The organism is Pandoraea sp. NPDC087047 (genome assembly GCF_044745225.1).
GTDB lineage: Bacteria > Pseudomonadota > Gammaproteobacteria > Burkholderiales > Burkholderiaceae > Pandoraea.
Window position 1 is genome coordinate 1 of record NZ_JBIUZU010000005.1, and the last position, 461,373, is coordinate 461,373.

The 461,373-nt window shown below is 63.5% G+C and carries 386 protein-coding genes, 7 tRNA genes, 8 pseudogenes and 1 riboswitch (1 of these 402 only partly in view); of the genes and pseudogenes, 201 read left to right on the forward strand and 200 right to left on the reverse strand.

The features are described from left to right. From ACIPHM_RS10305 to ACIPHM_RS10325, 5 genes and pseudogenes are all read right to left on the reverse strand, one after another. On the reverse strand, positions 1-8,005 hold an 8,005-nt coding region (locus ACIPHM_RS10305), incomplete at its 3' end, for a hemagglutinin repeat-containing protein (RefSeq protein WP_400328224.1). Between the two features lie 171 nt (positions 8,006-8,176). Continuing rightward, positions 8,177-8,296, reverse strand: a pseudogene (locus ACIPHM_RS10310) (ESPR-type extended signal peptide-containing protein); the annotation flags it as partial. Positions 8,297-8,305: 9 nt separating this feature from the next. Continuing rightward, a complete protein-coding gene (locus ACIPHM_RS10315; protein ID WP_400327510.1) occupies positions 8,306-10,024 on the reverse strand; it encodes a ShlB/FhaC/HecB family hemolysin secretion/activation protein in 1,719 nt (572 codons plus the stop codon). 427 nt (positions 10,025-10,451) lie between these two features. Beyond that, complete coding sequence (locus ACIPHM_RS10320) at positions 10,452-11,354, reverse strand: ferritin-like domain-containing protein (protein WP_400327512.1); 903 nt, start codon at positions 11,352-11,354, stop codon at positions 10,452-10,454. 122 nt (positions 11,355-11,476) lie between these two features. Next, positions 11,477-12,799, reverse strand: coding sequence for a TIGR00366 family protein (locus ACIPHM_RS10325; RefSeq protein ID WP_400327514.1), 1,323 nt, complete (start codon positions 12,797-12,799; stop codon positions 11,477-11,479). Positions 12,800-13,069: 270 nt separating this feature from the next. Between ACIPHM_RS10325 and ACIPHM_RS10330 the strand changes: the two genes are divergently transcribed. Then, a complete protein-coding gene (locus ACIPHM_RS10330; RefSeq protein ID WP_400327516.1) occupies positions 13,070-13,495 on the forward strand; it encodes a hypothetical protein in 426 nt (141 codons plus the stop codon). Positions 13,496-13,584: 89 nt separating this feature from the next. Here the strand turns inward: ACIPHM_RS10330 and kefC are convergent, their stop codons facing one another. Further along, positions 13,585-15,528 (reverse strand): glutathione-regulated potassium-efflux system protein KefC, encoded by a 1,944-nt coding sequence (gene kefC, locus ACIPHM_RS10335; RefSeq protein ID WP_400327518.1) that lies wholly within the window; start codon positions 15,526-15,528, stop codon positions 13,585-13,587. After that, positions 15,528-16,304, reverse strand: coding sequence for an NAD(P)H-dependent oxidoreductase (locus ACIPHM_RS10340; RefSeq protein ID WP_400327520.1), 777 nt, complete (start codon positions 16,302-16,304; stop codon positions 15,528-15,530). The genes kefC and ACIPHM_RS10340 overlap by 1 nt, the downstream gene beginning before the upstream one ends. 239 nt (positions 16,305-16,543) lie before the next feature. On the opposite strand from ACIPHM_RS10340, the gene ACIPHM_RS10345 reads away from it, so the two are divergent. Beyond that, on the forward strand, positions 16,544-16,837 hold the full coding sequence (locus ACIPHM_RS10345) for a hypothetical protein (RefSeq protein WP_400327521.1): 294 nt from the start codon (positions 16,544-16,546) through the stop codon (positions 16,835-16,837). A 90-nt stretch (positions 16,838-16,927) separates the two neighbouring features. Here the strand turns inward: ACIPHM_RS10345 and ACIPHM_RS10350 are convergent, their stop codons facing one another. The 5 genes from ACIPHM_RS10350 to ACIPHM_RS10370 form a co-directional block, all read right to left on the reverse strand. After that, the gene (locus ACIPHM_RS10350; protein ID WP_400327522.1) at positions 16,928-17,386 is read right to left on the reverse strand and encodes a cupin domain-containing protein; all 459 of its coding nucleotides are present in this window, start codon (positions 17,384-17,386) and stop codon (positions 16,928-16,930) included. Between the two features lie 185 nt (positions 17,387-17,571). Continuing rightward, positions 17,572-18,981, reverse strand: a complete 1,410-nt coding sequence (locus tag ACIPHM_RS10355) for an amino acid permease (protein ID WP_400327523.1) — start codon at positions 18,979-18,981, stop codon at positions 17,572-17,574. 696 nt (positions 18,982-19,677) lie between these two features. Beyond that, positions 19,678-20,367, reverse strand: coding sequence for an SH3 domain-containing protein (locus ACIPHM_RS10360; RefSeq protein ID WP_400327525.1), 690 nt, complete (start codon positions 20,365-20,367; stop codon positions 19,678-19,680). A gap of 406 nt (positions 20,368-20,773) precedes the next feature. Further along, positions 20,774-21,880, reverse strand: a complete 1,107-nt coding sequence (locus ACIPHM_RS10365) for an S-(hydroxymethyl)glutathione dehydrogenase/class III alcohol dehydrogenase (protein ID WP_400327527.1) — start codon at positions 21,878-21,880, stop codon at positions 20,774-20,776. A 311-nt stretch (positions 21,881-22,191) separates the two neighbouring features. Continuing rightward, positions 22,192-23,913 carry a putative bifunctional diguanylate cyclase/phosphodiesterase gene (locus ACIPHM_RS10370; protein WP_400327529.1) on the reverse strand — a complete coding sequence of 574 codons (1,722 nt, stop codon included), beginning with the start codon at positions 23,911-23,913 and terminating at the stop codon, positions 22,192-22,194. A 448-nt stretch (positions 23,914-24,361) separates the two neighbouring features. Between ACIPHM_RS10370 and ACIPHM_RS10375 the strand changes: the two genes are divergently transcribed. From ACIPHM_RS10375 to ACIPHM_RS10390, 4 genes are all read left to right on the forward strand, one after another. Further along, on the forward strand, positions 24,362-25,006 hold the full coding sequence (locus ACIPHM_RS10375) for a YfiR family protein (protein ID WP_400327531.1): 645 nt from the start codon (positions 24,362-24,364) through the stop codon (positions 25,004-25,006). A 173-nt stretch (positions 25,007-25,179) separates the two neighbouring features. Then, complete coding sequence (locus tag ACIPHM_RS10380; RefSeq protein WP_400328226.1) at positions 25,180-26,412, forward strand: diguanylate cyclase domain-containing protein; 1,233 nt, start codon at positions 25,180-25,182, stop codon at positions 26,410-26,412. A gap of 83 nt (positions 26,413-26,495) precedes the next feature. Continuing rightward, on the forward strand, positions 26,496-27,095 hold the full coding sequence (locus ACIPHM_RS10385; RefSeq protein ID WP_400327533.1) for an OmpA family protein: 600 nt from the start codon (positions 26,496-26,498) through the stop codon (positions 27,093-27,095). 119 nt (positions 27,096-27,214) lie between these two features. Beyond that, positions 27,215-28,558, forward strand: a complete 1,344-nt coding sequence (locus ACIPHM_RS10390) for an SGNH/GDSL hydrolase family protein (RefSeq protein ID WP_400327535.1) — start codon at positions 27,215-27,217, stop codon at positions 28,556-28,558. A gap of 36 nt (positions 28,559-28,594) precedes the next feature. Here the strand turns inward: ACIPHM_RS10390 and ACIPHM_RS10395 are convergent, their stop codons facing one another. Beyond that, positions 28,595-29,257, reverse strand: coding sequence for a 2-hydroxychromene-2-carboxylate isomerase (locus ACIPHM_RS10395; protein ID WP_400327537.1), 663 nt, complete (start codon positions 29,255-29,257; stop codon positions 28,595-28,597). A 233-nt stretch (positions 29,258-29,490) separates the two neighbouring features. Here ACIPHM_RS10395 and ACIPHM_RS10400 point away from each other — a divergent pair, with 233 nt between their 5' ends. Next, positions 29,491-30,543 (forward strand): YeiH family protein, encoded by a 1,053-nt coding sequence (locus ACIPHM_RS10400; RefSeq protein ID WP_400327539.1) that lies wholly within the window; start codon positions 29,491-29,493, stop codon positions 30,541-30,543. Positions 30,544-30,687: 144 nt separating this feature from the next. Continuing rightward, positions 30,688-30,858: a hypothetical protein gene (locus tag ACIPHM_RS10405; protein WP_400327541.1), complete on the forward strand. Its 171-nt coding sequence runs from the start codon at positions 30,688-30,690 to the stop codon at positions 30,856-30,858. Between the two features lie 3 nt (positions 30,859-30,861). Here ACIPHM_RS10405 and ACIPHM_RS10410 read toward each other — a convergent pair whose 3' ends face one another. The 4 genes from ACIPHM_RS10410 to ACIPHM_RS10425 all read right to left on the reverse strand — a co-directional run bounded on the left by ACIPHM_RS10410 (position 30,862) and on the right by ACIPHM_RS10425 (position 33,847). Then, complete coding sequence (locus tag ACIPHM_RS10410; RefSeq protein ID WP_400327543.1) at positions 30,862-31,755, reverse strand: glycosyltransferase family 2 protein; 894 nt, start codon at positions 31,753-31,755, stop codon at positions 30,862-30,864. Positions 31,756-31,792: 37 nt separating this feature from the next. Then, positions 31,793-32,971, reverse strand: a complete 1,179-nt coding sequence (locus tag ACIPHM_RS10415; RefSeq protein ID WP_400327545.1) for an O-antigen ligase family protein — start codon at positions 32,969-32,971, stop codon at positions 31,793-31,795. Positions 32,972-33,218: 247 nt separating this feature from the next. Then, positions 33,219-33,575, reverse strand: coding sequence for a hypothetical protein (locus ACIPHM_RS10420; RefSeq protein WP_400327547.1), 357 nt, complete (start codon positions 33,573-33,575; stop codon positions 33,219-33,221). Between the two features lie 59 nt (positions 33,576-33,634). Beyond that, entirely contained in the window at positions 33,635-33,847 is a 213-nt protein-coding gene (locus tag ACIPHM_RS10425; protein ID WP_400327549.1) for a hypothetical protein, read from the reverse strand. Positions 33,848-34,129: 282 nt separating this feature from the next. Here ACIPHM_RS10425 and ACIPHM_RS10430 point away from each other — a divergent pair, with 282 nt between their 5' ends. From ACIPHM_RS10430 to ACIPHM_RS10440, 3 genes are all read left to right on the forward strand, one after another. Then, positions 34,130-35,083: a LysR family transcriptional regulator gene (locus ACIPHM_RS10430; RefSeq protein ID WP_400327551.1), complete on the forward strand. Its 954-nt coding sequence runs from the start codon at positions 34,130-34,132 to the stop codon at positions 35,081-35,083. 200 nt (positions 35,084-35,283) lie between these two features. Continuing rightward, positions 35,284-35,937 (forward strand): hypothetical protein, encoded by a 654-nt coding sequence (locus tag ACIPHM_RS10435; protein WP_400327552.1) that lies wholly within the window; start codon positions 35,284-35,286, stop codon positions 35,935-35,937. A 37-nt stretch (positions 35,938-35,974) separates the two neighbouring features. After that, positions 35,975-37,315 carry an MFS transporter gene (locus ACIPHM_RS10440; RefSeq protein ID WP_400327554.1) on the forward strand — a complete coding sequence of 447 codons (1,341 nt, stop codon included), beginning with the start codon at positions 35,975-35,977 and terminating at the stop codon, positions 37,313-37,315. A 111-nt stretch (positions 37,316-37,426) separates the two neighbouring features. Here the strand turns inward: ACIPHM_RS10440 and ACIPHM_RS10445 are convergent, their stop codons facing one another. From ACIPHM_RS10445 to ACIPHM_RS10460, 4 genes are all read right to left on the reverse strand, one after another. Beyond that, a complete protein-coding gene (locus ACIPHM_RS10445) occupies positions 37,427-40,174 on the reverse strand; it encodes an ATP-binding protein (RefSeq protein WP_400327556.1) in 2,748 nt (915 codons plus the stop codon). Between the two features lie 32 nt (positions 40,175-40,206). Continuing rightward, complete coding sequence (locus tag ACIPHM_RS10450; protein WP_400328228.1) at positions 40,207-40,980, reverse strand: DNA-binding response regulator; 774 nt, start codon at positions 40,978-40,980, stop codon at positions 40,207-40,209. Between the two features lie 433 nt (positions 40,981-41,413). Continuing rightward, complete coding sequence (locus ACIPHM_RS10455) at positions 41,414-42,715, reverse strand: UDP-N-acetylglucosamine 1-carboxyvinyltransferase (RefSeq protein ID WP_400327557.1); 1,302 nt, start codon at positions 42,713-42,715, stop codon at positions 41,414-41,416. A gap of 160 nt (positions 42,716-42,875) precedes the next feature. Next, positions 42,876-43,706 (reverse strand): GntR family transcriptional regulator, encoded by an 831-nt coding sequence (locus ACIPHM_RS10460; protein ID WP_400327559.1) that lies wholly within the window; start codon positions 43,704-43,706, stop codon positions 42,876-42,878. A 374-nt stretch (positions 43,707-44,080) separates the two neighbouring features. Here ACIPHM_RS10460 and ACIPHM_RS10465 point away from each other — a divergent pair, with 374 nt between their 5' ends. The 6 genes from ACIPHM_RS10465 (at position 44,081) to ACIPHM_RS10490 (ending at position 51,009) form a co-directional block, all read left to right on the forward strand. Continuing rightward, entirely contained in the window at positions 44,081-44,326 is a 246-nt protein-coding gene (locus ACIPHM_RS10465; protein WP_400327561.1) for a DUF3311 domain-containing protein, read from the forward strand. Further along, the gene (locus ACIPHM_RS10470; RefSeq protein WP_400327563.1) at positions 44,323-45,810 is read left to right on the forward strand and encodes a sodium:solute symporter; all 1,488 of its coding nucleotides are present in this window, start codon (positions 44,323-44,325) and stop codon (positions 45,808-45,810) included. Before ACIPHM_RS10465 ends, ACIPHM_RS10470 begins: the two co-directional genes overlap by 4 nt. Further along, on the forward strand, positions 45,807-46,997 hold the full coding sequence (locus ACIPHM_RS10475; protein ID WP_400327565.1) for an amidohydrolase family protein: 1,191 nt from the start codon (positions 45,807-45,809) through the stop codon (positions 46,995-46,997). The genes ACIPHM_RS10470 and ACIPHM_RS10475 overlap by 4 nt, the downstream gene beginning before the upstream one ends. Continuing rightward, positions 46,994-48,217: a cyanate transporter gene (locus ACIPHM_RS10480; protein ID WP_400327567.1), complete on the forward strand. Its 1,224-nt coding sequence runs from the start codon at positions 46,994-46,996 to the stop codon at positions 48,215-48,217. The genes ACIPHM_RS10475 and ACIPHM_RS10480 overlap by 4 nt, the downstream gene beginning before the upstream one ends. A 339-nt stretch (positions 48,218-48,556) precedes the next feature. After that, on the forward strand, positions 48,557-49,504 hold the full coding sequence (locus tag ACIPHM_RS10485) for an alpha/beta hydrolase family protein (protein WP_400327569.1): 948 nt from the start codon (positions 48,557-48,559) through the stop codon (positions 49,502-49,504). 8 nt (positions 49,505-49,512) lie between these two features. Continuing rightward, on the forward strand, positions 49,513-51,009 hold the full coding sequence (locus ACIPHM_RS10490) for an MATE family efflux transporter (RefSeq protein WP_400327570.1): 1,497 nt from the start codon (positions 49,513-49,515) through the stop codon (positions 51,007-51,009). 16 nt (positions 51,010-51,025) lie between these two features. On the opposite strand, the gene ACIPHM_RS10495 is transcribed toward ACIPHM_RS10490, so the two are convergent. Then, positions 51,026-51,940, reverse strand: a complete 915-nt coding sequence (locus ACIPHM_RS10495; RefSeq protein ID WP_400327572.1) for a LysR family transcriptional regulator — start codon at positions 51,938-51,940, stop codon at positions 51,026-51,028. Positions 51,941-52,235: 295 nt separating this feature from the next. On the opposite strand from ACIPHM_RS10495, the gene ACIPHM_RS10500 reads away from it, so the two are divergent. From ACIPHM_RS10500 to mdoH, 3 genes are all read left to right on the forward strand, one after another. After that, positions 52,236-52,889, forward strand: coding sequence for a LysE family translocator (locus tag ACIPHM_RS10500; protein WP_400327574.1), 654 nt, complete (start codon positions 52,236-52,238; stop codon positions 52,887-52,889). A gap of 347 nt (positions 52,890-53,236) precedes the next feature. Next, positions 53,237-54,760, forward strand: coding sequence for a glucan biosynthesis protein G (locus ACIPHM_RS10505; protein WP_400327576.1), 1,524 nt, complete (start codon positions 53,237-53,239; stop codon positions 54,758-54,760). A 194-nt stretch (positions 54,761-54,954) separates the two neighbouring features. Beyond that, positions 54,955-57,417 carry a glucans biosynthesis glucosyltransferase MdoH gene (gene mdoH, locus ACIPHM_RS10510; protein WP_400328230.1) on the forward strand — a complete coding sequence of 821 codons (2,463 nt, stop codon included), beginning with the start codon at positions 54,955-54,957 and terminating at the stop codon, positions 57,415-57,417. Positions 57,418-57,533: 116 nt separating this feature from the next. On the opposite strand, the gene ACIPHM_RS10515 is transcribed toward mdoH, so the two are convergent. Continuing rightward, positions 57,534-58,331: a peptidoglycan DD-metalloendopeptidase family protein gene (locus tag ACIPHM_RS10515; RefSeq protein WP_400327578.1), complete on the reverse strand. Its 798-nt coding sequence runs from the start codon at positions 58,329-58,331 to the stop codon at positions 57,534-57,536. 473 nt (positions 58,332-58,804) lie between these two features. Here ACIPHM_RS10515 and ACIPHM_RS10520 point away from each other — a divergent pair, with 473 nt between their 5' ends. From ACIPHM_RS10520 to ACIPHM_RS10530, 3 genes are all read left to right on the forward strand, one after another. Further along, positions 58,805-59,008 carry a cold-shock protein gene (locus ACIPHM_RS10520; protein ID WP_400327580.1) on the forward strand — a complete coding sequence of 68 codons (204 nt, stop codon included), beginning with the start codon at positions 58,805-58,807 and terminating at the stop codon, positions 59,006-59,008. Between the two features lie 207 nt (positions 59,009-59,215). Continuing rightward, entirely contained in the window at positions 59,216-59,854 is a 639-nt protein-coding gene (locus ACIPHM_RS10525; protein WP_400327582.1) for a LysE family translocator, read from the forward strand. A gap of 354 nt (positions 59,855-60,208) precedes the next feature. After that, entirely contained in the window at positions 60,209-60,976 is a 768-nt protein-coding gene (locus ACIPHM_RS10530) for a flagellar brake protein (protein ID WP_400327583.1), read from the forward strand. Positions 60,977-61,052: 76 nt separating this feature from the next. On the opposite strand, the gene ACIPHM_RS10535 is transcribed toward ACIPHM_RS10530, so the two are convergent. The 8 genes from ACIPHM_RS10535 to ACIPHM_RS10570 form a co-directional block, all read right to left on the reverse strand. After that, a complete protein-coding gene (locus ACIPHM_RS10535) occupies positions 61,053-62,180 on the reverse strand; it encodes a helix-turn-helix transcriptional regulator (RefSeq protein WP_400327585.1) in 1,128 nt (375 codons plus the stop codon). Positions 62,181-62,349: 169 nt separating this feature from the next. Continuing rightward, a complete protein-coding gene (locus tag ACIPHM_RS10540; RefSeq protein WP_400327587.1) occupies positions 62,350-63,699 on the reverse strand; it encodes a hemolysin family protein in 1,350 nt (449 codons plus the stop codon). 198 nt (positions 63,700-63,897) lie between these two features. After that, positions 63,898-64,809 carry a LysR family transcriptional regulator gene (locus ACIPHM_RS10545; protein ID WP_400327589.1) on the reverse strand — a complete coding sequence of 304 codons (912 nt, stop codon included), beginning with the start codon at positions 64,807-64,809 and terminating at the stop codon, positions 63,898-63,900. 56 nt (positions 64,810-64,865) lie between these two features. Continuing rightward, complete coding sequence (locus ACIPHM_RS10550) at positions 64,866-65,693, reverse strand: dioxygenase (protein WP_400327590.1); 828 nt, start codon at positions 65,691-65,693, stop codon at positions 64,866-64,868. Positions 65,694-65,761: 68 nt separating this feature from the next. Beyond that, the gene (locus ACIPHM_RS10555; protein WP_400327592.1) at positions 65,762-66,166 is read right to left on the reverse strand and encodes a DoxX family protein; all 405 of its coding nucleotides are present in this window, start codon (positions 66,164-66,166) and stop codon (positions 65,762-65,764) included. Between the two features lie 273 nt (positions 66,167-66,439). Then, the gene (gene glcF, locus ACIPHM_RS10560) at positions 66,440-67,690 is read right to left on the reverse strand and encodes a glycolate oxidase subunit GlcF (protein ID WP_400327594.1); all 1,251 of its coding nucleotides are present in this window, start codon (positions 67,688-67,690) and stop codon (positions 66,440-66,442) included. A gap of 18 nt (positions 67,691-67,708) precedes the next feature. Next, complete coding sequence (gene glcE / locus ACIPHM_RS10565) at positions 67,709-68,881, reverse strand: glycolate oxidase subunit GlcE (protein ID WP_400327595.1); 1,173 nt, start codon at positions 68,879-68,881, stop codon at positions 67,709-67,711. Beyond that, the gene (locus tag ACIPHM_RS10570; protein WP_400327597.1) at positions 68,881-70,515 is read right to left on the reverse strand and encodes an FAD-linked oxidase C-terminal domain-containing protein; all 1,635 of its coding nucleotides are present in this window, start codon (positions 70,513-70,515) and stop codon (positions 68,881-68,883) included. Before ACIPHM_RS10570 ends, glcE (ACIPHM_RS10565) begins: the two co-directional genes overlap by 1 nt. Positions 70,516-70,793: 278 nt before the next feature. Between ACIPHM_RS10570 and ACIPHM_RS10575 the strand changes: the two genes are divergently transcribed. Next, positions 70,794-71,600, forward strand: a complete 807-nt coding sequence (locus ACIPHM_RS10575; RefSeq protein WP_400327599.1) for a FadR/GntR family transcriptional regulator — start codon at positions 70,794-70,796, stop codon at positions 71,598-71,600. A gap of 1,013 nt (positions 71,601-72,613) precedes the next feature. Further along, entirely contained in the window at positions 72,614-73,936 is a 1,323-nt protein-coding gene (oxlT, locus tag ACIPHM_RS10580) for an oxalate/formate MFS antiporter (protein ID WP_400327600.1), read from the forward strand. Positions 73,937-74,103: 167 nt separating this feature from the next. Here the strand turns inward: oxlT and ACIPHM_RS10585 are convergent. From ACIPHM_RS10585 to fdxA, 3 genes are all read right to left on the reverse strand, one after another. Next, a tRNA-Asn gene (locus ACIPHM_RS10585) sits at positions 74,104-74,179 on the reverse strand. Between the two features lie 86 nt (positions 74,180-74,265). Beyond that, positions 74,266-74,341, reverse strand: a tRNA-Asn gene (locus ACIPHM_RS10590). Between the two features lie 113 nt (positions 74,342-74,454). Continuing rightward, positions 74,455-74,778, reverse strand: coding sequence for a ferredoxin FdxA (fdxA, locus tag ACIPHM_RS10595; RefSeq protein ID WP_400327602.1), 324 nt, complete (start codon positions 74,776-74,778; stop codon positions 74,455-74,457). A gap of 300 nt (positions 74,779-75,078) precedes the next feature. Here fdxA and pncB point away from each other — a divergent pair, with 300 nt between their 5' ends. The 5 genes from pncB (at position 75,079) to rmuC (ending at position 81,510) form a co-directional block, all read left to right on the forward strand. Then, positions 75,079-76,275 carry a nicotinate phosphoribosyltransferase gene (pncB, locus tag ACIPHM_RS10600; RefSeq protein WP_400327604.1) on the forward strand — a complete coding sequence of 399 codons (1,197 nt, stop codon included), beginning with the start codon at positions 75,079-75,081 and terminating at the stop codon, positions 76,273-76,275. A gap of 187 nt (positions 76,276-76,462) precedes the next feature. Further along, the gene (locus tag ACIPHM_RS10605) at positions 76,463-77,125 is read left to right on the forward strand and encodes a lactate utilization protein C (protein ID WP_400327606.1); all 663 of its coding nucleotides are present in this window, start codon (positions 76,463-76,465) and stop codon (positions 77,123-77,125) included. A 305-nt stretch (positions 77,126-77,430) separates the two neighbouring features. Beyond that, positions 77,431-78,849 (forward strand): sodium:proton antiporter, encoded by a 1,419-nt coding sequence (locus ACIPHM_RS10610; protein WP_400327608.1) that lies wholly within the window; start codon positions 77,431-77,433, stop codon positions 78,847-78,849. 38 nt (positions 78,850-78,887) lie between these two features. After that, a complete protein-coding gene (locus ACIPHM_RS10615; protein WP_400328232.1) occupies positions 78,888-79,880 on the forward strand; it encodes a 2-hydroxyacid dehydrogenase in 993 nt (330 codons plus the stop codon). A 151-nt stretch (positions 79,881-80,031) separates the two neighbouring features. Then, positions 80,032-81,510: a DNA recombination protein RmuC gene (gene rmuC / locus ACIPHM_RS10620; RefSeq protein WP_400327610.1), complete on the forward strand. Its 1,479-nt coding sequence runs from the start codon at positions 80,032-80,034 to the stop codon at positions 81,508-81,510. Between the two features lie 219 nt (positions 81,511-81,729). On the opposite strand, the gene ACIPHM_RS10625 is transcribed toward rmuC, so the two are convergent. The 7 genes from ACIPHM_RS10625 to ACIPHM_RS10655 form a co-directional block, all read right to left on the reverse strand. Then, positions 81,730-82,281: a GNAT family N-acetyltransferase gene (locus ACIPHM_RS10625; protein WP_400327612.1), complete on the reverse strand. Its 552-nt coding sequence runs from the start codon at positions 82,279-82,281 to the stop codon at positions 81,730-81,732. A gap of 18 nt (positions 82,282-82,299) precedes the next feature. After that, complete coding sequence (locus ACIPHM_RS10630; RefSeq protein ID WP_400327613.1) at positions 82,300-82,584, reverse strand: hypothetical protein; 285 nt, start codon at positions 82,582-82,584, stop codon at positions 82,300-82,302. Between the two features lie 124 nt (positions 82,585-82,708). Then, positions 82,709-83,992, reverse strand: coding sequence for a gephyrin-like molybdotransferase Glp (gene glp / locus ACIPHM_RS10635; protein WP_400327615.1), 1,284 nt, complete (start codon positions 83,990-83,992; stop codon positions 82,709-82,711). A gap of 87 nt (positions 83,993-84,079) precedes the next feature. Beyond that, a complete protein-coding gene (mobA, locus tag ACIPHM_RS10640; RefSeq protein ID WP_400327617.1) occupies positions 84,080-84,739 on the reverse strand; it encodes a molybdenum cofactor guanylyltransferase MobA in 660 nt (219 codons plus the stop codon). Between the two features lie 40 nt (positions 84,740-84,779). Beyond that, the gene (locus ACIPHM_RS10645) at positions 84,780-85,601 is read right to left on the reverse strand and encodes a hypothetical protein (RefSeq protein ID WP_400327619.1); all 822 of its coding nucleotides are present in this window, start codon (positions 85,599-85,601) and stop codon (positions 84,780-84,782) included. A gap of 154 nt (positions 85,602-85,755) precedes the next feature. After that, positions 85,756-86,883: a GTP 3',8-cyclase MoaA gene (gene moaA, locus ACIPHM_RS10650; RefSeq protein ID WP_400327621.1), complete on the reverse strand. Its 1,128-nt coding sequence runs from the start codon at positions 86,881-86,883 to the stop codon at positions 85,756-85,758. 339 nt (positions 86,884-87,222) lie between these two features. Continuing rightward, a complete protein-coding gene (locus ACIPHM_RS10655; RefSeq protein WP_400327623.1) occupies positions 87,223-90,534 on the reverse strand; it encodes an Rne/Rng family ribonuclease in 3,312 nt (1,103 codons plus the stop codon). 619 nt (positions 90,535-91,153) lie between these two features. Between ACIPHM_RS10655 and ACIPHM_RS10660 the strand changes: the two genes are divergently transcribed. The 4 genes from ACIPHM_RS10660 to ACIPHM_RS10675 all read left to right on the forward strand — a co-directional run bounded on the left by ACIPHM_RS10660 (position 91,154) and on the right by ACIPHM_RS10675 (position 94,349). Then, entirely contained in the window at positions 91,154-92,158 is a 1,005-nt protein-coding gene (locus tag ACIPHM_RS10660) for an RluA family pseudouridine synthase (protein ID WP_400328234.1), read from the forward strand. Continuing rightward, positions 92,145-92,807, forward strand: coding sequence for an HAD family hydrolase (locus ACIPHM_RS10665; RefSeq protein ID WP_400327625.1), 663 nt, complete (start codon positions 92,145-92,147; stop codon positions 92,805-92,807). Before ACIPHM_RS10660 ends, ACIPHM_RS10665 begins: the two co-directional genes overlap by 14 nt. Continuing rightward, a complete protein-coding gene (locus ACIPHM_RS10670; protein ID WP_400327627.1) occupies positions 92,804-93,232 on the forward strand; it encodes a Rieske (2Fe-2S) protein in 429 nt (142 codons plus the stop codon). The genes ACIPHM_RS10665 and ACIPHM_RS10670 overlap by 4 nt, the downstream gene beginning before the upstream one ends. A gap of 61 nt (positions 93,233-93,293) precedes the next feature. Then, complete coding sequence (locus tag ACIPHM_RS10675) at positions 93,294-94,349, forward strand: S49 family peptidase (RefSeq protein ID WP_400327628.1); 1,056 nt, start codon at positions 93,294-93,296, stop codon at positions 94,347-94,349. 114 nt (positions 94,350-94,463) lie between these two features. Here the strand turns inward: ACIPHM_RS10675 and ACIPHM_RS10680 are convergent, their stop codons facing one another. Together ACIPHM_RS10680 and ACIPHM_RS10685 are read right to left on the reverse strand one after the other, a co-directional pair. Beyond that, entirely contained in the window at positions 94,464-95,180 is a 717-nt protein-coding gene (locus ACIPHM_RS10680; RefSeq protein ID WP_400327630.1) for an SAM-dependent methyltransferase, read from the reverse strand. After that, positions 95,177-95,797: a Maf-like protein gene (locus tag ACIPHM_RS10685; protein ID WP_400327632.1), complete on the reverse strand. Its 621-nt coding sequence runs from the start codon at positions 95,795-95,797 to the stop codon at positions 95,177-95,179. The genes ACIPHM_RS10680 and ACIPHM_RS10685 overlap by 4 nt, the downstream gene beginning before the upstream one ends. A 177-nt stretch (positions 95,798-95,974) precedes the next feature. On the opposite strand from ACIPHM_RS10685, the gene ACIPHM_RS10690 reads away from it, so the two are divergent. From ACIPHM_RS10690 to nagZ, 21 genes and pseudogenes are all read left to right on the forward strand, one after another. Beyond that, the gene (locus ACIPHM_RS10690) at positions 95,975-96,577 is read left to right on the forward strand and encodes a YceD family protein (protein WP_400327634.1); all 603 of its coding nucleotides are present in this window, start codon (positions 95,975-95,977) and stop codon (positions 96,575-96,577) included. 128 nt (positions 96,578-96,705) lie between these two features. Beyond that, positions 96,706-96,885 (forward strand): 50S ribosomal protein L32, encoded by a 180-nt coding sequence (gene rpmF / locus ACIPHM_RS10695; protein WP_400327636.1) that lies wholly within the window; start codon positions 96,706-96,708, stop codon positions 96,883-96,885. Positions 96,886-97,003: 118 nt separating this feature from the next. After that, positions 97,004-98,056 (forward strand): phosphate acyltransferase PlsX, encoded by a 1,053-nt coding sequence (plsX, locus tag ACIPHM_RS10700; protein ID WP_400327638.1) that lies wholly within the window; start codon positions 97,004-97,006, stop codon positions 98,054-98,056. A 37-nt stretch (positions 98,057-98,093) separates the two neighbouring features. Further along, entirely contained in the window at positions 98,094-99,080 is a 987-nt protein-coding gene (locus ACIPHM_RS10705) for a beta-ketoacyl-ACP synthase III (protein ID WP_400327640.1), read from the forward strand. A 131-nt stretch (positions 99,081-99,211) separates the two neighbouring features. Further along, positions 99,212-100,141, forward strand: a complete 930-nt coding sequence (gene fabD / locus ACIPHM_RS10710) for an ACP S-malonyltransferase (RefSeq protein ID WP_400327642.1) — start codon at positions 99,212-99,214, stop codon at positions 100,139-100,141. 24 nt (positions 100,142-100,165) lie between these two features. Next, complete coding sequence (gene fabG / locus ACIPHM_RS10715) at positions 100,166-100,915, forward strand: 3-oxoacyl-ACP reductase FabG (protein ID WP_400327644.1); 750 nt, start codon at positions 100,166-100,168, stop codon at positions 100,913-100,915. 136 nt (positions 100,916-101,051) lie between these two features. After that, positions 101,052-101,300 (forward strand): acyl carrier protein, encoded by a 249-nt coding sequence (gene acpP / locus ACIPHM_RS10720; protein ID WP_400327646.1) that lies wholly within the window; start codon positions 101,052-101,054, stop codon positions 101,298-101,300. Positions 101,301-101,444: 144 nt separating this feature from the next. After that, a complete protein-coding gene (gene fabF, locus ACIPHM_RS10725; protein WP_400327648.1) occupies positions 101,445-102,683 on the forward strand; it encodes a beta-ketoacyl-ACP synthase II in 1,239 nt (412 codons plus the stop codon). A 167-nt stretch (positions 102,684-102,850) separates the two neighbouring features. After that, on the forward strand, positions 102,851-103,450 hold the full coding sequence (gene rpoE / locus ACIPHM_RS10730; protein ID WP_010805230.1) for an RNA polymerase sigma factor RpoE: 600 nt from the start codon (positions 102,851-102,853) through the stop codon (positions 103,448-103,450). Positions 103,451-103,488: 38 nt separating this feature from the next. Then, the gene (locus tag ACIPHM_RS10735) at positions 103,489-104,184 is read left to right on the forward strand and encodes a sigma-E factor negative regulatory protein (protein WP_400327651.1); all 696 of its coding nucleotides are present in this window, start codon (positions 103,489-103,491) and stop codon (positions 104,182-104,184) included. Next, positions 104,185-105,243 carry a MucB/RseB C-terminal domain-containing protein gene (locus ACIPHM_RS10740; protein WP_400327653.1) on the forward strand — a complete coding sequence of 353 codons (1,059 nt, stop codon included), beginning with the start codon at positions 104,185-104,187 and terminating at the stop codon, positions 105,241-105,243. A 130-nt stretch (positions 105,244-105,373) separates the two neighbouring features. Next, positions 105,374-106,879 carry a DegQ family serine endoprotease gene (locus tag ACIPHM_RS10745; RefSeq protein ID WP_400327655.1) on the forward strand — a complete coding sequence of 502 codons (1,506 nt, stop codon included), beginning with the start codon at positions 105,374-105,376 and terminating at the stop codon, positions 106,877-106,879. A gap of 9 nt (positions 106,880-106,888) precedes the next feature. After that, positions 106,889-107,134 (forward strand): glutaredoxin family protein, encoded by a 246-nt coding sequence (locus ACIPHM_RS10750; RefSeq protein ID WP_400327657.1) that lies wholly within the window; start codon positions 106,889-106,891, stop codon positions 107,132-107,134. A 187-nt stretch (positions 107,135-107,321) separates the two neighbouring features. Continuing rightward, on the forward strand, positions 107,322-109,127 hold the full coding sequence (lepA, locus tag ACIPHM_RS10755) for a translation elongation factor 4 (RefSeq protein WP_400327659.1): 1,806 nt from the start codon (positions 107,322-107,324) through the stop codon (positions 109,125-109,127). An 18-nt stretch (positions 109,128-109,145) separates the two neighbouring features. Next, the gene (gene lepB, locus ACIPHM_RS10760; protein WP_400327661.1) at positions 109,146-110,060 is read left to right on the forward strand and encodes a signal peptidase I; all 915 of its coding nucleotides are present in this window, start codon (positions 109,146-109,148) and stop codon (positions 110,058-110,060) included. A 274-nt stretch (positions 110,061-110,334) separates the two neighbouring features. Next, positions 110,335-111,390, forward strand: a pseudogene (gene rnc / locus ACIPHM_RS10765) (ribonuclease III); the annotation flags it as partial. A gap of 59 nt (positions 111,391-111,449) precedes the next feature. Then, positions 111,450-112,343 (forward strand): GTPase Era, encoded by an 894-nt coding sequence (era, locus tag ACIPHM_RS10770; protein ID WP_400327663.1) that lies wholly within the window; start codon positions 111,450-111,452, stop codon positions 112,341-112,343. Beyond that, a complete protein-coding gene (gene recO, locus ACIPHM_RS10775) occupies positions 112,330-113,319 on the forward strand; it encodes a DNA repair protein RecO (RefSeq protein ID WP_400327665.1) in 990 nt (329 codons plus the stop codon). Before era ends, recO begins: the two co-directional genes overlap by 14 nt. Next, positions 113,316-114,077, forward strand: coding sequence for a pyridoxine 5'-phosphate synthase (gene pdxJ / locus ACIPHM_RS10780; protein WP_400327667.1), 762 nt, complete (start codon positions 113,316-113,318; stop codon positions 114,075-114,077). Before recO ends, pdxJ begins: the two co-directional genes overlap by 4 nt. A gap of 110 nt (positions 114,078-114,187) precedes the next feature. Beyond that, positions 114,188-114,673, forward strand: a complete 486-nt coding sequence (gene acpS, locus ACIPHM_RS10785) for a holo-ACP synthase (RefSeq protein ID WP_400328235.1) — start codon at positions 114,188-114,190, stop codon at positions 114,671-114,673. After that, positions 114,670-115,704, forward strand: a complete 1,035-nt coding sequence (gene nagZ, locus ACIPHM_RS10790) for a beta-N-acetylhexosaminidase (RefSeq protein WP_400327669.1) — start codon at positions 114,670-114,672, stop codon at positions 115,702-115,704. Before acpS ends, nagZ begins: the two co-directional genes overlap by 4 nt. A gap of 150 nt (positions 115,705-115,854) precedes the next feature. On the opposite strand, the gene efp is transcribed toward nagZ, so the two are convergent. After that, on the reverse strand, positions 115,855-116,412 hold the full coding sequence (efp, locus tag ACIPHM_RS10795; protein ID WP_400327671.1) for an elongation factor P: 558 nt from the start codon (positions 116,410-116,412) through the stop codon (positions 115,855-115,857). Positions 116,413-116,550: 138 nt separating this feature from the next. Continuing rightward, positions 116,551-117,810 carry an elongation factor P maturation arginine rhamnosyltransferase EarP gene (gene earP / locus ACIPHM_RS10800; RefSeq protein WP_400327672.1) on the reverse strand — a complete coding sequence of 420 codons (1,260 nt, stop codon included), beginning with the start codon at positions 117,808-117,810 and terminating at the stop codon, positions 116,551-116,553. 128 nt (positions 117,811-117,938) lie between these two features. On the opposite strand from earP, the gene uvrC reads away from it, so the two are divergent. Then, positions 117,939-120,386, forward strand: a complete 2,448-nt coding sequence (gene uvrC / locus ACIPHM_RS10805; RefSeq protein ID WP_400327674.1) for an excinuclease ABC subunit UvrC — start codon at positions 117,939-117,941, stop codon at positions 120,384-120,386. An 85-nt stretch (positions 120,387-120,471) separates the two neighbouring features. Here uvrC and kch read toward each other — a convergent pair whose 3' ends face one another. Next, positions 120,472-121,722 carry a voltage-gated potassium channel protein gene (kch, locus tag ACIPHM_RS10810; protein WP_400327676.1) on the reverse strand — a complete coding sequence of 417 codons (1,251 nt, stop codon included), beginning with the start codon at positions 121,720-121,722 and terminating at the stop codon, positions 120,472-120,474. 176 nt (positions 121,723-121,898) lie between these two features. Between kch and pgsA the strand changes: the two genes are divergently transcribed. The 5 genes from pgsA to ACIPHM_RS10835 all read left to right on the forward strand — a co-directional run bounded on the left by pgsA (position 121,899) and on the right by ACIPHM_RS10835 (position 131,635). Further along, positions 121,899-122,492: a CDP-diacylglycerol--glycerol-3-phosphate 3-phosphatidyltransferase gene (gene pgsA, locus ACIPHM_RS10815; protein ID WP_400327678.1), complete on the forward strand. Its 594-nt coding sequence runs from the start codon at positions 121,899-121,901 to the stop codon at positions 122,490-122,492. Positions 122,493-122,670: 178 nt separating this feature from the next. Beyond that, positions 122,671-122,746 (forward strand) — tRNA-Gly (locus ACIPHM_RS10820). A gap of 49 nt (positions 122,747-122,795) precedes the next feature. Further along, a tRNA-Gly gene (locus ACIPHM_RS10825) sits at positions 122,796-122,871 on the forward strand. A 116-nt stretch (positions 122,872-122,987) separates the two neighbouring features. After that, a tRNA-Cys gene (locus tag ACIPHM_RS10830) sits at positions 122,988-123,061 on the forward strand. 315 nt (positions 123,062-123,376) lie between these two features. Next, positions 123,377-131,635 carry an SDR family NAD(P)-dependent oxidoreductase gene (locus ACIPHM_RS10835; protein WP_400327680.1) on the forward strand — a complete coding sequence of 2,753 codons (8,259 nt, stop codon included), beginning with the start codon at positions 123,377-123,379 and terminating at the stop codon, positions 131,633-131,635. Positions 131,636-131,680: 45 nt separating this feature from the next. Here ACIPHM_RS10835 and ACIPHM_RS10840 read toward each other — a convergent pair whose 3' ends face one another. Both ACIPHM_RS10840 and ACIPHM_RS10845 read right to left on the reverse strand, forming a co-directional pair. Then, the gene (locus ACIPHM_RS10840; protein ID WP_400327682.1) at positions 131,681-132,406 is read right to left on the reverse strand and encodes a GNAT family N-acetyltransferase; all 726 of its coding nucleotides are present in this window, start codon (positions 132,404-132,406) and stop codon (positions 131,681-131,683) included. A 34-nt stretch (positions 132,407-132,440) separates the two neighbouring features. After that, positions 132,441-132,866 (reverse strand): MAPEG family protein, encoded by a 426-nt coding sequence (locus ACIPHM_RS10845; protein WP_400327684.1) that lies wholly within the window; start codon positions 132,864-132,866, stop codon positions 132,441-132,443. A gap of 100 nt (positions 132,867-132,966) precedes the next feature. On the opposite strand from ACIPHM_RS10845, the gene ACIPHM_RS10850 reads away from it, so the two are divergent. Beyond that, entirely contained in the window at positions 132,967-133,929 is a 963-nt protein-coding gene (locus ACIPHM_RS10850; protein ID WP_400327686.1) for a GlxA family transcriptional regulator, read from the forward strand. A 198-nt stretch (positions 133,930-134,127) separates the two neighbouring features. Then, positions 134,128-134,532, forward strand: coding sequence for a VOC family protein (locus ACIPHM_RS10855; RefSeq protein ID WP_400327688.1), 405 nt, complete (start codon positions 134,128-134,130; stop codon positions 134,530-134,532). Positions 134,533-134,555: 23 nt separating this feature from the next. On the opposite strand, the gene ACIPHM_RS10860 is transcribed toward ACIPHM_RS10855, so the two are convergent. Beyond that, positions 134,556-135,515, reverse strand: a complete 960-nt coding sequence (locus tag ACIPHM_RS10860) for an alpha/beta hydrolase family protein (protein WP_400327690.1) — start codon at positions 135,513-135,515, stop codon at positions 134,556-134,558. Between the two features lie 66 nt (positions 135,516-135,581). Then, on the reverse strand, positions 135,582-136,442 hold the full coding sequence (locus ACIPHM_RS10865) for an AraC family transcriptional regulator (protein WP_400327692.1): 861 nt from the start codon (positions 136,440-136,442) through the stop codon (positions 135,582-135,584). 91 nt (positions 136,443-136,533) lie between these two features. On the opposite strand from ACIPHM_RS10865, the gene ACIPHM_RS10870 reads away from it, so the two are divergent. After that, on the forward strand, positions 136,534-137,196 hold the full coding sequence (locus tag ACIPHM_RS10870; RefSeq protein ID WP_400327694.1) for an MSMEG_1061 family FMN-dependent PPOX-type flavoprotein: 663 nt from the start codon (positions 136,534-136,536) through the stop codon (positions 137,194-137,196). A gap of 134 nt (positions 137,197-137,330) precedes the next feature. On the opposite strand, the gene ACIPHM_RS10875 is transcribed toward ACIPHM_RS10870, so the two are convergent. The 3 genes from ACIPHM_RS10875 to ACIPHM_RS10885 all read right to left on the reverse strand — a co-directional run bounded on the left by ACIPHM_RS10875 (position 137,331) and on the right by ACIPHM_RS10885 (position 140,899). After that, on the reverse strand, positions 137,331-138,077 hold the full coding sequence (locus ACIPHM_RS10875) for a FadR/GntR family transcriptional regulator (protein WP_400327695.1): 747 nt from the start codon (positions 138,075-138,077) through the stop codon (positions 137,331-137,333). A 236-nt stretch (positions 138,078-138,313) separates the two neighbouring features. After that, positions 138,314-139,489, reverse strand: a complete 1,176-nt coding sequence (locus ACIPHM_RS10880) for a porin (protein ID WP_400327696.1) — start codon at positions 139,487-139,489, stop codon at positions 138,314-138,316. Positions 139,490-139,624: 135 nt separating this feature from the next. Then, on the reverse strand, positions 139,625-140,899 hold the full coding sequence (locus ACIPHM_RS10885; RefSeq protein WP_400327698.1) for a glucarate dehydratase family protein: 1,275 nt from the start codon (positions 140,897-140,899) through the stop codon (positions 139,625-139,627). A 319-nt stretch (positions 140,900-141,218) separates the two neighbouring features. Here ACIPHM_RS10885 and ACIPHM_RS10890 point away from each other — a divergent pair, with 319 nt between their 5' ends. From ACIPHM_RS10890 to ACIPHM_RS10920, 7 genes are all read left to right on the forward strand, one after another. Next, the gene (locus ACIPHM_RS10890; RefSeq protein WP_400327700.1) at positions 141,219-142,394 is read left to right on the forward strand and encodes an ABC transporter substrate-binding protein; all 1,176 of its coding nucleotides are present in this window, start codon (positions 141,219-141,221) and stop codon (positions 142,392-142,394) included. Between the two features lie 10 nt (positions 142,395-142,404). Further along, complete coding sequence (locus tag ACIPHM_RS10895) at positions 142,405-143,499, forward strand: ABC transporter ATP-binding protein (RefSeq protein WP_400327702.1); 1,095 nt, start codon at positions 142,405-142,407, stop codon at positions 143,497-143,499. Between the two features lie 32 nt (positions 143,500-143,531). After that, positions 143,532-144,392 (forward strand): ABC transporter permease, encoded by an 861-nt coding sequence (locus ACIPHM_RS10900; protein WP_400328237.1) that lies wholly within the window; start codon positions 143,532-143,534, stop codon positions 144,390-144,392. Between the two features lie 53 nt (positions 144,393-144,445). Continuing rightward, positions 144,446-145,345, forward strand: coding sequence for an ABC transporter permease (locus ACIPHM_RS10905; RefSeq protein WP_400328239.1), 900 nt, complete (start codon positions 144,446-144,448; stop codon positions 145,343-145,345). 372 nt (positions 145,346-145,717) lie between these two features. Next, positions 145,718-146,107 (forward strand): hypothetical protein, encoded by a 390-nt coding sequence (locus ACIPHM_RS10910; RefSeq protein ID WP_400327704.1) that lies wholly within the window; start codon positions 145,718-145,720, stop codon positions 146,105-146,107. Between the two features lie 176 nt (positions 146,108-146,283). Further along, complete coding sequence (locus ACIPHM_RS10915) at positions 146,284-146,847, forward strand: RNA polymerase sigma factor (protein WP_400327705.1); 564 nt, start codon at positions 146,284-146,286, stop codon at positions 146,845-146,847. Next, positions 146,844-147,845, forward strand: coding sequence for an anti-sigma factor family protein (locus tag ACIPHM_RS10920; protein WP_400327707.1), 1,002 nt, complete (start codon positions 146,844-146,846; stop codon positions 147,843-147,845). Before ACIPHM_RS10915 ends, ACIPHM_RS10920 begins: the two co-directional genes overlap by 4 nt. A gap of 179 nt (positions 147,846-148,024) precedes the next feature. Here the strand turns inward: ACIPHM_RS10920 and ACIPHM_RS10925 are convergent, their stop codons facing one another. Then, on the reverse strand, positions 148,025-149,599 hold the full coding sequence (locus ACIPHM_RS10925) for an aldehyde dehydrogenase (NADP(+)) (protein WP_400327709.1): 1,575 nt from the start codon (positions 149,597-149,599) through the stop codon (positions 148,025-148,027). Between the two features lie 11 nt (positions 149,600-149,610). Next, a complete protein-coding gene (gene kdgD, locus ACIPHM_RS10930) occupies positions 149,611-150,522 on the reverse strand; it encodes a 5-dehydro-4-deoxyglucarate dehydratase (protein WP_400327711.1) in 912 nt (303 codons plus the stop codon). A 408-nt stretch (positions 150,523-150,930) separates the two neighbouring features. On the opposite strand from kdgD, the gene garD reads away from it, so the two are divergent. Further along, the gene (gene garD, locus ACIPHM_RS10935; protein ID WP_400327713.1) at positions 150,931-152,520 is read left to right on the forward strand and encodes a galactarate dehydratase; all 1,590 of its coding nucleotides are present in this window, start codon (positions 150,931-150,933) and stop codon (positions 152,518-152,520) included. Positions 152,521-152,550: 30 nt separating this feature from the next. On the opposite strand, the gene ACIPHM_RS10940 is transcribed toward garD, so the two are convergent. Further along, on the reverse strand, positions 152,551-153,027 hold the full coding sequence (locus ACIPHM_RS10940) for a nitrate reductase associated protein (RefSeq protein ID WP_400327715.1): 477 nt from the start codon (positions 153,025-153,027) through the stop codon (positions 152,551-152,553). Positions 153,028-153,775: 748 nt separating this feature from the next. Between ACIPHM_RS10940 and ACIPHM_RS10945 the strand changes: the two genes are divergently transcribed. Further along, positions 153,776-154,756, forward strand: coding sequence for a hypothetical protein (locus ACIPHM_RS10945; protein ID WP_400327717.1), 981 nt, complete (start codon positions 153,776-153,778; stop codon positions 154,754-154,756). A 106-nt stretch (positions 154,757-154,862) separates the two neighbouring features. Further along, entirely contained in the window at positions 154,863-155,756 is an 894-nt protein-coding gene (locus ACIPHM_RS10950) for a DMT family transporter (RefSeq protein ID WP_400327719.1), read from the forward strand. A gap of 68 nt (positions 155,757-155,824) precedes the next feature. Here ACIPHM_RS10950 and ACIPHM_RS10955 read toward each other — a convergent pair whose 3' ends face one another. The 7 genes and pseudogenes from ACIPHM_RS10955 to ACIPHM_RS10985 form a co-directional block, all read right to left on the reverse strand. Further along, a complete protein-coding gene (locus ACIPHM_RS10955; RefSeq protein ID WP_400327721.1) occupies positions 155,825-156,652 on the reverse strand; it encodes a DUF4088 family protein in 828 nt (275 codons plus the stop codon). 443 nt (positions 156,653-157,095) lie between these two features. Continuing rightward, positions 157,096-158,079 (reverse strand): L-histidine N(alpha)-methyltransferase, encoded by a 984-nt coding sequence (gene egtD / locus ACIPHM_RS10960; RefSeq protein WP_400327723.1) that lies wholly within the window; start codon positions 158,077-158,079, stop codon positions 157,096-157,098. Next, positions 158,079-159,455, reverse strand: coding sequence for an ergothioneine biosynthesis protein EgtB (egtB, locus tag ACIPHM_RS10965; protein WP_400327725.1), 1,377 nt, complete (start codon positions 159,453-159,455; stop codon positions 158,079-158,081). Before egtB ends, egtD begins: the two co-directional genes overlap by 1 nt. Positions 159,456-159,625: 170 nt before the next feature. Next, the gene (locus ACIPHM_RS10970; RefSeq protein ID WP_400328241.1) at positions 159,626-160,150 is read right to left on the reverse strand and encodes a chromate transporter; all 525 of its coding nucleotides are present in this window, start codon (positions 160,148-160,150) and stop codon (positions 159,626-159,628) included. Beyond that, entirely contained in the window at positions 160,147-160,497 is a 351-nt protein-coding gene (locus tag ACIPHM_RS10975) for a chromate transporter (protein ID WP_400327727.1), read from the reverse strand. Before ACIPHM_RS10975 ends, ACIPHM_RS10970 begins: the two co-directional genes overlap by 4 nt. A gap of 46 nt (positions 160,498-160,543) precedes the next feature. Further along, positions 160,544-160,783: pseudogene (locus tag ACIPHM_RS10980) on the reverse strand (chromate transporter); the annotation flags it as partial. Beyond that, positions 160,780-160,989, reverse strand: coding sequence for a hypothetical protein (locus ACIPHM_RS10985; RefSeq protein WP_400327729.1), 210 nt, complete (start codon positions 160,987-160,989; stop codon positions 160,780-160,782). The pseudogene ACIPHM_RS10980 and the gene ACIPHM_RS10985, both read right to left, overlap by 4 nt. Before the next feature lie 91 nt (positions 160,990-161,080). On the opposite strand from ACIPHM_RS10985, the gene ACIPHM_RS10990 reads away from it, so the two are divergent. The 4 genes from ACIPHM_RS10990 to ACIPHM_RS11005 all read left to right on the forward strand — a co-directional run bounded on the left by ACIPHM_RS10990 (position 161,081) and on the right by ACIPHM_RS11005 (position 164,912). Beyond that, a tRNA-Leu gene (locus ACIPHM_RS10990) sits at positions 161,081-161,165 on the forward strand. A 178-nt stretch (positions 161,166-161,343) separates the two neighbouring features. After that, the gene (locus ACIPHM_RS10995; RefSeq protein ID WP_400327731.1) at positions 161,344-162,111 is read left to right on the forward strand and encodes a superoxide dismutase; all 768 of its coding nucleotides are present in this window, start codon (positions 161,344-161,346) and stop codon (positions 162,109-162,111) included. 409 nt (positions 162,112-162,520) lie between these two features. Next, positions 162,521-163,297 (forward strand): HAD-IIB family hydrolase, encoded by a 777-nt coding sequence (locus ACIPHM_RS11000; RefSeq protein ID WP_400327733.1) that lies wholly within the window; start codon positions 162,521-162,523, stop codon positions 163,295-163,297. Positions 163,298-163,424: 127 nt separating this feature from the next. After that, positions 163,425-164,912, forward strand: coding sequence for a SulP family inorganic anion transporter (locus ACIPHM_RS11005; RefSeq protein WP_400327735.1), 1,488 nt, complete (start codon positions 163,425-163,427; stop codon positions 164,910-164,912). 2 nt (positions 164,913-164,914) lie between these two features. Here the strand turns inward: ACIPHM_RS11005 and ACIPHM_RS11010 are convergent, their stop codons facing one another. After that, positions 164,915-165,352 carry a c-type cytochrome gene (locus ACIPHM_RS11010; protein WP_400327737.1) on the reverse strand — a complete coding sequence of 146 codons (438 nt, stop codon included), beginning with the start codon at positions 165,350-165,352 and terminating at the stop codon, positions 164,915-164,917. A gap of 282 nt (positions 165,353-165,634) precedes the next feature. Between ACIPHM_RS11010 and ACIPHM_RS11015 the strand changes: the two genes are divergently transcribed. Then, positions 165,635-166,168: a DUF6622 family protein gene (locus ACIPHM_RS11015; RefSeq protein ID WP_400327739.1), complete on the forward strand. Its 534-nt coding sequence runs from the start codon at positions 165,635-165,637 to the stop codon at positions 166,166-166,168. Positions 166,169-166,258: 90 nt separating this feature from the next. Here the strand turns inward: ACIPHM_RS11015 and ACIPHM_RS11020 are convergent, their stop codons facing one another. From ACIPHM_RS11020 to ACIPHM_RS11035, 4 genes are read right to left on the reverse strand one after another with little or no spacing between them, the layout of a single operon-like run. Continuing rightward, positions 166,259-167,056 carry a transporter substrate-binding domain-containing protein gene (locus tag ACIPHM_RS11020; RefSeq protein WP_400327741.1) on the reverse strand — a complete coding sequence of 266 codons (798 nt, stop codon included), beginning with the start codon at positions 167,054-167,056 and terminating at the stop codon, positions 166,259-166,261. A 53-nt stretch (positions 167,057-167,109) separates the two neighbouring features. Next, complete coding sequence (locus ACIPHM_RS11025) at positions 167,110-167,838, reverse strand: amino acid ABC transporter ATP-binding protein (RefSeq protein ID WP_400327743.1); 729 nt, start codon at positions 167,836-167,838, stop codon at positions 167,110-167,112. Next, a complete protein-coding gene (locus tag ACIPHM_RS11030; RefSeq protein WP_400327745.1) occupies positions 167,822-168,475 on the reverse strand; it encodes an amino acid ABC transporter permease in 654 nt (217 codons plus the stop codon). Before ACIPHM_RS11030 ends, ACIPHM_RS11025 begins: the two co-directional genes overlap by 17 nt. Beyond that, positions 168,472-169,269, reverse strand: coding sequence for an amino acid ABC transporter permease (locus ACIPHM_RS11035; RefSeq protein ID WP_400327747.1), 798 nt, complete (start codon positions 169,267-169,269; stop codon positions 168,472-168,474). The genes ACIPHM_RS11030 and ACIPHM_RS11035 overlap by 4 nt, the downstream gene beginning before the upstream one ends. A gap of 449 nt (positions 169,270-169,718) precedes the next feature. Here ACIPHM_RS11035 and ACIPHM_RS11040 point away from each other — a divergent pair, with 449 nt between their 5' ends. From ACIPHM_RS11040 to ubiA, 7 genes are all read left to right on the forward strand, one after another. Then, positions 169,719-169,901 (forward strand): hypothetical protein, encoded by a 183-nt coding sequence (locus tag ACIPHM_RS11040; protein WP_400327749.1) that lies wholly within the window; start codon positions 169,719-169,721, stop codon positions 169,899-169,901. Next, positions 169,901-170,362 (forward strand): Lrp/AsnC family transcriptional regulator, encoded by a 462-nt coding sequence (locus ACIPHM_RS11045; RefSeq protein ID WP_400327751.1) that lies wholly within the window; start codon positions 169,901-169,903, stop codon positions 170,360-170,362. Before ACIPHM_RS11040 ends, ACIPHM_RS11045 begins: the two co-directional genes overlap by 1 nt. Before the next feature lie 449 nt (positions 170,363-170,811). Beyond that, entirely contained in the window at positions 170,812-171,423 is a 612-nt protein-coding gene (locus tag ACIPHM_RS11050; protein WP_400327753.1) for an iron transporter, read from the forward strand. 55 nt (positions 171,424-171,478) lie between these two features. After that, complete coding sequence (locus ACIPHM_RS11055) at positions 171,479-171,841, forward strand: cupredoxin domain-containing protein (RefSeq protein ID WP_400327755.1); 363 nt, start codon at positions 171,479-171,481, stop codon at positions 171,839-171,841. Positions 171,842-171,899: 58 nt separating this feature from the next. Beyond that, a complete protein-coding gene (locus ACIPHM_RS11060; protein WP_400327757.1) occupies positions 171,900-172,736 on the forward strand; it encodes an FTR1 family protein in 837 nt (278 codons plus the stop codon). 120 nt (positions 172,737-172,856) lie between these two features. Then, positions 172,857-174,251 carry a 4Fe-4S binding protein gene (locus ACIPHM_RS11065; protein ID WP_400327759.1) on the forward strand — a complete coding sequence of 465 codons (1,395 nt, stop codon included), beginning with the start codon at positions 172,857-172,859 and terminating at the stop codon, positions 174,249-174,251. 104 nt (positions 174,252-174,355) lie between these two features. Continuing rightward, a complete protein-coding gene (ubiA, locus tag ACIPHM_RS11070; protein ID WP_400327761.1) occupies positions 174,356-175,228 on the forward strand; it encodes a 4-hydroxybenzoate octaprenyltransferase in 873 nt (290 codons plus the stop codon). 104 nt (positions 175,229-175,332) lie between these two features. On the opposite strand, the gene proC is transcribed toward ubiA, so the two are convergent. Both proC and ACIPHM_RS11080 read right to left on the reverse strand, forming a co-directional pair. Beyond that, positions 175,333-176,145 carry a pyrroline-5-carboxylate reductase gene (gene proC / locus ACIPHM_RS11075; RefSeq protein ID WP_400327762.1) on the reverse strand — a complete coding sequence of 271 codons (813 nt, stop codon included), beginning with the start codon at positions 176,143-176,145 and terminating at the stop codon, positions 175,333-175,335. A 101-nt stretch (positions 176,146-176,246) separates the two neighbouring features. Beyond that, the gene (locus ACIPHM_RS11080; protein WP_400327764.1) at positions 176,247-176,960 is read right to left on the reverse strand and encodes a YggS family pyridoxal phosphate-dependent enzyme; all 714 of its coding nucleotides are present in this window, start codon (positions 176,958-176,960) and stop codon (positions 176,247-176,249) included. A 259-nt stretch (positions 176,961-177,219) separates the two neighbouring features. Here ACIPHM_RS11080 and ACIPHM_RS11085 point away from each other — a divergent pair, with 259 nt between their 5' ends. Continuing rightward, entirely contained in the window at positions 177,220-177,717 is a 498-nt protein-coding gene (locus tag ACIPHM_RS11085) for a glutathione peroxidase (RefSeq protein ID WP_400327766.1), read from the forward strand. Here the strand turns inward: ACIPHM_RS11085 and ACIPHM_RS11090 are convergent. Beyond that, positions 177,714-178,136: a hypothetical protein gene (locus ACIPHM_RS11090; protein WP_400327768.1), complete on the reverse strand. Its 423-nt coding sequence runs from the start codon at positions 178,134-178,136 to the stop codon at positions 177,714-177,716. The genes ACIPHM_RS11085 and ACIPHM_RS11090 overlap by 4 nt on opposite strands. Positions 178,137-178,387: 251 nt before the next feature. On the opposite strand from ACIPHM_RS11090, the gene ACIPHM_RS11095 reads away from it, so the two are divergent. Next, positions 178,388-179,875, forward strand: coding sequence for a PLP-dependent aminotransferase family protein (locus ACIPHM_RS11095; protein ID WP_400328243.1), 1,488 nt, complete (start codon positions 178,388-178,390; stop codon positions 179,873-179,875). A 33-nt stretch (positions 179,876-179,908) separates the two neighbouring features. Here the strand turns inward: ACIPHM_RS11095 and glcE (ACIPHM_RS11100) are convergent, their stop codons facing one another. The 4 genes from glcE (ACIPHM_RS11100) to ACIPHM_RS11115 all read right to left on the reverse strand — a co-directional run bounded on the left by glcE (ACIPHM_RS11100) (position 179,909) and on the right by ACIPHM_RS11115 (position 184,835). Beyond that, positions 179,909-180,991 (reverse strand): glycolate oxidase subunit GlcE, encoded by a 1,083-nt coding sequence (glcE, locus tag ACIPHM_RS11100; RefSeq protein WP_400327770.1) that lies wholly within the window; start codon positions 180,989-180,991, stop codon positions 179,909-179,911. Further along, entirely contained in the window at positions 180,991-181,860 is an 870-nt protein-coding gene (locus tag ACIPHM_RS11105; RefSeq protein ID WP_400327772.1) for an ion transporter, read from the reverse strand. Before ACIPHM_RS11105 ends, glcE (ACIPHM_RS11100) begins: the two co-directional genes overlap by 1 nt. A 1-nt stretch (position 181,861) precedes the next feature. Further along, positions 181,862-183,316, reverse strand: coding sequence for an FAD-linked oxidase C-terminal domain-containing protein (locus tag ACIPHM_RS11110; protein WP_400328245.1), 1,455 nt, complete (start codon positions 183,314-183,316; stop codon positions 181,862-181,864). A 97-nt stretch (positions 183,317-183,413) separates the two neighbouring features. Then, on the reverse strand, positions 183,414-184,835 hold the full coding sequence (locus ACIPHM_RS11115; RefSeq protein ID WP_400327774.1) for an FAD-binding oxidoreductase: 1,422 nt from the start codon (positions 184,833-184,835) through the stop codon (positions 183,414-183,416). Positions 184,836-185,143: 308 nt separating this feature from the next. Here ACIPHM_RS11115 and ACIPHM_RS11120 point away from each other — a divergent pair, with 308 nt between their 5' ends. Beyond that, on the forward strand, positions 185,144-185,713 hold the full coding sequence (locus tag ACIPHM_RS11120) for a cob(I)yrinic acid a,c-diamide adenosyltransferase (RefSeq protein WP_400327776.1): 570 nt from the start codon (positions 185,144-185,146) through the stop codon (positions 185,711-185,713). A 96-nt stretch (positions 185,714-185,809) separates the two neighbouring features. Here the strand turns inward: ACIPHM_RS11120 and aroG are convergent, their stop codons facing one another. The 4 genes from aroG to ACIPHM_RS11140 all read right to left on the reverse strand — a co-directional run bounded on the left by aroG (position 185,810) and on the right by ACIPHM_RS11140 (position 194,224). Beyond that, positions 185,810-186,883 carry a 3-deoxy-7-phosphoheptulonate synthase AroG gene (gene aroG / locus ACIPHM_RS11125; protein WP_400327778.1) on the reverse strand — a complete coding sequence of 358 codons (1,074 nt, stop codon included), beginning with the start codon at positions 186,881-186,883 and terminating at the stop codon, positions 185,810-185,812. 456 nt (positions 186,884-187,339) lie between these two features. After that, positions 187,340-188,800, reverse strand: a complete 1,461-nt coding sequence (gene tldD, locus ACIPHM_RS11130) for a metalloprotease TldD (RefSeq protein WP_400327779.1) — start codon at positions 188,798-188,800, stop codon at positions 187,340-187,342. 65 nt (positions 188,801-188,865) lie between these two features. Further along, positions 188,866-189,723, reverse strand: coding sequence for a carbon-nitrogen hydrolase family protein (locus ACIPHM_RS11135; RefSeq protein ID WP_400327781.1), 858 nt, complete (start codon positions 189,721-189,723; stop codon positions 188,866-188,868). Positions 189,724-189,808: 85 nt separating this feature from the next. Continuing rightward, a complete protein-coding gene (locus ACIPHM_RS11140) occupies positions 189,809-194,224 on the reverse strand; it encodes a YhdP family protein (protein WP_400327783.1) in 4,416 nt (1,471 codons plus the stop codon). A gap of 186 nt (positions 194,225-194,410) precedes the next feature. Between ACIPHM_RS11140 and glnE the strand changes: the two genes are divergently transcribed. Continuing rightward, positions 194,411-197,290, forward strand: coding sequence for a bifunctional [glutamate--ammonia ligase]-adenylyl-L-tyrosine phosphorylase/[glutamate--ammonia-ligase] adenylyltransferase (gene glnE, locus ACIPHM_RS11145; RefSeq protein WP_400327784.1), 2,880 nt, complete (start codon positions 194,411-194,413; stop codon positions 197,288-197,290). Between the two features lie 124 nt (positions 197,291-197,414). On the opposite strand, the gene recN is transcribed toward glnE, so the two are convergent. Continuing rightward, positions 197,415-199,079 (reverse strand): DNA repair protein RecN, encoded by a 1,665-nt coding sequence (recN, locus tag ACIPHM_RS11150; protein WP_400327786.1) that lies wholly within the window; start codon positions 199,077-199,079, stop codon positions 197,415-197,417. A 23-nt stretch (positions 199,080-199,102) separates the two neighbouring features. Continuing rightward, positions 199,103-200,047: an NAD kinase gene (locus tag ACIPHM_RS11155; protein ID WP_400327788.1), complete on the reverse strand. Its 945-nt coding sequence runs from the start codon at positions 200,045-200,047 to the stop codon at positions 199,103-199,105. Positions 200,048-200,128: 81 nt separating this feature from the next. On the opposite strand from ACIPHM_RS11155, the gene hrcA reads away from it, so the two are divergent. From hrcA to ACIPHM_RS11175, 4 genes and pseudogenes are all read left to right on the forward strand, one after another. Beyond that, positions 200,129-201,157 (forward strand): heat-inducible transcriptional repressor HrcA, encoded by a 1,029-nt coding sequence (gene hrcA, locus ACIPHM_RS11160; protein ID WP_400327790.1) that lies wholly within the window; start codon positions 200,129-200,131, stop codon positions 201,155-201,157. Positions 201,158-201,406: 249 nt separating this feature from the next. Continuing rightward, positions 201,407-203,743: a DUF6600 domain-containing protein gene (locus ACIPHM_RS11165; RefSeq protein ID WP_400327792.1), complete on the forward strand. Its 2,337-nt coding sequence runs from the start codon at positions 201,407-201,409 to the stop codon at positions 203,741-203,743. Between the two features lie 151 nt (positions 203,744-203,894). Beyond that, a pseudogene (hemH, locus tag ACIPHM_RS11170) lies at positions 203,895-204,944 on the forward strand (ferrochelatase); the annotation flags it as partial. A 152-nt stretch (positions 204,945-205,096) separates the two neighbouring features. Continuing rightward, on the forward strand, positions 205,097-205,498 hold the full coding sequence (locus tag ACIPHM_RS11175; RefSeq protein ID WP_400327794.1) for an RNA-binding S4 domain-containing protein: 402 nt from the start codon (positions 205,097-205,099) through the stop codon (positions 205,496-205,498). A gap of 212 nt (positions 205,499-205,710) precedes the next feature. Here the strand turns inward: ACIPHM_RS11175 and ACIPHM_RS11180 are convergent, their stop codons facing one another. Then, positions 205,711-205,899: a hypothetical protein gene (locus tag ACIPHM_RS11180; RefSeq protein ID WP_400327796.1), complete on the reverse strand. Its 189-nt coding sequence runs from the start codon at positions 205,897-205,899 to the stop codon at positions 205,711-205,713. A 289-nt stretch (positions 205,900-206,188) separates the two neighbouring features. Between ACIPHM_RS11180 and grpE the strand changes: the two genes are divergently transcribed. The 10 genes from grpE (at position 206,189) to ACIPHM_RS11230 (ending at position 217,436) form a co-directional block, all read left to right on the forward strand. After that, a complete protein-coding gene (gene grpE / locus ACIPHM_RS11185; RefSeq protein ID WP_400327798.1) occupies positions 206,189-206,734 on the forward strand; it encodes a nucleotide exchange factor GrpE in 546 nt (181 codons plus the stop codon). A 198-nt stretch (positions 206,735-206,932) separates the two neighbouring features. After that, positions 206,933-207,361 carry a thioredoxin family protein gene (locus ACIPHM_RS11190; protein WP_400327800.1) on the forward strand — a complete coding sequence of 143 codons (429 nt, stop codon included), beginning with the start codon at positions 206,933-206,935 and terminating at the stop codon, positions 207,359-207,361. A gap of 96 nt (positions 207,362-207,457) precedes the next feature. Continuing rightward, positions 207,458-209,383 (forward strand): molecular chaperone DnaK, encoded by a 1,926-nt coding sequence (dnaK, locus tag ACIPHM_RS11195; RefSeq protein WP_400327802.1) that lies wholly within the window; start codon positions 207,458-207,460, stop codon positions 209,381-209,383. A gap of 127 nt (positions 209,384-209,510) precedes the next feature. Then, positions 209,511-210,656, forward strand: a complete 1,146-nt coding sequence (dnaJ, locus tag ACIPHM_RS11200; RefSeq protein ID WP_400327804.1) for a molecular chaperone DnaJ — start codon at positions 209,511-209,513, stop codon at positions 210,654-210,656. Between the two features lie 4 nt (positions 210,657-210,660). Then, a complete protein-coding gene (locus ACIPHM_RS11205; protein WP_400327806.1) occupies positions 210,661-212,595 on the forward strand; it encodes a chorismate-binding protein in 1,935 nt (644 codons plus the stop codon). A gap of 520 nt (positions 212,596-213,115) precedes the next feature. Further along, on the forward strand, positions 213,116-214,153 hold the full coding sequence (locus ACIPHM_RS11210; RefSeq protein ID WP_400327808.1) for a hypothetical protein: 1,038 nt from the start codon (positions 213,116-213,118) through the stop codon (positions 214,151-214,153). Positions 214,154-214,301: 148 nt separating this feature from the next. Next, positions 214,302-215,297 carry an adenine nucleotide alpha hydrolase gene (locus ACIPHM_RS11215; protein WP_400327810.1) on the forward strand — a complete coding sequence of 332 codons (996 nt, stop codon included), beginning with the start codon at positions 214,302-214,304 and terminating at the stop codon, positions 215,295-215,297. Between the two features lie 5 nt (positions 215,298-215,302). Next, on the forward strand, positions 215,303-215,860 hold the full coding sequence (locus ACIPHM_RS11220) for a DUF6445 family protein (RefSeq protein WP_400327811.1): 558 nt from the start codon (positions 215,303-215,305) through the stop codon (positions 215,858-215,860). Positions 215,861-215,893: 33 nt separating this feature from the next. Further along, positions 215,894-216,256 carry a hypothetical protein gene (locus tag ACIPHM_RS11225; protein WP_400327813.1) on the forward strand — a complete coding sequence of 121 codons (363 nt, stop codon included), beginning with the start codon at positions 215,894-215,896 and terminating at the stop codon, positions 216,254-216,256. Between the two features lie 19 nt (positions 216,257-216,275). Beyond that, a complete protein-coding gene (locus ACIPHM_RS11230; RefSeq protein ID WP_400327815.1) occupies positions 216,276-217,436 on the forward strand; it encodes a radical SAM protein in 1,161 nt (386 codons plus the stop codon). A 101-nt stretch (positions 217,437-217,537) separates the two neighbouring features. Here ACIPHM_RS11230 and ACIPHM_RS11235 read toward each other — a convergent pair whose 3' ends face one another. The 3 genes from ACIPHM_RS11235 to ACIPHM_RS11245 all read right to left on the reverse strand — a co-directional run bounded on the left by ACIPHM_RS11235 (position 217,538) and on the right by ACIPHM_RS11245 (position 220,386). Then, positions 217,538-218,566, reverse strand: coding sequence for an ABC transporter substrate-binding protein (locus ACIPHM_RS11235; RefSeq protein WP_400327817.1), 1,029 nt, complete (start codon positions 218,564-218,566; stop codon positions 217,538-217,540). A 90-nt stretch (positions 218,567-218,656) separates the two neighbouring features. After that, entirely contained in the window at positions 218,657-219,574 is a 918-nt protein-coding gene (locus ACIPHM_RS11240) for an ABC transporter permease (protein ID WP_400327819.1), read from the reverse strand. An 11-nt stretch (positions 219,575-219,585) separates the two neighbouring features. Then, positions 219,586-220,386 carry an ABC transporter ATP-binding protein gene (locus ACIPHM_RS11245; protein WP_400327821.1) on the reverse strand — a complete coding sequence of 267 codons (801 nt, stop codon included), beginning with the start codon at positions 220,384-220,386 and terminating at the stop codon, positions 219,586-219,588. 203 nt (positions 220,387-220,589) lie between these two features. Between ACIPHM_RS11245 and ACIPHM_RS11250 the strand changes: the two genes are divergently transcribed. Together ACIPHM_RS11250 and ACIPHM_RS11255 are read left to right on the forward strand one after the other, a co-directional pair. Then, on the forward strand, positions 220,590-221,252 hold the full coding sequence (locus ACIPHM_RS11250) for a response regulator transcription factor (protein ID WP_400327823.1): 663 nt from the start codon (positions 220,590-220,592) through the stop codon (positions 221,250-221,252). Next, positions 221,249-222,616: a sensor histidine kinase gene (locus ACIPHM_RS11255; RefSeq protein ID WP_400327825.1), complete on the forward strand. Its 1,368-nt coding sequence runs from the start codon at positions 221,249-221,251 to the stop codon at positions 222,614-222,616. The genes ACIPHM_RS11250 and ACIPHM_RS11255 overlap by 4 nt, the downstream gene beginning before the upstream one ends. A gap of 78 nt (positions 222,617-222,694) precedes the next feature. Here the strand turns inward: ACIPHM_RS11255 and panB are convergent, their stop codons facing one another. The 6 genes from panB to hda form a co-directional block, all read right to left on the reverse strand. Continuing rightward, on the reverse strand, positions 222,695-223,513 hold the full coding sequence (gene panB, locus ACIPHM_RS11260) for a 3-methyl-2-oxobutanoate hydroxymethyltransferase (protein WP_400327827.1): 819 nt from the start codon (positions 223,511-223,513) through the stop codon (positions 222,695-222,697). A gap of 64 nt (positions 223,514-223,577) precedes the next feature. Then, positions 223,578-224,234, reverse strand: coding sequence for a deoxynucleoside kinase (locus tag ACIPHM_RS11265; RefSeq protein WP_400327828.1), 657 nt, complete (start codon positions 224,232-224,234; stop codon positions 223,578-223,580). A gap of 28 nt (positions 224,235-224,262) precedes the next feature. Beyond that, positions 224,263-224,778 (reverse strand): 2-amino-4-hydroxy-6-hydroxymethyldihydropteridine diphosphokinase, encoded by a 516-nt coding sequence (folK, locus tag ACIPHM_RS11270; RefSeq protein ID WP_400327830.1) that lies wholly within the window; start codon positions 224,776-224,778, stop codon positions 224,263-224,265. Next, positions 224,778-226,265: a polynucleotide adenylyltransferase PcnB gene (pcnB, locus tag ACIPHM_RS11275; protein WP_400328247.1), complete on the reverse strand. Its 1,488-nt coding sequence runs from the start codon at positions 226,263-226,265 to the stop codon at positions 224,778-224,780. Before pcnB ends, folK begins: the two co-directional genes overlap by 1 nt. Before the next feature lie 56 nt (positions 226,266-226,321). Then, positions 226,322-227,002, reverse strand: a complete 681-nt coding sequence (locus tag ACIPHM_RS11280; protein ID WP_400327832.1) for an HAD family hydrolase — start codon at positions 227,000-227,002, stop codon at positions 226,322-226,324. Positions 227,003-227,079: 77 nt separating this feature from the next. Next, complete coding sequence (hda, locus tag ACIPHM_RS11285; RefSeq protein ID WP_400327834.1) at positions 227,080-227,790, reverse strand: DnaA regulatory inactivator Hda; 711 nt, start codon at positions 227,788-227,790, stop codon at positions 227,080-227,082. Positions 227,791-227,937: 147 nt separating this feature from the next. Here hda and purM point away from each other — a divergent pair, with 147 nt between their 5' ends. Further along, entirely contained in the window at positions 227,938-228,984 is a 1,047-nt protein-coding gene (purM, locus tag ACIPHM_RS11290; protein WP_400327836.1) for a phosphoribosylformylglycinamidine cyclo-ligase, read from the forward strand. Between the two features lie 67 nt (positions 228,985-229,051). Further along, on the forward strand, positions 229,052-229,369 hold the full coding sequence (locus ACIPHM_RS11295; protein ID WP_400328249.1) for a LysR substrate-binding domain-containing protein: 318 nt from the start codon (positions 229,052-229,054) through the stop codon (positions 229,367-229,369). 109 nt (positions 229,370-229,478) lie between these two features. Here ACIPHM_RS11295 and miaA read toward each other — a convergent pair whose 3' ends face one another. Together miaA and mutL are read right to left on the reverse strand one after the other, a co-directional pair. Further along, entirely contained in the window at positions 229,479-230,426 is a 948-nt protein-coding gene (gene miaA, locus ACIPHM_RS11300; protein WP_400327838.1) for a tRNA (adenosine(37)-N6)-dimethylallyltransferase MiaA, read from the reverse strand. Between the two features lie 7 nt (positions 230,427-230,433). Continuing rightward, a complete protein-coding gene (mutL, locus tag ACIPHM_RS11305) occupies positions 230,434-232,563 on the reverse strand; it encodes a DNA mismatch repair endonuclease MutL (RefSeq protein ID WP_400327840.1) in 2,130 nt (709 codons plus the stop codon). A 334-nt stretch (positions 232,564-232,897) separates the two neighbouring features. Between mutL and ACIPHM_RS11310 the strand changes: the two genes are divergently transcribed. Further along, positions 232,898-233,569, forward strand: coding sequence for a VTT domain-containing protein (locus tag ACIPHM_RS11310; protein ID WP_400327842.1), 672 nt, complete (start codon positions 232,898-232,900; stop codon positions 233,567-233,569). A gap of 98 nt (positions 233,570-233,667) precedes the next feature. Here the strand turns inward: ACIPHM_RS11310 and ACIPHM_RS11315 are convergent, their stop codons facing one another. Beyond that, positions 233,668-235,149 carry an N-acetylmuramoyl-L-alanine amidase gene (locus tag ACIPHM_RS11315; protein ID WP_400327843.1) on the reverse strand — a complete coding sequence of 494 codons (1,482 nt, stop codon included), beginning with the start codon at positions 235,147-235,149 and terminating at the stop codon, positions 233,668-233,670. Then, positions 235,131-235,664, reverse strand: a complete 534-nt coding sequence (tsaE, locus tag ACIPHM_RS11320) for a tRNA (adenosine(37)-N6)-threonylcarbamoyltransferase complex ATPase subunit type 1 TsaE (RefSeq protein WP_400327845.1) — start codon at positions 235,662-235,664, stop codon at positions 235,131-235,133. The genes ACIPHM_RS11315 and tsaE overlap by 19 nt, the downstream gene beginning before the upstream one ends. A gap of 8 nt (positions 235,665-235,672) precedes the next feature. Between tsaE and queG the strand changes: the two genes are divergently transcribed. After that, positions 235,673-236,905, forward strand: a complete 1,233-nt coding sequence (queG, locus tag ACIPHM_RS11325) for a tRNA epoxyqueuosine(34) reductase QueG (RefSeq protein WP_400327847.1) — start codon at positions 235,673-235,675, stop codon at positions 236,903-236,905. After that, complete coding sequence (gene xerD, locus ACIPHM_RS11330) at positions 236,872-237,816, forward strand: site-specific tyrosine recombinase XerD (RefSeq protein ID WP_400327849.1); 945 nt, start codon at positions 236,872-236,874, stop codon at positions 237,814-237,816. Before queG ends, xerD begins: the two co-directional genes overlap by 34 nt. Before the next feature lie 5 nt (positions 237,817-237,821). Here xerD and ACIPHM_RS11335 read toward each other — a convergent pair whose 3' ends face one another. After that, positions 237,822-239,414, reverse strand: coding sequence for a class I adenylate-forming enzyme family protein (locus ACIPHM_RS11335; RefSeq protein WP_400327851.1), 1,593 nt, complete (start codon positions 239,412-239,414; stop codon positions 237,822-237,824). A gap of 121 nt (positions 239,415-239,535) precedes the next feature. On the opposite strand from ACIPHM_RS11335, the gene ACIPHM_RS11340 reads away from it, so the two are divergent. Further along, positions 239,536-240,027: an aminoacyl-tRNA deacylase gene (locus ACIPHM_RS11340; protein ID WP_400327853.1), complete on the forward strand. Its 492-nt coding sequence runs from the start codon at positions 239,536-239,538 to the stop codon at positions 240,025-240,027. A gap of 225 nt (positions 240,028-240,252) precedes the next feature. Beyond that, positions 240,253-240,855, forward strand: a complete 603-nt coding sequence (gene plsY / locus ACIPHM_RS11345; RefSeq protein WP_400327855.1) for a glycerol-3-phosphate 1-O-acyltransferase PlsY — start codon at positions 240,253-240,255, stop codon at positions 240,853-240,855. Between the two features lie 147 nt (positions 240,856-241,002). Here plsY and ACIPHM_RS11350 read toward each other — a convergent pair whose 3' ends face one another. Beyond that, entirely contained in the window at positions 241,003-241,488 is a 486-nt protein-coding gene (locus ACIPHM_RS11350) for a YajQ family cyclic di-GMP-binding protein (protein ID WP_400327857.1), read from the reverse strand. A 267-nt stretch (positions 241,489-241,755) separates the two neighbouring features. On the opposite strand from ACIPHM_RS11350, the gene murB reads away from it, so the two are divergent. Beyond that, on the forward strand, positions 241,756-242,781 hold the full coding sequence (murB, locus tag ACIPHM_RS11355; protein ID WP_400327858.1) for a UDP-N-acetylmuramate dehydrogenase: 1,026 nt from the start codon (positions 241,756-241,758) through the stop codon (positions 242,779-242,781). On the opposite strand, the gene ACIPHM_RS11360 is transcribed toward murB, so the two are convergent. From ACIPHM_RS11360 to argF, 3 genes are all read right to left on the reverse strand, one after another. Beyond that, complete coding sequence (locus tag ACIPHM_RS11360; RefSeq protein ID WP_400327860.1) at positions 242,771-243,838, reverse strand: patatin-like phospholipase family protein; 1,068 nt, start codon at positions 243,836-243,838, stop codon at positions 242,771-242,773. The genes murB and ACIPHM_RS11360 overlap by 11 nt on opposite strands. A 441-nt stretch (positions 243,839-244,279) precedes the next feature. Next, positions 244,280-244,603 carry a pyrimidine/purine nucleoside phosphorylase gene (locus ACIPHM_RS11365; RefSeq protein ID WP_069341969.1) on the reverse strand — a complete coding sequence of 108 codons (324 nt, stop codon included), beginning with the start codon at positions 244,601-244,603 and terminating at the stop codon, positions 244,280-244,282. A gap of 418 nt (positions 244,604-245,021) precedes the next feature. Beyond that, positions 245,022-245,948 carry an ornithine carbamoyltransferase gene (gene argF, locus ACIPHM_RS11370; protein ID WP_400327862.1) on the reverse strand — a complete coding sequence of 309 codons (927 nt, stop codon included), beginning with the start codon at positions 245,946-245,948 and terminating at the stop codon, positions 245,022-245,024. A 364-nt stretch (positions 245,949-246,312) separates the two neighbouring features. Between argF and ACIPHM_RS11375 the strand changes: the two genes are divergently transcribed. Further along, positions 246,313-246,627, forward strand: coding sequence for a DUF3579 domain-containing protein (locus ACIPHM_RS11375; protein WP_039400937.1), 315 nt, complete (start codon positions 246,313-246,315; stop codon positions 246,625-246,627). Between the two features lie 481 nt (positions 246,628-247,108). Here the strand turns inward: ACIPHM_RS11375 and rpsT are convergent, their stop codons facing one another. Continuing rightward, positions 247,109-247,381 carry a 30S ribosomal protein S20 gene (gene rpsT, locus ACIPHM_RS11380; RefSeq protein WP_010807144.1) on the reverse strand — a complete coding sequence of 91 codons (273 nt, stop codon included), beginning with the start codon at positions 247,379-247,381 and terminating at the stop codon, positions 247,109-247,111. Between the two features lie 179 nt (positions 247,382-247,560). Between rpsT and murJ the strand changes: the two genes are divergently transcribed. After that, positions 247,561-249,114, forward strand: a complete 1,554-nt coding sequence (gene murJ, locus ACIPHM_RS11385) for a murein biosynthesis integral membrane protein MurJ (RefSeq protein ID WP_400327865.1) — start codon at positions 247,561-247,563, stop codon at positions 249,112-249,114. Positions 249,115-249,168: 54 nt separating this feature from the next. Beyond that, positions 249,169-250,035: a SirB1 family protein gene (locus ACIPHM_RS11390; RefSeq protein ID WP_400327867.1), complete on the forward strand. Its 867-nt coding sequence runs from the start codon at positions 249,169-249,171 to the stop codon at positions 250,033-250,035. Between the two features lie 186 nt (positions 250,036-250,221). On the opposite strand, the gene ACIPHM_RS11395 is transcribed toward ACIPHM_RS11390, so the two are convergent. The 8 genes from ACIPHM_RS11395 to ACIPHM_RS11430 form a co-directional block, all read right to left on the reverse strand. Further along, on the reverse strand, positions 250,222-250,716 hold the full coding sequence (locus ACIPHM_RS11395) for a DUF962 domain-containing protein (protein WP_400327868.1): 495 nt from the start codon (positions 250,714-250,716) through the stop codon (positions 250,222-250,224). A 178-nt stretch (positions 250,717-250,894) separates the two neighbouring features. Beyond that, complete coding sequence (locus ACIPHM_RS11400; protein WP_400327869.1) at positions 250,895-251,653, reverse strand: SDR family NAD(P)-dependent oxidoreductase; 759 nt, start codon at positions 251,651-251,653, stop codon at positions 250,895-250,897. A 131-nt stretch (positions 251,654-251,784) separates the two neighbouring features. Then, positions 251,785-252,450 (reverse strand): adenylate kinase, encoded by a 666-nt coding sequence (gene adk / locus ACIPHM_RS11405; protein ID WP_400327870.1) that lies wholly within the window; start codon positions 252,448-252,450, stop codon positions 251,785-251,787. Positions 252,451-252,767: 317 nt separating this feature from the next. Continuing rightward, on the reverse strand, positions 252,768-253,550 hold the full coding sequence (kdsB, locus tag ACIPHM_RS11410; RefSeq protein ID WP_400328250.1) for a 3-deoxy-manno-octulosonate cytidylyltransferase: 783 nt from the start codon (positions 253,548-253,550) through the stop codon (positions 252,768-252,770). Between the two features lie 14 nt (positions 253,551-253,564). Then, a complete protein-coding gene (locus ACIPHM_RS11415) occupies positions 253,565-253,771 on the reverse strand; it encodes a Trm112 family protein (RefSeq protein ID WP_400327872.1) in 207 nt (68 codons plus the stop codon). Next, complete coding sequence (gene lpxK, locus ACIPHM_RS11420; RefSeq protein WP_400327874.1) at positions 253,752-254,822, reverse strand: tetraacyldisaccharide 4'-kinase; 1,071 nt, start codon at positions 254,820-254,822, stop codon at positions 253,752-253,754. The genes ACIPHM_RS11415 and lpxK overlap by 20 nt, the downstream gene beginning before the upstream one ends. After that, on the reverse strand, positions 254,819-255,280 hold the full coding sequence (locus tag ACIPHM_RS11425; protein ID WP_400327876.1) for an ExbD/TolR family protein: 462 nt from the start codon (positions 255,278-255,280) through the stop codon (positions 254,819-254,821). The genes lpxK and ACIPHM_RS11425 overlap by 4 nt, the downstream gene beginning before the upstream one ends. 15 nt (positions 255,281-255,295) lie before the next feature. Further along, on the reverse strand, positions 255,296-255,910 hold the full coding sequence (locus ACIPHM_RS11430) for a MotA/TolQ/ExbB proton channel family protein (protein ID WP_400327878.1): 615 nt from the start codon (positions 255,908-255,910) through the stop codon (positions 255,296-255,298). Between the two features lie 449 nt (positions 255,911-256,359). Here ACIPHM_RS11430 and xseA point away from each other — a divergent pair, with 449 nt between their 5' ends. From xseA to ACIPHM_RS11445, 3 genes are all read left to right on the forward strand, one after another. Further along, positions 256,360-257,733 carry an exodeoxyribonuclease VII large subunit gene (xseA, locus tag ACIPHM_RS11435; protein WP_400327880.1) on the forward strand — a complete coding sequence of 458 codons (1,374 nt, stop codon included), beginning with the start codon at positions 256,360-256,362 and terminating at the stop codon, positions 257,731-257,733. Between the two features lie 202 nt (positions 257,734-257,935). Beyond that, a complete protein-coding gene (gene sodB, locus ACIPHM_RS11440; protein WP_309396603.1) occupies positions 257,936-258,514 on the forward strand; it encodes a superoxide dismutase [Fe] in 579 nt (192 codons plus the stop codon). 540 nt (positions 258,515-259,054) lie between these two features. Next, positions 259,055-259,648 carry an HD-GYP domain-containing protein gene (locus tag ACIPHM_RS11445; RefSeq protein ID WP_400327882.1) on the forward strand — a complete coding sequence of 198 codons (594 nt, stop codon included), beginning with the start codon at positions 259,055-259,057 and terminating at the stop codon, positions 259,646-259,648. Positions 259,649-259,682: 34 nt separating this feature from the next. Here the strand turns inward: ACIPHM_RS11445 and ACIPHM_RS11450 are convergent, their stop codons facing one another. The 4 genes from ACIPHM_RS11450 to ACIPHM_RS11465 all read right to left on the reverse strand — a co-directional run bounded on the left by ACIPHM_RS11450 (position 259,683) and on the right by ACIPHM_RS11465 (position 261,534). Next, complete coding sequence (locus ACIPHM_RS11450) at positions 259,683-260,162, reverse strand: DUF192 domain-containing protein (RefSeq protein ID WP_400327883.1); 480 nt, start codon at positions 260,160-260,162, stop codon at positions 259,683-259,685. Positions 260,163-260,323: 161 nt separating this feature from the next. Continuing rightward, complete coding sequence (locus tag ACIPHM_RS11455; RefSeq protein ID WP_400327885.1) at positions 260,324-260,533, reverse strand: hypothetical protein; 210 nt, start codon at positions 260,531-260,533, stop codon at positions 260,324-260,326. 127 nt (positions 260,534-260,660) lie between these two features. Next, positions 260,661-260,891 carry a hypothetical protein gene (locus ACIPHM_RS11460; protein WP_400327887.1) on the reverse strand — a complete coding sequence of 77 codons (231 nt, stop codon included), beginning with the start codon at positions 260,889-260,891 and terminating at the stop codon, positions 260,661-260,663. Between the two features lie 52 nt (positions 260,892-260,943). Then, positions 260,944-261,534, reverse strand: a complete 591-nt coding sequence (locus tag ACIPHM_RS11465) for a pseudouridine synthase (RefSeq protein WP_400327889.1) — start codon at positions 261,532-261,534, stop codon at positions 260,944-260,946. A gap of 249 nt (positions 261,535-261,783) precedes the next feature. Between ACIPHM_RS11465 and icd the strand changes: the two genes are divergently transcribed. After that, positions 261,784-263,037, forward strand: a complete 1,254-nt coding sequence (gene icd / locus ACIPHM_RS11470; RefSeq protein WP_400327891.1) for an NADP-dependent isocitrate dehydrogenase — start codon at positions 261,784-261,786, stop codon at positions 263,035-263,037. Between the two features lie 94 nt (positions 263,038-263,131). Here the strand turns inward: icd and ACIPHM_RS11475 are convergent, their stop codons facing one another. Continuing rightward, positions 263,132-263,569, reverse strand: coding sequence for a hypothetical protein (locus ACIPHM_RS11475; protein ID WP_400327893.1), 438 nt, complete (start codon positions 263,567-263,569; stop codon positions 263,132-263,134). Positions 263,570-263,763: 194 nt separating this feature from the next. Between ACIPHM_RS11475 and ACIPHM_RS11480 the strand changes: the two genes are divergently transcribed. Continuing rightward, complete coding sequence (locus ACIPHM_RS11480) at positions 263,764-264,123, forward strand: VOC family protein (RefSeq protein ID WP_400327895.1); 360 nt, start codon at positions 263,764-263,766, stop codon at positions 264,121-264,123. Positions 264,124-264,145: 22 nt separating this feature from the next. On the opposite strand, the gene ACIPHM_RS11485 is transcribed toward ACIPHM_RS11480, so the two are convergent. Continuing rightward, positions 264,146-265,090: a LysR substrate-binding domain-containing protein gene (locus tag ACIPHM_RS11485; protein ID WP_400327897.1), complete on the reverse strand. Its 945-nt coding sequence runs from the start codon at positions 265,088-265,090 to the stop codon at positions 264,146-264,148. A gap of 108 nt (positions 265,091-265,198) precedes the next feature. On the opposite strand from ACIPHM_RS11485, the gene ACIPHM_RS11490 reads away from it, so the two are divergent. Next, the gene (locus ACIPHM_RS11490; protein ID WP_400327899.1) at positions 265,199-265,942 is read left to right on the forward strand and encodes an SDR family oxidoreductase; all 744 of its coding nucleotides are present in this window, start codon (positions 265,199-265,201) and stop codon (positions 265,940-265,942) included. Between the two features lie 307 nt (positions 265,943-266,249). Beyond that, positions 266,250-267,365 carry a hypothetical protein gene (locus tag ACIPHM_RS11495; protein WP_400327901.1) on the forward strand — a complete coding sequence of 372 codons (1,116 nt, stop codon included), beginning with the start codon at positions 266,250-266,252 and terminating at the stop codon, positions 267,363-267,365. A 28-nt stretch (positions 267,366-267,393) separates the two neighbouring features. Here ACIPHM_RS11495 and ACIPHM_RS11500 read toward each other — a convergent pair whose 3' ends face one another. Further along, positions 267,394-268,371 (reverse strand): LysR family transcriptional regulator, encoded by a 978-nt coding sequence (locus ACIPHM_RS11500; RefSeq protein ID WP_400327903.1) that lies wholly within the window; start codon positions 268,369-268,371, stop codon positions 267,394-267,396. 138 nt (positions 268,372-268,509) lie between these two features. Between ACIPHM_RS11500 and ACIPHM_RS11505 the strand changes: the two genes are divergently transcribed. From ACIPHM_RS11505 to ACIPHM_RS11520, 4 genes are all read left to right on the forward strand, one after another. Further along, positions 268,510-269,565: a 2Fe-2S iron-sulfur cluster-binding protein gene (locus ACIPHM_RS11505; RefSeq protein ID WP_400327905.1), complete on the forward strand. Its 1,056-nt coding sequence runs from the start codon at positions 268,510-268,512 to the stop codon at positions 269,563-269,565. Between the two features lie 185 nt (positions 269,566-269,750). Continuing rightward, entirely contained in the window at positions 269,751-270,974 is a 1,224-nt protein-coding gene (locus tag ACIPHM_RS11510; protein WP_400328252.1) for an aromatic ring-hydroxylating dioxygenase subunit alpha, read from the forward strand. Between the two features lie 23 nt (positions 270,975-270,997). Further along, positions 270,998-271,471 carry an aromatic-ring-hydroxylating dioxygenase subunit beta gene (locus ACIPHM_RS11515; protein ID WP_400327907.1) on the forward strand — a complete coding sequence of 158 codons (474 nt, stop codon included), beginning with the start codon at positions 270,998-271,000 and terminating at the stop codon, positions 271,469-271,471. Between the two features lie 28 nt (positions 271,472-271,499). Continuing rightward, positions 271,500-271,814: a non-heme iron oxygenase ferredoxin subunit gene (locus ACIPHM_RS11520; RefSeq protein WP_400327908.1), complete on the forward strand. Its 315-nt coding sequence runs from the start codon at positions 271,500-271,502 to the stop codon at positions 271,812-271,814. Between the two features lie 585 nt (positions 271,815-272,399). On the opposite strand, the gene ACIPHM_RS11525 is transcribed toward ACIPHM_RS11520, so the two are convergent. After that, complete coding sequence (locus ACIPHM_RS11525; protein WP_400327909.1) at positions 272,400-272,606, reverse strand: cold-shock protein; 207 nt, start codon at positions 272,604-272,606, stop codon at positions 272,400-272,402. Between the two features lie 444 nt (positions 272,607-273,050). Here ACIPHM_RS11525 and clpS point away from each other — a divergent pair, with 444 nt between their 5' ends. Continuing rightward, positions 273,051-273,365, forward strand: a complete 315-nt coding sequence (gene clpS / locus ACIPHM_RS11530) for an ATP-dependent Clp protease adapter ClpS (RefSeq protein ID WP_010807118.1) — start codon at positions 273,051-273,053, stop codon at positions 273,363-273,365. Then, positions 273,362-275,659 (forward strand): ATP-dependent Clp protease ATP-binding subunit ClpA, encoded by a 2,298-nt coding sequence (gene clpA / locus ACIPHM_RS11535; RefSeq protein WP_400327911.1) that lies wholly within the window; start codon positions 273,362-273,364, stop codon positions 275,657-275,659. Before clpS ends, clpA begins: the two co-directional genes overlap by 4 nt. A gap of 100 nt (positions 275,660-275,759) precedes the next feature. On the opposite strand, the gene dut is transcribed toward clpA, so the two are convergent. The 7 genes from dut to ACIPHM_RS11570 all read right to left on the reverse strand — a co-directional run bounded on the left by dut (position 275,760) and on the right by ACIPHM_RS11570 (position 284,689). Continuing rightward, the gene (gene dut, locus ACIPHM_RS11540) at positions 275,760-276,206 is read right to left on the reverse strand and encodes a dUTP diphosphatase (protein WP_400327913.1); all 447 of its coding nucleotides are present in this window, start codon (positions 276,204-276,206) and stop codon (positions 275,760-275,762) included. Between the two features lie 106 nt (positions 276,207-276,312). Beyond that, positions 276,313-277,344 (reverse strand): LLM class flavin-dependent oxidoreductase, encoded by a 1,032-nt coding sequence (locus ACIPHM_RS11545; protein WP_400327915.1) that lies wholly within the window; start codon positions 277,342-277,344, stop codon positions 276,313-276,315. Between the two features lie 55 nt (positions 277,345-277,399). Continuing rightward, the gene (locus tag ACIPHM_RS11550; RefSeq protein WP_400327917.1) at positions 277,400-278,620 is read right to left on the reverse strand and encodes an MFS transporter; all 1,221 of its coding nucleotides are present in this window, start codon (positions 278,618-278,620) and stop codon (positions 277,400-277,402) included. A gap of 192 nt (positions 278,621-278,812) precedes the next feature. Further along, the gene (gene coaBC / locus ACIPHM_RS11555; protein WP_400327919.1) at positions 278,813-280,042 is read right to left on the reverse strand and encodes a bifunctional phosphopantothenoylcysteine decarboxylase/phosphopantothenate--cysteine ligase CoaBC; all 1,230 of its coding nucleotides are present in this window, start codon (positions 280,040-280,042) and stop codon (positions 278,813-278,815) included. Between the two features lie 132 nt (positions 280,043-280,174). After that, on the reverse strand, positions 280,175-280,702 hold the full coding sequence (gene lspA, locus ACIPHM_RS11560; RefSeq protein ID WP_400327921.1) for a signal peptidase II: 528 nt from the start codon (positions 280,700-280,702) through the stop codon (positions 280,175-280,177). Next, positions 280,702-283,539 (reverse strand): isoleucine--tRNA ligase, encoded by a 2,838-nt coding sequence (gene ileS / locus ACIPHM_RS11565; RefSeq protein ID WP_400327923.1) that lies wholly within the window; start codon positions 283,537-283,539, stop codon positions 280,702-280,704. The genes lspA and ileS overlap by 1 nt, the downstream gene beginning before the upstream one ends. Positions 283,540-283,696: 157 nt before the next feature. Continuing rightward, positions 283,697-284,689 (reverse strand): bifunctional riboflavin kinase/FAD synthetase, encoded by a 993-nt coding sequence (locus ACIPHM_RS11570; protein WP_400327925.1) that lies wholly within the window; start codon positions 284,687-284,689, stop codon positions 283,697-283,699. A gap of 226 nt (positions 284,690-284,915) precedes the next feature. Here ACIPHM_RS11570 and purN point away from each other — a divergent pair, with 226 nt between their 5' ends. From purN to nadC, 6 genes are all read left to right on the forward strand, one after another. Next, positions 284,916-285,575 carry a phosphoribosylglycinamide formyltransferase gene (gene purN, locus ACIPHM_RS11575; RefSeq protein ID WP_400327927.1) on the forward strand — a complete coding sequence of 220 codons (660 nt, stop codon included), beginning with the start codon at positions 284,916-284,918 and terminating at the stop codon, positions 285,573-285,575. A gap of 194 nt (positions 285,576-285,769) precedes the next feature. Beyond that, the gene (locus ACIPHM_RS11580) at positions 285,770-287,050 is read left to right on the forward strand and encodes an RsmB/NOP family class I SAM-dependent RNA methyltransferase (RefSeq protein WP_400328254.1); all 1,281 of its coding nucleotides are present in this window, start codon (positions 285,770-285,772) and stop codon (positions 287,048-287,050) included. A 59-nt stretch (positions 287,051-287,109) separates the two neighbouring features. Then, on the forward strand, positions 287,110-288,549 hold the full coding sequence (locus tag ACIPHM_RS11585; RefSeq protein WP_400327929.1) for a mechanosensitive ion channel family protein: 1,440 nt from the start codon (positions 287,110-287,112) through the stop codon (positions 288,547-288,549). A 302-nt stretch (positions 288,550-288,851) separates the two neighbouring features. Beyond that, positions 288,852-290,048: a fatty acid desaturase gene (locus ACIPHM_RS11590; protein ID WP_400327931.1), complete on the forward strand. Its 1,197-nt coding sequence runs from the start codon at positions 288,852-288,854 to the stop codon at positions 290,046-290,048. Between the two features lie 93 nt (positions 290,049-290,141). Continuing rightward, entirely contained in the window at positions 290,142-291,275 is a 1,134-nt protein-coding gene (nadA, locus tag ACIPHM_RS11595; protein ID WP_400327933.1) for a quinolinate synthase NadA, read from the forward strand. Beyond that, entirely contained in the window at positions 291,272-292,177 is a 906-nt protein-coding gene (gene nadC, locus ACIPHM_RS11600; RefSeq protein ID WP_400327935.1) for a carboxylating nicotinate-nucleotide diphosphorylase, read from the forward strand. The genes nadA and nadC overlap by 4 nt, the downstream gene beginning before the upstream one ends. A gap of 109 nt (positions 292,178-292,286) precedes the next feature. Here the strand turns inward: nadC and nadB are convergent, their stop codons facing one another. The 4 genes from nadB to radC all read right to left on the reverse strand — a co-directional run bounded on the left by nadB (position 292,287) and on the right by radC (position 295,452). Continuing rightward, on the reverse strand, positions 292,287-293,891 hold the full coding sequence (nadB, locus tag ACIPHM_RS11605) for an L-aspartate oxidase (protein ID WP_400327937.1): 1,605 nt from the start codon (positions 293,889-293,891) through the stop codon (positions 292,287-292,289). Positions 293,892-294,133: 242 nt separating this feature from the next. Continuing rightward, positions 294,134-294,301, reverse strand: coding sequence for a 50S ribosomal protein L33 (rpmG, locus tag ACIPHM_RS11610; protein WP_010807102.1), 168 nt, complete (start codon positions 294,299-294,301; stop codon positions 294,134-294,136). Between the two features lie 16 nt (positions 294,302-294,317). Then, the gene (gene rpmB, locus ACIPHM_RS11615; protein WP_039400832.1) at positions 294,318-294,551 is read right to left on the reverse strand and encodes a 50S ribosomal protein L28; all 234 of its coding nucleotides are present in this window, start codon (positions 294,549-294,551) and stop codon (positions 294,318-294,320) included. Positions 294,552-294,777: 226 nt separating this feature from the next. Beyond that, a complete protein-coding gene (radC, locus tag ACIPHM_RS11620) occupies positions 294,778-295,452 on the reverse strand; it encodes a DNA repair protein RadC (protein WP_400327940.1) in 675 nt (224 codons plus the stop codon). A 161-nt stretch (positions 295,453-295,613) separates the two neighbouring features. On the opposite strand from radC, the gene ACIPHM_RS11625 reads away from it, so the two are divergent. From ACIPHM_RS11625 to ACIPHM_RS11655, 7 genes are all read left to right on the forward strand, one after another. Beyond that, on the forward strand, positions 295,614-296,069 hold the full coding sequence (locus ACIPHM_RS11625; protein ID WP_400327942.1) for a peptidylprolyl isomerase: 456 nt from the start codon (positions 295,614-295,616) through the stop codon (positions 296,067-296,069). An 8-nt stretch (positions 296,070-296,077) separates the two neighbouring features. Then, positions 296,078-297,052 (forward strand): 4-hydroxy-3-methylbut-2-enyl diphosphate reductase, encoded by a 975-nt coding sequence (gene ispH / locus ACIPHM_RS11630; RefSeq protein ID WP_400327944.1) that lies wholly within the window; start codon positions 296,078-296,080, stop codon positions 297,050-297,052. An 827-nt stretch (positions 297,053-297,879) separates the two neighbouring features. Next, positions 297,880-299,088, forward strand: coding sequence for a branched-chain amino acid ABC transporter substrate-binding protein (locus ACIPHM_RS11635; RefSeq protein ID WP_400327946.1), 1,209 nt, complete (start codon positions 297,880-297,882; stop codon positions 299,086-299,088). Between the two features lie 211 nt (positions 299,089-299,299). Continuing rightward, entirely contained in the window at positions 299,300-300,250 is a 951-nt protein-coding gene (locus tag ACIPHM_RS11640) for a branched-chain amino acid ABC transporter permease (protein ID WP_400327948.1), read from the forward strand. 18 nt (positions 300,251-300,268) lie between these two features. Then, entirely contained in the window at positions 300,269-301,402 is a 1,134-nt protein-coding gene (locus ACIPHM_RS11645) for an ABC transporter ATP-binding protein (RefSeq protein ID WP_400327950.1), read from the forward strand. Between the two features lie 21 nt (positions 301,403-301,423). After that, positions 301,424-302,197, forward strand: coding sequence for an ABC transporter ATP-binding protein (locus ACIPHM_RS11650; RefSeq protein WP_400327952.1), 774 nt, complete (start codon positions 301,424-301,426; stop codon positions 302,195-302,197). Next, positions 302,197-302,910 carry an ABC transporter ATP-binding protein gene (locus tag ACIPHM_RS11655; protein ID WP_400327954.1) on the forward strand — a complete coding sequence of 238 codons (714 nt, stop codon included), beginning with the start codon at positions 302,197-302,199 and terminating at the stop codon, positions 302,908-302,910. The genes ACIPHM_RS11650 and ACIPHM_RS11655 overlap by 1 nt, the downstream gene beginning before the upstream one ends. A gap of 117 nt (positions 302,911-303,027) precedes the next feature. Here ACIPHM_RS11655 and ACIPHM_RS11660 read toward each other — a convergent pair whose 3' ends face one another. The 4 genes from ACIPHM_RS11660 to ACIPHM_RS11675 form a co-directional block, all read right to left on the reverse strand. Beyond that, positions 303,028-303,495 (reverse strand): GNAT family acetyltransferase, encoded by a 468-nt coding sequence (locus tag ACIPHM_RS11660; RefSeq protein WP_400327956.1) that lies wholly within the window; start codon positions 303,493-303,495, stop codon positions 303,028-303,030. Beyond that, entirely contained in the window at positions 303,492-303,989 is a 498-nt protein-coding gene (locus ACIPHM_RS11665) for a GNAT family N-acetyltransferase (protein WP_400327958.1), read from the reverse strand. Before ACIPHM_RS11665 ends, ACIPHM_RS11660 begins: the two co-directional genes overlap by 4 nt. 87 nt (positions 303,990-304,076) lie before the next feature. Then, a complete protein-coding gene (locus tag ACIPHM_RS11670; protein WP_400327959.1) occupies positions 304,077-305,336 on the reverse strand; it encodes an acetylornithine transaminase in 1,260 nt (419 codons plus the stop codon). A 286-nt stretch (positions 305,337-305,622) separates the two neighbouring features. Beyond that, complete coding sequence (locus ACIPHM_RS11675; protein WP_400327961.1) at positions 305,623-306,657, reverse strand: CDP-6-deoxy-delta-3,4-glucoseen reductase; 1,035 nt, start codon at positions 306,655-306,657, stop codon at positions 305,623-305,625. Between the two features lie 15 nt (positions 306,658-306,672). Between ACIPHM_RS11675 and ACIPHM_RS11680 the strand changes: the two genes are divergently transcribed. The 4 genes and pseudogenes from ACIPHM_RS11680 (at position 306,673) to ACIPHM_RS11695 (ending at position 311,373) form a co-directional block, all read left to right on the forward strand. Continuing rightward, entirely contained in the window at positions 306,673-307,728 is a 1,056-nt protein-coding gene (locus ACIPHM_RS11680) for an SDR family NAD(P)-dependent oxidoreductase (protein WP_400327963.1), read from the forward strand. A gap of 1,226 nt (positions 307,729-308,954) precedes the next feature. Beyond that, positions 308,955-309,176: a hypothetical protein gene (locus ACIPHM_RS11685; protein ID WP_400327965.1), complete on the forward strand. Its 222-nt coding sequence runs from the start codon at positions 308,955-308,957 to the stop codon at positions 309,174-309,176. Positions 309,177-309,193: 17 nt separating this feature from the next. Beyond that, positions 309,194-309,922: pseudogene (locus ACIPHM_RS11690) on the forward strand (response regulator); the annotation flags it as partial. 113 nt (positions 309,923-310,035) lie between these two features. Next, positions 310,036-311,373, forward strand: coding sequence for an ATP-binding protein (locus ACIPHM_RS11695; RefSeq protein WP_400327967.1), 1,338 nt, complete (start codon positions 310,036-310,038; stop codon positions 311,371-311,373). Between the two features lie 84 nt (positions 311,374-311,457). Here ACIPHM_RS11695 and ppk2 read toward each other — a convergent pair whose 3' ends face one another. Beyond that, positions 311,458-312,378 carry a polyphosphate kinase 2 gene (gene ppk2 / locus ACIPHM_RS11700; RefSeq protein WP_400327969.1) on the reverse strand — a complete coding sequence of 307 codons (921 nt, stop codon included), beginning with the start codon at positions 312,376-312,378 and terminating at the stop codon, positions 311,458-311,460. Positions 312,379-312,730: 352 nt separating this feature from the next. Here ppk2 and ACIPHM_RS11705 point away from each other — a divergent pair, with 352 nt between their 5' ends. The 3 genes from ACIPHM_RS11705 (at position 312,731) to ACIPHM_RS11715 (ending at position 316,668) form a co-directional block, all read left to right on the forward strand. Then, the gene (locus ACIPHM_RS11705) at positions 312,731-313,747 is read left to right on the forward strand and encodes a transporter (protein ID WP_400327970.1); all 1,017 of its coding nucleotides are present in this window, start codon (positions 312,731-312,733) and stop codon (positions 313,745-313,747) included. A gap of 49 nt (positions 313,748-313,796) precedes the next feature. Next, positions 313,797-314,060, forward strand: coding sequence for a hypothetical protein (locus ACIPHM_RS11710; protein WP_400327971.1), 264 nt, complete (start codon positions 313,797-313,799; stop codon positions 314,058-314,060). A 439-nt stretch (positions 314,061-314,499) separates the two neighbouring features. Then, positions 314,500-316,668: a putative bifunctional diguanylate cyclase/phosphodiesterase gene (locus ACIPHM_RS11715; RefSeq protein ID WP_400327973.1), complete on the forward strand. Its 2,169-nt coding sequence runs from the start codon at positions 314,500-314,502 to the stop codon at positions 316,666-316,668. Positions 316,669-316,791: 123 nt separating this feature from the next. Here ACIPHM_RS11715 and ACIPHM_RS11720 read toward each other — a convergent pair whose 3' ends face one another. The 4 genes from ACIPHM_RS11720 to ACIPHM_RS11735 all read right to left on the reverse strand — a co-directional run bounded on the left by ACIPHM_RS11720 (position 316,792) and on the right by ACIPHM_RS11735 (position 320,174). After that, positions 316,792-317,208, reverse strand: a complete 417-nt coding sequence (locus ACIPHM_RS11720) for a VOC family protein (RefSeq protein WP_400327975.1) — start codon at positions 317,206-317,208, stop codon at positions 316,792-316,794. Continuing rightward, complete coding sequence (locus ACIPHM_RS11725) at positions 317,205-317,741, reverse strand: helix-turn-helix domain-containing protein (protein WP_400327977.1); 537 nt, start codon at positions 317,739-317,741, stop codon at positions 317,205-317,207. The genes ACIPHM_RS11720 and ACIPHM_RS11725 overlap by 4 nt, the downstream gene beginning before the upstream one ends. Beyond that, positions 317,719-319,026, reverse strand: a complete 1,308-nt coding sequence (locus ACIPHM_RS11730) for an autotransporter strand-loop-strand O-heptosyltransferase (protein WP_400327980.1) — start codon at positions 319,024-319,026, stop codon at positions 317,719-317,721. The genes ACIPHM_RS11725 and ACIPHM_RS11730 overlap by 23 nt, the downstream gene beginning before the upstream one ends. Positions 319,027-319,211: 185 nt before the next feature. Further along, positions 319,212-320,174, reverse strand: a complete 963-nt coding sequence (locus ACIPHM_RS11735; RefSeq protein ID WP_400328256.1) for a LysR family transcriptional regulator — start codon at positions 320,172-320,174, stop codon at positions 319,212-319,214. A 206-nt stretch (positions 320,175-320,380) separates the two neighbouring features. On the opposite strand from ACIPHM_RS11735, the gene ACIPHM_RS11740 reads away from it, so the two are divergent. Next, positions 320,381-322,669, forward strand: coding sequence for an NADP-dependent malic enzyme (locus ACIPHM_RS11740; RefSeq protein ID WP_400327982.1), 2,289 nt, complete (start codon positions 320,381-320,383; stop codon positions 322,667-322,669). Positions 322,670-322,808: 139 nt separating this feature from the next. Here the strand turns inward: ACIPHM_RS11740 and ACIPHM_RS11745 are convergent. The 5 genes and pseudogenes from ACIPHM_RS11745 to ACIPHM_RS11765 all read right to left on the reverse strand — a co-directional run. After that, a pseudogene (locus ACIPHM_RS11745) lies at positions 322,809-323,528 on the reverse strand (amino acid ABC transporter permease); the annotation flags it as partial. A gap of 31 nt (positions 323,529-323,559) precedes the next feature. Beyond that, on the reverse strand, positions 323,560-324,282 hold the full coding sequence (locus tag ACIPHM_RS11750) for an amino acid ABC transporter permease (protein WP_400327984.1): 723 nt from the start codon (positions 324,280-324,282) through the stop codon (positions 323,560-323,562). Positions 324,283-324,398: 116 nt separating this feature from the next. Further along, positions 324,399-325,244 carry an ABC transporter substrate-binding protein gene (locus ACIPHM_RS11755; protein WP_400327986.1) on the reverse strand — a complete coding sequence of 282 codons (846 nt, stop codon included), beginning with the start codon at positions 325,242-325,244 and terminating at the stop codon, positions 324,399-324,401. Positions 325,245-325,500: 256 nt separating this feature from the next. Then, a complete protein-coding gene (locus tag ACIPHM_RS11760; protein ID WP_400327988.1) occupies positions 325,501-325,860 on the reverse strand; it encodes a YXWGXW repeat-containing protein in 360 nt (119 codons plus the stop codon). A gap of 205 nt (positions 325,861-326,065) precedes the next feature. Next, positions 326,066-326,467 (reverse strand): 4-oxalocrotonate tautomerase family protein, encoded by a 402-nt coding sequence (locus ACIPHM_RS11765; protein WP_400327990.1) that lies wholly within the window; start codon positions 326,465-326,467, stop codon positions 326,066-326,068. A 108-nt stretch (positions 326,468-326,575) separates the two neighbouring features. Between ACIPHM_RS11765 and ACIPHM_RS11770 the strand changes: the two genes are divergently transcribed. Beyond that, a complete protein-coding gene (locus tag ACIPHM_RS11770; protein ID WP_400327992.1) occupies positions 326,576-327,535 on the forward strand; it encodes a LysR family transcriptional regulator in 960 nt (319 codons plus the stop codon). On the opposite strand, the gene ACIPHM_RS11775 is transcribed toward ACIPHM_RS11770, so the two are convergent. Then, the gene (locus ACIPHM_RS11775) at positions 327,532-328,401 is read right to left on the reverse strand and encodes an MBL fold metallo-hydrolase (protein WP_400327994.1); all 870 of its coding nucleotides are present in this window, start codon (positions 328,399-328,401) and stop codon (positions 327,532-327,534) included. The genes ACIPHM_RS11770 and ACIPHM_RS11775 overlap by 4 nt on opposite strands. A gap of 153 nt (positions 328,402-328,554) precedes the next feature. Here ACIPHM_RS11775 and ACIPHM_RS11780 point away from each other — a divergent pair, with 153 nt between their 5' ends. From ACIPHM_RS11780 to ACIPHM_RS11790, 3 genes are read left to right on the forward strand one after another with little or no spacing between them, the layout of a single operon-like run. After that, entirely contained in the window at positions 328,555-328,926 is a 372-nt protein-coding gene (locus ACIPHM_RS11780) for an ArsR/SmtB family transcription factor (RefSeq protein ID WP_400327996.1), read from the forward strand. Between the two features lie 19 nt (positions 328,927-328,945). Further along, a complete protein-coding gene (locus ACIPHM_RS11785) occupies positions 328,946-329,392 on the forward strand; it encodes a YeeE/YedE family protein (protein ID WP_400327998.1) in 447 nt (148 codons plus the stop codon). Beyond that, the gene (locus ACIPHM_RS11790; RefSeq protein WP_400328000.1) at positions 329,389-329,838 is read left to right on the forward strand and encodes a DUF6691 family protein; all 450 of its coding nucleotides are present in this window, start codon (positions 329,389-329,391) and stop codon (positions 329,836-329,838) included. Before ACIPHM_RS11785 ends, ACIPHM_RS11790 begins: the two co-directional genes overlap by 4 nt. Before the next feature lie 28 nt (positions 329,839-329,866). On the opposite strand, the gene ACIPHM_RS11795 is transcribed toward ACIPHM_RS11790, so the two are convergent. Beyond that, positions 329,867-331,249 (reverse strand): MFS transporter, encoded by a 1,383-nt coding sequence (locus ACIPHM_RS11795; RefSeq protein WP_400328002.1) that lies wholly within the window; start codon positions 331,247-331,249, stop codon positions 329,867-329,869. Between the two features lie 244 nt (positions 331,250-331,493). Further along, a complete protein-coding gene (locus ACIPHM_RS11800) occupies positions 331,494-332,093 on the reverse strand; it encodes a GNAT family N-acetyltransferase (RefSeq protein WP_400328004.1) in 600 nt (199 codons plus the stop codon). A 904-nt stretch (positions 332,094-332,997) separates the two neighbouring features. On the opposite strand from ACIPHM_RS11800, the gene ACIPHM_RS11805 reads away from it, so the two are divergent. Beyond that, positions 332,998-333,288, forward strand: coding sequence for an H-NS family nucleoid-associated regulatory protein (locus tag ACIPHM_RS11805; protein WP_400328006.1), 291 nt, complete (start codon positions 332,998-333,000; stop codon positions 333,286-333,288). 370 nt (positions 333,289-333,658) lie between these two features. Here the strand turns inward: ACIPHM_RS11805 and ACIPHM_RS11810 are convergent, their stop codons facing one another. Then, a complete protein-coding gene (locus ACIPHM_RS11810) occupies positions 333,659-334,933 on the reverse strand; it encodes an ATP-binding protein (RefSeq protein WP_400328008.1) in 1,275 nt (424 codons plus the stop codon). 166 nt (positions 334,934-335,099) lie between these two features. Further along, positions 335,100-335,819, reverse strand: coding sequence for a response regulator (locus ACIPHM_RS11815; protein WP_353191278.1), 720 nt, complete (start codon positions 335,817-335,819; stop codon positions 335,100-335,102). A 567-nt stretch (positions 335,820-336,386) separates the two neighbouring features. On the opposite strand from ACIPHM_RS11815, the gene ACIPHM_RS11820 reads away from it, so the two are divergent. The 5 genes from ACIPHM_RS11820 (at position 336,387) to ACIPHM_RS11840 (ending at position 347,024) form a co-directional block, all read left to right on the forward strand. Further along, on the forward strand, positions 336,387-337,754 hold the full coding sequence (locus tag ACIPHM_RS11820; RefSeq protein ID WP_400328010.1) for an MdtA/MuxA family multidrug efflux RND transporter periplasmic adaptor subunit: 1,368 nt from the start codon (positions 336,387-336,389) through the stop codon (positions 337,752-337,754). A 99-nt stretch (positions 337,755-337,853) separates the two neighbouring features. Continuing rightward, positions 337,854-341,054: an MdtB/MuxB family multidrug efflux RND transporter permease subunit gene (locus ACIPHM_RS11825; protein WP_400328012.1), complete on the forward strand. Its 3,201-nt coding sequence runs from the start codon at positions 337,854-337,856 to the stop codon at positions 341,052-341,054. Continuing rightward, positions 341,051-344,215 (forward strand): multidrug efflux RND transporter permease subunit, encoded by a 3,165-nt coding sequence (locus ACIPHM_RS11830; protein ID WP_400328014.1) that lies wholly within the window; start codon positions 341,051-341,053, stop codon positions 344,213-344,215. Before ACIPHM_RS11825 ends, ACIPHM_RS11830 begins: the two co-directional genes overlap by 4 nt. A gap of 241 nt (positions 344,216-344,456) precedes the next feature. After that, a complete protein-coding gene (locus ACIPHM_RS11835; protein WP_400328258.1) occupies positions 344,457-345,962 on the forward strand; it encodes an efflux transporter outer membrane subunit in 1,506 nt (501 codons plus the stop codon). 423 nt (positions 345,963-346,385) lie between these two features. Beyond that, positions 346,386-347,024, forward strand: coding sequence for a response regulator (locus tag ACIPHM_RS11840; RefSeq protein WP_400328016.1), 639 nt, complete (start codon positions 346,386-346,388; stop codon positions 347,022-347,024). Between the two features lie 117 nt (positions 347,025-347,141). Here the strand turns inward: ACIPHM_RS11840 and ACIPHM_RS11845 are convergent, their stop codons facing one another. Continuing rightward, entirely contained in the window at positions 347,142-349,364 is a 2,223-nt protein-coding gene (locus ACIPHM_RS11845; RefSeq protein WP_400328018.1) for an FUSC family membrane protein, read from the reverse strand. Positions 349,365-349,620: 256 nt separating this feature from the next. Here ACIPHM_RS11845 and recC point away from each other — a divergent pair, with 256 nt between their 5' ends. From recC to recD, 3 genes are read left to right on the forward strand one after another with little or no spacing between them, the layout of a single operon-like run. Continuing rightward, the gene (recC, locus tag ACIPHM_RS11850; RefSeq protein WP_400328020.1) at positions 349,621-353,052 is read left to right on the forward strand and encodes an exodeoxyribonuclease V subunit gamma; all 3,432 of its coding nucleotides are present in this window, start codon (positions 349,621-349,623) and stop codon (positions 353,050-353,052) included. Then, the gene (gene recB, locus ACIPHM_RS11855; protein ID WP_400328022.1) at positions 353,049-356,903 is read left to right on the forward strand and encodes an exodeoxyribonuclease V subunit beta; all 3,855 of its coding nucleotides are present in this window, start codon (positions 353,049-353,051) and stop codon (positions 356,901-356,903) included. Before recC ends, recB begins: the two co-directional genes overlap by 4 nt. Continuing rightward, entirely contained in the window at positions 356,900-359,047 is a 2,148-nt protein-coding gene (recD, locus tag ACIPHM_RS11860; protein WP_400328024.1) for an exodeoxyribonuclease V subunit alpha, read from the forward strand. The genes recB and recD overlap by 4 nt, the downstream gene beginning before the upstream one ends. On the opposite strand, the gene ACIPHM_RS11865 is transcribed toward recD, so the two are convergent. Further along, entirely contained in the window at positions 359,031-360,392 is a 1,362-nt protein-coding gene (locus ACIPHM_RS11865; RefSeq protein WP_400328025.1) for a hemolysin family protein, read from the reverse strand. The two genes, recD and ACIPHM_RS11865, sit on opposite strands and share 17 nt — an antisense overlap. Before the next feature lie 400 nt (positions 360,393-360,792). On the opposite strand from ACIPHM_RS11865, the gene ACIPHM_RS11870 reads away from it, so the two are divergent. After that, positions 360,793-361,926: a hypothetical protein gene (locus ACIPHM_RS11870; protein WP_400328027.1), complete on the forward strand. Its 1,134-nt coding sequence runs from the start codon at positions 360,793-360,795 to the stop codon at positions 361,924-361,926. Between the two features lie 196 nt (positions 361,927-362,122). Here ACIPHM_RS11870 and thiC read toward each other — a convergent pair whose 3' ends face one another. Beyond that, positions 362,123-364,039: a phosphomethylpyrimidine synthase ThiC gene (thiC, locus tag ACIPHM_RS11875; protein WP_400328029.1), complete on the reverse strand. Its 1,917-nt coding sequence runs from the start codon at positions 364,037-364,039 to the stop codon at positions 362,123-362,125. Positions 364,040-364,112: 73 nt separating this feature from the next. Further along, positions 364,113-364,211: riboswitch (TPP riboswitch) on the reverse strand. Positions 364,212-364,432: 221 nt separating this feature from the next. Beyond that, entirely contained in the window at positions 364,433-366,127 is a 1,695-nt protein-coding gene (locus ACIPHM_RS11880; RefSeq protein WP_400328031.1) for a hypothetical protein, read from the reverse strand. A 239-nt stretch (positions 366,128-366,366) separates the two neighbouring features. Between ACIPHM_RS11880 and blaOXA the strand changes: the two genes are divergently transcribed. Further along, positions 366,367-367,227, forward strand: a complete 861-nt coding sequence (blaOXA, locus tag ACIPHM_RS11885; RefSeq protein ID WP_400328033.1) for an OXA-62 family carbapenem-hydrolyzing class D beta-lactamase — start codon at positions 366,367-366,369, stop codon at positions 367,225-367,227. Between the two features lie 144 nt (positions 367,228-367,371). Here blaOXA and wrbA read toward each other — a convergent pair whose 3' ends face one another. The 3 genes from wrbA to ACIPHM_RS11900 form a co-directional block, all read right to left on the reverse strand. Then, complete coding sequence (wrbA, locus tag ACIPHM_RS11890; protein ID WP_400328035.1) at positions 367,372-368,004, reverse strand: NAD(P)H:quinone oxidoreductase; 633 nt, start codon at positions 368,002-368,004, stop codon at positions 367,372-367,374. A gap of 242 nt (positions 368,005-368,246) precedes the next feature. Beyond that, entirely contained in the window at positions 368,247-368,540 is a 294-nt protein-coding gene (locus ACIPHM_RS11895; protein WP_400328036.1) for a hypothetical protein, read from the reverse strand. Positions 368,541-368,773: 233 nt separating this feature from the next. After that, positions 368,774-369,778 carry a LysR family transcriptional regulator gene (locus ACIPHM_RS11900; protein ID WP_400328038.1) on the reverse strand — a complete coding sequence of 335 codons (1,005 nt, stop codon included), beginning with the start codon at positions 369,776-369,778 and terminating at the stop codon, positions 368,774-368,776. 226 nt (positions 369,779-370,004) lie between these two features. On the opposite strand from ACIPHM_RS11900, the gene ACIPHM_RS11905 reads away from it, so the two are divergent. Both ACIPHM_RS11905 and ACIPHM_RS11910 read left to right on the forward strand, forming a co-directional pair. Further along, positions 370,005-371,075, forward strand: coding sequence for a bile acid:sodium symporter family protein (locus ACIPHM_RS11905; RefSeq protein ID WP_400328040.1), 1,071 nt, complete (start codon positions 370,005-370,007; stop codon positions 371,073-371,075). Between the two features lie 262 nt (positions 371,076-371,337). Further along, the gene (locus ACIPHM_RS11910) at positions 371,338-372,828 is read left to right on the forward strand and encodes a DEAD/DEAH box helicase (protein WP_400328042.1); all 1,491 of its coding nucleotides are present in this window, start codon (positions 371,338-371,340) and stop codon (positions 372,826-372,828) included. 83 nt (positions 372,829-372,911) lie between these two features. Here ACIPHM_RS11910 and gluQRS read toward each other — a convergent pair whose 3' ends face one another. After that, positions 372,912-373,859, reverse strand: coding sequence for a tRNA glutamyl-Q(34) synthetase GluQRS (gene gluQRS / locus ACIPHM_RS11915; protein ID WP_400328044.1), 948 nt, complete (start codon positions 373,857-373,859; stop codon positions 372,912-372,914). Between the two features lie 8 nt (positions 373,860-373,867). Continuing rightward, a complete protein-coding gene (locus tag ACIPHM_RS11920; protein WP_400328046.1) occupies positions 373,868-374,752 on the reverse strand; it encodes a sulfurtransferase in 885 nt (294 codons plus the stop codon). Here ACIPHM_RS11920 and ACIPHM_RS11925 point away from each other — a divergent pair. The 3 genes from ACIPHM_RS11925 (at position 374,751) to ACIPHM_RS11935 (ending at position 379,482) form a co-directional block, all read left to right on the forward strand. Next, positions 374,751-374,948, forward strand: a complete 198-nt coding sequence (locus ACIPHM_RS11925) for a hypothetical protein (protein WP_400328048.1) — start codon at positions 374,751-374,753, stop codon at positions 374,946-374,948. The two genes, ACIPHM_RS11920 and ACIPHM_RS11925, sit on opposite strands and share 2 nt — an antisense overlap. 21 nt (positions 374,949-374,969) lie before the next feature. Beyond that, positions 374,970-378,554 (forward strand): DNA polymerase III subunit alpha, encoded by a 3,585-nt coding sequence (gene dnaE / locus ACIPHM_RS11930; RefSeq protein WP_400328260.1) that lies wholly within the window; start codon positions 374,970-374,972, stop codon positions 378,552-378,554. Positions 378,555-378,630: 76 nt separating this feature from the next. Further along, complete coding sequence (locus tag ACIPHM_RS11935; RefSeq protein ID WP_400328050.1) at positions 378,631-379,482, forward strand: glycosyltransferase family 2 protein; 852 nt, start codon at positions 378,631-378,633, stop codon at positions 379,480-379,482. A gap of 299 nt (positions 379,483-379,781) precedes the next feature. Here the strand turns inward: ACIPHM_RS11935 and ACIPHM_RS11940 are convergent, their stop codons facing one another. Next, positions 379,782-380,606, reverse strand: a complete 825-nt coding sequence (locus tag ACIPHM_RS11940; RefSeq protein ID WP_400328052.1) for a glycosyltransferase family 2 protein — start codon at positions 380,604-380,606, stop codon at positions 379,782-379,784. A gap of 126 nt (positions 380,607-380,732) precedes the next feature. Continuing rightward, on the reverse strand, positions 380,733-382,541 hold the full coding sequence (recQ, locus tag ACIPHM_RS11945; protein WP_400328054.1) for a DNA helicase RecQ: 1,809 nt from the start codon (positions 382,539-382,541) through the stop codon (positions 380,733-380,735). A 163-nt stretch (positions 382,542-382,704) separates the two neighbouring features. On the opposite strand from recQ, the gene msbA reads away from it, so the two are divergent. Genes msbA through rfbC form a run of 5 tightly spaced genes read left to right on the forward strand, consistent with a single transcriptional unit; the run spans position 382,705 to position 387,654 of the window. Beyond that, positions 382,705-384,456: a lipid A export permease/ATP-binding protein MsbA gene (msbA, locus tag ACIPHM_RS11950; RefSeq protein ID WP_400328056.1), complete on the forward strand. Its 1,752-nt coding sequence runs from the start codon at positions 382,705-382,707 to the stop codon at positions 384,454-384,456. 60 nt (positions 384,457-384,516) lie between these two features. Then, the gene (locus ACIPHM_RS11955) at positions 384,517-385,104 is read left to right on the forward strand and encodes a peroxidase-related enzyme (protein ID WP_400328058.1); all 588 of its coding nucleotides are present in this window, start codon (positions 384,517-384,519) and stop codon (positions 385,102-385,104) included. A 28-nt stretch (positions 385,105-385,132) separates the two neighbouring features. Then, positions 385,133-386,197, forward strand: a complete 1,065-nt coding sequence (gene rfbB / locus ACIPHM_RS11960) for a dTDP-glucose 4,6-dehydratase (protein WP_400328060.1) — start codon at positions 385,133-385,135, stop codon at positions 386,195-386,197. Between the two features lie 13 nt (positions 386,198-386,210). Next, positions 386,211-387,092, forward strand: a complete 882-nt coding sequence (gene rfbA, locus ACIPHM_RS11965; protein WP_400328262.1) for a glucose-1-phosphate thymidylyltransferase RfbA — start codon at positions 386,211-386,213, stop codon at positions 387,090-387,092. A gap of 13 nt (positions 387,093-387,105) precedes the next feature. Further along, positions 387,106-387,654 (forward strand): dTDP-4-dehydrorhamnose 3,5-epimerase, encoded by a 549-nt coding sequence (rfbC, locus tag ACIPHM_RS11970; RefSeq protein ID WP_400328062.1) that lies wholly within the window; start codon positions 387,106-387,108, stop codon positions 387,652-387,654. 117 nt (positions 387,655-387,771) lie between these two features. On the opposite strand, the gene ACIPHM_RS11975 is transcribed toward rfbC, so the two are convergent. The 15 genes from ACIPHM_RS11975 to ACIPHM_RS12045 form a co-directional block, all read right to left on the reverse strand. Next, positions 387,772-389,097 carry a cation diffusion facilitator family transporter gene (locus tag ACIPHM_RS11975; protein ID WP_400328064.1) on the reverse strand — a complete coding sequence of 442 codons (1,326 nt, stop codon included), beginning with the start codon at positions 389,095-389,097 and terminating at the stop codon, positions 387,772-387,774. A gap of 30 nt (positions 389,098-389,127) precedes the next feature. Then, positions 389,128-390,597, reverse strand: coding sequence for a ribonuclease G (gene rng, locus ACIPHM_RS11980; protein ID WP_400328066.1), 1,470 nt, complete (start codon positions 390,595-390,597; stop codon positions 389,128-389,130). A gap of 42 nt (positions 390,598-390,639) precedes the next feature. Beyond that, positions 390,640-391,239: a Maf family protein gene (locus ACIPHM_RS11985; protein ID WP_400328067.1), complete on the reverse strand. Its 600-nt coding sequence runs from the start codon at positions 391,237-391,239 to the stop codon at positions 390,640-390,642. 162 nt (positions 391,240-391,401) lie between these two features. Further along, positions 391,402-392,190, reverse strand: coding sequence for a glycerophosphodiester phosphodiesterase (ugpQ, locus tag ACIPHM_RS11990; protein WP_400328068.1), 789 nt, complete (start codon positions 392,188-392,190; stop codon positions 391,402-391,404). Beyond that, on the reverse strand, positions 392,187-393,281 hold the full coding sequence (locus tag ACIPHM_RS11995; protein WP_400328069.1) for a sn-glycerol-3-phosphate import ATP-binding protein UgpC: 1,095 nt from the start codon (positions 393,279-393,281) through the stop codon (positions 392,187-392,189). The genes ugpQ and ACIPHM_RS11995 overlap by 4 nt, the downstream gene beginning before the upstream one ends. A gap of 2 nt (positions 393,282-393,283) precedes the next feature. After that, positions 393,284-394,129: a sn-glycerol-3-phosphate ABC transporter permease UgpE gene (gene ugpE, locus ACIPHM_RS12000; protein WP_400328071.1), complete on the reverse strand. Its 846-nt coding sequence runs from the start codon at positions 394,127-394,129 to the stop codon at positions 393,284-393,286. Continuing rightward, positions 394,126-395,022, reverse strand: a complete 897-nt coding sequence (gene ugpA, locus ACIPHM_RS12005; RefSeq protein WP_400328073.1) for a sn-glycerol-3-phosphate ABC transporter permease UgpA — start codon at positions 395,020-395,022, stop codon at positions 394,126-394,128. Before ugpA ends, ugpE begins: the two co-directional genes overlap by 4 nt. A gap of 137 nt (positions 395,023-395,159) precedes the next feature. Then, entirely contained in the window at positions 395,160-396,491 is a 1,332-nt protein-coding gene (ugpB, locus tag ACIPHM_RS12010; protein WP_400328074.1) for a sn-glycerol-3-phosphate ABC transporter substrate-binding protein UgpB, read from the reverse strand. A gap of 324 nt (positions 396,492-396,815) precedes the next feature. Further along, positions 396,816-397,286 (reverse strand): 23S rRNA (pseudouridine(1915)-N(3))-methyltransferase RlmH, encoded by a 471-nt coding sequence (rlmH, locus tag ACIPHM_RS12015; RefSeq protein WP_400328075.1) that lies wholly within the window; start codon positions 397,284-397,286, stop codon positions 396,816-396,818. A 24-nt stretch (positions 397,287-397,310) separates the two neighbouring features. Beyond that, a complete protein-coding gene (rsfS, locus tag ACIPHM_RS12020; protein ID WP_400328076.1) occupies positions 397,311-397,748 on the reverse strand; it encodes a ribosome silencing factor in 438 nt (145 codons plus the stop codon). A gap of 55 nt (positions 397,749-397,803) precedes the next feature. Beyond that, positions 397,804-398,547 (reverse strand): nicotinate-nucleotide adenylyltransferase, encoded by a 744-nt coding sequence (locus tag ACIPHM_RS12025; protein ID WP_400328077.1) that lies wholly within the window; start codon positions 398,545-398,547, stop codon positions 397,804-397,806. A 13-nt stretch (positions 398,548-398,560) separates the two neighbouring features. Then, a complete protein-coding gene (gene hemF / locus ACIPHM_RS12030; RefSeq protein ID WP_400328078.1) occupies positions 398,561-399,496 on the reverse strand; it encodes an oxygen-dependent coproporphyrinogen oxidase in 936 nt (311 codons plus the stop codon). 110 nt (positions 399,497-399,606) lie between these two features. Beyond that, positions 399,607-400,500: a mechanosensitive ion channel family protein gene (locus tag ACIPHM_RS12035; RefSeq protein ID WP_400328080.1), complete on the reverse strand. Its 894-nt coding sequence runs from the start codon at positions 400,498-400,500 to the stop codon at positions 399,607-399,609. 275 nt (positions 400,501-400,775) lie between these two features. After that, positions 400,776-402,053, reverse strand: a complete 1,278-nt coding sequence (purD, locus tag ACIPHM_RS12040) for a phosphoribosylamine--glycine ligase (protein WP_400328082.1) — start codon at positions 402,051-402,053, stop codon at positions 400,776-400,778. A 1-nt stretch (position 402,054) separates the two neighbouring features. Further along, on the reverse strand, positions 402,055-402,780 hold the full coding sequence (locus ACIPHM_RS12045) for a YebC/PmpR family DNA-binding transcriptional regulator (protein WP_400328084.1): 726 nt from the start codon (positions 402,778-402,780) through the stop codon (positions 402,055-402,057). Positions 402,781-403,228: 448 nt separating this feature from the next. Between ACIPHM_RS12045 and ACIPHM_RS12050 the strand changes: the two genes are divergently transcribed. Both ACIPHM_RS12050 and ACIPHM_RS12055 read left to right on the forward strand, forming a co-directional pair. Then, a complete protein-coding gene (locus ACIPHM_RS12050) occupies positions 403,229-404,701 on the forward strand; it encodes a helicase HerA-like domain-containing protein (protein ID WP_400328263.1) in 1,473 nt (490 codons plus the stop codon). A gap of 61 nt (positions 404,702-404,762) precedes the next feature. Continuing rightward, entirely contained in the window at positions 404,763-405,680 is a 918-nt protein-coding gene (locus ACIPHM_RS12055) for a DMT family transporter (RefSeq protein ID WP_400328086.1), read from the forward strand. Positions 405,681-405,737: 57 nt separating this feature from the next. On the opposite strand, the gene upp is transcribed toward ACIPHM_RS12055, so the two are convergent. Beyond that, positions 405,738-406,388, reverse strand: coding sequence for a uracil phosphoribosyltransferase (upp, locus tag ACIPHM_RS12060; protein WP_400328088.1), 651 nt, complete (start codon positions 406,386-406,388; stop codon positions 405,738-405,740). Here upp and ACIPHM_RS12065 point away from each other — a divergent pair. From ACIPHM_RS12065 to ACIPHM_RS12080, 4 genes are all read left to right on the forward strand, one after another. Beyond that, positions 406,387-406,593 carry a hypothetical protein gene (locus ACIPHM_RS12065; RefSeq protein WP_400328089.1) on the forward strand — a complete coding sequence of 69 codons (207 nt, stop codon included), beginning with the start codon at positions 406,387-406,389 and terminating at the stop codon, positions 406,591-406,593. The genes upp and ACIPHM_RS12065 overlap by 2 nt on opposite strands. 2 nt (positions 406,594-406,595) lie before the next feature. Beyond that, positions 406,596-407,375, forward strand: coding sequence for an SDR family oxidoreductase (locus ACIPHM_RS12070; RefSeq protein WP_400328091.1), 780 nt, complete (start codon positions 406,596-406,598; stop codon positions 407,373-407,375). A 62-nt stretch (positions 407,376-407,437) separates the two neighbouring features. Next, a complete protein-coding gene (locus ACIPHM_RS12075; protein WP_400328093.1) occupies positions 407,438-407,851 on the forward strand; it encodes a methylglyoxal synthase in 414 nt (137 codons plus the stop codon). Positions 407,852-407,933: 82 nt separating this feature from the next. Then, positions 407,934-408,908 carry a quinone oxidoreductase family protein gene (locus ACIPHM_RS12080; protein ID WP_400328094.1) on the forward strand — a complete coding sequence of 325 codons (975 nt, stop codon included), beginning with the start codon at positions 407,934-407,936 and terminating at the stop codon, positions 408,906-408,908. Positions 408,909-408,995: 87 nt separating this feature from the next. Here the strand turns inward: ACIPHM_RS12080 and ACIPHM_RS12085 are convergent, their stop codons facing one another. Next, positions 408,996-409,277, reverse strand: coding sequence for a YkvA family protein (locus tag ACIPHM_RS12085; RefSeq protein ID WP_400328096.1), 282 nt, complete (start codon positions 409,275-409,277; stop codon positions 408,996-408,998). A 452-nt stretch (positions 409,278-409,729) separates the two neighbouring features. Here ACIPHM_RS12085 and ACIPHM_RS12090 point away from each other — a divergent pair, with 452 nt between their 5' ends. Further along, positions 409,730-411,199: a gamma-glutamyl-gamma-aminobutyrate hydrolase family protein gene (locus ACIPHM_RS12090; RefSeq protein WP_400328098.1), complete on the forward strand. Its 1,470-nt coding sequence runs from the start codon at positions 409,730-409,732 to the stop codon at positions 411,197-411,199. A 163-nt stretch (positions 411,200-411,362) separates the two neighbouring features. On the opposite strand, the gene ACIPHM_RS12095 is transcribed toward ACIPHM_RS12090, so the two are convergent. Together ACIPHM_RS12095 and ACIPHM_RS12100 are read right to left on the reverse strand one after the other, a co-directional pair. Next, positions 411,363-412,529 carry a porin gene (locus ACIPHM_RS12095; protein ID WP_400328099.1) on the reverse strand — a complete coding sequence of 389 codons (1,167 nt, stop codon included), beginning with the start codon at positions 412,527-412,529 and terminating at the stop codon, positions 411,363-411,365. A gap of 828 nt (positions 412,530-413,357) precedes the next feature. Next, the gene (locus ACIPHM_RS12100) at positions 413,358-414,644 is read right to left on the reverse strand and encodes a sigma-54 interaction domain-containing protein (RefSeq protein WP_400328100.1); all 1,287 of its coding nucleotides are present in this window, start codon (positions 414,642-414,644) and stop codon (positions 413,358-413,360) included. A 182-nt stretch (positions 414,645-414,826) separates the two neighbouring features. On the opposite strand from ACIPHM_RS12100, the gene ACIPHM_RS12105 reads away from it, so the two are divergent. Then, positions 414,827-415,771, forward strand: coding sequence for a LysR family transcriptional regulator (locus ACIPHM_RS12105; protein ID WP_400328102.1), 945 nt, complete (start codon positions 414,827-414,829; stop codon positions 415,769-415,771). A 38-nt stretch (positions 415,772-415,809) separates the two neighbouring features. Here the strand turns inward: ACIPHM_RS12105 and ACIPHM_RS12110 are convergent, their stop codons facing one another. From ACIPHM_RS12110 to ACIPHM_RS12120, 3 genes are all read right to left on the reverse strand, one after another. After that, positions 415,810-416,565: an SDR family NAD(P)-dependent oxidoreductase gene (locus ACIPHM_RS12110; RefSeq protein ID WP_400328104.1), complete on the reverse strand. Its 756-nt coding sequence runs from the start codon at positions 416,563-416,565 to the stop codon at positions 415,810-415,812. A 102-nt stretch (positions 416,566-416,667) separates the two neighbouring features. Then, the gene (locus tag ACIPHM_RS12115; protein WP_400328264.1) at positions 416,668-418,530 is read right to left on the reverse strand and encodes a TRAP transporter large permease subunit; all 1,863 of its coding nucleotides are present in this window, start codon (positions 418,528-418,530) and stop codon (positions 416,668-416,670) included. Between the two features lie 15 nt (positions 418,531-418,545). Then, entirely contained in the window at positions 418,546-419,565 is a 1,020-nt protein-coding gene (locus tag ACIPHM_RS12120) for a TRAP transporter substrate-binding protein (RefSeq protein WP_400328105.1), read from the reverse strand. Between the two features lie 694 nt (positions 419,566-420,259). Here ACIPHM_RS12120 and ACIPHM_RS12125 point away from each other — a divergent pair. The 9 genes and pseudogenes from ACIPHM_RS12125 (at position 420,260) to ACIPHM_RS12165 (ending at position 429,647) form a co-directional block, all read left to right on the forward strand. Beyond that, on the forward strand, positions 420,260-421,426 hold the full coding sequence (locus ACIPHM_RS12125) for an acetyl-CoA acetyltransferase (protein WP_400328106.1): 1,167 nt from the start codon (positions 420,260-420,262) through the stop codon (positions 421,424-421,426). Positions 421,427-421,436: 10 nt separating this feature from the next. Further along, positions 421,437-423,026 (forward strand): annotated as a pseudogene (locus tag ACIPHM_RS12130) (acyl-CoA synthetase); the annotation flags it as partial. Next, positions 423,023-423,559, forward strand: a complete 537-nt coding sequence (locus tag ACIPHM_RS12135) for a hypothetical protein (protein ID WP_400328108.1) — start codon at positions 423,023-423,025, stop codon at positions 423,557-423,559. The pseudogene ACIPHM_RS12130 and the gene ACIPHM_RS12135, both read left to right, overlap by 4 nt. Further along, positions 423,556-423,969 carry a PPC domain-containing DNA-binding protein gene (locus tag ACIPHM_RS12140; protein ID WP_400328110.1) on the forward strand — a complete coding sequence of 138 codons (414 nt, stop codon included), beginning with the start codon at positions 423,556-423,558 and terminating at the stop codon, positions 423,967-423,969. The genes ACIPHM_RS12135 and ACIPHM_RS12140 overlap by 4 nt, the downstream gene beginning before the upstream one ends. Before the next feature lie 326 nt (positions 423,970-424,295). Next, a complete protein-coding gene (locus ACIPHM_RS12145; RefSeq protein WP_400328112.1) occupies positions 424,296-424,982 on the forward strand; it encodes a DUF1120 domain-containing protein in 687 nt (228 codons plus the stop codon). A gap of 80 nt (positions 424,983-425,062) precedes the next feature. Continuing rightward, entirely contained in the window at positions 425,063-425,815 is a 753-nt protein-coding gene (locus ACIPHM_RS12150; RefSeq protein ID WP_400328113.1) for a DUF1120 domain-containing protein, read from the forward strand. A 72-nt stretch (positions 425,816-425,887) separates the two neighbouring features. Then, positions 425,888-426,586, forward strand: a complete 699-nt coding sequence (locus ACIPHM_RS12155; protein WP_400328114.1) for a fimbria/pilus chaperone family protein — start codon at positions 425,888-425,890, stop codon at positions 426,584-426,586. 66 nt (positions 426,587-426,652) lie between these two features. Next, the gene (locus tag ACIPHM_RS12160; protein WP_400328116.1) at positions 426,653-429,022 is read left to right on the forward strand and encodes a fimbria/pilus outer membrane usher protein; all 2,370 of its coding nucleotides are present in this window, start codon (positions 426,653-426,655) and stop codon (positions 429,020-429,022) included. A gap of 289 nt (positions 429,023-429,311) precedes the next feature. Continuing rightward, positions 429,312-429,647 carry a hypothetical protein gene (locus ACIPHM_RS12165; RefSeq protein WP_400328117.1) on the forward strand — a complete coding sequence of 112 codons (336 nt, stop codon included), beginning with the start codon at positions 429,312-429,314 and terminating at the stop codon, positions 429,645-429,647. Positions 429,648-429,651: 4 nt separating this feature from the next. Here ACIPHM_RS12165 and ACIPHM_RS12170 read toward each other — a convergent pair. Beyond that, a pseudogene (locus ACIPHM_RS12170) lies at positions 429,652-430,053 on the reverse strand (alpha/beta fold hydrolase); the annotation flags it as partial. A gap of 152 nt (positions 430,054-430,205) precedes the next feature. After that, entirely contained in the window at positions 430,206-431,423 is a 1,218-nt protein-coding gene (gene alaC, locus ACIPHM_RS12175; protein ID WP_400328119.1) for an alanine transaminase, read from the reverse strand. Between the two features lie 205 nt (positions 431,424-431,628). Between alaC and ACIPHM_RS12180 the strand changes: the two genes are divergently transcribed. Then, the gene (locus ACIPHM_RS12180; RefSeq protein ID WP_400328120.1) at positions 431,629-431,958 is read left to right on the forward strand and encodes a DMT family transporter; all 330 of its coding nucleotides are present in this window, start codon (positions 431,629-431,631) and stop codon (positions 431,956-431,958) included. Positions 431,959-431,970: 12 nt separating this feature from the next. Here the strand turns inward: ACIPHM_RS12180 and rocD are convergent, their stop codons facing one another. Further along, positions 431,971-433,176 carry an ornithine--oxo-acid transaminase gene (gene rocD / locus ACIPHM_RS12185; RefSeq protein WP_400328122.1) on the reverse strand — a complete coding sequence of 402 codons (1,206 nt, stop codon included), beginning with the start codon at positions 433,174-433,176 and terminating at the stop codon, positions 431,971-431,973. A gap of 182 nt (positions 433,177-433,358) precedes the next feature. On the opposite strand from rocD, the gene ACIPHM_RS12190 reads away from it, so the two are divergent. The 6 genes from ACIPHM_RS12190 (at position 433,359) to ACIPHM_RS12215 (ending at position 438,863) form a co-directional block, all read left to right on the forward strand. Next, positions 433,359-433,435, forward strand: a tRNA-Arg gene (locus ACIPHM_RS12190). A gap of 20 nt (positions 433,436-433,455) precedes the next feature. Then, a complete protein-coding gene (locus tag ACIPHM_RS12195) occupies positions 433,456-433,914 on the forward strand; it encodes a YaiI/YqxD family protein (protein ID WP_400328123.1) in 459 nt (152 codons plus the stop codon). 275 nt (positions 433,915-434,189) lie between these two features. After that, positions 434,190-435,419 carry an OprD family outer membrane porin gene (locus ACIPHM_RS12200; RefSeq protein WP_400328125.1) on the forward strand — a complete coding sequence of 410 codons (1,230 nt, stop codon included), beginning with the start codon at positions 434,190-434,192 and terminating at the stop codon, positions 435,417-435,419. Next, positions 435,416-436,981: an ABC transporter substrate-binding protein gene (locus tag ACIPHM_RS12205; RefSeq protein ID WP_400328127.1), complete on the forward strand. Its 1,566-nt coding sequence runs from the start codon at positions 435,416-435,418 to the stop codon at positions 436,979-436,981. Before ACIPHM_RS12200 ends, ACIPHM_RS12205 begins: the two co-directional genes overlap by 4 nt. Positions 436,982-437,005: 24 nt before the next feature. Further along, positions 437,006-437,893 carry a dihydrodipicolinate synthase family protein gene (locus ACIPHM_RS12210; protein WP_400328129.1) on the forward strand — a complete coding sequence of 296 codons (888 nt, stop codon included), beginning with the start codon at positions 437,006-437,008 and terminating at the stop codon, positions 437,891-437,893. Positions 437,894-437,900: 7 nt separating this feature from the next. Beyond that, positions 437,901-438,863 carry a nucleoside hydrolase gene (locus tag ACIPHM_RS12215; RefSeq protein WP_400328131.1) on the forward strand — a complete coding sequence of 321 codons (963 nt, stop codon included), beginning with the start codon at positions 437,901-437,903 and terminating at the stop codon, positions 438,861-438,863. Positions 438,864-438,882: 19 nt separating this feature from the next. Here the strand turns inward: ACIPHM_RS12215 and ACIPHM_RS12220 are convergent, their stop codons facing one another. From ACIPHM_RS12220 to ACIPHM_RS12255, 8 genes are all read right to left on the reverse strand, one after another. Next, entirely contained in the window at positions 438,883-439,818 is a 936-nt protein-coding gene (locus ACIPHM_RS12220; RefSeq protein ID WP_400328132.1) for a LysR substrate-binding domain-containing protein, read from the reverse strand. Positions 439,819-440,065: 247 nt separating this feature from the next. Continuing rightward, the gene (locus ACIPHM_RS12225) at positions 440,066-442,432 is read right to left on the reverse strand and encodes a molybdopterin guanine dinucleotide-containing S/N-oxide reductase (RefSeq protein ID WP_400328134.1); all 2,367 of its coding nucleotides are present in this window, start codon (positions 442,430-442,432) and stop codon (positions 440,066-440,068) included. 100 nt (positions 442,433-442,532) lie between these two features. Further along, complete coding sequence (locus tag ACIPHM_RS12230) at positions 442,533-443,738, reverse strand: porin (protein WP_400328136.1); 1,206 nt, start codon at positions 443,736-443,738, stop codon at positions 442,533-442,535. Positions 443,739-443,853: 115 nt separating this feature from the next. Continuing rightward, on the reverse strand, positions 443,854-444,618 hold the full coding sequence (locus tag ACIPHM_RS12235; RefSeq protein WP_400328265.1) for an amino acid ABC transporter ATP-binding protein: 765 nt from the start codon (positions 444,616-444,618) through the stop codon (positions 443,854-443,856). Positions 444,619-444,653: 35 nt separating this feature from the next. After that, on the reverse strand, positions 444,654-445,322 hold the full coding sequence (locus ACIPHM_RS12240) for an amino acid ABC transporter permease (RefSeq protein ID WP_400328137.1): 669 nt from the start codon (positions 445,320-445,322) through the stop codon (positions 444,654-444,656). A 15-nt stretch (positions 445,323-445,337) separates the two neighbouring features. Further along, positions 445,338-446,177, reverse strand: a complete 840-nt coding sequence (locus ACIPHM_RS12245) for a transporter substrate-binding domain-containing protein (protein ID WP_400328139.1) — start codon at positions 446,175-446,177, stop codon at positions 445,338-445,340. Positions 446,178-446,278: 101 nt separating this feature from the next. Then, the gene (locus ACIPHM_RS12250; RefSeq protein WP_400328140.1) at positions 446,279-447,058 is read right to left on the reverse strand and encodes an SDR family oxidoreductase; all 780 of its coding nucleotides are present in this window, start codon (positions 447,056-447,058) and stop codon (positions 446,279-446,281) included. 28 nt (positions 447,059-447,086) lie between these two features. Continuing rightward, the gene (locus ACIPHM_RS12255) at positions 447,087-448,019 is read right to left on the reverse strand and encodes a 4-hydroxy-tetrahydrodipicolinate synthase family protein (protein ID WP_400328141.1); all 933 of its coding nucleotides are present in this window, start codon (positions 448,017-448,019) and stop codon (positions 447,087-447,089) included. Between the two features lie 812 nt (positions 448,020-448,831). Between ACIPHM_RS12255 and ACIPHM_RS12260 the strand changes: the two genes are divergently transcribed. Then, positions 448,832-449,761: a LysR family transcriptional regulator gene (locus ACIPHM_RS12260; protein ID WP_400328143.1), complete on the forward strand. Its 930-nt coding sequence runs from the start codon at positions 448,832-448,834 to the stop codon at positions 449,759-449,761. A 76-nt stretch (positions 449,762-449,837) separates the two neighbouring features. Here ACIPHM_RS12260 and ACIPHM_RS12265 read toward each other — a convergent pair whose 3' ends face one another. The 9 genes from ACIPHM_RS12265 to ACIPHM_RS12305 form a co-directional block, all read right to left on the reverse strand. Next, positions 449,838-451,160 (reverse strand): cytochrome P450, encoded by a 1,323-nt coding sequence (locus ACIPHM_RS12265; RefSeq protein ID WP_400328145.1) that lies wholly within the window; start codon positions 451,158-451,160, stop codon positions 449,838-449,840. A gap of 60 nt (positions 451,161-451,220) precedes the next feature. Next, entirely contained in the window at positions 451,221-452,381 is a 1,161-nt protein-coding gene (locus ACIPHM_RS12270; RefSeq protein ID WP_400328147.1) for a hypothetical protein, read from the reverse strand. Next, positions 452,378-452,734, reverse strand: coding sequence for a hypothetical protein (locus ACIPHM_RS12275; RefSeq protein WP_400328149.1), 357 nt, complete (start codon positions 452,732-452,734; stop codon positions 452,378-452,380). The genes ACIPHM_RS12270 and ACIPHM_RS12275 overlap by 4 nt, the downstream gene beginning before the upstream one ends. Beyond that, positions 452,731-454,041 carry a capsule biosynthesis protein gene (locus ACIPHM_RS12280; protein ID WP_400328150.1) on the reverse strand — a complete coding sequence of 437 codons (1,311 nt, stop codon included), beginning with the start codon at positions 454,039-454,041 and terminating at the stop codon, positions 452,731-452,733. The genes ACIPHM_RS12275 and ACIPHM_RS12280 overlap by 4 nt, the downstream gene beginning before the upstream one ends. Before the next feature lie 10 nt (positions 454,042-454,051). Beyond that, the gene (locus ACIPHM_RS12285) at positions 454,052-455,998 is read right to left on the reverse strand and encodes a capsular polysaccharide biosynthesis protein (RefSeq protein ID WP_400328151.1); all 1,947 of its coding nucleotides are present in this window, start codon (positions 455,996-455,998) and stop codon (positions 454,052-454,054) included. A gap of 107 nt (positions 455,999-456,105) precedes the next feature. Continuing rightward, entirely contained in the window at positions 456,106-456,903 is a 798-nt protein-coding gene (gene kdsB / locus ACIPHM_RS12290) for a 3-deoxy-manno-octulosonate cytidylyltransferase (RefSeq protein WP_400328153.1), read from the reverse strand. Beyond that, positions 456,900-457,730, reverse strand: a complete 831-nt coding sequence (gene kdsA / locus ACIPHM_RS12295) for a 3-deoxy-8-phosphooctulonate synthase (protein WP_400328266.1) — start codon at positions 457,728-457,730, stop codon at positions 456,900-456,902. The genes kdsB (ACIPHM_RS12290) and kdsA overlap by 4 nt, the downstream gene beginning before the upstream one ends. 41 nt (positions 457,731-457,771) lie before the next feature. Next, positions 457,772-459,955: a glycosyltransferase gene (locus tag ACIPHM_RS12300; RefSeq protein ID WP_400328155.1), complete on the reverse strand. Its 2,184-nt coding sequence runs from the start codon at positions 459,953-459,955 to the stop codon at positions 457,772-457,774. A 15-nt stretch (positions 459,956-459,970) separates the two neighbouring features. Beyond that, on the reverse strand, positions 459,971-461,373 hold the 3' portion of the coding sequence (locus ACIPHM_RS12305) for a polysaccharide biosynthesis/export family protein (RefSeq protein ID WP_400328156.1). Its footprint extends 292 nt past the window's final position; the window shows 1,403 of its 1,695 coding nt (coding positions 293-1,695); its start codon lies off the right edge, out of view; the stop codon is at positions 459,971-459,973.

Below are 461,373 nucleotides of genomic sequence, written 5' to 3' on the forward strand. Positions count from 1 at the left end.
CGCGCGAGGCGCTTGCATTGCCCGTCACTCCCATCGACACGCCCTGGCTGCCCATGGAGATGCCCAGCCCGACGCCCCCCGAGACGCCGGTGGAGTTGCGATGGTGTGCTGAGGTGTCGGTGGCGGCGAGGATATCGAGTGAGCCGTCGGACGTGAGCTTGACGTCTTTGCCAGCGGCGATCTCGCTGCCGCGAACGAGCAGCGAGGACTGATCGCCGTCTCCCAAGGCCGATAGGGTGACGCTGCCGCCGGCGCGAATCGCAGAGCCGTTGGATGTTGTACTGTCGTTGGTCTCGCGGCTTTCCTGCTTCGATCCCCCAACGGTGACAGCGATATTCACGTTGGCCGCATCCTTGAGGTTCTTGACGGTATCGGCGGCATTTTTCACCGCGAGGGCACCCGCGGCGACACCGAGCGCTTTCATGCGGGCGTCGTTGACCTTGCCAACCGCCTTTCCCATCTGGCCGACGGTCTGCGCGGCATTGAGCACCGGGTTCGATATCGCAACCGTCAATCCCGCCTGCCGGATTTCGCGCTCATGCAGGCGCTGTTCGGACGCTTCGCTCTCCACGATCGATACGCGCTTGCCCGCAATGCTCACGTCGCCATCGCGTGCGATGACCGTACTGCCTTCCTGCCGGTAGTCGTTGCCGGTGCGAATCGTGACATCGCCACTGACCGAGCCAACCACGCTTCCCGTTTGGCTAACCTGCTCGCGACGCTGCTTGTCCTTCTCGGATCGACTGCCGATGGTGACGCTGAAACCACTGCCGAAGACACCGCTCGTCGTCTTTTCCGAAACACTTAGTGAACGGCTTCGGTCTTCGGCGGACGTAATCGTTGCATGGCGTTCGGCGCTGATGGTCAGGTCACTATCCGCGACGACCTGCGACCCGGTGATCGCGACATCGCGTCCGGCAACGACTGTGACCGCGTCGCCCGAGAGCGTGCTACCCGTCGTGCGCGTGCCGTGGGCGTCCCGGTAGTTTTCCTCCGTCGTGGACGAGAGCAGGCCTGCGTGGGTGCTGCGCGACCAGCGCTCGTCGTCATACCGGGCCGCAACGCCGCCGACGGTAACGTCGCCGGTGGCCACGATTTTGAGCTCCGATTTACCCCCGATGGTCGAGGGCGCCGGCGTCCCGGGCCGCGCGCCATCGCTGGCCCCGGCACTCAGATAGGCGCCGAGAATCGTCACGTCACCGCGGGTCGCGTCTCCGGTCGTCACGTAAGCGGTGACATTGCGTTCATCCAATAGCCGCCCCACAGCCTCGATTTGCCCCGCAGCGATACCTATCGCGCCGTTCGCATGTAGTCGACTGCCTTGTACGGTTTCCTCGTAGGTCTCGACCGAGGCCGCGTAGGTGTCGCCGCGCACTCGCCCCGAGTCCGCGATGCTGTCGGTGACCGCGCCAATCTCGACGTCTCTTGCCGCCACGATGACGGCCGCTTTGCCCGCATCGATGCTTGTGCCCGCTGTGGACACGTCGCGTCCGGCGATGAACGTGGCGTCGCCCCCGGTGTTGATGGCCGACGACACATGTTCCGTGACCCGCGTGCGGCTATGACTCTGGCTCGATCCGCCGCCAAAGTCGCGGCTCGTCGCAATGGCGCCCAAGGAAATGTCGCGTCCCGCCGCAAGATTGGCGTTGCCTCCGGCGTCGATTGCCGCGCCGGTGACGGAGAGATCTCGTCCTGCGGTAATCGCCACGGCGTCACCCGCACTAATGCGGCCGAGCGAATCGACGGCCGTTGTCTTGCCCTTCTGCGAACCGTTGCCCCATTCGGCAGTGCGGCTCTGGCTGGTGACGACGACATCGCGCCCTGCTGTGATGTGAACTCGCTCACCGGCGATCTCGCCGCCGACGTTTTGCACGTCCCGCGAGGCGACGACCTCGACCATGCCGGCGTTGCCCTTGCGTGAGCCGCCGGAGCCGCGGGAGCCGCCAATCACGCCGCGATTTTCGACGTCAAGCGCGCGGATTCGCGTGCTCGCGTTGCCGACGATCTGACCACTATTGCTCACTTGATGCGTCGCCTCGACGATGACGTCTCGGCCCGTGACCAATGCACCGCCCGGTTGCATGACGACGCGCTTGCCATGGGCGAGGTATACCGTCGGCACCAGGACCGTTGCCGTCGTGCCGTCGGGCAGCGTAACGGTTTGTCTGACCAACCAGACGATATCGTCGGTCAGCGCTCGCATCTGCTCGGACGTCAGTCGAATGCCAACGCGAAGTTCCAGATCACGGGCTGCCCGTGCGCCTTGCGCGAGAAGCGTTCGAAATTGCGCGTCGATGGCCGCCGAAGCGGCGTTGTCGCGGAGGCCAAGGGAGGCGCGTCCGGTCAACGTCAGAATCTGCTCGCGCACGAGCTTCGCTTCGTAGAATCCGTCTCCAAGACGACGCTCGACGCTATCCGGAGCAATCCCGAGGAGGTCCAGCATGTAGTTGCTGGAGACGGAGGTGCCACGGTCGGTGAATCGAGAATCGGTCTCGACGAGGTAAGGGTGGCCGGGTGTCGTGACGACCGTGAAGAGTGCGCTGCGCGGAAGCTCCAGTCCGGGGATACCGCCTGAGACGGCATCAAGCGTCTGGACTGCGCCCGATATGTCGAACGCGGGAGGCTTGGCGACCAACGCATCCACCGGAGATGGCCTGCCGGTGGAGACCGTTGCAGGGTTTTCGCCGACGGCGACGCGCTGCGCCGTGCCGACATCGCTATCGGTGTGTCTGTTGCCAATGACCGTTCCGTCGGCGGTGGCCGTCTCAATCGTGACGTCGCGACCGCGTAGGTGCGTCGTCCCATTCGAAGAGATCAGGCTCGGGAGTCCGCCAACAATAGCGCGACGTTCCGTGACGCCAAGGTCGACCGTCGTGAACCATCTGTCGCTATTGCCCCGCTTTTCGTGCCAATACAGATCCGACGATTGCGCTATGCGTTCAACGCGCTCCAGGCCGATGCTGCGACTTGTGATTTGACCGCCATTGCCGCGAACCTGGAGATCTCCGCCAGCACTGATCGTCGACGCATGATTCAACGCGGTGCCGTTGCCCACATTCAGCCGGATGGTGCCTTGCGAGGTGAGGATGCCGGGATCGGCGACGTCGCCCATGACGTCGGTCTTGCTGCGCACGGTGATGCGGCGGCGGTATTCGTTGGTGTCGCGACCGTCCTGGATGCCATATCCGCGGCGGAAAATCCGGACCCCCTCGTCATGCGCCCCCGTGACGGTGCTGTTCGACTGATCGACCACCGTCGGCCGGATATGCGCCGACGGATCGAAGTCGGGCCAGAACCGGATGACCCAATTTCCCTGACCGTCGTCGCTCACGGATTCGAAATGCTGAACGGCGCGTTGGGTGATGTTGCGGGTGTCGTACGCTTGCGAGAAGGCATATGGCTGATACACCTCGACAATGGGCTTTTCCAGCGAGAATGTTTTGGCGTCGGCGTCGAGCGCCGTCACGCCTCGCTTCGGAATGGTGACGCTGATGGGACTTCCCACCGCGTGAAGTTTCTCGCTGGAGAGTGCCGCGCGCGCTTCCCGGTTCCACCGCCATTGCGTAAAGGTCTGGTTACGCGGATTGGGAACCAGGCGCGTTTTCCTCACCTCTTCGCCATTCGCGTCGATCTCCGAATATTTTTGTTCGACCATCGCGGGTTCGCCGTCAACACTCAGACTGTGACTCATGTGGGTCGTCGGCAACGTTTCACAGGCGGCGCCTCTGAGCGCGGCACATCGAGCACGACTGTCTGCGTCCGGAAGCGCTACGTAGCCTGCGATCCAGAGATCGCGCACTTGCCGTGTCTCGCCTTCGTCGACGCCTCGCAGAATGTTCACGTAACTACGGTCGTTCACAAACTCGCGTGTGGCGATGTCCACGTCGCCACCGGCTTCCATCACCGCCGATCGGTTGATGAATCGCCCCGTTTGCTGGGTCAGAAAGCCCTGTGCATCGCGCGTTTCTCCCGCTGCGAGACGAAGGGTGCCGAGGCTGAATAGCGTTGCGCCATTCTCGTTAAGGACATCGCCTGTGGCGAAGAGGTCCAGTTGCTGTGTCGCTGCCAGCACGGCGCGCGCTCCAGTGTTCCTCACGCTCTCGCCATCGAATCGGATTCGACCACCCATGACCGCACCGGTATTGACGAACCGGATGCTGCGCAGTCTGACGTCGTCGCCATCGATGCGGGTTTCGTTGGTGATGTCGCCAGCGACATTGAGGAGAACCGATCCGCCACGCAGGCGGCCTTGTCCGGCGTTGACGACATTGGCCGCGTTCACCGTGAGTTGCTTGATGGCCCCGAGTGCGCCGTGAACACGCAGCAGGCCGCCGACATCGAGCGTGAGACTGCCATCGGCTTGCCAGGTGTGATCGGCGCCATAGATATAGTCGCCCGGCAGCGCGATGCTCAGATCGTTGCCTGCGCGCACTCGCGCGTTGCCGAGCAAGCTGCCGACGCGCAGATTCAGGTTCCGATTGACAGCAATTCCGCCCGCGCGATGATCCAGTTCATTGGCCGCGAGGGACGCGTTACGTCCCGCCTGCACATCGCCGGTGTTATGGAATACCCGTGTTCTTGCGGCATCGCGCCACGTCACATCGAGATCTGTGCCCGAAAACAGGGTGCCCGCGTTGCCAAGTTTGTCTCGAACGCTCAGCGACAGATTCGCTGCGGCGCTCATTTGTGCGTTCGGCCCATTCATCAATGAGAACGCCGTAACGAAGACGCGGCCGTTGCCGCCAATCAATCCGATAGGGCGATCCGATGCCGAATGACCGGTTTGCGCATTCACAATCGCTTCGGCGGTGATGGCCAGATCGTTGCTGCCGCTGCCGCTGCGTGTGCCGTTGACGATTCGGCCGTCGGTGTTGTCCAGTGCGTCGGCAAAGACGGTGAGGGTGTCGTCTCCGCCGATCGAGGGATCGCCAGCTGTTTCAATGCTCCCGCCAGTGTTGTCGAGCGCACCCGTCGCTGTGAGTTTCAGCGCCTTGCCTGAATGGATGGCGCCGTTCGCGTTCTTGACGTTGTGATTCGCGGTGGCGCTCAAAGGGCCATTGGCGTGTAGTCGTCCGAGCCGGTTGTCGATGTCGCCGGTCGACGTGAGCGAGAGCGAAGTCCCGGCGGCGATCCGTGCGCCATCGATATTCTCGATACCGTCGGCCGAAACGTTGATGGCCCCGTTGCCGGCAATGCTGCCGCCACGGTGCGCGGCACGCGCCTGAGAGGCGCGATTGTGCAGCCGCTCGCGCATCGCAATGTCGATGGCGCCGGTTCCCGCATTCGCCAGGCTGCCGCCCGCGTTATCCAGCTGTCTCCCGAATACGCGCATGTGCCCGTTGTCAGCGCTGACGTCGAGTTCGCCATCGGTGTTGTCGATCTTGTCGGCGACCTTGATGTGCAACCCATGGTGGGCGCTTACGCGGCCAGAGCGGTTGACGAAGCTGCCACCGCCTTCGGCATTCAGGTGGCCGCCCGCCGCGAGGTATCCCGCGTTGTTGACGACGTCGGCGGCGACCTTCAGCGCGAGAGATTTGCCGGCGTACAGACGACCGGCAGTATTGTCCAGGCTGCCGGCTTCGACGGCGATGTTGGCATTCGCGGCAATCCTTCCTGACGCATTGCTTATGGCCTCCCGAACGTTAAACGTGAGGTGTCGCAACGCCGTTAATTGCCCCTCGCTGTTCTCTAACGACTCGGCATTGAGCCGCAGGCCGCCATTCGTGCCGATGCGCCCGTTTCGATTGCCGAGCGCTTGTCCATTGATGGACAGCACCCCACTCCCGGCGTGCGCCACGGTGCCGCCTGCGTTCCCGAATTCGGCGGCGTCGATCGTGGCGTCACGAGCGGCCAGATGAATCGAGCCCATGTGATTGCTCAGGCGCTGGGCAACGTGCAATTGCGCCAGGTCGTGGGCGCCGATGCCCGTCTGGCCGATCGACCCTGACCGGTTGTTCAGATGCCGGGCATACACGGAGAGCGAACGCGATTGCATTTGTCCGAGCGTGTTGTCGATGGCGTCGGCTTGAAGGCTCAGCGCCTCGCCGGCGTTCAACGTGCCGCGGGTGTTGTCGAATGCACCCCGCGCGGCGACGGTCACTTGACGCCGCGCAACAATGCGCCCGCCCACATTCAGCAGGTCGCCCGCAGCGTCTATGAGGAGTGAGCCTTGGGCGGTCCAAGCCCCGCTGTTGGCGAGTGATGTGGCGGCAAGCACCACATCGCCGCGCCCGGCGATTTCCCCCAACGTCGTGCCAAGGCGTCCGTTTTCGATGCCTTTGTCGGCGGATAGGCGGAAATTGGCGTTGCCAAGTGCCAGCAAACGCCCGCCGAGGTTCTTGATGTCGTGTGCCGTCAGCGAGAACAGACCGCCGGTCTGCATCAACCCGGCCGAGTTCGTCAACTGGCCGCGTATTCCGGCTGCCAGTGACTGCTTCGCTGAAACGGTGCCCTGATCGTTTCGCCAGTCGCCGGCATCGACGATCATGGCGCCGTTGGTGGCGAGTGTCCCGCCCGTGTTTCCGACGGCGCCGGTGACGAGACGGAAGACACCGGCGCCGGCGTGTTCGATCTTGCCGGCGGTGTTGTCGATTTGACCGGAAGTCAGCGACAGGTTGCTGCTATTGGCTTGTACCTGACCTTGGCGATTGCTAAACGGGCCGGAAAGGGCAATTCGGAACGGGGACGATGCCCCCCATTGGAGGAGACGTCCGTTGTCGTTGCTCAGGCTCGCCCCCGCTATGAACAGGCTGGACGTGCTAAGCGTCGCTTGGTCGTGAAAGACGTCGCCGCTGGCCGTGATATGCGTCGTGTCCCCAACTCGGGTTGTCGCACGCGCCATCGTGACGGCGCCGCGCCGTGCATCGATTCGCAGTCCGAGGCGTGTGGTCGAAGTCGAGTCGCTCAGGTCGACGACGTCCGCCATGAATCCGATGTTGCCGGTGGCCGTATGCGTTCCGCCGGCTTGCAACCTACCTGCCGTTGAGAGCGAAATGTTCCCTGTCGCCCCTTGCGTTGCGTCGGTTTCGGCGCCCGCGGCCATGACGCCTGTCGATGCTATCGAGGCCGCATCGACTTCGAGATGCCGACCCGCGGATACCGTGCCGGTATGGTGCCACGCGTTACCGGCATCGAGCTTCACATCGCGTGCGCCGCGCATGCTTCCCGAACTGACCAGATTCCGCGCGGTTTCGAGCGTCAGTTGACCTTCGGCCAGGGTATCGCCACGGATCGACAGGTCTGCTGCGGCCTTCACACGAATATCGCTGCGCGCTTGCAGCTTCCCGCTAATCTGAAGCTGCCCCGCGCTGTCGAGCACGAGCGCCCCTTGATTTGCGCTGACGTGACCGTCCAGATTGACGCCCACACCGGCTTCGGTGCCGATGAGCCGGATCTTTCCGGCATACATGCCGCCCAGACGCGAGACGTCCAGCGCGAACGAGGGCTTGCCGGTCGCCGCCGCCTGGCGGCTATGGATGCCGAACGTCGCTGCGTCGATATCGTTCAGGCCCGCAATGACGTCGAGCTGCTGCGCGTGAACGGCGGCATTGATCTCGACAGCGCGGGCGAGCAGGGCGGCGCGCTCGAGATTACCGGCGTTCAGACCGCTACCGGTAATTCGCAAGCGGCCGTCGGTGACCCGGAAAGCTTCGAGAGAACCACTACCGCCAAACACCGGCAGGCCGGTCGTGAGCACGGCGCGCGAGGTGTTGATGAAGCCACAGCCGTGGCAGGTGAGCCCATTGGGGTTGCTGACGACGACTTCGGCCCGATTCCCGGCCACTTCGAGATAACCGGCGAGGTTCGACGGCAACGTCCCTGTCACCTGGTTGACGATGATGCGTGCCGGGGCGCCAGTGAGGTTGGGGTTGCCCGGTACGAGTCCGCCGATCTGCGTTTTTACGATGGTGGGCGAGTTGTTGAGTATCGCGCCCTGCGCCGGAACGTCGAACTGCTGGTACTGGTTTTGCGACACGCCCGCCGCGCTCGGCGTAGTGATGTTCACGAGCGGCAATCCGTTCGGTGTGACGCTGACCCCGGGGGCGTGAGGACCCGGTGCCGCGACGATTTGCGGCGAAGCGGTGATCGGCAAGCCCAGGACTATCAGCGCGGACAAGCATGCCGAACTGAACGGGATCGATGGGTTCTGTCGCCGCGCCACCGTCGCGTTGCCTGGTCCGCGACGGCGAGCACTGCGCCCGCATCCGGGCGCTCGTCCACGACGGACGTTTTCGCCGACGGCAACCCATTGGCGTTGGAGATGACTGAAGATCAGACGAAAGCAACGTGTGTTCATGGGTGGGACTCAGTAGCGAAGGGCGAGCGAAATGCCGGCAACGGTGGCATTGATCGGGAATCGGGCGGGGTGGAAGAGGGGTTTGGCGACAAAGACGTCGTAGCTGGCGTTGCCCCACGGCCCGCCGTACGCACCGATTTGTCCGCGCAGGCCAATGACCGCGCCGGCGAGTTGGGTGCCGGGAAGGTAACGAGCGCTTGGGCCGAACACACGCCCGTAGTCCACGCCTGCATACACTGCGTGCGCACTCGCCCCTATCGGGACATGCAACTCGTTGCGAAGGAAGAAGCCGCGCTCGGCGCTCAGGGTCTGATCGCCGGTAAAGCCGCGTACGCTGTACCGTCCGCCGATGGCTAACTGATCGACAGCCCACAAAGCGTCTGCCGTGGTCTGGCCGTGGAACATGCCGACGTATCTGAGCGCGAGTACAGGCACCCGCAGCGGCACGGACCACTGCACATCCAGGGTGAACATGCGATAGCGATAGGTCTGCTGCGTTGGCAGGCGAGTGACGGGGTCGCGCAGATCGTCCTGCGCGCCGAACCAGGGCATGCCTTGCCGGTAATTCAGGGCAATGTCCGCCTGCGCGCTGCCGAAGTACTGCCGGTGCGTTGCACCGAGTTGCACATAGGTGTTGTTCCGGTACTGCTGTGAGATTTCGAAGTCTTCGATAAAGCTCCTTCCAAAGCGACGTCCAAGCCGCGCGTCGATCGCTGTCTTGCCAAGACTGTCGCGATGCACGACGCGCTCCAGCCGAAGCTCGACCGTTTGATGACGACCGCTCGACACGAACGACTCATTGGCGCCCGCAATCCGCTGAAAGTAGGCGCGCGTGCTTCCGAAGATGGAAACGGTGTTGTAGCCCCACGGCATCGAGTAACTGACGCTGGCGCCCTTTGTGCCGAACCTGTCGTCGCCGGTCGACAGGTCGTGCTGGACCGAGACATCGAGCAGGTCGTTCAAGCCGAGCGGATTGTCGATGCCGATTGCCACCTGGCCTTGCAGGCGGCCGGTGTCGCGCGTGCCACTGTTATCGACTGAGGCGAGCAGACGCCACGGCCGCTGCCTTTGCACATCGATCAATACCTCGCTCGACCCCGGTGCGTCGCCGGGCTCGATACGGATATCCGCATCCTGGCTTGGCATACGTTTGAGTTGTTCGAGCCCTTGTTCCAGCGCATTCAGGGACAGCGTGTCGCCGGCGCGCAACGGGACCGCGGAGCGCCAACTGCCACGCACGGACGAATCGGAGAATCGGACTGCCGAGACTTTGCCGGGGATGAGATGCAGTCTCAGATGTCCGTCGGCCAGATCCTGCTCGGGGACGATCACACGTGTTGTGACCCAGCCTTTTGTCAGGATCGCCCCCGTGGCCACGGAAGCGATCTGGGCTACGCCGTTAGCGCCCGCGCATTGCCCGACAAACGGAGTGAGCGTGGATTCGACGAACGCAAACGATGCGGGAGGCGCGGTGCCGTCGAGGCCGGTGACAGTGATGCGGCGCAACGCGACGCAGGGCGATTCGACCGGTAGCGTGTCGATGTCGTCAGGCGACGCGCCCACAGCCACGGGCGGCAGACGCACATCCGGTGCCGCCGCGCGCGCTGCACGCGCTTCGGCTTCCCTGCGTTGGCGTTCCAGTTGTTCGTCCTGCACGCCTTGCCTGACGGCGTCGCTGAACGCGGGCGAGATACGCTCCTGAGGGGCCGTCGGGTCGCAATGAAGCACGAGTCCACACGTCAGCGCGCAGGTCCGCAGAAGGGCCGGTACGCGAGGGGCGAATCCGCCAATGCGGCGAACGATGGATGCAATGAAGATCTGGCGGTCGCGATGTGCCACGGATTGTGCAGCCCCTTTTCATGGTCGAAGCAATGCATGGCGCGATCACGCGTGCGCGGAAACCCGCGATAGCGGGGACCGGCGCGCGCGTCAGGCGCGAATGCGCAAAAAGGGCGCAACAGTGAGCACGGCGGGCATGCAGCAGGGGGGGCTTACACCCTGGCGTCAGACCGGGAGGTTGTGTGGAACCGCGGACGACAGGAAGACCAGGAGTCTGGCAGACGGGCAGCGCCGCGTATTCGGAATTTGGGCCAGAAATTTTCGGATGCGTCCGAAAGGGCTTCGGACGGCACCAGGGCGGCAAAGGCCGCGACGTTCAACTTTTCATGAAACGCAGCGCAAGGCGGGCGAGTTTCGGCACGAACGTCGGGCGCAGCAGACGCTTGTCGTAGCCGTCCATGCGTCGGGCGTCTTCTTCGAGACACAGCAGGATCATGTCGCGCGGCTTGAGCGACTCGCCGATATCGGCGGTGCCCGTTGCGGGGAAGTTGACGTCGCGCGCCACGCCATCGGTGTCGATGCCGCGGGCAATCGCCATGCGATCCCAGATCAGCGTGATCCAGACCGCGACAACGCGCGCATAGAACCACGGACGCTTCCAGAACGGCAGCGTGCGCCGATACCAGGCCACCCAGTTCGCGAAGAACAGAATGTGGCGCGCCTCCTCCTGAATCACCGGCTCGAACGTCTCGACCAGCGCCTCGGGGAAATAGCCGGAGCGTTGGGCCGAGCGGAACAGCCCGAAGGCGACGAAGCTGTCGATGCACTCGCTGAAGCCCGTTTTCATCCACGCCCATTCGGGGTCTCCCGGGGGCGGGTACGGCGGCTCGGGCGCGAGTTCGATGCCGTAGGCTTCGACCAGCTTGGAGAGCACGACCTTGTGACGGGCTTCTTCCTCGCCGTCCATCACCAGCGCTTCGCGCAGCAACGGGTCCTGAATCGTTGCCGCATACGTGGCGACGCGAATCGACGCGCGGCCTTCCGTCTGCACGGCAATGTCCCAGATGGGCAGCGCGGTCAGACGTTTGAGCGCATCGGGCGGCAGCTTCGGCCACTCAATGACGGATGGCTTGTAGGGATTATGAGATTCCAGCAGCATGCGGCAGAACATGCGCTTGTGGGAGTCCGAACCAATTTTCACGGGGCCATCGGCATCGTATTGCCAATGGCGCATGACATGGTCGGCTTGCGCAACGGCTGCCGCTAACGTGTCGGACATCTGGTCGGGGTATCGCATTCGATAAGCGTCTTGTCGGCGTCGGCAAAAATCATATCACCAGCGATGACTGCGCGCCGTACAGACCGGCGTACGGGCTGTCCACGGCGCGCGTCGGCAAGACATCAGAACAGGTACATCCCGGCGATGAAGATCGCCCCCGAAAACAGCAGCGCCGTGACGCAGTAGCCCATGATGTCGCGCACCCCCAGCCCGGCAATCGCGAGCGCGGGCAATGCCCAGAACGGTTGCGCCATGTTGGTCCAGGCTTCGCCGTAGGCGATGGCCATCGCTGCTTTGCCCATGTCGGCGTGCAGCGCCTGCGCGGCGGGCATGACGAACGGACCCTGCACCACCCAGTGACCGCCACCGGAAGGCACTGCGAAGTTGATCACGGCCGAGCTGACGAAAGCGAGCAACGGGAACGTGTGGGCGTTGGCGATTTCGATGAACCAGTTCGTGATGACGCCAGCGAGTCCCGAGTGATCCATCGTCGCCTGAATGCCGGCATAGAAGGGAAACTGGATCATGATGCCGGACGCCCCGCGTGCCGCATTCGCCACTGCGCGGGCGTAAGCCATCGGCGTGCGATGCAGCAGGATGCCGATGCCGAGGAACGCAATGTTCACAGTATCGATATCGAGCGTGAAACCCTTGGTGACGGTGCGCAGCACCAGAAACCCGGCGATCAGCACGAACACCAGCAGCGATAGCAGACGGCTTTCTTCGAGCTGCTCCGCGAGCGTGGCGTCCGGGCCGAGCACGCGCTCATGCGTGGGCTCGTCGACAAGCAGCTTCGGATCGACGGACACGACTTCGTTCGGCCGCGGCATCATCGCGCGAGCGAGCAGCGGCAGCATCACGATCAGACCGAGGGTGATGAACGCGTTGTAGCCGGTGAAAAGCGTCTGTGAGACGGGAATCAGGCCGACGACCTTTTCCATCGGATTGCCATGCGTTGCCGCGACCAGCGGCACCGAACCGGACAACCCGCCGTGCCACGTCAGAAAGCCCATGTACGCGCATGCGACGAGCAAACGGTAGTCCGTGCCCTTGACGCGACGGGCGACTTCGCGCGCGAACATCGCACCGAGCACGAGACCGAAACCCCAGTTGATCGCACAGGCGATACCCGAGAGCAACGCGACCATCATCGTGGCTTGCGCAGGCGAGCGCGCGGAACCTGCCAGCGCGGCCATCGCGCGCTTCATCGGCGCGGAACTGGCGAGGGCGTGACCCGTCACCAGAATCATCGCCATCTGCATGGAGAAGGCGAGCAGATTCCAGAAACCCGATCCCCAGAGCTGCACGAGTTCGCCCGGCGTCTTGGGCGTGAAGCCCAGTGCGAGCGCGAAGGTAATGACGGTGAGGAAGATTGCGAAGATGAGCGGATCGGGCAAAAAACGGTGCACGACCTGCGTGAAAAAATGGGAAATACGCTTGACCACGACTGTCTCTTCCTTATTGTTAACTTGTTAATCGTTGCATTGTGTCACCGGCGCGAGGCAAGGGCATGACGTAAAACTGCGTAATGGCAATGCGTGGAAAGTTGTGGCAGGAGACGAGCGCTCGACGTGGGAGCGTTGTGAAATATTTGGTAATTGTTGCGGCGCATGCAACGCAGGTATTCGCGCGACGCGCTATATCGCGCGCCCAGAGGTGACTAGACTGTAAAACCGCTGTCGCAGTTTTCGCAGCTACTTTGCAATGGACTCATCATGTCGCTGACCCTTGAGCAACTTTTCCCGCAGCATCGTCCCGAAGGTGAAGCCGTGGCTACGGCTCTCGATAGTCACGCTGTCGTACAAGCGCTGTCGCTCGCCGTTGCCGATCATCCGCTCGCTTTGCTGCGCATGATGTACCCGGCCACCGACGCGAATACGCACCGCAGCCGCGACGAACTCACGGCCGTGCTGCATCGCCACGGCCTGCATCAGGTTGCCGGGTTGATCGAAGAGGAGTCGCCGTATCTGATGTTCACGTCGGCCGAACATGCGTATCTGACGCTCGTGGAAATTCGTCGCTACTCGGCGGCGATTGGCGTGCATCTCTACTATCGCGGGCTTGCCGGTTCGGAGGCTGAAACGCGTCTGCACGCCGATGCGCGCGTGCCGGCCGACGGTCACTTCAAACCGTTCGACTGATCACGCGCTATCGCGTCGATAGGAATATTCGGTGGGGCGTATTTGACGACCCGGATGTGACGCCCCGGATTCGATGCCCCGCACTGGACTCAGGCGCGGCTGTCGTCTGGCGCGTGAGGGTCTTGAGTGTCCTGGCTTCGCGCGGGCTGTGCGTGTGACGTTGTGATGTCTGCGTTGGCGGCCGCCAGTGTCTTGTCGGGCGCACGGTCGCCGTCCCAGCCGAAAGTGACCTGACGCTGCGCACGGCGCGTTGCGCGCTCGCGCGCCATCTGCTCCTCGAACTGACGACGCCCCTCTTTCGCGGTGGCGATCATCTTGTTGCGATCCTGGTAGGAGGGGTACATCTCGTCCGTCAACTGTACATTCGCGCGCCGGAACGCCATCGTCGCCTCGCGTGCTTCGGCCGCGGGCCACCCGAGTGTTTCGAGCACCGAGCGCGCGCTGCGCAGCGAGGCATCGAAGACTTCGCGTTCGATGTGCTTCACCCCGCGATCGCGCAACTGGAACAAGTGTCCGACGTTGCGTGCACGCGCTACGACGGGCACGTTGGGGAAGTGCTCGCGCATGAGGTCGGCGATTTCGAGCGACTGATCGATGTCGTCCACGGCAATGACCACCGCACGCGCGGTCGCCACGCCTGCGATACGCAGCAGATCGAGGCGCGTGGCGTCGCCGTAAAACACGCGAAAACCGATCTGACGCAGGCTCTCGATGGTGTCGGGATCATGGTCGAGCACTGTGACCGACACGCCCTGCGGCACCAGCGCGCGGCCGACGATCTGTCCGTAGCGTCCGAACCCGCAGATCACCACGCTGGCCGACTGCGGCTCGGCAATCTCCTCCATGCGCGGCGAACCCTTCAGGCTGTAGCGCGGCAGCAGCCATTTGTCGATGGCGACAAGCAGGAGCGGCGAGACCAGCATCGACAAGGCGACGGCACCGATGAGGAACGACGACACTGCCGGCGGCAGCACCTGCGGGCCTGCCGATTGGAACACCACGAAGGCGAACTCGCCGCCTTGCGCGAGCAGCAGCGTGAAGATCGGGCGCTCCTGATAGGGCAGACGCATCAGTCGCGCCACGCTGTAGATGGCGAGACCCTTGAGCGCCATGAAGCCGACGACGACGGCGATCATGCGCAACGGCTGCGCGAGCAGCACGCCGAAGTCGATGCTCATTCCCACGGCGATAAAGAACAGCCCCAGCAGCAATCCCTTGAACGGCTCGATGTCGGTTTCCAGCTCGCGCCGGTACTCGCTCTCGGCGAGCAGCACGCCCGCGAGGAATGCCCCGAGCGCCATCGACAACCCGACCACTTGCATCAGCGTTGCGATGGCTACGACGAGCAGCAGTGCCGTTGCCGTGAAGATCTCCGGCGTCTTGCTATTGGCGATCCAGCGCAGCAGCGGGCGCAAGGCGAGCCGGCCGCCGAGGATGATGGCGGCGATCACGCCGACGATCTTCAGGGCTTCGAGCGCGCGCGTCGTGCCCGTCATCGCGTGGCTGTCGAACGAGTTGGCGAGCAGCGGCAGCAGCGCCAGAATCGGGATGGCCGCAACGTCCTGAAACAGCAGGATCGAGAAGCCGGCCTGACCGCTCGCGGTGGCGAGCATATTGCGCTCGGCCATCACTTGCAAGGCGATGGCGGTGGACGATAACGCGAGGCCGAGTGCTGCCACGAGGGCGATGCGCCACGGCGCGCCCAGCGCGAGGCCCGCGGCGAAGAGCAGCACAGCGCAGCCGAGAACTTGCGCCGAGCCCCAGCCGAAGATCGGCCGTCGCAGACTCCACAGGCGCCGGGGCTCAAGTTCGAGACCGACGAGAAACAGCATGAGCACCACGCCGAATTCGGCGAAGTGCAGCACGTCTTCCACGCGCGAGACGAGGCCGAGGCCCCACGGCCCGATAGCGATCCCCGCGGCGAGATAGCCGATGATCGCGCCGAGGCCCAGCGCGCGCGACAGCGGTACCACGATGACGGCCGCCGCCAGATAAATCAGACTGGCGAGCAGCCACGACGGGACGTGTTCCATCAGACGGCCCTCCCGGCAGTGGCGTTCGTCGCCTCGGACGGCGTGCCGTCGTTGCTATCGTCGCCATTGTTGTCATCGGGCGATGGGTTCGTCGTACCCGTCGCTTCAGTCCCACCGCGCGGACGATCCGTTGCCGGGATGACCTCGCATTCGGACGCGTCGGCCATCGAGATCAACTCCGGCCATTGCGGGTACGTTGCGAGCCGCCCCACGAACTCGCTGACGTGGGTATCGAGCGCAGCGGCGTCGCAGCGTCGTGCGCCGTACAGCACATGCGGCGGCAGGAAGCGCATGCCGCACAGGTGCGACGTCTGTTCATAGGCGGGCAGGAAATCGGCAAACTCGTGCTGGTTATAGCCGTCGGGCCGATAGCTCTCCAGCGGCCCGCCGGTGCTTGCCACGAGCCAGAGATCCTTGTTCGCGAGCGCGTGGCCGTCATGGCCGTAGGCCCAGCCCCACGACAGCACTTCGTCGAACCAGAGTTTCTGCAACGGCGGCATGCTGTACCAATAGATCGGATGCACGAGCACGATCAGATCGGCGCGCGCCACGCGCCGCTGTTCGGCAGCGACGTCGATGCTGAAGTCGGGATACGTCGAGTAAAGATCGTTGACGTCGACACCCGCGATGCCGCGCGCGGCTTCGAGCAGGCGACGGTTGACGCGCGAGTCGCGCCAGCGCGGATGCGCCACGATGACGTAGACGGCTCGTTCGGGGGCACCGTCGCGGGTGTCCTGAGCCGCTTGCTGGAGACGGGAAGATGCGGGGGCTGTCATGCGGGGGAGGATACTCCATTCATATGATGGCCGGCATCGGTGCATTGAGCTTGCGCGCACGCAGAACGGTTAAAGACTCGGCGGGTAAAAGCCGTTATGACTGGATAAGCTCTGCTCAGCTTTCGAGGGCCGTGGCGCGTCGCGATGCATCATTCACGCGGCGTGCCGCAGGTCAAAGACAAATAACAAGACTCTTCGCGCAGGCGGTGCATCCGTGCACACGTCAGTGCTTTTCCGACATGTCGCCGCAAGCCTTTCGCAATATCGTCAATCTGATCTATCACGGACGTAACGTGGCGCTCACGTTGCTGCTCATCGCATTGCTCTACAACCAGACGTTCTGGGTCTTTGCGAGTGCGCTGGCGGCGGCGCTGTGCACCGGCGCGTTGCATGAGACAGGGCGTATGCCGCAGCAGGAGGATCTGCCGCCGCGTCCGCTCGTCATCCAGATCATCCGCATTTCGGTGCCGCTGCTGCTCACGATGTTCGCGCTCGGCTACGGCGCGGTGTGGCTCAATCGCCATTTCGGCTGAGGGCCGGACAAACGTGGCGCGAGCATGGCAAGCGCCTGACGGACGGGCGCGGCAAGCGGCCCATCCGTCGAGGCTACGACACCGCTGCCATCACTTGACGAATTGAATATCGTTCGGCGCCTGCGGCGGCAATTTCACCGCCAGCACCTTGAATTCACCACTGGTGTTCTGCGAGCCCGCGTGCACGGTGCCGCGCGGAATCACGATCAGATCTCCCGGATGCACCTCGCGCTGCTGGTCGCCCAGCCAGAAGGTGCCGCTGCCTGAAATCACATACTGAATCTCGTCGGCTGCCTGATGGGTGTGACGCGGCACGTTGCCGCTTTGCACGGCGATGGTGCCGTTCGGCGTTGCGACCAGGGTTCGGGTGCGCAGCGTTCCTATGTTGGGCACGAGATTGCTGATCTGTTCGTCGGTCATGGCGCCGACATCGATGATCTGCGCCGTCAGCGGTGTGGCCTGCGCGGTGGCGCTCGGCATCAGGTGGGAGGAAAGAAAGCCCGCGGCGAACGCGGCGGGCACAGCGGCAAGCAGGGCATAACGGCGCATGTTCTTTTTCCTTGGCAGGGACGTGTGCAGACGACGGCAAGGGAAGCACGGACGAACGACTTGCAGGATGCGGGTGAGGCGGGGTGATTCAGGACAGGACTATACGCGCACTCGCGCCGGGGCGCGAGGCGGTGTAGTCGGTCTGGCGCTCAGGCCGGGATCAGCGAATCAGGGGGGCGCGCAGGTCAGGCCTGCGGCGTATCGCCGTGCTTGTGCAGCAGGGCGTTGCGGCGCGCATAGGTGAAGTAGATCACCATGCCGATGGCGAGCCAGACCACGAAGGCGATCCACGTGGTGGCTTGCAGGTGCGCCATCAGGAACAGGCACAGACCGGCGGAGATGAGCGGCACGACCGGCGCACCCGGCACGCGGAAGGCGCGGGGCAGGTCGGGGCGCGTGCGACGCAGCACGAGCACGGCGACGGACACCAGCGCGAAGGCCGACAGGGTGCCGATATTGATCAGCTCGGCGAGCACGCCCAGCGGTACGAACCCTGCGATGACGGCGAACACGACGCCGATGATCCACGTCCCGGCGAACGGGGTCTTGTGCGTGGGATGAATGCGCGAGAGCAGCGGCGGCAGCAGGCCGTCGCGCGACATGGCGTAGGTGATGCGGGTCTGGCCATAGGTCATCACGAGAATGACGGTGGTCATGCCGAGAATCGCGCCCAGATCGACGAAGCCTGCGATCCAGTTCTGCCCGGCGTATTGCAGCGCGAGCGACACGGGGTGATCGACACCGGCGAACTGCGCGAAGGGGACGATGCCGGTCATGATGGCGGCGACCGCCACGTAGAGCAGGGTGCAGACGATGAGCGAGCCGATGATGCCGATGGGCAGGTCACGTCCCGGATTGCGCACTTCTTCGGCGGCGGATGTCACGGCGTCGAAGCCGATGAAAGCGAAGAAGACGAGCGCTGCCGCATTGAACATGCCGCTGGTGCCGAAGGGCATGAACGGTGTCCAGTTCACGGGTTTGACGTGCCACACGCCCACGGCGATGAACAGCAGCACGACGCCGATCTTGATGGCGACCATCAGGTTGTTGATGCGTGCGGACTCGCGCACGCCGTACGACAGCACCCAGGTGATGAGCAGCATGATGACGACGGCGGGCAGGTTGATGAAGGTGCTCACGCCGGGCACGCTGCCGGGGGCCGCGGTGATTGCCGCGGGTAGGTGCAGGCCGAAGCCGGCGGCAAGCGACTGGAAGTACCCGGACCAGCCGACGGAGACGGCGGAGGACGCGAGGCCGTATTCGAGCATCAGATCCCAGCCGATGATCCACGCGACGATCTCACCGAGGGTGGCGTAGCTGTAGGTGTAGATGGAGCCGGAGACGGGGATGGTGGAGGCGAATTCGGCGTAGCACAGGGCGGCGAAACCACAGGCCATGGCCGCGATGATGAAGGAGAGGGTGAGCGCCGGGCCGGCGGTCAGCGCACCGGTGCCGGTGAGCACGAAGATGCCGGTGCCGATGATGGCGCCAATGCCCATGAGGACGAGGTCGACCGGTCCCAGCACTTTCTTGAGACTGCCGGCGCGACCGGCGGCCAGCATGTTCTCGATGTTTTTGGTTCGAAAAAGACTCATTGCCTGCAAAAGGTTCCTGCAACGTGTGCCCCTGGCGTTCGCGTCGTGCGCGCCATCGGGGGAATCCACGGGAGACGTGTCCCCGTGACCTGGCTGCAAGGGCACCTCGGGCTTGTGGCCGTTCGTTCCCATGCCTGGCGGATGGCCGCAGGGGCTGACGAACCACGTCGTTGCACTAACGCTGCCGATGCGCGAGGCACGGGCGAATAGGCCACCATCGACGGGCGCGGGTAGCGCGTGCCGGATGGGGCATGGCGATAGGCATGCCGCAGCGCGCCTTTTCCCATGGAAAGGCACGCCGGGCGGGACGAACACGATCGAGACTTACTGAGGATCCTGCCGGGGTGCCGTGACGGTCGCGGTTTTCGCGATGGCACACCGGAGATAGGTCTGCTGAAGGGTCTGCAATGTTGGTGCACCTGAACGCCGGGAGACGTCTTGTGTGCAAGGGCTCGCTGTCCTGCGGTCCGGCCATCGGCGCCTGATCGGCACCTCCGCCTGGCCGGAATTGCTCACATTTTAAGCGTTTTTCCCAAAATGCGTGCAGTGGTTGCTGAATTTCAAGGGTGGGGCTTGGCGACACTCCCCAACGCCACATCCCGGTATCGCCCCTGCGCCCGCACCCACCCCGGGCCGCGGGCGTTACCGGTACTCATCCTTTACCCGAGCCCAACCATCGGGCCTCTCATGCGTTCCCTATCGCCCCCCACCCGGTGGGCGACCCCCATGACCCCCGTCATGTCCACCGCCATGCCCACCCCCGTTTCCTCCCCCATGCCCACCGCCCGGCGGACGTGACCCCGGACCCCCACCATGGCCCGGTGGCCGTGGTCCCGGCCCCGCACCGTGTCCTGGAGGCCGTGGCCCCGGACCCGCACCATGCCCCGGGGGGCGCGGTCCCGGCCCCGGATAATGACCTCCCGGCGGCCGCGGTCCCGGGTAATGTCCCGGCGGCCGTGGCCCCGGCGGCGGACGGTGCCAATACCGCTGGTCGTTGTACCAGGGGCGATTACGGTAGTAGTTGCCCCAGTACGCGCCAATGGAGAAGGTGATGATCGGCAAACCGATCACGGTGCCGTAGTTGAGCACGGGCACGGGACTCCCCTGATAGGGGTAGCTGAGCAGCGCCGCATAGATCCACCCGCGCGTGCCCGGCAGACCGACGTCACACCACGAGTAACCGGAAATGCACCCATAGACGGTTACCGGCATGCCCGCAGCCGCCTGCGCAACGACGGGGTAGTCGGTCGCCGGCCCCGCACGCACGTTGGCCGGCGCATTGATAACGGCCTGCCCGGCCTGCGCCGACGCCACTTCAGGCAGCGCCACCAGTGTCGTGAGCATGGCAGTGCCCGCGAGCACGAGCGGCAAGGTTCGTTTGTTCATGTTCGTCTCCCTGTTTCGCTGTTTCCCTAATGTGAGGGCGTCCACCGGCAATCCCTTTGCGCGAGCAGACCGCGCCCCTGAACCTCCACTTCATGACGGTTCGACCGGTTGTCTCGGCTGATGGTTTTCGGTAACGCGTAACGAAACGTTGCAGCAATATTCTCGCGCGTTACGTGGCTGACCTCTGCCAGGGGTCTCAGGGGGATGTGGCCCGTGTCGAGCCGGTAAGGACGATGGCATGGCGTATGCGATGCCTGCGTCGAGCTGCCCGCCCGTGCGAGCGGCCCGCCTGTATGGGCCTGCGGGGCCAGCGGGGTCAGCGGGTGCAACGGATGCAATCGGTGCAATGCGGCGCAGTGGGCGGCGGAGTGCGAGTGCGCCGCCGCCCGCTGCGGGATTGGCGCGATCAGTACAACACGACGGAGCGAATGGATTCGCCGCGTTTCATCAGGTCGAAGCCTTCGTTGATCTGGTCGAGGCGCAGGGTGTGGGTGATGAGATCGTCGATGTTGATCTTGCCTTCCATGTACCAGTCGACGATTTTCGGCACGTCGGTGCGGCCACGCGCCCCGCCGAACGCGGAACCCTTCCACTCGCGGCCCGTCACCAACTGGAACGGGCGCGTGCTGATTTCCTGACCCGCCGCCGCCACGCCGATGATGAACGACTGTCCCCAGCCCTTGTGGCAGCACTCGAGCGCCTGACGCATGGTCGTGACGTTGCCGATGCACTCGAAGGAGTAGTCGGCGCCACCGTCGGTCAACTGCACGATGGTGTCGACGACGTTTTCGACGTCGTTCGGGTTGATGAAGTGGGTCATGCCGAATTTCCTGGCCAGTTCGACGCGACCGGGATTGATGTCGACGCCGATGATCTTGTCGGCACCGACCATCTTCGCCCCCTGAATGACGTTCAGGCCGATACCGCCCAGGCCGAAGACGACGACGTTGGCGCCCGCTTCGACTTTGGCGGAGTAGACGACTGCGCCCACGCCGGTCGTCACGCCACAACCGATGTAGCAGACTTTGTCGAACGGGGCGTCGGAGCGAACCTTCGCAACGGCGATTTCCGGCACGACGATGTAGTTCGAGAAGGTGGAGGTGCCCATGTAGTGGAAGATGGGCTTGCCGTCGAGCGAGAAGCGCGACGTGGCGTCGGGCATCAGGCCGCGACCCTGTGTGCTGCGGATCGCCTGGCACAGGTTGGTCTTGCGCGACAGACAGAATTTGCACTGACGGCATTCGGGCGTGTACAGCGGAATGACGTGGTCGTCTTTCTTGAGCGTGGTGACGCCGGGGCCGACGTCGACGACGATGCCCGCGCCCTCATGGCCGAGGATGGCGGGGAAGATGCCTTCCGGATCGGCGCCGGAGAGTGTGTAGTAGTCCGTATGGCAGATGCCGGTGGCCTTGACCTCGATCAGCACCTCGCCGGCGCGCGGCCCTTCCAGATCGACTTCTTCAATGGTCAGGGGCTTGCCCGCTTCCCAGGCAATGGCGGCTTTGGTTTTCATGGCGATATTCCTCGTTGCGACGTCGTTCGGGAGAATTCCTTCGCGACGTACCATACCGCGTTCTAAAGTCGCGCGCGAGTCCTGACACACCATGTCGACGAAAAAGGCGGGGCTTGGCGCAGGAATTGCCGGCCTGATATCCCGCGTCGCTCGTCACTTCACGAGGGGCGTGCCGGCGCGCGAACGGCCGTGGCAGTTTGGATAAGGGCAGCATGACGATTCCCCGGAACGGGACTTCAGCTTAGGTAAGCAATGTCCTGCCAGAGAGCGCCAAAAAGTGCTTGAGTCACCAGGCCATTACGGGTGACCTGTCAGCGTCGTGCGCCGCTGCCCAACGGCGCCACGATGTGATAGAAGCCTCGCGCGTCGACGGGGCGTGCGAACCAGTACCCCTGCGCTTCGTCGCAGCCAAGCTCGGTGAGCCGTTGCGCCTGCGCCTTCGTCTCCACGCCCTCGGCCGTCACCCGCAACCCGAGCGAATGGGCCATCGCAATGACGGCGCTCACGATGGCGTGACTCGGCGCATGCGTGAGCATGTCGCGCACGAAGCTCTGATCGATCTTCAGGCGGTGCACGGGAAAGCGTGTGAGGTAGGCGAGGCTGGCGTAGCCGGTGCCGAAGTCGTCGACGGCGATCTCCACGCCCATGTCGTGCAGCGATCCCAGGCAGCCCAGGGCGGCGCTGGAATCCCCGAGCAGCACGGTTTCCGTGATTTCGATTTCCAGATGACGCGGCTCCAGCGCATTCACGTTCAGCGCTCGCTCGACCATGCCTACGACATCCTGCCGCGCGAACTGCTGCGCGGAGACGTTCACGGAGATGCGCGGCAACTGGCCGCATCGCCGCAGCAAGCGGCTCCCTTCGCGGCAAGCGGTGCTCATTACCCATTCGCCCAGCGGCACGATTAGCCCCGAGGTTTCGGCAATCGGTATGAATTCCCCCGGCCCGATGGCCCCCAACGTCGGATGACGCCAGCGAAGCAGCGTTTCCGCGTTGCGAATTTCGCCGGTCGCGAGCGTGACCTGCGGCTGGTAGACGAGATGCAGTTGCGAGTGCGCCTGTTCGTGCACGGCAACACGCAACAGGCCCTCCAGTTCGTTGTGACGTCGCGTTTGCGAGTCCATCTCGCTGCTGAAGAAACGCAGCCCGCCACCGGCCGCCCCGGCCATGCCCAGCGCAATGTGCGCGCGACGCAACAGTGTCTCCGGCGTACTGCCATGATCGGGATAGCTGACCGCGCCGATGCTCGCGTCGAGCGCGACGGGGTTCTGATCGACGTCAGCCCACTGCGCGAGCCGTGCCTGAATTCGCGCGGCCAGAAGGCGCGCCGCATCGCCCGTTTCGTTGGTCACGATGACGAACTGGCTCCCGCCAACGCACGCCAGCGCGTCTTCGGGGCCGCTGGCTTCGCGCAGCCGTTCGGCCGCGATGCGCAACGCCAGCTCGGCGGCCGGCGGGCCGAATGTGCTGCGCAATTTGCGCAGATGATCGAGTTCCATGAGCAATACCGTCAACCCGACCTGCTGGTGCGCGCACCGATGAATCGCCAGTTCGAGGCGTTCGTTGAGCAGGGTCTGATTGGGCAGATGGGTCACGGGATCGTGGTGCGTGACGTACCAGAGCCGCGACGCGACCTGCACCTGCTGTGAGAGGTCAAGCACGATACCGACCCAGCGCCGCTCGCCCGGTGCGTGTTCGACGCAGGAGAGCGCGAGGCGCACGGGTAGCCAACTGCGGATACGGGTGAGCAGATGCCATTCGTCGTCGTACGGCACGGGCTCGTGGGCCGAGAGGCTGGCCAGCGCGGGCAGACGGCGGCGCGCCAGTTCCGACGGGTCGAGCAACGACAGAAAACCGCGCTTGCCCAGCAGGTCGCCGGGCTGATAGCCGGTCAGGCGGGTAAACGCCGTGTTCATGCGTTCGAGCATGCCGTCGTCGGTGCAGACGAACATGGCATAGGGCGCGCTGTCGAGCGCGGCGCGGCTCAATTCGGCTTGAACGTCGGGCACGCGACGAGGCACGGGGTCGTTCACGTCCGTACCTCCCGAATGCCGGTCGGGCCGGAGTTCAGGCACGTCATGCAACACCTCCCTGGCGTTGCGATTTTCGTCTCGATAATCGAGCGATCGAATCGCCCGATTCCGTTTGTTTTTCAATCGGTTATGGGCGCCATTCTGCCACGTTGCAAGCGTGTTCGGGCAAGGGAAAACGTGGGGTCTTAAGGGGTTTCGGAAACCCGTCGGCACGGGCATGCTGTGTGCTGGCGTCACCCCCGCATTCAGGCCGCCGTGCCCCCGCCCAGCGCTCCGGATCTCTCGTCCATATGGCTTCGGGCAAAGCCGTTCGGTATCATGCGGCCTGATTCGGGCGGGATGACACCGACAGGGCGTCGATTTCGCGGGGCGATGCGTTCCGGTCATCGCGGATATTTCGGTAAAAGGGAAGGCGGCGTTGCATAGCGTCCGGACAATCACGAGCGGCATGACACAGGGCCTCTGGCGAGCCCGCCGGGAGGTGCTGCATTGGCACGCCCGTCCGACACGCTGGGGGCTCCCCCTGCTCCCGTTTCTGTTTCTGCTTTGTGTCGTCGCGATGGGCAGTGCCATGGCGCAGACGCCTGCCGCATCGCCGGCCGTGCCGGTGAATGCTGCGGCAAGCGCCTCGTCAAGCGCGCGAGATGCCAACGTGCGGCAAGTCGTGCTCGGCATCATCAGTTTCACGCGCTGGCCGACGCCGCCGGCGAAAGTGCGTTTGTGCGTGATCGGCAGTACCGATTACGCGCGCGACCTGCTCGCCGGGCCGCAGTCAGTGCAGTCAGCTATTACACAACCGGTCGAGGCCCAGCGTATTTCCGGCACCGAACCGGCCATTGGTTCGTTATGCGATGCGTTGTATCTCGGTGCGATGGGCGACACCGAACGCCGCCAGATACTGACCAACCTCGCCGGTCACCCGGTGCTCACGATCAGCGAACGTAACGATTCGTGCACGGCCGGCACGATGTTCTGTCTGAACGTCGATGCCGACCGGGTGACTTTCGATATCAACCTCGACACAGTCGCGCGCAGCGGCGTACGTGTCCACCCGAACGTGCTGAAGCTGGCACGAAAGCCGGGGACACCATGACAACCCAATTCCCCCCAGCCCACCCCGCGCCGCCCGGACCGGGTGCGCCCGTTGCCGGATTGCTGTCGCCGCAAGTCGCCGTCGACGCGAGCACCGGTGCCGCCGGGCATGAACCGCCGCCACCCACCGAACCGCCCACCACGCCGCCCGCCGCGCCACCCTCGCTCCCGCCGATGCGCTACCGGCGACCGTCGTTGCAGCGGGCGTTGCGTCGCACGCACTTGCGTCTGGCGGTCTCTGCGGTGGTCTTCGCGGCGCTCCTGCTCTCGCTCGTTGCGTGGCTCGCCTTGCGCACGTACGCCGAGAACAATCTGATGCTGCTCGGACGATCGCTCGCCTACACCGCCGAAGCGGCGGTCGTGTTCGGCGACCGTGTCGCGGCGCAGGAGGCCATCGCCGTCATCGCAAACGACGAAGACGTGGTGCAGGTGCGCGTGCTCGACGCGCGCGACGCGCAGTTCGCGCTGTGGCGGCGTCCCGACGGCGGCACGCTGGCGCGGTTCGAACGTACCATCGCCGACGTGGCGCTGCCGGGGCCCGTAACACTGCCGATCCGGCACGACGGCAAGATCGTTGGACGAATCGAAGTGCAAGGGCAGGGCAGGCAATTCTTCGTCTTCCTGTTGAGCGGGGTCGGCGGCGTGCTCGGGTGCCTGCTGGTGACGTTTGCCGTGGCGAATGTGCTCGCCAAGCGCATGCACCGCGATATCGTCAAACCGCTGCGCGCGCTCGCCGAAGTGGCGCACGCCGTGCGCCGCGAGCGGGCATTTCATCAGCGCGTAGCCGCCACGCCGATTGCCGAGCTCAAAGAGCTGGGAGACGACTTCAACGCGCTGCTCGACGAATTCGAGGGCTGGCAGAATCACTTGCGCGCGCAGAACGCCACGCTCGCGCATCAGGCCAATCACGATACGTTGACGGGACTGCCGAACCGGGCTTACTTTGAGTCGCGGCTCACGCAGGCGCTCGCTGAGGCGCGCGAGTTGGGCACCCACGTCGCGCTGCTTTATCTTGACGGCAATCGCTTCAAGGACATCAACGATCAACTGGGCCACGACGCGGGCGATGCGGTGCTCGTCGCCATTGCCGAGCGATTGCGTCAGCCGTTGCGCGAGGGCGATCTGGTCGCGCGTCTGGGCGGTGACGAGTTCGCCGTGATGCTGCCGGGCGTGCGTCAGACGTCCAACGCCGTGCGGCTCGCGCAGAATCTGCTCGCATCGATGCAAAAGCCGATCACGCTGCCCGACGGCGGCGAAGTCGTCACCTCGATCAGCATTGGCGTCGCGTTGTACCCGACGCACGCCGCCGACGCGTCCGCGCTGTTGCGCGCAGCGGATGCGGCGATGTATCAGGCCAAGCGCGCCGGTTCGGGCACCTGGCATGTTGCACAAAGCGCCAGGGGATAAGGCGGCACGCAACGCATCACCCGAGCAGCAAACCACAATAACCAGAATTGACGATCGGATTACACACGCAATGGGGATTGGCCTTGGAAGCTACTGCTATCGCTGCTGACACACGCAGCACACATCACTCACACGAGCGCACGTCGCATGGCGCCTTCGCCGTCGCGTTGCTTCGCAACGTCTCTCGACTGAAAACGTCGGCTCGCCGGATCTTGTGGCTCGTCTGCCTGCTGGGCTTCGGCGTGCTGGCAGGCTGTCAGACCGCACCGGTGCACGGCCTCACGCCCGAGCAGATCGCCGCGCTCAAATCCGAAGGCTTCAAGCTGACCGACGAAGGCTGGGAGTTCGGACTGTCCGATACGGTGTTGTTCGATACCGACAAGTTCGTGGTGCGCGACGGCGCGCGCGAGACCGTGTCGCGCGTCGGTCGCACGCTCGTGCGAGTCGGGCTGGATGCGGTGCGCGTCTACGGATATACGGACTCGGTCGGCAGCGATACCTATAACGAGCAACTCTCGGCGCGGCGCGCGGATGCCGTGGCCAGCGTGCTGGTCGATGCGGGCATGCAGCGCGCGGGCATTCAGACGATCGGTGCGGGCAAGCGCAACCCTGTCGCCGATAACGGCACGCCTGCCGGCCGTGCACAGAATCGGCGCGTGGCCATCGTGATTTCGACGCGCTGAGTTTCGGTACGTCAAACCGGCGGGTGCGCTGACATCGCGAAAGGAAATGTAAGTCCTTGCCAACGGCCACAATCAGGCACAATGGCGGCTGCTGCCCTTGGATCGCCTCCGTTGTCCCGATGCTCCCGACGTCTCTGAACCACCGGTTTTCCGCTGCCGCGGGCTTGTCCCGAGCGCCGCGTGCGCTACGCGTCGCCTTGCGCTGCGCGTTGTTCGTTGCCGCTGTTGCGCTCGCGCAGGGGGAGACGTCGCCTGTCTTCGCGCAGACCGGGCAGAATTCACAAAATGCACGTGTCGGCACGTGGGCAACGGCGCCTCAAGCCGTTGCGCAGCACCCGGCAGCGCCGTCGTTCAACCGCGCCCCGGCCGTGGGCGGACGCACGGTCCGCCAGATCGTCTACCCCACGCTTTCCGGCAACGACGTTCGCGTGCGCTTCTCGAACGCCTACGGCACGCAGCCGCTGGTCATCGAGCGGGCGAGTCTCGCGATGGCCGCACGCGGCGCAGCGGTCAATGGCGAGAGCCTGCGCGCGCTGACGTTCGGCTCTCAGCCGACAGCACACATTGCACCGGGCGCGTCGCTCGAGAGCGATCCGCTGCCCTTCGCGGTACGGGCCGGAACGCCGCTGGCCGTGAGCTTGTTCACTCGCGAATCCAGGCCCCCTACAACGTGGCACAAGATCGCACAGCAGAGCGCGTTTCTGAGCGGCGTCGGCGATTTCGTCGACGATGCGCAGGCGTCGTCGTTTCCCAAGCGCTTTACGAATACGCTGTGGCTGGCCGGCCTGAGTGTCGTGCCGGACACGCCCTCGCACGCCATCGTCACCATCGGCGACTCGATTACCGACGGCATGCGCAGCACGCTCGGCGCGAACCGCCGTTGGCCGGATGGGCTCGCGCGTCGTCTGGAGGGCGCAGGGCGACGCGATATCGCCGTGCTCAATCTCGGCATCAGCGGCAACCGTCTGCTGCATGACTCGGCTTGCTATGGCGAGCGTCTCGTGGCGCGTTTTCGTCGCGACGCGCTCGAACAACCGGGTGTGAAAACGGTCATCGTGCAGATCGGCATCAACGACATCAATTTCGGCTACGTGCCGCCGCACGCCGGACTCGATTGCGACGTGCCGCACGTGATCGTGACGGCGCCGGAAATGATCGCGGGCTACCAGTCGCTGATTGCGGCGGCTCGCGCGCGCAATGTGCGCATTCTCGGCACCACCATCCCGCCGGGCAAACTGCCGCCCGAGCGTGAAGCGGTGCGCGAGGCCGTCAATCGGTGGGTGCGCACGGGCGGCGCGTTCGATGGCGTGATCGATTTCGATGCCGCGCTGCGCGACCCGTCGCAGCCCACGCGCATGCTGCCGCGTCTGGATAGCGGCGACGGCACCCACCCGAGCGACGCAGGCTACGCCGCCATGGCCGACGCCGTGCCCCTGCCGCTCGTTCTCGGCGGCGCGAAGTAGCCGCAACGCGCGCTTGAGCGTTGCTCGTGCAAGGCGTCAGCGCTCGCGCCGCACGCCGACCGTCACCTGTTGCAGACGTTTGACGTCAGGCGACTGCAACCACTCCGGATGCGCGAGGCAATGGCGGAACATCGCCGTTGCGTCGTCGCCCCAGTACAACTCCCCGTCATACGAAAACGTCGGCACGCCGAACACGCCCGCAGCAATCGCCGCTTCGGTGTTTTCGCGCAACTCCGTTTTGACTTCCGGGGCCTCGGCGCGGGCCAGCGCTTCATGGGGGCTCAGACCGAGGCGCTCGCTCAGGTCGGCCCAGCCTTGTACGTCGGTAACGTCTCGCCCTTCCGCCCAGATAAAGCGAAAGATCGTGCGCACGACGTCATGCGTCGCCCCCAGCGCCACGGCCAGCCGCAGCACGCGAATCGGGTGGAAGGGATGCACCGGCGGCATTTTGTAGGCGATGCCGTCCTGCTCGGCCCGAAACTGCGCCATGCGGTAGGTGAAGATGCGTTTGTGCGGTGTCTCCGCCGGTCCCTGCGTCTGCAAATGCACGAGGATCGCGCCCAGCACGATCGGTTTGAGATCGATGGCAAGGGTGCGCGGGAGCGTTTCGAAGCGCTCGAATTGCAGATAGGCAAACGGGGAAGCGAAATCGAAATACCACTGGGCACGGCGGGCGGGGGCGTCGGCGGCTTGCGACATGGGGCGCGGTCTCCTGTGTCTTGGTTCTGGACGGCCATCGCTTCGTAGCCGCTCGAAACAGTGTAGCGGGCCGCAGCCATCGTATGGGGGTGACAAAAACGCCCATCGAATCAATGGATGACGCACGTCTCGCGATAATTATCGGATTTTTGGATATTTTATATCCGATATAACGATTTTTATTATTTCGACGGAGTTTTTAGACTTGCAGTCATTCCAGAGGAGTGCCTGCCATGACAACAAAAACCCACGCCACATCGCCCGTAACGGCCAGCCGTCCCGACACGCTGGTGCCGGATCAGCGCAATCCGTGGGCAGGGTTGATCCTCTCGACGGCGATTGCTTTCGTGGCCTTGTTGCTGGGGCGTCAGTTGCCGCTCGTCGGCGGTCCGGTCTTCGGCATTCTCCTGGGTATTCTCGTTCGTAACGTGTTTTCGCCGGGCGCACGCTACGAGGCCGGCATCAAGTTCGCCGGGAAATATGTACTCCAGTGGTCGATCATCGCGCTCGGCTTCGGTCTGAGCCTGTCGCAGGTGGCGCATACGGGGCTGGAGTCGCTGGCGGTGACTGCTGTAACGATCACGGCTGCGGGGCTGTCAGCCTGGGGGCTGGGCCGTCTGCTGGGCGTGGGCGACAAGCTCAAGCTGCTCATCGGTGTGGGGACGGCGATCTGCGGCGGTTCGGCGATTGCGGCCGTCACGCCCATCGTCAAGCCGGACGACCACGAAACGGCGTTCGCGATCTCGACCATTTTCCTGTTCAACATTGCCGCCGTGCTGTTGTTCCCGGTGCTCGGCCACGCGCTGCATCTGTCGGATCTCGGTTTCGGCATGTGGGCGGGTACGGCAATCAACGATACGTCGTCGGTGGTGGCCGCGGGTTACAGCTACAGCAAAGCCGCGGGCGACTACGCGACCATCGTCAAGCTCACCCGCGCCACGCTGATCATCCCGATCTGTCTGACGCTCGCCGCGATCGTGGCCTACCGCGCCAAGCGTGCCGGGGCCGGTAACTTCAGCCTGGCTCGCATCTTCCCGTGGTTCATTCTCGGTTTCCTGATTGCCTCCGGCGTGCGCACTGCCGGGTTCGTGCCGGCCGCGCTGCAACCGTGGATTCACGACGCCGCTGAATTCCTGATCATCGTCGCCCTCACGGCCATCGGCCTGTCGTCGAACCTGCGCCGCATGTCGTCGACCGGCGTGCGTCCGATCCTGCTCGGACTCGGGGTCTGGGCGGCGGTGTCGGTGAGCAGCCTCGCGGTGCAACTGGCGATGGGGCAACTCTGATCGAGGTAATCGAGCGGATTCGGCCTGATAGCGGCCAGGGGCTCTGCGCCCTAGGGCAGACCCGGCGGGCAAGCCGGGTTTCGTCGCCTAGAATGCAATCACGGACGGCCGTCGGTCGTCCGTGAAGCGTTTAGGGAGGTCGTCATGGCAACCTCATTCGGTGAGATCTGGTACACGGTCGGCGGGCTCGTGGTGATCGCGGTGCTTGCGGGCGCCGTGTGGGAGTTGGGCGTCTGGTGGACGCGCCATCCGAATAGCCCGGCCGTGCTGCGATTCGAGCACGCGTGGGCGAAGATCCGTCATCCACGGCACTAAGATTCAGTCGAGCTTCAGATGGCGCGGCACGTTGGCGTCCCAGCGCGCGAGATCTTCGAGCGGATAGGGTTTGCTACCGTGTAGCGCGCGCTTGATGCGGCTTTTGCCGCTGGGCAGAGGCACGTTCGGCAGATTGGCGCCTGCGGGGGTTCCCGCCAGGTCGAGGTAGTCGTGCTTGAACTCGGCCTGCGTCATTCCCCACTTCATCAGGAATTCGCGGCTGCCGCGATTCTTCACCACGCGCCCGGTCGAGCGGCAGCCGAAGTGATACACGACGCTCTTGCCGACGATGCGGAAGGTCCGGCATCCGACCAGCCACAACTTCATCAGGAAGTCGTCGTCGCTGCTCATGCCCGGGCCGAATTCGATACTGTAGCCACCGACCAGATGCCACAGACTGCGGCTCACCAGTGTGGGCTGCGTCGGCACACCGTTCACGTCGCCGCGGCCCAGCGAAGCGGCGAAGGCGAGCAGGGCCGTTTCGTCGAACGTCTCCGTAGTGGTGCCGAAATCCTTCGATACCACCTGTTTGCTGACGCCCGCATTCGGCTCGATCATCACCGAGGAGAGGTAGTAGATGGGCGTGTCGAGCGCTCGGGCGGCGTCAATGAGCGCAGTGTCCCAACCGGGCGTGACGAACATGTCGTCATTCAGGAAGAGCAACTGATCGTGCGACGCCAGCGGCGCGAGCTGGTTGAGCGCCAGACAGACGCCCACGTTGCCGCTGCTGTGGGTGTGACGCAGGCCCTGCTCGCGAACCCATTCCAGCGTGCCGTCGCTGCCGTCGTTCACGTGAACCAGAATCTCGTGCGCTTCGCCGGAGTGCCGGCGAACGCTATCGATGCACAGCTTGAGGAACGGCAGGTTATTCCAGGTCGGGATCAGAATGCTTAGCATGTCGAGGGCTGCGTTTCGATGACTGCGTTTCGAGGCATTAATGCGGGACGGACGGCGCGTGGGATTCGTTCGAAACGACAGGATAGGCGAAGGCCGCAAACAGGGCCAGCATCGTTGCGTAGAAGGTGACTGTTACCTTCAGGTTGAAGGTTTCCACGGTCAGGCCGAAGATGGCAAACGCCACCACGGTCATGAATCCCATGAGCGCGGCACGCTGCTCCTGACGCCGCCTACGCAGTTGCGAGGCGCGAATGTAAAAGTAAGCCGGTCCCAGGTAGATACCGAGAATGCACAGCAGGCCGAGCACGCCATAGTCGACGGCGTAGGCCAGAACCTGGTTGTGGACTTCACCTCTGCCGAGCTCGGCGGCCATCGGCGTTAGTTCGCCCGAAGCCGCTAGTGCCGGCATGGCATCGCGGTAGCCGTGCGCACCCAGTCCGAGCACCGGCTCCTTGGCAATGAGCTTGCCCGCCGCTTTCCACAGTTCCAGTCGAACGCCGGTGGACGTATCGGAATCGCCGACCGAGAGGCTGACGAGATCGCGCTGGATCGACTCGAAGCGGTCCCGAACCGTCTGGGAGGCAAAAGTACTGGCCAGCAGCGCAATGCCAACGAGTGCTACCGCAGCGCGGCGCGCCATTGTCGCCGAATGGTTCCGCCACAGCAGCCAGACGCCCAGCAGACACGGCAGCGCGATCCAGCCCCCACGGGACTGGCTGGCCCATGAGGCATAGCAACCGGCGACGGCGCCGAGAATCTTGAAGGCGATGATCCACGGCTTGTCATGGCGAAGCCAGTGAATCGACACGACCGAGAGAATACCGAGAAGCAGAGCGATGTCGCCGAAGTGAATCGGATTCAGAAACGAACTCTCGGCGCGCGCGGCCAGGAGGTCCGCCGTCGAATACAACGCCATGCTCGCCGCGCCGATCGCGCCCGCCCCGAACGTTAGATCGATCCATTTCGGAACGACATCGACGATGCGGCGAAGCCCCAGGAACATCAGGATCGCGAGGATAAAACGCAGAGGAGAGTCCAGCGTATTGGCAACAATGTTGCGATGCAGTATTTCGACGATCAGGATCGCGAAAAAGGGCAGCAACAGTGAGGCAATCAGAATTCGGACGTGAAGATTCGTCTTGAGGAGCGCGCCGGCCTCACCACGCTCGCGGTTCGTCAGGATAACGATCACTCCCAATGCCACGGTCAGGAACATGACCGTGTTTCCACCGCGCGGAATGACGAGCGATGCAGCGGGGAATAACAGAATCAGGGCGCCAAAAATCTCGGCGAGGATGTGCCGGCGAGGAATTCGTGCCGACGCGACAGACTTACTCATTGGGTACCAGGCAAACGTCGTTGATCTCTAATTTGCACGAAGTATGCCAGAAATGCCCGGTGCCGCCGCGATTTACATCGGCGCTGAATAGCGCTGAGACGCCGAAACTATCGAAAAACCGCAATTACAGGTTCATTGCACCCAATACGCCGCATAAATGGAGTGCAACGTGCGTCCATGCCGCTTCATCGTACGCATCTCCCTCGCGTGCGAGTTGCTGGGCCTCGTGAAACGCGCGCCACATCGCCGCCGCACTCGCTGGGGTGCCGCCCGTCAGTTGGTACTGACGTTGCAGGGCTTCGGCCAGCCACGGCTGCTCCTGTGCGCAGGCCTCGGCGTAGGCCTCGACGGCGATGCGGGCGTAGGGATCGCCTGCCGGATCGAGCACGAGCGGCTGACGCGCCGACGGGCGGGGCATCGAAGGCGCGGGAGACGGCGTGTGCCGCTCGGCGGCACCAGGGTGTGGGTGGTGGTGTTTCATGGTGGTCTCGTCTCGTCTGGCCGCGCCAGGGTTGCCGGCGCGGTATCACTTGCGTGGACTCAGTCGTTTTCCATCTCGCGGATGAACAGCATGGCCGCGTGCTTGGCTTGGTCGATACTCGAAAACGTGCGGCCGTCCATGGGCCAGATGTCGACCAGTACCGCATAGCTGCCGGGGTGTTCAGCTTGCATGATGCGGATGTAATGCTGCCGGAACACGCAGCGCGCGAGTTCCACTGTCGGATGCGGTCGGCGGAAATGGGGGCTTGACATGACAGTCTCCAGAGATTCGGCCCTCCGGCCTCGACGGGCCGTTGCCAGATATCCAGCAAATCCCATGCCAGTCCTCTTGAGACGATTAACTGCTTGATTTGTAAGGAAGGTGCCGACGTCCCCCGCCATCCGCCATCGAAAAACGTTACGAAAACGAAACGTGATGAGAACGTCTCGTCGTAACGAAAGCGGGCGGAATTTCGTCTGAAAAAGGCCCGGACGGCGATTTTTCTGTTCCCGTTAAAATGAGATATTGTCCAAAGCCGTCGCTGCCTACTTCGCATGAATCTGCGTTTTCTCGAAACCTTTGTCTGGCTCGCCAAGCTGCGCAACTTCCGCTTGACGGCGGAGCGTCTGCACACCACGCAGGCGGGCGTGTCGAGCCGGATCGCGTCGCTGGAGCAGAGTTTCGGCGTGCGTCTGTTCGACCGCAGCGCCCGCGAGGTCACGCTCACCGCGGCCGGACAGAAGGCGCTCGCCTATGCGGAGCGCATTGTCATGCTCGGGCAGGAGATGAAGCGGGAACTGAGCGACCCGGACATGCCGCCGGGCGTGCTCAAGATCGGCGTGGTCGAGTCGATCGTGCATAGCTGGTTTCCGGATCTGGCCTCGCGCATTCACCGCGAATATCCGCAGCTCGAAATCGAAGTCACGAGCGAGACGACCATCAATCTGTGCAAGCAACTCGAAGCGGGCTCGCTCGATCTCGTGTTGCAGACGGACATGCAGCACGGCACCGGCGTCGAAAACCTGCCGCTGGCCGAATTTCCGATGCGCTGGGTGGCGAGTCCCAAGCTCAATCTCGAAGGGGAGACGCTCGACGTGGCCGATCTGGCGGCCTATCCGCTGGTGAGCTTTTCGCGTAACTCGGGACCGCACAAGACGCTGGAGCGCATGTTCTCGGTCGCGGCCGAGCGCCCGGTGCGGGTGAATTGCATGACGTCGGTCGCGGCGATCATCCGGCTTGTGGTCGACGGCTTCGGCGTGGCGATACTGCCCCCGGCCATCATCCAGCGCGAACTGGGCGAACACAGTCTGCACCTGGTGCGCGTGAACGCCAACTTCCCCAATCTGCCGCTCGTCGGGTCGTTCCGCACGGGCGCGCTTCTCGCCGAGAACGTGGCGCGCCTCGCGCAACGCACGGCCAGCGAATTCGCCCTGAACATGGGCCCGGATATCGCGATTCCCCCTGCCGCTGTCATGACGGCCCCCGTCTGGGGCGCGAGCGATTCCTGAGCGGCCCGGCACCGCAGAACGCCACCCGGCAAGGGGCTGGCGCCAGTCATAAGAATTTGCTGTCGCGGTGAATTTGATTTCTTGTTGGACGCTCTTTCCGTCGTTTTGCACACTCGGTCAAACGGTCGAGCCGTGCGCGCAGTGCTCCGAAAAGCGCGCGCCGGCCGGCCCCCCGATTGTCGACACCGATGGATTGCCTCATGACTGTGACTGCCCCGCGCGCCCAACTCTGCATCTGGACGAATATCGATCCGGCCTTCGAAGCTGATTTCAACCGCTGGTACGACCGCGAGCACATGCAGGAGCGTGTGGCGATTCCGGGCTTTCAGTTCGCCCGTCGCTTCAAGGCGCTGCATGACTGCGCCCGCCCGTACCTTGCGCTGTACTGCACCCAGGACGCCGCTGTCTTCACCAGCGAGCCCTACGCCCAGGCCTTCAACCATCAGACCGAATGGTCGCTGAGCAACTTTGCCCGCATGCAGGGCACGCAGCGTCGTGTCGGCACGCTCGAGGTCGAGGCCGGTGAAGGGCAGGGCGGCATGCTGGCCGCGTTCGTGCTCACGCAAGCCGCGGTGCAAGCGGCCCGCCCGCGTCTGGACGCCCAGCTTGCCGAAATCACGCAAGGCGACGGCATCGTGCGCGCCACGCTGCAAGTCACCGTGCCGACGCTGTCCGTCTCGCTCACCGCCAAGCATGCCGCGCTGCCTCCGGCCGATGCCGTGGTGCTGATCGAAGGCACCGATCCGGGCGCGGTGCGCACCGCCGCCGAAGCGCTGGCGGCCTCGTATGGCGTACCGGCAACGGAAGTGACCCGCTTCGCCATGCTGTGGCGCCTCGGCGCAAACGACGACTGACGGCCCGACGCCCTCGCGCCCCCCTCTGGAGACATCCATGACAACGTATTCGAATACCCGCGACGCACGGGAAAACGTCACCGCCGCCGACACCGCGACGGGCAAGCCGCGTGCCAACAAAGGCCGGCTCGCGACAGCCAGCATGGTCGGCACGACGCTTGAGTGGTACGACTTCACCGTCTACAACACGCTTGCCGCACTGGTTTTCAACCATCTGTTCTTCCCGTCGGTCGATCCGCTGGCCGGCACTATCCTCGCCTTGTCGACTTACGCGGTGGGCTACGTCTCGCGCCCGCTCGGCGGCTTCGTGTTCGGCAATCTGGGCGACAAGATCGGACGGCGTGCCGTGCTGGTGCTCACCCTCGTCGTGATGGGGCTGACCACCGGTCTGATGGGGTTGCTGCCAACGTACGCGTCGATCGGTATCTGGAGCCCCGTGTTGCTCGTCGCGCTGCGTTTCGTGCAGGGCGTGGCGCTTGGGGGCGAATGGGCCGGTGCCGTGCTGCTCTCGGTCGAGCATGGCGATCAGCGAAAACGCGGGTTGAACGCGTCGTGGACACAGGTCGGACCGTCGTTCGGCACGCTGCTTGCCACCGGTCTGATTGCGCTCATCACGCTGTCGATTTCGCCGGACGACTTCCTCTCGTGGGGCTGGCGCGTGCCGTTCCTGCTGAGCCTGGTGCTCGTGGCGTTCGGTCTGTGGGTGCGCCGTGGCGTGGAAGAAACGCCGATGTTCGAAGAGATGCAGCATTCGGATCGTCAGGCGGACATGCCGATTGCCGACGTGTTCCGCAAGCACTGGCGCAATCTGCTGGTCGCCGGCGGCTCGCGTATCGGCTCCGACGTGCTCTACGCGCTGATGGTTGTCTTCACGTTGACGTATGTGACCGGCACGCTGCATCTGTCGCGTCCGCTGGCGCTCACGGCCGTGCTGGTCGGCACGGCGTTCAATGCGCTGACGGTGCCGCTGTTCGGCGCGCTCTCCGACAAGCTCGGCCGCCGTCCGGTGTACGGCTTCGGTGTGCTGTGCGCAGTGATCTGGGCATACGGGTTCTTCGTGCTGCTCGACACGTCGAACCCGGCGCTGATCGTGCTGTCTGTGGTCATTGGGCTGGTGATCCACGCCATCATGTACGGTCCGCAAGCGGCGTTCGTCACCGAGCAGTTCCCGACCCGCGTGCGCTATGCCGGTTCGTCGCTGGCTTATACGTTGGCAGGCATTCTTGGCGGCGGCTTCGCCCCGCTCATCATCGTCAGCCTGTACAAGGCGTACGGCACGACGGTGTCGGTGTCGCTGTACGTGACGGCGGCGCTCGCGGTGACGGCCATCGCCTTGTTCGCGGCACGCGAGACGGCGCACAAGCCGTTGCAGGACTGATGCAAGACTCACGCGAGACCCGGCTTTGGGCATCGCGTGAGGGAATGCGAGTGAGCTTGAGCGAGTCAACGGCACGCCCCCGGGGCGTGCCGTTGTCATTTGGCGCGACGCTTACCGCGAGGGCGATTCACACAACTCGGCAAGGCTGGCGAGATCGCCGCGCTGCGCGAGTTGATGAACGTGACGGGCAAAGACGTCGTACTGTGGCGCGTGATCGCTCAGGTTGCGCGCCCAGTCCATCAGATCGGTAATCGCGCCCATCGAGATCAACTGCCGTGCTTCGACCAGATGCTCGCGCGACGGACGCACGATCGCCGCAGGGGCCTGTCCCGATTCGGTGGCGGGCGGCTCGTCGCGTTGCAGATCGAGCAGACGCGCGATCGTGTTGCGCAGGTCCACGAGCTCGACGGGCTTGAGCAGGCAGGCGTCGTACCCCCGCGCTTCGCTGCCGTCATGGTTGCCGCTGCCGGCCACCACCTGCGGCGAGGCGGAGACGGCCAGCACCGGCACGTCCGGCCAGTGGCGACGCGCGGCGCGGGCCACGTCGAGTCCGTCGGCGTTGGGCATCATGTGGTCGGTCAGCACGAGATCGGGCGCCGTCTGCGCCAGGTTGCCCAGCGCAGCGATGAGCGCCACGCCGTCGCTGAACGTGCGCACGGAGAAGCCCAGGCTCGTGAGTTCGTCGTTCAGGAATTGCCGGATTTCAGGCGAATCTTCGGCCAGCCAGATGTGATACCCGTTGCCGTCGAGTGCAGGCAGCGCGTGCGTCGAGCCCGCGAACGACTGCGGCAGGAGATCGGCTTCGCGGGCCACGCGCAGCGGTAACGTGAACGTGACGCGTGTGCCGACATCGGGGGTGCTGACAATGGAGATCGTACCGTCCATGCGCTCGATCCATTGCTGCACGATGGCGAGGCCGAGTCCCACGCCGGGCACGCGTCGTGCGCGGTCGAATCGCGCGAAGGGTTCGAACACGCGCGGCAGATCGTCGCTCGAAATGCCGCAGCCGGAATCCTCCACGCTAAAGCTCACGTGCACGATGTCGGCGCGTGTCGCGTCCGGCGAGGCCGAGAGCGACAGCGTAATCGTGCCGTTGGCCGTGTACTTCGCGGCGTTATCCAGCAGATTGCCGAGCACCTGACGCACGCGCTTGGCGTCGAGCGCGAGCAGCGGCGGCAAGGGGGCGCGAACGTCGAGCAGGAAGGCATTGTCGTGCTTGCGGGCGAGGCTCATGCCTTCGTGCACCATGCCGTCGATGAAGGCGTGCGTGTAGACGGGGGCGACGTGCAGCGCGTCGGCGGCGCCACCGCCGGCGTACTCGATGAGGTCATTGACCATCGCGAGCATGTGATGCGCGCTGCGGCGAATGATGCGGCCGCGGTCGGCGTCTTCGCGTCCGCCGGATTGCACGAGGTCGGCAAACCCGATGATGGACGTGAGCGGTGTGCGCAGATCGTGACTGATTCGCGCGAGAAAGTCGCTCTTTGCGCTATTGGCCTCGTCGGCGGCGATGAGGGCGGCTTGCAGTTCGCGTGTGCGTGCATCGACGGCGTTGGCAAGGCGCGCCTGCTCCTCCCGGCGCGTTTGCAATACCTCACGTTGCGCGGCGCGCTGCTCGCGCACGAGTTCGCGCGAGCGCCCGGCCACGATGATCGTGAGCATGAGCAGCACGGAGATGTTCGTGCTCCATCCCATCGCCGTGTTGGCGAGCCAGTCTTCCGGCAGCAAGCCCTTGATGATCGCCAGCCGCCAGAACAGCACGATGCAGCCCGGCGAGAACGACAGCAGGCTCAGTCGCGCGTTAGCGAAGCCGCGTCGCCAGCCGTCGATCAGCGAGACCACCCAGATGACATTGAAGACCGTGAGCAGTTGCAAGTGGGTGGCGCCCGCAACGCGGTGATCGCCGAACAGAACCCACAGCGTCATGAACATCATGATTCCGATCATGGCCCGATACGTCCAGCGCCACAGCGCCACTCGATTGAGGCCCGCGAAGATCAGGAGCATGGCGCTGAAGGCGCCGGCGGTCAGCGTCGAGAAGAAACTCGGCGCCCGCACAATGAATTCGCCGCCCTGCGGCAACACGTAGCGGTACAGAAAGCCCTGGAACGCCATGTCCTGCGCGACCTGCGTGACCGTTGTCAGCGCGAGCAGCACGAACACCGGATCGCGTCGCGCAATACCGAGCACGAAGGCATAGAGCGCAATGGAGAGCATGGAGCCCGCGAGCAGCATGGCGATCATTGCGTTGCGCGACTCCGACAGACGGAAATCGTCCGGATGCCAAAGTTGCGGCACGATGCTGACCGCAGAGCGTGTCTGAATGCGCAAGAGGAACGTCAGCCGTTCACCCGGTGCGAGTGTGATCGGGAAGACCGAGGTTTCGGAGGTGACGGGATGTCTGGCGAGCGGCACGGTGTGGCCGGCGAGCCATGTGACGGAAGGTTGCGTGGTGCCGAAAGGCATCGCGTAGAAGCGGATGTCTTCGAGCCGCACGATGCCAACGCTCAGCCAGCGCGTGACGGGCGCGGTGCCGGAATTCGTGACGTTGCCCGTGAGCCAGAATGCCGAGCGGCTGTAGCCCATGTTGAGCATGCGCGGGGCAACGTCGCGCCAGCCGGCGGCCGCGAGGGCCTGGGGGGCGTCGAGGCGGCCGGTGGGATCTTCCAGCATGCGCAACTGTGTGTCGAGCACGAGCGGCGACGGCGCGCTGGCGACGTCGACCGGTGAGGGGGAAGGTGCTGGAGTCGCCCTCGCGGCGCTGCCGGGCAACGCGAACGCGATGAACGTGAAGATCGCGAGCAGCACGATGCGCGTGGACGTCACTGCGCTCAGCCGAACGCTGTCTGTGCGCCGCATGCCGTGCGGCGGCCTCCCCGATGGCACAACGCTCATGGTGCGGGCGCGGTACCTGGCGTATCGATCGCGGGGGGCACGAGGGGCACTGGCGTGCCCTGTTCCCGGAAGCCGCTGGGCGGCATGCCGAAGCGCTCGCGGAATGCCGTCGCGAAATTGGCGGCACTGGCGAAACCCACGGCGCCGGCGATGTCCTGCACGTCGAGCGATGTCTCGGAGAGCAAGCGGCGCGCTTCTTTCATGCGCTCTTCTCGCAGGAAGTCGAAGACGGTCACGCCGACACAGCGACGGAACGCAAGATTGAGACGCCGCGTGTTCGTGCCGACCGCGCTTGCCAGGCCCGCGAGTTCGGGCGTGGCGTCGAGCCGGTCGAGCAGCAGCGCGCGCGTGGCGCGAAACAGCACGGCATCGAGCGTGTGCGCTTGTACCGGCAATGGCGTGTGTCTGGCGGTGTCGCCGAGGGCCGGTGGCAGCGGGGCGGGGACGGTCGTCTTCAGATGGATCGACAGACGCAGCCGCACTTCTTCGAAGTCGTATGGTTTGGTGACGTAATCGACCGCACCGGCCGACAGTCCGGCCACGCGTTCGCCGGGCAGGGCGGCGGCCGTCAGAAAGATCAGCGGAATGTGACGGGTGCCCGGATCGGCCTTGAGCAGACGGCAGGCGCCGAGTCCGTCGCAGACCGGCATGCGGATATCCATGAGGATCAGGTCGGGCTGCACCGTGCGCGCCTTGGTGTAGCCGTCGCGGCCGTCTTGCGCGATGTACACCCGGCAGCCTTGCTGGCTGAGGAAGTCCATCAGCAGCATGCGGTCTTCCTGATTGTCGTCGACGACGAGCACGCGCACGCCCGATAACTGACGGGCATGCGGCGAGGCGGGCCAGGCGCCGGCTTGACGGCTGGTCGGCGTGGCGGCTGTGGCAAGCGGCTGCGGGGGCAGGTGACGATCGCTCATGATGGTCGCCATTCTTTCACATTCGTCCGGTCGCGCCGCGCCAATGTGGTGCGAATGCCGACAAGCGGGAAATAAATTTCCCTCGGGCAAACGTGAGATGCCTTCCGGCAAAGGTGTCGTAATCTCGCGCCGAACTGGCTCAGGTAAGGTCAACCGTCGGGTTCGCAGTGGAGACGACCGGCGTGCAGGTGATCGGGGGGTCGTCTGCCGCCGGCGTGTGCCGCACCGCGAGCCCGGCCCCCCCGGGGGGGTGCCGGTTCAGTCCCGAAGCCGCTTCCGAAGCCGCTTACTCGGGCGCCGTCCAGACGACGTTCGCACCCACCGAGCACAGATTTTCGACGAAGCGCGGGTGCGCGCGCCGAATCGGCTGCGCGTTCTGGATGGTCGATTGACCGTCGATGCTCGCGGCCACCATCAGCAACGCAATGGCCACACGGATGATGTATGGGCTCTCGACCACGGCGGGCGAAAGCGGCACGCCGCCGAACGTGATGAGCCGGTGCGGATCGGACTGGAACACGTGTGCGCCGAACTTCGAGAGTTCCGTCGACCAGCCCATGGCGCCGTCATAGACCTTGTTCCAGAACATGGCGCTGCCTTCCGCCTTCACGCCCAGGGCGATGAAGATCGGCAGCAGGTCCACCGGGAAGTACGGCCACGGCGCGGCTTCCACCTTCGTGAGAATGTTCTGCGTGAACGGCGCCTGCACCTTGAGCTTGCCCTGCGCGGTGGCCGTCGACCAACCGTCGCGGTGCTCGACCTTCACGCCGAACTTTGCGAACGTGCGATCGATCAGCGGGAACTGCTCGGGGGCCGAGTTCTTGACCGTGATCTCGCCGCCGGTAATTGCGCCGAGCGCCAGGAACGTGGTGATCTCGTGGAAGTCTTCGGCGAAGCGGAATTCACCGCCGCCGAAGCGCTCGACACCTTCGATCGCGAGCTGCGACGTACCCACGCCTTCGATCGGCACCCCCAGCATCTGCATGAAACGGCAGAACTCCTGCACGTGCGGCTCGGACGCGGCGTTGTTCAGTTGCGAGCGTCCCTTGGCGGTGGACGCGCACAGCACGAAGTTTTCCGTGGTCGTCACCGACGCGTAGTCGAGCCAGTGGTGGATGGCCCGGCGCGTCTCGTCCGCGTGAATCAGCAGCGAGCCTTCGGTGCGCTCCACGCGTCCGCCGAAATGACGAAGCACTTCGATATGCGGATCGATCTCGCGCACACCCAGCGTGCAGCCCTTGATGTTGTCTTCGATGCGTGCGACGCCAAAACGCGCGAGCAGCGGCGGCACCAGCATGATCGACGAGCGCATCTCCTCGGGCAGACGGTCGATGCGCGGGTCGAACTTGGTGTTCAGATGGTGGACATCGAGCGTGCCGGCTTCGAAGTCGACACTGACGTCGCTACCGAGCTGGCGAAAGATGTCGAGAATCTTGCGAACGTCGGTGATTTCGGGCACGCCGACCAGGCGCACCGGCTGATCGGTCAGCAGCGTTGCGCAAAGCACCGGGAGAACGGCATTCTTGTTGGCGGAGGGGGAGATGCGGCCGCGTAGCGGCTGGCCGCCGTGGACTACCAGATGGGACATGGGCTTCCTTCGGGCTTCGTGCCTTCGTACCTTCGTACATTGAGCGGGGGGCAAGTGTGGCAGGCGGGCCGCAGGCCCGTCGCGAACAGGCGAAATATACCCCCGATTGGGGCGTGTGTGCCACGCGCCCCCCAAGCCTGTGGTGGGTTTGCCGCGTCGCTTACAACGCCGCGCCTGCAAACGCCTCGGCAAAGATCGCGCGGAAGTCCGGCGTCTCGGCAGCCGCTGCGCGGGTGAGCACCCGGGCCTCGAGTTCGTCGAGATGCGTCGTGGCGAGCGCAATCGCCGCCTGTGTCTTACCGTCGCGCAATTGGCCGACGAGCCGGGCGTGCTCCGTGGGCGCGCAATGGATGAACTCCGCCGGGTCGTACAGCGCCTTGTATAGCTCGGTCTTGGCGACGAGGGCGTGCGCGAAGGCGTCGAGTTCGGCGCTGTCGGCCATGCCGATCAACTTCAGATGAAACTCGCCCGCGAGGCGGATGGAACGTTCGTGCGTGCCATCGGCATGCGAGCGGGCTTCGCTCGCCACGTGGGCATCGAGCACCGCGAGTTGTGCGCCGCTCAATTGCCCGCAGACGCTGGCGATCACACCGGTTTCCAGCACGCGGCGTGCACGGTAGGTCTGGCGGATGTCGTCGAGCGAGGGCTGCGGCACGAACGCGCCGCGATTGGGTTCGAGCATCAGCTTGCCTTCGAAGCCGAGCCGGGCGAGCACCTTGCGCACCGCGCCGCGGGTGCAGTCGAGCGCCTGCGCCAGATTGCGCTCGCGCAGCGGCATGCCCGGGCGGAGCTTGCCCGAGAGCAACGCCTGCGAGATCGCCGCGTAGACGCGTGCCTCGATCTGCTGCCCTGCGCTCCCCGGCGTGCCGTCGTCATCCGGGTGGTCCGCCGCCGAGCCGGGGGCGGCTTCGGCGCGCGAGGCGCCGACCGACGAGGGGGCAGACGGAGCAGAAGGGACGGACGGGGCGGACGGCGGTGCGGTGCGGCTCAAGCCTGATCTCCTTGAAATTCGCGGTTCGCTGGGGTGTGGGGCGCATTGTACCCGCGCCTGCCTGCCACTCGTCTCGGTGGCGCTTTCCCATGATGGGCGTCTGTGGAAAACCCTCGGTTTCGGTCATCGGGACATCACGACCTTGCATTCCGGCAAATCGTTACCGATAATGGTCAACAAAAATAGTTAACCATTTTGTTTGGTTTGGTTGATGATAAGGCAAATCGAGCCGATGTGCCGGACGCGCCTATCGCGTCGCGGCCCCCGACGAGACAAACGAAATGGCCGAAGCCATCGGGCCGCCTCGTGAGATTTATGGGAAGACACCCCGAGTGAGCGGCCGCCCGTTGAATCCCCCTGGGTCTGGAGACGTCATGAAACCTGTGCATTGTCTGGCTGCGCTTCCCATTGCGGCCTTTTACAGCGGCGGCTGGCTCGCCGAACACGTGGGCACCCGGCTCGCCGGTTTGCCGTTCCTGATGACGTGGAACATCGTCTGGCTGCTGCTCACCTCCGCGATCATGGTCGTGATGTTCCGCTTCGACGGTTCGCGCGAAGCCGCGCGCCATGCGGCGAGCACCGCGCAAGGTCCGAGCCATCATGACGGAGCCGCATCATGAATGCCGCACTGGCCGTCATCGCGGCGTTCCTCGCGTTTGCGCTTTTCGTTGGGTTGCGTGCGCGTCGCGGGCGCACGATGAGTCTCGAACAATGGGCGGTCGGCGGGCGCGGCTTCGGCACGTTGCTCGTCTTCTTGCTGATGGCGGGCGAAGCGTTCTCGACCTTCACGTTCCTCGGCGCGAGCGGATGGGCGTACAGCAAGGGACCGCCCGCGTTTTACATCCTCGCTTACGGCGCGCTCGCCTATCTGCTCGGCTACTGGATGCTGCCGGCGGCGTGGCGTCATGCGACGAAGCACAACTGCGTATCGTTCTCGGACTTCTTCGCCACGGCGTACCGGTCGCGTGCGCTCGGCGTGGTCGTGTCGCTGGTGGCCGTGCTCGGCATGAGCGCACTGCTCATCATTCAATTGCGGGGGCTGGGCATCATCGTGTCGGAGGCGTCGTACGGCACGATCCCGCCGGCGGTTGCGATCTGGTGCGGTGCGATTGCGATGGTGGCGTACATCACCGTGTCGGGCATTCATGGCTCCGCGAGCATTGCGATTTACAAGGACATTCTGATTCTCGTGATCGCGGTGTTCCTCGGCATTTATCTGCCGCTGCATGACTTCGGCGGCTTCGGTGAAATGTTCGACCGCATCGAGGCGGCGCGTCCGGGCTTCCTGCAAATGCCCACGAGCGGTCTGACGCTGTCCTGGTACAACTCGACGATTTTGCTCACCTCGCTCGGCTACTACCTGTATCCGTATGTCTTCACGTCGGTGTATGCGGCCAAAACCGAGAGCGCGGTGCGCAAGAACACGATCCTGATGCCGCTGTATCAGATGGTCATCGCGTTCATGTTCTTCGTGGGCTTCGCGGCGATCCTTCAGGTGCCCGGGCTGACCGGCGCGGATTCGGATCTGGCGCTGCTGCGCATCGTCAAGCAGACGTTCTCGCCGTGGTTCGTCGGCGTGATCGGCGGGGTGGGCGTGTTGACCGCGCTCGTGCCGGGCTCGATGATTCTGCTCAATGCGTCGACGCTGATTGCGAAGAATATTTATCGCGACGGGTTTGCGCCGCACGCGAGCGAAGCATTGGTCGGCAGACTGGCCAAGCGGGTGTTACCCGTGTTCGGTGTGGTGGCGGTGTTCTTCGTGCTGCGCGGCGGGGCGACGTTCGTGGCGCTCGCGTTGTTCGCGTCGAGCTTGCTCACGCAGTTGTTCCCGTCGTTCGTGGCGAGTCTGCTGCCGCGTCCGTTCGGCAACAAGTATGGTGCGTTTGCGGGCATCGGTGCGGGGGCTATCGTGCTGCTGGCGGCTGTCGGTTTCGACGTCAACCTGCGCACGCTGATGCCCGGCGCAACGGACACCGTCGCGTCGATCAACATGGGACTGGTGGCGCTTGCCGTGAATGCGGTGACATTCATGGCGGTGAGCCTGCTGACCCGCTCGCTTAACGCTGACGATGGGGTCGAAGCGGGGATCTTGAGGAAAGTATGACAACACTGGAAATTCGCAACGCGCGCGGTCTGGACGGTGCGCCGCTCGACGTGCGTGTCGAGCATGGCAAGATCGCGGCCGTGGGGCCGTCGCTGCCCACACCGCAGGACAGCACGACGCACCGGATCGACGCGCGCGGTGCGTTGCTCATGCCGGGACTGGTCGAGGCGCACACGCATCTGGACAAGACAACGTGGGGCATGCCGTGGTACGTGAACGAATGTGGCTCGCGACTCATCGATCGCATCGATAACGAGCGTGAGTGGCGCGCGCGCAGCGGCCACGATGCCGGGGCGGCGTCGCTCGCGCTCGGTCGTGCGTTCCTCGCGGCGGGCACCACGCGTTTGCGCACGCACGTCGACATCGATACCGACGCGGGCTTGCGTCATCTTGACGGTGTGCTCGCCACACGCGAGACGCTGGCGGACACGCTCGACATGCAGATCGTGGCGTTCCCGCAGTCGGGCGTGCTGGGTCGCGCGGGCACTGTCGAGTGGCTCGACACGTCGCTCGCCCGAGGCGCAGACGTGCTCGGCTGGCTCGATCCGTGCGCTATCGACCGCGACCCGAAGGCGTCGCTCGACGCCATGTTCGCGCTGGCCGACAAGCATGGCTGTCCCGTCGACATTCATCTGCACGAGCCGGGCGAGATGGGCGTGTTCTCGCTGGAGTTGATGCTCGAGCGCATTGCTGCGCTGGGCATGCAGGGCAAGGTCGTGGTGTCGCACGCGTTCTGTCTGGGAGAGCTCGACGCGGCGCGCGCCGACGCGTTGCTCGCGCGTCTGGCGGATGCCGGTGTGGCGCTCGTCACCACGGCGCCGCCGTCGCGCATCGTGCCGCCGCTCATGGCATGCCGCCGTGCGGGGGTGCCGCTTGCGGGCGGCAACGACGGCATTCGCGACACCTGGACGCCCTATGGCTCGCCCGACATGCTCGATCGCGCCATGATGATCGGCCTGCGCTATAACCTGCGGCGAGACGACGAGCTGGAGATCGCGCTCGATTGCGTCACCCATCAGGGCGCGCGGACCTGCTGGTTCGAGGATTACGGTCTGCACGTCGGCGCCCGCGCCGATCTCGTGCTGGTCGACGCTCTGAACGCCGCGCAGGCCATCGTCACGCGTGCGCCGCGCCGTTGGGTGGTGGCGAATGGGCACGTTGTGGTGAGCGAGGGCGTGGCGGTATGACACTCTGGCTGGCCATCGTGGCGGTCGGGCTGACCTTGCGACCGACGCTCACCTCCATCAGTCCGCTGTTGCCGCAGATTCGCGAGGCGACGGGCATGACCTATCCCGTCGCGGCTTTGCTCACGTCGTTGCCCGTGCTGGCGATGGGCGCGGGGGCGTTTGCGGCGAGCGGGCTGACGCGCCGGTTCGGGGAGCGTCGCGGCGTGCTGCTCGGCTTGGCGGCGCTCGCGCTCGCGTGTGGCGTGCGTTTCGTCGCGGACGACACCGTCACGATGATTGCGACGGCCCTCGCGTCGGGCATCGGCATTGCGATCATTCAGGCGTTGCTGCCGGGTGTGGTCAAAGCGAACTACAGCGCGGCGCGCATGACGGCGATGATGGGGCTTTACTCCGCTGCGCTCATGGGCGGCGGTGGCCTTGGCGCGGCAGCGAGTCCGTGGGCGGCGTCCGAGGCGGGCGATTGGCGCGTGGGGCTGGGCATGTGGCTCGTGGTCGTGTGCGCGGCGGCGCTCGCGTGGTGGCGTGCGCCGCTGGCGCGGGCGGCATCGTCCCCCTCGTCAACCCCGTCTCCATCGAAAGCGCCGTCGATGCTCGACCTGTTGCGCAAGCATCGCGCGTGGACGCTCGCCGTGTATTTCGGTCTCATCAACTGCACCTACACGACCATGGTGGCGTGGTTGCCGCCGTTCTATCAGCAGCGCGGCATGAGTGCGACGCAAAGCGGCGCATTGCTCGCCGGACTGACGGCGTGTCAGGTCGTTGCGGCGCTCATGCTGCCGTGGCTCGCGCGTCGTCACGTCGACCGCCGTCGCTGGCTCACGCTGGCGCTTGTGGCGACACTGGGCGGACTGGCCGGGCTCGTCGGCGCACCGGACGCCGCGCCGTGGTGGTGGATCGGCGGCATTGGCTTCGGACTTGGGGGCACCTTCTCGCTCGGGCTCGTGCTGGCGCTCGACCATCATGCGCATCCGCGACACGCTGCGGCGCTTGCGGCGTTCATGCAGGGCGTGGGCTTTTGCATTGCTGCGCTCGCGCCGTTCGCCTCGGGGGCTGTGATGGCCGCGACCGGCAGTTTCACGCCATCGTGGATCGGACTCATCGTGCTCAACGTTGCGCTGATCGCGCTGACATGGCGGTTCGATCCGTCGGGTTACGCGACGGCACTCGGTCTGTCTCACGGCGTGCACAGTGCACGCGAGGGCCATCATCAGCGCGCCTGACGTGCGAGTGCGAAGGCATCGGTGAGTGAGGGGAACCAACGGAAACCGCGTGTGCGTTGCGCACGCGAGACAGGTGAGCGCGATGCAAAATTCATGCGAGTCTCTACGCAATCCGCGCTAAGATGGCTCATCGTGTGATGTCGCAGCGGAGCTTCGTCGCGAGACCGTCGTTCCCGGCCCAACCAGTTCCCTTGGTGGTATCGAACTCAGCGCCCTTGGGGCCAGGTTGGCTGCGTGCTGCCAGAGACCAGGGGAGAACGGATGCTCGGAAAGTCGCGCAGGGCCGTGGGACGATCGTTCGGGACGTTACTCGTCGCGCTCGGTGCCTGCAGCGTTGGCGTGTCCTTGCTCGCGATCGTTCCCGCTCATGTTTTGGCTGCCGACACGACTGTGCCGGCCACGCCAGCGGTCAAAGCCGCACCGGCGTCATCTCCTCGTGCTTCCGCTTCTGTCTCTTCCTCTGTCGCTTCCCCCGTCTCTTCCCCGAGCGGCACGCCGTCGCCGACCGGCGTCGACCAGCGCGTGCTGCGCAGCGACGGGGCATACGCCAACCTCCACGTCTTCCGTCCGCCTGCGGCTTGCCGCGGTGTCGCGGTGCTCAGTCCCGGTGCGGGTGACGATCGCGATGCGCTCTCGTGGCTGGGGCGCGCACTCTCCCAATACGGATGGCTGAGCGTCACGATGGCGCACAAAGAAAGCGGCCGAGACGCATTGCGCGACCGGGTGCGCAACGGTGGCTTGCGAGACGGTTTGCTGGCGCTCACTACGGACCCCGAAGCGTATGACGACCGGCTCGAAGATGCTGGCGCGGCGTTGCATTGGGCGCGCGGGCAGTGCCACACCGGGCCGGCTGTCTTCGCGGGACACTCCATGGGCGCCGTCACCGTCATGATCGAAGCGGGCGCGAAAAACAAGCTCGGGCTCGATAGCGACGACCGCTTCGACGGCTACATCGCGCTCTCTCCGCTGGGCAAAGGGCCGATCTTCCCGGCGGGCGCATGGCACGACATCCGCAAGCCTGCGCTGCTCGTGACCGGCACACGCGACGAGCCGCTCGACGGCAAATGGCAGACGCGAACCGAGCCCTTCGCCGACATGCCGGCGGGGTGCCATTGGCTGGCGGTCGTCGATGGCGCGACCCACTTCAACTTTGCCGGTTTCGGTTACGGACATGGCGACATCGAAGCCAAAGTGCTGCCGCTCATCGAGCGCTTCCTCGATAACCTGAGCGCGCACCGGTGCGCCGTGCCCACGCCTGCGGCCGGCGTGAAGTTCGACACAAAATAGCGCGAACCATGGCCGAACAGGACCTTACACGCGGACCCATTGGCAAGACCTTGTTCTGGTTCTCGCTGCCGGTGCTCGGCAGCAATGTGTTGCAGTCCCTGAACGCGTCCATCAACGCCATGTGGATCGGTCACTATCTGGGCGAGTCCGCGTTGACGGCGGCCTCCAACGCCAACATCCTGCTGTTCTTTCTGCTCGGTGTCGTCTTTGGCATCAGCATGGCCAACACCATCCTCATCGGCCAGTCCATCGGTGCCAAAAACACTTTGCTCACGCGGCGCATCGTTGGCACCAGCGCGACATTCTTCGTCCTCATGTCGACGGCGGTGGCCGTGTTCGGGTACGTCTTCACACCAGAGCTACTGAACGCGCTCGGCACCCCGAGCGATGCGCGCGAATTCGCCATTGCCTACCTGCGCATCATCTTCGTGGCGTTGCCCGTCATGTACTTCTACAACTTCGTCATGATGTCGCTGCGCGGGGCGGGAGACGCGCGCACCCCGTTTCGCTTCATGCTCCTCTCGGCGGGCCTCGACGTCGCCCTCAACCCCTTGTTCATCTTCGGCTGGGGGCCGATACCGCCCTTCGGCATTGCGGGTTCGGCGGGCGCGACACTCATTGCGCAGACCGTCAGCCTGGCTGTCCTGATGTACACCTTGTACCGGCGTCGCGATCCGTTGTGGCTGCAACGCAAAGACTGGAAATACCTGCGTATCGATGTGGGCCTGCTGCGGCTGCTCATCGTCAAGGGATTGCCCATGGGATTGCAGATGGTCGTCATCTCGTCGTCCGCTATGGTCATGATGGGGTTCGTCAACGGATACGGATCGCAGACGACGGCGGCTTACGGCGTGGCGTCGCAACTGTGGACCTACGTCCAGATGCCCGCGTTGGCCATCGGTGCGGGTGTGTCGTCCATGACTGCGCAGAACGTCGGGGCGGGACTGTGGGATCGGGTTTCGAAAATCGGACGCGTTGGCGTGGGGCTGAACTTCGTCATGACCGGCACCCTCGTCGTGGCCATCCTGCTCTTCAACCGTCAGTTCATGAACGCCTTCCTGCCTGACGACGGCCATGCCATCTCCGTCGCTCAGCACATCAACGCCGTGGTCGCGTGGTCCTTCGTATTGTTTGGCGTGACCATCGTGCTCTTCGGCGTCGTGCGGGCGACCGGGGCGGTTGCGGCGCCGCTCGTCATCCTGTTCGTCTCACAGTGGGTCATCCGGTTGCCGTTTGCGTGGCAGATGCAGAAAAGCTGGGGCGCCGAGGCCATTTGGTGGAGCTTCCCGCTCGGGTTTGCCGTCTCGCTTGTTATGGCGCTGGCTTACTACAAATGGGGCAATTGGCGTGGCGCGCGCATGTTGCCGAAGGCCGGGCCGCCGGCGGTTGCGCAGACCGAAGATGCGGCGAGTGCCGCTGCCGGACCTGCGCCGTTGCCCGTGCCCCTTGCCACGTCAGTGCCGACACCTTCGTCAGACGAACCGAGCGGCGACCGACGCCCTTAGCATTTCATCCTCGCCATTACTGCGCGTGCCCGACCCAGGGCGAAGCGGACTCGGCCAGCGCGGCACGCAGCCATTTCAGCAATGCTTCCTTCGCCGGATTCGCGGCGAACGGTTCGCGCGCGAGCGCGACGTAGCCTGAGCCATCGCGGATAAAGCCGTAGGGTGCGACGAGGCGGCCGGCGTTCAGCTCGTCGCAGACCATATAGACCGACCCGATGGCGGCACCGAGCCCGGCCCCAGCCGCTTGCAGACTCAAATAGAAATGTTCGAACGGCGGCGCGGTTGAGCTGGGTTCGAAACGTGGCATTGGCGAAGTGCCGGCCCGTTTGCTCGCGCGCATGGCGCGGAGCCAGTCCTGCCAGGCGTGGGGACGAGTGCGAGTATCCAGTTGCGTCAGACGGGGCGAATCGAACGAGGCGGCGAGTCCGACGGGACCGATCCATTCGTCGGCCAGGGGTTCGGCGATGAGCGAGTGTCCCCAGAAAAAGTCATTGCGTCGGATGGCGACGTCTACTTCTGCGCGTTCGAAATCGAGGGGACCACCGGCGGAATGGAGATGCAGCGCGATATCCGGGTGGATTTGGGCGAACGTGCCGAGGCGGGGAATGAGCCAGCGCATGGCGAGCGTGGGTTCGCAGGAGACGACGAGCGTGCGGGAAGACGAGGGGGGATGGAGGCTGTCGACTGTGGTGGCGAGTTGCTCGAACATTTGCCGGGTGGTGGCGTGGAGTCGTTCGCCGGCGGGGGTGAGGAAGACGGCGCGGTTACGGCGTTCGAAGAGGGGGAGGCCGAGGGCGAGTTCGAGGGTACGGATTTGTCGGCTGACGGCGCCGTGCGTGACGAACAGGCGGTCGGCGGCGCGAGCGAAGCTGAGTTCGTTGGCGGCGACGTCGAAGACCTGGAGGGCGTTGAGGGGCAGCGATCGCTTCATGCGTGAGAAATTATCACGAATAGACGGCTAAATTCATCGTTTTCCGGAAAAGAAAGACGGCGTCAGAATACCGTCAGAGAAAAACAGCCAAGACGCCGCGCGAAGAACGAAGCAAAGGGCGAAATAAGCAAGGCAAGGTAAAAGGCGCGAGGAGCGACGGATCGGGGCCCTGTTCTGAACCGAGTTGGGTTTATGTCTGAGGGGCGGAATAGGGCGCCGGTCCGTCGCGGGGCGAGTTATCGGACGGGTCGGCCAAAGAAAAAAACCGGATCAAAAAACAGAGTGAGAAATAGTCATGCAAGAGCTACTGGCGGTAATGACCATTACTGTATTGGCGGTGATCAGTCCCGGAGCCGATTTCGCGATGGTGACGAGGGCGAGTTGGCGGCATGGGAGGCGGGCGGGGTTGTGGGTGGCGGTGGGGATAGCGGCCGGGGTGCAGGTGCATGTGGCGTACACGCTGGTTGGGGTGGGGTTATTGATCGGGCAGTTGCCGTGGTTGTTCACTGTCATCAAGTGGATAGGTGCGGCGTATCTCGCATATATCGGCTGGCGGACATTGAAAGACCGTTCCCTGGTAGTGGACGTTACCCAGGAGCGGCGAGCCACGGCGTCGCCAGTGTCCGACGATAGTGACCGGGCGCGCTGGCGGGAGGCAGCACAGGCGTTGCGAACCGGCTTTTTCACCAACGCATTGAACCCGAAGACCACGTTATTCGTGGTGAGCACCTTCACGCAGGTCGTTCACCCGGGCACCGGATGGGCGCTCGGCCTGGCCTATGGTGCGTTCATGTCGTTCGCGCATTGGGTGTGGTTCAGCCTCGTCGCGCTGGGCTTCTCGGCTGGTTGGATGCGCGCGGCCATGATCCGTCGGCAGCATCTCGTGAGGCGCAGCATCGGCGGTGCGCTCATGGCGCTGGGCGGGTTGCTTGCGATGGCGGCTCGCTGACATTGAGTGGGCCAGTTTTCCAAATTGACGCGATAACACGAAAAATGGCGCAGAAATGTCGTGTGAATGTCTCGTAAATGACCCAAAACGGGCAGATAAGGCAACGCAGCGCTTACATTTCGCCCCCTGGTCACAAATAGTCACAAATTTGTGATTCGCTGCGAGCGCCGTCACAGCAGACGATTGGGGTGATGTAAGTACTCGCTTCGAAGGTTTTGCCGGCGTATCTTTAGTCAATCGGTAAATGAACGGGTAAAATTGCGCGTTCTGCGTACGTTGGCCGCGGCCAATACGCGCTTACATGCCCCCCATTGCCGATGGAATTCCTGCCCAACGCGGTTCCCCGCATGATTTCCCACCGTGCCTTGCGCCTGGCGATCGCCAGCGTGCTCAGCGTCTGCGCGCTCGTGTCCGGCGCAGCCCATGCTTTCTCGTTCGACGACGTCGCCAAAGAGGCTCGCACGCTCGCGAACAGTCGTTACAAACCCAAAGACCCCAACCTGCCCAAAGAGCTTCAGAACCTCAACTACGACCGCTATCGCAATATCCGCTTCAAGCCCGAAAAGGCCCTGTGGCGTGCGCAAAAACTGCCGTTCGAGCTGATGTTCTTCCATGAGGGCTCGTACTACGACCGTCCCGTCAAGATCAACGAACTGATGGGCAACAGCGTGCGTGAAATCCGCTACAGCCCCGACATGTTCGATTTCGGCGCGCTCAAACTCGATCCGAAACAACTGCGTGGCCTGGGCTTCGCAGGGTTCCGCGTCCACTTTCCGGTCAACACCCCCAAATACAAAGACGAAGTCATGGTCTTCCTCGGCGCGAGCTACTTCCGCGCGCTGGGTAAAAACCAGACCTACGGCTTGTCCGCGCGTGGACTTGCGCTCGACACCGCCCTCAACTCCGGCGAAGAATTCCCGCGCTTCACCGAATTCTGGATTCAACGCCCCGCGCCCGGCGCCAAAGAACTCGTCATCTACGGCCTGCTCGATTCGCCCCGTGCGACCGGTGCTTACCGCTTCACGCTGCGTCCCGGCGTCGACACCATCGTCGACGTCAAATCCGAACTGTTCCTGCGCGAGAACGTCACCAAACTCGGTATCGCGCCGCTCACCAGCATGTTCTTCTTCGGCGAAAACCAGCAGCCGCCCGCGCCCGACTATCGCCCCGAAGTCCATGATTCCGATGGCCTTTCCATCCAGTCCGGTACCGGGGAGTGGATCTGGCGTCCGCTCGTCAATCCCAAGCGATTGCTCGTGTCGTCCTTCGCGTTGTCCAACCCCGCCGGTTTCGGGCTGATCCAGCGCGATCGCGACTTCAACAACTACCAGGATCTCGAAGATCACTACGAATCGCGTCCGAGCGCCTGGGTCGAGCCCAAGGGGAAATGGGGTCAGGGCCGCGTCGAACTCGTGCAGATTCCCACGCCTGACGAGACCAACGACAACATCGTCGCGTACTGGGTGCCCGATGCGCCGCCCAAGCCCAAGCAACCGTATTCGCTTGAATACCGGCTCTCGTGGCAAAAAGACAACGACAAGCGCCCGCCTTTGGCGTGGGTCACACAAAGCCGTCGTGGACACGGCTACCGGGGAAAACCAGACGACAGCTTGCTGTTTGCGCTCGACTTCGAAGGCCCGGCACTGAAGAAACTGCCCGACGACGCCAAGGTCGAAGGCAATGTGTCCATCGACGGCAACGGCAAGATCCTTGAAGTGCAGACGCAGCGCAATGACGTCACGGGAGGCTATCGCGTCATGCTTCGCATGCGCCGCCTCGATTCCGAGAAACCCGTCGAAATGCGCGCTTACCTGCGCAACGGCAGTAACACCCTATCCGAAACGTGGAGCTACCTGTTACCCCCCGAGTGAGCGAGCGCTCCGATATTCCGGTCGACGAACTTTACGTCGACCGGTTGCCCCTGCCTGCCGAAAAACGCCGTGCCCTGCTCGCACAAGCGCAGCGTGACGGCGGTGATTCGCTAGACGTCCTCACCCGCTTGCAGCGCCTGCTCGTCGCGCGCGTGACGAATGACGCTGGCAGCGGTGGGGCGTCTGCGCCCGGCATGTCTGCCGACGATACGGACGATACGGACGCTGCGCACGCTGCCGCCGATGCCGCAGAAGCGCCGGCAGACGGGCAAACCGAAACCACCGTCGCCACCGCCACCGTGGCGACGGCGGCGTGGCACGCTCACGATCTCGCCGAGATCGAGTCCGACAGCGATGCCGTGCTCGCGTCGCAGCCCGTGCGTCTCTCGCTCACCGATGGCGGATCGCTTGCCGCCGCGGCCGGCCTGAACGACGTGCGCGGTGTGCAGACCCTGCGCGTTGCGCCGCCTGTGCGCCGCACGTCGCTCATTCCGCGGCCCTGGTCGCTCAACCCGCTCGCGCGGTTGTGGCGCAAGCTCATCGGCCGCAAAGATCCCGATCCGCTCGTGCGCGATGCCCCCGATCCCAAGGGCAAATGGTCCCAGGCGGGACGTCGCCGCCGCTGGATGCTGCTCACGCTGATGATCGCGCAGACCGCACTCGCCACGCACTTCATGGCGTCGGTGCTGCCGTATCACGGCGCCGATCCGCTCGAATTCGCCGTGCTCGCGCTGTTCGTGCTGCTCTTCGGCTGGGTCTCCGCCGGCTTCTGGACAGCCATCTTCGGCTTCTTCGTCCTGCTGTTCGGCGGCGAGCGTCACATGATCTCGAAGATGGCGGCGGGCGATGCGCCCATTGCGCCGGACGCGCGCACCGCCATCGTCATGCCGATCTGCAACGAAGACGTCGGCCGCGTGTTCGCCGGATTGCGCGCGACCTACGAGTCGCTCGCCAAGACCGATTCGCTCGAACGTTTCGATTTCTTCATCCTGTCGGATTCCAACGAGGCCGATAACTGCACCGCCGAAGTCGACGCGTGGCAGGCGCTGTGCCGCGAAGTCGATGGCTTTGGCCGCATCTTCTATCGCCGCCGTCAGCGCCGCGTGAAGCGCAAGAGCGGCAACCTCGACGACTTCTGCCGTCGCTGGGGCAGCGACTATCGCTACATGATCGTGCTCGATGCGGATAGCGTCATGAGCGGCGAGTGCCTGACCAAGCTGGCGCGCATGATGGAAGCGCATCCGAGTGCCGGTCTGATTCAGACCGCGCCGCTCGCGGCGGGGCGCGAGACGTTTTACGCCCGGCTGCAACAGTTCGCCGGACGCGTCTACGGCCCGCTTTTCACCGCGGGTCTGCACTACTGGCAACTCGGCGAATCGCACTACTGGGGCCACAACGCGATCATCCGTCTCAAGCCCTTCATGGAGCATTGCGCACTCGCGCCGCTACCGGGCAAGGGCGCGATGTCCGGGGCGATTCTCTCGCACGACTTCGTTGAGGCGGCGCTCATGCGACGGGCGGGCTGGGGCGTGTGGATCGCCTACGATCTGCCCGGCAGTTACGAAGAAATGCCGCCGAACCTGCTCGATGAGCTCAAGCGGGATCGTCGCTGGTGTCAGGGCAACCTGATGAACTTCCGGCTGTTCCTCGCAGAAGGCATGCACCCGGTGCACCGCGCTGTGTTCGTCACGGGCGCCATGGCCTACGTGTCCGCGCCGCTGTGGTTCATCTTCCTGATCCTCTCGACGTGTCTGCTCGCCAAGCACACGCTTGTGGTGCCCGAGTACTTCACGGCGCCGCGCCAGTTGTTCCCGGTCTGGCCCGAATGGCACCCCGAGCGCGCGCTGGCCCTGTTCTCGGCGACGGCTACGCTGCTCTTCCTGCCGAAGATTCTCGCTGTGGTGCTGATCTGGGCGAAGGGCGCGAAGCGCTTCGGTGGCTGGTTTGCCGTGACCGTGAGCATGTTCATCGAGATGATTTTCTCGGCCGTGCTTGCCCCGGTGCGCATGTTGTTCCACACCCAGTTCGTGCTCGCTGCGCTCACCGGCATTGCGATTCAGTGGAAGTCGCCGCCGCGGGAAGACGCGGAAACGCACTGGGGGGAAGCCATTCGCCGTCACGGGCTGCAAACCGTGATCGGGATGGCGTGGGGCGGGGTCGTCTACTGGCTCAATCCGGACTTCATCTGGTGGCTGATGCCGATCGTCGGCTCGATGATGATCTCGATTCCGGTGTCGGTCTTCTCCAGCCGGGTGTCGCTCGGACGCGCGCTCAAGCGCGCACGTCTGTTCCTGATTCCCGAGGAGTCGTGGCCGCCCAAAGAACTGCGCATGACGGAGAAGTACACCGACGAGGCGCGCAAGCATGTCGGTTTCGTCGACGCCGTGGTCGACCCGATGGCCAACGCGCTGGTGGCCGCCAGCGTCAAGCCGACCCTCGATGACGCGAAGCGCGACGCGTTGCGCGCCGGCCGTGTCGAGACTGCGCTGCTCAAAGGTCCGACCAAGCTGACGAACACGCAGAAGTGGGAGTTGCTCAACGATCCGCGAGCGCTCGCCGCGCTTCACCTGCTGGTGTGGACCGATCCGCGCGCCCATCCCGAATGGTGCGACGCGCGCGCCAACGGGCTGTCGCAGGGGTTTCTCGCGTCGGCCTGAGTCTGACGCCGGGGCCGAGCGCTCTCCGTCAACGGCGTTCGAATGAAAAAACGGCAAGGCATCGCGCCTTGCCGTTTTTACTTGTGCGCTCGAAGTGCATCAAGTCATGCGTTCGATCAGCGCGGCGGCAGGAAGTCGCGCGGATTGAACGGCGTGCCCTTCTGACGCACTTCAAAGTGCAGTTTCACCACACCGTGCGAGTCCGTATCGCCCATCTCGGCAATCTTCTGCCCCTTCGTGACGGACGCGCCTTCCTTGATCAGCAGCGCGCGATTGTGCGCATAGGCAGTGAGATAGCCGTTCTCGTGCTGGACCATTACGAGATTGCCGTAGCCGCGCAAGCCACTTCCGGCGTACACGACCTTGCCAGCGGCCGCTGCGTAAATCGGATCGCCTGGCCGTCCGCCGATATCGATCCCCTTGTTGCTGCTGCCGTTGTAGTTCGACAGGATGTCGCCGGTGGCGGGCCAGGTCATCGGAATCTTGTTGGTCGCCGTGCGCGGTGCGGCAGGGGCGGGCTTGGGAGCCGGCTTCGCTTGTGCACGCGGACGTGCTGCGGCGCCCGACGCCGCACTGCCGCGAGCGCTGCCGGCGCTCCCTGACGAGGCGGCCGGAGTACTCGACGAACCGGCGGGCGGCACTACGCGCAGCACTTGCCCGACCTCGATCTTGTCGGCGTCGGCCAGACGGTTCCAGCGCACCAGATCGGCCGTGCTGGCGTTGTTGGCGCGTGCGATGCCGTAAAGCGTGTCGCCGGACTGCACACGATAGCTGCCGGCGGGCACCGGACCATATGTCGGCGACCCGGCGCAGGCGGCGAGCGTTGCGCAAACGGTAAGACTGAGCAGATGGGTTCGGCAGCGGGCGAGCCAGTGCAGTTGGCGGGGAAGGCGAACTTCAGTTTGCGATCGCAAGGATCGCGCGAGGTGAGTAGGCTCCATCCGTGGGCAGGTAAAAGAAACAGGGGTGGAGGCCCTTTGACGGTCGCGGCGCGTGGCGGAAAGAAAACTTCGCAGGAATGTGCGTCGAAGAGGGGAAAACGTCAGAAAACGGCTTCGGACAGCACAAATCACGGGCCAGACGCGCGAACACGGCATGGGCGCAGGAAAAAACGCCTATTGTACGGGGCGCGATTGCCGGTCGGACAGCTGAAGAGTGCCCAAATTCCCCGCTAATTGCGGAAATTGTTACTTGATTTGCGGTATTTCACCTGTTGACAAGCGTCGGCGCTACACGTATAAAACTAACTGCAGATTGTCAAGCCGCGAAGTTGTTGTCCGACGTAGTTTTCCTGCTTCTCGCTGGTTTCTAGTCCTTCATTTTCCCTTGATTGTCAGCGCTGGAGAGGTCATTCCGACCTCAGGCTATTGTTTTATTAGGAAAAAACATGGAAACCGGTATTGTTAAGTGGTTCAACGACGCAAAGGGCTTCGGCTTCATCACCCCGGACGCCGGCGGTGAAGACCTGTTCGCTCACTTCTCGGAAGTGCGCGCCGAAGGCTTCAAGTCGCTGCAAGAGAACCAACGCGTTGAGTTCGAGGTCAAGATTGGCCAGAAGGGCAAGCAAGCCGCGAACATCAAGCCCCTCTAAGGTTTGATTCGTTTCACGTGATGCTACGTTAGCCTTCGGGCGAGCCAGCCTCCCGCGAACAACAGGCCCGATGACGAAAGTCATCGGGCCTGTTTGTTTTTCCGCGCCCCGCAGATTCGCATGAGACGTGCACGCGAACGATGCCACCGTCACGGTTCGACGCTACAATGCCTGATCGAATCGTGTCAGCATTTTTCCGAGGCAATCATGAGCCTGCAAACCTGGTGGCTGTATGTCGTCACCGTTTTTTTCGTCTCGGCGACACCGGGACCGAATATGCTGCTCGTCATGACGCATGGCGCGCGTCACGGGCTGCGTCCGTCGCTCGGCACCATGGCCGGTTGCATGACGGCGCTTATCGCGATGCTGTCGATTTCCGCGGCCGGTCTGGGGGCTGTGCTCAAGGCGTGGCCGATGCTCTTCGATACCCTGCGCTACGTTGGCGCGGCGTATCTCGTCTATCTCGGTTACAAGAGCTGGCGCTCGCCGGTCAACACGCAGGACGAGGCGGCCAAGCTCGCTACGCCCGCGCTGGCGGCAGATTCGGGTTTCGGCAAGTTGTTCAAATCCGGCTTCCTGGTGGCAGCGAGCAATCCCAAGGCCATTCTTTTCGCCGCAGCGTTCCTGCCGCAGTTCATCGACCCGACGGCCGCCAAGCTGCCGCAGTTCTCGATTCTGCTCGGCACCTTCGCGGTGATCGAGATGAGCTGGTACATGGTCTATGCGACCGGCGGCCTGCGCATCGCACCGTATTTGCGTGAGGCGCGTGTGCTCAAGGCATTCAATCGCATTAGCGGTGGCGTATTCATGGGCTTCGGCGCGCTGATGGCTGCGGTGCATCGCTGATCCGGCGATATGTACACCTCGTGCGAGAGCGCACGGGGAAAGCCGCAGGCACGTGCAAGAAAAGGGAAGACAGCAGGGAAAGGCAAGAAAGGGTGTGAAGGAACACCCGGGTGTGGCGCACGGCACGGGGAGCAGTAGGTTCGTGCGCCGGAGCACTCAATATTTCCGGCCAGTGACCGTTAACGTTCATGCCCCGATGCATGAGACGGTGAGTGAGCGCCGATGGGGCTCGCTGACGTTGCGATACCGGACAGGCATGTCGTCGGCATCGTGCGTTGTCGCGGTTTTAGGCTTTATTACGTACGGCTTGCGTGGTTTTACGCGACCGTCACGGGGACAAATAGAAGATCAGGTATGGAAACGACAGAACCGCAGGTGACACCGGCGCCCACGGACGAAGAGTCTCAACTGCATGACTCGTATCGCATCACCAATCCGCTGGAGATCGGTGGCGTGCTGCGTCATCTGGCGACGCGCGGCGATTTCATGACGGTGTACTTCGCTAACGGCCAGCGTCAGCTCGTTACGCGCCTGCTCAAGGTCGAGCCCCAAGCGCGCGGCTTCTATTTCGACTGGGGCGGTATGGAGACGGAAAACCGGGCGCTGCTCGCCAACAAGCGTGCCTTGTTCGTCGGCGTGCCCGAGGGCATTCAGGTGCATTTCCCCATCGGGGATGTGGAAGAACGCGAGTACGAGGGCTATCCCGCGTTCTATTCGTCCTATCCGGAAACGCTCGTGCGCTTGCAGCGCCGCGACTATTTCCGCGTGAAGACGCCGATCCTCGATCCGTATCAGTGCACGGTCAAGTTCCCGGACGACACGCCGATGCGTCTGGCCGTGTTCGATCTGTCGCTGGGCGGTGTGGGCTTGCGCACGAAGGCCCAGGCTGCCGCCGAGATCCCGAAGGGGTCGATGCTCATGCATGTCGAGATCGAATTGCGCGACTACGGCACCGTGCAGGTCGATCTGGAAGTCTGCGCGGTGCGTGCTGTGCCGCTGGCCAAGGACATCGAGTATCACATCGGCTGCCGCTTCATTGCGCTCTCGCGCACGGCGGAGTCGCGTCTGCAAAAGCTCATCACGCAGCTCGAACTCAATCGCAAGGCGTTCGCGCGCGGCTAAGCGTTCAAGGCATTGTCAGACGAAGCAAACAGGGCGGCCCGCCCTTTTGCTTGGCGTCCATGGGCGTCGCCGGGCGTCATTCGGGGGCCTGAATCCGTAGCGCCGGAATCGCGTGCAGCAACCGCAGCAAATCGGCCTGCCGCCGGCATCCCGTCTTGTCGAAGATGTGACGCAACTGCGTGCGTGCCGTGTTGATGGCGACGTTGGCATCTTGTGCGTATTGCGTGAGCTCGCGCCCAGCGGCCAGCGCCTGCGCGAGCCGCGCCTCGGCCGGCGACAGGCCGAACAGCACCTTGAGCGTGTAGGGGCTAAAGGTGACGCGCCGGTCCAGTTCACCGATCGTGAGCATGGCCATCGGCCGCTGCCAGGGCGCAGCGCAGGCGTGCGATTCGCGCAGCGGCAATACCGTCACCACCCAGTGTTGCGGGCTTTCCTTGTCACCGTTCAGACGATGGCTTCCCGCCACCGGCATCGGCGAGGTCGCATTCGCAATCAGACGCCGCAACGCCTGCTCGTCGCTCGGAAACAGCGCCGCGAACTTCCCGCCCCGAATGCCGACGTAGCGCGTGGCGCCGAGCCGTTGATGCGCGGCAACGTTCAGGTAGTGCGCATGGCTCGTCTCGTCGGTAACGACGATCGCCATATCCAGATGATCGAGCACCGACATGCCCATGGCCGCCTGCGCTTGCAGATGGCGCGTGCCGGCGCGCAGCCGGGCCGCGCGCGCAATGTGATTCGTCAGCATCTCCCATTCGGGCGCGCTGTCGGCGTTTTCGAACGGCGCATGGTCGGGGCTGCGCAAAATCGCCAGCAATTCGCTGGTGCCGTCGGGGCCGTCGAGATGCAGGCCGTACGTATAGCGCACGCCATTGGGAATCAGAAATTCGTTGAACAGCTCGCTACGGGCGACGTAGCGATCGCTCAGATGATGGTGGCACCGCATGGCATGACCGACCGGCTGGCGCAGCATGAGCGCGACGCGCGGATCGGTGGGGGCGCGTTTCTCGACGAACTCGCGGATGAGGTCGGGTGGGGTATCTAGCGAGTGCGAGCTGCGCGTGGCGCAGTGACGCGCGCGATCCCATGTCACGGAATGGAAGCCGATTCCGCCCGCCCACTGATTGAAATCGCGCAATGCCTGGTCCCAACGCGCGTCGTCGAGCACCCCGTCATAGCAAGTGCCGATCAGCGCGTCGAGAGACAACTTTCCCGTTTCGTCCACCATCGCCTCCCGCGGCTATGTTCTGACGAACTTCTCGTGTTGTCTTGCGTCTTGCCTGCGCTCCCGCCCGAGTCTTTCCGTGATTCACCGCGCCCGGAGGTTACGCATAGAGCGTATTCTGGCAAGCGACATCGCGGCCATCAATCGGGGGTCAGTCCTGGCGTTGTTGCATTGCCACATTTGACGCTTCGCCACGCCCTTCGCGCACACCGTCGGGATAGATGCGCACGAGCACGATGCGCGGCCCCTGCATTTTCTTGACGACCACCGAGAAGCCCGCGAAGTCGACCTTCTGGCCTTCCCGGGGCAGGTAGCCCAGCGCGTTCATGATGAGACCGCCCACCGATTCGGCGTGCTCGCTGGGGATTTCGAGGCCCAGCGCGCGCTCCAGGGTGAGGATCGGCAGGCTGCCGCGTCCGATGAGCGTGCCGTCTTCCATACGGGTCCAGTCGTCTTCCGTCTGACGGAATTCGTCGCGGATCTTGCCAACCAGGGCCGAGAGCAGGTTATCGAGCGTGAGAAAGCCGATGGGCTTCTGATCGGGCCATCCCACGATGGCGAAGTGCGGCGCCCCCCGGCGGAAGCGGCTGAACAGTTCGCGCGCGGGCATGTCGGGCTTCACGCGCTCGACCGGACGCGCCATGCTGCCGAGATCCTCGATGGATTGGCCGTGGTGCTCCGCGAGAAAAAGATCCTTCAGATGGACCACGCCGAGCACGGTTTCCCCGTCGTTGTCGAGGAACGGGTAGCGGCTGTAGCGGTGGCGATAGGCCGTGTCCATGTTCTGCTTGAAGGTGGCGCAACGGCGAAAGGCGGCCACTTCGTTCATCGGACGCATCAGATCGGACACCGTCAGATCGCTGAAGTCGATGGCGTAGGCCACGACGTTCCAGTCGTCGCGCGAGAGCTTCTCGCTCGATGCACCCCGACGCATGATGAGCTTGATTTCGTCGGCGGAGTAATGCGCGTCGGTGCCGTGCGCCGGGTCGAGACCGGTCCAGCGCAGCAAACGGTTGGCGCTGTGGTTGAGCACCCAGATCGCCGGATACATCAGCCAGTAAAAGCCGTAGAGCGGGGCTGCCGTCCACACGGAGACCGTCTCCGGCATGCGCAGCGCCATCGACTTCGGCGCGAGTTCGCCCACGACGATGTGCAGGTACGAAATCGTGAAGAACGCAATGAAGAACGCGAGCGCGTGGATCAGTTCCGGGGAGCTCACGCCCACGAGGCCGAACAGCGGCGTGAGAATGCGCGCGAAGGCCGGCTCGCCGATCCAGCCCAGGCCGAGCGAGGCGAGCGTAATGCCGAGCTGGCACGCAGAAAGGTAGGTATCGAGATGGCCGTGAACCTTGGCCAGGATACGGCCGCGCCAACCGCGTTGGCGGGCAATGACATGAACGCGCGTCTGGCGCAGTTTGACGAGGCCGAATTCCGCCGCCACGAAAAAGCCGTTGAGCAACACCAGCAGGATCGCAGCGACGATCAGTAAGAAGTTTTCCAAAATATCGGTAAAGGGACGACAGGCCCGACAGTATAAGTGACAAATGCCGTCGTCAATAAATCACTATGACGTTCCGGTGTTTTGCCGACCGTTCGGGGGCGATTCAGGGGGCTTTCGCGGCGGATGCAGGAAAATTTCTCGCCCGTAAGGCCATGCCGCCGACCCATGTCACCAAAGGCCGAGGCGCGCCAGGCGCGATCAGTTGCGCTCAAGCGCGCGCCAGCCCGGCATGGCGAAGGCCTCGACGAGGAAGTCGATCATGGCCCGGACCTTCGCGCTCAGGTATTTGCGTGACGGATAGACGACGTAGATGCCGCGCTCGCCCTGCGTGTATTCGGAGAGGAATTCGACCAGACGGCCATCGCGCAGGGCGTCCTGCACGAGAAACGCCGGTTGCAGAATGATGCCCGCGCCAGCCAGCGCGGCGGCCACGCACGTGTCGCCGTTATCGGCAATCAGTCGCGCGTGCGTTTGCACGGAGACCGGCCCGTCGGGACCGTCGAAATGCCATTCGCGCCGATGCAGGAAGTAGCTGTAGCCGACCGTCTCGCGTTGGGCGAGCTCACTCGGGTGACGCGGCGTGCCGTGCTGCGCGAGGTAGCCGGGCGAGGCGCACAGCACCAGGCGCGTGCCCGCGAGGCGTCGATGGACGAGCGAGGAGTCGGGTAGACGCGAGATGCGGATCGCCAGATCGTAGCCTTCGTCGACGATGTCGACGAGACGATCGCTTAGCGTGATGTCGAGCGAGACTTGCGGATACTGCGCGAGAAACGTTGGCCAGAGCGGCGCGAGATGCAGCACGCCAAAGGTGTGCGGCGCATTGATGCGCAACGGCCCGGCGGGCTGTCCGTCCTGCTCGCCGGCCATGGCGTCGGCGTCGTCGAGTTCGGTGAGGATCCGGCGGCAGCGCTCGACGTATCGCTGGCCCGGTTCGGTCAGCGACAGACGACGCGTAGTGCGCTGGAGCAAACGCGTGCCCAGCCGCGCTTCGAGATCGGCGACGTAACGCGAGACGGCTGTCTTCGAGATGCCGAGCGACTCGGCAGCGTTCACGAAGCTGCCCGATTCGACCACGGCGATGAAGCACTCGATCTCGCGAAGTTTGTTCATGCCGGGGCGATGCTCCTGGGGATACGTAGATGTCGTAGATACCGATGTCGATGGCGCTATTGTGCCAGCGCGCTCACCTCGGCGAGCGACGGCGCGGCGTTACCGAACGCGAAAGCGTCCATGCGTAGCGCACCGTAAGTGGCGCCGGTGTCGAAGTGTGTTTGCCGTGTGGCGTTATCGGCCGCGCCCAGCGCGACGTAGAGCGGCAACAGGTGCTCGTCGGTCGGATGGGCGCGCTCGGCGTGCGGCGCGCGGGCGCGGTAGTCGAACAGCGCGTCCAGGTCCATCTTCGCGAGATGTTCGGTGAACCACGCGACGAACTCGGCCAGATACGGGGCTTCGGCGCGATCCTCCGACGGGGCGCGGAACACCTCGTGCAGATTGTGCGTGAAGCTGCCCGACGCCAGGATCAGCACGCCGTCTTGCGCAAGCGGTGCGAGCGTCTGTCCGAGCCGGTACTGGTAGTCCGGGCGCATATGACGTTGCAGCGACAATTGCGTGACCGGCACATCGGCGCCCGGATACAGATAACTCAGCGGCACCCACGCACCGTGATCGAGCCCCCATTGGTCGTCGGTGACGGCGGCCAATCCGGCGTCTCGCAACCGCTGCACGGTGCGCTCGGCGAGGGCGGGGGCGCCCGGCGCCGGGTACTCCAGTTCATAGAGTGCGCGCGGGAAGCCGCCGAAATCGTGGATCGTGCGTTGTTGCGCCAGACTGCCCACGCGCGGTGCGGGCGTCGACCAATGCGGGGAAATCACGAGGATCTCCTTCGGACGCGGCACCGCGCGCCCCAACGCCGTCAACAACGGGCCGGTGCGGCCCGGGTCGACCGCGAGCAGCGGCGAGCCGTGGGAGACGAAGAGGGTGGGCAGGGCAGACATGGCAATCACTCCGGCAAAACAACACTTAACAACGCGAAACAACGGGATGCGGCGCAATCCGACGGGTATCAGGCCGTGCGCGCACGGCGAACTGCGAAAGCCCCATCGCCCAGCAGCGCAACGACGAGCAGCGCCACAAGCCAGAGCGCCGGGAATTCCCAGCCGCCGCCCTTGTTGGTGAACAGCCAGCCGTTATGGCCGTGCACCGACACGATGGTGCCGAGGATCAGCGCGGCCAGCGGCAGCGCAGCCCAGCGGGCGTAAAAGCCGGTGATCAGCATCAGGCCGCCGACGAGTTCCAGCGCCATCGTGACATAGGCGACGACCGGCGGAAGACCGAGCGAGCCCATGAAGCCCACGAAGCCGGGAACGGTAAAGACGAACACTTTGAGCGAGAGGTGCGCAAGGAACAGGATACCCAGCGAGACACGCAGCAGCAGCGCAGCGTACGGGGCGGTTTTGGTATCGATCATGACAGGCTCCGGTGAGGGAATCGGGATAACGGAATAGCGGGATAACGGAATCACTAAGGGTCGACTCGGTCATCGGTTTGACGACTGAGACCGTCGACTGAGGTTGTCGACTGACTTAGCCCCGATTCTAGGGAGCGGGATCGTGCAGATAAACGAGCGCGGTGGGGATTGATTGTCCCGACAGTCGGGACAATCAATCAGGGAGGCGTCAAAAGGCAGGCGACGCAGCCGTAAGCGCGGGGAGTGGGCGACGCGGGTGGTGCGGGTGGCCGCTCAGCCGAGCGCGATCATCCGGTCGAGTAATTCGACCCAGTGCTGCACCGGCGCGTGATCGCGGGCGTGCTCGCCTTTGGCCGTCGCCTGCAAATGGCAGATGCAGCCAACGTTGGCCGACACGACGAGTTCGGGATCGAGCGCGTCGAGCGCCTTCCATTTGGCGTCGCGCAGTTGATGCGACAGGTCCGGCTGCGTGACGGAATACGTCCCGGCCGAGCCGCAGCAGATATGACTGTCCTGCGGCAGCATGACATTTACGCCCACGCCGGCGAGCACCTTTTCCACCACGCCCTTGAGTTGCTGGCCGTGTTGCAGCGTGCACGGCGGGTGATAGGCGATCTTGCCTGCCTTGCGGTTCGGCACGCGGCGTTGCAGCGCTTCGAGATTGTCGAGCAGTACTTCGGACAGATCGCGCGCGAGTTCCGAGACACGCTGCGCCTTGCCCGCGTATTGCGGATCGTTGCGCAGCAGATGGCCGTACTCCTTGACCGTCGCGCCGCAACCGGACGCATTGATCACGATCGCCTGCGCACCCGCTTCGATCTCGGGCCACCAGGCGTCGATATTGCGGCGGGCGTCGTCGAGCCCGTCGTCGTGATAGTTCAGATGCAGACGAATTGCGCCGCAGCAGCCGGCAGCCGCCGGTCGCACCATCTCGATGCCGAGGGCGTCGAGCACGCGCGCCGTGGCTTTGTTGACGTTGGGCAGCATGGCCGGTTGCACGCAGCCTTCGAGCATCAGCATGCGACGCGCGTGCTTGGTCTGCGGCCAACTCCCCGAGCGCTGACGATGCGGTACCTTCTCGCGCAGCGAGCGCGGCAGCAGGGTGCGGAATTGCTGGCCCAGACGCAGTGCGGGCGAGAACAGCGCGCGGTTGGGCAACACGCGCGCGAGCGTCCAGCGCAGGGCGCGCTCACCGGCGGGACGCCCGACCTTGGCGTCGACATGGCGGCGGCCGATCTCGGCGAGCCGGCCGTATTGCACGCCCGAGGGGCAGGTCGATTCGCAACTGCGGCAGGTCAGACAGCGATCCAGGTGACGCTGCGTTTCGCGCGTCACGCTCTGGCCTTCGACCATCTGCTTGATGAGATAGATGCGTCCGCGCGGGCCGTCGAGCTCGTCGCCGAGCAACTGATAGGTCGGACAGGTCGCGGTGCAGAAGCCGCAATGCACGCATTTGCGGAGAATGGCTTCGGCTTCGTCGCCATCCGGTGTCTGACGGAGGAATTCTGCGAGGTTCGTTTGCATCGTTCTGTGGTTAGCGATTTACCGGTACAACCGATGGCGGTTGAAGATGCGGCTCGGATCGAAGGCCTGTTGCAGCCGCTCGCCGATCGCTTGCAGTGCGGCCGGCTGCGGTGTGAAGACCCCGTGCGCGCCAGTCGACTTGTCGCCGTGACGAAACAGCGTAGCATGCCCGCCCACCGCTGCGGCAATGGCGCGAATCTCGGCCGGTGCGCGCGACGTGATCCACCATCGCTGCGCGCCGCCCCATTCGATCAGCGAGTCGTCGCTGCCGGCGAGTGGCGGCGTGGTTGGCGGCACCGACAAACGCCACAGCGGCTGGCCGTTGCCCGCCACGGGCGCGGCGGCGAAGAACGGATGCGTCTGCTCGCGCAGCGTCTGCCAGAAGGCGCTGGCTTCGGCGTTGCCGACATGCTCGCCGCCCATGGCGATACGTGCGGCGTCGAGCGCGGCTGCCGCGCCGCCCAGGCGCACGCTCAGCGTGCCCTCGTGCCATGCCGATCCCATGAGCGGCAGGGGCTGGCCACCCCAGCGGTTGAGTTGATCGATGGCTTGCGCCTGCGGCAGCGCGAAACGCAGCGTTGCCTCGGCGACCGGGCGCGGCAGCACCTTGATCGAGAGTTCGAGCAACACGCCGAGCGTGCCGAGTGAGCCGGCGAGCACGCGCGAGACGTCGTAGCCCGCGACGTTCTTCATCACTTGTCCGCCAAAATGTAGGACTTGTCCCTGACCGTTCATCAGGACTGCCCCGAGCACGAAATCGCGGGGGGCGCCGACGTGCGGACGGCGCGGCCCTGCAAGGCCGGCGGCAATGCAGCCGCCCAGCGTTGCGCCGGTGCCGAAATGCGGCGGTTCGAAGGGCAGGATCTGGCCGCATTCGGCCAGCGCCGCTTCGATCTCGACGAGCGGCGTGCCCGCACGGGCGGTGATGACAAGCTCGGCCGGATCGTACGAGACGATGCCGCGATACCCCCGCACGTCGAGCGGCTCGCCCGCCGGCGTCTCGCCATACCAGCGCTTGGTGTTGCCGCCCTGAATGTCGAGCGCAACGCCGCTGGCGGTCGCGGCAAGCACGCGCTCGCGGATCGTGGCGAGGGCTTGCGCGGCCGCTTGCGTCTCCGAATGTGTCTCCAGATCGCGTGGGACGAGCGGGGCGGGCAATGCCGGTGAGATGACTTGGAGCGCTTGCGACATCAGAACCTCGGCAAATCGGGACGGGGCAACAGACCGCCGCGCACATGCAGCTTGCCGTACTCGGCGCAGCGCGCCCGCGTGGGAATGGCCTTGTCGGCGTTGAGCAATCCGGCGGGATCGAAGGCGCGCTTCACGGCGAAGAAGGCGTCGCGCTCTTCCGGGGAGAACTGTACGCACATCGAGTTGATCTTCTCGATGCCGACGCCGTGCTCGCCCGTGACCGTCCCGCCCAGTTCCACGCAGGCTTCGAGAATGTCGCTGCCGAACGCTTCGGCGCGGTGCCATTCGTCCAGATCGTTGCCGTTGAACAGAATCAGCGGGTGCATGTTGCCGTCTCCCGCGTGGAAGACGTTGATGCAGCGCAGGCCGTATTGCGCTTCCATCGCTTCGATGCGCTTGAGGAGTGTGCCGATGGTGCGGCGTGGAATGGTGCCGTCCATGCAGTAGTAGTCGGGTGAGATGCGACCGGCGGCGGGGAAGGCGTTCTTGCGCCCGGACCAGAAGCGCAGGCGTTCGGCTTCGGAGGCGGACACCTGAATGCGGGTGGCGCCCGAGGCGCGCAGCACCGCCGAGACGCGGGCGATTTCCTCGGTGACTTCTTCGGGCGTGCCGTCGGATTCACACAGCAGGATGGCGGCGGCCTCCAGATCGTAGCCCGCGTGCACGAATTCCTCCACGGCTTGCGTGGCCGGCTTATCCATCATCTCCAGGCCGGCGGGAATGATGCCTGCCGCGATGATGGCGGCAACCGCGTTGCCCCCCGCTTCGACGTCGTCGAAGCTCGCCATGATCACTTGCTGGACCTGCGGTTTGGGCACGAGCTTCACGGTGATTTCCGTGACCACGCAGAACATCCCCTCGCTCCCGATGAAGACCGAGAGCAGGTCGAGGCCCGGGGCGTCGAGTGCGTGGGAGCCGAATTCGACGATCTCGCCGTCCATCGTCACAGCACGTACGCGCAAGACGTTGTGCACGGTGAGGCCGTACTTCAGGCAGTGCACGCCGCCGGAGTTCTCGGAGACGTTGCCGCCGATGGTGCAGGCGATCTGCGACGACGGATCGGGGGCGTAGTAGAGACCGTAAGGTGCGGCGGCTTCGGAGACGGCAAGGTTGCGTACGCCCGGCTGCACGGTGGCGGTACGCGCGTAGGCGTCGACTTCGAGAATGCGTTTGAATTTGGCGAGCGAGAGCACGATGCCGTCGGTGATCGGCATGGCGCCACCGGACAGACCGGTGCCCGCGCCGCGCGGTACGACGGGGACGTGGTTCGCGTGGCACGCCCGCAGAATGCGGCAGACCTGATCTTCGTCCGCGGGCAGCACGACAGCCAGCGGCAGTTTGCGATACGCGGCCAGACCGTCGCATTCATACGGCGTGATCTGCTCGCGGTCGGTGAGCCACTGGACGTCGGGCACCGCCGCGCGCAGTGCGGCGAGACGCGTGGCGCGCGTGGTGTCGTCCAGCGTGTCGAGTACGGGCTCGTTGGCGCGGGCGGTCGTTGCTGGCGGCGTGGCTGGCGTTGCGGTCGACGTCGGTGCGCCCGGCGGCGCCGACAGCGTCGGCGGCAGAGGTGATCCGGGCGACACGGATGCCCTGGACGAGGTCAGGGAAGGGGGCGACACATTCGATGCCATCAGGCTTGCTCTCGGACGATCGTTGACGTGTAATGACGTTTAACTGGTGTTTGGCCTACTGGTAGACTGGTCGACCAGTTGTCGGATAACCTCATCGTAAAGGGAATGATCCGATTCCGACTACCGGGTTAACCCTTGGTTTGAGCGGAGTCCTTTAGGGATGCCGGGCGACGGGCGGTGTGCTTGCCCGCAGTGAAGCGGCATCCTGTATCGTGGCGTCTGTGATTTTTCTGTCGAGAACCGAAGCCGACATGTCGTCCAACGAGTCGTCCCAGCCTATGTCTTCCCTACCTGCCAACGCATCTTCGGGTGTCGTCGCGAGTTTTGCGCCGGTGACGCCGCCGCCGCGTCTGCGTCTGTCCGACATGGTCTACGAGCAATTGGAGACGATGGTCGTCGAAGGCCGGCTTGCGCCGGGCTCGGCGTTGCCGTCCGAGCGCGATCTGGCACAGCAGATGGGTGTGTCGCGGCCGTCGCTGCGCGAGGCGCTGCTGCGGCTGGAGTCGCGCGGCCTGATCGTCGGACGCGCCGGGGGCGGCTATCTGGTCGCCAACGCCAGTCAGCCGCTGCTCGCGGAGCCGTTGTCGCAACTGATGTCGCGGCACAGCAAGGCCGTCGGCGATGTGCTGGAGATGCGCGAAGTGCTCGAGGCCAAGGCGGTCGAACTGGCCGCCGAGCGTGCTACGCCGGAGGACATCGCCCGGCTGGGGCAGGCACTCGAAGCGTTGGAGGCGGCCTACGCCGCCGGGCGTGACGGGCTGGACGGTGAGGGGGACGCACGCGGGCAGTCGCTGCTCACCCGTGTGCCCGAGCTGGACGCGCACTTCCATCTGGCGCTGGCCGAAGCGACGCACAACCTGGTGCTGGTGCATCTGATGCACGCCATTTTCGAACTGCTGCGCGGGTCGGTCGTCGACAATTACCGAGCGATTGTCGGACACGGCGCCGATCTGGCCGAGCTGATCGACCAGCACCGTCGTATCTTCAATGCGGTGGCGTCGCACGACGCCGACAGCGCGCTGCGTTCGCTGCACGAACACCTGACCTTCATCCGCAACAATTCGGGCGACGTCGAATCGGTCTGACCCGATGGATTGTGCCGACGGGAGCCCTCGCCAGAGGGCAAATCTCACACTGCGAGACCCGTCAAAACCTCATCGTTTTCCCTGACCTCCGCACCCGGTGGCGTGACGCCGCCCGGGTGCCGGTTTGCGTCGCTTCGGGCCGCTGCGTCCTGCAATGGCACGGATTCCCTGCGTTTGCCGGTTATCGAGCGCTTACCTTCAGTGCGCCCGACAGCACCTGTCGGACAGGTGCGGCACCCGAAATCGGGGCGCCCTCGGGTTGACACTGCCCCGGCCATCGACTAATTTTGGAACCATAAAAAATACTTAATTCGATATATTGAATCTTGTATATCAGATTAAAAGTGACGAATTGACCCTGGTCAATCCCGTGAAAGCGTCCGGGAGCGGGCGCGGCGTCGGCACGGGATTCATCGGAGACATCAGTTGAACAAGCGCAAATTTTCTTTCGGGCAGTCTTCGTGCGACGCAGCGTGCGCACCGGCTGCCCCGTCGTATCCGCCGTCAGTGTCCACGGAAGTGCTTCGTGCGCTGGGGTGTTTCTCCTCTCCCTGCTGCCAGTTGCGGGCAGGCGATCTGGCGACTACGCGTCCGCGAGGCGCGCCCGCCTGAGTGAGGGGATGTGGCTTGCGATGCGATCCGTGCGGTCCATCGTGATACGCCGGCAGCGCAGGTCCATCCGCACTCGAATTTGTTCACCAGTCACCCTTCGGCAGCCGGCAACTTGCCGGCGCGGGCACCTCAAAGGCCTGCGTCGCCGCGCCGAAGCGGGGGCCGGAAGTGTCCTTTGGCACTTCCGAGAGTCAGTCAGCCGGGGCTCAAGCCCTGCGAGCCTGCCGCCAGGCAGTGCTCCGCGATCAAGCGGCCAAACATGAGCCGCACGCAACGCCAGGAGGCGTGCCGTCTGCGCGGATCCCCTATGTCGGGACGCGCGATCGCACGCGATGACGCCGGCCCCCGCACTTGGAGGTGCGGGCCGCCGTCAATCGTCTGACAGGAACAGGAGGCAAGTCATGCAAGCAGCTGCGCAACCGGAGGAGAAGACCTCTTTTCTGGGAGGGCGCTGGTCACAACTGGTGATCGGCATCATCTGTATGGGCCTGGTGGCCAATTTGCAGTATTCGTGGACGTTGTTCGTCGAGCCGATGGAGGCGAAGCACCACTGGGGCATCGCGGCCATTCAGGTGGCGTTCTCGATCTTCATCGTGGTGGAAACGTGGCTGGTGCCGATCGAAGGCTGGCTGGTCGATCGCTTCGGGCCTCGCCCGGTAGTGGCCGGCGGTGCGATCTGCGTGGCGGTGTCGTGGATCCTGTATTCCTACGCCGAAACGCTGACCGTGCTGTACACGGCGGCTGTCATCGCCGGTATCGGTGCGGGTTGCGTGTACGGCACCTGCGTGGGTAATGCGCTGAAGTGGTTCCCGGATAAGCGCGGTCTGGCGGCCGGATTGACGGCAGCCGGTTTCGGCGCCGGTGCGGCCATCACTGTCATTCCGATTGCGAACATGATCCGCGAGTCGGGTTATGAGTCGGCGTTCTTCAACTTCGGCATCGTGCAGGGCGTGGCGATCTTCATCCTCGCGCTGTTGCTGGTCAAGCCGCGTGCACCGAAGGGTGTCACCGTGTCGCGCCGCAACCTCGCCACGAAGGTGGATTACACCTCCGGCCAGATGATTCGCACGCCGGTGTTCTGGGTGATCTACGTGTGTTTCGTTGCGGTGGCCGCTGGCGGTCTGATGGCGACGGCGCAGATCGGGCCGATTGCGAAGGACTACGGTATTGCATCGATGCCGATGACGTTCTTCGGCGCCACGCTGCCGCTGCTCACGATGACGCTGTCGATCGACAACCTGTGCAACGGCTTTACGCGTCCGCTGTGCGGCTTTGTTTCGGACAAGATCGGTCGTGAGAACGCCATGTTCATCATCTTCCTCGGCGAAGGGGTGGCGATGCTCGGGCTGATGCATTTCGGCCAGAACCCGTACATGTTCGTGTTCTTTGCCGCGATGACCTTCCTGTGCTGGGGCGAAATCTTCTCGATCTTCCCTGCGCTGTGTGCGGATACGTTCGGTAGCAAGAATGCGGCGTCCAATGCCGGCACGTTGTACACGGCCAAGGGCACGGCGGCGTTGCTGGTGCCGCTGGCGTCGGTGCTTGCCGTTGGTGGTCATTGGGATCGCGTGTTTATCGCGGCTGCGGTGATCAGCATTACGGCGGCGGTGGCGGCGAAGTTCCTGCTCGCACCGATGCGTCGTCGCTGGATCGAATCCGAAAACAACAACGCGCAAGTGCTGGCAAGCCCGTCGGTTGCCATCGGCGCGCCTGCCAGCGAGTAAGCGAAACGCAGGCAGTTGTCGTTGTAAAGGATTTGGATGGTTGAGCGCGGGGCGCCGGAGACGGTGCCCCGTTTTCGTTTGGGGGATGGCTCGGGTGTGGGCGCGCGATCGGCCGTTCGTCCGCGGAAAACAAAAAAGGCCCGTCATAGACGGGCCTTTCTGTGTTTTGGCTCCTCGACCTGGGCTCGAACCAGGGACCTACGGATTAACAGTCCGGCGCTCTACCAACTGAGCTATCGAGGATCAAACTTGGCAGTCATGCATCGCTGTAACGAGGCATCGACTAAAACAAAGGCCTCGTACGAACGAGGCCATCGCTTCGGTATTCTTGGCTCCCCGACCTGGGCTCGAACCAGGGACCTACGGATTAACAGTCCGGCGCTCTACCAACTGAGCTATCGGGGATCAAAAGAGAAAGCGATTATAGTGGCGGTTTTTAGACACTGTCAACACTCTGGACGCATTTTTTCAGCGTCCGCAGTGCGAAATCCGCCAGCAATGGTCGTGGGCGCTGTGGCTTAGCGCTCGAGCAGGGGGAGCTTTTCCTTGACGTCCTTCCAATCGTCGGCATCGGCCAGCGGCGACTTCGTCTTGGTGATGCTCGGCCAGTTCGGCGACAGCTCAGCATTGAGCGCAATGAACGCCTGCTGGTCGCCCGGCACGTCCTCTTCGGCATAAATGGCATTCACCGGGCATTCGGCCACACAGACTGCGCAATCGATGCACTCGTCCGGGTCGATGGACAGGAAGTTCGGGCCTTCGCGGAAGCAGTCCACGGGGCAAACGTCCACACAGTCGGTGAATTTACATTTAATGCAGCTTTCGGTGACAACGTGCGTCATGCCAACTCCAGAGTAGGGCGCGAAACGGCTTCGAATGGCCGTTAAAGCGCGTATTGTAACGCAGCCCGCCGGAGCCGGTGCGGGAGCGCGACGGTGTCCCGATTGGCGTATATTGCGGCCTTGTGCGCGCGCTCGGATAAGGCGCAATGTCATGCGCGACACGCCTTTGCGGTAGGATGTTCGATGTTTCCCTGTACGCTGCCCAATGAGTCGATTGAGTCCACGGAATCGATGGAGTTGATGGAGTCGACGGCAGCGTTGGATGCTTTCTCGTGAGTGCTCCTCGCGGAGCCTGCCGTCATGATCATCACGTCGCTGCTCGATACCGATCTCTACAAGTTCACGATGATGCAGGTCGTCCTGCATCATTTCCCCGCCGCGCAGGTTGAATACCGCTTCAAGTGCCGTACCGACGGTGTCGACCTCACGCCCTATGTCGATGAGATTCGCGACGAGATCCGCCTGCTGTGCGGACTGCGCTTTACCGAGTCGGAGTTGCGCTATCTCGCTGCGATGCGCTTCATCAAGAGCGATTTCATCGACTTTCTCGACCTGTTCCATCTGAACGAGAAGTACATCACGGTGCAGCCGTCGCCCAAGGGCAATGGCGAGATCGACATTACGATTCGCGGGCCCTGGTTGCATACGATCCTCTTCGAGATCCCGGTACTCGCCATCGTCAACGAGGTGTATTTCCGCAATACGCAGCGCGCCCCAGCGTACGAGGAAGGCCGTCAGCGGCTCAAGGACAAGATCTGCATGCTCGCGGAGCGCGCGGATTATCGCGACTGCAAGATCGCCGATTACGGTACGCGTCGCCGCTTCTCGAAGGAGTGGCACGAGGAAGTGATTCACACATTGCGCGACGAACTCGGCGAGCAGTTCGCGGGCACGAGCAATGTGTATTACGCGTCGAAGCTCGGCCTGACGCCGCTCGGCACGGTGGCACACGAATATCTTCAGGCGTGCCAGGCGCTGGGCCCTCGTCTGCGCGATTCGCAGATTTTCGGTTTCGAGACGTGGGCGAAGGAGTATCGCGGCGACCTCGGCATCGCGCTCTCGGATGTATACGGCATGTCCGCCTTCCTGCGCGACTTCGATATGTACTTCTGCAAGCTCTTCGACGGGGCGCGTCATGATTCCGGCGATCCGTTCGCCTGGGGCGAGCGGCTGCTGGAGCACTACGCGCAGAACCGTGTCGACGCGCATACCAAGACAATGATTTTCTCGGACGGTCTGGACATTCCTAAGGTGTTACAGCTTTTCGAACGGTTTCGCGATCGCTGCAAACTGGCCTTCGGCGTGGGGACGAACCTCACCAACGACCTCGGCTATCAGCCGCTGCAAATCGTCATCAAAATGGTGCGATGCAACGGCCAGCCGGTGGCGAAGCTCTCGGACTCGCCGGGCAAGAACATGTGCGATGACGATGCCTATCTGGCCTATCTGCGGCAGGTGTTCGAGATCGCGCCTGAACCGGCGGCGGGGTGCCAATAGTCGGGGCCGTTGCGACGCCGTCCGAACGTCGGGACAGACGATTCCGATAGTGCGCGAACGGCCGTCGCGCCGGCAGGTCGAGCCGCTATAATTGCGCATCGCCCGCCGGACTTGCTCTGGCGGCTTCGAGAGACGATAAGTGACGACGCCGGCCGCAGACCGGCGCGTCGGCTTCACAGGACAGCCCATGGATACCTCCGACGCCCGCAATCGCATCTTCGCCCGCATTCGCAACGCACAGCATCGTCCCGATGTCGCCCGTGCGAACGAGCAGGCCGCGGCCGAGGATTATCTGGCACGGCATCCGCAAGGGCCGCGTCCGGCCATGGCCGCTGACCTCATCGCCACGTTTATCGCCAAGGCGGAGGCGCTCTCGACGACGATCACGCGCGTTCCCGGCATGAGCGACGTGCCGGCTGCTGCCGCGACCTACTTGCAGGCGAATGGCCTTAGCAGCCATGCGGTGGCATGGCCGACGCTGCGCGAGCTCGATTGGGCGGGCGCCGGATGCCAACTGGAATTTCGCAAGCCGCATGGCGACGACCTCGTCGGTATCACCGGCTGCTTCTGCGCCATCGCGGAAACCGGGGCGCTGATGATGATGTCGGGGCCCGAGACCTTCGCGTCGGCCACGTTGTTGCCCGAGACGCACATTGCCGTGGTGCCTGCCTCGCGTGTCGTCGCTGGCCATGAGGACGGCTTCGCGCTCATGCGCAGCGAACGCGGCCAGCTCTCGCGCGCTACCAATTTCATTGCCGGACCGTCGCGTACGGCCGATATCGAACAAACGCTGGTGCTGGGGGCGCATGGCCCCTATCGCGTTCACATCATCATCGTCGACGGCGCATAACGGCGCATAACGGCACGCAATCGGGCACTGCGTTCGCACCGTGTTGCGCTGCGCCGGGCTGCACTATCTCGGCGCCGCCGGGCCGATCCCGGTCGCCTTCGACTGTCTTCCCCGCCTGTGTCCGTGATCTCGATGGCGGGGCGCAAACGTTGCGGAAAGCAACCGAATGCCAATGGTATTGGACGCTTTCGGGGGAATTCACAACATTGCTTTGGGGTATTTCCCAAGCTCGCGCTGTCAAGGGCACTCCGGCGCTGACGGCGACTCGTATGCAGTCGACCATCCATCTTTAGGAAACAGAAACAATGCACAAGCGAATTTGGGGAGCACTAGCCGCCGCCGGGTTGGCGCTGGCGAGCCCGGCGGCGTTCGCTGCCGGACCGGACGGCGCACAACTCGTCGCGTGGTGGGGCGTGCCATTCGCCGGGCTGCTGCTCTCGATTGCACTCGGGCCGTTGCTCGCGCCTGCGTTCTGGCATCACCACTTCGGCAAGATCGCGGCGTTCTGGGGGGCGGCGTTCCTGCTGCCTTTCGCGCTTGTGTATGGCGCAGGCGCCGCATGGTATGGCGCAGTCCACGCCGTGGTGGCCGAATACATTCCGTTCGTCGTTCTGCTTACCGCGCTGTTCACGGCAGCGGGGGGCATTTGCGTCCATGGCAACTTGCGTGGCGGGCCCTGGCTCAATACCGGGCTCCTGACGCTGGGGACGGTGCTGGCGAGCATCATGGGAACGACGGGGGCGGCCATGCTGCTGATCCGTCCGCTCATTCGCGCGAACGACAATCGCAAGCACAACGTGCACGTTGTCGTGTTCTTCATCTTCCTCGTGGCGAATGCCGGTGGTTCATTGACGCCGTTGGGCGATCCGCCGCTCTTCCTCGGCTTCCTGCAAGGTGTCGATTTCTTCTGGACGACGGCCCACATCTGGCCTGAGACGCTGTTCATCTGCGCCGTGCTGCTGGTGTTGTTCTTCCTGATCGATACCTACTATTTCCGTCAGCAGACCGAGCGTCAAATCGATGAACTGGATCCGACACCGCACGCCACGCCAATCCGACTCGAAGGCAAGCGCAATTTCATTTTGCTCGCTGCGGCCGTCGGACTCGTGTTGATGAGTGGCATCTGGAAACCGGGCGTCGAGTTCGATGTGTTCGGCACGCCGGTCGAGTTGCAGAACCTTGCCCGTGACGTGGGCCTGATCGTGGTGACGTTGATGTCGCTGGCGATCACGCCGCGCACGGCACGCGAAGGCAACGATTTCAATTGGGAGCCGATGAAGGAAGTCGCCAAGCTGTTCGCAGGCATTTTCCTCACGATCATTCCGGTGGTCGCCATTCTGCGCGCGGGCGAAGCGGGGGCGCTGGGCTGGGTGATCCGTTTGGTGACGGGGCCGGGCGGTGCGCCGGACAACGTCATGTATTTCTGGGCAACGGGTCTGCTCTCGTCGTTCCTCGACAATGCGCCGACTTATCTGGTGTTCTTCAATACGGCGGGCGGTGACGCGGCAACGCTGATGACCTCCGGCGCAGCGACACTGGCGGCGATCTCGGCAGGTGCGGTGTTCATGGGTGCCAACACTTACATCGGGAATGCGCCGAACTTCATGGTCAAAGCCATTGCGGAGCAGCGCGGCATTCGCATGCCGAGCTTCTTTGGCTATATGCTGTGGTCGGGCGCGATTCTGATGCCGCTGTTCGTAGTGATGACCCTGATATTCTTCTGAGCCGCGACATTGCCACGCGGCCAACCTCTGCGAGACCCCTGGTGAAACCGAAGATTCTGGTAGCCCGAGCCATTTTCCCGGACGTGATCGAGCGTCTGACGCAGTATTTCGACGTCGAGCGCAACGACACCGATACGGTGTTCTCGCGCGACGAATTGCGTGCGCGTCTGGCCGACAAGGCCGGTGCGATCACGACGGCGAGCGAGCGCATCGACGCTTCGGTGCTCGCCGGTGCGCCGCATCTGCGTGTGGTGGCCAACATGGCCGTGGGCTACAACAACTTCGATATCGAGGCGATGACGACTGCCGGTGTCATGGCGACGAACACGCCCGATGTGCTCAACGAGACAACAGCCGATTTCGGCTGGGCCCTGTTGATGGCCACGGCGCGTCGTGTGACCGAGTCCGAGCGCTGGCTGCGTGAAGGGCATTGGGAAAAGTGGGCCTACGACGCATTCCTCGGCGCCGATGTGCACGGCAGTACGCTGGGCATCGTCGGTATGGGGCGGATCGGACAGGCGATTGCGCGTCGCGCGTCGGGTTTCAATATGCGCGTGGTGTATCACAATCGCTCGCGTCTCGATGCCGCCACGGAAGCCGAGTGCAAGGCAGGCTACGTCGACAAGGACACGCTGCTGCGCACCGCCGATCACGTGATCCTCGTGCTGCCCTATTCAGCGGCAACGCATCACACGATCGGCGCGCAGGAGTTGGCGCTCATGAAGCCCACGGCGACGCTGGTGAATCTGGCGCGCGGTGGCATCGTCGACGACGCCGCGCTTGCAGTTGCCCTCGCGAACAAGCAGATTGCTGCCGCCGGGCTCGACGTCTTTGAGGGCGAGCCGACGGTGCATCCGGAGTTGCTTAAGGTGTCGAATGTCGTGCTGACGCCGCACATCGCGAGCGCATCGACGGCAACGCGTCGTGGCATGGCGAGCCTGGCGGCCGACAATCTGATTGCGGCGCTGGGATTCGGGGCCGCGGCGGGCAAGCCGCCGTGTCTGCTCAATCCGGCCGCACGCAAGGCGTAAGGTTGCCGGGTTGGCGCGTTGCGTGCGCTAATGCGTCGTGTATCGATGCATGAATGATCGGTGCATCGATGCGCCAACGTGCTAATTGCCCTCAATCGGCAGGAACGGCGTCAACAGAATCAAAGAAAGAGTCAACGGGAGTCGCAACGCGATGGTCGAGATGGTGTTGGTGGCGCTGGCAGCGCTGAATCTGTTGGTGATGATCGCGATTGCGGTGAAAGTCTGGCAACGCGGTGGCGACGAGTCGGTGCGCTCGTTAGGCGCTACGCTCATCGACTCGCTCACCAATGTGCGCGACGATCTGCTGCATGCGGCCGATCGGAGCGAGCGCGGGCTGCGTCAGGAGTTTGCCGAGACGGCGCGTGCCGGCCGTGGCGAACAGAGCGCGCAGATGGCGCAGTTCCAGCAGACCCTCGCCGCGCAAATGACGAGCGTGGCCACGGTCCAGAACAACCAGATCGACGGCTTTGCCCAGCAACTCGCGAAACTCACCGAGTCAAACGCGGCACAGCTGGATGCGGTGCGTCAGAGTCTGGTGCTCAATGGGCAGCAGATGCGTGAGGAACAGGCGTCGACGCTGCGTCGTTTCGGCGAGGCGCAGCATCAGCAGCTCACGCAGCTCGCCGAAGGCAACGAGCGCCGCTTGGCCGAAGTGCGCGCCACGCTCGAACAGAAACTCAAGGACATCGAAGTCAACAACGCGGCGAAGCTCGAAGAGATGCGTCGCACGGTCGACGAGAAGTTGCACGCCACCCTTGAGCAGCGGCTCGGCGAGTCGTTCAAGCTGGTCTCGGATCGTCTCGAGCAAGTTCACCGCGGTCTGGGCGAGATGCAAACGCTGGCCGCCGGGGTGGGCGATCTCAAGCGTGTGCTGACCAATGTGAAGACGCGGGGCATCTGGGGCGAAGTGCAGTTGCAGGCGTTGCTCGAACAACTGCTCACGCCCGATCAGTTCGCGAAGAACGTGGCGACGCGACCGGGCAGCACGGAACGTGTCGAATTCGCGATTGCGCTACCGGGACAGAACGGCGACAGCAACAAGCCGGTCTGGCTGCCGATTGACGCCAAGTTCCCGCGTGAGGATTACGAACGCCTGCTCGATGCGCAGGAGCGTGCCGATCCGGTGGCGGTCGAAGAGGCATCAAAGGCGCTGGAAACGCGTATCCGTCTCGAAGCGAAGACGATTGCGGAAAAGTATCTGGCGCCGCCGCATACGACAGACTTCGCGCTGCTGTTCCTGCCGACGGAAGGGCTGTATGCCGAAGTATTGCGGCGTCCGGGGCTCTCGGATCTATTGCAACGCGAATACCGCGTGACGGTGGCGGGCCCGACCACATTGACGGCACTCCTCAACAGTCTTCAGATGGGCTTCCGCACGTTGGCGATCGAACGCCGTTCCAGCGAAGTCTGGCAGGTGCTCGGTGCGGTGAAGACGGAGTTCACCAAGTTCGGTGACGTGCTCGCCAGGACCAAGTCGCAGTTGGAGACGGTGACGCGCTCGATCGATAAGGCCGAGGTGCGCACGCGTGCGATGGCGCGTCAGCTAAAGGCGGTGGAAGCATTGCCCGGCGAGCAGGCGGTTGAGTTGCTTGGCGTGGACGCGGACACCGACGCTGAGGAAGACGCCTGAGCGTTGGGCCGCTGGAGCTCTCCGAGAGCTTGAGGCGTTCACGGTACTCGGGGCGTTTCGGGCGTTCAGGGCACTAGGGCACTCAGGGCACGTCAGAACGCGCAGTGGGCGTTTGGCACGCTCGGGCGTGGACGATGATCCGCAACTTCGGAGCCCTTCGTCCACCCGGAGCGTTCAATGCTCTCGCTCCACGCATCCCGCTTGTTCCACCCGTTCCACTCAGGTTGCCGGGGCTTCGTTGCCCTTGGCGAACCGGTTGAGTGCTTCGCCCGTCATGCGCACCACGCGCCAGTCGGGCAACACCGTCGCGCCCTGCGACGTGTAGAAGTCGATCGCCGGCTGATTCCAGTCGAGCACCGTCCACTCGAAGCGTGCGCAATTGCGTTCGACGGCGATACGGGCAAGCTGGCGCATCAGCGCTTGTCCCACGCCATTGCCGCGCATGGCCGACTGCACATAAACGTCTTCCAGATATAGGCCGCGACGTCCGAGGAAGGTCGAGAAATTATGGAAGTACAGGGCGTACCCGACTGCCTTTCCGTCCCATTCCGCCATCAGGCACTCGGCTGCGGGGGCATCGCCGAACAGTGCCTCGTGCACGCTCTGCGGCGTTGCCTCGAAGATATCCAGCAACTTCTCGAAGACAGCCAGCTCTCGCATCAGGCCATGGATGGCGTCGACATCGTTGGGGGTTGCGGTACGTAGGGTAAGGGACATGAGGGCGGAAAATGAAAGGCGGCGTTGCGGCTGACGCGAGGCGTCAGCCGTCAATCGCCGCCAGGGTGCAGGTCAGTATTCTTCTTCGGGAACGTCGCTCAGCGCGATCTCGATGCCGCCGAACTTGACCGCCACCCAGTTGTACAGGTGGCAGGCGATCCAGAGCAGCACGAAACCCACGATGGCGTTAAGCACCAAGGCGGAGATGATCGCGAGGCCCGGCAGTTCGCCGTACCGGATGAATGCCGCCAGGAAGGCGAGCAGCACCAGCGGAATACTGAATGTGAGGTAGACCAGCACCAGCGCTTTGGCCGTCTGGCCGGGACTGATGTATGTGATCTGCTTTTTCGTTGTCATTGACGTGTGCTTTCGGTTTGTGTGGTGCCGATGTCGTCGAAGCGCCGACGCCGGCGATGTTTCGCTATTTCGTTGCTTCGCTTTTTGGGTGAAATTCGGGAGTGCGTTCGTGTGAAATCGACCGTTAAACCAGCCCGTCGAACACGATGACGTCGACCAGCTCACCGGCCGCGACGTCGCCGCGTGCGGTGCCGAGCGTGACGAAGCAGTTTGCCTCGCTCATCGTACGCAGGATACCTGCGCTTTGCGCATCGGCGACGGTAACCTGCCAGCGGCCCTGGTCGTCGGCGGCGAGAATGCCGCGCAGGAACTCGGTGCGGCCGGGACGCTTGGCGATGGCCGTCGTCGTCGGCACGGGCAGACTCGGCGTGATTTGCGGCTCGGCGCCCATGAGCGCGAACAGGCCGTCGCGCACCAGATGGTAGAACGACGCCATGACGGCGGCCGGATTGCCCGGCAGGCCGAAGAGCAGCGCGCGTTTGCCCTCGCTTTCCAGTTCGCCGAAAGCAAACGGGCGGCCAGGGCGCATGGCCATCTTCCAGAAAACGACGTTGCCCAGACGCGTCATCATCTCGCGCGTGAAATCGGCTTCGCCGACCGAGACCCCGCCCGACGTGATGACGGCATCGGCTTCGCGGCAAGCGGTGCGCAGCGTGTCTTCAATGGCTTGCGGGTCGTCGCGCACGACGCCCAGATCCAGCACGTCGACGCCCAGCCGTTGCAGCATGGCGAAGAGCGTGTACCGATTGCTGTCGTAAAGGTTGCCCGGCGCGAGCGGCTCGCCCACGGAGCGGAGTTCGTCGCCTGTCGAGAAGAACGCCACGCGGATACGGCGGCGAACCGGCACTTCGGCGATGCCCAGCGAAGCCAGCAAGCCCAGCGCCGCAGGTCGCAAACGCTTGCCTGCGTGCAATGCCGGGTGGCCAGCGGCAAGGTCCTCGCCGACATGGCGCACATGACGGCCCGGCGTTACGGCGTTGGCGGCGAAGGTAATGATTTCGGTGTCGCCCTCTCGCTGTACCTGTTCCTGCGGGATGACGGTGTCGCAGCCAGCGGGCAGCAACGCGCCGGTCATGATGCGAACGCACTCGCCGGCAGCCGCCACACCGTCGAACGGGTGGCCCGCGAACGAGCGGCCCGCCACGCGCAGACGCACTTCACCGCCCGCGGCGAGCGCACCTGCTGCGAATGCGTAGCCGTCCATGGCCGCATTCTCGAAAGCGGGGACGTCGAGCGGCGAAATGACGTCGCGGCCAAGCACGCGGCCCAGTGCGCTGCGTACCGCAACCTGTTCGATGGCGGACACCGGACTCGCGGTGCGCGCAATGATGGCGCGCGCCGATTCGACCGTCATGTGGTTAGGGTCGTAGTCCGGCAAGCCGGCCAGGGCTTCGTCTAGTGTTGTCATTGGTGTGGCGTCGTCATCCGGCACGTACCCGGCAGGAATCCCGTAAAAGCGGTGGCGACGGATCGGGCCGCATCGGTGCCCGGAATATCAGGGGGCGCGCGGCGAATCGGTAGGGAGGTCGTCCAGCGTGTTGACATTGTAAAACGGACGCTCGTCGCCGAAGTGAACTTGTACGGCCTTGTGGCGCGCCAGCCACGCTCGCACGCGATGCTCCCCCGCCGCCAGCGTGGCCTCGAGGTCGTCGGCCAGAGAGCGGTGCAACAGGGCGAACACCGGATGCGGGCCCTGAGCGGTTGCGGCGTAGGCGGCCAGCGGCCGCGTGACGGGAGCGTGGGACGCGTAAGGAGCGTGCGGGACGTGCGGGGCGTGCGATGAAGCGTCGCTCAACGCGGCACAGAGCCGCTCACCGAGGTCGTCAGGCAGATAGGGGGAGTCGCAAGGGGCGGTGAGGACGTACTCCGTACATGCCGCACGCAGGCCGGCCAGCATGCCGGCGAGCGGTCCGGCGAAGTCCTGTGTCGCGTCGCTCACGACGTCGGCACCGAGCGCGGCATAGGCATCGCGATTCCGATTGGCGCTGATGAGCAATGCACCGACCTGCGGACGCAGTCGCGCAATGACATGCGCCGCCAGCGGCTGCCCGGCGAACGGCTGGAGGCCCTTGTCGCGCCCGCCCATGCGTTGCCCGCGTCCGCCTGCGAGAACCAGGCCGGTGATGGCATTGGGCAGGATGGGCGCGGTCGTCATGATGTTGAATTCCCGGTGGCTGAGAAGGCGCTGGGTTCTGCTACGAACGGTTCAGGGCGATGACCCGACCGGCGGCGTCGAACCAGACCGCGCCGTCGCCGAGCATCACCCCTTGGTCGCGCGCGAACATCAGGCGGGGAACGGCCGCGCCGATGGTGCGAACGTAACCGTCGGTGAAAATCTCGTTATAGCGCGCGAGCAATGATTTCGGGTTCCGAAGGATCAGCGTCTTGCCGCGCAGCGATACATGCAGCGGATAACGGATCGATTGTGCGACGACGTCGCGCCGGTCGTCGAGTACCCCCTTGCGGAATTGCGAGGCTGCGCGGTTGACGGTTTCGTCGTCGCTCACCCCGGCAGCGCCGTAAAGATGGTCGATCTTACCGCTCTGAATGCTCGAGAGCGACAGGTCGAACGGTACGGAGCGTCCGTTGCGCAGGTCTTTCCATTGGCCGGAAATTACCTCGCAGGACGACGACGCACCACGTTGGCGGTTGACGTCGTCCGCCGACGAGAACTCGCCTTCGAAGGTCGCGCGTGGCATGCCGCCAGCGTCGAACTCGGTGAGCAGCAGATGGGACTTGTTCTCCAGCTTGCCAGTGAGTTGCGTATCGCTTTGCGACGATGCGCTCGCGTAGCGTCCTTCGAGCTTGCCGCCGGACGACGTGCGCAGCACGAGTCGCAACGGATTGCGCTCACCGAGTTGACCGGTGTAGGTCATCACGTGATTGGCAATGCTGCGGTCGGACGGATCGCAATCCGCACGGGCAAGCGAGGGCGCCATGGCGGCAAACAACAGCGTCAGGGTGCTCAGGCCCGTGGTGACGAGGCGTCGCGCCTGGCGAGACGGGACGCGCGACAAGCGCGCGCGAGCCGGTTTGGCGCTTCGGGGGGCAGACAGGGAGTCTCGGGCGCGACTGGCGTCCGGGGCAACAGAAATCATGAGTCGAGAAGGAATTCGATAAGTCGAAAGCGGTACGGATGGACGCTCGGGCAGCGCACTGCGCCCTGAATGTTCATCCGCCGATGTAGGACATCTCCACTTTCGGTGGTGCGTCTTCAGGTAAGCCGGTGGCCGCCGTGCGCAAAGCCGAGTAACGGTCGGTGCGACCTCGCCAGATATCACCGATGACGGTCGAGATCTGCGCGTCGCTCGCGCCGTGACGCAGCAGCGTTCGCAAGTCGTAACCCGAGCTGGCGAACAGGCAGAGGTACAACTTGCCTTCCGTAGACAGGCGCGCGCGCGAACAAGTGCCGCAAAAAGCGCGCGTGACGGATGAAATGACGCCGACTTCGCCGCCGCCGTCGCGATATTGCCAACGCTGCGCCGTTTCCCCGGCGTAGTTTGGCTCCAGAGGTTCGACTGGCAGGGCGTCGTTGAGGCGGGCGATGACCTGTGCCGAGGGCAGCACTTCGTCCATGCGCCAACCGTTCGACGTGCCTACGTCCATATATTCGATGAAACGCAAGACCACGCCGCTGCCATGAAAATGCCGTGCCATCGGCACGATATCGGCGTCGTTGGTGCCCCGTTTGACGACCATGTTGACTTTTACCGGACCAAGGCCGACGTGCTGCGCCTGCGCGATGCCTTCGAGCACGTTCGCGACCGGGAAGTCGACGTCGTTCATCTGCCGGAAGATCGTGTCGTCGAGGCTGTCGAGGCTGACCGTCACGCGCGTGAGCCCGGCGTCCTTGAGCGATTGCGCCCGGCGCGCCAGCAGCGACCCATTGGTCGTGAGCGTGATGTCGAGCGGCTTGCCCGACGGCGTGCGCAGGCGGGCCAGCATCTCGATCAGACGTTCGAGGTGCTTGCGCAATAGCGGCTCGCCGCCCGTCAGGCGCAGCTTCTCGACGCCATGTTCGACGAACAAACGTGCAGCGCGCTCGATTTCTTCGAAAGACAACAGGGAGGATTGCGGCAGGAAGGCGTAGTCCTTGTCGAACACGTCCTTCGGCATGCAATACACGCAGCGGAAGTTGCAACGATCTGTCACCGAGATTCGCAGGTCGTGCAACGGCCGCGCCAACGCATCTTCGAGATGGCCGGTGGCAGCGCGCACTTGTGCGGGAACCTGCGGGGAGTGCGTCGCATACCGCGCGTCGCTACGCAGATCGGTGAGTCGGATGATCGTTTCAGTCATGGTGGGGCCTTAGCTTGCGTCTCCATTCTAACGAATTGGCCTGATGGCCGCCGATGCCAGCCATTCGGGCATCGGATATCGGTACCGAGGCATTCGTTGCGAGACGTCAAACTCGTACTAAGGCAGACGATACGGGCAGTGCCGCACGGGCACAAGTCGGGACAATGCGGGGTTGCCAGGGGCAAAAGCCATCCCAAAAGCGAAAAAGGAGGCCGAAGCCTCCTTTTCTGGCGTCACGCCACGTCGCGCGGCATCACGCTGTGTTCAGCCGGAGGTCACCGTGAGGTTGACTCCGGCCGAGCGTCACAGGCGTCATACCGTCGTTTCACACGGCCCTGATCAGGCAATGTGATTCGATGAACGCGTTTCCACCTGCTCCATCGGACCGCTGTTGACCGGTGCCGATGCACGGCGCTCACGCGGTACGTGCGGTGCCGGTGCGGTTTGTGCGGCCGCTTCCTTGGCGGCGCGGTGCTTGTCGGCGTCCGTGTGGACCCAGACCAGGCCCACGTTTGCCAGCGTCGATTCCAGCGCACCACGCTCCAGCGCCGGTGCAACGGCCGCCGGGGCAGCCCTTTGCGTCACGACTTCGGTCACGGCAGCCGCCGCTTCCGGAGCCACCGGCGCTGCGGGTGCAACTTGCACCGGTGCGGCAGGCGCTGCTTGCACGGGCGTTGCCGTCTCGACCATTTCGAGCGGCGCCGGTTGTGCGACAGGCGCGGCCGGGGCGACGTCTACCGGGGCACTGGCCGATGCTGCCGTGGCGGCGATCTCGGTCAGGGCTTCGGCCGGAACCGTCGGCTGAGCCGGGGTCGGGGCGGCAACTGGCAACGGGGCGCTGACCGGCGGCACCACCGGTGCTGCGGCAACTTCTGCTGCGGGCAGCGGTGCGACGTTGACGGAGGCGACCGATGCCACCGGAGCGGCCGGCGTCACTTGAGCGACGGGCTCGGCAGTCACGTGCAACGGCACTTCCTGTGCTGTGGCCGGTGCCGTCTCAATCGCCGTGGCGACCGGCGTTGCCGGGGCTTCCTTGGCTTCGACCTGCTCGGCGCGAACCGGTGCCGGCGTCGTCTCGGCGTGAATTACCGGCGCCGGGCCGGCCACTGCCGGCACCGCTGCACGGATCGGTGCAGCGGTTGCTGCGTTCTCGACGGCTTCGCTCGTCAGAGCCGGGGCGCGCACGCCTTCCACGTCATCCGACGCTTCGCCTTCGACGTGTTCGCCGTCGGCATTCAATTGCTGTTCGCCTGCTTCGCGCTCACGACGGCCACCACGACGACCGCGACGACGGCTGCGGCGGCGCTCTTCGCCCCCTTGCTCGCCTTCTTCGCCTGCCGTTTGCGGGGCGCCTTCGACCTGTGCGGTCAGACGATCCTGCTCGAGCTCTTCCTGCTCGGCGCTCAGTGCGCCGGCGACCTGTGCGACGCGTTGCGGTGCAACTTGCTGACCATCGGCACCCTCGGTCGGGCGGCGATCACGACGCTCACCACGCTCGCGGCGGCTACCGCGCTCGCGGCCTTCACGCGGCTCGCGACCTTCGTCGGCACGTACGTCCTGAGCGGGCTGACGCTGGGCGTCGTCGCGCTCACGCTTGTCACGACCTTCCTGACGCTCGTTGCGTTCGTTGCGCTCGGTACGATCGCCGCGTTCATTACGCTCGTTGCGGTCCGTGCGTTCGTTACGTTCATTGCGTTCATTACGATCGCCACGCTCCGCACGCGCACCCCGGCCTTCACGACCTTCGCGCGCCGGTTGACCGGCGGTGTCCTTGCCCGTCTTGTTCTCGTCGCGGGCGTTGCCACGGCGATTACGGTTCTGCTGATGCGGACGCTCGTGACGCTCACGCGGCGGGCGTGCCGTGGGCTTGGCCGGCTCTTCGGCCTTGACCGGTGCCGGTGCGGCGGACTCAAGACCCAGCAAACGCTTCACGAAACCGAAGAAGCCACCGCTGCGCACAGGGGCGGCAGCGGCCGGTGCCGTTGCGGCGACAGGTTCCGGGCGCGGCTGTGCTGCCGGTGCCGGCTGCTCGGGCGTGATGCCCTTGACGGCAGCTTCCTGACGCGGACGCACGTCTTCCTTCTTCTTGCTGTAACCGGCCGGATCTTCTTCCAGCGAACGCGCTGCCTCTTCGGCAAGGGCGTAGCTGGCCTTCGGTGCATCCAGACGCGGATCGTCGAAGCGCAGGCGCTCGAGCTTGTAGTGCGGTGTTTCGAGATGCTTGTTCGGGATCAGCAGCACGCCAACCTTGAAGCGTGCTTCGATCTTGTTGATTTCCTGACGCTTTTCGTTGAGCAGGAACGCGGCGACTTCGACCGGCACCTGGCAGTGGATCGCTGCCGTGTGCTCCTTCATCGCCTCTTCCTGGATGATGCGCAGGACCTGGAGCGCCGACGACTCGGCGTCACGGATGTGGCCGGTGCCGTTGCAGCGCGGACACGTCACGTGCGTGCCTTCCGACAGCGACGGACGCAGACGCTGACGCGACAGCTCCATCAGGCCGAAACGCGAGATCTTGCCCATCTGGACACGGGCGCGGTCGTGCTTGAGCGCGTCCTTCACACGTTGTTCGACTTCGCGCTGGCTCTTGGCTGACTCCATGTCGATGAAGTCGATCACGATCAGGCCGCCGAGGTCGCGCAGACGCAACTGGCGCGCGACTTCGTCGGCAGCTTCCAGGTTGGTGCGCAGGGCGGTTTCTTCGATGTCGGCGCCCTTGGTGGCGCGTGCCGAGTTGACGTCAATGGAGACCAGGGCTTCGGTGTGATCGATCACGATCGCACCACCCGAGGGCAGCGGCACCTGACGCGAGTACGCCGTTTCGATCTGGTGTTCGATCTGGAAACGCGAGAACAGCGGCACATCGTCGCGATACAGCTTCACGCGGTTGAGGTGATCGGGCATGACCACCTGCATGAAGTTGCTTGCCTGCTCGGAAATTTCTTCCGTATCGATGAGAATTTCACCGATGTCCGGCTGGAAATAGTCGCGGATGGCGCGGATGACGAGGCTCGACTCGAGATAGATCAGCGCCGAGTCGCGCGGCAGTTCAATGTTCGTAGCAGCGCCTTCGACGGCGTGCCAGAGTTGCAGCAGGTAGTTCAGGTCCCACTGGAGTTCTTCGGCCGAGCGGCCGATACCCGCGGTGCGAGCGATGATGCTCATGCCTTCCGGCAGTTCGAGCTGGCCCATCGTTTCACGCAGTTCCTGACGATCTTCGCCCTCGATGCGGCGCGACACGCCACCGCCACGCGGGTTGTTGGGCATCAGCACCAGATAGCGGCCGGCCAGCGAGATGAACGTCGTGAGCGCTGCGCCCTTGTTGCCGCGTTCTTCCTTTTCGACCTGAACGATGAGTTCCTGGCCTTCGGAGAGGGCGTCCTGAATGCGCGCATTGCGCACATCGGCACCTTCGCGGAAGTACGCGCGGGCAACTTCCTTGAACGGCAGGAAGCCGTGGCGACCTTCGCCGTAGTTGACGAAACAGGCTTCGAGAGAGGGTTCGATACGGGTGATGACACCCTTGTAGATATTGCCTTTACGCTGTTCGCGTCCGGCCGTCTCGATATCGATGTCGATGAGTTTCTGCCCATCGACGATTGCCACGCGCAGCTCTTCCTGCTGCGTGGCGTTGAACAACATGCGTTTCATGAAAACGACTCCCACCCGCCGCAAATGCCAATGTGCATTGCGTCGGGCACGTATCACTCGAGTTATCAAACACGCGAGGTTCGAGCCGGGGGGGAAGAATTGCCGGGGGGTCCGGGCGATGAGGCCGTCGGACGCTATGGCGCCAGGAATACGTTTTCGCGCTCACCCGGATCCGCCGGACCACCGGAAAATCCCGGTTGGGCGCGGATCACTTCGGGCTTGCAGTCCATACCAAGAGAAACTGGACGAGAAACTTCATCAGCGTTTTCTCGGGGCGCCTGCCGACACTTATTCTTCTTGTGACGGCGCCTCACTTCGACTTTTTGCGCGAACGATATTCACAAAGCGATCAGCTCGGACAATGGAGTCCGGGCTGATCGCCAAAAAATTCTATAACCACCAACTCTATCCGCGTCCCGCGCGCTGCGACCGAAGCGGCCTATGGGCCCACTTCCTGCCGACGCTGCGTGACGTGCGTGCGCTTGCTGCTCCAGGGTCACCGGACGAGCAGCCTGCCCGGGGTGCAAGTAAAATACCGTTTTGGGGTATGCACCGACAGAGATGGGGATTTGGCATGATTCCCGCTACCGCCATCTCTGTCCGACAAATTATATTCATAATGAATGAGTTAGGCAAAAGTCGGCAGAAAATGGTTGCGCCGGCGTCCACACCGCAGGTCCGACTCGTCGAGGTTGACGATGGCTCAGCCGGTCAACGTATCGATAATTTCCTATTGCGCGAGTGCAAAGGGGTTCCGAAAAGCCACGTTTACCGCATTCTGCGTAGTGGCGAAGTGCGAGTGAACAAGGGGCGAGTAGACGCAGCCTATCGACTTGTCCTTGGCGATATCGTACGCATTCCGCCGGTCCGAATGGCGACGCCCGATCCCGAGGCGAAGGCTCACGTCCCGGCCGCCACCTTCCCGATCCTGTTCGAAGACGATTACCTGCTGGCCATCGACAAGCCGGCAGGCGTTGCCGTGCACGGGGGCAGTGGGGTGTCGTTCGGGGTGATCGAGCAACTGCGCCGGGCGCTGCCGCAGTTGAAGTTCCTGGAACTGGTGCACCGTCTGGATCGCGAGACTTCCGGGATCTTGTTGCTCGCAAAAAAACGCGCCGCGCTCGTCGGCATGCACGAGCAGATCCGTCATAACCGGATGGACAAGCGTTATCTGGCCTGTGTCACGGGCGAGTGGCGGGATCGCCAGCGGGCCGTCAAGGCGCCTCTATATAAATACGTGACGCCGGAAGGCGAGCGCCGCGTACGGGTGCAGGAAGACGGTCAGGCATCCCACACCGTATTTCGCATGGTGGAATCGCTGTCGCCCTACACGCTGCTCGAGGCGGAACTGAAAACGGGGCGCACCCATCAGATTCGTGTTCATCTGGCGCATTGCGGCACGCCTATCGTCGGCGACGACAAGTACGGCGACTTCACACTGAACAAGACGCTTGCCCGTCCCGGTACACGTCCCGGTATCAAGCGGATGTTCCTGCACGCATGGCGGTTGAAGTTCACGCACCCGGTGCTGGACACGCCGATTGCCTTGGAAGCGGCGTTACCGCCAGAATGTGAGCAATTCCTGAATCAACTTCGAACCACCACCGCCGATGCCAAGCCCTGAATTTGACCTGGTCGTGTTCGACTGGGACGGGACGTTGATGGATTCAACGCCCACGATTACCCGCTGCATCCAGGCGGCTTGCCGCGATCTCGGCCTACCCGTGCCGGCCGACGAACTTGCGAGCCACGTGATCGGCCTCGGACTTCGCGACGCCTTGCAAATGGCTGTCCCGTCGCTCGATCCGGCGCATTATCCGCGTCTTTCCGAACGCTATCGCTTTCACTATTTGATAGGTGACAAGGAGACGGTGTTGTTCGCGGGCGTTCGCGAGCTGCTCGAAGAGTTGCGCTCGCGCGGCCGCTTTCTGGCCGTGGCGACGGGCAAGTCGCGCGTCGGGCTGAACCGTGCGCTCGAATCGGCGGGGTTGATGCGGATGTTCGACGCGACGCGTTGCGCCGATGAGACATTTTCGAAGCCGCACCCTGCGATGTTGCAGGAGCTGACGCGCGAACTCGGTCAGGACCTGAGCCGTACCGTCATGATCGGCGACACCACGCACGATTTGCAGATGGCGCGCAGCGCTGGCGCCATTGGCGTGGGCGTCGCTTACGGCGGTGCACATCCGCGCGAGCAACTGGTGGCGCTGGAACCCGCGTACTGCGCGGGGAGCGTGGCCGAGTTGCGCGACTGGCTGCTGGAGCGCGTGTGAGCGATACCGCCGTGCCGCTGCCGATCTGCCCGGGCGACGCGCTCGAGGAGGGCGGGCGCGGCGTGCGTTTCGAGGTGCTCGTGGGCGGGCGCCGTACCCCGGCGTTCGTGATCCGCTATGGCGGACAGGTCTACGGCTATCTCAATCAGTGCGCGCATGTGCCTATGGAGCTCGACTGGTCCGAGGGGCAGTTCTTCGAGTCGTCCGGCTTATACTTGATGTGCGCCACACATGGCGCGACTTATGCGCCGGATACCGGGTTTTGCGTGGGCGGTCCATGCCGCGGCAGCGCCTTGCAGCCGGTGCGCGTCGAGGAACGGCCGGCCACTGCGGACGAACCCGCCGCCAGCCGCGACGACACCCCAACGACCGTCGTTTGGTGGCCGGACGCATACATTGCGGCCCCCGAGCCGTCGGTATCCTGAAATAGCGGCATCCCGGTCTCAATTCTCTCTATCGTCTTTCACCCAAGCCTCTGGATAATGTATGGCCGACTCCCTGCCGCCCGATTCGTCCCGCTCCGAACCCGGTTTTCCGCCGCCCGGCGGGCGTCCGCCGTCAGGTGGCGGTCCGGGGCGCGATTCCCATGATGTCAAGCCGTGGGAGCGCGAAATGCTGGAAAAGGTCTTGATGGCCGGCATTCGCGAGCAGCGCGCCGCACGCCGCTGGAAAATCTTCTTCCGGCTGCTGATTCTGGCGATTTTCGCGTTCGGGGTCTGGTCGGTCTTCGACTTCGATGGCGGCAGCGGCACGACGTCTTCCGACTCGGGCACGGGCAAGCACACCGCGCTCGTCACATTGAGTGGCGAGCTTTCGGCGGACAGTCAGGCGAGTGCCCAAAAGATCAATGCGGCGCTGGAATCGGCGTTCGACGACAAGTCGGCCGCGGGCGTGATCCTGCGCATCAACAGCCCCGGCGGCAGCCCGGTGCAAGCCGGCATGATCTACGACGACATCGCACGTTTGCGTGCGAAATACCCGAAGAAGCCGATTTATGTCGTGGTCGAGGAGATGTGCGCCTCGGGCGGCTATTACGTGGCGGCCGCAGCCGACAAGATCTACGTCGACAAGGCGAGCATCGTCGGGTCTATCGGGGTGTTGATGGACGGCTTCGGCTTTACCGGTCTGATGGACAAACTCGGTGTTGAGCGGCGTCTGTTGACGGCAGGTCGCAACAAGGGGTTCCTCGACCCGTTCTCGCCGCAGACCGATCAGCAGAAGACGTACGCGCTCGATATGCTCGAACAGGTCCACCAGCAGTTCATCGACGCTGTGAAGAAAGGGCGCGGCGATCGTCTGAAGCAGGATCCGGATTTGTTCAGCGGCTTGTTCTGGACCGGTCAGCGCTCGATCGAACTGGGCCTGGCAGACGGCCTCGGGACGGTCGATTCGGTAGCCCGCGACGTGCTCAAGGCGCCCGATCTGGTCGATTACACCGTCAAGGAAAACCTGCCCGAGCGTATGGCTCGACGCTTCGGTGCCGCTGTCGGCGCTGCGGCAATGAAGACGATGCTGATGGGGTCTGCCCTGTCGTTCAAGTAGGTTGTCTTGTAGCAACGGGCCAGCCGAGCGCAAACAGGCGAAAGAAGGACAAAACCCCACGGAAACGCAGATTTCCGTGGGGTTTTCTTTTGGGCGATTCGGAAAAATCGGACGTTACTGAGCCAAAAACAGAAAAATCGCAGGCCGCTTGTGCAGTTCGACGCTTGCCTGCGGCCACCCTTTGGCCCGATGCGTGACAATTTGCTCGTCGTCTTGTGTGACGTCGACCGCGACGCATAGCAGCGTGGACGCGTCGCAGCTTTGCAGCAGGGCGTCGAGCATGGCCTTGTTGCGGTAGGGCGTTTCGATAAAGATCTGCGTCTGCTTTTCCTTGCGCGAGCGCTGCTCCAGTTCGCGCAGGCGCTTGACGCGCTCGCCTGCGTCGGTCGGCAAATAGCCGTGGAAGGCGAAGCTCTGACCGTTCAGGCCGCTCGCCATCAGGGCCAGGAGGATCGAACTCGGGCCGACGAACGGCACCACCCGTACCCCTTTCTCGTGAGCGCGTCGTACCAACAGGGCGCCCGGATCGGCCACCGCCGGGCAGCCGGCTTCCGACACGAGACCGCCATCTGCGCCTGCGAGAATCGGGGCGAGCAGGGCATCGACGGCCGCCACCGGCGTATTGACGTTCAATTCGCGGATCTCGATTTCCTGAATCGGCGTGCTGACACCGACCAGTTTCAGGAAGGCGCGCGTGCTTTTGGCCTGTTCGCCGACGAAGTACTTCAAGCCGGACGTCACCGCACGAACGTCCTCGGGCAATACCGCTGGCAGGCCGCCGCGGGTGTGGGTGCCCAGCGTGTTGGGGATCAGATACAGCGTGCCGCTCATGCTGCTGCTCCCGTCGTGCCGGGGCCGGGCAGGGCAATGCCCGCGTGCATCAGCATGGTCGTCAACGCGATCAGCGGCAGGCCGATGAGCGCCGTCGGATCGTCGTTTTCGATGGTTTCGAGCAGCATGATGCCGAGCCCTTCGGATTTGGCGCTGCCCGCGCAGTCGTAGGGCGTCTCGGCATGAAGGTAGGCGGCCAGCACTGCGTCGGGCAGGTCGCGGAACTTCACCCGCGTGACGACGTCTTTCGCCTGGCTCTCGCCGCTGCGAGCGTCGTGCAGGCACAGGGCGGAGTGGAACTCGACGACCTTGCCGCGCATGTCGCGCAACTGCGCCATGGCGTTGTCGAAATTCCCGGGTTTGCCGATCTGGCGGCCCTCGAAGGTGGCAACCTGATCTGAGCCGATGATGATGGCGCCAGGGTGGCGGGCGGCGACAGCTTCGGCCTTCTGGCGGGCCAGACGCAGCGAGGTGTCGTGCGGCGTTTCGCCGGCATTGGGGGTTTCGTCGATGTCCGGGACGTCGACCGTGAACGGCAGGCGCAGGCGCTCGAGCAGTTCGCGGCGGTAGCGCGATCCGGAGGCCAGGATCAGCGGTGGCAGGGGCTGTGCGGTCATCGGGTTTAAGTGTTTGACGAGAAACGAAAAACTATTTAGAATTCACGGCTTTTGCAATCTGGCGCTCGGTCCCGCCAGTCTGCGCGATACCGGTTCGAACGCTGGAAAGTGGCGTTGGATCAAGGCGCTGCGAGTGGTTGGGGACATTGAAATGCGCGCAGATGCGCCAAGGCAAGGATGAGCGTGATGAACGAATATATCGTCGATCTGTTCGAATTCGCGCGTACCGGCCGGGTGGCGGAAGGTGACGTGCAACTTGCGGCATTGCCGCGCATGGTAACCGAAGTGCCTGCTGAAGTCTCGGCGTCGGGGCGTGCTCAGGGGGAGTTCCACTGGCGTGCCGAGGGTGTCGAAAAACCGGTGTTGCGCGCGGATGGCAAGCCCGCGGTGGCGCAGTTTCTGACGCTGTCGGTCGAAGGTCCGATGTGGCTCGAATGCCAGCGGTGCCTCACGCCGTATCAGGAGCCGCTCGACTCGGAAACGACGTTCGAGATCGTGCATGACGAAGCCGAGGCGGAAGATCGCCCGCTCGACGAAGACGAACTCGAAGCGCTGGTCGGCTCCAAGCATTTCGATTTGCGCGAGCTGATCGAGGAAGAATTGCTGTTGGCTTTGCCCATCGTGCCCAAACATGAGGTTTGTCCGAGTGTTCACGATAGCCTGGCCACGGGAAGCGACGGGTTGGCAGAGCCGCCCCCGGAGCCCGAAGAAGAGAATAAGCCGTCTCCGTTCGCGGCGCTGGCAGCGCTCAAGCGCTCGCCGGACAAGGACGGAAAGTAATGTGCGGCCGGGTTTCCGGCTCACCAAAGTACATGTTTGCGTTAGTCGCACAGGTCGGGCCGACAGGCCGACACCGTAGGGCGGCGCTCGAACTGTGTTAAAATTTCGCGATATTTTGAGGAGTTATCATGGCCGTTCAACAGAACAAGAAGTCGCCGTCGAAGCGCGGTATGCACCGTTCGCACGATTTCCTGACCGCACCGTCGACCGCCGTCGAACCGACGTCGGGTGAGAAGCACCTGCGTCACCACATCTCGCCGAACGGTTTCTACCGTGGTCGCAAGGTCATCAAGACCAAGAACGACTAATTCGGCCCAACAGGCGATTCGCGCCCATCATGGCGCTATTTGATCGTCCGATGTGGCAAAAGCGGCACTTATCCTGCCGCTTTTTTTGTTACCTGTACCGCAAGCCAATCACGTCGACATGACAGTCACCCTGACGATCGATTGTATGGGCGGGGATCACGGCCCATCGGTGACGGTGCCGGCTGCGGTTCGCTTCGTGCAATCTACCGACGATGTCGAACTTGTGCTGGTCGGGCAGCAGGAGATCATCAACGCGCAGCTCGCAAAGTTGCGCGTGACGGATCACCCGCGCCTGTCCGTGGTCAACGCAACCGAAGTCGTCGCCATGGACGACTCGGTCGAGACCGCGTTGCGCAAGAAGAAAGACTCTTCGATGCGCGTGGCGCTCAATCTGGTCAAGGAGGCGCGCGCGCAGGCTTGCGTGTCCGCCGGCAATACCGGTGCGCTGATGGCCGTCTCGCGCTATGTGCTCAAGACCTTGCCCGGCATCGAGCGCCCGGCCATTGCCACCGTGCTGCCGAACGAGAAGGGCGGCTACACCACGATGCTCGATCTGGGCGCGAACGTGGACTGCGAGCCGACTCACCTTCTGCAATTCGCCGAAATGGGCCACGCACTCGTGGCCGCGGTCGACGGTAAGGAGCGTCCGTCGATCGGTCTGCTCAATATTGGCGAAGAAGTCATCAAGGGCAACGACGTCATCAAGCAGGCGGGCGAGCTGCTGCGCGGCTCCACACTGAATTTCTACGGCAACGTGGAAGGCAACGATATCTATCGAGGCACGACCGATATCGTCGTGTGCGATGGCTTCGTTGGCAACGTCGCTCTCAAAACCTCCGAAGGCCTGGCGCAAATGCTCGGCGACATGATCCGCGAAGAGTTCACCCGTACCTGGTGGACGAAGGTGATTGCCGTGATTGCGTTGCCGATTCTCACTCGCTTCAAAAACCGCGTCGACCATCGCCGTTACAACGGTGCTGCGTTGCTCGGCTTGCGTGCGCTCGTCATCAAGAGTCACGGCTCTGCCGATGCCTACTCGTTTGAGTGGGCCATCAAACGCGGCTATGATGCAGTTCGAAATGGCGTGCTTGACCGTCTGTCGCACGCTATGCAAGAGAATCAGAACCAGCTCCAGGACACCAAGCCGGTGAGCGTCATTCCGGCGCTTTGACGCCGGTATCCGCCCTGGTGCACTAACCGATCATAAGATGACCCAGTCCGCGATTTATTCCCGTGTCATTGGCACCGGCAGCTACCTGCCGGCACGACGCGTGAGCAATCATCAGTTGGCCGACGAGCTTGCCGCCCGTGGCATCGAGACGAGCCACGATTGGATCGTGGCGCGTACCGGCATCGAGGCCCGCCATTTTGCAGCGCCCGATCAGACCAGCAGCGACATGGCGGTGGAAGCGGCGAAGCGCGCGCTCGAAGCGGCCGGACTGGAGGCCAATAAGATCGACCTGATCATGGTCGCCACGTCGACGCCCGACTTCGTGTTCCCGAGCACCGCCTGCCTCGTGCAGACCAAGCTAGGCATCACCAACGGCTGCGCGGCGTTCGACATTCAGGCCGTTTGCTCGGGCTTCGCCTACGCCATGGCGACGGCCGACAACTTCATTCGCTCCGGTGCGTACCGTAACGTGCTGGTGATCGGCGCCGAGACATTCTCGCGCATTCTCGATTTCAGCGACCGTACGACGTGTGTGCTGTTTGGCGACGGCGCAGGCGCTGTCGTGCTGCAAGCCTCCAGCAAGCCGGGCATTCTGTCGAGCGCCCTGCATGCGGACGGCAGCCACGCCGGCATTCTCTGCGTGCCGGGCAATGTGAACGCCGGCGCGGTTCAGGGTGAAGCGTTCCTCAATATGGATGGTCAGGCGGTGTTCAAGCTGGCCGTCAAGGTGCTCGAAAAGGTGGCCGTCGAGGCCCTCGACAAGGCCGGACTGGAAGCGTCTGCGATCGACTGGCTGATTCCGCATCAGGCCAATCTGCGCATCATGTCGAGCACGGCCCGCAAGTTGGGCGCGGAAAAGAAGATGGTCGTGACCGTCGATCAGCATGGCAATACGTCGGCTGCCTCGATTCCGCTTGCGCTCGACGTTGCGGTTCGCGACGGCCGTATCAAGGCCGGCCAGAACGTCATGATCGAAGGCGTGGGTGGCGGCTTTACGTGGGGCGCGGTGCTGTTCCGCATGTAAGCTGCGGCGCCGGGCGCCACATGTGAGGGCTGCGCCCATGAGCGCGCCGCGCGGTGGGGCCTCTCGCGTGTCACGTCGGCGCGCGCAAATGCGCTGCAATGTTTCTGAATCTGACTGTAAAACCAGGCGCTATGACATTCGCTTTCGTTTTCCCGGGACAAGGATCCCAATCGGTGGGCATGCTCGACGCGTTCGCCGACAACGCGGTTGTGCGCGAGACGCTCGCCGAAGCTTCGGATGCCCTCGGGCAGGATATGGCCCAGCTGATCGCAGCGGGCCCGGCCGAAGAACTCAACCTCACCACCAATACCCAGCCGGTGATGCTCACCGCCGCCTACGCGATGTATCGCGCGTGGCTGGCCGAGGGCGGTGCCAAGCCTGCGTTCGTCGCGGGTCACAGCCTCGGTGAATATACGGCGCTGGTCGCCGCGGGCGTGATCGCGTTCAAGGACGCCTTACCGCTCGTGCGTTTTCGCGCGCAAGCCATGCAGGAAGCCGTGCCCGTCGGGCAGGGTGGCATGGCCGCCATTCTCGGTCTGGATGACGACACCGTTCGTAACGTTTGCTCGGAAGCGTCGGCTGCGGGTGTGGTCGAGGCCGTCAACTTCAATGCTCCGGCGCAAGTCGTGATCGCGGGTGCCAAGGCTGGCGTGGAAAAGGCCTGCGAACTGGCCAAGGCGGCTGGCGCGAAGCGCGCGCTCGTGCTGCCGGTGTCGGCGCCGTTCCACTCGTCGCTGCTCAAGCCGGCGTCGGATCGTCTGCGCGAGTATCTGGCGAATGTGACGTTCAACGCGCCGCAGATTCCGCTCGTCAATAATGTCGATGTGACCGTCGAAACCAATGTGGCCCGTATCAAGGACGCACTGGTGCGTCAGGCCGCCGCGCCGGTGCGCTGGGTGGAGTCGGTGAAGTGGCTTGCCGCGCAGGGTGTCGCGCAAGTGGTCGAGTGCGGTCCGGGCAAGGTGCTGACCGGCCTGACCAAGCGTATCGACGGCAATCTCACGGGTTTGGCGATCACCGATCCGGCGTCGCTCGCCGACGTGCGCGCCCAACTCTCGTAAGCCATAGGCAAGGGTATTTCTTTCATGAGCAAGCAACTCGACAACCTCGTGGCGCTGGTGACCGGCGCCTCGCGCGGCATCGGTCGTGCCATCGCCCTCGAACTCGCTCGCCAGGGTGCGACGGTCGTGGGCACCGCCACCAGCGAAGCCGGTGCGCAGGGCATTGATGCTTATTTCACCGAAGCTGGCGTAGCCGGCAAGGGGATTGTCCTGAATGTGACTGACGCCGACGGCGTGGCCGCTGCGCTGGACGACATTCTCAAGCAACACGGCAAGCTCGACATTCTCGTCAATAACGCGGGCATCACGCGCGATAACCTCGCCATGCGGATGAAGGACGACGAATGGGACGACGTGATCGACACGAATCTGAAGGCGATCTTCCGTCTTTCGCGCGCGGTCATCAAGCCGATGATGAAGGCGCGTAGCGGCCGGATCATCAACGTGACCTCGGTCGTCGGCTCGGCCGGTAACCCGGGGCAGGCCAATTACGCGGCAGCCAAGGCGGGTGTGGCCGGTATGTCGCGCTCGCTGGCCGCGGAGATCGGCAGCCGAAACATCACGGTCAACTGCGTCGCCCCCGGCTTTATCGATACCGACATGACCAAAGCACTGGGCGAAGCGCAGCATGAAGCCCTCAAGACGCGGATCCCCTTGGGCCGCCTTGGTGCGCCGGAAGACATTGCCAATGCGGTGGCGTTCCTCGCGTCCCCGCAGGCGGCTTACATCACCGGCACCACGCTTCACGTGAATGGCGGCATGTTCATGAATTGAGGAGGATGCGCGCAGATTGCGGTGGATTTGTGGTAATTTGCGCGACATTAAGCATAATTTGGCGCATGCTAACTTTGCTTGGCAAACCTGTTAAAATGCGCGCACTTGTCTGAACTAACTACCCCGGAGGGTGTGAATGGAAACTACTGAGCAACGCGTCAAGAAGATCGTCGCGGAACAACTTGGCGTGGCTGAAGCCGACGTCAAGAACGAATCCAGCTTTGTGACCGATCTCGGCGCTGACTCGCTCGACACGGTTGAGCTGGTGATGGCACTGGAAGAAGAGTTCGAGATCGAGATCCCGGACGAAGACGCAGAAAAGATCACCACCGTGCAACAGGCCATCGATTTCGCCAAGAATGAATCCATGAAGAAGGCGTCGTAATACGCATAAGGATTGCCTGACTGGCCGGGGTGCCGACCGGCTCCTGGCGTCAGGCATGCCTGTCAGCCGCAGGGAGCGCAGGGTCGAACCTTGTCGCCTCTGTGGCTTTTGTTTTGTATGACCCAGCAGAAGAAGGGGAGTATCGTGAGTCGTCGTCGCGTCGTCATTACCGGTCTGGGCCTGATCTCGCCGGTCGGCAACACTGTTGCCGAAGGTTGGGAAAATCTGGTCGCAGGTCGTTCGGGCATCGCCAACATCACGAAGTTCGATGCGAGCGAACACAAGGTTCGCTTCGCAGGCGAAGTCAAAGATTTCGAGGTCGAAAAGTATCTTTCGTCCAAGGAAGCGCGCCGTATGGATACGTTTATCCACTACGGGCTCGCTGCTGGTATTCAGGCGTTCGAAGATAGCGGCCTGCAGATCACTGAAGAGAACGCAGAACGCGTTGGCGTGCTGGTCGGTTCCGGCATCGGCGGCTTGCCGATGATCGAAAATACGCAGATCACTTTGCTCAATAGCGGTCCGCGCAAGATAACCCCGTTCTTCGTGCCGGGCTCGATCATCAACATGATCTCCGGTCATTTGTCGATCAAGTACGGTTTGAAGGGCCCGAACCTGGCGATCGTCACCGCCTGCACGACCGGGCTGCACTGTATCGGTCAGGCCGCGCGCATGATTCAGTACGGCGACGCTGACGCCGTACTCGCCGGTGGCGCCGAATCGACGGTGTCGCCGCTGGGTATCGGCGGTTTCGCCGCAATGACGGCCCTGTCCACGCGAAACGACGACCCGGCAACGGCGAGCCGTCCGTGGGACAAGGATCGCGACGGTTTCGTGCTGGGCGAAGGCGCTGGCGTGATGATGGTCGAAGAGTATGAGCACGCCAAGGCGCGCGGCGCGAAGATCTACGCTGAGCTCACGGGCTTCGGTATGAGCGCGGATGCGCATCACATGACGGCACCGTGCGACGACGGTGACGGCGCATTGCGCGCCATGGCCAACGCGCTGCGCGACGCCGGTCTCAATGCCGATGCGGTGAACTACGTGAACGCTCACGGCACCTCGACGCCGCTAGGCGATCTCGCCGAGACGATCGCGGTCAAGCGCCTGATGGGCGACGCCGCGAAGAACGTGGTGGTGAATTCGACCAAATCGATGACCGGCCACTTGTTGGGCGGTGCGGGCGGTCTGGAGTCGGTGTTTACCGTGCTGGCCGTACATCATCAGAAATCGCCGCCGACGATCAATATCTTCAATCAGGACCCCGATTGCGACCTGGATTACTGCGCAAACGTGGCTCGCGATCTGAAAATTGACGTCGCATTGAAGAACTCTTTCGGATTTGGTGGGACTAACGGCACGCTGGTCTTCCAGCGCGTCTAAGTTCGCGGGACGCCGCGCAGGCGTCCCGTCCCGCTGACCCACGCTCCGGTGAGTGTGCCCGGGCGTGCGGCGTCAAAGACACTTCCAGCTACGGTGGCAAGCGCTGCCGTGGTGCAATCGGGCCCGACCGGGGCCTGGCAGCCAGAGAAAATACGGATCCATATCAGGTGAGTGAACGAGAAATCGACCAAGCGCTCGTTGAGCGCGTGCAAAAAGGCGACAAAGCCGCCTTCGAGCTGTTGGTCGCGAAATATCACCGCAAGATCATCCGCCTCGTATCGCGGCTCGTGCGCGACGCCGCAGAGGTCGAGGATGTGACGCAGGAGGCCTTTATCAAGGCTTACCGCGCCTTGCCGCAATTTCGCGGCGAGTCGGCGTTCTATACCTGGTTGTATCGTATTGCTGTCAACACGGCGAAAAACCACCTGGCAACGCAGGGGCGCCGTGCACCGACCTCGACTGAAGCGAACGCTGAAGAAGCGGAAACTTTTGCCGAGGCCGATCAACTAAGGGATATCAACACGCCTGAGTCGATGCTGATGAGCAAGCAGATTGCTCAAACGGTCAACACAGCGATGGAGGCTTTGCCCGATGAACTTCGGACAGCAATTACCCTGCGAGAGATCGAAGGGTTGAGCTACGAAGAGATCGCCGAAGCCATGGGGTGCCCGATCGGAACGGTCCGTTCGCGAATTTTCCGGGCGCGTGAAGCGATTGCCAGCCGGCTGAGGCCGTTGCTGGACACGCCTGACGGTAAGCGCTGGTAAGCGCGCCGCCGGGGAAGTTATTTTCGTTGGGGGATATCATGGGATCAGCGACGGTGCAAACGCAGCGGGGGCTGCAAGCCGAGCGGATTTCCGCGTTGATGGACGGGGAATTCGATTCGGACGAACTGGCCGCCCTGCTGGATGAGGCAGACACCTCGGGCCGGCCTCTGTGGGACGACTACCACCTGATCGGGGACGCGCTGCGTTCCGATGAACTGACGCTGCCGCGCTCGGAGTCTGCCTTCATGGCCTCCTTTGCGGCACGCCTCGAAGCCGAGCCGCACCTGCTCGCACCGGCCGCTCTGGCCGATGCGCAGACCGGCGCCGCGTCGGGCGCCAAGACTGCGGGCTCGAGAGTCACTCGTATCAATCCGTTCCTGCGCGTACGTCGAGTACTGCCGACGGCAGCCGCTGCTGCTGCGGTCGCTGCGCTGTCGTGGATTGTGGTGCCGCGTCTGCAGGATCATCCGGCAGGTGGCGCACAACCGCAGGTGCTCGCTCAGGCGGCTGCGCCGGCGACCGGCGGTTCGAGCCTCACGCGTGTGGCACTCTCGCAGCAGCCGCAACCTGCTGCGGCCGCCAACGGTGCGAGCACTGGCGGTCCGAACGACCTGATCGTGCTGCGCGATGCGCGTCTCGACCAGTATCTTGCTGCCCACCAGCAATACGCTCCGGCCCCTATCGGTCAGAGCGTTTCCCCCTACATGCGAGCCTCGGCGCAAGCGGACGAATAAATGCAGCGCCTGAGTATCGAATCCTTGCCGCGTGCGCCCATCGGGCGCACTTTCTTCCTGTTCGCTTTCTTGCTGGCGACTACGCTGCAAACGCAGGCGTGGGCCCAGGCATCGGCGCCTGCCACCGACCCGCTGGTCGAGCGACGTGAAGTCAGTGCGTGGCTCAACAAGATCCACCGCGCGGCGCAGACGCAAAACTACATCGGCACCTTCGTCTACCAGCGTGGCTCGACCATGCGTTCGTCGAAGATCAGTCATTTCGCCGATAAGGGCAACGAGTACGAAGAGCTTGAAACGCTGGACGGACGTCCGCGGCGCATTCTTCGTCAGAATGAAGATGTCTACACGCTCATTCCCGAGCAGAAGACCGTCTTCCAGGAAAAGCGCGAGAGCAAGGATTCGTTCCCTGCATTGCTCGCCACGCCCAATCGCGACGTTCTCGACTATTACGCGCCGAAGCTGCTGCCGAACGAACGGATGGCCGGCTTCGACTGCATGGTGATCGAGCTCTCGCCGAAGGATGACTACCGTTTCGGTTACCGCCTGTGGGCCGATCGCAACACCGGCTTGCTGCTGCGCGCACAGACGCTCGATGCCGAAGGGCATCTGCTCGAACAAGCCGCGTTCTCGCAAATCTCGATCGGCGTGCCCAATGAAAAGGCGCGCATCTTGCAGGCGATTCAGGCGACGCACGGCTGGCATGTGGTCAAGCCGCAGATTACTGCGACACGCTTGTCCGATGCGGGCTGGAGCATCGACGTCGACAAGAAGGTGCCGGGCTTCAAGGCGGTGCGGGAGGTGCGTCGTACGATGCGCTCGACGGCCGACGGCAAGCCGTTGGAAGTCCAGCAGGTGGTATATTCCGACGGCATGGCAGGGCTTTCCGTATTTATCGAGCCCGCCACGCGTGAACGTAAGGAAGGCCATGGCAGTGCCGGTGCGACGAACATTCTTATCAAGCGCTACGGCGACTACTGGCTGACGTTGCTCGGCGAAGTGCCGCAGGCCACACTGCAACAATTCGCATCGAGTATCGAGTACAAGCAGCCGGCGAAGTGACCGGCTGTCGGGTGGACCGCGACCGGCGACGGCGCGGTCCGGGCAGCGAGGCACAATGAGACGCGACGATGCGTCGGGTGCCGGACTGACCCTCAGGGATTCCGAGACTTTCGCGCACCACGATCTTCCAATGAAGAAGACCCTCCTGCTTCGTGTCATCCTTGGCGGCGCCATTGCCGCCCAATTGGCGGGAGCCCCCGCCGCCTTTGCTGCGCCGTCCCCGGCGCCAAGCAGCGGATCGACGGCGGCGAACCCGCCGCTCGTCAGCAATCTTCCCGATTTCACCCAGCTTGTCGATCGCGTCGGCCCGGCCGTCGTCAATATTCGGACGACCGAGCGCGTCAGCCGCGGTCAGCGCGGTCTGCCGCCGGGCGTAGACGACGACATGGCAGAGTTGTTCCGCCGCTTCTTCGGCGTACCGATGCCACAGCCGGGGCCGAAGGGCGGCACGCCGCGACGCGGTCAGCCTCAGCCGGATGAGGAGCAGAACAGCGGCGTGGGTTCGGGCTTCATTGTCTCGTCCGACGGCTACATTCTGACGAACGCGCACGTCGTCGACGGCGCGGACAGCATCTACGTCACCCTCACCGACAAGCGCGAATTCAAGGCGAAACTGGTGGGCGCGGACAAGCGTACCGATGTCGCGGTGGTCAAGGTCGAAGCGAAGGACTTGCCGACGGTGCCCGTTGGCGATTCGAACAAGCTGCGCGTGGGCGAATGGGTGGTGGCCATCGGCTCGCCGTTCGGTCTCGAAAACACGGTAACGGCGGGCATCGTGTCGGCCAAGGGCCGCGACACGGGCGACTACCTGCCGTTCATCCAGACGGATGTGGCCGTGAACCCCGGCAATTCCGGCGGTCCGCTCATCAATATGCGTGGCGAGGTGGTAGGCATCAATTCGATGATTTACAGCCAGACCGGCGGCTTCATGGGCATTTCGTTCGCGATCCCGATCGACGAAGTGATGCGTGTGGTCGATCAGCTCAAGAAGACCGGCAAGGTCGTGCGGGGCCGCATCGGCGTGGCGATCAGCGAAGTCAGTAAGGAAGTCGCCGATTCGCTGGGCCTGCCGCGCGCGCAAGGTGCACTGGTGCGCAGCATCGAGCCGGGCAGCCCGGCCGAGAAGGCGGGCGTGCAGCCGGGCGATATCATCATGAAGTTCGAGGGCCGTCCCGTCGATCATGCGACCGACCTGCCGCGTATGGTGGGTGAGACCAAACCGGGGTCGAGCGCCACGCTGCAAGTGTTGCGCAAGGGCAAGAACCAGGATCTGAAGATCACGATTGCCGAGGCCGATACCGATTCCCCGAAGGCGTCGAAGGCGCAGGGCGGAAACGCCGATACGCCGCATCCGAACGCGCTGGGGCTGGTCGTCTCCGATCTGAGCGACGCGCAGAAGAAGGACATGAAGCTGCGCGGCGGCGTGCAGGTCGAATTGGCGGAAGGCCCGGCAGGCCGTGCGGGACTTCAGCAGGGCGACATCATTCTGCGTGTGGGCGACTCCGATATCGTCAGCTCGAAGCAGTTCGAGGAAGTGGTCAAGGGGCTCGATCCGAAGCGTCTGGTGCCGATCCTGGTGCGCCGCGGCGACGCCACGCAGTTCGTGCCGCTGCGCCCGCGTGCTCAAGGCAAGTAAAGACCGTCCATGACCGCGCCGGCGCTTACGCTCTACGGCCGCAAGTGGTGTCATCTTTGTGACGACATGCTTGCGGCGCTTGAGGCGATGCGCCCGGCGTGGGATTTTTCGGTAACGGTTATCGATGTCGACAGCGATCCGGTGCTTGAAGCGAAATACGACGAGATCGTGCCAGTGCTTGCACTGGGGGAGCGTGAGTTGTGCCGGTACCGTTTCGACGCCAATGCCGTTGCTGTCGTATTTCAATCAGGTTGACGCTACACCTGCCACCGATTCCACGCACAACGCCAAGACCTTCCCGTCATTCCCGACGTCACGCCGCGATGCACGCAATTCCGGACGGAATCGGTGCGCTTTCGGCTAAAATGTCGTGTTTGCCGATTCTCTCGAAAGCCGCTGCCGAGCCGAATCCGATGGCACCGACTTTTCTATAGCCCGCCTCATGGACCATATTCGCAATTTTTCGATCATCGCCCACATCGACCACGGGAAATCGACCCTGGCCGATCGCATCATCCAGCTGAGCGGCGGTTTGTCCGATCGTGAAATGGAATCTCGCGTCCTCGACTCGATGGATCTCGAACGCGAGCGCGGTATCACCATCAAGGCACAGACGGCTGCGCTGCAATACAAGGCACGCGACGGCAAGATCTACAACCTTAACCTCATCGACACGCCGGGACACGTCGACTTCTCGTACGAAGTGAGCCGTTCGCTGTCCGCCTGCGAGGGCGCGCTGCTGGTGGTCGACGCGTCGCAGGGCGTGGAAGCGCAGACCGTTGCGAACTGCTACACCGCCATTGAGCTGGGCGTGGAAGTCGTGCCGGTGCTCAACAAGATCGACCTGCCGTCGGCCGAGCCGGAAAACGCGATTCAGGAGATCGAAGACGTCATCGGTATCGAAGCGACCGACGCCGTGCGCTGTTCTGCGAAGACCGGTCTTGGCGTGGAAGACGTGCTCGAAGCGCTTATCGCCAAGGTGCCGCCGCCCAAGGGCGACGCGAATGCACCGTTGCAGGCACTGATCATCGACTCGTGGTTCGACAGCTACGTGGGTGTGGTCATGCTGGTGCGCGTGGTCAACGGCACGCTCAAGCCGAAGGACAAGATTCATCTGATGGCCACGGGCTCCAGCCATCTGGTCGAACAAGTTGGCGTCTTTACGCCGAAGTCGCAGCAACGCACGTCGCTGTCGGCCGGTCAGGTCGGTTTCATCATCTCGGGCATCAAGGAGCTTGGCGCTGCGAAGGTGGGTGACACCGTCACGCATGCGGTGACGACCACGACCAAGCCGGCCGAAGCACCGCTGCCGGGCTTCAAGGAAGTGAAGCCGCAGGTCTTCGCTGGCCTCTATCCGGTCGAAGCGAACCAGTACGACGCGCTGCGCGAATCGCTCGAAAAGCTCAAGCTCAACGACGCCTCGCTGCAATACGAACCGGAAGTCTCGCAAGCGCTGGGCTTCGGCTTCCGCTGCGGCTTCCTGGGCCTGCTGCACATGGAAATCGTGCAGGAGCGCCTCGAGCGCGAGTTCGACATGGACCTCATCACCACGGCGCCGACCGTGATTTATGAGGTGACGGAGCGCGACGGCACGGTCGTTTCGGTGGAAAATCCGTCGAAAATGCCGGATCCGGGTCGTATCGAGGAAGTTCGCGAGCCGATCGTCACCGTGAATCTGTACATGCCGCAGGAATACGTCGGCTCGGTCGTCACGCTGTGTCAGCAAAAGCGCGGAATCCAGGTCGACATGCAATATCACGGCCGCCAGGTGCGCCTGATCTATGAAATTCCGATGGCCGAAATCGTGCTCGACTTCTTCGATCGTCTGAAGTCGGTATCGCGCGGTTATGCGTCGATGGACTACGAGTTCAAGGAATATCGCGCGTCGGACGTGGTTAAGGTCGATATGCTCATCAACAGCGACAAGGTCGACGCCCTGTCGATCATTGTTCACCGCTCGGAGAGTCGCCGTCGCGGTGCGCAAGTCGCGTCGAAGATGCGCGAAATCATTCCGCGTCAGATGTACGATGTTGCGATTCAGGCGGCGATCGGTGCGAACATCATTGCCCGTGAGAACATCAAGGCATTGCGCAAGAATGTGCTGGCCAAGTGCTATGGTGGCGACATCACGCGTAAGAAGAAGCTGCTTGAGAAACAGAAGGAAGGTAAGAAACGCATGAAGCAGGTGGGGAGCGTTGAAATTCCCCAGGAAGCGTTCCTTGCCATTTTGCAAGTCGAAGACAAATAACGTAGCGACAGGTCCCGCATGAATTTCGCCCTGATTCTTTTGATCCTGGTGCTGGTGACCGGGGTGGCCTGGGTGGCCGACAAGTTGGTGTTTCAACCGGCGCGCCGCCGGGCAGCACAGGCCGCGGTGACGCGGTTCGATCAGCAGCAAGTGGCGTTGCAGGGTTCCGGCATTCAGGGCTCTGGTTCGCAGGAAGGCAACGCGCTCGCGAGCGCGCGTGCGAAGGTGCGTGACGACAAGCTTCGTCAGCCGTGGTGGCTCGAGTATTCGGCGAGCTTCTTCCCGGTGATTCTGGCGGTGTTTGTGCTGCGCTCGTTCGTGGTCGAGCCGTTCAAGATCCCGTCGGGGTCCATGATTCCGACGCTGCTGGTCGGCGACTTCATTCTCGTGAACAAGTTCGATTACGGCATTCGTCTGCCGGTGATCAACAAGAAGGTCGTCGATCTGGGCGAGCCCAAGCGCGGCGATGTCGTGGTGTTCCGTTACCCGAAAGATGAGTCGATGGACTACATCAAACGTGTGATCGGTGTGCCGGGCGACGTGGTGGCCTACGAGAACAAGAAGCTCACGATCAACGGTGAACCGGTGCCGGAAACGGCGCTACCGGACTTCTTCGACGACGAACACATCGCCTACTTCAAGCAGTTCGAAGAGACGGTAGGCGGCGTCAAGAACCGGATTCTCAACGATCCGAACGTGCCGCCGTACATCATGGGCGCAGACGACTTCCCGAACAAGCAGAACTGCCAGTACAACAGCCAGGGCGTGATCTGCAAGGTGCCGCCGGGCAACTACTTCATGATGGGCGACAACCGCGATAACAGCGCGGACAGCCGTTACTGGGGTTTTGTGCCGGAACAGAACATCGTGGGCCGGGCGTTCTTCATCTGGATGAATTTCTCGAACCTGAAGCGTCTAGGCGGCTTCCAGTAAGCCTCCGGGTTGTCGGGAAGGTGACTTCCCGAACGATAGCTCGATTGATGCGGAAATTGACATAATTATGTTGATTTCCGCATTATTGTTTTTAAATAAGAAATAAAAGATGCGACGGGTGGGGACCACCGGAGGGACTGATCTGTCCTGAGCCCGGAAATGTCCGAACCACCGCTCTCACGTGAGTCCGAAAAGCCCGACGGACGGCGGTTTAGCCCGTCGTTTCTTGGCGACGACGCGCGCCGGGGCGGGAGCGTCGCGCTATACTTGCGCCATGCCTCAATCTCTGAACCAACTGGAAGAACGCCTCCAGTATCGTTTCCACGATGCGGAATTGCTTTGCCAAGCACTGACGCATCGTAGCCACAGTGCCGCCAATAATGAGCGGCTGGAGTTTCTCGGCGATTCCATACTGAACTGTTCGGTCGCAGCGATCCTGTTCCGTCGCTACGGCAAGCTCGACGAAGGCGACCTCTCGCGTGTGCGCGCCAATCTCGTCAAGCAACAATCGCTGTACGAGATCGCGCAGACGCTTGGCGTCTCCGACTTTCTGCGCCTGGGCGAAGGCGAGCTCAAGAGCGGCGGTTTCCGTCGCCCGTCGATTCTGGCCGACACGCTCGAGGCGCTTTTCGGCGCCATGTATCTCGACGGCGGATTCGAAGCCGCATATGCCGCCATCGAGCGTCTGTACACGCCGGTGCTGGAACATGTCGATCCGAAGACGCTCGGTAAAGACGCCAAGACGCTGCTTCAGGAATATCTGCAAGGCCACAAGATCGCGCTGCCGCAGTACACCGTGATTGCGACGCATGGTGCTGCGCACAACCAGCAGTTCGAGGTGGAGTGCACGGTGCCCAAGCTCGATATCAAGGTCGGTGGCTCGGGTGCGAGCCGTCGAGCCGCCGAGCAGGCGGCTGCCAAGAAGGCGCTGGAAGAAGTGCAGAAGATGCCCGCACTCGCCAAGCCGAAGGCAGAGAAGAGTGCCAAGGCTGCGAAGAAGCGTGCCGCGAAGGCGGCAGCCTCCGAAGCCAAAAAGGCCGGTCACGTGACGTCGCCGCCGCAGGGCGAGTCGAAAGACGTGAAAGACGGTAAGGATGCGAGGGACGTGAAGGACATCAAGGAAGCCAGGGAGCCGAAGGACGCGCGCGACGCTGCTGCCGGATCGGCCTCGGCACCTGCAATGACCGCATCGACCAGCCACGGCGGGGCGCGTGGCGCGGCAACTCCCGTAGAGAAATCCGCGGAGAAGCCAGCCGAGAAAAGCGCCGAAAAAGCCGCCGAAAAGCCTGCAGAGAAGGCCGACGCCGCCAAGCAACCCCCGGCAGCTGCCTGAGTTCCATTCAGGGGGACAGCGCAAGGCGCGGCCCCCTTTCAAGAGAGTTTCCAATCATGAACGATAAGACGGATTTTCGCTGCGGTACCGTGGCGATCGTCGGGCGTCCGAACGTCGGCAAATCGACGCTGCTCAACGCCCTCGTCGGTCAGAAGATCAGCATTACGTCGCGCAAGGCGCAAACGACGCGACATCGCATCACCGGCATTTGCACCACGGACGACGCCCAGTATGTCTTCGTCGACACGCCGGGTTTTCAGACGCGTCACGCAACGGCCCTGAACCGCTCGCTCAATCGCGCGGTGACATCCACGCTGTCGAGCGTCGATGTCGTGATGTTCGTGATCGAAGCGGGTAATTTCGGCCCGGACGACGAGAAGGTGCTCAAGCTCCTGCCCGAGACCACGCCGGTGCTGCTGATCGTCAACAAGCTCGACCGCATTGCGGACAAAGCGGAAATGCTGCCGTTCCTGCGCACCGTGGGTGACGTGCGCGATTTTCGCGAGATCGTGCCGCTGTCGGCGAAGCGTGCAGACGACGTCAAGCGCCTGCTCGGCGTGCTGCGTCCGTATTTGCTCGAAGGCGAGCCGATTTACGGGGAAGACGATCTGACCGATCGCAGCGAGCGCTTTATGGCTGCCGAGATTCTGCGTGAGAAGGTGTTCCGCTGGACGGGCGACGAATTGCCGTACACGAGCACGGTCATCATCGACAAGTTCGAGACGGAAGGGAATCTGCGCCGGATCTTCGCAACGATTCTGGTCGATCGCGACAATCACAAGGCGATGATCATCGGCAACAAGGGGGCCAAGCTCAAGCAGATCTCCACCGATGCGCGTCTCGATATGGCGAAGCTGTTCGACGGACCGGTGTATCTGGAAGTCTGGATCAAGGTGAAGGGCGGCTGGGCCGACAATGAAGCCGGCCTGCGGGCGTATGGCTACGAGTGAGCTCGACACCTCACACGACGACGTTGCAACGCCGGCCGACGTAACCCCGGCGAGCAACTCGCCGCGCACGGCGCGTGCAGCGGCGCCCGCAACGGGTGGCGTGCGTGCTGCACGTCAAACACGAAGCGCGCGCACGCGTGCCGTGGACGACGGGGCGTCGGAAGCCTTCCAACAGGCTGAGGCCAACACGGACACCGTCAAGCGCGAAACCAAGCGCGTTCGGCGGGCGCCGTCGCCCGCCCGGGCGGCAGAGCGCGAGCAGAGCCGGGTGACGGAACAGCCCGGTTTTGTCCTCCACAGCTATCCCTATCGCGAAACCAGTCTGATCATCGACGTGCTCACGCGCGATCATGGCCGCATCGCCCTTGTTGCCAAGGGGGCGAAGCGTCCGCACTCGGCGCTGCGCGGCGTGCTTCAGACGTTTCAGCCGCTTTCGCTGGCGTGGCTCGGCAAGGGCGAATTGCGCACGTTGACGAAGGCCGAATGGGTCGGGGGGCTGCGTCCGCTGGAAGGCGACGCCTTGCTGTCCGGCTTCTACCTGAACGAATTGCTGGTGAAGTTCTGCGCGCGCGACGACCCGCACGACAAGTTGTTTCAGCACTATCTGACGACACTGCACCATCTCGCGCACGGCGAGCCCGCAGGCATCATCCTGCGCGCGTTCGAGCGCGTGCTGTTGCGCGAGACCGGGTATGCCGTCGCGTTCGATCGTTGCACGCAAACGCGCGGCAAGGTGACGCCCGAGCGCCGCTACGTGTTTCATCCCGATGGAGGGGTACGTCCGGCGCGAGGCGATGAGCCGTCGGATTGGCCCGTCATCCTCGGGCAAACGCTGCTCGATATGGAGCAAGACGATTACTCGCGGGCGCAGACCGTGCAGCAAAGCAAGCTGCTCATGCGCTTTCTTCTCAACCACCATTTGGGCGGTGTTCCGCTCAATACCCGGCAGATCCTGCTCGACCTGCAAAAACTATGAGCCTCTTCTTCCAAGGCAACCCCATCGACCTGGGGGTGAACATCGATCACGTTGCGACAGTGCGCAATGCGCGCGGCACGGCTTATCCCGATCCGATCAAGGCTGCATTGCTGGCCGAAGAGGCGGGTGCGGACGTGATCACGCTCCATTTGCGTGAAGACCGCCGTCATATTCGCGACGACGATGTGACGAATCTGCGCGACAAGCTGATTACGCGCATGAACCTCGAGTGCGCTGTCACGGAAGAGATGCTGGCGATCGCGTGCCGTGTGAAGCCGCACGACGTTTGTCTGGTGCCGGAGAGCCGTCAGGAACTGACGACCGAAGGCGGCCTGGACGTTGTCGGGCTGTACGACCGCATTGCTGCCGCGACGCAGCAACTCAGCGAGGCAGGCAGCCGCGTGTCGCTTTTTATCGATCCGGATGAAGCGCCAATCCGCGCCGCCGCGCGCATGGGCGCACCGGTGGTAGAGCTACACACGGGACGCTACGCCGAGGCCCATGACGAAGCGACGCGCGAGGCCGAGTTCGCACGCATCGAACGTGCGGTCGCGCTGGGGGTGTCGCTGGGTCTGCGCGTGAACGCCGGTCACGGGCTGCACTACGAAAACGTGCAGCCGATCGCCGCCATCGAGGGCATTTCCGAGTTGAACATCGGACACGCCATCGTCGCTCACGCGCTCTTTGCCGGTTGGGAGAATGCGGTGCGCGAAATGAAGGCCATCATGGTCGCCAGCCGCATTGCGGCGCGCGGCTAAGCCACGCCAGCACGATCCCGTCGCCGCTATCTTGCTGTCCCGCTATTGCGCTACGTGACTCGACGCCACTCATGAGCCATCCGACACCCTCGTCTCCAGCGTCCCCCGACATGCCGCCGGGGGGCGGCTCCACCGTCGCGCCGGCACCCGATCAGGGCGCGACGGCGATCTACGGTGTGGGTACCGACATTCTGCAAATCAGCCGGGTCGTGGGCGTGATGACGCGCACGCAGGGCCGATTCGCGCAACGCGTGCTGGGGCCCGAGGAACTGAAGGTTTATTACGCTCGTCAGAAACGATCCGAGGTGCGCGGGCTTGCTTATCTGTGCACGCGCTTCGCCGCGAAGGAAGCCGTCTCGAAGGCGATCGGTCTGGGCATGCGCTGGCCGATGACATGGCGAGCGGTGCAGACGCTCAACGCACCATCGGGCAAGCCGGTGGTCGTGGCGTCGGGTGAGTTGGTGCAGTGGCTGGCCGAGCGGCAATTGTCGATCGAGATTTCGATCACGGACGAGAAGGAATACGCGGTCGCGTTTGCGATCGCGTCACGTAATTTAGGCAACATTGGCAATATTGCATCGGAGAAAACGCAATGAGCAAGCGCAGGCCGGGCCCGGTGATGCTGGACGTCGTCGGGCTGACCCTCAGCGAAGACGACATTCGTCGCATCGACCATCCGTTGACCGGGGGCGTCATTCTGTTCGCTCGCAACTTCGACGATCGTGCACAACTGTGTTCGCTCACGAAGCAGATTCGCGACGTGCGCGACGACATCCTGATCGCGGTCGACCATGAGGGCGGGCGCGTGCAGCGCTTCCGTACCGACGGCTTCACGCATCTGCCCGCCATGGGCAAGCTGGGCAAGCTCTGGCATGAAGACGTGTTCAAGGCGACGCGCGTGACGACAGCGGTGGGTTACGTGCTCGCGTCTGAATTGCGCGCCTGCGACATCGACCTGAGCTTCACGCCGGTGCTGGATCTGGACTACGGCACGTCCGCCGTGATCGGCGATCGTGCGTTCGACGCCGATCCGCGCGTGGTGGCAATGCTCGCCAAGAGCCTCAACCACGGGCTGTTGCTCGCTGGCATGGCGAACTGCGGCAAGCACTTCCCGGGCCACGGCTTCGTGGCGGCCGACTCGCATCACGAGATTCCTGTCGACGAACGCTCGCTCGCCGAAATTCTCTCTGTGGATGCACAGCCGTATGACTGGCTCGGTATGTCGCTCGCGGCGGTCATGCCCGCGCATGTGATCTACCCGCAGGTCGATCCGAACCCGGCGGGCTTCTCGGCCAAGTGGCTCAAGGAAATCCTGCGCGGCAAGTACGCGTTCGACGGCGTGATTTTCAGCGACGATCTGTCGATGCAAGGGGCCAGTGCGGCGGGCGACGTCGTGACGGCAGCCCACGCCGCGTTGGACGCCGGCTGCGACATGGTTCTCATCTGCAACAGCCCGGAGAAAGCTGACCGTCTGCTGCGCGAGATGAAGCCGGTGACCGATACGGTGTCGCAGCGGCGCATCAAGCATCTGCAAGCCCGTGGCAAGGCGCACGGCTGGGAAAAGATGCAGGCGCAGGCGGAGTATCAGGCGGCGAAGCGTCTGATCGCGGAGACGTTTGGCGGCTAAGCGATGCCACCGCGCGAGGTGACGCATTGACGTCAGTCAACGGGGCGCTGAATGCGCGGCCCAAACAAAAAGCGCTGGACCCCGAGGGGACCAGCGCTTTTTTTGTTACCGGCCAGCCGCAGCGCCCGAAGACATTGGGCACACCGTCGCTTAGACGCGGCTGCGGTACTCGTCGGTGCGCGTATCGATTTCGATCTTGTCGCCGGTATTGACGAACAGCGGCACCTGGATTTCCAGCAGATCGTTGATCTTGGCGTTCTTCAGAACGCGGCCCGACGACGTGTCGCCCTTGACGGCCGGTTCGGTGTATTCCACAACGCGCACGAGCGAGGTCGGCAGGTCGACCGAGATGGCCTTTTCGTTGTAGAACACGACTTCGCACTGCATGCCGTCTTCCAGATACTTGATCGCGTCGCCCATGTTTTCGGCTTCGACTTCGAACTGGTTGTAATCGGCGTCCATGAACACGTACATCGGGTCCGCGAAGTACGAGTACGTCACTTCCTTCTTGTCCAGCACGACGACGTCGAACTTGTCGTCGGCCTTGTAGGCGAATTCACCACGGCCTTCGGAGAGAAGCTTCTTGTACTTCATCTTCACGACGCTGGAGTTACGGCCTGACTTGACGTATTCGGTCTTGAGCACGACGTTGGGTTCACCGTCGATCATGACGACGTTACCGACGCGGAGTTCTTGAGCGGTTTTCATAAAAAACGAGATCCTGTGACGAAATAAGCGATTTGCCGCTTGTTGAGCGCTTCCATACGCCCATTCGCCGCTTGATTCCCGCGTCCGCCCGGAACGATCCGGGGCAGCAGGCTCAGCAGCAAAGCGTTGAAAAACCAGCTATTTTACCTGATTTTCCGCGAAGCTTGCCAACTGTCGCGCAAGGTCCGGAAGGCTCGCCTGAGCGCTTGCCCAAGTCCGGGCGTGACGATTGAGCTCGGGCAGCGCGGCCGCCAGCGCCGGCCAGTCGGGCGCGGTGCTGGCGTAACCGTTCCAGAGATGCCAGAAGGTCCGCAACGCTTCGCGTACACCGTGGGTCATGTGTGGCGCGTGCGCCACCGCAGGTTCCGCAGGCGCCGCCTCTCCCAGATAACGGCCGAGAAACGCGTCGAGTTTCGCGTGATGGGCGTTTTCGTCCTGCGGATAGATGTGCCAGACGAACGGCTTGGCCGCCCACTGGGCACGCACGAACGAGTCTTCGCCGCGTACGAAATTGAGGTCGCAGGCCCACAACAACGCGTCGAAGTCTGCTTGGGGGACGAATGGCAGCCCATACGCGGTAAGCGCACCCCGGATCGCGGACTCGCGGGGGCCAAGCGTGTCACGACCGAACCAGGCCGCGACGGCAGGAGCGATACGCCCCTGGGGGACAAGGCAGACGACGGGCGTCGGGCTGGCCGCCCATTGCGTCAGCAACGCCGGAAGTGCCGCATTTTCATACGCAAAAAGCGAGACGACCAACGCACCCTTCGGTGCGGTGGGCAAACCGAGACTCCGTTGCCACCACGCGTCGCGCAGGTCGGGGGCGGCGAGAAACGCGTCACGCCGCGAGAACAGCTCCCGTTCGCGCGCGAGGCCGCCGGTGCGTTCGGTGAAGCCGGGGAAGAAAAACGTTTTGACGAGCCCCAACTGCGGATGCATCGATTTTTGCAGATGGCACGTGTCGACCCAGTCCTCGGCGCTCAGATATTCGAGATTGATCCACACCGGCGCGTTGCCCGCCGGCTTGCGCGCGTGCATCGCCTCGATGAAAACGTCGGGAATATGGCAGGCAAACGCTTCGATGACGATATCGCCGGGCGCATTGTCGTCGGTGATCGGGCCAAAATCGGCGTTCCAGCGACGCACGTCGACGCCGTCGCAGCGTTGCCGGGCCAGCGATGCATCGATGTCGGGGCGCAGATGACGGAAGCTGGCGAGATCGTCGACCCAGAGCGTGACCGACCAGCCGTGTTCGCGCACGAGTTGCCGGGCGAGCCGCCAGCACACGCCGATGTCGCCGAAATTGTCGACGACGGTGCAGAACAGATCGCAGCGTGGCACCAGGGGAAGGGCGCCCGAGGTCGGCGTGACGTGGGGGGATGCAGTGGACAGGGGCATTGAGAAGCGGCGACGCGGATTGGTCTAAACTTCTGATTTTAGTCCCTGTGACGCGTCACGACGACATTGCGCCGCGACGCGAGCGCCGCGCCGCTTCGCCGCCGGGGACGCTCCGATTGCCAGAGTTCATGACCGAAGACGCCCACGACGTCACGCCACCGCGCAAGTCCCGCAAGGCCAGATCCGCCACGTCCGCCGAATTCGCACATCCCGCGGGATCGGTGACGGGCGAGGACGTCGCGCAGCCCTCGGGCGAGCCGGCATCGGTCGATGCGCCCGCCGACGCGACAGCATCCGCCAATCCCGACAAGGCCGAAAAAACTGACAAGGCAGCGAGGGACGCGAAGGCGCCGAAGGCCGAGAAGCCCAAACGCTCGCGCCGGGCGAACGACGGAGACCCGTCATCCGCCACCGCCGAAGCGGGGGACGCCAACGACGCGCCCCTGTTCGACGCCCGCAAGGTGCTCGCACAGTTGCCGAACTTGCCCGGCGTCTACCGGTACTACGACGCGGCGGGCAACGTCCTCTACGTGGGTAAGGCGCGCAATCTCAAGAAGCGCGTGTCGAGTTACTTCAACAAGACACAGCTTTCCCCGCGTATTGCGTTGATGGTCGCGCGCATCGCGAAACTGGAAACGACGGTAGTGCGCTCGGAAACCGAGGCGCTGCTGCTTGAGAACAATCTGATCAAGGCGCTGCATCCGCGTTACAATATTCTGTTTCGCGACGACAAGTCGTATCCGTTTCTCAAACTCACGCAGCACAAGTACCCGCGCATGGCGTACTACCGTGGTTCGGTGGACCGCCGCGGGCAGTACTTCGGACCGTTCCCTAGCGCGTGGGCGGTGCGCGAGAGCATTCAGATCTTGCAAAAGGTCTTCCAGTTGCGTACGTGTGAGGACTCCGTGTTTTCCAATCGCACGCGTCCGTGCCTGCTCAATCAGATCGAGCGATGCAGCGCACCGTGCGTAGGCGCGATTCAGGATGAAGACTACGCGCGCGACGTGAACAACGCCGCAGCCTTCCTCTCGGGACGCCAGTCCGAAGTCCTCGGCGCGCTGGAGGAAAAGATGATGGCGTACGCCGAGGCGCTCAAGTTCGAGCAGGCCGCGGTGGTGCGCAACCAGATGCAGGCGCTCTCCGGCGTGCTTCAGCAACAGTCCGTCGAGACAGCGGGGGATGTCGACGCCGATATCCTGGCGGTCGCCTACGCGGGCGGGCGAGCGTGCGTGAATCTGGCGATGGTGCGCGGCGGACGTCACCTTGGCGACAAAGCGTATTTTCCGGCGCACGTGGAGCGCGGCGTCGAGGGCGGTATTGCCGACGAATTCGAGGACGACGTGGCGCTCGCGCAAGCAGCGTCCGGTGCCGATGTGGGCGGTTCCGGTGATTCGGACGATCCGGAAAATTCGGACAATTCCATCGAAACCTCCGGCGAAATCGCCAACGACATGCCGTCGGATACGCCCTCGGCGTCGCTCGAATCGCGCCTGCTCGAAGCCTTCGTTGCGCAGCACTATCTCGGCCAGTCGGTGCCGCCGGTGCTGGTCGTGAGTCACGCGCTGCCGAACGACGAGTTGCTCACCGCGCTCTCCGAGCAGGCGGGCCGTCGTATTGCGATGGTGCGGCAACCACAGGGCCAACGCCGTGCGTGGCTCGATATGGCATTGCAGGGGGCGCAGCTTGCGCTAACACGTTTGTTGACGGAGCAGGGCAGCCAGCAGGCGCGCACGCACGAACTGGTGCAGACGATCGGGCTCGATATCGAGGATCCGGCGCTGCTGCGCGTGGAGTGCTTCGACATCAGCCATACACAGGGCGAGGCAACGCAGGCGTCGTGTGTGGTGTTCCATCATCACAAGATGCAGGCGAGCGAGTACCGCCGCTACAACATCACGGGGATTACGCCGGGCGACGACTATGCCGCGATGCGTCAGGTGCTCACGCGTCGGTATGGCCGTTTGATGGAGGCCGCAGCGGCGACGGTGACCGACGCCGCCAACCCGTCATCCGTCGCTGCGGACGTGGCGCGCGCGGAAGCCGATACGTCTGTGATGGCGGAGGGCGAGCCCACCGACGTCGACGCCTCGAGCGCGCCCGATGCGCCCGATGCCTCCGACATGGAAGCCAATCTGCCGCAACTCGTGTTGATCGACGGCGGCAAGGGGCAGGTGGAGGTGGCGCGTCAGGTGTTCGTCGAGCTGGGTATCGACATCGGCCGCCTGGTCGGCGTGGCAAAGGGCGAGGGGCGCAAAGTCGGTCTCGAGACGTTGGTTTTCGCCGACGGGCGCGCGCCGCTGGAGCTGGGCCGCGAGAGTGCGGTGCTGATGCTGATCGCGCAGATTCGCGACGAGGCGCACCGTTTCGCGATTACCGGCATGCGGGCGAAGCGCGCGAAGGCGCGTCAGACATCGCGGCTTGAGGAGATCGAGGGCATCGGGGCGAAGCGGCGTCAGCGGCTGCTCATGCGCTTTGGCGGCTTGCAGGGGGTGGCGTCGGCGAGTATCGACGAACTGGCCAGTGTCGAGGGCATTTCCACTACGCTCGCCGAGCAGATTTATCGCCAACTGCACTGAGGCCGTGTGATGCGCCACGGGGCATCCGGTGCATCATCCGCTCATTCACTCACTCACTCACTTACTCACTTACTCATTCAGCGTCTCACGTATCGCCGTGAAACAGCAGCCGCATGACCGTCTCGTTGTCGACCGTCTCACCCGAGAGCGTGCGCGCGAGGAGTTCGCCGCCGACGACGGGCGGCGCGAAGATCATGTCCGGCTGAACGCGCTTGAGCTTGCTCAGATGCTTGCTGTCGTTGACTGACGCGATGGTGCGCACCTTGGGCGCGATTTCCTTCGCCGCGAGCACGATAAACGCGTTTTCCGAGTCGTCCGCGCGCAGTGCCAGCACAGCCCTCGCGTGCACGATGCCGGCGTGGGTAAGCACGGCATTGTCGCTGGCGTCGCCATGCATGACGTCCGCATCTTCCGGATAGGGATTGTCCGTGCCGCCTGCGATGATGACCGTCACGGGCCAGCCGCGCTTGGTGAGCTCATGATGGACGTTGATGGCGAGCGGCGATGCGCCGGCCACGATGAAGTGGTTCTTTCTTATCACGTGAGTGAATCTCCCCGCGAGAATTTTCTTGAGGTTACCCCCGACGAGCGGGCCGATGACGACGGTCAGCGACGTCGCGAACACGCTGATGCCGAAGATGATGACCGAAGCCGTGAAAAGTCGTGCGTCGGTGGAAACGGGCACGATATCGCCATAACCGACGGTAGTCATCGTCACGATGGCGAAGTAGAACGCCGTGGCCAGATCCGTCACGTTCGGCTTGAACTCGTGGCCGAGATACATCGTGCCGAACGTCGCATAGACGATCAAGGCGAAGACGGCCACCAGCGTGTAGAGTGTGGCGGCGGCGAAACTTGCGCGGTCGAACTCGCGCCAATACCAGAGCAGCAGGCCGAAGCAGACGAGCGAGAGGACGAACGTCAGGTCGAAGCGTATGTTCAGGTGGAAATTGATAATGGCGGCCAGCGTCAGCATGACCAGCGTGAAGGCCCAGGCGGTGCGCGCCCGGATCACAAGGCCGCAGGCGAGCGCCACCAGCGACAGGCCGACGAGGGCGCGCGGCAGGTGGGAGAAGTCGATGCGCTCGATGGCGTTCAGACCGAACAGCAGCCGCGGCAGGTGCGTGGCCTCGATGCGTTCCAGCGCGGAGAGGTCGCCGCGCACGAAAAGGTCGATGAGCAGGGCGCCGGGCACACGCAGGAGCACGGAGGCGACGAGCAGCAGGCCGTCGATGCCCACGAGGGCGGCGATGACGACATGAGGCGGCAGCACTGGCCGGATTGGCGTGCGCAGACGAGGATGCCGCAGGGCGGACAGGGGCCAGGGCAGTTTCACGAGATCGGCGCTATTGGCGGGATGTTGCGAGCAAGATAGGGGCACACGGACGCACATGTCAACAGGCGTGCGGTGCCTCGGCCTTGTCGCTGCGGGGCAGACACGGCACAATGCGGGTCTGGTACGGCTGCCGAGCGCGCCGTGTGTCGACTGCCGTTTGCCGAACTCATGCTGCCATGCCTTTTAATGTCCCCATATTCCTGACCTGGCTTCGGATCGTGCTGATCCCGCTGGTGGTCGGCGTCTACTATCTACCGCCGACGTGGTTATCGTCGGTGGAGATGAACTGGGTGGCGTGCGCGGTTTTCGTGCTGGCGGCGCTGACGGACTGGTTTGACGGGTTTCTCGCGCGTCGCTGGAACCAGACGTCGGCATTCGGGGCGTTTCTGGACCCGGTAGCCGACAAGCTGATGGTGGCGGCGGCGCTGCTGATGTTGCTGCAAATGGGGCGGATCAATGCGTTGGTGGCGTTGATCATCATCGGCCGGGAAATCACGATTTCGGCGTTGCGGGAGTGGATGGCGCAGATTGGCGCGTCGCGCAGCGTGGCGGTGCATCAGTTGGGCAAGATCAAGACGGCCGCGCAGATGGTGGCGATTCCGCTGCTGCTGTTCAACGGCACCGTGGCGTGGAACGGGTTGCGATTCGACTCGCGATTCTGGGGAACGTGGCTGATTTACGTGGCGGCAGTTCTCACGCTGTGGTCGATGTTGTACTATCTGCGCCGCGCTTGGCCGCAGATTCGGGAGCGTGGTGGCGCGCAGATGTGAGCGTAAGTCCCTGAAGATGCGGGATTTGCGCAGTGAAGGAGAAAAAACTTCACAAATTTTCGATGCAGGTGCTTGACACTGAATCGGGGTTTGGACATAATCTCCTTCTCGCTGCTACGGCGTCAGCCCGGCAGCGAAGTTTTTAAGAAGTTGATGGATTGGTAGTACGCATGACAATGCGGGAGTAGCTCAGTTGGTAGAGCGCAACCTTGCCAAGGTTGAGGTCGCGAGTTCGAGACTCGTCTCCCGCTCCAGTTTTCACACTGGACATTGAGTGAGTAGATCCTTGGTGTTCGGTGTCATGCGGGAGTAGCTCAGTTGGTAGAGCGCAACCTTGCCAAGGTTGAGGTCGCGAGTTCGAGACTCGTCTCCCGCTCCAAATCCAGAGGGAAGCCTGGCTTCCCTTTTTATTTGCCGAAAAGCCCACGGCGATCGATCCGAAGGGCGCCCTCGATGGCAACAGCGAGTGGTTACAATGCGGCAGCATATCCCGATGGCGGGATGGCAGAGTGGTCATGCAGCGGCCTGCAAAGCCGTGTACGCCGGTTCGATTCCGACTCCCGCCTCCAAATTCAAAAGCCCTGACTTGTCAGGGCTTTTTCTTTTGCGTTTCCCCCCTTTGCCTCTCTCCACCGGCTTCTCCGCCCTCCGTTTCGCCTTCCGTCGCTCCCATTTCTGACGCACTCGTCCGTCGCGTTCGGCTTGATCCTCGGCTTGCTTTCGTATTCGGTCGCGCCACGCATCGATCCCATTCAATTGGGAAAATTCGCGTCATCGGCGTGATTGGATGTCGCCTAATATTCCTTCAATAAACCACGTAGTCCATAGGACTAGCAGAAAAACGGGGCACCAGGAAGTCCGTAATATATTTAGGGTTACGAATTATGAACAGGCTCGATCATCGGGAACATGGGGCTTCCTCTGGGGAGAGGATTGCGATTGTTGGCATTGGATGCCGGTATCCCGGTGCAAATGGGCCCAAAGAGTTGTGGGAAAACGTTCTCGCCAAGCGCCAGCAGTTCCGCTCGATTCCCGAATGCCGACTTCCACGCGAAGGCTATTATTCGGCCGACCAGGAGGTACCGGATCGCACCTATGCGTGGCAACTCGCCGTGCTTGATGGGTATGCATTCGACTGGCAGGCGCGCCGCGTTCCGAAAAGCGCCTTCGAGGTGACCGACATTGCGCATTGGCTGGCGCTCGACACCGCCATCGAGATGCTCGACGACGCGGGATACACAAACGCAGAAGGCCTGCCGAAACAAACCACGCGAGTGATCGTCGGCAATTCCCTGACGGGCGAATTCACGCGCGCCAACTACTTGCGTCTGCGTTGGCCCTATGTCCTGTCGTGCGTACGCGCAGCCACAGCCGCTGCCGGATGGAAGGCCGACGCCGTTGCGTCCTTCGAGCGCTATCTCGAATCGATCTACAAGGCGCCATTTCCGCAGACCAATGAAGACTCCCTGGCGGGTGGACTCTCGAACACCATTCCGGGACGCATCGCCAACTATCTCAACCTCAACGGCGGCTGCTACACGACCGACGGTGCGTGCAGTTCGTCGTTACTGGCGATTCACGCCGGGGCCTCGAGTCTGGTCGCCGGTCAGTGCGATTTCGTGATCGCCGGGGGCGTGGACATCAGTCTCGATCCCTTCGAGCTCATCGGATTCGCAAAGGTGGGCGCTTTGACGCCCACGCAAATGCGTGTCTACGACGTGCGCGGCAACGGGTTCATTCCGGGCGAAGGGTGCGGTTTTGTCGGCCTGAAACGCATGGACGACGCGATCCGGGACCAGGACAAGATCTACGCGGTACTCGATGGCTGGGGCATGTCGTCCGACGGGCACGGCGGCATTACCGCTCCCAACGCACAGGGGCAGCACCTTTCCCATGCAATGGCTTACCGGCAAGCCCGTGTTTCTCCGCAGGCACTGGATTTCGTGGAAGGTCACGGCACCGCCACGCCCGCGGGCGACCGCGCCGAATTGCGCGCGCTCGGTATGACGCTGGCGGAATCCGAAGGGGATCATCGCTGCGGGGTCACGTCGTTCAAGTCGATCATCGGCCATGCCAAGGCAGCTTCGGGCATCGGGGCGTTGATCAAGACCGTGGTCGCCGTCAATCAGCGCGTTCTGCCTCCCACGGCGGGATGCGAGCAGCCGCATGAGGCATTTACGGGCGAGGCCCGGGCGTTGTATCCGTTGATACGCGGCGGTACGCGCGATGCGAACGATACGCTGAGAGCCGGCGTCTCAGCCATGGGGTTTGGCGGCGTCAACGTGCATGTCACGCTGACGTCTCCCGACGCACCTCCCGACGCCTCGCTGCATGGCAATCGCGATCCTCGCAGCGCAATGGCGAGTTGGCAGGACAGCGAGATATTCCCGCTCGCGGCGTCGTCTCTGACCGAACTCCGGGAGACCGTCGCGCGCCTCAAGCAGGACACCGACGGCATCAGTCTGGCCGAACTCGCCGATTTGGCCGCGCATCGTGCCGACGGCGTCGACGCGGCAGCACCATGGCGAGCGGCCGTCGTCGCAGACTCGCCCGATCAGTTATCGCAGCGGCTGGATTTGCTCGACGCCGCACTGGCGCGCGCGTCGGCCGGCGACAAGGTGCTGAACCGCGAGCACGGTTTTGCATTCGGCAACCCTGCCGAGCCACCTCGCATCGGCATGCTGTTTCCCGGTCAGGGGGCGCAACGGTTGGGCATGGCGCGCACGTTGGTCGAGCGCTACCCGTGGGCGCGTGACATTGCGGAGCAAGCGCAGCAATGGGCTGCGAAACACGGCGCTGCCGGATTGCTGGGCACCATGTTGCCCGATCTTGACCGGCGTCCCAATCGCCAGGATCGCGACGAGTTGGCGCAGACCTTGCAAGCCACCGAGTGGGCGCAGCCGTCCATCGTTCTGGCGTCTCTCCTTTGGTTGCAGATGCTGACGCGACTGGGCATCCGGGCGGAGTGCGTTGCAGGCCACAGCCTGGGGGAGTTGGTTGCGTTTCACGCCGCGGGTGCGTATGGCATGCAGGCTGCCATGGAACTTGCCACCGTGCGGGGGCAAAAAATGGCGGCGAAAACCGACCGTCCGGGAAAGATGCTCAGCCTCGCATGCAGTCACGCGCAGGCGCAGGACCTCATCCGGGCAAACGCATCGGCCGGTTATGTCGTGATCGCCAACATCAACAGCGACCGTCAGGTGGTCGTGTCGGGCGAACCCGATGCGATCGACGCCATCAAACGCGCCGCGACGTCGGTGGGGATCGCGGGCACGAGATTGCCCGTCAGCAACGCGTTTCACTCCAGACTGGTGGCATCGGCCGCCGACGACTTGCGTGCGCATCCGCCGATGGCGAATGAGTGCGGTGTCCTCTCATGTGTCTTGATATCGAGTACCACGGGTCTTGAGGTTCCCCAGGGCGTGGGGTTACGGGACCATTTCGCGAATCAGATCGTGCGTCCCGTCGATTTCGTGACGACATTCGATTCCATGGCCAGACACGCTGACGTCGTGCTGGAAGTCGGCCCGGGAAGCGTGCTCACGAATCTGGCGGGGAACGTTTCCGCCACGCGTACGTTGCACCGCTTTCCGGTGGAGAGCAAAGCGGAAACGTGGACGGATATCAACTGGGCGCTGGCCAGCCTGCACGCGCTGGGAACCCCTGTCGCGTGGCGCGCCTTGCACGCCGAGCGCGTGATTCGGCCGTTTGTTCCCGCACGCAACCGGACGTTCATTACCAACCCGTGCGAGCGCCCGAAGCCGGTCGTCTCACCCGCAGAGACCGCGAGGGGACTGTCCGAATCGCCGGTCGCCGCCGACGTCTCCCTCGGTGCGGTCGATCAGTTATTCGAGCACCTCAAGCGACGCAGCGACTACTTCGTGGATGTCATCAAAGCCGACATGCGGAATTCGGCGAGACCGGAGACGGCAGCATCGGGTGACGATGTCGTTGCTTCGACATCGATGGCACCACCAACGTCGATGCCGGCATCGGCACCGAGTCACGGATTGGCGCAACCGCGAACAGCGTCGCTTGACGTGGTTGCAGGGACGATGGCGGGGGGCGTCGAACGTGTTGGCGGCAATGCCGTCGTCGCGGAGCCAACGTCGCGCCCGCAGATCGCGACGACAACAGCAACCGCGACGGTAGCGACCGTAGCGCCAGCGACGACGACAGCAATGCCCGCAATGGCAGCGATGACAACCACCGCAACAACAACGACCGCAACCACCGCAACAGCCGCAGCGGCAGCAGCGACGGCGTGGCCAGTGCTCAGACACCTGTGCGCGAAAATCACGGGATTTTCGGAAGAGGCCATCGAGCGCACCTCACGTCCGCTCGACGATCTGAACCTGGATTCGATCAAGAGCGCGGATCTCATTGCGCGTGCGAGCGAAGCCGTTGGCATTGCCCCAGGTGTGCTGGATGCGACGGCGTTGTCTGCGCTGCCACTCGGGGAGATCGCGCACGCCATGGACCGGGCGATGGGCGCGACAAACGTTCCCGAGGGCGCATTGAGTGTTCCCGCGGAGGTATCGAATTCGCCGGAGGGCATGATGAATGTTGCGGGCGGCGAATCGACCGTAACCGCAGACACGTCGAACGTCCTCGACATGCTGTTTGACGAGGTTTCGCGCGTGACGGGCTTTGACAAAGCGCACCTGTCTCCCACGTCGCGCATGCTTGACGATCTCAATCTCGATTCCATCAAGGTGGCCGCCATTCTTGGTGAAATCATGCAACGCACAGGAAATGAGGGCGCGATCGAGCCCTCCACGCTTTCGAATGCGACATTGGGTGAAATTGCCACCCAGATAGGCGCGTTGAAAGGGCGCAGCGCGAGTGTCTCCGCACAAGTCGAAAAGCCACAGGAGCGCAGTGCGATTGCCGCCACGCCAGTGGAAAAGCCACAGGAGCGCAGTACGAGCGCTTCCGTGCCATTGGCGCTGCCGCAGGGCCGCACTGCGGACGTGACCGAGCAGCCACCCACACCGGCTGCCAATGCACAGCATGCAGAGACACCCGATTGGGTGCGCGCATTCGAGCTTGTTCCCGTGCCCATGCCATCGACCTTGAATACGGGGGGGATTGCCGGTGAGCGTTTCCGTGTCTGGCCGGTCGAGCGTGCCGATACGACACACCGGGAGATTGTGGCCGCATTGACGTCGATGGGGGCCGACGCCATCGTCGATCAGGACGATCGGCAGGCACCCTTCGCGCAAGACGATGGCGCGCACCATTACATCGTCGTACTGCCGCGACGCGCGCGCGTCACGCCCTCGGCGGATCGCGAATACATCGCGTCGCTCGTGCGGCCTCTGCACCGTTCGGCGGCCACACTCGCGCGCCTCCGATGCCAGAGCGTGACGTTCGTGCAGTTCGGTCTTGGCGAGTTGTTCGGCGTGACCTCGGGTGAGGCATCGATGTCGCCGGAGACGTCGTGTGCGCAAGCATTTGCTGCGAGTCTGCGCATGGAACGCCTGGACCTGAACGTCCATATTCTGGACTTCGCCTGCGCCACGCCGGACGACATCGTCGTGCGCCGCGTGCTGGAAAGTACCTCGGATCTCGCGAAGTACCGCCTGTCCTTTCATGATGTTGCCGGCAAACGGTACTCGCTGGCGCCGCGCGTGGTCGACGTCGATCTGTTGCCGGCGCGTCCGATGCCCTGGTCGCACGACGACGTGGTTCTGGCGACGGGCGGCGCGAAGGGAATCACGGCCGAACTGGCGCTGGCATTCGCACGGCAAACGAACGCCAAGATCGCCCTCGTCGGAAGAAGTGACCCGGACTCCGCCGAGGTCCATGCCACGCTGGCCCGTTACGAAAAGGAGAGGCTGCGCGCCGAGTATTTTGCCTGCGACCTATGTCGTCCCGAAACCGTGCCGGACCTGATTCGGAGCATCACGCGGCGGCTGGGCGCCATCACCGGTGTGATTCACGGCGCGGGGGCCAATGTGCCGCGGCGGGCCGAGCAGGTCAGCGTCGAGCAGGCGATCGACGAAGCCAGTCCGAAGCTCAAGGCGGCACTCGCGCTCAGTCGGGCACTGGGCGATCAACCGCTCAAACTTGTGGTGGGGTTGGGGTCGATCATCGGTATGACCGGCATGCCTGGCAACGCCTGGTACGCATTCGCCAATCAGGCGATGGACGTGGTGCTGGCAGACCTCGGTGCCCGTCGTCCCGAGGTTTCGACACTGACGGTGAACTACAGCGTCTGGTCCGACATCGGCATGGGGGCGCGCCTGACCAGTGAGGCGTTCCTCTCGAAAATGGGGGTGAAGACGATTACGCCGCAAGCGGGCGTCGCGAACTTCCTTGGCCTCGTGCTGGGCTTGCCGCCGGCGAAGCGCATCATTGTCACGAGCGACCTGGCCGGCGTCGAGACCTGGCAGTCGATGCTGCCACCGCCCGATACGACAAGCCGCTTCGTCGACGATGTCGTTCGCTATCAGCCGGGCGTGGAGATGGTCAGCCGGACCACCTTGTCCACGGAGCGCGATCCGTACCTGGAGGATCACAGGTATTACGGGGTCTATCTGTTTCCCACCGTATTCGGTCTCGAGGCGATGGCGGCGTGTGCACAAGGGGCGCTGGGCGTGGGGTTGCCGCGACGGTTTCGCTTCGAAAATGTCCGGCTGGAACGTCCGCTGATCGTGAGTCGCAGCGCGGGTGCGAACATCGAAATACGGGCGCTGGTGCGTCCGAGAGAAACGAATGCCGAGCGCATTCAGGTCGACGTGTCCATGCTCGCCGAGCAAACGGGCTATCGCGCCAGCCATTTCTCATGCACGGTCGTCTTCGAAGCGTGGCACGAGACGCGCACCCAACTAACGTGGCCGACCGAGCCGCTCGCCAATCTGTCGCCGGGCGATCTCTATGGCCGGAAATTGTTTCATGGGCCGCTGTTCCAGCGAATCAAAACGCTGTATGCGATGGCGTGGTCGGGCTCGATTACCCGGATCGAGGCGGTGGACCAGACGCACGAACCGTCCGGGCTTATCGCCGGCGATCCTTATTTCAGAGACGGCCTGTTGCAAACGACGATGCTCGCGACACAGGGCGATTTCCTGCTTGCCGCAGTCGAGCGTATCGAATGTCATGCGTCGCATGCCGGCGTGAGCGGGACTTTCTTCGTCAAGAACGAGGTCGTGTCGGGCACGGAAGACACCGTGGTGTCCGACATCACGGTACTGGCCGCCGACGGGACGATTATCGAGCGGATGATCGGCTGCCGGCTTCAACGCGTATCGGGGGACGATCAATGGCCAGCGCCGGAAGACTGGGTCGACCCGAGCCGTCGCGACGAAGCGTTGCTCAGCCGTGCCGTGCGAAGCGCGTGCGATGCGCTCGGCTGCCTGCCGCCATGCCTCTCCTTGCGCTACGCCCCCGATCTCGCGATCAAGGAGCGTGCACAGCGACGCGCGGGAGAACTGCCGCAGTTCGTCGCCGTGGTCGAGTCGGCGTTGGCCATGCAGAGCATGCCGGTCACGTCGGCAGACATCGACATCGCCTGGAACGACAACGGCAAGCCACACTTGCGCGGCGAACTCGGCGAGCGCTTCGGTGTGTCGCTGGCGCACGACGCCTCGCACTGTCTGTGCGTATGCGGCACCGGGGCACAGGGCAGCGATATCGAAACGATTGCCGAGCGCGACGAGTTGGGATGGCGTCGCATTCTGGGCAACGATCTGTCGAGTCTGTTGCCTCGGATGATGCGTGATGGCGACACGCTCGACGCGGCCGGCTCGCGTTTGTGGTGCGCACTCGAAGCCGGCATGAAGTCGCTTGGCGAGCGCAGTGTCACGTTGACGCCGATGCAGCGCTCGGGCGATGCGGCGATGTTCCTCGCGCGCGCCGAGGGCGCCCGGCAGGAACTCGTTGTCCTGACCTTGCCGTGCGAGCTGACGCGGCATCCGGAAAAAATGTTTGCGTTCGTCGTGCGTCAGACACGCGACGCGACCGTCTCCGACACAGCGGGTGCGGGCGGCATGCCGACTGGTTCGACGGCTTCTTTCTCGCCGTCACAGTCTCTGTCCCCGTCGCCATCCCCATCTCTATCCGTAATGCCTTCCCGGACGCCAACCATGCCCGTACCCTCGACCCCATTGCCCGACACACCGGGTTCGCAGCCGGCATCGGAGCCGTATGTCACAACGCTCCGGTTTCGCGCGGCATTCAAAGACTCATGTCCGCCCGTGCTGACCTTGAGTGCTTCCACGCTCTCCGACTGGATGGGACGCCTTCGAGAAGAGCATGCGGCTGCCTTCGGACGGCAGATGCTCGACGACTTCGATACGGGGACGTACGGCGCGGCGACCAACAGTTCCAGCATCGAGTCGATTGCCCGGGCGGACACCACCGATCTCGTCGAGGGGCGATTCTGGTTCACCCGTCAATATGGTCCCGACGACTCGGTGCTTGACCAGTCGCTCGAATGGCACCGGATCGATGCGCAAGGAAACCGCCAACTGATTGCGCGGGCAAAGATGCAGACGAGCTGGACGCGAATCGTCGGGCATGGCGAAATCACACGCTCGCCCATTCCCGCCTATTACGCCGACTGGTTAAGGCCGCGCCTTGAAGCGTTCAATCAGCGCCCGCAAGCGTATCGGAGCGCCGATGCCGAGGCCGCCCCCCCCGTGCTGAGTTCGCCTCATTTGTATCGTGCGCCGAGGACTCCCGTGCTCCAATCGATTCTTTTCAGAAAGACATTCGAGACGTCGCTTAACAGCGCCAATCTGGTCGGGAATGTCTACTATGCGAACTATTATCGTTGGCAGGACATTACCGCCGAGCACTACATCCATAGCATCTCGAACGGATTGCCGCACCCTTCGGCGGCGCGGGAGGGATTCCATTGCTGCTCGGCGTTCGTGAATCACCTGAATGAAGCGATGCCCTTCGACAAGATCGAAGTGGTGATGGCCATCAAGGCGCTACATACCGAAGGGTTCGAGCTGCTTTTCGAGCACAATCTGATCGAGGGCGGCGGTCGGCCGACCAAACTTGCCGTCGGCTCGGCATGCTATGTGTGGACGCATCGCACTCCCGCGGGCATCGTGATCCAACCGAAGCCATTACCGGAGGTGTTGCATCGCGAACTGCTGAGCGCCTGCCGGTCGTTCGTCAGTGCATAGCCTGCCATGCAGGGTTGACGCTCACGCTCACGTTCGCGCTTTCGCTCACGCGTGCGCAATGCGATGCATCACGAACGTTTGCCGGGCCTCGAACCCCAGTCGTTCGTAAAGCGCGATGGCGGCGGCGTTGTCGTCCTTCACGTGAAGAAACGGCGTCTGCCCGCGTGCTTTGATCTGCTGGCGCAGAAGGGTCATCAACCGTGCGGCGAGCCCTTTCCCGCGGTGACGCTCATCCACGCACACCGCGCTGATTTCTGCGTAGCCATCCAGACGCATGCGCTCGCCGGCCATCGCGACGAGTTCGCCGTCGACGCGTAGCCCGAGATAGTTGCCCGTCTCGATCGTGCGTTTGCCGAACGGGCCCGGATGCGTGCGCTGCGTCAGTGCAACCATGTCAGCCACGTCCCCGGCAGCGAGACGCACGATGCCTTCATCGTCAATCCTGTTCGCGCTATTTGCTGCATCCACTGCACTCACTGCACCCGCCTCGCTCGCCTCCACCATCTGAACCACCGAAAACACAATGTCGTGGTGAATTCCATCCATCGGCGGTAGCGGCGCCAGGGTTTGCATCACAACAAACCCGCCTTCCGGAATCAGCGTCGCGAGTTCGTGAAACGCGTCCTGCGTCTTATTTCGGACGCCGGCAAACGGAGCGACGTCAACGGGGTAGCGCCGCGCCAATGTGCCGCCGAGTGCCAGTGTTTCCTGTTGCGTTGTCAGTGCGTGCCACGCTGGATTATCGAGAGGGTGGCGATTCAGAGCGTTCATGATATTTCCCGTCATTTCATCAGTATGGTTCGTCTCACCTCGCGTGCGCGAGAATCGCCGTCACGAAGGGGACGGTCGCCCCGAAGCCCACAAGAAAGGCGAGTGTGCGCACCACCGGAATCCCGGCGACATAGACGACGTAATGCACCATGCGCGCGATCAGGTACAGCTTCGCCGCGAACACCGTGGCGGGGGTGGAGATGCCCGCGAAGGCCGCCACAAGCACCAGCGGCGCAAAGACCGCCAGATTCTCGACGGCATTGGCATGCGCGCGTTTGGCCCGTTGCATCCACGCAGGCGCTGCGATGCCCGACGTCGCCGAAGCGCTTTCCGGCACCGGATTCGCCATCGCCCGCATTGGCCCGCGCAGCACAATCGCAGCCACGATGTAAGGGATCCACATCGCGGCAGTCATCGCCGCCACGAGCGTGAGGTCATACAGTTCGGAGGTGAGCTTCATGATGTCCGGTCGCCGGGAGTCGTTGAATATGCGGCGATTCTAGACGCACGACGCGGGCAGGAATATAGTCGTAAATGACAATATTAAGATCATTTACGACATGAAAATTTGCGTTCTCGCGCTCGACGGTGTCTTCGACACCGGCGTCACCGCCATGCTCGACACGTTCTGTATGGCCAACGACCTTGCGAAGATGCGCGGCGCTGACACCGAGCCGTTTCAGGTCACGGTCGTCGGCATGAAATCGCGCGTGCGGACGGCGTTGGGTTTGACGATGCAGGTCGCGCCGGTGCGCGACGTCAAGCACCCGGACTGGGTGATCGTGCCCGCGCTCAACGCCAAAATGCCGGACGTTCTCGTTGCCGCACTGGCGCGTCGCGATGTTGAGGCGGCCAAGTCGCATTTGCGGGCGTGGCGTGCGCAGGGCATCGGCATCGCGGCCGCGTGTATCGGCACGTTCGTGCTGGCGGACAGCGGTTTGCTCGATGGCGAGGCAGCGACGACCACGTGGTCGCTCGCCCCGCTATTCCGCGAGCGCTACCCCGCCGTGAAGCTGGACGACTCGCGCATGATCGTGACGTCCAACGGGCTGGTGACGGCCGGTGCGGCAATGGGCCATCTCGATCTTGCGCTCTGGTTCGTGCGCCAGACGAGTCCCGATCTCGCGTCTCGCGTGGCCAATTTCCTGCTGATCGACCATCGCGCGTCGCAGGCGGAGTACATCATTCCCGACTTCCTCGCGCATGCCGATCCGCTCGTTGAGCGCTTCGAACGATGGTCGCGCGAACACTTGTCGCAAGGGTTCTCGTTGGAAGACGCGGCGAACGCGCTGCACGTGCATGTGCGAACACTGCAACGTCGCACCGAGCAGGTACTGGGCAAGTCGCCGCTGGCGTTCTTTCAGGACCTGCGCATCCAGCGCGCGCGTCAACTCCTGTCGAATGGGTGCGATCTCGATACGATTGCGGCGCAAGTGGGTTATGCCGATGCCTCCACGCTACGCAGCCTGCTGCGCCGCAAACTCGGCCGTACCGTCAAGGAACTGCGCGTCGAGGGACACTGAGTCCGCCAGGCCGCCGGGCGCCGTCGGCAACGTCATGGCTCACCGGTTTCGCACATTCGATGCGCCGTCTGCCGACGGTATTTCGATCTTCCGTGCTAGCATTCACCGCATCATGCGGACACCGCTCCGCCAACGGACGTTTGCCCCCGCCGAAGCACCGCCTTCACGGGCATCGCGAACGTCGCATCAGGAGCGTCCATGGATACACACAACCGTATTCCTCATCCCGTTGATTGCGTCTCTTCAGTACGATTTGGCCGGCTCGCGCCAACCCTCTGCGTTGCCGATATCGAGCGATCGCTTGCGTTCTACGTGGGCATCCTCGGCTTCGATAAAGTCTTCGAGAACGGCTCGCCGGCCGGCTTCGTCATCCTGAAGAAAGACGACGCCGAACTGCATCTGACCCGCGCGCCGCAATATCGCGGCACGACACAAAACGTCGCGCATCTGATGGTGGCCGACGCGGCGGCGCTCTACGCGCATCTCGACGCCAACAAGGTCCGTATCGTCAAAGGCATTCGCGATGCCGATTTCGGACTCCGATGCTTTGTCTTCGCCGACCCCGATGGTAATCGCATCGATGTCGGCGAACGCGTGATGTGAGTGCGGGTTTGGCGCGCTGACGCTCAGAACCCGAGTTGCTTGAGGAACTCGTTGACTGGCACTGACCACATCTTGCCGCCGTAGGTGAGCAGCATGTGGCCGTCGTGACCGGGGAGGTCTTCCGTGTGGACGAACCGCGCGGGACTCCCCGACGCGGCGAACGCGTCGAACCATTGCTTCGGCACGTCGGGGCCCCAGTACTGGTCGTTATGCGCGTAGAGCCAGAGACCGGGGATCTTTGTGGTCTTGCCGAACTCGGCGTAGACCGTCTTCATCTGCTCGGGGTCGCAACTATGCTGCGGCGAGAGCTCGGGCGAGCCGCCTGCGCCGCCAGAGAAGTTGATGTAACCAACGACGCCCGGCGGATTGGTCGCCGCGGTGGACACGGTGGTGAAGCCGCCGACCGAACGTCCTTCGAGCACGACGCGATTCTTGTCCGCCCAGGGCTGCGCCTGTACCCACTTCAATGCGGCGAGATTCGCCTGAGCCGTCACCTTGGCGAGATTCGTGAAGTCGGGGCGACGCACGCATTGCCCGTTCTTGAACGACGAGCCCGAGTTCTCGCGATCGGGGCCGCCCGTCGCGCCGTACCCGACGCGAACCGGCGCCACGATGGCAAATCCTTTGGCCAGCCAGAAACGCACGTGGCCCTTGAGGATCGGAGACGCGAGCCTGGCGCGCGTCACGGCATCGGAGGCACGTCCGTGTTCGAAGATCAGCACGGGGAACGGGCCGCTGCCCGCCGGCTTGTAGACCTCCGTGTGCATGGCGATGTCGCCGCCGAAGGTGTCGGCACCCGGCACGACGATGGAGACGATCTCCGGCTTTGTGTCTGTAGGGTCTGCCTGGTCGGCTGGGGCGGACGCCACTGGCGGTTCGTCGGTAGCCGCAAATGCGACAGGCATCGTGGCGAAGAGCGTTGCCAGCACCGGGGCGAAAAACCACCCGGAGCGCAAAGGTGAGCGTGCAGCGAAGCGTTTCATAAATGTGACGGTCGTCCCCGTATTGAGCCGACGCTCATCCTACTTCGCGGCACGTCTTTACGACACTCATTCGAACGACGGATAGCGCGCCGCGATTCCATCTGCGAGGTCTTCGCCGACGTCGGCGACCTCGGGCGCACCGGCCGCAAAGTAACGTCCCGGCGTGGTGTTGAACGTGCGCCTGAACAGGGCGATAAAGGCACTCGCATTGTCGTAACCGAGATCGAGCGCGACCGTTCCGACGGCTTGTCCGGACGCGAGCAGTTCCAGTCCGCGCAACAGCCGCGCCCGTTGGCGCCACGCGGTAAACGTCAACCCCGTCTCCTCGACGAAGCGCCGGCTCACGGTGCGCGGCGCGGTGTTCGCCCACGCGGCCCAGGCGTCGAGGGTACGGGCGTTGGCGGGCTCATCGACGATCGCGGCGGCAATGCGTCGCAAGCGGGCGTCGCCCGGCATCGGCAGACGAAAGGCGTCGGCGGGACTCCCGGCGATCTCGTCGAGAATCACGTTCATGACGTTCGTCTGCACCCGATTTGGCTCGCCCAGATCCCACTGCGCCGCCCTCACCACCGCCTCGCGCAGCAGCCCGGAGACTTCGATGGCGCGTGGCTGCTCGGGCAGCCCGGCACATTTGTCCGGACGCACGTACACCGCCCAGCCGTTGAACGGCCCATGAGAAAACGCGGCATGGGGGCAATGCGGGGGAACCCAGACGGCGCGCGTCGTCGGCACGACCCATGCCCCGAGGTTGGTGCGAATGGAGAGCAAACCATTGAACAGCCCGAGCAGTTGCCCTGCCGCGTGATGATGCGTTTGCGACACGCGCGGTCCGCTTTCGCGGCCGACCAACGCGATCAGTGGCGGATCCTGCGCGTCCATGTGCTGCGCGCGCGCCATCTTCGGTCTCAGGTGCTCGGGAAAATTCATGGCGTCATTTCGCTATTGAATGGCATCGATAGTCTATCAGCGCCAGAAGACGCCACGATATGCTCGGCGCCTGTTCTCAAGGAGCGTTCCCATGTCGCTGCCCATTTATCCCGCGGGTTCGCCCGATGCCTCGGGCACCCCCGACGCCATCAGCGCCCACGTCAACCTCGACCAGCTCTACGACCCGCCGTCGGAGACGATCGTCAAAGGCGTGATGCCGCATCTGTTGTCGTTTCACGTCGCGTATCTCGATGTCGCCACGTTCTTCTGTCTGGCGACGGGCGGCGCTCAGGGCCTTGACGCCTCTCCGCGTGGCGGCGAGCCGGGGTTCGTGAAGGTACTCGACGAGAAAACCGTCGGGTTCGCTGACTGGCCGGGCAACAACCGTATCGCGTCGCTGCGCAACCTGAACGAGGACGACCGCATCGGGATGCTGTTCCTGTTTCCGGGGCTGGAGGTCTTCATGCGCATTAACGGTCACGCGCGGATTGCCGTCGATCCCGTGCTGCTCGCGCAGTTCAAGGAGGGGGAGCGCACGCCGAAAACCGTCATCGTCGTGAGCATCGACGAAGTGCTTTTTCACTGCGGCAAGGCGATCAATCGCGCGAAGCTGTGGCGCACGGAATCACACCTCGATCGCAAGGCGGTGCCGTCGATCGGCGACATGAAGGCGGCGCTGACCGGCATGGACAAAGCCCGTGTCAGCGAGATCGACGCAGGGTATTACCGCGCGGTACGCGGTGACTTGTACTGACGAGGCGTGGGGGAGGCGGGAGTGAATGCAGCGCTCGCGCGACCAACGACGCGGACGACGAGCGCTTCAGGGGCGGCAGGAGGGGCAGGAAAGGCAGGCGTAGCAACCCAGCAATCGCGGCAATCCGCGCCCGCTCAGTTTTGCGTGCCGGCCGATTCCTGCGCGCGGCGCAGACGCTCGCGGCTGTTGGTGAGGTGCGTGCGCATGGCGGCACGCGCCGCTTCCGGGTCGCGTCGCGAGATGGCGTTGTAGATGTCTTCGTGCTCGCGGTTCACGCGGTTCAGATACGTCACCTGATCGTCATCGGCCAGTGCGGCGGAATTCACGCGCGTACGCGGGATGATCGTATTGCCGAGTTGTTCGAGGATGTCGTGGAAATAGCGGTTGCCGGTCGCGCTCGCCACTTGCAGATGGAAGGCGACGTCTGCGGTCACGGCGTTGCCGGTGCGCTGGCGCACGTGCATCTCGAAGTCGTCCAGCGCCTGACGCATCGCCTTGAGCTGCGTGTCGGTGCGGCGATTCGCCGCGAGGCCCGCCGCTTCCGTCTCCAGCGAGATACGCAGCTCCAGAATCGCCATCACGTCGAGCATCGTGAGAATGCTGTTGGTGTCGACCTGCAACGCATTCTCGCGCGGCGCTTCGAGCACGAAGGTGCCGATGCCGTGACGCGTTTCCACGAGCTGTGCAGCTTGCAGGCGCGAGATCGCCTCGCGAACCACCGTGCGGCTCACCCCCAGGCTTTCCATGATGGCCGACTCGGTCGGTAGCTTGTCGCCCGGGCGGAACGTGCCGGCGCGAATCTGCTCGGACAAGGCGCTCACCACCTCCTCCGTGAGGCTGCGAGACTTGCGGCGAGGACGTGCGGGCAACGGGCTGGTCATGGACATGGCGTCGGTTGGAATTGTGGGTGAGGAAAAACGCCCCCAGTTTACCTTATCGACCGTCGCATACATACGACAACCGATAAGAATCGACCGCCAGTGCCTCAACCCAGTCAATATCGGGCACCGGCAGCCGAAAAGACAGCTTTGTGCGACTTCTCGCGACCACTCATGACAGTCTGGGCCGACACGCGCACGGCGTCGGCCCGGACCGCTTTGCGCCCAACGCGCGCGCGTCAGAAATCGACGCGAATCCCCAGCATGCCGACGAACTGCGAACTCGTGGCCGACGGCGTACTGTTCTGCGAATCGCCGACCACCGGGCCCGCGTTGATGATGCTCACGCCGTTGGCCGAAATCGACTTGCCGTTGGCGTGCTGCCACGCTTCGAGCGCGTAGAGCGACGTGCGCTTCGAGAGCGAATACACCTGCGCGAGCGAGATCTGGTGGTACGTTGCGGCGTCGGTGATGCCGTTGGCCTTCGAAGCCGCCGTGTAGCTGTACGCGGCCGCCAGACGCCACTGCGGCGCCACGATCCACGACGCATGCACGCCCGCGGTGTTGAACACCGCCGTGTCGTGGAAAAGCGACGCTGCGCCCGGTTTGTACTCCACATTGCTGTAGCTCGCGCCCAACGTCACGCTGCCGATGGTGTAGATACCGGCCAAGGCAATGTGTTGCAGCGAGTCGGCGGTGATGTAGCCCTGGTTGACGGCAGACGTACCCGGCGTGCCGGTGGACGCCCCGTTCCATGTCGTGCCGCCACCGCCCACGTTGTTCATGCGCAGGTAACCGGCCGCCAGCGACACCGGACCTCCGTCGTAACGCAATGCACCGGAGAACGTGTTGCCTTTGCCCATCGAACCTGCCTGACCGCCAAAGCCGTATTGCAGGCTGGCCGTCACGCCCCACAGCACGGGAGACGTGTATGTCACCGAGTTGTTGATGCGGATGGTCGTGTCGAGACCGTCGATATCGCCCGGGTGGGCGCCGGTGGCGCCCGTCACGTAAGCAACCGGGCCGATGGTGCCGACCATCAGGTAGTACGGCGAGTACTGACGGCCGATGGTGACCGTGCCGACCTGATCGTTCTTCAGACCGACGAACGCCTGACGGTTGAACATCACACCCGACGAACTGAGCGCGCCGCTGTTGACGTCGAAGCCGTTCTCCAACTGGAAGAGTGCCTTGGTGCCCCCACCAAGGTCTTCCGTGCCGCGCAGGCCCCAGCGGCTGCCCGCGAGGTTGCCGTTACGCAAATAGGTATTCGACTTGCCGTTCTGGTTGCTGCTGTAGGTCAGTGCATCGTCGACGATCCCGTACAGCGTCACGTTCGATTGCGCGAACGCCGGCACGGCACCGGCGGCGAGACCGGCCAATACAAGCCCGGCAAACAGTTTCGAATGTCTCACGACTTCTCCTCTTGTGATGTGTTTTCTTGGACTTCGCTTTAACCGCTGGTTAGTGCTGATGAGGTGCTGATTTGGTGCGGGTGTGACGCCTTTCTCAAGGGGTTGCTGTGGTGTTCTGTCGATCGGCGGCGAGCATCAGAAGCGCGGTGCCTTGCCGCTCCATTCGGGCCGGTATTTACGCATCTGTACGGCGTCGTTGCGCGTGCGCAATCCGCAGCGCAGGTACTGCTCGTGGAGCTTCGCCAACTGATCCGGATCGATTTCGAGGCCGAGCCCCGGGGCCCGCGTGACGGCGACGGCGCCGTTGCGAATGGCGATCTTGCCGCCGCGCACGACCTCCTCGTCGGCTTCCTGCCATGGGTAATGCGTGTCGCAGGCGTACGACAGTCGCGGCACGCTCGCGGCCAGATGCGTCATCGCCATCAGGCTGATGCCGAGATGAGAGTTGGAGTGCATCGACAGGCCGAGATCGAATGTCTCGCACATGCGCGCAAGCAGTTGCGTGTCGCGCAATCCGCCCCAGTAGTGGTGGTCGGAGAGAATGATCTGCGCGCCGTTCACGCGCACGTTCTCGCGGAATTGCCGCAGGTCGGTGACGACCATGTTGGTCGCGAGCGGCATGCCCGTCGCGCGATGCAGTTCCGCCATGCCTTCGAGCGTGGGCGTGGGGTCTTCGTAGTATTCGAGATCGCCCGCGAGCTCGCGTCCCATGGCAATCGCCGTGGCAAGCGACCAATTGCCGTTCGGATCGATGCGCAACGGTTTGTCCGGGAACGCTTGTTTGAGCGCCTTGAGGCACATCACCTCTTCGGCCGGTTCGAGCACCCCGGCCTTGAGCTTGATGCTGCCGAACCCGTAGGTGTCGATCATCCGGCGCGCCTGCGCCACGAGTTGCCCGGCGTTCAGAGTCTCGCCCCAGGCGTGCGGCGCATACGGTGCGTCGATATGCTGCGCATACGTGAAGAACAGATACGCGCTGTACTGCACCTCCTCGCGCACTGCGCCGCCAAGCAATTCAACGAGCGGAATGCCCAGATGCCGTGCCTGCAAATCGAGAAACGGGACTTCGAACGCCGAGTAGATTTTCTCGGCGTCCTTGCGCGGATCGGTCCCCGGCGCGAGTTCGTATTCCACGCGCTCGCCGCGAACCCCCTGACGCACCACCGCTGCCACGCGCTCGCGCAGGCCGTTGGTATCGAACGGGTCCATGCCGATCAGATGCGGACGAGCGCTTTCGAGCAACGCCAGCACCGGTGCGTCGCCATACGTCTCTCCCAACCCGACGTGCCCGTTATCGGTCTCGATTTCGATGATCGAGCGCAAGGCATACGGCTCGTGAATGCCGGCGGCGTTGAGCAACGGCGGATCGCGGAAAGCAATCGGGGTGATCGTGATGCGCTGGATTTTCACGGCAACTTTTCCTCGGTCTCCACCAGGGGCAGGCGTGGGTGGCGGCGTGATCTGCGTCGGCAGTCTCGCCGTATATGTCACTTTTACGTCATCGTATGACTGGGCGTAATTTAGGTGACGCTTAGGGCGTATCTCTATCGGTGAAATCCCTGACGGAATGGTCGGTGTCCTGACGAAATCGGCTTGAAAATGCCGTATAAACAAGGATATTTCGATTTCCTAGGGAAACCTCTGAGGTGTTTTGGCGTGTCTCCCGATTGCAAATTCGCAACCTCAGTCATATGATGACTTACGAGAAATTTAACCAAAAGGAGACAGCATGGCCTTCAGCCATAGGGGATTCTGGCAACGCACGCTCGGGCGCCTGGCATGTGCCGCCGTAGTGGGGAGCATCGCAAACACGGCAACCGCGGCACCCGTCGCGCTCAATGTCGTGGATGTGGCGGGCAATCTCGCGCTCACGCAAAAGGGCTTCGAGGCTTTCCGCGACAAGTACCCGGATCTCGTCTCCAAAATCACCTTCACCAACGCGCCCGCCCCGCAACTGCCGGGCAAAATCAAGGCCATGCAGGCCGCCGGACGCTCCGACATCGATATCGTGCTGACCGGCACCGACGCGCTTGCCGCCGGTATCCAGCAAAACCTCTGGCAACGTCTGCTGCCCGACTACAGCGCGAAGCTGCCGGGCGTGCTCGACAAATACCCGCCCAACGTTCGTGCGATGCAGGAACTCTCGAAGGGCTATGGCCTGACCGTCACGTTCATGCCGGCAGGGCCGCTTGTGGAATACAACCCGGCGAAGGTCGGCAACCCGCCGAAGACGCCCGCCGAACTGCTCGCCTGGTGCAAGGCGAATCCGGGCAAGCTGATTTACGCGCGTCCGGCCAACTCCGGCCCCGGCCGCACGTTCCTCATGGGCCTGCCGTATCTGCTGGGCGACAAAGACCCGCACGATCCGATCAAGGGCTGGGACAAGACGTGGGCCTTCCTGAAGGCGCTCGACACATGCATTCCGTACTACCCGGGCGGCACGTCGGCGGTGATGAAGGAACTGGGTGAAGGCAGCCGCGACATGACGGTGACCGTCACGGGCTGGGACATCAACCCGCGCGCGCTCGGTATCGTGCCCGCGAGCTTCAAGGTGCAGGCGTTCGACAAGTTCACGTGGGTCAACGACGCGCATTACATGGTCGTGCCCAAGGGCGTGCCGAAAGAGAAGATGGACGTGATCGTCAAGCTCATCAACTTCATGCTGGAGCCGGCCCAGCAGGCGCTCACGTATGACGACGGCTACTTCTATCCCGGCCCCGCCGTGAAGGACGTGCCGCTGTCCGCGGCGCCGGCGAAGAGCCAGGAAACGATCGCGAAGTACGGCCGTCCGGAATACGCCAAGCTCATTGCCGATTTCCCGCACGCCGTGCCGCTCGATGCGACCGCGATGGTGGCCGCGTTCCAGAAATGGGATACCGAGATCGGTTCGCAGAAGTCGAAATAAGGGTTTCGTCATGAAGCACAACTTTCAGCAACTGCGCCTCGAGAACGTTGCGCGCAGCTTCACCAACGCGGAAGGTCAGTCCGTGGCCGCTCTGAACGGCCTGGACCTGAGCATCGAGCGGGGTGAATTCATCGCGCTGCTGGGGCCGTCGGGATGCGGTAAATCGACGGCGCTCAACTGCATTGCCGGACTCACGCCGCTCACCGGCGGCGCGATCTGGCTCGACGATGAACGCATCGACGTGCTGCCTAGCGAGAAGCGCGGCTTCGGCATGGTCTTCCAGAACTACGCGCTGTTTCCGCACATGAGCGTGCTCGAGAACGTGGGCTTCGGTCTTCGGATGCGCGGCGTGCCGCGCGCCGAGATCGAGAAGCGTGCCCGCGAGGCGCTGCAACTCGTGCAACTCGTGGGGCACGAGCGCAAGTTGCCGGGGCAACTGTCCGGCGGCCAGCAGCAGCGTGTCGCCATTGCGCGCGCCATCGTGATCGAGCCGCCGGTGGTGTTGATGGACGAGCCGCTCTCGAACCTCGACGCGAAGCTGCGGATCGAGATGCGTGCCGAAATTCGTCGCATTCACGGCAAGCTCGACCGCGCCACGATTTACGTCACGCACGATCAGGACGAAGCGCTGTCGATGGCCGACCGTATCGTGGTGATGAAAGAGGGCGTGGTGCAGCAGATCGGGGCGCCGCGCGATGTGTATGGGCGTCCGCGCAATCTGCACGTGGCGCGTTTCATGGGCTATCGCAACGTGCTCGACGTGTCGATCACGTCGGCACAGGGCGAGCACGCGCGCGTGTCGTGCGGCAGCGCGTCGTTCGACGGTGTGCTCATGGAGCCGCCGGCCGCCGGCGGCAAGGTCGAAGGCAAGGTCAGCGTGGCGATTCGTCCGGACGATTTCGAGCGCGCGGCGGCGGCGAACAGCAATGCGTTCGAAGCGGTCGTGGAGACGGTGGAATACGGCGGCCGCGATTCGCTGCTGCGCGTGGCCTCGCCGTTCGGCCAGCTCTATGCGCGTTTGCCGGGCGACTACGCCGTAGGCGAACGCGTGCCGCTGCGCGTGCCGGCCGAACGTACGCTCGTCTACGCCGGGGAGCACGCATGAGTGCCGCCGCTTCTGTATCGACGTCTGCATCCATGACGCCTGCCGCACGCTTCGACGGACGTAGCTGGCTCGTTGCGCCGGCGCTCGTCTGCCTGATCGCGATGTTCGTGTATCCGTTCGCGTACGGCCTGTTCCTGTCGTTCCAGCCGATGGAAGGCGGGGGCCTCTTCGCGAACTATCTGAAGTTCTTCACCGAGCCCACGCTGTGGCCGACAGTGCTCATCACGCTCAAGCTCGCGGTGCCCGCGACGCTGATTAACGTGGGTGCGTCGATCCCCGCGGCGTTCGCGTTGCGCAAAAGCACGCGGGCGTCGAAGTTCGTGACGATGCTGCTCGTGGTGCCCGTCACGCTCGGCACGGTGCTGATCGCCGACGGCATGCTGACGTACTACGGGCCGAACGGCTGGTTTCCGCAGGCGTTGCATGCGCTGGGTCTTTATCGCGACGAGGTGCGTCTCACGCACAACTACTGGGGCGTGCTGATCTCGCTGGTGATCTCGGGCTTTCCGTTCGCGTTCCTGCTGATCCTGTCGTACGTTACCGGGATCGATCCGACGCTCGCGCGCGCAGCGGGCACGCTCGGCGCCGGTCCGTGGCAGCAATTCCGTCTGATCTATTTGCCGTTGCTGGTGCCGGGGCTGACGATGGCCGCGTGCCTGTCGTTCGTGCAGGCGTTCTCGGTGTTTCCTTCGGCGGTGCTGCTCGGTGTGCCCGCGGGGGCCACGCGTGTGGTGTCGATTGCGGCGTACGAGGCGGCCTTCGAGAGCTATGACTATTCGCTCGCGTCGTGCGTGGCCATCGTGATGGGTTTTGTCCAGTTGCTGATCGTGGCGGGCATGCTCGGCGCGCGCCGAGCGTTTTATAGCGGTCCGACCACGGGGGGCAAGGGATGAGCGTGACAGACAAGAATCCGGCCGGAACGCTGGCCGTGCAGAACGGAGATTTCATGACGACGCCCGCGCCTGTGAGCCCGCCGGTGGCTGCACCCGCGACACGACGCAAGATGCGACACGAGGGGCCCGGCTCGCGCCTCTGGCGCGTACTGGTCTGGGGCACGATGATCTTTTTCCTCGTGAACGTGGGGCTGATGATCGCCACCGTCACGATGAATTCGTTCGCCACGCGCTGGTTCGGCACGCCGCTGCCCGAGGGCTTCACGCTGCATTGGTACGCACAGGCCTGGCGCGACTTTCAGCTCGCCGATGTGCTGTGGGTGACGGTCGAAGTCGTGGGCGCGGTCGTGCTGCTGTCGATTGCGCTCGGGGTGCCTGCGGCATATGCGCTTGCCCGGGCGCAGTTCCCCGGCAAGAAGCTCGCGATGCTGGTGTTCCTGCTACCGCTGATGGTGCCGCCGGTCACGTACGGCATTCCGATGGCGACGGTGCTCTACAAGATCGGGTTGGGCGGCACGCTAGCGGGCGTGATTCTCGCGAACCTCGTGCCGTCACTGCCGTTCGTGATTCTGGTGATGACGCCGTTCATCGAGCAGATCGACCCGAATCTCGAAGCGGCGGCGCGCATCTTCGGGGCGAACACGCTGAAGTACTTCCGTCACGTGTTGCTGCCGTTGCTGGTGCCGGGCATTCTCGCGGCGGGGTTGCTGGTGCTCGTGCGCACCATCGGCATGTTCGAGCTGACGTTCTTCACCGCCGGCCCCGACACGCAGACGCTCGTCGTGGCGCTCTACTACGCCGTGTTCTCGACGGGGGTGAGGGCCCCGCAGTCCATCGACGCGATGGCCATGATCTATATGGCCATCACGCTGCTCTGGGTGCTCATCGCCCTGCAATTCGTGAGCCCGACGCAGCTTGTCAGCCGCGTCAAGGAAGCGCCGAAGGGCGAGTGACGATGGTCGGGCGTGCCGGCGATTGCCTGAGTCAGTTCAGGCAATCGCCGGCTACCTGGCAGCCAGTTTCGGTTCGATGGCACTAGCGGCGCGCACAGCCCCCATCGCCCCCATCTGCCCGGCACGCGCATTGCCCTCAGGGCAAACGCTATGGGGACGGCGATTATTCCGCCTGCTGCGCGCGTTTAGGGATCAACGATGCGTTGAGTCTGGGGGCTTGAGCTTGCGTTGTGCGGCGCCGACTGACGCTCGGCCGGAGAGGGAGGGTGCTGCGTTGCAGCAAAAAATATCGATAAATGGGTGTGGAATAAAGGGTCGGCGCCAGACGTTCAGAAGGTGTCGACAACGACAATTCACTCAGGAGCCAACGTCATGAACCAACGTCAATCGATGTCCGCTGTCCTCACCAGCCTCGTGGCTGCCGCGGGTCTGTTCGCGGCTGCCGCCGCCCACGCGCAAGCCCCGCTCAAGGCCGCGAACGGCATGCTGGTCGACGCTCAGAGCCGCACCGTCTATACGTTCGACAAAGATGAGGCCAACGGCAAGAGCGCCTGTAACGGCCCCTGCGCCGAAGCCTGGCCGCCGGTCATGGCCGACGGGGGCGCGAAAGCCGAAGGCGACTATTCGATCGTCACGCGCGACGACGGCATGAAGCAGTGGGCTTACAAGGGCAAGCCGCTGTACCTGTACTCGAAGGACGCCGCAGCGGGCGATAAGAATGGGGATGGCTTCAAGAATATGTGGCACGTTGTCAAGCCCTGAGCGCCCCCGCGTTCAAGCCTGACGGGAGCGAGAGGGTGTTGGCATTCCGGCCGGCCGCGCGGGGCGGTGCAAAGTCCCGGCGGCTCAGTATAATTTCGCAGCAAACGCCAGCGGGACTCGTTGGCGATGCTTCGGACTGGCTTGCCGCCAGGCACCCTCCGCCAGGAAATTCGCCGATGACCGGTCAGGATTTGCCCAGCTTGCTTCCCGGCTTGCTGCCACGCCTCTGGGCGTTCGCCTTGCGCATTACGAGCGATCGCCATGACGCCGAGGATCTCGTGCAACGCGCTTGTGTGCATGCGCTCGAGCGCGTGCACCAGTGGCAGCCGGGCACCTCGGCATTGAGCTGGATGTTCAGCATCGTGCACACAACGTGGATCAACGAGATCCGCGCGCGTCGCGTTCGTTCGCGCGGCGCTCTGGCGTGGGATGAAGCCGATGTCGAGGCGATTCCCGATCTTCAGGCGTCCACCCCGGAAGACCTCGCGAGCTATCACCAGGTGTTCGGTGCCGTCGACCGTCTGCCCGAAGCGCAGCGGCTGGTCGTGCTGCTCGTGGCTGCCGAAGGACTGAGCTATCAGGAGGCGGCAGAGGTGCTCGACGTGCCTATCGGCACGGTGATGAGCCGTCTGTCCCGCGCGCGCCGTACCATCGGCGACCAGTTTCGTAACCCCGAGGGGCAACCCCGCCGTGTCGACCGTGTCGGCCCCGCATCCGGCGCACGTGAGGAGGACGCGTGATAAACGAAGACGATATCCGCCTGCTCGCTTACGCCGACGATACGCTCCCCGCTGCACAGCGCGCGGAAGTGGAAGCGGCCATTGCCGCATCGCCCGAACTGGCCGATGTGGTCGAGTCGCTGCGCGCGTCGCGTCTGCCGTATCGGGAGACGTTTGCCGCGCAGGTCATGCCTGCGGTGCCGCAAAGCCTGAGCGCCGGCCTCGACGCGCTCCTGCGCGCGCATGCGCAGCGTGAAGCCGCCACAGCGACGGCACAGAGCGCCTCCGCATCCCCTAAGCCGCCCGATCCGCTCGAATCGATGGAGCAGGCGGCGCCCGCGCGTGTCGACGCATCGCACAAGCTGCCTGCTGCCAACGACGCGCCCACCGGCCGCCGGGTGCGCCCATGGTGGCTTGCTGCCGCCTTCGCGGCGGGTGTGGCCGCCACCGTCGTCACGCTGCCGTTGCTGCCGGGCGTGATGAACCGCTCCGGTGCCGGCGGATTCATGACCGCCTCGCTCCCGGCGACGCCGGGGCAGGGCAGAACCTGGGTGCGCGCGGCTGCCGAGTATCAGCAGTTGTATACGCGTGACACGGTTGCCTCGATTCGCGTGGACGACAGCGATACCGAGCGCACCGTCAGCGATATTCGTCAGAACGACAAGCTCGATATCAGCGTGCCCGATTTGCGCTCGCAGGGCCTGACATTCAAGCGCGTGCAGCGCCTGCACTGGCAGGATCGTGCATTGGTGCAGATGGTGTATCTCCCGGCGAAGGGCGATCCCGTGGCGCTGTGCGTGGTGCGCGATACGCGCCCGGATCAGGGCGTGGCGGAACAGCAGGTCGACAAGATGGGCGTGGTGACGTGGCGCAAGGGCCAGGTCGGCTATGCGCTCATCGGTGCGCCCGGGTCGACGGATCTCAAGGCCGTTGCCAAAGCGCTCGCCGATGGCCCCGTCGCGCCGCTGTACGGTATGTTGATGCTGCCGGTGTCGACGCCGGATCGCTCGGCATCCTGAGGACGTGTTTCGCTCTCGTCGCCTCACGATGTGTCACGTCGCCGCATAGAAAAACGCCCTCGAAACTGAACTGCCCCCCAAGGGCTGGAGCTATGTCCAACTATTGGGGGGCAGTTCAAACCGAGGGCGTTTTTCGTTTCAGCCGGCTCAGCCGGTTCAGCCAGCACGCTGCGCCGCTGTCACGCCTGCGCAAGTGCGCCGTCGCGAAGTCGCCACAGACCGAGCGGATTGCTCTCTTGCAACGCTTCGGGCAGCAGCGCATCCGGCAGATCCTGATAGCACACCGGGCGCAGGAAGCGATCGATGGCCGAGGCGCCGACCGAGGTGAACATCGCGTTCGACGTGGCCGGGAACGGGCCGCCGTGCACCATCGCATGACACACCTCGACGCCGGTCGGGAAACCGTTGGCGAGAATGCGTCCGGCGCGGCGCTCCAGACTTGGCAGCAGACGGCGCGCCGTTGCAGTGTCACCCGCATCGAGTTGCAGCGTCGCCGTTAGTTGGCCTTCCAGGCGCTCGGTGATCGCGATCATCTCGTCGACGGTGTCGCAGGCAATCACGACCGACGCCGGGCCGAACATTTCGTCGTGCAGCGCGGGCGTGGCGAGGAACTCGGCGGCGCTCGTACGGAAGAGCGCCGCTTGCCCCTGACACGCGCCGCCCGCCTGACCGCGCGCGACAAGCGTCACGTTCGGTTCGTCGGCCAGACGCGCTACACCCTTGTCGTATGCCTGATGAATGCCCGGCGTGAGCATGGTGCCCGCGGCCTTCGCCGTCAGCGCGTCGGATGCCGTCTGACAGAAGCGTTCGAGCGCCTCGCCGGCGAGGCCCAGTACCAGTCCCGGATTCGTACAGAACTGGCCGACGCCCATTGTGAGCGAATCGACGAAGCCCCTGGCGATCGCGTCGCCGCGCGCGCTCAGTGCGTCGGGCAGCAGATACACCGGATTGATGCTGCTCATCTCGGCGTAGACCGGAATCGGCACGGCGCGCGACTGCGCAATACGCTGCAGCGCAAGGCCGCCGTTGCGCGAACCGGTGAAGCCGACCGCCGCAATCGCCGGATGCGCGACCAGCGCTTCGCCCACAGCGCGCTCGCCCACGAGCAGCGAGAACACGCCTTCGGGCAGCCCCAGCTTCTGCACCGCCGAGCGAACGGCGCGTGCCACGAGTTCCGACGTCCCCAGATGCGCGGAGTGTGCCTTGACGATCACCGGGCAGCCCGCGGCAAACGCCGAGACCGTGTCGCCGCCGGCCACCGAGAACGCCAGCGGGAAGTTGCTCGCGCCGAACACGGCAACCGGGCCGAGGCCGATCTTCGTCAGACGCAGGTCGCTGCGCGGCAGCGGCTCGCGCGCCGGTTGCGCGGGGTCGATGGTGGCGTCGAGGAAATGACCGTCGCGCACCACGCGGGCGAACATCCGCAACTGGCCGACGGTGCGTCCGCGCTCGCCTTGCAGACGGGCGAGCGGCAGGCCGGTCTCGGCGTGTGCACGCTCGATGAGGACGTCGCCCAGATCGAGAATCGCCTGAGCGACGGCCTCGAGAAACTCGGCGCGTTTGGCCAGCGGCAACGCACGGAACGGATCGAAGGCCGCGCGCGCCAGTTCGCACGCCCGCTCGACGTCTTGCACCGTACCCGCGCCGAACGACGGCGTCAGACGCTCGCCACGCGACGGATCGAACGCTTCGAGCGTTGCCGCACTGCCGCGCACGTCGGCGCGGCCGATGAGCATTTCACCGGTGATCTGCATGCGTATTCCCCTTAGCCTTCGACTGTCTTGATGAGGGCGTCGAGCGCCTCGAGTTCGTTCGGCAGCAGGTCGGTCAGCGGTGCGCGCACCGGACCGGCGTCGTGGCCCACGAGCTTTGCGCCCGCCTTGACGATACTCACGGCGTAGCCAGCACGGCGATTACGGATTTCCAGATACGGCAGGAAGAACGTATCGAGCAGACGGCCAATCGTCTCCTGATCGTTGTTGCACACGGCGTGATAGAACGCCATGGCCGTCTTCGGAATGAAGTTGAACACCGCCGACGAGTACACCGGCACGCCCAGAGCGCGGTAAGCCGCGGCATAGACTTCGGCGGTCGGCAGGCCACCCAGATACGAGAAGCGATCACCCATGCGACGGCGAATCTGCACCATGCGCTCGATGTCGCCCACGCCGTCCTTGAAACCGATCAGGTTCGGGCACTTCTCGGCCAGACGCTCCAGTTGGTCGGCGCCGAGCTTCGAGTTGGCGCGGTTGTAGACGATCACGCCGATCTTCACGGCGCTGCAGACCTGTTCGACGTGTGCGGCGATGCCGTCCAGGCTCGCTTCGGTCAGGTAGTGCGGCATGAGCAGCACGCCCTTGGCGCCCAGACGCTCGGCTTCCTTTGCGTATTCGATGGCCATGCGCGTCGGGCCGCCCGCGCCCGCGAGAATGGGCACCTTGCCTGCGCAGGTATCGACGGCCGTCTTGATCACGGCGCTGTAGTCCTGCGGCGTGAGCGAGAAGAATTCGCCGGTGCCGCCCGCCGCGAAGAGCGCCGTCGCGCCGAACGGTGCCAGCCACTCCAGACGCGCCGCATAGCTGCGTGCGTTGAAGTCGCCGCTGGCGTCGAAGTCGGTCACGGGGAATGACAACAAGCCGTCGGAGACGATCTGCTTGAGTTCTTGAGGTGCGGTCATTTCGAGAGTTCCTGTCGGCCGTCTTGGGCCGGATTCGATGAATGAAGGGGGCGCTCAACCAGCGCTCGGCGCTGAGTTATATGTCATCGTATAACATGTGATGAGACCGAACAAGAGGCTGACTCGCCGAAAGGCAGTGGGATAAACCCGCAAAAGGCTCGGGAAGGGTTTTTCCCGAGGGGCTCAGAGGTCCGTAAGACCGCGCATTGACGGGTCTCTAGATGTATGATGACGCATAAGTGACGGGTGGTTGAGCGAACATCAACGACAGCCGATAATTTTCGTGCTGGTGTCTGATCGACGCGACAAACCGGCCCCGCGACCATGACTGCGGCACATCGCACGCCTCGACAAGTGCGTACGTCGCAGCCCATCAGCACGTAATGAGCAGGGGGAGGAGCGAGCACCATGGCAGCAACGACGGACACAGGCAGCGCGGCGACGGATGCGCCGCGTTATATCCGAATGCAGGCGGAGGATAACGTCGCGATTGTGGTGAACGATGGCGGTTTGCCGGCCGGCAGCCGGTTCCCGGACGGGCTCACGCTCGTCGACGCAGTACCGCAGGGGCATAAGGTCGCGCTGGCCGATCTGGCCGAGGGCGCCGCGGTGATTCGCTACGGCGTGGTCATCGGCTATGCGGCCCGAGCGTTGTCTGCGGGAAGCTGGGTCAACGAGCGCAATCTGGCGATGCCCGAGGCGCCGTCGCTGGACCGTTTGCCGATCAGCACGCGCGTGCCCGCGCCGCTGCCGCCGCTCGACGGCTTCACCTTCCAGGGCTATCGCAACGCCGACGGCTCGGTCGGCACGCGCAATATCCTCGCCATCACGACCACCGTGCAGTGCGTGGCGGGCGTGGTGGCGTTCGCCGTCAAGCGCATCAAGGAGACGCTGCTGGCGCAGTATCCGAATGTCGACGATGTCGTGGCGCTCGAGCACACGTATGGTTGCGGTGTCGCCATCGATGCCCCGGACGCCATCGTGCCGATCCGCACGTTGCGTAACATCTCCCTGAATCCGAACTTCGGCGGCGAAGTGATGGTGGTGAGTCTCGGCTGCGAGAAGCTCCAGCCTGAACGCCTGCTCCCGGTGGGCAGCATGCCTATCGGCAGTGCCGACGCGCAAGGCAAGCCGGATACGGTCTGTTTGCAGGACGACGCGCACGTAGGCTTCCTGTCGATGATCGACTCGATTCTGACAATGGCGCGCACGCATCTGGAACGGCTCAACGCGCGTCAGCGCGAGACGGTACCCGCATCGGAACTCGTTGTCGGTGTGCAGTGCGGCGGCAGCGACGCGTTCTCGGGCGTCACCGCCAATCCGGCCGTGGGGTTCGCCACGGACTTGCTCGTGCGTGCGGGCGCGACGGTCATGTTCTCGGAGGTTACCGAAGTGCGCGACGGCATCGACCAGCTCACGTCACGCGCTGCAACGCCGGAGGTCGCCGAAGCGATGATCCGCGAGATGGCGTGGTATGACGCGTATCTGGAACGCGGCCGAGTCGATCGCAGCGCCAACACCACACCGGGCAACAAGCGCGGTGGCCTGTCGAACATCGTCGAAAAGGCGATGGGCTCGATCGTGAAGTCCGGCACCGGGCCGATTCACGGTGTGGTGTCGCCGGGCGCCAGGCTCGACCGCGCGCATCAACGCGGCCTGATCTACGCAGCGACGCCGGCGAGCGATTTCATCTGCGGCACGCTGCAACTCGCGGCGGGCATCAATCTGCACGTGTTCACCACCGGTCGCGGCACGCCGTACGGACTCGCGGAAGTGCCCGTCATCAAGGTAGCAACGCGCTCGGATCTGGCGCGTCGCTGGCATGACCTGATGGACGTGGACGCCGGGCGTATCGCCACGGGCGAGGCCACCATCGAAGACATTGGCTGGCAGTTGTTCCACCGGATGCTCGCGGTCGCGAGCGGTGACAAGACCTGGGCCGAGCGATGGGGGCTGCACAACGCGCTGACGCTATTCAACCCGGCGCCGGTGACTTGAGGCGTCGGGTGTGAGCCCGTGAGATGCGGCTTAGAGTTCGGCTTGCGTCTGTGCAAGCCCGAATTCGAGCATGGCGGCGACGAAGCAGTGATTGAGCGTGTCGCGCCGCGACAGCTTCGTGAGCACATAGCGGCGGAACGGCGTGAGCGTGCCCCAGTCGCCGACATCCGGCGGCAGCAGATCGGCCAGTTCGCACTGCTTGAGCAGTCCTGGCGGCAGCGCATTGGCATCCTGCCACGCGGTGGGCGCGGCGTCGACGCTGCGCTCGACCGTCTGCCCGAGATGGTCGCGGGCAATCTCATCGAGACGCGCAGCAAAATCGTCATCCCCCGGCGCGCATGACGCCAGTGTCTCCCGCGCCTGCTGCGGCAGGCGCTGCCAGTCGGCCAGCGACAAATGCTGGCCATTGCAATCGAGGTTGAAGCGAATCGCCATCGTGATGAACTTCAGATTTTCGCAGGCTTCGATCTCGAAAACAAAGATCGGCAGACGCTGATAAAGATGCATGGCTGTCACTCCTCGTATGGCGACGTATGGCATGCAATCGATTGTACCTGCGCGTTGCCATGTGCTGCGCACGGGGCGGTGCGGCATGACGCCGCGAGCGGTGACGTCATGGGGCAACGCTATCGGCGTCGCATTTTTGTGCGCTGTTTTTCCGAAACTACCGTTCGTTCTTGGGAGAAATCTCAAAATGCCCATGAGGGACGCCGGGAGAATTGTTGGCTTCGCGTAACATCGTCTGGCGCGGAAAACTGTCATTCGACGGCCCGGCGGCGATAAGGGAGGAAGGATGGCTCGTGCGATGTGAATCGTCCTAGAGTTACGGTTCCTTCCAGAGGGGAGACGGATTTTCTAAGGTAGGCGTTCTGCCCGCCGGTCACGTTTTCGTCTTCAAGCACCGGCGGTAGCCTCCCCGGGTGCGCCGTTGCCCGAGTCATTGCGCAGTCGTTCAACAGCCGACAGGAGCCGACATGCCGTCCCATTCGTCAAACGCGTCGCCAATGCCTTTCCCGTTTCTCCCCGTCGTTCTCGACTCGCCTCAGACCTCGTCTGCACGGAGTTCAGCGTCGTCTTCGGCCGCTTCGCAGCGGACCAGTGCGGCACGCAGTAAGTCGCGTGCCGTCCAGCGTGGGGGTGCCGATGAAGCCGCACCGCCGCCGAGTGTAGAAGCCGACGGCCATAGCACGCTGCGTGTGGAAGTGGTGCGCAGCATTGCGCCCGGGTGTCTGACGCTGCTCGGAGCGATCATTCGATGAGCGCCGTGTCTGCCATACGGGATGCCTCGGACGAGCCGAGGGGCGCGAGCGTGTCGGCGTCGGTCGGAAACGCCGTCTGGGTGATCGCGTCGCCGCACGCGCAATGGACGTGCGAGGCGGATACGGTGACCGTATCGTCCTATGAAGTGTCGTGCACGCTGCGCGATGCGCCTGTGGATACGGCGATATGGCTCGAGCGCGTGAAGCACGGCATGCTGCTTGCCGAGGCCCCGCTACCCGGCACGTGGCTCGCCACGCTTGTGGACGAGGCGCTGGTGCACGTGCTGCCTGCGACGCATCACGACATCGTGCCGGCGTTCGGTCAGATTTGCGACGCCTGGGTGCGGGGTATTTTCGCCGCCCCGTTCTGGACGCGCTTTCTCGCAGGCGAGTCGAGCGACATTCAGGTGCTGGCGTTTCTTGCGCAGCTCTACCATCGCGCGGCGGGTGCGGACGTCCACAATCGCATCGCCGTCGAGCGTTGCACGGATACGGCGCTGAGGCCATTGCTGTTGCGTCAGTATCGCGAGCAGCGCGGGCAGTCGACGATGCTTGCCGCAGGATTGCTGCGCTGCGGCCCGGCAGCGCGGACGTTTCTGGACAGCGGTGCGTTCGACGCGACCCACGCCCTCATCGACTTCATGATTGGCGCTGCGGGCGACATGCCGGCCTACGTGGGCTGCTGTGCGCTCTGTCAGGCGCCCGCGACCGTGCGCGCGTCCAGCGAAATCGAAGCGCAGTTCGACGCGCTCGCGCAACGTTATCCGTCGGCCGCCGAGGGCTTCGCGGCGGTGTGTGCGCACGCGCGGCACGATGCGAGTGTCTGCGGCGGCACGGCGTTGCTCGCGCAATGGGTGGAGGATGCGGGCGAGCCGGACGTGCCGTCACGGTTGCGGATGTTGCGCGGCGCTTACGGCGTGGCGGCGGCGTATCGGGTGATGTTCGACGCGCTGCATCGGCTCGACGAAGACATCTGAGATAAGTCGGGGTACGCGTCATGCCCCCGTGTGGGGCATGTGACTCGTATAATGGCGTCCCAACGGCGGGGGGCGGTTGCGCCTGTGCGCCGACCGCCCCCTGACCATGACAACCCAACTCGCCTACCTCGCCGCGCTCGGCGCCGCCCTCTGCTGGGCTTGCAGCGGCATGATCGCCATCACGCCTGTCCGCCAGGCCGGTTCGTTCCCCTTCAATTACGCCCGCATGCTGCTGGTCTTCGCGATGCTGCTGTTTGCACTCGCGGTGCTGCGCGGCTGGCCGTTGCTCACGCCGGCGCAATGGCTGCGGCTGACGGCCTCGGGGCTGATCGGCATTCTCGTGGGCGACACGATTCTCTACACGTCCCTCGGCCGTCTCGGGCCACGACGCAACTCCATCATCTTTGCCACCAACGCGCCGATGACTGCGATGCTCGGCTACGTCTGGCTGGGCGAAGCGCTGGGCTGGCGCGCGGTAATCGGCGTGGGGCTCGTGACAGCGGGGGTGGCGCTGGCAATTGCTTTCGGCGCACGCCGCGAGGACGCCCATCACTGGGAGTCCGTGCGCGGCGACGTGCGCGTGGGCGTAGCCATTGGCCTGACGGCGGCGCTGTGCCATTCCATCGGAACGCTCATCGCCAAGCCGGTGATGGCCGCGGGTGTGGACCCGGTGGGCGCGTCCGCGGTGCGGGTGGGGGTGTCGGCGCTCGGCCTGACGGTGCTCGCGGCGCGACGCGGACGATCCATCTTTGCCGCCTTCACGCCGGGCACACTGGCGCTCACGGCGGCCTCGGGATTTGTGGGGGTGGCCGTCGGTATGACGTTGCTGCTCTACGGCATGGGACACGGCAACACGGGCGTCATCGCGACGCTCTCGGCCACCACGCCGGTCATGGTGCTGCCATTGTTGTGGATTCGCACCCGGCAGCGTCCGGCGGCGGGCGCCTGGTGGGGCGCGTTGATTGCCAGCGCGGGCGTGGCCCTGATCTTCAACCGGTGATGTTCACAGGCATGGACGGGCGGCGTCGCGAGTGGTGAAAGCCTGCGCTGCCGCCCAACCCTCGCCACTCAGCGTGTGACGGGGGGCCGTAGGGCGTCGGGGTTCTGCTGCGGGACTTCAGCGGCGAGCGTGGGCGGCGCCACTTCCTGCACGATAGCCGGACGCGCCACGCTCGGCGTGAGCAGACGCCGCAGCCACGCGGCAATGCGCTCGAAGATCCCCGGATCGTCGTTGAACAATTCAGGGCGCAGCACGCCCAGATATTCCAGAATCTGCTCCGCTTCCTGCGCACCGACCGAGCCGTAGATCACGGCGAGATCGAGCAGGGCGCGCAACTCGCCCAGACGTTCCCGGGCTTGCAGGGAACGGGCCGTCTCCACTGCGCGCTTCGCCTCGAACACGCGCTCACGCAGCACCGACGCCGTACGCCATGCCGGCGTCTGCAACGTGGCTTCGAGCGTGCGCAGGTCTTGCGCCGACGTCACGATCTGCCCCGCGAGCGATTCCACGATACGCTCCTCGCCCTTTGCTTCCCGCACGATGCCCTCGGCCCAGCGACTTGCCTGACGCGCCATATCTTCGCGCGACCATTCCGGGCGGGAAACGAAATAGAACCCGTGCTGACGCGCCTGATTCAGGATGATCGAGACGACGTCCGGGAACTGCTTGTCGAACGTGCGTTTGGCCCAGGCGTAATGACCGCCCGCGAGCAACTGCGCGACGGCGGCTTCCGTGAGCGGCACGGTGCTGTCGAGCAGACGAGCGCGCAGGAAGTCGTCGAACGGCGGCGGGGTGAAGTGACGGTCGACGGCGGAGGAGATGCGCACGAAGGCGTCGAAATCCTTTTGCAGGTCCGCCAGCGCGGTGTCCGAGAGGGTGAGGGCAATGCGGCTCATCGTCACAGGCCCTCGTTCGCCATTGAGATGCAGATGCCGGTCGCGGTAGCGACGGCGAGCGTGTGCTGCGCGAGCGAAGTCGCGCTAGCCTGTCGAGCGTTTGTGCGAGTGCAGCGAGCTGCAGGCGCTGTCGCCGAAGCTCGTGCCACGTGCATCCCCATTGCGCGTGAAGTCATGTGCAGCGATACGTATAAACGGTGCGCTGCGGTCGTGGCCGTGCGCTGTAAGCGGGGCTGTCCCTCGGAAAATGCGTGATTCCCGTGGCGGGCAGCATGAGTCTGCATACATCAACGGCAGAAAGTTGTCAAAACTTTAGCCTTCGGGACGCACTTTCTTTCAACGCCGTGTCGAGGCGAGCGCGGTGGCCGTCGATGGCCTGGTGTCACGAGGACGACATCGGAAGCGCCGATGTCGTCCTCGTCGGGGCGCATGACGCGCCCCGGTCAGTCGTTCGCGGCGGGACGCAGGAGGTAGACGGCGAAGCGCGAACGGGCGTCGAGCCAAACCCGTTCGACATCCCAACCCGCGGAATTCGCCAGCGCACGGAACTCGGTCTGACCGTATTTGTAGGAATTCTCGGTATGAATGGACTCGCCCGTCATGAACTCGAAGCGATGGCCAAGCACGGTGGCGGTGAACGGGCGTTGCGCGACCAGATGCATCTCGATGCGGCTCGCGCCTGCATTGAAACGGGCTTCGTGACGGAAGGCATCGAGCGGCAGGTCGCCATCGAGTTCGCGGTTGATGCGCACGAGCACGTTCAGATCGAATTGCGCTGTGATGCCGCGTGCGTCGTCATAGGCAGGCAGCAGGACAGCGGGGTCTTTGCAGGCATCGACACCGACGACCATCCGGCGGTGCGGCCCGAGCATCTTGCCCAAGTGCGCGAGGAACGCCGCGGCTTGTCCGGGGGCAAAGTTGCCGATCGTCGAGCCGGGGAAGAATCCGAGGCGCGGGCCCTGGGTGTTGTGTAACTGCGGGGGCAAACGGAACGGCCGGGTGAAGTCCGCGCGTACCGGCAGCATGGGAATGCCGGGGCAGCGGCGGGCGAGCGTGGCAACGGCGTCGTCGAGAAAGTCGTCGGCGATGTCGACGGGCACATAGGCGCGCGGGGTGGTGAGGGCGTCGAGCAGTAGCGGGGTCTTGCGACTGGAGCCGCTGCCGAATTCGACGACGACGGCGTCCGGGCCGATGACGTCTGCAATGGCGGCGCTGCATTCACCGAGCAAAGCGGTTTCGGTGCGTGTCTGATAGTACTCGTCGAGGCCGGTGATCTCCTCGAACAGCTCGCTGCCACGCTGGTCGTAGAGCCAGACGCTGGGTAGCGATTTCGGGGTGTGAGCGAGGCCGGCGAGCACGTCGGTGGCGAAGGCGTTTTCCGGAAGTGACGGGCAAACGAACGCGGTAGCTTGGGTAGCTTGCAACATCAGCGGTCCTCCGCGAGCCTCAGGCCGCAGAACTGCCAGCGCTGATGCGGGTAGAAGAAGTTGCGGTACGTGGTGCGTGCGTGTCCCGGCGGCGTCGCGAGCGACCCGCCGCGCAGCACGAACTGGCCGCACATGAACTTGCCGTTGTATTCGCCGACGGCCCCCGCCGCCGGCCGGAACCCTGGGTAGGCAACGTAGGGACTGGCTGTCCATTGCCATACCGGGCCAAAGCATTGCTCCATCGTGGGTATGGCGGATGTCGCGGATGACGACGCCGTGGCCGCCACCTCCCACTCCTGTTCTGTCGGCAGACGCTTGCCCGCCCAGCGTGCGAAGGCGTCCGCTTCGAAATAGCTCACGTGCTGCACGGGCGCGTCGTCCTCGACCGGCTGCATGCCCGCGAGCGTCATCGAGTGCCATTGGCCGCCGTGAAGCTCCCAGTACAGCGGATGCTCCCAGCCTTCGCGTTGCACCGTCGCCCAGCCATCCGAGAGCCACAAGCCGGCCATGCGATAGCCGCCGTCTTCGATGAAGGCGCGCCACTCGCCGTTCGTCACCACGCGCGAGGCGATGGCGAAGGGGCGCAGCAGAACGTCGTGCGCGGGCGTTTCGCAGTCGAATGCGAAGTGTCCGCCTGAATGGTGGGAAGGGTTCGAATGGGACGAATTGTCCGAATCCGAGGGATGCCCGATGCGGTGTCGTCCGCCGTCATGCTCGATCCATTGCTGCGGTGCGAGAAGACGCTGCGAATGCCGGGCAGACGGCAGGCGATGCGCGGGACGCAATGGATTCTGCGCGAACAGGTGGAGCAGATCGGTGTGCATCAATTCCTGATGCTGCTCTTCGTGATGCAGGCCGAGGGTGATGAGCGCGGCGGTGTCGGGCGCGAGATCGGCGTGCAGCAGCAGGTCGTGCATAGCGGCGTCGACATGGCGCCGGTAGGCCAGGACTTCATCGAGCGCGGGGCGGGTGAGCAGGCCGCGCTGCGGGCGTGGATGACGCGGGCCGGCGGCTTCGTAATACGAATTGAAGAGATAGGCGAAGCGGGGATCGTAGGGGAGGTAGCGTTTGCCGGGCTTGCCCGGTGAGGCGCGGGTGTCGCCCAGCAGGAAAGTCTCGAAGAACCAGGTCGTATGCGCGAGGTGCCACTTGATCGGGCTCGCGTCGGGCATCGACTGGACGGTGGCGTCGGCGTCCGAGAGGCCGTGTGCGAAGGCGACGGAGGCGGCGCGTACGGCGTCGAACCGTTCATGCAGGGCCACGGGCGGCGTCGGTGCGAGAACCGGCGGACCGTCGCGTGCGGTGCGCGAGCGGGTGACGTGGGGGGAGGTGCCGGAGGGCGCCTCGGCTTGCGACGTACAACAAGGGACGGTCATGGGGACACACCGTGTTGTGAAACGTGCTGCCTATTCTAAACCCGTTGCCCGGGCGCCGTATGCCCCCAGAAGCGCCCGGAAGCGCCCGGAACGGCACCAGAATGTGACGGTTCGTAACGGTGATTGACGCTGATGGGGGCCGATTGGTGTCGATTGGTGCGGCGGCGGGTCTACATCAACCCGCCGGTGAGGCCGAGCAGGCTGCCGGCGGCAATGAGCCACAGCGGATTCCAGCGGGTCCGCAAGGTAATGACGACGGCGACAACCGTCACGAGACCACGTGCCACGTTGATGTCCACTTCCCGGGCAAGCAAGGCGCTACTGGCCGCGAGCAAACCGACGGTGATGGGCGCGAGACCCGCGCGCACGGCACGCACCCAGGGCGAGCGCTCGTGCCGGTCGACCCATCCTCCGACGAGGTAGGCGAGCAGCGAACTCGGGGCGCATTTGGCGAGCGTGGCGGTGAGCGCACCGGGTAGTCCGGCGGCTTGCAGACCGATCAGGGTGACGGCCATGCCGTTCGGGCCGGGGGCGGCCTGCGCGAGCGAGAAGAACGTGACGAATTGGGCGTCGGTGATCCAGTGGCGCGTGTCGACGGCGTACCGATGAATATCCGCGAGCGTGACATTGGTGCCCCCGACGGCAAGCAGCGACCATAGCGAGCCGTGCAGAAACAGGTCGATGAGCGTCGTCATGGCGTGGCGTCGCCTTGCCGACGCCGCTTCGCGCGCCAGTAAGCCATCAGTATGGCGCAGGGGCCCAGCACGCCGAGCACCAGCAGCAGCGGCAGTCCGAGGAGGAAACTGCCGACGAAGGTTGCGGCGGCGAAGAATAGCGTGGTCCAGTGGCGCTCCAGCCCGGCGAGCAGACGCAGCGAGGTGGCGATGACCAGACCGGTGGCGGCGGGCATGAGGCCGGAGAGCAGGTGCTGGACGAGGGGCGTTTGCCCCCACTGCGCGTAGGCGAAACCGATCAGAATGATGACGATGGTCGGGCAGAAATAGAGGCCGGCGACCGCGGCGGCGGCACCCCGGGGGGCCACGGAACCGGCGTCCCAGCACGGTGGCGATGTTGGCGACGTTGGGGCCGGGCAGGAGCTGTGCGAGCGGCAGCAGTTCGGCGAATTCCCGATCGGTGAGCCAGCGCCGCTGATCGACCACCATGCGGCGAGCCCAGGGCAGCACCCCGCCGAAGCCTGTTGCGCCGACGGTACCGAAGGCGAGGGCAAGATCCCAGCAGGTGGGAGGCGGGGAAGGGGTGGGGGCGGTGGTGTCCGGCGCGTGGCCTGTGGCGGCTGCGGCGGCGATGTCAGAGGACTGGGGTGTCACGATTGCCCGTTGCCGATGGGGTTATGACCGTGGAGTTCATGTTCGAGGCGCACGACTTCCTGGGCGACGAGGGCGATGGCGTTACGGATTTCCATGAGCGCGGTATAGAGGGCCTGCGCGTTCTGGGGGGATTGCATGGCGACGTCGCGAGCGGCGGTTTCGATGGCGTCGAGCGAAAGGGCGATGCGGTCGAGATTCTCCAGCATGGATCGATCTCCGTTGACGCGCACAGTGCGTGCATAACGCCATCATACCCAACTGACGTATCACGGTGGGGATGTTAGAATGCGTGCCCTTGCCGGGGTGATGAAATTGGTAAACATAGCGGACTTAAAATCCGCCGCCTTCGGGCTTGCCGGTTCAAGTCCGGTCCCCGGTACCAGTCCTGTTGTTCAGTCTCTTTCAGAAAAACGCCACGACCCCATGCGCGCCCGGGGTTGCGCGAGGCCGTCCGAAAACAATTCGTCGACGTAGGGAATAAATCCCATTTCCGCATCGTTCTGTGGAGCAGAGGACGCCGCAAATGCGCCTCACTTCCCCCCAACGAAACGGAAATCATCATGTCTCAAACGCTCCTGTCTCGCCGTCAGTTGCTCGCCAGCGGTTCGCTGGGCAGTGCGGCGCTCGTCATGTCGAACCTTGCTTTCGCCGCGACGTCTTCGTCGAAGACCGGCAAGGCGCTCGGCAAGCAATTGGACGAAAAGGCACTCCTCGCGTATCTCGGTGCGTCGCCGCAAGAACTGCCCAATCTGCCTTACGCGCAGGATGCCCTTGAGCCGGTCATCTCGGCGCGCACCGTCGGCATTCACTACGGCAAGCACCACCAGGCCTATTTCGACAATCTGCATAAGTTGCTTGCCGGAAAGCCGCTCGGGTCTGCAACGCTTGAGCAACTCATTCTGGTGTCTCACGGCAAGGAAGACATGGAAGACGTCTTCAACAACGCCGCGCAAGCGTGGAATCACAACTTCTACTGGAAGTCGCTCAGCCCCGAGCAAACGTCGCCGGACGAGCGTCTGAACAAAGCGATCGTCAGCAAGTTCGGTTCGGTGGAAGCCTTGTCGAAGCAACTCGTGTCGGTGTCCGCGTCGCAATTCGGCAGCGGTTGGGGATGGCTCGTCGTCGACAAGGGGGAACTGGCTGTCGTGAAGACGGGTAACGCCGAGACGCCGTTCACGCGCAGCGCTCAGTTGCCGCTGCTCACGGTCGACGTCTGGGAGCACGCGTATTACCTCGATTACCAGAATCGTCGTCCGGAATATCTCGCCAAGACGATTGCGCAGAAGTTGAACTGGAAATTCGCGTCGGAGAATTACGCGCGTATTTGAGCGCAATGCCGTTGCGTGCAACGCCGGAAATAAAGAAGCCCTGATTCGTCAGGGCTTCCTTTTTTGTCGTCATTCGAGCGACTTACTGGAAGATCGGTGCGGCGGCGGAGATCAGTCCGACGACGTAGAGGAAGCCTTCAGCGATCACGGGAAGCAGGGGCATGATGTTTCTCCTTGAGTTCAGTGTTGTTCGGCTTTGCGCGGTGTTGCGTGAGCCGTTGAATGAAGTATCCGACTTCGGCGCAAGTGGCGAAACTGCGATTAATACAAGTCACCAAGCGGTTTCAATGGGTGTCGTCACGCCGTCGGAATCCGGCGTGAAGCGCCGCATATGGATATGCGCAATTCAACTAAGCCGCGACCCCGGCGACGCGCATAATCTCAGGCTGTTCGCGCTTAACCGATGGCCATGCAACCCCTGTCTCTGGCACCCGCCAATCAATTTTCGAGCGTCCGATTCGTGTTGACGGATATGGACGAGACACTGACGTATCGCGGTCGTTTGCCTGCGCCGACTTACGATGCGCTGGCGCGTCTGGAGGCGGCGGGCATTCGCGTCGTGCCTGTTACCGCCGCACCGGCCGGATGGTGCGATCAGATGGCGCGCATGTGGCCGGTCGACGGCGTGATTGCCGAAAACGGGGGATTGTTCTTGCGAAGACGCGAAGACGGGCATCACGTCGAACGGCATTTCTGGCATGCACCAGACACCATCGAAAGTGCAGGCGATCAATTGCGATCCATTGCGCAGCGCGTGGAGACGGCCGTGCCGCAAGCCGAGCAGGCGGACGACCAATTGTTTCGTCTGACGAGTCTGGCGTATCGCCGCACGGGCACGGATCTCGATCAGCGCATTCTCGACGCGTTGATTCAAGCGGGCGCCAACGCCACCATCAATAACCTGTGGGTGCTCGGTTGGGTCGGCGGGTACGACAAACTTTCCATGTCGCTGCGCATCCTCGCCGACGTTTATGGTGTGACGGCGAATGAGGCGGCCGAGTGGATCGCGTATTCGGGCGATTCGACCAACGATGCGCCGATGTTCGGGTATTTCAAACACACGGCCGGCGTGAGCACGGTCGTCGACTATCTGCCGCAATTACCCGTTGCGCCGCGTTGGATAACGCACGGTCCCGGAGGGGCGGGTTTCGTAGAGTTTGCGGATGCGATTCTCGCGTCGCGTTAGCGGAGTAGCGGAGTAGCGGAGTAGCGGAGTAGCGGAGCGCGACACTCCCCGCGAACGGCGCCCGCCGACTCCAGCACACCGGGCTGGTAAAATGCGCGTCCGCTGCATATCGGCATCCTCGTCATTCATGAAGTCTCAAACGCTTCGGGAACAGTGGCTCCCGAACCTCCCCGGCAATGGGCTTGCCGGTCTCACCACGGCGTTCGCGCTCGTGCCCGAATGCATCGCCTTCGCCCTCGTTGCTCAGGTCAACCCGCTAATGGGGCTCTACGGCGCGTTCATCATTTGCGCGCTCACCGCTGTCTTCGGCGGACGTCCCGGCATGATCTCGGGCGCGGCCGGCTCGATGGCCGTCGTCATCGTCGCGCTGGTGGTCGAGCATGGCGCGCAGTACTTGCTCGCGACCGTCGTGATGAGCGGCGCGCTGATGATGCTCTTCGGCGTTCTGCGCCTTGGCAAACTCATTCGGATGGTTCCGCATCCGGTGATGATCGGCTTCGTGAACGGCCTCGCCATCATCATCGCCATGGCGCAGCTCGAACACTTCAGGCAGGCCACGCCGCAGGGTGAGGTCTGGCTGCAAGGCACGCCGCTCGCCGTCATGTGTGCGCTGGTCGCGCTGACGATGCTGATCGTCTACGGGCTGCCGCGCATAACGAAGGCCGTGCCGCCTGCGTTGGTGGCCATCGTCGGCGTCGGTTTTGTCAGTCAGCTGCTGCATTTGCCCACGCGCACGCTCGGCGACATGGCGCACATCGCTGGCGCCTTCCCCACGCTTCGTCTGCCGCAAGTGCCCTTCGATCTCGAGACGCTTCGCATCGTGTTCCCCTATGCGCTGCTCATGGCGATTGTCGGGCTGCTGGAGACGCTGCTCACGTTCAATCTCACCGACGAGATCACGCAGACGCGCGGACGTCCCGATCGCGAATGCGTGGCGCTCGGCGTGTCGAATGTCGTCTCGGGAATGTTTGGCGGGATGGGCGGCTGCGCGATGATCGGCCAGACCATGATCAACCTGAGCTCGGGCGGACGCACCCGGATCTCCGGCGCGACAGCCGGCATCATGATCCTGTTGTTCGTGCTGTTCCTGTCGCCGCTTATCGAGCGAATTCCGCTGGCGGCGCTCGTCGGCGTGATGTTCGTCGTCGCGCAGCAGACCTTCGCATGGGGATCGCTGCGCGTGCTGGGCAAGGTGCCGCGTAACGATGCGCTCGTGATCGTCGCGGTGACGGTCATTACCGTCTTCACCGATCTGGCTGTGGCGGTGTTGTGCGGCATCGTGATCGCCGCGCTCAACTTCGCCTGGCAGCACGCCCGCGAGATTCGCGCAGATACCGAAGACGAAGGGGGCGATGTACGCACTTATGTGCTGCACGGCACGCTGTTCTTTGCGTCGACGGCCAACTTTCAGGCGCTATTCCCGCCGTCTGCGGATGTGCGCGACGTGGTGGTGGATTGCCGCCATCTGCACGTTGCGGACCATTCGGCCATTGTGGCGTTCGAGACGCTTCGCGAGCGCTACCGGAAGGCCGGACGAAATCTGCGCTTCGTCAATCTCTCGTCACGCAATCAACGTATGCTCGAACGGGCAGGCGTGAGCGTTGCCGAGGTCTGACGTCACTTGAACGTGTGCAGATAGGCGATCAGATCGGCGACCTTGCGTTCGTTGCCGATGCCCCAGAAGCGCATTTTCGTGCCCGGCACCGTTTTGCCTGGGTTGGCGATGAAGGCGGCGAGCGTTTTGTCGTCCCACACGAGGCCGGACTGCTTCATCTCTTTCGAGTAATCGAAGTCTTTCAGACTGCCTGCGTGGCGCGCGGCGAGGCCGTTGAGTTGCGGCCCGAAGCCCGACGCCGCCATCGGTCCGACCGAATGGCACGACGCGCAGCGCGAGGCGAACAGGGCTTTACCCGCTTCGACGTCGCCCGCCGCCATGGCAGGCGTTGCGAGAACGGCTAACGTGAGCGCAAGGGCGCCGGCGCTCAGGCGTGCGGCGGATGACGTCGTGAGTCGGGAAAGCTCGGCACGCACGGAAGGAGCAGAAAGCGCAGTCATCGGATGGTATGAAACGGGGAAAGATGGCGAAAGCAAGGCGCTAACTTACCCCTTTCCGTCCGGCTCGGCCAGTGATTCCAGCCAGCGCGCGGTGCGACATCGTGTCGCGACACCGGGCGCGGGGGGTAACGAGGTAGTGAGTCGACGGCGTGCGTTCGCGTCGCACGGCAACCGTTCGCGCTGCCCGGTGGCCATTCGTCGCATTCGGGGCGCATGGTGCGTCGAATCACGGGATGCTGCGCCCATCGCTGCGGTTGCGCAGCCCACGCGCGGAGTCTCCCGATGTCATCAGCTTTTCTCTCTCACGTTCCGGTCTGGGTCTGGGGACTTCTCGTCGCGTTGATCGCGCTCGGATTGTCCGCCACCCGCACGCGGCAAAAACCGCTTTGGGGCGCGCTGGCGATGCCCGTCGCAATGACCGGCCTCTCGGCGTACGGCGTGCTCAGCACATTCGCCGGGAGCGCCCCGGCGTTCGTTGCGTGGCTGAGTGCGGTGGTGATCGCCGTGGTGCTGCGTGCCGCGCTGGGCTGGTGGGGCAACGTCGGCTGGGTGCCGGCGACGCGTCGCGTGCAATTGCCAGGCAGTTGGCTGCCGCTGGTGTGGATGCTGGCCATCTTCGCGCTGAAATTCGGCGTGGCCGTCTCGCTCGCCATCCATCCCGAACGGATCGCGCAAGGGGGCTTCGCCGCATGGGTGTGCCTCGCGTACGGCGCGTTCACCGGCATCTTCCTCGGGCGCGTGCTGGCCATCCGTAGAGCGATGCGCATGACGCCGGGCAATGGGAGCGCGGGCGTAGCGTCGTCACTGCGGTCGTGACGGGGATTTGCGCCGGTCAATAAAAAAGGCCGTCCTTGCCCATGCAAGGACGGCCCGTCGCTAACGCTATCGGCCCTACCGTCTACCGTATTACGCGGCGCCCTTCGTCACGCTCTCCGGCAGATCGCGTCCGTGGTACTTCTTGTAGATCTCGTTGAGCTTGCCGTTCTTCAGGTTGGTCTTCACCCAGTTGTTGACCCAGTCCTTCAGGCCCGGCTGATTCTTGTTGAGCGCAATGCCCAGATCGAATTCCTTCTGCGCGAACTTCAGTTCGAGGTTCTTGCCCGGCGCGCGCTTCTGCATCTCGCCGAGGTTCGACGGCGTGCTCGAGAAGATGTCGACCTGACCCGTGACCATCGACGTGATGAGCGTGGCGTCGTCTTCATAGCGCACGATCTGTGCGCCCTTGGCGTTGGCCGTGGTGAGCGTGTCGTTGACGGTGGCGCGCGTGAGACCGATGCGCTTGCCGTCCAGATCGGCGTAGCTCTTGATGTTCATGCTCTTGGGCGCGCCCACGATGATCGAGATCACGGCGTAGGGGATCGAGAAGTCGACCACTTGCGCACGCTCCGGCGTGATCGAGAGGTCGGCCACCACGAGATCGGCACGGTTCGCTTGCAGTGTCGGCACACGTGCGGCGTTCGTCACGGACACGATATCGAGCTTCACGCCCAGATCCTTCGCGAGCAGTTCGGCCGTTTCGACATCCGAGCCGACCGGCTTCAGATTGGCGTCGGCGTACGAATACAACGGCGTACCCATGGCGATCGCAACGCGAATCTTGCCCGCTTTCTTGATGTCGTCGAGCTGGTCGGCGAGGGCGGCGTGCGCCATCGCGCCGAGCGCAACGGCGGCACAGGCCTGAGTCAGGAACGTCTTGAGTTTCATGCAATGGTCTCCTTCGGGTGATGGTTGTCTGTCAATGCGTGCTTGCCGCGCGCTTACAGGCCGTTCGCCAGGAACGCGCGCAGTTCGGGCGTTTTCGGGTTGTCGAGCATGTCGCCCGGACCGACTTCCCATACCTTGCCCTGGTGCATGTAGATGATCTGATCGGCCACGCGCTTGGCGAACGCCATTTCGTGCGTGACGAGCAACATCGTCATGCCGTCTGCTGCGAGGTCTTCCATCACGCGCAGCACTTCGCCGGTGAGTTGCGGGTCGAGCGCGGACGTCACTTCGTCGAACAGCATGACCTTCGGCGACATGGCGAGCGAGCGGGCAATCGCCACGCGTTGCTGCTGACCGCCCGAGAGTTGCTCGGGGTAGCTGTCGGCCTTGTCGGACAGGCCAACCTGCGCGAGCACACGCTTGGCGACCTCTTCGGCCTCGCTGCGCGCCATGCGCTTCACATGGCGCAGCGCCAGCATGATGTTCTCGCGCACGCTCAGGTGCGGAAACAGGTTGTAGCTCTGGAAGACGATGCCGACTTCGCGACGCAGTTGGTGCAGATCGATCGACGGATCTTCCACGCGAATGCCGCACACTTCGATGGAGCCTTCGTCGATGGTCTCCAGCCGGTCGATGCAACGCAAGGCCGTGCTTTTTCCCGAGCCGCTGGCGCCGATGATCGCAACCATCTGAGCGCGCTCCACTTCGAACGACACGCCCTTGAGCACGGGGTTGTCGCCGAAGCGCTTGTGAATCTCATTGACCTTAACGATTGCCGACATTGAGCCTGTCCTCCAGTGATGCGCTCCAGCGCGAGAGCGGGTAGCACAGCACGAAATAAAACACCCCCACCAGCGAGAACACGAGGAAGGGCTGGAAAATCGAGTTGTTGATGATCTGTCCGGCGCGCGTGAGCTCCACGAAGCCAATGACCGACGCGAGCGACGTCATCTTGATGATCTGCACCAGGAAGCCGATGGTCGGCGGCAGCGACAGGCGCACCGCCTGCGGAATGATCACCAGACGCAGCGTCTGCCAGCGCGAGAACGACAGGCACTCGGCCGCTTCCCACTGCGCACGCGGCATCGCTTCGACGCAACCGCGCCAGATGTCGCCCAGATACGCGCTGGTGTAGACCATCAGCGCGAGCGCGGCGGCCACGATGGAGGGCAGCTCGAAGCCGTACACCGACAGACCGAAGTAGACGATGAACAGCAGAATCAGCAGCGGAATGCCCTGAATCGCTTCGATGAACACTTGCGTGGGCAGACGTAGCCAGCGGCGCGGCGAGATGCGTCCGAGCATCACCAGAAAACCGCCTGCCATACCGAGCACGAACGCGAGGGCCGAGAGCACCAGCGTCCAGCCGATGGACTGCACCATGTAACCGAGATAGGTCCAGGAGAAGTTGCCGATCATGAGGCGCTCCGTTGCGCGGTATTGCCGGCCGACGTACCGGAGGGGGGCGTGCTGTTATGACCCGCGGCACGCGAGGCGGCGGCGCGGCGCTTGGCGGCCTGCGCGGTTTGTGCCGCGGCGCGTCGCACCGTGCGGCGGCGCTTGAAGAAGTACTCCCCCGCGGCCCACGCGACGAGTTTCACCAGCAGCGAGAGCGCGAGATAGAGCGCGGCCACGACGATGTAGGTTTCGAGCGAGCGGAAGGTGTCCGACTGCACGGTGTTGGCCACGGCCGTGAGTTCTTCTGCGGAAATCTGCGAGGCGATGGCCGAGGCCTGCATCATCAGAATGAACTGCGTGGTGAGCGACGGGTAGACCTTCTCGATGGACGGTTGCAGCATGACGTGCCATGCGATGCGCCACTTCGAGAGCCCAAGGCATTCGGCCGCTTCGATCTGGCCGCGCGGCACCGATTCGAGGCCCGCGCGAATGATCTCGGCCGCATACGCCCCGATGTTGATCACCATGGCGAGGACCGACGCCGTAAAGGTCGGCAGGTGCACGCCCATGCTGGCGAGACCGAAATACAGCAGGAAGATCTGAACGAGGAACGGTGTGTTGCGTACCGATTCGATGTAGATACCGCACAGGCGAGCCAACCAGCGATGGCGGCTGCGTTTGGCGAAAGCGACCAGAGTGCCCAGCGCGGTGCCGATCACGACCGAGAAGACGGTCATCTTCAGTGTGAGCCATGCGCCTTCAAGGAAAACTGGCCAGTACGGAACCAGCGGGGCGAAATTCAACGAGAAATGCATGGCAAACGCCTGTCTCCGGTGACGTTCGGGGCGGACGCGCCAGGCAGCGATGGTTGCGGTAATGACATCCGCGCCAGCCGTGGTGGGTCTTTCTTGTACGTCGTCATATAAGTGATGTGATTTTGCGCATCGCGGATCGGCGTTGTCAATAGCAATCGCTTGGGGGGATACCCTTGGCTATTGCCTTGACAGGACAAGGGTTAAAGGGCGATTTCGAGCGCTGGGCGCGGCCCCGGCGGTTGCGTGAAGCGCCCTCAACGTCGGGTTGACGGCGGCGGGTTCGGAACCCTTGTCATCGTATCTCTTGCTGTCCGGAGTCGCGGGGCGCATGACGCGCATGGTGCGACATCGAAGTTCTATAATCACGCATTGCCGACATTGCGCTTCCTGTCGGGAGAACGCCTGCCGATCCGGCGCTGTCGACGGTTTGCTCCCCTGCTCAGCACAACATGACTTCCACAACCGACCGACCCCCCCTCGCGCTGCCCGGCGGCCACGCCAAGGTGCTGCTGCATTCGTGCTACGCGCTTGGCGCACATGAGCATGGCCTGCCGGTTGTCACGAGTTCGCTGGGAATCTCACCCTGGAAGAACCGGTTCTACGGCGACGACACGCAGGGCGAGGTCGTCTGATGACGCTATCGGCCACGGCGCTCGACGAACTCGACCGCAATCTGCTCGCTCTGCTGCGGGTGAACGCCCGCGAGAGTACGGCCAATCTGGCGCGCCGGCTGGGCGTGGCGCGCACGACTGTCGTTACGCGACTCGCACGGCTTGAGCAGGCCGGGATCATTGCGGGATATACGGTGCGACTGGGGCAGGACGTCGCCGGCGGCGGTTTGCAGGCGTGCGTCGGCATCAGCCTGCAGCCGCGCGCCGGACGCGACGTGCTGCGCCGGCTCAATAAAATGCCGGAAGTCCACTTGCTGTGCACCGTCAGCGGGGAGTTCGACTATGTGGCGTGGCTGCATGCGGCGTCCGCCGAACAGCTCGACGCGCTGCTCGATACCATCGGCGAGATCGAAGGCGTGACGCGGACCACCACCTCGGTGGTGCTCGCCCGCAAGATCGACCGGGGCGGCGTATTGCCCTGATCGGACGCCTCGCCGTTTTCCCACACGCCCTGGCGTTGGCGTGGCCGCCGACGCCCTTCGAATTGCCCCGACCCTAATTCGTCACTAAGAATCGATGGCTAAGGTGTCGCCCCGTGGCCGGTCTTCGGGGGCGCGCGTGATTTGGGCTGTGATCCGTGTTGGATGGCGCGGTGGTATGCGCTCGAGAGGCGTGTGATGCACGCCTGGGCCCGCATGACACGTGATTTAGCACGTGATTTGTCCGATGAGCGTGTCAGGTAATTTTCCGTAACCGGCCGCTAAGAAAGACGTTCGATCCGCTGGGCAGCCGCGCCGGTGCTCACGCAACCCTCAAAATTCCCATTTATCCCCGTTGTGCCTTGACTTCGCAGGTTTGTCTGCCTGTGGCGATGATGCTAAACTTATTGAGAATTGTTTGCATTAACTTCTCGACAAAAACTGGAGTGTGTATGCGCGTGAAATCCCTCATGGCAGCGGTATTGCTTGCCGGTGCGGCCACCATGGCTCAGGCCGCCGAGTATCCCATCGGCAAACCGCTGAACACAGCGGGCATGGAAATCAACACGGTGTACCTCCAGCCGATCACGATGGAACCGGCCGGCATGATGCGCGACGCCAAGGCGTCCGATATCCACCTCGAGGCCGATATTCACGCGATTGCCAAGAACCCGAACGGTTATGCCGAAGGCGACTGGATTCCGGGTCTGGAAATCACTTACAAGCTGCAAAAGTCCGGCAGCGCGACGGTGATCGAAGGCCTGATGATGCCGATGGTCGCAAGCGACGGCCCGCATTACGGCGATAACGTCAAGCTCGATGGCCCGGGCAAATACACGCTCACGATGGTCGTCAACGCTCCGGGCACGTTGGCTGCGTTCGGTTGCAAGATGGGCGACGGCGCACCCGCAGCCTCGGGCGCGCATGGCGCACATGGTGGCATGGGCCCGTGGTGCTTCGGCCGTCACGTGGATAAGGAAACGGGCGTAGGCCCTTGGTTCAAGCCGATCACGAAGACGGTCGAGTTCACGTTCGCCGGCATTGGCAAGAAGGGTGGCTATTAAGCCCCTGTAACTGATGCAGCGTTGGCCGGGCGCCAGCGCTGTATTCATTTGGAGTATGAGGATGAATCAGCGCATCGCGCGCCTGCTGGCCACGATGACGGCCCTGGTGGTGACCTTGTTCGCGTTGGGCGGCCCGTCGCTCGCCCGCGCAGACGACTTGCCCACCTTCAGGCTGGAAATGAACAACGGCAAACTCAACCCGGCGCGTATCGAAGTCCCGGCCGGCAAGCGCATCAAGATCGAGGTGCACAACACCGGGACGAATGCCGTCGAGTTCGAGAGTCTGCAATTGCGTAAGGAAAAGGTGCTGGCCCCGGGCGCGCAGTCATTTGTCGTGATCGCACCGCTGCAACCGGGCGAGTACAAGTTTTTCGATGACTTCCATCAGCAGGCGCAAGGCGTGATCGTCGCCAAGTAAGCCGGTGGTGGGCGTTTCAGCCACACAGTAATACACGCATTACAAAAGGAATCACACGATGGGTCAGGTCATGTTCATCGTCTGGCGCGAAAGCGTCGAGGCATTGCTGGTCGTCGGCATTCTTCATGCCTGGCTGGCCAATCCGGATCATGGCGCCAAGCGCGGCCTGCCTTATCTGTGGGCCGGCGTGGTCCTCGGGATCGCCGCTGCCGTGGGCCTGGGCGCCGCGCTCGTCGGCTTCACCGAGGTGCTCTCGGGCGACGCGCAGGATTACTTCCAGACCGCCATGGTGCTTGTCGCCTGCGTGCTGATTGTGCAGATGGTCTTCTGGATGAAGCGCAACGGGCGTACGCTCAAGCGCGACATGGAGTCGTCGCTGCAAAAGAACCACGATCAGGGCACATGGTGGGGCGTGCTCGTGCTGGTGGCGCTGGCGATTGCCCGCGAAGGCAGCGAGACCGCCATCTTCCTGTACGGTCTTGGCTTCGGGCAGGGCGGTAGCGTGCCGATGTCGATGTGGCTCGCGGTGGCGATCGGCTTCGTGCTGGCGTTGCTCACGTTCTGGTTGCTGCAACTGGGCGGGAAGATTTTCTCGTGGCGTCTGTTCTTCCGCGTGACGGAAATCATGCTGCTGTTCCTGGCCGCCGGTCTGCTGGAGTCGGGACTCGATCGCTTGATCTCGCTGGAGTTTGTGCCGACGCTGGTCGACCAACTGTGGGATACTTCCGCGATTCTGGATGACGCCAGCCCGTTCGGCAGCCTCGTGGCGACGCTGACCGGCTACCGCGCCCATCCGTCCGGCATGAATCTGTTGGTGTACGCCGTGTATTGGCTGTTCATGTGGCTGCTGCTCAAGCGGGCAGGCGCGCCGGCCAAACAGGCAAAGCCCGCCTGAGCGGGTCGCGCGGCACCGGGTGGCGATCCCGCCCGGTCCGCAACCACGGTCTGAACGGACGCGCAAGACACGAGATCCGTCAGCCCGGTAAGGCAATCCCCCCCGACGTACGAGTTGAGCATGAGCATCGCCATACCTGTCCCGAACCGACTGGCCCGACTGGGCCTGATGATGCAACGCCACGGCAAGCTGATACGTGGCGTGCAGTGGGCCGTCGTGCTGGTTTATGCGTTTCTCATCTGCGTCCCTGTGCTGATGCCGTTGCCTGACGAGACGGCGCACATTCTCAACAATCTCACCGTCTTCGCGCAATTCACGTTCTGGGGCATCTGGTGGCCGTTCGTGCTCATCAGCATGGTGCTCATGGGACGTATCTGGTGCGGCGTGTTATGCCCGGAAGGCACCCTCTCGGAATTCGCGAGTCGTCACGGGCGAGGGCGTGCGATTCCTCGCTGGATGCGCTGGGGCGGCTGGCCGTTCGTAGCCTTCGCCGGGACGACGCTGTATGGCCAGATGGTGAGCGTGTACCAGTATCCGAAGGCGGTGTTGCTGGTGCTCGGCGGCTCGACCATCGGTGCGATGGTGATCGGCTACTTCTACGGACGCGACAAGCGCGTGTGGTGCAAGTATCTGTGCCCGGTCAACGGCGTGTTTTCGTTGCTCGCGCGTCTCGCACCGTTCCATTTCAAGGTCAACGAAGACGCCTGGCGTCAGTCGTACAACACCAAAGGTCACAAGATCATCCCGATCAATTGCGCGCCGCTCGTGCCGCTGCGCAATATGAAGGGCGGCGCACAGTGCCATATGTGCGGCCGCTGCGCCGGGCATCGCGACGCCATCGAACTCACGAGCCGCTCGCCGAGCGAAGAGATCGTGAAGTTCGGTGCGACCGAAAACAACAGCGTGTGGGACAGCGTGCTCGTCATGTACGGTCTGCTCGGTGTGGCCATCGGTGCGTTCCACTGGACGGTGAATCCGTGGTTCGTCGCGACCAAGACGTTCCTGGCCACATGGCTCATCGATCGCAACATCATGTGGCCGTTCGAGACCAACGCGCCGTGGTTCGTGTTCACCAACTACCCCGAACAGAGCGATGTCTTCACCTGGCTCGACGGCGGCATGGTGGTTACTTACATTCTCGGCAACGGCCTGCTGCTGGGGTTGGCGTTCACGGTCATCTTCGCGCTGGCCAACCGGGCGATGGGCGCGTGGCAGACTTCGCGCTTCAACCATCTGGTGCAGTCGCTGATTCCGATTGCCGGCGCCGGAGTCTTCATCGGCCTGTCGGCCACGACGGTCAGCCTGCTGCGCGCCGAACACCTGCCCATCTACTGGGCCAACGACGTGCGTGCCACCATCCTCGCGCTGACTTCGCTCTGGAGCCTCTGGCTGGGCTGGCGTGTGACCGGGCGTCATGCAACCTCGTTCGTGCGGCGTCTGGCCGGTATGGCAGGTGTCGTGGCGGCGCTCGCGCTCGTCAACTGGCTGTGGATCCTGATGTTCTGGATCTGGTGACGCCAGCGGGGCTGTGACGGGCGTTCCAGGGACCGGCACGCCGATTGGCGGGCGTGCGGTGCGTGGCCTACAATGTCGCCACAAGTCTTCCTGTGTGCCGCCCCATGTTGCTCGCTCAACGTCTCCCGCTGTATTTCCGACTCGTTCGTCTCGACAAGCCGATCGGCACCGTGCTGCTGCTATGGCCGACGCTCTCGGCGCTGTGGATCGCGTCGAACGGACATCCCGAGCTGTTGCTGATCGCAATCTTCACGCTCGGCACGTTCCTGATGCGCTCGGCGGGGTGCGCGATCAACGATTACGCCGACCGCGACTTCGACAAGTACGTCAAACGCACGAAGGAGCGCCCCATCACGTCGGGGCGCATCCGTGCGTGGGAAGCGGTGGCCGTGGCCGCCACGCTCGCGCTCGTGAGCTTCCTGCTGATCCTGCCGCTCAACGCGCTGACCAAGTGGCTCTCGATCCCGGCGCTGTTCGTGGCGGGGACTTATCCGTTCACCAAGCGCTTCTTCGCGCTGCCGCAGGCTTATCTCGGCGTGGCGTTCGGCTTCGGCATTCCGATGGCCTTCGCGGCCGTGCAGGATCAGGTGCCGGTGATCGCGTGGGTGCTGCTGCTCTCGAACGTGTTCTGGTCGCTCGCTTACGACACCGAATATGCGATGGTCGATCGCGACGACGACCTGAAGATCGGCATCAAGACGTCTGCCATCACGTTCGGACGTTTCGACGTGGTCGCCGTCATGCTCTGCTACGCCGGCGCGCTCGGCATTCAGGCCGCCGTGGGCGCGTATCTCGGCTTTGGCTGGCCGTTCTGGCTGGGCATGGCCGTGGCGGTGAGCTTCGCCATCTACCACTACTTCCTGATTCGCGGGCGCGAGCGTATGCCGTGCTTCGCCGCGTTCCGTCATAACAACTGGCTCGGTGCTGCGGTCTTCGCGGGCATTGCCGGTCACTATCTGCTGACGGCGCAGGCATAGGCACGGGGCGGGCGCTTTCTCGCTTCGCTAACCCAAAAGACAAACGGACCGCATGCGGTCCGTTTGTCTTTACAGCACTTGCCGGTGTGCCCGGCGAGGGGGCGTCAGGCGTCGCCCAGCTCGTCGCCGAGCTCCTTGGCGCGGCTGTTGGCGGCTTTCACCCCGCGCACGATGGCGGCCTTGATGGCGTCGTTCTCGAACGAGGTGAGCGCTGCGAAGGTGGTGCCGCCCTTGGACGTCACACGCTCGCGCAGCACGCTGGCCGGTTCGGTGGAGTCTGCTGCGAGTTGCGACGCGCCGGTGAACGTGGCGATGGCGAGCTGGCGTCCCTGCTCGGGCGTGAAACCGAGTTCCTGCGCGGCTTGCTCCAGCGCTTCGATGAAATAGAACACGTAGGCCGGGCCGCTGCCGGAGATGGCGGTGACGGCGTCGAGCTGGCTTTCCTTGTCGACCCACACGATCTCGCCTGCCGCGCTCAGCACGTTTTCGGCGCGCTTGCGCTGGTCCGAATCCACGCCGGAGAGCGCGATCAGACCGGTGATGCCCTTGCCGATCAGCGCGGGCGTATTCGGCATGCAGCGCACGATCTGGTTGTGGCCGCCGAGCCAGCGCGCCAGATCGGACGCACGAATGCCCGCAGCAATGCTGATGACCAGTTGACCGTTCAGATGCGGCTGAAGGGCTTGTGCGACGTCCTTGAGGACCTGCGGTTTGACGGCCAGCACGAGCGTGTCGTAGTCGCGCAGGCGGTCGTTGGGCGCGCTGGCGGTCTCGATGCCGTGTTGCTTGACGAGACCGTCGCGGGTCGATTCGTTGACGTCGATGGCGAGAATGTCGCGCGGGGCCGTGCCGCGCTTGACGAGTCCGCCGATCAAGGCGTTGGCCATATTGCCGCCGCCGATGAATGCAATTCTCATAACCATCCTTTGCGTTGCGTATGTCGTAACCATGACTGCTGCACGTGAGTGCTTGCGGTAGCGCGTCGCCATGACGCGCTCACCGCGTGGGCATGCGCTTATCAGGCCCGGGAGCCGTAATCGCGTGCGCCGAAAATTGCGGTGCCAATGCGCACCATTGTCGCACCCTCTGCCACGGCGGCTTCCAGATCGCCCGACATGCCCATCGAGAGGGTGTCGAGCGGCAGGCCGTCGGCGCGTAGCGCATCGAACAGGGCGCGCACTGCGCGCAACGGCTCGCGCTGGCGGGCCGGATCGTCTTCCGGTTCGGGAATCGCCATCAGGCCGCGCAGTTGCAGGTTCGGCAGGGCGGCGATGGCGCGCGCGAGCGCGGGCACCTCTGCCGGGCTCACGCCGCTCTTGCTGGTTTCGCCGCTGATGTTGACCTGCAAACAGACTTGCAAGGGTGGCAGATTGGCCGGACGCTGCGCACTCAGACGCTCCGCGATCTTCAGACGGTCCACGGAATGCACCCAATCGAAATGCTCCGCCACCGGACGTGTCTTGTTGCTTTGCAGCGGGCCGATGAAATGCCACTCCAGCGATTCGCCACCGACCGTTTCACCGGCCAGCGCAGCCATCTTGTCGAGCGCTTCCTGCACGTAGTTCTCGCCGAAGGCGCGCTGGCCGGCGGCCAGGGCGTCGCGAACGGCGTTGGCGCCGAAGGTCTTCGAGACGGCGAGCAAGCGCACGCTGCCCGCCGGACGGCCGGCGTCGGCGGTAGCGCGGGTGATCCGGGAAAGGACGTCGTCGAGATGGGCGGCGATGGTCGACATGAGGCGGTTCGGCGGGGGCGGCAGGTTCAGCAGATTCAGCAGGTTGGGGCTTCGATGAAACGGCGTCGTCGGCGCGGCGATGCGCCGCAACGGCCCGGGCAATACCTGAGATACCCGGCTAACGATTATAGCTGTGCTCGCACCGGAGGTGCTACCCGAGAAAAAACAAGGTGCTACCCGTGCCGGAGGCAACCCGAACCGCCGCCGTGCGCGCCTTGTGGCAGACTGCGCGGATGCAGACATCCACAGGGAGCCAGAGATGAGCGCAAATCCGCAGCGCGTGTACGATTTTTCCGTCCGGACGCTGGCCGGCGAGTCCGTCGACCTCGCGCAGTATCGCGGCAAGGTGCTACTGATCGTCAATACGGCGAGCGAGTGCGGTTTCACACCGCAGTACGCCGGTTTGCAGACGCTCTACGAACAACTCGGCCCGCGCGGCTTCGAAGTGCTGGCGTTTCCGTGCAATCAGTTCGGCAAGCAGGAGCCGGGCGATGCGCAGGCCATTCGCAGCTTCTGCGATCTGCGCTTTCACGTGACATTTCCGATGTTCGCCAAGGTCGACGTCAAAGGGCCGGACGCTGCGCCGCTCTACAACTACCTCACGCAGGAAAAGCGCGGCGTGCTGGGGACGAAGGCCATCAAGTGGAATTTCACGAAGTTTCTCGTCGATGCCTCGGGCAACGTGGTCGAGCGCTATGCCCCGACCGTGAAGCCCGAAGCCATCCGTGCGGACATCGAGAAGTTGCTGAGCGCTTAGTCCCCGAATCGTTGGACGAGACGGCGCAAGCGGCGGGCCAGTCGCGAACTGGGCTGGGCGCGGTCGTCGTCCCGACACACAATGTGCGCGCCGGCGCCGCTGGCCAGCGTTATCCAGCCCGGCGTCTGCACTACGTACACCTGTCCGGCCGCGAGCGAGACGGTCGTGCGTGAGAGGCTCGCAGCAAGCCAGCGCGGCGCGAGCGTCAACAGGACGACACCTTCCCTGACGTGAAACACCGTGCCCCGGCCCACATAGCCGTGGAAGGACTGACCGCGCGCCAGTGTGAGCGGCGTAGCTTCGGCGGCACGGGCGGCGGTGCGTGGCTCGACCACACGCTCGCCGGACGACACCGCATCGCCGCGATCTCGCGCGAGCAAGATATCGGGGGATAACGAGGGCGCAGGGTGCTTTGCCATGATGGACTCCGGGGCGTTGAACAGATGGCTACAGCGTATCGGCCGGCGGATAGCCCCGGTAGGCACACAGTGGCGCGGTTTCCCCCGTAACAGATGGGCGTTGGATGATCTGTTACGATCGCAAATCGTCGAATCTGTATCTGTTATGGTCGTGGGCAATGCCCGATCATCTGCGCATGGACGCTGTCGCTCTCACCCCCTCCGCTCCCGCTGTGACCCCCGCGGCTTTGGATTCGGCTGTCTCTGACGAGATGTCGTCAGTGCCGCCAAGTGCGACGCTTCGCGCCGCCCCCGAGGAGCGCACGCCGCTCTACCGCCAACTCGCCGACCACTACCGTCAAGCCATCGAAGCGGGCACGCTCGTGCCGGGCGCGCGCATGCCCAGCGTGCGTGCGCTCATGGAGCGGCATCAGGTCAGCCTGTCGACGGCGTTGCAGACGTGCCGGCATCTGGAGGCGCAGGGCGTGCTTGAGGCGCGCCCGCGCTCGGGGTATTTCGTGCGCACGTCGGCCCGTGCGAGTCTCGTGCCGGTGGCCGAGCCGCGCCCGTGGGTGCCCGATCTGATGCAGTACGTGGGCATCAACCAGCGCGTGTCGTCGATCCTGGCGCGCGGGCTTCAGGCGGATGCGAAGATCAACCTCGCCGTGGCGCACGGCTCGGCGTCGCTATATCCGGTCAATGAATTGCGGCAGGCAACGATCCGGGCGCTGCGCGACAACCCCCTGATCTACGGTACGCCGCCGCCCGGTGGCGGCGATGCCCGTTTTCGCTCGGTCATTGCCCGGCGTGCGCTCGAAGCGCGTATGAACATCAATCCGGAGGAGATCGTCGTCACGCACGGCTGCATCGAGGCGATCAACCTCGCATTGCGGGCCGTCGCCAGTGTGGGCGACGTGGTCGCGGTCGAATCGCCGACGTACTACGCGTTGTTGCAGACGCTGGAGAGCATGGGCATGCGGGCGCTCGAAATTCCGACGAGTCCGCACACGGGCATCTCGCTCGACGCGCTCGAACTGGCGAGCCAGACCTACGACAACATCAAGGCCGTCATCGTCGTACCGCATTTCCAGAATCCGCTCGGATCCGTGATGCCGGATACGCACAAGGCGCAGCTCGTGAAGTGGGCGGCGTCGCGCGGCATTGCGATCATCGAAGACGACACGTACTCGGCGCTCGGCGACGACGGTAATATGCCCGCGGCCATCCGCTCATGGGACTCGACAGGCAACGTGATTCACTGCGCCTCACTGCACAAGACATTGGCGCCGGGCATGCGGCTTGGCTGGATTGCGGGCGGCAAGTGGCAGTGGCGGGTGGAGATGCTGAAGTATGCGCAGACGCGTCCCAACGAAGCGCTCGCGCAGATGGCGATGGCGGAGTTCATGGATTCGCCCCGCTACGATCGTCACCTGCGGCATCTGCGCACGCAGTTGCGCGAGCATCGGGCATTGATGGCCGAAGCGATCGCGACCTATTTCCCGGCAGGCACGCGTCTGACACAACCTGCCGGCGGCCTGAGTCTGTGGGTGGAAATGCCGGGCGGCGTGAGTTCCGAGAAATTGTTCGACGCGGCCCTGGCGAAAGGGATTCGTGTCGCGCCGGGCTGTCTCTTTTCCAACTCGGCGCGTTACGACCACTTCCTGCGCATCAACGGCGGGCAGCCATTCACCCGCGATGTCGACAAGGCGGTGCGTACGCTTGCTGCGGAGCTCACGCGTTTGCTGGACGCGAACGGCTGAGGGCCGACCCCGGCCGTTCGCGCGGCCGACCGCTCAGAACTCCGGATACATCCGTCCCGGATTGAAGATGCCGGCGGGATCGAACACCGACTTCAGATTCCGGTGGATGCGCATGACCGGCGCGGGCAGGGGCGTGAACACGCTCACGCTCGGCTCGCCGTAGCGGAACAGCGTGGCGTGCCCGCCATCCTGTCGCGCGGCCGAGCGCACGATCTGCGCATCGGCGTCGGTAATCCACCAGCGCTGTGCACCGCCCCATTCGATGAGTTGCTTGCCCGGCAGGCGATGCGGTTCCGCGGTGGACGGTACGGCCAGACGCCAGAGCGCTTGTCCCGGTCCTGCGTCTGCGAAGAAGTTGTCGGTCTGCTCGCGAATGGCGTGCCAGAACTTCGCCGCGTGAATGGCATCGACGAGCTCGCCGCCCATCTTCACGCGCGCGGCCTTGATCGCCGCAGACGCGCCCGCCAGACGAATCACCAGCAAGTCGCTGCGCCACGCACTGCCGGTAATCGGCAGCGGTTGGCCGCCCCATTCGTTGAGTTTGCGCACCGCGTCGATGGCGTTCATCTCGAACTGCAATGTCAATTCGGCGAACGGTTGCGGCAGCACCTTGAGCGAGACTTCCAGAATGAGGCCCAGCGTGCCGAGCGAGCCGGCGAGCATGCGCGAGACGTCGTAACCGGCGACGTTCTTCATCACCTGTCCGCCGAAGTTCAGCACGTGAGCGCGTCCGTCCATCAGCTTGGCGCCGAGCACGAAGTCGCGTACGGCGCCCACTGCGCTGCGACGTGGCCCCGCCAGTCCGGCCGCGACCGCACCGCCAATGGTCGCGCCCGGCCCGAAGTAGGGCGGCTCGAACGGCAGCAACTGATTACGCTCGGCGAGCGTGGCTTCGATCTCGGCCAGTGGCGTGCCGCAGCGCGCGGTGATTACCAGCTCCGCCGGGTCGTACGCGACGATGCCGTTGTAGGCACGCGTGTCGAGCACGTCTCCGACGCGTTGCTGGCCGTACCAGGCTTTGGTGCCGCCGCCGCGAAGCTGAAGCGGCGAACGGCGAGCGGTGGCGTGTTCGATGACGGCGCGGAAATTCTCGAGAGTGTCGTTCGTGTCGGTCATCAGCTCGGTTCGGGCGGCGGTGTCGTGTCGGAATGATAAGGCCCCAGTTCACTGCCGCAATGCTTGCAGTAGCGCGCGTCGGGGTCGTGTCCTTCGGTCTGGCATTGGCCGCAGGTGCGGGTGGTGACTGCCTTTTGGCGCATGGCGGAATGGATTTCAGCCCCCATGATGCCGGTCGGGATCGCGATCACGCTGTAGCCGAGCAGCATCACGAAGCCGGTGATCGCCTTGCCCAGCCCGGTGACGGGCACCACGTCGCCATAGCCGGTGGTCGTGAGCGTGACGATAGCCCAGTAAATCCCGACGGGAATGCTCGTGAAGCCATGTTCCGGCCCCTCGATAATGTGCATGAGCGTGCCGAAGATCACCACGATGATCGAGATGAACCCCAGAAACACGAGGATCTTGCGACGTGCGTTGTACAGCGCAATGCTGAGGATGCCGGCTTCGTTCACGTAAGCGGTGAGCTTGAGGATCCGGAACGCGCGCATCAATCGCAGCAAACGCACGTCGATCAGCCCATGCAGTTCCGGCACGAGAATCGCGAGATAGGTCGGCAGGATCGCGAGCAGATCGATGAGACCGTAAAACGACAAGGCATAACGCATCGGCCGATGCGCGCTGAGCAAGCGTGCGACATACTCGGCCGTGAAGAGCAGCGTGAAGAACCACTCCAGAATGGCCATCGGCAGCGGCATCGCGGCCTGTACCGCGGGCACGCTGGAGATCACCACCACGAGCACCGACAGCACGATGGCGACGAGCAGGGCGATGTCGAACAGCCGACCCTCGCGGGTGTCGGCTTCGAAGATGATGATGTAAAGACGCTGCCGCCAATCGTGTGGCAGCCAATCTGACAGCGGACGCATGTCAGAACCTCGGTAAGTCGGGATGCGGTAGCAGGCCGCCACGCACGTGCAGCTTGCCGTATTCGGCACAGCGCGCGCGTGTCGGAATGCCCTTGTCCGGATTGAGCAGCCCGACCGGATCGAACGCGCGCTTCACGCCGAAGAATGCATCGCGCTCCTCAGCCGAGAACTGCACGCACATCGAGTTGATTTTCTCGATGCCCACGCCGTGTTCGCCCGTAATCGTGCCGCCGAGTTCGACGCACGCTTCGAGAATGTCGGCACCGAACGCCTCGGCACGATGCCATTCGTCCAGGTCGTTGCCGTTGAAAAGAATGAGCGGATGCATGTTGCCGTCTCCCGCGTGAAAGACGTTAATACAGCGCAATCCGTATTGTTGTTCCAGGCCTTCGATGCGTTTGAGTAAAGTCCCAATCGTGCGGCGTGGGATCGTGCCGTCCATGCAGTAATAGTCCGGCGAGATGCGTCCGGCGGCAGGGAAGGCATTCTTGCGGCCCGACCAGAAGCGCAGACGCTCTTCTTCGGTGCGTGAGATTTGCAGGCGTGTCGCGCCCGAGGTGCGCAGCACATGGGAGATGCGCAGGATTTCCTCGGTGACTTCTTCCGGGGTGCCGTCCGATTCGCAAAGCAGAATGGCGGCGGCCTCCAGATCGTAGCCGGCGTGAACGAATTCCTCGACGGCCTGCGTGGCCGGCTTGTCCATCATCTCCAGTCCGGCCGGAATGATGCCTGCCGCGATGATCGCGGCCACCGCGTTGCCGCCGGTCTCCACGTCGTCGAAACTCGCCATGATGACTTGCGCGGTCTGCGCCTTGGGCACCAGCTTGACCGTGATTTCGGTCACGACGCCGAACATGCCCTCGCTGCCGATAAAGACCGAGAGCAGATCGAGCCCCGGCGCATCGGGGCCGAGCGAGCCGAATTCGATGGCTTCGCCCGACATGGTGATGGCCCGCACCCGCAGCACGTTATGCACCGTCAGCCCGTACTTCAGGCAGTGCACGCCGCCGGAATTCTCTGCGATATTGCCGCCGATGGTGCAGGCGATCTGCGACGACGGATCGGGCGCGTAATACAGCCCGTAGGGCGCTGCGGCTTCCGAGATCGCCAGATTGCGAACCCCCGGCTGCACGGTCGCGGTGCGCGCATAGGGATCGATTTCGACGATCTTCTTGAACTTCGCGAGCGAGAGCACGAGCCCGTCCGAGATGGGCATCGCGCCGCCCGACAGGCTCGTGCCCGCGCCGCGAGGGACTACCGGGATGCCGAGTTGATGGCAGGCCTGCAAGATGCGCTGGACCTGCGATTCCGACTCGGGCAGCACGACGGCGAGCGGCACGCGGCGATACGCGGCGAGGCCGTCGCACTCGTAGGGCGTGGTGTCCTCGCGCCGATGCAGGATGCAATGCGGCGGCAGGATCTGGCCGAGCGCGTCGAGCAACTGACGCTGACGCATCGCCAGGGCATCGGCATCGGTGCCGTCGTTGGGCGCGGCCCCCGCCTGAAGCGGGCCGCGCGGGTCTTGCGGGGTCACAGGCGCGTTCATGCGGCGCTCAGCCAGCCGCACGCAGCCGGAAAATCTTGCCCGGATTGAGCAGATTGTGCGGATCGAGCGAGGTCTTGATCGCACGCATGACATCGATGGCGTCTTCGCCATGCTCGGTCACGAGAAAGCCCATCTTGTGCAGGCCCACACCGTGTTCGCCGGTGCACGTACCGCCCATGCGGATCGCGCGCTCGACAATGCGCTGGTTCAGACGCTCCGCTTCCTCGATATCTTCCGGCTTGTCCGGATCGATCAGGATCGCCACGTGGAAGTTGCCATCGCCGACATGGCCCACGATCGGGCACGTCAGATAGGAGCCTTTCAGGTCTTCTTCCGTCTCGCCCACGCACTCCGCCAGCCGCGAGATCGGCACGCAGACGTCCGTCGTGACTGCGCGGCAGCCCGGCTGAAGCTGGAGCATGGCGAAGTAGGCGCTGTGACGCGCGCTCCACAGACGGTTACGGTCTTCGGTGCGCGTGGCCCATTCGAAGCCGGTGCCGCCGTTGTCCTTGGCCAATTCCTCGACGGTCTGCGCCTGCTCTTTTACCCCGGCTTCGCTGCCGTGGAATTCGAAGAACAGCGTTTGTGTCTCCGGCAGTTCCATCTTGGAGTGCTTGTTGATCGCACGCACGGCCAGCGCATCGACGAACTCCACGCGTGCCACCGGCACCCCCAACTGAATCGTCTGAATGGTGCAGTTCACGGCGTCCGTCATGCTGGGGAACGAGCAGATCGCGGCCGACACGGCTTCAGGCTGGGGATACAGACGCACCGTCGCTTCGGTGATGATGCCCAGCGTGCCTTCGCTGCCGACGAACAGGCGCGTGAGGTCATAGCCTGCCGACGACTTGCGCGCACGCGTGCCGGTATGGATCACGCGCCCGTCGGCGAGTACTACGGTCAGTGCCAGCACGTTCTCGCGCATGGTGCCGTAGCGCACGGCGTTGGTGCCCGAGGCGCGCGTGGCGCACATGCCGCCGATGCTGGCGTCTGCACCCGGATCGATCGGGAAAAACAGGCCCGTGTCGCGGAGCGCTTCGTTCAGCGTCTTGCGCGAGATACCGGGCTGGGTGGTGACGGTCAGATCTTCGGCGTTGATCGAGACGATCTGGTTCATCTCCGAGAGATCGAGCGACAAGCCGCCTTCGACCGCGAGCAGATGCCCTTCGAGCGAGGAGCCCGCGCCGTAAGGAATGATGGGGACGTTGTATTTGCCGCAGAGCTTGACGATCTGCGAGACCTCGTCGGTGCTGTGCGCAAAGGCGACGGCATCGGGCAGCATCGGATCGAACGGGGACTCGTCTCGGCCGTGATGTTCGCGCAGCGCTTCCTTGGTGCTCACGCGCTCGCCCAGCAGGGCTTGCAGCTCGGTGAGCAGGGCGTCGGGGAACGCACGCTTGGGGGCGAACGGCAGGTGGGGGTGATTCACGGCTTTCTCCTTCGGGTCTCCGGGCTGCCAACGCTGGTGGGCAGTGGCAGGCGCCATATCGGGCGGGGTCTCGGGCGTGCGGTGCATTCCCTGACACCTCATGAGCGGGGATTTTACGCTGTGACGGCGTTTTTCCCCACCCTTTGCGTCATATCATACGGACTTGCCGTGCATCGATGCCATCGGAATTGCCTGAAAAATGAGCAATCCGTGGCGGCACGGTCAATTTCAATCAAAAAGGCAGCTCGCCCGGCGGTTCGATGGAGCGCGGGCGGGCAAGATATGCCGCAAGGGGTAGGTGTCAGAAGATGGGGAATCGTTTGAGCAAGATCGTCACGCGCCAGGGCGACGGCGGTAAGACTGGCCTGGGCGATGGCGCCCGCGTCGACAAGTTCAGTCTGCGCATCGTCGCCATTGGCGAGGTCGATGAGACCAACTCGCACATCGGCGTGCTGCTGTGTGAAGATCTGCCGCCAGACGTGCGCGCCATGCTGCTCGATATTCAGCACGATCTGTTCGATCTCGGCGGGGAATTGAGCATGCCGCGTCACACGCTGTTGCGCGACGCGCATGTTGTCAAACTCGACGACTGGCTGGCGCACTACAACGCGGATCTGCCGCCACTGAAGGAATTCATTCTGCCGGGCGGCACGCGCGCTGCGGCGCTCGCGCATATTGTGCGTACCGTCGCACGCCGCGCCGAACGCGCCATGGTGGCGCTCGGTGCCGAGGAGACGGTGGCGCCTGCGCCGCGTCAGTACGTCAATCGCCTGTCAGACCTGATGTTCGTGCTGGCTCGCGTGCTCAATCGTGCGGGCGGGGGCACCGACGTGCTTTGGCAGCGCGACCGGGCCGGGAGCGAGACGCCGAAAGGCTGACGTCCGCGCTGAAGAAAGGGCGGCTATCGGCTGTTTTTGTCAGCCGTAGCCCTCAGCCACTAGCATTGGCCGAGGGCTATGTCGCCGCCCGTCACATCAGTTACCTGCGCCGCGCGCCAGGCGGCGCGCACGCACGGCGTCGGCCAGCGTGTCGAGCACCTTCAGGCTGTCTTCCCAGTTGATGCAAGCGTCGGTAATGCTCTGGCCGTAGGTCAGTTCCTTGCCCGGCACGTGATCCTGACGGCCCGCCACGAGGTGCGACTCGACCATTACACCGATGATGCGATCGTCGCCACCCGCGATCTGGCGAGCGATGTCGTCGCACACCGGGATTTGGTTTTCGTGTTTCTTCTGGCTGTTGGCGTGCGAGGCGTCGATCATGACGCGTGCGGCCAGGCCCGACTTGGCGATGTCGTCGCAGGCGGTCTGCACGCTCGCGGCGTCGTAGTTCGGCGTCTTGCCGCCGCGCAGGATCAGGTGACAGTCCTCGTTGCCTGCGGTCGACACGATGGCCGAGTGGCCACCCTTCGTCACCGACAGGAAATGGTGGGGCTGCGAGGCGGCCTTGATCGCGTCCACGGCGATCTTCACGTTACCATCCGTGCCGTTTTTGAAGCCGACCGGGCACGACAGTCCGGACGCCAGTTCACGGTGCACCTGCGATTCGGTGGTGCGTGCGCCGATGGCGCCCCACGACACGAGATCGGCGATGTACTGCGGGCTGATCATGTCGAGGTATTCCGTGCCGGCGGGCAGGCCCAGCGCGTTGATCTGCGCGAGCAACTCGCGCGCCAGACGCAGGCCGTCGTTGATCTTGAAGCTGTTGTCCATGTGCGGGTCGTTGATCAGACCCTTCCAGCCCACGGTCGTGCGCGGCTTCTCGAAGTACACGCGCATCACGATTTCGAGCTCGCCCTTGAGCCGTTCGCGTTGTTCGACCAGACGCGCGGCGTATTCCAGCGCGGCCTTCGGATCGTGGATCGAGCACGGGCCGATGATGACGACGAGACGGTCTTCCATGCCGTGCAGCACACGATGAATGGCGCCACGCGAGCGATGGATGAGGTCCGCGCTCTTCTCCGAGCACGGGTATTCGCGGATCAGGTGCGCCGGGGGCGTCAGTTCCTTCAGTTCGCGAATACGGACATCATCGGTGTTGTGGGGAGGCATGTTTTTTCTCCTGGGCAGTTCAAACTGCGGTTCGTTTCTCGGGATTCGGGTCAAAAAAAAACCGCCAGACTCGCTGGCGGTTTTTCAGGATTCGTTCGGTGCTTACTGCTGCAACTGTCCCTCTCCATCCGCCAGCGGTGTGAGATACGCAAAAAAGTAAAAGTAAAACTTATTGGCGGTCATGAAGGATGTCTTGGACATTGCTTTGCAGGCGGTTTGCCGTGCACAGAATCAACTTTATACGCTCAATCGTATGACGCTGCAACCGCATCGACCCGCCGGGCGGTCGAAAAACGCGCGAAATTTTCGCGTTTCACGCGGTTGATTTGCACAAAATAATCGTGTTTTCAGAAAAACATGCGAAATCGCCCGGTTTTGGCCGGGCGCTTTGCTAAGGTTGACGCATTTTTTGCGGTGCGGCATTTGCGCGTATGGCGCGAGGTGCCGCGACAACACTCAGGCCGTACCGCCGACCGTCATGTTTTCCATGCGCAGCGTCGGCTGGCCAACGCCCACCGGCACGCTCTGGCCTTCCTTGCCGCACACGCCCACGCCCGAATCCAGCGACATGTCGTTACCGATCATCGTCACGTCCTTGAGCGATTCCGGGCCGTTGCCGATCAGCGTTGCGCCCTTGACCGGATACGTGATCTTGCCGTCTTCGATCATGTACGCCTCGGACATCGAGAACACGAACTTGCCGTTGGTAATGTCGACCTGACCGCCGCCGAAGTTCACCGCATACAGACCGCGCTTGACCGACGCGATGATTTCCTCCGGATCCTTGTCGCCGCCGAGCATGTACGTGTTCGTCATGCGCGGCATCGGCAGCGCGGCGTACGACTCGCGGCGGCCGTTGCCCGTGACCGGCATCTTCATCAGGCGCGCATTCAGGCTGTCCTGCATATAGCCCTTCAGAATCCCGTCTTCGATGAGCGTGGTGCACTGCGTGCGGTTGCCTTCGTCGTCGATGTTCAGCGAGCCGCGACGGTTCGACAGCGTGCCGTCGTCCACCACCGTGACCCCCTTGGCGGCGACGCGCTCGCCCAGGCGTCCCGAGAACGCCGAGGAGCCCTTGCGGTTGAAGTCGCCCTCCAGGCCGTGGCCGACGGCCTCGTGCAGTAGCACGCCAGGCCAGCCCGGTCCGAGCACGACAGTCATTGCACCGGCCGGCGCGGGGCGGGCATCGAGCTTGACGAGGGCGCCGTCGACCGCTTCCTTGACGTACTTTTCGAGCAGATCGTCGGTGAAGTAGCCGTAGTCGAGACGTGCACCGCCGCCGCTGTTGCCGATTTCGCGGCGTCCATTGGATTCGACGATGACGGTGACCGACACGCGCACCAGCGGGCGCACGTCGGCGGCGATCACGCCGTCGCTGCGCGCGACGAGCACGACATCGTACTCACCGGCCAGACCGGCCATGACTTGCGACACGCGCGGATCGCGCGCACGGGCGAGCTTTTCGACGCGCTCGAGCAGCGCGACCTTGCCGTTGGCATCGAGAGACGCAAGCGGGTCGGAAGGCAGATACAGCCCGTGGCTGCTGGCGGTCGCCAGCTTGCTGCCGACCTTCACGCGCCCGCGACCGGCCGTGGCAATGCTGCGGGTGGCCGCTGCGGCGTCCTTCAGCGCGATTTCGGAGATGTCGTCCGAATAGGCGAAAGCGGTGCGATCGCCCACGATGGCGCGCACGCCGACGCCCTGATCGATCGAGAACGAGCCCGATTTGACGATGCCTTCTTCCAGGCTCCATGCCTCGCTGCGCGTGTACTGGAAGTACAGATCGGCGTAATCCACGCGGTGCGTGAAGATGTCGCCGAGTGCGCGTTGCAGGTGGCTTTCGTCGAGGCCGTACGGCTTGAGCAGCAGCCCGCGGGCTGTGGCCAGGTTCTCGATGGAGATGTCGATGGTTGTCATGCGGTGTCAGGCCAAGGAAATGTATTCGGTAGATGAGGGCGTATTCGGCGAAGTCAACGGGAATCTCAGCCGTTCAGCACGCGATGGCGCCATGCGGGCAGGCTCTGGCGTACGCTGGCGAGCCGGGCAGGATCGATGTCGCCCACGACCACGCCGGCGCCTTCCGCTTCTCGCTGGGCGACGATTTCGCCCCACGGGTCGATCAGCATGGAATGCCCCCAGGTGCGCCGCCCGTTTTCGTGATGTCCACCCTGTGCGGACGCCAGCACGTAACACTGGTTCTCGACGGCCCGTGCGCGCAGCAGCAACTCCCAGTGCGCGCGGCCCGTGGTGTAGGTAAAAGCGGCGGGCACGACCATGAGTGTACAGTCGCCCATGGCGCGGTACAGCTCCGGAAAACGCAGGTCGTAGCACACCGACAGGCCGACGCGGCCGAACGGCGCGTCGAATGTCCGTACGGCCTCGCCCGGCCGGATGGTGCGGGCCTCGTCATAGGCTTCTTCGCCTTTGACGAAGTTGAACAGGTGAATCTTGTCGTAACGCGCGGCAGGCGTGCCGTCCGGCGCGAAGACCAGCGTCGTGTTGAGCACGCGCTCGGGTTCCGGGGCCGCCAGCGGCAGCGTGCCGCCGATCAGCCAGACACCGTGACGGCGGGCCGTCTCGGCGAGAAAGTCCTGAATCGGGCCGCTTCCCGGCGTTTCGCGCAGGGCGAGCTTGTCCGTGTCGCGCTGTCCCATGTAGCAGAAGTACTCGGGCAGCAGCACCAGCCGGGCACCGGCGGTTGCGGCTTCGGCGACCAGTCGGGCGGCTTCGCGCAGGTTTCGCTCGACGTCGGGGGCACTCACCATCTGGGCGGCGGCCACGCGAACGGGTGCGTCTGCTGAGGCGGACGGGGCGGCTGACTTCGTTTCGGGACTCGTCATGTAGTGGCTGAATTCGGCGCGGTGATCGTCTGTGGGTGTCTCTGGGTGTCTCCGAGCGTCGCTGTGCATTTCGATGCCAGGGCGCTCAGTTACCTCGCAGATCGGTCGGCGGGACGTCGTTTTGCGCCTCCGGCCGGGTTTGCGGGGATGCGTCGATCTTACTCTTATTGCTGCTGCCCTGTCCGATGACCGGATTGTCCCAGGAGCCGGTGACGTGATAGGTCGTCGAGAGGGTGCGCGAGAGTTGGTCGCCGAGCGCCAGTTGCGCGAAGAACGAGCCGATGCCCAGCGCCGGGTTGATGATCGCCCACGCCAGCGACGCCGACGCCGCGTTGATCTTCGGCAGCACCAGCACGTTCAGATCCTGTGTCTCGCGCGCGAGGTCGGTGTGGCCGTCGATCTTGATGGTCGCGGCATTGGCGTTGATGGTCAGATCGGTGGTGTTCGCCACGCCGCCTTGCATCGTGGCGTTGCCGTCGATGCTGTCGAAGGGCAGGCCGCTGCCGATCACGCTGTTGAAGTCGAACGTCAGGATCTTGGCGAGCGTCTGCACCGACAGAATGCCCAGCAGCTTGGCCAGCCCCGGGTCCGCTTTCAGAATCTGGCCGCGTTTGAGGTCGATTGCCACGCGCCCGCCGAGCGTCGGGTAATCGATGGCGTCGGGGCCGCCGCGCCAGCCGAAGCGCCCGGACACGGTGCCGGAGCCGTCCTTGAGCGTCTTGGGCAGGCCGAGCCGGTCGAGCAGGCCGCCCGCATCCTTCACGTTGAGATTGAAGTCGAGCACCGTGCGGCGCGGCACGTCGTCGTCGCTGCCTGCGACCGCTGCGCGGCGGCGCGACGTGCGCCAGTTGCCCTTCACGTCGAGCGTGGCGGCGCCATTGCTCAGCTCCAGCTTGGTGAGCTGCCACACCGGCACACCGTCCTCGATATCGTTGTGGGCGTTCAGTTGCAGACGGCCCAGCGGCTTGTTGCGCAGCACGAAGTCGTTCGCGATCACGTCGATGGCCGGGAATTCGTCGCTCGGTTCGTCGAGCACTTGCGTGAGGACATCGTTGCCGTGGTCTTCGCGCGGGATCACCAGCTTGGCCAGACGTGCGCGAAGCAGTCCGGACGGGTTTTTCTCGTCCGGCGCATGCCATTCGGCGAAGCCGGAGACGAGCTCCGAGGCCAGACTGACCTGCCAGTCGCCCTCGTTGCGCTGCGCGCCGACCACCAGTTCCGGCCACTGACGCGAGAGCAGCCGGACTTGCTTGGCATGCAGCGCGATGCGCGTGGGCAGATACGGCGTGAGTGCGCCGAATTCGTCGCGCGCGGCCGCCGCCGTGGCCGCGGACGCAGGCGGTGTGCCCTGCGTGCCCGGTGTCACGGTATCGCTGCCGAGCGAGGCGATCACGCTGCGCCAGGCGTCCACATCGAGCGTGTCGAACTGGGCGGAGGCCTGCACGCCTTCGCGCGGCGCGGGCAGGGGCTGGTTGATGCCGATGCCGCCGCGCAATACGTCGACGTGCGCGCCATTGCGTTGCTGGACGTAGTTGCCTTGCACGCTGCCGATGGCGAAGTCGAGCGTATCGATGCGACGCCCGCCCGGATTCGCTTGCGGACGCATGGTGAAGCGCGCCGGCAGCGAGGTCTCCGCACTCTTGCCCAGCGGCGCCGGCAGGTTCACGGCCAGCCCGGCAAGCGTGGATTGCACTGCCAAGTCCGTCATGCCCTGACGCACCGTGACCGTCGCCGTGTAAGGCGTGCTGCCTGTCATGCGCTTGGCCAGTTGCGCCAGCGTGGCGTTCTCGCGGTTCTCGCGCAGCCCCTGGGCACTCATGGCGCCGTTCACATTCAGCACGATGGTGCCGTCGTCGCGGCTGCCGCCGGAGGCGCGCACATCGCCGCCCAGGAAGGTGCCGCGCAGATTGTCGAGCGAGATGCCGTGCTCGGTGAACGCCAGTTCGCCGTCTACCGCGCCAAAGGTCGGCAGCCCGCTCAGGAGCGTGACGTCATTGCGCAAAAAGCGTGCACGTCCCGTGACCTTGGAGCGGTCGGTGTGTTCGAGCGGCATCGACAGTTGCATGGCGAGTTGCGTGGTGCCGTTCGCACGCGTCTCGTCGGTGAAATCGCCGATCCAGTGCCCGACGGGACTACTGTTCAGATACTTGACGAAGTCTGCGGCGGGGCCGCGGGCATCGCCCTTGAGGGTGAGGACGGAGTCGTCCTGCCCGATGTTGTTGATATCGCCTTGCACCTGCGTGAGCGTCACGCCGTAGACCGAACCGCTGTCGATGGCGATGTGCAGCTTGTCGGCGTCGAAGCGCAGATTGCCGCGCACTTTTTCGAACGCGGGCCACACTTCGGTATGGCCGGGGCGTAGCGGCGAGGGGTTGAACGTCACGTCCACCAGCGGAATGTCGATGCGGAATTTGCCGCCGCCGTGGCCATAGGGGAAGTCTTCGAGATCGCCTTGCACCGCAAACGGCGCGTTCTGCACGGTGCCCGCCATCAACGCGCGTTGCAGATAGTCGCGCACGCTTGCGCCAATGTCGGTCGGCAGATAGCGCGGCACCGCATTGGCGTTCGCGCGCACGATATTGCCCTTCAGGTCGACGATGCCGTTGCCCTTGCCGCCGCTTTGCCACGTGCCGCTCACGTTGCCCGTCAGTTCGGCGTTTTGCAGATGCACGGCGTCAACGCGAACGTTGACGGTTGCCGGCGCATCGCGCTTGGTTGCCGAGTGCGACACGCGCCACGACGCGCGTGCGGTGAGCGCGTCGAGATCGATGCGTGACTGGTCGAAGCGGCCGGGGAAGTCGAGCGTGGCGTTTTTGGCGTCGAGCGAGAGGCTGCCGCGCGTTTGATCGGCTTCGATGTGGCCGCTCAGATTGGCAAAACCGGGGCGCCCGGCATTGGGCGAGCCCGCACGCGCCGGACGCTGACTCGGCTGGCTGTCGATGCCGGCGTTCTCGAAGTCGGCGACAACGTGATAACGCTCGCGCTCGGGCGGCAGTTGCTTGAGCCCCGGCAGGTCGCGCCAGTGACTCGGGCCGTGGGGCTTGGGGGCCTGATAGTTGATGTCGAAATTGGCCAGCCGGCCGCGCGGGCGGAAGCTGGCGAGCGTGTCGCGCGTTGGCTGATCGATGGGCAGCGACGGCACGAGCGCCATGGCCGCGCCGATGTCGAAGCGCTGCCCGGCGAGCGCGACGTGCAGACCGCGCTCGGGGTTGCCGGGCGTGAAGCTGGCGTGCAGATCGGGGACGTCGAGGGTTGGGCGGCCTGTCGCCTGCAAGGTCAGATCGCGGGCGCGCAGGTTCCAGCCTGCGTCGGCCTGCGCGCCCATGCGCGTGACGTCGATGCGGCCTTGCGTGGCGTCGAAGGTGAGCGGTGGCACATTGTCGGCCAGTTGTACCGACGTGTTGGCGCCTGCTGCGCGCAGTGTCGCGCCCGTGATCGTGCCGTTATCGAAATCGACCCAGACCCGCGCGGCGACGCGTCCGCGCGATTCCTTGCCGGGCAGATCGACGTAGCGGGCCAGCTCGGTGAGGTCGAGCGTGCCGACATCGCCATAAATCTGCCCGCGCCAGCGTTTGACCTCGCCGGGCCGGGCGAACAGCGGATTGGTGAATCGCGCGCGGATATCGAGCGGCGCTTCGATGCCCGGCGGCGGATTCGCTTGCATGCCGAAACGATGCTCGAAGCCGCGATTGCGCAGCATCGCGTTGACGTGGGTGACGACGACCTCGGGCACGTCGCGCGTGGTGTCGCGCCAGCGCACGATTCCGTTGCGAACCACCACACGGGACTGACGCATGAGCCAGTCGGCGCCCGTCGTATCCGCTGTCTTGCCGGTCCCGGTAACGGGCATGCCGGCGACGAGAATCGAGCCGTCCGCGCGGCGCTCGACGCTCAGGTCCGGCTCGTACAGCGTGAGACTCGACAGACGCAGATCGAAATGGATCAGGCTGGTCCACGAGAGCACGGCGTCGAGGCGGTGCAGTGTCAGGCTCGGCTCCACGGCCGGCGGCGCGCCGGGCGGCGCGTAGCTCAGCGACGGCAGCGCGGCAGCGGGCGCCGATGCGGCGGATGCAGTGGAACCTGCGACGACGGCGGAAGCAGAAGGGGCCGCGGAAGCGCCGGAAGCCCCCGGGGCGCGGCGCAACGGCGCGACCACGCGGGCAACCGTCGACGCCTTGGGCGGTGTGGTTGGCGCCGGCGGCGTGATGCGCACGTCTTCGAGCGTCAGATAGGGGTGCCAGCCACGCCAGACGGCGTCGATGCGACCGATGGTGACGGGAAGTCCGATGGCGCGCGTGGCCGCCGCTTCGATCTGCGGACGGTAATCGGAGACACGGGGGAGGATGACGTAGCGGGTCGCGAGAATGACGGCGCCAAGTCCGAAATAGACGACGACGGCGAGCGCGAGCAACCATTCCAGACCCAGGCGCAAGCCACGCGGCAGTGACGAGAACCAGGACCGGGTCGCAGTGGGCGAGGCAGGCGGCTTACGGTCGGTCATGCTGCGCGTCTACGAGGTAATGTGGTAGTTTCTGTGGCAAAGACTGTAACACAAGCCCAAGGCCGTCCGAAGGCCCGGCCTTAGGAGAAATAGACAGGTGAACCGGCGTTTCATCGCGCACAGGTAAGCATGCGAAAGTCTCTTCCTCTTCATTCTTCACTCTCATTGCAGACCGGAACCCCGCCAGTGAGTTCACCCGATACCCCGCTCGATATTTCGTCCTATTCGCGCTACGCGGCCCGCATGCTGGCGAGCCGCCCGGCGCTTGCCGAGGCGCTGCCTGCGCTCGCCGAGCATCCCGTAGACGCCCGTTGGCTCGCGCGTCGCTTCGAAATCATTACCGGCACGCTGCTCTCGCCGCCCGAGCAACCCTCGGGCGTTTGCGGCGTGGACGAAGCGGGTCTGGCGCGTGCGCTGCGCGTATTGCGCGTCGAAGCGCTGTGTGCCGTCATGCAGCGCGATCTCGACGCGCGTGCCGAGTTGTCCGAAGTGACCGAGGCGATGACGGCGCTCGCCGAGTTCGCCGTGCAGGCGGGTATCACCGTGCTGTCGCGCGAGCTCGAAGCCATTCACGGCGTGCCGCGCAACGCCGAAGGGGAGCGTCAGACGCTGGGCGTGGTCGGCATGGGCAAGCTCGGCGGGCGCGAACTGAACGTCTCGTCGGACATCGACCTGATCTTCCTGTATGAAGACGACGGCGACACCACCGCTCCCGATAACGTCGATCCGGCCGCGGCGAACCGCCTGCGTCTGCTCTCGAACCACGAATTCTTCACCAAGCTCGGGCGCAAGCTGATCGGCCTGATCTCGGAACTTACACCGGACGGCTACGTGTTCCGGGTGGACATGCGTCTGCGTCCCAATGGCGACTCCGGGCCGCTCGTGTGCAGTCTGCCGATGCTCGAAGAGTATTTCTACGTGCAGGGTCGCGAGTGGGAGCGCTATGCGTGGATCAAGGGGCGTCTGGTCTCCGAGGTCGCGAGCGAGCCGGGCAAGCGCATCGAGCGGCTGCTGACGTCGCTGGTGCAGCCGTTCGTCTTCCGTCGCTATCTGGATTACGGCGTGATCGGCGCGATTCGTTCGCTGCACGAGCAGATTCGCCACGAAGCGGAGCGTCGCGCGCGCGCCAAGCCGGCCCGCATCAACGACATCAAGCTCGGGCGCGGCGGCATTCGCGAAGTGGAGTTCTCGGCGCAAGTGTTCCAGTTGATCCGGGGTGGGCAGGAGCCGGAACTGCGCGTGCGTCCGACGCTTGCCGTGCTGGGCGTGGCCGCGCGGCGCGGCTGGCTGGCGCAGAACGTGGCCGAGGAGCTGGCGAACGCCTATGTGTTCCTGCGCAAGCTCGAACACCGGATTCAATATCTGGACGACGCGCAGACGCACATCCTGCCGTCGCCGGGCGAGGACCGCCTCGCGGTGGCACGTGCGATGGGCTTCCCGGACGAAGCGAGCTTCATGACGGTGCTCGACGAGCATCGCGAATTCGTCGCCGGTCAGTTCGACGAAATCTTCGCCGACAAGGCGGGCGGCGGTGGGCACAAGGGGAGCAAGGGCCGGACGAACGCGTCCGGCACGGGCGATTGCGAATGCCCGCCGGAACTGTGGAGCGAGTGCCTGGCCGACGAGGCGCAAACCGGGGATCTCGGCAATCAACTCACGCGGCTCGGTTTCAACGACGCCGAAGGCGCCCTCGACCGGCTGCGCGCGGTGTGGACGTCGTCGCGCTACAAGGCGCTGGGCGAGACCAGCCGGCGGCGCTTCGATCAACTCGTGCAGCGCGCCGTGGAAGGTGCGGCGGGCACGGACGAGGCCGACGCGGTGCTCGCGCGCATGCTCGATCTGCTCTCGACGATCAGCCGCCGTAGCTCGTATCTGGCGCTCCTTACCGAGTACCCGCGTGCGCTGGAGCGGGTGGTCAAGGTGCTGGCCGGCTCGCGTTGGGCGGCGGGTTACCTGATCAGCCATCCGCAATTGCTCGACGAACTGCTCGACGACGAAGCGCTCGCCGCACCGTTCGACTGGCCCTCGTTCAAGACGCAATTGCTGCTGAGTCTGAACGCGGCGGGCGCGGCAGGCAACGTCGAAGTGCAGATGGATATTCTGCGGCGCGCGCATCACGCCGAAGTCTTCCGCATCCTGCTGCTCGATTTGCAGGGCACGCTCTCGGTCGAGGCCATTGGCGACCGCCTCTCCGAACTGGCGGACATCATCGTCGACGTCACGATCTCGACCGTGTGGCCGCACGTGGCGACGCGTCATCGCGAGGTGCCGCGCTTTTCAGTCATTGCCTACGGCAAGCTCGGCGGCAAGGAGCTGGGCTACGCGTCCGACCTCGATCTGATTTTCCTTTACGAAGACGACGACGACCGTGCGCCCGACGCTTACGCCGCACTTGCCCGTCGTTTCGTGACGTGGCTCACCACGCACACGGGCGCGGGCATGCTCTTCGACGTCGACTTGCGACTGCGCCCGAACGGGCTGTCGGGCCTGCTGGTGACGAACATTGAGAGCTTCCGTCAGTACCAGTTCCGCGAAGGCAATGCCAACACGGCGTGGGTCTGGGAGCATCAGGCGCTCACGCGCGCACGCTTCTGCGCGGGCGACGAGACCATCGGCGCGACGTTCGAGAGCATTCGGGCGCAAGTGCTGGCCACCCCGCGCGAGGCGTTGCCGCTGGCGCAGGAAATCGTGGCGATGCGGCGCAAGGTGCTCGAAGGGCACCCGAATCCGACGAAGCTCTTCGATCTGAAGCACGACCGCGGCGGCATGGTCGACATCGAGTTCACCGTGCAATATCTGGTGCTGCTGCACTCGGGCGCGCATTCGGCGCTGTTGCGCAATGCGGGCAATATCGCGCTGCTGCGCGAAGCGGCCCAACTCGGGCTGATCGACGCGAAGCTCGCCGAGGACGCGGGTGCGGCTTATCGGATTTATCGCAAGCGTCAGCACAAGATGCGGCTCGACGGCGTGGAAGCGGCACGCGTGCCGGCGGCCGATATCGAGACGGAACGCGCCGCGGTGATGGCACTGTGGGATTCGGTGTTCGCGCAGGCCGGAACGGTTTGACGGTTCTGCGGTTCGGCGTCGCTGAAAAGCAAAACGGGCGGTCGATGACTCGCCGCCCGTGGTCGCTATGCCAACAACTGCCAACAACTGCCAATGCCTGCCGGCGCCTATATGTCCATAACGCTCAGAGCGCGAGCATCTCCCGCGCGTGCTTGCGCGTCGTTGCGGTGATTTCCACGCCGCCCAGCATCCGCGCAATTTCCTCGACGCGCTCGGTGCGCCCGAGCGGCTCGATCTCGCTCATCGTCGAATCGCCATCGCTGCGCTTGCTCACGCGCAGGTGCTGATGGCCGAGTGCGGCGACCTGCGGCAAGTGGGTGACGCACAGCACTTGCCGTCCCTGACCCAATTCCCGCAGCAGGCGCCCGACGACCTCGGCGACGGCGCCGCCAATGCCGGAATCCACTTCGTCGAAAATCAACGTCGGCGTGAGGCTCGCGCTGCTGGCGATCACCTGCAACGCCAGGCTGATTCGCGCGAGCTCACCGCCCGAGGCCACTTTCGCTAGTGGCCGCGTGGGCACGCCGGGGTGGCCGGCGACGAGAAACTCGACCGTCTCCAGACCGAACGACTGCGGCTCCGAGGTGGGGCTCAGCGCGACTTCGAAGCGTCCGCCCGGCATCGAGAGGTCCTGCATGGCGCGCGTGACTTCACGCGAGAGCGACGCCGCAGCTTTGGCGCGCGCCTTCGACAGATCCTTCGCCAGCTTGAGATAAGCGGCGTGCGCGGCGTCGGCGGCGGCTTGCATGGCGGCGGTGTCGGCTGACGCGGTCAACTCTTCCAGTTGTGCGCGCCGCTCTGCCAATTCGGCAGGCAATTGATCGGGTGCAACGCGGAATTTGCGTGCCGCCGAGTGCAGCGCATCGAGCCGCTGCTCGACCACGGCCAGACGCTCTGGATCGAGATCGACGCGTTGCGCGTAGTGCGTGAGCGAGTGGACGGCTTCGCGGAGCTGAATTTCGGCCGGTTCCAGCGCGGCGAGCGTATCGGCCAGCCCGGCATCGATCTCCGCCAGTTCGCGGATCTGATGCACGACATGGCCGAGCGAGGGGGCGATGGCGCCATCGGCTTCGGCGAGTGTATCGAGCGCGCCTTGCACACCGTTGATGAGACTCGCGGCGTGCGAGAGCCGGCGATGCTCGGCGCTGACCTCGTCCCATTCCCCGTCCTGCGGGTTGAGCTTGTCGAGCTCGGATGTCTGCCATTCGAGGCGTTCGCGCTCCAGTTGCAGTTCGCGGTCCCGCCCGTGGGCTTCCTCGCAGCGCTTCACGAGACGCCGCCATTCCTTATGGGCGTTCGCCGCATCGGCGGCAAGCCCGGTGGCGCCCGCGTGCGAGTCGAGCAGGCGGCGCTGCGCGTCGGGACGCAGCAGTTGCTGGTGCGCGTGCTGTCCGTGAATGTCGACGAGCATCTCGCCGAGTTCGCGCATTTGCGTGAGCGTGGCGGGCGTGCCGTTGATGAAGGCGCGCGAGCGTCCGCCGGCGTCGAGCACGCGGCGCAGCAGCACGCCGCCATGCTCTTCGAGCGTGAGCGCCTGGGCCTGCAGCCAGGCTTCGAGGTCGGGACGCGCTTCGGCGTCCGCGGCGAACTCAGCGGTGATGTCGGCGCGCGACTGCCCGTTGCGCACCATGCTGGTGTCGCCGCGCTCGCCCATGGCGAGCGCCAGCGCGTCGATCAGAATCGATTTGCCTGCGCCGGTTTCCCCCGAGAAGACGGTGAAGCCCGCGGAGAATTCCAGATCGAGACGATCGACGATCACGAAATCGCGAATCGAGAGACTGCGTAGCATGGGATGTCGGGTGAGGCGTGAAGTCAGTTCTGCGGCGTATCTTCGTCGGAGATATGCTCGTTCCAATGCAACTTGCGGCGCAGCGTCGCGTAGTAGTTGTAGCCGACCGGGTGCAAAAACGTCACCTGATGCTCGGAACGGCCCACCAGAATCTTGTCGCCCGGGCGCAGTTCGGCAAACGACTGCATGTCGAAGTTGGCGCCGACTTCGCGCCCGCGGGTGATGGTGATGACGATATCGCTCGAATCCGGCAGGACGATCGGGCGGTTCGACAGCGCGTGCGGGGCAATCGGCACGAGTACCACGCCGCCCAGACGCGGATGCAGGATCGGGCCGGTCGCCGAGAGGGCGTAGGCCGTCGAGCCGGTGGGCGTGGCGACGATCAGGCCGTCCGAGCGCTGCTTGTACATGAAGCGGCCGTCGACATCGACGCGCAGCTCGACCATTCCCGAGATGCCCGAGCGATTCACGACCACGTCGTTGAACGCGAGCGTTTCGAACAGCGTCTCGCTGTCGCGCTCGATGCGCGCGGAAAGCAGCGTGCGCTGTTCGGCCTCGAAGTGTCCTTCGAGCATGGCCGGCACGACCTGACGCATCTCGTCGAGCGGAATGTCGGTAATGAAACCGACACGTCCGTGGTTCACGCCGATGAGCGGCACCTTCGAGGAGGCCAGCTGGCGGCCGACACCGAGCATCGTGCCGTCGCCGCCGACCACGACGGCGACGTCGGCCTGCGTGGCGATTTCCTGGATATCGAGAGGGGTGTACGGATCGGCGCCTGCGCCAATGTTGTGCGCAGTATCGCGCTCGAAGACGACGTGATGCCCGCGCTGGGCAATACATGCCGCGAGCGTGAGCAGGGGTTCGGCAACGCCGTCGGCATGGTACTTCCCGACGAGCGCCACGGTCTTGAAGGGGCTCCCAGTTTTCATGCCGCCATTACACCATAAGTCGATGACAGCAACCATCGGCACGCAAGGCCTGCAACGGTTTGCGCGTTGGGGTTTGCCGCGCGCCGCGTGCCTACATTTCGCGTTACAATTTTTGCCATGCTAGATCAACGTGCGCAAACTCTCCTCAAAACCCTGATCGAACGGTACATCGCCGATGGCCAGCCGGTCGGTTCGCGCACGCTTTCGCGTTACTCGGGCCTCGATCTGTCGCCGGCGACGATCCGTAATGTGATGGCCGATCTCGAAGCTCACGGTTTCGTGGCCAGCCCGCATACATCCGCCGGTCGCGTGCCCACGCCGCGCGCTTACCGCCTGTTCGTCGACACCATGCTGGCGGTGCGCCCGCTGGAGGAGGCCGTGCACCATCTGGCCTCGCAGGTGCAGACGAGCCTGCAACCGGCCGGCCCGCAGCAACTGATCGCCTCGGCAGCGCAGGTGCTCTCGCATCTGTCGCAGTTCGCGGGCGTGGTGCTCACGCCGCGCCGCAGCCAGACGTTCCGCCAGATCGAATTCCTGCGTCTGTCCGACAAGCGCGTGCTGCTCATCATCGTTACGCCCGACGGCGACGTGCAGAACCGCATCATCCTGACGGAAAAGGATCATTCCCCGTCGCAACTGGTCGAGGCGGCGAATTATCTGAACGCCAACTTCGGCGGCCACAGCTTCGACGACGTGCGCACTTACTTGCGCGGCGAACTCGACGCGCTGCGCTCGGACATGAGCGCGCTCATGCAGGCGGCGGTGCAGGCGGGCAGCGACGCCATGGCCGACACCACGCGTGAGAGCGTGTTGATCTCGGGCGAGCGCAACCTGTTGGGCGTGGAAGACCTGTCGTCGAACATGGAGCGGCTGCGCAAGCTGTTCGATGTGTTCGAGTCCAAGACCGGCCTGCTGCAACTGCTCGACGTCTCCAGCCGCGCCCAGGGCGTGCAGATCTTCATCGGCGGCGAATCGAGCCTCGTGCCCATCGAGGAGATGACGGTCGTCACCGCGCCGTACGAGGTGGACGGCGAAGTCGTGGGCACGCTCGGTGTGATCGGACCGACGCGCATGGCCTACGAGCGCGTGATCCCGATCGTCGACATCACGGCCAAGCTGCTCTCCAACGCGCTCAGCCATCACTGATCGATGTGCCCGGAGAAGCCGGGACACCGCCTTCGCACCCTCGTTGGCGCATTCGGTTACAAACCCGTAGCATTCCTTTACACGCTGTCACACTCGGCAGGCTTACGCTCGAGGTGTCACTTGCGGCGAGGTGGTCGTAGTTCTGAATCAGAACGCTCGCCGGAGGATTCGGACAGAACAACAAGGTGGCGCCAGGCAGCAATAGCGAAGCCACGCACGGCGTGCTCATCGAAAGGGCCCGGAGTGTTTATGAAATCCCTGAATTCCTGGCGGACGATGGTCCGCTCTCTTGGCGCCGGGCTGGCGCTCGGCGTCGTCGGTGCGGTGGCCATGCCCGCGCTGGCGCAAGCGCAGAGTGCCGATCCACCGGGGCGGGTGGCGCGTCTGAGTGAGTTCGACGGCACCGTCACCTACGCGCCCGCGGGCACCAGCGACTGGCGCTACGCGGACCGCAACCGGCCGCTCACCACGGGCGACGCCGTCTGGGTCGACCGCAACAGCCGTGCCGAAATGCACGTTGGCGGTACGGCGGTGCGCATGGGCGCGTCGACGAGTCTCACGCTCTCCGCAGTGACTGATCAGAATGTGCAACTGAACGTAACGCAGGGCACGGTGGGCGTGCGCCTGCGCAGCCTCGATCCGAACCAGCCCTACGAGATCGACACGCCGAATCTGGCGTTCGTGCCTCAACAGGCCGGTGAATATCGCCTCGATGTTGATCCGAACGGGGTGACGACGGTGAGTGTCTGGCGCGGCGCGGGCACGGCTTACGGGCAGGGCGCGTCGGTGCCGCTGCAACAGGGGCAGCGCGTGGCGTTCGTCGGCCAGAACCTGACGCAGCAACAGACCGGCCCGCTCGTGGCCGACGTTTTCGATCAATGGATGCGTGAGCGCGACGCCCGTGAAGACGCTTCCGTCTCGGCGCGGTACGTGCCGCGTGACATGACCGGTTTCGAAAGTCTGGACGACTACGGCTCGTGGCAGGACACGCCGACCTATGGCGCGGTGTGGGTGCCGTCGAACATGCCGTCGGGCTGGGCGCCTTATCGCACGGGCCATTGGGTTTGGGTCGATCCGTGGGGCTGGACCTGGGTCGATGACGCGCCGTGGGGCTTCGCGCCTTATCACTACGGCCGCTGGGCTTATGTGGACACGCGCTGGTGCTGGGTGCCGGGGCCTGTCGCGGTGCGTCCGGTATATGCCCCGGCGCTGGTCGGCTGGGTCGGTGGCGGCGGTGGCGGCAATCAATGGGGCGTGGCGTTCGCGGCAGGCGGCGTGGGGCTGGCCTGGTTCGCGCTCGGACCGCACGATCCGTATCGTCCGGCCTATCACGCCAGTTCGTCGTACATCACCAACATCAATCGCTCGACGGTGGTTCGCACGACCAATATCACCAACAACGTCACGAACAACATCAACGTCAATAACGTCTACGTGAATCGGAACGTACGTGGCGCTGTGTCGACGATGCCTGCGCAAGCCTTCGTGCAGGGCCGTGCCGTTGGCGCACCGGTCGCTCTGGCCGCCCCGCGCGGCGGCGCTCAGACGTGGCGTGTGGGCAATACGCCGGGTGTCGCGCCGGTGCAGCAGAGCGTGCTGGGCGGTAGCCGTCCGGCGGCGGGTGCGCCTCCGGCGGGCGTGTTCAACCGGCAGGTGCTGGCCACGCGGGCGCCGATCGCTCGCCTGGCGCCCTCGCGCGAACTGACGAGTCACTTGCACGCCGTGCCTAACGCCGGGGGCGCGCCGCTGGTGTTCGGTCAGAACGCGCAGCAAGTCCGTAACGCTGGAGCCGGGGCGCCGAATGCGCAGACGCGTGTCGCCCCGCGCGTGACCGTTGTCGGCACGCACGGGCCGGTCGGCGCGCCGATCGGTGTGAATGGCGCGACGCCTGCAAGACCGGCATTGGGTGCCACCGGTGCAACGCCTGCGCACGGTGGTCTGCCCGCAACGGGGGCCGTCCCGCCGATGCATGGCGCACCGGGGGTGCCGGGTGTTGCGGGTGTGCCGGGACATGCCGGAGTGCCGGGGCAACCCGGCGTGCCGCATCCGCCTGGGGGGAACGGCGCGGGACAACCGTTCGTGCGCGGCGAAGCCTCGCAGGCGATGCCTCAGCCGGGGCATGAGGCCGCACAGCGTGAGATGCAGATGCGTCGCCAGTCGCCGCAACCGCCTGTGACGCCGCCGGAAACACGCGGCGGACAGACTGCGCCGGCGCCGCAGCGCACGCAGCCGGAGGCCGCTGAACCCGCGCGTCGTCCGCAGCAGTGGCAGTCGCAGCCACAGCCGCAGCTGCAACAGCGTCAGGAACCGCAGCAATCGCGTCCGCAGCCACAGCCGCAGGTTGAGCATGCGCAGCCGCGTCCGGAGCCGCATGTCGAACGTCCGCAAGCGGCGCCGAGGCCCCAGCCCCAGCCGGAGCACGCGCAACCGCGTCCGCAGCCGCAGGAGCATCCGCATCCTCAGGAGCACTCGCAGCCCGCGTCGCGTGAGAACAAACCGGAAGGCGCGCGCCCCCCGGCGCACGAGGCAGAGCATCCGAGCGCAGCGCACCATCCGTCTCACGAAGACGAGCATCAACACGGCTGATTCGTACCTGCCGTCGCCCCCCGTCGTCCCTCCATGGGGCGACGGGGGGCTTGTTCCGGGAGATTGCGCGGCCCGATGTTCATCGGATTCGCGCCCGATTCGTCCCGGATTACCGCCGGATTCCCCCCGGGTTTGCGGTAAAGTACGATCCATGCGCTTCGATCCCGAACCTATTTCGCATGGCCAGTCCGGCAAGACCGCCGTACTGCTGATCAACCTTGGCACGCCCGACGAGCCGCGTCCTGCGGCCGTGCGTCGCTATTTGCGCGAGTTCCTGTCGGATCCGCGCGTCGTAGAAATCCCGCCGCTGGTGTGGCAGCCGTTACTGCGGCTGATCATTCTGCCGTTGCGCTCGCGTCAGTCCGCTCAGAAATACGCAACGGTCTGGACCCGCGACGGCTCTCCCCTCAAGGTGAACACCGAGCATCAGACGAACGCGCTGCGCGCGCTGCTGCACGCCAATGACTACGACGTCGTCGTCGAGTACGCGATGCGTTATGGCAACCCGTCGATTCCCGAGCGTATTCGCGCGCTGCGGCAGAACGGCGTCGAACGCATTCTCGTTCTGCCGCTTTACCCGCAATATTCGAGCAGCACGACGGCGACCGCGAGCGATGCCGTGTTTCGCGTGCTCGGCCGTCTGCGTAATCAGCCCGACGTACGCACGGTGCGCGACTATCACGACCACCCGGCCTATATCGAGGCACTGCGTCAGCAGGTCGAAGGGTATTGGCTGCAACATGGCCGGCCCGATTTCGCGGCCGGCGAGCGTCTGTTGCTGAGTTTCCACGGCGTGCCGCGCCGCACGCTCGATCTGGGTGATCCGTACCACGATCAATGTGTGAAGACGGCACGTCTGCTGGGCGCCGCGCTCGGTCTGGACGAGACGACCTGCCGCCTGACCTTCCAGTCGCGTTTCGGCAAGGCGGAATGGCTCCAGCCCTACACGGCGCCGACGCTCGAAGAGCTCGGCCGTGGGGGCACGCCGCGTGTGGACGTGTTCTGCCCCGGCTTCACCTCCGACTGTCTTGAGACGCTGGAGGAAATCAATATGGAAGGGCGTCACGCCTATCTGTCGGCGGGCGGCAAGGCGTTCCACTTCATTCCGTGCCTGAACGGCGCGAGCGCCTGGATTACGGCGCTTGGCGAGATTGCCGCGCGTCATCTGCAAGGCTGGCCGGTGCTCTCGCCACAGAATGAGGCGCAGGCCTCGGCGGCGGCCGTGGCTTCGACTCGCCAGCGTCAGGTGGCGGCGGTCGCCGCGTTCGAGGAAGCCAGTGCGGCCGCAGCTGCGGCGGCGCAGAGCCAGGCGGCGGCTGAGCAGGGTGAGCCGGGCGAGCAGGGAGCACGGACGTGACGGTCAAGGTCGACGATTCTCCGCACGCCGCAACGCGTATCGACAAATGGCTGTGGGCGGCGCGCTTCTTCAAAACCCGCTCCCTCGCCACGCAGGCGGTCGATCGTGGCCGCGTGCTGTGCAATGAGGCGCGCGTCAAACCGGCGCGCGACGTGCGTCCGGGCGACCTGGTGTCGGTGGACAATGGCAGCACGCGCTGGGAAGTGAGGGTGAAGGCCATCGCGGAAGTGCGCGGCTCGGCGCCCGTCGCGCAATCGCTGTACGAAGAGACCGAAGCCAGTATCCAGGCGCGTGCCGATGAAAGTGAGCGCCGACGCCTGTTTCAGGAACCCGCCGCGCAGATGCACGGGCGTCCGACGAAACGCGATCGCCGCCGGCTGGGCGGGATGGGCGAGTAAGGCGTCGGTGGGCAGGCGCGCAGGCGGTCCGGTAAGTCCTGGCGTTTTCAACGCCGCAATAAACGCCGCCGCTGGCGAGATGCGCAGCGGCGGGCAGAGGGATACGACATATCGGACGAGGGATGGCGAGGCATCGACGGTCCCGCAATGAACGACACCTCCCGGGGCGTGGCACCGCGCATGACCGCAAAGGGCCATGCACCCCCGGGCGATCAGCGTGTCGGAATGCCGGTCGTCGACGAATGCGCCGGTATGCCCGGCATTTCCACATAGTGATGCAACACCGCCCGTACGCTACCGTATTCGGTGTCGCGCCGGGTGACTGCGCCGGATAGGCAGATCGTAATCGTTACCGTCGCCACCAACGCAAGGATGAGGACAACAGCCAGTGGCAGCTTCATGATGCTCTCCTAGAGAACACTTCACCGTGTCCGGTGAGCGGCCGGGTTCGGACGTGCACTTCGATAAGCCGAACCGTAATTCATGTTAGGTCGCAGCAACGCTCGATACAATAGAGGACTCGTAACGCGTGTAACCGGATGTTTGCCGGCACGCCGCGCGCACCGAGATGGCGCACAGAATGCCCGTCAGCTCTTGAAATCGGTGTGAACGCCCCTACTATCCAAAGGGATTTGAACCGGCGGCGCATCGACGTGGTGCGCTGCAAGAACCTTTTGACGACTCAAGCTCATGACTGAACAGCAAAACACCCCCGATCAGCCGATTCCGTCCCAAGCCGATGCGGCCCCGGCCGACGCTGCGGGCGCGAACGACGCGCTGCCCTCGGTCGAGGCGCAACTTCTGGCGGCTCAGGCTGAAGCGGCGGGGCTGCGCGACGAAGCGCTGCGCGCGCACGCCGAGAAGGAAAACATCCGCCGTCGTGCGGAAGAGGAAGTGGCGAAGGCCCGTAAATTCGCCGTGGAGAGCTTTGCCGAAAACCTTCTGCCGGTGATCGACAGCCTGGAAGCCGCTGCGGCCGACAAGAGCGGCGATGTGACCAAGCTGCAGGAGGGCGTCGCCCTGACCCTGCGCCAGTTGGTCGCGGCGCTCGAGCGCAGCAAGGTGTCGGTCATCGACCCGGCCGGCGCCAAGTTCGATCCGCATCAACATCAGGCCATCTCGATGGTGCCGGCCGAGCAGGAGCCGAACACGGTCGTGGCTGTGCTGCAAAAGGGTTACCTGATCGCCGATCGCGTACTGCGTCCGGCGCTGGTGACCGTAGCAGCGGGCAAGTAACAGGTAAATCGGCAGGCAAGTCGGCTCAGGCCATCCGGCCATGCCGGGCGTGTGAAGGCCGCTTGCCATGACATCATGGCAAGCCCCGAACTCCCGCAAAGCGGTAGACGGCTGACGGCAGGCGTGGCGGGGACGTACAGCCGCTGACATCGGTCAGCACTGACGGCGCCGCCAAAGCAGATTCGAGGACTGACCATCATGGCAGGCGATCTTGCGGGCATGAAAGGCGTGGACGGCACCGCATTCGAAGCGTTTTCGATGCAGGCGCTGACTGCGTCGACGTTCGATGACGGGCTGCGCGAGGCGGGCGGTGCGCTCGCCGTGGTGTTTTTCTGGGGCGTCGACTGTTTCAACTGCGAAGTCGCCAAGAAGACCATGCTCGCGCAGCGCGAGGCCATCGAAACCCTGGGGCTGCGCTGGTTTCACGCCAATGTGTACGCGGACATGGCGCTGGGCCGCCGTTTCGCGCTGCATGGCGTGCCGACGTTTTTCTTCTTCCACGAAGGCAAGAAGCTGGGCCGGGCGACCGGCTGGCACGGTCTGCCCCAGTTCCGGCTGGCGGTGGCCGCCGCCCGCGAGAAAATCGCGGCGGCAGGGGGCAAAACCGGGCTGCAGGAAGGGTCTTGAAATGTTCCGGGCTGCACCCATATCTCGTGCAGATCAATGAATTGAATGGGCGACACGCCCAACGGTAAGACGCAAAGGACGCTAGGAGAAATTTATATGGGCAAAATCATCGGTATCGACTTGGGCACCACGAACTCGTGCGTGGCCGTCATGGAAGGCAATCAGGTCAAGATCATCGAAAACGCGGAAGGTGCTCGCACCACGCCGTCGATCATCGCCTACGTGGACGATGGCGAGATCCTGGTCGGCGCACCGGCCAAGCGCCAGGCGGTGACCAACCCGAAGAACACGCTGTACGCAGTCAAGCGCCTGATCGGCCGTCGCTTCGAAGAAAAGGAAGTGCAGAAGGACATCGCGCTGATGCCCTACAAGATCGTCAAGGCCGACAACGGCGACGCCTGGGTGGAAGCGCGCGACCAGAAGCTGGCTCCGCCGCAGATCTCCGCCGAAGTGCTGCGCAAGATGAAGAAGACCGCCGAGGACTACCTGGGCGAGCCGGTGACGGAAGCCGTGATCACGGTGCCGGCGTACTTCAACGACAGCCAGCGTCAGGCAACCAAGGACGCCGGCCGTATCGCCGGTCTGGAAGTCAAGCGCATCATCAACGAGCCGACCGCTGCCGCACTGGCTTTCGGTCTGGACAAGAAAGAAGGCGGCGACCGCAAGATCGCGGTGTATGACCTCGGCGGCGGCACGTTCGACATCTCGATCATCGAAATCGCGGATGTGGACGGTGAGCACCAGTTCGAAGTGCTGTCGACCAACGGCGACACGTTCCTGGGCGGCGAAGATTTCGACCAGCGCATCATCGATTACATCATTGGCGAGTTCAAGAAGGAACAGGGCGTCGATCTGTCGAAGGATGTGCTCGCGTTGCAACGCCTGAAGGAAGCCGCTGAAAAGGCCAAGATCGAGCTGTCGTCGAGCCAGCAGACCGAAATCAACCTGCCGTACATCACGGCCGACGCCTCGGGTCCGAAGCACTTGAACCTGAAGATCACGCGCGCCAAGCTCGAAGCGCTGGTCGAGGACCTGATCGCGCGCACGATCGAACCGTGCCGCACGGCCATCAAGGACGCCGGCGTGAAGGTGAGCGATATCGACGACGTGATTCTGGTCGGCGGTATGACGCGTATGCCGAAGGTGCAGGAGAAGGTCAAGGAGTTCTTCGGCAAGGATCCGCGCAAGGACGTGAACCCGGACGAAGCCGTGGCCGCAGGCGCCTCGATTCAGGGCTCGGTCCTCTCGGGCGACCGCAAGGACGTGCTGCTGCTCGACGTGACCCCGCTCTCGCTCGGTATCGAAACGCTGGGCGGCGTGATGACGAAGATGATCACGAAGAACACCACGATCCCGACGAAGCACTCGCAAGTGTTCTCGACGGCGGACGACAACCAGCCGGCCGTGACGATCAAGGTGTATCAGGGTGAGCGCGAGATGGCCGCCGGCAACAAGTCGCTGGGCGAGTTCAACCTCGAAGGTATTCCGCCCGCCGCACGTGGCACGCCGCAGATCGAAGTGACCTTCGACATCGACGCGAACGGCATTCTGCACGTTGGCGCGAAGGACAAGGCCACCGGTAAGGAAAACAAGATCGTCATCAAGGCGAACTCGGGCCTGTCGGATGCCGAAATCGAGCAAATGGTGAAGGATGCCGAGCTCAACGCCGAAGAAGACAAGAAGGCGCGCGAACTGGCCGACTCCCGTAACCAGGGCGACGCGCTGGTGCACAGCACCCGCAAGGCGCTGACCGAGTACGGCGACAAGATCGAGGCTTCGGAGAAGGAAGCGATCGAATCGGCCATTAAGGCACTCGAAGAGTCGCTGCGCGGTTCGGACAAGGCGGATATCGATGCCAAGGTCGAAGCGCTGGGCACGGCCAGTCAGAAGCTCGGCGAGAAGATGTACGCCGACATGCAGGCACAAGCCGGCGCTGAGGGCGCCGCCGGTGCCGAGCAAGGCAAGCCGCATGACGACAACGTCGTCGACGCAGAAGTGAAAGAAGTCAACGACAAGAAGTAAAGCGTGCATGGCGCGCGGAGCACCAGCGGGTGCGCCGCGTGTAGGCCGGGTATCGAGGTTCTCTGCGAAGGGAATGTCGACCCGGCTTTTTGCCTGATGGCGACATGCGCCAACATTGGAAAGAGTTATGGCCAAACGTGATTACTACGAAATCCTTGGCGTCGCCAAGAACGCCTCCGACGACGAAATCAAGAAGGCGTATCGCAAGCTGGCGATGAAGTACCATCCGGACCGCAATCCGGACAGCAAGGACGCCGAAGACAAGTTCAAGGAGGTCAAAGAGGCCTACGAGATGCTCTCCGAGCCGGAGAAACGTGCGGCGTACGACCAATACGGTCACGCGGGCGTCGACCCGAACATGGGCGGTTTCGGCGGTGCCGGTGCGCAGGGCTTCGGCGGCTTCGCAGACGCGTTCGGCGACATCTTCGGTGACATCTTCGGTCAGCAGGGCGGCGCCGGTGGTCGTAGCGGCCGGAGCGGTCCGCAGGTGTACCGCGGCGCGGATCTGCGCTACAACATCGAGATCACGCTCGAGCAGGCTGCGAACGGTTTCGATACACAGATTCGCGTGCCGAGTTGGGAGCAGTGCGAGATCTGCCACGGCAACGGCGCGAAGCCGGGCACGAAGCCCGAGACCTGCCCGACCTGTAATGGTTCGGGGTCGGTGCGCATGTCGCAGGGCTTCTTCAGCATCCAGCAGACCTGCCAGAAGTGCCACGGCACGGGTTTGTACATTCCCGAGCCCTGCACGAACTGCCACGGCTCGGGCAAGATCAAGAAGACCAAGACGCTGGAGATCAAGATCCCGGCGGGCATCGAAGACGGCATGCGCATTCGTTCGTCCGGAAATGGCGAACCGGGTGTGAATGGTGGTCCGGCGGGCGACCTGTATGTGGAAATCCACATCAAGGCGCACAACGTGTTCGAGCGCGACGGCAACGATCTGCATTGCCAGATGCCGATTTCGTTTGCGACGGCGGTACTCGGCGGCGACATCGACGCCCCGACGCTGCACGGCAAGGCAACCTTCGAAGTGCCTGAAGGCACGCAGTCGGGCAAGACGTTCCGCCTGCGCGGCAAGGGCATCAAGGGCCTGCGCGAGAGCTATCCGGGCGATCTGTACGTTCACGTGCAGGTGGAAACACCGGTCAAGCTCGACGAGAAGCAAAAGCAATCGCTGCGCGACTTCGACGCCTCGCTCAAGGCAGGCGGCGCTCGCCACAGCCCGCAGACCAAGGGCTGGTTCGACCGCGTGAAGCAGTTCTTCGAGTAATTTCATGCAAACTGAAGCGCCTTTGGCCGCGTTCGCGCTGTTGGACGACAGCGCGGACCCGGCCGGTGGGGCGCGTCTGTACACCGGGCTCGTACGCGAGGTAACTTGCGACGAGCCCGGTGTGCTTTCCGACGCGCTTCGCGAAGTGGAAGATGCCACCCGTCACGGCCTGCACGCCGTGCTGCTGGCCGACTACGAATTCGGTGTGCGCTTGGGCGGTGTGCACACCGTGACGACGCGTCGCGCACCGGGGCAATGCCGCGCGCTGCTATTCCGCGAATTGCGACGACTTGACGCCAGGCAAACGCAGGCGTGGCTCGCCGCGCAGGAAGCCGTCGACGCGGACGAAGATAACCACACTGCGGCGAGCCCGCATGACGGGAGCGAGAACATCGCCGCACCCGGCGTGGCGGGCGTCGCGGCCTTGCGGGCGGACGTGAGCGACGCCGCCTTCGACGACGCCATCTCCCGCATTCACGACTGGCTCGCGCAGGGCGAGTGCTATCAGATCAACTACACGTACCGTCTGAATTTCGACGCATTCGGCTCGCCCGTCGCGTTGTATCGCCGCCTGCGTGCGCGTCAGCCGGTGCCTTACGGCGCGCTCGTGATGTTGCCTGGTGCAGGGGGCATCGCGGGTCGCGCGATTCTGTCGCTGTCCCCCGAGTTGTTTCTGCGCCATTCGCGCGGACAAGTCGAGGCGCGTCCGATGAAGGGTACCGCACCGGCAAGCGGCGACGCGGCGGTCGATGTACAACGCAGCGCCGCACTGGCCGCCGACGAGAAGAACCGCGCCGAAAACCTGATGATCGTCGACTTGCTGCGTAACGATCTCGGACGTCTCGCGATACCCGGTTCGGTCAAGGTGCCGAAGCTCTTCGAAGTGACGCGATTCGCCAGCGTGTTGCAGATGACCTCGACGGTCACGGCCACGCTGCCCGAGACGGCCTCGTTTGCCGATGTCCTGCGTGCGTTGTATCCGTGCGGGTCGATCACGGGTGCGCCGAAATATCGAACGATGCAGTTGATCGGCGAACTCGAAACGTCGCCGCGCGGGCTATATACCGGCGCGATCGGTTGGCTCGACGCGCGCAGCGACGACCCGCACGCGTTGGGCGACTTCTGCCTGTCGGTGGCGATTCGCACACTCGAACTCGACGCGCCGGATGTCCGCGGTTTGCGTCGCGGGCGACTGGGCGTCGGGGCCGGGATCGTGCTCGACAGCCAGGCCGACGAGGAGCGCGATGAGTGCAAGCTCAAGGCGCGTTTCCTGAGTGCGCTCGATCCGGGCTTCCAGATTTTCGAGACGATGCAGGCCACGCAGGCATCGGGCGTTGCGCATCTCGAACGGCATCTCGCGCGTCTGAAAACGTCCGCGCAGTACTTCGGTTTCCGCTTCGACGAAGTCGCGTTGCGAGCGCAACTCGATACGGCAGTCGCCGCACTGAGCGAAGACGACATTCACCGCTTGCGTCTTGCGCTGTCTCACGACGGCACGGCAGCGCTCACGCATGGCGTGCTCAAGCCCTTGCCGGACACGCACGTCGCGGTGTGGCTGGCGGACGCTGCGAGTGCGACGCGCGCCGACGACCTGTTCCTGCGTCACAAGACCACCGTGCGCGCGCGTTACGACGCCGCGTGGAAAGCTGCAGAAGCGCAAGGGGCCTTCGATGTCCTGTTCTTCAACGAACGGGGCGAATTGACCGAAGGCGGGCGCAGCACGGTCTTCGTCAAGCGCGACGGCATCTGGATGACGCCTGCGTTGTCGTGCGGCGTGCTGCCGGGCGTGATGCGCAGCGTGATCCTCGACGATCCGGCGTGGGCGGCAGTCGAAGCCGTCATCACGCGCGACGACTTGCTCTCGGCCCAGGCCGTCGTCGTGTGCAATGCGTTGCGCGGTGCATTGCCGGCGAGCCTGGTTGTCTCCCCCGGCGTGTGACGCGAGTAGCGCACTAGCGCGCCAATAACGCCCCCCGCGGCAACCGCGCAATGCGGATTGTGGAGGTGATACTCGCGTTCCTGCGTGAGGGGGCGATTCTCGTTGCCAACTGTCGGAACCCCTGCGCGGTATTTAATCGGGCGCTTGCCGAACAACAAGCCGGCTGCGCTATTCAAGTGACCTCCCGTCGTGTTGCCGACGATGTGCGCAAACGTCGATACGCGCGCGCCAGATGGCCTGATGCTCACTGATTTTGGGAGAATTCTCAATACGCGCTCCCTGCGCCATGAGCGTTGCGGATGGTCTCGTTGATGTTGGCGTCGATCGCTGATGTCCAGCGCGGCGCGTGGGCTATTGGAAGTCAGTAGGTTTCACCACCATAGGGGCCTCCGCCTCTTGTGGAAGTCGACCTCCGGTGAGTGTCGTCGAGCCGTCGGCAAGCCATTTCACACTTGTATTTCTTGCACAGAATGGTTTCGGGCGCCGTCCGATGTTTGTTTGACTCTAGGAGCGAGAAACCATGAACGAGAACGATCTGGAACTGCAGCTTAACGAAGACCAGATTCGCCATATTCAGGCGATGACCGGACAACGTATCGGGGCGATTCGCGTGGTGTCGAATTTCCCGGGGCTTCAAGGGATACAGGGTGTGCAAGGCGTGCAAGGGCCGCAAGGATATCCGTACGCCCAAGGGCTGCAAGGCATGCAAGGCCCTCAAGGTGTGCAGGGCATGCAGGGCGTACAAGGCCCGCAAGGTATGCAGGGCATGCAAGGGCCGCAGGGATATCAGTACGCGCAGGGTGTACAAGGCCCGCAAGGCATGCAGGGCGTACAAGGCCCGCAAGGTATGCAGGGCATTCAAGGGCCGCAGGGATATCAGCACGCCCAGGGCGTACAAGGCCCGCAAGGTATGCAGGGTGTGCAAGGTCCGCAAGGTATGCAGGGCATGCAGGGCATGCAAGGGCCGCAGGGATATCAGTACGCGCAGGGTGTACAAGGCCCGCAAGGCATGCAGGGTGTGCAAGGTCCGCAAGGTATGCAGGGCATGCAAGGGCCGCAGGGATATCAGCACGCCCAGGGCGTACAAGGCCCGCAAGGCATGCAGGGCGTACAAGGCCCGCAAGGTATGCAGGGCATGCAAGGGCCGCAGGGATATCAGCACGCCCAGGGCGTACAAGGCCCGCAAGGCATGCAGGGTGTACAAGGTCCTCAAGGTATGCAGGGCATGCAAGGGCCGCAGGGATATCAGTACGCGCAGGGTGTACAAGGCCCGCAAGGTATGCAGGGTGTGCAAGGTCTTCAAGGTATGCAGGGCATGCAAGGGCCGCAGGGATATCAGCACGCCCAAGGCGTACAAGGTCCGCAAGGTATGCAGGGCATGCAAGGTCCTCAAGGCATGCAGGGCATGCAAGGCCCGCAGGGATATCAGTACGCCCAAGGCGTACAAGGTATGCAGGGCATGCAAGGGCCGCAGGGACATCAGCACGCCCAGGGCGTACAAGGCCCACAGGGCTCAGAACAGGCTCAAGGGATTCAAGGCGCCCAGGGGCTGCACTGATCGCAAGGCCGGCGTCGAGGGAACGAGAGTGACTTGCGGTGTGCGCTCTCGTACTCGTCGACAAATTGTGCGGCTCGGTGACCGATTCGCCGAGCCGCGAATGCCCGATGAGATGTCGCTTTCGATAGCTCACACTGGAGTTGCGATCATGTCGTCAACCCTCATGAATTTATCGCCGGAACAACGTGCGAAGTTGTTCGATGTCACTGGCGCGCCGTTGCGCAGACTTCGTGTCGAGGCAATCAGCGGCACTGCGCAGGCGATCGATCGCTATTGCCTGCGATGTCTGCTCACCGAGGATCTGCCCGGGGTTCATATCGCCCCGGACGGCATCTGCGATGCCTGTCATGCCTTCGCCGTGGAATCCGCACGCGGCGATTACACGCAACGCAAGCTTCTCGATGTGGTGGCCGCGAGCCGAGGCACGGGCACGCCGGATTGCGTACTGGCGTTCTCGGGTGGAAAGGACAGCGCCCTCACGTTGTTGCTTGCTGTGAAGGAGCTGGGTCTGCATCCCGTTGCCGTGCTCGTTGACAATGGATTCATTCCCGACGAAGTCAAGGAGAACGCATCGTCTTTCTGTGCTCGCTTTGGCGTGTCGCTGGTGATCGAGACGATCGATATTCGCAGGATTGCCCGTGAATCGCTTCAGTCGACTTCGGGCAGTATTCCGTGCTCATCCTGCATCGGCGGGGTGTTTGCCGCGATGGCGAAAACCTGCCGAGCACTCAATCTTCGTCTCATCCTCAGTGGTCATCGATTTCCACCCCTTGCTTACCCGGTGAGCGGCTTTACGAAGCGAGAAGCGGATAACGGCTTTATCTGCGCTTCGCCGCTTCTGGCCAGACAGCTTGGCGAGGCAGAGCAGATGCAATGGATTCGAGACGCCGGCTGGGAGCCTGTGTCGATGGCGGGCAACACATCGAACTGCAAACTAATCGGCGTGGTGGAGCAGCATCTCTACGATGTGCAAGGTTTCAATCCCCATATCTACGAAGTTTCGAAGGAGATTCGAGCCGGCTTTTATGATCGCCGGGTGGGTTTCGGGAAAGTGGAGCGTCCGAAGATTACGCCGGAACATCAGCAATGGGTTCTTGACAGGTTGCAGCCCGATGCCTCGGATGTCTCTGATAAACCAGAGTGAGTCATATGCACGATTCCATCATCGTTACCGACAATTTCTATCGCGACCCAGACGATGTCCGAAGGTTTGCACTGGAGCAAGCGTTCTCGGTTAAAGGCAATTATCCCGGCGCTCGCACGGGGCCGTTCTTGCATGACGGGGTGCTGAACGCTATCCAGAACATCGTCAAGTCCCCGATAACGTATTGGCCGCTGGACACCTATAACGGTGCATTTCAATACAGCGTCAGGCAGGACATCACGTGGGTGCACGCGGATCACACCACGATATGGTCCGGGGTTGTATACCTTACGCCAGACGCACCGCCTCAGGCCGGTACGGCGTTTTTCCAGCACACCGAAACCGGCTGCGACCTCTACCCCGACGATGAACGACACCGTGAATGTTGCAATGCCGACGCAACCGCCTGGGAACGCTGGACAATGACCGACCGGATCGCAAACCGCTTCAATCGCCTGATCTTGTTTCGTGGCCGTCGCTTTCACGCGAGTCAGGGACACTTTGGCGATTGCAAAGAGAACGGCCGGCTGTTCCAGACATTCTTTTTCAACACGCAGGTCTAATGAATATCTTCTTCCCTGAAAGGAGGCAATGAGATGGCCGCTTCGGAACTGTTCTTCCCAGTGGGCTCGCTTGGTCTGAGCAAGGAGCAATCGGCAAAGATCAAAACGGCTTTCGGACACGAGGTTGATAGTGTGCCGCTGTATCGTGTGGTACCGATGTCGTCTGAAGATCGCTACGTACCTTTGACCGACGTACCGGGATTGCCGGGAATTCTCGTGCATTACGGCGACCCGAAAGCACCGGATGGGGCCAATATCATTGCTTCGGTAATGTCGGAGATGGCGCGGGGAACCGATGAGTCTGCCGTATTCGCCGCGCACACGAAGCTGATGGCGCCTCATCCCGAGGATAGTGCGGCCAAGGCGCGCGCACCGGCGGCCGGCAAGGCCAAGTGAATCGACGGAATCGTCTCCAATGACGGCGCAAAGTGGCATGGCGAGCGATGCCGCGTCCGGCGATACCGGCGATCTCCTGGTGATGGTCAAGGTTGCGGAGCGGTGCAACATCGATTGCGACTATTGCTACATGTACCGGGGTGTCGATCAAGGGTGGAGGCAGCGTCCAAAATTTCTGAGCGAGCCTCATCTCGACCAGTTGGTCGAGCGTCTGATCGAGCACCGCCGTACGTTTGCGTCGGCGCGAATGACGTTAGAGATTCACGGGGGCGAACCGCTGTTGCTCGGCAAACGTCGGACGGCCAGCTTTTTTAAGCGCTTGCGGGATCATTTGAGCGAAGCCGAGTTGGCCATCGTGACGCAAAGCAATGGTGTGTTGGTCGACACGTCATGGCTGGATTTATATGCCGAGTTCGGTGCTACGCTCGGCATCAGTTGTGATGGCCCCCCGGCGCTACATGACCGACATCGATACGATTTCGCGAAGCAGGGAACGGGCGAACGGGTCGAACAGGCTATCCGCCTATGCCTGTCTTACCCGCAGTCTCGGCGAGTATTCAACGGCGTGCTGGCTGTGATCGACCCAAACAACGATCCGGTGCGAATTCTTGCCTATTTTCGCGAATTAGGTTTGAGCGATGTCGACTTCCTGCTCCCCGATGCCAATTTTGCCGCACCTCCCCGGCACATTCAGGCATATACACACGCGCGTTTGCTGGATTTCCTGTGCCGGGGATTCGATGCGTGGCTCGCCGTCGACGATCCCAGCTTCAGGGTGCGCATCTTCGAAACGTTTATACGGGGCGTGCTAGGCCGTCGTTCCGAACTCGATGCATTTGGTGGCGCGCTGGCACCGATTGCCGTGGTTGAGAGCGACGGCAGTTATCGGTTGCTTGATGTGCTTTCCATCTGCAAGACTGACGCCAGCTACACAGGTTATGGTCTTGAGACACACAAGCTGCGGGATTTCGTCGACCTCGCGCGTACCCGCTATCCGGAGGTTCACGCGGCGTGTCGCCAATGTGAGGGGTTCGTCGCATGCGGTGGCGGGTATGTCGCCCATCGCTTCGACGGAGAAAGTTACGATAATCCCAGCTTCTATTGCAGCGCGTTAGTGGGGTTCTATCGACATGTCCGTGCGCGGGTGAACAGACTCTCGCTCACAACGCTTGGCCGCTAAGTCGGCGCGCCTTCAGTGGCGAGCGCGATGTCGGTGCACGCGCGCACAGGGTATTTTGCTTTACGCAGCGGCGCATGACCGCGCCGCTGCCTCCTCTTCGCTCAGCTTCCCTGACGCGCCGCCATCTGCGGCACGAACAGATCGCTCCACTTGGCCGGGCGCGTCTTGATCGTGCCCGCGCGCCCCATGAACTCGACGTACTGCATCAGACCATTCGGCGTGGTGGTGAATTGCAGGCCGGGGTCAGCGAGCATCTGCTCGATCTCGGCTTGCGGCAGGTTCATCTTCGACACGCGCAGGAAGGTCTGCGCCGCGCCCACGTGATCCTTGGCGATGTAAGCCGCGGCCTCTTCTTGTGCCGCCAGAATCGCCTGCACCAGCTTCGGATTCTGTACGGTGAACTGCTTCGGTGCGAACACCACGTCGATGGTGATGTTACCGAGCACATCCGTCGAATTGAGCACGCGCTTGATGCGCGGATCCTTCAGCTCCTGATACGAGAACGGCGGCGAGGTGAAGTGCGCCGTGATTTCCGTCTTGCCCGAGAGCAGCGCGCTCAGGGCTTCCGGATGACTCAGGCTGACCGTCTGCGGATCGAGCTTGGCGTAGTTCTCGATGCCGAACGTTTTGGCGACTGCCATTTGCAGCAGCACGGCGGACAGCGAGGTCTTGATGCCCGGAATCGCGATCTTGTCCTTGGGCGTGAAGTCCTTGAGCGACTTGATGTTCGGGTTGTTCGTATTGAGCCAGAGCGGACCGGTCGAGAGCGCCGACAGACCGATCACTTCCGAGCGCGGAATGCCGTGGGCTTTCGACCACAGTGTGACGAAGCCCGGCGCCCCCGTGCCCGCGACATCGAGATTGCCCGCGAGCATGGCGTCGTTGATGACGTTGCCGCCGTCGAGAATCGTCCACGTGGTTTTCACGTCACCGAGCCCCAGCGCTTTCGCGTGTTTCTCGACGAGATGCTGATCGCGCATGACCATCAGCGGCAGATAGAGAATGCCGTAGCCGTGCGACAGACGAACGGTGCTCGCTTCGGCGTGGGCCACGTTGCCGAGGGTGGAAAGCGCCGTCGTAGCGGCGAGTGTCAGGGCGCTTGCCCAGCGGGCGAAATTGCGTCGATTCATGGTGGTGTTGTCTCCGTATAGTTGGAATTATTCATGCCCCCGAGGGGGCGTCAATCGGACGAAGCCGCAAAACCCGGACCGCTTCGCGTCTCAGTGCTGCATGCCCCAGCGGTGCAGCGTGCGCTTCTCGATGCGCGCGAACAGCAGGTTCTCGACCGCCAGCCCGATCAGAATCACGAAGAACAGCCCGGCGAAGACGTTGGCCGTCTCCAGCGAATTGCGGTTCTCGAAGATGTACCAGCCCAGGCCGCCCGAGCCCGACGACACGCCGAACACGAGTTCCGCGGCGATCAGCGTGCGCCATGCGAACGCCCAGCCCACCTTCAGTCCGGTGAGGATGCTCGGAAACGCGGCCGGAATGAGCACGTGCTGCACGAGCGCGAAGCGTTTCAGTCCGTAGTTCTGACCGACCATGCGCAGTGTTTTCGATACGCCCCTGAAACCGCTGTGCGTGTTGAGCGCCACTGCCCACAGTACCGAGTGCACGAGCACGAAGATCACGCTGCCGTTACCGAGTCCGAACCAGATCAGCGCCAGCGGCAGCAGCGCGATGGCGGGCAGCGGATTGAACATCGCCGTGAGCGTTTCGAGCAGGTCGTTGCCTATTTTCGAACTGATGGCGACGGTCGTGAGCACCGCCGCGAGCGCGATACCGATGCCGTAGCCGATGAGCAGCGTCTTGAGCGAAACAGCAGCGCGCAGCAGCAGCACGCCGCTCGTCAGGCCGCTCGCGAACGCGGTGACCGTGTCGGTGAAACTGGGGAACAGCAGCGCGTTGTCCAGCCAGCGGCCGTAGATTTCCCAGATGATGGCGAGCACGCACAGGATCGCGGTCTTGCGCAGCCAGCTCAGGCGATAGAGTGTCTCGAAGGTGGAGAGCGGGCGCTGGATCGACGACAGCTCGGCCTGCACCGGCTCCAGTACGAACTCCTGACGGTAGACCGGCTCGATGGGCGTCGTGGACGATGACGCGGCGTGTTGCGCGTGATTTGTAGGGATCGCGTTCATGGCCGTCATCCTCAATGAGTGGCGAACAACAGTTGATCGATGCGCGTCTCGAGCTCGCTCTGATGCGCCGTGCCGAGCTGGGCGGGGGCAATGCTGTTGAGCTCGGCCTTGACCTGACCGGGGTGTGGCGAGAGCAGCAGAATGCGCGTGCCGATGCGAATTGCCTCGTCGATGCCGTGCGTGACGAACAGCACCGTGAAGCGCGTGTCGTCCCACAGGCGCAGCAGTTCGTCCTGCATCTTGCGGCGGGTGAGGGCGTCGAGCGCGGCGAAGGGCTCGTCCATGAGCAGCACGTCCGGCTCCATCGCCATGCCGCGCGCGATCGACACGCGCTGCTTCATGCCGCCGGAGAGCGTGTGCGGATAGCTGTCGATAAACTTCGCCAGACCGACTTTTTCGATGTAGTGCGCGGCGCGCTCGGCAGCTTCGCGTGGCTTCAGACGGCCGCTGGCGATGAGCGCGAATTCTACGTTCTGGCGCACGGTTTTCCACGGCAGCAGTTGATCGAACTCCTGAAAGACCATCATGCGGTCGGGGCCGGGCTCGGTGATCGTGCGGCCTTTGAGACGGATCTCGCCGTGCACCGGCGGCAGGTAACCGCCAATCGCTTTGAGCAGCGTCGATTTGCCGCAACCGGACGGGCCGAGCAGCACGAACCGGTCGCCCGGATAGACGTTGAAACTCACTTGCTGGGCGGCAGTGACGAGGTAGTCGTCGGTCTTGTATTGCAGCGTGACGCGGTCGATTTCGAGCAATGGCGGCACTGCGGGCGAAGTCGTCCCGGCAGCGCCCGCAAGGGGGGCGTTGTGCATTGCGTGTCTCCAGAGGGATGCTTTTATAATCGGCTCGATATTAAGTACCGAAGCTGTAGCGAACCTGACATTACGGTGCGATACGGGCCGAATTCAGGGGAAACACTGAGGTGGCCCCCGGCGATTTCCGAGAAAATCGCGCTCGGAGACGCCGCCGCGCCTCGCGCGAGGCCGGTGAAAAGAACGAAGGAGACAAAAAAACCATGCGCATCATGCTGGTGGAAGACACCGCCGATGTCGCCGAAGCGATTGCCACCCAGTTGCGCAGGCTCGGCCATGCGCTCGATTGCGAGACGGACGGTGCGCTCGCCGCGACACGCATCGGCGACGACTACGACTTGCTGATCCTCGACGTCATGTTGCCGCACGTCGACGGCTTCGAGTTGCTCAAGCGCGTGCGAGCGCGCGGTCTGTCCACGCGCGTGCTGATGCTCACCGCCTGCGCGGAGATCGAAGAGCGTGTGCGGGCCCTCGATCTCGGCGCCGACGATTACCTCACCAAGCCCTTCGATTTTCGCGAACTGGAAGCGCGTGTGCGCGCGCTCATGCGTCGCACCGGGCAGGACGCCACGAACCGTCTCACCTGCGCCAATCTCACGCTGGACCGCAAGCGGCGCGGCGTCGAAGTCGACGGTCAGCCGATCGAGCTCACGCGTCGCGAAGTGACGTTGCTCGAAATTCTCGCGGCACGTCCTGGGCGCATCTTCGGCAAGGACGAACTGATGGATCGTCTGTACGGCGATGAGCCCGCGCCGAACGCGAACGCCATCGAGCAATACGTCGCGCGTCTGCGCAAGAAGCTGGCGACGGCGCAATTCCAGATCCGCACGCTGCGCGGACTCGGCTACCAGCTCGTGCTGTCATGATCGTTCCGGGCCGCTCCCTTTATCTGCGCCTGGTCATCCGCATGGGCGCCGTGCTGGCGTTCGCGGTGGTCGCCGTGTTGCTCGGCATCTGGTTCTCGACGCGCTCGGCCGTCGACCGCGCCTACGACCGCTGGCTGCTCGGCAGCGCGTTGCAGGTCGCGGAAAACACGTGGTATCAGAACGGCGAGGTGAATGTCGACGTTCCGCTCGCTGCGTTCTCCGCCCTCGCGCCGGGCGATCAGATCTTCTACACCGTGCTCGATCCCGATGGCCGTTCGGTGGCGGGCGATTCGGAATTTCGTCCGCCGATTCCGTGGGACCAACTGGCCGACGGCCCCATCGTGGTCAACGGCACCTATCAGGAGATGCCGATCCGCATCGCCATCGTGGGACGCCGCATGCCCGTGGCCGCACCGCATCCGTGGGCCGTGGTCGCGCTCGCGCATACGCAGAATGCCCGCGTGCGATTCACGCGAGGGCTGGCCGACAACACGTTGCTCATCACCATCGCCACCGGTGTGCTGACGATGCTCGCCGCGCTGTGGACGCTGCGTCAGGCGCTCGCCCCGCTCAAGCAGATCGAAGTGGCGATACGCGAGCGTGACTCGAACGATCTCGTGCCGCTCGCCGTGACCGTTCCCGCCGAGACGCTCGCGCTCGTCGGGGCGATCAACGATTTCATGCGGCGCCTGGCGACGTCGCGTGCGCTGATGCGTCGCGTGATCGGCGACGCCGCGCATCAACTGCGTACGCCGGTGACCGCGCTCACCGCGCAAGCGGAAATGCTCACGCAGACCCAGGACGAAGCCGCCCGTGCGACGCATATCGCGCGCATTCAGAAGCAGGCGCGCGGGCTGGGCGGTCTCATCCATCAACTTATCAATCACGCGATGGTGCAGCACCGGGCGGAGAGTGTGGCACCGGTGCCGGTCGATCTGAACGAGTTGTTGCAGACGGCGATGCGCGAAACGCTTTCGTACGCCACGCGCGATATCGATGTGGCACTGCACGCGCCCGATGAGCCTTGCATGATTGCTGGCGATGCGCTGAGCTTGCGTGAAGCGATCAAGAACGTGCTGATGAATGCGCTGGCCTATGGCGCGCCGCATCGGCTGCACGTCGAGGTGAGCCGGGTGGACGATCAGTGGCGTCTGCGATTCTTCGACGACGGGCCGGGTATTCCGGCGTCGGAGTGGCAGCGCGTGCGAACCCCGTTCTCCTCGCGCGCCGATGGCCGTGAAGGCGCGAGCCTGGGGCTGGCGATGGTCGCGGAAGTCATTCACGCCCACGGCGGTCAGATGACGTTTGAGCGCACGGAAGGCGAGGGCTTTGCGGTGGTGTTGACGTTGCCGGTGGCGGCATGAAAAAAGCGGTTCATGGCGGAACCGCTTTTGTGTGCGTGGCTTTCGGTGCGACGGATTGCCCGTCGCCCGAGTCGTTGCTCAGAAGCTATGTTCCTGCGTCGGGAACGTGCCGTGCTTCACGGCTTGCACATAGGCTTCGATGGCCGCCGCGATGCTCGGCTGGCCGTCCATGAAATTCTTCGAGAACTTCGGCGACTTGCCGGGGAACACGCCGAGCATGTCCTGCAGCACAAGCACCTGACCGTCGCAATCGACACCGGCGCCGATACCGATGGTCGGCATCGTGGGCACTTCGGGCGTCACGCGTGCGGCGAGTGCCGCCGGAATCGCTTCGAGCACCACCAGTTGAGCCCCGGCGGCTTGCAACGCGCGCGCGTCGTCGAGCAACTGCGCTTGTGCCGCGTCTTCACGCGCCTGCACCTTGAAGCCGCCAAACGCGTGCACGGATTGCGGCGTGAGTCCCAAATGCGCGCACACCGGAATGCTGCGCTCGACCAGGAAGCGCACCGTCTCTGCGAGCCACGCGCCGCCTTCGATCTTCACCATCTGCGCACCCGCCTGCATGACGGCCACGGCGCTCTGGTACGCCTGCTCCTTCGTGCCATACGTGCCGAACGGCAGATCGGCCAGCACCAGCGCCTTGTCCACGGCGCGCGTCACGCATTCGGTGTGATAGCAGATGTCGCGCAGGGCGACGGGCAGCGTCGTGCGCTGGCCCTGAATCACGTTGCCGAGCGAGTCGCCGATCAGAATGGCATCGACGCCCACGCGGTCGAGCAGCGCGGCAAAACTCGCGTCGTAAGCGGTGAGCATGGCGATTTTCTCGCCGCGCTCGCGCATCTGGGCAAGCCCGGGAACGGTCACGGCCTTGCGGTTGGATTCTTGTAGATAACTCATGTCAGCCTCGGTTCAGGAGGGTTCGCAGGCGCGACAGGCGCGCAATCGGCGAGTCGGGAGACGATCAGGGGCGCGCGCCCTTGACGAAGACTTCCTTGCGTCCGCGCATCTGATCGATGCGTTCTACCAGCAGGGCGAAGTCGCTGTCGTTATGCGCCGGGTCGAATTGTTCTGTGTCGACAGTCAATACCGGCGCAGCGGCGTAATGATAGAAGAATTCGCTGTAGATGTCGCACAGCGCGCGCAGATAAGTGTCCGGAATCTGCTGTTCCATCGGGATCGCGCGCTTCTGAATGCGCGAGAACAGCGTCTCGGGACTCGCTTGCAGATGAATCACGAGATCGGGCGCGCGGTGCGCTCGCTCGATATGCGCGACGAGCTTGCGGTACAGGTCAAGCTCGTCGGCGGATAACGTGAGACGGGCGAACAGGCCATCCTTCTCCGGCAGAAAATCGGTGAAGATCGGCTTGCCGTCGATGTCGCGACGCGCAATTTCCGTCGCTTCGTCCACGCGTTGCAGACAGAAGGACAGTTGCGCGGGCAGCGCATAACGCGCGCTGTCGCGATAGAAACGTTCGAGAAAGGGATTGAGCGCGGGCTGCTCGAGCATCAGATCGGCGCCGGCGGCGTCGGCCAGCCGCTGTGCGAGCGACGTCTTGCCGACCCCGATAGGGCCTTCGACGGCCAGATAGCGAAAACGCCCGAGGACGGCAGATCTCATGATGCGTTATGCCTCACGCGAGAGGGCTTCACGAAGCGGCGTAAGCGCGCTTGGTCGGGCAGCAGCCCTGCGCGACGCGCTCGATGCGCTGGTCCGCGACATCGCCGAGCAGTGCGCTCACGCGACCCACACCGGGAATATCGAGGTCGGGTGCGATATCCGCAAGCGGGCGCAGCACAAAAGCGCGTAACGCCATTCGCGGATGCGGCACGACCAGATCGGGTTCGACAATGCGCTCGTCGCCATAGAGCAGCAGATCGAGATCGAGCGTGCGCGGCGCATTCTTGTACGGCCGCTCACGTCCGAAATGCATCTCGATCTTCAGGCACAGCGCAAGTAATTGACGGGCGGTCAGACTCGTCTCGACGGCGACGGCGCAGTTGAGGTAGTCGTCGCCGCTCGACTCGATGGGCGCCGTGCGATACAGGTCGGACTTGGCCGTGATGGTGACGCCGATTTGCTGCGCCAGACAGACGATGGCGTCCTTAATCGCTTGGCGGGCGTCGCCGAGATTCGCGCCGAGCCCGATATAGGCAACAGTCATTAAGCACCTTCGGAACCATGCTGTCGCGATGATACCCGCTTGCCATGATTCTCGCTGGTAGCGTTCTCACCACCGGTGTCCTGATCGCCACCGCTGCCTTCGCTGCCTTCGCCGCCTTCACCGCCTTCACCGCCGCGTCCGCCAGACGGCTTGCGACGACGGCGACGCCGCTTCGCTGCGGGCGTCGAACCCGACGATCCGCTGCCCTGCGAGAGCAGTGCGTCGCGCGCAACCGAGTCGCCTTCGAGGAAGTCCGTCCACCATTGACCGGCTTCGGCCGGGACTTCTCCCGACTCGCAACGCAGCAACAGGAAGTCGTAACCGGCACGCAGACGCGGATGTTCGAGCAGACGCAGCGGCGTGCGGCCGACGCGCTTGTCCAGGCGCACCTGCAAGCCCCAGATTTCCTTCATGTCGGCGACGAAACGGCGCTGGATCGCCAGCTTGCCCGTTTGCGCGTCGAGCACGTCGTCCATTGCCAGATGCAAGGCCGGGATCGGATACTCGCCCGCGCTCTGATACGCCTGCCACTTTTCGAGCACGAGATGCCAGAGCAGGGCGGCGAACAGAAAGCCCGGCGAGACCGGCTTGCCGGCGCGAATGCGCGCATCGGTATTGCCGAGCGCGAGCATGACGAATTTCTCGCCGAGCGGCTGCTCCAGCACGACGTCGAGCAACGGCAGCAGGCCGTGATGCAAACCCTGCGAGCGCAGTTGCTGCACGCATGCCCAGGCATGGCCCGAGAGCAGCAGCTTGAGCATCTCGTCGAACAGACGCGCCGCAGGCACGTTGTCGATGAGCGGGGCGAGCTGCGGAATCGGTGCGGCCGTGGCTTCGTCGATCTTGAAGCCGAGCTTGGCCGCGAAGCGCACCACGCGCAGCATGCGCACCGGGTCTTCGCGATAACGCGTGGCCGGGTCGCCGATCATGCGCAGCACACGCTTCTGGATATCTTCCCAGCCGTGGTGATAGTCATGCACCGTCTGCGCCGCCGGATCGTAATACATGGCGTTGATGGTGAAGTCGCGCCGTGCGGCGTCTTCGTCCTGCTCGCCCCAGACGTTGTCGCGCAGCACGCGGCCCGACTCGTCGGTCACGTGCGTCTTGCGGTCGAGTTCGCCTTTTTTCGGACGACGCGCACCAATCTGCTCGCTATCGACGGCATCGACCAACGCACGGAACGTGGAGGTCTCGATGATCTCCTGCCCGAATTGCACGTGAACGATCTGGAAACGCCGGCCAATGATGCGCGCGCGGCGGAACAGGCGCTGCACCTGCTCGGGCGTGGCGCTTGTGGCGACGTCGAAGTCCTTGGGCGCGATGCCGAGCAGCAGGTCGCGCACGGCGCCGCCGACGATGAAGGCCTTGAAGCCCGCCTGCTGCAACGTGTCGGTCACGCGCACGGCGTTCTTCGAGAGCAGGCTCGGATCGATGCCGTGAACGGAGACGGGAATGACGACCGGCGTGCCGGGCGGCGTCTGGCTGATGGCGCCGTCGTCGGTCTGGCTGTCTTTGCCGAGCAGCTTCTTGATGAATTTGCGGATCACTGGAACAACTCGAGAATGGGCCAGCGACGCGCCAGCGCGATCTCGCGAAGCGCCTCATCGGGGTTCGTTGCCACCGGATGGTTCACCTTCTCCATCAGGGGGACATCGTTGGCGGAATCGCTGTAAAAGAAAGCGTGGTCGAAATCGCTCCACGTCTTGCCGAGGCTGGCGAGCCAGGCTTCGGTGCGGGTGATTTTACCTTCGCGGAAGCTCGGCGTGCCGACGTATTCGCCGGTGTAGCGGGCATTCGGGTCGTCGCCTGCCGTGGCCGGCTCGGTGCCGATCAGATGATCGATGCCGAAGGCCTTGGCGATGGGGCGGGTGACGAACGTGTTGGTCGCCGTGACGATGGCGCACAGATCGCCCGCCTTGCGGTGTGTGTCGAGCAGCGCGAGCGCTTCGGGGCGCACGTGCGGCAGGATCGATTCTTCCATGTACTGCGCGTGCCAGGCGTCGAGCTGGTCGCGCGGGAAGCGGGCGAGCGGCGCGAGACAGAAACGCAGATAGGCCGGCATATCGAGCCGGCCTGCACGGTAGTCCTGATAGAAGGCCTCGTTGGCCTGCGCGTACGAGTCACGCTCGACCGCGCCCTGGCGCACGAGGAAACGGCCCCACTCCTTGTCGCTGTCCGTAGGCAGCAGGGTGTGGTCAAGATCGAAGAGAGCTAAATTGGTCATTACGCGAATTTTACCTGAAGCTAGGGGCCGTCTAATGTCGTTCGGAAACGGATCGGGATGGATCAGTGTCCGACCGGTCAGTTTTTCCCGTCCGGCGCCGCCGGATCGGTGTGGGTAAGCATCTGGCGCAGCAGCGGCAACGTCACCGCGCGCTTCTGTTCCATCGAAAACCGGTCCAGCCGGTCGAGTAAAGCCATCAGGCTCGACATATCGCGCTCGAAGTGCGTGAGCAGATAGGCCGGCACGTCCGCCGCCAGTTGCAAACCACGCTCGCGGGCCGCGTTCTGCAACGCCTGCTTCTTCCCGTTGTCGTCGAGCCCCACAATGTGAAACACGAGACCCCAGCCGAGGCGGGTGCGCAGATCTTCGCGCAGCGGCATGTCGACCGGCGGCTGCGGGCCGGCCGCCACGAAGGCGCAGTGCGGACGGGCGCGAGTCTCGTTGAACAGATTGAAGGCGGCGATCTGCTGCGTAGGCGACAGATTGTCGCTGTCGTCGACGCAATAGACCGTGCTGGCATCGTCGAACGTGAAGGCGGCCAGCGGGCTGTTCGGGCGCAAATAACGTGCGCTCGGGCCGACGGCGTGACACAACGCCTCCATCAGATGGGTGCGGCCGGACCCGGCAACGCCCCAGAGGTAGATGCCGCGGTCGCGCGCCGTACCCGCCGAGAGTTCGGCGGGAAGGCTGGCGAGCGTCTGCGCCGCTTCGCGGTTGGGCCCGACAATAAAATTGTCGAACGTGGCGGGCGGCGGTGTGCCGAGGTCGAGATACAGTTGCTGAATCACGAACGAAGAAAGCCGGCTGAAAGGCCGGCAGAGTACGGTTTACAGGGCACGCAGGCAACTGCCGGCGTCCGATATCCGGTTTGCGCGCCGAAAGGACACGCGCATCGGGTAAAATCGCATTTTACCGAACCTTGATGCATTCCCGTCATGTCACACCCTAACGAAACTTCCGGCCTTTCCTATCGCGACGCTGGCGTCGATATCGAAGCGGGCGACGCACTGGTCGAAGCGATCAAGCCGTTTGCCAAAAAAACCCTGCGCGACGGCGTGCTGGGCGGCATCGGCGGCTTTGGCGCCCTTTTCGAAGTGCCCAAGCGCTACAAGGAGCCGGTACTCGTTTCGGGGACCGACGGCGTGGGCACCAAGCTCAAGCTGGCCTTCACGCTGAACAAGCACGACACGGTTGGCCAGGATCTGGTCGCCATGAGCGTCAACGACATTCTGGTGCAAGGCGCCGAACCGTTGTTTTTCCTCGACTACTTCGCTTGCGGCAAGCTGAACGTGGAGACGGCGGCGACTGTCGTCAAGGGAATTGCCCAAGGTTGCGAACTGGCCGGTTGCGCGCTGATCGGTGGTGAGACGGCCGAAATGCCGAGCATGTACCCGGACGGCGAGTACGATCTGGCCGGTTTCGCGGTCGGTGCGGTCGAAAAGAGCAAGATCATCGACGGCAAGCGCATCGTGCCGGGCGACGTGGTGCTGGGTCTGGCCTCGTCGGGCGCGCATTCGAACGGCTACTCGCTGGTTCGCAAGATCATCGAAGTCGCCAAGCCGGATCTGGACGCCGACTTCCACGGCCAAGCGCTGCGCGACGTGCTGATGGCGCCCACGCGCATCTACGTCAAGCCGCTGCTGGCGCTGATGCAGACGCTGGACGTCAAGGGCATGGCCCACATCACGGGTGGTGGCATTGTCGAGAACATCCCGCGCGTGTTGCAGGATCACCTGACGGCCGATATCAAGCGAGACGCCTGGACGCTGCCGCCGCTGTTCCAGTGGCTGCAAAAGCACGGCGGGGTGGCCGACGCCGAAATGCATCGCGTGTTCAACTGCGGTATCGGCATGGCGGTGATCGTGTCGGCGGACAAGGCCGATGAGGCCGTCAAGCATCTCGAGGCGTCGGGTGAGACGGTCTACCGTCTGGGCACGATCCGCGAGCGCAAGGAAGGCGAAGCGCAGACGATCGTCTCGTAATGACGTTGTGAGACGCTGACGGAGGCGGTTCGAGAAGATTGGTAAGGCGCTCAAGACTGTCGCCGTCATCGCAAGGAATGCACAAAGCCCGCCGGGGAATCCTCGGCGGGCTTTTGTGCCCGATGTAACACGTGAGCCGAAGCTACCCACGAGCCTCACCTGCAACAACATGGAGGCGCTGCTGAGTGCGTCCATCCACGGACTGGGCATCGCTTACATGCCCGATTTTCTCGCGCGCGATGCGCTCGTCGCCGGTCAGCTTCAGTCCTTCCTCGACGACGCTATGGAGAACCCCGGCCAGTTCTGGATGCTCTGGCCATCGAGCCGTCATCTGTCGCCGAAGCTGCGTGTGTTCGTCGACTTCATGTGCGAGCGAATGTTGTAGGCGCGACGTCGCGTCACCGCCTCATCTGCGGCTTGAGACGGTGGCGGACATGAGGCTTCGCCGTCGAGGCAGCGGGGCAGCGAAGCGTGGGGAGCGGGGCGTGGCCCGCTCAGTCCTGCCAGAGCGCGCGCACGGTGGCGACGGCGCGCTGCGGTGCGTCTGCCGCGGTGCAGTCGACGATGTGACGCCCGGGCATCGAGCGCAACCATGTGAGCTGACGTTTGCACAACTGGCGCGTGGCGAAAATCCCCTTGTCGCGCATGGTGTCGTAGTCGGTTTCGCCGTCGAGGTACTCCCACACCTGGCGATAGCCTACGCAGCGCATCGACGGCAGGCCCGCATCGAGATCGCCGCGCGCGCGCAGACGTTCGACTTCTTCGATGAAACCTGCGGCAAGCATCGAACGAAAACGCTCGGCAATGCGCGTGTGCAGGATCGATCGGTCGCCGGGCTCCAGCGCGACCGGCACGAACGTGTGGGCGCTCGGCGTCTCGGGCGTCTGCGCTTGTTCGGCGAGCCACTGCGACATCGGCTTGCCCGAGAGTTCGAAGATTTCCAGCGCGCGCTGAATGCGTTGCGAATCGTTCGGGGCAAGACGCGCCGCCGTCACCGGATCGACGCCGGCGAGTCGCGCGTGCATGGCGGGCCAGCCGTCGCGCGCGGCGTCTTCGTCGAGTCTGGCACGCACGGCGGCGTTGGCCGACGGCAGTGGCGAGAGGCCCTGAGTGAGCGCCTTGTAGTACAGCATCGTGCCGCCGACGAGCAACGCGCGGCGCCCACGTGCTGCAATGTCGTCGACGAGCCGCAGCGTGTCTTCGCGAAACTGCGCAGCGCAATAGGCGTCGCGCGGATCGATGATGTCGATCAGGTGATGCGGCACGGCGGCGAGCTCTTGCGCGCTCGGCTTGGCCGTGCCGATATCCATCTCGCGATAGACGAGCGCGGAGTCGACGCTAACGATCTCCAGCGGGGTGTCCTGTGCCAGCGCGAGCGCGGCGGCGGTCTTGCCGGATGCCGTCGGGCCCAGCAGACAGACGATCGGGGGATTTGCCTTCATGAACCGCTCAACGTCCGCGCATGAACAATTTGTCGAGGTCGCCGAGCGTGAGCTGGTACCAGGTGGGACGTCCGTGGTTGCACTGATCGGCGCGCTCGGTCGCTTCCATCTGACGCAACAGCGCGTTCATCTCCTCGTGCGTCAGACGCCGGTTCGCGCGCACCGCCGTATGGCAGGCGAGCGTGCCGAGCAGTTCGTGCTGACGCTCCGTGAGCGCGCGCGAGCCGCCGTACTGTCGCAGGTCGGCCAGCACCGAGCGGGCAAGCGCCTGCGCATCGGCGCCGTCGAGCAACGCGGGGATGGCGCGCACGGCGAGTGTGGTCGGCGAGATCGCCGAGAGGTCGAAGCCGAGCGCATTCAGCGTCTCCTGATGCTCCTGCGTCGTGCCGATTTCCACCGGATCGGCGAAGAACGTCACCGGGATGAGCAGCGGCTGGACCGGCACGCTTTGCGCGACCAGCGCCTGCTTGAAGCGTTCGTACAGAATGCGCTCGTGCGCCGCGTGCATGTCGACGAGCACGAGGCCGTAGGCGTTCTGCGCGAGGATGTAGATGCCATGCAACTGCCCGAGTGCGAAGCCTAACGGCTGGTCGAGCGACGTGGCGCCGGCGGTGCCGTTACCGTTGGCGTTCGCGGCGAACGCACTGGCGAGCGTTGCGCCGTCTTGTGCCGTGCCGGGGGTGCCTGAATCGCTTGAATCGCCTGAGCCACCCGCGCCACCATAGGCGGGCGAGGGCACATCCGTCACGCCCGGCTGGCCGTACGGACGTGCCGCAGGCGGCGCCGTGCGTCCGAACAGATTGTCGTAGACGGACAGGGGCTGCGCGACCGGCAGCGAGCCTTGCTGCGCGCGCGCGCTCCAGTGGTTGCCGCCCGGTGTGCCGAAGCCCCCGGACGGACGTGCGCCCTGAAAGCCGCCGCCCAGGCCGCCACCGAAGCCGCCACCCGCCGCACCGGGACCGGCGGCCAATCCGCCACCGTCGGCCAGATGCGCCGCGTGCGTGGCGCCTCCGCTGCCTGCCGCACGCGCCAACGCGCGCTGCACTGCGTGGAACACGAACTGGTGGACACTGCGCGCGTCGCGAAAGCGCACTTCGATCTTCGACGGGTGAACGTTCACGTCTACCAACTGCGGCGGGAGTTCGAAATACAGCACGTACGCCGGATAGCGATCGCCGTGGAGCACGTCTTCATAGGCGGCGCGCACGGCGTGCGTGAGCAGCTTGTCGCGCACAAAGCGTCCATTCACGAAGAAGAACTGCTGATCGCCACGGCCACGGCTGGCGGTCGGCAAGCCGACGAAACCCGACAGGCGCAGTTCCGCGGCGCCTTCGTCCAGCGGGAGATGCGCGTCGGCGAAGTCGTTGCCGAGCACGCGCGAGACTCGCGTGGCCGCGTCGGACGCATTCCAGTGCTCGACCGCGCGGTTGTTGTGCAGGATCGAGAAGCCGACGTCCGGGCGCGCCAGTGCGCTGCGGCGAATGACGTCCATGCAATGTCCGAACTCGGTCTGCTCGGTCTTCAGGAATTTGCGGCGCGCGGGCGTGTTGAAGTACAGGTCGCGCACGTCGACCGTCGTGCCGACCGGCCCGGCGGCGGGCGTGAGCGCGCCGGTGTTGCCGTCGATGGCGGTTGCGTGCGGTGCTTCGATCTGACGGCTGGAGAGCGTGAGCTGCGCCACCGACGCGATGGACGCGAGCGCTTCGCCCCGGAACCCGAGGGTGAGCACCGATTCCAGCTCGTCGAGCGTGCGGATCTTGCTCGTCGCGTGGCGGGTGAGCGCCAGCGGCAACTGCTCGGCGGACATGCCGCCGCCGTCGTCGGTGATCGCAATGCGTCGCACGCCGCCTTCTTCCAGCTTGACCTGGAGCGCGCGGGCACCGGCATCGAGGGCGTTCTCAAGCAGTTCCTTGACCACGGAGGCCGGACGCTCGACCACCTCGCCGGCGGCGATCTGGCTGATCAACTGATCGGGAAGGACGCGGATCGCGCGAGCCGGTGCGAGGCCTGCCGGCATGGGGCCGGGGCGGCGCGCAGGCGCGTCGGCGGTGGCGTCGGAAGCTGCCTCGGACGCGGCATCGCCTGGAGCGACGACCGGGTCTTGCGCTTCGGTATCGGGGGTGGGAGTAGCAGACATGGGAACCATTATAAAGGCTGCCCTCAAAGGCATAGGCCCGCCTGTGTTTCATCGTGTAATACCCGCTACACTTCGCTTCGCGTCACCCTCGCGCCCCCGCTGGCCCCCGCGTGCCCTTTAATTGGCAACTAATTTCACTGTGGGACAGTGGCGGGGAGAGAGACTGGCGCGCAACGACATGCCGGGGGGCATCCGGACACGTCCGACCCGCTGCGACAGGCCGGTCCCGGCGGTCATGGAGACTTCACGACGCCCGACGGCCCCGCGCTGGTATGATGCGACACGTCGCACGCCCGCCGGGACGGGCCGGCGTCCTTTATCTTGAGGAATCGACTTGGATACTTTGGTGCAATTGCTGGAGATGGTGCTCCATATCGACAAACACCTTGGCGTGTTTATCGATCAGTACGGAAACTGGGTGTATCTGTTCCTGTTCCTGATTGTGTTCGTGGAAACAGGTCTGGTGCTCTTTCCGTTCCTGCCGGGCGATTCCCTGTTGTTCATCGGCGGCGCCTTTGCGGCCTCCGGCGCAATGGATCCGTGGCTGCTCGGCGTGCTGCTCTTCATCGCGGCGGTCACCGGTAACACGCTCAACTACTGGATCGGCTCGAAGATCGGGCCGCGCGTGTACGAGAAGAACTGGCGTTTTCTCGATCGCGACGCCCTGCGCAAGACCCATGACTTCTACGAACACCACGGCGGCAAGACCATCGTGATGGCGCGTTTCGTGCCGGTCGTGCGCACGTTTGCCCCGTTCGTTGCCGGTGTATCGGCCATGTCATGGGCGCGCTTCCAGCTCTATAACGTGCTCGGCGCCCTGATCTGGGTGGTGCTGCTCGTGGGCGGCGGCTACCTGTTCGGCAATCTGCCGATCGTGAAGCAGTACCTGAACATCATCGTGCTGGTCGGGATTTCGGCCGCCGTGGTACCCATCGCACTCGGCGCGCTCTGGAAGCTGTTCGCGCGCGGCCGTCGCCGTGGTGAGCCGCAAGGGCAAGGCAAGTAAGGATCGCGGCATGAGACGGCTTCGCGCCGTCTTGTTGGCCGTCTCAAAAAAATGGCGCGTCCGGTTTCGGACGCGCCATTTTTCTTTGGGGTTGGACGTCAGGCCGTGCGGTTCTTCGCGATGGGCGGATTCTTGGCGAAATAGGCCTTGATGCCCTTGAGCAGCGCATTGGCGAGCCGTTCCTGATAGGCCGGATCGTTCAGACGCCGCTCTTCCTTGGGGTTGCTGATGAAGGCGGTTTCGACGAGCACAGACGGAATATCCGGCGCCTTGAGCACCGCAAACGAGGCCTGCTCGACATTCTTGCTATGCAGCCGGTCCGCCACGGTGCCGATCTCGGCGAGCAGCGCCGTGCCGAACACCTTGCTGTCGCGGATCTGTGCGGTCGTCGACATATCGAGCAGCGCATGCGCCACCGTGCGGTCGTTGGTTTTGATGTTCACGCCGCCGATCAGATCGGAGGCGTTCTGCGTCTTCTCCAGCAGCCGTGCCGTCGCGCTCGTTGCACCACGCTCGGACAGCGCGAACACCGAGGCGCCGTTGGCCGAGGGCGAGGTGAAGGCGTCTGCGTGAATCGACATGAACAGATCGGCGTCCACACGGCGCGCTTTCTGCACGCGTACGCCGAGCGGCACGAAGAAGTCGGCGTCGCGGGTCATCATCGCGCGCATATTCGGCTGCGCATTGATCTTCTCGCGCAGCCGCTTGGCGATCTGCAACACCACGACCTTCTCGTACGTGCCGCTGCTGCCGATGGCGCCGGGGTCTTCTCCGCCGTGTCCGGGATCGAGGGCGATGGTGAGCAGGCGAGCCGTTTTCGGACCGCGCGGCGGCGCAGGCAGGTCGTCGTTATCGTCGTCGTTGCGTTGCGCCAGCGGCGGTGTTTTATCGGGCGCAGCAGGGTAGGGCGTCGGTGCGGGACGCGAGCCGCGCGCGTTTTGCTCGCGTTGCGCGTAGCGCTGGAAGAACGCTTCGCTCTCTTCCGTGCTCGGCGTGGCGCCACCGGACGACGGGCGTGACGGTGGCAACGGTTGCGTGTTCTGCGAGAGCGCCTGGGCCTTGTTGGCGGTTTGCGCGAGCAGTTCCATGAGCGGATCGGGCTCGACGGCCGGGTACAGGTCGAACACCGTGCGGTACTTGTAGCCGGCGACCGGCGGCAGCGTGAACGATTGCGGCTTCACCCCGGCCTTCAGGTCGAAGACCATGCGCACGACGCCGGGCTTGAATTGCCCCACGCGCACCTGGGAGATCTGCGGGTCGTTCGGCTGGATCTTGGAGACGAGGTCGCGCAGCGCCGGACTTAGATCCACTTCGTCGAGATCGATGACGAAGCGGTTCGGACTTTCCATCAACTGCTGCTGGAATTTGACCGGGTTGTCGGTCTCGAGCGTGACGCGTGTGTAGTCCCGGGCCGGCCAGACGCGCACCGCCACAATGGCGTTGGCAAACGCGAGACGAGGGCCGGTGAGGGCGAGAATCAACGTCGATGCGCCAGCGCGCAATGCGCGGCGGCGGCCGGCATTGGGCGATGAAGCGTCGTCGGTACGGGCGAAGCGTTTGATCAGCATGAGTTCAGGCAAGCAAGTCCGGCCGGCGTGTAGGCGCTCGTCGTCAGACGGCGACTCTCGCCCACAGGTTCCAGGCAAAAGATCAAATCGGGGGTGCCCAGATGACCTCCGGCTTTTTCCGGCCATTCGACCAGGCACAGGGCGTCGCCCGCGAAATGCTCGCGAAAGCCCGTGTCATGCCATTCGGCCGGATCGGCAAAGCGGTATAGATCGAAATGATAGACCGGCAACACCCCGTGTGGTGTGTCGATGTTGTATGGTTCACACAGCGCGTAGGTGGGGCTTTTGACACGTCCCGTGTGACCGAGCGCGCGCAACACCGCCCGCGCGAGCGTGGTTTTTCCCGCGCCGAGGTCTCCCGAGAGCTGCACGTGCAGGCCTGCGTGGGCGGCGTCGGTATGGGCCATGCGCTCCACGATGGCACGTGCGAATGCCGCCGCGAAGGCCTCGGTGGCGGCTTCGTTCGGCAGCGCGAAGATGCGCTCACCCAGCAGGGGCGGCGCCGATGAATCGGGCATGGCGGGCATTGCGTAAAATGGAGTCGATGAAAGCTTCCGTGATTTTCCCCGCTACCGCCGCACAAGTCGAGCCATCGACACCGCCGAAGGCTTCGGAAGTGTCGCCCTCGCGCGACATTGCGACGTCCCGCCCCCTCGATCCGGAGGGACTGGCAGCGCTTGCGGTGCAGATTCACACATGGGCGCGCGAGCTGGGCTTTGCGAAGGTCGGCATCACGGACACCGATCTCTCGCATGCCGAAGCGGGTTTGCAACAGTGGCTCGACGATGGCTGCCATGGCGACATGGACTACATGGCCGCCCACGGCATGAAGCGCGCGCGGCCCGCCGAACTGGTCCCCGGCACGGTGCGCGTCGTCAGCGTGCGCATGAACTATCTCCCAAGCGACACCGACGTGACGCACTGGCGCGAGCGCGAAGCGGCGCGCTCGGCAATGCCGGGCGAGGCCGTCGTGTCGCTCTATGCCCGCGGACGCGACTATCACAAGGTCATGCGTAACCGTCTGCAACAACTCGCGGATCGCATAACGCATGCGATCGGTCCTTTCGGGTACCGGGCATTTACCGATTCGGCCCCGGTGCTCGAAGTCGAACTCGCGCAGAAGGCCGGGCTCGGCTGGCGCGGTAAGCACACTTTGCTGCTCTCGCGCGAGGCGGGTTCGCTCTTCTTTCTCGGCGAGATTTTCGTCGACGTGCCGCTGCCGGTCGATACCGACGGCGCGAACGTCGAACGCGGCGAGCACTGCGGTCAATGCCAGCGATGCCGCGATGTCTGCCCGACGGGGGCGATCACCGAAGCGTTCCGTGTCGACGCACGGCTGTGCGTGTCGTATCTGACGATCGAGCACAAAGGCGCGATTCCCGAGGCGCTGCGCGCGAAGATGGGCAATCGTATCTACGGGTGCGACGACTGTCAGCTCTACTGTCCGTGGAACAAGTTTGCGCAGCCGTCGCCGCTCACCGATTTCGCTCCGCGCAACAGGCTCGACAGCGCGTCGCTCGTCGAACTCTTTGCATGGAGCGAAACGGATTTCATGGGTCGGCTCGCGGGCAGCCCGATTCGTCGGATCGGCCATGAACGGTGGCTGCGCAATCTGGCCGTCGGGCTGGGCAATGCGCTGCGCGAGACGCTCGATGCCGAGGCCCGTACGCCCATGCGCGACGCCTTGCTCGCGCGCCGCGATCATCCCTCTGCGCTGGTGCGCGAACACGTCGAATGGGCGCTCGCCCAGGAAGGAGCTACGGCTTGAGTACCGGCTTGGGTATCACTTACGAGCGCAGCGCCACGCTCATCGACCAGTTCTGCGACACGATCTGGCTCGAAGACGGTCTCTCGCGCAATACGCTCGACGCCTACCGTCGCGATCTTCGTTTGTTTGCACAGTGGCTGGCGCAAAAGCAGGAGATGGCGCTCGACGGCGTGGACGAGGCGGCGCTCTCCGACTATCTGGCGTGGCGTCGCGACAGTCTGGCGAGCAGCGTGAATCGTCGCCTGTCCGTCTTCAAACGCTTCTATCAATGGGCACTGCGCGAACACGTCGTGCAGCAGGACCCGTGCTTGCGCATCGCATCGGCCAAGCGTGCGCAGCGTCTGCCGTCGACGTTATCGGAAGCGCAGGTCGAGGCATTGCTCGCCGCCCCGGATCTCACGCAGCCGCTTGGCCTGCGCGATCGCGCCATGCTCGAGTTGATGTACGCGAGCGGCCTGCGCGTGTCGGAGCTGGTGGCGCTCAAGACCATCGAGGTGGGATTGAACGAGGGCGTGCTGCGCATTTTCGGCAAGGGCGCGAAGGAGCGGCTCGTGCCGTTCGGGGAAGAGGCCAATAGCTGGCTCACGCGCTATCTGGCCGAGAGCCGGGGCGTGCTGCTCAACGGCCGCGCCTGCGACACGCTCTTCGTTACACAACGCGGCGAGGGCATGACGCGTCAGGCGTTCTGGTATCTGATCAAGCGCTACGCCTTGCAGGCGGACATTCGCGCGCCGCTCTCGCCGCACACGCTGCGCCACGCCTTCGCCACGCATCTGATCAATCACGGCGCCGATCTGCGTGTGGTGCAGTTGCTGCTCGGCCATGCCGACATCTCCACCACGCAGATCTACACGCACGTCGCGCGCGAGCGTCTCAAATCGCTGCACGCGCAGCATCACCCGCGCGGGTAAGGCCGTTACAGCAGCGCCCGCAGCTTGTGCTTGAGCACCTTACCCGTGGAGGCGGCGGGCAGGGCGTCCAGCACGCGAATCTGGGCGGGACGCTTGTACGGCGCGAGCCGCGTCGCGGCCCACACGGCGAGCGCGTCGACGTCGATGACATGGCCCGGGCGCGCTTCCACGAACGCGATCACCTGCTCGTTGCCCTCTTCGGGGCGTCCGAGCACGGCGGCCTGGAGCACGTCGGGATGGCTCGCGAGCGCCTGCTCGACTTCGAGCGGATAGACGTTGAAGCCCGAATGGATGATGAGTTCCTTGGCGCGTCCGGCGAGGAAAAGGGCGCCGTCTGCCGTGCGACGTGCGAGATCGCCGGTGCGTAACCAGCCGTCCTGCGTCACCGTGGCGGCGCTCAGTGCCGGGGCGCGGTAGTAGCCGAGCATCACGTTCGGGCCGCGCACCCAGAGTTCGCCGACGTCGCCGTCGGGCAGGTCTTTGCCGTCCACGCCCACGATACGCACCGCCACGCCCGGTATGGCATGGCCGACGGCGCAGTCGTCGCGAGGGGCGTCGAGCAGGGTCTGGGCGACGGTCGGGCTGCTCTCGGTGAGCCCATAGCCGTTGTGGATCGGCTGGCCGTAGAACGCTTCGACGCGTGCCTTGAGCGCAGCGTCTAGCGGCGAGCCGCCCGAGTAGACGAAGCGCAGGCGAGGGGCGACGAGCGAGGCGCCTTGCGTTGCCACATATGCCATCAGACGCGCGTGCATGGCGGGCACGCCTTGCAGAATCGTCAGGCCGTCGTGAGCGAGCGAGTCGAGCGCGGCCTCGGGCGTGAAGCGCGCGGCGAGGCGCAACGTGCCGCCGGCGTACAGCGTGCCCAGACACACCGACGTCAGCCCATAGACGTGCGAGATCGGCAGCACCCCGTAGGCGGTGTCGTCCGCACTCACGCGTCGCAGCGTGCTCGACACAGCGGCGATGAACATCAGGTTGCGATGCGAGAGACGCACGCCTTTGGGCGTGCCGGTCGTCCCCGTCGTGTAGATCAGCGCCGCGCATTGTGCTGCGGGATCGCTTTGTACCGGCTCGGGGAGGCTCTCGGCATCGGCATCGGACACGGCAATGGCGCCCAGCCCAAGTTCCGTCCAGACGACTTTGGCGGCGTCCGTGCGGGCGTGCGCGGCGGCGTCGGGAGAGGCGTCGACGGTGTAGATCGCACAGCGCGGCTGGGCGTGATCGCGGATCACGTGCAACTCCGCCGGCGAGAGCCGTGCATTACAAAGCAGCGGCCACGCATCAAGCGCGGCGACGGCAAGCAGCAGTACGACATACGCGATGCCGTTCTCGCCGACGATCATTACGCGGTCGCCGCCGCGCACGCCGTGCACGCGCAGGCGCTCGGTGCAGGCGGCCACGACGCTCGTCAGCTCGCCGTAGGTCAGACGGCCGAAGTCGTCGATCAGCGCGATGCGTGCGGGCGTGTGCGCAGCGATACGCGCGGGCAAGGTGTCGATGCGGGCGGGCAGATGTGCGAGCCACTCGGCGGCGATGGCATCTTCGCGCGAGGTGTCGACGAGATCGGGAATATGGGGGGTGTCGGTGATGGGGGACATGCGCGCATTGTAATGCGGCGGCCGTGACGCGACAGGGAAGGCCGGGAAGGCCGGGAGGGCCTGGACAGCGGGCGGCATTCCGGGACCGCAGCACCGGCGCGATTTATTACAATAGGCGCCCATGAGCAAGACCAAACACGTCTCGGAAACGCCGGCCACGCAGTTTCTGAAGCAAAACAAAGTGGCATTTACCGAGCACGTCTACGACTACGTCGAGCATGGCGGAACGGGGGAGTCTGCGCGCCAGTTGGGCGTGGACGAGCATGCTGTCGTCAAGACACTCGTGATGGAAGACGAAAAAGCCCGGCCGCTGATCGTGCTCATGCACGGCGATTGTCAGGTGTCGACCAAGGCCCTTGCGCGTCAGGCGGGATGCAAGCGCATTGAGCCGTGCAAGCCGGACGTCGCGAATCGTCATTCGGGGTTTCTCGTCGGCGGCACGAGCCCGTTCGGCACACGCAAGACCATGCCGGTCTACGTGGAAGCGTCGATTCTCGAACTGCCCAGGCTCTACATCAATGGCGGGCGTCGCGGGTATCTCGTGTCGATGGCCCCGTCCGAAATCGTGCGCGTGCTTGCGCCCACGCCGGTGAACGTCGCACTCACCGACTGACCTTCCTTCGCTCCCCGCGCGCTCGCGCGTCTGGGCCCGCAGGGGACATTGCCCATTGTTTCCGGCGGGAGATCCCGGGATCCGTGATTTAACGACGGTGTCGGGCTTCCGGAATTTCGGGGCTGTCCCCGAGGCGCGGCGCAACCCCGTGTTTGCCAGAATGGGGAGGCGAGGCGGCTCAAGTAGAATGGCGGCCATTACCCAATCTCCTCACCCACGAAGTTCATGGCCACACTGGTTTTTATCGTTATCGCGTATCTGATCGGCTCGGTGCCGTTTGCGGTGATCGTCAGCCGCACGATGGGTCTCGCGGACCCGCGTAGTTACGGTTCGGGCAACCCCGGCGCCACCAACGTGCTGCGCTCGGGCAACAAGAAGGCCGCGGTGCTGACGCTGATCGGCGACGCGCTCAAGGGCTGGCTCGCCGTCTTTCTCGCGGAGCGTTTCGCCGAAGCGTGGGGCGTGGGCGATTTCGGTCTGGCGGCCGTGGCGCTTGCCGTTTTCCTCGGCCATCTGTACCCGGTGTTCCTGCGCTTTGCGGGCGGCAAGGGCGTGGCGACGGCGGCAGGCGTGCTCTTCGCCATCAGCCCGATTCTCGGCCTCGCGGTGATGGCGACGTGGCTCATCATCGCCGTCTTCTTCCGCTATTCGTCGCTTGCGGCGCTGGTCGCGGCAGTGTTTGCGCCGCTGTATTACGTCTTTATGTTCGGGTTCGGGCCGTATTCCCCGGCAGTGATCGTCATGGCGATGTTGCTGATCTACCGACATCGCGCAAACATCGGCAAGCTGATCGCGGGCAAGGAAAGCCGCATCGGACAGAAGAAGTAAGCGCAAGCCTGGGCCGTCATCCGGCCGTGTCCAGCCAAGTCCGGCCACCGCCGGAAAATAAAAACCCGCAGCGAGTCTGCGGGTTTTTTGTGCCTGTCTTCGCCGAAAAGCCGCGGCGAGGACAGGCGCGAACGCGAATCGTGACGCTCAGTCGCGGAAGTTGTTGAAGTCGAGCGGCGTGTCGGTGACGTCCTTGCGCAGCAGCGCCATGGCGCTTTGCAAGTCATCGCGCTTGGCGCCCGCAATACGCACGCTGTCGCCCTGAATGCTCGCCTGGACCTTCATCTTGCTGTCCTTGATGATGCGCACGATCTTCTTGGCCAGGTCGCCCTCGACGCCCTTCTTGACCTTGACGACCTGCTTGACCTTGTCGCCGCTGATCTTCTCGACCTTGCCGTAGTCGAGGAAACGCACGTCGACATTGCGCTTGGCCATCTTGGCGATGAGCACCTGCGTGACCTGATCGAGCTTGAAGTTGTCGTCGGCGAAGAGCGTGAGTTCCTGCTCCTTGTGCTCGACGCGCGAGTCCGATCCCTTGAAGTCGAAGCGCGTCGAGATTTCCTTGTTGGCCTGCTCGATGGCGTTCTTGACCTCTACCATGTTGGCTTCGCTAACCACGTCAAACGATGGCATCTGGCTCTCCTGAAATACAAAGGGTTCGTGAAAAGGCACGCGGGGCGCGCTGTGTGAGTCCGCTGGCAGTTGTCTGCCTGTGCGCATCATTCGGGGGGCAGTGCGCCTGACGATTCGGTGACGATTCGCCGGGCACGGGACGCGCTCGCACGGCCGGTATAATGATGCGCAAAATTCTTTCGCCCGATATTGTAATTCAGCCGTCGGTCCCGCGTCCCTTCCGGGCGATGTCCGGCTCGGCGCCCCCCACTGGCCTGCTCATACTCCATGCCTCAGTTGCAACGCGACGTCAGCCTGCGCGACTTCAATACCTTCGGTCTGCCGGCCGCCGCCCGCTATGTCGTGACCATCGACAGCGAAGCGGCGCTTCTCGAGGCGCTCGCCATGCCCGAACTGGCGGGCCTGCCGCGTCTCGTGCTCGGTGGCGGCAGCAATGTCGTGCTCACGCGCGATTTCGACGGCGTGGTGCTGCGCATGGCCATTCGCGGCCGCGAGCGTCTCGCGGACCATCCCGCCGATCCGCACGCACGCTACGTGCGCGGCGGCGCTGGCGAGGTCTGGCACGATTTCGTCGACTGGACGCTCTCGCAAGACTGTGCCGGACTGGAAAACCTCGCGTTGATTCCGGGCACGCTGGGCGCGGCGCCCATCCAGAACATCGGCGCCTACGGGCTGGAACTGGCCGAGCGCTGCTTCGCGGTGCGCGCGCTTGATACGACCACCGGCGCGTTCGTCACGCTCACCCACGACGTCTGCGCTTTCGGCTACCGCGATTCGCTGTTCAAGCGCGAGCCGGGGCGCTACATCATCGTGGCCGTCACGCTGCGTTTGCCGCAGCCGTGGCAGGCCGTGACGGGTTATGCGGACGTGTCGCGCACGCTCGCCGAGGCCGGCATCGAGCGGCCCACCGCCCGGCAGATATTTGATGCGGTGGTCGAGATTCGCCGTCGCAAGCTGCCTGATCCGGCTGAACTGGGTAACGCCGGGAGTTTCTTCAAGAACCCCGTAGTGGATGCCGGTACGTTCGATTCGCTGCGCGGGCGTTTCCCGCAGGCGGTCGGCTATGTGCAGCCGGACGGCACCTGGAAAGTCGCGGCAGGCTGGCTGATCGATCAGTGCGGCTGGCGCGGCAAGTCGCTGGGCCATGCGGGCGTGCATGAGCGTCAGGCGCTGGTGCTCGTGAATCGCGGCGGGGCGAGCGGTGCCGATATCGTGGCGCTGGCCCGCGCCGTGCAGGCCAGCGTGCAGGAACGCTTTGGCATCGCACTCGAGCCCGAACCACTCATGCTTTGATGGCGGTCGCGTCGGGCAAGCGCTGTAGATAGTCCCGGCGCAGGTCGACGGTGGAGCGTACGCCGACGTCTGCGTAATGCGCGTCGAGCCAGCGGGCCGCCGCCTCGCGGCCGCGGTCGCGCAGGGTCGTGAGGAAATGCCAGTCCGTCACGAATTTTGTCGACGAGGACAAGTCGTACAGCTCCTTGTCGGCGCGAATCGAGTGAATCAGCGGGTACTTCAGACGCTCGCGAAACTCCGGCTTGATCCATCCTTCATCGATCAGTTTGTGCACGAAGGAGATGGCGCGGAATTCGCGCTGGAGCGACGCATTGAACGTGATCTCGTTCACGCGATTCATGATCTGCCCCGGCAGCACGGGCTTCTCTTTGCGCTCGATCGGGTTGATGTGTACGATCAGAATGTCGCTCGTGACCGTCTCGTAATAGAACGGGTAGAGCGCTGGGTTGCCGAGATAGCCACCGTCCCAATAAAAGTCTTCGTCGATCTTCACCGGCTTGAACAGCCACGGCAGACAGGCCGACGCCATCGCAACGTCGAGCGTGATTTCGTGCGTGCGGAAAATACGGATGTTGCCCGTGCGGATGTTGGTCGCGGAGACGAACAGATGGGTCGCGGTGCTCTCGCGCAGCCGCTCGAAATCGACCTGGGCTTCGAGCACGGTGCGCAACGGGTTGATCTCCGCCGGTGGTTGCGAGAACGGCATCATCCACTGCTGCATGCTCTGCATCCAGTCGTGCCAGACCGGGTATTCGGTGGGACGGCCGTTGAGCCAGCTGAAGACGGTTTGCGCCCAGGCGGTGGCCGACGAGCCCGCTTGCGAGACGCCCAACCAGAAGCTGTGCAACGCTTCACGCGCTTTCTCGCGCGGATCGACGCCGGGACGCTCCAGCAGACCGTGCGCGAGCACCACCGCGTTCATCGTGCCTGCGGACGCGCCGCTGATGCCTTCGAATTCCAGACGCCCGTCTTCCAGCAATTTATCGAGCACGCCCCACGTGTATGCGCCGTGTGCGCCACCGCCTTGCAGCCCCAGGTCGATGCCTTTGCGTTTCACGTTGCTGCTGCGGCTGCGCGACGGTTTCGTCGATTTGGCGCGAGTGCGCGGGCCACCTGGCGGGAGCAGCGGGACGTCGGTCGGCTCGAGATCGGTGTCGCTATCGACTCTCTCGGCTCTCTCGGGTTTCTTTGCGGGCTTCGCTTTCGGTACTTTCTTTACGGGGGCGTTGGTGTGCGCGCGATCGGGTGTTTCGGCAGTGTCGGGCGGGAGGTGCGCAGAGGTCTCGGCCTGTGCAGCGGGCGGCGTCGCAGCGCACGCGCTGGAAGTGTCGGACGATCCTGAAACCTCAGACCCATCAGACGTGTGGCCGGCAGCATTGTCGGCGGATTCGAAAGGCAGTCGCGACATAGTGGGAAGCGGCGCCGGGCCGCGCTGAACCGGCCGAGAGGGCGATGGCGCGGCAGAAGCGCCCGCGCCGTCGCGATGCTGGCCGTACGGTTAGCCGTAGTGGCAAACGTAATCGAGCGTCTCCACGACCTCGATATCGAACTTGCTGTTGCCCGGCACGGAGAATTCCTGACCCGCGGCATATTCCTGCCACTCGGTCTGACCGGCCAGGCGAATGCGGCAGCGCCCGCCCGTGACTTCCATGATTTCGGGAGCATCGGTGCCGAACTGGAGCGTGGCCGGGAAAATCACGCCCAGCGTCTTGCGCGTACCGTCCGGGAACAGAACGGTGTGCGAAACGCACTTGCCGTCGAAATAGGTGTTGGCGCGCTTGATTACGGAAACGTTGTCGAACTGCGTAGCGTTTTGCGTCATGACCGAATGCTGTGTCGAATGCGAGCGAAAGTCGCGATGGAGAGTCGATATGCCCGGCCCATTCGGGGCCAAGCGTGAATTCATGCTAGCACGTTTCGGACGTCCACCCGTCCGCATTTTGTGCATTGCACAACGAATTCGCCCCGCGATGGTGCAAATTCCAAAATGTTCTGACGGGTGACGCGAACTACGATGTGCCGCTATGAGCGCGCATGAGCGTTTGTCCACAAGGGACGGCAGCGCGTCAGCGATGATAGCGGAACGTTACTTGCGGTGGGGAAGAGAAGGGATTCGGGACGCAGGCGAAGGCCCGTCGTGTGTGGCCAAGCGGGGAGATTCGGGAAGCCGCCCGGACAGCATTGCGCGAGTCCGGGCGTTATTCGTCTACTACGTCTGCCATGTCCGCGGGACGTGCGTATTAAACACGGCCCAGCATCAGGAACTCCATGAGCGCCTTCTGCGCGTGCAGACGATTCTCGGCTTCGTCCCAGACGACGCTCTGCGCGCCATCGATCACCTCTGCCGCCACTTCTTCGCCGCGGTGCGCGGGCAGGCAGTGCATGAAGAGCGCGTCCGACTTGGCGCGTTGCATGAGGTCCGCGTTCACGCACCATTGAGCAAAAGCGGCCTTACGCGCCTCGTTTTCCGCTTCGAAACCCATGCTCGTCCAGACGTCGGTCGATACGAGGTCGGCGCCTTCGCAAGCTTCACGCGGGTCGTCGAACTCGCGCACGAACGGACGGCTCGATTCGGCCACCATCGACTGATCGAGGCGGTAGCCCGGCGGCGTCGAGATATTGAACTGGAAGCCGAAGATCTCGGCAGCCTGAATCCACGTGTACGACATGTTGTTGGCGTCGCCGATCCACGTCACGGTCTTGCCCTTGATCGGGCCGCGATGCTCGTAGTACGTGAAAATATCCGCCAGCACCTGACACGGGTGATATTCGTTGGTCAGGCCGTTGATCACGGGCACGCGCGAGTGCTGCGCGAAGCGCTCGATGATCTCCTGACCGAACGTACGGATCATGATGATGTCGGTCATGCGCGAGATCACCTGTGCGGCGTCTTCGATCGGCTCGCCGCGGCCGAGCTGCGTGTCGCGCGTGTTCAGGAACACGGCGTGGCCGCCCAACTGGTGAATGCCGGCTTCGAACGACAGACGCGTGCGGGTCGAGCTCTTCTCGAAGATCATCGCCAGCGTGCGGTCGTGCAGCGGGTGGTAGGTCTCGTAGTTTTTGAATTTCTTCTTGAGGATGCGGGTGCGCTCGAGCACGTAGTCATACTCGTCGAGCGTCAGATCCGAAAACTGCAGGTAATGCTTGATGGCTTTGGCGGTGGTCATTTGGATGTTCTGCTGGAGGCCGATACCGCGTGAATTCAGCATACATTCGCTGGGAACTCGGACGCGTTCGGCACGACGAACAAGCCTTGAGGCCTGTCCCCCGATCAGGCTCGTGAAGGTGTTCTACCGGTTGCTGGCTTCTGGGGAACGGCCCCTAGTCTACCAAATCGTTTTGTCGTCACACGAAAAGCGTATTATCTAGCCCGCTGCTGCACAGCCAGACATGGCTGGCAAGACCGAAAAAAACATCTGCGGCAATGGAGGGGGGACGGGTTTGAGTCTTATATAAGATATAATACTGTCTCTGTCGGCTACGCTACCCGCGGTATGGCCGTCCAGGTGTTTTTTGAGGTGATTGAGCGATATGACCGACCAGGTTTCCGCGCGCGAGTATTTCATCCAGGGGCTGACTTTGGATGGCAAGAAGTTTCGTCCGAGTGACTGGGCGGAGCGTCTGTGCGGCGCCGTGTCGTTCTGCGGCCGAAGCAATTCTGGCCCGAACGCATACATGCAGTACTCCCCCTATGTGCGTCCGACGATGGTAGGTGACGTCAAGTGCGTCGTTGTAGACGAGCGATTGCGCGACATCGAGCCGAGAATGTTCGATTTCGTGATGAGTTTTGCCCGTGACAACGGTTTGCAGATGACGGAAGCCTGCTTCGTTCCCGACGTCAAATAGTTCCCCCTTGGCCGTTTTCGGCCAGACGTGAGTGCCGGGCCTCTGGCCCTGACTCACCGTCGATTTGTCGCATCTACGCCGTTTCGGCGCATCCATCGCTTCTCGCGGTACTTCTTCAGCGTTCTCGGTCTCTTTGGCGGTCTGTCGCGGCGCGCCACGCTTTTCGTGTGGCGGACGTGTTTCGCCCTGCACAACGCACTCGAACAGCCGTAGCCGGTGCATCATGGTGTAGGGATTCGCAGGCTAAAACAAAGCGTTCAGCGCATGGACAAAGGAAGCGAGGGGTGGGGGGAAGGGAGGGGGGCGGATTACGGAGGTGTAACGGGACAATGCCGGGACACTGCTTGGCCAGAGGTGGGGTGTGACGCGAGACGTCAGTGAGTCCCCAAAAGAAAAAAGCCCGCACGAAGCGGGCTTTTTAGTGTCCCGACCGTAGTCGGAACCGGCAAGCAACTTGTTCTGCTTTGCAGCTTACGCTGTCTTAGGCAGCAGCCGACATCGCCTTGATGGCGGCCGACAGGCGGCTCTTTTGGCGAGCAGCGGTGTTCTTGTGGACGATCTTCTTGTCAGCGATGATGTCGATCGTCTTGGCCGACGTGCGCAGGACTTCCTTTGCAGCGGCTTGGTCGCCAGTGGCGATTGCCTTGCGGACAGCCTTCACAGCCGTGCGCAGACGCGAACGCAGCGCCGAGTTGTGGGCGTTGATCTTAACGGTTTGACGCGCGCGCTTGCGTGCTTGTGCGGTATTTGCCATGTTCGGTGAATTCCTTGAATTGCTCCGCCTGATGCGGCTTCTATGCAGTTTGGCTCGGCTCCCTGGGAGACACGGTGGCCAGGAAGCAATCCATTGACTTCGAAACCGTCGATTATAGCCGAAGCGAAACGGAAATTGCAACTTCTTTGCTGCAATGCTGTGCGTATAATACGCGCAACATGAATTTGCTCAAAGCTCTCGTTACGGTCAGCGGTTTCACGATGCTTTCGCGCATCACCGGTCTGGTCCGTGAAATTCTTATCGCACGCATGTTTGGTGCCGGTCCCATGACCGACGCCTACAACGTGGCGTTCCGCATTCCCAACCTGTTACGCCGCTTGTCCGCCGAAGGGGCGTTTTCCCAGGCATTCGTGCCAATTCTGGCCGAATTCAAATCTCAGCGTAGCGAAGAAGAGACGAAAACCCTCGTCGACTCCGTCACGACGGTGCTGTTCTGGGTGCTGCTGTCGATCACGATTGCCGGGGTGCTTGGGGCGTCCGGGGTCGTCTACGCCGTTGCGACCGGCCTCGCGCACGAGAACGGCACGTTCGACGCCGCCGTCTTCATGACGCGCGTGATGTTCCCCTATATCACCCTGATCTCCATTACGACGCTCGCCGCGGGGGTGCTCAACACGTGGCGTCAGTTCTCGATGCCCGCGTTCGCACCGGTGCTGCTCAACGTCAGCTCGATTGTCGCGTCGCTGTGGGTGGCCCCGCATCTGCAGACGCCGGTCTACGCGCTGGCTTATGCCGTGATCGTCGGCGGGGTGCTGCAACTGGTTATCCAGCTCCCGGCGCTTGCGCGTATCGGCATGCTGCCGCGCATCACCATCAACATTGCCGCAGCGCTTCGCAACGCCGGTGTGAAGCGGGTGCTCGCCAAAATGGTGCCTGCAACGCTCGCCGTGTCGGTCGCGCAGGTGAGCCTGATCATCAACACGAACATCGCCTCGCGGCTCGCGCAGGGTAGTGTGTCGTGGCTGGCCTACGCCGACCGCCTGATGGAATTTCCCACGGCGCTCCTGGGCGTGGCGCTGGGCACGATCCTGCTGCCGAGCCTGTCGCGCGCCAATGCCGATGGCGACGCGGCCGAGTACTCCGCGCTGCTCGACTGGGGCCTGCGCCTCACGTTCCTGCTGGCCATGCCCAGCGCGGTCGGCTTGTTTGTCTACGCCGAGCCGTTGACCGCAACGCTTTATCAATACGGCCGTTTCGATGCGACGGATGTGGTGATGACGGCGCATGCGCTGACCGCTTACGGTGTCGGGCTCGTCGGCCTGATTCTCATCAAGATTCTCGCGCCGGGCTTCTACGCAAAGCAGGACATCAAGACGCCGGTGAAGATTGCCATCGTGGTACTCATCGCCACGCAGCTCTCGAACCTGCTGTTCGTGCGCTGGTTCGCCCATGCCGGACTGTCGCTGTCGATTGGCGTGGGCGCGTGCATGAACGCCGCCCTGTTGTTCGCGGGGCTGTATAAACGCGGTATCTACCGGCCCGAGGCGGGCTGGCGGCTGTTTTTCGTGCAACTGCTGGCGGCCTGCCTGATTCTGGCCGGGGTGCTGCTGTGGTTCACCCAGAGTTTCGACTGGGTCGCGCTGGGTGCCCGGCCGCTGGCCCGTATTGCGCTGCTCGGGGCGAGTCTGGTGCTATGCGCCGTGGTGTATTTCGGGGCATTATTCCTCATGGGGTTCAACTTCTCCTTCTTCCGCCGACGGACTCACACGTGATCCATTCGTGATCGACTGACGGTCCGGTAACGCGGCGGAATCCACGGATACCGCATGGCGAATCGATTTCTGGAGTACTTTGCTGCGCTGGTTGCGTCCGACGACGGCTTGCCGTTGACCGAGGCGGCCATCGCAATCGCGCAGGACGTCTATCCCGATCTCGACGTGCAGGACACGCTGACCCAGATCGACGCCCTTGCCGCGCGTCTGGCCAAGCGTCTGCCGCCGGATGCCGGGCCGTTGCAGAAGCTGCAACTGCTCGACCACTTCTTCTTCCGTGAGCTCGGCTTCACGGTCAATCAGAACGACTATTACGATCCGGACAACAGCCACCTGCACGTGGTGCTGGACCGTCGTCGCGGCATTCCCATTTCGCTGGCCGTGCTGTGCATGGAAATCGGTCACCAGATCGGCCTGCCGCTACGTGGCCTGTCGTTCCCCGGTCATTTCCTGTTACGGCTAGCCGTGCCGGCGGGCGACGTCGTCATCGATCCGATCTCGGGCAATTCGCTCTCGCCGCAACGGTTGCTGGAGATGGTCGAGCCATATCTGAAACACTACCGCGACGAAAGCGCCGAGCCGATTCAGGAGCTGGCGCTGTGGGCGTTGCTGCATCCGTTTCTCGAGCCTGCAACGCCGCGCGAAATCCTCGCTCGTATGCTCCGCAATCTGCGCGCCATCTATACGCAGAACGAGCGCTGGGAGCGGTTGCTGGCGGTGCAGGAGCGCATGGTGCTCGTCTTGCCCGATCATCCTGTGGAGAAACGCGATCGCGGGCTGGCTTATGCGCGGCTGGGACTGGTGCGCCCGGCGCAGGACGATCTTGAACTGTATCTGAGCAAGCGTCCCGAAGCCGATGATGCCGACGCGATTCGTCAGGTGCTCGACGATCTCAGCCGCCGTCCCGGCAGTCACGGGTAGCGAGTCGTTGGCCGCGAGGCTCGCGCAACGTGCCGGGGGCTTCGCGCGGCGGTTCATGAAAAACGCCAGACGGCTTCAACCGGCTGGCGTTTTGATTTGCAGCGGCGCGATTCACAATTCGTGCAATTCGTGTTTTTCGCGCTGTTTGCTCTCGCCCGGCACCTCGCTCGCTGCGACGCCCGGCGCTCAGACCGATTGCATCGACAGTTCCTGCACGCGTCGTTTCAGGCCCGGCTTGTAGCCGAAATGGAAGAACACTTCCGCCATCAGGAACATTGGTGCGATGAAGATCTGGAAGATGTTGTCGAGCAGGGCAGGCTTGCGGCCTTCGAAGTGATGGCCGATCAGTTGCACGATCCAGCCGCCGACGAAGAGCACACCGAACACGGTCAGCGCCCAAGGCCAGGAGAGTTTCGCGAGATGTTGCGTGACGGCCAGCAGCACCGCGAAGAAGGTCGTCATCGCGAGCGCGAGCGGGACATCGAGCAGGAAGTAATACATCAGCAATACCAGCACGATCACATGCGCCGCATTCAGGCCGCTCGGGCCGAGCGGCACCCAAGAGAAGACCTGCATCACCGCGAGGACGATCATGGGAACGCCGAAGAAATGGGTCAGACGATTCTTGGGACTGCGGTGATAGCGCTGGTAAAACGACATCTGTTGCGCCAGTGATTTCATGCCAGCCTCCTGCCTCGGGGACGACGGGGGACGATGCGCGGGCACCGGTCGGGATCGTGAAAACCGGTGTCAGAGCCGACCGCAAGTTACGGTCGGCATTCCATTGTAGTCACAGTCTGCGCGACATTTTGGTGCAATGCAGCAATGCGTTGGAAGGCGCGGTATGGCGGTGCGCGTCTTACTTCGGCTGCATCCGGATAGCGCCGTCCAGACGAATGACCTCGCCGTTGAGCATTGGATTGCGGACGATCTGCTCTACGAGCATTGCGTATTCCGACGGCTTACCCAGACGAGGCGGAAACGGCACCATCTGCCCGAGCGACGCCTGCACTTCGGCGGGCATGGCGAGCATCATCGGCGTCTCGAAGATCCCGGGGGCGATGGTCATCACGCGGATCCCGCTGCGCGACAGATCCCGAGCCACCGGCAACGTCAGACTTGCCACGCCGCCTTTGGACGCGGCATACGCGGCTTGTCCCATCTGACCGTCATAAGCGGCGACCGACGCCGTATTGACGATCACACCACGCTCGCCTTCGCCGTTCGGCTCGCCCTGACTCATGGCGGTTGCGGCGAGGCGGATCATGTTGAAGGTGCCGATCAGGTTGATCTGGATGACGCGGGTGAAGGTGTCGAGAGGATGTGGCCCGTCGCGTCCGACGGTCCGGCTGCCGATGGCGATGCCCGCACAATTGACGAGGCCACGCAGTGTGCCGAGCGTCTGCGCCGCAGCGACGGCGGCCTTGCCGTCCTCTTCGCGCGTGACATCGCATTTGACGAACTTGCCGCCGAGTTTCTCTGCGAGCGCTTCGCCTTCGTCGACGTTCACATCCGCGACGACGACTTTCGCGCCGAGTCCGGCAAGCCAGCGTGCGGCGGCCGCGCCAAGCCCCGAGGCGCCACCGGTGATCAGAAACACATTGCCCTGAATTTCCATGCGTCATCCTCCTTTGGCAAAAAAGGCGGCGCAGTGTGAACTGGCCGCCTCTTTATGGCGTTACATCATTGACGTTGGCCGGACCTGGATCGGTGAATCGGAACACCGGGTCACGGGCGACGATGACCGGCTTACTTCAGTGCGTCGAACACGCGGGCGCGGATTTCGTCCACGCTGCCCTGGCCCGAGATCTTGCGATACTGCGGTGCCTCGACAATCGCGCCCGGGCTACCGTGCTTGGCCCAATCCGAATAGTAGGCCACCAGAGGCTTGGTCTGCGACTCGTACACCGAGAGGCGCTTCTTGACGGTTTCTTCCTTGTCGTCGTCGCGCTGCACCAGCGGCTCGCCAGTCACGTCGTCGTGACCTTCGACCTTCGGCGGGTTGAACTTGATGTGATACGTGCGGCCCGATGCCGGGTGCATACGACGGCCACTCATACGCGTGATGATTTCATCGAACGGCACGTCGATTTCGAGCACGAAGTCGATGGCGACACCAGCGTCCTTCATGGCTTCAGCCTGCGCGATCGTGCGCGGGAAACCGTCGAACAGATATCCGTTCTTGCAGTCGTCGGCCGTCAGACGCTCTTTCACCATGCCGATGATGACACCGTCCGGCACGAGATCGCCCGAGTCCATGAATCGCTTGGCTTCGAGGCCGAGCTGGGTGCCTTCCTTGATCGCGGCGCGCAGCATGTCGCCGGTCGAGATTTGCGGGATGCCGAATTTTTCTTTGATGAAAGTGGCTTGGGTGCCTTTGCCGGCCCCGGGTGCCCCCAACAAAATCAGACGCATCGATGACTCCTGAAAGTTTGTGATTTGTGAATGCTGTGCGTGCGGCAGGCAGTCCGTCGCCGGTGCTTTGCGGCGGTTGCGGGTCCGGTGACCGGCCAACCGCGCTGCGCGCAGACGACGCGCTCGGCAGGGGCGCGACGCGCGCGACCGGAGGTCTGCTCGCGAGAATCAGAGCGATTATGCCACGTCATGCCCGCCCGGCGGCGTTTTGCAGACGTGGTGATGTGGTACCGGTGCGATTTCCGGGACACGTGCGCAGCTGCTGCGCGGGCGCGTGGAAGCCCGGATTCGTGCGTGATCGCGCACGAACCAGGACGTCAGTTTTTCAGTAGCGCGCGCACGCGTTCGAGATCTTCTGCCGTATCGACACCGGGAAGCGGCGCGTCGTCGGTTACGAGAACGGCAATGCGCTCACCGTGCCAGAGCGCACGCAGTTGCTCGAGCGATTCGGCCGTCTCGACCGGTGCCTGAGGCAGGCTCGGATAGCTGCGCAGGAACTTGGCGCGATAGGCGTACAGGCCAATGTGACGAAAGATCGGCGTGGTCGAAGCGGGCAGGGTGGCCGTATTGGCAAGCCCGGCAGACCACGCGTCGCGCGACCACGGAATGGGCGCACGCGAGAAATACAGGGCGCGGCTATGCGAGTCGAGCACCACCTTGACGACGTTCGGAGAGAAGATCTCCGCGTTATCGGTAATCGGGTGTGCCGCCGTCGACAGTGCGCATTCCGGATGCTCGGCCAGATGCGCCGCTACGGCATGCACCAGACGCGGATCGATGAGCGGCTCGTCGCCCTGCACGTTGACGACGATGGTGTCGTCGGACCAGCCCTGCTGGACCGCGACTTCGGCAAGACGATCGGTGCCCGTCGGGTGATCCGCACGCGTGAGCACGACATCGAAGCCATGCACCGAGACGGCGTCGACGACGCTCTGCGCGTCGGTAGCGACCACAACCTGACGCGCGCCCGATTCGCGTGCGCGCTCGGCCACGCGCACGACCATCGGCTTGCCGTCGATATCGGCAAGCGGCTTGTTGGGCAGGCGCGTCGACGCGAGGCGCGCAGGCACCACGGCGACGAATTCGACGGCAGCGCCGATAGACTTCGAATCGCTCACGATGCGGGCTTGTCGTCGTTCAGCGGGACGGGCGTGCCTTCGACAGACTGACGCGCTTCATCGGCCAGCATGACGGGAATGCCGTCGCGAATGGGATAAGCGAGCTTGTCGGCGTGGCAAATCAGCTCCTGGGCTTTCTTATCGAATTCCAGGGGGCCCTTGCACAGCGGGCAGACGAGAATCTCAAACAGTCGGTTGTCCACGCAATTTCTCCACTACCAGTGATACGAGGCGCGCATCGAGCGCCGCCTCGGCAGGCACGGCCCACACACGCGGGTCGGACCAGGTGACGCATTTTACTGCATCCTTTTCGGTAATCAGGATGGCATCGGCTGCAACGCCGTCGAACGGATTCGTTGCAAAGTCGTAATGATCGGGCAACGCCAGCGTATCGACCTGGAGTCCTGCGGCCCGCAGCGCTGCGAAGAAGCGCTCGGGCGCGCCGATGCCCGCAGCCGCCAGTACGCGCTTGCCCGCGAAGTGCGAAAGCGCACGCGTGAGCGACGGCTGGCTGACACACCAGGCGTTGCCCAGCGTGAGCGTCAATCGCCACGTGTCGGGCCACTCGGGAAGCGTTCGGCCGTACGGGTCGTTGATCAGGTTGGCGTCGCGCCGACGCGACAATGGTTCACGCAGCGGCCCCGCGGGCAACAGAAACCCGTTGCCGCCGAGCCGGTGATCGAACACGGCAATTTCGACGTCGCGCACGAGCGCGTAATGTTGGAGGCCGTCGTCGCAAACGATCACGTCGCATTCCGGATGCGCGCCAAGCAAGGCGTTGCCCCCCTCCACACGCGACGGCCAGACCCACACCGGAGCGCCCGTGCGTTTGGCGATCAACAGCGGTTCGTCGCCAACATCTTCGGGGCGCGCCGCCACCCCGACTTCCGTCGGTTGCGAGAGCTTCGCGCCGTAACCGCGCGAGAGCACGCCGGGCGTGTAGCCGTGTTTGCGCAGCGCACCCACGAGCGCGATGACGGTCGGCGTCTTGCCGGTGCCGCCTACCGTGAGATTTCCGACCACGGCGACCGGTACCGGCAGTCGCGTCGACGGTTTCCAGCCCCGGCGAAAGCACATGCGCCGCCACGCAGCAATGGCCCCGAACCCCCACGAGAGCGGCCATAGCAGCCACGCCACGAGCCCCCGTCGCTGCCATTGCGCGCTGACCCAATGCACCAGCGAACCCGACAGACGCGGTACGAGCGCGCGCGCGCGAGCGCCGTTCACGTTGTCTGGGCGCGGGGATGATGTCATCGGGACGGTGGCGCGGGCGCGTCGTGCGCCGTCGTCGAGCGTGCCGCAAAGGTCAGGCGCGACAAGCCGGCTTCACGCGCGGCCTCCATCACGTTGATGACCGACTGATGGGCACTCTTGGCGTCAGCGTTGATGATGATGACGGGAGACTCTGCGCCGGGATTCGACGGCCCTGCAGCCTGACGCAGGGCGGCCGTGAGACTTGCGATATCCCGCTGCGCGAGCGCATGCCGGTCGATGGCGTAACTGCCATCGGCACCGACCGAGACGGTGACCTGACGCGGCGGCACGACAGCCTTTTCCGCGTCGGCCGTGGGCAGATTGACCTTGAGCGCGGTGTAACGCGTGTAGGTCGTCGTGACCATCAGGAAGATCAGGATGACGAGCAGCACGTCGATGAGCGGGATCAGATTGATCTCCGGCTCGTCGCGCGTGGAGAGACCTCGACGGAAATTCATCGCGTGTCTCTCGGATCAATGCCGCGGCAGCGTGGCATCGAGAAAATGAACGGCTTGCGTCTCGAGTTCGACGAGGAACGCGTCGACGCGGGTGCGGTAGTAGCGATAGAAGATCATGGCGGGAATCGCAATCATCAACCCGAAGCCGGTGTTGTATAGCGCCACCGAAATGCCGTGCGCCAACTGGGCCGGATCGGTGCCGGTGGCGTCCTGCGCACCGAAGATCTCGATCATGCCGACCACGGTGCCGAACAGGCCCATGAGCGGCGCGACCGACGCGATCGTGCCCAGCGCGGGCAAAAAGCGCTCCAGTTCATGGGCGACGGCGCGCCCGGTTTCCTCCAGCGCCTCTTTCGCGCTTTCGCGCGGGCCATGCGGGTTGTGGGCGACGAAACGCACACCGGTGGCCAGCACACGGCCAAGCATGGAGCCACGGGCCAGCGCGTCGGTGGCCTCTTGCTTGGCGGCACCGCGACGGGCAAGGGTGATGGCATTTTCAAGTACGCCACCCGGCAGTACGCGCGTGCGGCGCAAAGACAGGGCGCGCTCGACGATCAGGGCGAGGGCGATGACGGAAGCGATGAGAAGTGGCCAGATGGGCCAGCCGGCGGCCTGGATGACGGCAAACAAAGACGACCTCTTGCTTGTTGCAGGGGATGGGGAAAACGAGTCCGAACTGTAGCGTGCAGGGGGGGGATGGGCAAGCACCGTTTTCCACATCATCCGAGCACAAGGATGTGGACAACCTTGGGATACCTTTGGCAACTCTTTGACGTGAAGGAACTTTTTAGCTCGTGATGAAAAAGTGGGCAGTCGACGGTTTCAGAAATGAAAACCACCGCAAGCTGACATTTCCCAAGATTTCACCGCCTGTCTGTGGATAACTATGTGCACATGTTGTCTATCGGACATATATCTTGGCGACGATCCCGAAATCGCCGGGTTCTGCGCCTGGGTGGCGCCTCGTAAACCCCCAAGAATCAAGGGTTTGGCATTGCGATGTAGGAAATATCGGGCGTCCGGACCCGAAAACCCTTAAATTAGCGGGCCTGTGGACAGTTTTTCGTCAGCGCACACGCATGAACCTATCTTTCGACGACGCCCGGCCCCTTGGTGGTGCGGATCGCGTGCTCAGTGTTTCGGATTTGAACAAGGCCGTTGCCGGCGTGCTGGAGCGCAGTTTCCCGTTGGCGTGGGTCAGCGGCGAGATTTCCAACTTCACGCGCGCGGCGAGCGGCCATTGGTATTTTTCGATCAAGGACGCACAGGCGCAGATGCGCTGCGTGATGTTCCGCGGTCGTGCCCAGCACGCCGACTTCTCGCCCAAAGAGGGAGACCGCGTCGAAGTCCGGGCGTTGCTCTCCATGTATGTGCCTCGCGGCGAGGTGCAACTCAACGTCGAGGCGATCCGTCGCGCCGGGCAGGGCAATCTCTACGAAGCCTTCCTGCGTCTGAAGGAGCAGCTCGCCGCTGCCGGCTTGTTCGACGCTGAACGCAAGCGCGCCTTGCCGCGTTATACGCGTCGCGTGGGCGTCGTCACGTCATTGCAGGCCGCGGCCTTGCGCGACGTGCTGACAACGCTCGCCCGGCGCGCCCCGCACGTCTCGATCGTTGTCTATCCGGCACCCGTGCAAGGGACCGACGCCGCGACAAAGCTCGCGGCGGCGCTCGACACGGCCAATGCCCGTCGTGAAGTGGACACCCTTCTGCTGTGCCGTGGCGGCGGTTCCATCGAGGATCTGTGGGCCTTCAACGAAGAAGTGCTGGCCCAGGCCATTGCCCGCAGCGAGTTGCCGGTGGTCTGCGGCGTGGGGCATGAAACGGATTTCACGATTGCCGACTTTGTGGCGGACGTGCGGGCTCCCACGCCCACGGCCGCTGCCGAACTGATTACCGCAGCGCGCGACGAGTGTCTGCGCGAAGTCGAGCGCGAACGTCAGCGTCTGAGCCGCGCCATGCGGCGCACGCTGGAGCAACGTGCCCAGCAACTCGACAGCCTGTCGCGCGGGCTGGTGTCGCCTCGCGAGCGTCTGACGCGCCAGCGCGGCGAGCTGGCGCATCTGGCGGACCGGATGCGTCACGCCCTCGAGCGCCCGCTGGCTCAGCGTCGCAGCCGCTTCGAGATGCTGCGTCTGCGGCTGGCGCGCGCCGTCCCGGATGTTGCGCCGCAGCACGAGCGCGTCGCGCTGCTCTCTCAGCGTATTCGTCATGCGATGTCACGCCGCGTGGAGCGCTCGGCACAGCGTTTGACGGACGCTACAGCACAGCTCGAATTACTCAACCCGCGCCGCACGTTGCAACGCGGGTATGCCGCGGTGCTCGACGCGAAGGGTCAGCCGCTGCGCGACCCGAGAAAATTGCAACGCGGCCAGCAAGTGACGATGCATCTGGCCGACGGGGCGGCGGACGTGGACATTGGTGATGTCCAGGTCAGGCTTGACGATACTTTTTAGTCGCCCCCGGTTCGTCAATCCTGGCGAATCGCAGGCATCGTGCATCGATTGGACGGGATCGGCGAACAATCGTCACATTGGTACGGCAGAGTGCGGCAAACCAAGTACCCGTTGCGTTTGCGGGGTTTTCGCATCTGCCCTAGAATCGATGGCTCCGGATACGCAAAATCGGGTTCCCCTCAGAGCACAAAGGACAATCGCCATGGAACACAAGCTCCCTGAACTGCCGTACGCCATCGATGCACTGGCGCCGACCATCTCCAAGGAAACGATGGAGTATCACTACGGCAAGCATCACCAAGCGTATGTGACCAACTTGAACAACCTGATCAAGGGCACCGAATTCGAAAACGCCAGCCTCGAAGACATCATCAAGAAGTCGTCGGGCGGCGTGTTCAACAACGCAGCGCAGGTGTGGAACCACACCTTCTTCTGGAACACCCTGTCGCCGAAGGGCGGCGGTGCACCGAGCGGCGATCTGGCCAAGGCCATCGACGCCAAGTTCGGCTCGTTCGACGCCTTCAAGGAAACGTTCTCGAAGTCGGCCGTGGGTAACTTCGGTTCGGGCTGGACGTGGCTCGTGAAGAAGGCCGACGGTTCGGTCGATATCGTGAACACCAGCAATGCCGCAACGCCGCTCACCGGCGCCGACAAGCCGCTGATCACGATCGACGTCTGGGAACACGCCTACTACATCGATTACCGCAATGCCCGTCCGAAGTTTGTCGAGGCATTCTGGAATCTGGTCAACTGGGATTTCGCGGCGAAGAACTTCGCGTAATCGCGGCTCCCGGAATTTGCCGGTCGACACGATCGACTTTTGACGACACGTCGTCGAGGGGGATGTCAGATGCCCGACCCGAGCGTCCGACGTCGCCGGCAATACGAAAGCCCACTGCTTGCAGTGGGTTTTTTGTTTTCGGCGGTTGCCGGATCGCGCCGATCTGGGGCTCGCTTGATCCCTGTCAACATTCGAGTCCGCGTGCCTCGTTAGAGTGAACGCTTCAAACCGACCGGACGACGCCGGACCACTCTGGATAACGCCGAATACTGCCGGAAAGCACCGGACCCTACTGAACGCCATATGTCAGACCCTGCGCCAACGCGCGCCGCTCACACGCCTATTCATTCATTCGGGCTCAATACGATCGACAGGTTCGATGCGACTGATGCAACCGAAGCGAGCAATGAGACCGATGAGATCAAGGAGCCCAAGCAGCCCGGTGCAACCGACGGGCACCGTTCCCGCGTCTCATTCGACGAAACCCACGACGCCCCTCGCGACGACACGCCCCGATATTGGCTGGCCGACGCCTGTCTCATGCGAAGCCTGCCTCCCGCTGCCTGGACACTTTTTCGTCTGGCGGAATACAAGCGCGGCGGCACCGCCACGCATATGTGGCGAGTCGGGGCGCTGACGTGGCGGTTTGCTCAGGCGTTGGGCCTGTCCGGCGTCGAGGCGCAGGCGCTCGGCATTGCCGCCGCGCTGCACGACACCGGCAAACTTTGTATTCCGAATGCCATTCTGCAGAAGCCCGGCAAGTTGACACCCGATGAGGTGCTGACGATGCGCATGCATCCGCAACTGGGGGCGGACATGTTGAGCGCCATCGGTGGCGCGGCATGCGAGTTGGCGGCGAGTGTCGCCCGCACGCATCACGAGCGATACGGCGGCGGGGGCTATCCGTACGCGCTGTCAGGCAATCGAATCCCGTTGGCCGGACGTATCGTGGCGTTGGTCGACGTGTTCGATGCGCTCGCCAGCCATCGGCCATATCGTGCGGCGTTGAGTCCGGCGCAGATCGTCTCAGCGATGCTCGCCGAGCGCGGACGTCAGTTCGATCCCTGGCTGCTGGACCGTTTTCTCGAGCACTCGTTGGGAGATGCGCTGGCGATATCGAGCGGCGCGCGTTGAGCGCCGCTCGTCGAAAGCAGCAGCGGCAGACGGATCAGCGCGGCAGGCCGGAAATCTTCGAGCCCGGCTTGATGTTCTTGCTCTTGAACCAGCCCTGATTCATTTCGAGTGCGTAACGCACGGCGGCGCGCGGGCAGTGGTTGTCTTCGGTCTGCGGCGCCATATCTTCGATGTTCACGATCGTGCCGTCGTCGGCAAGAAACGCGATGGACAGCGGCAGATTGGTATTCTTCATCCAGAAGCAGTGCCCGGCGCTCTGCTCGAACACGAAGAGCATGCCGGCGTTGGCGGGCATGGTCGTGCGGTACATCAAGCCTTGTTCGCGGTCGGCCTCATTCGCGGCGACTTCGGCCTTGATGAGATACATGCCGGCGGAGAGCTGGACGCTCGGGAAATCCCCGGGCTGCTTGATTTGCGCAGCGGCGCTGGCCGGAGCGAGTGCCATGACGGCGGCGATGCTGGTAAGCGTAGCGCTGGCGGCGAGCGCGGCCAGTTGACGTGAAATCCGGATCACGAATGACTCCTGAGAAGATCGGGGCGAACGTCAAAAAAGCGGTCGAATAAGCGCCCAGACGAGTGGCGAATCATTGTAGCCGCCGGGCGAAAAAAAAGCAGGTTGCATGAGCAACCTGCCTGTTACCGTGCGTTGCGCAGCCGGGCTGCGCGACGCGGTACTTACTTGCTGGCAGCCGCCGGAGCTTCAGCAGCGGCAGCCTTCTTTGCCGACTTCTTGTGGGTCGACTTCTTATGCGTCGACTTCTTCTTGGCAGCCGGCTTGGTTGCGGCGGCCGGAGCGGCACCTGCGTCAGCGGCCGGAGCCGAAGCTTGGGCGAACACGCCAGTTGCGAACAGGCCAGCGACCAGGGCAGCGATCAGTTTTTTCATGAGATTCCTCGTTGAAGCTCGATGTTTGGGTGGTGTACTCGTTGACCCGCGAAGTGAGTCATCTCCTTTAACGTCCGTTCAGGACATCGGTTGACAACCCGCTCGCGGATTTTTTCGATAGCAACTATTACGGCTTGTTACCGGCCGGCGGTTGGCTGGTCGTCTTCTTGCCGGTGTTCTTGTGATGATGCTTCTTGTTGTGTGCGGTGCCCTTCTTTGCCATCGGTGCGGCCGTAGCAGGCGCTGCTGCTGCGGGCGCCGCCGGGGCGACAGGCGCAGTTGCCGGCGCCGATTGTTGGGCCATCGCGGCACCGGACACGAGCAGGCCGGCGGTCAGTGCAAGCAGCAGTTTGTTCATGATTTGGTTTCCTCGTTTCAGTTAGTGGTGCATATGTTGCGCACCTGTTCCCTCAACGAGATGGACGACGACTGCGTTGACCGGAAAGTGTAAGTATTTGTTGCGGGAGTTCGCACCATTGTCCCGGGGCGAGGTTCAACGAAAAGACGTCGACCGGGCCAATGGCCACGCGCACGAGCCGCAGCGTCGGTGTGCCGACGGCCGCCGTCATGCGCCGCACCTGGCGGTTCTTGCCTTCGACGAGGGTAATTTCCAGCCAGTGCGTCGGGATGCTGGCCCGATAACGGATCGGCGGATTGCGCGCCCAGAGCGGTTCGGGCTCGGGGATTTCGCGCGCTTCGCAGGGCAGCGTGACGAAGTCGCCCAGATCGAGGCCGCCGCGCAGACGTGCGACGGCTGCTTCGTCGTACTCGCCTTCGACCTGTGCCCAGTAGGTTTTGGGCAGCTTCCGCTCGGGCTCCGCGATACGCGCCTGTAGACGTCCGTCGTCGGTGAGCAGCAGCAGTCCCTCGCTGTCGGCGTCGAGCCGTCCCGCGGGATACACACCGGGGCGGTCGATGCACTCGGCGAGCGTGGGCCGTGTCGGGTGCGCCGAGAATTGGCAGATCGTACCGAAGGGTTTATTGAGTGCGAGAAGTGTCATACCGGGGAAGACAGGGGCATACAGGGATAGGCGGGGGGAATCTGGCCAAGCGCCGACATATTAATGCATAATCGGCAACATCAGTCTTATGTCTTATATAAGACTTGGCCTTGTGTCACACGCACATCAGCACGCTATGACTACAATATGGCTGAGCTGCGCGCACAGCGGTGACGCGTCATCCGCTCATGCCGTCCGACGCAAGCAATCCGATGCACGCCATTCGATCCATTCCGTGGGAGTCACACCATGTCGTATCAGCACATCACTGTCCCGGCCGGCGAGAAGATTACCGTCAACGAAGATTTCTCCTTGAACGTACCGGACCATCCGATCATCCCGTACATCGAGGGAGACGGCACGGGCGTGGATATTACGCCGGTGATGCTCAAGGTTGTCGACGCGGCCGTGGAAAAGGCCTATGGCGGCAAGCGCAAGATCAGCTGGATGGAGATCTATGCGGGCGAGAAGTCCACGCGCATTTATGGCCCGGACGTATGGCTGCCCGATGAAACGCTTCAGGTCGTCAGGGACTATGTCGTGTCGATCAAAGGCCCGCTGACGACCCCGGTCGGTGGCGGCATTCGCTCGCTGAACGTGGCGCTGCGTCAGCAGCTCGATCTGTATGTGTGTCTGCGTCCGGTGCAGTATTTCAAGGGCGTGCCGTCGCCGGTGCGTCAACCCGAGAAGATCAACATGGTGATCTTCCGCGAAAACTCCGAAGACATTTACGCGGGCATCGAGTGGGAAGCCGAATCGCCGGGCGCGAAGAAGCTGATCGCGTTTTTGCAGAACGAAATGGGCGTGAGCAAGATTCGTTTCCCGCAGACCTCGGGGATCGGTGTGAAGCCGGTGTCGCGCGAGGGCACGGAGCGTTTGGTGCGCAAGGCGATTCAGTACGCGATCGACAACAATCGCGACACGGTGACGCTCGTGCACAAGGGCAACATCATGAAGTTCACCGAAGGTGCGTTCCGCGATTGGGGATACGAACTGGCGAAGAAGGAATTCGCCGCGAAAGAGATCGACGGCGGCCCGTGGTGCAGGGTGAAGAACCCCAAGACGGGCAAAGAGATCACCATCAAGGATTCGATTGCCGACGCGTTCCTGCAACAGATCCTGCTGCGCCCCGCGGAATACGACGTGATTGCCACGCTCAATCTGAATGGCGACTACATCTCCGACGCGCTCGCCGCGCAAGTGGGCGGTATCGGTATCGCACCGGGCGCGAACCTGTCCGACTCGGTGGCGATGTTCGAGGCGACGCATGGCACCGCGCCGAAATATGCGGGCAAGGACTACGTGAATCCGGGATCGGAGATTCTGTCGGCCGAGATGATGCTGCGTCATATGGGATGGACGCAAGCGGCCGACCTGATCATCGCGTCGATGGAAAAATCGATCCGGTCGAAGAAGGTGACGTACGACTTTGCGCGGTTGATGGAAGGCGCAACGCAAGTGTCGTGTTCGGGCTTCGGCAATGTGATGATCGAGAATATGTGACGTATCGAAGGCGTCGCGCCTGACGCGTCACCCTCTCGGAGAAACCCCGCTATCGCGATGCGTGCCGGGGTTTTTTCACAAAAGACGACTCGTCTTAGCGTATGACGATCGTCGTCGTTACGCGGTGATCCCCCGTGTTCGGCGTGTGGGTGCCGAATTCGCGCGGGAAGCCAACGCGCCAGACAACGACATCGGTGCCCGGCACCTGACCTGCCTGATACCAGACGATCATTCCCGAGAATTTCATGTCTTCGCAGCGCTGGCCCGTCGGGACGGTGTAGCTGAGCCACTCGGGCATGACTTCGCCCAATGCCGGCTTCGATTCGAGTTGGAATGTCGGTGTGCCGAGATCGCGGCACAGCACGCTGTAGTTGGATTGCTCCCAGATCGCGATCTTCTGGCCGACCGCCGCTTCGGCCTGGATGGCCGGAGGAGGAAAGGTGGATTGGGCGCATGCTGCGCCGGCGCCCAGCCCGCAGGCGACAAACGCCGCTGAAATGATCGCGCGCAACGCGATTCGCGTGGTGTCCATGACGGATCTCCCACCCCCCATCTTGCGGCCCACGCAAGGGGCGTTCTCTTCCCCCAAGTCCGGCGTCGGCACGACACTTTCATTACAGTGCACGGATGAGCACAACGCAAGGAGCGGATTCGAAAGGGTTACGTGCTACGCTTCCAGCGTTGTTCCGAGGGCTCGCCAACTGCGTGATTTGCGTAAGGATGAAGATGAAGGTCAATCGCATTGTTGCCAATATTGCCGCACCGTCGCCGCAAGCCTTGCAGGCCGCCCAGCGCTTCTATGGCGATCTGCTGGGGCTCGATCTGCTGATGGATCACGGCTGGATCGCAACGTACGGCAACGCGTCGACGATGAGCGTGCAGGTGAGCCTCGCCACCGAGGGCGGCAACGGCACGCCGGTGCCGGATCTTTCCATCGAAGTGGATGACGTGGACAGCGCGCTATTGCGCATGTGCGACGCGGGCGTCGCCATCGAATACGGTCCGGCCGACGAACCCTGGGGCGTGCGGCGTTTTTACGTGCGCGACCCGCTCGGACGCCTGCTCAACATCCTCTCGCATCGCTGATCGCGCATCGTCGCTTTTATCGTCACTTCCCCTGCGTTGCATCCCATTGCCAGTCGAAACGCGCGGCGAGTTGTTGCTGCTCGAACGACTGCACCACATGGTCGACGAACACGCGTGTGCGCAATGGCAGCAGCTTCGTGTTCGGGTAGTAGATGGACACGCCGCCGTACTCGTCGAACCAGCCGGGAAGCAGCCGCTGAATGTGCCCGGCCGCGAGCATCGGTGCCGCGTGCGGCATCGGCAGCAGCGCAACGCCATAGCCCAGCGCGACGGCATGCGCCATGGCCTCCGGGTCGTCGAAGATCATGCGGGTCCGGGCCTCGACGTTGACCCGTTCGCCCGCGACATTGCGCAAGTCCCACGCGCGCAGACGTCCGGACATGCCCGAGCGTCGCATCACCGCATCGAATGTGGCCAGTTCCGACGGATGCTTCGGCGCCTGGCGTCCCGCCAGGTAGTCGGCCGACGCGCAAATCACCGCATACGTCGGCGCAAGACGCCGCGCGATCACGCCCGGCGTGAGGTCGATGCCGCCGCCGATCGCCGCATCGAAGCCTTCGCCCACGACGTCCACGCTTCGGTTGTCGAACCGCCAATCCGGCACGATACCCGGATAGCGCGTGAGAAACTCGCCGAGCATCGGCAAGAGGTACTGACGACCGAACGAATGCGCCACGCTCACTTTGAGTGTCCCGGATGGCGCACTCTCACGCTCGGAGGCCCGAGAGAACGCGTCGGTCAACGCCGCGAACGGGCCGTCGATGTCGAGAAGGAAACGCTCGCCGCCCGCCGTCAACGTCAAACTGCGCGTGCTCCGGTGAAACAGCCGCAAGCCGAGTTGCGCCTCCAGACGCGCCACATTCTTGCTCACGGCTGCAGGCGTCATGCCCACGCGACGCGCCGCCGCCGAGAAACTGCCGGCGCGCGCGCTGAGGACGAACGATTCGATCAGATGCAAGGCGTCCATGACTGACCTGTTCCATCGAGTTGAAAGTGATGATCGGTATTATGGTCTAGTTGCGCGGTAATTCGGGGCCGATACTGTGCGCACTTACTCACTCGGTGGAGCAACAACATGGCAACGAATTTTCAGGGCAAGGCGGCGTTCGTGACGGGCGGCTCGCGCGGTATCGGCGCGGCTATCGTGCAACGGCTCGCCAACGACGGCGCAGCGGTCGCCTTCACGTATCACGGATCGAAAGCGGCGGCGGAAACGCTAGTGGCCGGCATTCAGGCGGCGGGCGGCCGGGCCATCGCCCTTCAGGCGGATGTGGCCGACGCCACCGCGCTGACTCGCGCGGTGAACGAGGCCGCGCGGCAACTCGGCAAGATCGACATTCTGGTCAACAACGCCGGCGTCTTCTCGATGGCGAATATCGCCGAGCTCGCGCTGGAGGATTTCGATAGCATGCTCAACATCAATGTGCGTGCCGTGTTCGTCGCGTCACAGGCGGCGCTTGCGCACATGGGCGACGGCGGGCGAATCATCAACATCGGCTCGTGCAATGCGGAGCGCATTCCGTTCCCGAACTTTGCAACGTACGCGATGAGCAAGTCGGCGCTGGTCGGTCTGGTCAAGGGCATGGCCCGCGATCTGGGGCCGAGGGGGATTACCGTCAACAACGTTCAACCGGGGCCGACGGACACCGACATGAATCCTGGCGAGGGCGAATTTGCTGCGGCAATGCACGAGGTGATGGCGCTCAAGCGTCACGCCCGCCCGGAGGAAATCGCGGCGATGGTGGCGTACGTCGCCAGCGAGGAGGCCGGCTTCGTGACGGGCGCGAGTCTGACGATCGACGGCGGCTTCAACGCCTGACGAAGACGTGCCGCGAGCCTGGCGCATTGGGACGCTTCGGATTTCTTTTCGCCCGGCGTGTCACGGCAAGCGTAAGAAATGCAACTGCCGTGCGCCCGATCTCGGCGGCTTTGCGGGGCGCTCGGCAGGCCGCTTCGCGCGGCGATATCGCGCCGTGTCCCGCGCCGATGCTGCATTCCGGGGTGTCTCGCCCCGAATGACGGGCGACGGCGCGGCGTGCGCAGATGTATTACCGGCGTAACGGCGCGTAAGCTGCGTCACCGCGACCGGTAAACCCGGCCGAGAAGTCGCGCAATAGACTGCGCGTATGAAGGTCGTCCACCTCTCCCACACGCCGGTGGCGGGCAGTCCGGGCAACATCGTCACCGCGCTGAACCGGCATACCGATATTGCGGCGCGACACGTTGTCTACAACGCCGCGGCGTACGCCTCGCGCACGTTTGCCGTCGACCTCGACTGGCAGCGTCAGCGCGAAGAGGCGCTCGACGTCATTGCCGCTGCCGATGTCATTCACATCCATCAGATATTTCCGATGGAGACGACGTTCGGCGCAGATTTTCCCAAGCGTTTCGGCAACAAGAAACTGATCCGTCAGTTTCACTCGGCCCCCGAACTTTGGTCGCGCGACGATGCGGCCATGCGCGAGCGGATCGTCAACGACCCGTTGCCGCAATTGGTCATCGCGCAGGGGCCGGAACGCTTTTATCCGTTTGCGCGAGTCGTCCCGAACATCGTGCCGCTCGACGATCCGCGATACCTGCCGCAACCCGAATGCGCGGGCGAGACGGGGCGTCCCGTGGTCGTTTTCTCGCCCAGCGGCCGCTCGTCGGGCTGGCGCAAGCGTTGGGAGACGAAGGGCGCGCCGCAAACGCTACGACTGCTGCGTAAGCTGGAGCGCCGCGGATTGTGCGAAGTCCGGCTCATTACCGGCACGCCGCACGACGAATGTCTGCGTCTCAAGCAGCGCGCGGCCATCGCGCTCGACGAATGCGTGACGGGCAACTATCACCTCTCGGGGCTTGAAGCGCTGTCGCAAGGCAAGCCGACGCTCGGTCATCTCGACAATCGCGTGCAGGCGCAGTTGCGACGACTCACTGGCGCTTACGACCTTCCGTGGGTCGACGTGCCGCTCGAAGCGGCCGAGGCGCCGCTGGTGGAGTTGCTGTCGAGCGCGACGTTACGCGCTCAGATTGGCGCGGCCTCGCGTCAGTGGATGGAGACGTACTACCACGACGCCATCATGGTCCGGCACTACCGGCAAGCCTATCTCGACCTGTTCGACGCGCCGCACCGCTTCGGTGAGCGACGCATCGACGACGCCGCGCAATGGCTCGCCGTCTCGCTGCCGAATTTGCGCTGGCGCGCGCGTCGCAACGCCAACGCCTTCTGGCGCGGGCTTTGGGAAACATGGCACGGGCGCTGAGCGCCGCAAGCCACACGTTGAACGTCACTTACTCCGAGAACAGCTCGAATAGCAGCGCGCGCATCCACTGACTCGCGGGCTCGCGGTGATACCGTGCGTGCCAGAACAGATTGATCTGCACGTCGGGGATATCGAGCGGATGGTCGACGTAGTGCAAGCCGAAATGCTGCGCACTGCGTTGCGCGAACTTCTGCGTCACGGTTGCGATGAGATCCGTCGCATGGAGAATGTCGGCCAATGCGACGAAATGCGGCACGCGCAGCCGGATGTTGCGCTGCACGTGAGCGCGCGCCATGAATTCATCGACCTGCCCGTGGCCCGTGCCGGCCGCCACCACCATTACTTGTTCGGCGCGCTCGAAGTCCTCGCGAGTCATGCGGGGCACCGGGGTCGTGCGTGATTTGGCGGCCCTCGTGGTCTTCGTCGAACGCTCAAGCGGATGCCCCGGACGGAACATGCACACGTACTTCTGCCGGAACAGCCGCCGCTGAAAAAACCCGGTCGAGAGATCCGGCAGATGCCCCACGGCAAGATCGACCTGACCCGCCGCCATCTCTTCACGCAAGTTCACCGCCGTGTTGCGTACCGTACTGATCGTGATGCCCGGCGCACGCTCACCCAATGCATGCATCAGCTTCGGCAGGAAGTGAACCTCTCCGATATCCGTCATGGCGATCTGAAAGGCCCGCTGGCTCGTGGCCGGATCGAAGGCCAGTTGACGATTGAAGACCCCGTGCAGCGCGTCGAGGGCCGTGGCTACCGGTTCGGCCAGTTCAATGGCCATCGGTGTGGGCAACATGCCCCGCGATGTGCGGATAAATAGCTCGTCATTGAATAACTTGCGTAGTCGTGCGAGCGAGTTGCTGACCGCAGGTTGCGTGACGCCAAGCGATTCCGCGACTCGCGATACGCGTCGCGCGTTGTACAGATGCTGAAAGACCACCAGCAGATTCAGATCGACGGCATGTAAATCCGTCAGATGGCGGACGCTAAGGTCTGAGGTCACTGAAATCACTGAAATTTATAGGGGATATAAACGGGATTCTATTGGTTTATATCATCGCTTGCGCGATGCTTCTTGCAAACGGCGTCTCAACGCCACATGCGGTGCCCGAAGCGGCCCGTTCGAACGGAGACAGTCCCCATGCAAGTTCACGTGCAGCCCCTCGGTGAGCGCTTCGACGTTGCCCCCGGCGACAACCTGCTCAACGCGCTGACCGATCGTCAGATTCCGATCTCGTATAGCTGCTTGTCGGGGCGTTGCGGCACGTGCCGGTGTCGCGTCATCTCGGGAGACGTGCAGGAGGCGGCCGGTGTGGAGTATCGGCATCGCGACGAAGTGACGGCCGACGCACAGGCAGAGCACGCGCCGCATGCGCGCTACGTGCTCGCTTGCCAGTCCACGATCCGCAGCGACTGTGAAATCGAGTTGCCGGAGGTGGACGAGATCGTCGTGCACCCGGCCAAGATTCTCAAGGCGACGGTGCTGGCCGTCGAGTCGCTGACCGACGATATCAAGCGTCTGGTGCTCAAGCCGGCCAGGCCGCTCAGATTCTCGCCGGGCCAGTACGCCACGCTGCAATTCACCCCCGCCCATATTCGGCCATATTCGATGGCCGGGCTTGACGCCGACGACACGCTCGAATTCCACATCCGGCGCGTTCCGGGTGGTGCGGTGAGCGGCTATGTCGCCGAGCAACTCAAAGTGGGTGACGCCGTGCGCGTGTCGGGGCCGTTGGGCACGTCTTATCTGCGGACACGTCACGACGGGCCGATGCTCTGCGTCGCCGGTGGCACGGGGCTGGCGCCAGTGTTGTCGATCGTGCGCGGGGCGCTCGCCCGAGGCATGACGAATCCCATCGAGATTTATGTCGGCGCCCGTTCTCCGGCAGACGTCTATGGCCTCGCGTGGCTGCACGAACTCGCGTCGCGCCACGACGGCATTCGTCTGCATGTGGTGACGACGACGGATGCCCCGGCCGCACCGGGAACGCCGAAGCAGACAGACCGGGACTTCCGTCGCGGCTACGTGACCGAGGCGCTCGCTGCCGACTTCGCCGCGTCTGACGCACTCGCCGGCTGGCGCGCCTATCTGTGCGGTGCACCGCCGATGGTCGACGCCGCGACCCGTCTGCTGCGCGAGCGCGGCATCCCTCGTGCACACCTCCACGCCGATGCGTTCTACGCGAAAGAGGCGTGAGCGCCCGATACCCTCGGGACGTTCGATAGCGCTCGACAGCGCTCGATAGCCCCGGCCATCTCAGCCTCGTCGGCATCCCCCGCAACTCCCGTATCTACCCGCATCCCCGTCTGGAGACGATCGTGACGACAACACCGCAGACCGGACTCGATCCGGCGCCGACCGCAGGCCACGCCCCCTCGGACATCTGGCCTGCCGAAGGCTCGAGCCGCATTCCGTTTCGCGTCTATACGGACGCACAACTGCATCGGCGCGAGCTCGAACAGTGTTTCTATCGCAACCACTGGAATTACGTTGGACTGGAGGCCGAAGTGCCGAATCCGGGCGATTTCAAGCGCACGGTGATCGGCGAGCGTTCGGTCATCGTGACGCGGGATGCGAGCGCAGAGATCAACGTCGTCGAAAACGTCTGCGCGCATCGCGGCATGAAGTTCTGTCGGGAAAAGCGCGGCAACCGGACGGATTTTCACTGCCCGTACCACCAATGGAACTACGACCTCAAGGGCAATCTGCAAGGCGTGCCATTCCGGCGTGGCGTGAAGCAGGACGGCAAGGTCAACGGCGGCATGCCGAAGGACTTCAACCCCGAAGATCATGGTCTGACCCGACTGAAAGTCGCCACGCGCGGCGGTGTGATCTTCGCGTCGTTCGATCACGACATCGAATCGCTCGAGGACTTTCTCGGCCCGGCTATCTGCGCGTACTTCGACCGCCTGTTCGATGGACGCAAGCTCAAACTGCTCGGCTACAACAAGCAGCGCATTCCGGGGAACTGGAAGCTGATGCAGGAGAACATCAAGGACCCGTACCACCCGGGGCTGTTGCACACGTGGTTCGTGACCTTCGGGCTGTGGCGCGCCGATAACAAGTCGCGGTTGGTGATGGACGCCCACGGGCGTCACGCGGCGATGGTGTCCACGCGCGGGCAAGGGGGCGGCGGGGAGGTGACGTCGGGCGTGTCGAGCTTCAAGGCGTCGATGGCGCTGAACGACACGCGCTTTCTCGACATCGTGCAGGAGGACTGGTGGAACGGGCCGACGGCCGTGCTCATGACGCTCTTTCCCAGCGTGATCCTGCAACAGCAGGTCAACGCCGTGTCTACGCGTCATATCCAGCCGCGCGGGCACGACGCGTTCGATTTCGTCTGGACTCACTTCGGCTTCGAAGACGACACCGAGGAAATGACCCAGCGACGTTTGCGTCAGGCCAATCTGTTCGGCCCGGCGGGCTTCGTGTCGGCGGATGACGGCGAGGCCATCGAGTGTTCGCAGGAAGGCTTCGCGCAGAAGCCGTGGCATCGCGTGATCGCCGAGCTGGGCGGCACGGGCGTGGAAAACACCGAGCATATGGTGACGGAGACGCTGATTCGCGGCATGTACGCCTATTGGCGCCGCGTTATGGGCGTATGAGGCGCATTTGAGGAGACGATTCGATGGTGGACTTTGCAACATTTCATGCGGTGGTCGAGCTCAATGCCGCGTACGCGGCGGCGCTCGACGCCCAGCAGTGGGACGCCTGGCCCGAGTTCTTTCTCGACGAGTGCGTCTATCGCATTCAGCCGCGCGAGAACTTCGAGATGGGGCTGCCGCTCGCCACGCTCTCGTTCGAGAGCAAGGGCATGCTGCGCGACCGTATTTACGGCATTCGCGACACGTTGTTTCACGACCCGTACTACCAGCGTCACGTGATCGGGCTGCCGTCGATCCGGCTGCTCGACGACGGCGGGCTACATGTCGAGGCGAACTACGCGGTATTTCGCACGAAGCCGGATCAGCTCACCGACATCCTGAGCGTCGGGCGCTATCTGGACATCGTCAAACGCGCGGGCGACGGCTGGAAGTTCGCGTCGCGTCAATGCATTTTCGACAGCGAGATGATTCCCAACTCGCTGATCTACCCGATCTGAAGACCGGAGAATCCGACAGGAGGACATCATGAGCGGCAACTGGATTGAGGCGGCGTCGCGCGAGGCCATTCCCGAGGATGACGTCATCGGCGTGATCGTGGCGGGACGGGACATTGCCTTGTATGGCGTGGATGGTGAAGTGTTTGCGACGGATAACGTGTGCACGCACGGCAATGCGCGGCTGTGCGACGGGTTTCTCGACGGGCACGAGATCGAGTGCCCGCTGCATCAGGGCAAATTCGACGTGCGAACCGGTGCCGCGATGTGCGCGCCGCTGACCGACGGCGTGAGAACGTATCCGATCCGGATCGAGGCCGAAAAGGTCTACGTCGATCTGGGCTAGAGACCACGCCATGTCCACCGCCAACGCCACCGAATTCCGAATTTAGGGGAATGCGTCCAAACACACGGTCAAACGGGCTGCCTGCGGGGCGGCCCGTCGCATTTCCACGACAGGCGCTGCGCGCCGCGGTGCGCCTGATGAACCGGCACGCGCGCCATGAATCGTTCGATTCGAAAAATTCAACAATGAAACGAACAATTCGCCGGATGCTGGGGGGCTTTCGAGGCCTGCAAGCGCCGTCGGAATCCTTAAAACATTATCGTTTTTCGGCACTTAACGTGTGGCGTTCGTGGTGTGACGCCTGCGTAGGATTACTTAGCCAATTCAGGTAATTGCGTAATTGATTTCCGCAGCACGAGAGTAATTACGGATATTTTTAATAACGGAGTGGAATGCGGTGATGAATATAGTTTTATAAGGTATTAAACGCAGTTAAATACCGTAAAGCGGTGTGCGTGGAGTGGAAAGTTGCGTGCATTTTGCATTCAAAAACGGATCCAAAATGAAATGCATTTGTGCGCATTGTTGCGGCGCAATAAAAAACCCGGCCGAAGCCGGGTTTTCAATGTGTCGAGCTACGCTACCTCAGGGGGCTGCCTCGATTTCCGAAGCCTGCTTGCCCTTCGTGCCCTGAACGACCACAAACTGTACCTTTTGACCTTCCTTCAGGGTCTTGAAGCCGTTCATCTTGATCGCCGAGAAGTGCGCGAACAGATCTTCGCCACCTTCGTCCGGCGTGATGAAACCAAAACCCTTGGCGTCGTTAAACCATTTGACCGTACCGGTTGCCATACAAACTTCCCCTAAACAATTACGACTACTACATATCACCACAACAACGAGCACATCTGAAAAACCCGCCGGCTGGCGGCGGCTTCTTAGGCTCACCCAGGCATCTTTTCTTTTAAATCACTTATAGAGGAAAAGCGCCACGTCGATTGTTTTCGCTAACTACCAATAGTGTCAAGCCCTTTTTGAACGATAGAAGTTAGGCTCGATCAGGTTTTACCCTTATATCAAGGAGGGCATAAGGGGGGGTGCGGAGACACGCCCTTGAAATTTGGGTTAAGCTGACTCATATGGGTGTGGCACCCCCGGTGGTCGGGGGCGCGGCGTCTTGCTGGACAACGCGCGCGGTGATCGACGAGTGTTGGCAATCCGGTGGGCTACCGGACGGCAGGCGGCAATAGGGGCTCCGATTGCTTCCTGCACCCGGGAGTTGTTTAGAATCCACGTATGGCAACCTTACCGACAACGCATGACGACACCGTACAGGAGCGGCAGGAGCAACAGCTCAAGCCGCCGTCGATGTACAAGGTGGTACTGTTGAACGACGATTTCACCCCGATGGAGTTCGTGGTGATGGTCATTCAGGAATATTTCAATAAGGACCGGGAATCTGCGACGCAGATCATGCTCAAGGTCCATCGTGAGGGCAGGGGAGTTTGTGGGGTCTTTACGCGCGACGTCGCGGCGACCAAAGTTGAGCAAGTTGTTAGCCATGCAAGGCAGTCCGGGCACCCGCTGCAGTGCGTGATGGAGGAAGCATGATTGCCCAGGAATTGGAAGTCAGCCTGCACATGGCGTTTATGGAAGCGCGCCAGGCACGACACGAATTCATTACGGTAGAGCACCTGTTGCTCGCCCTTTTGGATAACCCGACCGCTGCCGAAGTATTGCGCGCCTGCGCGGCGAATCTCGACGATTTGCGGCAGAACCTGCGCAACTTCATCGCCGACAATACGCCGACGGTGCCGGGCAGCGACGAGGTCGACACACAGCCCACGCTCGGTTTCCAGCGCGTGATTCAACGCGCCATCATGCATGTGCAATCCACTTCCAACGGCAAGAAGGAAGTGACGGGCGCCAACGTGCTGGTCGCCATCTTCGGGGAAAAGGACTCCCACGCCGTCTACTACCTGCAACAGCAGGGCGTGACGCGTCTGGACGTCGTCAATTTCATCTCGCACGGCATTACCAAGACCGGCGCGTCCGGCGAATCGGCCAAGGCCGGTGAAGGCGGTGCCGAGGGCGAAGAGGGCGCCAATACCAAGGAAAGCCCGCTCGCGCAGTACACCCAGAACCTCAACCAGATGGCGCGCGACGGCAAGATCGATCCGCTCATCGGACGCGAATCGGAAGTCGAGCGCGTGGTGCAGGTGCTGTGCCGCCGTCGCAAGAACAATCCGCTGCTCGTGGGTGAGGCTGGCGTGGGCAAGACGGCTATTGCCGAAGGCCTCGCCTGGCGCGTCACGCGCGGCGAAGTGCCCGAGATTCTGCAGGATGCCACGGTCTACTCGCTGGACATGGGCGCGCTGCTCGCCGGTACCAAGTACCGCGGCGACTTCGAGCAACGCCTGAAGGCGGTGCTCAAGGAACTCAAGGAGCGTAACAACGCGATCCTGTTCATTGACGAAATTCATACGCTGATTGGCGCGGGCGCCGCGTCGGGCGGCACGCTCGATGCCTCGAACCTGCTCAAGCCGGCGTTGTCGTCGGGGCAGCTCAAGTGTATCGGCGCGACGACCTTCACCGAGTATCGCGGCATCTTCGAGAAGGACGCCGCGTTGTCGCGCCGTTTCCAGAAGATCGACGTGAACGAGCCGACCGTCGAGCAGACCGTGCAGATTCTGCGTGGCCTGAAGTCGCGTTTCGAAGAGCATCACGGCGTGAAGTATTCGTCGAGCGCACTCTCGGCCGCCGCCGAACTCTCGGCCAAGTTCATCACCGATCGCCACCTGCCCGATAAGGCCATCGACGTGATCGACGAAGCGGGTGCCGCTCAGCGAATTCTGCCGAAATCCAAGCAGAAGAAGACGATCGGCAAGGGCGAGATCGAGGAAATCGTCTCAAAAATTGCACGTATTCCGGCACAGAGCGTGTCGGCAGACGATCGCGGCAAACTTCAGACCCTCGATCGCGACCTGAAGAGCGTGGTGTTCGGGCAAGACCCGGCCATCGACGCGCTGTCGGCCGCGATCAAGATGTCGCGCGCCGGACTGGGCAAGACGGACAAGCCGATCGGCGCGTTCCTGTTTTCGGGCCCGACCGGCGTCGGCAAGACCGAAGTCGCCAAGCAGCTCGCGTTCACGCTCGGCATCGAACTGATTCGCTTCGACATGTCGGAGTACATGGAGCGCCACGCGGTGAGCCGTCTGATCGGCGCGCCTCCGGGCTACGTGGGCTTCGATCAGGGCGGTCTGCTTACCGAAGCCATCACCAAGAAGCCGCATTGCGTGCTGCTGCTCGACGAAATCGAGAAGGCGCATCCGGACATCTTCAACGTGCTGCTTCAGGTGATGGATCACGGCACGCTCACGGACAACAACGGTCGCAAGGCGGATTTCCGTAACGTCATCATCATCATGACGACGAACGCGGGCGCCGAGACGATCAACCGTGCGAGCATCGGCTTCACGAACGAGCGCCAGGCCGGTGATGAGATGGCCGACATCAAGCGCATGTTCACGCCGGAGTTCCGTAACCGTCTGGACGCGATCATCAGCTTCAAGCCGCTCGACGAGCAGATCATCCTGCGCGTGGTCGACAAGTTCCTCATCCAGCTCGAAGATCAGTTGCACGAGAAGAAGGTCGAGGTTGTCTTCACCGACAAGCTGCGCACGTACCTCTCGAAGAAGGGCTTCGATCCGCTCATGGGCGCGCGCCCGATGCAGCGTCTGATTCAGGACACGATCCGTCGTGCGCTGGCCGACGAACTGCTGTTCGGGCGTCTGACCAACGGCGGTCGTGTGACCGTGGATCTCGACGAGCACGATCAGGTGCAACTGTCCTTCCCGGAGGACGGCAACACCAAGGCACAGCCGGAAGCGGCCGAGGTCGAGTAACCGTTACGGTATCGCCTGCCCTGTCTGAAAGAAAAAGCGCCGCATTTGCGGCGCTTTTTTATGACGGTCGCCGATATTCGCGGGTATCGGCGACAAAACCTCAGTGCTTGCCGGTGCTGCCGAAGCCCCCCTCACCGCGGTCGCTTTCCGGGAATTCGTCGACGATGTTGAACTCGGCCTGCACCACCGGCACGATCACCAACTGGGCCAGACGCTCGAACGGATTGAGCACGAACGGCGCGTTGCCGCGGTTCCAGGTCGAGACCATCAACTGGCCCTGATAGTCCGAGTCGATCAGACCGACCAGATTGCCGAGCACGATGCCATGCTTGTGGCCGAGGCCCGAGCGCGGCAGGACCAGCGCGGCATAGCCTGCATCGGCCAGATGGATGGCCAGACCTGTCGGCACGAGCACCGTCTGGCCCGGGGCGATGGTCATCGGCGCGTCGAGACACGCGCGCAGATCGAGACCGGCGCTGCCCGGCGTGGCGTAGGCGGGCAACTGCGAGCGCAGGCGTTCGTCGAGAATCTTGACGTCGAGTTTCATGGCGTTATGGCGTTGAATTGGGGCGGGTCAATCGAAAAAATCCAGCCCGGGCAGTTGGCGCACGGGCATCGGGGCGTGACAAGCGTCACCGAAAGTTTTACGGCGATCAATCTTCGGCGCGAAGCGAAAAGGCCTGTGCAAGCAATTCGTGCGAGCGCAAACGCGCGCGATAGCTGCCGGCGACCGTCAGCACGGTAATCTCGTCGGCCTCGAACTGTGCCTGCAACGCCAGCACGCGTTCGGTCACGCGCTCCGGGGTGCCGATGATACTACGCGGCTTCTCCCGCGCGATCACGGACAGTTCTCGATCCCGGTATTGCGGCTTGGCCTGTGCGCCTTGCTCGAGGCTCGGAATCGGTTCGTTCATGCCGTACGCCATCTGCACGCGACGCAGATCCACGCCCGCTTCCAGTGCTTCCGCCTCGGCGTCCGTGTCGGCGCAAATGACGAACAGCGCCACCGAACAGTAAGGCTTTTCCATCTGCCCCGCTGTGAAACGTTCGCGATAGGTCTGCGTCACGCGATGGCCGTAATGGGCGTTGATGAAATGGGCGAAGCAGTAGCGCAGGCCGAGCTGCGCGGCGAGCAGGCCGCCGAACTCGCTCGATCCCAGCACCCACAGTTCAGGCCGCGTTTGCACCGCCGGTTGCAGCAGCACACCGCGATACGGATGATCGTCGGGCAACGTGTCGCCGAAAAGCCGGGCCAGTTCGGCCACTTGCTGCGGAAAGTGCTCGCCCGCGTCGTATGGGCCTTTCGCGACGGCGCGTGCCGTGCGCATGTCGCCGCCCGGTGCGCGTCCGACGCCAAGGTCGATGCGATTTGGGAACAGCGCTTCGAGCATCAGAAATTGCTCGGCCAGCTTGAACGGGCTGTAGTACGGCAGCATGACGCCGCCCGAGCCGACCCGCAGGCGCTTCGTCACACTGGCCAGCCGGGCAATCATGACTTCCGGCGCGGGGTTGGCCACGCCGCGCAGCCCGTGGTGCTCGGCGCACCAGTAGCGCGTGTAGCCGAGGTCGTCGGCGGCTTGCGCCAGGTCGACGGTCGCCGCGATGGCGTCCGCCACGCTATGGCCGTGAATCACCGGCGTTTGATCGAGAATCGACAGCTTGATGCGCGAAGAGGGTTGATTCATGGGGGCTGGGCTCCGTGGCGACGCCATGCCTGCGTCGCCGCATAGTCGTGGAGCATCAGTGGCCGCGACCGGCGGACGAATCCACCGGTGCCATGCCGGGGCCTGCATGCGGCAGGCGCGCAATCATCAGAATGGCGACGATGCCGCCGAGGGCACCACAAAGGAAGATCGAAGCGTAGCCGAAGAAGTTCGCGACGAGCCCCGCCATGGGGCCGATCAGGCCGAGCGCCAGATCGAAGAACGCGGAGTAGGCGGCGAGTGCCGCGCCCCGGTTCTGCGGCGGCACCGAGCGCAGCGCTTCCACGCCGAGCGCCGGGAATACCAGCGAGAAGCCCAGCCCGGTGAGCCCCGCGCCGACGAGCGCCATATGCGGGCTCACCGCGCCCCACAGCAGGAATTGTCCGAGGGCGCTGAAGACGAGCGAGCCCATCGCAACGCGACGTCCGCCGAAGCGGTCGACGGCGTGCGCGAACAGCACCCGCATGGCGATGAAGGTACCACTGTAGAGCGTGAGCGCGTACGCGGCGCCCGACCAGCCGTGGCTCGCGTAGTACAGCGTGATGAACGCGGCGATCACGGCGTAGCCGATGCTCCCGAGCGTCATGGCGAGACCGGGACGCCACACCAGTCCGACCACCTTGAAGAACGGCAGACGGGCGCCGCCTACGGGCGCCGCCGCCGGCAAACGCAGGGCGATGGCGAAGGCGATGGCGGGCAAGCCGATGTTCACGAGCGAGACGACGGTGAAGCCTGTCGTCTGCAACAGGTAAGCGCCGAACGGCGCGCCGGTGGCGATGGCGGTGTACATCGACACGCCTTGCCACGAGATCGCCTTGCTCGCGTGCGCGGCGCCGAGCAGGCCGATGCCCCACGACATGCCGCCGGTGAGCAGCAGGCTTTCGCCGAAGCCGAGCACCACGCGTCCGGCAAGCAGAACGCCCAGCGCCAGCGACGGGGTCGGCATCATCGAGGCGACGAGATACAGCACCCCCGCCACGGCGCAACCGCACAGGCCGGTGAGCACCGCGTGGCGCGGGCCGCGGGTGTCGACGGTGCGTCCGGCATAGGAGCGCAGCAGTAGCGTGACGACCGACTGAATACCAATGGTCACCCCGACCACGAACGAGCCGTAGCCGAGCGTTTCATGGACGTACACCGGCAGCACAGGCAGCGGCATGCCGATCGTCATGAACCCGAAGAACATGATGGCGGCGAGCATGCTGAGTGTCCCGTAGACACTCACGTCTGGCCGCGCGGAGGAAGGAGGTTGCGTCATTTTGATTGTTATCGTGTGCGGTGGCCCGAAGGCCGGTACTGACGGCGGCAGGTCGTGTGGCGCTTCGCGTGCGGCCCGACGTCCCTGCCAGAGTCTGTCAGCGTCGCCGGACAACGACAATGACAGACGGACTGACGGTAGGGGTATTGCCCCGGCGGGTGCGGCCGAGGCAAGGGTAGAGGCAGGTGGGGCTTAACCCGGCGCGCGCGACGGCAAGCGTGCGGCGATCTCCACGATCAGGCTGCGCGCGAGCGATTGCTTGTCGGCACGCGGCAGACGCTTCTGACCGGCTTCGTCGAACAGAATCACTTCGTTATCGTCCTGCCCGAACGTGGCCGGCCCCAGATTGCCCACGAGCAGCGGCACGTGCTTGCGCTGGCGCTTTTGCGCGCCATGCTTTTCCAGATCGCCCGACTCGGCAGCGAACCCCACGCAGTACGGGGGCTTCGGCAGTTGCGCCACGGCCGCGAGAATGTCCGGATTCTGGACGAATTCGAGCGTCGGCACGTCGGCGTCGCCGGTCTTCTTGATCTTGTCGTGGGCCACGTCGCGCACGCGCCAGTCGGCCACGGCTGCCACCGCGATAAAGATGTCGTTGTGCGACACGTCGGCCATCACGGCGTCGTACATCTGCTGAGCGGTCTGGACGTTGCTGCGCATCACGCCGTAGGGCGTTGCGAGGGCGCTCGGGCCCGCCACGAGATGCACGTCGGCCCCCGCTTGTGCGGCCGCGCGCGCGAGGGCGAAGCCCATCTTGCCGCTCGACAGATTGGTCAGCCCGCGCACTGGATCGATCGGCTCGAACGTGGGCCCGGCGGTCATCAGCACCCGACGCCCGGCAAGGCGCTTCGGCTGGAAGAAACCGACGAGCGCTTCATAGAGTTCTTCCGGTTCGAGCATCCGCCCGTCGCCGATTTCGCCGCATGCCTGATCGCCGTTGCCGGGACCGAGGATCGTGACGCCGTCGCCGCGCAGCGTTGCCGCATTGCGCTGCGTGGCCGGATTGGCCCACATCTGACGATTCATCGCGGGCGCGACCAGCAGCGGACAGTCGCGCGCCACACACAGCGTGGAGAGCAGATCGTCTGCCATGCCGTGCGCGAGCTTGGCGAGGAAGTCGGTGGAGGCGGGGGCGATGAGAATGGCGTCGGCCTCGCGCGAGAGGTCGATGTGCGCCATATTGTTGTCGACGCGACTGTCCCACTGACTCGTGAAGACGGGGCGCCCCGAGAGCGCCTGCATCGTGAGCGGGGTGATGAATTGCGTGGCGGCTTCGGTCATGACGACCTGCACCGTCGCCCCGGCCTTGATGAACAACCGGGTAAGTTCGGCCGATTTGTAGCAGGCGATGCCGCCCGTCAGGCCGAGAACGATGGTCTTGCCCGTCAGTTCGCCGCATTCCACACGTTCAACACGTTCCATGGGAAAGCCTCCTCCAAAGTGCCGCGCGGCGCCTCCTGGGCGCCGCGACGGTGTTTGCCTGCTTCTTTTGCGCCGATCCGTCGTCGTGCGTTGCACGGTGAAGGGATCGTGTCGCGGCGATGCTGGTTTGCGCTATTTGCCGCGCCGCACGCGTCGCAACTCGTCGATCACCAGCAGCACCGCGCCCACGCAAATGGCCGAGTCGGCCACGTTGAACGCCGGCCAGTGCCAGCCGCCGACGTGAAAGTCCAGAAAGTCGACCACATGGCCATAGATCACGCGATCGATCACGTTGCCCAGCGCACCGCCAAGAATCAGCGACAGCGACAGGCAGAACATCTTCTGGCCGTTATGACGCTTGAGCAGAAAGATGATGACCGTCGCTGCCACGATGCCGAGCAGTGTGAAGAACCAGCGCTGCCAGCCACCTGCGGCCGCCAGAAAGCTGAACGCCGCACCTTTGTTGTACACCAGCACGAGATTGAAGAACGAGGTCAGCGGACGGAATTCGCCGTACTGGAACGTCTTCAGAATCGTGAGCTTGGTGACCTGATCGAGCAGGATCGCGACAATCGCAATCCCGAGCCACGGCGCCAGCCCGAAGGTGGCGCCGCCCGAATTACGCTTTGCGCCCGTACGAGCGCCTGCCTTGCTTGCCATTATGCCGCGCTCCGATGTTCGCCGCTGCCGAAGAGGTTCGACACGCAACGTCCGCAAAGGGTCGGGTGGGCGGCGTCTGCGCCCACGTCTTCACGATAGTGCCAGCAACGCTCGCACTTCTGATGCGCCGAGGGTGCGACCACCACGCCTTCTTCCGCTTCGGTCGCGACTTGCGTGAGCGCAGCGGCCGACGTGATCAGTACGAAGCGCAGATCGTCGCCGAGGCTTGCCAGCACGTCGAACTTGCGGCCCGAGACGCGCACGTCGACTTCCGCCTGCAACGACGAACCGATCTTCTCGGCCGCGCGGGCTTCTTCGAGCGCCTTGGTGACGTCGCCGCGCACCGTGCGCAGCAGGTGCCACTTCTCGAGCAGACGCGTGCCTTCCGTGACTTCCGGATAGGCATAGTACGTCTCGGTGAAGATCGTGTCGTTGCCCGGCTGGAACACTTGCCACGCTTCTTCCGCGGTGAACGACAGGAACGGCGCCATCAGTTTGAGCAGCCCGTGTGTGATGTGATACAGCGCGTTCTGGGCAGCGCGGCGTGCCGGGGCGTCCGGCGCGCTCGTGTACAGACGATCCTTCAGGATGTCGAGGTAGAAGCCGCCGAGGTCTTCCGAGCAGAACGTCTGGAGCTTGGAGACGACCGGGTGGAACTCGTAACGGTCGTAGTGGCCGAGGACTTCGGTTTGCAGCGACTGGGCGAGCGCCACGGCGTAGCGGTCGATCTCCAGCCACTGATCCGCGGGCATGGCGTGCTTCGCGTGGTCGTAATCGGCCAGGTTCGCGAGCAGGAAGCGCAGCGTGTTGCGGATACGGCGGTAGCTTTCGACCACGCGCTTGAGGATTTCGTCCGAGATCGACAGTTCGCCCGAATAGTCGGTCGACGCCACCCACAGACGGATGATTTCGGCGCCCAGCTTGCCCGCGACTTCCTGCGGCACGATGGTGTTGCCGACCGATTTCGACATCTTGCGGCCCTGACCGTCGACCGTGAAGCCGTGCGTGAGCAGCGCCTTGTAGGGCGGACGGCCGTCGAGCATCGACGCCGTGAGCAGCGACGAGTGGAACCAGCCGCGATGCTGGTCCGAGCCTTCCAGATACAGGTCGGCGGGGAAGCCCAGCTCATGGGCGTGCGAGCCGCGCAGCACGTGCCAGTGGGTGGTGCCCGAGTCGAACCACACGTCGAGCGTGTCGCGGTTCTTCACGTAATCCTTGGCCTCGTCGCCGAGCAGCTCGACCGGGTCGAGCGTCTGCCAGGCTTCGATGCCTTCGGTTTCCACGCGCTTGGCCACGGCTTCGAGCAGCTCGGGCGTGCGCGGGTGCAAGGCACCGGTTTCCTTGTGCACGAAGAACGCCATCGGCACGCCCCATTGGCGCTGACGCGAGAGCGTCCAGTCTGGGCGGTGCGCGATCATGTTGTGCAGACGCTGCTTGCCCCACGACGGGAAGAACTCGGTGGCTTCGATGCCGGCGAGTGCGATCTCGCGCAGGGTCTGGCCGTCGCCCGGTGCGCTGTCGACCGGCTTCACATCCATGCCCGCGAACCACTGGTTCGTTGCGCGATAGATGATCGGGGACTTGTGACGCCAGCAGTGCATGTAGCTGTGCGTGTACTTGAACGAGTGGAACAGCGAGCCCGCTTCGCGCAGCGTTTCGACGATCTGCGGGTTGGCGTCCCAGATCGATTGGCCGCCGAACAGCGGCAGGCTGTCCTGATAGTGGCCGTCGCCGAGCACCGGCATGCGGATGTCTGCGTCGGGCATGCCGTGCGACTTGCACGACACGAAGTCTTCCACGCCATAGGCCGGGGCCGAGTGCACGATACCGGTGCCGGTATCGGTCGTCACGTAGTCGCCGAGATAGATCGGCGAGGTGCGATCGTAACCGGCGTCGGCCGTGGCGAGCGGGTGGCGGAAGCGGATCAGCGAGAGCGCTTCACCCTTCGTGCGGGCGACGATGTCGCCTTGCAAGCCGTACGTCTTCAGACACGCTTCGACGCGCTCGGTCGCGAGGATCAGCAGGCCGCGCTCGGTCGAGACGAGGGCGTACTCGACTTCCGGGTGCACGTTGAGCGCCTGGTTCGACGGGATCGTCCATGGGGTCGTCGTCCAGATGACGATGTATCCGTCTTCACGCGGCAGCTTCGGCAGCCCGAACGCCTGCGCGACCTTTTCCGGTTCGGCGAAGGCGAAGCCGACGTCGATGGCCAGATCGGTCTTGTCCTTGTACTCGACCTCAGCTTCGGCCAGCGCCGAGCCGCAGTCGAAGCACCAGTTCACCGGCTTCAGACCGCGATACACATAACCGTTCTCCAGAATCTTCCCGAGCGCACGAAGCTCGTTCGCTTCGTTGGAGAAGTTCATCGTCTTGTACGGGTTGTCCCAGTCGCCGAGCACACCCAGGCGCTCGAAATCCGCCTTCTGGCGCTCGATCTGCACTGCGGCGTAGGCGCGTGCCTTTTCCTGCACTTCGCGCACCGGCAGGTGCTTGCCGAACTGCTTTTCGATCTGGATTTCGATGGGCATGCCGTGGCAGTCCCAGCCCGGCACGTAGGCGGCGTCGAAGCCCGCGAGGCTGCGGGCCTTGACGATCATGTCCTTGAGGATCTTGTTGACCGCGTGGCCGATGTGGATGTCACCGTTCGCATACGGCGGGCCGTCATGCAGGATGAACTTCGGACGGCCTTTGCTGGCCTTGCGGATCTTGTCGTAGATCTTCTTTTCCTGCCATTGCCTGACCCACTGCGGCTCGCGCTTGGGCAGGTCGCCACGCATCGGGAACGGCGTGTCCAGCAGGTTGACGGGATATTTGCTCGGGGCTTTCTTTTCGCTCATGGTGCTTCGCTACGAATTTTGGAATGTCGGTGTGGGGCGCTCGCGCCGGTGGCGTTGCAAAGGCCTTGTGAGCCGGGAGATGCAACGCCCGGGCAGGTGCCGGGGGCGGCGGCGGGCCGCGCGCGAGGCGCTGGGCGCCGGCGCACGCGGGCGAAGATCAACTAATTCGGTCCGTGGCCGAGGTGGCGAAGTCGCGTCGTGCGCTCGGGCTGTTCGCGTCGAGCGCATGGGCGAAATAGGCGCGCGCCTCGCGCGTGTCCTGCGCGATGGCGGCTTCGAGTTCGGCCAGGCCGTCGAATTTCGCCTCGTCGCGCAGTTTCTGCAAAAACTCCACGCGCACCAGCTTGCCGTAGCAATCGCCCATGAAGTCGAGCAGATGCACTTCGAGCAGCACGCGACCGGAATCGTCCACGGTCGGGCGCAGGCCCAGGCTCGCCACGGCGGGCAGCGGTCTGTCTGCCAGACCATGCACCTGCACCACGAAAATGCCCGAGAGGGCCGGATGCTTGTGGGCGATGCGCAGATTGAGCGTCGGAAAACCCAGCTTGCGACCGAGCTTCATGCCGTGCACGACGTGGCCCGTAATGGCGTACGGGCGGCCGAGCAGCGCGTGGGCGCGCTCGAAGTTGCCCTCGGCGAGTGCTGCGCGCACTTCCGAGCTGGAAATGCGCACGCCGTCGTGCGCAATGGTCGGCATCTGTTCGACGACGAAGTCGAAGCGGCGGCCGGCGTCACGCAGATATTCGATGTCGCCCGCGCGTTTTGCGCCGAAGCGGAAGTCGTCGCCTACGAGCAGCCAGCGGGTGTGCAGGCCCTCGACGATGATGTTGCGCACGAAGTCTTCGGGCGACTGTCCGGCGAAATGGGCGTTGAAGTGTTCCACCACCAGACGATCGACGCCGTGAGAGCGCAGGGCTTCGAACTTGTCGCGCAGATTGGAGATGCGCGCAGGCGCCCGTTCGGGCGTGAAGTACTCGCGGGGATGCGGCTCGAACGTCATCACGCATACCGGCAGGCCGCGCGCCGCCGCTGCCGCGCGCACGCGCGCGAGCAGTGCCTGGTGGCCCAGGTGCACGCCGTCGAAATTACCGATCGTCAGCACGCAGGGCGCTTTGCTTTGCGCGTTGGGTAGACCCCGGAAGACTCGCACGATAAGGAAGCGTCAGTACAGGACGTTGAGTGGTGGATGAACCGCGCGGCGGGGCTTTGCGCGTCCGGCGGCCTGTGGCGGCGGGGGCGGTGCAACTCGGCCCGGTCGGCGCAGGACGGCCGATCCGACATTGCGGCGCCGCAGAACGTTGAATTATAAACGCTTCGGGGCCATCGCGGCGCGGATCGCGCTGTCTGGTGCGCCGCGCCAATGATAAAATCCGGCGATGAAGAACATTGTCATCCTGATTTCCGGACGAGGCAGCAACATGCAGGCCATCGTCCGGGCCTGTACCGCAGAAGGCTGGCCGGCCCGCGTGGCCGCCATCATCGCCAATCGTCCCGAGGCCGAAGGCCTGGCATTCGCACAGGAAAACGGCATTCCCACGGCCGTGGTGCCCAGCCGCGGCAAGACCCGCGAGGTCTTCGACGCCGAGCTTGCTGCCGAGATCGATCGTCACGCGCCCGATCTGGTCGTGCTTGCCGGGTTCATGCGCATTCTCACGCCGGAATTTACCGAACACTACGCCGGCCGGCTCATCAACGTCCACCCGTCGTTGCTGCCGGCCTTCCCGGGGCTGCAAACGCATGCCCGCGCGCTGGAAGCCGGTTGCAAGATCGTGGGCGCGACCGTGCATTTCGTGACGGCCGAGCTCGATCACGGCCCGTACGTGCTGCAAACGGCCGTGCCGGTGCGTCCGGGCGACACCCCCGAGACACTGGCCGAGCGCATTCTGCCGTTGGAACACATCATTTACCCGCGCGCTGTTCGCTGGTTCGTGGAAGATCGTCTGGTCGTGGCCGATGGCCGCGTGACGGTGACCCCCCGTGCCGATGGCACGCCCGATTCACAATGTTCGCAATGGCTTTTTGGTGAGGACGCATGAGCACCCGCCCGACGCAGCGCCGTGATGGCGCCAATCCTTCCGGTAACCGCTCCGGCGGCCGATCCTCCGATGCACGTCACCCGTCCAAGGGGGGCCAGACGGGCGAGCGCCAGGAGCGCTACGTGCGCCCTGACCGCTACGACCGTTCACGCAACGACCGCCGCCCGGAGGCGCCACCCGCGGAGACGGCCCGCATGCGCGGCGAGCACCTGTCGCCCGCACTCTTCGAACACACGCAACGGCTGCTCGGCAGCGTACTGACGTTCACCGGCCCGGCCGATACGCTTGTGAGCACGTACTTCCGTGCCAACGCCAAGCTGGGTCATCGTGAGCGCGGCGTGCTGGCGGAGACGGTCTTCGCCATCCTGCGTCGCAAGCTCGAATTCGGTCAACACGCGGGAAGCGGCTCCGGGCCACTGGAGCGCCGTCTGGCGCTGCTCGGGCTGGCATTCACGCGCGGCCTGGCGTCGGTGCAACTGGTGGCAACGCCCGACGAAATCACGTGGCTCGAACACGTCGGTCAGATCGACCCGGCGAGCTTGTCCGCCCGCGTGCGCACCAATTTGCCGGAATGGCTCTACGAACGTCTGGCCAAGCGGTTCGACGGCACGGAACTCGAAGCGCTCGCCGCCGCATTGAATCAGCCTGCACCGCTCGACTGCCGCGTGAACGTCATCAAGGCGAACCGCGACGATGTGCTCGCCAAGCTGCGCGAAGACGGCTTTTCGGCCGAGCCGACGCCATTCGCGCCCAATGGCATTCGTCTGGCGGGCAAGCCGGCGTTGCAGAAGCACCCGCTGTTCATGTCCGGCGCGATCGAAGTGCAGGACGAGGGCAGCCAACTGCTGTGCCAGTTGGTGGCACCGCGTCGCGGCGAGATGATCGTCGACTTCTGCGCCGGTGCTGGCGGCAAGACGCTCGCGATCGGCGCGCAAATGCGCTCGACCGGGCGTCTCTATGCGTTCGATGTCTCGGAGAAGCGTCTGGCGAAGCTCAAGCCGCGTCTGGCGCGCAGCGGGCTGTCGAACGTCTATCCGGTGATGATCGATAGCGAGAACGACAGCAAGATCAAGCGTCTGGCGGGCAAGATCGACCGCGTGCTGGTCGACGCGCCGTGCAGCGGGCTCGGCACGTTGCGCCGCAATCCGGACCTGAAGTGGCGTCAGTCGCCGCAGTCGGTCGAGGAACTCACGCACAAGCAGACGTCGATCCTCGCGAGCGCCGCGCGTCTGGTGAAGCCGGGCGGCCGTCTCGTGTACGCGACGTGCAGCCTGCTCAACGAAGAGAACACCGCGATTGCCCAGGCGTTTGCCGCTGGGCATCCGGACTTCGTGCTGGTGCCCGCGAACGAATTGCTGGCGTCGCAGAAAATCGCGCTGGACACGGGCGAATACCTCGAGTTGCTGCCTAACCGCAATGCCACCGACGGCTTTTTCGCCGCGGTGTTCGAGCGTCGTCCGGCAGCAAAAGCTTGAGCGATGTCCCGGTGCGCAGCGTGAGCTGACATCGGCTAACAACAAGAAGAGAGATAGCGATGCAGGAAAGTCCGGCTTTCGCGAGGTTGGTGCGGGACGTCGTCCGCGATGTCGGCGACTCGCAGTTCATCTGGCAGGTTGTCGCGCTCGCGGGCGCACTGGCTGTCGCGTTCGCGCTGCGACACTGGATGATCGGCCGGCTCGAACGCCACTTCGAGCGGGTTGCGCCGGCGCGGCGGGCGGGGTCGTCGAGCCTGCGTCGCTCGTTCTTCCCGATGTTCGGCTGGATGTGCGTGGCGCTCACGCGGGTGGTGCTTCAGGAGCACATGCACGTCTCGCTGCTGAAGCTCGCCGAAGTGCCACTGTTCGGCACCGCGCTCATCTATCTCGCGTTCTACTTCGCGCGCCGGCTGTTCGCGTCGTCGCCGCACGCGTCGGGGTTGCTGAAGGTTTTCGAGCGCGTGTTCACGACGCTCGCGTGGCTGTCGATGCTGGCCTATGTGCTCGGCGTGCACGACGACATTCTCAAATGGCTCGGCAGCGTGAGTTTCGCGGTGGGCACGAGCCATCTGACGCTGCTCTCGATCCTGTCCGGCCTGCTCTGGGTCGGTGTGACGCTGGTGCTGGCAATGTGGGTCGGCTCGCTGATCGAAGACCGGATCATGCGCACGACCACCCTCGACGGCAACCTGAAAGTGGTGCTCTCGCGGCTGGTCAAAGGCCTGCTCACGCTGATTGCCGTGCTCGCCACGCTGTCGTTCGTGGGCATCGACATCACCGTGCTGGGGGTGTTCGGCGGCGCGCTTGGTGTGGGGTTGGGCTTCGGCTTGCAGAAGATCGCGTCGAACCTCGTGTCGGGTTTCATCATTCTGCTCGATCGTTCCGTGCGCCTCGGCGATCTGATTACGGTTGCGCCGTATCACGGCACGGTCTCGCAGATCAACACGCGATATACGGTCGTGCGCGGGCTGGATGGCGTCGAAGCGCTGGTGCCGAACGAACAGCTCGTGACGAACGTCGTACAGAATCATTCGTTTACCGAAACCCGCGGTCGCGCCAAGGTGAACGTGCAGGTGGCCTACAGCGCCGACGTGGAGCTGGCGATGGCGCTGATGCTCAAGGCGGCAGAAGATGTGCCCCGGGTGCTGAGCGATCCGGCGCCGTCGGCGTTGCTGCTGAATTTCGGTGCCGATGGGATGGACCTCGAAATGGGTTTTTGGGTGCAGGATCCCGCGCAGGGCAGTGGCGGCATCCGCTCGACGATTAATTTGCGGATTTGGCGCACATTTCGTGAACACGGTATTGAAATTCCGTATGCTCAGCGCGAAATACGCATCCTGAATGACTGGGCCGACGGTATCCCTGCGGAAGCGGTCCATCCGGGCAATCTGCCGGCGCTGCCGGCCGGATTGCCCGGGGTGGCGTCTGAAGCGGCGGCTCCCTCGGCGCCTGAAGTGGCGCAGCCACAGGCGGATGACGCCGGGAAGACGACCCGATAGACCTATTCGCCGATGGTGCCGGGTTGACCTGCGACAAAATGCGTGGCTGGGAGGCGACACACGGACATCTGTGCGTCGGGTAAAATGCCTCCCAAACCCAAAAAACCAGACGTTCACTGGCACGTTTTCCGCCCATCTCGCCCGGCATAGCGCAACTTGCCGACCTCCAGCGAATCCAAGCGTCAAGCGAGCGCAAGAACGAGACCTGACGCGACGGCCTTCGAGGCCGCTTCGGCCCGACAAGACAAGACACGGCGCATCCGCCGTGATGGCTATCGTATTGATTAGTTTGGAGTGATATTTTGCTGGACAGTCTCCTTGGATTTATCTCGAACGGCCTGCTCGACTGGAGCGGCTGGGAGATCACATTGTTTACGTTGGCCGTCACCCATGTGACGATCGCTGCCGTGACCATCTATCTGCATCGTTGCCAGGCGCACCGCGCCCTCGACGTGCATCCGGTCGTCGCCCATTTCTTCCGTTTCTGGCTGTGGATGACCACGGGCATGGTCACCAGCGAGTGGGCTGCCATCCACCGCAAGCACCACGCCAAGTGCGAAACACCGGAAGATCCGCACAGCCCGCAAACGCGCGGCCTGTGGAAGGTGCTGGCTGAAGGCGCCGAGCTCTATCGCGCCGAAGCGAAGAACGAAGAAACGCTGCGCAAGTTCAGCCACGGCACGCCGAATGACTGGATCGAGAACAACATCTATAAGCGTTATCCGATTTTGGGCATCAGCTTCATGATGATCATCGACATCGCGCTGTTCGGTGCGATCGGTCTGACCGTGTGGGCCGTGCAGATGGTATGGATTCCGTTCTGGGCCGCCGGTGTGGTCAACGGTCTGGGCCACTACTGGGGTTATCGCAACTTCAACTGCGCCGACGCGTCGACGAACCTGCTGCCGTGGGGCATCATCATCGGCGGCGAAGAGCTGCACAACAACCACCACACGTACGCCACGTCGGCCAAGCTGTCGAACAAGTGGTACGAGTTCGACATCGGCTGGCTGTATATCCGTACGCTGTCGTTCCTGGGGTTGGCCAAGGTGAAGAAGATTGCGCCGACGCCGAAGCTCGCGAAGATCAAGGCCGCGTGCGACGACGACACGCTGCAGGCCGTGCTCTCGAACCGCTATGAAGTGATGGCGCGTTACGCAAAGACCTTCAAGCGTGCCTATGGCGAAGAGCTGGCGCGCTTCAAGGAAAAGCGTCAGGACGGCGAGTATCAGTTGTTCCGCGGCGCACGCAAGTGGCTGCATCACGACGAAGCGTCGCTGCAAGAGCCGCAGAAGCAGCAACTGGGCGAGATTTTCGCGCACAGCAATGCCGTGAAAACGTACTACGAACTGCGCCGTGAACTGGCCGGTATCTGGGATCGTTCGAATGCATCGCGCGAGCAGTTGCTGGGGCAGTTGCAGAACTGGTGCCATCGTGCCGAGCAAAGCGGCATTCATGCATTGCAGGAATTCGCGACACGTCTGCGTCGCTACGCGTGAACGGATTCAGCCAGAAGTTCGTTTTTGACGCATAATCAAAACCCCGCCACGGCGGGGTTTTGTCATTCCCGGTCCCCCACGGGCCACGCGAAAATGAATGCCTCACTCAAATCCGTAGAATTCGAGCGCCCCGCACCGAGTGGCGCCACTTGCGTTGCCCAGGCCTGGGCGCGTGTCCCGGATGCGCCGTCCCAGGAGGAACGTACGGCGCTTAAAGCCAAGATCAAGCGTTTGCTCGTCGAGCAGGACGCCGTACTGGTCGCCCATTATTACGTCGACGCCGACTTGCAGGATCTCGCCGAAGAGACGGGCGGCTGCGTGGCCGATTCGCTCGAAATGGCGCGCTTCGGCCGAAATCATTCGGCCAGGACGCTGGTGGTCGCGGGCGTGCGCTTCATGGGTGAGACGTCGAAGATTCTCAGTCCCGAAAAGCGCATTTTGATGCCTGATCTGGACGCGACGTGCTCGCTCGATCTGGGCTGCCCCGCCGACGATTTCGCCGCGTTCTGCGACGCGCACCCGGACCGCACCGTCGTCGTCTACGCGAACACGAGCGCCGCAGTAAAGGCGCGCGCCGACTGGATGGTGACGTCGTCCATCGGTCTGGAAATCGTGGCGCATCTGCATGCGCAGGGGAAAAAGATTCTGTGGGCGCCGGATCGTCACCTGGGCAGCTATGTCCAGAAACAGACGGGCGCCGACATGTTGCTGTGGCAGGGCGCTTGTCTCGTGCACGACGAGTTCAAGGGCACCGAGCTTGAACTGCTGCGTCGCGAACACCCGAACGCCAAGGTGCTGGTGCACCCGGAGTCGCCCGCGGCGGTCGTCGAGTTGGCGGACGTGGTCGGTTCGACGTCGCAAATGATTGCGGCCGCGCAGACCATGGACGCCACCGAATTCATCGTGGCGACCGACAACGGCATTCTGCACAAGATGCGTGCCGCCGCGCCGGGCAAGCGCTTCATCGAAGCGCCCACGGCCGGTAACAGCGCCACTTGCAAGAGCTGTGCGCATTGCCCGTGGATGGCGATGAACAGCCTTCGGAATCTGGCTGACGTGCTGGAGTCCGGCAGCAATGAGATTCACGTCGATCCGGAGATCGGCCGCCGTGCTCATACCTGTATCGACCGTATGTTGACGTTCGCTGAAGCGCGCAAACAGAACGTGCGCGCCAGCGGTGATTTTGCGCGCGATGGTGCGCTGTTTGCCGGTGTGGGCCCTGCATGATGACGCAATCGAAAACATTGAGCACCGCTGAGGCGCTCTCCCCGGAATTCGCGACGTTCGGTGAACCGCTTGACGCGGCACTTTCGCGCAATGTGCGTGACGCGCTGGCCGAAGACATCGGCAGCGGCGATCTGACGGGGCTGCTGGTGCCGTCGGAGGAAATGGCGCATGCCCGCATCATCGTGCGTGAGTCGGCTGTGCTTTGTGGCGTGCGCTGGTTCGAGCGCTGCATGCAGGGCGTGGACGCGTCGGTGCGCGTGCAGTGGCACTACCGCGAAGGCGAGCGCATGACACCCGACTCGACGGTGTGCGACATTCACGGCCCCGCGCGCGCATTGCTCACGGGCGAGCGCACGTCGATGAACTTCCTCCAGTTGCTCTCCGGTGTGGCAACGGCGGTGCGCTGTTACGCGGACATCGTCGAAGGCACGAAGGCGCGTGTGCTCGATACGCGCAAGACGCTGCCGGGCCTGCGTCTCGCGCAAAAATTCGCGGTGCGCGTGGGCGGCGGGACGAATCAGCGTCTTGCGCTCTACGACGGCATTCTCATCAAGGAAAATCACATCGCGGCGGCGGGCGGTATCCGTCAGGTGCTGGCGAACGCCGATCGTCTGGCCGATGGGGCGCCGGTGCAAATCGAAGTCGAGTCGCTCGAAGAGCTCGAAACGGCGCTGGAATGCGGCGCGACGTCGGTTCTGCTCGATAACTTCTCGCTGGAAATGATGCGTGAAGCCGCACGCGTGGCAGACGGACGCGCGTTGCTGGAGGCCTCCGGCGGTATCAATCTCGAAACGCTGCGCGCGATTGCCGAGACGGGCGTCGACCGCATCTCCGTGGGCGGGCTGACCAAGGATGTGCGCGCTGCCGACTTCTCGATGCGGATTCTGGAGACGGTGGGGTGAGCGTCACGATCTGACGCCGCGCGGTCTTCCGCAGCAAAACAAAGGCCGCAGGGTAAAACCTGCGGCCTTTTTGCGTTTGACGGCTTGGGTGTTGCGTTGCCCCGAAAGCTCAGTGAGTGCGACGCGGCAATACCGGAGACAGCACCGTCGGCAGCGCCTTGGGCAAGGTGTCGGGGAAGTCCCGTGAGAAATGCAGGCCGCGACTTTCGTGGCGCGACAAGGCGCTGTCGACGATCAGCGAGGCGACGTCGACCAGATTGCGTAATTCCAGCAGGTCGCGACTCACGCGGAAATTCGCGTAGTACTCGGCGATTTCCTCGCGTAGCAGAGCGATCCGATGTTGCGCCCGCTCCAGCCGTTTGGTTGTGCGCACGATGCCGACGTAGTTCCACATCATGCGGCGCAGCTCGTCCCAGTTGTGGGCGACGACGACTTCCTCGTCGGCATCCGCGACGCGGCTCTCATCCCATGGCGGTACATCCTTGAGTGCCGGGTGGGGCGCAGCGGCGCGTTGAATTTCCTCCGCGGCGGCCTTGCCGAGCACGAGGCATTCGAGCAGCGAGTTGCTCGCCAGTCGATTCGCGCCGTGCAGACCGGTGTACGTTGCTTCACCCACGGCATAGAGCCCGGGAAGATCCGTGCGGCCGTGCATATCGGTGACGATTCCGCCGCACGTGTAGTGCGCGGCCGGCACGACGGGGATCGGTCGCTTTGTCATGTCGATGCCCAATTCGGCACACCGCGCCAGAATGGTCGGGAAGTGCTCATGCAGGAATTCGGGACTCTGGTGGCTGATGTCGAGGTACACGCAATCCAGGCCGTGCTTCTTCATCTCGAAGTCGATGGCACGGGCGACGATGTCGCGCGGCGCCAGCTCGGCGCGCGGATCGTGCTGCAACATGAAGCGTGTGCCGTCGGGCAACACCAGCCGTCCGCCTTCGCCGCGCACCGCTTCCGAGATCAGGAACGACTTCGCGTACGGATGATAGAGGCAGGTCGGATGGAACTGGATGAACTCCATGTTCGCAATGCGGCAGCCTGCACGCCAGGCCATGGCAATGCCGTCTCCCGTCGCGGTATCGGGATTCGTCGTGTAGAGGTAGACCTTGCCCGCGCCGCCAGTGGCCAGCACCGTGTGCTGCGCCGTCATGGCGTGTACCTTGCCGGTGCCGAGATCCTGCACGTATAGCCCCTGACAATGGCGTCCGGCGGTCTGTGCGGCGTCGACGCGATCGGACGTGATCAGATCGACCGCGAAGTGATTCTCGAAGAGCGTGATGTTCGGATGTTTGCGCACCCGCTCGGTGAGCGTGGCGATCACCGCATGTCCGGTCGCGTCGGCCGCATGAATGATGCGGCGATGGCTGTGTCCGCCTTCGCGGGTCAGGTGGAAGCCGAGCTCGGCCTCTTCGTCGCGCGTGAAGGGCACCCCTTGCTCGATGAGCCACTCGACGGCTTCGCGGCTGTGCTCGACGATGAATCGCGTGGCCGCTTCGTCGCACAGGCCTGCGCCGGCGACGAGGGTGTCGGCCACATGCTCGTCGACACTGTCGGTCGAGTCGAGCACGGCGGCGATACCGCCTTGTGCCCAATCGCTCGCACCTTCGGGCATCGGGCGTTTGGCGACCAGCGCCACGCGACAGGTATTGGCCAGATGCAGGGCGACGGACTGGCCGGCGAGCCCGCTGCCGACGATGACGACATCGAAATTCATGATACGCGCGGTGTCTGGGATCGACGTCACTCCTGTGGCGCGACCCTCGTTATGAGAGATGAGCCAGTATAGCGAGTCAATACACGCGTGGCATATGACGATATGCGCACATCGGGGAAATTGTGTCTTGAATGACTACGCACAGCGTAGCATCGCGATTTTCGGGACGCCCAAACGAAAAACCCCGCCAGAGGCGGGGTATCGAACGCAACAGAGAACTGCTGCGAGGAAACCTATTGATCTTATTTGATCTTGGTTTCTTTGTACGGCACATGCTTACGAGCCACCGGATCGAACTTGCTGATTTCCATCTTTTCCGGATGGGTACGCTTGTTCTTGGTGGTCGTGTAGAAATGACCCGTGCCTGCGGTCGATTCCAGCTTGATCTTGTCGCGAGCGCCTTTTGCCATGATGAGCTCCTAAAACTTAGATGGCGTTACGCGAACGCAGGTCCGCGAGAACGGCATCGATACCGACCTTATCGATCAGGCGGAGCCCGGCGTTCGAAAGGCGCAGACGCACAAAACGGTTTTCGCTCTCAACCCAGAACCGGCGATTTTGCAAGTTCGGGAGAAAACGGCGCTTGGTTTTGTTATTGGCGTGGGAAACGTTGTTGCCGACCATCGGCGCTTTCCCGGTCACTTGACATACGCGTGCCATGAAGCACTCCTAACCCAGAATTCTGTGTAAAAAAAGGTGAGTCGAAAAGACAGACCGCGATGATACCACAAAAATCCCAGACAAATCAATCGCTTTAGTCGATGTAGGATGCGAGTCCCTGGCGGGACACGTCTGTCGGAGATTCGGGGAAGGGACGGATTATATCGTAAGCACGACGCGAATGCGAACACCCCTGCTAAATTTTCATGCGCGGTGTTGTTCCGTGTCACATTCTGCCGTTCTCGGCGAGCGAGTACGCCGTGTCTCCGGCCACGATGAAATGGTCGAGCAGACGGATCTCCAGCAGCGCCAGCGCATCGCCCAACTGCCGGGTCAACGCCAGATCGGCCGCGCTCGGCGTTGCCACGCCAGAGGGATGATTGTGGGCGACGATGACGGCTGCCGCGTGCACCTCCAGTGCGGCGCGCACGATTTCCCGCGGGTAGGCGCACGTTTGGGTGAGCGTGCCTTCGAACATGATGCGTGTGCTCACTAGCCGATGCGCGGCATCCAGAAACAGGCAGGCGAAGCGCTCTCGCGACCGGTCCTGCAAGGTGAGACGCAGATAATCGCGCACCTGGGCGGGGGAATCGAGCGTGCTGCCCGCCTGAATCCCTTCGCCCAGCATGCGGCGCGCGACTTCGAGCGCGGCCTGAAACTGAAGCGACTTGGCCTGACCGAGGCCGGGGATCTGACGCAATGTGTCGAATGGCGTGGAGAGCAACCGGGAAAGCGATCCGCTGCGCGCGAGCAGTTCGCGCCCGAGATCCACGGCGTTGCGGCCTTGCGAGCCGGTGCGCAGCAGGATGGCGAGCAATTCGGCATCGGACAGGGCGCCGGGCCCGCGGGCGAGCATTTTTTCACGGGGACGCTCGGCGAGCGGCCATTGGGCGATGGACATGACGACTCCGGGTGCGGGCACGCTCGCGCGCATGAAGCGCGGGTGTCGCGAATAGGAAATACAGCCGTCGATGGGAAAAAATCGGGACTGCTTTGATGGGGAGCCGGACGCGCAACGCGTCGTCGCTTACAATAATAGCTTGACCTTGCTGTGAGACCCCCATGAGTTCTGTTGCAACCCCCGTGGTTCAAGACGATTCCTATCTGACGCTCCACTACCGGATTGCCGCGCCCGACGGCGCGGACATTGTCAACACTTTCGAAGGCACACCTGCGACGTTGCAGCTCGGCGGTGGCCAGATGGCACCGACGCTGGAGCAGGCGTTGCTGGGCATGAACGTGGGGGAGCGACGCCGCATCGAGCTGGCACCGGAGCAGGCATTCGGCCCGCGCAATCCGGAACTGCTGCAACGCGTCTCGATGAAGACGCTGCAGGAGAACAGCAACTTTGGCGAAGAATATAGCGTTGGCGATCTGGTCGAGTTCAACGCGCCGAGCGGTGGCCGCTATGCGGGCATCCTGCGCGAACTGGGCGACGGCTGGGCATTGTTCGACTTCAACCATCCGCTGGCCGGCCAGCCGATCGTGTTCGAAGTCCAGATTATCGGCATTCTGTAGGAATCGAAATGAGCGCCACCCAAGTCGTAGCACCGACGCTGTCGGATGCGGAAATCCTGCTGGCACAGCCGCGCGGCTTTTGCGCGGGTGTCGACCGCGCGATTGAGATCGTCGAGCGCGCCCTCGCAATGTATGGCGCGCCGATTTACGTGCGCCACGAGATCGTGCACAACGTCTATGTCGTTGAGAACCTGCGCAAGAAGGGCGCGATTTTCATCGAGGAACTGACGGACGTGCCTTCGGGCAACACGCTGATCTTCAGCGCTCACGGTGTGTCGCAAGCGGTGCGCGCCGAAGCCGAAGCGCGCGGTCTGCGCATTTTCGATGCGACTTGCCCGCTCGTGACGAAGGTTCACGTCGAAGTCGCGAAGATGCGCGGCCAGGGGCTCGAGATCATCATGATCGGTCACAAGGGCCACCCGGAAGTCGAAGGCACGATGGGCCAGTCGGGCGAGGGGATGTTCCTCGTCGAGACGATCGAAGACGTGCTCGCGTTGCAAGTGGCGGACGAAAGCAAGCTCGCCTTCGTGACGCAGACGACGCTCTCCGTCGACGACGCCGCCGAGGTCATCAACGCGCTCAAGCAGCGTTTCCCCTCGATCACGGAACCCAAGAAGCAGGACATCTGCTACGCCACGCAGAATCGCCAGGACGCGGTGAAGTTCATGGCGCCGCAGTGCGACGTGGTCGTGGTGGTCGGCAGCCCGAACAGTTCCAATTCGAATCGTCTGCGCGAAGTTGCCGAGAAGATGGGCGTGGCGGCCTATATGGTGGATTCGCCGGATCAGCTCAAGCCGGAATGGTTCGACGGCAAGCGTCGCATCGGTGTGACGGCCGGGGCGTCGGCGCCCGAGGTGCTGGCGCAGTCGATCGTCTCGCGCCTGCGCGAACTGGGCGTCAATCAGGTCAAGGTGCTCGACGGCGTGCAGGAGAACATCGCGTTCCCGCTGCCCAAGGGCCTCGTACCGGTGGCGGCAGGCTAAGCGCCACCGCCGGTCGCAGCAGCAGGATCGAACGGCCGGCGGGCATCCCCCGCATGGCCGGCAAACCGGGTGTCGCATGATGCGGCCCCGGTTTTTTTGCGCCCTCATTTTCCCTCCGCTCCGGTACCAGCCCGCGCGCCAAGCCCCCGCATCCCTCACGTCTCCCTCGTTCCCCGCACCCCCGCACCCCCGCACCCCCGCACCCCCGCACCCCCGAAGCTCCCTCGCAGGCCCGCTACGAAAAACCTACGTCGGTCCCGGGGTTTCACCGTATCCCGTTCGTGAGACGTCCACGCTCATTAGGAGAAACGTGATGCGGCGTTTTCGTACCGGTGGCCTGAATTTCGCAAAACCCCCGCACACAATATTTGGTGAGTTTTAACGTCTCGTCAGCCAAAACCGAATGACGTAATGGCTAATTCAACAAATACAGAATTATCAAAAGAAAATGACGTCCGGTTTTCCGGAATCTAATTATTTATATGTCTGCTTAATTAGAAAAGGCGTTCCAAACTCAATGGGCATGCTAATTGCTTATTAGATTGATATGGCATCCGGTCCCATAAGTGGTGCATCGGTTGCACCATAAGGCCGCCCGGGAAGCTGCGCCTGGGTGCGTAAAACAATTCACAAACGCGGGGTTGCGCTTTTGAAAAAATAGGGTTGCACAAGTCGGTATAAAACCTTAGTCCTCCATTATGGAAAACCCTGTGGCGGCGGGCGTCGCAGCCGCAAAGAATGGAGTTACAATGCGCGCGTTTCGCATACGAAACATCGATTTGGCGTTATTGGCGTTATTAAATCGCCGACAATCAGGAGATAATCACATGCAACTCAAGTTCGCGAAGGTACTGCCCGTAGTCGCCGCAGTGACGCTGTTGGCGGCATGCGGTCAGAAGGAAGAAAAGCAGGCCGATTCGGGTGCGGCTTCTGCACCTGCCGCGACGACTGCCGCCAGCGGTGGCGGCGATGCAGTTGTCATCAAGATTGGTCACGTTGCACCATTGACGGGCCAGATTGCTCACTTGGGCAAAGATAACGAAAACGGTGCACGCCTCGCCATCGAAGAAGCCAACAAGGCCGGTCTGACCATTGACGGCAAGCCGGTCAAACTGGAACTGGTGGCAGAAGACGACGCTGCCGATCCGAAGACCGCGACCCAGGTGGCGCAGAAACTCGTCGACGAGAAGGTCGTTGCCGTGGTGGGCCACTTGAACTCGGGTACGACGATTCCGGCATCGAAGATCTATAGCGATGCGGGCATTGTGCAAATCTCCCCGTCGGCAACCAACCCGGCTTACACCCTGCAGGGCTTCAAGACGGCCTACCGTGTGGTTGCCACCGATGCCCAGCAGGGTCCGGCACTGGCCAACTACGCGACCAAGGCGCTGGGTGCCAAGTCGGTGGCCATCGTCGACGACGCCACAGCCTACGGCAAGGGCTTGGCCGACGAGTTCGAGAAGACCGCCAAGGCCAATGGCCTGAAGGTACTCTCGCACGACGCGACCAACGACAAGGCCACGGACTTCCGCGCGATTCTGACGAAGATCAAGGGTGAGCGTCCGGACATCATCATGTACGGCGGTATGGATGCCACCGGCGGCCCGTTCGCCAAGCAGTCGAAGGAACTGGGTATCGGTGCCAAGGTGCTGGCCGGCGACGGCGTGTGTACCGACAAGGTGGCCGAACTCGCTGGCGACGCCATCGACAACATCGTCTGCTCGGAAGCGGGCATGGCGCTGTCGAAGATGGAAGGCGGCGAGGACTTCTCGAAGCGTTACGAAGCCCGTTTCAACCAGCCGATCCAGATCTACGCCCCGTTCACCTATGACGCCGTCAACGTGATCATCGATGCGATGAAGCGTGCCAACTCGACCGATCCCGCCAAGATCCTGGCAGCCATGCCGGCCACGGATTACAAGGGCGTCATCGGCCACATCGCCTTCGACAGCAAGGGCGACATGAAGGAGCCGGTGATCACGCTCTACAACTACAAGGACAAGAAGAAGAGCGTGCTCGACGTGGTGAAGATGTAACTCCCGGGCGCTTGCGCCATGAAACGGCACCGTTGCCTACCCGTTCGGTGCCGTCTCGATATCTGCGGAAAGACGCCGTGCCTGCATGACGGGCACGGCCCCCCTCCTGACACAGGATTACGCCTCATAACCCGCAGTTCTCTCGGCCCCCTCGCGCGCCCTATCGGGCTAGCGTGTCGAGAGCCCGTTCCCGGGACAAGGAGTTAGCTTCATGGATATTTTTATCCAACAAATCTTGAACGGCCTCGTGCTTGGCAGCGTCTACGCGATCATTGCACTGGGCTATACGATGGTCTACGGCATTCTGGGCATCATCAACTTTGCCCATGCCGACGTCATGATGATCGGCGCGATGGTCGCGCTGTCCACCATCAACCTGCTGTTGAAAGTCGCGCCGAACATGCATCCGGCGCTCATGCTGGCCATCGCCACGCTCGTGTGCATGCCCACCTGCGCGCTGGTCAATTTCGTGATCGAGCGCGTGGCCTACCGGCCGTTGCGCAACGCGCCGCGTCTGGCGCCGCTCATCACCGCCATCGGCGTGTCGCTGCTGCTGCAGACGATCGCCATGCTGATCTGGTCGCGTAACCCCCTCTCGTTCCCGCAACTGCTGCCCACCGACGCCATGAACGTGATTCCGCCGCGCGGTGATCATCCGGGCGCCGTGACCAACGGTACCGGCATCGTGATCGTGGTCGTCGCTTTCCTCGTGATGTTCGGCCTCACGCAGCTCGTCAATCGGACCAAACTGGGCCGCGCCATGCGCGCGACGGCGGAGAACCGCAACGTCGCCGGTCTCATGGGCGTGAACCCCAACTTCGTGATCTCCGCTACCTTCGCGCTGGGCGGAGCACTCGCGGCACTCGCGGGCGTGATGATGGCGTCGAACTACGGCAATGCGCACTTCTACATGGGCTTCATCCCCGGCATGAAGGCATTCACCGCGGCGGTGCTCGGCGGTATCGGCAACCTGCAGGGCGCGATGGTCGGCGGCGTGCTGCTGGGCCTGATCGAAGCGCTGGGCGCGGGCTATATCGGCGATCTGACCGGTGGCGTGTTCGGCAGTAACTATCAGGACGTGTTCGCTTTCATCGTGCTGATCGTGGTTCTCGTGTTCCGTCCGAGCGGTCTGCTCGGCGAGCGCGTGGCCGATCGTGCCTAAGCGGGGAGGAGTCACACCATGAATCAACCCGTGCAAACCTCCACGCCAGCCACGCCGATCTCGGCGGCGGCGGCCACCCGCAAGGCCTATCGTGGTCTTGCGATCTTCCTGATCGGCGCCATCGTCGCCCCGGTGCTCGTGGGCTACGCCGGCGGCAACTACTGGGTGCGCGTGCTTGACTTCGCGCTGCTCTACATCATGCTCGCGTTGGGCCTGAACATCGTGGTGGGCTTCGCCGGCCTGCTCGATCTGGGCTACATCGCGTTCTATGCCGTGGGCGCGTACGTCACCGCGTTTCTGAGCTCGCCTCACCTCACGACACAGTTCGAGTGGATCGCGCATCTGTTCCCCGGCGGGCTGCACGTGCCCGTGTGGTTCACGATACCGATCGGGGCGGCGGTCGCGGCCATGTTCGGCATTCTGCTCGGTGCGCCGACGCTGCGTCTGCGCGGCGACTACCTGGCCATCGTGACGTTGGGCTTCGGCGAGATCATCCGTATCTTCATGAACAACCTCGACCGGCCGGTGAACATCACCAACGGCCCGAAGGGGATCACCGGCATCCAGCCCGCGTCGCTGTTCGGCTTCGACTTCTCGAAGGCGCACAACTTCTTCGGGATCCAGGTCAGCTCGGTGTACATGTACTACTACCTGTTCGTGTTCCTGGCGTTGCTCATCGCGTTCATCTGCGTGCGCTTGCAGCACTCGCGCATCGGACGCGCCTGGGTTGCCATCCGCGAAGACGAAATCGCTGCCAAGGCGATGGGCATCAACACGCGCAACATCAAACTGCTCGCGTTCGCGATGGGCGCCTCGTTTGGTGGTGTGGCGGGCGGCATGTTCTCCGCATTCCAGGGCTTCGTCTCGCCCGAGTCGTTCACCTTCTGGGAGTCGATCGTCGTGCTCTCGATGGTGGTGCTCGGCGGTATGGGGCACATTCCGGGCGTGATTCTGGGTGGTGTGCTGCTCTCGGCGTTCCCCGAGATCCTGCGCTCGACCATGGGCCCGTTGCAGATGAAGTTGTTCGGTAACGTCATCGTTGATCCCGAAGTGATCCGGCAGTTGCTGTACGGTCTGGCCATGATTCTGATCATGCTGTACCGTCCGGCCGGCCTGTGGCCGTCGCCGCGTCCGGAAGAGCGGACTCTGTAAGCCGAGGGAGATGACCTGAATATGAGCGAACAAATTCTTCTGTCCGTCAAGGGCGTGAACAAGCGCTTCGGCGGTCTGCAGGCCCTCACCGACGTGGGCCTGGAGATCAAGCCGGGGCAGATTTACGGGCTGATCGGCCCGAACGGCGCCGGCAAGACCACGTTCTTCAACGTGATCACCGGTCTCTACACGCCGGACTCCGGCGAATTCAAGCTCGACGGCTCGGCCTACAAGCCGACCGCCGTGCACGAAGTCGCCAAGGCAGGCATTGCGCGTACGTTCCAGAACATTCGTCTGTTTGGCGGCATGACCGTCATCGAGAACGTGATGGTCGGACGCCACGTGCGCACGAAGATGGGCGTGATCGGCGCCATCGTCCGGTATCCGGGGGCGAAGGCCGAGGAGCGCGCCATTCGCGATCGTGCGATGGAGTTGCTCGAATACGTGGGTGTGGCCAAGTACGCCAATTACACCGCGGCGAACCTCTCGTACGGCCACCAGCGCCGTCTGGAGATTGCGCGGGCGCTCGCGACCGATCCGAAGCTGCTGGCGCTGGACGAACCAGCCGCCGGCATGAACGCCACCGAGAAAGTCGAACTGCGCGGTTTGCTCGACAAGATCCGTGGCGACGGCCGCACGATCCTGCTCATCGAGCACGACGTGAAGCTGGTGATGGGCTTGTGCAACCGCATGACCGTGCTCGATTACGGCAAAGTGATTGCCGAAGGTTTGCCGCAGGACGTGCAGAAAAATCCGGCGGTGATTGAAGCGTATCTCGGTGCAGGAGGCCATTGATGAACGCAATGTTGACGATCAAGGGCCTGAAAGTCGCGTACGGCGGGATCAAGGCGGTCAAGGGGATCGACCTGAGCATCCAGCCGGGCGAGCTGGTCACGCTAATCGGCGCGAACGGTGCGGGCAAGACGACCACCATGAAGGCGATCACGGGCTTGTTGCCGTGGGCCGATGGCGACATTGAGTATCTGGGCAAATCGATTCGCGGCGTGAAGGCGTTCGACTTGCTCAAGCAGGGGCTCGCCATGGTGCCGGAGGGACGCGGCATCTTCACGCGCATGACCATCCTCGAGAACATGCAGATGGGGGCGTATCTGCGCAACGACACTGCGGGCATCAAGCAGGACGTCGAGAAGATGTTCGGCATTTTCCCGCGTCTGAAAGAGCGCAAGGATCAGCTTGCCGGCACGTTGTCGGGGGGCGAGCAGCAGATGCTGGCCATGGCGCGTGCGCTGATGAGCCAACCCAAGCTGTTGCTGCTCGACGAGCCGTCGATGGGCCTCTCGCCGATCATGGTCGAGAAGATCTTCGAGGTCGTGCGTACGGTGTCCGGCGAGGGCGTGACGGTGCTGCTCGTGGAGCAGAACGCGCGTCTGGCGCTGCAAGCCGCGCACCGTGGCTACGTGATGGACAGCGGACTCGTCACCATGACCGGCGACGCGAAAGACATGCTCGACGATCCGAAGGTGCGTGCCGCGTATCTTGGGGAGTGAGTGGGGGAGTGAGCGCGATCGACTGACTTGCCTCTGCGTCAGTCGATCAGCAAAGGGCGCCGAAGGCAACTTCGGCGCCCTTTGTGCTTGATGGTGCACGCTGCGGCGAATGGCGGGCTACTGCGCCATTGCTGCGAGCGGCAGCCGCTTGCCGAGGCTCACGACATCGTCCGCGGCATAACCGTGCGCGTTGTAGAACGCCAGTGCTTCGCGCGATTTCGTGAGCACTTGCAGATTGAGCTTCAGGCAGCCGCGCTGCGCCAGCGCGATTTCCGCGTGATGCAGAAGGGCGCTGGCCACGCCGCGACGCCGCAGCGCGTGCGTCACCGCCAGTGAATAGACCCAGCCGCGGTGGCCGTCGTATCCGGCCATCACCGTGCCGACGATCTTTGCGTCGCGCACGGCGACGAAAAACAGGCCATCGCGCATCGCGACCTTGTTCGCAATCGAGCGACGCGGCTCACGATGCGGTTTGTCCGACGCGTTGTACTCCGGAAACGCTTCGCGCCAGAGTGCCAGCACGGCGTCGGTATCCGGCTCGTCGAACGTACGGATGTGAATGTCGAGGGGCGTGGGGGCGATCATGGTGCTTCCTGTTTGCCGGTGTAGATATCGGGCCGATGGATCTGCATCATCTTGTTCACGGGGCCGAGCGGCTCGAAGCCGTACCGCGAATAGAGGCTGGCGGCGTCGGTGGTCGCGAGCAGGAAGCGGCGCAGCCCTTGCAGGGCGGGGTGCGCGAGCACGTCCTCACACAGGCGCTTGCCGATGCCGAGTCCGCGCATCGACGGTTCGACGAACACGTCGGCCAGGTATGCGAACGTCGCGTGATCCGTAATCACACGTGCGAAACCTACCTGACGCGCTACACCGCCCTCGACTTGCGTGACATACGCGCCAAAGCAAAGCGAGTGGCTGATCGCGCGCAACAGCGTGTTGCGCGGAATGTCTTGCGCCCAATGCGTTTGCGTCGAGAGGGCGTGATGGATGAAGCCGATGTCGAGCCGTGCCGGATCGGATGAAATTTCGACGATGGCGTCGGCGGGCGGTGTCGGGTGCCCCTGGCTCAGGTCGTTCATCGATGGGTTCTCCTATGGGGGTGTTCGACGTGCCCGCCTGCGTGGCATTCGGGCGGGCACGTGCATTGATGACGTCAATCGTTACGCTCAGACGTGCTTCGCCAGCAGCGTATCGAGCATCGCCAGCATCTGATCGATCTCCTCGCGGCTCACATTCAGCGCGGGCATGAAGCGCAGCAGGTTCGGGCGTGCCGAGTTCAGCAGCAGGCCGTCTGGCGTCATGTCGCGTGCGGCTTCCACCAGTTGCGGCCCGATATCGCGACCGAGCAGCAATGCGCGCAGCAGGCCGGCGCCGCGCTCGCCCTCGCCGCCGTACTTCGACGACAGATGCTGCAACCCCGAGCTCAGATAGTCCGCCTGAGCGCGCACGAATTCGAGGAAGCCCGGCGAGCTTACCGTGCGCATTACTGCGAGGCCGACCGCGCACATCAGCGGATTGCCGTTGTACGTGCCGCCTTGATCGCCGGGTTGGAAGACGGCGAACTCGTCGCCGCAGAGCATTGCCGCGAGCGGCACACCGCCGCCGATGCCTTTGCCGAGCGTCATGATGTCCGGAACGATGCCCGCTTGCTGATGCGAGAACAGCGTGCCCGTGCGCCCGCAGCCCGTTTGTACCTCATCCACGATCAGCAGCAGCCCGCGCGCCTTCGTGAGCTCACGCAGGGCCTTCATGAACGCGTCCGTGGCGGGCACCACACCGGCTTCGCCCTGAATCGGCTCGAGCATAACGGCAACCGTGTCCGGGCCGATAAGCGCTTCGACCGAGGCGATATCGTTGAACTCAGCTTTCGGGAAGCCCGGCACTTGTGGGGCGAAGATTGTGTCCCAGCCCGGTTTGCCGCTCGCGGACATCGTGGCGAGCGTACGGCCGTGGAAAGCATTCTTGAACGTGATGATCTCGAAGCGCGCACCGCCGGCGCTGTTCGGGTGCAACTGCCCCCACTTGCGCGCGAGCTTGATCGCGCTCTCATTGGCTTCGGCGCCGCTGTTGGCGAAAAAGACCTTGCCGAGCCCGGAGCGCTTTGCGAGCAGATCGGCCAGTTCGATCATCGGCACGTTGTAATACGCCGGGCTTGGGTTGAGCAGCAGCGAGCCTTGCGTGGCGAGGGCGTCGCGCATGACCGGGTGGCAGTGGCCGAGGCTGTTGACGGCCCAGCCCTGGATGAAATCGAGATATCGCTTGCCTTCGTGGTCGTACAGCCAGCCGCCCTTGCCGTGCGTGAACACCAGTTCCGGGCGCGAAGTAATGGGCAGCAACGCCTGCGTGGCGAATTCGGCAAACTTCGCGTTGCGAGCCGCCTTGGGGGCGCTGGAAGATTGGGCTGCGGACGATTTGGCAAGCGACATGACGGTCTCCGAAGGGCAAAAGTGGACGAGACGAGGGAATAAAAAAAGCCACGGGGGTTACCCGTGGCTTCGCTGTGCTTGAGAACTTGCGTGTTATCGCAGTCGATAGCGTGCCGCGCGGCATCCCGGTTGGGGCAGCGTGCGGCGACGTCGGATCGAGGCGATGGCAATCAGGTTCATGTCGGCAAGCATAAGACGGTGACGCGGCGCTTGTCAAAGGGAATGCAAACATTGTGGTTTGCGTGCATCTTTTGCGCATCCCTGCGACATCGCGTTCATCGCCGTGTCATTGGCCCCCGCCGGGGTTATCCGCTTCCGTCGTGAAGGCGTCGGCAAAGAAAGCGTCTTCCGGCAGGTGGTGATGGGCGACGAAATCGCGATGGGCCGATTCCACCATCACCGGTGCGCCGCATGCGTAGACCTCATAGCCCGACATATCTGGCAGGTCGTCCGCCACGGCGCGGTGTACGAAGCCCGTGCGGCCTTGCCACTCGTCTTGCGGCGCGGCGTCCGAGAGCACCGGCACAAAGCGAAAGCCCGGGATCTCGCGTGCCCACTGCTCTGCCAGCTCGCGCATATAAACGTCCTTCAACTGGCGCGCGCCCCAATAGAGCGTCATCGGACGCTTCAGCCCCTTGTGCGCGGCGTGTTCCACGATCGCCTTGATCGGTGCGAACCCCGTACCCGAGGCGAGCAACACGATTGGCTTTTCAGAATCTTCGCGCAGGAAAAACGTGCCGAGCGGCCCTTCGAAACGCAGGATCTCGCGCTCCTTCATGTTGTTGAACACGTGATCCGTGAACACACCGCCGGGCATATGACGCAGATGAAGTTCGATGAAACCTTCCTCATGCGGCGCCGTCGCCATCGAATAACTGCGGCGCCTGCCGTCCTTCAGGATGAACTCGATGTACTGCCCGGCGAGATACTGAAAACGTTCATTGGCCGGCAATTGCAGACGCATCACGATCACATCGTCTGCGCGGCGCTCCAGCGCATTCACGCGGCAGGGCAGGCGTTTCACCGGAATATCCCCGAAGCCTTTGACCTCACGCGACTCGATCGTCAGATTGCCCTTCGCGTGGGCGCAACACAGGAGGGCGAAGCCACGCGTTTCTTCATCCTTCGTGAGTGCCGAGCCCGAGTGAGCCCCGTGTTCCACGCTGCCTTCCACCACCTTCGCCTTACATGAACCGCAACCGCCGTTCTTGCAACCGTAGGGCAGACCGATGCCTTGGCGAAGCGCTGCGGAGAGCACCGCCTCGCCGTCTTCGACCTGGAACTCGCGCCCGCTCGGCACGAGGGAAACGTTGTAAGCCATACTACAATCCGAAAAATGAAAAATCCGTCCAAACCTCTCGGTCGCCCGCGCCTGCTGGTGGTGGGCTGCGGCGACGTTGGCATGCGCGCCCTGCCGGCCCTCGTCAAACGCTTTCGTGTCTTTGCCGTGACGTCCAGCGATGCGCGTCATGCGGCATTGCGTTCAGCGGGCGCGGTGCCCGTAATTGCCAATCTGGACGACATGGCGAGCTTGCATCGCATCGGGCGTCTTGCCCCGCGGGTGCTGCATCTGGCGCCGCCCGCCGCCGTTTCCGGCAGTGGCACACAGGACCTGCGAACACGTCGTTTGCGCGCTGCGCTGAGCCGGCCGTCGAAGCCCGATATTGTACCCGAGGGGGGGCATCGCGCCTTGTCACGCCTGCCTCGCCGGATTCTCGTCTATGCGAGTACCAGTGGGGTTTACGGTGACTGTGGCGGGGCGTATGTCGATGAGACCCGTACGCCGCAGCCGCGTTCGCCGCGCGGCCAGCGCCGGGTCGATGCCGAGCGCACCGTGCGCAAACTCGGCCGTCCTTCCTTCCACGCTCGCACCTTGCGCCGAGTGCTCGCCACTGGCGCGGCGCGCACACGTGTGCCGCAGCCACCTGGCGCGCGAGCCCCATGGCGTCGTACCGAACGGGCACGGGTATTGTGGCGAGCGTCCATAGTGCGGATTCCCGGCATATACGCGGCGGACCGCTTGCCGCTCGCGCGTTTGCAGAAGGGCACGCCTGCGTTACAGGCGTCTGACGACGTCTTCACCAACCACGTCCATGCCGACGACCTCGCTGCCATCCTGATACGGGCCATGTGGCGGGGCAAGGCACAGCGAGTCGTGCATGCGAGCGACGACACTGAGTGGCGCATGGGCGAATACTTCGACCGTGTGGCCGACGCGCTTGGCCTGCCGAGGCCGCCGCGCATCTCGCGCGACCAGGCCGGGGGGGTATTAGAGCCGACGTTGCTTTCCTTCATGTCAGAGTCGCGACGCCTTGCCAACACACGTCTCAAGCGCGAGTTGGCCTACCGTCTGAAATACCCCAACGTGGCGACCCTGTTAGCCAAGCTTTAGCCACGAGCGTCCCCATCCACGTCACGGCCCAACCCGAAGCGGCCAGAACGTTATCAAACCCGTCATCAAACGTCGTTGCCCGGCAAGTTGCCGGGCGCATTGACGCGCCTGCGCATTACGTCGATCGGATCGGGATATGACCGAGCCACATTGCGGCGTATGGCGTTGGCGATTCGCTTGGAGAGAAGTTGAGAGGCGGAACTATGAAAAAAAGACCCCGCACGCGACACCGAATCGTGTGCGGGGTGGGAAAAGCCATCCCGAGCCATAGGGGGGAACGCCGCGGGACGGCGGGGGGCAATCGTTGTGGTGAGGGGGCGGAACAGAGGCGATCCTAAACAAATGCGGGGGGCCAAACTGTTTTCAGTTGTAGGGAGTTTGTGAACAGAGTTGACCGGAAAAAGGAGAGGAAAAAGGGGGGGAAAGAGAGGGGTGACGAGGGGGGATGAGAGGAGGGTGGGAGAAGTGGGTGAGGCGGGAAGAGGTACTGGGAGTGTGTGAGCGACGACACGGCCGTCCCGCAGCAGTTGCGGAGCACGTGCGGGGCGGATGTGGCGTCGCGATGGTGCTGGATGAGAGCGGTGTCGACGGGGCGGAGGGGGGGGCGAGTGGTGGGGGCGGTTGGGGTACGGGCGGTGTCGGTTGAAGCGCTGGGGGAGAGGAGGGAGACGTGCCGGGGCCCCTTTCTGCGGCGAGTTGGGTTGATGTCTGAGCGGCGGAAAGGGGCTCCGGCGCGTCAGGGGAGTGGTGTTGGGGGAGGGAGGAGGGAGGAGGCAGAGGAAATGTGGAGAGGGGGATGTCGGTTGGTAAAGGGGGGGGGAGGGTTGGGGTGTGGGGAGGCGGGAAAGGCGCGTCGGCTAAGGTTGAGCGGAGAAATGGTGGTGTGGGCGGAGCGTTGTCGAGGTGGGGAGTGGGTGGCTGCACAGTGTGAAGATTGCGGGGCTGATGATCGTTGCTGAGCTGGGAGAGGGCGACGGAGCCGACATGGCGGTGACGTCAGGCGGACGCCAGGTTGGCTATAATTTCGCGTTATGTCGCCCAACGTCGCCTAAATTTTATTTTTCGGGCCCTTCGTCTGGCGATAGGGCACCGTCGAGTCACAAGTGCGCCTTACCAATCCTTTCTGAAATAAGGATTAGGTGCCATTCTGTTGGATGCTTCGGCCAACATCGGACTGGACGGGCGCGCAAACTGCGGTGTATCTCGTCACAGAGGGAGCACAAAGCATGGCCATCACCATTGGTTCGCCGGAAGCGGCGATGCATCGGGCCTGGCGCTTGCCGGGACAAGGATCTGCGTCAACCATCGGCACGCACCGCTCGTCGCAGGGGGCGGATCGATATTCCAACGCGTTGCGGGCGCTCTCCAGCACCCCGGAGACACCGTCCGTGACGCAAGACGATGCTGTGAAACTGTCGAAAAACGCGACCGCACCGCGCGAAATCTAAATTACCGAGAAATATTCATGAGTCTGCATGTTCTACTGGTCGACGACGATCCTGTCGTGCGTGACCTATTGCGCGAATTGCTGCACGCCAACGGCATGCAGGTCTCGGTACTTCACAACGGTGCGTCGCTGCTGCGCCGGCTCGAGCTCGAACGGCCGTCCGTCATTTTGCTCGACATCATGATGCCCGAGCGGGACGGCCTGCGCGCGTTGCAAGACCTGCGTGCGGCTGGCGAAGACATCCCCGTTATCATGCTGTCTGCTCGCGGCGGTCCGCTCGACCGTGCGCTCGGTCTCGAACTCGGTGCCGACGACTACCTCGCAAAGCCGTTCGACCCGCGCGAACTGCTCGCCCGCATTCATGCCGTGCTGCGCCGTCGCGGCCCCGTGGCCGCCAGCGCGCCCGATGCCCGCGCGCCCTACCGCTTCGGCCCCTTCGAGCTCGACTACACCCTGCGCACCCTCCAGCGCGAGGGCGAGCGCCTGCCGCTGCGCGATACCGAATTCGCCATGCTCAAGGCGTTCACCCAGCATCCCATGCAAGTCCTCCCGCGCGTCAAACTGCACGCCATGCTTTACGGCGACGGCATCGCATTTCGCGATCGCAGCCTCGACGTCCCCGTGTGGCGCCTGCGACGCCTCATTGAAACCGACCCGTCCGAGCCGCGCTACATCCAGACCATTCGTGGCAAAGGCTACGTCTTCGTGCCCGGCGGCGAACTGTCCGAAGGTGCCACCTCCGACGCTCGCCCGCGCCCCAGTGCAGTCAGTGGCAACGATGACGATGGCCTGACACTTGCGTCCACCGCACCCGCATCGGTGGGCAAGCGTGCCGTGCGTGGCTGGCGGGAGTCCGTTGCGTGAACGTGCGTTGGCTGCTGCGCGACACCCTGTTCGCGCGCATGGCATGGCTGGGCATTGCCGTCTTGCTCGTCATGCACCTCGTGTGGAGCGCGCTCGTGTTCTACCAGCGCCCTCGCCAGCAGGTCGACGGCTTTGCCCGGGGGTTGCTCGTCGCCATTCAGAGCGTCGATCAGCGAGCTGTCGATCCTGGCAGCCTCGCACCGCCTCATGGCCTGCGCCGCGTGCCCATTGCGCAGGCGCCTGTCTTTGCCGACGACAACGACGACGAGCGCGGCGCCCGCCTGCGTCACGAACTGCTCTCGCGACTGCCGCCCGGCACCCAGATGCACATCGTCAGCGATCGCAAACACGGCAACATCTGGGTGTTGCTGCCGCAGCGTAACGAATGGATCGTCATGGGCCTCGACCTGCCGCCCATGCCGCCCTTCCTACGCGAGACCCTCGGCATTCTGATCGGCGCCGTGCTGCTCGCCTTGCTCGTGGCGTGGCAGATGCAGCGGCCCATCGCGCGCCTCGCGCATGCCGCGCGCGTTATCGGCCGCGGCCGTCGTCCCGCCTTGTTGCCCGAACAGGGACCGCACGAGTTGCGCGACCTCACCCACGCCTTCAACGACATGGCCAAGCGGCTGGCCGAAGCGGAAGACAACCAGGCCATCATGCTCGCGGGCATTGCCCATGACCTCAAATCGCCGCTCACCCGCTTGCGGCTGCGCGCCGATCTCATCGACAACGATAATTCGCGCGACGGCTTCGTACGCGACATCTCGTCCATCGACCACATCGTCCAGCAGTTTCTCGCCTATGCGCGCGACGAACCCGATACCAGCCCGCTGGTGAGCGTTGACGCATTCCTGCGCGAACAATTTCCGGCAGACGAAGAAAGCCCGGGAGACGGCGCCATCGCGCGCGTCGAGCCCGATGACGACGCCTCCCTGTTCGTTTGCCACCTTCGCGCCGGACCCGACTTCCTGCTGCCGCGCACCCTGCTCGATCGCGTCATGTCCAACCTCGTCGACAACGCGCTCGAACACGGCGAGCCCACCGTACGCCTGGCAACGTGGCGCGACGGCGAGACCGGATGCATCGAAGTCAGCGATTGCGGGAAGGGGATACCGGACGACCAGGTGGCGCTGGCCATGCGCCCGTTCGTGCGGCTCGACGCCTCACGCGGGGGCGAAGGTCACTGCGGACTCGGGCTGTCGCTCGTCGTCAGGCTGGTAGAAGGGCTGGGAGGTGCTGTGCGCCTCGATCAATCGCCGGGCGGCGGACTGCGTGTGACGCTGCGCTTGCCGGCGACCCCGGCGGCCGAACTCACCGGTGTACAGACCGCCTAGCTCGCAGCACTTGCCAAATAGCGATACCTGCTGACGGCCCGGGCGTTGCCAGGCAAGCCCGGGCCATCGTCATTCAGGCGACGATCAGTAAATCTCCGGCACGATCATCCCCGACGGCACCGGGTGACGCATGTAATCGTCGCTGCGCGCGCGCTCCGGCAACACCACTTGCGAGCGCTCCACGTCGTGATACGGCACCTGCGAGAGCAGATGGTGAATGCAGTTCAGACGCGCGCGCTTCTTGTCGTCCGCCTGCACCACCCACCACGGCGCTTCCGGAATGTGCGTGCGCTCCAGCATCACCTCCTTCGCAACCGTGTACTTCTCCCAGCGCGTACGGCTCTCCAGGTCCATCGGGCTGAGCTTCCACTGCTTGAGCGGATCCTGAATCCGCGCAAGGAAGCGAGCCTCCTGCTCCTCGTCCGAAATCGAGAACCAATACTTCACGATCTGGATGCCGCTGCGCACCAGCATCTTCTCGAACTCCGGCACCGAGCGGAAAAACTCCTCGTACTCGTTCTGCGTGCAGAAGCCCATCACATGCTCCACACCCGCGCGGTTGTACCAGCTACGGTCGAACAGCACGATCTCGCCCGCGGCGGGCAGATGCTGGACATAACGCTGGAAATACCACTGCGTACGTTCGCGATCGTTAGGGGCGGGCAGCGCGGCAACGCGGCACACCCGAGGGTTCAGACGCTGCGTAATACGCTTGATCGCGCCGCCCTTGCCGGCGGCGTCGCGGCCTTCGAAAATCACCACGAGGCGGTGACGGCTGCGAATCACCCAGTCCTGCAACTTGACGAGCTCACCTTGCAGACGGAACAGATCGCGGAAATAGTGCAGACGGTCGTCGCGGGCTTCGGTGCTCAGATCGTTCAGGCCGGGCAGACGAAGATCGTCGATCTCCATCTCGATCTCTTCATCGTAGCTGTCGATCAGGTCATCTTGGAGACGACGCGCGAGCATGGCGTCGTGGTCGGCGTCGGAATCGAATTTTGTCATGGCGACGATCTCTTACGGCCAGAAAACACAAAAGGCACCCGTACGGCCTGGGTGACGGCGAGCGCTCAAATGGCGCGCCCGATGGCGAATCTGAGTATGCGACGATTTTATGACACCAACATGGCGTTGACGAGTGCCGCACCGCCGAGTTCCCGCCAGTGCCCCGCCGGACGGTGCATGGCGCGTGCATGATGCCGCTTCGTCCGCGAAAAATGACGCGAGGCAGGCATTCGTGGGGAGTCCTGATTGTCACAAAAATGAAATATGACATTGTCATGATGGTCAGTCCCGCCATGTCCTGGTGCGGTTCCACCGGTTCCTCTCAGCCCACGTTTTCCCAGATATCGCGCGCATGTTCGCCGACCTAGTTCACAACGCTTATGGCTGCGATCAGGCGGGCCTGATCTACGGCTATCGCTTTACCGACGGCGCGCCCCCCGAACCCATCGATTCGGGCGAGGCACTCGCGTGGATAGCGCAGGGCGCGCGCGCGGAGGGCTTCCTCTGGCTGCATTTCAACTTCGCGCACGCGTCGTGCGAAAAGTGGCTCAAGCAGCACATGCATCTGCCGGACGAATTCCACGAGAGCCTGGGTGAAGGGTCGCGTTCCACGCGCATCGAACACGCTGACGACTGGCTGCTTGCTGTCATCAACGACGTCATTTTCGCATTCGACATTGCGCAGTCCGAAATTTCGACGCTGCGTGTGGCCGCCAATGCGCGTCTGCTCGTGACCGGGCGGGTAAAGCCGCTGCACTCCATCGACAAGTTGCGCGCGTCGGTCAAACGCGGCGACGCCTTTCGCTCACCGCTCGCGCTGCTCGTGCATCTGCTGCGCGATCAGGCCGATGTGCTGGAGCGCATCGCGCGCGAGACCAGCCGTCGCGTGGATACCGTCGAGGATCGCCTGTTGCAGCAGCGTATCGAGAGCAATCGCGCCGATCTTGGTTCCTTGCGACGCGTGCTGGTGCGCTTGCAGCGCCTGCTCGCGCCGGAACCGGCAGCGCTCTTTCGACTGCTGAGCCGCCCGCCTGTGTGGGGGCATGCCGAAGACGTTCAGGAATTCCGGCAGGCAACCGAAGAGTTCGCCGTCGTGCTCAACGACCTGTCGGCGTTGCTTGAGCGGATCAAGCTGCTTCAGGAAGAAATCGGCGCGATGGTCAGCGAGCGCACCGATCGCACCATCTACACGCTGACCGTCGTGACCGTGCTCGCGCTGCCCATCAACATCGTGGCGGGCTTCTTCGGGATGAACGTCGGCGGCATTCCGCTGGCCGATCATCCGCATGGCTTCTGGGTGATGGTCGCCATCGTGGCGACGGGCACCGCCGTCGCCGGTACGTGGGCGTTCCGGCGGCGGCCCGACTGACCTGCCGGAACGCAGCCGATCATCGGCGCACAGTCAGTGCCAGATCTTCATGAACAGCGTGGCGATCTCCACCATCCCCGCCCCGCCAATACGCGCCGAGAATGAACAGCGTGCACGCGAGCAACAAGCCGTGCCCCATCAGGCGAAGATCCAGCGCAGGCTCGACAGTCTGCCCCTCGATTGGTCACTCCCGGCGGCCGATATTTACGCCATTTACCCGGAGCGTCTTAATCTGTCGGCCAAGGTGCGGATCTTTGTCGAATTCATGGAGCGGTATCTGGCGCGTGAATTGAATCGCGACAGCGCTGGATGACACCAGACAGGAATCGTTCGTATTTGAAACGATTGCATGCAAATCATGGCGTCAAATCTAGCCTTCAAACGATCGTATGGAAAGGTGATGGGTGCCCGAGATGCCAGGCTGCCGGGGCCATTCCCGGTGGTGCAGCGTGGGATAGATGTTAATTAACTTTGGCTGGTCTTTACCGGCGGTATGATTTGTATAACGAATAAAACGGCAGGCATGATGCATAGTCTTGCCCTTATAATCCGCTGAATCGGATGCCGATTCTCCGCAGACTCGCGCGCAGTCATGTGAAACGGGGTGCATGAAGATATTGCGCGTGCAGATCACGGATTTAAACGGCGCGCAACGTCTGGATTCCGCGCGCACGCTTTATGGCACCCGATGTTGTCCATCAAGCCGCTTTCAGGCGAGGAGACCGACGATGAAGTGTCCCGCTGTATCACCCATGGAAACGGAAAGGCTGGCTGCGCTGGCGGAGTATGGCCTGGGCAGCGAACGTCCGCTTCCGAGTCTCGATGCCGTCGTACACATCGCCGCGCACATGTTCGACGTGCCGGTGGCTGCCGTCAACATGGTCGGCGTCGATCACGTGTTCTTTGCGGCGGCTACCGGTTTTTCGTGCACGAACAGCGCTATCGACATGAGTCGGGATGCATCGTTCTGCGCGCACGCGATCAATGGGGATGACGTGATGGTCGTTCCCGATGCCACCCTCGACGAGCGCTTTCACGACAATCCCCTCGTCACGGGCGATGCGCAGGTGCGCTTCTATGCGGGCGTTCCCCTCCTGTCGGTGGATGGCCATGCGCTCGGCGCGTTATGCGTCATCGACAACAAGCCCAATCATGATTTCTCCGACGTCGAGCGCGAACGCCTGCGCGAACTGGCGAGAATGGCGTCCGACCGTCTGGAGCTGCGCCGCGTGGAGTTGTTTATCGAGCGCGAACGTCGAACGTTCGCGGAACCGGAGCGCTATTCGCCCACCGCGATGATTCGCTTCGACGCGTTCGGTGAGGTTCTCGACTGGAATTTCGCCGCCGCGGCCCTGTATGGCTACGGCATCGCCGACGGGCCAGGTCGTTCGATAGAGACGCTGATGGCGGCACGCAGCCGGTCGGCGTTGCGCGACCAGATCACGCAGGCCGTGAGCGCCGGTTCGGTCGACGGTATGACGATGCCGTCCGAGATCTACGGGGTACGCGCGGACGGCGCCGAATTCCCCGTGAGCCTCTCGCTGTTTTGCTGGTACGAGAACGACGTTCAGACGTTCAACGCGCATGTTCACGATATGAGCTCGCTGCGCGAAGGCGGGGAGTCGCTCAGACAACTCGCCTGTACCGACGTGCTCACGGGCGTTGCGAATCGCGCGAGCTTCTATCGCGACGCCGAAGTGGCGTCGGTGTGCCTGAAAGGGGCTGCCGTCGCGATATTCGATCTCGACGGTTTCAAAGACGTCAACGATACGCTCGGGCATGCGGTCGGCGATGGCATTCTCTGCGAAGTCTCCCGGCGTCTGGCAGGGCTGGTGCGCACCGTCGATACGGTTGCGCGCATCGGGGCAGACGAATTCGCATTGCTGCTGTGGGGTGTGACCGACGCGGAGGAAGCGCGTCGCAGGGCCGACGCGGCGTTGGCCGCCATCGCGGAGCCGATGGTCATTGGTGGATTCGACGTGCGTGTGAGCGCGTGCTGCGGTATCGCGCTCACGCCCGAGCACGCGGAGGAAGCGCTGAGTCTGATCGGCAACGCCGATCTCGCGCTGTCCCGGGCCAAGCATCACGGTGCAGGGCAGACGTTCGTGTTTGTCGACGCGCTGCGCACCGAGGCCGTCGCGCGGCGTGTGTACAACATCGAGCTGCATCGCGCGGTCAACGATGGCGAGTTCGTCTTGTTTTACCAGCCGCAGGTGGATTTCACCGACGGCTCGCTCACCGGCGCGGAAGCGTTGATTCGATGGCGTCATCCGCAGCGCGGATTGCTGTCGCCCGCGGCGTTTTTACCCGCGCTGGAGCGCGGGCCGCTGGCGGCATCGGTGGGGGCGTGGGTGCTCGACGAAGCGTGCGCGCAGGCGGCGTTCTGGCGTCGCAACGGCGCACCGGATTTCCGCATTGGCGTGAACCTGTTCGGCTTGCAGTTCCGGATCGGAAGCATTGTCGACGAGGTCGTCGCCGTCCTGGATCGGCATGGTCTGCCACCGCAAGCGCTGGAGCTCGAAGTGACAGAGAGCATTGTGCTCGATGACGATGTTGTCCTCGACGCCTTGCAACGCCTGCACGACTTCGGCGTGAGCATCGCGTTCGACGACTTCGGCACGGGGTACGCGTCGATCAGTCTGCTGCGACGTTATCCACTGAGCCGCATCAAGATCGACCGCTCGTTCGTGCAGGGAATGATCGAGTCGGAGCGCGATGCATCCGTCGTGCGCGCCCTCATGGACATGACGCGAAGTTTCGATTTGCGCACGATTGCGGAGGGCGTGGAGACCGCGCAGCAACGCGACAACCTGCGGCAACTGGGCTGCGACGAAGGGCAGGGCTATCTGTTTGGCGTTCCCATGCCTGCGTGGGAGTTCGGGGAGATGTTCGATGTGGGACGGCAGTTGAACCTGGCTTGATGTACGGGCCATGCCGTCTGTGCTTCACCACACCTCATCGTTCATCATCGCGCCGCACCGCCCGAGCCGATCGAACCGGGCGGCGCTCGTGTCGTCTCAGGCGGGCCAGCCGTCTCTGGCGTCCTACTGCTCGTCTTTCGGCGGCTGAATCATCTTCCAGCCATTGCCGGCCGGGTCTCGGAATCCCGCATCGACACTGCCATAGCGCTCAACAGGCTCCTGCGTGAATTCGACGCCGCTGGCTTTCAGCCGCGTGTAGGTCCCGTGGCAGTCGGACACATACAGCACGAGCGGCGGCATTGCGCCCTTGGCGACCATCGCCTTCAACGTTTGCGCCGTGGCTTCGTCGTGAATGGGTGGGCCGGGGGCGAACAGGCCGAGTTGGAACGCGGGCTGGTCGGGATGCTGGACGGTGAGCCACCGATACGGGCCGTTGCGCACATCCGTGTGCACGCGAAACCCGAGTTTGTCGACGTAGAACGCGAGGGCTGCGTCCTGATCGTCGACGTACAAACCCACGACACCGATACCTTGGTTCATAACACCTCCCTGGTTGATGCACGGACTGTACCGTCCGCCATGCGACGGCGCTTCTCCAAAACTGCGATGTTGAGGTCGGGCCGTTGTGCGGCTTTCAGCACGCAGCCCGGCACACGATCCAGGTGATCGAGGTTCGTGCGCGCTTTCTTGCGAAAGGCGCTGGGGCTCTGCCCGGTGATGTCCCGGAAAATGCGTCCGAAGGTGCCCACGCTCTCCCAACCGGTGGCGAAGGCGATGTCCGTGATGGTGAACTCGGTATCGCGCAGCAGGGTATTGGCTTGCTCGATGCGCCGGGTGAGCAGATAGCGATGCGGGGGAAGACCGAACGCCTGTTTGAACGAGCGGGCGAAATGCGCCTCGGACGTGCCACTAACGCTGGCCAGACGTTTGACGGGCCAGGCTTCGTGCGACGCCGCATCCATATGGTCCTTCGCCCGCAGGAGGCGGCGCAGCAGCGCGGGCGACTGCAACGGCGCCGCGTCGGCGGTTGGGGCTTGTCTCGCAGAGGCGTTACGGTGTTCGTTCGAGGCCATGAGGGCTGACGTTGCGATGGGGATTCGCGTAGTTTAGGCCCAACGCGCGGTCGATTGCGCTCAATACATCCTCCGGCGAAATCTCCCGCGTACACTCGAACGCCCGCGTTGTGCCCTTGTGCCTCGGGCACCAGTGGAAGTCGTCGTGGTTGTAGCGGATCGCCGGGTCGTGCCAGCAGCCCGTGCAGACGTCGTCGTTGATCACGCGATACGGCGTGGCGAACTCGTTGTGCGGCAGCGTAAAGCCGGAGATGAGCACTGTCGGTGTCCCCATCGTCCAGGCGAGCCACGACAGGCCGCTCGACAAGCCGACGAAGGCGCTTGCGTGCATTAGCCAGCGAGCGCGTTCGGTCAACGCAAGCTCGCCCGTGGCGTCGATGGCGCCCTCGGGGATCGATTGCCAGAAGTTGCCCTTGCCGTTACGCGGCTTCTGATCGATGCACACCACCCGCATGCCGCGCTCGCGCAGGGCCGCCACCAAGGTGTTCCATCCGTCCGGTCGATTCCAGTATTTGCACTGGGCCGTGCTCTGCACCGCGATGCAGACGTACGGCTCGGCCATCGGGCGTGAGACATCCGGCAGCGCTGTCTTCGCGGGGGCCTCGGCGTCGTCGACACCCAGAATGTGCGCGGCCGTGCGATGCAATCCCGTCTCTCGGAAGTCGCGCGGTTGCTCGAGGCATGCCTTGTCGTCGAAGAACAGGCCGACGTTATACGTGGCGTAGTACTTGCGTCGCTCCACGTTATCTTGCGCGACGAAGTCCACGTCGGGATACGCGTCGCGAAACAGCGCGGCCACCGCAGGCGTCACCACGCAAGCGAGACGGCACCCATGCACCTGCGCGAAGCGCAACGCATATGGCAGCCAGCCCAGCACGTCGCCCAGAGCGGCCAGCGGGAACTGGACCAGCACGTCCTGATTGCGGGCATCGTAGCGGTGCTCGAAGACCACGACATCGTTGAGCCAGATCGTGATGCCGTGCGGCACGTAGAACTTCGCCGGACTGCGCACCACGCCCGACGACAGCGACACGTCGTTGAGGGTGCTGTCGTCGCGCAGATCGCTGATCCGCACGCGCCACGGCAGCGGCTGGCCGAAATCGGGGATGACCACGCGGGCGCCGTCGTTGAAGTCGAAGCGCAGGCCGGCCGGACCCACTTGCGTGGGCAGCAGCGCGGGCGCCAGAAAGATCTGACTCGGCGAAGGCGCGAACGGTGTGACGGCCGGTGCGTGGCCGGCAGACGTCGCGCTGGGGGGAGCGGGGGGGAGGACGGCGTCGTTCATGGACGACACCTTACGACGAACATTCGCCGGGCAATCGCGCGGGAAACGAGCAGAAAAGGTGCTATTTCGCGAAATTTGCCGGTTTTGACGTCAAAAGACCTTTCATCGCCTTTCCGTGACGAGGATTTCGCGTACAACGCGACACCGGTGGCATTGAGGGCGTCGATGCCACCGACGCCGTCGCCCTATGCCGTCCCCGTCATCATCTGATATTGCGCGCGCAATGCCTCGGTGAAGCGGCGATGCGTCTCGCGCGGGTTTTCACGGCGGGTAAACATCGCGACGGGCGGCAGCGTCCAGGTCAGCGACCATGGCACGATCGCCACGCCCGCGATACGCACCAGTTCCTCGGCAATATCGGCGGGCAACAGCGACACGGCGCGTTCGCTGCTCGCGAGCAACTCCCCGGTCAGTCGCGACGAAAAGCTCTCCACGACGGGCACCGGCGGCACCACGCCCGCGTGCAGGAACAGATCGGAGAGCTGGTCGCGTATCGGCGTATTCGGGGCGCCCATCACCCAGTCGAGTTCGGCCAGTTGCGCCCACACGGGCGCGCTGCGCCCGAGCCGGGCGGCCAGACGGCGGCTCGCGACCACGCGCGGCATCTGGTGATGCAGCACTTCGAACTGCACTTGCGTCGGATCGACGCTCGCGGCCGCCCGGGCGATCACGATATCCAGCGTGTGATCGCGCAATTGCGCCATGAGTGACTCGCTTGTGCCCTCATGCAGGGTGACGGTCAGTTTCTGGGGAATTTGGGCAAGCGTCAGCTGGATGGCGGCGGCGAGGGTCTTGCCCGAGATGTAGGGAATCACGCCGACCTGCAAGCGCGCCGCGTGCCCGGCCATCACGGCCTCGATGTCGCGGGTCAGATGGTCCAGATCGTGGACCATTGCTTGCGCACGGGCCAGAACGACTTCGCCCAGCAATGTGGGTGTCATGCCGCGCGGCGTGCGGTCGAAGAGCGGGCCGCCGAGCATGCTTTCGAGTTCCGCGAGGGCGCTCGTGATCGCCGGCTGGCTCGTCGCCATGTGTTCGGCCACCCGTGTCAGCGAGCCGTGCTGCTGAATCTGCAACAGCAGCACGAGATGACGCATCTTGAGCCGGGTCGTCAGCCGCCGAACCACTTCCCCCGTATCGAAAGGCACCGCCGCCATCTGCTCTGGATCCTCTGAACACCCCAAGATTCGGGGCTTATAACGAAAACATGATGCCCCCATAGTAATTCAGAATCGTCCCCCGCTGGCGGCTCCCTAGAATGGCTCCACATCTGATGCGCCAGGGCGTTAGCCGTCTCCAGAGCGGTTCGCAGCGCAGGCCAGAGCCGAGACAAACCCACGAGGACGACACCGCCATGAGCAACAGCAACGATCACCAGGCCGCCCTGGAGTATCACCAGTTCCCGACGCCGGGCAAGATCTCCGTGACGGCCAGCAAGCCGCTCGTCACGCAGCGCGATCTGGCGCTCGCCTATACCCCGGGGGTCGCGATTCCGTGTCAGGAAATCGCCGCCGATCCGTCGGCGTCGTTCAAGTACACCGGTCGCGGCAACCTCGTGGGCGTGATCACCAACGGCTCGGCCGTGCTCGGTCTGGGCAACATCGGCGCGCTCGCCTCCAAGCCGGTCATGGAAGGCAAGGCTGTCCTGTTCAAGAAATTTGCCGGGATCGATGTGTTCGACATCGAAATCACCGAAAGCGACCCCGACAAGCTCGTCGAGATCATTGCCAGCCTCGAAGCCACGTTCGGCGGCATCAACCTCGAAGACATCAAGGCGCCGGAGTGCTTCACCGTCGAGCGCAAGCTGCGCGAGCGCATGAAGATCCCGGTTTTCCACGACGACCAGCACGGCACCGCCATCACCGTGAGCGCCGCGTTCATCAACGGTCTGAAGGTCGTGGGCAAGGATATCCGCGACGTGAAGGTCGTGACCTCGGGCGCCGGTGCCGCCGCGCTCGCCTGTCTGGACCTGATGGTCGACCTGGGACTGCCGGTTGAAAACGTCTGGGCGACGGACATCGACGGTGTGGTCTACGAAGGCCGCGCCGTCGGCATGGACCCGGACAAGGCGCGTTTCGCCCAGCAAACCGACAAGCGTACGCTCGCCGAAGTGATCGACGGCGCCGACGTCTTCCTCGGCCTGTCCGCCGGTGGTGTGCTCAAGCCGGAAATGCTCAAGAACATGGCGGCACGTCCGCTGATTCTGGCGCTCGCCAACCCGACGCCGGAAATCTTCCCGGAAGATGCCCGCGCCGCCCGCGACGACGTGGTGCTTGCCACCGGCCGCTCGGACTTCCCGAACCAGGTCAACAACGTTCTCTGCTTCCCGTACATCTTCCGTGGCGCGCTCGACGTGGGCGCCACCACGATCACGCGCAACATGGAAATCGCCGCCGTGCACGCGATTGCCGGGCTGGCGCAGGAAGAACTGAACGACTCTGTGGCCAATGCTTACGGCGCATACGACCTGTCGTTCGGCCCGGAATACCTGATTCCGAAGCCGTTCGATTCGCGCCTCATCGTGCGTATCGCCCCGGCCGTGGCACGTGCGGCCATGGAAGACGGCGTGGCTACCCGCCCGATCGCCGACTTCGATGCCTACGCCGATCAGTTGCAGCAGTTCGTGTACCACTCGGGCGCGTTCATGAAGCCGATCTTTTCGGCAGCGAAGCAACTGGTGCGTGACGGCGGCAAGTCGCGCATCGTGTTCGCCGAAGGCGAAGAAGAGCGCGTGCTGCGCGCCGTGCAGGTGATCGTCGACGAAAAGCTGGCGCGTCCGATCCTCGTGGGTCGTCCGGAAGTGCTGCTCGCCCGCATCGAGAAATTCGGTCTGCGCTTGCGTCTGGGCGAAGACGTCGAAGTCACCAACCCGTACTACGACGAACGCTTCCACCAGTACTGGACCAGCTACTGGGAACTGCGCTGCCGCGACGGCATTACCAAGGAAATGGCGCGTGTCGAAATGCGCCGCCGTCTCACGCTGATCGGCGCGATGATGGTGCGTCTGGGCGACGCCGACGGCATGATCTGCGGCACCGTGGGCGCGTATCACGACCACCTGCGCTTCGTGGACGAAGTCATCGGCAAGCAGCCGGGCGCGAACACCTACGCGGCAATGAACATCCTGCTGCTCGACAAGCGCACCGTGGCGCTCGTCGACACGCACGTCAACGACGATCCGACGGCTGAGCAGATCACCGAGTTCACGCTGGCCGCGGCCAGGCAGATGACGCGCCTGAACCTCAATCCGAAGGTCGCGTTGCTCTCGCGCTCGAACTTCGGCTCGGGTAGCGCGGCATCGGGCACGAAGATGCGCAAGGTATTGGATCTGGTGACAGCGCAAGCGCCGGAGCTGGAGATCGACGGCGAAATGCATGGCGATTGCGCGCTCGACGAAGGCCTGCGCAGCCGCATCCTGCCGCATTCGCGTCTGAAGGGTGCCGCAAACCTGCTGGTGTGCCCGAACGTCGATTCCGGCAATATCGCCTACAACCTGCTCAAGACCGGCGCGGGCAGCAACGTGGCGGTGGGTCCGTTCCTGCTGGGTGTCGGCGCACCGGTCAACGTGCTGACGTCGAGCTCGACCGTGCGACGCATCATCAACATGACGGCCCTGACCGTCATCCAGGCCAATCGTGACTGAAGTCTACCCGGCGCTCACGCTCGGGGAGGTTTTCCGGGGCGTGGCGCCGGTCGCGATGCGCCAGCCGACGTAGTCGTCTGACCCCTCTCGCAAGCCCCGGCCGGTCCGGCACAAGCATCGATGCTATGCGCTGCCACCCGCGCCGGGGATTTGTCTTTGCGTCCTCCGGATCCCTGGCTTGCGGGCGCAACGGTTTGCCGAGCAGCTTCGTGCACAGCCATTCGAGCGCGCTGCACATCACGAAATAGATCAACGCGACGAACGCGAACACTTCCGCCGGATAGACCATCAGACGGCTGTTGACTTGCGTGGCGACGAACGACAACTCGGCCACGCCGACGATATAGGCGAGCGACGTGTCCTTGACCAGCGAAATCCACTGATTGATGAACGACGGCGTCATGATGCGCAGCGCCTGCGGCAGCACGATGTGGCGCAGCGTCTGCGCGCGCGTGAGGCCGAGCGACATGCCCGCCTGCCACTGTGCGATGCCCACACCGCGAATGCCGGCATAGACCGTGTGCGAGAGATACGCGCCGCCGATCAGCGCGAGTGCGCAAGCCACCGTGGCGAGACCGGGCACGTTCACGCTGAAGAGGATCGGCAGCAGGAAATACGTCCAGAAAATCAACATCAGGACGGGAATCGCGCGAAAGAATCCGATCACGAATGTGAGCACCCAGCGCGCCGGGCCGCCGAGCATCGCCAGTGCGATGCCACCCGCGAGGCCCAGAACCCCGGAGGCCAGGGCGCTTACCGTGGCGAGCACCAGTGTGAGTGCCGCCCCGCAGAGCGGGCCTTCGGGAAAGTCGCCCCAGAGCAAATAGGGCAGGTTATCCAGTACGGCAGAGAAATTCATGGGGCTTCCGGGGAGTTCGCTAGCGTTGGCATCACCGTGACGGCGCGGCGGCGTGACGGTGTGTGGTCGCCATGCTGATGGCTTCGATCAGGGCAATCGCACCGATGTAGAGCAGCGTGGCAATGCCGAACGCCTGAAACGTCTTGAACGTTTCCGTCTCCACTTGGCGCGACGCGTACGAGAGTTCCGCCAGCCCGATCGCCATCGTCAGCGACGAGTTCTTCACCACGTTCATGTACTGCCCGAAGAGCGGCGGCATGGCGATGCGCACCGCCTGCGGCAACACCACATGACGGAAGATCGCGAGGCGGCTCAATCCGAGCGCGGCGGCGGCGTGTGTTTGTCCGGCGGGTACGCCGCGCAGCCCGGCGCGAATTTCTTCACCGATGAACGCCGTCGTGTAGATCGTGAGGCCGACGAAACCGGCCAGTGTCTCCAGCGTCGGCCAGCGAATATCGAACAGCACCAGATGCCAGACATGCGTTTGCGAGAGCCACTGCACCGCGCCCTCGGGCAGCAAGGCCGCCACGCCGAAATACCAGAAAAAGAGTTGCACCAGCAGCGGCGTGTTGCGCATCAGGGCGACGAACGTCGCGGCGGGGCGAGCGAATAGCGCGTTATCCGAATTGCGTGCGAGCGCCAGGCCGAAGCCGAGCCACGTTGCGGCGGCGCTCACCGTGACGGCAAGCGCGAGCGTGACGCCGAAGCCGCTCAGCAGCCAGCCGACATACTTCGGGGCGAGCCAGTCGATCATGACGGGAGTTCCAGGCAAAATGCCGGGCGCGCACGGGTCTCTCAATCCGTGCGCCCCGGCAGGGCCGACAGGCAAGCGTCAGACGTTGCGCCGTATGGACTTCAGGCGTGTCGGTGTCAGACCTTGTCGCCGATCTTGAACAGACGCGGCAGCGGCTGGGCCGACTTCGGGCCGAACCACCGGTCATAGATATGGGCGGCCGTGCCGTCCTTCTCCAGATCGCGCAGCGTGTCGTTGACGAACGCCGTCAGACGCGGCTCGCCCTTCGGCACGCCCACGCCCATGTAATCGTTCGAAATCGTGAACGCCGGGATCTCATAGTTCTGCTTGTCCGGCACATTGGCGAGCAGACCGACCAGCTTCGGGCCGTCCTGCGTGATCGCCTGAACCGTACCCGTGCGCAGGGCGGCGAAGGCAAACGGCGTATCGTCGAACGCCACAATCGTCGCCTTCGGGAATTTCTCGCGCAGCGTGATTTCGTTCGTCGTGCCCTTATCCGCGCCGATGCGCAGCGCGCTCAGTTGATCTGGCGACGACAGCGTGCCCTTCTTCGCGAGGAACTGCTGACCCGACGAGAAATACGGAATGCTGAAATCGACCTGCTTGGCGCGCTCGTCCGTAATCGTGAAGTTTGCCAGCACCAGGTCCACCTTCTTCGACGTGAGGAACGGAATGCGGTTGGCCGGGTTCGTGGGCTGGAGCTCCAGCTTGACGCCGAGCTTGTCAGCCAGCGCCTTCGCGTAGTCCACGTCGAGGCCGACGATCTTGTGCGATTTCGCGTCGACATAGCCGAACGGCGGATTGCTGTCGAACGTGGCGACGCGCAGCACACCGGCTTTCTTGATGTCGTCGAGCTTGTCGGCGTGGGCCGCGAGCGGCGCGAGGGCGGCGATGCCGAGCACAGCGGCCGAGAGAATGGAAACAGCAAGACGTGCGCGTGGTTGGCGAATATTGTTTTGCATGGCCTGTTGGGCTCCGTTTTTCGTGGATCCGTCATGAGTCCCGAGGGCGTCGACAGCAAAGCGGACAGATGTCGACGGGGACCTGGCTGCGCATAGCAGCGAGCGGATATCTACGATAACGGGGCGAGGACGCGCACCCAACCAACCGATTTTTCTTAGCAAAACGCCGGCGCTGATAAGCGCCGGCGTTTTGGTACGGCTTCACTTGCTACAACACGACTTCGCGGTCGGACAACAATGCATCGAAACCCATCGATCAATCGTGGTGATCGTGGCCATAGCCGTGATCGTCATGACGACCCGGGCCGCCGTGATCCCATCCGCCGCGGTTCAACTCCCAGCCGTGCGGTCCTTGATGCCAGGCCGGCGCACGATAGACGTAGCCGGGGCGTTCGCGTTCCCAGTGACCGCCGTGCCATTCATGGCGATGGCCGTCCCAGTCCCAGAAGCCCGGGGCCCAGACATAACCCACGCGCGGCGGCGGGACCGGTTCATAGCGCGGCGGCGGCGGCTCGCCGATGCTGATCGAGACGCCCACCTGAGCGTGGGCCGGTGCGACGACAAAGCCGCCGAGCGTGGCAGTGACTAGCGCGATGGTCAGAGTCAGTTTTTTCATTTTCGCCCCCTTGAAAGCGAAGTTTTGGTACATCTTCATCGTACGAGGGGACGCGTTCACAACGAAGCTAATAGTCGTAAGAAAGTGTTGAAAGTGTTGCTTCGCTGCGTAACAACCCGCATGAACAGAGCGTTCAACGAAATCGGCATGCAGTCGGGATTGACGATAAGAGGGCAAGCGCGAAGCGGGGGTTTAAAAAGAACATTCAAAGCACCCCGGCCAGTTGATGCCGATATTCCTGCGTCCGTCCGCCGTAGCCATAAGCGGCGGCACGCGCATCGATGACATGGATATAGGAGCATTGATGAACGTTACCGAGCAGTGCGCCGAGCGATTCAAAAACCTGAGAAATAAAGAGAGCCTTCTCGGCCTTCGTATTCGTTTCGTCCGTCACACTGATATCCAGATGAAAGGCGTTTTTGCCGAGCTCCGAGAGTGGCGCGCCGCCGATGAACCAGCGGTCGTGCGCAATGTAGTCGACGGTAACGGCGATGACCTCGGGCGCCTTGTGGAGTGTGTCGAGCGTCAATTGCGAGACGGTGCGCACGGCGTTAAGGGTGAGGGTGTCGTCGGGCTTGCCCGAGAGTTGCAGGACGATGTGTGGCATGGTGGCGCTCCCGAAGAATGAAAGTCGGTGAAGACAACGACTTCAGTCTAGGGAGATGATTGACATCGGAAAAGCGGGAATTTACGATTCAATCCATCGGTATATTCAATGGGTGAGATCATGCTCCCGGGATTCGATTTCGACCAGTTGCGCACCTTTGTGGCGGTTGCCGAGGCGGGGAGTCTTTCTGCGGGGGCGCCGCGCGTGTTTCTGTCGCAATCGTCCGTCAGCGAACAGATTCGCAAGCTCGAGGAGCGCGTTGGCGTGACGCTGTTCAGGCGCGGCAAGCTGGGCGTGTCGCCTACGCCTGCGGGCGAGCGTCTGCTCGGACACGCCAGGCAACTGATCGCACAGTCCGAACATGCATGGCACGACGTGCGCGGGTTCTCGCTCGCGGGAGCGTTGCGGCTGGCGATTACCGACTACTTCCGTCCGGGAGATGTGGCACGCATGCTGCGGCATCTCAGCGTGGCTTACCCGTCGCTGAGCATCCACGTCACCATTCTGAAAAGCGGTGTCATCGAGTCCGGTTACGACGCAGGCGAGTTCGATATCGGCCTGTCCATGCGCATTCTCGGTAAATCGCTCGGACGCGATACCGTTGCCGGAACACGCACGCTCGGGCGCGAGTCGCTCGACTGGGTTGCGTCGCCCGATTTTGTGAGAGACGAGGGCGCACCCCTGCCGTTGCTCGTGCTGCCCGACACGTGCGCGTTGCATCGCTTCACCACCCAGTGGCTGGACGAGCATCGCGTGCCGTACACCATCGCGCACGTGGCGTCAGGCGTGGCGGGATTGCAGTTGGCGTTGAGCGCGGGGCTTGGGGTGGCGTGTCTGAATGCCTCGGCCGCCGGGCCATCGCTCGTGCGCATCGACACCCTGATGCCGGGGCGGCGACTGCCTGCGCTGCCTGAAGCCGAGTTTCATCTACTCCCCGCACGCCGCGGTGAGCCCGAGTGGGTCACGCAGGCGCGCGATGCGCTCGCCGGGGAACTTGCCGCGCCTGCGGTGCCGAAAGTACTCAGAAGCAATGAGCGGCGCTCGGCGCTAATTCGCGCGAGAGATTAAAGCGCATTGAGCGGGATCTTCAGATAGCGCGTGCCGTTCGCCTCCGGCGCGGGCATGTCGCCTGCACGGATATTGACCTGTACGGCGGGCAGGATCAGCGTCGGCATGTCGAGCGTGCGGTCGCGGGCTTCGCGCATGGCCACGAAAGTGTCCTCGTCGATGCCGTCATGCACGTGGACGTTCGCGCGGCGTTGTTCGCCGACCGTCGTTTGCCAGTTTGCGGCGCGTCCGGCGGGCGGATAGTCGTGGCACATGAACAGACGCGTTTGCTCCGGCATCGACAGCAGACGGCGAATCGAGCGGAACAGCGTGTGCGCATTGCCGCCGGGGAAATCGCACCGCGCGGTGCCCACGTCGGGCATGAACAGCGTGTCGCCCACAAAAACCGCATCGCCCACGCGATACGCCATGTCCGCCGGCGTGTGGCCCGGCACGAACATCGCCTGCGCCTGCAAGGTGCCGATGGCAAACGTCTCGCCGTCTTCGAACAGATGATCGAACTGCGAGCCGTCGGGCGGCACGTCCGCACCCAGATGAAACAGCTTCTTGAAGACGTGCTGCACGTCGCGGATGTGTGCGCCGATGGCGATGCGTCCGCCCACGCGCTCCTTGAGCCAGCGCGCCGACGACAGATGATCCGCGTGCGCATGCGTCTCGAGAATCCAGTCGACCGTGAGCTTTTGCGCGGCAATGAATTCGAGCACCCGCTGCGCCGAGCCCGTATGTGTGCGGCCGGCTTTCGGATCGTAGTCGAGCACCGGGTCGATGATCGCCGCGTGAGCGCCCGGCGCATCGAATACGACATACGTCACCGTGGCGGTGGCGGTGTCGAAAAAGGCTTCGACGTGTGCTGGCGAGGCTGACATGACCGGCTCCTGCAAAAGTTTATCGATTCATATATTATAAATCAGTAAAGTGTACGTAATACGCGTGACATCTTACGAAGGGGCGCGGCAACCGCTGTGGCAGAGATGCGCCGCTTGCCACGCGCCGACTTCCTGATTTGCATCGATCCTGCCATGCCACGAGTCACCGCGCTATCCCCCGTCGCGTCAGCCGACGATGTTGTTGCCACTGCGGCCGTCGCGCCGCTTGACATCGCGCGTTTGCGGACCGCCGCGCAAGACGCCACCGCGCTGCTGCGCGCACTCGCCAACGAAGACCGTCTGCTGATTCTGTGTCGGCTCACTCAGGGCGAGTTGTCGGTCGGTGAGCTCGAAGCGCAGCTCGATATCCGGCAGCCGACGCTCTCGCAGCAACTCGCCGTGCTGCGCACCGAAGCGTTGGTCACGACCCGGCGCGATGGCAAGCGTATCTATTACACCGTCGCCGATGGTGCGGTCCTCGCCGTGCTCGCCTGTCTCTACGCCCAGTTTTGTCCGAAATCCTGACGGCGCTACAGAACTCTCCATGACACTCGACACCCTGCATTTCACCCCCTGGGCATCGCTCGCCGGCGGCGTGCTCATCGGCGTTGCCGCCGTCTGGCTGATGCTGTCCGCCGGACGCATTGCGGGCATCTCCGGCATCGTGGGCGGCCTGTTGCGTCCGCGTGCGCAAGACGTGGGCTGGCGTGTGGCGTTCATCGTCGGGTTGATGGCGGCGCCGTGGATCTATCGCGCAGTGGCCGTCGTTCCCGAAGCGCAGATCGATGCCGGCACGGCGATGCTCGTCGCTGCCGGATTGCTGGTCGGCTTCGGCACACGGCTCGGCTCAGGGTGCACGAGCGGCCACGGGGTTTGCGGGCTGTCGCGATTGTCCTGGCGCTCGCTCGTCGCCACGCTGTGCTTCATGGCAACCGGCTTTCTGACGGTGTTTGTCGTGCGTCACGTGCTCAACGCGGGAGTTGCCGTATGAAGAAACTGCTTCCCGTGCTTTTTGCCCTGATGGGCGGGCTGATCTTCGGCCTCGGGCTGATCCTCGCGGGCATGGCGAATCCGGCGAAGGTACTGGGGTTTCTCGATATCGCCGGCAAGTGGGACCCGTCGCTCGCGTTCGTGATGGGCGGTGCCGTGGCCGTGGGGCTCGCCGGATTCCGATTGGCGCATTTGCGCGCGCTGGCCTGGACGGGCGCGCCGCGTGTCTGGCCTGCGCTGCGGGGCCTCGATAAACGACTGGTGATCGGTGCGCTGCTGTTCGGCGTTGGCTGGGGAATTGCCGGGATCTGCCCGGGCCCGGCGCTGGTGCTGCTGGGTGCGGGCTCAGGCAAGGCGCTGCTGTTCGTCATCGCGATGATCGTCGGCATGGCGATCCATGGCGCTGTCACCCGAGCGACTCGCACGACCCGGACGGACGCGAAGTAGCGCATCCGTCCAGCAAGGCACTGCGGCGTCAGTGCTTTCTCGCGAGCTCCGTGCCCGCGTTGGCGGGCAACTGCCGCGTGACGGGAATCGATAGCCACGAGAACAGGCCGATCACGAGAAATGCGGGGAGGAAGTCGCCGGCCGTCAACTGGCCGTGGCCGGCCAGCCGGCTGCTCGCCTGCAAGACCATCCCCGAAATCGTCACCCCCAAGCCCAGCGACAACTGCTGCACTACGCTTGCGAGGCTGGTCGCGCGACTCGCGTCTTCGCTCGCAATGTCGGCGTAGACGATCGAGTTCAGGCAAGTGAATTGCAGCGACGGGAAGAAGCCGCCGAACGCCACCACGCCGAGCATCACGATCACCGGTGTGTTGTGCGTGAAGAGTCCATAGGACGCGAGCGCCAGCCCGGCGAGTGCGGCATTCACGATCAGTACCTGACGGAAACCGAATCGCGCCAGCACCCGCTGCGCAATCGCCTTCATGAAAATCGCGCCGAAAGCCGAGGCGCAGGTGATCATGCCGGACTCGAACGGGTCCATGTGAAGCCCTTCCTGCAACGCCAGCGGCAGCAGGAAAGGCACGGCGCCCAGGCCGATACGAAAGAGCGACCCGCCGACGACGCTCGCATGGAACGTCGGAATGCGCATCAGGCGGAAGTCGAGCAACGGGGCTTCCACGCGATTGGCGTGGCGCCAGTAAGCGTAGACGAATACCGCCCCCAGCACGCACATGGTCACGACAACGCTGTCGCTCACCTGATGCTCGCCGATCATCGCCAGCCCCAGCATGAGCAGGCCGCTGCCGAGCGCCGAGAGGACGAAGCCGAGCGTGTCGAGGCGTCCGGCATCGCCGCCACGCTCGTTGTCGATGTACTTGCCCGCGAGATAGATGCCGAGCAGGCTCACCGGAATGTTAATGAAGAAAATCCAGCGCCAGTGCAGATACGCCGTGATCGCGCCGCCGAGCGGCGGGCCGATGACCGGGCCGAGCAGGGCGGGCATCGTCAGATAGCCGATGGCTTTGACCAGATCGTGCTTGGGCACCGCGCGGAAGATCACGAGACGGCCGACCGGCACCATCATCGCGCCGCCCACGCCTTGCAGAAAACGGGCGAACACGAATGTCGGCAACGTGAACGACACCGCGCACAGGACCGAGCCGGCCATGAAAATGCCGATGGCGGTACGAAACACGTTTCGCGCGCCAAAACGGTCGGAGACCCAGCCGCAGATCGGAATGAAGATGCCGAGCCCGACCACGTAGGCGGTCAGCGCCATCTTCAGCGAAATCGGATCCTGATGAAGATCGCGTGCCATGGCGGGCAGCGAGGTGGTGATCACCGTGGCGTCGATGTTCTCCATGAACAGGGCGCAAGCGATGATGAGCGGGATGATGACGGCGCGCGACACGATGGGGGAGACGGCTGGCGCAAAGAGTCGGATTCTCCCACGATTTAAGCACCCGCTTCAATCGCGAACGCGACGTATATCGCTTGGTTGCCGCCAATCGGGGATCGGTGCGGCGGAGGGTGATGAGGGCCGCTCAGGTGTCGGTCAGTCACCGGTCGGTTGTCTGTCAACCGATGGCAAGTCCGCCGTCTGTCAGTCGGTAACCGGTCGCGGGGTAGCCACGGCATCGCCGCGCCGTCGTGAATCAAGTCGCGAGATCGCCGGCGTCGAGCCGGTAAAGCACATGGCGGCGCAGCCGGTGGCCGAGCGGAATCAGCGGATGGAGAAAGTCTTCGTCGGGACAATGGCGCATGCCGATGCGTTGCATCACCGCGCGCGAGCGGACATTGGCGGGCACCGTAAAGGAGACGAGGCTGTCCATGCCCAGCGTCTCGAAAGCGTATCGCGCAGCGGCGCTCGCGGCTTCCGTGGCGTATCCCTTCGACCACCACGCCCGCGCCAGACGCCAGCCAATCTCGACGGCCGGCACGAACGGGGCGTCGAAACCCACGCGCATCAGACCGACGAACCCGGCGAAGGGCGTGACGCCTGGAATTTCCAGCGCCCAGGGACCGAAGCCGTGCGTCTCGAGGTGCTGTGCCAGCCGCAGCGCGACGGCGTTGCTCTGTGTTTTGTCGAGCGTCGTCGGAAAGTGGCGCATGACTTCGCGGTCGGCGTTGAGCGCGGCGAACAGCGGCAGATCGTCCGTGCGCCACTGGCGCAGGATGGTTCGCCCGGTGGCGATCGTGGGCGCTGCGGTATCGAAAGGCGAGTGTGAATCCGAAGCTGTCGTCGAGGTCGTCATGCGTTCAAATCCAAAGGGAATCAGTACCGATTCAGATGGCGAATTGCCGATTGCGGTAAATCAGTAACGGCTTAATTTTACCCAAGCCGATGCTTTTCACTGCCCCGACAGCCTTGCTGCAAGGCCCTCTGCGGAGAATCGGAGGGGGTGCGTCCGAAGCTATCTTACGAAAACTTGCACGATTCGTGGAATGAGATTGGCGTATGTGTCTGACGTATACGTCAATAAATCGGCGGGGGCGGATTCGTCCCGATTTATTCCTATCGCGAATCGCAGACGCGCTTCGGTGGATATGACGAAGGAGATGCCGTCGATATCGGGATAACGCGTATTGGCTGGCGCGACGGTCGTCTCATCGGATGGCAACCATTAGCAATTCGATGAAATAGACCTAATTCTCAAGCTGAATCCTCAAGTCAAGTTATCCGTAAATTGCGGTGCTTGACAGAGAGTTGTCCGAATAATTGCGGTGTTTCGGATAACAGAATGATCGGATTGCGCTTAAATATTCGTAATCGTATATTTTGGTGCGTCGAATTATGTGTGAAGTCGGTGCTTCGGGCGGTGCGAGGGGGAGGGGCGGGAAACCTTTCGGAGTCTTGCTGTCCGATACGCGAGCCGGCCGGGCCGCGTGGAGTCCTGATCACTTGACGGTGAATTCGTCGCATATTTCGAGAGAATTAGCTTCGGGCCCGACGAGATATCGACCGGATTATCGAGGCGGGGATGTCGCGGTAATCCCGGATATGTGCCCCGATCCTGTGCATTGTCTGAAGAGACGCTCGGAAAATTCAATGAAATTTGTGCATCCAGCGACTCATTCGATGGAAATGCAGTTTTCAAATTATTAAAACTCGTGCTATTTTAAGTAGCGATCCATTTTAACAATGTAAGGACACGCCAGATGGCAAGCTACAAGGAACTCGTCGCGCAACGCGACAAAATCGAAAAGCAGATTGAAGAGGCCCGCGCCCGTGAAGTGGCCGAGGTCATTGCTGCGGTCAAGCAGAAGATCCAGGAATACGAATTGACGGCAAAGGACCTGGGGCTTGCCACGACGGACGGTCGCCGCCGCGCCGTTCGCGCGCAAATCGCTCCCAAGTACATGAATCCGGCCACCGGCGAAACGTGGTCGGGCCGCGGCCGCGCGCCGAAGTGGGTCGGGAAGAACAAAGAGAAATTCCTGATCAAGTAATTCGCCGGCGAAAGCCGGACTGGCATTGCCGGTCACATGCCAGGGAAATTGGGGAGCAGACAGCACCGTGCCTCACTCGCACAGTGTGTTGCCATCTCCATCGTGTCCCTGAGAGCAGTAAAGCAGCAGCCCAGTAGTCATATTGCCCCCCAACCCGGATCGCCTGGCTGTGGCTTGATGTGATGCAGTGCCGTAAAAGTCAAAACCCGCCGTTCGTGTACCGACGGCGGGTTTTTTCATTGCCCGGGAATTCACGCGGGCGCCGCGTGAAACGCAAGCGCCAGATTGAGCCACGTTCGCAAGTGGAGCTGGCGAGCGGAATTCGCGTCGAATTCCGCTGATTCGGCGCCTCGGCTCTTTGGCGCTCCAGTTATTCCGCGCCCGGATCGTCCGGCGGGAACATCAACGTGACTTGCAGGCCGCCGGAGGCGCGGTTGCTGAACGAGACGCGCCCGCCCAACTGCTGGGTGAGCTTGTCGACGATGGCAAGCCCCAAGCCGCAATGCGCATTGCCGCCACGTGCCGGATCGAGACGAACGAACGGCCGCACGATGCGATTGATATCTTCGTTGGGAATGCCTGGGCCGCTGTCTTCGATCACGAGACGCCAGCCGCTGGCGTCCTGGGAGGTGCGAATCGCCAGCGGTGCGCGACCATACGTCACGGCGTTATCGAGCAGGTTGTTCACGATGCGTTCGAGATACGTTTGCCGCAACTTGAAGCCGGGGCCGGCCTGCAAATCCAGTTCGATGGCGTAGCCCTGATCGAGGAACGGCGCGATCAGCGACGGAATACGCGCCTCTACCGGCGAGGCCGCGCTGTCCACCTCGACGCCCCGTGCAAACAGCAGGAACTGGTCGACGATGCGGGTCATCGATTCCGCGTCGCGCGTGATGCCTTCGCTCATCTGCACGTCGTCGAGCATCTCTGCGCGCAGACGCAGGCGCGCGAGCGGCGTTTTCAGATCGTGCGCAATGCCGGCGAGCATGGTATTGCGCTCCCGGTCGGTCTGCACGATGTCGTGACTCATGCGATTGAAACGCTCGGTCAACTGACGCAATTCCAGCGGGCCGCGTTCCTTGACCTGCGTTCGCACGCGGTGGGTCGCGAGTTGCTCGGCGGCCGCCGCCATATCGCGCACGGGACGCTGCAACTGCCACGCCGCGAACAGCGCAAAGATGACGGTAATCCCGAGAACGGCGGCAAGGCCCGGCAGAATCGTCGCCGATCCTGGCGGATTACGCACTGACAGCACCGGCGTGGCGATCCAGTAGTCGCGGCCCGGCAGGCGCGCCCAGATGCGCGGCGGCGGCGTGCGCTCCACCCGCAATTGCGTGCCTGCGGGCAGGCGCCGGGCGAGTTCCGTCGTCAGACGGGCGCTCGTGGTGGCGGGCTCGAAAACGTCGCCGTGCGCGAACGAGACGGGCACGACCTGCACGAGATCGGGCAGCGTCAGCGTGGAATTGCCCTCATGGACTTCGGATGCCGCCTTGATGATGAATGCCATCTGCTCGGCGGCATTCTGCACGCGCGTCTCGTCGTGATCGCTGCGAAGGATCGTGAGATACGAGAAATGGCTGATCACCAGCGCCGCGATGATGAGCACCGCGAGCCGGCCGAACAGTGTGTCGAAACGGCCTTTCATGCAATGCTCCGCATGTCGGGCGCCAGGGGCAATGAAAACAATATCGGCTGCATGCCGGAGTCCTTGTCAGACCGGGAGATGGCATCTTCGAACAGGACGACGGCAAAGCCACGCTTGTTACGCGTTGGGCACGTTTTGCATGTGCCGCCCGTATGGGACCGGGACATCAACCGGTGGCCATATCGGCGCGCTGGCCGTCGGGAACGAAGATGTAACCACGCCCGCGCACGGTCTGGATAAAGCGCGGGCTCTGCGCGTCTTCGTCGAGCAGACGGCGCAGGCGCCAGATCTGTACGTCGATGCCGCGGTCGTTGACGTCGCTGTCGGCGCCGTAGAGCAATTCGATGATGCGTTCTCGCGAGAGCACCTGCATGGCGTGATTCACCAGCAGGCGCAGCAAACCGTATTCGCCGTCCGAGAGCGTGAGCAACTGCGCGTCGCGAGTGAGCGTGCGGCTGCGGAAATCGAGCATGAACGGGCCGAACGCGTAATTCTCGCGTTGCTCGGGCACCGCCGCGTCGGGCGTCTTGCGACGGCGCAGCACGGCATTGATGCGGGCGAGCAGCTCGCGTGGGCTGAACGGCTTGCCGAGATAGTCGTCGGCGCCGATTTCCAGCCCGACGATACGGTCGATCTCGTCGCTGCGTGCCGTGAGCAGGATCACCGGCACATCGTCGTTGCGCGCGCGCAGGTCGCGCAGCGCGGTCAGGCCGTCGACCTTGGGCATCATCAGGTCGAGCACGATCAGGGCGGGGCGCTCGCGCTCGAGGCGGGCGGCCAGCCCTTCGCCGTCGTGCATCACTGCGACGGAGAAGCCGTGGCGGCTCAAATACTCGCGCAGCAGGTCACGCAGATCGGGATCGTCGTCGACAACAAGAATCTTCATATTCGTTCGGACAGGTTGTGTCGTCATGATAGTGGCCTCGCTGCGCGGCTTTGCACGTGTTTTGTTTCCGGAAATTACAGTCTTGGTCGCCTGTAACGATGCGTAATAATAGAGCGAGCTTCGATTACGCACGAATTTCGTTTCCGTCACGTAAGCTTCGGTCTCTTAATCAGATCACCTGATTCGCAACTCTCCGGCGATATTCAGACGATCAATACGCACACCCAGTCGCACATCTGGCATCGCAAGCGTGCTGCGGCAAGGCAATGCACGGCCTCGCAATGCAAGGGGCGACAGGCGCAAAGGCGAGCCCTGCGCGAACCATCGCCCGTGTGGCCGGTCTTTCACCAGCGTCGGCAATGTCCGACGATCCACGCGGGGAAAGCTGCCGAAACGCGCGCCCGCGTCGAGCTGTTACAACCGTCTGCTATGCTGATCAGCCAAATCAGGCGTGTGCCGCTGCTACGGGGCGCCTGAACGAATTGCTGCGATGCAGCAATCCGATAAGAAAAGTACGTCGCCTTGTTTGGGCGAATTCGCCATTCACCCCGCTGTTATGAGGAAGTCATGACCGAGCACGGTCCCCACGGTCCCGAAAAACCGAACGGTTCTGAGCGTTCGCCTGCACCGTCCGTACCGCCGGCCCCCCCGGTGTCACCCGCGGCTTCGCGCAAGCGCCGCTGGCTCGTGCCCGGCGTGATCGGGCTGATCGTCGTGCTCATCGCCGGGGGTGTCTACTATCGGTTGCATTCGCAAAACGCCCAGGGACCGGTGCAGGCGGGCGGACGCCGCGGCGGCCCGCCGGGCGGCATGGCCGGTGCCGGTGCGCCTGCCACGCCGGTGACCGCCGTCGAAGCGAAGACCGGCGATCTGCCGGTCTTCCTCAGCGGGCTGGGCACTGTCACGCCGACGCGCAGCGTCACCGTGCATTCGCGGGTGGACGGCCAGTTGATGAACGTGCATTTCAAGGAAGGCGACATCGTCAAGGCCGGGCAGTTGCTCGCCGAGATCGATCCGCGTCCGTTCCAGGTGCAGGTCACACAGATGGAAGGCCAGTTGGCGCGCGATCAGGCGCTGCTCAAGAACGCCCAGCTCGATCTGGCCCGCTACGAGACGCTGCTCAAGCAGGATTCGATTGCCACGCAGACCGTCGACACCCAGCGCGCCCTCGTCAAGCAGTACGAAGGCACGGTCAAGTCCGATCAGGGCCAGCTCGACAATGCGCGCCTGCAATTGACCTATGCGAGCGTAACGGCGCCGGTTGCGGGCCTCGCAGGCCTGCGTCAGGTCGATCCGGGCAACATCATCCACGCTTCGGACACCAACGGTATCGTCATCATCAACGAAGTCACGCCGATCACCGTCGTCTACACGATTCCCGAAGACAACCTGCCGAAGGTCGTCAAACGCACGCGTGGCGGCGAGACGCTGAGCGTCGAAGCCTTCGACCGCGCGGGCAAGACCCAGCTGGCGACGGGCAAGCTCGCCTCCATCGACAACCAGATCGATACGACGACGGGCACCGTCAAGCTCAAGGCCGAGTTTGCCAACGCCGACGGCATGCTCTTCCCGAACCAGTTCGTCAACGTGAAGATGCTGGTGGACACGCTCAAGGGCGCGACGATCATTCCGAGCGCGGCGGTGCAGCGCGGCACGCAGGGCAGCTTCGTCTACGCCGTGCAGCCGGACCAGACCGTCAAGCTCAAGACCGTGAAGCTCGGGCCGACCGATGGCACCAACGTGGCGGTGGAATCGGGCATCGTGCCGGGCGAGAAGCTCGTGATCGACGGCATGGACAAGCTGCGTGACGGCGCGAAGGTCGAAGTGATCACCGCCGAGAGCCGTGCGGCAGCCGTCGCGCCGCGTGCGCCTGGCGATAAGCGCAATGGCGGTAATGGCGGTAATGGCGGCGGACATCGTCGTCAGGCGCAATAAGGGGAGACGGCGCGAGCTGACGATGTCAGGCTCGCGCATCCCCGTCGTTCCGTATCCGTTTTGCCTACGCTCCCCAAGAGACGCCCTTCAACGTAGCCAATGAATCCGTCCCGCCCGTTTATTCTCCGACCCGTCGCCACATCGTTGCTGATGCTGGCGATCCTGCTTGCCGGTTTCGTCGCCTACCGGCTGTTGCCGCTCTCGGCACTGCCCGAAGTCGACTATCCGACCATTCAGGTGGTCACGCTCTATCCGGGCGCAAGTCCGGATGTGATGACCTCGTCGGTGACGGCGCCGCTGGAGCGTCAGTTCGGTCAGATGCCGGGCCTGAACCAGATGTCGTCGACCAGTTCGGGCGGCGCGTCGGTGATTACGTTGCAGTTCTCGCTCGATCTCGGGCTCGACGTTGCCGAGCAGGAAGTGCAGGCCGCCATCAACAGCGCCAGCAACCTGCTGCCGAGCGATTTGCCGATGCCGCCGATCTACAACAAGGTCAACCCGGCGGACACACCGATTTTGACGCTGGCGATCATGTCGAAGACCATGCCGCTGCCCAAGCTGGAGGATCTCGTCGACACGCGTGTGGCGCAGAAGATCTCGCAGTTGCCGGGCATCGGTCTGGTGAGCATTTCGGGCGGACAGCGTCCGGCCGTGCGCATTCAGGTCAATCCGCGCGCGATCACGTCGTATGGGCTGAATATCGAAGACGTGCGCACGTCCATCGCGGCGGCCAACGTCAATCAGGCGAAGGGCAGTTTCGACGGTCCGCTGCGTGCCTCCACCATCGACGCCAACGACCAGTTGGCATCCGCCGACGAATACCGCAATCTCGTTATCGCCTACAAGAATGGCGGCCCGATCCGTCTGTCCGACATTGCCGACGTGATCGACGGCGCCGAGAACACCAAGCTCGCCGCCTGGGCCGACACCACGCCGGCGATCGTGGTGAACGTGCAGCGTCAGCCGGGCGCGAACGTGATCGAGACGGTCAACCGGGTCAAGGCGCTGCTGCCGCAGTTGCAGGCGGCGCTGCCTGGCAGTATCGACGTCAAGCTGCTCACCGACCGTACCACGACGATTCGCGCGTCGGTCTCCGACGTGCAGTTCGAACTCATTCTCGCTGTTGCCCTCGTGGTGATGGTGATCTTCCTGTTCCTGCGCAACGTCTCGGCCACCATCATCCCGAGCGTGGCCGTGCCGCTGTCGCTGGTCGGCACCTTCGGGGTGATGTACCTCGCGGGCTTCTCGATCAATAACCTGACGCTTATGGCGCTCACCATCGCGACGGGCTTCGTGGTCGACGACGCCATCGTGATGATCGAGAACATTGCCCGCTATATGGAGCAGGGCGAGAAACCGTTGCAGGCGGCGCTCAAGGGCGCGGAGCAAATCGGCTTCACGATCATTTCGCTCACGTTCTCGCTGATTGCCGTGCTGATTCCGTTGCTCTTCATGGGCGATGTGGTGGGCCGGCTGTTCCGCGAGTTCGCGATCACGCTGGCGGTGTCGATCCTGATATCGGCGGTGGTCTCGCTCACACTGACACCGATGATGTGCGCCAAGCTGCTGCGTCACGTGCCGGAAGAAAAGCAGGGCAAGTTCTACCGCAAGACCGGCGAGATGTTCGATCGCATCATCGCGAAATACGGCGAGTGGCTCACGTGGGTGCTCGATCGCCAGGTGGCGACGCTGTTCGTCGCACTCGGCACGCTGGTCCTCACGGTGCTGCTGTACCTGTGGGTGCCCAAGGGCTTCTTCCCGGTGCAGGACACGGGCGTGATTCAGGGCATTTCCGAAGCGCCGCAGTCGATCTCGTTCGCGGCGATGGGCGAGCGTCAGCAGGCGCTGGTCGCGGCGGTGCTGAAAGATCCGGCGGTCGAGTCGGTGTCGTCGTTCATCGGTGTGGACGGTGTGAACGCCACGCTCAACAGCGGGCGTCTGCTCATCAACCTCAAGGACAAGGGCGAGCGCGGCCTCGACGCTTCGGAAGTCATCCGCCGCATTCAGCCGGAGGTGGCGAAAGTGCCCGGTATCGCGCTGTACATGCAGCCGGTGCAGGATCTGACGATTGAAGACCGCATCAGCCGCACACAATATCAATTTACGTTGCAGGACCCGAGTCTGGACACCTTGGGCCTCTGGGTGCCGAAGCTCGTGGACAAACTCCAGCACGTGCCGCTGTTGGCGGACGTAACGAGCGACCTGCAAGTCAACGGCTTGCAAGCGTATGTGGACATCGACCGCGATACGGCGAGCCGGCTCGGTGTCACGCCGGCCGCCGTCGATCAGACGCTTTACAGCGCCTTTGGCCAGCGGCTGATTTCGACGATCTATACGCAGGCGTCGCAGTACCGCGTGGTGCTGGAAGTGGCCGACGATTACCAGCGCGGACCGGACGCCCTCAAGGGCATCTACGTCGCCTCGACTTCGGGCGTGCAAGTGCCGCTTTCGTCGTTTGCAACGATCGTGGAAAAGCCCACGCCGCTGGCGATCAACCATCAGGCGCAGTTCCCGGCCGCCACGATCTCGTTCAACCTCGCCAAGGGCGCCTCGCTCGGCGACGCCGTGAAGGCGATCACCGAGGCCGAACAGGCCATCGGCTTGCCGGTGAGCACGCAAACGACCTTCCAGGGCGCGGCACAGGCCTTCCAGGCGTCGCTCTCCAACACGCTGTGGCTGATTCTTGCTGCGGTCGTCACGATGTACATCGTGCTGGGCGTGCTCTACGAGAGCTACATTCATCCGATCACGATTCTGTCGACGCTGCCCTCGGCAGGCGTGGGCGCGCTGCTCGCGCTCATGGTCTCGGGCAACGACATCAGCATCATCGCGATCATCGGCATCATCTTGTTAATCGGTATCGTGAAGAAGAACGCCATCATGATGATCGACTTCGCGCTGGAAGCGGAGCGCGAGCACGGCATGGCGCCGCGCGAGGCGATCTATCAGGCGTGTTTGCTGCGATTCCGTCCGATTCTGATGACGACGATGGCCGCGGTGCTGGGCGCATTGCCGCTGATGCTCGGCTCGGGCGTCGGGTCCGAGTTGCGTCAGCCGCTTGGTATCACGATGGTCGGCGGTCTGATGGTCAGTCAGGTGCTTACCCTCTTTACCACGCCGGTGATCTATCTGTGGTTCGACCGCTTGGCGCTGCGCGCGCGCACCTGGCGCGCGCGGCATTTCGGACCGCCGGACGACGCGGGGCACGGTGAGCATGACGACCACGGCGGTCCGGGCGGCGGCAACACGGGACACACGGGACACACGGGCCCGGCCACTACGGACGGCCCGGCGCGATGAACCTGTCGGCCGTCTTCATCAAGCGCTCGGTCGCGACCGTTCTGCTCACCATCGGAGTGACGCTGGCGGGCATCGTCGCGTTCGGGCTGCTGCCTGTCTCGCCGCTGCCGCAGGTCGACTTTCCGACGATCTCCGTGTCGGCATCGCTGCCCGGCGCGAGCCCGGAGACGATGGCCGCCAGCGTGGCCACGCCGCTGGAGCGCACGCTCGGGCGCATTGCGGGTGTGACGGAAATGACGTCGAGCAGCTCGCTGGGTTCGACCCGCGTCACCCTGCAATTCGACCTCTCGCGTGACATCAACGGCGCGGCGCGCGACGTGCAGGCTGCCATCAACGCAGCACGCAGTCTGCTGCCTACGGGGCTGCCGAGCAATCCGACCTATCGCAAGGTGAACCCGGCCAGCGCGCCGGTGATGATCATTGCGCTGACGTCCGAGAGCATGACGCGCGGGCAGATGTACGACGCGGCGTCGACCATCCTCGCGCAGAAGATCTCGCAGCTCGAAGGCGTGGGCGACGTGACCGTGGGCGGCAGCTCGCTGCCGGCGGTACGCGTCGAACTCAATCCGACGGCGCTCAACAAGTATCAGATTCCGCTGGAGACGGTGCGCACGGCGATTCAGTCGGTCAATGCGAACCGTCCGAAGGGCGCGCTCGAAGACGGCGATCGCCGCTGGCAGATTCTCGCCAACGATCAGGCGAAGACGGCCAGGGAGTATCTGCCGGTCATCGTCACCTATCAGGACGGCCGCCCGGTGCGCCTGTCCGATATCGCGGACGTGGTCGATTCGGTGCAGGATCTGCGCAACGCGGGGTCGGCCAACGGCAAGCCGTCGGTGTTGCTGATCATCACGACCCAGCCCGGCGCGAACATCATCCAGACGGTCGACGGCATCAATAAAATCCTGCCGAATCTGCGCGCCTCGATCCCGGCGGCGATCAATCTCGACGTGGTGATGGACCGCACGCCCACGATCCGCGCATCACTCAAAGAGGTCGAGCACACGCTGCTGATCTCGATTGGGCTGGTGATCATGGTCGTGTTCATCTTCCTGAGGAACTGGCGCGCAACGCTGATCCCGAGCGTGGCGGTGCCCGTCTCGCTGATCGGCACGTTCGGGGTGATGTATCTGTGCGGCTTCAGTCTCGATAACCTGTCGCTCATGGCGCTCACCATCGCCACGGGCTTCGTGGTTGACGACGCCATCGTGGTGCTGGAGAACATCTCCCGTCATATCGAAGCGGGGCTGAGTCCGTTCGCGGCGGCGCTCAAGGGCACGCGCGAGGTCGGTTTCACGGTGCTCTCGATGAGTATTTCGCTGGTGGCGGTGTTCATCCCGCTGTTACTCATGGGCGGCATTGTCGGGCGTCTGTTCCGCGAATTCGCGGTCACGCTCTCGGCAGCCATCATGGTCTCGCTGGTCGTCTCGCTCACGACGACGCCTATGATGTGCGCACGGCTGCTCAAGGGCAAAGCCGCGCCGGGCGTGCCCGCCGGCACCGCGCCGCTCGCCCCGGAGCCGCCGAAGCGGCCGTCCATCTGGACACGCATGGGCGACTGGACCGAGCGCGTGTTCGACGCGATGCTGCGCGAGTACGAGCGTTCGCTGGCGTGGGCGCTGCGTCACGGGCCGTTGATGCTGCTGATCCTGTTTGCCACGGTCTGTCTGAACGTGTGGCTCTACACCGTGGTGCCGAAGGGCTTCTTCCCGCAGCAGGACACCGGGCGAATGATCGGCTTCATTCAGGCCGATCAGGCGATCTCGTTCCAGGCGATGGAGAAGAAGCTCGCGGACTTTATCAAGATCGTGCAGGCCGATCCGGATGTGGCGACGGTGACCGGCTTCACCGGTGGCTCGAACCGCAACGGCGGCTCGATGTTCGTCACGCTCAAACCGTTGGGCGAGCGCAAGATTTCGGCGGATCAGGTGATTGCGCGTCTGCGCGGCAAGCTGGCGAAGGAGCCGGGCGCCATGCTCTACCTGCAATCGGTGCAGGACATTCGCGTGGGCGGGCGATCGAGCAACGCGCAGTATCAGTACACGCTGCAAGCAGACGATCTTCAGCAACTGCGCGAGTGGGAACCGAAGGTGCGCAACGCGATCTCGCGGCTGCCCAATCTCGTGGACGTCAACACCGATCAGCAGGACAAGGGCTTGCAGACAACGCTCGACGTGGACCGCGATCAGGCCGCGCGCCTGGGGCTGACGATGAGCCAGATCGACAACGTGCTCAACGACGCGTTCGGGCAACGTCAGGTCTCGACCATCTACAACCCGCTCAATCAGTACAAGGTCGTGATGGAAGTGGCGCCGCAATGGTGGCAGAGCCCGGAGTCGCTCAAGGATATTTACGTGGTGACGTCGGCGGGCGCGCAGGTGCCGCTCTCCGCGTTCTCGCGCTATCGTCCGACGAATACGGCGCTGGGCGTCTCGCATCAGGGACAGTTCGCCGCGAGTACGATTTCGTTCAACCTCCCGCCGGGGGTGTCGCTCTCCGAGGCGCAGGTGTCAATCAACGATGCGGTCGGCCGGCTGGGCATGCCGACGTCGGTGCAGGGCAGCTTCCAGGGGACCGCGCAAGCGTTCCAGTCGGCGCTGTCGTCGCAGCCGATTCTGATTCTGACGGCGCTGCTGACGGTGTATATCGTGCTCGGTGTGCTCTACGAGAGCTACATTCACCCGCTGACGATTCTGTCGACGCTGCCCTCGGCGGGCGTCGGGGCGCTGCTGGCGTTGCTGCTCTTCAATACCGAGTTCAGCATCATCGCGTTGATCGGGGTGATCTTGCTGATCGGTATCGTGAAGAAGAACGCGATCATGATGATCGACTTCGCGCTGGACGCGGAGCGGCGTCAGAACCTGCCGCCGCGTGAAGCGATTTTCCAGGCGTGCGTGCTGCGTTTCCGTCCGATCATGATGACGACGATGGCCGCCATGCTCGGCGCCATCCCGCTCGCGCTGGGCACCGGCGATGGCGCTGAGTTGCGTCAGCCGCTGGGGATTTCCATCGTGGGCGGCCTGCTCGTGAGTCAGGTGCTCACGCTCTATACGACACCGGTCGTGTATCTGTATCTCGATCGTTTGCGTCTGCGTTGGGCGCGTTGGCGTGCACGCGGTCAGTCCGGTCGTCGCGACATCGGGGAGGTGGGGCATGGCTGATGCCATTCGTCGGGTGCGTCGTGCGGTTGGCCTGTCGTCACCTTCATCGCCTTCGTCGCGCTCATCACGGTCATTGCGGTCTGCCCTTGCATCCGGTTCGTTCGTCGCGCCGTCCTTGTCATCCGAAACTCTTGTCCCGGCCGATGGGCCGATGCGCACCATGTCCCGTACCCTGAATCGTCAAGCCCGCACCGTCCGTTCCTCTGCGCCCACTGCACTGGCGCAAGGGCGCGACGTGAGGATGTCGCCGCGCGTGCGTCGCACGGCGACGTTTCTTGCGGTGAGCGCCGTGCTGTGGCTCGCGGGCTGTGCGGTGGGGCCCGATTATGTGCGCCCCGAAATCGATACGCCTGCTGCGTTCAAGGAAACCGGCGACTGGAAGCTGGCCGAGCCGAGCGACGCGGTGTCCAAAGGCGAGTGGTGGTCGATTTACCAGGACCCGGTGCTCTCCGACCTGATGACGCAGGTCGACGTCAACAATCAGAACATCAAGGTGGCCGAGGCCAACTACCGTCAGGCGCTGGCGGTGGCGTCGCAGGCCCGTTCGGCCTTCTTCCCGACGATTGGCGCTGACGCCGGCGTGACACGCAGCAGCTCGCGCGTGAGCAACACGGCGATCAGCGGTTCGGGCGTGGGCGGCATTTCGAACAGCTACAGCCTGTCGGGCACGGCCAGTTGGGAGCCCGATATCTGGGGCAGCGTGCGTCGCTCGGTGGAAGCCGGCAATGCGAGTGCCGAGGCGAGCGCGGCGGATCTGGCGAATGCCCGTCTGTCGGCGCAGGCGTTGCTCGCGCAGAACTACTTCGACCTGCGGGTGACGGATGCGCAGAAAGCGTTGCTCGATCGCACCGTTGCCGCATACGAACAGACGCTCAAACTGACGCAGAACCAGTACGCTGTTGGCGTGGCGCAGCGCTCGGACGTGATTCAGGCGCAAACGCAGTTGCAACAGGCGCAGGCGTCGGCCATCGACATCGAAGTGACGCGCGCGCAACTGGAGCACGCGATTGCGTTGCTCGTCGGCAAGGCGCCGGCCACGTTCTCGTTGACGCCTTCGCCGTTGCGCGCTGCGCTGCCGCCGGTGCCAGTGAGTCTGCCGTCGCAATTGCTGGAGCGCCGCCCCGATATCGCGGCGGCGGAGCGTTCGGTGGTGGCTGCGAACGCGAAGATCGGCGTGGCGAAAGCCGCGTTCTTCCCGACGCTTTCGCTCTCGGCGACAGGCGGCTTCCAGAGCAACACCTTTGCCGACTGGCTGACGCTGCCGAGCCGCTTCTGGTCCGTTGGCCCGGCGCTGGCGGCTACGCTTTTCGACGGCGGCCTGCGTCGCGCGCAGACCGATGCGGCCATCGCTGCGTATGACGCGCAGGTCGCGACCTATCGTCAGACCGTGCTTACCGCGTTCCAGGCGGTCGAAGACAACCTCGCCGCACTGAACTATCTGGGACGTGAGGCTGCGGTGCAGAATCAGGCCGTGCAGTCGTCGCGCGAAGCCGCGCAACTCATCCTCAATCAGTACAAGGCGGGCACGGTCGCATTCCAGAACGTGCTGACGGCGCAGGCAACGGCGTACGCCACGGAGCGTACGGCGCTAACGATCCTCGGCCGCCAGTTCACGGCAAACGTACTGCTCGTCACCGCGCTGGGCGGCGGCTGGCACGGGCTGCCTTCGCAGGACGGTGCGGTAGCGGGGACTGTGGCAGCTGCGGCGGACGCTGGCAAGGCGTCGGGTGTCGCTGCACAAGATTAACTACGCATTTTCCGACGCTCACGACGAGCCGATCACCAAATCCAGCGCTGGTGTTTAAGGTAATTCCGAACTTCACAATCGGAATGCCGGAAACCCGCGCTGCGAATCTTCCGAATGCCAGTGACGCGAGTAGCACAGACTACGTTGTCGTGCGTCTGTGCAATTTCATCTCCATGCGAGTCGCTTCAAGCAGTTAGACGGCAGTCACCTCTCTATCGGGCAGTATGCGGGCCTCTCGTGTATTGACCTCACTGCGTGGCAAGCGCACCCGCGTGCGTCGACAATGTGACGTTTCCTAGCCGGTCGGCATGATTCCTTTTTGCCAGAATGGACTCGCTTCGATGCAACGGCCGGCACGAAGCACCGCGCGCCCGGCGCGGTTATGACGGTCTGCCAAATGACGAATATGGGGAGGGGGCAAGGATGACGATCAATGTCGTGGTCGCGGATGACCATCCGATTGTGCGGTTTGGAATACGACGTCTGCTCGAAGAGCGGGAAATGATCCATCTGGTCGGCGAAGCGGGAAATTCGTCAGAGCTCGTGAATTTGCTGGCCAAGTCGCCATGCGACATTCTCGTGACCGACTTTTCGATGCCGGGGGGCAACTTCAAGGACGGGCTCTTTCTCATCGGCTACGTACGGCGGTATTTCCCGAACATCAAGATCATCGTGGTGACGATGCTCGAAAATCTCGCGATTCTGCGGGGCATGCTCAAGCTCGGCGTGCATTCGATTCTCTCGAAACTCGACGAGCAGAGTTCGATTGCCGACATCGTGTGCGTGGTGGCGGATGGCAGCCGCTACATTCCTGCGGGGTTGGCGACGCGTCTGCACGATTCGGTCGTGGACGACACGGAGATCGATGCGTCGAAGCTCTCGGGGCGCGAAGTCGAAGTGGTGCGGCTGTTCGTCTCGGGGCTGACCATCAGCGAGATCGCTTTTCAACTCAGTCGCAGCGTCAAGACCGTTAGCTCACAGAAGACCAACGCCATGCGCAAGCTCGGGCTGGATCGTGACGTCGATCTCTATCACTACGCCACGCGCACGGGGATCACCTGACGTGCGGGGTGAGGCCCGTACGGCGTGTTTGAGGGTGGCTTGCTGTGTCGTGTTGGCATGGCTTGGCCTGTCTCGACGTATCCCGGCGCGGGGTGCGCCGGGGGCGTGGAGCGAAGCTCAGGCCGGCAGACGAATCGCCCGCATGTCGCGCAGAATCAACTCGCCTGCACGCAGCATTTGCTTGAGTTGGTGCACGACCTGTTTGATTTCCTGCACGTGGGCGTCGGCGGCGTCGGGTTGCTGCTCCTGGGCGACGACCAACGCGTCGAGTCGCCGCGTGTAATCGCGCATCGCCTCGGTTGCGGCCTGCGTGTCCGTCGGCACCGACGCCGCCGGCGCCGCGACCGCCTGTGAGAGCAGGTCGCTGATCGCGGCGACCACTTGTCCCAACTCACCGCTCTTGTCTGCCGCGATCTGGCGCGGCAACACATCCGACATGCCCGTGATGTACGACGCCATCACGTGGTTCTGCACCAGCAAATCGTTGAGCTCCGCCACCGCGACCTGCTTGGACTTCGGTTCGAGCATCATCCGCCGGAAGGCAGCGCCGAAATTCCCGAAGGCGATATGCATGTCCTTGCGCGCCAGGCGATACGCGAGGTCGTCGCGCTTGCCGTCGAGACCGACGCTCGACTCCAGGTAAGTGCGTGTCGACTGCACCGCGTTGCGGATCAACGGCCCCATCAGACGGTACTCCCAGTACGGGAACAGATACGAGCACACCAGTGCGATGGCCGAGCCGATCAGCGTGTCGATGGCGCGCTCACCGATCACCGAGAGCGATCCGGGCAGCAGGAAGTGGAACAGCAGCAGCACGTACGACGACATGAAAACAACCGACAGCCCGTAGTTGAACAGCGACAGGCTGTTGCCCATGACCATGCAGAGGAACATCAGCGCGAGCAGCACCCACGACTTGTGCACGAAAGACAGAATCACCAGCACGCTCACGCAGCCGACGAGCGTGCCGGTCAGACGCTGCGCGTTCTTCTGCTTGGTGAGGCTGAAGCCCGGCTTCAGAATCACGATGATCGTGAGCAGCACCCAGTAGCTGTGGTCCTGTCCGGCGAGCAGCGACCAGTTCTCGCAGATCAGCAATCCGGCCGAGATAGCAATCGTGACCCGTAATGCGTGACGAAAGCTCGGCGACGAAAAAGTCAGATTCTTCCAGAGCAGTTTCGGAGAAAAGCTCTGTCTCGACGTGAAGCGCAAGAGCGCCTGATCGATCTGCACCTCCGTGGCGGTGCCCGAGGTCGACAGATCCGTGTTGCGATGCATGCGCTCCACGATACGCGTGGTGCTCCACACGCGACGGAAGGTGTTCGTCAGGGCCTGATACGCCTCGGGCGCGCGCTGAGGAAGCGACTGCTTGCGCATCAACTCGATCTCGTACTCAATGGCCCGGAACTCCGCGCGCCAACTGCGCTGCGCCCGCGACGGCTCGTTGGTCGCGATGGCGTACCCGATCGCATCCACCTCGACGGCGATCTTGCGAATCATGTCGCGGAAGAACACGAGCACGTCGTTGCTGGCGAACTCGCGGCGCAACATCGGATAGTCGGTATGCACGGACACCACCGTCTCGTGCAGGTCGACGATATTGATGAACAGGTTGAACAGCATTGTGCGGCGCGGCTCCAGCGAGCCGGTGCGCAGCCGTGGCAGATTGCGCAAGATGATCTCGCGCGCCGCCTGCTGCTTTTCCACGACGTTGACCTGCGCGGCGATCAGGCGCCGGTAGCAGTCGTCGATATCGGTCGACGTATCGTAGAAAGCCGCCTTGGCCTCCAGATATTCGGAGGTCACGAAAAAGCACTCGGCAAGCGTCTGCTGCTCGATGCGAAACCACCAGAGGCGGCACACGATCAGGCTGAAATAGGTGTACCAGAGCCCGCCCGCGAGCACCGCACCCGCGTCGAGCACTGCCTGATGACGCGTGAGGTCGGCCTCGACGTTGAGCACCATCATCATCAGGCAGGCGAAGCTCACGAGCGACGCGCGAAAGCCATAGACCACGAGCATCGACAGGCCGAACGTCAGGATGAGCGAGGTGATCCAGAGCTGCCACGGCTGCGCGGCCGTCGCCATGCCGGTAATCAGAACCGTCAGGGCGCCGAGCAGCGTGCAACTGAGCAGCTCCGTATGCTTGTGACGCAGCGGCCCGTTGATGTCCACCACGCTCGCGCACAGGGCGCCCGAAGCGACTTCGATGCCGAGCAGATGCTGATCTAACCCCCAAAACAGGACGAGAGCGGGCAGGATGACCCCGACGGCCTGCCGGGTGCCACTGAAGAAGTAATGGCTATATAGGAACTTCTTGATATTGGTCTGATAGTCCATGCGTCGGGTGCGAGGGTTCCGCGGCAAAGCCGGCCGCGCGCTGGGGTGGGGCGCGGCGCAGTGAGAGTCTAGCCCAAGCCCCGCGTGCCGCGAAGTGGGGATACCGCCGGTTACGCGCGCCGCGCGGTCGGGGCGCAGAGGGCCGCCACGTGCAACTGTCACTCAAGACGGGGCAGTTTTTCGGATCTGCCCGATGGGCTTTGGCATTGGGCATTTGTTATGCTTGCGAACAGACTCGCTAAGCCGCCACGCCCGCATGCTCCATCTATTCTTTTCCAACCGGTTCACCACGCTCGAAGCCGCCCTGTTGCGAGATATCGCCCAGGCGCCCGGCGCGTCGGGGGGGGCGATCAATCCCTTTGAGACCGAAACGATCGTCGTGCCAAGTGTGGCGGTGCGCCGCCGGCTCGAACTGGACTATGCGGATGTCTTCGGCGTGTGTGCGAACGTCCGTCTGACCTATCTTGCGCAGTGGTTATGGGACATGGCGGGCAAGCTTCTCACCGTGCCCGAGAGTTCGCCGTTCGCGCCGGACCGCCTCGTCTGGCCGCTGTATCAATGTCTCGCCCAACCTTGGGTGGAGGCGTCACCGCGTCTGGCGGGCTATCTGGCGGGGGCGGACGATGTCATGCGCTTCGAGCTGGCCGAGCGTCTGGCGCATATCTACGATCAGTACCTGACGTACCGGCCGAACTGGCTCGAACGCTGGCAATCGGGGGAGTTGATCGTGCCGGGTGGGCCAGCGACGACGGACTCGACGGCGAGTTGGGGGGATGTCCAGCGTGCCGACGAGGCGTGGCAAAGCGCGTTGTGGCGTCAGGTACTGGCGCATCTGGGGATTCGCGAGCGTCATCCGACGCTGCGGGCTATCGACCGGATCGAGCAACTGACACCCGATACTGTGCCCGCCGGATGGCCCTCGCGCGTGTCGGTGTTCGCGCTCTCGTCGATGCCGCCGCTCTCGATGGCGCTGCTCAAGGCGATGTCCCGCCTGATCGACGTCCACCTTTACGTCCTCAATCCCTGCGAAAGCTATTGGTTCGACATCGTGCCGCCCTCGCGCTTGTCGTACCTGACCCGGCGCGACGGTGCAGCGCATCGGGAGGTGGGACATCCGTTGCTGGCCGAATGGGGACGACAGACGCAATCGCACATCGATGCCCTGTACGCGGACCTCGCGCCGCAAGCGGTAGAGGATCGGGCGCTATTTCAGCCGAACACCGCGTCGACACTGCTCGCTACGTTGCAGAACGGCATTCTTTCGCTGGACGACGGACGTCACGGTGCCCCTGACGGCGTGGATGCCGACGGGTCGGTGCAAGTGCACGTATGCCACAGTCTGGCGCGTCAGATCGAAGTCCTGCACGACCGGTTGCTGGCCTGCTTCGACGAGATTCCCGATTTACGACCTGACGATGTGCTGATTACCGTGCCGGACCTCGGACGGGCCGCACCGCTCATCGACGCCGTATTCGGCACGGCAACGCCGCGTATTCCCTATCTGGTGACGGGCTTGCCGCCAACGCGCACCAATCCGGTCGCGCGCGCATTCGCCTCGATTCTGGCGCTGCCTCAGCAGCGCGTGGCGGCGTCGAGTCTGGTGGAACTGGCACGAACGGAGGCGGTGGCACAGCGCTACGACCTCGGCGGCAATGTACTCGATGCGATTCAGAACTGGTTGCATGCGGCGGGCGCACGTCGTGGCTGGCGAGGAGACGCCTTGCTGCGGCTCGACACCCCGAAGGCCGACCGGGACGCCGGGGACGTCGCTCCCGCACTGGAGCGGCACACGCTGGGCGACGCGATGATGCGGCTGTTCCTCGGTTATGCCTTGCCCGACGACGCCATGCCGGTGGACGATTGGCTGCCCGTCGGCGGAATTGAGGGCGGGCGTGCCGAGTTGCTCGGGCAACTGGCTCGCCTGATCGACGATCTCGATATGACGGCGGTGGCGTTGCTGACCGAGCGCACGGGCCTTGCTTGGCGCGATCAGTTGCTGGCGATGCTGGAACAATTCTTCTCCGACGAGCCCCGTTTTGCCGACGATGTCGCTGAAGTGCGCATGGCCATCGAGCAGGTCGGCTCGGCCATCGCCGATGGCGCACCTGAAGTGCTGGTGCCGGTGGAAGTGGTGGCGCGGGTGTTGGCCAACGCGCTGGACGATCCAACGCGTGGCGGGGTGCCGTCTGGACGGGTGACGTTCGCGGCGATTCCGAGCTTGCGTCTCTTGCCCTACCGCGTGGTGTGCATGATCGGCATGGACGACGGTGTGCTGCCGGGGCGCGTGCGTGCCGACGAGTTTGACCTGATGCGCGCGCTGCCGCAACGTGGCGATCGCCAGCGTCGTGACGACGAACGCAACCTTTTCCTCGACCTGATGTTGAGCGCTCAGGACCGCTTCCTGATGACCTACACGGGGCGCAGCGTGCGCGACAACGCCCCGTTGCCGCCGTCGACTGCCGTGGATGAACTGCTCGATTTCACCGGCCAACTGCTTGCCCCGATGTCGCGAGGCTTCACTCTCGAGGAACAAGGCGAAGCCCGGAAAAGGCTTGTGGTGCTGCATCCGCTGCAACCGTTTTCGCCGGCGTATTTCGATGGGCACGACGCATCGCTGTACAGCTATGACGTATCCAACGCAGAGGCTGCACAGCAATTGGCCGAACAACTGGCGTCTCCCGTGCCTGAAGCTGCTGCCGTTCCTTTTGTGCGCGAGCCGTTGCCCGCGGTCGCACAAACGCATTTGACACTCGACGATCTGCTGCGCTTCTGGCGTCACCCGGGCCGGGCGTGGGCGCGTGACCGGTTGGGGCTTTCGCTTGGCGAAATGCTCACGGAGGTCGAGGACGAAGAGCCGTTCGTGCTCGATTGGGCCGGACGCGATGCGCTCGCGGCGCGACTTTTGCCGCGCTTGCTTCGCGACGAGGGGCACGATGTGCGCGCGCATGCGGAGGCCATCGAGCGTATCGCGAACGTGAGTCATGAGTTGCCGGGGGGGGCGACGGGAGCTGTCTGGCGTCGACGGGAATTGGGGGGACTACGCGCACTGGCGACGCAAGTGAGAGAGGCGCAGGCCGAGGGAGCGCAGGAGCTGCGGGTGACGCTGCCTTTGAAGCCTGTGCTGCCGCCGGCATGGCGCGAGTCGACGGACGCCGCATGGCACGGCGATGCCACGTTGTCGGCCGAGTGCCTGTTGCAAGGGCGTCTTGCACCGGTGTCGCGCCATGGGCTGGTGATGTACCGCTACGGCAGCATGCGCCCGAGCGATCTTCTGGCCGCGTGGCTGGCGCATCTGGCGCTCTGTGCGCATCTTCAGCAGCCTGAGCATGCCGGACTCGACGTGGCGGCCAGAACGCTCTGGTACGGCGAAGACGAGACGTTTGCGTTGCGTGCGGTGGACGACGCGGCGGCGGTGCTGGCGCAATGGGTGGCGTTATACCGCCTCGGGCAGACCCGACCGTTACCGTTCTTCGTGCGAAGCGCGTGGAAGCTCGCCAGCACCGGCAAGCCTGCGGACGCGCAAAGCGCGTGGCAGGGCTCGGCGTTCGCGCGTGGCGACGCAGACGATCCCTATACCAAACTGATCTGGCGCGGCGTGGAAGATCCGCTCGCGGCGCCGTTCGATTTGTTGGCGAACACGATGTTCGGTCCGATGGTGCAGCACCTTGAAATCGTGGAGGGCGCATGACTCAGCTCATCGACCTCGACGTCTTCGACTGCGATCTCGACGGCGTTTGCCTGATCGAAGCCTCGGCCGGTACGGGCAAGACCTGGAATATCTGCGCGCTCTACGTACGATTGCTGCTAGAAAAGCAACTGACCGTCGAGCAGATTCTCGTCGTGACCTTTACCAACGCCGCGACGGCGGAGCTGCGCGAGCGGATTCGCGGGCGTCTGGCGGGTTTGGTGGCTGCGATGGCGCCAGTCTTCGGCGAGGAGGGGGAAGAGGGCGAGAGTCCCGACGGCGACGATTTCTCTGACTTCGACCCCGATGCCAGCGACGATCCGCTGTTCAACGTGATGATTGCCGGGTTGGTCGAACGTGGCGACATGACCCCGAAGAACATTCGCGAATGCCTGCAAAGGGCGTTGCGGGGCTTCGATCAGGCGTCGATTCACACCATTCACGGCTTCTGCCAGCGGGCACTCGCCGAGGTGCCGTTTGCGGCCGGATTGCCCTTCGCCTACGAACTGGTGCCGGACGACAACGGTGTGCGTCACGATCTGGCGGTGGAGTTCTGGCGGCGCGTAGTGGAACCGCTCGCGGCGCAGGACGACAGTTTTGCCGCATGGCTCGTCGATCGCAAGCGCTCGCCGGGGACGCTCACGGATCAACTGGCGCGCCGTCTGAAGAAGCCGATGTCCGAACTGCGCTGGCCGCAAGCTGTGCAAAGCGATGCGCAATCGTCACCGGACCCCGCCCTGCTCGCGACCTATGCAGCGGCATGCGAGTGCTGGGAGGCCGAGGCGTCGGTGATTGCCGACCTCATGCGCGCTGCACTGCCATCGTTCAAGAGGAACATCTATAACGAGACGTCGCTGCCGCAGGCCGTGTCGGCATGGCAGCGCTATCTGAGGGCACGCGATGCAGGCGCGTTGTTGAACCCGAAGGCGGAATTGCTCACGACGACGCGTCTCGCCAAGGACATCAAAAAGGGCGAGACGCCGCCGGATCACCGGTTCTTCGAGATGGCCGATGTTCTGGTTCGCTCGCGGGCCGATGCCGAAGAACGCTACGGCTTGCAGTGGCTGCGGATTCTGCGCGATTGGCTGATGGAGGCCCCCGACCAACTGGCGCTTCGCAAGCGCGAATTGCGCGTGGTGTCCTTCGACGATCTGCTTGGCAACATCGCGCGGGCGCTGCGTCAGCATCCCGATCTGGCGCAGGCTTTGCGCGAGCGATATCCCTGCGCGCTGATCGACGAGTTTCAGGATACCGACCCGCTGCAATTCGCGATCTTCAACGCGGTGTATGGTCAGCGCGCGGCTACGTCAGCGACGTCCGCGATGGCGACAGACGACGGGCGCGGGCCGATGTTCATGGTCGGCGACCCGAAGCAGGCCATCTACAGCTTCCGCGCGGCGGATCTGCACACCTATCTGGCGGCGCGAGAGAACGCGGACGCGGCGTACACGCTCGCCGTCAATCAGCGCTCGACACCGGCCATTATCGAAGCGGGGAATCGATTGTTCGGTGCCAACGGCCGGGCATTCGTGCTCGAAGGGCTCGACTATCCGCCGGTGCGACCGGGGGCACGTCGTCGCCCCCCGTTGTCGGATGTATGTGAAGTCGCGGACTTCACCGTCTGGTGGCTGCCCGACACCGATGAACCGCTGTCGAAGGACGAAGCGCAGCAAGCCTGTGCACGGGCGACAGCCGCCGAGGTGGCGCGCTTGCTGGCGGGGGCGTCGCGCGGCGACGTGCTCGTTGGCGACCGGCCGCTGGCACCGGGCGATATCGCCGTGATCGTACAGACGCACCGTCAGGGCGCACTGATGAAAGCGGTGCTCGCCGAGCATGCCGTGGGAAGTGTCGAACTGACGCAGGACTCGGTGTTTGGGAGTGAGGAAGCGGAAACGCTGCTACGCGTACTCCGTGCCGTGGAAGCGCCGGGGGACGTACGCGCGCTGCGTGCGGCGCTCGCGACGGAACTGTTCGGGCTCGACGCCACGGCGCTGTATCGCATGCAGACGAGCGAAGCGTCCGATGCAGAAGCGATTGCGTGGATTGAGCGCCTGCAACGTTATCGTCAGTTGTGGACCGACCGGGGCTTCTCGGCGATGTGGCGCACGCTCATGCGCGAGTTGGGACTGGCGGCTCGGCTGGTCGCACAGTCCGGCGGCGAGCGGCGTCTGACGAACTTCATGCATCTGGCCGAACTGGCGCAAGCGCGTTGGGCCGAGCAGCCCGGCATGCCCGCGCTGTTGCGCTGGCTGGCGTCGCAACGCAACGCCAGCGGGGGCGAGGAGGCGCAGTTGCGTCTCGAGTCGGATCAGAACCTGGTGCAGATCGTGACCGTTCACAAGTCTAAGGGGCTTGAGTACGGCGTGGTGTTCTGTCCGTTCCTCTGGGACGGCGCGGTGCGCGACGGCGGCAGTCTCGATGGTCTCGAATACCACGACGGCCCCACGGCAGTCATCGACTTTACCGATGCGGCGGGCAAGGGCTCTGCGGCGGCTGCAGCACTGCGTCAGGAGCAGTCGGCGGAGCAAGCGCGATTGCTTTACGTCGCGCTCACGCGCGCGGTGTATCGCTGCTATCTGGCCGCGGGCATCTATTCGTCGCGTCGGAGCGTGAAAGAGGCATGCGGCGGCATGCTCAACTGGCTCGCTGCCGGACAGGGCACGACGTTCGATGCATGGATTGCGTCGACGATCGATGCCGACGAGCGGGTGGAAAGCATCCGCACAGCGTGGAAGGCGCTCGTCGGCGGGCCGCTCGACGTGGTGCCGCTGCCGGTGGGCGACGCGCTCGATAACGACACGCGCGTCGTTCACGACGTGCCGCCCGAAATCACCACGCGCGCGAGTACGCGGGCGCTGCGCGAGGCCTGGCGTATCGGCAGCTTCTCGGGGTTGCTGGCGGGCATGCATGCCGGGCCGCAGTTGGGGGGCGGCCAGTTGAGTGCGCCCGAGCGTACGCGTCCCGATTACGACGCGCAGGCCAACGCCGGGCCGACGTTTGCACTGCCACCGGATGGTGACGACGCCTGGCCGCCCGCCGACGACATTCTGCGTTTCCCGCGGGGGCCGGCCGCCGGTGAGAGTCTGCACCGGGTCTTCGAACTGGCGGACTTCCAGTCGCGCGCACAATGGCCGCATGCCGTTTCGCGGGCGTTGCGAGAGCGTCCGCCGGGGCGTGGGGCCGAGCAAAACGATACCTGGCGCGCCATGATGACGAACATGTTGGCCGACACGCTCGCCACACCACTGCGCCCCGGTCTGCATCTGGTCGATGTCGGGCTGGGGGAGCGTCTCACCGAAATGGAGTTCACCTATCCAGCGGACGCCGTGTCGCTGGACGCATTGCGCGGTCTGCTGCGTCAGTTCGGCTATCCGGATCTGCCACTCGACGCCACAGTGCTGCGTGGCTACCTCAAGGGCTTCATCGATCTGGTGTTCCGCCATAGCGGGCAGTGGTGGATTCTCGACTGGAAATCGAACTACCTCGGCACCGCGCCGGAGAATTACGGGGCTGACGGTTTGCGCGAGGCGATGGCCGAGCACGGCTACCACTTGCAATATCTGCTCTACACACTGGCGTTGCATCGCTATTTGCAGCGTCGCTTACCTGACTACGATTACGACCGCGACATGGGCGGCAGTCTCTATCTCTTTGTGCGGGGGGTGCGTCCCGACTGGGCGAGTGCCCATCTGGCCGGTGACGATGTGCCGGGTGTCTTCTTCGACAAACCGTCGCGTGAGATGGTCGATGCGCTCGACGGATTGTTTGCCGCAGGCGAAAACGCCGCGCTGGCCGAAGCGCTTTCGCTCGATGGGCGTGGCGGTGCGGCGGATGCAGGCGGGGAGGGCGCATGAGCGATCGACGTCATATGGGCGACGCGTCCGGCGCGCTCTTGGCCGACAGCGGTGTCGTGCGTCTGGCGCAGGGTTTCGCGCGGCGCATGGAGCTACTCGCCCGCGGGAACGGCGCGGACGACGTCACATGTCGCTATGTTCGGCGTGCGGCGCTCGAAGTCAGTCTGGCCACGTCGGAAGGTCACGTTTGTGTGCCGCTCGTTAATCTGCTGGATGTGCAGGCCAGCGGCGAGTTGTTCCCGGGCGATGCGCCGGCATTGTCCGTCTGGCGCGACGCGCTCTTCGCAAGCGGCTTGTGTGCGCCGGCCAGCCTCTCTCGCGCGCTGGGCGACGCACAGGCTTACGCGCAAGCCGACGCCTTCCCACTGTTGCTCGATGATCGCGACCGCCTCTATCTGTCGCGCTATTACAGCTATGAGGCGCGTCTCGCGGCGGCGCTCGGGCGCAAGCTCTTGATGACCGAGGGCACGTCGCAAGCGGGTATCACGGTGGCGGACCGCGAACGTCTGCGGCGTTACTTCGGTGACGGCGTCCTCCTTTCGAGCGACGCTCAACGCGAACCGAACTGGCAGATGGCGGCGGCGGCGCTGGCGCTTGAGCGCTCACTGGTCGTTCTCAGCGGCGGACCGGGCACGGGCAAGACCACGACGGTGGTGGGTCTGCTCGCGTGCCTGCTCGAACGCGACGCCAACTTGCGCGTCGCTCTCGCGGCGCCAACGGGCAAGGCGGCGCAGCGCATGCAGGAGGCGTTGACGGCGCGGCACGATTTGCCGGAGACGGTGCGTCTGGCCCTGCCGGAAGCGGCCGTGACGTTGCACCGGTTGCTGGGCGTCCTCCCCGAATCCGCCGAGCAGGTCGGGCGGCGCTTTCGTCATCACGCTGGGAACCCGCTGCCCTACGATCTGATCGTGGTGGACGAAGCGTCGATGATCGATTTGTCCATGGCGACGCAATTGCTCGAAGCGGTGCCTGACGGCGCGCGTCTGATCCTGTTGGGGGACAAGGACCAGTTGGCGGCCGTGGAGGCCGGTGCGGTGTTTGGGGAACTCAGCGCGCAGCGTGCGTTTTCCCCGGCGATGCGGGCGCGACTCCTGTCCGCGCTGACGTGGCCCGCCGATGATCTGCCTGATGCCGGGCCGCTGGCGCTCGGTGCCGGTACGTCGTTGAATGGCGGCAGCGCTGCCGCTGCGCACGTCGGTGCCGCTCGCGGGCTGGAAGACACCGTCATCTGGTTGGAGCGTACCTATCGCTTCGGTGCGCATTCTGCGATTGGCCGATTGGCTACCGCGATCAAGACAGGCAAGGTCATCGAGGCACGCAAGGAGCTCACCGTCGCAGAAAGCGAGTTTGGAAGTGTGGGAGTTGCGCCGCCGGTTGAGGCCGGGGCGCAGGAGTCCGCCGCTGTAGACCGGGTGCTGCTCAGTCAGGACGGTGGTATCCAGTTGTCGCAGCCCAATCTGAACGCGCTGGCCGACGGTTACGGCGATTATCTCGAAGCGCTCGCGCAAGCCGTCGCGACGATCGAACAACTGGGCGATCCGGCGGCGGCTACGACGGCTGATATTGCGATGGTCGCGCAGCCGGTATTCAACGCGTTCGGGCGGTTTCGCGTGTTGTGCGCCACACGAGGCGGGCGGCGGGGCGTCGAGTTCCTCGGGGCGCAACTGACGGCGCTATTGGCGCGTCGTGCCGGCGTGGCGCTCGGCGCTGGCGGCGGGGCGTGGTTTGCGGGGCGTCCGGTGCTGATTACGCAGAACGAATACGCGCTGAATCTCTTTAATGGCGACATTGGGATCGCGCTGCCGCTCGGGCCCTCGGGGACGTTGCGAGTAGCGTTTGCGATACCGGATGGCGGCTACCGCCTCTATTCACCGGCCAGCCTGCCTGCGCACGAAACCGCGTTTGCCATGACGATCCACAAGTCGCAAGGCTCGGAGTTCGAGCGTGTCGCCATTGTGTTGCCCGAGCAGGCAAGCCGTGTGCTGTCGCGAGAACTGATCTACACGGGCGTGACACGCGCAAGGCGTCAGGCGTGGTTGTTTGCGCCTTGGCCAGTGATTGCCTCGGCCATCGCGCGACCGACGCAGCGCGATGGGGGCTTGACCGACCGCCTGACGGAAGTGCTGGCTACGAAACCTCGTTAGCCGAAGGATTCGCGGCCTGCTTCGCCGCGGCGAGGGCCGCTTCGGCGACGGCGCCAACACGCGTGACGAGCAACTGGTCGATCTTGTAGTTGTCGATATCGACCACTTCGAACTTGTATCCGGCGGCTTCGGTGGCTTCCGATTTCTTGGGGATGCGCTTGAGCTGATAGATCATGAACCCCGCGATGGTCTCGAACTCGCCTTCGCCTGGCAGTTCGTCGATATCGAGCGCCTTTTTCACGTCTTCGACCGACGTGACACCGTCAACGAGCCACGAGTGCTCGTCGCGCTGCACGATCTGATCTTCGTCGGCGGGGTGCACGACATCGCCCATGAGTGCGCCAACGATGTCGTTGAGCGTCACTACGCCAACCACCAGACCGTATTCGTTGATGATGACGGCGAAGCCTTCACGGGTTTCCTTGAAGCGCGCCAGTGCTTCGGACAGGTTGAGCGTGTCCGGAATCACCAGCAGCTTTTTCGCGTAGAGGCGATCCAGATTGCGGATCACGCTCGACAGGTCTTCGCTCGCGATACGCTGGAGCAGATCCTTCGAGTCGACGTAGCCGAGCACGTTGTCGATCTCGTCGCGACATACGAGGTACTTCGAGTGCGGGCTTTCCGTGATCTTCTGGCGGATGCTGCGCTCGTCCTCCGCGATGGTGAAGTACACCACGTCGTCACGGAACGTCATCACCGAGCCGACGGTGCGCGATTCGAGCTCGAACACGTTCTCGATCAGATGCAGTTCCTGCTTGCGTAGTACGCCGGCCTGCGCACCTGCCCCCACCATCGCGGCGATGTCTTCGGACGTGATGTTGTCGATGGCATGCGTCGGCAGCTTGAACATGCGCAGAAACAGGTTCGCCACACCATTGAAGAGATAGACGAGCGGCCGCAGGATCTTCAGGCAAAGCAGCATCGGATCGATGATGGTCATGGCGACGCGCTCGGGATTGACCATGGCGAGGCGCTTGGGAATCAGATCGGCGAACTGGATGAAGGCAATCGTGATGAACAGGAACGAGCCGATGCCCGCCAGCCGCAGCGCCAGCGCCTGATCGGTGAATGGCGAGAGCCATTCGAACAGATAGCCGGTGAGGAAGCTCTCGCCGAGCACACCGCCAAGCACGGCGACCGCGTTCACGCCGATCTGCACGACGGTGAAGAAATTGCCCGGCTGCTCTTTGAGGGCGAGCACTTTGACCGCCTGCTCGTCGCCCTTTTCCATGAGCACTTGAAGTTTGGTGCGCTTGGCTGCCGTCAGCGAGATTTCGGAGGCGGAAAAGAAGGCGCTTGCCAGCACCAGCAAAAGAATACTGAAAAGAAAACCGTAACCACTCATATTGTTGTCCCTGAAAGTGCGAGTGCGGGTACATAGCCGCGACGCAGGCCGGACCTGTTCGCACGGGAGTGGGTCCGGAGGCAGGGAGACATTTCAAAACAAGGCCGGCGGGCCATCATTTTGAGATGCCTTCGGGCTGGGGCGCGGGAGCCGCGTCAGCTGTACCGCTGCCGATAGCATGCCATAAGTTCGGGGCACCCCGACAGCGCGACCCCTGCGTGACGGGTACGTACCGGCCGCCAGCATCCTGCGTTACGGGACGCTTGCGTGCACGAGCTACGAGAGCTGGCGTACAGAACCGACAATTCCCACACGAACGCTCGGGCATCGTGAACATCGCCTTGACGCGGTGTTGAGGCCGTGGCGACGGGCCACGACTCTATTCTTTGAGGATTTCTCGATGACTTTCGGTATACAGCCTGTGAATCAAGCGCTCGGTATGGGCGGCCTTGCGTATCTGACCCCTGTTGCACTCAATCCGGATGCCGGGTTGGCCAACGCCGCGGGTATTCCGCTGGTGCATGTCGCGAATGCGCGCAATCCCAGTCTGACGCACCCATGGACGGTAAATGAGCTACAAGCCGCGGCCGTGCGGCTCGACACGGCCAAGCGACACGACGAGGCGATGGCCGAATTTCAGGCTGACTTTCAAAGCGTCTCGTCGGAGGTCGATTCGTCCGACGCCGTATTTTTCAGCGCGTTCGTGCCCGAGTCGATGGATCTCGATAGCGTCGACGTGATCGACTCACTGCCGACAGTGCCCCTGGGAGGCAGATACGACGCCCCGCGCGTTGCGCAGCCGGTGCTATGCCCGTCCGCCCTGGCAACGCTGCACCGGTGTGCCAGCGTGCAACCCGTCAATCCTCGCGCGGTTTCGCTGGAAGGCCGTTATCACCCGGTGATCATGCCTGACGGGCGCAGCGAGCGTGCGCAGGTTTGCCGCGATATCGTGAACGGCTCGTTGCTCGGTACCGACGGGCGAAATGGCACGGTGCCTTTCGAACCGAGCCGCGCCGATGTGACGAAAGCCGTGGCAGACACCGCGCGTCGCTGGACGGGAAAGCCCGGGCTTTCAGGCAAGAAGGAGTGGACGATGGCCTGCCTGAAGAATGAACTCCCGGCCGACTTCATCACCGCGCTGAACGGCCGCCTGCATGCCGGCTCGCGTCTTTTGCCGCCGAGCGAGAGCACCGAATGGATGATTCGCGTGGGATTCGCCGACGGCATGCCCATGCACCAGGCGTTGGTGCGTGGCGATCTCCCCGCGAACGTCGGACTGGGCACGGCCGAGTGGGCCAGGCTCGCGCTGGGCATCGAGCAACTGGGCGAGAGCCACTGGGAGGCGCGCCACACGAAGGTGATGGACGCGGCGGCCATGCCCGCAACCAACACCAAGGCCTTCACGGCGTTGGCGACGTCGATGTCGTTGTTGCCCGCGCACATCGCTACGGAGCGTCTGCGCAACGTATTGAAGATGCTCGGCGTGCCGACGTTACCTGCGGAGCCAACGAATGAGCCGCTTCGCGCCGTGTGATCGCGTGAGCGCGGGTATCGTCTGCTCGACAAGCGTCACACATAAGTTGGCCAAAGGTTAGCGATAAGCCAGCTATTCATCCGTTGTAAAAAAACGCGCCCGGTGTGACCCGGGCGCGTTAGCTTTTGTCGCTATCGATGGTTCCAAGTGGCGGCCGAACAAAGACTCGCCGCCACAATGGCATCCATCGCAGACATCAGGTGCGACGATAGATCTCGGCGCCGCTCTTCACGAATTCGACCGCCTTGACTTCCATGCCCTGCTTGAGGGCGGCTTCGTCGGTGATGCCTTGCTTGGCGGCGTAATCGCGCACGTCTTGCGTGATCTTCATCGAGCAGAAGTGCGGTCCGCACATCGAACAGAAGTGAGCGACCTTGGCGGAGTCCTTCGGCAGCGTTTCGTCGTGGAATTCGCGTGCCTTGTCCGGATCCAGACCGAGGTTGAACTGGTCTTCCCAGCGGAACTCGAAGCGCGCCTTCGACAGCGCGTTGTCGCGAATCTGCGAGCCGGGGTGGCCCTTGGCGAGGTCGGCAGCGTGCGCGGCGAGCTTGTACGTGATGATGCCTTCCTTCACGTCGTCCTTGTTCGGCAAGCCGAGGTGCTCCTTCGGCGTGACGTAGCACAGCATGGCCGTGCCGTACCAGCCGATGGTGGCCGCGCCGATGCCCGACGTGATGTGGTCGTAACCCGGTGCGATGTCCGTGGTTAGCGGTCCGAGCGTGTAGAACGGGGCTTCGTCGCAGTACTCGAGCTGGAGATCCATGTTCTCCTTGATGAGCTGCATCGGCACGTGGCCCGGGCCTTCGATCATGACCTGCACGTCGTGCTTCCACGCGATCTGCGTGAGTTCGCCCAGCGTCTTGAGTTCGGAGAGTTGCGCTTCGTCGTTGGCGTCGTAAATCGAGCCGGGACGCAGACCGTCACCCAGCGAGAAGGCGACGTCGTACGCCTTCATGATTTCGCAGATCTCTTCGAAGTGCGTGTACAGGAAGCTTTCCTTGTGGTGCGCGAGACACCACTTGGCCATGATCGAGCCGCCGCGGCTGACGATACCGGTCATGCGGTTGGCCGTCATCGGCACGTACGCGAGGCGCACGCCAGCGTGAATCGTGAAGTAGTCGACGCCTTGCTCGGCCTGCTCGATGAGCGTGTCGCGGAACATTTCCCACGTCAGGTCTTCGGCCTTGCCGTTCACCTTTTCGAGTGCCTGATAGATCGGCACCGTGCCGATGGGCACCGGGCTGTTACGCAGAATCCACTCGCGCGTTTCGTGAATGTGCTTGCCGGTCGACAGATCCATGACCGTGTCGCCGCCCCAGCGGATCGCCCACGTCATCTTGTCGACTTCTTCGCCGATCGACGACGTCACGGCCGAGTTGCCGATGTTCGCGTTGATCTTCACGAGGAAGTTGCGGCCGATGATCATCGGCTCCGATTCCGGGTGGTTGATGTTGTTCGGGATGATGGCGCGACCGCGTGCGATCTCTTCGCGCACGAATTCCGGCGTGATTTCGGCCGGAAGGCTCGCGCCGAAATGCTGACCCGGATGCTGACGCGAGAGCAGCTTGGCCAGACGCTCGCCTTGCGGGCCGGCGGCACGCACGCTTTCGATGTATTCCTGACGGCGCAGGTTTTCGCGAATCGCGATGTATTCCATCTCGGGCGTGATGATGCCCTGACGTGCGTAGTGCATCTGCGTCACGTTCTTGCCGGCCTTGGCGCGGCGCGGGGTGCGATGCAGGCCCGGGAAGCGCAGATCGGCGGTGGCGCTGTCGTCGGCACGCTCACGGCCGTAGGCCGAGGAGAGGCCCGGCAGGGCTTCGGTGTCACCGCGTTCTTCGATCCAGGCCGCGCGCAAGGCGGGCAGACCGGAGCGAATGTCGATGCGGGCGTTCGGATCGGTGTACGGACCCGAGGTGTCGTAGACGTAGATCGGCGGGTTTTTCTCGCCGCCGAAGCTCGTCGGCGTGTCGGCTTGCGAGATTTCGCGCATCGGGACCTGGATGTCCGGGCGCGAGCCTTCTACGTAGATCTTGCGGGAATTGGGCAGCGGTGCGATCGCGGCTTCGTCCACGCGCGCGTTGGCTGAGAGGAACTTCGGATTGGCGTTCATGCAATGTCTCCTGGCGGGGCACGTGTTGACGCCGACTAAATCGGCGCAAAGCGGCTCAGGAGCATGAACGGGGGCGAGGAATTTCTACGCTCCCTGCGCTGGCATTATCCAGATCAGGTTCTAAGGGTATTTCTCACCCACAACTCACGTTGCAGGACCCCTGCGCTTAGCTTTGCGGCAACGATACACCGACATGCCTGACAAACACAAGCGCGACGTGTCCCGAAAAACGTGAACGGGGCAATGGTGCGATGCGGCATGCAATGGGCCAGGGAATGCGTTGTGTGCGGCGGACGAAGCGTCCTCCGATATGCGGCAAATCGTCGAAAAATCTGCCATAACGTCGCAATGTAACGCTTACGCCAAGACTTGTTATTCCGTCAGCTAAGTCTGCTACGTCTGCTCCGCCAGACGTACCTCGCGCTGAAACTCGCGAGGCACCCACCGCAGCGCATCGCGGAAAAAGCGCCGGTCGGGTGGCGGGAGCATCGGCAGCACGCGGCCCAGCGATTGGGCGGCGTGCAATGCCTGCGGCGAATCCCCATCCTGATGCAGCGCGAACCACAACATCTCGAACCACAGATTGGCGAGTTGTAACGGCTCGAATCGGACACGTCCCTCTTCATGATCGGCAAGCGTCGTCACCACGACATCGGTCCAGCGCCGAAACCCCTTGGCGCGAGAGAAGGGGGCGCCGAACGGCTGCACGGCGTCGAGAAAGGCGTCGACTGCCAACGGGGTGCTCGCGCGCAGCGTCTGCAGATCGGGATCGCGCCGCACGGGCACCGCGCCACGTGCGATACGCAGCAGGAAAACGGTATTCCAGACGGAATTGCCGCCGACGCCGAAACGGTCGCAGATCCATTCCGAGAGGCCGATCCAGCGCAACGCCTGACGTTGCACGTCGGTGGCCGCGAGCCGTCTGCCGGGATCGATGAGCGCCTCTTGCCAGAACAGCCACAGCGAGAGACCGATGTTCGCCGCAACGTGTTGCGCGAGTTCGATGGAGTCGGCTTCGAACGCGGCTTGCAGCGCGTCGGAAAAGGCCGCGAGCGCGTCGGCCGCCGATTGTGCGCGGGCCGGGATCGGACCAGAGCGCGCCGCGTGCGATTTGTACAGCAGCGCTTGCAGATTGCGGCTCTCGAAGCGGATTCGCGGGTTGTAGACGAGGCAGGGCGCGAGCGTCGCGTCGTCGCTGATGCGTTGCAGATGGGCGAAGGCGCCCGCTTCGTCGCGCAATGCGTAGGCTTGCCAGGCCTGCACGATCCAGTGCATGGCGCGTAACGTTGGCGAGCCCGGCTGATTGGCCCCGAAGGTAGCGGCGAGCGCGGCAAGCGTACGCTTCGTGCGTGTGGCGTCTCCCATGCGACGCCACACGATCGTCTCTGCGAGCAGGGCGATGCCGCGTTGCACGTCGTCTACGGCACATACCTGCGCCGAGTGGAACGATGAGATCGCGCCCGAGCGTTGACGTCTGGTCTCGCCGTCAACGGGCGGGGTTGGCGGCGCGAGGAACACCCCGTCCTGCATATCGCGCTTGCCGAGCGTCAGGTGGTGCCAGAACGCGATGTCCTGCATGACGTAATCGAGCGCGGGCGATGGGGTGTCCGGCGCGGTGTCCTGCGGCAGGCCGAGAAACGCCGCGACAGCGCGACGCGGGTCGTCGGGTGAGGTGTCGCCGATGGTGATGACGATGCGCGACATCTCATGCGCGGCGAGCCAGAACGGGCCTTTGCCGCGTCCGCGCGTGGGGAGCAGGCGCACATCGGCCTGCCGGTCGTCGCCCCAGCCGACAGCGACGCCCCAGCGCGCGAAGTCCGAAAATGCGCGGCTGATGAGCATGCGCAGATCGCCCGCAATACCCGACTGACCGAAGCGAATTTTCAGCGACGCCAACGACACCGGCGACGCCTCGAAATGCGCCGCATAGTAGACGCGCATCAGTAACCAAAGACTTTGATAACGCGCCGGCTGGCCGTCGATTTTCTGCGGCGCATCGAGTCGCACGACGAGCGCCGGAGGCCCCGAAGGCGTGCCGGGGCCGACGTGGGAAGCGTTGGAGATGGGTGGAGATTGAATATCAGGCATCAGGCATGGCGTCGAAGGGAATCGCATCGCTCCGGGCGGCGGATGGCATCCGCTGGGTCCTCGGCATGCACAGAGGGGCGAGCCGATGATACGGCGGTTACGTCGGTTACGGTAGCTCTGCTTTGCATCTGGCGAAACCGGCACTATGCTGCAAACGCTTTCGAAAAGCGGTGCCTGGCCAGCGCTACCGACAACATCTATGCCATCTCCCTGGCATCCAATAAAATCAGGACAACGAAATGAAAAAAACAATCTCCCGTTGGCGGCGCGTTGCGTTACTGCTGCGTCTCGCGTCTGCGCTCGTCTCCACTCCCTTTTTGGCGATGTTCGTTACACCGGCGCATGCGGCCGAATTTGCGAAGGCGGCGTCCGTGCGTTTCACCGAGCGCGCCGACTGGGGCAAGTTTTTCGCCGCGGAAAATGCGAAGGGCACGATCGTCGTGCTCGACGGGAAGACGCAAACGTATCAGGCGTTCGACTCGGCGCGCGCCGAGCAGCGCATGTCGCCCGCCTCGACGTACAAGATCTTCAACAGCCTGCTGGCACTGGAGTCGGGCGCGTTGAACGACGAGCGCGAGATCATTCCGTGGGACGGCAAGCCGCGCCGGATGAAGACCTGGAATGCGGCGATGGATTTGCGCACGGCCTTCCGTGTGTCGTGCCTTCCGTGCTATCAGGTGGTGTCGCACAAGATTGCGCGCGAGTACGCGCAGGCCAAGCTCGATACGGTCGGTTATGGCAATCGCACGATCGGTTCTGTCGCCGATACGTACTGGGTGGACGACAGCTTGCGGATCTCGGCACGCGAACAGGTCGATTTCCTGCAACGTCTCGCGCGCGGCACGTTGCCGTTCTCCGCGCGTACGCAGGATATCGTGCGTCAGATCTCGATTGTCGAGGCAAACGGCGACTTCGTGCTGCACGGCAAGACGGGCTGGTTCGTCAACAAAAAGCACGATATCGGCTGGTGGGTGGGCTGGCTCGAGCGCGACGGCAATCTGACGATGGTCGCCTTGAACATGGACATGCAAGGCGATGCCGACGCGCCGAAGCGGGCGCGCATCGTGCGCAACGTGCTCAAGGAGATGAAGCTGATCTGAGCGAGGGCGCCTATCGATGCTGTGTCAGTGCCGCAGCGACGGGGTAACGCGGGATCGGTTCGGTGACGTGCCGACGTTGTGAACATCGCGCGGTGCGCACGTCTGGCGACGTAGCGCCCGTGCGATGGGTTGAGGGTGGGCGACTTACAGTGCGCGTCCGTGTTTGAGTGCGGCGGCGATTTCCGCGACGTGACGGCCTTGCGTCTTCGCGATCTTCAACTCGTTTGCGCTGGGTTGACGGGAGCCGTCGCCGGCCGCGAGGGTGGTAGCGCCGTAAGGCGTGCCGCCGGTGATCTCGCTCATGTTGGTCAGGCCCGGCTCGGTGTACGGCACGCCGACGATGACCATACCGTGGTGGAGCAGCGTGGAGTGAAAGCTCGTGATCGTCGTTTCCTGCCCGCCGTGCTGCGTGGCGGTGCTGGCGAACACGCTGCCGACCTTGCCCACGAGCGCGCCCTTGGCCCAGAGGCCTCCCGTCTGGTCGAGGAAGTTGCGCATTTGCGCGGTCATGTTGCCGAAGCGCGTCGGGGTGCCAAAGAGGATGGCGTCGTAATCGGCGAGTAGATCGGCGCGGGCAACCGGAACGTTCGCGAACGCCGCGCGTGCCGCCTTGGCGCCGCTCTTTTCGAGGACGTCGTCGGGCACGAGTTCAGGGACTTGCATGAGGGCGACCTCGACACTCGCCACGCTGCGCGCGCCTTCGGCAACCGCTTCGGCCATCTTGTAGATGTGCCCGTACATGCTATAGAACACCACCAGGATCTTGGCGTTGGCCATGTGAATCTCCTTAGGGGGTCAAGAGACGCCGACGTCGCGTGGGCTGTCGCCGCGCGAGGCGAGCCGTTCCATCATAGTCGACACGCGTGACGAAACAGCGATCTCGTGCCACGTCACCGGTGGCGCGAGACGATTTGCCTAAGCGAGGGCGGTTGGGAACGACCGGGCGACGTCAGGCGGACGCCGGGAAGACCAAGGAAAGACGCCGGAACGACGCCGGAAAGACGGGGTGCCGCTGCGTCCTATCGCAGACGTGAGCCGATGAGGCAGGCGAGTGCGAGTGCGGCCATGAGCACCGTCACGCTTGCCGACAGGCCGCCGACCAGCGCCAGCCCGGTTGCCGCGAGTCCATGCGCGAGCACGGCGGCGGGTACGAGCAGCGTCGCGCTCACGACACACCAGCGCATGACATATCGCCACATGAAGCGGCTCACGATGCGCATGCGCGCGTCGAGTTGATGCCGCTGCCAGAAAGACAGATCGGCTGCCGCGTAGAAGAGCCACAGCGGACTGAAGTATTTGATGAACAATTCCATGACGACATACCGGAAACACAATGCCCGCAGGGCGCGGGCATGTCGTCGAGGCACGAGGGTGGAGCACAAACTCGATGGCCCCGTCACGCATGTGGGGAGCGTCGACGCCGTGCAATTGTAGCAGGCGCTCACTTACTTTGATGTGCCGCACCCAGCGTCTAGTGAGGCAAACTTTGCTGAATTTCGCTCAATGATGCGAGAAATTCGAGCATCGTGCGATATCTCCCATAATGTCAGGGATGCTTCGGCGGCGTGATGGTGTGTCCGGACGTCTGCGTCGCGGACGCCAGTGCATGCGGCGTGTTGGCCGTGATCTGCTGAATCAGCGACCAGACGGACTGGGCGGCGGGAGAGAGCGTACGGTTCTTGCGGCGCACGAGCATGATGGTGCGATCGAGTTGTGGCACGAGCGGCAGGGCCACGAGGCGTACGCCTGTCACAGCAGGGTTCTCTGCGCCATTGCCCGGCGTGGCTACTGTCAATCCCGGCATCGCGGGCAATGCCAGCGCGGGCATGATGCTGATGCCGATGCCGGCCTCGACCATTCGGAAGACGGTAATGGCATGCCCGACTTCCTGCGCTATCTGGCAGTAGGCGCCGTGCTCGGCCAGCGCGCGGTCGATCAGCGGCCGGCTGCCGGACGCGTAATCGAGCAGCACCAGTTTCTCGCCGTTGAGCGCTTTCCACGTCACCTGCGCTTGCTTCGCGAAACGATGTGAGCGGTCGCACACTACCAGGAACGGCTCGACCATGATGGGCTCGCCGACCAGATCGTCCGTCCCTTCCGACGCGACGATGACCCCGAAATCGACTTCACCGTGGCGAACGCTGTCGGTCGCGAGCGTCTGCACCTGATCGCGCAGCATGAGCGTGATGTCCGGATACTGGGCCGCACAGGCCGAAATGCACTCGGGCATGAGGTTCGCGGAGATAGTGGGGGCGCTCGCGACGCGCACCCGGCCGCGCCGCTCTTCGGCCAGCCCGTGGGTATCGCGCAGGGCGCTCTCCAGTTCGTCGAGCACCCGGGCGAGCGTGGCCGAGAGGCTGGCGCCCACTTCGGTCAGCGTGACCTCGCGCGTTGTGCGGTCCACCAGCTTGAGTCCGAGTTCTTGCTCCAATTCCCGGATACAGCGGCTCACGGCCGGCTGAGTCAGGCCAATATCCTCGCCGGCACGGCTGAAACTGCCGTGTTCGGCCACTGCGAGGAACACTTTGAGCTGGCGCAGCGAGATATTCATGCGTCTTTGGTATGAATAAAATCTTTAAATGAATTTGTATTTTAACTACCCTTGCGCTCTAATACGTAAAAACCCGTAGCGCGAGCGCACACTTCCGGTCACTTTCGAATCCTGTGGAGGCGATGGACGACCACCGCTGACGGCCTTGCTGCCGTCACGTACCGTGTTCTGGCGGACGGGCTTTGTCATTTCAGACGCATTCGAGAGAGAGTATTCGAGATCGACGATGGCCAGACCGCGTTTCCTTCCCGACAATTTCACGTTGATGCTGGTCGCAACCGTTGCGCTAGCCAGTTTCCTGCCGGCGCGCGGCGAAGGTGAAGTCGCCTTCAACCTGCTCACCAACGTGGCGATTGCCGCCCTGTTCTTCCTGCACGGCGCGAAGCTCTCGCGCGAGGCGGTGCTCGCCGGTGCCACCCACTGGCGTTTGCATCTACTGGTGTTCGCCAGCACCTTCGTCATCTTCCCCATCGTTGGCGTGGCGCTCAAGCCCGTGCTCTCATGGACGGTGACCCCCGAGCTGTATCTGGGCATTCTCTTCCTGTGCACGCTGCCCGCGACGGTGCAATCGGCCATCGCCTTCACTTCGATGGCACGCGGCAACGTCCCGGCGGCCGTGTGCAGCGCGTCGGCATCGAGCCTGTTCGGTATTTTCATCACGCCGCTGCTCGTCGGCCTGATCGTCATCCATCACGATGGCAACACCGGCGCGTCGCCGTTCGACTCCATCGGCAACATCATGCTGCAACTGCTCGTGCCGTTCATTGCGGGCCAGTTGTCGCGCAAGGCCATCGGCAAATGGGTGGAGCGTAACCGCGGATTGCTCAAGGTCGTGGATCAGGGCTCGATTCTGCTGGTCGTCTACACGGCGTTCAGCGAAGCCGTGAATACCGGCCTGTGGCACCAGATCCCGCCGTTGGCACTGCTCGGCCTGGTGGGCTGCTGCGCCGTGATTCTGGCGATCATGCTGGCGGTGACGACGTATTCCGCCCGCTGGCTCGGGTTTTCGCGTGAAGACGAGATCACGATCGTCTTCTGTGGCTCGAAGAAGAGCCTCGCGAGCGGTATTCCGATGGCCAAGGTGCTGTTCGCGACAGGGCCGCTCGGCGCGATCGTGCTGCCGCTGATGCTGTTCCATCAGATGCAACTCATGGTGTGCGCGGTGCTCGCGCAACGTTATGCCAACCGTCAGCGCGCCGCGGCGGCGGGTAAGGTTGGCAAGGCGGGCAAGACGGCCAAGGCGGTCACTGGCGAGGGCAAGTCCGACAGTGGCGCCAACGCTGGCGCGGGGCGCTGAGGCCTATGTAACCTCAAGAACACGGCCCGCTGCGGGCCGTTGTCACACGTTGGTCGTGCGCAAGTGTTAGAATCGCGTTTGTTTCGCTTCTTGACGACCACCCCGGTCCGGCGGCGCCCGACGCATCTGTTACTCGACAGACCCCTCTCGCGCCAGCCCCGAGCATGGCGCACAGCGCCCCTTGAATCTTCGCGAGTGAGCTTTGATGCGGAATCCTTCCGCGTGGCGGCCCCCGTTTTTTTAAAAGAGATGTCCCTTCATCATGGCTGATGTAAATGCTGTTCCGACCCCCGGCTTCGATAGCTTTGGGCTGCATGCGGACATCTTGCGGGCCATCGCCGAGCAGGGGTACACCCAGCCGACGCCGATTCAGGCCCAGGCCATTCCGGTGGTGCTGTCCGGCCGCGACGTCATGGGTGCCGCGCAAACGGGGACGGGCAAGACCGCCAGCTTCTCGCTGCCGATCATCCAGCGCCTGCTGCCCGAGGCCAACACGAGCGCATCGCCCGCCCGTCACCCGGTGCGCGCGCTGATCCTCACGCCGACGCGCGAACTCGCCGATCAGGTTGCCGATAACGTGCGCTCTTACGCGGGCCACACGCCGTTGCGTAACACGGTGGTGTTCGGCGGCGTCGACATGAACCCGCAGAAGGATGCCCTGCGACGCGGCGTCGAGATCCTCATCGCCACGCCGGGACGTCTGCTCGATCACGTCGAACAGAAGACGGTGAATCTGAGCCAGGTGAAGATGCTGGTGCTTGACGAAGCCGACCGCATGCTGGACATGGGCTTCCTGCCGGATCTTCAGCGCATTCTGAATCTGCTGCCGAAACAGCGCCAGACGCTGCTCTTCTCGGCCACGTTCTCGAACGAAATCAAGAAGCTCGCATCGAGCTATCTCACGAACCCGGTCACGATCGAAGTGGCGCGTCGCAATGCGACGGCCGATACGGTCGAGCAGACCGTCTATGAAGTGGATGAAGACGACAAGCGCGCGGCCGTGGTGCAGATTCTCGGCGAGCGCGATCTCAAGCAGGTCATCGTGTTCGTCAACAGCAAGATCGGCGCGAGCCGTCTGGCGCGCCAGTTGGAGCGCGACGGTGTCGTGACGGCCGCCATCCACGGCGACAAATCGCAGAACGAGCGCATGCAGGCGCTCGAAGCGTTCAAGCAGGGCGGTATCCGTGCGCTCGTGGCGACCGACGTTGCCGCGCGCGGTCTGGACATCTCCGATCTGCCGGGCGTGATCAATTACGATCTGCCGTATAACCCCGAAGACTATGTGCACCGTATCGGCCGTACGGGCCGGGCGGGCGCGTCGGGTGAGGCGATCTCGCTGTGCGCCCCGGACGAGCGTAAGCAACTCGTGGAAATCGAGAAGCTGATCAAGCGCGAGCTCAAGCGCGGCGAGCTGGTGCTGGAGCGTCGCAGCCGTTCGCGCGACGATCGTGGTGATCGCTACGAGCGCGGTGGGGATCGCGGCGAGCGTGCCGAACGTGGTGAACGCCACAGCCGCCACGACGGCCTGCGTGCTGGCCGCAGCAGCGGGAGCTCCACGCCGCGTCGTGTTCGTCCGGAAGACGAGTTCTTCTACAAGCCGTATGAGCCGTCGGCGGCGGGTGAACCGCAACGCGACACCCACACGTCGCATGATGCAGGTGTGCCGACCGCATTCGGTGCACCGTCCGAGAAGGCGCCGAAGCGTCAGGTCGCCGCTTTGCTCGCGGGCTTCCCTCGCAAGGCGAGCAACTAAGGACGGGCGTCTCGTAGAAGTCAAAAAGCCAGCGTGTTCACGCTGGCTTTTTTCATTGAGCGGACGAAAGCGAACGGGTGGTTTCAATGCCCATGCAATGCCCGCCACGCGCGCGTCGCGGCGACGTAGAAGTCTTGGCTATGGGAGATGTGAGCCAGCGTGGCCGGCAGGCCGAGGTGCAAGGCGGCGTCCTTCAATGCCGCGAGCACGGCATCGGCGGTATCGAGCGGCGATAGCGGCGCCGCGCCATTCTGCTTGCTCAGCTTCTCGCCATCGGTTGCCATGACCAGAGGGACGTGCAGATAGCGAGGGACCGGTGCGTCGAGGCACGCTTGCAGATAAATCTGACGTGCCGTCGAATCGAGCAGGTCTGCGCCGCGCACGATATCGGTGATGCCCTGCAACTGATCGTCGACGACGACTGCCAACTGATAGGCCCACTGGCCGTCGGCACGCTTGAGCACGAAGTCACCGACCTCAGTGGCCAGATCCTGCGTCTGCGAGCCCATCCAGCGATCGACGAAGCGCACGTGCGCTGCATCGCCGTCCGGTACGCGCAGGCGCCAGGCGCGGGCGGTCTTGCCGTGCAGGCCATCGCGGCAGGTACCCGGATAGGCGAGCGTGCTGTGACGTGCGTGAACGCGCGTGAGCGAATCTGCAATTTCCCGGCGTGTGCAGCCGCAGGGATACACGAGTTCGCGCGCCGTGAGCGAGGCAAGCGCCTGCTCGTATAGCGCATGGCGGCGGCTTTGCCAAACCACGGGTTCGTCCGAGTGCATGCCCAGACGAGCGAGCGTGGCGAGAATGTCGTCGGCCGCGCCGGGCACGCATCGCGGTTCGTCGAGATCTTCCATGCGAACGATCCAGACGCCGTCGTGGGCGCGGGCGTCGAGCCAACTGGCAAGCGCCGTGACGAGCGAGCCGCGATGCAGAGGCCCGGTCGGGGAGGGGGCGAAACGCCCCCGGTAGCGGCGTGCAGGGGGGCTGACGTCAGCGGACGCGGTGGCGGCTTGTGTCGAAGCGAGGGCCACCGGCGTGCTCAGTTGGACGCGGCGGCAATGTGTTCCGATGCGCCGAGCGCATCGCCCGCACTGCGGCTACCAACGCATGCCGGGCATTGCTCGCCTTCGATGTAATCGGGGCTGCGCTGATCCTCGGCCGTCACCACGGCGCGGCAGGCGAAGCACTGCCTGGTCGTCGACGGTTCCAGTTCCGGCGTGAGCGCCGTGCGGTAGTCGAACACGAAGCAGTCGCCTTGATAGTGCGTGCCGCCCACGTCCTCGAAATACTTCAGAATGCCGCCGTCGAGCTGGTACGTATGCTCCAGGCCGATGTCGCGCATATAGATCGCGGCCTTTTCGCACCGGATGCCGCCCGTGCAGAACGAGACGATGGTCTTGCCCTCGAAGTCTGCGCGATGGGCGGCGATGACGTCCGGGAATTCCGAGAACTTCGTCAGACGGTAATCGACAGCGTTATCGAACGTGCCGACATCCACCTCGAAGTCGTTGCGCGTATCGAGCATCACGACCGGACGGCCTTCATCGTCCTGGCCGGCATCGAGCCAGCGCTTGAGCGTGGCGGGATCGACGCCGGGCGCACGACCGTCTGCCGGCTTGATAACCGGCATCTTCATCGTAATGATCTCTTTCTTCTGACGCACCAGCATGCGGCGGAACGGCTGATCGTCGGAGAGGCTCTCCTTGACGGTCAGGTCGGCGAAACGAGCGTCGGCGCGCAGGCCCCCGAGGAAGGCATCGATGGCGTTGCGCGCGCCCGCCAGGAACAGGTTGATGCCTTCCGGCGCGAGCAGGATGGTGCCCTTCAGGTCGAGCGCGTGACAGCGTTCGAGCAGGGCCGGACGCAGGGTCGCGATGTCGTCGAGCGTGACGAACTTGTACGCAGCGATATTGACGATAGACATGGCAACGGAAATTCGCAAAAGCGTGAAGCAGGAAAGCGCCATTATCGCCGATTCGGCCGGGAAGGACCTTGATTTCACCCCGGATTTCGTCAAATCGGACGGCACGCCGGTTTTGCCTCGGAAAATTCCGAGTGCCCGGCTGGCGGTATCCGAAAAGCGCGCCAGCGTCCGGACGTTTCGTGAAGCAAGGCGCTGAAATTGGAGGCGGCGCGTTACAATACGGCCCATGTCAGAACCTCGCTTCGTTCACCTCCGTCTCCATTCCGAATACTCGATCGCCGATGGCATCGTGCGGCTCGACGACGTCGTCAAGGCCGCCGCCAAGGACGGTCAGGGCGCGCTCGCGCTGACCGACCTCGCGAACATGTTCGGCGCCATCCGTTTCTATAAGGAAGCCCGCGGCAAGGGCGTCAAGCCGATCATCGGCTGCGACGCCTGGATCACGAATCCGGCCGACCGCGACAAGCCATCACGGCTGCTGCTGCTCGCGCGCGATCGCGAAGGCTATCTGAACCTGTGTCAGTTGCTGTCCAGGGCCTGGCTCGGCAATCAGTACCGTGGACGTGCGGAGATCGAACCGTCGTGGCTTCAGGCCGACGGCCTCGCCCGCGGCCTGCTCGCGCTCTCCGGGGCACAGATGGGCGACGTCGGTGCCGCACTGGCGGCGGGCAACCCGGATCTGGCGCTGCAGTGCGCGCAGCACTGGGCGAGCGTTTTCCCTGGTGCGTTCTACATCGAGCTGCAACGTACCGGCCAGCAAGGCATGGAGACGTACGTCCAGCAGGCGGTGCAGTTGGCCGCGAAGGCCGGGTTGCCGGTCGTCGCCACGCACCCGATCCAGTTCATGACCTCCGACGATTTCACCGCGCACGAAGCGCGCGTGTGTATCTCGGAAGGCGAAATGCTCGGCAACGCGCGCCGTGTGCGTCGTTTCACGCAGGATCAGAGCTTCCGCACGCAGGACGACATGATCGCCGCGTTCGAAGACGTGCCTTCCGCGTTGGCCAATACTGTCGAGATCGCCAAGCGCTGCAACCTGACGCTCGAACTCGGCAAGCCGAAGCTGCCGCTGTTCCCCACGCCGGACGGCATGTCGCTCGACGACTACCTCGTGCATCTGTCCAAGGAAGGGCTGGAAACGCGTCTCGCGCAACTCTTCCCGGACGAGGCGGAGCGCGACAAGCGGCGTCCCGAGTATTACCAGCGTCTCGACTTCGAGACGGGCACGATCATCAAGATGGGCTTCCCGGGCTACTTCCTGATCGTGGCCGACTTCATTCAGTGGGCGAAGAATAACGGCGTGCCGGTCGGTCCGGGCCGTGGCTCGGGTGCCGGCTCGCTTGTCGCTTACGCGCTGGGTATTACCGATCTCGACCCGCTCAAGTACAACCTGCTGTTCGAGCGCTTCCTGAATCCGGAGCGCGTCTCGATGCCTGACTTCGATATCGACTTCTGCCAGGACGGTCGCGATCGCGTCATTCAGTACGTGAAGGAAAAGTACGGCGCCGACGCCGTCTCGCAGATCGCAACCTTTGGCTCGATGGCGGCCAAGGCAGCGGTGCGCGACGTCGGCCGTGTGCTGGACCTGGGCTACAACTTCGTCGACGGCATCTCCAAGCTGATCCCGTTCAAGCCGGGCAAGCACGTCACCATCGACGACGCGCTCAAGGAGGAGCCCCAACTCGCCGAGCGTTTCCAGACGGAAGACGAGGTCAAGCAGCTCATCGAGCTGGCGCAGCGGGTGGAAGGGCTCACACGTAACGTCGGTATGCACGCGGGCGGTGTGTTGATCGCGCCGGGCAAGCTGACCGACTTCTGCCCGTTGTACACGCAGGGCAGCGGTGAAGACGCGAGCGGCGTGGTGAGCCAGTACGACAAGGACGATGTGGAAGCCGTCGGCCTGGTGAAGTTCGACTTCTTGGGCCTGACCACGCTCACGATCCTGAACTGGGCCGAGCGCTACATCAAGCGTCTGCATCCGGAAATGGCGGACTGGTCGCTCGACCAGGTATCGCTCACCGATCCGGCGGCGTTCAGCATTCTCAAGAAGGCCAATACGGTCGCGGTGTTCCAGCTGGAAAGCCGCGGCATGCAGGGCATGTTGAAGGATGCGCAGCCCGACCGCTTCGAGGACATCATCGCGCTGGTGGCGTTGTATCGTCCGGGCCCGATGGATCTGATTCCGAGTTTCTGCGCTCGTAAGCACGGCCGCGAGAAGACGGAATATCCGGATCCGCGCGTCGAGCCGGTGCTCCAGGAGACCTACGGCATCATGGTCTACCAGGAGCAGGTGATGCAGATGGCGCAGATCATCGGCGGTTACTCGCTCGGTGGCGCCGACTTGTTGCGTCGCGCGATGGGTAAGAAGAAGGCCGAGGAAATGGCCGAGCATCGCGAGATTTTCGCGAAGGGGGCGGCCGAAAATGGCCTCACGCGCGAGAAGTCGGACGAAATCTTCGACTTGATGGAGAAGTTCGCAGGCTACGGTTTCAATAAGTCGCACGCCGCTGCGTACGCGCTGCTCGCGTATTACACCGCGTGGCTGAAGGCGCACCATCCCGCAGAATTCATGGCCGCCAACATGAGCTTGGCCATGGACGACACGGACAAGGTCAAGATTCTCTACGAAGACTGCCTGTCCAGTGCCAACGGTCTGGGCGTGCTGCCGCCGGACGTCAACGTTTCCGCCTATCGTTTCGAGCCGGCCGATTCGAAGACCGTGCGCTACGGTCTGGGCGCCATCAAGGGCAGCGGTCAGTCGGCCATCGAAGAAATTCTGCGCGCCCGGGAGAGCGGACCGTTCACCGATCTGTTCGACTTCTGCGCCCGTATCGACCGCCGGGTGGTCAATCGCCGCACGATCGAAGCACTGATTCGCGCAGGCGCTTTCGATTCGATTCACGCCAACCGGGCGCAGTTGATGGCGTCGGTGCCGATGGCGATGGAAGCCGCCGAACAAGCGAGCGCGGCAGCCAATCAGGTCAGCCTCTTCGATCTGGGTGACGAAAGTCTGCAAGCCCCGCTCGAACTGGCGGACGAGCCGGCATGGACCGATAAGCGCAAGTTGCAGGAAGAGAAGCAGGCACTGGGCTTCTATCTGTCCGGCCACATGTTCGATTCGTACTCGGAAGAGGTGCGGCGCTTCGTGCGCACGCGCATCCGCGATCTGTCGGAAGGGCGTGACAGGCTCGTCGCCGGTGTGATTTCCAGTATGCGCACGATGATGACCCAGCGCGGCAAGATGCTGATCGTCCAGCTCGACGACGGCACCTCCACGCTCGAAGTGACGATCTTCAACGAGCAATTCGAGGCGAACAAGCATCTCTTCAAGGAAGACGAACTGCTGATCGTGCAGGGCAACGCGCGTCCCGACAGCTTCACGGGCGGTTTGCGCTTCACCACGGAAAGCATGATGGACCTCGGCCGTGCGCGGGCGCGCTTCGCTCGCGCGCTCAAACTGTCGTTCAACGGCAATGCCGACTGGACGCGTCTGCGTGCCACGCTGCAACCGCACTGCACGATGTACCGTGTGACGGCGACGGCCGGTGCGGGCGGCGGCGGCTTCAGCGGCGGTGGCGGGTTTAACGGCGGTGGCGGTAGTGGCGGCTTCGGCAGACGCAACGGGAACGGTGACGGCGATGCCGACAAGCAGAACGGCTTGCCTGTCCACATCGTATATCGCCGTCCCGACGCCGAATGCGAGTCGCGCCTCGGCGACGACTGGAAGGTGCAGCCCGGCGACGAATTGCTGGGCGAGCTTCGCCAATGGCTTACGACCGATTCGGTACAAATCGTCTATTGATGCATCGATGCGGATGCGGTGACGCTGCAGGGTGACGTCGCCGCGTTCTGCTGTTCGACACGACAAGGAAATCCGGATGTTCTCCATCATCGTTCCGACCTGGAACAACCTCGCTTTGCTGCAACTTTGTGTGCGCAGCATCCGCCAGAATTCGAGCCAGCCGCACCAGATCATCGTGCACATCAACGATGGTTCCGACGGTTCGCTCGACTGGGTGCGAGCCGAGGGGATCGAGCATACGGCCTCTCCCGATAACATCGGTATCTGCTACGCCGTGAATCAGGCGGCGGCGCTTGCGCGTGAGAAATACATCGTCTATCTGAACGACGACATGTATTGCTGCCCCGGTTGGGATCGCGCCCTCATCGAGCGTGCAGAAGCCATGCCGGACAAGGCGTTCATGCTCTCGGGCACGATGATCGAGCCGGTCGATACGGGCAACCCGTGTGTGTTGGTTCACGACTTCGGTCGTGACGTCGACACGTTCGACGAGGCGGCGCTGCTCGCTGCGGTACCAACCTACCGGAAGCCCGATTGGTTCGGCGCGACGTGGCCGCCGACGCTGGTGCATCGCGACTGGTGGTTCCTCGTTGGCGGCTACAGCACGGAACTGAGCCCGGGCATGAGCAGCGACAACGACTTCTCGATGAAGATGTGGGCGGCGGGTGCGCGGCGCTTCGTTGGCGTGGGCGCCAGTCTCGTGTATCACTTCCAGTGCAAGAGCACGGGCAAAGTCGTGAAGAACGACGGCCGCACCCAGTTCCTGCGCAAGTGGGGCATGACGCAGTCGATTTTTGATCGCTACTACCTGCGTCGTGGCAAGCCGGTGCCAGCGGGTAGCGATGGCCGTCTGGCCGAGCCGGTCGACGATGGCAAGTTGCGTTGGCAGTTGTTCCGTTCACGTATCAAGCGAGCGCTCGCGAAGTAACGGCGCAATGAATACGAAGGACGCATAAGACAACGGACGCCATTGGCGTCCGTTTTGCTTTGGCGGCGAGCCGATGCGGGGGCGGCTCGGCGGTGTTGTCAGGGCCACTCGCGATAGCTTGGATGCGCGAGCCTGTCCGTGTGTATTTCAGAAATTCATTGCCGGCGTTCATCCGTGCAAGTACGGCACTGGGGGGGCTTCGATGCCTCAGACATCACCGCGGCGCAGCAGCGCGGACTTCAGAAATGCGCCGCACGCGTTCATCTGTGCACGGGCGGCACTCAGGTGATTTCGATGCCTCAGACATCTGCGCGGCGCAGCAGTGCGTACTTCAGGAATGCGCTGCGAGCGTTCATCCGGGCAATGGCGGCACCGGTCGCGCCATCGAGAAAGCCGCGGCGCAGCACATAGGTGCGAACGAAAGCCCATCCGCCGTTGATCCAGGGCTTGAGCGGCGAGACACGCTTGCCGCGCAGCGCCATCTCCTTCGCCCCGGCGCGGGCGTAGCGCTGCACTTTGTCCTCGACTTGGCGCGCTTCCGTGTAGCTGTAATGCAGAAGATGATTCGTGAGCGTGCCGATCTCGCCGTCGACGATCACGCGTTCGTGCACGAGGTTGTCGGAGAAGCGTCCGGCCTCGCGGCGAAACAGGCGCAGCACGTAATCGGGATACCAGCCGCAGTGCTTCACCCAATGACCGAGGAACTGCGACAGACGCGGCATGCGATAGCCCGCGTACGTGCCTTGTGCGATGGCGGCGGCAATGTCCGCAGCCAGCGCCGGTGTGACGCGCTCATCGGCATCGAGTGAAAGCACCCAGGGTTGCGTAGCGTGCGACAAGGCACGATTCTTCTGCGGACCGAAGCCGGGCCAGTCGGGCGTGACGTGAACTTCGGCACCAGCGGCGCGCGCAATATCGGCAGTGCCGTCCGCGCTGGCGTTATCCACCACGACGATCTGGGACGCAAACGCTTTTACCGATGCGATGCACTCGGCAATGTTGTGGCGTTCGTTGCGCGTGAGAATCGTCACCGAGAGCGGCAGAAGCGCCGTGTCGGCTGCGGGGCCGGAAGCGGTGGAAGCGCCAGGTGTGGCGGGCAAGGCGGACGGTAGGGCTTCAGTCATGAGCATTCACGAAATGGCGGCGTCAAACTCGCGGCCGCGCACGATCGATAATCGACGACGACCGGGGCACGCATTGGTCGAGCCACCGGTCGGTGATTGAACCCTGCGTCGCCCTCAGGCGGACTCTCAGGCATTGAGCAACTCGACGAGCGCCTCGCCGTAGCGTTCGATCTTCGCTTCGCCAAGTCCGGTGATGTCGGTCAGACCCTCGCGGTGGCGCGGACGGCGCTGAGCGAGCTCTCGCAGTGTGCGGTCGTGCAGGATAACGTAGGCGGGCACCGCCTGCGTCTTGGCCATCTCCTGCCGCCACGCGCGGAGCTTTTCGAACAACTGCTGATCGGCGGTATCCAGTTCAATGGCCTGCGACGACGCATACCCGGCAAAGCGGCTCTTCCTGCCGGCGCTGGGCCGCTGACGTCGCAACGACACCGTCGTCTCGCCTTTGAGCACCGGACGCGCCGCCGCGTTGAGCGTGAGCGCCCCGTACTGACTGCTGTCGGGCTCGATGATGCCATGCGCGATCAACTGGCGAAACACCGCGCGCCACCCCTGATCGTCCATCTCGCCGCCGACGCCGAATGTCGGCAACTGCTCGTGACCGAACTGGCGAATCTTGTCGGTGCTGCGCCCGCGCAGCAGATCGACCAGATGCCCGGCGCCGAAGCGCTGGCCGGTGCGAAGTATGGCGGAGAGGGCTTTTTGCGCGGCGATGGTGCCGTCGAACACTTCGGGCGGATTGAGGCAGACGTCGCAGTTGCCGCAGGGCTCGCTCGTCTCGCCGAAATACGACAGCAGCACGGTGCGGCGGCAGCGCGGCGCCTCGCAATAGCCGAGCAGCGCGTCGAGCTTCTGGCGCTCGATACGCTTTTGCAGGTCAGGCGCGTTCGATTCGTCGATGCGGCTGCGATGCACCACGACGTCGTTCAGCCCGTATGTCATCCAGGCTTCGGCGGGTTCGCCGTCACGTCCGGCCCGGCCCGTCTCCTGATAGTAGGCTTCGAGGCTCTTGGGCAAGTCCAGATGCGCGACAAAGCGTACGTCCGGCTTGTCGATGCCCATGCCGAAGGCGACGGTCGCCGACATGACCAGCCCCTCTTCGCGCAGGAACCGCTGCTGGTGGGTGCGGCGTACCTCCGCGTCGAGCCCGGCGTGATAAGGCAGGGCGGGAATGCCTTGCGCCTCAAGCCACGCGGCGGTTTCTTCCACTTTCTTGCGCGACAGGCAGTACACGATGCCCGCCTCGCCGCGGTGGCGTCCCAAAAAGGCCAGCAACTGCTTGCGAGGATTGTCGCGGTCGACGATCTCGTAGCGGATATTCGGCCGGTCGAAGCTGGAGACGAACAGACGCGCCTCGGTCAGGCCGAGCCGCGTCTGGATATCCTCGCGCGTTGCGGCGTCTGCCGTAGCAGTCAGCGCGATGCGCGGCACGCGCGCATAGCGTTCGTGCAGCGTCGAGAGCTGAATGTATTCGGGACGGAAGTCGTGACCCCATTGCGAGACGCAGTGGGCCTCGTCGATGGCGAACAGCGCCAGTTCCCCGCGCTCGTCGAGCCGGTCGAGCAGATTGAGAAAGCGCTCGGTGAGCAGCCGCTCGGGCGCGACGTAGAGCAGGTCGAGCTCGCCCCGGGCCGCGCGGCGCTCGATATCGACCGCTTCGTCGAAGGCAAGGCTGGAATTTAGATAGGCGGCGCGCACCCCGGCTTGCAGCAAGGCGTCGACCTGATCCTGCATGAGGGCGATGAGCGGGGAGACGACAATGCCGACGCCCGGCCGCAGCAGCGCAGGGATCTGGTAGCACAGCGACTTGCCGCCGCCCGTGGGCATGAGGACGAGCGCGTCGCCCCCCTCGGCCACATGGTCGACGATCGCGGCCTGATCGCCACGGAATGCGTTATAGCCGAATACGGTACGGAGAACTTCGAGTGCGCTTGCCATGGCCGGGAGTATACCGGTTCCACCCCGGCTCCGGCGTGCCGCCGAGGTGGGATAACGGGCATTGTGGAGATTTTTGCGGTGGCGTCCGAGTCCGGCTCGGACACGTCCCGGCGGGAGCGGCCCGTACGTTAGAATAGCGGTTTTCCCGCCGTCCCCGACTTACATGAGCGCACCGCACAAGCCCACCGGACCGATTCTGCGACGTCTGCTGGGCTATCTCCAGCCATATTGGCACATGGGCCTGCTGGCCGTTCTCGCCATGGCGCTGGTGGCGGCGACCGAAGCGGCCATTCCGGCAGTCCTCAAGCCGGTGCTCGACAAGGGCTTCTCGGGCGGCGACCCGTGGAAGCTGTGGTACGTCCCGGCCGCCGTAATCGGTCTGGCCGTCATTCGGGGGCTGGCGCAGTATGCCGCCAACTACATGCTTTCGTGGGTCTCGAACCGCGTGCTGCTCGATCTGCGTGTGCGCATGTTCGAGCGTCTGCTGCACGCGCCGGCGGCCTACTTCCAGCGCGAGACGACCAGCACGCTCATCAACGCCATCGTCTACGAAGTCAATCAGGTGCTCGGCGTGCTCACTACGGTGCTCATCACGCTCGTGCGCGATTCGCTCACCGTCATCGGTCTGCTGGGCTATCTGTTCTATCTGAACTGGCGCCTGACGCTCGTCGTGGCCGTCATTCTGCCGTTCATCGGCTGGCTGGTCGGCAAGATCAACCGCCGCCTGCGTCGCCTGAACCGCGAGCAGCAGACGCTGACCAACGCGTTGTCGTACGTCGTCGAAGAGGCGGTGGGCGGCTACAAGGTCGTGAAGATTCACAACGGCGAAGAGTACGAGAAAAACCGCTTCGACAAGATGACCGGCAAGCTGCGTGGCTACGCCATGCGCGTGACGGTCTCGGGCGGTCTGGCGCAGCCGGTCACGCAGGCACTCGCGTCGCTGGCGCTGGCCATCGTCATTACGGTGGCGATGATCGAGTCGTCGTCGGGCGAGATGACCGTGGGCGGCTTCACGGCATTCGTCACTGCGTTGTTGCTCGTCGTCTCCCCGCTCAAGCATCTGATGGACGTCAACCAGCCGTTGCAGCGTGGCGTGACGGCCGCCGAGCTGATCTTCGAAGTCATGGACGTCGAAGTCGAGCCGGTTGGCGGCGAGCGCACGCTCGAGCGCGCGAAGGGCCGCGTGACGTTCGATCAGGTGAGCTTCAATTACGGGGCGAGCGAGCGTCCGACGCTCGACAAGATCTCGCTGGACGTTGCGCCGGGCGAAATGGTGGCGCTGGTCGGCCCCTCGGGCAGCGGCAAGACGACGTTGGTCAACCTCGTGCCGCGCTTCTTCGACGCGACCGGCGGCCGTATCCTGCTCGACGGTATTCCGCTCGACGAGCTGCGCCTGGCCGACCTGCGCAGTCAGATCGCGTTCGTGAGTCAGGACGTGGTGCTGTTCAACGACACCATCGCCGCGAACGTCGCCTACGGTCAGGAAATCGACGCCGAGCGGGTGCAGGCTGCCTTGCGCGCCGCCAATCTGATCGACGCGGTGAAGGCGATGCCCGATGGCGTCGAAACGCTCGTGGGCGACAACGGCATGCGCCTGTCGGGCGGTCAGCGTCAGCGTCTGGCGATTGCCCGCGCGATCTACAAGAACGCTCCGATCCTGATTCTGGACGAAGCGACGTCGGCGCTGGATTCGGAGTCCGAGCGTCACGTGCAGGCGGCGCTGGAAGTCTTGATGGAAGGCCGCACCACGCTCGTGATCGCGCACCGCCTCTCGACCATCGAGCGCGCCGACCGTATCGTCGTGCTCGAGCATGGCCGTATCGCGGAGCAGGGCTCGCACCAGGAGCTGGTGGCGCATAATGGCCTTTACGCCCATTTGCACCGCATTCAGTACGCACAGCAGCAGGAAGCCTGACGTCCGTCATTCGAGAGCATTCGCGACGTCAGACCCGATCAGCATGCCTTTGAGGACTTCATGATGAGCCAGCCGCCGATCAGCCGTTTTCCCGTGCCGGATCTCGCCTCGTTGCCGAGCGACATCCGGGCGCGTATCGACGATGTCCAGGAAAAGGCCGGCTTCATCCCGAATGTCTTTCTCACGCTGGCGCATCGGCCCGATGAATTCCGCGCCTTTTTCGCGTATCACGACGCGCTAATGCTCAAAGAGGGCAACCTCAGCAAAGGCGAGCGCGAGATGATCGTAGTGGCGACCAGCGCGGTGAATCAGTGCCTGTACTGTGTGGTGGCCCACGGGGCGCTGGTGCGCATTTACGAAAAGCAGCCGCTGCTGGCCGATCAGGTGGCCGTCAACTATCTGAAGGCGGATCTGACCGAGCGCCAGAAGGCGATTCTGGCGTATGCACTGAAGGTGTGCGAGCGCTCGCAGGACGTGAGCGACGAGGATTACGCGACGCTTCGTCGCCATGGTCTGAACGACGAGGACATCTGGGACATTGCCGCAATCACGGCGTTCTTCGGGATGTCCAATCGCATTGCCAATGCCATTTCGATGCGGCCCAATGAAGAATTCTTCTTGATGGGGCGTGTGCCTCGCACCCGCTAAATCTCCTTTTCACAACACTTCGATACTTATGATCTTCGTGACCGGTGGCGCCGGATTCATCGGTGCAAATTTCGTTCTCGACTGGCTTGCGCAACACGACGAACCCGTTGTGACCATCGACAAGCTCACCTATGCCGGTAATCTGGCGAATCTGGCGAGTCTGGAGCGCGATTCCCGTCACCATTTTGCGCAGGTCGATATCTGCGATCGCGCAGCGCTGGATACCCTTTACGCACAGTATCGTCCACGCGCCGTGCTGCATTTCGCGGCGGAAAGCCACGTCGATCGTTCCATTCACGGCCCTGGCGATTTCGTGCAGACGAACATCGTCGGCACCTTCACGATGCTCGAAGCGGCGCGCGCCTATTGGGGAACGCTCGAAGGCGACGCACGCGACAACTTCCGTTTCCTGCATGTGTCGACGGACGAGGTCTACGGTTCGCTGAGCCCGACGGCCCCGGCATTTACCGAGACCACGCCGTACGCGCCCAATAGCCCGTATTCGGCGTCCAAGGCCGGCTCCGACCACCTGGTGCGTGCGTACCACCACACCTATGGTTTGCCGGTCCTGACGACCAACTGCTCGAACAACTACGGGCCGTACCAGTTCCCCGAGAAGCTGATTCCGCTGGTGATTGCCAACGCGCTCGCGGGCAAACCGCTGCCGATCTATGGCGACGGCAGCAACGTGCGCGACTGGTTGTACGTCGGCGATCACTGCTCGGCCATTCGCGAAGTGCTGGCCAAGGGCAAGGCGGGCGAGGTCTATAACGTGGGTGGCTGGAACGAGCAGAACAACCTGTCGGTCGTGAAGCATCTGTGCACGCTGCTCAACGAGCTCTCGCCGCGTGCCGACGGAAAATCGTACGTCGATCAGATCACGTTCGTCACCGACCGCCCGGGGCATGACCGCCGTTACGCCATCGACGCCCGCAAGCTCGAGCGCGAACTGGGATGGCGTCCTGCCGAGACCTTCGAGACCGGTATGCGCAAGACGGTCCAGTGGTACCTCGCCAACGGCGAATGGGTGCGCCAGGTGCAGTCGGGCGAGTACCAGCGCTGGATCGAAACGCATTATCAAAAGAACGATTGAGGCACGCATGAGTATCAAACGCAAGGGCATCATCCTGGCCGGAGGATCGGGCACGCGCCTGTATCCGGCGACGCTGGCCGTCTCCAAGCAATTGCTGCCGGTCTACGACAAGCCGATGATCTACTATCCGCTGACCACGCTGATGCTCGCGGGTATTCGGGACGTGCTCATCATCTCGACACCGCAGGACACGCCGCGCTTCGAGCAACTGCTGGGCGACGGCAGCCAATGGGGCCTGAATCTGCAATACGCAGTGCAGCCGTCGCCGGACGGTCTTGCTCAGGCGTTCCTGATCGGTGCCGACTTCATCGGTAACGATCCGTGTGCCCTGGTGCTCGGCGACAACCTGTTCTACGGAAACGATTTCGCCAAACTGCTCTCCGCCGCGAATGCCCAGACCGACGGTGCCTCCGTGTTTGCGTATCCGGTGCACGATCCGGAGCGCTATGGCGTGGTGACGTTCGACGAAACCGGCAAGGCCGTCGAGCTCGTTGAGAAGCCGAAGGAGCCGAAGTCGCGTTACGCGGTGACGGGGCTGTACTTCTGCGATAACGACGTCATCGAGATTGCACGCTCGATCAAGCCGTCGGCCCGCGGCGAGCTGGAAATCACCGACGTCAACAACGAGTACCTGAAGCGCGGCAAGCTCAACGTGCAGATCATGGGGCGCGGCTACGCGTGGCTCGATACCGGCACGCATGAGTCGATGCTCGAAGCGAGCACGTTCATTCAGACCATCGAAAGCCGTCAGGGCCTGAAGGTCGCGTGCCCGGAAGAGATCGCCTATCGCCGTGGCTGGATCGACGCCGCCGCTATCGAGGCGTTGGCGCAACCGCTCGCCAAAACGGGGTACGGCCAGTACCTGCTGACGATGCTGCGCGAACGCGTATTTTGATGGATCCCAAGTCATGCAATTGATTTCTGCCGCTATTCCCGACATCAAGGTTATTGAACCCAAAGTGTTTGGTGACTCGCGGGGCTATTTCTTCGAGAGCTTCAACCAGCGCAACTTCGACGACGCGCTCGGCGAGACGCTCACGTTCGTGCAGGACAACCAGTCGCGCTCGGCGCGCGGTGTGCTGCGCGGTCTGCACTATCAGGTCCGGCAGCCGCAGGGCAAGCTGGTGCGCGTGTTGCAAGGCGAGATCTACGATGTCGCTGTCGATATCCGTGAAGGCTCGCCAACGTTCGGCAAGTGGGTGGCGGAAGTGCTGAGCGCCGCGAACAACAAACAGTTGTGGATTCCGGCAGGCTTCGCTCACGGTTTCATGGTGACGTCGGAGACGGCCGAGGTGCTGTACAAGACCACGGACTATTGGGCGCCGCAATTCGAGCGCTGCATTCGATGGGACGATCCGACGCTGGCGATTCCCTGGCCGCTCGACGGCATTACGCCGATCGTCTCGGACAAGGACAAGCAGGGCATGCTGTTCTCCGAGTACCGGCACGAGGACTGAGACACGCATCCGGACATACGGGCATACGAACGCCGAGGCGGCGCGCAGCAGCGTTTAGCCGGGCCTCACGTCATCTCGCCAGCCAAGTGCTTCATGGCCGCCGTGGTCCTTTCGTCGTCAGACGGAAGGCCCGGCGGCCGATGTTTTTGCGGCGTCGTGCGTGGCATCGTCGGCGGCATTGCCCTCGCCCTCGCCCTCGCCCTCGGTCGAGGTGGCCGATGTCACCGATGCCGCGGACGTTTCTCCCGTCACCCGCAGCACACGGACGTACCGCAGTCCCAGCGGTTTGAAGCGGGCAGTGAGGCCGTCGGCAACGGTCTGAGAGGGCGTTTCCATGCCGCCTTCGCCACGGCCGTGCGCACCGGTATGCCCCGGCTCGTTCAGCGCTTCGACGATCGCGTCGGCTTCCAGCCCGTTGTCGAGATAGTGCAGTTTGACGTCGCGCAACGCGAGCGCATTCGCCCGGCACAGCACTTCGGCGGCGCCGACCATCACGGCACGCGCGGGCCACTGCTGTAACGCGGTGCCCTTGGTGTCGCTCTCCGGGTCGACGTGCACCAGAACGTCGAGAATCTGCGGCTCGCGCATGACCGCCGCGCGCGCCTGTTCGGCGAGGTAATGACCTTCGGAGACGGACAGACGAGCGTCGACGAGAATGTGCACGTCGACCACGATTTCGTCGCCCATACGCCGCGTGCGCAGCATGTCGATGGCACGCACGCCGGGTGTGGCGAGCAGACGCTCGCGAATGGTGACGGTGGTGGCATCGTCCACGCCGCGATCGATGAGATCCTGCAAGGCGTTCCAGCCGAACTTCCAGCCCGTGCGTCCGATCATCAGCCCCACGAGTGCCGCGGCGAGCGGATCGAGGATGCGATAGCCCGCGAGGTTACCCAGAATGCCGCACGCCACGACAAGCGACGACAGCGCGTCGGAGCGCGCGTGCCACGCATTGGCAACGAGCATGGCCGAGCGCACCCGCTGCGCCGCGCGCAGCATGTAGCGAAAGAGGCCCTCCTTGCTGACGAGCACGACAACCGCGACGATCAGCGCGATGAGATGCACCTCGGGAATCTCCTCCGGATGCAGCAGACGCTCGATCCCGCGCCACAGCATGCCGGCCCCGACCACGAGCAGAATCACCCCCAGAAACAGCGACGCCGCATTCTCGTAGCGGCTATGACCGTAGGGGTGATCGGCGTCCGGCGCGCGGGCACTGCCGCGGGCGGCGGCCAGCACCACGAAGTCGGAGACGATGTCCGAGAGCGAGTGAATACCGTCGGCAATCAACGCTTGCGAACGCGCGAAGATCCCGACGATGATCTGCGCTGTCGTCAGCACGACATTGACCCAGATACTGACCCAGGTCGAATGGCGTGCAACGGCATGTTTGTCGAGCGCCTCGCTCGATGCCGCCAGATTGTCGTAGTTCGAGTAGGGCATGACGTCGGGGCGCGCGGGGTTGAGAGAGGGTTACATCAGAATGATGTCGTACTGCTCTTGATGGAACGACGATTCGACCTGAAGCGAAATCGGCTTGCCGATGAAATCGATCAGCATCGCCAGATGCTGCGACTCTTCTTCGAGGAACAGATCGACGACTTCCTGCGACGCAATCAGACGGAATTCGCGCGGATTGAACTGCCGCGATTCACGCAGAATCTCGCGCAGGATGTCGTAACACAGCGTGCGCGGCGTCTTGACCTCGCCCTTGCCCTGGCAGACGGCGCACGGCTCGCACAACACGTGCGCGAGCGATTCGCGCGTGCGCTTGCGGGTCATCTCCACCAGCCCGAGCTGTGAGAAGCCGTTCACGGTGATGCGCGTGCGGTCACGCGCGAGCGCCTTCTTGAGCTCGGTCAGCACGGAGTCGCGATGCTCGGCGCTCTCCATGTCGATGAAGTCGATGATGATAATCCCGCCCAGATTGCGCAGTCGCAACTGGCGCGCGATCATCAGCGCCGCTTCGAGGTTGGTCTTGAAGATCGTGTCGTCGAAGTTGCGCGCACCGACGTAACCGCCGGTGTTCACGTCGATGGTCGTCATCGCCTCGGTCTGATCGATCATCAGATACCCGCCGGACTTCAGATCGACGCGACGCGACAGCGCCCGCTCGATCTCCGTCTCCACGTTGTACAGATCGAACAGCGGACGCTCGCCTGTGTAATGCGTGAGCTTGCCGAGCACGGCCGGCGTGTAGACCGTCGCGAATTCGGCCAGCTTCTGATACGTCTCGCGCGAGTCGACGAGAATCTTGCCCGTCTCCTCATGCACGAAGTCGCGCAACACCCGCTGGGCGAGATTCAGATCCTGATACAGCAGCGCCGGGGCCGGCACCCGCGTGCTCTGCTCGCCAATGGTCTGCCACGACTTGCGCAGATAGGCGATGTCGTTGGCCAACTCGGCATCGGCGGCATCTTCCGCAATGGTGCGCACGATGAAGCCGCCTTTCTCGTCGGCCGGCACAAGCGCCTGAATCTTGCTGCGCAGCGCCTCGCGTTCGGCTTCGCTCTCGATACGCTGGGAGATGCCGATGTGCGGCTCCTGCGGCAGATAGACGAGCGTGCGCCCGGCGATGCTGACCTGCGTCGACAGACGCGCGCCCTTGGTGCCGATCGGGTCTTTGATGACCTGCACCATCAGCGTCTGCCCTTCGAAAACCGTTTTCTCGATGGGCGGTTGCGGGTGCGGCACGGACGTATCGTTGCTCGTGCGCGGATGCCAGATATCGGCCACATGCAGGAACGCCGCGCGCTCCAGCCCGATATCGATGAACGCCGATTGCATGCCCGGGAGCACGCGCACGACCTTGCCGAGATAGATATTGCCGACCAGCCCGCGCGAGAGCGTGCGCTCGATATGCAGTTCCTGCACCGCACCGAGCTGCATGAGCGCCACGCGGGTTTCCTGCGGCGTAATATTGACCAGAATGTCTTCGTTCATAAAGTGTCGACCGGACTCGAAATGCTTGGGCATCGGTATGCGTCAGAAGTCGACGCCCGCCTGACGCAATAGCGCGGCGGTCTCGCACAGCGGCAGCCCCATGATGCCTGAGTAACTGCCGTCGATGCGCATGACAAATTCGGCGGCCTTACCCTGAATGCCGTACGCGCCTGCCTTGCCCTTGGGCTCACCCGAGGCGACATAGCGCTCGATCTCCTCGCGGCGCAGCGGCCGGAACCAGACGTGCGAGATGTTGACCGCCTGATGGATCTGGCCGTCCGCACATACCGCCACGGCGGTCAGCACCCGATGGCGCGTGCCCGACAGGCGTGCGAGCACGGCTTGCGCGTCGGCGTCGTCGAACGGCTTGCCGAGGATGGTGCCGTCCAGGCAGACCGTCGTGTCGGCGGCGAGAATGGGGGCGCCCGGCAAACCGGCGCGAGCCAGACGGGCAACAGCCGCTTCGGCCTTGGCGCGCGTGACGCGCTGCACATAGTCGTCAGGCGGCTCCCCCGGCAGCACGGCTTCGAGTGCTTCGGCGTCCTCGTCGGCATGGGGCAACAGCAGTTCGAAACGAACGCCGAGCTGTTGCAGCAGTTCCTGACGGCGGGGGCTTTGCGAAGCGAGATAGATGTACGGCATGGCGGCTTGGCTTGAATTCGTCCAGCCCGGCACACGACATTGCATGAGTTTGCAGCGCGCGCACCGGGCCGCGGGATGGGCTGGGCGAGGGGAAGCCCTATTATGCCGCCTTGCGCCCGCCCCCGCCAGCATGCGGCGGGGGCGGGGAGTGCCGTTTTTTGCTTAGGCGCTGTTCGCGAGGAAGTCCTCGCCGATCAGGTCGATGCGGTCGGTGCAGATGGCGTCCACGCCCCACGCCGCCAGTTCGCGTGCGCGCGCCGGCTCGTTGACCGTGTAGACAAGCATATGCAGGCCCGCCGCCTTGATTTCGGCGACCTGCGGGCCGTCGAGATGCTTGTGGCTCGCATGCAGGGTGACGGTGCCGAGCTTGCGGGCGTCGTCGCGCCAATGCGCGGGCACGGCTTCGTACAGCATGCCGCGCGGCAGTTCCGGCACGGCGAGGGCTGCGGCTTCGAGCGCCTCATAGGAGAACGAGGACAGCAGCGGCTGCTGGGCCTGACCGGCCCACAGCGCCTTGACCGCCTCGGCTACCCGTTTGCCGGTCTCGGCCTCGCGGCCCGGGCACGGCTTGATCTCGACGTTCGCCGACAGCCCAAGCGCCAGGCAGCGCTCGGCCACCTGGGCGAGGGTCGGCATCACCTGACCGGCGAAACGCCCGTCTGCGCCGAACCAGCTACCCGCGTCGAGCGTCTCGATCTCGGCGTAAGTCATCTGCGCGGCCGGGCCGTGGCCGTTGCTGGTGCGATCGACGGTGTCGTCGTGCAACAGAAAAACGACGTTATCGGCCGAGAGCTTCGCGTCGAACTCGACCATGCGAAGGCCCAGCGACGCGCCCATCTCGAAAGCGGCCAGCGTGTTTTCCGGCGCAAGCTTGCCGCCGCCACGATGTGAGACGATGCGCGGATACGGCCAGTCGCGCCACAAATGGGCAGATGGCGAGGTATCGCTCATGCTTCGACTCGCTTGCCCGTGGACGGATCGAACAGGTGCAGCGCCTTGGCCGAGATGGCCAGCGGCACGACCGTTCCGGCGGCCGGACGCAGTTCGTGCGGCAGACGCACCGTCACGTGCTGCTCGCCCCAACGGCCGTGCAGCAGGTTGTCGGCGCCGAGCAGTTCGAGCTGATCGACGTGGATGCTGGTCTGCGCGGCGAACGCGCCCAGGCCGTTGTGCTGCTCGGCGGGCACCAGATGCTCGGGACGCACGCCGAGCACGAGCTCGCGCCCGGCGTGGGCCATGCTCGTGGGCGGCAAACGCAGGGCAGGGCCGCCCTCGATCTCGAAGGTGCGGCCTTCCGAGTCGACCCGGCCTTTGAGCAGGTTCATCGCCGGCGAGCCCATAAAACTCGCCACGAACAGCGAGGCCGGGCGCTCGTAGACGTCCGATGGCGTGCCGATCTGCTCGGCGTAGCCCTTGTTCATGACGATCACGCGATCGGCCAGCGTCATCGCTTCGACCTGATCGTGCGTGACGTACAGGCTCGTCGTCTTCAGGCGTTTGTGCAGGCGCTGAATTTCCAGACGCATCTGAACGCGCAGCTTGGCGTCGAGGTTCGAGAGCGGTTCGTCGAACAGGAACACCGCCGGCTCACGCACGATGGCGCGGCCCATGGCCACGCGCTGACGCTGACCGCCCGAGAGTTCGCGCGGCTTGCGCGCGAGTAGCGGCTCCAGTTCCAGAATGCGCGCAGCAGCGAGCACACGCGCTTCGACGGTCTTCTTGTCGATGCCGCGAATCTTCAGGCCGTACGACATGTTCTGACGCACGTCCATGTGCGGATACAGGGCGTAGTTCTGGAACACCATCGCAATGTTGCGATCCTTCGGCTCCAGTTGATTGACGACCTGCGAGCCGATCAGAATGCTGCCTTCGCTCACCGATTCGAGGCCCGCGACCATGCGCAGCAGCGTCGACTTGCCGCAGCCCGACGGGCCGACGATGACCACGAACTCGCCGTCTTCGATGTCGATGTCGACGCCGTGAAGAACGTAGCTGTTCTGGTCGTAGGTTTTCTTGACGCTATGGAGTTTGAGATTTGCCATGATTACTTTTCCGAATCGACCAGACCGCGCACGAACCAACGCTGCATCAGCAGAACCACCGCGAGCGGCGGCAGCATGGCGAGCAGTGTGGCGCTCATGACGAGTTGCCATTGGGTCGCGGTGTCGCCACTGCCGATCATGCTCTTGATGCCCACCACGGCTGTCGTCATCGACGGGGCGTTGGTCACCAGAATCGGCCACAGGTACTGATTCCAGCCATAGATGAAGGTGATGACGAACAGCGCGGCGATGTTTGTCTTCGACAGCGGCAGCACCACGTCGAAGAAGAATCGCATCGGACCGGCGCCGTCGATGCGCGCGGCTTCGACGAGTTCGTCGGGCAGTGTCATGAAGAACTGCCGGAACAGGAACGTGGCTGTTGCCGAGGCGATCAGCGGCACCGTCAGACCGGCGTAGCTGTTGATGAGCCCGAGGCTCGAAATCACCTGCACCGTCGGGAAAATCCGCACTTCGACCGGCAACATCAACGTCACGAAGATGAGCCAGAAGAACAGATTGCGCAGCGGGAAGCGGAAGTAGACGATGGCAAAGGCCGAGAGAATCGACACGGAAATCTTGCCGATCGTGACGACCAGTGCCATGAACAGGCTGTTGCCGAGCATCAGGCCGAACGGCATGGCCGCATTGCCGGTGCCCGAGCCCCACACGGTGGCGAGATTCTCCAGCAGATGCGAGCTCGGAATGAGCGACAGGGGAACGTTGAAGACTTCGCTCTCGTTCATGGTGGCGGCGACGAACGCCACATAGAGCGGGAAGACTACCAGCAACACGCCGACGATCAGCATGACGTGGCAGAAGATATCCAGGCCGCGACGGTTCTCGATCATGCGTATTGCACCTTGCGTTCGATGAAGCGGAACTGCACGACCGTGAGTACGATGACGATGACCATCAGTACCACCGACTGGGCAGCCGAGCTGCCGAGGTCGAGCCCCTTGAAGCCTTCCGAATAGATCTTGTAGATCAGCGTCATGGTCGACTGGCCCGGCCCGCCGCCGGTCGCGGCGTCGATCACCGGGAAGGTGTCGAAGAACGAGTACACGAGGTTGACCACGAGCAGGAAGAACGTCGTTGGCGAAATCAGCGGCAACACCAGCCCGAAGAAGCGCCGGATCGGCCCTGCACCGTCAATCGCAGCAGCTTCCACGAGCGAGCGCGGAATTGCCTGCAAACCGGCGTAGAAGAACAGGAAGTTGTAGCTGATCTGCTTCCAGATCGAGGCGAGCACGACGAGGAACATCGCCTGTCCGCCGTTCAGCGCATGGTTCCACTCAACGCCGAACTTCGCCAGCCCATAGGTGACCAGGCCGATACTCGGATTGAAGAGGAAGGCCCACAGCACGGCCGCAATGGCAGGTGCCACGGCGTACGGCCAGATGAGCAGCGTCTGGTACAGGCGCTTGCCGCGCGTGACCCGATCGGCCATGGCCGCGAGCAGCAACGAGATGACCAGTCCGCAGACGGTGACGAGTCCGCTGAAGATCATCGTCGTGCGAAACGATGCGAGATAGAGCGGGTCGCCCCATAGCGAAGTGAAGTTGTCGAGGCCGACGAACTCGCTGGACAGCCCGAAGGCGTCTTGCATCGATGTCGATTGCCACAGGGCCTCGCCCGCAGGCCAGAGGAAGAAGACGACAGTGATGAGCAGCTGCGGGGCTACAAGAGCGTAGGGCAGCCAGCCGGTGCCGAAGCGAGGGCGTTCTCTGGAGTTATGCGCCATAACGTAGTGACCAAAAAAAAACCAACCCGGCTCGCATTTCAGGCGAGCCGGGGTGGTGTCATTGTAACGTCACGATTCTCATCGCAAATGCAGGAAAAGCACCCGCATTTTGTCGGGTATCGTGCGTTGGGGGCCGCTTAGCTGCCCTGCTTCTCGAAGCGGCGCAGCAGTTCGTCGCCACGCGACACCGCCTTGTCGAGTGCGGCTTTAGGCGTTTGCTTGCCGTTCCACACGCCTTCGAGTTCCTCGTCGATCACCGTACGGATCTGCGGCATATTGCCCAGACGCAGACCACGGGTGTACGGCAGCGGTGCCTTGTTGAGCATCTGCTTGATGGCCACGTCGGAACCCGGGTTCTTCGCGTAGAAGCCTTGCTTCTCGGTCAGTTCGTAGGCGGCCTTGGTCACCGGCAGGTAGCCGGTGTCCTGATGCCACTTCGCGGCCACGGCTGGCGAGGCGAGGTAGTTCAGGAACTTGGCCACGCCCTTGTACTCGGCCGACGACTTGCCGGCGAGCACCCACAGGCTGGCGCCACCGATGATGGCGTTCTGCGGCGCGCCCTTCACGTCGGCATCGTACGGCATCATGCCCACGCCATAGCTGAACTTGGCGTACTTGGCGATGTTGGCCAGTGCACCCGAGGTCGTCATGGCGATACCGCAATCGCCGCTGTAGAACTTCGAGGTCACTTCATCCTTGCGGCCCACATACGTGAACGTGCCGTCCTTGGCCATGTCGGCCAGGAACTGGATGTGCTTGGTTTGTTGGGGGCCGTTGAACTCCAGCTTGGCGTCGAGGCCGTCAAAGCCGTTGTTCTTCGTGGCGAACGGCAGGCCGTGCCAGGCGCTGTAGTTCTCGAGCTGCGTCCAGCTCTGCCAGCCCATCGTGAAGCCGCACGACAGCCCCGAAGCCTTGAGCTTCGCGGCGTCGGCCTTCACGTCGGCCCAGGTCTTGGGCGGGGTGTTGGGGTCGAGGCCCGCCTTCTTGAAGGCGTCCTTGTTGTAGTACAGCACCGGGGTCGAGCTGTTGAACGGCATCGACATAAGGTGGTTGGTCTTGCTGTCGGCGTAGTAGCCAGCGATCGCCGGCACGAAAGCCTTCTCGTCGAACGGCTCGCCGGCGTCCTTCATGACTTGCCACACGGGCTTCACGGCCTTCTTGGCCTGAATCATCGTGGCGGTGCCGACTTCGTACACCTGGAGGATGGCCGGGGCGTTACCTGCGCGGAAAGCGGCAATCCCGGCTGCCAGACCCTGCTCGTAGTTGCCCTTGTAGATCGGGACAATCTTGTAGTCGCTTTGCGATGCGTTGAAATCGGCGGCGATCTGGTTGACGCGTTCGCCAAGGGCAGATTCCATCGAATGCCAGAATTGGATCTCCGTCGCGGCCAGGGCCGACGTGCTCATGCCGAGCGCCAATGCAGCGCCAACGCCGGCCAGGGCGAATTTGCGCAGGGAAGGTTGCTTCATGCCAATCTCCGGGGGTTCACGAGAAGTCAAGGGTCTTTTGTGAGCAGAACCCTTCTTGTTCGCGGTGCGAACTGTGTAGCGCCGCGTAGACTAACACGTCGTTGTGTTTTTTCCACTCGCAGCGCACAACGCGTGTTGCACAGCGGCCTCTATCGGGGGTTGACGCCCCTTCCAGCCGCCCGTCAGGCAAGGCATTCCGGTGCGTTTTCAGCACGGCACAACGTTGCGTTGCGCCGCACAAAGTGTAGTGACTTATGGCTGACTTATTTTTTTGTCATACAGAGAAACGCGTCGTCATACCGTCACTTGCGCTTATGTACGCGATCACACGCGGTGATAGGGGTGATTGGCATTGATGCTCCACGCGCGGTAGAGCTGTTCGGCGAGCAGTACGCGCACCATGCCGTGCGGCAAGGTGAGGCTCGAGAGGCGGATGAGGGTGTCGGCGCGTGCCTTGAGGGACGGGTCGAGCCCGTCGGCGCCGCCGATCACGAAGGCCACGTCGCGTGCGTCCTGTTGCCAGACGGTGAGCGACTGGGCCAGACGCATGGTGGTGAGATCCTGCCCGCGCTCATCCAGACATACGAGACGGCAGCCACGCGGCAGGGCAGCGTCAATGCGCTGCGCCTCGGCGGCCATGACCGTCTCGGCCGTGCGGGAGTGGGAGCGCTGCTCCGGCTTGATTTCCTTGAGTTCGATGCGTAGCTCGGGTGGCATACGCTTGGCGTACTCGGCGAAGGCGGTTTCGATCCAGCCGGGCATTTTGTGCCCGACTGCAAGAATGAACAGACGCATGTCGGCAGGATCGTGCGCGGCGTCTTACTTGGCTTTGCGGCGAGCGGGCGCCGGGGCTGCTTCGTCCGCTTCTTCTTCGTCGTCGTCTTGTGCACTGGCCTTGGCACCGGCCTTGGTGCCGGCAGCCTTCAGACGCACGGGCTTTTCGCCCCAGATTTCTTCGAGGTTGTAATACTGGCGCAGGGCCGGCTGCATGATGTGCACGATGGCGTCGCCGGTATCGACGAGCACCCATTCGCCCACGTCTTCGCCTTCCATGCTGATGACGTCGCCGCCGGCGGCCTTGACCTTGTCGCGCACGCTTGCGGCGAGTGCCTTGGTCTGGCGGTTGGACGTACCGCTCGCGATGATCACGCGCTCGAACAGGGCGGTGAGATGTTCGGTGTTGAACACCTTGATGTCCTGGGCCTTGACGTCTTCGAGGGCATCGACGATCAGGCGCTGAAGTTTACGAATTTCCATAGTGCGTCTTTTTGGTGAAACAGGGGGGCGCGAAGTCGAGGCCCGCTAAGGGCCGTCAGGCGCGATACAGGTGTTGCGTGCGGATGTACTGCCACACGGGGTCGGGCAGGTTTGCCGGGGGCGTGGCCGCGTCTCGCGCGTGCGCCATCGTGGCGCGCAACTCGGTGGCGGATATGTCGACGGCCAGTGAGTCGTCGATCAGGATGCCGCCGCATGGCGTGGATTGTACCCCGAGCGCGGACTTTTCCCTTTCTGCGAAGACTTGACGCAGTTGCGCAGAGGCGCCGTCGCGGCTGAAACCGGGTCTGGCCGCCGCGCAGATATGCGCGTAATCGAACAATTCACGCCACGCGTGCCAGGTGTCGAGCCGCACCAATTGGTCGGAGCCAATGAGCAGCGAGAGCGACGCAAGCGGGCCGGCGTCACGGCGCATGTCGCGCAGCGTATCGACGGTATAGCTCGGGCCTGCCCGCTCGATTTCGCGGGTGCTGACGATGACCTGCGTGGACGGATGCGTGAGGGCCAGTTCCTCGGCGAGGCCCTGCGCGGCAAGACGCGTCATGGCCAGCCGGTGCCCGGCGGCGGTGCTGCCTTGCTTTTGCGGCTGCTGGCCGGCCGGCATCAGCACCAGTTCGTCGAGCGCGAGCGTGCGGGCGAACAGGGCGCCCAGCGCGAGGTGGCCGGTATGAATGGGGTCGAACGTGCCGCCCAGAACGCCAATGCGGCGGATGGCGGTGCCGGGCTTGCCGGGCGTATCGGGCGTACCGGAGGTATGCGGTGCAGAAGAGGAGACAGTCATGCGTGGCTGGCCCTCACACCCACTCGCGTCGCACGAGGAAGTCGGTGTACAGCTTCGCTTCCGGCGTATCCGGCGTGGGTTTCCAGTCGTAGTGCCATTTCACGATCGGCGGCATCGACATCAGAATCGACTCGGTGCGCCCGCCCGATTGCAGGCCGAAGTGGGTACCTCGGTCCCAGACCAGATTGAATTCGACGTAGCGACCGCGGCGATGTGCCTGAAAGTCGCGCTCGCGCTCGCCAAACGGCATGCCGCGACGGCGCTCGACGATGGGCACATAGGCGTCGAGGAACGCGTCGCCCACGCTTTTCATGACGGCGAAGCCCGTCTCGAAGCCGCCACCGGAGAAATCGTCGAAGAAAATGCCGCCGATGCCGCGCGGCTCCTGACGATGCTTCAGATAGAAGTACTCGTCGCACCAGGCCTTGAAGCGCGGATACCACGTGGTGTCGAACGGATCGAGGGCATCCTTGCAGGTCTGATGGAAGTGCTTGCAGTCTTGCTCGTACGCATAGTACGGCGTGAGATCCATGCCGCCGCCAAACCAGAAGGCGGGGAGCTCGCCGGGGGCTGTGGCGATCAGAATGCGCACGTTGAAGTGCACGGTCGGGCAATACGGATTGCGCGGATGCAGCACCAGCGAGACGCCGAGGGCTTCGAAGCCGCGTCCGGCCAGTTCAGGCCGTGAGGCGCTGGCCGAGGCGGGCAGCTTGTCGCCGATCACATGAGAGAAGTTCACGCCGCCGCGCTCGAAGAAGTCGCCATCGTCGAGCACGCGGGTACGGCCGTCACCGCGCAGAGGGCTGTCGGCCGGACGTTGCCAGTCGTCGACAAAGAAGCGTTTGCCGTCGAGGCGCTCCAGCGTTTCGACAATGCGGTTCTGAAGTCCGAGCAGATATGTGCGTACCGCGCCCGTATCCGGCGCGGGTGCGGCGTCTTGCGCTGTCATTCTGTGACGTCCCTATGCGTGGTAATTAGCGGTATTCACCGCGATTGTACCGGCACGGGGGCGCACGCGGGCGGCTCGCGCGACTGCCGATGCTGCCCGAATGACCTGTATCAAGTGCCGGCGCTTGGCAGGGGCCCCGACGGTGCCGTGCCGGCCGCGCCAGGGATCGGCGGCACCGCGCTGGAGACACCGCTCGGGGTCCCCGGCGGGGGCATCAGGATCTGACGCGTCGCCGGAACCGGCCAGTGAGCCGTGCCGCCAACTTCGGAAATTGCCTTATTGGTATCGAAGTACACCTGCCAATAGTCGCGGTTGTGGCAGTACGGACGCACCGCCAGCACTGGCCCGGACGGATTGAACTCCAGAATGACGACGTCGACCGGCGGCTTGTCCACCACGTTCGGAATCTGCGCGATGCGAGCTTTCAGACGCGCAATCGCGTCCTGCACGTCGACCGTATGGGCGAGCTGCGCCGTGAGGTCCACGCGGCGAAAGGCGTTGGCGTCGTACACGACGATGTTGTCGCCGAAGACTTTCGTGTTGCCGACGTACACGCGCAGGTTGTCGGCCGTCGTGAGGGTGGTGACGAACAGGCCGATCTCGTCGACCACGCCCGTCACACCGCCCGCGCTGATCATGTCGCCGGTTTTGAACGGACGCAGCACGATGAGGAAGATGCCCGAGGCGAAATTCGACAGCAGTCCGGACCATGCCGCACCGATGGCGATGCCGACGGCCGCGAGCAGGGCAGCGAATGAGGTCGTCTCGATGCCGCAGACACTGAGGATGGACAGAATGAGCGCGATACGCAGGGCAATGCGCAGCGACGACTCGGTGTAGCGAACGAGGGTGGGATCGATGTTCCGGCGGGTCATCGCGGCACGTACGAGCCGTGCTACCAGATTGATGACGATGCCGCCGATGATCCAGATGACGATGGCCATCACAATCTTCAGGCCGAACGGCACCAGATAATTGTTGACCAGCTTGTTGAGGTCGAACATGTGAGTCTCCGTCGAGCGAGGGTCTGTCGGGAAAACTGCATCCATTCCGCCGGAGCTGGCCGGACGCGCGCACTGGCGGTCGTTCCTCCATGGTCACGCGACGCCAGCGTGCCAATTTGGCCTGCGCTTGTCAATCGCGGCGGGCGGTGCTTGGGACGCCGCCCAAACGACAACGGCCCGGGTGGACTTGACGTCCCCCGGGCCGAGCCGAGCGGTTCAGCGCATCGCGGCGGCAGTGTCTGGCACCGCCCCGTCGCGAGGCAACGACCGCGAATTTACTCCGGCTTGCGCGCGAGCGCGCGGTTACCGATGTCGTGGCGATACTGCATGCCGTCGAAATTGATCTGATTGACGGTCTGGTAAGCCACGCTCTGCGCCCCGCGCACGGTATCGGACAGGCCGACCACGCACAGCACACGTCCGCCGGTGACCTTGAGCACGTCGTTCTCGAGCTGGGTGCCCGCGTGGAACGTCACGCATTCGCTGGTCTCTGCCGGGATTTCCGAGATACGGTCGCCCTTGCGCGGCGTGTCCGGATAGCCGTGCGCGGCGAGCACCACGCCCAGCGCATAACGGCGATCCCAGTCGAGCTCGACCTTGTCGAGCGTGCCGGCAATCGCGTGCTCGACGACCACCGAGAAGTCGCCCTTCAGACGCGCCATGATCGGCTGCGTTTCGGGGTCGCCCATGCGGCAGTTGAATTCGAGCGTCTTGACGTTGCCGTCCGCGTCGATCATCAGGCCGGCGTACAGGAAGCCGGTGAAGCGAATGCCGTCGGTCTCCATGCCGCGCACGGTCGGCATGATGATTTCGCGCATCACACGTGCGTGAATCTGCGGCGTGACGATCGGTGCGGGCGAGTAGGCGCCCATGCCGCCCGTGTTCGGGCCCTGATCGTTATCGAGCAAACGCTTGTGATCCTGCGACGTGGCGAGCGGCAGCACGTTCTTGCCGTCGACCATCACGATGAAGCTCGCTTCCTCGCCTTGCAGGAACTCTTCGATCACCACGCGGGCGCCGGCGTCGCCGAGCTTGTTGTCCGCGAGCATCATGTCGACGGCGTTGTGCGCTTCTTCGAGCGACATCGCCACGACCACGCCCTTGCCGGCAGCCAGACCGTCGGCCTTGACGACGATCGGCGCACCCTTGGCGTCGATATAGGCGTGTGCAGCGCCGGCGTCGGCGAACGTCTCGTAATCGGCGGTCGGAATGCCGTGACGCTTCATGAACGCCTTGGCGAAGTCCTTCGACGATTCGAGTTGCGCCGCTTCCTTCGTCGGACCGAAGATCTTCAGGCCACGGGCGCGGAAGATATTGACGATGCCGGCGGCGAGGGGCGTTTCCGGGCCGACGACCGTCAGCGCGATGCCTTCGCGCGAGGCGAATTCGGCGAGCACGTTCGGATCGCTGATCGGCACGTTGCGCAGACGCTCGTCGAGCGCCGTGCCACCGTTACCCGGTGCCACGTAGACCAGTTGAATGCGCGGTGATTGGGCGAGCTTCCACGCGAGCGCGTGTTCGCGGCCGCCCGAGCCGACAACCAGAATCTTCATCTTATTCCCCGATGACGGCGTTGGTGAACACTTCCTGCACGTCGTCGAGGTTTTCGAGCGCGTCGAGCAGCTTTTGCATCTTTACGGCGTCTTCGCCGGTGAATTCCACTTCGGTCTGCGGCTTCATCGTGACTTCCGCGACTTCGGCCTTCAGGCCGGCCGCTTCGAGCTTGCTCTTCACGGCCTGGAAGTCGTTGGGCGGGCAAATCACTTCAAAGCTGCCGTCTTCGTTGGTGATGACGTCCTTCGCACCGGCGTCGAGCGCCACTTCCATGAGCTGGTCTTCCGGGGTGTCCGGCGAGAACAGGAACTGGCCGCAATGATCGAAGAGGAACGCGACCGAACCGTCGGTGCCCATATTGCCGCCGAATTTGGAGAAGGCGTGACGCACTTCCGCGACCGTACGCACACGGTTGTCCGTCATGGTGTCGACGATCACGGCTGCGCCGTTGATGCCATAGCCTTCGTAGCGGATTTCTTCGTAGCTGGCGCCGTTCAGACCGCCAACGCCGCGATCGATGGCGCGCTTGACGTTGTCCTTGGGCATGTTGGCGTCTTCGGCCTTTTCCACGGCCAGACGCAGACGCGGGTTGCTGTCGGTGTCACCGCCGCCGAGGCGGGCGGCCACCGTGATTTCCTTGATCAGGCGTGTCCAGACTTTACCGCGCTTGGCATCTGCCGCAGCCTTCTTGTGTTTGATGTTGGCCCATTTGGAATGACCCGCCATGAATTTCTCCGTCGTGCCGCGCTTTGCGGCGAAGTATGCTCTGCCGGCCCGCGCGGTGCGGCGCGGCCAACCGTTGAAACGGGAGCGCCCGCCACCACCGGGGTCGCGGGCGCCGATTGTCCAGTCGCCCTGTTACCTTGCACGGATCGTGAGGAGCCGCGGGTATTTCGGGGCGGTGCAGTCCGAGCGGCAACCGGTGCCGCTATAATCGGAGGCAATTTTATCATGCCGCCGCACCGTGCCACGGGTGTTTGCTGCGCCGTGTCACGAGCCACGCCGCGTCTACCCGCCGAGGTCTTTCATGCCCAAGAAGCCCGTGCCGTCGCAAGCGTCGCCCACCGCGACTCCCCCCACCACGCCTGTCGCAATCGCAAGTTCTGCTCACGAACCCGGTGAACAGCTCGTCATCGCGCGCAACGCAGCGCATGTTTTAGGACTGCTGCCCGCCATGGGCAACCGTCACGGGCTGATTACCGGGGCCACGGGCACCGGCAAGACAGTCACGCTCCAGGTCATCGCGCAGGCCTTCTCCGACATCGGTGTGCCCGTCTTCCTGGCAGACGTCAAAGGCGATCTGACCGGGATCACGCAACCGGGCGTGGAGACCCCCAAACTCAAGGAGCGCATCGCCAATCTCGGCTTCGACACGCCCGACTGGCACGGCAGTCCCGCCACGCTCTGGGACGTCTTCGGCGAGCAGGGCCACCCGGTGCGCGCGACCGTCTCCGATCTCGGGCCGCTTCTGCTCGCGCGCCTGCTCGGCCTGAACGAGACGCAAAGCGGCGTGCTCAACCTCGTCTTCAAGATTGCGGACGACAACGGCCTGCTGCTGCTCGATAGCAAAGACCTGCGCGCCATGCTCCAGCACGTGGGAGAGAATGCGTCGACCTTCACCTCGCAGTACGGCAACATCTCGGCGGCGTCCGTGGGGGCGATCCAGCGCGGGCTGCTCACGCTGGAGCAGCAAGGGGCCGACAAGTTCTTCGGCGAGCCGATGCTCAATATCGAAGACTTCATGCAGACGGACGCGCAGGGGCGCGGCATCGTCAACATTCTCGCGGCGGACAAACTGCTCGCCGCGCCGCGCATCTACGCCACATTCCTGCTCTGGCTGCTCGCCGAACTGTTCGAGCGGCTGCCGGAAGTCGGCGACCCCGAAAAGCCCAAACTCGTCTTCTTCTTTGACGAAGCGCACCTGCTCTTCAACGAAGCGCCAAAGCCGTTGCTCGAACGGATCGAACAGATGGTGCGGTTGATTCGCTCGAAGGGTGTCGGCGTGTACTTCGTCACGCAGAACCCGGTCGATGTGCCCGACACCGTGCTCGGCCAGTTGGGCAATCGCGTGCAGCACGCGCTGCGGGCCTACTCGCCGCGCGACCAGAAGGCGGTGAAGGTGGCGGCGCAGACGATGCGCGCCAATCCGTCGCTCGATATCGAAACGGCGATTGGCGAGCTGGGCGTGGGCGAGGCGCTGGTCTCGCTGCTCGACGAGAAGGGGCGTCCGGCCGTGACCGAGCGCGCGTATATCACGCCGCCGGCATCGCGCATTGGTCCGATCACCCCGCAGGAGCGCGCCGCATTGATGGCGAACTCGCTGGTCGCCGGTGTGTACGAAAACGCCATCGATCGCGAGTCGGCTTACGAAATACTCGTTGGACGCACGCAGGTGCGGCAGCCGGAAGGCTCGCCGGCGCCGGGCGGTACCCGCGGCGCACCCGGCGAATCAGGCGGTGGTGGTCTGCTCGACGCCGTGAAGGGCTCGCTGGGTGGCCTGCTGGGTGGCTCGGGCGGCTCGCGCAGCAAGGACACGGCTGTCGAAGCCATGGTCAAGAGCACGATGCGCACCGTCGGCAGCCAGTTGGGGCGCGAGATCGTGCGCGGCGTGCTGGGCAGCATTCTGGGCGGCAACAAGCGCCGGTGAGCCGAGAGCGTCCGCGCGCGCCGGGTAATCCGCCACACAACAAAACGAACCTCACTCGCCGATGTCCCTGAAATCTTCGCTGGAGCCGGTGCGTACCGGCGTTGCGCACGATCCGCTGTGGCTGCGTGTCGCGCCGCTCATCTTTCTGTTCCTGTGGTCGGTCGGGTTTACCGTCGCCAAGATCGGTCTGACCTACGCCGATCCGCTGACCTTCCTTGCGTTGCGCTACGGCCTCGTGCTTGTGTTGCTCGCGCCGCTGGCGCTGGTCATGCGTCCGCCCTTGCCGAAGACGGCCGCCGCGTGGGGGCATCTCGTCGTCATCGGTCTGCTGATTCAGGCGTTGTATTTCAGCATGACGTATCTGGCGCTGCGCCTGGGGGTGTCGGCGGGCAGTGTGGCATTGATTACGTCGCTGCAACCGATTCTCGTGGCACTCGCCGTGCCGTATCTGGTGGGCGAGCGTGTGAGCGGATTGAACTGGATCGGCCTCGGCCTGGGACTGGCGGGGGCCGCGCTCGTCATCGTGGCGCGCTCGGCGGTCGAGGCGACGTCCGCGCTGGGGCTGCTGCTAACGTTCGTGGCGCTCGGTGCGATCACCTGCGGCACGTTGTACGAAAAGCGCTTCGGCGTGGGGCAACACCCCGTGACGTCGAATCTGGTGCAGTACGCCGTGGGTTTCGCGGCGACGCTGCCGCTCGCGTGGTGGCTCGAACCGATGCGCGTCGACTGGACGTGGCAGTTGGGCCTGTCGCTCGTCTATCTCGTGATCGGCAATTCGATCATCGCGATCTCGTTGCTGCTCGCGATGATCCGGCGTGGCGAGGCGTCGCGCGTGTCGGCGCTGTTCTTCCTTGTGCCGCCCTCGGCGGCGCTCGCCGCATGGCTCATGGTCGGCGAGCACATGCCGCCGCTGGCGTGGGGCGGGATGGTGCTGGCGGCCATCGGGGTGGCCATGGCCACGCGCCGCAGGGGGCCATAAAGCAGAAGCCCCGGGGGTACCGGGGCTCCTCATCATTTCGTCAGCGCATCAAGTCCATCAGTTCTTGGTGCCGAACAGACGGTCGCCCGCGTCGCCAAGACCCGGGATGATGTAGGCGTGATCGTCCAGACGCTCGTCGAGCGACGCGACATACAGCTTCACGCCCGGATGCGCGTCATGCAGCACCTTCACGCCCTCGGGCGCGGCCACCAGCGCGAGGAACGCAATGTTCTCTTCCGACACGCCGCGCTTGACCAGCACGTCCACCGCATGCACGGCCGAGTAGCCCGTCGCGACCATCGGATCGCACAGAATGAAGCGGCGGTCGGCCACGTCCGGCAGACGCACGAGGTATTCGACCGGGCGATGCTGCTCGTCGCGATACACGCCGATATGACCGACGCGTGCCGACGGCACCAGATCGAGCAGGCCGTCGCTCATGCCGACACCGGCGCGCAGCACCGGCACGATGGCGAGCTTCTTGCCCGCGATGACGGGGGCGTCCATTTTCACCATCGGCGTATCGATGCGCTCGGTCGTGAGCGGCAGATCGCGGGTGATTTCGTAGCCCATGAGCAGGGTGATCTCGCGCAGCAGGCCGCGGAATGTGCGCGTCGACGTTTCCTTGTCGCGCATGTGCGAGAGCTTGTGCTGAATCAGCGGGTGATCGCAGATGAAGAGATTCGGGAAGCGGGTGTCTTGTTTCATGGCAGGCAATTTGAGGCTGGGCCGCCGGATCGGCATGGCCCGCATGGCCGCGATTTTAGCCGATGCAGGCGCTGGCGGTCCGGGTTTCGATCCCGGCGGCTCGAAATTGGCCGGTCACAGCGGCGCGCGCACGATTCCCTTAGAATCGCTGCAAGACGGCTGCGCAGCAGCATTTGACCAATGCATCACTTGTCTTGAAGGCTGAACATGGATCTGGGAATCAAAGGTCGCACCGCGCTGGTGTGCGGCGCGAGCAAGGGACTGGGACGCGCGTGTGCACAGGCGCTGGCCGAGGCAGGCGTGAATGTCGTGATCGTCGCGCGCACCGCCGAGGCGCTCAACGCCGCAGCCGACGACATTCGCGCGGCAACGGGCGTGAGCGTCACCGCCGTGGCCTGCGACATCACCACCCCCGAGGGACGCGCCCAGGCGCTCGCCGCCTGCCCGCAGCCCGACATCCTCGTGACCAACGCAGGCGGGCCGCCCCCGGGCGACTTCCGCGACTGGCAGCGCGACGACTGGGTTCGCGCGCTCGACGCCAACATGCTCACGCCCATCGAGCTGATCAAGGCGACGGTGGACCACATGATCGCCCGTGGCTTCGGACGCATCGTCAACATCACGTCGTCCGCCGTGAAGGCGCCCATCGACATTCTCGGGCTGTCCAACGGCGCGCGCTCGGGCCTGACGGGCTTCGTAGCCGGCCTCTCGCGCACGACTGTCGCGCATAACGTCACCATCAATAACCTGCTGCCGGGCGCGTTCGACACCGATCGTCTGACGGCGACCATGAAGGCATCGGCGGCCAAAACCGGCCAGTCGATCGACGACGCGCGCACCAGGCGAGCTGCCGCGATTCCGGCGCGCCGCTTCGGCCAGCCGGACGAATTCGGCGCGACCTGCGCCTTCCTGTGCAGCGCGCAGGCGGGTTACATCACCGGACAGAACGTGCTGATCGACGGTGGCGCGTATCCGGGAACGTTCTGAGCGGGCACCCTGGCGCGGGATCACGCGCGTTCATCAACGCATCACCATTCAGGATCGCATCAATGACGGTTTCGACGTTACCGAGAGTCCGGATCGCGCTCATCGCGCACGACGGGAAAAAGGACGAAATACTGGCGCTTGCCCGCGACTATGTCGACGTGCTTCGCCAATGCCAGCTTGTCGCGACGGGCACCACCGGCGGGCGTATTGCCGCCGAGCTGGGGCTCGATGTCGAGCGCATGCTCTCCGGGCCGCATGGCGGCGATCTTCAGATCGGCGCGCAACTCTCGGAGGGACGCGTCGACATGGTGCTGTTCCTGCGTGACCCGATGACGCCGCAACCGCACGAGCCGGATATTAACGCGCTGGTGCGTGCCAGCGACGTGCACAACGTGCCGTGCGCGACCAATAGCGCCACGGCGCGTTTGCTGCTGGAGCAGTTGATCGTGCAACTGGCGGCGCAACCGTCGGCCTGATCGATAAATCGGATCGACAACTCGGTAAGTCGGCAAGGCCCGGCGATCTGCCATACAGAACCCGTCAAGGGGAGGAGCTAGGATGACCAAAGCAATTCGTATCGAACAGAACGGTGGCCCGGAAGTGATGCAGTGGGTTGACGTCGAGGTGGGCGAGCCGGGACCGGGCGAGGCGCGCGTGCGCCACAACGCGGTGGGGCTGAACTACATCGACGTGTATTTCCGCACCGGTCTGTACCCGCAGCCGCTGCCCGCCGGTCTGGGCATGGAAGCGGCGGGCGTTGTCGAGGCGGTCGGCGAAGGCGTGACACACGTGAAGCCGGGCGACCGAGTGGCCTATGCGAGCCGTCCGTGCGGCGCTTACTCGCAGGCCCGCGTCATGCCGGCCGCTCCGCTCGTGCGCCTGCCGGACGCCATCAGCGACGATCAGGCGGCCGCCATGATGCTGCAAGGCATGACGGCGCAATACCTGCTGCGTCGCACGTACGCGGTCAAGGCGGGCGACACCATTCTGATTCACGCGGCAGCCGGCGGCGTGGGGCTCATCGTGTGCCAGTGGGCCAAGGCGCTCGGCGCGACGGTGATCGGCACGGTCGGTTCCGACGAGAAGGCGGCGCTCGTGCGTCAGCACGGCTGCGATCACCCGATCGTCTACACGCGTGAAAATTTCGTCGAGCGCGTGAAGGACATCACGGGAGGCGAGGGCGTGCCGGTGGTCTACGATTCGATCGGCAAAGACACGTTCATCGGCTCGCTCGATTGCCTGCGTCCGCTTGGCACGATGGTGAATTTCGGCAGCGCGTCCGGCCCCGTCACGCAGATCAATACGTCGGACCTCGTGTCGCGCGGATCGCTGTTCTTCACGCGTCCGACGCTCTTCAACTACACCGCCAAGCGCGCCGATCTGGAAGCCACGGCGAACGCGTTGTTCGATGTGGTCGCCAAGGGCTCCGTCAAGATCGAAGTCAATCAGCGTTATGCGCTGGCCGATGTCGCGCAGGCGCACCGGGATCTCGAAGCCCGCAAGACCACGGGGTCGACGCTGCTGATGCCTTGAGCCTCCTGGACGAGGGTCAAGCAAAGCGAAAGGGACGCCTCGGTGAACGGCGTCCCTTGTTGTTTCTGACGATGCCGAGCAGCGCGATCAGGCGCGCTGCGTGATGACGTGGGCGCGCGCGTCCTCGCGCACGTCGACCGGCAGGCGCTTGATGAGCCAATGGATGACCATGCCGATCACGATCACGTCGTCGAGCAAGCCGAATACCGGCACGAAGTCGGGAATCAGATCGATGGGGCTGAGCAGATAGATCACGAGCAGCACCATGGCGGGCAGCAGCCAGCGCGGACGGCGCGGATCGCGAGCCGCGTGCCAGAGGACGCGGAAATCGTGGCGCGCGATTTGCCACAGACGAAGAAAACGCTTCACTTGCAGACTCCTGGTACCGATATGGCCGCCGCAGGCCAGACTGGCGCGGCGGGAATGTCACGTCATCGACGCTGGATCGATAGGGAATGGATATCAACGTCGCTCAATATCGAAGGAATATCGCGTAACGTCTTGGGATTATACGCAACGATTGCATGACATGCCGAGGCCGGAACAAGGTGCCCGAAGCGCACTCGATGCGTGACATCGAAATTGGACAACCGCAAGGCCGGGCGGTTTCATCGCGGGTTTCCCTGCCGATTTCACGATGGGTCTGATCGCTGGTTTGATCTGCGAAACGGACGTGTTTTTCCACCACGTCAGTGGGCTCGACGGCACTTCTGAGCGCCCGGTTGCGGCAGGATGGTGGCGGCGGGATAATTCCCCGGCCGAAGTGGTCAATCCATTTTTCCCCCTTCGTCCAACTTTTCGGACGCATTTCAAACGCCACCATGACCGACGCTCAAGATCCGAAATCGCCGCAGCAGCCGTCCAAGCCCGAATCCGATACGGGCAAGAGCGCGACGTCGCCGACACCGTTGGCACCCGAATCCGCAGCGGCATCGCCTGCACAGGGTTCGTCTGATTACGTGGAGCCTGCGACACCCGCGACACCGCACCCGACGGGCAAGCCTGTCGGCGGCACGGCCGAGGGCTCGGCGGATATGCCACCCAATCCCGATACGCTCACGCGTCCCAAGCCGCCGTCCGACCCCTCCGCGTCAGCCGATGCGCACGCGCAGCGCACCGCCCCTGCGGCCAAAGCCGTGGCACCGGTGACGGCCGCGGAAATCGCCTCCGACAGCAATCCGATCGGCGCATCCATGCCGAAGACGGGTGCCGACGTCAAAGCGGCGGGCGTTGGTAGCGCTGGCGGCAACATCGGAGAATCGGGGGCGACGGCCGGCGCCGGTGGGCCTGGCAGTGCTGGCGGCGCCGGCACACCGGGCGGCGGCGGAGGCGGTGGCCACGAACCGCCGCACGAGCCGGCGTTCGGCGCTGGCGCACCGCGTCCGGGCAGTCCGGCGTCGATGGGCGGCCAGCCGTCGTATTTGCGCGCGGGCGACTCGCCGTGGTCGGTGCTGCGTCGCATTACGTCCGCGCGCTTGCGTGCCTGGTACGACCGTGCGGGGCAGCGCCTCACGCAGCGCACGCTGAAGATTGGCATTTCGGCGCGTATCTTTCACCCGGAGCCGGGTTCCAAGGGGCTGCGCAGCAAGACGTTGCAATACCTCGAAGAGTCGATCGCTCACTGGGTGATGTCGCGCGACGTGCTGGTGTTCATGATCCCCACCGTCGACACGCAGGGCCTGCTGCACCCGAGCCATATCCGTCTGCACGACTACGCGAAGCACCTCGACGGGTTGGTCCTGCAAGGCGGCGCCGACGTTTCGCCGCTGACCTATTCGGAAGTGGCGACACGCCACGAATGGCAGGGCGATCGCATGCGCGATATGTACGAACTCGAGTTGCTGCATGAGTTCGTCGAGCAGGGCAAGCCGATCCTCGGCGTTTGCCGTGGTTGTCAACTGATCAACGTGGCGTTCGGCGGCACGCTGCATCAGGACATTGCGACGGATTTGCCCGAGGCCATTCCGCATGTGACCGAAACCTACGAGCACAACCGTCACACGCTGACGTTCCCGGAAGGTTCATCGCTCGGGCAGATGCTCGGCCCGGTCGACGTGCCCATCGTCAACTCGATTCATCACCAGTCGGTGAAAACGTTGGGGCGTGATCTGAGCGTGGAAGCGTTCTGTGCGGAAGATGGCGTGGTGGAAGCCATTCGCTATCGCAAGGCGCCGTTCGTGATGGGCTTGCAGTGGCACCCGGAATTTCACCGGGCAGGCGGGCCGGAGTTCCTCGATTGCACGCCGGTGCTCGATAACTTCCTGCGCGCCGCGCGCGAGACGCGCTTCTGATGCGCTTCTGATGCGCCTCTGATGCGCCTTTGACGTGATGCACATCGTCAGCGCAAACGTCTGAAAGGGTTTGCGCCGACACCATAGAAAATGGCAGCCCAAAGGCTGCCATTTTCATGTCAGGAGCACCGCGATGTTGCCCTCGGTGCTCACGCCGCCTGGATTAGAAGCGGTGACGGATACCCGTGCCGACGACGGTTTGCGAGCTGGTCGACGACATACCGCCGGCAGCGCCGATACCGGCTTGCAGGCCCGTACCTTCGTTGTCGGAGATGTGCTGGTACGAACCCGTCAGGTACACATCGGTGCGCTTCGACAGACGGTAGTCAGCTTGCAGCGTAACGGTGTGGAACTTCGGCTTCTGGCCCGTCGAATCTTCCTTGGCCATCGTGTACGTGTAAGCAGCCGCCAGCGAAACAGCCGGGGTCAGCATGTAACGACCGTTGACTTCGATGTTGTCGAAGCGCAGGCCGTCGTTGTTGAACGACGTCGTTTGGCTGTTGTACAGGGCGCTCGTCAGGCCTTGCAGTTGCGTGTGGGTCCACACCAGGCCGACCGTTGCCGGGCCGAAGGCGTAGTTACCACCGATACCCCAGACGCGTTGCTTCGAAGCGTTGAACACGGAATCGCCGTTGTTGGCGGTCGTGTCGACAGCACCGGCGGTGTTGTTAGCCCCCGGGTTGCCTTGACGCTCCAAGTAAGCGGCACCAACCGTCAGCGGGCCGTTGGCGTAGTTCACGCCGGCGCTGTATGCACGGTTGTTGGCGAAGTCGCCAGCCTTGTTCGAGAAGCCATACAGGCCGCCGAACGTCAGGCCGTTGTAGTTGGCGCTCGAGTACTTGACCGAGTTGTTAACACGGAACGAGTTGTTCGTGTTGTCGTTGTCGTACGGGTGCGAAGCGATCGTGCCGCCGAACGACGAACCGTTCAGGGTCAGCGGTGCCAGGTAATCGACGACGGAGTCATACTGACGACCGATCGTGACCGAGCCGTACTTGTCGTTTTGCAGGCCGACGAAGGCTTGACGACCGAACATGCGGTTGTTTTGCAGCGACGAACCGTTGGCGATCGAGAAACCGTTTTCCAACACGAAGATGGCCTTGTTACCGCCACCCAGGTCTTCCGCGCCCTTCAGGCCCCAACGGCTGCCGTTGACCAGGCCGCTCGTTGCACGGAAGTTCTTCGAACCCGAAGCACCTGCCGTGGTCGTGGAGTTGCTCGTGTAAGCAACGCCGGCGTCGATCAAGCCGTACAGGGTGACGCTGCTTTGAGCGTGCGCGGTCATCGAGAACGCGCCGACTACGGCCGCGGCAAGAAGAGTTTTTTTCATGGTTTAAGCTCCAGTAACGTGACACGAATCGCAGAATTCGCGTGAAAACAGAACGCGGCGAAACAGAACATGTCGAGGTGACGGTTTGTCATTCGCGGACCCGATCAGGTATCGGCACTGCTCTGCTGACAGGGGGCAGTGTATGAGTCGCTGCTACTCCCGCCTATTTCAGAATCCGCAAGAATCTATTTCAGATATGAAAAGAATCCTTCGTACACGTCCTAAAGCTTTGCCTGACAAGGGATTGGCTTGATTAAGACTAGGCGAGAAACGGCAATGCAAGCGACGTGTGTTGCGCTCGGGACACAGTGTGGCGGGCACGCGAGCGCACGCGCGAAGCATTGCCAGCGCTGGTTTTGCGCGAGACATGCGTGGTTGAATTTAGTTCCGTCGCTGCACGAACGTCTCGCGAAGACGATTTGCGCAAGTAATGCATTGAATGAAACGACATCGTCGATGACGGTGAAGTGCGATGCGCGATGCATCGCCTCCTGTTACTCATATAGCGGCGTATTCATCTGCGCGTCAGGTGGCTGCCATGTCGCTGTCATGACGTCTGCGTACCACGCGCGTGACGAGATGAATCCGAATCGTTGGCAAGCGCATGAAATCAACGCGTGCCAAAAAGTCCTTTATTTATGGGGTTTTACAGACTATTGCGGGTCGCCAAATAATGCATTGCGCCGAATGATGAGAATGATTTCGGGGCGCAGACCTATACTACGTTCCGCGAGAAGTAGACTTTTGCGTTGAGTGAAAAGTCTCCAAACCTTGGCGCGGCCTGACTGGCCGCGCTTTTTTTTGCCTGCAATTTTTCGCGATGCCGAACTACGCGTAGTGCCCTGCGCTAAGGGCTTCGCCGCAGTCGCGCACATGCGGAATGCTCAACTGCTTGAGCTTCCTATATAGCGATGCGCGACAGAAGCCTAGCGTGCGAGCTGCCGCAGAGATGTTCCAGCGATGTTGTGCGAGCGCTTGCAGAATGCGTTCGCGTTCGCGTTCGTGCGGCGTATCTTGCGCACGCTGCTCGGCGAGCGGCAGGGACGAAGGGGACGAAGGGGACGACGGGGACGACAGCGACGACGTCACACCGCCCGATTCCGCGGATCGCACCTCGACGCAACGAGTATTCGACGTGTGCGCCGGTCGCGACTGCACGAGTTCCGGAGGCAAATCATTCGCGTACAACATATCCCCGCTCATCACGGCACACGCATAACGTAGTGCGGCCCGCAGTTGACGCAGATTCCCCGGCCACGAATGCGTGAGCAGGCACGCGAGTGCGTCCGACGACACGCGCGCGAGGGCCTGATCGACACGCAGTCCGGGCCATTCGTCACACAGCATGCGAGCGATCAGCTCGGTCTTGTCGTCGCGCTCGCGCAGCGTGGGCAACGTCAGCACGCCCACGGCAATCCGGTAATAGAGATCTTCTCGGAACGTGCCTTGTGCTACGGCGCTCGCGAGATCCTGATGCGTAGCGCAGATGAGTTGCACATCCACCGGTACAGCCTGGCTCGCGCCGAGCGGCGTGACTTCACGCTCCGATAGCGCCCGCAGCAGGCGTGTTTGCAGCGCGTAAGGCATGTCGCCGATCTCGTCGAGGAACAGCGTGCCGCCGTCGGCCTGTTGCAACTTCCCTTTCATCCCGCCGGGCAACGCGCCCGAAAATGCCCCGCGTTGATAGCCGAACAACTCGCTCTCGATGAGATGCTCCGGCAGCGATGCCGTATTGATCGCGACGAACGACTGCGCGCGTCGTTCGCTGTAGGCATGTAACGCCCGCGCCAGAAACTCCTTGCCCGTGCCGGTCTCGCCGAGGATCAACACCGGCAGGCCGCGATCGACGAAGCGTTTGCCGCGCGCGAGCAAGTCGCGCATGCGGGCGTCGGTGCCGCTCAGGTCGTCGATGGCAAGGTAGTCGGGGCGAAGCTGGCGAGCGAGGGGCACAACGGGGGCGATGGTGGCTGCGGGGGTAGCGGCCGGCACACGCACGATGCGCGCGGCCTGGGCGGCGATGTTGTTGAAAGCGGTGTTGGGATAGGCGGCGCCGAGGGGGCTGGCGTGGCCGACAGGTCGAGCGGGGGCGTGCGCTACAGCGAGGTGAGCGGGCATGACTTGTCTCCTTCTCGTATCGGTACGAAAGGGCGCCGTCGGTGGCTTGTGGCCTGGCGTTTCCTGACGTCTCTTTTTTGTCGCAGCCGGCTCGGATGGCCAACCGCCAAGGCAGGATACGTCCGCACAGTCATAACATCCAATACAATATTGATGCGCTATTAATACCTTTGGGGTATCAAATGATCGAGTTGCGCCATTTCCAGTACTTCGTCGTGCTCGCGCAGACGCTTCACTTCGGCCGCGCCGCCCAGCAATTGCACATCTCCCAGCCGCCGCTATCGCGTCAGATCGCGTTGATGGAGGCGGAGCTGGGCGTGCAGTTGTTCGAGCGAACGAATCGCAGCGTGCGTCTCACGCGCGCCGGCACGCGTTTCTATCAGGACGCGGTGGACATCCTCAACGCAGTCGATCGCGCGCGGCGCAATGTCGTGGCGGCGAGCCGGGGCGAGGACGGGGCGATTACGGTCGGCTTCATGATGTCCTCGGCGTACAACATCCTCCCAGCGCTGACACGGACCTATGCGGCCGCGTATTCGCGCGTCGATATGAAGCTCGGGGAGACGTTGCCCAATCTGCTTGCCGAAGCCGTGCGCGCCGGGCAGACCGACGTGGGCATCATGTATCGCCCGGAGGATCTCACCGGGCTCGATACGGCGACCGTCTTTCGTGAGGAGATGGTCGCGGTGATACCGCGCACGCACGCGCTGGCGAAAGTGCGCGTGCTCGACGCAGCGCAGCTCGCCGAAGAATCGTTCGTGAGCATTCCCCGCGAGATCGCGCCGCTCGTCTACGACCTGATCGTGACGCACTGTCGCCGCGCGGGGTTCTCGCCGCACATTCGGCTCGAGACCAATTTGCAGCAGACGATCATCAATTTAGTGGGGGAGGGGCTCGGCGTGGCGATGGTGCCGATGTCGATGAGCAGCGCGAGCGCGTCCGGCAACGCGGTGTTCAAGCCGCTGCGCAACGCGCCGGTGGCGGAGGTGGCGCTGCTCTGGAGCCGGGATAACCACAACCCCTGCGTTGCAACGTTCGTGGAGAATGCGCGCAACGTGTGGCGCGAGATGCAGCGCGCGCCGGGGGCGCGGCTGGTGCCCGATCTGCCGGACACCAGCCTGCGCTGAGCGCGGGGGGGAATGACGGAAACGACGCGAGCGCGCCGTCAGATTTCCAGAATGCCGGCAGCCACGAAGCCGCCGTCGACCGGGAGAATGTGGCCGGTCACATACGAGGCGTCGTCCGACGCGAGGAAGCTGACGGCACCGGCAATCTCGCGCGGCTGGCCGTAGCGCCCGAGCGGGGTCGTCTCGGTGTAGTGGCGGCGCGAGACCTCCGAATGCAGCACCTGCGTGAGCGGCGTGTCGATAGGCCCCGGCGCCACGGCGTTGGCGGTAATGCCCAGCGGAGCGAGCTCGATCGCCATCTGACGCGTCAGTCCGATCACGGCTGCTTTGGAGGTGCCGTAAGCCGTGCGTCCGCCGCTGGCCAGAATGCCCGCCACCGACGCCAGATTGACGATCCGTCCCCAGTGCTGCTCGCGCATGAGCCGCGCGGCGTGCTGTGCGCACAGCAGCGTGCCCGTGACGTTCACGGCCATGACCTGATGCCAGTGACCGAGCGGATAGTCGAGAAACGGAAACGTCTTGGCGATCCCCGCATTGTTGACAAGCACATCGCAGCGGCCATGCCGTTGCGCGATCTGTGCAAAGCCCCCGGCAATCGATGCCTCGTCGCCCACGTTCATGGCGAGCGCCCACGCGTTGCCACCGGACGCGCTCAATGCTGCCGCCGTTTCTATTGCCGCACCTTCATTCAGATCGGCAACGACCACGGTCATGCCGTCCTTCACCAACCGTTCACAGATGGCCGCACCAATGCCCATGCCGCCGCCTGTCACTACTGCAACTTTCTCCATCATGCTATGGACTCCTAAATTTACAGATTTCTACAGCTCGGGCTCCGCCGCCAGCAGCGCGGTGGAGCCCGTCGGTGATATCGCTAAACCGTCAGGGGCTTTGCGTTACTTCAGGAAACCGATCGAGATCCAGGGGATGAATACGACGACGAGCAGCGCGACGAGCAACGCGCCCATGTACGTCCACATCCGGTTGAACACCTTGTCAGGCGATGTCTTGCCGATGGCGCAAGCGGCGTAGAAACCGACACCGAGCGGCGGCGCGAACAGGCCCATGCCCATCGACAGGATCACGACCATTGCGTAATGCACGTCGTGAATCCCCAGCGAGCGCGCGACCGGGAACAGCAGCGGCCCGAACAGCACAATGGCCGGAATGCCTTCGAGCACGCTGCCGAGCACGATGAACACGACCATCGAGATGAGCAGGAAGCCCACTTGCCCGCCGGGCACGCCGTGCATCAGACCGACGAGCTTGGCCGAGAAGCCGGACTGCGTGAGCGCCCACGCCATGGCCGTGGCCATACCGATGATGAGCAGGATCGCGCCCGAGAGCGCCGCGGTTTCCGTGAGCAGCGGGTAAAGGCGTTTGAAGTTCAGATGCTTTTTGAAGGCATGGACGACCAGACCGATCACGATCGTGTAAGCGATGCCGATGGTCGACACTTCGGTAGCCGTCGCTGCGCCTTCGATGACGGCCGTGCGGATGAGGATCGGCAGCGCGAGCGCGGGCAGCGCCACGATAAAGGTCTTGCCGATGACGCCCCAGGGCGCGCGACGCGCGGCGCTCGGCGCTTCTTTGCGCGAGCGGGCGAAGCACACCACGACGATGGCGAGCGTGGCGATCACGGCGGGCAACAAACCGCCGACGAAGAGCGCGGTGATCGACACACCGCACACGGCCCCAATGGTGATGAGTACGAGACTCGGCGGAATCGTCTCCGTCATCGCGCCGGTGGCCGACAGCAACGCAACGAGGTCTTCCTGCTTCGAGCCCCGTCGTTGCATCTCAGGAAAGAGCGCGGGGGCGACGGCCGCCATATCGGCCGCCTTCGAGCCAGAGATGCCCGACACCAGGAACATGGCCCCGAGCAGCACGTATTGCAGGCCGCCGCGCACGTGTCCGAGCAGCGAGGCCATGAATTCGATCAGGCTGCGCGCGAGCCCGCTCATTTCGATGAGGGCGCCGAGCAGCACGAACAGCGGCACCGACAGCAGCACGAGGCCGGACATGCCCTCGTCCATGCGGCTGACGACGATCTGCAACGGCGCATCGGTCACGAGCGCCAGATACGCCAGCGTTGCCGTACCGAAGGCAAAGGCAATCGGAATGCCGCCCGCCACGCACGCGCCCACGATCAGCACGAAGAAGATCAGCAGGTTGTAGTTGCCCATCGCAATGAGCGCGGGACGCCCGAGCCAGAGGGCAGCGCCCAGCGCGGCGACGAACAGCACGCCCAGGCCGAACTGACGCAGGCTGGAGCAGCGCGCCATGCGCGAAATAGCGGCAATGAGCATGAGTGCGGCGCCCACCGGCAGGGCGGCGGCGCGCAGCCCGTCCGGAATTTCGAGCGCCGGCGTGGTGATGTCCATCTGTTCGATGGCATGCGTGTACGCGGGCATGATGATGAGCGCGACGAACACACAGACCGTGAGCGCGGCCATGGTCTGGAACCAGTCGCGCCACGCGGCGGGAAGTTTGTTGACGATGGCGGACAAGCGCATGTGCTCGCCCCGGTCGAGGGCGAGCACGGCGCCCAGCATCGAGAGCCAGATGAACAGAATCTGCGCGAGCTCGTCCGACCAGGTGAGGGGATTGTCGAACCCGTAACGCGAGATCACGCCCGCGAGCAGGATGAGAGTCTCCGCCACCACCAGCAGCACGGCAGCCGCTTCGGTGACTTTCATCACCGCGCGGTTGACATGGCAGAAGAGGCGGGCGAGCGCGTGCGTGGGCTCGGCCGTCATCGTCAACGTTTCCATTTACGCGAGCTTCCCGGTGTACTTTTCCAACATGGCCCATGCCTCGTCGCCGAACTTCTTGTGCCACTCGGCGTAGAAGCCTGCGGAGCGCAGCTTGTCGCGGAACTGCTCGTTGTTCGGTGCGTTGAACACGAGACCTTTCTGCTTGAGCTCGGCCGTCACGCCGTCGTTGAGCTTTCGCACGTCGTCGCGTTGCGCCACGGCGGCGGCGTTCACGTTGGCGGTGACGATGTCCTGCAGGTCGCGGGGCAGCTTGTCCCACTTCTGCTTGTTGGCGAGGAACCAGAAGCCGTCCCACATATGGTTCGTCATCGACACGTACTTCTGCACTTCGTAGAGCTTCGCCGTGGTCAGCAACGCCAGCGGGTTTTCCTGCGCTTCCACAATATGCGTTTGCAGCGCCGAATACACTTCTGCGAAGTTGATCGACGTGGGCGACGAATCGAACGCACGGAACATCGACGTCCACAGCGGGCTCGTCGGCACGCGAATCTTCAGGCCCTTCAGATCGGCCGGCGAATTGATCGGACGGCTGCTCGTCGTGATCTGGCGATAGCCGTTCTCCCAGATCTTGTCGAAGGCGAACACCGTCGTCTTCGCGATCTGCGCGCGCACGTGAGCACCGAGATCGCCGTCCATGGCCGACCACACCTGGCTGTAATCCTTGAACGCGAAGCCCACGCCCGAGATCTGCGCCGACGGCACGAGCGTGCCGAGAATCAGCGGTGAGAGCGTGAAGTAATCGATGGCGCCCGAGCGGATCTGACTCAGCATGTCGCTGTCGGAGCCGAGCTGATTGTTCGGGTAGATCTGGAAGTCGACGCGGCCTTTCGATTGCTCTGCGATCTTCTGCGCCATCTCCTTGGCGCGAATGTTCATCGGATGACTGACCGGGAGGTTGTTGGCGAACTTCAGCGTGAATTCGGCAGCGTGGGCTTGCGTCTGATACAAGCCGGTCGCGGCGGCGGCCGATGTGGCGGCCACAACCTTGATGAAGTGGCGGCGATCCATGGTGCTCATACTGCATGTCTCCTGTTTATAAGTTTGGTGACTGCGTCTGAAGCGCGAGACATGCACGCGTGTTGCCGTGCAACGTCCCGGCCAACTCGGAAGGCAATGCGCGAGGTTCGCGCGCTGTGCCGGTAGTGCGGCTCGCAAGTGGCTGGATCATCTTACGCAAATCGAATGCCAGTTCGGGGCCCGAACGGGAAAACCCTTACGTTGTTAAGCATTAGTGAAATCCCGTGCTTCTTGCCGGCATGGCCGCGCCATGCGTTATCAGGTGGAACAAGCCTCCTGCCGCGGCGCACGGCACGCGGCGTGCTTTGCTGCACATGCGATGGAGCTGCAACGGGGGGGCAGACCCCCTGTGACACCTGTCGCATTTCGGGTTCGCCTTGCGACACCTGTCGCATCCTCATGCGCGAGACATGCGACAGGTGTCGCACGCGCTCACGTCGCCGAATTTTTGCTGCGGCACAGCAAACTTGCCGCCTCCGATCTCGCTTCCCTTGCCGCCGAATTCACTTGATGCAGCGGTGAATCCCGCTTTACGCTTACGTCAATTGCGAACGCGCCACAAGCGCGAGGTGTGGATGGAACGCGCAATGACGACTGAATGAGCTGTCGACGTGACAGACGTGGCTTGTGTCTCGGTCTGGCATCGAAATTGCTCACCGGAGTCTGGATGACCCCATTTTTCCGGAGACACTTCATGGTTGCTGCATGCCTTACCGGCTGGGCCCACTCCCAGTTCGGCAAACTCGATAACGTCGATGCCGAAGTCTTGCTGGCCGACGTCGCTCAAGCTGCACTCGACGACGCGGGCCTCGCGCCCGAGCAGATCGATTCCATTCACGTTGGCACTTTCAATGGCGGTTTCCTGTATCAGGACTTTCCGTCGTCGCTCGTCTTCAACCGGATTCCCGGTCTGCGCTTCAAGCCCGCCACGCGCTACGAAAATGCGTGTGCGACGGGATCCGCCGCCGTGCATGGCGGGCTGCAATCCATCGAAGCGGGCAAGGCCACGCATGTGCTCGTGATCGGCTTCGAGAAGATGACCGAACTCGCGACGCCGCAGGTCGGCGAAGTTCTGCTCAAGTGTTCGTATGCGCGCGAGGAGGCCGGCATTCCCGGAGGCTTCGCAGGTGTATTCGGCACCATCGCGCAGGCGTACTTCGAGCGGTATGGCGACCAATCCGACGCACTGGCACGCATCGCCGCGAAAAATCACCGCAATGGCTCGGTGAATCCGTACGCCCATATGCGCCGCGACTTCGGTTATGACTTCTGCCGCAACGTCTCCGAGAAGAACCCGTTCGTGGCCGGCCCGCTCAAGCGCACCGATTGCTCGATGGTGTCCGACGGTGCGGCGGCACTCGTGATTTCGAAGGCCGACGTGGCGCGCACGATGCCCAAGGCCGTCGGCTTTCGCGCGGCGGTGCAGGTCAATGATTACCTGCCGCTCTCGCGTCGTGATCCGCTGGCGTTCGAAGGCGGGCAGCACGCCTGGCGTCAGGCGTTGGGTGTCGCGGGCGTGTCGTTGAAAGACTTGTCGCTGGTTGAGACGCACGACTGCTTCACCATTGCAGAACTGATCGAGTACGAGGCGATGGGACTTGCCAAGCCCGGGCAGGGCGCGAACCTGCTGGCCGAGGGATTGACCGAGAAGAACGGTTTGCTGCCGGTCAATCCGTCGGGAGGCCTGAAGGCGAAGGGGCACCCGGTGGGCGCGACGGGCGTGTCGATGCACGTCATGGCGGCAATGCAACTCACGGGCACTGCGGGTGAGATGCAGATCCCCGGCGCGAAACTCGCGGGCGTCTTCAATATGGGCGGCGCGGCGGTGGCGAACTACGTGAGCATTCTCGAAGCGCGCTAAGCGCACCAAGGAGATCGCAGACATGCTCAAGAAGGTCATGAATCTCGGCCGCCTGCTGGCCGACGTTGCACGTCGTCATCCGAACGAACCCGGCGTGATCGTCGGCGACAGGATCCACACATGGGGCGAGATCGACGCCCGCGTGAACGCCGCCGTCGACGCCCTGCGCAAGCTCGGCGTAGGAAAGGGCGACAAACTGCTGGTGCACTCGCGCAACAACCTGCCGATTTTCGAGAGTGCGTGGATCGCCTTTCGACTCGGCGCTGTCTGGGTACCGACGAACTTTCGCATCACCGCGCCCGAGGCCGCCTATCTGGGCCAGTCGAGCGGCGCCAGCGTCATGATCTACGACGCAGGCTTCGCGGGCCATGTCGACGCCGTGCGCGCGGCGTCCCCGGCCTTGCGCCATGTGATTGCGCTGGGCGCGCCGCGCGCGGGCGAATTGCATTACGAGACGGTGGTGGCCGAACATGCGGGCGCGCCGTCTTATGAAGCGGAAGTCGAGTACGAGGATCCCTTGTGGTTCTTCTACACGTCGGGCACGACCGGGCATCCGAAGGCAGGGGTGCTCTCGCACGGGCAGATGGCGTTCGTTGTGACCAACCATCTTGCGGATCTGATGCCCGGCATCACATATCGCAGCCGCTCGATGGTCGTGGCTCCGCTCTCGCACGGTGCGGGCATTCACGCCATCGTCAACACTGCGCGCGGTGCGGCGAGTGTGCTGCTGCCCGGCGAGAAGATGGATGCGCAACAGGTCTGGCAGGCCATCGAGCGTCATCGCGTGGACAACATGTTCACGGTGCCGACCATCGTCAAGATGCTGGTCGAAGATCCGGCTGTCGATCAATACGACCACAGTTCGCTGCGGTTCGTGATCTATGCCGGTGCGCCGATGTACCGCGCCGATCAGAAGTACGCCCTGCAAAAACTCGGGCGCGTGCTGGTGCAGTACTACGGGCTGGGCGAGGTGACGGGCAACATCACGGTGCTGCCGCCGTGGCTGCATGGCGAGGACGACGACGCACCCGATGCGCGCATCGGCACCTGCGGGCTGCCACGCACCGGCATGGAGGTGGCGATCCTTGACGAGCAGGGCGCGCGTCAGCCAGCATTCGCCTCGGGCGAGATCTGCGTGCGCGGTCCGGCCGTCTTCATGGGCTATCACAACAACCCGGACGCCAACGCCCGCGCATTCAAGGACGACTGGTTCCACACCGGCGATCTCGGGCATGTGGATGCGCAGGGTTTCCTGTACATCACGGGCCGTGCGTCGGATATGTACATCTCGGGCGGCTCGAACGTCTATCCGCGCGAGATCGAAGAAGCGTTGCTCACGCACCCGTGTGTATCCGAGTGCGCAGTGCTTGGCGTGCCCGACCCCAAGTGGGGCGAGAGCGGGCTCGCAGTGGTGGTGGCCCGGGAAGGCATGGCCGCACAGGCCGACGAACTGCTCGGACATCTCGAAGCGCGTATTGCCCGCTACAAGTGGCCGCGTCGCTTCGTGTTCTGGAGTGCCATGCCCAAGTCGGGCTACGGCAAGATCGTGAAGAAGCAAATCAAGACGATGCTCGAAGAGCAAGGAGACTATCGACTATGAAACCTGCGCTTTCACGGGTCTATCGACATGCAGGCGCCCCCACGTTACCCCGTGTGGAAGACTGCGTGTTGAGCGGGCAGCACGAACTGCGCGTGACGATCCGGTCTGGTGCGAATCTCGGCGAGTCCTTACGCGCGGCGTTATCCCGCTATGCGTACGGTGGCGGCGTCGGGCGGTTTTGCGCGGGTACCGCGCGAGGCCTGCGGTATCACCTGATCGAGAACACGACAGATGCGCAGCGCCCCTTCGGGTATGGGGCGCCACTCGACGAGACACGCGAGGTCGACCTCATCGGCGGCGCGATCACGGTGGGCCGCACGGCCGACGGGGCCACGCTGCTGCACTGCCATGCGGGGTTTTCCGATCCGTCGGGTGAGCTGCACGGCGGTCATCTCATCCTCGATCACACATGGGCCGGCGACGAGCCCGTGGTAATTCGCCTGTGCCTGTTCGCACACGGCGGCTACGTGACCGGAGACGATGAGGAAACGCGGTTTCATCTGTTGCGTCCCGTTGCCGGAGGTGTCGCATGAGCACCGCGCTGGATGTGCCCATCGCCATCGAGAACGGCACCCTCGGCAGGCTGGTCGTGGCCCGTCTCAAACCGAATCAGGACCTGACGGAAAGCATCGAAGCGCTGTGCGCCGAGCATGCGATCTCGCGCGCCATCGTGCGAGGCGCGGTCGGCAGTCTGATCGATGCGCGGCTGGCCTTCCGCGCGGGAGACGGTTGGCGAGAACAACGGGTAAGCGGCCCCGGCGTGGAGATCCTCAACGTGTTCGGTGAAGTCGATGCACGGTCGCAAGCGACTAACGCGCGGCCGATGCTGCACGGCATGGTGGCGGACACGGGCGGGCGCATGTACGCCGGCCGCTTCGTGCGCGGCGGCAATCTCTCGTTCATCACCATTGAGGTGACGTTGCAGGAGTGGTTGCCGGCATAGCGATTACCCACCATTCATTGCAAGACAAACGGGGAGCCTGCGGGCTCCCTGTTGCTTTTGGATCGCGCCGAGTCGATATCGAAAGCGAAGGTTCCGGGAGGGAAATGGGTTGTATCCCATTGCGGCTTGGGGGATTTCATAGGGCGAATTTATTAAGGATTGCATAGGATAAAGCGTGGCGCCGCCATCGGTGTAACGGCGGAAGCTACCAACGGCGACGGGTACGACGAGTCGCTAAAGATGGGTGAGGTCGTCTCACCACAACCTGCCGGATCAGAGGTGTCTTGCCGGCCGCCTTTAATTAATCTGCTTAAGAGGGAAACATCATGATGAATGCAGTCAAGAAGTCCGCCTGCGTATTCGCTGTGCTTGCAACTACCTCCACTGTGGTAATGGCCCAGAGCGTTGATTTGAAGGTTATCGGCACGATCGCGCCGACCGCATGTACTCCTACCCTGAGTGGGGGAGGGGTGGTCGATTACGGTGTCATTTCTGCTGCATCGTTAAAGAAAGACGCCTATAAGGAGCTTGAGAAGAGAGTGCTGGACATCGCCATCACCTGTGATGCGCCCGCAAAGGTGGCGTTATATGCCATTAACGGTCGTCCCGCTTCGGCTGCAGGTACCACTGAAAGCGGAGGGTTTGGCGGGCGGATACCTGTTGGTGTTTCTGCCGAGCAGGGAAACTGGGTTGTCGGTCTGGGATTGGATGGTGCGAGACGGATCGGCGGGTACAACATGCACATCCGTGACGTGACGCTCGATTCCAAGCCCGGTCGGTTCCTGTACCAACCGGACGGTAGTGTGGCGTGGTTCGACAACGGCACTGGTGTGGTGTGGGACCGAAAGCATATGATCAGTTTTGGAGAAGAGGGCTCATCGGAGCCTACGGCCTTTACCAATATGGCCGGCAAACTGAACGTCCAGGCCTACATCAACAAGTCCTCCGAGCTTGATACCAATAAGGCCATCAAATTCGGTGGTCAGATGACCATGGAGTTGTTTTACCTGTAACGAACCTGTCGACCGGGCCTTGCGCCCGGTCATTTTTTTCGTCGAGGCAGGTCGTTTGATTTCTTCCACTTACGACAGGCATGGATGATTTCTCGCATAAGCCTCTGTGCTTCTTGCGCTGCCTTCCCGAATCAACCTGCGCGAAAGGGACAGATCATGATGAATTCCGTCAAGAATTCTGTCGGCGCACTGTCGGCGTACTGGTGGTGCTGGCGGTGCTGGTGACCACCTCTTCCGTTGCATGGACTCAGAGCGTTGACATGACGGTCGTTGGCACCATCGCCCCGACCGGCTGTAAGCCTGCCCTGACCGATGGCGGGGCCACTGACTACGGGGTGATTCTGCCCGGATCCTTAAAGAGAGATTCCATCAACCCGCTTGAGAAGAGACAGTTGGAATTGACCATCACCTGCAATGGTCCTGTAAAGGTGGCATTGCGCGCCATTAATGGTCGCCCCAGTCCGGCTGGTAGCACCACCGAGGGTATGTCGGGGGATCACGCCAAATATGTCGTTGGCCTGGGCGGCGATGGCTCAAGAAAGGTCGGGGGATACAACATGAATCTGCGTGACGTAACGCTCGATTCCCAGCCTGCCGAGTATCTGCTTCAAAGAAGCGGAAGTACGACTTGGGAAGCCGGTTCCCCCGCCTTGACGCGAAATGAGCCGTTTTTACTCGGATTCGGATTGCCCGGCGCCCTGGAGCCGGCTGCCTTCACCACCCTGACCGGCAAGCTGAATGTTCAGGTGTACATCAACAAGGCCTCGGAGCTTGGCCTAACCAAACCTCTCAAACTCGATGGCCTGATTATCCTGGAGTTGCTCTTCCTGTAATGCGCCTGTCGCCCGGGCTTCGCGCGTGGCCAGTCCGCTTCCATTCGCCTTCAGACACGGATGAATTCTCGTATGCGCCTCTATGCTTTTTGCTTGGTTGCTGTTGCCGCTTTGTCGTTGCTGTCTGCCGGGGTTCGAGCTACGGGCGTGGTGCCCGAGTCCTCAGTGGTTATCGTCGAGGAAGGAGATGGTGACGGGGCTATCAATGTGCGGAACACCGATGCCTTCCCGGTCCTGTTGCTAACGACACTCCAGGATATTGAGCAGGATACCGAAAAATTACTCATCGCCACCCCGCCTGTCGCCCGTGTCGAGCCGGGCAAGACCCAGCGCGTGCGCTTTATGATGGCGTCGAAAACGCCGCTCAAGACCGAGCGCTTCAAACGTGTGGTGTTCGAAGGCGTGCCTCCACAGGAAAAGAACAGGAACATAGTGCGCACGACCGTGCGTCAGAACTTGCCGGTCATTATTCGACCGGACGGCCTGGCCCGCGATGAGGCGCCGTGGAAACGCCTGGAATGGTCGCTCAAAGCCAGAGAACTGATCGTCAACAACCCCTCTCCCTACGTTGTGCGTCTCGGGCAGGGGGTGACCACCTTGCCCGACCGTTCAGCCTGGATGTTGCCGCACGCCTACGTTCTGCCGGGACAGCGGCTGACGCTGACCCTCGATGCGAAGCACTTCGACGGTACCTCGAGCAGCGTGCGCATCTCTCCCGCCACTACCTGGGGCTTTACCGTAGAGAGCTACGAAGCGCCGCTGGCGCGGTAAAGGACGTCATCACGCGTGCCGATCTGCCACCATCGACGGCGGCGTCGTCTGCTTTCACGATTGGTTGTGGCCAGTTTTGCGGCCTTCGTCACGGGGGAAGTCGTCAGTGACGAACGGGCGAGCGACAACGTGGTCTTCGATACCGGCGTGCTGAGCGGGCGTGGCGTCGACCCCGCCATCGCCGCACTGTTTCGTGATGCGCCACGTTTCGTGCCGGGCGAAAGTACCGTGCTGCTCACCGTGAACGGAAATACGCGGGGACGGGGTAAGGTGCGGTTCGACGAGGCGGGCACGCTGTGCGCCGACCATGCCTTTCAGCGCTATGCGGGACTGGCGCCACTGCCTGACGAGGCCGACGATGTTGCCTGTTTCGACCTGCGTCGTGCCTGGCCGCAGGCTGAGGTGCGGCCCGAACCGGGCGAAGGCAAGGTCTACCTGGTCGTTCCCTCGGAAGCGGTCAATGCGCAAGGAAGCGATCGCAGCAACTGGCAACACGGCGGCGTGGCCGGCATGCTCAACTATCAGGCGCAATACCTGAACTCGTTCGGTGGCGCTAGCCGGCTCAACTTCAGCCAGCTCGGCACCGAGGCCGGATTCAATGCGGGTGGCTGGATCGTGCGCAGTCGCCAGACGTTTACCCGCATGCGCGGCGAGGGGCGCATCGATCATCAGGCCGTCTATGCGCAGCGCAGCTTCGTCGGCATCGAAAAAGTCTTGCAGGCCGGTCAGGTCAGTCTTTCCAACTCGCTGTTCGGCACCGGTCAGGTACTGGGGTTCCAGATGTTTCCCGAGTCGGCGCTGGCGTCTGATCAGGGCGGTGCCGGATGGGTGGAAGGCGTCGCGCAGACACAGTCCGTGGTCGAGGTACGCCAGTCCGGCGTATTGATTTACAGCACCGTTGTGCCGACCGGGCCCTTCCGGCTGCGAGGATTCTCCCTGCTCAACACCCACACCGATCTGGAGGTGTCCATGACCGGCAGCGACGCTCAGGTACGACAATTTGTCGTGCCTGCCGCCACGTTGCTGGCACGTGCACCCGTGGTCTCCCCGGGGCTGTCGTTCGGTGTCGGCCGCCTCCAGCAACAGCACGGCAAGTCTCCTCTGGTGGGGACGGTGGCCTCCGGCTGGCAACTCAACAAGCACACCAGCCTGAATGCGGGCGTACTGGGGTCAGCCCTTTATCGCGCCGCGGGGGTGAATCTGGAAACCCGGTGGTTCGACCCGAGCCGCCTCAGCCTGCAAGGCACCCTGGCGCAGGATGCGGGCCACGGCAATACAGGCATCCTGCTATCTGCCATGCTCAGTCACAGCGTGAGCGATCGTCTGGGCGTCTACGTCAACCTACGGCAGCAGACGTCGGGTTATCGTGAGCTGAGCGATGCCTTGCAACGCCAGTCGATGGACACCGTCGACAAATTGAGCCGCAGTCGCCAGCAGTGGGGGAGTGGCATCAACTGGTCGACGTACGCGTTGGGCAGCCTGTCGCTCTCCTGGGCGCGCAGCACCACTTTCGCGGGCAACCACGCGCATTACCTGCGCTGTGGCTGGACTCGCCAGTTCGGCCGCGCTTATCTGGGCGTCAGCCTCGAGCGCAATACCGGCGGCCCCAATGGGCAGGCGGATAACCGTCTGTATGTCTCGTTCAGCATGCCGCTCGGTGAGCAGCGTGATATCGGCAGCTACCTGAATCGGGCCAAACGCAGCGCACGCGCCGGCATTCGCTACAGTGACCGCACTCACCCGGATCGCGGCTGGGGCATCGCCGCCGACCGAGACATGCGCAACCGCTACACGTCGGCCACCGCCAACGCGAACGTCCTGACGTCGATCAGCCAGCTCAGCGCCGACGTCAGTCATGACTCCAGCAATTTCACCAGCTGGTCGGCACGCGCCAGCGGAGGTGCCGTGCTCCACGGCAGTGGTATCACGCTTTCTCCCTACCGCGTGTCGGACACCTTCGGCATTGCCCAGGTGGGGACAGAGTCTGGCGTGCGGCTGGATACGCCGGCCGGGCCGGTATGGACGGACGGCCGAGGGTATGCGGTACTGCCGGCGCTGAACGGCTATCGGCGCTCGGGCATTCAGGTCGATACCCGCAGCCTGGCAAAGCATGTCGACGTCGGCAATGCCTGGCAGGAAGCCGAAATGGCGCGGGGCGCCGTCGGTCGTGTGGACTTTGACGTCATACGCACCCGTCGCGTGCTGGTGGCGGCGGCGATGGCGGACGGTGCGCGCTTGCCGTACGGTGCGAGCGTGTTTGACGACGCGGGCAAACTGGTGACCGTGGTGGCCGGAGACGGCGAGGTGTTCGTGCCGGACGCGTCCCCCGGCATGACGCTGGAGGTACAGAGCTTCGGCAAGACGATATGCAAGATGCAACTTGAGCTGACGCAGACAACCGGCCTGTACGAGAGTGCATCGGCGGTCTGCCGATAAGGAGAACGACATGAACGCGTTGTGTGGACGGTGGCTAACGGCCCTGTTGATAGGCGTGACGGGGGCCAGTGCCGCCGCGCCCCTTAGGCCCCCTGGTGCAGAAAAAGGCGGCTCTCCGATCCCATCGCCGGCCCTGCCGCCGGATTCCCGGTGCCGTCTGTCTATCAGCAATCCGGTAGTCGATTACGGGGTGATGTCCCGCTGGCAGTTGCAGACCGTTGCGGGTGGGCGCGTCTCGCCGGGTACCCGGTCGCTGACGCTGACTGTGGCCTGTCCGTACCCCCGCGCCATGAAACTGTTGGTAGAGGGCGAAGGCGGGGCGCAGGGCGGGCTGCGCTACGGCGAGCGAGGCCTTACCCACCTGCGTCTGCTCAATGCACAGCTTGACGGCAATGCGGTGGAGTTGCGCGCATTGACGCAGGCAGGAACACTCGCCAAACACAGCGGCCAGGCGATTGCGCTGAACGCCGGGCAGCAGGTCGCGTTAGTGGTACAGGGCCGACTGGCTGAGGGCAAGACGTTGACGGCGCAGTTGGAGGTGAAGCCGGTGCTGACGGAAGAGAGCGCGCGCGTCAGCCGCCGGCGGCGCAGCGAGTCGATGTTCAGGCTGACGCTGCTCGACTGAGGCCTCAAGACCGCTCGGTCGATCCATTCTCGTCGCGAAGAAACGATTCGATGGCGGCCACCAGCGCGAGCGGCGTCTCGTTCATCGGATAGTGACCCGCGTTGCGAATGACCTCGACGCTCGCGTGCGCATAGCGTTGCAAGTAAGTGCGTTGCATCAGTTCGGCATCGAACACGGGGTCATGTTCGCCAACGAGTACCTTGACGTGTGCCGCCGCGTGCAGGCCATCGCTGAAGTCCGTATCCGCCCACGCGTGGAAGTAATTGGCGAAGGCCTGTGGGGTCGCGTGCGCGGCCGAGTATTGCGCTTTCCAATCGATCCATGACGACGGCAGACGGTTGCCGGTGCTGCGCGCGATGATCGTCTTGCGGTCGTCCGGCGATGTCGCGGCGCGCTCGAATAGTGTTTGGGCGATGCGCCAAGCGGGTATCTGGCAGGCGCGCGCGGGGCGCAGAGGTCGATCTCATCCTGAGTCTCGCCATGATCTGACGCAGGAAAAGCATCGGGGCGCACTCGTCAGAGGCGCCCCGATGCTTTTTGCGGATACGTCTCTATGGCTTATGCAACGCTCGGCTGCACCAGACCGTCTTCACGGAACATGTGCTTGATACCGCGCACCGCCTGACGAATACGCGATTCGTTTTCGATCAGAGCGAAGCGCACGTACTCGTCGCCGTACTCCCCGAAGCCGATGCCCGGCGAGACCGAGACCTTGGCCTGCGCGAGCAGCTTCTTGGCGAATTCGAGCGAGCCGAGCGCGCGATACGGTTCCGGAATGCGCGCCCAGATGTACATCGATGCGCGCGGCAGATCGACGGCCCAGCCCGCTTCCGTCAAGCCTTTGTAGAGCACGTCGCGGCGGCGCTGGTATTGCTCGCGAATTTCCTCGACGCACGTCTGATCGCCTTCGAGCGCGGCAATGGCGGCGACTTGCACCGGCGTGAACGTGCCGTAGTCGTGATAGCTCTTGATGCGTGCGAGGGCGGCGACGAGTTCCGGATTGCCGACCATGAAACCGATACGCCAGCCGGCCATGTTGTAGCTCTTCGACAGCGTGAAGAACTCGACGGCGACGTCTTGTGCGCCGGGCACCTGCATAATCGAGGGCGCCTGGTAACCGTCATAGACGATGTCGGCGTAGGCCAGATCGTGCACCACGAGAATGTCGTGCTTGCGCGCGAGATCGATAACCCGTTCGAAGAATTCAAGCTCGACGCATTGCGCCGTGGGGTTCGACGGGAAGCCGAGAATCACCATCTTCGGCTTCGGATGACTCTCGCGAATGCCGCGTTCGAGTTCGGTGAAAAAGTCGATGCCGGGCGTCATCGGCACGGAGCGGATGTTCGCGCCCGCGATGACCGCGCCATAGATGTGAATCGGGTACGACGGATTCGGCACGAGCACCGTGTCGCCCTGATCCAGCGTGGCGAGCATCAGGTGAGCGAGGCCTTCCTTCGAGCCGATGGTGACGATGGCTTCGCGCTCGGGATCGAGCTCGACGTCATAGCGATCCTTGTACCAGCGCGTGATGGCGCGGCGCAGGCGAGGGATACCGCGCGAGGTCGAGTAACCATGCGTGTCCGGGCGTTGCGCGACTTCGACGAGCTTGCTGACGATATGCGGCGGTGTGGCCCCGTCGGGGTTGCCCATCGAGAGATCGATGATGTCCTCGCCACGGCGGCGCGCTGCCATCTTCAGCTCGGCGGTGATGTTGAAAACGTACGGGGGAAGACGATTGATGCGCGCAAAGCTGCGCGAGCCCTGAGAGCTGGACATGAGAAATCCTGGAACGTAAGCGCCCGGAACCGTCCGAGCGACGCCAGTGTGCTGGCCACACCGTGACGGCGACTGTAGCGCGGCGCGATGCGCTTAGGCAAGCGATTTTTACGCAACTCGCGTGGGTCATGCGGGTAAGTTGCCGGGACGCGTCGGGTATGATGGCGGCCGTGAATTCGAGCCGGTTTGGGCAAAAGGAGAGGCGATGGCGTATCTGTATCTGCTGGTGGCGATCGTGGCGGAGGTGATTGCGACGTCGGCGCTCAAGGCGTCGGAGGGCTTCACGCGAGTCGGACCGGTGGCGCTTGTCGCGGTGGGCTACGGCATCGCGTTCTACATGCTCTCGCTGACCCTGCGCACGATTCCCGTGGGCATCGCGTATGCGATGTGGTCGGGCCTGGGCATTGTGCTCATCTCGATCGCGTCGCGCGTGTTGTTTGGGCAAAAGCTCGACGCCCCTGCGCTGTTTGGCATGGCGCTCATCATTGCCGGCGTTCTGGTGATGAACTTGTGGTCGAAGTCGTCGGCGCATTGAGCGCCGGGGCGCTCAGGCGCGGCTTTGCGCTTCGGCCAGTACCGCTTTGAGGGCAGAGATGCAGGTGTCGATCTCGCTGCGCCCGATGACCAGCGGCGGCGCCAGACGCAGCACCGTGGAACGTGTTTCCTTCGCGAGTACGTGACGGTGCAGCATGCGCATCGACAGATCGTGCGCGTCCGCCAGCGCCGGGTCGATTTCAATGCCGGCCCAGAGGCCGCGTCCGCGCACTTCGCGAATGAGCGGCGAGTGAATCGCGTGCAGGCGCGAGAGCAGATATTCGCCCATTTCCGCACTTCTTCCCGGCAGGTCTTCGTCGGCCATGACATCGAGCGCTTCGAGCGCAACGGCGGCGGCGAGCGCATTGCCGCCGAAGGTCGAACCGTGGCTGCCCGGGTCGAACAGGTCGATGATGTCGCGCCGCGCGACGAAGGCCGACACCGGGAGCAGGCCACCGCCGAGGGCTTTGCCGAGCATGATGCCGTCGGGCACGATGTTCTCGTGCTGATAGGCGAACCAGCGGCCCGTGCGCCCGAGGCCCGACTGAATCTCGTCGAGCAGCATGAGGACGTTTTTCCCGGTACAGAGCTCTCGCAGCGCGCGCAGGAATCCGTCGGGTGGTACGACGATGCCGGCTTCGCCCTGAATCGTCTCGAAGAGGACCGCGCAGGTGTTGGGTGTGATGGCGGCGCGTACGGCGTCGATGTCCCCGAAAGGCACGCGCACGAAGCCGGGGGAAAACGGCCCGAAGTCGGCGCGATAGGCGGGTTCGGAGGAGAAGCCCACGAGGGTCGTGGTACGGCCGTGGAAGTTGCCGTCGGCGACGATGATCTCGGCTTTATTGGCGGGAATGCGTTTGACGCTGTAGCCCCAGCGGCGCGCGGCCTTGATGGCCGTTTCGACGGCTTCGGCGCCGGTGTTCATGGGGAGGGCGCCGCCGAGCGTCGTGAGGTCGCACAGGCGTTCGAGCAAGGCGCCGAGCCGATCGGTGTAAAAGGCCCGGGAGACGACGGCAAGCCGTTGCGCCTGCGTGGTGAGCGCGGCGACCAGACGAGGGTGCGCGTGCCCGTGACTGACGGCGGAATAGGCACTCATCATGTCGAGATAGCGATTGCCCTCGACGTCCCAGACCCACACACCGCTGGCGTGCGAGAGCACGACGGGCAGCGGTGAGTAGTTGTGCGCACCAAAGCGCTGTTCGCGTTCGATCTCGTTCATGCGCGCGTACCTCCACTTGTGGAGTCTAGATGCGAACGGTGCGGCACGCAAAGGGGACAAGTCCTGAAATGGCGTCGATGAAATTGGCATGCACGTGCGCTATAATCATCGATTACTCGGATGTGACGCACCGCTTCGCCCCGAGTCTCTCCGGCAGCGGCATCAGGCCGCCGCCACGCGCACTGCCCATAGCTCAGTTGGATAGAGCATCGGCCTTCTAAGCCGACGGTCGGGGGTTCGAATCCCTCTGGGCAGGCCAGCTTTCGTGGAACAACGATCATGCAAGTCCTAGTCGACGCCGACGCCTGTCCCTTCGCAGTCAAAGAGATCCTGTTTCGCGCAGCCAAGCGTGAAGAGATGCCGGTAACGCTCGTCGCGAACCAATTCCTGCGCACGCCGCCATCGCCGTTCATCAAGTCGATTCAGGTGCCACCGGGGTTCGACGTGGCCGATACCCGCATCGTCGAACTGGTCGAATCCGGGGATCTCGTGATTACGGCGGATATCCCGCTTGCCGCTGCGGTGATCGACAAGGGCGGGAATGCGCTCGATCCGCGCGGGAACTGGTTCACGCCGGAGAACATCAGGGAGCGGCTGTCCGTGCGCGACATGATGGAACAACTGCGCAATGCGGGCATCGAGACGGGCGGCCCGGCGCCCTACAGCGCACGTGACAGCAAGGCGTTTGCCGGAGAACTGGACCGCTTTCTCGCGCGTCAGCGAAAATCGTTGCGCTAAGGTCGATAAGTAGGTGAATGCCAATTCATAAGCGTGCGCGAACAATGCGCGGCGCATTATCGCCGACGTAGCGTCGTCAATCGCCAAAACATTCCCAATACATCAACGAGTTGCCGCGAATCCTGGGTTCGTGGCAACTCGTTGCGGCTGCGTGGCGCATAACCATATGCCAAATCACGTGTTATCCGCGTGAACGCCGATTGCTAACCTCCACCCCATTCTTTTTGGGCGCCAATCTCTGGCGTCCGCACTCATGACATCGGGGGGTGTTCATCATGCGTCGAGTGGCAATGGCGACAGCGTTGCTGTGGCTGGCACCGGTAGTTCATGCGCAGGGGTTCTTCGACGACAGCAAAGTGGATCTGGATACCCGGCTGCTGTCTTACAACCGGGATTGGCGAAGTGGCTCGGGCCAGTCGTTCGGCCGGGAGACGGCATCGCTTACACAACTGCGGTTCATTTCCGGCTTCACGCCCGGGCCGATCGGCTTCGGCTTCGATCTGGCGGCAATGGCCGCGCTCCGGCTGGATTCCTCTGCGGGACACGCTGGCGTGCTCCTGCGCACGGATGCGCAATCGAACGCGTACCAATTCTCCGGGAAGATTCTGCCGACGTTCAAGGCCAAGGCTGCCAACACGCTGCTCGAAGTCGGCAGCGTCATCAGCTACCTGCCGGTGCTTCAGTACGACGGCGCAGTACTGCCCCAGGCGTTCCGTGGGGCCCGCATCACATCGACCGATGTCGGCAATCTGACGCTCAGCGCCGGCCGCTTTATCGATGTCATGAATCGCAGCGGTGTGTCATACGTGCCGATTCAGATCGGTCCGGGCTCGCCATCTTTCAAGACGGTCACGGGCAATCACGCATTTGACTACGCAGGCGGCGACTACAACGCGGCAGCGTGGCGCACCCGGGCGTCGTACTACTTTGCACGATTCGAGGACGTCTACGACCAGCATTATCTCGGCGCGCTCAACGATCTGTCGTTGCCACAGGGCAGTCTGCGCTCGGATGTCCGCGTGTTCAGCAGCCGGGATCAGGGGCAGGCCGCGGCCGGACGGATCGATAACTTCCTGTACAGCGTTCTGCTCTCCTATTCGGTCGGGGCGCACAAGCTGAGCGCTTCCTATCAGAAATCCAACGGCGGATCGGCGTTTCCCTATATCTCCGGCACCGATCCGTATCTCGTCAACTATCAGTTGGTGGGCACCTTCAGCGGCAAGAGCGAATCGTCGTGGAAAGTGCAGTACGAATACAACTTCAAGGACTTCGGCATTCCGGAGCTGACGGTATCCAATCTGTACGTTAAGGGCACGGGCATTGCTACGGCGTCGGGCACCGGCTACGAATGGGAAAGAAACACCGACGTCACCTATGTCTTTGACAAGAACGGCCCACTCAAAAACCTTCGATTGAAATGGCGCAACGGGACCTATCGAACGAATTACACCCGAAACGTCGACGAAAACCGTGTGCTCCTGATCTATACCCTGGCCCTCAAATGAAGCAGAACCTCGTGAAGCTCTCAGGCCTCATTGCGTGCGCCGTGACGATTTTCGGCGTGGCGATCAATGCCGATGCCGCAGAACTGCGCATCGGCCTGTCGAAGTCCATCTCGTCCGTCGATCCTATGTTCTACGTGGGCGGGGGCAATAGTGCGCTCGCGCGCAGCATCTTCGACTCGCTCGTCATTCAGTCGGAGAGCCAGACATTGATCCCGGGTCTGGCGGTGTCCTGGCGCGCTATCGGAGATCGCGAGTGGGAATTCAAGCTGCGTCCTCACGTGAAGTTTCACGACGGCAGTGCGTTCGGTGCGCAGGATGTCGCCGCATCGATTCGGCGCGTGGCGCAGGTCAGCGTGGGCAGCCCCAGCTCGTTTCTGCCTTACGTGAAGGACATCGTCGGCATCGACGTCATCGATGATCTGACGATTCGTTTTCGCACGAAAGCGCCCGCACCGCTGCTCCCGAGCAACCTGAGCCGGATCAGCATCCTGCCACGTGCCGACGAATCCCTGCGTTCGAGCGACCTCAACGAAGGACGAGGTGTCATTGGCACCGGTCCTTTCAAATTCGTCGAGTGGAGACGCGACGACGCGCTCGTTCTTCAGCGAAATCCGGACTACTGGGCTGGCCCCGCGCAATGGGACAAGGTCACGCTGCGATTCATGCCGACCGATGGCTCCCGTGTCGCGGGGTTTCTGGGGCGCGATGTCGATGTCATCGAAGACGTTCCGACGCCTGACGTCAAACGTTTGCAACGCGACGCGAACGTCCAGTTGGTCACGGCGCCCAGCAATCGCGTGCTTTACCTTCATCCGGATCAGGATCGCCTCAAATCACCGTTCGCGAGCGCGCCTGACGGCACCAACCCGTTGCGGTTACTCGCCGTGCGGCGTGCGATGGCGCTGGCCATCAACAAACGCGCGTTGATCGACCGGATCTCCGACGGCCAGGGTGTGATCGCGGACCAACTGGTGCCGAAAGGCTATTTCGGCTGGTCGCCGTCGGTAAAGGCGATTCCATACGATCCCGATGCGGCGCGAGCGTTGCTGAAAAGCGTCGGGCTCGAAGGAAAGATGACGCTTACCTTCCACGCGTCGAACGACCGCTATCCCAACGATGCCGCCATCGCACAAGCGCTCGGTCAGATGTGGGCCAAGGTGGGTATCCGGACGCAGATCGTCACCCTGCCAGGCAACGTGTACTTCTCGCGCGCTGCCAAGCGCGACTTCAGTCTGATCATGGGCGGTGCGGCCATAGAAACCGGAGAAGCCTCCGGGGTGCTCGGGCCGTTGCTGGCCACCTATGGCCCGGATCGCGGGCAGGGTAACCGGGGGCGGTACGCCAATCCCGCGTTCGATCGGGCATTGAACGAAGCGCTTGTCACCATCGATACGCCCAAGCGCGAGCGCCTGTTGCAGTCCGCGATGGAGATCGGCATGAACGACCTGGGCGTCATACCGCTGTTCTTCCTGACGAACAACTGGGCCTTGCGCAAAGGGCTGACGTATGTCGGTCGCGCGGATGGCTACACGCTGCCTTATTACGTTCGTTCGAGCCATTAACTCACTTGATTTGCGGAATCGAAAATGTCATCGGAAAATTTTCACGGCGTCTTTCCCTATCTGGTTTCCCCGGTAGACAGCGAGGGACGTGTCAAACACGAGGTGCTGGCGCGTCTGGTCGAGCACCTCATCGACAAAGGCGTTCATGGCCTCGCCCCTTTGGGGAGCACGGGCGAGTTCGCCTATCTGTCGTTCGAGCAACGCATCGAGATTGTCAAAACGGTGGTCGCGGCCGCGCGCGGACGCGTTCCGGTCATCGCGGGTGTCGCGGCCCTGACCACCCGAGACGCGAGGATCCAGGCCGAAACGATGCAAGCGCTGGGCGTGCAAGGCATTCTGGCCATCATGGAGTCGTACTTTTCGGTCGATGACGTGGGAACCGAGTCGTATTTCCGGGCCATCGCCGAGGCGGTCACGCTGCCGGTGGTGCTATACACCAATCCCCAGTTTCAACGCTCCGATCTCTCGATTCCCGTGATTCGCCGACTCGCGGAAGTCGACAATATCGCGTACATCAAAGACGCCTCGACGAACACCGGCCGCCTGCTCTCCGTCCTCAATCAGACCGAGGGGAAACTACAGATTTTCTCCGCCTCGGCGCACATTCCTGCTGCCGTCATGCTCATCGGCGGCGTGGGCTGGATGGCTGGGCCGGCCTGTCTGATACCGGAGCAAAGCGTGCGGCTGTACGACCTGGCCGTTCAACAGCGTTGGGCAGACGTCGTGGCGCTGCAGCGCGAACTCTGGCGAGTGAACGAAGTGTTTGCCAGGTATTCGCTGGCGGCCTGCATCAAGGCCGGACTCACGCTTCAGGGCTTCGACGTCGGTGATCCCATTGCCCCGCAGCCGGTCCTGTCCGACGAAGCCCTCACGCAGGTTCGATCGGTGCTTCAACGGGTCGGCGCGCTCTGAGGTGACCATGAGCGTCAAGAAAATCATCATCGATACCGATCCCGGCGTGGACGACGCGGTCGCGATCTTGCTCGCGCTGGCGAGCCCGGAGTTGCGCGTGCTGGGCATCACCACCGTGGCGGGCAATGTCGAGGCGGCCGAGACAGCGGCAAATGCCTGCCGTGTGTGCGAACTGGCGGGCCGCGAAGACGTTCCGGTCTATCGTGGTGCGGCCGGGCCACTGCTGCGGGAGCAGATTTTCGGCAAGTACACCGAGCATGGCGGTTTGGGGGAGGGTGTCCTGCCCCGTGCCAGCAAGGTCGCGGAGCAGGAGCATGCCGTCGCTTTCCTTTTGCGGCAAGCCGAGGAGGCGCGCGCCGACGGGAAAAAGATCACGCTCTGCACGTTGGGGCCACTGACCAATATTGCGCTGGCGCTCGCGCTTGACCCTCACTTCGCCGATGCCATCGAAGAGTTGGTGATGATGGGCGGCGCTTTCACCGCGTTAGGCAATCGCACGCCGTGGGCCGAATTCAACGTGCTGGCCGATCCGCACGCGGTGCATCGCGTGCTCGGGTCGCGTTTGCGCATTCGTATGGTGCCGTTGGACCTGACCCTCCAGGTGCTTGTCACCAGCGACAGGTTGTCGCGTCTGTCGGCGCTCCAGAACCGGGTCGCGCAGAAGGTCATCGGCTTGCTCACGGCCTATGACCGTAACGATCTCGATCGTCTGGGATGTGAAGGCGGCCCCTTGCACGACCCGGTGGTCATTGCTGCGGTGCTATGGCCAGACCTGATGCGCGAGCGCAGCGCGTTCGTCGGCGTGGAAGTGCAGAGCCCCACGACACTGGGGCATACCTATGCAGACTTCTACGGGAAACTGGATCACCCCAGCAATGTGCGCGTGCAGATCGGGATTCACGTCGAAACCTTCTTCGAGCGGCTGATCGAGCGTCTTGGCCGATACGCCGCGCTGGAGTCGTTGCACTGAGGTCATCGAACTGCGGTCATCACACGGATTGCGCACGTGTCTGGCCGCGGAGTGCGCGGGTTCGCGTCGGCCGGAGTCGCGTCTTGATCAATTCGAAGGCATGCCTGACGAACGGATTGACCGAATTCGGTCGAATCCACAGGTAGTAGGTGATGGAGGGCAGTGGCGGAAGGCCGTCTGCCTGGGTGAGAATGCGCATGCCGCTCGTGCGCGACTCGACCCCGCGCGCGGTGACGCCGAGCCCCGCCTGGACAGCCGACTTGATCGCGACGAGATTCGACGACAGAAACGCCTGCCGCCACGGAATCTGATTGTCTTCCAGCGCGACCAGCGCGTGCTTGGCGAACAGGCTCGGCCCGTCGGCGAGGATCAGCGGTAGCGTGGCGCGACGATCGTGCCGGTACTGTTCGGCGCACAGCCACACGATGGGGGATTCTCGAAGCACAAACCCATCGAGATTCTTATCCTCACGCGTGGAAATGATCATGTCGATCTCCCCGCGATGCAGCGATTCCATGAGCATCGGACTGTGATCGATCGTGATCTGCGCGTCTACGTGGGGAATTTCCTTGGCGATGCGCGTAAGCAGCAGCGGCAGGATCGAGTCCGACACATCGTAAGGCGCACCGATACGGAGGTGTCCGAAAGGGCTGGCATCCTGAACCGAGCGAACGACTTCGTCATGCAGTGACAACAGCGCATACGCCTGTTTGAGCAACTTTTGTCCAGACACGGACAGCGTCTTGCTTCGACCCAAGCGTTCGAACAAGGCGATGCCGAGTTGTTGCTCCAGGCGTTGCATCTGCTGCGTGACAGCCGATTGCGTCTTGCTCAGGCGGTGGCCCGCGGCCAGGAATGTCGAGCTTTCGGAAACCGCCACGAAGGTGCGTAAAAGACCGATGTCGATATCTTTTTTTGCCAGATGGGGACGGGTGACTTCTACGGACGCGGACATGCTTCAGGCTCAACGTAATGACTGTTTCTCGCGCCTATGGCGCCGAGGTACTCGCCTGTCGACGGCGTCGAGCGGTAGGGTCGCGCCGCGCATTTGGCATCTCTGCGATCATATTGGCCATCGCGTCATGGCCAAAGTGACCATTTTGCGCAAGCATATGACGGATTGACGGCGCGCCTGCTTCGGTCCCTTCAGGCGAAACGGGCGTCGGGTTATCGTGTCAGACCGTGATCGTCCGTCGTCGTTTTCAATCTGCTGAATCGTTCGATGCTTGCCAGATGCGCGGGCGCCGATGGGCAAGCACGGGCGGCGCTTCGCCGTCACGCCATTTGACGACGTCGACCAGCGCCGTGAGCGCGCTGGGCGCTTGCGCCAGCTTCGATGTGCCGATATCGAGCGTCAGAACGTTTGGATTCCCGTGCCGCTCGAGACGCGCATCCTGCGGATCGAACCAGGCGCCCGTGGGCATGATGACCACGCTGGGTTGCATGTTCTCGTCGAGCACCGCACCGCCCAGGCACGCGCCTCTTTCGTTGAAGACTTTGACCACATCTCCCGCGCCGATGCCGCGCGCTTTCGCGTCGTGCGGGTGCATCCACACCGGCGCGCGGCCGTTGACCTTGCCCGCGACCGAGACGCTGCCGGCGTCGAGTTGCGAATGCAATTTATCCGCGGGCTGATTGGTCACGAGATGCAACGGCCACTGCGCCGCCAGCGACGACCCGAGCCATTCCGCCGGTGGCATCCAGCTCGCGTGGGGCGGGCAGTCGTCGTAGCCGAATGCCGCCACCGCATCGGAGAAGATCTGAATCCTGCCCGACGGCGTGGCCAACGGGTGACGTTGCGGATCTGCGCGAAACGCGTCGAATAACACGAAGTCCTTCTCCGGCGCGGGATACTCCAGATGGCCCGCCTGCCAGAATTCGTCGAACGCCGGGGTGCTCACGCCGCGCTGTGCGCAGCCGTTCCTGATGCCCTGGTAGATGCGATGCAGCCAACCTGTCTCGTCGAGCCCATCGGTAAAGGTCTGCTCGTGACCGCCAAGGGCCGCCAGCGCGCGATAGATGTCGAAGTCGTTGCGCGATTCGCCAATCGGCGCAATCGCCTGGTGCATCGCCAGCACGAAGCGATCGCGTGACGAGCCGCCGATGTCGTTGCGCTCAAGCGTTGTCGTGGCGGGCAGAACGATGTCCGCGCGGCGGGCTGTCGGCGTCCACCACGATTCGTGCACGACGATCGTCTCGGGCACCTGCCACGCCCGCATCAACCGGTTCAGATCCTGATGATGATGGAACGGATTCCCCCCGGCCCAATACACCAGACGAATCTCGGGATACGTCAGCGTCTTGCCGTTGAACGCGAAAGTCTCGCCCGGCGCGAGCAACATGTCGGTCAGGCGCGCACACGGAATGCCGCGTCCGATCGGATTCTTTCCCGCCGACATTTCCGGACCGGGAAGATCGCCGCGCGGGTTGCCCACGCCATTCATCGAGCCGTGGCCGAACGCGAATCCGCCGCCCGGTAAGCCGATCTGCCCCAGCATCGCCGCTAGCGTCACGGCCGCCCAGTAGGGTTGCTCGCCGTGATGCCCGCGTTGCAGCGACCACGCCACGGTAATCATGGTGCGTGTCGACGCCGCACGGCGCGCGAGCGCCTCGATCGTCTCGCGCGGCACTCCGGTGAGTGTCTGCGCCCACTGCGCGCTTTTTGCGACACCGTCCGGCTTGCCGAGCAGGTAGTCTGCGAAAACGTCGAAGCCCACGCAGTGGCTGCTCAGAAATGCCGCGTCGTGCAATTCCGCCACCAGCAAGGTATGCGCCATGGCGAGCATCAGCGCGGTGTCCGTGTTTGGGCGAATCCCGACCCATTGGGCATTGATGAACGCCGGGGCGTCGGCGCGCGTCGGGCTGATCGAGACGAAGTCGATGCCGGCAGTCACCGAGCGCTCCAGCCAGCGTCCCATCGAGTGCTCACCCGCGCCGCCCGAGGTGATGTCACCGTTCTTGAGCGCGAGTCCGCCGAACGCGATGATCAGGCGTGTATGGGCAATGATGCTCTGCCAATCCGTCACCCGGCCGCTGACGGGCGCGTAGGTGCCGATGACGTGCGGCAACAGGAACTGCGCTGCCCCCCAACTGTAATTGCCCTGCTGATCGATGCAGCCACCGCCCGAATAGAGAAAGCGATGCGTTAGCGTGCGCGCATGATGCAAACGTCCGGCCGACGACCAGCCATAGGAGCCGCCGAAGATACTCTGCGACCCGTACAAGGAACGCACACGCTGCAGTTCTTCTGCGACCAACCCCAACGCCGTCTCCCAGGACACCTCGACATACTCGTCGCTACCGCGGCACGTACGATCCGCCGCCTCGCGCTTGTCCAGCCAGCCGCGGCGCACGGCGGGGCGACGCACACGCAACGGCGAGTAGATCTGCTCGACCATGGCGTCGAGAATGCGCGACGGCGCCGGGTCTTTGGCGAACGGCTCGCAACGAATCAGCCGGCCGTCGTGCACCACCGCCTCGAACGCCCCCCAATGCGAGAGCGAAGGAACGCGATGCGTCCCGCGAGAGATGTCGGATGGCTGGCGGGCAGGCGGTCGGGCGGAAATCATGGTCGGACGTGCGGGTTAGGGCAGCAGCGTGGGGCAAAGGATCGGGACATGGAGAGGCAAACGCGCCGCCATCGGAAAGCCCCGAGGCGGCGCACCGACGTCAGAACGAATGCGAGATGCCGATTTTCAACGCGGTCTGATTGGCCGTGCTCGACGCGCTGAGCAGGTTCAGGTTCGCCACGGCCTTCTGTCCGAGCGAGTTGGTGCCTGCGGCGTGTTGCCAGGCGCCGATGGCGTACAGGCCGGTGCGCTTGGAGAGGAAGTACTGCGCGCCGAGGCTGACCTGCTGGTAACGCGCGGTGTCGGCCTTCGTGTAGGCATACGACGACGCCAGCGACACGTTCGGCGTGAGCATGAACTTGTAGACGAGTTCTGCGCTCGTGAGCACCGGGTTGATGCCGCCCAGCGGCGTGGTCGATGTCTTCTTCACATCGTTGAACTGCGAACGCGTGACGCTGGCGGCGAACGTGGAGCGGCCCCAGAGGTACGATCCGCCGAGCGCATAGGTCTCGAGACTCGTCGCCGACGTATAGCCTCTGAAAATCGGGTTCGATACGGGATTGGCGAATGTAGTGTTGGCAACGGCGCCGGCCGCTGCGTCGAAATAGGTGACGGCCGGGTTGTTGACGCGACGGTACGCCGCGCCGAGCGACAGCGCGCCGTACGCGTAGCGTGCGCCGAGGCCCCAGGTCTGATTGCGGCCGGCCGCGCCCGCCACGCCGCCCACCGCATACAGTGCGCCGAAGCTGAAGCCGCCGAAACTCTCGCTGGTCAGGCGAATCGTGTTGTCCAGCTTGTAGTCGGCAAAGCCGTTATCCAGATCGCCTGCGCGCGAGGCGAGCGAGCCACCGAACAGCACCGACGCGCCGTAACCGCCCACATAGGTGACCATGACGTCGTCTTGCCGGCCGACCGTGAGCGAGCCATACCGGTTTTTCAGGCCGACGAACGCGAGTCGTCCGAACTCGCGCGAGTTCTGCAGGCTGGTTCCGGTCGCGAGGTTGAACCCATTTTCCAACTGGAAGATGGCTGCGGTGCCGCCGCCGAGATCCTCCTGCCCCTTGAAGCCCCAGCGGCTGCTGCCTCGGCCGCCGCTGCCGACTTGCACGGCACTCGCCCCGCCCGAATTGTTCGTGTATGTGAGGCCGGCGTCCGCAATACCGTATAGCGTGACGTTGCTCTGCGCATGCGCGTGCATGGCAATCACGGAGATGGCGCTTGTCACGCCGAGACGCAATACCGCGTGCGTGGTGCGTCGCGAAAGGGGCGCGCCGAAGCGGGGGCGAGAAGTATTTTTCAATTTCATTTATTAGTAATCCTATGTATCAGATATGATTTGCGAGGAATTTTCTGCCATGTGAGGCGAGGGCGGGCGGTGGCGTCGACAAGCGATCGCCGCCCGCCGGTTCAGGAGTCCTTTGTCACGCCGCGTGTTCCAGATGCCGGTAGCGGGCAAGAAATGCGCGGGTCCGGGCATCGGAGGGGCGCTCGAGAACATCGCGCGCCGTGCCGGTTTCCACAATGGCGCCGTCGCGCATGAAGACCACCTGATCGGCGAGCTCACGCGCGAAGTCCATTTCGTGTGTGACGAGCAGCATCGTCATGCCGTCGTCGGCAAGACCGCGAATGACGCCCAGCACCTCGCCCACCAGTTCCGGATCGAGTGCAGAGGTGGCTTCGTCGAACAGCATGACCGCGGGACGCATGGCCAATGCGCGCGCAATCGCCACGCGCTGTTTCTGCCCGCCCGAGAGCACCTGGGGTAATTGGTTGGCCTTGTCTGCCAGTCCGACTTTTTCCAGCAGCGCCATTGCCTGATCCTGTGCCTCGCGGCGCGGCGCGCCGAGCACACCCAACGGGCCTTCCATCACATTGCGCAATACGCTCAGGTGAGCAAACAGATTGAAGTGCTGGAACACCATGCCGGTGCGCGACCGGAATGCGGAGAGTTGTTTGTCGTTGGGCAGGCGTGTGCGCGTGCCGTCGAAGGTGTGGACCGACGTCCCCACGCGAATCGTGCCGGCGTCGGGCACGCTCAGCAGGTTGATGCTGCGAAGCAGCGTCGACTTGCCCGATCCCGACGGGCCGATCAGGGCGACCACGCCGCCTTTTTCGACGTCGAGCGAGACATCGCGCAGCACCTGATGCTGGCCGAATGCCTTGCTCACGCCGGTGACTTCAATCATCTTGGTCATCGCATTTTCCTCACGATTGCGCCGCATCAGGCGGGGCGGCCGGTGCCGGTGTGCGCTTCGAGCCGGCGCACGACGAACGTTGCAGGCAGCAGCAACGCGAAATACACCAGCGCGACCACGGAATATGTCTCGAGCGGACGAAAGGTTTCATGCGCAATGGTCTGGCCCTGATACAGCACATCGGGCAATGCGAGCACCGAGAGCAGCGACGTGTTCTTCAATTGCAAGATCGATTGGTTCATCAGCGCGGGCACCATGCGCCGGAACGCCTGCGGCAGCACAATGCGCCACATCACGCGAAAACGGCGCATACCCAGTGCACGCGCGGCCTCCGCTTGTCCGGGATCGATGGAGACGATGCCGCCGCGAATCAGCTCGGAGTAGAACGCGCCGCCGTACAACGTCAGAGCGAGTACGGACGCCGCCTCGGCAGACATCTGAATGCCGGTGAGCACCGGCAGCGCGTAGTAAAACCAGATCAGTTGAACCAGCACCGGCGAGCATCGGAAGAGCTCGACGTAGGCGCGCAGCGGCACGGTGAGCCACTTCGTGTGCGCGAGACGGCCGAGCCCGACGACGAGACCCAGCGTCATGCCCGTTGCAATGGTGATGGCCGTAAAGCGCAGCGTGTACCCGATGCCAGTCAGGAAGAGCTGCCAGTAGGGGGCAATGTCCGCAAAATTCCACGAATACACGATGCGTTCCTCGACTCAGAAACTGACTTGCGGCGGGATATCGGACGCTTTCACACCCACGAGCTTGTCCAGATTCGCGAGCATGATCCTGCGAATCTTTCCGCTGCGCTCCATGCCCTGGAGCCACTGGTCGAAATACGTCACCCAGGCGGTGCTTTCCTCTTTGGGCAGCGCCGCGTTGGTGGTGGTCGAGGCCAGGGGCAACGGTACGATGAGGTGGCCGATGGATGGATTCTTCTTGAGCATCGTGAGGCCGAGAATGATCACGGTGACCTGGCAGTCGGCGCGTCCGGCCTGCACGGCGAGCGTGGCGTCGTTCGTCTTGTCGAAACGCAGGATGGTCGCCTCGGGGCAGGTGCGGGTTACCAGCGCGTCATAAGACGATCCCAGGTCGACGGCGATGCGCACGCCCTTCCTGTTTAGGTCCGACCACTGGGTCGGATTGAACCCGTTGCGCGCGACCAGCGAGTTGGCGTTATGGAACAGCGGTGCGGAAAACGTGGCTGCATTGCGACGTTGCTCCGTCGGGAACAGGCCGAAGAAGGCATCGATCTTGCCGGACTGGATGTCGAGCACCGAGTTGCCCCAGGTCGTTTCCTGAATGTCGAGGCGCGCGCCGAGCGATTGTGCGAGATCGGTCGCCATGTCGATCATGCAGCCTTCCCACTGGTTCGTGGCGATGTTCTTGAAGTAGTAAGGCGTGCCGCCGCGCACTGCGCCGATGCGAAGCACGCGTGTCTTCTGAACGCGTTCAAGCGTATTCGCATAAGTGCCTTGCGAGCGTGCTTCGTGGCTGAGCAGTCCTGCGCCGAGCAGGGCGCCCGATTGCAATAGGAAGGAACGGCGAGTTGTCATGCTGATACCTCAATGTGAAACAGTGGGCGCCGCCACACGGGGGCTTTCGATCCTGCGCAGCGGAGCGTGGCGACGTCGAGTCGTGACGTCGCGGGGTGACATCAATACGTGCCGGGGTAACTCCCTCCGTCGATAAGCAGGTTCTGGCCGGTGACGAAACCGGCGTTGGCCGAGCAGAGGAACGCGCAGTACTGACCGATTTCCTCAGGACGGCCGAACCGGCGGGCAGGATTGCCGTTCTGCCGCGCGAGCCATACGTCGTTGAAGGTTTCGTCGGTCACACCCGGCATGTGGCGAATGTGGCGCACCTGCGCGTCGGTCGCGAAAATGCCGGGCAGCAGGTTGTTGATCGTCACGTTGTGCGCCACGGTCTGACGGGACAAACCGGCCACGAAACCAACGAGCCCCGAGCGCGCGCCATTGGACAGGCCCAGGTCGCTCTGTGCGATTTTGACGCTGCGCGACACGATGTTTACGATGCGGCCGAACTTGCGCTCGATCATGCCGTCGACGGTGCGCCGGATCATCTCGATAGGCGCGACCATCATCTGGTCGAGCGCGGCAATCCAGTCGTCACGACGCCAATCACGAAAGTCGCCCGGCAGCGGCCCGTCCCCGTTGTTCACGAGAATATCCGGGGCGGGGCACGCGGCGAGCACGGCATCGCGGCCGGCTTCGGTGGCGATGTCCGCGACGACATAGTCGACCGGCTGAGCGCTCAGCGCCGATATCTCGGCCGCACTTTGTTCCAGGGTTTCGCGCGTGCGTGCCACGATCGTCACCTGCACGCCTTCAAGCGCTAGTTGCTGCGCGCAGGCGCGTCCCATCCCGCGGCTCGCGCCGATAACAAGGGCTCGCCGCCCGCCGATTTGAAGATCCATCACCGCCTCCGGTAAGTGCTTGTTGGGCTCAGGCGTCGAGTGCGCGCATCGGGAAGCCGTACTTCTTGTCCAGGCCCAGCTCGCGCACTGCGCGCAGGCCACGTTCGAGCGCCTCGCCTTCGAGGCCGCGAAGCGGGCGGCGCAGGTCGCCAGCGGGCAGACCGACAGCCTTCATCAGGCACTTCACCGCCACCGGGTTGATCGCGGAGTACGTGTAATGCAGCACAGGCAGCATGCGCAGATAGGTTTCGCGGAAGATCCCGGCCTGTTCCGGCGTTTTCCACGGCGTGGAGAGGGCGGCGATTTCCGCCGGCGCGATGTTGCCGGTCATGTTGGCCGTACCGTGACCGCCGAGGCTCATCGTCGGCACGACGAGACCCAGATTAGGCGAGTCGCAGCACATGATCGACACGTTCGTGTTGGCGGCCAGCATCTGCGCGACCTGACCCACGCGGGTCGTCGATTCCTTGTGGATCACGTAGTTGGGGTGCTTGAAGATACGGATCAGGCTGTCCCAGTGAAGGTCGGTCTTCACGCGCGGCGGGTTGTTGTAAATGCCCAGTGGCAGATCCGTGGCGTCGGCGACGTCGAGGAAGAAGGACTCGGCATCCGATTCCGACGCGCAGATGTAAGCCGGCGCGGCAAGAATGGCGCCGTCAGCGCCGGCATCACGTGCGTACTTCACGTTGGCGATGGTGATGTCGGTGTTGCTCCCTGTGCAACCGTAGAAGAACGCCATCTTGCCGGTCTTCATCTTGGCCGTTTCGGTGATGAGTTGCTTGCGCTCGTCGGGCGTGAGCATCGACGACTCGCCGGTCGAGCCCATGAACAAAATCGCCTTCGTGCCGTTGTCCTCCTGGAACTTGAGCAGGGTGCGGAACGCTTCAAAGTCGATCGAGCCGTCGCGGTTGAACGGCGTGATCAGTGCCACGAACGAGCCTTCGATGTTTTGTCTTGCCATGGTCAATACCTCTTGGGTGATGTTGATGTTTTTGTGCAGCGAGCAGGGAAGTGGCGCGCTGCAACGAGATGCCGGTCTGCGGCAAACCGTGGTGCCTCATCGATTCGATGGTTAGTTAATTTGATAGGATTCCTAATCAAATGATGTGACGAATCGGCGATGACGCGAGATCGCAGTGAACGAGAGAATTTTCAGGAGATGGCAATGCCGTAGCGATCGGGCGTCGCCATGAAAGGCGCCGGCACCGGAAGGCGTGGGATCGCATACGCTTAGGGGATTGGGCGTTGCACGTCCACGAGGAAATACCTGTGCGGACTATGGCAAATGCTCAGCAGCGTCGTGACACAAAACCTGGGATACCACCATCGTCAAACTGCCCTGACGACACTTGCCGAAACGCCGGGTATCGTGAGGCACTTGCCTCACACCGGGATTCGACGTCTGGCGCAGCGACACCACTGGCCATCTTCTCTGCGTCGTCAAGGATTCGTATGATCCGGTATTTTCTTGCGATCGCTAACCAACCATTCTTCATTCGCATATTCGATTGAGGAATTTGCGGTGAGCGGATGCACGCCGGGTTAGTCGCGACCGATGCGGTATCCCGCCAGTCCCGCACCGGCCATTCCCCAATGGCCGGGGGGGCGCACAGCAAGACCGCATCGTGTGACGCGATACGACCGGCATGCCCAAAATCGGTGCAGATGCCGGTGCGGCGGCCAAGCCCCTTCACATGTCCGCGATTGAAGTATTGACAGGTCACTTTGTTTCGGCAAGCATGCATTTCGAGATTTCAATTACGTTTGGTAATCGTGAACCTGGACGACATTCGCTACTTCCTCGCTGTTGCGGACACGGGACTCATGCATCGTGCCGCTGCGGAAGTGGGAATGAGTCAGCCCACGCTCACCAAAGGCATTCGCCGTCTGGAGGCGGAGCTGAACGTCACGCTGTTCGACCGCACGCCCAAAGGCATGCGTCTTACCGAGTTCGGTGTCGCGTTTCGTCAGCACGCCGTGCGCCTGAGCACGGAATTCCGCGACTCGCTCAACACATTGGACGAGATGCACGCGGGGCAGCTCGCCAAGGTGCGGGTGGGGGCGGCGCCCGCGGCCGAGCCGTTGGTGGGGCGCGCGTTTCTCTCGCTGTTGCGCCGGCGTCCGGCGATGCGTCTGGACATCAAGGTGCAGCTCTCCGATGCGTTGCTCACATCGCTGCTCGATTGCGACATCGACGTTGCCGTCTCGCCGATGCCGAGCCAGTTGCCGCCCGAGATCCACGCCCGTCTCCTGTTCGACGAACCGACGTCCATCGTCTGCCGCCACTCGCACCCGCTGCTCGCCGACGGGGCGGCCGTCACGCCGCAGTCGCTGGGGCGGTGCGCGTGGATCCTGCCGTCCTCGGGCGTCTCTGCGCGTCAGCGCATCGATGCGTATTTCCGCGAGCATGGCGTGGCGGGGCCGAATGTTCAGGTCGAGAGCACCTATAGTTCGGCCAACGGCGTGTTCTCGCTAATCGCGGAGAGCGATCTGATTGGCGTGTGCAGCGCGCAACATCGTCCGATCGCCGCTTATCTGGATCTGGCCGTTCTGCCCGTGCGAGACCTTCAGTGGACGCGCCCGATTGCCTGCCTCGTGCGCGAAGGCAGCCGGCTTTCGCCCCTCACGCAATCGTTCGTCGAGCATATCGAGGCGGAGGCGAGGGGATTGCGAAACGACCTTGTGGGCGCACCGTCGCGCTGAGCGGAGCGCCGTATTGATTGTTTTCCCGAGCTTTCGCGGCGGTCCCGCTGCGCACGTCGTGCCGTCATGTTCGCGCTTATCGGCCTTCAGCAGGTCTGCGCATCAGCCGTATCCAGATGCCGTTTTCCGAGCGGATGGTGACACGTCCGACCGGTTTGGGCACGCGCTCGGCTACCGGCGCCAGCGTGAAGCGACGTACCACGCTGGCGAGAATCAGCATGGCCTCCTGCGACGCGAAGGCCGCGCCGGGGCATACTCGCGGGCCGGCGCTAAACGGGATATACGCGCACTTGAGCGACGCCTTGCCCGCAGGCGTGCCGAACCGGTCGGGATCGAACTCGTTGGGGCGTTCCCATAACGACTGATGGCGATGGATCAGCCACGGCGAAATCAGCAGCGGCGAGCCTTTCGGCACGGTCTTGTTGCGCATGCAGTGGGTCTGCAAGGCTTCGCGAACGAAAAAGCCGACCGGAGGATACAGACGGAGCGCCTCGCGAAAGACATCGCGGGTGAGCTCCAACGCCTTCGGGTCGCCATACTCGAACGGGCGCGCGCCGACTTCGGTATCGATTTCCGCGAGCATGCGCGACTGCATGTGCCCGCACTGCGCCGTCAGATAGAGCGACCAACCCAGCGCGCTTGCCGATGTCTCATGTCCCGCAAGAAACAGCATGCAGACCTGATCGACGAGCTCCTCGTAACCGAAGCCGTCCCCCGTATGCGGATCGCGCGCCGCGATCAGTGCCGACAGAATGTCCTCCGGTTGTTCCGGCGCATTGCGCTTTTCGAAGCGCTGCGCGATGAGTCTCGCCAGTACGGCGCGGATTTTCACCGCGCTGCGTGCGCTTGCCCGGCGAGGCAGGAATGACGGTAGTCGATACATGCTCAGCATCATCGAGCGCTGCGCGTGATGCTGGAATTCCACGAACGCTTCGTAGATCGTGGCGGCGTCGGTACTGCTCAGCTTTTCCGAAAGAATGGTCCGGAAGATGATGTCCGCGGTGACGTAGGTCATCTCGGCGTCGATGTCGAACGGCTCGCCGTCGGCCTTCGTGTCCATGCGCGAGAGCATGTCGTCGACGCAGTCGCGCATCAGCGGAAATACCCGCTTGAGCCGCGCATGTCCCAGCGCCTGATCGACCAGCCGGCGCTGACGTGCCCAGACCTCGCCGTTCGTCGTGAAGATGCTCGAACCCAGTAGCGGTTCGAGCATGCGGTGCATCAACTCGTGTTTGGGATAGTCGGGGGCGTTGCCGACGAGGATCCGGCGCACCCATTGGGGTTCGTTCACCATGAAGATGTTGAACCCGGGCTGCCAGATCTCGCCCATCTTCATGCGATAGCTGCGCTCGAAAAGCACATCGATCCAGGAGCGCCAGCCGCGTAGGAACCGGCGCACGAATGAACTCTTGTTCTTGTGCGGGGGGGGGAAAGGGGGGGTAAATCGCATCGCAGGGAGTCAGGTCTGAAGCGGGTCCGGCCCTGCCGTCAGACGGAAGTAATCGTATTCGCCGGGCAGGTCGGCGGCCATGAGGTACTGGAAGTGCAGTCGCATCTTGTCGCGTTGCAACGCGCGATAGCGTGTCGGCGAAAAGAGCTTGAAGAACTTGGCGATGACCTGTCGCGGGCGATGGGGCAGGGCGATGCCGCAAGCCGCCAGCGGATGCATGCGCGCGAAGCACAGCGGGTCCGCTTGCGCGGCAACGTCCACCCACGGATACACGCACGAGTGGCCAACGGTGCGCAGATCGCAACGAAATGCCTGCGCGCTGCGCAGTCGGCTCAACAACGGAATACAGCCACCGAGCGTCACCAGTTTTAGATTCGGTATGCCCTCCGGGGCTGCGCGAAGCAACCGGGCCACAACGCCCACGAGCACCATCGTTCCCACACTGTGGCCAACGACCAGGATTTCGTCGGCGGGATACTGACGGCATTCTTTTGCAATACGCGCCGCCATTTCGTCCATGCGCGCATCCAGCGTGGGTAGCGAGCGACATCCCCATCGATGGGCGAACCGGTAAATCCTCAACAGCCACAGCACGCCGATCCGATCGAACCAGGACATGCCCGCCCATAGCAGCACGAGACTGGTGAGAACGGCACCGCCGATCGCGTGCCATCCACGAAATCCCGCATACCATGCGAGCTGTGCCGCGAGTCCACCGAGGAGGACGGCAGCGATCGCCAGCAATATGACGCTGGCAAACGGAAAGGTAGCGCTCAGGAAGGGACCCCGGTTGGCCCTGCGCAAGCCATGGAAGAAGCCTTGTCGCACAAACGCGGCCAGTCCGATGAAGCTCTGCACGACGAGGCACAGGTGACTTCCCCGCCAATGCTCGCGGACCACGTCGTCCCAGCCGAGGAAGATGTAATCGGTCGTGACCTCATGCCGGCCCCAGCGGGACGCGACCTGCCACGAGGCGGAGTGATGCCGACGCCGTCGCGATCCGGTGACGATTTGCACGCCGAGCATGTGGGCCTGCTTTGCCGCCTCGTCGCGATAAAGGCGATGGTAGTGCGCGGCCCCGCGCGGGTCGAAACCGCTCAGGTAGTAGACGCGGCGACGCTTCACCGTGCCTCGCTCCGGTCCATGCAGGTTCGAATCGAATGCGGTCATAGCGTGGCCCTGTGAAGTCCCTTCTTGAGCATCAGATCGACGATTGGCTGCTCGCGCTTGTTGGCGCGCTGGCAATGGTCGCGTTGAAACCTGTCGGTGATCCAGATGATGGCTCTCGCCCAGCGACGGTCCCGCGCGCGCCAGGCGTGCGAGGACAACGACTCCCAGGCGTATCCGTTGAAGAGCGTGGCGTTGACGAAGTGATCCAGCGCGCGCACCCCGGCGCGCGCGCGCGACGAATGTCCACTGAAACCGACCGTCACGATCAGGAGGTAGCCGAGCAGCGCGCAAGGCACGAGCACCGTCATCAGCAGGAAGCCGGCGGCGCGCTCTTGTAACGAAATGGATGTCACGACACCTGCTCCCCGCTTGCCGATATCGACGAACGCGAATGGCCGTAATCCCCTGCACCGGGCACCGTATTGATGATGGATGTGTGCGCATCCTGTGCGCGCATCCACGGCGAATCGCCGTAGAAGCTTCCGTTGTGTTGCGTCATGCTGAGCAAATAAGTCTTGAGCTGGCTGACGCGCTGTCGATCCACCGGCGCTGGCGAGCGCCAAAAGACGGCGAGCGGCATTTGCGACGTCAGTCCGGGCAGATCGAAGAACGCGCGGCCCGCGACATACACCGGGCAGCCATGATTGAGAGCGGACAAGCCGGTCGTGCTGTTGATCGTGACAACGCCCCTGGACTTCGTGATGAGGCTCGGGACATGCGCGTCGTGAAGGTAATGAATTCGTCCGCTGAGCCCATGCGTGCGCGTGAGCGACGCAATCCACCGGCGGTAGTCACGATGACCGCGATCCATCGGGTGATGCTTGATGACGAGATGTGTTTCCCGCGGTGCATGCCGTGCGAACGACACGATGACGTCCTCGATGAAGTCCCTGACGTCCTCGAACGGGCTGTGATGCCGGATCTGGCTGTCATTGAAGACCTGCAACGGCACGAGGAAATAACGGCCGGCGATGTCCCTGGACACGAAGCGCCGCAGAGCGGCTTCCCGCACCCGGAACCATTGCTTGCGAAGGGCGGAGCGCACCCAGCAGACGATCTCCGGGAACGGCGAGAATTCCTTGTGATGGCGATAGTGCGGAAAGCGGTGGCGCCAGATGAGCCCGGCACCGTAATACGTCATGGCCGCCCAGGCCATTCTGCGGAACCGGTAGCCGGTCGGCTGGCGAGGCGCCGGTCGCACACGAGGTTCGTCCCCTGCGTGGGGAAGGGCCACGGCGTCGCAGGCGAGCGACGAGTAGCCGTTCGCCCCGTCGAGCTCCAGCGTGATGTAGTCCGGGCGGCGAACATAACCCTCTTCGAACACATAAAAGGGCAAGCCGTGCTCTTTCGCAACTCGCCGGCCGATCCGATGGTACTCGCGGCAGTCCCCGAAACAGACCACGGCATCGATACGGTGCGTCGCGACATAGACGATCAGCCAGTCGTCGAAATCGCCGAGCGTGCCGGTGTAATCGACCGTGTTCGGGCCACGATGGAACCACCGGTCGCCGCCATTGAAATTGATCTTGAAGACGGTTGCACCGTGCTGCGTCAGCCATTGACGCAGTCGATTGAAGAAATGCCCCATCGGCCCCTGGAGAAGCAGCACACGGCGGTGCGTCTTGAGCATGTCGGACGAGGCGCGGGCAGCAAGCGGCATAGTGAGCATTTCAACGACGCAAAAGCAGGGCGTTCCACAGCCCGCGCAGCGTGCATAGGGCTCGGGCGGGCAGCGATCGGGGAATACACCTCGTCTTCGGATGGAAGGGCATGCGTTCAATGCCGTCGAGTACCGCTTCCACGCGTGCGAAGCCGGCAACGCCGGGGATCCGGTATCGCGGGTAATCGATCAGCGCGGCGTGAACGAGTTCGTCCAACGACAATTGACGACCCGTGCTGGGCGCACCGAGACAATGGTCTTCGGTGAGGCCCCAGCCTGCGTAAAAGGGATGCCCGTAGCAATGCACCGTTTTGCCTCGGAGCAGGGCTTCGAAGCCGGTGAGCGACGTCATCGTATGAACTTCGTCCGCGACATCCAGGCATGAGGCGATGTCGGCAGCGCTCGAAATCTGGTTGGCAAACTGCTTGATCCTGTCGATGGGGATGCGGCCGGGCCGGCTCCCGGACACCACATCCGGATGCGGTTTGTAGACGATCCAGGCGTCCGGTCGCGCTTGCCGAACCGCTTCGAGCAGCGCAAGGTTGGTTCGCACGCGGGTGGTGCCGAATTGCAGCGACGTGTCCGTCTCGACTTGCCCGGGCACCAGCACGATGGGGCGCTCGCCGGCCGCGTCGCTCGGTCGGAATTCGCCGCCGAGGTTGTACTTGGTCACGCGCTTGGCAACGAGCTGTTCGCGCAGCCGCGCGGCCCGAGCGCGTTCGTCGTCGGTGAGCGTGATCGTCGCCAGTCTGCGATGCAGGGCGCTGAGGTATCGCGGGGCGTAGTGCAAGCCGAACGCGTCGACTACCAGCGACCAGGGACGATGCAAGTGAACGCCGAGGCCATGCGAGCGCACGAAGCCATCTTCGATCCGAACGAGCGGAAGGCCCCTGCGATCGGCCATCGCCGCCAGTTCAGAGGACGGCATTCCCCACACCACGAGGCGGCTGCGCGCCGGCAGGACGGCGGGAAGCGCGCGTGCGTTGCGCGGAAATCGGAGGGTGTTTGCGCCGGTATCGAGAAAGGGGCGCACCATGGCGCGCTTCCATAGACCCATGCCGATGCAGAAGTCCGTGCCTGACGACGCGCGACGCAGGTCACGATTGAGCCGGATCCACTCGGCGACATCGAAGAACGTGCCCGGCCGTCCGGTTTCGGGCGCGATATAGCGCGCGTATTTCAGATAAGCGGCGGCGAAGAGTTCAACCAGCGTCTTTGGATGGGGACGTCGTTCGCGCAGTTTGCTTATCTCGGGGTGGCGATCGTCGGTCTGCCCCCATCCGGCATACCAGGGTTGTCCGAAACACACGACCTTGGCGCCGGCCACGAGGGCTTCGAAGCCGAAATGCGACGTGGCCGTGTAGACGACGTCGACGGATTCGCTCAGGGCGTACGGGCACATGCCTTTGGGCACATATCGCGCATAGGACGGCAGCATCGGCAGGTATCCCTGTTTCCTGCCTTGCACGACGTCCGGATGCGTCTTGACCCAGACTTCGGCGCCGGGGTGTTCATCGAGCGCGACGTCGAGCATTTGCGCAAACGTTCTTTCATCTGCGCCACCGAGCTTGACCGACGTATCGCCGAAGGTCTGATCGACGATCAGCACGCGCGGGCGGCCCGTGCGCTGGGGCAGCGTAGCGGCGGTGCTCTGGTTGTACTTCGTCAGACGATGACGGCGTAGCAGCGCGAGGCCGTGTTCGGCCTCCTCGCGCGCGCTCACGTCATCCAGCGAAATTTCGCGGATGAGTGTCTCTAGCCGCGACGGCCCCGTCGCATCGTAGTAAATTCCCAGATCGTCGACGACCAGCGATAACGGCGGCGTGCCCTCGACCCCGAGACCCAGCGAGCGCAGGAAGCCGTCTTCCAGGGCGAGGTAGGGGATGCCGAAACGCTGGGCGTAGGCGTACACCCGCGCGGACGAGCGGTGTCGTCCCCATCCAACGATGGCACTCACGGGTCTTATCGGACGGTGCCTGGGCGTATACCGGAGTCGACGATAAGGTTCACCGAGAAGGGCGTCCAGGTGGGGAATTTTGGCGATGCCTGAGGAGCGGACGAGAATCAACGACGGGCTCCGGCAGGGTCCTGGATTTGTCTCTCGACCGATAACGACGCGCTTGCAGTGTCCCCACGGCGCCAGTGCGCAGCCATCATCGCTCGAACTCGTTCAAGGCATTGCGGCGTGTCGACACCCGGTGCGGTGGGGGCGACACCGAACATCTGCATGCGAACGCCCGCGTGGAGCAGACGAAGCTGCTCAAGCATCTCTGCACGTTCCGTCATGGGAGATGCCAGGGTGCCATACCGCTCAAGTGTGGCGCGGCGGTAGGCGTATACCCCCACGTGCTTGAGGTAGCTCGCGCTGCCGGGTGCGCGTTCGAACGGAATCGGGGAGCGGCTGAAGTACATGGCCTGTCCCTTGTCATCGAGCACGACCTTGACCGCGTTGATGTTCCGGGCTTCGGCGGCGTCGATGGCGTGGCAAAGCGAGCCGACATCGACGTCGGGGCGAGCGTGCATGCCGTCGATCAGACGCGTGACGTCTTCCGGGCGAATCAGGGGTTCGTCACCTTGCAGATTCACATAGAGGTCGGCGTGAATCTGCGACATGACTTCCACGAGCCTGTCGGTGCCTGACGCGTGATCGACGGACGTCATGATCGCTTCACCGCCGAAATCGCGAACCGTGGAGGCGACACGCGAGTCGTCGGTCGCAACGACAACGCGATGGGCATTGACGACCTGCTGTGCGCGCTCCACGACGTGCTGAATCATCGGTTTGCCGAGGATATCGACCAGCGGCTTTCCCGGGAGACGGGTGGAGCCGTAGCGGGCAGGAATCACAATGGTGGTTTTCATGCTTCGTCGGCGTTAGCGATCTGGTAAATCGCCTTGAGCTGTCGGAGCAACTTCGGCAGTGCGGAGAAGGGCACCATGTTGGGGCCGTCGCAGGGCGCCTTGTCGGGGTCCGGATGGGTCTCGAGAAATATTCCGGAAACCGCTCCCGTCGCCATCGCTGCGCGCGCCAGATGCGGAACATATTCACGCTGCCCGCCGCTACTCGTGCCCTGCGCGCCCGGAAGCTGCACCGAATGCGTGGCGTCGAAAATCACCGGACATCCGGTGGTCTGCGCCATGACCTGAAGGCCGCGCATATCGACGACAAGGTTGCCGTATCCGAACGACGTGCCGCGCTCGCACACATAGAACTGATCGTCCCGCACGCCCGCTTCGCGCGCCGCCTCCTTCGCCTTCTCGACGACATTCTTCATCTCCCACGGCGAAAGGAACTGGCCCTTCTTGATGTTCACCGGCTTGCCGCTTTGGGCTACCGTGCGAATGAAGTCTGTCTGACGGCAAAGGAAGGCCGGCGTCTGAAGGATGTCGACGACTTCGGCTACCGGTTTGACTTGGGATGCTTCGTGGACATCGGTGATGACGGGAATATTCAGCTTCGATCGAATATCCGAAAGAACGGAAAGTCCTGCATCCATCCCGATTCCGCGGAAGGATGTCCTGGCGCTTCGATTCGCTTTGTCAAATGAAGATTTATAAACAAAATCAATTTTCTCTTCGTTGAATATTCTCCTTAATTCAGTTGCGGCATCCATCGAGAAATCCCTTGACTCTATAACGCAAGGGCCAGCAAAAATAATAGGAACGTTGGGTTTGTTTTTCACGGATATATCCTGTTTTTTGGTGTTTCTCGTCCCGGATTTTTGGAGAATTATCTGGTCTGGAGTCTCTTCAGTAAGAAATCTTTGAAGAATAGAGTGGGTGATTTTCTAAATTTTCTGAATTTTCGCGAAAACTTTCCAGGGCCCGGGTGAGGTGCTTGCATTGATTTCGTGTCGGGTTTTTTTCGAACTTCCTGGGAGGGATCGATTTTTCTTGGTTCGGAATGTTTTTCGAGAAGAATGCTTGATCTGAAATAGTCAAAATGGCGCGTATTTTTTGATAAAGAAACTTTTCTTCTCGGTAAGAATGTGTACTCCAGTGCGCCGGGAATTAGGATTTTTGAAAATTCAATTTCTGCTGCGGAACTCGTTGTGCTGCCTGTATGAGTGTTTCTCGTTTCCCGGTACTGCGCTTTTCCGTGTGTATAAAATCTGAACCACAAATAATGAATGAATTTTTCCACGCGGTTCCGGTCCGGCTGAATGAGATTGTCTTTCTCCCTGTTGAATGAAATGACATTGTCTAAATTAACCGAAAGACCCGGGTGGGAATAAAATGCACGACCGACATTAAACGTCGGTTTTCCGAGCATTAGGGAGTAAATTCCGACGCCGGAGTTGATCGTGAGAACGGCGTCGCTGGCAGAAATTGCGTCATAGAAATGAGTTTCAGAATTCAGTGTTGTTATGTTCGTTGTGCCAAAATCAGGAAGCGCTGGCTCCAGTGGGTGTTGTTTTACAAGGATGTGCCATCCAGAGTCGGATATTGAGCTCGCAAGTTTTTTGATCTCCGACGTGAAGTTGTCAATGCTGTTGTCTTCTCCCGCCAAGTACCGAATCACCGAGTCGTCGGGACGTTGCATTGGGATAAACAAAACTTTTTTTCGTCGGAGGTGGTGCTTTCTTACGAAATTATCAAATCCGATGCGCAGTGGATTCTTCTCCAGTGCATCGTCCATATTGAGTACGGATGTGATGTACTCTGAAACTTCTTCTCGCTCCTCTGGCGTGAGTTCTCTTTCCCAATGATTTTCGTCGTAGGACGTGCTGTCAGCGTTGAATCCATTAGGATCGATGAACCAAGAATCCGGAAGAGCACCTCTGTCGAAATTTAAAGTTTGCAAACCTAATTGTTTGCATTTTCTGTAAAGTTTTAGTCTGAAATGATTTCCAAATGAGTTGAAGAAGAAAACTCTGGTTATCTTGTTTTTGGTTAGGTATTTTGAGAATTCATCGGTTGTTTTGAATGTGTCTTCGTCGACAAAATCCGTCGCGCCAAGATGTGGGATTAATTGGCGAACTGAGTTTGCTGTTTTTCCTTCCCGGTGCACGAGAACAAGCGTAGTTCCCGTTAATGAAGTTGAAGCGCCAGATAATGCCGGTGGTAAACTTCCGGTTTTGTCGAAGTCTCTGATGTGGCGTTCAAAAAGACGCCTGTTTGCAGAGTTTTTTTCCGAATATGACCGGTCTTCTCCCGTTGGATGCCATAAATGTACAAAGAAAATCCTTTCGTTCATGAGGGCGCGCCCGAACATTGAAAAGAAAGTTCTGTAGCCCCTGTACAGTGGGGAATCGTATTTGTAGAGATGGTTGTAATAATCGGAAGATCTGGTGTATTTCATTGAAAGACACGCCAGTCTGTTCAGGCATTCAAAGTCTTCGTATCCATGACCGTGATACGATTCACGATTGCCGCCGATTTCAAGGAAATAGTTTCTTCGCACCAGAATCGAAGATGATGTTGGTGCATATAATGAAATTGATTTTCCGCTATCCAGATATTCCGAGTATGCGGATTTGTGTGATTCTTCTGGATCTCCGGAGATGTATTCTTTCGAGTAATCTTCGCTTAGGTATAGGCAAGGAATGACTTCTATGTCATTGAAGTATTTGCTATTTTTAAGCCTATTAAGAATGCTTTTGTAAAATGATGGTGGCGCGAAAAGATCAATGTCTTGAAATGTGATGAATTCCGTTGTAGATGCCTGAACCCCTGAATTTCGACAAATCCCAATTGAAAATGGTTGGCCAAAGCGATTCAATCTGATGTAGCGTATGCCTTTGCTTTCCGATCTGCGCTGAAATTGATCGCTCAAATTCGGGGCACTTCCAAAGTCGACGATAATTCGGCTTATTTCGGGGGTCGGCTCGCACGTATCGATAAAGCTTATGGTTCTTTCGAATAGGTATGAGGATTTGTTTGTGCAATTAACTGGTGTGATGATGGTAAGCATGTTGACGTAGATAACTTAAAGTCCCAATACAACCTTCGCCGCGACCGCAATCTGATAAAGAATTTGCGTAATCCCGCGAGTGACTTCGACATGCTTCGTTTGGACCTTCGGAAGCACCATGATTTCGTCGCCCGCATCGATGAGGGTGCGACTCGACATCGACACAACCTCGCCGTTCTGCCGAATGACGACGACGCGCGATTTGCTTTCGCCTTGCAAATAACCGCCCGAGCGCTCGATGTAGTCGTTCGCGTTATCGCCGTCTTGCCAACTGACGGCGTTCGGGAAGATGACTTCTCCGTGCACCATCACGAGCGAGCTTTTCTCGGGGATGCGGATGATGTCGCCGTCCTCCAGCAGGGTCGAGCCGATGTTGTCTTGCGACAAAACCACCTGACCTCTCGGTTCGATCTGCTTTGCCTGTGCGATAAACCGCGCAAGGAGATCGGCCTCCTTGACGCGCAGACTCGCTTCCTCGTTCGTCGATGACGTGGCCGACAACGAGCTCTGCTGAAGTTTCTGAAGCGAGACGTCCAGCATTTCCTTCTGACGCACGGCGACGGATTTTCGATACAACTGAAGCGCGTCCACACGAGACATGCTGGTGGCGTTGATCTTGGTCAGGACGTCGGCCATCGTGGCGCCATACGGCAGCACCATCGCGTGTTCGCCGGAGTGAGCGCCTTCGATACGCACCTGAATCGTTCCCGCATATCGATCGGCCGTGACGATCAACTTGTCACCGTCCTGAAGCACGACGTCATGTCCGTGCGCGATCGCGTAATACTCCGTTCGCTTCTGTGTGCCTTGCCTGCGCACAACGCTCACATGTGTGGCGCCCGGTTTGACGCGCGCAACTTCCAGCGCGCGGGCGAGCGTGAGCGTCGACTGTTCAAACTCGAAGTCGTAGGCATTGAAGACCTCGCCCTCGACGCTGAACGTGTGCTGACGCGGACCCACGACGACGACATCGCCTTCGTGCAAAGGCAGTGCGGCAAGGTGGCCGTTGAGCAGAAAGTCGTACAGGTTCATCCGGCCGATCTGCGCGCCGGCGCGATTGACCACGACATCCACGTAACTTCCGCGCTCGGGGTCGACACCGCCTGCACGGTCGAGATAGGACAAAACGGAGTCCGTGCCGGTGCCCCCGTACAGACCGGGTTGCTTCACAAACCCCGTGACGAATACTTTCACCGGCTGCGCGGTGGCCAGAGAGGCGTAGACGCCGACATTCGCGCGATAGACGCTGCGGACCTTGCTTTCTACGAAGGCGTTGAGATTGGCGTTGGGTGTGCCGGCAATGGCGATGGGGCCGACGTTGGGCAGGAAAACGTTCCCCTTGGGGTCCACGGTCAACAGGCCATCGAACGTGAATGCGCCCCACATGCGAACCTGAATCCGGTCGCCGACTTCCACGC

Coding starts and splice junctions, on each gene's coding strand:
- xseA (WP_400327880.1), top strand. CDS start 256,360: ATGAACCTATCTTTCGACGACGCCCGGCCCCTTGGTGGTGCGGATCGC.
- mobA (WP_400327617.1), bottom strand. CDS start 84,739: ATGACGACCGCGCCCATCCTGCCCAATGCCATCACCGGCCTGGTTCTC.
- ACIPHM_RS11060 (WP_400327757.1), top strand. CDS start 171,900: ATGGGTCAGGTCATGTTCATCGTCTGGCGCGAAAGCGTCGAGGCATTG.
- ACIPHM_RS12235 (WP_400328265.1), bottom strand. CDS start 444,618: ATGATTGAAGTCACCGGCGTGAGCAAGGCATTCGGCCAGCATCAGGTG.
- ACIPHM_RS11180 (WP_400327796.1), bottom strand. CDS start 205,899: ATGAAGCTGCCACTGGCTGTTGTCCTCATCCTTGCGTTGGTGGCGACG.
- ispH (WP_400327944.1), top strand. CDS start 296,078: ATGAGCGCCACCCAAGTCGTAGCACCGACGCTGTCGGATGCGGAAATC.
- sodB (WP_309396603.1), top strand. CDS start 257,936: ATGGAACACAAGCTCCCTGAACTGCCGTACGCCATCGATGCACTGGCG.
- ACIPHM_RS11785 (WP_400327998.1), top strand. CDS start 328,946: ATGACACTCGACACCCTGCATTTCACCCCCTGGGCATCGCTCGCCGGC.
- ACIPHM_RS10750 (WP_400327657.1), top strand. CDS start 106,889: ATGACCGCGCCGGCGCTTACGCTCTACGGCCGCAAGTGGTGTCATCTT.
- ACIPHM_RS12145 (WP_400328112.1), top strand. CDS start 424,296: ATGATGAATGCAGTCAAGAAGTCCGCCTGCGTATTCGCTGTGCTTGCA.
- ACIPHM_RS10950 (WP_400327719.1), top strand. CDS start 154,863: ATGACAACCCAACTCGCCTACCTCGCCGCGCTCGGCGCCGCCCTCTGC.
- ACIPHM_RS11780 (WP_400327996.1), top strand. CDS start 328,555: ATGCCACGAGTCACCGCGCTATCCCCCGTCGCGTCAGCCGACGATGTT.
- ACIPHM_RS11770 (WP_400327992.1), top strand. CDS start 326,576: ATGGGTGAGATCATGCTCCCGGGATTCGATTTCGACCAGTTGCGCACC.
- purN (WP_400327927.1), top strand. CDS start 284,916: ATGAAGAACATTGTCATCCTGATTTCCGGACGAGGCAGCAACATGCAG.
- ACIPHM_RS11265 (WP_400327828.1), bottom strand. CDS start 224,234: ATGAGATCTGCCGTCCTCGGGCGTTTTCGCTATCTGGCCGTCGAAGGC.
- tsaE (WP_400327845.1), bottom strand. CDS start 235,664: ATGCCCGCCATGCCCGATTCATCGGCGCCGCCCCTGCTGGGTGAGCGC.
- purD (WP_400328082.1), bottom strand. CDS start 402,053: ATGAAGATTCTGGTTGTCGGCTCGGGCGGCCGCGAACACGCGCTCGCG.
- ACIPHM_RS12105 (WP_400328102.1), top strand. CDS start 414,827: ATGATCGAGTTGCGCCATTTCCAGTACTTCGTCGTGCTCGCGCAGACG.
- ACIPHM_RS10740 (WP_400327653.1), top strand. CDS start 104,185: ATGCAGCGCCTGAGTATCGAATCCTTGCCGCGTGCGCCCATCGGGCGC.
- ACIPHM_RS10340 (WP_400327520.1), bottom strand. CDS start 16,304: ATGACAGCCCCCGCATCTTCCCGTCTCCAGCAAGCGGCTCAGGACACC.
- ACIPHM_RS10840 (WP_400327682.1), bottom strand. CDS start 132,406: ATGAACGCTCTGAATCGCCACCCTCTCGATAATCCAGCGTGGCACGCA.
- ACIPHM_RS11675 (WP_400327961.1), bottom strand. CDS start 306,657: ATGGCTTACAACGTTTCCCTCGTGCCGAGCGGGCGCGAGTTCCAGGTC.
- dut (WP_400327913.1), bottom strand. CDS start 276,206: ATGAAACTCGACGTCAAGATTCTCGACGAACGCCTGCGCTCGCAGTTG.
- ACIPHM_RS12090 (WP_400328098.1), top strand. CDS start 409,730: ATGACCGACGCTCAAGATCCGAAATCGCCGCAGCAGCCGTCCAAGCCC.
- ACIPHM_RS12300 (WP_400328155.1), bottom strand. CDS start 459,955: ATGCTTACCATCATCACACCAGTTAATTGCACAAACAAATCCTCATAC.
- ACIPHM_RS11460 (WP_400327887.1), bottom strand. CDS start 260,891: ATGAACAAACTGCTGCTTGCACTGACCGCCGGCCTGCTCGTGTCCGGT.
- ACIPHM_RS11815 (WP_353191278.1), bottom strand. CDS start 335,819: ATGAAGATTCTTGTTGTCGACGACGATCCCGATCTGCGTGACCTGCTG.
- ubiA (WP_400327761.1), top strand. CDS start 174,356: ATGTTGCTCGCTCAACGTCTCCCGCTGTATTTCCGACTCGTTCGTCTC.
- ACIPHM_RS10985 (WP_400327729.1), bottom strand. CDS start 160,989: ATGCTGGAGAATCTCGACCGCATCGCCCTTTCGCTCGACGCCATCGAA.
- ACIPHM_RS10495 (WP_400327572.1), bottom strand. CDS start 51,940: ATGAAGCGATCGCTGCCCCTCAACGCCCTCCAGGTCTTCGACGTCGCC.
- ACIPHM_RS10415 (WP_400327545.1), bottom strand. CDS start 32,971: ATGTTCCTGACCGTGGCATTGGGAGTGATCGTTATCCTGACGAACCGC.
- ugpQ (WP_400328068.1), bottom strand. CDS start 392,190: ATGAGCGATACCTCGCCATCTGCCCATTTGTGGCGCGACTGGCCGTAT.
- ACIPHM_RS11000 (WP_400327733.1), top strand. CDS start 162,521: ATGCAACCCCTGTCTCTGGCACCCGCCAATCAATTTTCGAGCGTCCGA.
- ACIPHM_RS10865 (WP_400327692.1), bottom strand. CDS start 136,442: ATGAATTTTCCCGAGCACCTGAGACCGAAGATGGCGCGCGCGCAGCAC.
- ACIPHM_RS12195 (WP_400328123.1), top strand. CDS start 433,456: ATGCAAGTCCTAGTCGACGCCGACGCCTGTCCCTTCGCAGTCAAAGAG.
- ACIPHM_RS11935 (WP_400328050.1), top strand. CDS start 378,631: ATGTTCTCCATCATCGTTCCGACCTGGAACAACCTCGCTTTGCTGCAA.
- ACIPHM_RS12070 (WP_400328091.1), top strand. CDS start 406,596: ATGGATCTGGGAATCAAAGGTCGCACCGCGCTGGTGTGCGGCGCGAGC.
- ACIPHM_RS11515 (WP_400327907.1), top strand. CDS start 270,998: ATGGTGGACTTTGCAACATTTCATGCGGTGGTCGAGCTCAATGCCGCG.
- ACIPHM_RS11940 (WP_400328052.1), bottom strand. CDS start 380,606: ATGACTGAAGCCCTACCGTCCGCCTTGCCCGCCACACCTGGCGCTTCC.
- ACIPHM_RS12180 (WP_400328120.1), top strand. CDS start 431,629: ATGGCGTATCTGTATCTGCTGGTGGCGATCGTGGCGGAGGTGATTGCG.
- ACIPHM_RS10470 (WP_400327563.1), top strand. CDS start 44,323: ATGAATGCCGCACTGGCCGTCATCGCGGCGTTCCTCGCGTTTGCGCTT.
- ppk2 (WP_400327969.1), bottom strand. CDS start 312,378: ATGACAAAATTCGATTCCGACGCCGACCACGACGCCATGCTCGCGCGT.
- pgsA (WP_400327678.1), top strand. CDS start 121,899: ATGCCTTTTAATGTCCCCATATTCCTGACCTGGCTTCGGATCGTGCTG.
- ACIPHM_RS10690 (WP_400327634.1), top strand. CDS start 95,975: ATGAGCGTGATGAACGAATATATCGTCGATCTGTTCGAATTCGCGCGT.
- ACIPHM_RS11650 (WP_400327952.1), top strand. CDS start 301,424: ATGAGCGAACAAATTCTTCTGTCCGTCAAGGGCGTGAACAAGCGCTTC.
- recQ (WP_400328054.1), bottom strand. CDS start 382,541: ATGGCAAGCGCACTCGAAGTTCTCCGTACCGTATTCGGCTATAACGCA.
- alaC (WP_400328119.1), bottom strand. CDS start 431,423: ATGTCCAGCTCTCAGGGCTCGCGCAGCTTTGCGCGCATCAATCGTCTT.
- ACIPHM_RS10330 (WP_400327516.1), top strand. CDS start 13,070: ATGTCGCTGACCCTTGAGCAACTTTTCCCGCAGCATCGTCCCGAAGGT.
- ACIPHM_RS11140 (WP_400327783.1), bottom strand. CDS start 194,224: ATGACCGACCGTAAGCCGCCTGCCTCGCCCACTGCGACCCGGTCCTGG.
- ACIPHM_RS11490 (WP_400327899.1), top strand. CDS start 265,199: ATGGCAACGAATTTTCAGGGCAAGGCGGCGTTCGTGACGGGCGGCTCG.
- ACIPHM_RS10605 (WP_400327606.1), top strand. CDS start 76,463: ATGGATACCTCCGACGCCCGCAATCGCATCTTCGCCCGCATTCGCAAC.
- ACIPHM_RS10915 (WP_400327705.1), top strand. CDS start 146,284: ATGACCGGTCAGGATTTGCCCAGCTTGCTTCCCGGCTTGCTGCCACGC.
- ACIPHM_RS10360 (WP_400327525.1), bottom strand. CDS start 20,367: ATGAACAAACGAACCTTGCCGCTCGTGCTCGCGGGCACTGCCATGCTC.
- ACIPHM_RS10500 (WP_400327574.1), top strand. CDS start 52,236: ATGCAAGAGCTACTGGCGGTAATGACCATTACTGTATTGGCGGTGATC.
- recB (WP_400328022.1), top strand. CDS start 353,049: ATGACTCAGCTCATCGACCTCGACGTCTTCGACTGCGATCTCGACGGC.
- ACIPHM_RS11245 (WP_400327821.1), bottom strand. CDS start 220,386: ATGCACAACGCCCCCCTTGCGGGCGCTGCCGGGACGACTTCGCCCGCA.
- ACIPHM_RS10480 (WP_400327567.1), top strand. CDS start 46,994: ATGACACTCTGGCTGGCCATCGTGGCGGTCGGGCTGACCTTGCGACCG.
- rmuC (WP_400327610.1), top strand. CDS start 80,032: ATGGTCGAGATGGTGTTGGTGGCGCTGGCAGCGCTGAATCTGTTGGTG.
- ACIPHM_RS11120 (WP_400327776.1), top strand. CDS start 185,144: ATGGGGAATCGTTTGAGCAAGATCGTCACGCGCCAGGGCGACGGCGGT.
- egtD (WP_400327723.1), bottom strand. CDS start 158,079: ATGTTGCAAGCTACCCAAGCTACCGCGTTCGTTTGCCCGTCACTTCCG.
- ACIPHM_RS10450 (WP_400328228.1), bottom strand. CDS start 40,980: ATGCTGCTGATGGACTTCCTCAGCCAGCAAGGCTGCCGGGTGTACATC.
- ACIPHM_RS10425 (WP_400327549.1), bottom strand. CDS start 33,847: ATGTCAAGCCCCCATTTCCGCCGACCGCATCCGACAGTGGAACTCGCG.
- ACIPHM_RS11045 (WP_400327751.1), top strand. CDS start 169,901: ATGACGCTATCGGCCACGGCGCTCGACGAACTCGACCGCAATCTGCTC.
- ACIPHM_RS11705 (WP_400327970.1), top strand. CDS start 312,731: ATGTTCGCCGACCTAGTTCACAACGCTTATGGCTGCGATCAGGCGGGC.
- lepA (WP_400327659.1), top strand. CDS start 107,322: ATGGACCATATTCGCAATTTTTCGATCATCGCCCACATCGACCACGGG.
- ACIPHM_RS11205 (WP_400327806.1), top strand. CDS start 210,661: ATGCAAACTGAAGCGCCTTTGGCCGCGTTCGCGCTGTTGGACGACAGC.
- ACIPHM_RS10630 (WP_400327613.1), bottom strand. CDS start 82,584: ATGACAACGAAAAAGCAGATCACATACATCAGTCCCGGCCAGACGGCC.
- ACIPHM_RS12245 (WP_400328139.1), bottom strand. CDS start 446,177: ATGACAACTCGCCGTTCCTTCCTATTGCAATCGGGCGCCCTGCTCGGC.
- ACIPHM_RS10925 (WP_400327709.1), bottom strand. CDS start 149,599: ATGCAGATCACCGGTGAAATGCTCATCGGCCGCGCCGACGTGCGCGGC.
- hemF (WP_400328078.1), bottom strand. CDS start 399,496: ATGACAGCGCAAGACGCCGCACCCGCGCCGGATACGGGCGCGGTACGC.
- ACIPHM_RS11665 (WP_400327958.1), bottom strand. CDS start 303,989: ATGAACGACCTGAGCCAGGGGCACCCGACACCGCCCGCCGACGCCATC.
- ACIPHM_RS12120 (WP_400328105.1), bottom strand. CDS start 419,565: ATGAGCACCATGGATCGCCGCCACTTCATCAAGGTTGTGGCCGCCACA.
- ACIPHM_RS10420 (WP_400327547.1), bottom strand. CDS start 33,575: ATGAAACACCACCACCCACACCCTGGTGCCGCCGAGCGGCACACGCCG.
- lepB (WP_400327661.1), top strand. CDS start 109,146: ATGAATTTCGCCCTGATTCTTTTGATCCTGGTGCTGGTGACCGGGGTG.
- ACIPHM_RS11625 (WP_400327942.1), top strand. CDS start 295,614: ATGAGTTCTGTTGCAACCCCCGTGGTTCAAGACGATTCCTATCTGACG.
- ACIPHM_RS11035 (WP_400327747.1), bottom strand. CDS start 169,269: ATGCATTTCTCGTTGAATTTCGCCCCGCTGGTTCCGTACTGGCCAGTT.
- ACIPHM_RS10465 (WP_400327561.1), top strand. CDS start 44,081: ATGAAACCTGTGCATTGTCTGGCTGCGCTTCCCATTGCGGCCTTTTAC.
- garD (WP_400327713.1), top strand. CDS start 150,931: ATGGCAGCAACGACGGACACAGGCAGCGCGGCGACGGATGCGCCGCGT.
- ACIPHM_RS11760 (WP_400327988.1), bottom strand. CDS start 325,860: ATGAAAAAACTGACTCTGACCATCGCGCTAGTCACTGCCACGCTCGGC.
- nadB (WP_400327937.1), bottom strand. CDS start 293,891: ATGAATTTCGATGTCGTCATCGTCGGCAGCGGGCTCGCCGGCCAGTCC.
- ACIPHM_RS11080 (WP_400327764.1), bottom strand. CDS start 176,960: ATGTCGACCATCGCCGCCCATCTCGACGACGTCCTTTCCCGGATCACC.
- ACIPHM_RS11775 (WP_400327994.1), bottom strand. CDS start 328,401: ATGTCAGCCTCGCCAGCACACGTCGAAGCCTTTTTCGACACCGCCACC.
- ACIPHM_RS11645 (WP_400327950.1), top strand. CDS start 300,269: ATGAATCAACCCGTGCAAACCTCCACGCCAGCCACGCCGATCTCGGCG.
- ACIPHM_RS11830 (WP_400328014.1), top strand. CDS start 341,051: ATGAACCTGTCGGCCGTCTTCATCAAGCGCTCGGTCGCGACCGTTCTG.
- ACIPHM_RS12055 (WP_400328086.1), top strand. CDS start 404,763: ATGTCCCTGAAATCTTCGCTGGAGCCGGTGCGTACCGGCGTTGCGCAC.
- rocD (WP_400328122.1), bottom strand. CDS start 433,176: ATGAACGAGATCGAACGCGAACAGCGCTTTGGTGCGCACAACTACTCA.
- ACIPHM_RS11865 (WP_400328025.1), bottom strand. CDS start 360,392: ATGAGTGGTTACGGTTTTCTTTTCAGTATTCTTTTGCTGGTGCTGGCA.
- ACIPHM_RS11800 (WP_400328004.1), bottom strand. CDS start 332,093: ATGACGACCTCGACGACAGCTTCGGATTCACACTCGCCTTTCGATACC.
- moaA (WP_400327621.1), bottom strand. CDS start 86,883: ATGACTGAAACGATCATCCGACTCACCGATCTGCGTAGCGACGCGCGG.
- ACIPHM_RS10570 (WP_400327597.1), bottom strand. CDS start 70,515: ATGGCATCGAATGTGTCGCCCCCTTCCCTGACCTCGTCCAGGGCATCC.
- lspA (WP_400327921.1), bottom strand. CDS start 280,702: ATGGCAAGCAAGGCAGGCGCTCGTACGGGCGCAAAGCGTAATTCGGGC.
- uvrC (WP_400327674.1), top strand. CDS start 117,939: ATGACCGAAGACGCCCACGACGTCACGCCACCGCGCAAGTCCCGCAAG.
- ACIPHM_RS12205 (WP_400328127.1), top strand. CDS start 435,416: ATGAAGCAGAACCTCGTGAAGCTCTCAGGCCTCATTGCGTGCGCCGTG.
- ACIPHM_RS12135 (WP_400328108.1), top strand. CDS start 423,023: ATGAAACCTGCGCTTTCACGGGTCTATCGACATGCAGGCGCCCCCACG.
- ACIPHM_RS11545 (WP_400327915.1), bottom strand. CDS start 277,344: ATGAATCAACCCTCTTCGCGCATCAAGCTGTCGATTCTCGATCAAACG.
- ACIPHM_RS10955 (WP_400327721.1), bottom strand. CDS start 156,652: ATGAGCCGCATTGCCCTCACCCTCTCGGACACCGCGCTGGCGGACCTG.
- ACIPHM_RS11375 (WP_039400937.1), top strand. CDS start 246,313: ATGACCGACCAGGTTTCCGCGCGCGAGTATTTCATCCAGGGGCTGACT.
- rpsT (WP_010807144.1), bottom strand. CDS start 247,381: ATGGCAAATACCGCACAAGCACGCAAGCGCGCGCGTCAAACCGTTAAG.
- ACIPHM_RS10845 (WP_400327684.1), bottom strand. CDS start 132,866: ATGAAGCTCACCTCCGAACTGTATGACCTCACGCTCGTGGCGGCGATG.
- miaA (WP_400327838.1), bottom strand. CDS start 230,426: ATGAAGGCAAATCCCCCGATCGTCTGTCTGCTGGGCCCGACGGCATCC.
- ACIPHM_RS12250 (WP_400328140.1), bottom strand. CDS start 447,058: ATGGATCTTCAAATCGGCGGGCGGCGAGCCCTTGTTATCGGCGCGAGC.
- ACIPHM_RS11050 (WP_400327753.1), top strand. CDS start 170,812: ATGCGCGTGAAATCCCTCATGGCAGCGGTATTGCTTGCCGGTGCGGCC.
- fabD (WP_400327642.1), top strand. CDS start 99,212: ATGACATTCGCTTTCGTTTTCCCGGGACAAGGATCCCAATCGGTGGGC.
- ACIPHM_RS11880 (WP_400328031.1), bottom strand. CDS start 366,127: ATGCCTGATATTCAATCTCCACCCATCTCCAACGCTTCCCACGTCGGC.
- ACIPHM_RS11925 (WP_400328048.1), top strand. CDS start 374,751: ATGGCAACGGAAATTCGCAAAAGCGTGAAGCAGGAAAGCGCCATTATC.
- hrcA (WP_400327790.1), top strand. CDS start 200,129: ATGCTAGATCAACGTGCGCAAACTCTCCTCAAAACCCTGATCGAACGG.
- ACIPHM_RS10875 (WP_400327695.1), bottom strand. CDS start 138,077: ATGACCAGCCCGTTGCCCGCACGTCCTCGCCGCAAGTCTCGCAGCCTC.
- acpS (WP_400328235.1), top strand. CDS start 114,188: ATGCCGCCGGGGGGCGGCTCCACCGTCGCGCCGGCACCCGATCAGGGC.
- ACIPHM_RS10395 (WP_400327537.1), bottom strand. CDS start 29,257: ATGTCGCAAGCCGCCGACGCCCCCGCCCGCCGTGCCCAGTGGTATTTC.
- dnaK (WP_400327802.1), top strand. CDS start 207,458: ATGGGCAAAATCATCGGTATCGACTTGGGCACCACGAACTCGTGCGTG.
- ACIPHM_RS10375 (WP_400327531.1), top strand. CDS start 24,362: ATGACACAGGGCCTCTGGCGAGCCCGCCGGGAGGTGCTGCATTGGCAC.
- ACIPHM_RS12210 (WP_400328129.1), top strand. CDS start 437,006: ATGTCATCGGAAAATTTTCACGGCGTCTTTCCCTATCTGGTTTCCCCG.
- ACIPHM_RS12045 (WP_400328084.1), bottom strand. CDS start 402,780: ATGGCGGGTCATTCCAAATGGGCCAACATCAAACACAAGAAGGCTGCG.
- ACIPHM_RS10405 (WP_400327541.1), top strand. CDS start 30,688: ATGGCAACCTCATTCGGTGAGATCTGGTACACGGTCGGCGGGCTCGTG.
- plsX (WP_400327638.1), top strand. CDS start 97,004: ATGACAGTCACCCTGACGATCGATTGTATGGGCGGGGATCACGGCCCA.
- ACIPHM_RS10655 (WP_400327623.1), bottom strand. CDS start 90,534: ATGAAACGCATGTTGTTCAACGCCACGCAGCAGGAAGAGCTGCGCGTG.
- ACIPHM_RS12075 (WP_400328093.1), top strand. CDS start 407,438: ATGACGGTTTCGACGTTACCGAGAGTCCGGATCGCGCTCATCGCGCAC.
- ACIPHM_RS10475 (WP_400327565.1), top strand. CDS start 45,807: ATGACAACACTGGAAATTCGCAACGCGCGCGGTCTGGACGGTGCGCCG.
- ACIPHM_RS10745 (WP_400327655.1), top strand. CDS start 105,374: ATGAAGAAGACCCTCCTGCTTCGTGTCATCCTTGGCGGCGCCATTGCC.
- ACIPHM_RS11685 (WP_400327965.1), top strand. CDS start 308,955: ATGGCCATCACCATTGGTTCGCCGGAAGCGGCGATGCATCGGGCCTGG.
- ACIPHM_RS11955 (WP_400328058.1), top strand. CDS start 384,517: ATGATGAGCCAGCCGCCGATCAGCCGTTTTCCCGTGCCGGATCTCGCC.
- ACIPHM_RS11740 (WP_400327982.1), top strand. CDS start 320,381: ATGAGCAACAGCAACGATCACCAGGCCGCCCTGGAGTATCACCAGTTC.
- ACIPHM_RS11465 (WP_400327889.1), bottom strand. CDS start 261,534: ATGACACTTCTCGCACTCAATAAACCCTTCGGTACGATCTGCCAATTC.
- ACIPHM_RS11395 (WP_400327868.1), bottom strand. CDS start 250,716: ATGAAATCACTGGCGCAACAGATGTCGTTTTACCAGCGCTATCACCGC.
- ACIPHM_RS11135 (WP_400327781.1), bottom strand. CDS start 189,723: ATGACGAGTCCCGAAACGAAGTCAGCCGCCCCGTCCGCCTCAGCAGAC.
- rng (WP_400328066.1), bottom strand. CDS start 390,597: ATGAACGAAGACATTCTGGTCAATATTACGCCGCAGGAAACCCGCGTG.
- ACIPHM_RS11655 (WP_400327954.1), top strand. CDS start 302,197: ATGAACGCAATGTTGACGATCAAGGGCCTGAAAGTCGCGTACGGCGGG.
- purM (WP_400327836.1), top strand. CDS start 227,938: ATGTCACACCCTAACGAAACTTCCGGCCTTTCCTATCGCGACGCTGGC.
- ACIPHM_RS12155 (WP_400328114.1), top strand. CDS start 425,888: ATGCGCCTCTATGCTTTTTGCTTGGTTGCTGTTGCCGCTTTGTCGTTG.
- ACIPHM_RS10350 (WP_400327522.1), bottom strand. CDS start 17,386: ATGCGCCGTTATGCCCTGCTTGCCGCTGTGCCCGCCGCGTTCGCCGCG.
- pdxJ (WP_400327667.1), top strand. CDS start 113,316: ATGAGCCTCTTCTTCCAAGGCAACCCCATCGACCTGGGGGTGAACATC.
- ACIPHM_RS10610 (WP_400327608.1), top strand. CDS start 77,431: ATGCACAAGCGAATTTGGGGAGCACTAGCCGCCGCCGGGTTGGCGCTG.
- ACIPHM_RS11030 (WP_400327745.1), bottom strand. CDS start 168,475: ATGATCGGCAACTTCTCCTGGACCTATCTCGGTTACATGGTGCAGTCC.
- ACIPHM_RS11250 (WP_400327823.1), top strand. CDS start 220,590: ATGCGCATCATGCTGGTGGAAGACACCGCCGATGTCGCCGAAGCGATT.
- ACIPHM_RS11505 (WP_400327905.1), top strand. CDS start 268,510: ATGCAAGTTCACGTGCAGCCCCTCGGTGAGCGCTTCGACGTTGCCCCC.
- recN (WP_400327786.1), bottom strand. CDS start 199,079: ATGCTACGCAGTCTCTCGATTCGCGATTTCGTGATCGTCGATCGTCTC.
- ACIPHM_RS10390 (WP_400327535.1), top strand. CDS start 27,215: ATGCTCCCGACGTCTCTGAACCACCGGTTTTCCGCTGCCGCGGGCTTG.
- ACIPHM_RS10910 (WP_400327704.1), top strand. CDS start 145,718: ATGAACCAACGTCAATCGATGTCCGCTGTCCTCACCAGCCTCGTGGCT.
- argF (WP_400327862.1), bottom strand. CDS start 245,948: ATGACCACCGCCAAAGCCATCAAGCATTACCTGCAGTTTTCGGATCTG.
- rsfS (WP_400328076.1), bottom strand. CDS start 397,748: ATGGAAATTCGTAAACTTCAGCGCCTGATCGTCGATGCCCTCGAAGAC.
- ACIPHM_RS12095 (WP_400328099.1), bottom strand. CDS start 412,529: ATGAAAAAAACTCTTCTTGCCGCGGCCGTAGTCGGCGCGTTCTCGATG.
- glp (WP_400327615.1), bottom strand. CDS start 83,992: ATGACAACACTAGACGAAGCCCTGGCCGGCTTGCCGGACTACGACCCT.
- era (WP_400327663.1), top strand. CDS start 111,450: ATGAACGATAAGACGGATTTTCGCTGCGGTACCGTGGCGATCGTCGGG.
- rlmH (WP_400328075.1), bottom strand. CDS start 397,286: ATGCGTCTGTTCATTCTTGCAGTCGGGCACAAAATGCCCGGCTGGATC.
- ACIPHM_RS11725 (WP_400327977.1), bottom strand. CDS start 317,741: ATGGCCTCGAACGAACACCGTAACGCCTCTGCGAGACAAGCCCCAACC.
- ACIPHM_RS11710 (WP_400327971.1), top strand. CDS start 313,797: ATGAACAGCGTGGCGATCTCCACCATCCCCGCCCCGCCAATACGCGCC.
- ACIPHM_RS11755 (WP_400327986.1), bottom strand. CDS start 325,244: ATGCAAAACAATATTCGCCAACCACGCGCACGTCTTGCTGTTTCCATT.
- ACIPHM_RS12230 (WP_400328136.1), bottom strand. CDS start 443,738: ATGAAATTGAAAAATACTTCTCGCCCCCGCTTCGGCGCGCCCCTTTCG.
- ACIPHM_RS11660 (WP_400327956.1), bottom strand. CDS start 303,495: ATGATCGCCCCCACGCCCCTCGACATTCACATCCGTACGTTCGACGAG.
- ACIPHM_RS10530 (WP_400327583.1), top strand. CDS start 60,209: ATGGAAACGACAGAACCGCAGGTGACACCGGCGCCCACGGACGAAGAG.
- ACIPHM_RS11365 (WP_069341969.1), bottom strand. CDS start 244,603: ATGACGCAAAACGCTACGCAGTTCGACAACGTTTCCGTAATCAAGCGC.
- ACIPHM_RS12225 (WP_400328134.1), bottom strand. CDS start 442,432: ATGATTTCCGCCCGACCGCCTGCCCGCCAGCCATCCGACATCTCTCGC.
- ACIPHM_RS11520 (WP_400327908.1), top strand. CDS start 271,500: ATGAGCGGCAACTGGATTGAGGCGGCGTCGCGCGAGGCCATTCCCGAG.
- ACIPHM_RS11985 (WP_400328067.1), bottom strand. CDS start 391,239: ATGCCGTACATCTATCTCGCTTCGCAAAGCCCCCGCCGTCAGGAACTG.
- ACIPHM_RS11350 (WP_400327857.1), bottom strand. CDS start 241,488: ATGCCATCGTTTGACGTGGTTAGCGAAGCCAACATGGTAGAGGTCAAG.
- ACIPHM_RS11730 (WP_400327980.1), bottom strand. CDS start 319,026: ATGAACGACGCCGTCCTCCCCCCCGCTCCCCCCAGCGCGACGTCTGCC.
- ACIPHM_RS11635 (WP_400327946.1), top strand. CDS start 297,880: ATGCAACTCAAGTTCGCGAAGGTACTGCCCGTAGTCGCCGCAGTGACG.
- ACIPHM_RS12050 (WP_400328263.1), top strand. CDS start 403,229: ATGGGCAACCGTCACGGGCTGATTACCGGGGCCACGGGCACCGGCAAG.
- murB (WP_400327858.1), top strand. CDS start 241,756: ATGCCTCAGTTGCAACGCGACGTCAGCCTGCGCGACTTCAATACCTTC.
- ACIPHM_RS10855 (WP_400327688.1), top strand. CDS start 134,128: ATGGATACACACAACCGTATTCCTCATCCCGTTGATTGCGTCTCTTCA.
- ACIPHM_RS11280 (WP_400327832.1), bottom strand. CDS start 227,002: ATGACCAATTTAGCTCTCTTCGATCTTGACCACACCCTGCTGCCTACG.
- queG (WP_400327847.1), top strand. CDS start 235,673: ATGGAGTCGATGAAAGCTTCCGTGATTTTCCCCGCTACCGCCGCACAA.
- ACIPHM_RS11480 (WP_400327895.1), top strand. CDS start 263,764: ATGAAGGTCAATCGCATTGTTGCCAATATTGCCGCACCGTCGCCGCAA.
- ACIPHM_RS11110 (WP_400328245.1), bottom strand. CDS start 183,316: ATGCGTCAGCGTCAGTTGCTCGACGCGCTCGGCCAGATCCTGCCGCCG.
- ACIPHM_RS10895 (WP_400327702.1), top strand. CDS start 142,405: ATGAAGCACAACTTTCAGCAACTGCGCCTCGAGAACGTTGCGCGCAGC.
- ACIPHM_RS10685 (WP_400327632.1), bottom strand. CDS start 95,797: ATGACCGCACAGCCCCTGCCACCGCTGATCCTGGCCTCCGGATCGCGC.
- ugpA (WP_400328073.1), bottom strand. CDS start 395,022: ATGGCGCATAACTCCAGAGAACGCCCTCGCTTCGGCACCGGCTGGCTG.
- ACIPHM_RS11905 (WP_400328040.1), top strand. CDS start 370,005: ATGGCCAGACCGCGTTTCCTTCCCGACAATTTCACGTTGATGCTGGTC.
- panB (WP_400327827.1), bottom strand. CDS start 223,513: ATGAGTTATCTACAAGAATCCAACCGCAAGGCCGTGACCGTTCCCGGG.
- ACIPHM_RS10430 (WP_400327551.1), top strand. CDS start 34,130: ATGAATCTGCGTTTTCTCGAAACCTTTGTCTGGCTCGCCAAGCTGCGC.
- ACIPHM_RS12115 (WP_400328264.1), bottom strand. CDS start 418,530: ATGACGGCCGAGCCCACGCACGCGCTCGCCCGCCTCTTCTGCCATGTC.
- ACIPHM_RS10680 (WP_400327630.1), bottom strand. CDS start 95,180: ATGAGCGGCACGCTGTATCTGATCCCCAACACGCTGGGCACCCACACC.
- ACIPHM_RS11900 (WP_400328038.1), bottom strand. CDS start 369,778: ATGAATATCTCGCTGCGCCAGCTCAAAGTGTTCCTCGCAGTGGCCGAA.
- ACIPHM_RS11720 (WP_400327975.1), bottom strand. CDS start 317,208: ATGAACCAAGGTATCGGTGTCGTGGGTTTGTACGTCGACGATCAGGAC.
- ACIPHM_RS10490 (WP_400327570.1), top strand. CDS start 49,513: ATGGCCGAACAGGACCTTACACGCGGACCCATTGGCAAGACCTTGTTC.
- ACIPHM_RS11165 (WP_400327792.1), top strand. CDS start 201,407: ATGAAATCCCTGAATTCCTGGCGGACGATGGTCCGCTCTCTTGGCGCC.
- ACIPHM_RS12280 (WP_400328150.1), bottom strand. CDS start 454,041: ATGCCGCTTGCTGCCCGCGCCTCGTCCGACATGCTCAAGACGCACCGC.
- ACIPHM_RS11475 (WP_400327893.1), bottom strand. CDS start 263,569: ATGGACACCACGCGAATCGCGTTGCGCGCGATCATTTCAGCGGCGTTT.
- ACIPHM_RS11870 (WP_400328027.1), top strand. CDS start 360,793: ATGACTTTCGGTATACAGCCTGTGAATCAAGCGCTCGGTATGGGCGGC.
- ACIPHM_RS11230 (WP_400327815.1), top strand. CDS start 216,276: ATGACGGCGCAAAGTGGCATGGCGAGCGATGCCGCGTCCGGCGATACC.
- adk (WP_400327870.1), bottom strand. CDS start 252,450: ATGCGTCTGATTTTGTTGGGGGCACCCGGGGCCGGCAAAGGCACCCAA.
- ACIPHM_RS11445 (WP_400327882.1), top strand. CDS start 259,055: ATGCGAAGCCTGCCTCCCGCTGCCTGGACACTTTTTCGTCTGGCGGAA.
- ACIPHM_RS12035 (WP_400328080.1), bottom strand. CDS start 400,500: ATGTTCGACCTCAACAAGCTGGTCAACAATTATCTGGTGCCGTTCGGC.
- rpmG (WP_010807102.1), bottom strand. CDS start 294,301: ATGGCAAAAGGCGCTCGCGACAAGATCAAGCTGGAATCGACCGCAGGC.
- ACIPHM_RS11550 (WP_400327917.1), bottom strand. CDS start 278,620: ATGACGCAACCTCCTTCCTCCGCGCGGCCAGACGTGAGTGTCTACGGG.
- ACIPHM_RS10940 (WP_400327715.1), bottom strand. CDS start 153,027: ATGCATCTTTATCAGCGTCTGCCGATCTTTGTTTTCGAGATCGAAGCC.
- recO (WP_400327665.1), top strand. CDS start 112,330: ATGGCTACGAGTGAGCTCGACACCTCACACGACGACGTTGCAACGCCG.
- dnaJ (WP_400327804.1), top strand. CDS start 209,511: ATGGCCAAACGTGATTACTACGAAATCCTTGGCGTCGCCAAGAACGCC.
- nadA (WP_400327933.1), top strand. CDS start 290,142: ATGAATGCCTCACTCAAATCCGTAGAATTCGAGCGCCCCGCACCGAGT.
- ACIPHM_RS12215 (WP_400328131.1), top strand. CDS start 437,901: ATGAGCGTCAAGAAAATCATCATCGATACCGATCCCGGCGTGGACGAC.
- blaOXA (WP_400328033.1), top strand. CDS start 366,367: ATGAAAAAAACAATCTCCCGTTGGCGGCGCGTTGCGTTACTGCTGCGT.
- ACIPHM_RS11235 (WP_400327817.1), bottom strand. CDS start 218,566: ATGAATCGACGCAATTTCGCCCGCTGGGCAAGCGCCCTGACACTCGCC.
- grpE (WP_400327798.1), top strand. CDS start 206,189: ATGACTGAACAGCAAAACACCCCCGATCAGCCGATTCCGTCCCAAGCC.
- ACIPHM_RS12100 (WP_400328100.1), bottom strand. CDS start 414,644: ATGCCCGCTCACCTCGCTGTAGCGCACGCCCCCGCTCGACCTGTCGGC.
- ACIPHM_RS11025 (WP_400327743.1), bottom strand. CDS start 167,838: ATGTCGGCAATCGTTAAGGTCAATGAGATTCACAAGCGCTTCGGCGAC.
- plsY (WP_400327855.1), top strand. CDS start 240,253: ATGGCCACACTGGTTTTTATCGTTATCGCGTATCTGATCGGCTCGGTG.
- ACIPHM_RS12140 (WP_400328110.1), top strand. CDS start 423,556: ATGAGCACCGCGCTGGATGTGCCCATCGCCATCGAGAACGGCACCCTC.
- ACIPHM_RS11220 (WP_400327811.1), top strand. CDS start 215,303: ATGCACGATTCCATCATCGTTACCGACAATTTCTATCGCGACCCAGAC.
- ACIPHM_RS10520 (WP_400327580.1), top strand. CDS start 58,805: ATGGAAACCGGTATTGTTAAGTGGTTCAACGACGCAAAGGGCTTCGGC.
- ACIPHM_RS10970 (WP_400328241.1), bottom strand. CDS start 160,150: ATGACGACGCTCATCGACCTGTTTCTGCACGGCTCGCTATGGTCGCTG.
- ACIPHM_RS11055 (WP_400327755.1), top strand. CDS start 171,479: ATGAGGATGAATCAGCGCATCGCGCGCCTGCTGGCCACGATGACGGCC.
- efp (WP_400327671.1), bottom strand. CDS start 116,412: ATGAAAACCGCTCAAGAACTCCGCGTCGGTAACGTCGTCATGATCGAC.
- ACIPHM_RS11240 (WP_400327819.1), bottom strand. CDS start 219,574: ATGAACGCGATCCCTACAAATCACGCGCAACACGCCGCGTCATCGTCC.
- thiC (WP_400328029.1), bottom strand. CDS start 364,039: ATGAACGCCAATCCGAAGTTCCTCTCAGCCAACGCGCGCGTGGACGAA.
- ACIPHM_RS10355 (WP_400327523.1), bottom strand. CDS start 18,981: ATGAGTCTTTTTCGAACCAAAAACATCGAGAACATGCTGGCCGCCGGT.
- ACIPHM_RS11255 (WP_400327825.1), top strand. CDS start 221,249: ATGATCGTTCCGGGCCGCTCCCTTTATCTGCGCCTGGTCATCCGCATG.
- ACIPHM_RS10380 (WP_400328226.1), top strand. CDS start 25,180: ATGCGCTACCGGCGACCGTCGTTGCAGCGGGCGTTGCGTCGCACGCAC.
- ACIPHM_RS11040 (WP_400327749.1), top strand. CDS start 169,719: ATGACTTCCACAACCGACCGACCCCCCCTCGCGCTGCCCGGCGGCCAC.
- ACIPHM_RS11020 (WP_400327741.1), bottom strand. CDS start 167,056: ATGAAACTCAAGACGTTCCTGACTCAGGCCTGTGCCGCCGTTGCGCTC.
- ACIPHM_RS10455 (WP_400327557.1), bottom strand. CDS start 42,715: ATGTCCCATCTGGTAGTCCACGGCGGCCAGCCGCTACGCGGCCGCATC.
- ACIPHM_RS10555 (WP_400327592.1), bottom strand. CDS start 66,166: ATGATCGATACCAAAACCGCCCCGTACGCTGCGCTGCTGCTGCGTGTC.
- folK (WP_400327830.1), bottom strand. CDS start 224,778: ATGACTGTTGCCTATATCGGGCTCGGCGCGAATCTCGGCGACGCCCGC.
- ACIPHM_RS10705 (WP_400327640.1), top strand. CDS start 98,094: ATGACCCAGTCCGCGATTTATTCCCGTGTCATTGGCACCGGCAGCTAC.
- ACIPHM_RS11580 (WP_400328254.1), top strand. CDS start 285,770: ATGCGCGGCGAGCACCTGTCGCCCGCACTCTTCGAACACACGCAACGG.
- kefC (WP_400327518.1), bottom strand. CDS start 15,528: ATGGAACACGTCCCGTCGTGGCTGCTCGCCAGTCTGATTTATCTGGCG.
- ACIPHM_RS12125 (WP_400328106.1), top strand. CDS start 420,260: ATGGTTGCTGCATGCCTTACCGGCTGGGCCCACTCCCAGTTCGGCAAA.
- icd (WP_400327891.1), top strand. CDS start 261,784: ATGTCGTATCAGCACATCACTGTCCCGGCCGGCGAGAAGATTACCGTC.
- ACIPHM_RS11015 (WP_400327739.1), top strand. CDS start 165,635: ATGTCATCAGCTTTTCTCTCTCACGTTCCGGTCTGGGTCTGGGGACTT.
- ACIPHM_RS10995 (WP_400327731.1), top strand. CDS start 161,344: ATGTCTCAAACGCTCCTGTCTCGCCGTCAGTTGCTCGCCAGCGGTTCG.
- ACIPHM_RS11210 (WP_400327808.1), top strand. CDS start 213,116: ATGAACGAGAACGATCTGGAACTGCAGCTTAACGAAGACCAGATTCGC.
- oxlT (WP_400327600.1), top strand. CDS start 72,614: ATGCAAGCAGCTGCGCAACCGGAGGAGAAGACCTCTTTTCTGGGAGGG.
- rfbC (WP_400328062.1), top strand. CDS start 387,106: ATGCAATTGATTTCTGCCGCTATTCCCGACATCAAGGTTATTGAACCC.
- ACIPHM_RS11765 (WP_400327990.1), bottom strand. CDS start 326,467: ATGCCACACATCGTCCTGCAACTCTCGGGCAAGCCCGACGACACCCTC.
- ACIPHM_RS11750 (WP_400327984.1), bottom strand. CDS start 324,282: ATGATCGACTGGCTCGCCCCGAAGTATGTCGGCTGGCTGCTGAGCGGC.
- ACIPHM_RS10575 (WP_400327599.1), top strand. CDS start 70,794: ATGTCTTCCCTACCTGCCAACGCATCTTCGGGTGTCGTCGCGAGTTTT.
- rpmF (WP_400327636.1), top strand. CDS start 96,706: ATGGCCGTTCAACAGAACAAGAAGTCGCCGTCGAAGCGCGGTATGCAC.
- clpS (WP_010807118.1), top strand. CDS start 273,051: ATGGCAACCTTACCGACAACGCATGACGACACCGTACAGGAGCGGCAG.
- ACIPHM_RS11005 (WP_400327735.1), top strand. CDS start 163,425: ATGAAGTCTCAAACGCTTCGGGAACAGTGGCTCCCGAACCTCCCCGGC.
- glcE (WP_400327770.1), bottom strand. CDS start 180,991: ATGACCGACACGAACGACACTCTCGAGAATTTCCGCGCCGTCATCGAA.
- kdgD (WP_400327711.1), bottom strand. CDS start 150,522: ATGACCGCACCTCAAGAACTCAAGCAGATCGTCTCCGACGGCTTGTTG.
- ACIPHM_RS12220 (WP_400328132.1), bottom strand. CDS start 439,818: ATGTCCGCGTCCGTAGAAGTCACCCGTCCCCATCTGGCAAAAAAAGAT.
- ACIPHM_RS10445 (WP_400327556.1), bottom strand. CDS start 40,174: ATGCGGCGCACAGACAGCGTTCGGCTGAGCGCAGTGACGTCCACGCGC.
- ACIPHM_RS12200 (WP_400328125.1), top strand. CDS start 434,190: ATGCGTCGAGTGGCAATGGCGACAGCGTTGCTGTGGCTGGCACCGGTA.
- ACIPHM_RS11155 (WP_400327788.1), bottom strand. CDS start 200,047: ATGGTTGCTGTCATCGACTTATGGTGTAATGGCGGCATGAAAACTGGG.
- ugpB (WP_400328074.1), bottom strand. CDS start 396,491: ATGAAGCAACCTTCCCTGCGCAAATTCGCCCTGGCCGGCGTTGGCGCT.
- ACIPHM_RS10345 (WP_400327521.1), top strand. CDS start 16,544: ATGTCGCCGCAAGCCTTTCGCAATATCGTCAATCTGATCTATCACGGA.
- ACIPHM_RS11340 (WP_400327853.1), top strand. CDS start 239,536: ATGAGCAAGACCAAACACGTCTCGGAAACGCCGGCCACGCAGTTTCTG.
- ACIPHM_RS10905 (WP_400328239.1), top strand. CDS start 144,446: ATGACGACGCCCGCGCCTGTGAGCCCGCCGGTGGCTGCACCCGCGACA.
- ACIPHM_RS11995 (WP_400328069.1), bottom strand. CDS start 393,281: ATGGCAAATCTCAAACTCCATAGCGTCAAGAAAACCTACGACCAGAAC.
- ACIPHM_RS11805 (WP_400328006.1), top strand. CDS start 332,998: ATGGCAAGCTACAAGGAACTCGTCGCGCAACGCGACAAAATCGAAAAG.
- glcE (WP_400327595.1), bottom strand. CDS start 68,881: ATGTCGCAAGCGCTCCAAGTCATCTCACCGGCATTGCCCGCCCCGCTC.
- ACIPHM_RS10440 (WP_400327554.1), top strand. CDS start 35,975: ATGACAACGTATTCGAATACCCGCGACGCACGGGAAAACGTCACCGCC.
- fabG (WP_400327644.1), top strand. CDS start 100,166: ATGAGCAAGCAACTCGACAACCTCGTGGCGCTGGTGACCGGCGCCTCG.
- ACIPHM_RS10860 (WP_400327690.1), bottom strand. CDS start 135,515: ATGAAACGCTTCGCTGCACGCTCACCTTTGCGCTCCGGGTGGTTTTTC.
- ACIPHM_RS11670 (WP_400327959.1), bottom strand. CDS start 305,336: ATGTCGCTTGCCAAATCGTCCGCAGCCCAATCTTCCAGCGCCCCCAAG.
- ACIPHM_RS10735 (WP_400327651.1), top strand. CDS start 103,489: ATGGGATCAGCGACGGTGCAAACGCAGCGGGGGCTGCAAGCCGAGCGG.
- ACIPHM_RS10320 (WP_400327512.1), bottom strand. CDS start 11,354: ATGTCCGACACGTTAGCGGCAGCCGTTGCGCAAGCCGACCATGTCATG.
- tldD (WP_400327779.1), bottom strand. CDS start 188,800: ATGACAACCATCGACATCTCCATCGAGAACCTGGCCACAGCCCGCGGG.
- ACIPHM_RS11585 (WP_400327929.1), top strand. CDS start 287,110: ATGCAGGAAAGTCCGGCTTTCGCGAGGTTGGTGCGGGACGTCGTCCGC.
- ACIPHM_RS11425 (WP_400327876.1), bottom strand. CDS start 255,280: ATGAATTTCCGTCGAGGTCTCTCCACGCGCGACGAGCCGGAGATCAAT.
- ACIPHM_RS10550 (WP_400327590.1), bottom strand. CDS start 65,693: ATGTCTGCCCTGCCCACCCTCTTCGTCTCCCACGGCTCGCCGCTGCTC.
- ACIPHM_RS10400 (WP_400327539.1), top strand. CDS start 29,491: ATGACAACAAAAACCCACGCCACATCGCCCGTAACGGCCAGCCGTCCC.
- ACIPHM_RS12255 (WP_400328141.1), bottom strand. CDS start 448,019: ATGGCAAGACAAAACATCGAAGGCTCGTTCGTGGCACTGATCACGCCG.
- ACIPHM_RS11790 (WP_400328000.1), top strand. CDS start 329,389: ATGAAGAAACTGCTTCCCGTGCTTTTTGCCCTGATGGGCGGGCTGATC.
- xerD (WP_400327849.1), top strand. CDS start 236,872: ATGGGCGCTCGCCCAGGAAGGAGCTACGGCTTGAGTACCGGCTTGGGT.
- ACIPHM_RS11910 (WP_400328042.1), top strand. CDS start 371,338: ATGGCTGATGTAAATGCTGTTCCGACCCCCGGCTTCGATAGCTTTGGG.
- ACIPHM_RS12110 (WP_400328104.1), bottom strand. CDS start 416,565: ATGATGGAGAAAGTTGCAGTAGTGACAGGCGGCGGCATGGGCATTGGT.
- fdxA (WP_400327602.1), bottom strand. CDS start 74,778: ATGACGCACGTTGTCACCGAAAGCTGCATTAAATGTAAATTCACCGAC.
- ACIPHM_RS11820 (WP_400328010.1), top strand. CDS start 336,387: ATGACCGAGCACGGTCCCCACGGTCCCGAAAAACCGAACGGTTCTGAG.
- ACIPHM_RS12150 (WP_400328113.1), top strand. CDS start 425,063: ATGGATGATTTCTCGCATAAGCCTCTGTGCTTCTTGCGCTGCCTTCCC.
- ACIPHM_RS11085 (WP_400327766.1), top strand. CDS start 177,220: ATGAGCGCAAATCCGCAGCGCGTGTACGATTTTTCCGTCCGGACGCTG.
- ACIPHM_RS12080 (WP_400328094.1), top strand. CDS start 407,934: ATGACCAAAGCAATTCGTATCGAACAGAACGGTGGCCCGGAAGTGATG.
- ACIPHM_RS11715 (WP_400327973.1), top strand. CDS start 314,500: ATGGAAACGGAAAGGCTGGCTGCGCTGGCGGAGTATGGCCTGGGCAGC.
- rpmB (WP_039400832.1), bottom strand. CDS start 294,551: ATGGCACGCGTATGTCAAGTGACCGGGAAAGCGCCGATGGTCGGCAAC.
- ileS (WP_400327923.1), bottom strand. CDS start 283,539: ATGAGCGAAAAGAAAGCCCCGAGCAAATATCCCGTCAACCTGCTGGAC.
- ACIPHM_RS12065 (WP_400328089.1), top strand. CDS start 406,387: ATGGCAGGCAATTTGAGGCTGGGCCGCCGGATCGGCATGGCCCGCATG.
- ACIPHM_RS10525 (WP_400327582.1), top strand. CDS start 59,216: ATGAGCCTGCAAACCTGGTGGCTGTATGTCGTCACCGTTTTTTTCGTC.
- wrbA (WP_400328035.1), bottom strand. CDS start 368,004: ATGGCCAACGCCAAGATCCTGGTGGTGTTCTATAGCATGTACGGGCAC.
- ACIPHM_RS10410 (WP_400327543.1), bottom strand. CDS start 31,755: ATGCTAAGCATTCTGATCCCGACCTGGAATAACCTGCCGTTCCTCAAG.
- ACIPHM_RS10945 (WP_400327717.1), top strand. CDS start 153,776: ATGAGCGCCGTGTCTGCCATACGGGATGCCTCGGACGAGCCGAGGGGC.
- ACIPHM_RS12165 (WP_400328117.1), top strand. CDS start 429,312: ATGAAACTGTTGGTAGAGGGCGAAGGCGGGGCGCAGGGCGGGCTGCGC.
- ugpE (WP_400328071.1), bottom strand. CDS start 394,129: ATGATCGAGAACCGTCGCGGCCTGGATATCTTCTGCCACGTCATGCTG.
- egtB (WP_400327725.1), bottom strand. CDS start 159,455: ATGACCGTCCCTTGTTGTACGTCGCAAGCCGAGGCGCCCTCCGGCACC.
- ACIPHM_RS10505 (WP_400327576.1), top strand. CDS start 53,237: ATGATTTCCCACCGTGCCTTGCGCCTGGCGATCGCCAGCGTGCTCAGC.
- rfbB (WP_400328060.1), top strand. CDS start 385,133: ATGATCTTCGTGACCGGTGGCGCCGGATTCATCGGTGCAAATTTCGTT.
- upp (WP_400328088.1), bottom strand. CDS start 406,388: ATGAAACAAGACACCCGCTTCCCGAATCTCTTCATCTGCGATCACCCG.
- acpP (WP_400327646.1), top strand. CDS start 101,052: ATGGAAACTACTGAGCAACGCGTCAAGAAGATCGTCGCGGAACAACTT.
- ACIPHM_RS10660 (WP_400328234.1), top strand. CDS start 91,154: ATGAATGAGTTAGGCAAAAGTCGGCAGAAAATGGTTGCGCCGGCGTCC.
- ACIPHM_RS10870 (WP_400327694.1), top strand. CDS start 136,534: ATGTCGCTGCCCATTTATCCCGCGGGTTCGCCCGATGCCTCGGGCACC.
- ACIPHM_RS11335 (WP_400327851.1), bottom strand. CDS start 239,414: ATGTCCCCCATCACCGACACCCCCCATATTCCCGATCTCGTCGACACC.
- ACIPHM_RS11215 (WP_400327810.1), top strand. CDS start 214,302: ATGTCGTCAACCCTCATGAATTTATCGCCGGAACAACGTGCGAAGTTG.
- lpxK (WP_400327874.1), bottom strand. CDS start 254,822: ATGACATCATCCCCGCGCCCAGACAACGTGAACGGCGCTCGCGCGCGC.
- ACIPHM_RS11485 (WP_400327897.1), bottom strand. CDS start 265,090: ATGGACGCCTTGCATCTGATCGAATCGTTCGTCCTCAGCGCGCGCGCC.
- ACIPHM_RS12025 (WP_400328077.1), bottom strand. CDS start 398,547: ATGACTGTCTCCTCTTCTGCACCGCATACCTCCGGTACGCCCGATACG.
- ACIPHM_RS10365 (WP_400327527.1), bottom strand. CDS start 21,880: ATGAAAACCAAAGCCGCCATTGCCTGGGAAGCGGGCAAGCCCCTGACC.
- mutL (WP_400327840.1), bottom strand. CDS start 232,563: ATGTCTGCTACTCCCACCCCCGATACCGAAGCGCAAGACCCGGTCGTC.
- coaBC (WP_400327919.1), bottom strand. CDS start 280,042: ATGGAACGTGTTGAACGTGTGGAATGCGGCGAACTGACGGGCAAGACC.
- ACIPHM_RS11825 (WP_400328012.1), top strand. CDS start 337,854: ATGAATCCGTCCCGCCCGTTTATTCTCCGACCCGTCGCCACATCGTTG.
- ACIPHM_RS11010 (WP_400327737.1), bottom strand. CDS start 165,352: ATGACTGCGCTTTCTGCTCCTTCCGTGCGTGCCGAGCTTTCCCGACTC.
- kdsB (WP_400328153.1), bottom strand. CDS start 456,903: ATGAAAACCACCATTGTGATTCCTGCCCGCTACGGCTCCACCCGTCTC.
- ACIPHM_RS11840 (WP_400328016.1), top strand. CDS start 346,386: ATGACGATCAATGTCGTGGTCGCGGATGACCATCCGATTGTGCGGTTT.
- ACIPHM_RS11975 (WP_400328064.1), bottom strand. CDS start 389,097: ATGCCCTACTCGAACTACGACAATCTGGCGGCATCGAGCGAGGCGCTC.
- ACIPHM_RS11455 (WP_400327885.1), bottom strand. CDS start 260,533: ATGAAAAAACTGATCGCTGCCCTGGTCGCTGGCCTGTTCGCAACTGGC.
- ACIPHM_RS10890 (WP_400327700.1), top strand. CDS start 141,219: ATGGCCTTCAGCCATAGGGGATTCTGGCAACGCACGCTCGGGCGCCTG.
- ACIPHM_RS11225 (WP_400327813.1), top strand. CDS start 215,894: ATGGCCGCTTCGGAACTGTTCTTCCCAGTGGGCTCGCTTGGTCTGAGC.
- ACIPHM_RS12270 (WP_400328147.1), bottom strand. CDS start 452,381: ATGACCGCATTCGATTCGAACCTGCATGGACCGGAGCGAGGCACGGTG.
- recD (WP_400328024.1), top strand. CDS start 356,900: ATGAGCGATCGACGTCATATGGGCGACGCGTCCGGCGCGCTCTTGGCC.
- glcF (WP_400327594.1), bottom strand. CDS start 67,690: ATGCAAACGAACCTCGCAGAATTCCTCCGTCAGACACCGGATGGCGAC.
- ACIPHM_RS10675 (WP_400327628.1), top strand. CDS start 93,294: ATGGCCGACTCCCTGCCGCCCGATTCGTCCCGCTCCGAACCCGGTTTT.
- nagZ (WP_400327669.1), top strand. CDS start 114,670: ATGAGCAAGCGCAGGCCGGGCCCGGTGATGCTGGACGTCGTCGGGCTG.
- ACIPHM_RS10835 (WP_400327680.1), top strand. CDS start 123,377: ATGAACAGGCTCGATCATCGGGAACATGGGGCTTCCTCTGGGGAGAGG.
- murJ (WP_400327865.1), top strand. CDS start 247,561: ATGAATTTGCTCAAAGCTCTCGTTACGGTCAGCGGTTTCACGATGCTT.
- ACIPHM_RS11090 (WP_400327768.1), bottom strand. CDS start 178,136: ATGGCAAAGCACCCTGCGCCCTCGTTATCCCCCGATATCTTGCTCGCG.
- ACIPHM_RS11065 (WP_400327759.1), top strand. CDS start 172,857: ATGAGCATCGCCATACCTGTCCCGAACCGACTGGCCCGACTGGGCCTG.
- aroG (WP_400327778.1), bottom strand. CDS start 186,883: ATGCCTCCCCACAACACCGATGATGTCCGTATTCGCGAACTGAAGGAA.
- ACIPHM_RS11920 (WP_400328046.1), bottom strand. CDS start 374,752: ATGTCTATCGTCAATATCGCTGCGTACAAGTTCGTCACGCTCGACGAC.
- ACIPHM_RS10545 (WP_400327589.1), bottom strand. CDS start 64,809: ATGAACAAACTTCGCGAGATCGAGTGCTTCATCGCCGTGGTCGAATCG.
- proC (WP_400327762.1), bottom strand. CDS start 176,145: ATGAGAATTGCATTCATCGGCGGCGGCAATATGGCCAACGCCTTGATC.
- ACIPHM_RS11810 (WP_400328008.1), bottom strand. CDS start 334,933: ATGAAAGGCCGTTTCGACACACTGTTCGGCCGGCTCGCGGTGCTCATC.
- ACIPHM_RS11105 (WP_400327772.1), bottom strand. CDS start 181,860: ATGCGTCCGCTGTCAGATTGGCTGCCACACGATTGGCGGCAGCGTCTT.
- ACIPHM_RS11895 (WP_400328036.1), bottom strand. CDS start 368,540: ATGGAATTGTTCATCAAATACTTCAGTCCGCTGTGGCTCTTCTACGCG.
- pncB (WP_400327604.1), top strand. CDS start 75,079: ATGATCATCACGTCGCTGCTCGATACCGATCTCTACAAGTTCACGATG.
- ACIPHM_RS11390 (WP_400327867.1), top strand. CDS start 249,169: ATGGCGAATCGATTTCTGGAGTACTTTGCTGCGCTGGTTGCGTCCGAC.
- mdoH (WP_400328230.1), top strand. CDS start 54,955: ATGTCTGCCGACGATACGGACGATACGGACGCTGCGCACGCTGCCGCC.
- ACIPHM_RS11680 (WP_400327963.1), top strand. CDS start 306,673: ATGAAAAATCCGTCCAAACCTCTCGGTCGCCCGCGCCTGCTGGTGGTG.
- ACIPHM_RS11525 (WP_400327909.1), bottom strand. CDS start 272,606: ATGGCAACCGGTACGGTCAAATGGTTTAACGACGCCAAGGGTTTTGGT.
- ACIPHM_RS10665 (WP_400327625.1), top strand. CDS start 92,145: ATGCCAAGCCCTGAATTTGACCTGGTCGTGTTCGACTGGGACGGGACG.
- clpA (WP_400327911.1), top strand. CDS start 273,362: ATGATTGCCCAGGAATTGGAAGTCAGCCTGCACATGGCGTTTATGGAA.
- recC (WP_400328020.1), top strand. CDS start 349,621: ATGCTCCATCTATTCTTTTCCAACCGGTTCACCACGCTCGAAGCCGCC.
- ACIPHM_RS11495 (WP_400327901.1), top strand. CDS start 266,250: ATGAAGGTCGTCCACCTCTCCCACACGCCGGTGGCGGGCAGTCCGGGC.
- ACIPHM_RS11400 (WP_400327869.1), bottom strand. CDS start 251,653: ATGGAAATTCAGGGCAATGTGTTTCTGATCACCGGTGGCGCCTCGGGG.
- ACIPHM_RS10900 (WP_400328237.1), top strand. CDS start 143,532: ATGACGCCTGCCGCACGCTTCGACGGACGTAGCTGGCTCGTTGCGCCG.
- ACIPHM_RS11095 (WP_400328243.1), top strand. CDS start 178,388: ATGTCGTCAGTGCCGCCAAGTGCGACGCTTCGCGCCGCCCCCGAGGAG.
- nadC (WP_400327935.1), top strand. CDS start 291,272: ATGATGACGCAATCGAAAACATTGAGCACCGCTGAGGCGCTCTCCCCG.
- ACIPHM_RS11835 (WP_400328258.1), top strand. CDS start 344,457: ATGTCGCCGCGCGTGCGTCGCACGGCGACGTTTCTTGCGGTGAGCGCC.
- ACIPHM_RS10850 (WP_400327686.1), top strand. CDS start 132,967: ATGAAAATTTGCGTTCTCGCGCTCGACGGTGTCTTCGACACCGGCGTC.
- ACIPHM_RS11640 (WP_400327948.1), top strand. CDS start 299,300: ATGGATATTTTTATCCAACAAATCTTGAACGGCCTCGTGCTTGGCAGC.
- ACIPHM_RS11845 (WP_400328018.1), bottom strand. CDS start 349,364: ATGGACTATCAGACCAATATCAAGAAGTTCCTATATAGCCATTACTTC.
- msbA (WP_400328056.1), top strand. CDS start 382,705: ATGAGCGCACCGCACAAGCCCACCGGACCGATTCTGCGACGTCTGCTG.
- ACIPHM_RS11190 (WP_400327800.1), top strand. CDS start 206,933: ATGGCAGGCGATCTTGCGGGCATGAAAGGCGTGGACGGCACCGCATTC.
- ACIPHM_RS10435 (WP_400327552.1), top strand. CDS start 35,284: ATGACTGTGACTGCCCCGCGCGCCCAACTCTGCATCTGGACGAATATC.
- earP (WP_400327672.1), bottom strand. CDS start 117,810: ATGCCCCTGTCCACTGCATCCCCCCACGTCACGCCGACCTCGGGCGCC.
- radC (WP_400327940.1), bottom strand. CDS start 295,452: ATGTCCATCGCCCAATGGCCGCTCGCCGAGCGTCCCCGTGAAAAAATG.